The organism is Paenibacillus sp. IHB B 3084 (assembly GCF_001447315.1).
GTDB lineage: Bacteria > Bacillota > Bacilli > Paenibacillales > Paenibacillaceae > Paenibacillus.
Map to the genome: position 1 here is coordinate 173,014 of NZ_CP013203.1, position 461,373 is coordinate 634,386.

At 46.8% G+C, this 461,373-nt stretch carries 399 protein-coding genes, 2 tRNA genes, 1 other RNA gene, 34 pseudogenes, 2 CRISPR repeat arrays, 1 riboswitch and 2 other annotated features (2 of these 441 cut by a window edge); of the genes and pseudogenes, 89 read left to right on the plus strand and 347 right to left on the minus strand.

The features are described 5' to 3' along the window. From hrpB to ASL14_RS00885, 22 genes and pseudogenes are all read right to left on the minus strand, one after another. On the minus strand, positions 1 to 83 hold the 5' end (the start) of the coding sequence (gene hrpB / locus ASL14_RS00780; RefSeq protein WP_134909977.1) for an ATP-dependent helicase HrpB. 2,452 nt of this gene lie to the left of the window's left edge; only the first 83 of its 2,535 coding nucleotides appear in the window; the start codon lies at positions 81 to 83; its stop codon lies beyond the left edge, outside the window. Between the two features lie 131 nt (positions 84 to 214). Further along, positions 215 to 589 (minus strand): DnaJ family domain-containing protein, encoded by a 375-nt coding sequence (locus ASL14_RS00785; RefSeq protein ID WP_134909979.1) that lies wholly within the window; start codon positions 587 to 589, stop codon positions 215 to 217. Between the two features lie 125 nt (positions 590 to 714). Next, complete coding sequence (locus tag ASL14_RS27620; protein WP_044649082.1) at positions 715 to 909, minus strand: hypothetical protein; 195 nt, start codon at positions 907 to 909, stop codon at positions 715 to 717. Between the two features lie 43 nt (positions 910 to 952). Then, positions 953 to 1,114 (minus strand): aspartyl-phosphate phosphatase Spo0E family protein, encoded by a 162-nt coding sequence (locus ASL14_RS00795; protein WP_189338259.1) that lies wholly within the window; start codon positions 1,112 to 1,114, stop codon positions 953 to 955. A gap of 304 nt (positions 1,115 to 1,418) precedes the next feature. Further along, the gene (locus ASL14_RS00800) at positions 1,419 to 2,840 is read right to left on the minus strand and encodes a helix-turn-helix domain-containing protein (protein ID WP_134909981.1); all 1,422 of its coding nucleotides are present in this window, start codon (positions 2,838 to 2,840) and stop codon (positions 1,419 to 1,421) included. A gap of 756 nt (positions 2,841 to 3,596) precedes the next feature. Continuing rightward, a complete protein-coding gene (locus tag ASL14_RS00805) occupies positions 3,597 to 6,146 on the minus strand; it encodes a LamG-like jellyroll fold domain-containing protein (protein ID WP_134909982.1) in 2,550 nt (849 codons plus the stop codon). A 235-nt stretch (positions 6,147 to 6,381) separates the two neighbouring features. Further along, positions 6,382 to 6,897: direct repeats of the CRISPR family, unit length 33 nt; unit sequence ATTTCAATCCACGCACTCCATACAGAGTGCGAC. Between the two features lie 181 nt (positions 6,898 to 7,078). Then, positions 7,079 to 7,370, minus strand: a pseudogene (cas2, locus tag ASL14_RS00810) (CRISPR-associated endonuclease Cas2). A gap of 8 nt (positions 7,371 to 7,378) precedes the next feature. Then, a complete protein-coding gene (gene cas1c, locus ASL14_RS00815) occupies positions 7,379 to 8,410 on the minus strand; it encodes a type I-C CRISPR-associated endonuclease Cas1c (RefSeq protein ID WP_134909984.1) in 1,032 nt (343 codons plus the stop codon). Next, positions 8,407 to 9,066 (minus strand): CRISPR-associated protein Cas4, encoded by a 660-nt coding sequence (gene cas4, locus ASL14_RS00820; protein ID WP_134914326.1) that lies wholly within the window; start codon positions 9,064 to 9,066, stop codon positions 8,407 to 8,409. Before cas4 ends, cas1c begins: the two co-directional genes overlap by 4 nt. After that, positions 9,053 to 9,928 (minus strand): type I-C CRISPR-associated protein Cas7/Csd2, encoded by an 876-nt coding sequence (gene cas7c, locus ASL14_RS00825; protein WP_134909986.1) that lies wholly within the window; start codon positions 9,926 to 9,928, stop codon positions 9,053 to 9,055. The genes cas4 and cas7c overlap by 14 nt, the downstream gene beginning before the upstream one ends. Positions 9,929 to 9,985: 57 nt before the next feature. Further along, entirely contained in the window at positions 9,986 to 11,941 is a 1,956-nt protein-coding gene (gene cas8c / locus ASL14_RS00830; protein ID WP_134909988.1) for a type I-C CRISPR-associated protein Cas8c/Csd1, read from the minus strand. Further along, complete coding sequence (gene cas5c / locus ASL14_RS00835; protein ID WP_134909990.1) at positions 11,938 to 12,657, minus strand: type I-C CRISPR-associated protein Cas5c; 720 nt, start codon at positions 12,655 to 12,657, stop codon at positions 11,938 to 11,940. Before cas5c ends, cas8c begins: the two co-directional genes overlap by 4 nt. 113 nt (positions 12,658 to 12,770) lie before the next feature. Then, positions 12,771 to 15,260: a CRISPR-associated helicase Cas3' gene (cas3, locus tag ASL14_RS00840; RefSeq protein WP_134909992.1), complete on the minus strand. Its 2,490-nt coding sequence runs from the start codon at positions 15,258 to 15,260 to the stop codon at positions 12,771 to 12,773. Between the two features lie 320 nt (positions 15,261 to 15,580). Next, a CRISPR array of direct repeats spans positions 15,581 to 16,499; the repeat unit is 32 nt; unit sequence ATTTCAATCCACGCACTCATATAGAGTGCGAC. Between the two features lie 245 nt (positions 16,500 to 16,744). After that, entirely contained in the window at positions 16,745 to 17,554 is an 810-nt protein-coding gene (locus ASL14_RS00845) for an SDR family oxidoreductase (RefSeq protein WP_134909994.1), read from the minus strand. A gap of 247 nt (positions 17,555 to 17,801) precedes the next feature. Beyond that, complete coding sequence (locus ASL14_RS00850; protein WP_134909995.1) at positions 17,802 to 18,638, minus strand: hypothetical protein; 837 nt, start codon at positions 18,636 to 18,638, stop codon at positions 17,802 to 17,804. A 12-nt stretch (positions 18,639 to 18,650) separates the two neighbouring features. Then, complete coding sequence (locus ASL14_RS00855) at positions 18,651 to 19,403, minus strand: vWA domain-containing protein (protein ID WP_025685035.1); 753 nt, start codon at positions 19,401 to 19,403, stop codon at positions 18,651 to 18,653. Between the two features lie 83 nt (positions 19,404 to 19,486). Next, positions 19,487 to 21,511 (minus strand): serine/threonine-protein kinase, encoded by a 2,025-nt coding sequence (locus tag ASL14_RS00860; protein ID WP_134909997.1) that lies wholly within the window; start codon positions 21,509 to 21,511, stop codon positions 19,487 to 19,489. Positions 21,512 to 21,716: 205 nt separating this feature from the next. Further along, positions 21,717 to 21,992, minus strand: a complete 276-nt coding sequence (locus ASL14_RS00865; RefSeq protein WP_013309990.1) for a WXG100 family type VII secretion target — start codon at positions 21,990 to 21,992, stop codon at positions 21,717 to 21,719. A gap of 244 nt (positions 21,993 to 22,236) precedes the next feature. Continuing rightward, positions 22,237 to 22,773 carry a WXG100 family type VII secretion target gene (locus tag ASL14_RS00870; RefSeq protein WP_134909999.1) on the minus strand — a complete coding sequence of 179 codons (537 nt, stop codon included), beginning with the start codon at positions 22,771 to 22,773 and terminating at the stop codon, positions 22,237 to 22,239. A gap of 5 nt (positions 22,774 to 22,778) precedes the next feature. Continuing rightward, complete coding sequence (locus ASL14_RS00875; protein WP_134910001.1) at positions 22,779 to 23,621, minus strand: hypothetical protein; 843 nt, start codon at positions 23,619 to 23,621, stop codon at positions 22,779 to 22,781. Positions 23,622 to 23,637: 16 nt separating this feature from the next. Continuing rightward, positions 23,638 to 27,633, minus strand: a complete 3,996-nt coding sequence (gene essC / locus ASL14_RS00880) for a type VII secretion protein EssC (RefSeq protein WP_134910003.1) — start codon at positions 27,631 to 27,633, stop codon at positions 23,638 to 23,640. A gap of 67 nt (positions 27,634 to 27,700) precedes the next feature. Next, positions 27,701 to 28,021, minus strand: coding sequence for a hypothetical protein (locus tag ASL14_RS00885; protein ID WP_134910005.1), 321 nt, complete (start codon positions 28,019 to 28,021; stop codon positions 27,701 to 27,703). Between the two features lie 392 nt (positions 28,022 to 28,413). Here ASL14_RS00885 and ASL14_RS27625 point away from each other — a divergent pair, with 392 nt between their 5' ends. Next, positions 28,414 to 28,653 (plus strand): hypothetical protein, encoded by a 240-nt coding sequence (locus ASL14_RS27625; protein ID WP_081473730.1) that lies wholly within the window; start codon positions 28,414 to 28,416, stop codon positions 28,651 to 28,653. Positions 28,654 to 28,764: 111 nt separating this feature from the next. On the opposite strand, the gene ASL14_RS27195 is transcribed toward ASL14_RS27625, so the two are convergent. Further along, positions 28,765 to 28,929 carry a hypothetical protein gene (locus ASL14_RS27195; RefSeq protein WP_187644933.1) on the minus strand — a complete coding sequence of 55 codons (165 nt, stop codon included), beginning with the start codon at positions 28,927 to 28,929 and terminating at the stop codon, positions 28,765 to 28,767. A gap of 216 nt (positions 28,930 to 29,145) precedes the next feature. Between ASL14_RS27195 and ASL14_RS00895 the strand changes: the two genes are divergently transcribed. Next, positions 29,146 to 30,165, plus strand: a complete 1,020-nt coding sequence (locus tag ASL14_RS00895) for a flagellar motor protein MotB (protein WP_223264158.1) — start codon at positions 29,146 to 29,148, stop codon at positions 30,163 to 30,165. A 43-nt stretch (positions 30,166 to 30,208) separates the two neighbouring features. Here the strand turns inward: ASL14_RS00895 and ASL14_RS00900 are convergent, their stop codons facing one another. The 3 genes from ASL14_RS00900 to ASL14_RS00910 all read right to left on the minus strand — a co-directional run bounded on the left by ASL14_RS00900 (position 30,209) and on the right by ASL14_RS00910 (position 32,762). Further along, positions 30,209 to 30,547 (minus strand): L,D-transpeptidase, encoded by a 339-nt coding sequence (locus ASL14_RS00900; RefSeq protein ID WP_134910006.1) that lies wholly within the window; start codon positions 30,545 to 30,547, stop codon positions 30,209 to 30,211. A 76-nt stretch (positions 30,548 to 30,623) separates the two neighbouring features. Beyond that, positions 30,624 to 31,721 (minus strand): ribosome small subunit-dependent GTPase A, encoded by a 1,098-nt coding sequence (gene rsgA, locus ASL14_RS00905; protein WP_134910008.1) that lies wholly within the window; start codon positions 31,719 to 31,721, stop codon positions 30,624 to 30,626. 444 nt (positions 31,722 to 32,165) lie between these two features. Further along, positions 32,166 to 32,762, minus strand: coding sequence for a DUF2087 domain-containing protein (locus ASL14_RS00910; protein WP_044644797.1), 597 nt, complete (start codon positions 32,760 to 32,762; stop codon positions 32,166 to 32,168). A gap of 321 nt (positions 32,763 to 33,083) precedes the next feature. Here ASL14_RS00910 and ASL14_RS00915 point away from each other — a divergent pair, with 321 nt between their 5' ends. The 3 genes from ASL14_RS00915 (at position 33,084) to ASL14_RS00925 (ending at position 35,236) form a co-directional block, all read left to right on the plus strand. Further along, positions 33,084 to 34,055, plus strand: coding sequence for a YpdA family putative bacillithiol disulfide reductase (locus ASL14_RS00915; protein WP_134910011.1), 972 nt, complete (start codon positions 33,084 to 33,086; stop codon positions 34,053 to 34,055). Between the two features lie 22 nt (positions 34,056 to 34,077). Next, the gene (locus tag ASL14_RS00920; protein WP_134910013.1) at positions 34,078 to 34,521 is read left to right on the plus strand and encodes a DUF441 domain-containing protein; all 444 of its coding nucleotides are present in this window, start codon (positions 34,078 to 34,080) and stop codon (positions 34,519 to 34,521) included. A gap of 202 nt (positions 34,522 to 34,723) precedes the next feature. After that, a complete protein-coding gene (locus ASL14_RS00925) occupies positions 34,724 to 35,236 on the plus strand; it encodes a hypothetical protein (protein ID WP_044644800.1) in 513 nt (170 codons plus the stop codon). 136 nt (positions 35,237 to 35,372) lie between these two features. Here ASL14_RS00925 and ASL14_RS00930 read toward each other — a convergent pair whose 3' ends face one another. Next, positions 35,373 to 35,675: a HesB/YadR/YfhF family protein gene (locus ASL14_RS00930; protein WP_014281172.1), complete on the minus strand. Its 303-nt coding sequence runs from the start codon at positions 35,673 to 35,675 to the stop codon at positions 35,373 to 35,375. A 590-nt stretch (positions 35,676 to 36,265) separates the two neighbouring features. On the opposite strand from ASL14_RS00930, the gene ASL14_RS00940 reads away from it, so the two are divergent. Both ASL14_RS00940 and ASL14_RS00945 read left to right on the plus strand, forming a co-directional pair. Next, positions 36,266 to 38,023 carry an ABC transporter ATP-binding protein gene (locus tag ASL14_RS00940; protein WP_134910015.1) on the plus strand — a complete coding sequence of 586 codons (1,758 nt, stop codon included), beginning with the start codon at positions 36,266 to 36,268 and terminating at the stop codon, positions 38,021 to 38,023. Next, on the plus strand, positions 38,023 to 40,215 hold the full coding sequence (locus tag ASL14_RS00945) for an ABC transporter ATP-binding protein (RefSeq protein ID WP_134910017.1): 2,193 nt from the start codon (positions 38,023 to 38,025) through the stop codon (positions 40,213 to 40,215). Before ASL14_RS00940 ends, ASL14_RS00945 begins: the two co-directional genes overlap by 1 nt. A gap of 111 nt (positions 40,216 to 40,326) precedes the next feature. Here ASL14_RS00945 and ASL14_RS00950 read toward each other — a convergent pair whose 3' ends face one another. From ASL14_RS00950 to ASL14_RS00965, 3 genes and pseudogenes are all read right to left on the minus strand, one after another. Then, a complete protein-coding gene (locus ASL14_RS00950) occupies positions 40,327 to 41,295 on the minus strand; it encodes an S-layer homology domain-containing protein (protein WP_134910020.1) in 969 nt (322 codons plus the stop codon). Positions 41,296 to 41,500: 205 nt separating this feature from the next. After that, positions 41,501 to 43,224: pseudogene (gene argS, locus ASL14_RS00955) on the minus strand (arginine--tRNA ligase). A gap of 60 nt (positions 43,225 to 43,284) precedes the next feature. Next, positions 43,285 to 43,539, minus strand: a binding site (T-box leader). A gap of 78 nt (positions 43,540 to 43,617) precedes the next feature. Continuing rightward, entirely contained in the window at positions 43,618 to 43,947 is a 330-nt protein-coding gene (locus ASL14_RS00965) for a four-helix bundle copper-binding protein (RefSeq protein WP_134910024.1), read from the minus strand. Positions 43,948 to 44,210: 263 nt separating this feature from the next. Between ASL14_RS00965 and ASL14_RS00970 the strand changes: the two genes are divergently transcribed. Then, positions 44,211 to 44,726, plus strand: a complete 516-nt coding sequence (locus tag ASL14_RS00970; protein WP_134910027.1) for a MogA/MoaB family molybdenum cofactor biosynthesis protein — start codon at positions 44,211 to 44,213, stop codon at positions 44,724 to 44,726. Between the two features lie 70 nt (positions 44,727 to 44,796). Here ASL14_RS00970 and ASL14_RS00975 read toward each other — a convergent pair whose 3' ends face one another. The 104 genes and pseudogenes from ASL14_RS00975 to ASL14_RS01480 all read right to left on the minus strand — a co-directional run bounded on the left by ASL14_RS00975 (position 44,797) and on the right by ASL14_RS01480 (position 150,795). After that, positions 44,797 to 46,260: a nicotinate phosphoribosyltransferase gene (locus ASL14_RS00975; protein WP_134914330.1), complete on the minus strand. Its 1,464-nt coding sequence runs from the start codon at positions 46,258 to 46,260 to the stop codon at positions 44,797 to 44,799. Between the two features lie 116 nt (positions 46,261 to 46,376). Further along, entirely contained in the window at positions 46,377 to 46,943 is a 567-nt protein-coding gene (locus ASL14_RS00980; RefSeq protein WP_134910028.1) for a cysteine hydrolase family protein, read from the minus strand. Between the two features lie 67 nt (positions 46,944 to 47,010). After that, entirely contained in the window at positions 47,011 to 47,799 is a 789-nt protein-coding gene (locus ASL14_RS00985) for an NUDIX domain-containing protein (protein ID WP_134910030.1), read from the minus strand. Positions 47,800 to 47,864: 65 nt separating this feature from the next. Further along, a complete protein-coding gene (locus ASL14_RS00990) occupies positions 47,865 to 48,287 on the minus strand; it encodes a PaaI family thioesterase (protein WP_134910032.1) in 423 nt (140 codons plus the stop codon). Between the two features lie 122 nt (positions 48,288 to 48,409). Then, positions 48,410 to 48,862: a YlbF/YmcA family competence regulator gene (locus ASL14_RS00995; protein WP_134910034.1), complete on the minus strand. Its 453-nt coding sequence runs from the start codon at positions 48,860 to 48,862 to the stop codon at positions 48,410 to 48,412. Between the two features lie 83 nt (positions 48,863 to 48,945). Next, positions 48,946 to 50,499, minus strand: a complete 1,554-nt coding sequence (miaB, locus tag ASL14_RS01000) for a tRNA (N6-isopentenyl adenosine(37)-C2)-methylthiotransferase MiaB (RefSeq protein WP_134910036.1) — start codon at positions 50,497 to 50,499, stop codon at positions 48,946 to 48,948. A 294-nt stretch (positions 50,500 to 50,793) separates the two neighbouring features. Then, on the minus strand, positions 50,794 to 51,366 hold the full coding sequence (gene pduL, locus ASL14_RS01005) for a phosphate propanoyltransferase (protein WP_134910038.1): 573 nt from the start codon (positions 51,364 to 51,366) through the stop codon (positions 50,794 to 50,796). 164 nt (positions 51,367 to 51,530) lie between these two features. Beyond that, positions 51,531 to 52,619: a low temperature requirement protein A gene (locus ASL14_RS01010; protein WP_134910040.1), complete on the minus strand. Its 1,089-nt coding sequence runs from the start codon at positions 52,617 to 52,619 to the stop codon at positions 51,531 to 51,533. A gap of 189 nt (positions 52,620 to 52,808) precedes the next feature. Next, entirely contained in the window at positions 52,809 to 53,822 is a 1,014-nt protein-coding gene (locus ASL14_RS01015) for a dipeptidase (protein WP_134910042.1), read from the minus strand. 126 nt (positions 53,823 to 53,948) lie between these two features. Beyond that, complete coding sequence (locus tag ASL14_RS01020) at positions 53,949 to 54,209, minus strand: stage V sporulation protein S (protein WP_127191716.1); 261 nt, start codon at positions 54,207 to 54,209, stop codon at positions 53,949 to 53,951. A gap of 130 nt (positions 54,210 to 54,339) precedes the next feature. Beyond that, positions 54,340 to 55,134 (minus strand): TIGR00282 family metallophosphoesterase, encoded by a 795-nt coding sequence (locus ASL14_RS01025; protein ID WP_044644815.1) that lies wholly within the window; start codon positions 55,132 to 55,134, stop codon positions 54,340 to 54,342. Positions 55,135 to 55,210: 76 nt separating this feature from the next. Continuing rightward, entirely contained in the window at positions 55,211 to 56,755 is a 1,545-nt protein-coding gene (rny, locus tag ASL14_RS01030; RefSeq protein WP_014281153.1) for a ribonuclease Y, read from the minus strand. 377 nt (positions 56,756 to 57,132) lie between these two features. Beyond that, on the minus strand, positions 57,133 to 57,882 hold the full coding sequence (locus ASL14_RS01035; protein ID WP_134910044.1) for a regulatory protein RecX: 750 nt from the start codon (positions 57,880 to 57,882) through the stop codon (positions 57,133 to 57,135). Positions 57,883 to 58,077: 195 nt separating this feature from the next. Beyond that, entirely contained in the window at positions 58,078 to 59,139 is a 1,062-nt protein-coding gene (gene recA, locus ASL14_RS01040; RefSeq protein WP_134910046.1) for a recombinase RecA, read from the minus strand. A 248-nt stretch (positions 59,140 to 59,387) separates the two neighbouring features. Then, positions 59,388 to 60,656 (minus strand): competence/damage-inducible protein A, encoded by a 1,269-nt coding sequence (locus ASL14_RS01045; RefSeq protein ID WP_134910048.1) that lies wholly within the window; start codon positions 60,654 to 60,656, stop codon positions 59,388 to 59,390. 95 nt (positions 60,657 to 60,751) lie between these two features. Continuing rightward, complete coding sequence (pgsA, locus tag ASL14_RS01050) at positions 60,752 to 61,339, minus strand: CDP-diacylglycerol--glycerol-3-phosphate 3-phosphatidyltransferase (protein ID WP_025685004.1); 588 nt, start codon at positions 61,337 to 61,339, stop codon at positions 60,752 to 60,754. 209 nt (positions 61,340 to 61,548) lie between these two features. Beyond that, complete coding sequence (locus ASL14_RS01055) at positions 61,549 to 62,040, minus strand: YajQ family cyclic di-GMP-binding protein (RefSeq protein WP_014281148.1); 492 nt, start codon at positions 62,038 to 62,040, stop codon at positions 61,549 to 61,551. Between the two features lie 142 nt (positions 62,041 to 62,182). After that, complete coding sequence (locus ASL14_RS27200; RefSeq protein ID WP_162833917.1) at positions 62,183 to 62,347, minus strand: hypothetical protein; 165 nt, start codon at positions 62,345 to 62,347, stop codon at positions 62,183 to 62,185. 84 nt (positions 62,348 to 62,431) lie between these two features. Continuing rightward, positions 62,432 to 63,550 (minus strand): helix-turn-helix domain-containing protein, encoded by a 1,119-nt coding sequence (locus ASL14_RS01060; protein ID WP_134910051.1) that lies wholly within the window; start codon positions 63,548 to 63,550, stop codon positions 62,432 to 62,434. 30 nt (positions 63,551 to 63,580) lie between these two features. Further along, entirely contained in the window at positions 63,581 to 64,354 is a 774-nt protein-coding gene (locus ASL14_RS01065) for a DUF3388 domain-containing protein (RefSeq protein WP_431089361.1), read from the minus strand. Between the two features lie 238 nt (positions 64,355 to 64,592). Beyond that, positions 64,593 to 64,847: a DUF3243 domain-containing protein gene (locus ASL14_RS01070; protein WP_014281144.1), complete on the minus strand. Its 255-nt coding sequence runs from the start codon at positions 64,845 to 64,847 to the stop codon at positions 64,593 to 64,595. 106 nt (positions 64,848 to 64,953) lie between these two features. Then, positions 64,954 to 65,741 (minus strand): annotated as a pseudogene (ymfI, locus tag ASL14_RS01075) (elongation factor P 5-aminopentanone reductase). Continuing rightward, a complete protein-coding gene (gene yfmH, locus ASL14_RS01080) occupies positions 65,741 to 67,021 on the minus strand; it encodes an EF-P 5-aminopentanol modification-associated protein YfmH (protein WP_134910053.1) in 1,281 nt (426 codons plus the stop codon). Before yfmH ends, ymfI begins: the two are co-directional and overlap by 1 nt. A 3-nt stretch (positions 67,022 to 67,024) precedes the next feature. Further along, positions 67,025 to 68,305 carry an EF-P 5-aminopentanol modification-associated protein YfmF gene (gene yfmF / locus ASL14_RS01085; protein WP_134910055.1) on the minus strand — a complete coding sequence of 427 codons (1,281 nt, stop codon included), beginning with the start codon at positions 68,303 to 68,305 and terminating at the stop codon, positions 67,025 to 67,027. Between the two features lie 157 nt (positions 68,306 to 68,462). Then, positions 68,463 to 69,314: a spore cortex-lytic enzyme gene (gene sleB / locus ASL14_RS01090; protein ID WP_134910057.1), complete on the minus strand. Its 852-nt coding sequence runs from the start codon at positions 69,312 to 69,314 to the stop codon at positions 68,463 to 68,465. A 223-nt stretch (positions 69,315 to 69,537) separates the two neighbouring features. Beyond that, positions 69,538 to 72,207 carry an FtsK/SpoIIIE family DNA translocase gene (locus tag ASL14_RS01095; RefSeq protein WP_134910060.1) on the minus strand — a complete coding sequence of 890 codons (2,670 nt, stop codon included), beginning with the start codon at positions 72,205 to 72,207 and terminating at the stop codon, positions 69,538 to 69,540. 103 nt (positions 72,208 to 72,310) lie between these two features. After that, entirely contained in the window at positions 72,311 to 72,523 is a 213-nt protein-coding gene (locus ASL14_RS01100) for a YlzJ-like family protein (RefSeq protein ID WP_134910062.1), read from the minus strand. Continuing rightward, on the minus strand, positions 72,520 to 73,374 hold the full coding sequence (locus tag ASL14_RS01105) for a ClpP family protease (protein WP_134910064.1): 855 nt from the start codon (positions 73,372 to 73,374) through the stop codon (positions 72,520 to 72,522). The genes ASL14_RS01100 and ASL14_RS01105 overlap by 4 nt, the downstream gene beginning before the upstream one ends. A gap of 237 nt (positions 73,375 to 73,611) precedes the next feature. Next, a complete protein-coding gene (locus tag ASL14_RS01110) occupies positions 73,612 to 75,291 on the minus strand; it encodes a ribonuclease J (protein ID WP_134910066.1) in 1,680 nt (559 codons plus the stop codon). Positions 75,292 to 75,644: 353 nt separating this feature from the next. Next, positions 75,645 to 76,526: a 4-hydroxy-tetrahydrodipicolinate synthase gene (dapA, locus tag ASL14_RS01115; protein WP_134910068.1), complete on the minus strand. Its 882-nt coding sequence runs from the start codon at positions 76,524 to 76,526 to the stop codon at positions 75,645 to 75,647. 40 nt (positions 76,527 to 76,566) lie between these two features. After that, positions 76,567 to 77,784, minus strand: coding sequence for an aspartate kinase (gene dapG / locus ASL14_RS01120; protein ID WP_134910070.1), 1,218 nt, complete (start codon positions 77,782 to 77,784; stop codon positions 76,567 to 76,569). A gap of 36 nt (positions 77,785 to 77,820) precedes the next feature. Beyond that, entirely contained in the window at positions 77,821 to 78,858 is a 1,038-nt protein-coding gene (locus ASL14_RS01125; protein WP_134910072.1) for an aspartate-semialdehyde dehydrogenase, read from the minus strand. Between the two features lie 134 nt (positions 78,859 to 78,992). Next, positions 78,993 to 79,586 (minus strand): dipicolinate synthase subunit B, encoded by a 594-nt coding sequence (locus ASL14_RS01130; RefSeq protein ID WP_044644831.1) that lies wholly within the window; start codon positions 79,584 to 79,586, stop codon positions 78,993 to 78,995. Next, positions 79,528 to 80,481: a dipicolinate synthase subunit DpsA gene (gene dpsA, locus ASL14_RS01135; protein ID WP_134910074.1), complete on the minus strand. Its 954-nt coding sequence runs from the start codon at positions 80,479 to 80,481 to the stop codon at positions 79,528 to 79,530. Before dpsA ends, ASL14_RS01130 begins: the two co-directional genes overlap by 59 nt. Positions 80,482 to 80,701: 220 nt before the next feature. Continuing rightward, the gene (gene dut / locus ASL14_RS01140) at positions 80,702 to 81,148 is read right to left on the minus strand and encodes a dUTP diphosphatase (protein ID WP_134910076.1); all 447 of its coding nucleotides are present in this window, start codon (positions 81,146 to 81,148) and stop codon (positions 80,702 to 80,704) included. Beyond that, the gene (locus ASL14_RS01145) at positions 81,126 to 82,391 is read right to left on the minus strand and encodes a M16 family metallopeptidase (protein ID WP_134910078.1); all 1,266 of its coding nucleotides are present in this window, start codon (positions 82,389 to 82,391) and stop codon (positions 81,126 to 81,128) included. The genes dut and ASL14_RS01145 overlap by 23 nt, the downstream gene beginning before the upstream one ends. A 66-nt stretch (positions 82,392 to 82,457) precedes the next feature. Further along, positions 82,458 to 83,494 (minus strand): annotated as a pseudogene (locus ASL14_RS01150) (polysaccharide deacetylase family protein). A 199-nt stretch (positions 83,495 to 83,693) separates the two neighbouring features. Then, a complete protein-coding gene (gene pnp, locus ASL14_RS01155) occupies positions 83,694 to 85,796 on the minus strand; it encodes a polyribonucleotide nucleotidyltransferase (RefSeq protein ID WP_134910080.1) in 2,103 nt (700 codons plus the stop codon). A 247-nt stretch (positions 85,797 to 86,043) separates the two neighbouring features. Continuing rightward, entirely contained in the window at positions 86,044 to 86,313 is a 270-nt protein-coding gene (gene rpsO / locus ASL14_RS01160; RefSeq protein ID WP_025684966.1) for a 30S ribosomal protein S15, read from the minus strand. Positions 86,314 to 86,445: 132 nt separating this feature from the next. After that, the gene (locus ASL14_RS01165; protein WP_134910082.1) at positions 86,446 to 87,384 is read right to left on the minus strand and encodes a bifunctional riboflavin kinase/FAD synthetase; all 939 of its coding nucleotides are present in this window, start codon (positions 87,382 to 87,384) and stop codon (positions 86,446 to 86,448) included. A gap of 57 nt (positions 87,385 to 87,441) precedes the next feature. Next, complete coding sequence (gene truB / locus ASL14_RS01170; protein WP_134910084.1) at positions 87,442 to 88,377, minus strand: tRNA pseudouridine(55) synthase TruB; 936 nt, start codon at positions 88,375 to 88,377, stop codon at positions 87,442 to 87,444. Further along, on the minus strand, positions 88,374 to 89,351 hold the full coding sequence (locus ASL14_RS01175; protein WP_134910086.1) for a DHH family phosphoesterase: 978 nt from the start codon (positions 89,349 to 89,351) through the stop codon (positions 88,374 to 88,376). Before ASL14_RS01175 ends, truB begins: the two co-directional genes overlap by 4 nt. Positions 89,352 to 89,403: 52 nt before the next feature. Beyond that, entirely contained in the window at positions 89,404 to 89,754 is a 351-nt protein-coding gene (gene rbfA / locus ASL14_RS01180) for a 30S ribosome-binding factor RbfA (RefSeq protein WP_014281122.1), read from the minus strand. A 20-nt stretch (positions 89,755 to 89,774) separates the two neighbouring features. Beyond that, positions 89,775 to 92,333, minus strand: coding sequence for a translation initiation factor IF-2 (gene infB / locus ASL14_RS01185; RefSeq protein ID WP_134910088.1), 2,559 nt, complete (start codon positions 92,331 to 92,333; stop codon positions 89,775 to 89,777). Beyond that, on the minus strand, positions 92,326 to 92,649 hold the full coding sequence (locus ASL14_RS01190) for a L7Ae/L30e/S12e/Gadd45 family ribosomal protein (RefSeq protein ID WP_013309928.1): 324 nt from the start codon (positions 92,647 to 92,649) through the stop codon (positions 92,326 to 92,328). The genes infB and ASL14_RS01190 overlap by 8 nt, the downstream gene beginning before the upstream one ends. Then, a pseudogene (gene rnpM / locus ASL14_RS01195) lies at positions 92,642 to 92,949 on the minus strand (RNase P modulator RnpM). Before rnpM ends, ASL14_RS01190 begins: the two are co-directional and overlap by 8 nt. Before the next feature lie 23 nt (positions 92,950 to 92,972). Continuing rightward, positions 92,973 to 94,045: pseudogene (gene nusA, locus ASL14_RS01200) on the minus strand (transcription termination factor NusA). 122 nt (positions 94,046 to 94,167) lie between these two features. Continuing rightward, positions 94,168 to 94,627: pseudogene (gene rimP, locus ASL14_RS01205) on the minus strand (ribosome maturation factor RimP). Positions 94,628 to 94,938: 311 nt separating this feature from the next. After that, a pseudogene (locus ASL14_RS01210) lies at positions 94,939 to 99,253 on the minus strand (PolC-type DNA polymerase III). Positions 99,254 to 99,468: 215 nt separating this feature from the next. Continuing rightward, positions 99,469 to 100,917, minus strand: coding sequence for a proline--tRNA ligase (gene proS, locus ASL14_RS01215; protein ID WP_134910090.1), 1,449 nt, complete (start codon positions 100,915 to 100,917; stop codon positions 99,469 to 99,471). A 50-nt stretch (positions 100,918 to 100,967) separates the two neighbouring features. Next, entirely contained in the window at positions 100,968 to 102,239 is a 1,272-nt protein-coding gene (gene rseP / locus ASL14_RS01220; protein ID WP_134910092.1) for an RIP metalloprotease RseP, read from the minus strand. A gap of 107 nt (positions 102,240 to 102,346) precedes the next feature. Further along, positions 102,347 to 103,486: a 1-deoxy-D-xylulose-5-phosphate reductoisomerase gene (locus ASL14_RS01225; protein ID WP_134910094.1), complete on the minus strand. Its 1,140-nt coding sequence runs from the start codon at positions 103,484 to 103,486 to the stop codon at positions 102,347 to 102,349. A gap of 82 nt (positions 103,487 to 103,568) precedes the next feature. After that, positions 103,569 to 104,360, minus strand: coding sequence for a phosphatidate cytidylyltransferase (locus ASL14_RS01230; RefSeq protein ID WP_134910096.1), 792 nt, complete (start codon positions 104,358 to 104,360; stop codon positions 103,569 to 103,571). A gap of 17 nt (positions 104,361 to 104,377) precedes the next feature. After that, positions 104,378 to 105,145 (minus strand): undecaprenyl pyrophosphate synthase, encoded by a 768-nt coding sequence (locus ASL14_RS01235; RefSeq protein ID WP_134910098.1) that lies wholly within the window; start codon positions 105,143 to 105,145, stop codon positions 104,378 to 104,380. 84 nt (positions 105,146 to 105,229) lie between these two features. Next, on the minus strand, positions 105,230 to 105,784 hold the full coding sequence (gene frr, locus ASL14_RS01240) for a ribosome recycling factor (RefSeq protein ID WP_025684954.1): 555 nt from the start codon (positions 105,782 to 105,784) through the stop codon (positions 105,230 to 105,232). After that, complete coding sequence (pyrH, locus tag ASL14_RS01245; protein ID WP_013309918.1) at positions 105,784 to 106,512, minus strand: UMP kinase; 729 nt, start codon at positions 106,510 to 106,512, stop codon at positions 105,784 to 105,786. The genes frr and pyrH overlap by 1 nt, the downstream gene beginning before the upstream one ends. Before the next feature lie 125 nt (positions 106,513 to 106,637). Next, entirely contained in the window at positions 106,638 to 107,285 is a 648-nt protein-coding gene (gene tsf / locus ASL14_RS01250) for a translation elongation factor Ts (RefSeq protein ID WP_134910100.1), read from the minus strand. Between the two features lie 132 nt (positions 107,286 to 107,417). Further along, positions 107,418 to 108,116 (minus strand): 30S ribosomal protein S2, encoded by a 699-nt coding sequence (gene rpsB, locus ASL14_RS01255; protein ID WP_013309916.1) that lies wholly within the window; start codon positions 108,114 to 108,116, stop codon positions 107,418 to 107,420. A 259-nt stretch (positions 108,117 to 108,375) separates the two neighbouring features. Then, a complete protein-coding gene (locus ASL14_RS01260) occupies positions 108,376 to 109,023 on the minus strand; it encodes an endolytic transglycosylase MltG (protein WP_134910102.1) in 648 nt (215 codons plus the stop codon). Continuing rightward, positions 109,020 to 109,643, minus strand: a complete 624-nt coding sequence (locus ASL14_RS01265) for a hypothetical protein (RefSeq protein ID WP_134910104.1) — start codon at positions 109,641 to 109,643, stop codon at positions 109,020 to 109,022. The genes ASL14_RS01260 and ASL14_RS01265 overlap by 4 nt, the downstream gene beginning before the upstream one ends. Before the next feature lie 40 nt (positions 109,644 to 109,683). Continuing rightward, complete coding sequence (locus ASL14_RS01270; protein ID WP_134910106.1) at positions 109,684 to 110,004, minus strand: hypothetical protein; 321 nt, start codon at positions 110,002 to 110,004, stop codon at positions 109,684 to 109,686. 76 nt (positions 110,005 to 110,080) lie between these two features. Beyond that, positions 110,081 to 111,483 (minus strand): annotated as a pseudogene (locus ASL14_RS01275) (DUF342 domain-containing protein). 45 nt (positions 111,484 to 111,528) lie between these two features. Next, complete coding sequence (locus tag ASL14_RS01280; protein ID WP_134910108.1) at positions 111,529 to 112,317, minus strand: FliA/WhiG family RNA polymerase sigma factor; 789 nt, start codon at positions 112,315 to 112,317, stop codon at positions 111,529 to 111,531. A 5-nt stretch (positions 112,318 to 112,322) separates the two neighbouring features. Beyond that, positions 112,323 to 112,744 (minus strand): annotated as a pseudogene (locus ASL14_RS01285) (hypothetical protein). A 2-nt stretch (positions 112,745 to 112,746) separates the two neighbouring features. Further along, positions 112,747 to 113,244, minus strand: a complete 498-nt coding sequence (locus ASL14_RS01290) for a chemotaxis protein CheD (RefSeq protein ID WP_025684946.1) — start codon at positions 113,242 to 113,244, stop codon at positions 112,747 to 112,749. Next, entirely contained in the window at positions 113,237 to 113,863 is a 627-nt protein-coding gene (locus ASL14_RS01295; protein ID WP_134910110.1) for a chemotaxis protein CheC, read from the minus strand. Before ASL14_RS01295 ends, ASL14_RS01290 begins: the two co-directional genes overlap by 8 nt. A 3-nt stretch (positions 113,864 to 113,866) precedes the next feature. Continuing rightward, positions 113,867 to 114,328 (minus strand): chemotaxis protein CheW, encoded by a 462-nt coding sequence (locus ASL14_RS01300; RefSeq protein WP_014281101.1) that lies wholly within the window; start codon positions 114,326 to 114,328, stop codon positions 113,867 to 113,869. Positions 114,329 to 114,388: 60 nt separating this feature from the next. Beyond that, positions 114,389 to 116,488, minus strand: coding sequence for a chemotaxis protein CheA (locus tag ASL14_RS01305; RefSeq protein WP_134910112.1), 2,100 nt, complete (start codon positions 116,486 to 116,488; stop codon positions 114,389 to 114,391). 33 nt (positions 116,489 to 116,521) lie between these two features. Then, the gene (locus ASL14_RS01310; protein ID WP_134910114.1) at positions 116,522 to 118,036 is read right to left on the minus strand and encodes a chemotaxis protein CheB; all 1,515 of its coding nucleotides are present in this window, start codon (positions 118,034 to 118,036) and stop codon (positions 116,522 to 116,524) included. A gap of 31 nt (positions 118,037 to 118,067) precedes the next feature. Next, a complete protein-coding gene (locus tag ASL14_RS01315; protein WP_134910116.1) occupies positions 118,068 to 118,955 on the minus strand; it encodes a MinD/ParA family protein in 888 nt (295 codons plus the stop codon). Then, positions 118,952 to 120,391 (minus strand): flagellar biosynthesis GTPase FlhF, encoded by a 1,440-nt coding sequence (flhF, locus tag ASL14_RS01320; protein ID WP_134910118.1) that lies wholly within the window; start codon positions 120,389 to 120,391, stop codon positions 118,952 to 118,954. Before flhF ends, ASL14_RS01315 begins: the two co-directional genes overlap by 4 nt. Next, a pseudogene (locus tag ASL14_RS29430) lies at positions 120,388 to 121,294 on the minus strand (FHIPEP family type III secretion protein). The gene flhF and the pseudogene ASL14_RS29430 overlap by 4 nt, the downstream one beginning before the upstream one ends. After that, positions 121,218 to 122,417: an FHIPEP family type III secretion protein gene (locus ASL14_RS29435; protein WP_442953208.1), complete on the minus strand. Its 1,200-nt coding sequence runs from the start codon at positions 122,415 to 122,417 to the stop codon at positions 121,218 to 121,220. Before ASL14_RS29435 ends, ASL14_RS29430 begins: the two are co-directional and overlap by 77 nt. 23 nt (positions 122,418 to 122,440) lie before the next feature. Beyond that, positions 122,441 to 123,553 carry a flagellar biosynthesis protein FlhB gene (gene flhB / locus ASL14_RS01330; protein ID WP_134910120.1) on the minus strand — a complete coding sequence of 371 codons (1,113 nt, stop codon included), beginning with the start codon at positions 123,551 to 123,553 and terminating at the stop codon, positions 122,441 to 122,443. Then, positions 123,553 to 124,338, minus strand: coding sequence for a flagellar biosynthetic protein FliR (fliR, locus tag ASL14_RS01335; RefSeq protein ID WP_044644860.1), 786 nt, complete (start codon positions 124,336 to 124,338; stop codon positions 123,553 to 123,555). Before fliR ends, flhB begins: the two co-directional genes overlap by 1 nt. Positions 124,339 to 124,347: 9 nt before the next feature. Next, the gene (gene fliQ, locus ASL14_RS01340) at positions 124,348 to 124,617 is read right to left on the minus strand and encodes a flagellar biosynthesis protein FliQ (protein ID WP_014281093.1); all 270 of its coding nucleotides are present in this window, start codon (positions 124,615 to 124,617) and stop codon (positions 124,348 to 124,350) included. A gap of 37 nt (positions 124,618 to 124,654) precedes the next feature. Continuing rightward, complete coding sequence (fliP, locus tag ASL14_RS01345; RefSeq protein WP_134910122.1) at positions 124,655 to 125,410, minus strand: flagellar type III secretion system pore protein FliP; 756 nt, start codon at positions 125,408 to 125,410, stop codon at positions 124,655 to 124,657. Beyond that, entirely contained in the window at positions 125,407 to 125,940 is a 534-nt protein-coding gene (locus ASL14_RS01350) for a flagellar biosynthetic protein FliO (RefSeq protein WP_134910123.1), read from the minus strand. Before ASL14_RS01350 ends, fliP begins: the two co-directional genes overlap by 4 nt. Positions 125,941 to 125,952: 12 nt before the next feature. Beyond that, positions 125,953 to 126,318 carry a response regulator gene (locus ASL14_RS01355; protein WP_014281090.1) on the minus strand — a complete coding sequence of 122 codons (366 nt, stop codon included), beginning with the start codon at positions 126,316 to 126,318 and terminating at the stop codon, positions 125,953 to 125,955. Positions 126,319 to 126,347: 29 nt separating this feature from the next. Further along, entirely contained in the window at positions 126,348 to 127,655 is a 1,308-nt protein-coding gene (gene fliY, locus ASL14_RS01360) for a flagellar motor switch phosphatase FliY (RefSeq protein ID WP_134910125.1), read from the minus strand. Continuing rightward, positions 127,645 to 128,643 carry a flagellar motor switch protein FliM gene (fliM, locus tag ASL14_RS01365; protein ID WP_134910127.1) on the minus strand — a complete coding sequence of 333 codons (999 nt, stop codon included), beginning with the start codon at positions 128,641 to 128,643 and terminating at the stop codon, positions 127,645 to 127,647. The genes fliY and fliM overlap by 11 nt, the downstream gene beginning before the upstream one ends. 42 nt (positions 128,644 to 128,685) lie before the next feature. Beyond that, positions 128,686 to 129,159 carry a flagellar basal body-associated FliL family protein gene (locus ASL14_RS01370; protein ID WP_134910129.1) on the minus strand — a complete coding sequence of 158 codons (474 nt, stop codon included), beginning with the start codon at positions 129,157 to 129,159 and terminating at the stop codon, positions 128,686 to 128,688. After that, positions 129,156 to 129,380: a flagellar FlbD family protein gene (locus ASL14_RS01375; RefSeq protein ID WP_014281086.1), complete on the minus strand. Its 225-nt coding sequence runs from the start codon at positions 129,378 to 129,380 to the stop codon at positions 129,156 to 129,158. The genes ASL14_RS01370 and ASL14_RS01375 overlap by 4 nt, the downstream gene beginning before the upstream one ends. A 60-nt stretch (positions 129,381 to 129,440) precedes the next feature. Beyond that, positions 129,441 to 130,250, minus strand: a complete 810-nt coding sequence (flgG, locus tag ASL14_RS01380; RefSeq protein ID WP_134910131.1) for a flagellar basal body rod protein FlgG — start codon at positions 130,248 to 130,250, stop codon at positions 129,441 to 129,443. Positions 130,251 to 130,355: 105 nt separating this feature from the next. Further along, on the minus strand, positions 130,356 to 130,736 hold the full coding sequence (locus tag ASL14_RS01385; RefSeq protein WP_134910133.1) for a TIGR02530 family flagellar biosynthesis protein: 381 nt from the start codon (positions 130,734 to 130,736) through the stop codon (positions 130,356 to 130,358). Then, positions 130,729 to 131,265, minus strand: a complete 537-nt coding sequence (locus ASL14_RS01390) for a flagellar hook capping FlgD N-terminal domain-containing protein (RefSeq protein WP_134910135.1) — start codon at positions 131,263 to 131,265, stop codon at positions 130,729 to 130,731. Before ASL14_RS01390 ends, ASL14_RS01385 begins: the two co-directional genes overlap by 8 nt. Before the next feature lie 18 nt (positions 131,266 to 131,283). Then, positions 131,284 to 132,756 (minus strand): flagellar hook-length control protein FliK, encoded by a 1,473-nt coding sequence (locus tag ASL14_RS01395; protein WP_134910137.1) that lies wholly within the window; start codon positions 132,754 to 132,756, stop codon positions 131,284 to 131,286. A gap of 27 nt (positions 132,757 to 132,783) precedes the next feature. Then, positions 132,784 to 133,767: a MotE family protein gene (locus tag ASL14_RS01400; RefSeq protein WP_134910139.1), complete on the minus strand. Its 984-nt coding sequence runs from the start codon at positions 133,765 to 133,767 to the stop codon at positions 132,784 to 132,786. A gap of 47 nt (positions 133,768 to 133,814) precedes the next feature. Then, on the minus strand, positions 133,815 to 134,258 hold the full coding sequence (fliJ, locus tag ASL14_RS01405) for a flagellar export protein FliJ (RefSeq protein ID WP_134910141.1): 444 nt from the start codon (positions 134,256 to 134,258) through the stop codon (positions 133,815 to 133,817). A 10-nt stretch (positions 134,259 to 134,268) separates the two neighbouring features. Further along, the gene (fliI, locus tag ASL14_RS01410; RefSeq protein ID WP_134910143.1) at positions 134,269 to 135,588 is read right to left on the minus strand and encodes a flagellar protein export ATPase FliI; all 1,320 of its coding nucleotides are present in this window, start codon (positions 135,586 to 135,588) and stop codon (positions 134,269 to 134,271) included. Continuing rightward, positions 135,575 to 136,411 (minus strand): FliH/SctL family protein, encoded by an 837-nt coding sequence (locus ASL14_RS01415; RefSeq protein WP_134910145.1) that lies wholly within the window; start codon positions 136,409 to 136,411, stop codon positions 135,575 to 135,577. The genes fliI and ASL14_RS01415 overlap by 14 nt, the downstream gene beginning before the upstream one ends. Continuing rightward, positions 136,404 to 137,420, minus strand: a complete 1,017-nt coding sequence (gene fliG, locus ASL14_RS01420; RefSeq protein WP_025684924.1) for a flagellar motor switch protein FliG — start codon at positions 137,418 to 137,420, stop codon at positions 136,404 to 136,406. The genes ASL14_RS01415 and fliG overlap by 8 nt, the downstream gene beginning before the upstream one ends. Before the next feature lie 11 nt (positions 137,421 to 137,431). After that, positions 137,432 to 139,018 carry a flagellar basal-body MS-ring/collar protein FliF gene (gene fliF, locus ASL14_RS01425; RefSeq protein ID WP_134910147.1) on the minus strand — a complete coding sequence of 529 codons (1,587 nt, stop codon included), beginning with the start codon at positions 139,016 to 139,018 and terminating at the stop codon, positions 137,432 to 137,434. 35 nt (positions 139,019 to 139,053) lie between these two features. After that, positions 139,054 to 139,368, minus strand: coding sequence for a flagellar hook-basal body complex protein FliE (gene fliE, locus ASL14_RS01430; RefSeq protein WP_134910149.1), 315 nt, complete (start codon positions 139,366 to 139,368; stop codon positions 139,054 to 139,056). 39 nt (positions 139,369 to 139,407) lie between these two features. Next, positions 139,408 to 139,860, minus strand: coding sequence for a flagellar basal body rod protein FlgC (gene flgC, locus ASL14_RS01435; protein ID WP_134910151.1), 453 nt, complete (start codon positions 139,858 to 139,860; stop codon positions 139,408 to 139,410). A gap of 6 nt (positions 139,861 to 139,866) precedes the next feature. After that, positions 139,867 to 140,274 carry a flagellar basal body rod protein FlgB gene (gene flgB / locus ASL14_RS01440; protein WP_134910154.1) on the minus strand — a complete coding sequence of 136 codons (408 nt, stop codon included), beginning with the start codon at positions 140,272 to 140,274 and terminating at the stop codon, positions 139,867 to 139,869. 407 nt (positions 140,275 to 140,681) lie between these two features. After that, positions 140,682 to 142,082: an ATP-dependent protease ATPase subunit HslU gene (gene hslU, locus ASL14_RS01445; protein ID WP_134910156.1), complete on the minus strand. Its 1,401-nt coding sequence runs from the start codon at positions 142,080 to 142,082 to the stop codon at positions 140,682 to 140,684. A 36-nt stretch (positions 142,083 to 142,118) separates the two neighbouring features. Further along, on the minus strand, positions 142,119 to 142,661 hold the full coding sequence (gene hslV, locus ASL14_RS01450) for an ATP-dependent protease subunit HslV (protein WP_014281071.1): 543 nt from the start codon (positions 142,659 to 142,661) through the stop codon (positions 142,119 to 142,121). 26 nt (positions 142,662 to 142,687) lie between these two features. After that, positions 142,688 to 144,028 carry an FADH(2)-oxidizing methylenetetrahydrofolate--tRNA-(uracil(54)-C(5))-methyltransferase TrmFO gene (gene trmFO / locus ASL14_RS01455; protein WP_134910158.1) on the minus strand — a complete coding sequence of 447 codons (1,341 nt, stop codon included), beginning with the start codon at positions 144,026 to 144,028 and terminating at the stop codon, positions 142,688 to 142,690. Between the two features lie 27 nt (positions 144,029 to 144,055). After that, the gene (gene topA, locus ASL14_RS01460; RefSeq protein WP_134910160.1) at positions 144,056 to 146,158 is read right to left on the minus strand and encodes a type I DNA topoisomerase; all 2,103 of its coding nucleotides are present in this window, start codon (positions 146,156 to 146,158) and stop codon (positions 144,056 to 144,058) included. Positions 146,159 to 146,505: 347 nt separating this feature from the next. Then, positions 146,506 to 147,624, minus strand: coding sequence for a DNA-processing protein DprA (gene dprA, locus ASL14_RS01465; RefSeq protein ID WP_134910162.1), 1,119 nt, complete (start codon positions 147,622 to 147,624; stop codon positions 146,506 to 146,508). A gap of 228 nt (positions 147,625 to 147,852) precedes the next feature. Beyond that, complete coding sequence (gene sucD, locus ASL14_RS01470) at positions 147,853 to 148,782, minus strand: succinate--CoA ligase subunit alpha (RefSeq protein WP_134910164.1); 930 nt, start codon at positions 148,780 to 148,782, stop codon at positions 147,853 to 147,855. 49 nt (positions 148,783 to 148,831) lie between these two features. Beyond that, complete coding sequence (sucC, locus tag ASL14_RS01475; protein WP_134910166.1) at positions 148,832 to 149,992, minus strand: ADP-forming succinate--CoA ligase subunit beta; 1,161 nt, start codon at positions 149,990 to 149,992, stop codon at positions 148,832 to 148,834. 332 nt (positions 149,993 to 150,324) lie between these two features. Then, the gene (locus ASL14_RS01480) at positions 150,325 to 150,795 is read right to left on the minus strand and encodes a MarR family winged helix-turn-helix transcriptional regulator (RefSeq protein WP_134910168.1); all 471 of its coding nucleotides are present in this window, start codon (positions 150,793 to 150,795) and stop codon (positions 150,325 to 150,327) included. A 147-nt stretch (positions 150,796 to 150,942) separates the two neighbouring features. Between ASL14_RS01480 and ASL14_RS01485 the strand changes: the two genes are divergently transcribed. Next, positions 150,943 to 151,368 carry an organic hydroperoxide resistance protein gene (locus tag ASL14_RS01485; RefSeq protein ID WP_134910170.1) on the plus strand — a complete coding sequence of 142 codons (426 nt, stop codon included), beginning with the start codon at positions 150,943 to 150,945 and terminating at the stop codon, positions 151,366 to 151,368. Between the two features lie 266 nt (positions 151,369 to 151,634). Here the strand turns inward: ASL14_RS01485 and ASL14_RS01490 are convergent, their stop codons facing one another. The 28 genes and pseudogenes from ASL14_RS01490 to ASL14_RS01625 all read right to left on the minus strand — a co-directional run bounded on the left by ASL14_RS01490 (position 151,635) and on the right by ASL14_RS01625 (position 177,989). Further along, on the minus strand, positions 151,635 to 153,386 hold the full coding sequence (locus ASL14_RS01490; protein ID WP_134910172.1) for a YifB family Mg chelatase-like AAA ATPase: 1,752 nt from the start codon (positions 153,384 to 153,386) through the stop codon (positions 151,635 to 151,637). Positions 153,387 to 153,536: 150 nt separating this feature from the next. Beyond that, on the minus strand, positions 153,537 to 154,088 hold the full coding sequence (locus ASL14_RS01495) for a nitroreductase family protein (protein ID WP_014281061.1): 552 nt from the start codon (positions 154,086 to 154,088) through the stop codon (positions 153,537 to 153,539). Between the two features lie 154 nt (positions 154,089 to 154,242). Then, the gene (locus ASL14_RS01500) at positions 154,243 to 154,626 is read right to left on the minus strand and encodes a YraN family protein (RefSeq protein WP_134910174.1); all 384 of its coding nucleotides are present in this window, start codon (positions 154,624 to 154,626) and stop codon (positions 154,243 to 154,245) included. Then, positions 154,626 to 154,925, minus strand: coding sequence for an EscU/YscU/HrcU family type III secretion system export apparatus switch protein (locus tag ASL14_RS01505; RefSeq protein ID WP_134910176.1), 300 nt, complete (start codon positions 154,923 to 154,925; stop codon positions 154,626 to 154,628). Before ASL14_RS01505 ends, ASL14_RS01500 begins: the two co-directional genes overlap by 1 nt. After that, the gene (locus ASL14_RS01510; RefSeq protein WP_134910178.1) at positions 154,922 to 157,060 is read right to left on the minus strand and encodes a DNA ligase; all 2,139 of its coding nucleotides are present in this window, start codon (positions 157,058 to 157,060) and stop codon (positions 154,922 to 154,924) included. The genes ASL14_RS01505 and ASL14_RS01510 overlap by 4 nt, the downstream gene beginning before the upstream one ends. Before the next feature lie 91 nt (positions 157,061 to 157,151). Next, a complete protein-coding gene (locus ASL14_RS01515) occupies positions 157,152 to 157,820 on the minus strand; it encodes a ribonuclease HII (protein WP_223264305.1) in 669 nt (222 codons plus the stop codon). 192 nt (positions 157,821 to 158,012) lie between these two features. Continuing rightward, positions 158,013 to 158,873 carry a ribosome biogenesis GTPase YlqF gene (gene ylqF, locus ASL14_RS01520; protein WP_134910182.1) on the minus strand — a complete coding sequence of 287 codons (861 nt, stop codon included), beginning with the start codon at positions 158,871 to 158,873 and terminating at the stop codon, positions 158,013 to 158,015. An 87-nt stretch (positions 158,874 to 158,960) separates the two neighbouring features. Further along, positions 158,961 to 159,587, minus strand: coding sequence for a signal peptidase I (gene lepB / locus ASL14_RS01525; protein WP_134910184.1), 627 nt, complete (start codon positions 159,585 to 159,587; stop codon positions 158,961 to 158,963). A 101-nt stretch (positions 159,588 to 159,688) separates the two neighbouring features. Further along, entirely contained in the window at positions 159,689 to 160,033 is a 345-nt protein-coding gene (gene rplS / locus ASL14_RS01530; RefSeq protein WP_010346403.1) for a 50S ribosomal protein L19, read from the minus strand. Between the two features lie 246 nt (positions 160,034 to 160,279). Continuing rightward, positions 160,280 to 161,083, minus strand: coding sequence for a tRNA (guanosine(37)-N1)-methyltransferase TrmD (trmD, locus tag ASL14_RS01535; protein WP_134910186.1), 804 nt, complete (start codon positions 161,081 to 161,083; stop codon positions 160,280 to 160,282). Beyond that, complete coding sequence (rimM, locus tag ASL14_RS01540) at positions 161,083 to 161,598, minus strand: ribosome maturation factor RimM (RefSeq protein ID WP_134910188.1); 516 nt, start codon at positions 161,596 to 161,598, stop codon at positions 161,083 to 161,085. The genes trmD and rimM overlap by 1 nt, the downstream gene beginning before the upstream one ends. 97 nt (positions 161,599 to 161,695) lie before the next feature. Continuing rightward, a complete protein-coding gene (locus ASL14_RS01545) occupies positions 161,696 to 161,926 on the minus strand; it encodes a KH domain-containing protein (RefSeq protein WP_013309863.1) in 231 nt (76 codons plus the stop codon). Positions 161,927 to 161,949: 23 nt separating this feature from the next. Further along, positions 161,950 to 162,222: a 30S ribosomal protein S16 gene (gene rpsP, locus ASL14_RS01550; RefSeq protein WP_014281051.1), complete on the minus strand. Its 273-nt coding sequence runs from the start codon at positions 162,220 to 162,222 to the stop codon at positions 161,950 to 161,952. Positions 162,223 to 162,289: 67 nt separating this feature from the next. Next, complete coding sequence (ffh, locus tag ASL14_RS01555) at positions 162,290 to 163,666, minus strand: signal recognition particle protein (RefSeq protein ID WP_014281050.1); 1,377 nt, start codon at positions 163,664 to 163,666, stop codon at positions 162,290 to 162,292. 52 nt (positions 163,667 to 163,718) lie between these two features. Further along, positions 163,719 to 164,087 carry a putative DNA-binding protein gene (locus ASL14_RS01560; protein WP_134910189.1) on the minus strand — a complete coding sequence of 123 codons (369 nt, stop codon included), beginning with the start codon at positions 164,085 to 164,087 and terminating at the stop codon, positions 163,719 to 163,721. A 165-nt stretch (positions 164,088 to 164,252) separates the two neighbouring features. Then, entirely contained in the window at positions 164,253 to 164,903 is a 651-nt protein-coding gene (gene trhA / locus ASL14_RS01565) for a PAQR family membrane homeostasis protein TrhA (RefSeq protein ID WP_134910191.1), read from the minus strand. Positions 164,904 to 165,040: 137 nt separating this feature from the next. Beyond that, positions 165,041 to 166,056: pseudogene (ftsY, locus tag ASL14_RS01570) on the minus strand (signal recognition particle-docking protein FtsY). Between the two features lie 38 nt (positions 166,057 to 166,094). Then, positions 166,095 to 169,664 carry a chromosome segregation protein SMC gene (gene smc / locus ASL14_RS01575; protein WP_134910198.1) on the minus strand — a complete coding sequence of 1,190 codons (3,570 nt, stop codon included), beginning with the start codon at positions 169,662 to 169,664 and terminating at the stop codon, positions 166,095 to 166,097. A 258-nt stretch (positions 169,665 to 169,922) separates the two neighbouring features. Then, complete coding sequence (gene rnc / locus ASL14_RS01580) at positions 169,923 to 170,621, minus strand: ribonuclease III (protein WP_014281046.1); 699 nt, start codon at positions 170,619 to 170,621, stop codon at positions 169,923 to 169,925. Further along, a complete protein-coding gene (fabF, locus tag ASL14_RS01585) occupies positions 170,618 to 171,871 on the minus strand; it encodes a beta-ketoacyl-ACP synthase II (protein ID WP_134910199.1) in 1,254 nt (417 codons plus the stop codon). Before fabF (ASL14_RS01585) ends, rnc begins: the two co-directional genes overlap by 4 nt. 225 nt (positions 171,872 to 172,096) lie before the next feature. Then, a complete protein-coding gene (locus ASL14_RS01590) occupies positions 172,097 to 172,330 on the minus strand; it encodes an acyl carrier protein (protein ID WP_007429985.1) in 234 nt (77 codons plus the stop codon). 109 nt (positions 172,331 to 172,439) lie between these two features. Then, on the minus strand, positions 172,440 to 173,189 hold the full coding sequence (gene fabG / locus ASL14_RS01595; RefSeq protein WP_044644900.1) for a 3-oxoacyl-[acyl-carrier-protein] reductase: 750 nt from the start codon (positions 173,187 to 173,189) through the stop codon (positions 172,440 to 172,442). Between the two features lie 52 nt (positions 173,190 to 173,241). After that, the gene (fabD, locus tag ASL14_RS01600) at positions 173,242 to 174,183 is read right to left on the minus strand and encodes an ACP S-malonyltransferase (RefSeq protein ID WP_134910200.1); all 942 of its coding nucleotides are present in this window, start codon (positions 174,181 to 174,183) and stop codon (positions 173,242 to 173,244) included. Between the two features lie 81 nt (positions 174,184 to 174,264). Further along, positions 174,265 to 175,254 (minus strand): beta-ketoacyl-ACP synthase III, encoded by a 990-nt coding sequence (locus ASL14_RS01605; protein WP_044644902.1) that lies wholly within the window; start codon positions 175,252 to 175,254, stop codon positions 174,265 to 174,267. A gap of 8 nt (positions 175,255 to 175,262) precedes the next feature. Next, positions 175,263 to 176,254: pseudogene (gene plsX, locus ASL14_RS01610) on the minus strand (phosphate acyltransferase PlsX). Further along, complete coding sequence (gene fapR, locus ASL14_RS01615) at positions 176,238 to 176,834, minus strand: transcription factor FapR (protein ID WP_134910201.1); 597 nt, start codon at positions 176,832 to 176,834, stop codon at positions 176,238 to 176,240. The pseudogene plsX and the gene fapR overlap by 17 nt, the downstream one beginning before the upstream one ends. 276 nt (positions 176,835 to 177,110) lie before the next feature. Then, complete coding sequence (gene rpmF / locus ASL14_RS01620) at positions 177,111 to 177,284, minus strand: 50S ribosomal protein L32 (protein ID WP_007429979.1); 174 nt, start codon at positions 177,282 to 177,284, stop codon at positions 177,111 to 177,113. Between the two features lie 186 nt (positions 177,285 to 177,470). Then, on the minus strand, positions 177,471 to 177,989 hold the full coding sequence (locus ASL14_RS01625) for a YceD family protein (protein WP_134910202.1): 519 nt from the start codon (positions 177,987 to 177,989) through the stop codon (positions 177,471 to 177,473). Between the two features lie 356 nt (positions 177,990 to 178,345). On the opposite strand from ASL14_RS01625, the gene ASL14_RS01630 reads away from it, so the two are divergent. After that, a complete protein-coding gene (locus tag ASL14_RS01630; protein WP_134910203.1) occupies positions 178,346 to 179,581 on the plus strand; it encodes a nucleotidyltransferase in 1,236 nt (411 codons plus the stop codon). Here the strand turns inward: ASL14_RS01630 and ASL14_RS01635 are convergent. Beyond that, positions 179,571 to 180,602, minus strand: a complete 1,032-nt coding sequence (locus ASL14_RS01635; RefSeq protein WP_134910204.1) for a SepM family pheromone-processing serine protease — start codon at positions 180,600 to 180,602, stop codon at positions 179,571 to 179,573. The genes ASL14_RS01630 and ASL14_RS01635 overlap by 11 nt on opposite strands. A 237-nt stretch (positions 180,603 to 180,839) precedes the next feature. Between ASL14_RS01635 and ASL14_RS01640 the strand changes: the two genes are divergently transcribed. Beyond that, on the plus strand, positions 180,840 to 182,135 hold the full coding sequence (locus tag ASL14_RS01640; protein ID WP_223264306.1) for a nucleoside recognition domain-containing protein: 1,296 nt from the start codon (positions 180,840 to 180,842) through the stop codon (positions 182,133 to 182,135). Here ASL14_RS01640 and coaD read toward each other — a convergent pair. From coaD to ASL14_RS01685, 8 genes and pseudogenes are all read right to left on the minus strand, one after another. Further along, complete coding sequence (gene coaD, locus ASL14_RS01645; protein ID WP_025686336.1) at positions 182,098 to 182,619, minus strand: pantetheine-phosphate adenylyltransferase; 522 nt, start codon at positions 182,617 to 182,619, stop codon at positions 182,098 to 182,100. The genes ASL14_RS01640 and coaD overlap by 38 nt on opposite strands. After that, positions 182,612 to 183,250 (minus strand): 16S rRNA (guanine(966)-N(2))-methyltransferase RsmD, encoded by a 639-nt coding sequence (rsmD, locus tag ASL14_RS01650; RefSeq protein ID WP_134910206.1) that lies wholly within the window; start codon positions 183,248 to 183,250, stop codon positions 182,612 to 182,614. The genes coaD and rsmD overlap by 8 nt, the downstream gene beginning before the upstream one ends. Positions 183,251 to 183,561: 311 nt before the next feature. Further along, on the minus strand, positions 183,562 to 183,684 hold the full coding sequence (locus tag ASL14_RS01660) for a cyclic lactone autoinducer peptide (RefSeq protein WP_014281032.1): 123 nt from the start codon (positions 183,682 to 183,684) through the stop codon (positions 183,562 to 183,564). 5 nt (positions 183,685 to 183,689) lie between these two features. Continuing rightward, the gene (locus ASL14_RS01665) at positions 183,690 to 184,205 is read right to left on the minus strand and encodes an accessory gene regulator ArgB-like protein (protein ID WP_134914333.1); all 516 of its coding nucleotides are present in this window, start codon (positions 184,203 to 184,205) and stop codon (positions 183,690 to 183,692) included. Beyond that, entirely contained in the window at positions 184,198 to 184,830 is a 633-nt protein-coding gene (locus ASL14_RS01670; protein ID WP_134910208.1) for a hypothetical protein, read from the minus strand. Before ASL14_RS01670 ends, ASL14_RS01665 begins: the two co-directional genes overlap by 8 nt. Positions 184,831 to 185,002: 172 nt before the next feature. Then, positions 185,003 to 186,121: an acyltransferase family protein gene (locus ASL14_RS01675; RefSeq protein ID WP_134910209.1), complete on the minus strand. Its 1,119-nt coding sequence runs from the start codon at positions 186,119 to 186,121 to the stop codon at positions 185,003 to 185,005. 182 nt (positions 186,122 to 186,303) lie between these two features. Beyond that, on the minus strand, positions 186,304 to 188,121 hold the full coding sequence (locus tag ASL14_RS01680) for an APC family permease (RefSeq protein WP_134910210.1): 1,818 nt from the start codon (positions 188,119 to 188,121) through the stop codon (positions 186,304 to 186,306). Between the two features lie 192 nt (positions 188,122 to 188,313). Beyond that, a pseudogene (locus ASL14_RS01685) lies at positions 188,314 to 189,149 on the minus strand (helix-turn-helix domain-containing protein). A gap of 139 nt (positions 189,150 to 189,288) precedes the next feature. Between ASL14_RS01685 and ASL14_RS01690 the strand changes: the two are divergent. From ASL14_RS01690 to ASL14_RS01700, 3 genes are all read left to right on the plus strand, one after another. Further along, positions 189,289 to 191,316: a beta-galactosidase gene (locus ASL14_RS01690; protein WP_134910211.1), complete on the plus strand. Its 2,028-nt coding sequence runs from the start codon at positions 189,289 to 189,291 to the stop codon at positions 191,314 to 191,316. Positions 191,317 to 191,386: 70 nt separating this feature from the next. Then, complete coding sequence (locus tag ASL14_RS01695) at positions 191,387 to 192,610, plus strand: MFS transporter (RefSeq protein ID WP_134910212.1); 1,224 nt, start codon at positions 191,387 to 191,389, stop codon at positions 192,608 to 192,610. Positions 192,611 to 193,114: 504 nt separating this feature from the next. After that, positions 193,115 to 193,891 carry a BclA C-terminal domain-containing protein gene (locus tag ASL14_RS01700; RefSeq protein WP_442953257.1) on the plus strand — a complete coding sequence of 259 codons (777 nt, stop codon included), beginning with the start codon at positions 193,115 to 193,117 and terminating at the stop codon, positions 193,889 to 193,891. A gap of 129 nt (positions 193,892 to 194,020) precedes the next feature. On the opposite strand, the gene ASL14_RS01705 is transcribed toward ASL14_RS01700, so the two are convergent. The 3 genes from ASL14_RS01705 to ASL14_RS01715 all read right to left on the minus strand — a co-directional run bounded on the left by ASL14_RS01705 (position 194,021) and on the right by ASL14_RS01715 (position 195,724). Beyond that, positions 194,021 to 194,236, minus strand: a complete 216-nt coding sequence (locus ASL14_RS01705; RefSeq protein ID WP_134910213.1) for a VOC family protein — start codon at positions 194,234 to 194,236, stop codon at positions 194,021 to 194,023. A gap of 198 nt (positions 194,237 to 194,434) precedes the next feature. Further along, positions 194,435 to 195,265 (minus strand): DegV family protein, encoded by an 831-nt coding sequence (locus ASL14_RS01710; protein ID WP_134910214.1) that lies wholly within the window; start codon positions 195,263 to 195,265, stop codon positions 194,435 to 194,437. Between the two features lie 21 nt (positions 195,266 to 195,286). After that, the gene (locus tag ASL14_RS01715; RefSeq protein WP_134910215.1) at positions 195,287 to 195,724 is read right to left on the minus strand and encodes a MarR family winged helix-turn-helix transcriptional regulator; all 438 of its coding nucleotides are present in this window, start codon (positions 195,722 to 195,724) and stop codon (positions 195,287 to 195,289) included. A 192-nt stretch (positions 195,725 to 195,916) separates the two neighbouring features. Between ASL14_RS01715 and ASL14_RS01720 the strand changes: the two genes are divergently transcribed. Then, a complete protein-coding gene (locus ASL14_RS01720) occupies positions 195,917 to 196,384 on the plus strand; it encodes a GNAT family N-acetyltransferase (protein WP_134910216.1) in 468 nt (155 codons plus the stop codon). Between the two features lie 170 nt (positions 196,385 to 196,554). Here ASL14_RS01720 and ASL14_RS01725 read toward each other — a convergent pair whose 3' ends face one another. From ASL14_RS01725 to ASL14_RS01735, 3 genes are all read right to left on the minus strand, one after another. After that, the gene (locus ASL14_RS01725) at positions 196,555 to 197,136 is read right to left on the minus strand and encodes an NAD(P)H-dependent oxidoreductase (protein ID WP_134910217.1); all 582 of its coding nucleotides are present in this window, start codon (positions 197,134 to 197,136) and stop codon (positions 196,555 to 196,557) included. Between the two features lie 72 nt (positions 197,137 to 197,208). After that, entirely contained in the window at positions 197,209 to 197,631 is a 423-nt protein-coding gene (locus ASL14_RS01730; protein WP_134910218.1) for a MarR family winged helix-turn-helix transcriptional regulator, read from the minus strand. Positions 197,632 to 197,952: 321 nt separating this feature from the next. Continuing rightward, the gene (locus ASL14_RS01735; protein WP_134910219.1) at positions 197,953 to 199,074 is read right to left on the minus strand and encodes an NADH:flavin oxidoreductase; all 1,122 of its coding nucleotides are present in this window, start codon (positions 199,072 to 199,074) and stop codon (positions 197,953 to 197,955) included. Between the two features lie 246 nt (positions 199,075 to 199,320). Here ASL14_RS01735 and ASL14_RS01740 point away from each other — a divergent pair, with 246 nt between their 5' ends. Then, positions 199,321 to 199,917: a TetR/AcrR family transcriptional regulator C-terminal domain-containing protein gene (locus ASL14_RS01740; RefSeq protein WP_189338211.1), complete on the plus strand. Its 597-nt coding sequence runs from the start codon at positions 199,321 to 199,323 to the stop codon at positions 199,915 to 199,917. A 90-nt stretch (positions 199,918 to 200,007) separates the two neighbouring features. On the opposite strand, the pseudogene ASL14_RS01745 reads toward ASL14_RS01740, so the two are convergent. Further along, a pseudogene (locus tag ASL14_RS01745) lies at positions 200,008 to 201,158 on the minus strand (iron-containing alcohol dehydrogenase). Between the two features lie 250 nt (positions 201,159 to 201,408). On the opposite strand from ASL14_RS01745, the gene ASL14_RS01750 reads away from it, so the two are divergent. Both ASL14_RS01750 and ASL14_RS27630 read left to right on the plus strand, forming a co-directional pair. Then, complete coding sequence (locus ASL14_RS01750; protein WP_134910221.1) at positions 201,409 to 202,443, plus strand: C40 family peptidase; 1,035 nt, start codon at positions 201,409 to 201,411, stop codon at positions 202,441 to 202,443. Between the two features lie 313 nt (positions 202,444 to 202,756). Next, entirely contained in the window at positions 202,757 to 203,128 is a 372-nt protein-coding gene (locus tag ASL14_RS27630) for a GNAT family N-acetyltransferase (protein WP_237171606.1), read from the plus strand. 53 nt (positions 203,129 to 203,181) lie between these two features. On the opposite strand, the gene ASL14_RS27635 is transcribed toward ASL14_RS27630, so the two are convergent. From ASL14_RS27635 to ASL14_RS01775, 4 genes are all read right to left on the minus strand, one after another. Next, positions 203,182 to 203,304 (minus strand): sporulation protein YjcZ, encoded by a 123-nt coding sequence (locus ASL14_RS27635; protein ID WP_134910222.1) that lies wholly within the window; start codon positions 203,302 to 203,304, stop codon positions 203,182 to 203,184. 649 nt (positions 203,305 to 203,953) lie between these two features. Further along, positions 203,954 to 204,634: an SDR family NAD(P)-dependent oxidoreductase gene (locus ASL14_RS01765; RefSeq protein ID WP_134910223.1), complete on the minus strand. Its 681-nt coding sequence runs from the start codon at positions 204,632 to 204,634 to the stop codon at positions 203,954 to 203,956. A 17-nt stretch (positions 204,635 to 204,651) separates the two neighbouring features. Continuing rightward, entirely contained in the window at positions 204,652 to 205,227 is a 576-nt protein-coding gene (locus tag ASL14_RS01770) for a VOC family protein (protein ID WP_134910224.1), read from the minus strand. 96 nt (positions 205,228 to 205,323) lie between these two features. Next, positions 205,324 to 205,680 (minus strand): NAD(P)H-binding protein, encoded by a 357-nt coding sequence (locus ASL14_RS01775; protein ID WP_134910225.1) that lies wholly within the window; start codon positions 205,678 to 205,680, stop codon positions 205,324 to 205,326. A 219-nt stretch (positions 205,681 to 205,899) separates the two neighbouring features. Here ASL14_RS01775 and ASL14_RS01780 point away from each other — a divergent pair, with 219 nt between their 5' ends. Together ASL14_RS01780 and ASL14_RS01800 are read left to right on the plus strand one after the other, a co-directional pair. Then, entirely contained in the window at positions 205,900 to 206,469 is a 570-nt protein-coding gene (locus tag ASL14_RS01780) for a TetR/AcrR family transcriptional regulator (protein ID WP_189338212.1), read from the plus strand. A 1,425-nt stretch (positions 206,470 to 207,894) separates the two neighbouring features. Next, positions 207,895 to 208,170, plus strand: a pseudogene (locus tag ASL14_RS01800) (transposase); the annotation flags it as partial. A gap of 65 nt (positions 208,171 to 208,235) precedes the next feature. Here ASL14_RS01800 and ASL14_RS01805 read toward each other — a convergent pair. Beyond that, positions 208,236 to 208,781, minus strand: coding sequence for a DUF1003 domain-containing protein (locus tag ASL14_RS01805; protein WP_134910227.1), 546 nt, complete (start codon positions 208,779 to 208,781; stop codon positions 208,236 to 208,238). Positions 208,782 to 209,095: 314 nt separating this feature from the next. Next, a riboswitch (M-box (ykoK) riboswitch) is annotated at positions 209,096 to 209,268 on the minus strand. Between the two features lie 395 nt (positions 209,269 to 209,663). Further along, entirely contained in the window at positions 209,664 to 209,906 is a 243-nt protein-coding gene (locus ASL14_RS29185) for a WGxxGxxG family protein (protein ID WP_134910228.1), read from the minus strand. A 185-nt stretch (positions 209,907 to 210,091) separates the two neighbouring features. On the opposite strand from ASL14_RS29185, the gene ASL14_RS01815 reads away from it, so the two are divergent. After that, positions 210,092 to 210,610: a DUF3231 family protein gene (locus ASL14_RS01815; protein WP_134910229.1), complete on the plus strand. Its 519-nt coding sequence runs from the start codon at positions 210,092 to 210,094 to the stop codon at positions 210,608 to 210,610. 87 nt (positions 210,611 to 210,697) lie between these two features. Here the strand turns inward: ASL14_RS01815 and ASL14_RS27205 are convergent, their stop codons facing one another. Together ASL14_RS27205 and ASL14_RS01825 are read right to left on the minus strand one after the other, a co-directional pair. Next, positions 210,698 to 211,705, minus strand: coding sequence for a fibronectin type III domain-containing protein (locus ASL14_RS27205; RefSeq protein ID WP_189338213.1), 1,008 nt, complete (start codon positions 211,703 to 211,705; stop codon positions 210,698 to 210,700). Positions 211,706 to 211,902: 197 nt separating this feature from the next. Beyond that, positions 211,903 to 212,297: pseudogene (locus ASL14_RS01825) on the minus strand (NucA/NucB deoxyribonuclease domain-containing protein). A 390-nt stretch (positions 212,298 to 212,687) separates the two neighbouring features. On the opposite strand from ASL14_RS01825, the pseudogene ASL14_RS01830 reads away from it, so the two are divergent. Beyond that, a pseudogene (locus tag ASL14_RS01830) lies at positions 212,688 to 213,805 on the plus strand (IS3 family transposase); the annotation flags it as partial. Positions 213,806 to 214,387: 582 nt separating this feature from the next. Here ASL14_RS01830 and ASL14_RS01835 read toward each other — a convergent pair. Further along, positions 214,388 to 215,785 carry a DNA-binding protein gene (locus ASL14_RS01835; RefSeq protein WP_134910230.1) on the minus strand — a complete coding sequence of 466 codons (1,398 nt, stop codon included), beginning with the start codon at positions 215,783 to 215,785 and terminating at the stop codon, positions 214,388 to 214,390. Between the two features lie 285 nt (positions 215,786 to 216,070). Here ASL14_RS01835 and ASL14_RS27645 point away from each other — a divergent pair. From ASL14_RS27645 to ASL14_RS01860, 5 genes and pseudogenes are all read left to right on the plus strand, one after another. Further along, positions 216,071 to 216,231: pseudogene (locus ASL14_RS27645) on the plus strand (XRE family transcriptional regulator). Between the two features lie 354 nt (positions 216,232 to 216,585). Next, positions 216,586 to 217,263, plus strand: coding sequence for a tetratricopeptide repeat protein (locus tag ASL14_RS01845; protein ID WP_134910231.1), 678 nt, complete (start codon positions 216,586 to 216,588; stop codon positions 217,261 to 217,263). Positions 217,264 to 217,486: 223 nt separating this feature from the next. After that, positions 217,487 to 218,899, plus strand: coding sequence for an efflux RND transporter periplasmic adaptor subunit (locus tag ASL14_RS01850; protein ID WP_442953211.1), 1,413 nt, complete (start codon positions 217,487 to 217,489; stop codon positions 218,897 to 218,899). After that, positions 218,896 to 221,976: an efflux RND transporter permease subunit gene (locus ASL14_RS01855; RefSeq protein ID WP_134910232.1), complete on the plus strand. Its 3,081-nt coding sequence runs from the start codon at positions 218,896 to 218,898 to the stop codon at positions 221,974 to 221,976. Before ASL14_RS01850 ends, ASL14_RS01855 begins: the two co-directional genes overlap by 4 nt. Then, positions 221,973 to 222,854, plus strand: a complete 882-nt coding sequence (locus ASL14_RS01860) for a TetR/AcrR family transcriptional regulator (protein WP_134910233.1) — start codon at positions 221,973 to 221,975, stop codon at positions 222,852 to 222,854. The genes ASL14_RS01855 and ASL14_RS01860 overlap by 4 nt, the downstream gene beginning before the upstream one ends. A gap of 93 nt (positions 222,855 to 222,947) precedes the next feature. On the opposite strand, the gene ASL14_RS01865 is transcribed toward ASL14_RS01860, so the two are convergent. The 11 genes from ASL14_RS01865 to ASL14_RS01910 form a co-directional block, all read right to left on the minus strand. Next, positions 222,948 to 223,586, minus strand: coding sequence for a GDSL-type esterase/lipase family protein (locus ASL14_RS01865; protein ID WP_134910234.1), 639 nt, complete (start codon positions 223,584 to 223,586; stop codon positions 222,948 to 222,950). Positions 223,587 to 223,712: 126 nt separating this feature from the next. Next, the gene (locus tag ASL14_RS01870) at positions 223,713 to 224,135 is read right to left on the minus strand and encodes a GNAT family N-acetyltransferase (RefSeq protein WP_134910235.1); all 423 of its coding nucleotides are present in this window, start codon (positions 224,133 to 224,135) and stop codon (positions 223,713 to 223,715) included. A gap of 42 nt (positions 224,136 to 224,177) precedes the next feature. Continuing rightward, positions 224,178 to 224,732, minus strand: a complete 555-nt coding sequence (locus tag ASL14_RS01875; protein WP_134910236.1) for a nucleotidyltransferase family protein — start codon at positions 224,730 to 224,732, stop codon at positions 224,178 to 224,180. A gap of 20 nt (positions 224,733 to 224,752) precedes the next feature. Then, positions 224,753 to 226,006: an MDR family MFS transporter gene (locus tag ASL14_RS01880; protein ID WP_134910237.1), complete on the minus strand. Its 1,254-nt coding sequence runs from the start codon at positions 226,004 to 226,006 to the stop codon at positions 224,753 to 224,755. A 98-nt stretch (positions 226,007 to 226,104) separates the two neighbouring features. Next, a complete protein-coding gene (locus tag ASL14_RS01885; protein WP_134910238.1) occupies positions 226,105 to 227,817 on the minus strand; it encodes an ATP-binding protein in 1,713 nt (570 codons plus the stop codon). Positions 227,818 to 227,871: 54 nt separating this feature from the next. Further along, positions 227,872 to 228,366 carry a cobalamin B12-binding domain-containing protein gene (locus ASL14_RS01890; protein ID WP_223264162.1) on the minus strand — a complete coding sequence of 165 codons (495 nt, stop codon included), beginning with the start codon at positions 228,364 to 228,366 and terminating at the stop codon, positions 227,872 to 227,874. A gap of 30 nt (positions 228,367 to 228,396) precedes the next feature. Continuing rightward, positions 228,397 to 228,525, minus strand: coding sequence for a hypothetical protein (locus tag ASL14_RS29040; protein ID WP_257721138.1), 129 nt, complete (start codon positions 228,523 to 228,525; stop codon positions 228,397 to 228,399). Positions 228,526 to 228,726: 201 nt separating this feature from the next. Continuing rightward, complete coding sequence (locus ASL14_RS01895) at positions 228,727 to 229,185, minus strand: MarR family winged helix-turn-helix transcriptional regulator (protein ID WP_044648507.1); 459 nt, start codon at positions 229,183 to 229,185, stop codon at positions 228,727 to 228,729. 180 nt (positions 229,186 to 229,365) lie between these two features. After that, positions 229,366 to 229,812 carry a VanZ family protein gene (locus ASL14_RS01900; RefSeq protein WP_134914341.1) on the minus strand — a complete coding sequence of 149 codons (447 nt, stop codon included), beginning with the start codon at positions 229,810 to 229,812 and terminating at the stop codon, positions 229,366 to 229,368. After that, entirely contained in the window at positions 229,812 to 230,480 is a 669-nt protein-coding gene (gene rpiA, locus ASL14_RS01905; protein WP_134910239.1) for a ribose-5-phosphate isomerase RpiA, read from the minus strand. Before rpiA ends, ASL14_RS01900 begins: the two co-directional genes overlap by 1 nt. 60 nt (positions 230,481 to 230,540) lie before the next feature. Next, on the minus strand, positions 230,541 to 231,011 hold the full coding sequence (locus ASL14_RS01910) for a GNAT family N-acetyltransferase (protein WP_134910240.1): 471 nt from the start codon (positions 231,009 to 231,011) through the stop codon (positions 230,541 to 230,543). Between the two features lie 468 nt (positions 231,012 to 231,479). Between ASL14_RS01910 and ASL14_RS01915 the strand changes: the two genes are divergently transcribed. The 3 genes and pseudogenes from ASL14_RS01915 to ASL14_RS01925 all read left to right on the plus strand — a co-directional run bounded on the left by ASL14_RS01915 (position 231,480) and on the right by ASL14_RS01925 (position 238,197). Continuing rightward, a complete protein-coding gene (locus ASL14_RS01915; protein WP_134910241.1) occupies positions 231,480 to 233,249 on the plus strand; it encodes a methyl-accepting chemotaxis protein in 1,770 nt (589 codons plus the stop codon). 138 nt (positions 233,250 to 233,387) lie between these two features. Then, a pseudogene (locus ASL14_RS01920) lies at positions 233,388 to 237,082 on the plus strand (non-ribosomal peptide synthetase family protein). Between the two features lie 116 nt (positions 237,083 to 237,198). Beyond that, positions 237,199 to 238,197: a polysaccharide deacetylase family protein gene (locus ASL14_RS01925; protein ID WP_134910242.1), complete on the plus strand. Its 999-nt coding sequence runs from the start codon at positions 237,199 to 237,201 to the stop codon at positions 238,195 to 238,197. Between the two features lie 89 nt (positions 238,198 to 238,286). Here ASL14_RS01925 and ASL14_RS01930 read toward each other — a convergent pair whose 3' ends face one another. Then, positions 238,287 to 238,907, minus strand: a complete 621-nt coding sequence (locus tag ASL14_RS01930; RefSeq protein ID WP_134910243.1) for a TraX family protein — start codon at positions 238,905 to 238,907, stop codon at positions 238,287 to 238,289. Positions 238,908 to 238,942: 35 nt separating this feature from the next. Continuing rightward, positions 238,943 to 239,659 (minus strand): CBS domain-containing protein, encoded by a 717-nt coding sequence (locus tag ASL14_RS01935; RefSeq protein WP_134910244.1) that lies wholly within the window; start codon positions 239,657 to 239,659, stop codon positions 238,943 to 238,945. Between the two features lie 184 nt (positions 239,660 to 239,843). Between ASL14_RS01935 and fsa the strand changes: the two genes are divergently transcribed. The 3 genes from fsa (at position 239,844) to ASL14_RS01950 (ending at position 242,547) form a co-directional block, all read left to right on the plus strand. Beyond that, a complete protein-coding gene (fsa, locus tag ASL14_RS01940; RefSeq protein ID WP_134910245.1) occupies positions 239,844 to 240,491 on the plus strand; it encodes a fructose-6-phosphate aldolase in 648 nt (215 codons plus the stop codon). 399 nt (positions 240,492 to 240,890) lie between these two features. Next, complete coding sequence (locus ASL14_RS01945) at positions 240,891 to 241,346, plus strand: MarR family winged helix-turn-helix transcriptional regulator (protein ID WP_134910246.1); 456 nt, start codon at positions 240,891 to 240,893, stop codon at positions 241,344 to 241,346. 1 nt (position 241,347) lies between these two features. Next, entirely contained in the window at positions 241,348 to 242,547 is a 1,200-nt protein-coding gene (locus ASL14_RS01950; RefSeq protein ID WP_134910247.1) for an MFS transporter, read from the plus strand. A 71-nt stretch (positions 242,548 to 242,618) separates the two neighbouring features. Here the strand turns inward: ASL14_RS01950 and ASL14_RS01955 are convergent, their stop codons facing one another. Together ASL14_RS01955 and ASL14_RS01960 are read right to left on the minus strand one after the other, a co-directional pair. Next, positions 242,619 to 243,929, minus strand: a complete 1,311-nt coding sequence (locus ASL14_RS01955; protein ID WP_134910248.1) for an MFS transporter — start codon at positions 243,927 to 243,929, stop codon at positions 242,619 to 242,621. A gap of 90 nt (positions 243,930 to 244,019) precedes the next feature. After that, positions 244,020 to 245,735 carry a methyl-accepting chemotaxis protein gene (locus tag ASL14_RS01960; protein WP_134910249.1) on the minus strand — a complete coding sequence of 572 codons (1,716 nt, stop codon included), beginning with the start codon at positions 245,733 to 245,735 and terminating at the stop codon, positions 244,020 to 244,022. A 218-nt stretch (positions 245,736 to 245,953) separates the two neighbouring features. Between ASL14_RS01960 and ASL14_RS01965 the strand changes: the two genes are divergently transcribed. Then, positions 245,954 to 246,904, plus strand: coding sequence for a serine hydrolase domain-containing protein (locus ASL14_RS01965; RefSeq protein WP_134910250.1), 951 nt, complete (start codon positions 245,954 to 245,956; stop codon positions 246,902 to 246,904). Positions 246,905 to 247,023: 119 nt separating this feature from the next. On the opposite strand, the gene yicI is transcribed toward ASL14_RS01965, so the two are convergent. Further along, complete coding sequence (gene yicI / locus ASL14_RS01970) at positions 247,024 to 249,345, minus strand: alpha-xylosidase (protein ID WP_134910251.1); 2,322 nt, start codon at positions 249,343 to 249,345, stop codon at positions 247,024 to 247,026. A 182-nt stretch (positions 249,346 to 249,527) separates the two neighbouring features. On the opposite strand from yicI, the gene ASL14_RS01975 reads away from it, so the two are divergent. Beyond that, positions 249,528 to 250,457 (plus strand): AraC family transcriptional regulator, encoded by a 930-nt coding sequence (locus ASL14_RS01975; protein ID WP_134910252.1) that lies wholly within the window; start codon positions 249,528 to 249,530, stop codon positions 250,455 to 250,457. Between the two features lie 192 nt (positions 250,458 to 250,649). On the opposite strand, the gene ASL14_RS01980 is transcribed toward ASL14_RS01975, so the two are convergent. The 5 genes from ASL14_RS01980 to ASL14_RS02000 all read right to left on the minus strand — a co-directional run bounded on the left by ASL14_RS01980 (position 250,650) and on the right by ASL14_RS02000 (position 257,455). Further along, complete coding sequence (locus tag ASL14_RS01980; RefSeq protein WP_044646952.1) at positions 250,650 to 250,991, minus strand: darcynin family protein; 342 nt, start codon at positions 250,989 to 250,991, stop codon at positions 250,650 to 250,652. Positions 250,992 to 251,072: 81 nt separating this feature from the next. After that, positions 251,073 to 251,654, minus strand: coding sequence for a Crp/Fnr family transcriptional regulator (locus ASL14_RS01985; protein WP_134910253.1), 582 nt, complete (start codon positions 251,652 to 251,654; stop codon positions 251,073 to 251,075). A gap of 154 nt (positions 251,655 to 251,808) precedes the next feature. Continuing rightward, complete coding sequence (locus ASL14_RS01990; RefSeq protein ID WP_134910254.1) at positions 251,809 to 253,650, minus strand: adenine deaminase; 1,842 nt, start codon at positions 253,648 to 253,650, stop codon at positions 251,809 to 251,811. Positions 253,651 to 253,733: 83 nt separating this feature from the next. Continuing rightward, on the minus strand, positions 253,734 to 256,112 hold the full coding sequence (helD, locus tag ASL14_RS01995; RefSeq protein ID WP_223264308.1) for an RNA polymerase recycling motor HelD: 2,379 nt from the start codon (positions 256,110 to 256,112) through the stop codon (positions 253,734 to 253,736). Between the two features lie 311 nt (positions 256,113 to 256,423). After that, positions 256,424 to 257,455, minus strand: a complete 1,032-nt coding sequence (locus ASL14_RS02000) for an FUSC family protein (RefSeq protein WP_187644880.1) — start codon at positions 257,453 to 257,455, stop codon at positions 256,424 to 256,426. A 187-nt stretch (positions 257,456 to 257,642) separates the two neighbouring features. On the opposite strand from ASL14_RS02000, the gene ASL14_RS02005 reads away from it, so the two are divergent. Both ASL14_RS02005 and ASL14_RS02010 read left to right on the plus strand, forming a co-directional pair. Further along, entirely contained in the window at positions 257,643 to 258,962 is a 1,320-nt protein-coding gene (locus tag ASL14_RS02005) for an MFS transporter (RefSeq protein ID WP_442953212.1), read from the plus strand. 93 nt (positions 258,963 to 259,055) lie between these two features. Continuing rightward, a complete protein-coding gene (locus ASL14_RS02010) occupies positions 259,056 to 260,225 on the plus strand; it encodes a glycosyltransferase family 4 protein (protein WP_134910257.1) in 1,170 nt (389 codons plus the stop codon). A gap of 133 nt (positions 260,226 to 260,358) precedes the next feature. On the opposite strand, the gene ASL14_RS02015 is transcribed toward ASL14_RS02010, so the two are convergent. The 13 genes and pseudogenes from ASL14_RS02015 to ASL14_RS02075 all read right to left on the minus strand — a co-directional run bounded on the left by ASL14_RS02015 (position 260,359) and on the right by ASL14_RS02075 (position 277,703). Then, positions 260,359 to 260,991 (minus strand): DUF2238 domain-containing protein, encoded by a 633-nt coding sequence (locus tag ASL14_RS02015; RefSeq protein ID WP_134910258.1) that lies wholly within the window; start codon positions 260,989 to 260,991, stop codon positions 260,359 to 260,361. 27 nt (positions 260,992 to 261,018) lie between these two features. Further along, positions 261,019 to 261,222: a YwbE family protein gene (locus tag ASL14_RS02020; protein WP_013309792.1), complete on the minus strand. Its 204-nt coding sequence runs from the start codon at positions 261,220 to 261,222 to the stop codon at positions 261,019 to 261,021. A 63-nt stretch (positions 261,223 to 261,285) separates the two neighbouring features. Further along, on the minus strand, positions 261,286 to 261,879 hold the full coding sequence (locus ASL14_RS02025; protein ID WP_223264163.1) for a DUF1361 domain-containing protein: 594 nt from the start codon (positions 261,877 to 261,879) through the stop codon (positions 261,286 to 261,288). A gap of 331 nt (positions 261,880 to 262,210) precedes the next feature. Continuing rightward, on the minus strand, positions 262,211 to 263,986 hold the full coding sequence (locus ASL14_RS02030) for a hypothetical protein (RefSeq protein ID WP_134910259.1): 1,776 nt from the start codon (positions 263,984 to 263,986) through the stop codon (positions 262,211 to 262,213). 9 nt (positions 263,987 to 263,995) lie between these two features. Continuing rightward, on the minus strand, positions 263,996 to 264,958 hold the full coding sequence (locus tag ASL14_RS02035) for a sugar phosphate isomerase/epimerase family protein (protein ID WP_134910260.1): 963 nt from the start codon (positions 264,956 to 264,958) through the stop codon (positions 263,996 to 263,998). Further along, entirely contained in the window at positions 264,955 to 265,827 is an 873-nt protein-coding gene (locus tag ASL14_RS02040) for a carbohydrate ABC transporter permease (RefSeq protein WP_134910261.1), read from the minus strand. The genes ASL14_RS02035 and ASL14_RS02040 overlap by 4 nt, the downstream gene beginning before the upstream one ends. A gap of 22 nt (positions 265,828 to 265,849) precedes the next feature. After that, complete coding sequence (locus tag ASL14_RS02045) at positions 265,850 to 266,752, minus strand: ABC transporter permease (RefSeq protein ID WP_134910262.1); 903 nt, start codon at positions 266,750 to 266,752, stop codon at positions 265,850 to 265,852. Between the two features lie 30 nt (positions 266,753 to 266,782). Beyond that, positions 266,783 to 268,388: pseudogene (locus ASL14_RS02050) on the minus strand (extracellular solute-binding protein). Positions 268,389 to 268,780: 392 nt separating this feature from the next. Continuing rightward, positions 268,781 to 270,066 (minus strand): annotated as a pseudogene (locus tag ASL14_RS29440) (MFS transporter). Further along, positions 270,011 to 271,057 carry an ROK family protein gene (locus ASL14_RS02060; protein WP_134910263.1) on the minus strand — a complete coding sequence of 349 codons (1,047 nt, stop codon included), beginning with the start codon at positions 271,055 to 271,057 and terminating at the stop codon, positions 270,011 to 270,013. Before ASL14_RS02060 ends, ASL14_RS29440 begins: the two are co-directional and overlap by 56 nt. Before the next feature lie 188 nt (positions 271,058 to 271,245). Continuing rightward, positions 271,246 to 273,573, minus strand: a complete 2,328-nt coding sequence (locus tag ASL14_RS02065; protein ID WP_134910264.1) for a helix-turn-helix domain-containing protein — start codon at positions 273,571 to 273,573, stop codon at positions 271,246 to 271,248. Between the two features lie 299 nt (positions 273,574 to 273,872). Continuing rightward, entirely contained in the window at positions 273,873 to 276,425 is a 2,553-nt protein-coding gene (locus ASL14_RS02070; RefSeq protein WP_134910265.1) for a beta-mannosidase, read from the minus strand. Positions 276,426 to 276,635: 210 nt separating this feature from the next. Then, positions 276,636 to 277,703: a LacI family DNA-binding transcriptional regulator gene (locus tag ASL14_RS02075; RefSeq protein ID WP_134910266.1), complete on the minus strand. Its 1,068-nt coding sequence runs from the start codon at positions 277,701 to 277,703 to the stop codon at positions 276,636 to 276,638. A gap of 281 nt (positions 277,704 to 277,984) precedes the next feature. Between ASL14_RS02075 and ASL14_RS02080 the strand changes: the two are divergent. Further along, positions 277,985 to 279,675, plus strand: a pseudogene (locus ASL14_RS02080) (ABC transporter substrate-binding protein). Between the two features lie 325 nt (positions 279,676 to 280,000). On the opposite strand, the gene ASL14_RS02085 reads toward ASL14_RS02080, so the two are convergent. Continuing rightward, positions 280,001 to 280,573, minus strand: coding sequence for a GNAT family N-acetyltransferase (locus tag ASL14_RS02085; RefSeq protein WP_134910267.1), 573 nt, complete (start codon positions 280,571 to 280,573; stop codon positions 280,001 to 280,003). Positions 280,574 to 281,060: 487 nt separating this feature from the next. Here ASL14_RS02085 and nrdI point away from each other — a divergent pair, with 487 nt between their 5' ends. From nrdI to nrdF, 3 genes are all read left to right on the plus strand, one after another. Next, positions 281,061 to 281,420 (plus strand): class Ib ribonucleoside-diphosphate reductase assembly flavoprotein NrdI, encoded by a 360-nt coding sequence (nrdI, locus tag ASL14_RS02090; RefSeq protein WP_134910268.1) that lies wholly within the window; start codon positions 281,061 to 281,063, stop codon positions 281,418 to 281,420. Next, the gene (nrdE, locus tag ASL14_RS02095; RefSeq protein ID WP_134910269.1) at positions 281,407 to 283,491 is read left to right on the plus strand and encodes a class 1b ribonucleoside-diphosphate reductase subunit alpha; all 2,085 of its coding nucleotides are present in this window, start codon (positions 281,407 to 281,409) and stop codon (positions 283,489 to 283,491) included. Before nrdI ends, nrdE begins: the two co-directional genes overlap by 14 nt. Before the next feature lie 207 nt (positions 283,492 to 283,698). Then, positions 283,699 to 284,664 carry a class 1b ribonucleoside-diphosphate reductase subunit beta gene (nrdF, locus tag ASL14_RS02100; protein ID WP_134910270.1) on the plus strand — a complete coding sequence of 322 codons (966 nt, stop codon included), beginning with the start codon at positions 283,699 to 283,701 and terminating at the stop codon, positions 284,662 to 284,664. 141 nt (positions 284,665 to 284,805) lie between these two features. Here nrdF and ASL14_RS02105 read toward each other — a convergent pair whose 3' ends face one another. The 12 genes from ASL14_RS02105 to ASL14_RS02160 form a co-directional block, all read right to left on the minus strand. Further along, positions 284,806 to 286,041 carry an MFS transporter gene (locus ASL14_RS02105; protein WP_134910271.1) on the minus strand — a complete coding sequence of 412 codons (1,236 nt, stop codon included), beginning with the start codon at positions 286,039 to 286,041 and terminating at the stop codon, positions 284,806 to 284,808. A gap of 155 nt (positions 286,042 to 286,196) precedes the next feature. Continuing rightward, positions 286,197 to 286,670 carry a MarR family transcriptional regulator gene (locus tag ASL14_RS02110; RefSeq protein WP_134910272.1) on the minus strand — a complete coding sequence of 158 codons (474 nt, stop codon included), beginning with the start codon at positions 286,668 to 286,670 and terminating at the stop codon, positions 286,197 to 286,199. A gap of 322 nt (positions 286,671 to 286,992) precedes the next feature. Beyond that, positions 286,993 to 287,418, minus strand: coding sequence for a VOC family protein (locus ASL14_RS02115; protein WP_134910273.1), 426 nt, complete (start codon positions 287,416 to 287,418; stop codon positions 286,993 to 286,995). A 92-nt stretch (positions 287,419 to 287,510) separates the two neighbouring features. Continuing rightward, the gene (locus tag ASL14_RS02120; RefSeq protein WP_223264164.1) at positions 287,511 to 288,164 is read right to left on the minus strand and encodes a hypothetical protein; all 654 of its coding nucleotides are present in this window, start codon (positions 288,162 to 288,164) and stop codon (positions 287,511 to 287,513) included. Positions 288,165 to 288,186: 22 nt separating this feature from the next. Further along, complete coding sequence (locus ASL14_RS02125; RefSeq protein ID WP_134914346.1) at positions 288,187 to 288,726, minus strand: GrpB family protein; 540 nt, start codon at positions 288,724 to 288,726, stop codon at positions 288,187 to 288,189. 110 nt (positions 288,727 to 288,836) lie between these two features. Next, the gene (locus ASL14_RS02130; RefSeq protein WP_134910274.1) at positions 288,837 to 290,921 is read right to left on the minus strand and encodes a class I SAM-dependent methyltransferase; all 2,085 of its coding nucleotides are present in this window, start codon (positions 290,919 to 290,921) and stop codon (positions 288,837 to 288,839) included. Between the two features lie 108 nt (positions 290,922 to 291,029). Continuing rightward, a complete protein-coding gene (locus tag ASL14_RS02135; RefSeq protein WP_189338214.1) occupies positions 291,030 to 291,221 on the minus strand; it encodes a hypothetical protein in 192 nt (63 codons plus the stop codon). Positions 291,222 to 291,384: 163 nt separating this feature from the next. Beyond that, on the minus strand, positions 291,385 to 292,356 hold the full coding sequence (locus ASL14_RS02140) for a glycoside hydrolase family 43 protein (protein WP_134910275.1): 972 nt from the start codon (positions 292,354 to 292,356) through the stop codon (positions 291,385 to 291,387). Positions 292,357 to 292,395: 39 nt separating this feature from the next. Continuing rightward, complete coding sequence (locus ASL14_RS02145; RefSeq protein ID WP_134910276.1) at positions 292,396 to 293,781, minus strand: arabinan endo-1,5-alpha-L-arabinosidase; 1,386 nt, start codon at positions 293,779 to 293,781, stop codon at positions 292,396 to 292,398. An 82-nt stretch (positions 293,782 to 293,863) separates the two neighbouring features. Then, positions 293,864 to 294,706: a carbohydrate ABC transporter permease gene (locus ASL14_RS02150; RefSeq protein WP_134910277.1), complete on the minus strand. Its 843-nt coding sequence runs from the start codon at positions 294,704 to 294,706 to the stop codon at positions 293,864 to 293,866. Between the two features lie 27 nt (positions 294,707 to 294,733). Further along, positions 294,734 to 295,624 (minus strand): carbohydrate ABC transporter permease, encoded by an 891-nt coding sequence (locus ASL14_RS02155; protein WP_134910278.1) that lies wholly within the window; start codon positions 295,622 to 295,624, stop codon positions 294,734 to 294,736. Between the two features lie 91 nt (positions 295,625 to 295,715). Further along, a complete protein-coding gene (locus ASL14_RS02160; protein ID WP_134910279.1) occupies positions 295,716 to 297,059 on the minus strand; it encodes an ABC transporter substrate-binding protein in 1,344 nt (447 codons plus the stop codon). Positions 297,060 to 297,567: 508 nt separating this feature from the next. Between ASL14_RS02160 and ASL14_RS02165 the strand changes: the two genes are divergently transcribed. Continuing rightward, positions 297,568 to 298,497, plus strand: coding sequence for an ArsR/SmtB family transcription factor (locus ASL14_RS02165; protein WP_134910280.1), 930 nt, complete (start codon positions 297,568 to 297,570; stop codon positions 298,495 to 298,497). A gap of 58 nt (positions 298,498 to 298,555) precedes the next feature. Here ASL14_RS02165 and ASL14_RS02170 read toward each other — a convergent pair whose 3' ends face one another. Both ASL14_RS02170 and ASL14_RS02175 read right to left on the minus strand, forming a co-directional pair. After that, positions 298,556 to 299,266, minus strand: a complete 711-nt coding sequence (locus tag ASL14_RS02170) for a DUF1361 domain-containing protein (protein WP_134910281.1) — start codon at positions 299,264 to 299,266, stop codon at positions 298,556 to 298,558. 81 nt (positions 299,267 to 299,347) lie between these two features. After that, a complete protein-coding gene (locus ASL14_RS02175) occupies positions 299,348 to 299,953 on the minus strand; it encodes a DUF1349 domain-containing protein (protein WP_134910282.1) in 606 nt (201 codons plus the stop codon). Between the two features lie 189 nt (positions 299,954 to 300,142). Beyond that, positions 300,143 to 300,382 (plus strand) — a binding site (T-box leader). 101 nt (positions 300,383 to 300,483) lie between these two features. Here ASL14_RS02175 and ASL14_RS02180 point away from each other — a divergent pair. From ASL14_RS02180 to ASL14_RS27655, 3 genes are all read left to right on the plus strand, one after another. After that, entirely contained in the window at positions 300,484 to 301,608 is a 1,125-nt protein-coding gene (locus ASL14_RS02180) for an aminotransferase class I/II-fold pyridoxal phosphate-dependent enzyme (RefSeq protein ID WP_134910283.1), read from the plus strand. 220 nt (positions 301,609 to 301,828) lie between these two features. Next, positions 301,829 to 301,984 (plus strand): iron-sulfur cluster biosynthesis family protein, encoded by a 156-nt coding sequence (locus ASL14_RS27650; RefSeq protein ID WP_223264165.1) that lies wholly within the window; start codon positions 301,829 to 301,831, stop codon positions 301,982 to 301,984. 17 nt (positions 301,985 to 302,001) lie between these two features. Continuing rightward, positions 302,002 to 302,151, plus strand: coding sequence for an iron-sulfur cluster assembly accessory protein (locus tag ASL14_RS27655; RefSeq protein ID WP_237171607.1), 150 nt, complete (start codon positions 302,002 to 302,004; stop codon positions 302,149 to 302,151). Between the two features lie 3 nt (positions 302,152 to 302,154). Here the strand turns inward: ASL14_RS27655 and ASL14_RS02195 are convergent, their stop codons facing one another. The 3 genes and pseudogenes from ASL14_RS02195 to ASL14_RS02205 form a co-directional block, all read right to left on the minus strand. After that, positions 302,155 to 302,709, minus strand: a complete 555-nt coding sequence (locus ASL14_RS02195; protein ID WP_134910284.1) for a GrpB family protein — start codon at positions 302,707 to 302,709, stop codon at positions 302,155 to 302,157. Positions 302,710 to 302,942: 233 nt separating this feature from the next. Further along, a pseudogene (locus ASL14_RS02200) lies at positions 302,943 to 303,344 on the minus strand (SDR family NAD(P)-dependent oxidoreductase); the annotation flags it as partial. 18 nt (positions 303,345 to 303,362) lie between these two features. Beyond that, positions 303,363 to 303,943, minus strand: a pseudogene (locus ASL14_RS02205) (TetR/AcrR family transcriptional regulator). 195 nt (positions 303,944 to 304,138) lie between these two features. Here ASL14_RS02205 and ASL14_RS02210 point away from each other — a divergent pair. After that, complete coding sequence (locus ASL14_RS02210) at positions 304,139 to 305,374, plus strand: MFS transporter (RefSeq protein WP_134910285.1); 1,236 nt, start codon at positions 304,139 to 304,141, stop codon at positions 305,372 to 305,374. Between the two features lie 93 nt (positions 305,375 to 305,467). On the opposite strand, the gene ASL14_RS02215 is transcribed toward ASL14_RS02210, so the two are convergent. The 3 genes from ASL14_RS02215 to fabF (ASL14_RS02230) form a co-directional block, all read right to left on the minus strand. Then, positions 305,468 to 306,211, minus strand: a complete 744-nt coding sequence (locus ASL14_RS02215) for a zinc ribbon domain-containing protein (RefSeq protein ID WP_134910286.1) — start codon at positions 306,209 to 306,211, stop codon at positions 305,468 to 305,470. A 77-nt stretch (positions 306,212 to 306,288) separates the two neighbouring features. Further along, a complete protein-coding gene (locus ASL14_RS02220) occupies positions 306,289 to 307,263 on the minus strand; it encodes a helix-turn-helix transcriptional regulator (RefSeq protein WP_134910287.1) in 975 nt (324 codons plus the stop codon). Positions 307,264 to 307,497: 234 nt separating this feature from the next. Next, entirely contained in the window at positions 307,498 to 308,736 is a 1,239-nt protein-coding gene (gene fabF, locus ASL14_RS02230) for a beta-ketoacyl-ACP synthase II (protein WP_134910288.1), read from the minus strand. 161 nt (positions 308,737 to 308,897) lie between these two features. On the opposite strand from fabF (ASL14_RS02230), the gene ASL14_RS02235 reads away from it, so the two are divergent. From ASL14_RS02235 to ASL14_RS02250, 5 genes and pseudogenes are all read left to right on the plus strand, one after another. Further along, positions 308,898 to 309,737 (plus strand): helix-turn-helix transcriptional regulator, encoded by an 840-nt coding sequence (locus ASL14_RS02235; protein WP_134910289.1) that lies wholly within the window; start codon positions 308,898 to 308,900, stop codon positions 309,735 to 309,737. Between the two features lie 136 nt (positions 309,738 to 309,873). After that, positions 309,874 to 311,763 carry a DEAD/DEAH box helicase gene (locus tag ASL14_RS02240; protein ID WP_134910290.1) on the plus strand — a complete coding sequence of 630 codons (1,890 nt, stop codon included), beginning with the start codon at positions 309,874 to 309,876 and terminating at the stop codon, positions 311,761 to 311,763. Position 311,764: 1 nt separating this feature from the next. Beyond that, positions 311,765 to 312,753 (plus strand): annotated as a pseudogene (locus ASL14_RS02245) (YqhG family protein). A 253-nt stretch (positions 312,754 to 313,006) separates the two neighbouring features. Next, a complete protein-coding gene (locus ASL14_RS27660) occupies positions 313,007 to 313,231 on the plus strand; it encodes a hypothetical protein (protein WP_223264166.1) in 225 nt (74 codons plus the stop codon). Between the two features lie 92 nt (positions 313,232 to 313,323). Next, positions 313,324 to 314,103: a hypothetical protein gene (locus tag ASL14_RS02250; protein WP_223264167.1), complete on the plus strand. Its 780-nt coding sequence runs from the start codon at positions 313,324 to 313,326 to the stop codon at positions 314,101 to 314,103. A 94-nt stretch (positions 314,104 to 314,197) separates the two neighbouring features. On the opposite strand, the gene ASL14_RS02255 is transcribed toward ASL14_RS02250, so the two are convergent. Beyond that, complete coding sequence (locus tag ASL14_RS02255; RefSeq protein ID WP_025685457.1) at positions 314,198 to 314,389, minus strand: YqzE family protein; 192 nt, start codon at positions 314,387 to 314,389, stop codon at positions 314,198 to 314,200. Positions 314,390 to 314,703: 314 nt separating this feature from the next. Between ASL14_RS02255 and ASL14_RS02260 the strand changes: the two genes are divergently transcribed. Beyond that, positions 314,704 to 315,465 (plus strand): N-acetylmuramoyl-L-alanine amidase, encoded by a 762-nt coding sequence (locus tag ASL14_RS02260; RefSeq protein WP_134910291.1) that lies wholly within the window; start codon positions 314,704 to 314,706, stop codon positions 315,463 to 315,465. On the opposite strand, the gene ASL14_RS02265 is transcribed toward ASL14_RS02260, so the two are convergent. From ASL14_RS02265 to ASL14_RS02275, 3 genes are all read right to left on the minus strand, one after another. Next, positions 315,440 to 316,387, minus strand: a complete 948-nt coding sequence (locus tag ASL14_RS02265; RefSeq protein ID WP_134910292.1) for a divergent polysaccharide deacetylase family protein — start codon at positions 316,385 to 316,387, stop codon at positions 315,440 to 315,442. The two genes, ASL14_RS02260 and ASL14_RS02265, sit on opposite strands and share 26 nt — an antisense overlap. 122 nt (positions 316,388 to 316,509) lie before the next feature. Continuing rightward, complete coding sequence (msrA, locus tag ASL14_RS02270; protein ID WP_134910293.1) at positions 316,510 to 317,022, minus strand: peptide-methionine (S)-S-oxide reductase MsrA; 513 nt, start codon at positions 317,020 to 317,022, stop codon at positions 316,510 to 316,512. A gap of 90 nt (positions 317,023 to 317,112) precedes the next feature. Beyond that, complete coding sequence (locus ASL14_RS02275; RefSeq protein WP_134910294.1) at positions 317,113 to 317,931, minus strand: MerR family transcriptional regulator; 819 nt, start codon at positions 317,929 to 317,931, stop codon at positions 317,113 to 317,115. A 132-nt stretch (positions 317,932 to 318,063) separates the two neighbouring features. Between ASL14_RS02275 and ASL14_RS02280 the strand changes: the two genes are divergently transcribed. Both ASL14_RS02280 and ASL14_RS27665 read left to right on the plus strand, forming a co-directional pair. Continuing rightward, positions 318,064 to 319,323, plus strand: coding sequence for an MFS transporter (locus ASL14_RS02280; protein ID WP_223264168.1), 1,260 nt, complete (start codon positions 318,064 to 318,066; stop codon positions 319,321 to 319,323). Further along, complete coding sequence (locus tag ASL14_RS27665; protein WP_223264169.1) at positions 319,305 to 319,562, plus strand: hypothetical protein; 258 nt, start codon at positions 319,305 to 319,307, stop codon at positions 319,560 to 319,562. The genes ASL14_RS02280 and ASL14_RS27665 overlap by 19 nt, the downstream gene beginning before the upstream one ends. A gap of 668 nt (positions 319,563 to 320,230) precedes the next feature. On the opposite strand, the gene shc is transcribed toward ASL14_RS27665, so the two are convergent. Continuing rightward, positions 320,231 to 322,120, minus strand: a complete 1,890-nt coding sequence (gene shc, locus ASL14_RS02285) for a squalene--hopene cyclase (RefSeq protein ID WP_134910295.1) — start codon at positions 322,118 to 322,120, stop codon at positions 320,231 to 320,233. Positions 322,121 to 322,547: 427 nt separating this feature from the next. Then, a tRNA-Leu gene (locus ASL14_RS02290) sits at positions 322,548 to 322,631 on the minus strand. A 220-nt stretch (positions 322,632 to 322,851) separates the two neighbouring features. Between ASL14_RS02290 and ASL14_RS02295 the strand changes: the two genes are divergently transcribed. After that, positions 322,852 to 323,391: a YhjD family protein gene (locus ASL14_RS02295; RefSeq protein WP_134910296.1), complete on the plus strand. Its 540-nt coding sequence runs from the start codon at positions 322,852 to 322,854 to the stop codon at positions 323,389 to 323,391. Positions 323,392 to 323,530: 139 nt separating this feature from the next. Here ASL14_RS02295 and ASL14_RS02300 read toward each other — a convergent pair whose 3' ends face one another. From ASL14_RS02300 to ASL14_RS02320, 5 genes are all read right to left on the minus strand, one after another. After that, the gene (locus ASL14_RS02300) at positions 323,531 to 323,860 is read right to left on the minus strand and encodes a carboxymuconolactone decarboxylase family protein (protein WP_044646366.1); all 330 of its coding nucleotides are present in this window, start codon (positions 323,858 to 323,860) and stop codon (positions 323,531 to 323,533) included. A 139-nt stretch (positions 323,861 to 323,999) separates the two neighbouring features. Continuing rightward, the gene (locus tag ASL14_RS02305; protein ID WP_134910297.1) at positions 324,000 to 324,221 is read right to left on the minus strand and encodes a hypothetical protein; all 222 of its coding nucleotides are present in this window, start codon (positions 324,219 to 324,221) and stop codon (positions 324,000 to 324,002) included. 144 nt (positions 324,222 to 324,365) lie between these two features. Continuing rightward, complete coding sequence (locus ASL14_RS02310; RefSeq protein ID WP_007429850.1) at positions 324,366 to 324,710, minus strand: hypothetical protein; 345 nt, start codon at positions 324,708 to 324,710, stop codon at positions 324,366 to 324,368. A 103-nt stretch (positions 324,711 to 324,813) separates the two neighbouring features. Next, on the minus strand, positions 324,814 to 325,386 hold the full coding sequence (locus tag ASL14_RS02315; protein ID WP_134910298.1) for a xanthine phosphoribosyltransferase: 573 nt from the start codon (positions 325,384 to 325,386) through the stop codon (positions 324,814 to 324,816). Between the two features lie 86 nt (positions 325,387 to 325,472). Further along, positions 325,473 to 326,078, minus strand: coding sequence for a DedA family protein (locus ASL14_RS02320; RefSeq protein ID WP_044646364.1), 606 nt, complete (start codon positions 326,076 to 326,078; stop codon positions 325,473 to 325,475). A 141-nt stretch (positions 326,079 to 326,219) separates the two neighbouring features. Here ASL14_RS02320 and ASL14_RS02325 point away from each other — a divergent pair, with 141 nt between their 5' ends. Continuing rightward, positions 326,220 to 327,326: a YkvI family membrane protein gene (locus ASL14_RS02325; RefSeq protein WP_134910299.1), complete on the plus strand. Its 1,107-nt coding sequence runs from the start codon at positions 326,220 to 326,222 to the stop codon at positions 327,324 to 327,326. Here ASL14_RS02325 and ASL14_RS02330 read toward each other — a convergent pair. Beyond that, positions 327,323 to 328,447, minus strand: coding sequence for a glycosyltransferase family 4 protein (locus tag ASL14_RS02330; RefSeq protein WP_134910300.1), 1,125 nt, complete (start codon positions 328,445 to 328,447; stop codon positions 327,323 to 327,325). The genes ASL14_RS02325 and ASL14_RS02330 overlap by 4 nt on opposite strands. A gap of 194 nt (positions 328,448 to 328,641) precedes the next feature. Here ASL14_RS02330 and ASL14_RS02335 point away from each other — a divergent pair, with 194 nt between their 5' ends. Beyond that, positions 328,642 to 329,835: a GGDEF domain-containing protein gene (locus ASL14_RS02335; RefSeq protein ID WP_134914348.1), complete on the plus strand. Its 1,194-nt coding sequence runs from the start codon at positions 328,642 to 328,644 to the stop codon at positions 329,833 to 329,835. Positions 329,836 to 329,942: 107 nt separating this feature from the next. Here ASL14_RS02335 and ASL14_RS02340 read toward each other — a convergent pair whose 3' ends face one another. After that, a complete protein-coding gene (locus tag ASL14_RS02340) occupies positions 329,943 to 330,722 on the minus strand; it encodes a pseudouridine synthase (RefSeq protein WP_134910301.1) in 780 nt (259 codons plus the stop codon). Further along, positions 330,719 to 332,382, minus strand: a pseudogene (locus ASL14_RS02345) (RsmB/NOP family class I SAM-dependent RNA methyltransferase). Before ASL14_RS02345 ends, ASL14_RS02340 begins: the two are co-directional and overlap by 4 nt. 163 nt (positions 332,383 to 332,545) lie before the next feature. Here ASL14_RS02345 and ASL14_RS02350 point away from each other — a divergent pair. Further along, positions 332,546 to 333,073, plus strand: a complete 528-nt coding sequence (locus ASL14_RS02350; RefSeq protein WP_134910302.1) for a thioredoxin family protein — start codon at positions 332,546 to 332,548, stop codon at positions 333,071 to 333,073. A gap of 108 nt (positions 333,074 to 333,181) precedes the next feature. Here ASL14_RS02350 and ASL14_RS02355 read toward each other — a convergent pair whose 3' ends face one another. From ASL14_RS02355 to ASL14_RS02365, 3 genes are read right to left on the minus strand one after another with little or no spacing between them, the layout of a single operon-like run. After that, positions 333,182 to 333,751, minus strand: coding sequence for a DUF309 domain-containing protein (locus ASL14_RS02355; RefSeq protein ID WP_134910303.1), 570 nt, complete (start codon positions 333,749 to 333,751; stop codon positions 333,182 to 333,184). After that, positions 333,752 to 334,564 carry a GTP diphosphokinase gene (locus ASL14_RS02360; RefSeq protein WP_134910304.1) on the minus strand — a complete coding sequence of 271 codons (813 nt, stop codon included), beginning with the start codon at positions 334,562 to 334,564 and terminating at the stop codon, positions 333,752 to 333,754. A 33-nt stretch (positions 334,565 to 334,597) separates the two neighbouring features. After that, positions 334,598 to 335,692 (minus strand): quinone-dependent dihydroorotate dehydrogenase, encoded by a 1,095-nt coding sequence (locus ASL14_RS02365; RefSeq protein WP_134910305.1) that lies wholly within the window; start codon positions 335,690 to 335,692, stop codon positions 334,598 to 334,600. Between the two features lie 218 nt (positions 335,693 to 335,910). On the opposite strand from ASL14_RS02365, the gene ASL14_RS27210 reads away from it, so the two are divergent. Continuing rightward, positions 335,911 to 336,057 (plus strand): hypothetical protein, encoded by a 147-nt coding sequence (locus ASL14_RS27210; RefSeq protein WP_014280871.1) that lies wholly within the window; start codon positions 335,911 to 335,913, stop codon positions 336,055 to 336,057. A gap of 26 nt (positions 336,058 to 336,083) precedes the next feature. Here the strand turns inward: ASL14_RS27210 and ASL14_RS02370 are convergent, their stop codons facing one another. From ASL14_RS02370 to ASL14_RS02380, 3 genes are all read right to left on the minus strand, one after another. Then, a complete protein-coding gene (locus tag ASL14_RS02370) occupies positions 336,084 to 337,514 on the minus strand; it encodes a L,D-transpeptidase (protein ID WP_134910306.1) in 1,431 nt (476 codons plus the stop codon). 162 nt (positions 337,515 to 337,676) lie between these two features. Beyond that, positions 337,677 to 337,919: a ferredoxin gene (locus ASL14_RS02375; RefSeq protein WP_014280869.1), complete on the minus strand. Its 243-nt coding sequence runs from the start codon at positions 337,917 to 337,919 to the stop codon at positions 337,677 to 337,679. 162 nt (positions 337,920 to 338,081) lie between these two features. Further along, the gene (locus ASL14_RS02380) at positions 338,082 to 339,362 is read right to left on the minus strand and encodes a DNA polymerase IV (RefSeq protein WP_134910307.1); all 1,281 of its coding nucleotides are present in this window, start codon (positions 339,360 to 339,362) and stop codon (positions 338,082 to 338,084) included. A 245-nt stretch (positions 339,363 to 339,607) separates the two neighbouring features. Here ASL14_RS02380 and cimA point away from each other — a divergent pair, with 245 nt between their 5' ends. Further along, positions 339,608 to 341,224, plus strand: a complete 1,617-nt coding sequence (cimA, locus tag ASL14_RS02385) for a citramalate synthase (protein WP_134910308.1) — start codon at positions 339,608 to 339,610, stop codon at positions 341,222 to 341,224. Between the two features lie 68 nt (positions 341,225 to 341,292). Here cimA and ASL14_RS02390 read toward each other — a convergent pair whose 3' ends face one another. From ASL14_RS02390 to ASL14_RS02405, 4 genes are all read right to left on the minus strand, one after another. Further along, entirely contained in the window at positions 341,293 to 341,982 is a 690-nt protein-coding gene (locus tag ASL14_RS02390) for a TlpA family protein disulfide reductase (RefSeq protein ID WP_223264170.1), read from the minus strand. Positions 341,983 to 342,101: 119 nt separating this feature from the next. After that, positions 342,102 to 342,839, minus strand: coding sequence for an exonuclease domain-containing protein (locus ASL14_RS02395; protein WP_025686468.1), 738 nt, complete (start codon positions 342,837 to 342,839; stop codon positions 342,102 to 342,104). Then, positions 342,836 to 343,918, minus strand: coding sequence for a DUF294 nucleotidyltransferase-like domain-containing protein (locus ASL14_RS02400; protein ID WP_134910309.1), 1,083 nt, complete (start codon positions 343,916 to 343,918; stop codon positions 342,836 to 342,838). Before ASL14_RS02400 ends, ASL14_RS02395 begins: the two co-directional genes overlap by 4 nt. A gap of 48 nt (positions 343,919 to 343,966) precedes the next feature. Beyond that, positions 343,967 to 345,370 (minus strand): ammonium transporter, encoded by a 1,404-nt coding sequence (locus ASL14_RS02405; protein WP_134910310.1) that lies wholly within the window; start codon positions 345,368 to 345,370, stop codon positions 343,967 to 343,969. Between the two features lie 294 nt (positions 345,371 to 345,664). On the opposite strand from ASL14_RS02405, the gene ASL14_RS02415 reads away from it, so the two are divergent. Continuing rightward, on the plus strand, positions 345,665 to 346,096 hold the full coding sequence (locus ASL14_RS02415) for a MerR family transcriptional regulator (protein ID WP_187644882.1): 432 nt from the start codon (positions 345,665 to 345,667) through the stop codon (positions 346,094 to 346,096). A 43-nt stretch (positions 346,097 to 346,139) separates the two neighbouring features. Beyond that, on the plus strand, positions 346,140 to 346,811 hold the full coding sequence (locus ASL14_RS02420; RefSeq protein ID WP_134910312.1) for a zinc metallopeptidase: 672 nt from the start codon (positions 346,140 to 346,142) through the stop codon (positions 346,809 to 346,811). A gap of 95 nt (positions 346,812 to 346,906) precedes the next feature. On the opposite strand, the gene ASL14_RS02425 is transcribed toward ASL14_RS02420, so the two are convergent. Further along, complete coding sequence (locus ASL14_RS02425) at positions 346,907 to 347,836, minus strand: glutamate biosynthesis transcriptional regulator GltC (protein WP_014280860.1); 930 nt, start codon at positions 347,834 to 347,836, stop codon at positions 346,907 to 346,909. 98 nt (positions 347,837 to 347,934) lie between these two features. Next, a complete protein-coding gene (locus ASL14_RS02430; RefSeq protein WP_134910313.1) occupies positions 347,935 to 348,558 on the minus strand; it encodes a rhomboid family intramembrane serine protease in 624 nt (207 codons plus the stop codon). A 120-nt stretch (positions 348,559 to 348,678) separates the two neighbouring features. Between ASL14_RS02430 and tpx the strand changes: the two genes are divergently transcribed. Beyond that, the gene (gene tpx / locus ASL14_RS02435) at positions 348,679 to 349,197 is read left to right on the plus strand and encodes a thiol peroxidase (RefSeq protein WP_134910314.1); all 519 of its coding nucleotides are present in this window, start codon (positions 348,679 to 348,681) and stop codon (positions 349,195 to 349,197) included. Between the two features lie 111 nt (positions 349,198 to 349,308). Here the strand turns inward: tpx and ASL14_RS02440 are convergent, their stop codons facing one another. From ASL14_RS02440 to ASL14_RS02455, 4 genes are all read right to left on the minus strand, one after another. Further along, positions 349,309 to 349,701, minus strand: a complete 393-nt coding sequence (locus ASL14_RS02440) for a DUF1499 domain-containing protein (protein WP_134910315.1) — start codon at positions 349,699 to 349,701, stop codon at positions 349,309 to 349,311. 212 nt (positions 349,702 to 349,913) lie between these two features. Then, positions 349,914 to 350,107: non-coding RNA, 6S RNA (gene ssrS / locus ASL14_RS02445), on the minus strand. Between the two features lie 52 nt (positions 350,108 to 350,159). Next, positions 350,160 to 350,927: a YesL family protein gene (locus ASL14_RS02450; RefSeq protein WP_134910316.1), complete on the minus strand. Its 768-nt coding sequence runs from the start codon at positions 350,925 to 350,927 to the stop codon at positions 350,160 to 350,162. A 222-nt stretch (positions 350,928 to 351,149) separates the two neighbouring features. After that, on the minus strand, positions 351,150 to 352,739 hold the full coding sequence (locus ASL14_RS02455; protein WP_134910317.1) for a degradosome RNA helicase CshA: 1,590 nt from the start codon (positions 352,737 to 352,739) through the stop codon (positions 351,150 to 351,152). A gap of 314 nt (positions 352,740 to 353,053) precedes the next feature. Here ASL14_RS02455 and ASL14_RS02460 point away from each other — a divergent pair, with 314 nt between their 5' ends. The 4 genes and pseudogenes from ASL14_RS02460 to ASL14_RS02475 all read left to right on the plus strand — a co-directional run bounded on the left by ASL14_RS02460 (position 353,054) and on the right by ASL14_RS02475 (position 357,218). Further along, complete coding sequence (locus ASL14_RS02460; protein WP_134910318.1) at positions 353,054 to 353,884, plus strand: YitT family protein; 831 nt, start codon at positions 353,054 to 353,056, stop codon at positions 353,882 to 353,884. 172 nt (positions 353,885 to 354,056) lie between these two features. Next, positions 354,057 to 354,245, plus strand: coding sequence for a hypothetical protein (locus ASL14_RS02465; RefSeq protein ID WP_134910319.1), 189 nt, complete (start codon positions 354,057 to 354,059; stop codon positions 354,243 to 354,245). A 230-nt stretch (positions 354,246 to 354,475) separates the two neighbouring features. Further along, the gene (locus tag ASL14_RS02470; protein ID WP_134910320.1) at positions 354,476 to 355,654 is read left to right on the plus strand and encodes a putative glycoside hydrolase; all 1,179 of its coding nucleotides are present in this window, start codon (positions 354,476 to 354,478) and stop codon (positions 355,652 to 355,654) included. Between the two features lie 195 nt (positions 355,655 to 355,849). Further along, a pseudogene (locus tag ASL14_RS02475) lies at positions 355,850 to 357,218 on the plus strand (MATE family efflux transporter). Positions 357,219 to 357,230: 12 nt separating this feature from the next. Here ASL14_RS02475 and ASL14_RS02480 read toward each other — a convergent pair. From ASL14_RS02480 to ASL14_RS02495, 4 genes are all read right to left on the minus strand, one after another. Further along, on the minus strand, positions 357,231 to 357,434 hold the full coding sequence (locus ASL14_RS02480) for a DUF3906 family protein (RefSeq protein WP_014280850.1): 204 nt from the start codon (positions 357,432 to 357,434) through the stop codon (positions 357,231 to 357,233). A 116-nt stretch (positions 357,435 to 357,550) separates the two neighbouring features. Next, positions 357,551 to 358,522 (minus strand): 6-phosphofructokinase, encoded by a 972-nt coding sequence (pfkA, locus tag ASL14_RS02485; RefSeq protein ID WP_134910321.1) that lies wholly within the window; start codon positions 358,520 to 358,522, stop codon positions 357,551 to 357,553. A 23-nt stretch (positions 358,523 to 358,545) separates the two neighbouring features. After that, a complete protein-coding gene (locus ASL14_RS02490) occupies positions 358,546 to 359,625 on the minus strand; it encodes a tetraprenyl-beta-curcumene synthase family protein (protein ID WP_134910322.1) in 1,080 nt (359 codons plus the stop codon). A gap of 612 nt (positions 359,626 to 360,237) precedes the next feature. Next, positions 360,238 to 360,435 (minus strand): cold shock domain-containing protein, encoded by a 198-nt coding sequence (locus ASL14_RS02495; protein ID WP_044646337.1) that lies wholly within the window; start codon positions 360,433 to 360,435, stop codon positions 360,238 to 360,240. A gap of 173 nt (positions 360,436 to 360,608) precedes the next feature. On the opposite strand from ASL14_RS02495, the gene ASL14_RS02500 reads away from it, so the two are divergent. The 6 genes from ASL14_RS02500 (at position 360,609) to ASL14_RS02525 (ending at position 365,528) form a co-directional block, all read left to right on the plus strand. After that, a complete protein-coding gene (locus ASL14_RS02500) occupies positions 360,609 to 360,842 on the plus strand; it encodes a hypothetical protein (protein WP_044646374.1) in 234 nt (77 codons plus the stop codon). A gap of 7 nt (positions 360,843 to 360,849) precedes the next feature. Next, the gene (locus tag ASL14_RS27670) at positions 360,850 to 361,038 is read left to right on the plus strand and encodes a hypothetical protein (RefSeq protein ID WP_025686450.1); all 189 of its coding nucleotides are present in this window, start codon (positions 360,850 to 360,852) and stop codon (positions 361,036 to 361,038) included. 199 nt (positions 361,039 to 361,237) lie between these two features. Further along, positions 361,238 to 363,034 (plus strand): oligoendopeptidase F, encoded by a 1,797-nt coding sequence (pepF, locus tag ASL14_RS02510; RefSeq protein ID WP_134914352.1) that lies wholly within the window; start codon positions 361,238 to 361,240, stop codon positions 363,032 to 363,034. A gap of 56 nt (positions 363,035 to 363,090) precedes the next feature. Further along, entirely contained in the window at positions 363,091 to 363,513 is a 423-nt protein-coding gene (locus ASL14_RS02515; protein WP_134910323.1) for a LapA family protein, read from the plus strand. Between the two features lie 14 nt (positions 363,514 to 363,527). Beyond that, positions 363,528 to 364,565: a M42 family metallopeptidase gene (locus tag ASL14_RS02520; protein ID WP_134910324.1), complete on the plus strand. Its 1,038-nt coding sequence runs from the start codon at positions 363,528 to 363,530 to the stop codon at positions 364,563 to 364,565. A 72-nt stretch (positions 364,566 to 364,637) separates the two neighbouring features. Then, positions 364,638 to 365,528, plus strand: a complete 891-nt coding sequence (locus ASL14_RS02525) for a LysR substrate-binding domain-containing protein (protein WP_134910325.1) — start codon at positions 364,638 to 364,640, stop codon at positions 365,526 to 365,528. A gap of 28 nt (positions 365,529 to 365,556) precedes the next feature. On the opposite strand, the gene ASL14_RS02530 is transcribed toward ASL14_RS02525, so the two are convergent. The 10 genes and pseudogenes from ASL14_RS02530 to hemE form a co-directional block, all read right to left on the minus strand. Then, entirely contained in the window at positions 365,557 to 366,546 is a 990-nt protein-coding gene (locus ASL14_RS02530; protein ID WP_134910326.1) for an aldo/keto reductase family protein, read from the minus strand. Positions 366,547 to 366,822: 276 nt separating this feature from the next. Then, complete coding sequence (locus ASL14_RS02535; RefSeq protein ID WP_134910327.1) at positions 366,823 to 368,769, minus strand: ABC-F family ATP-binding cassette domain-containing protein; 1,947 nt, start codon at positions 368,767 to 368,769, stop codon at positions 366,823 to 366,825. Positions 368,770 to 368,889: 120 nt separating this feature from the next. Continuing rightward, entirely contained in the window at positions 368,890 to 369,474 is a 585-nt protein-coding gene (locus ASL14_RS02540) for a TetR/AcrR family transcriptional regulator (protein ID WP_134910328.1), read from the minus strand. A gap of 17 nt (positions 369,475 to 369,491) precedes the next feature. Next, positions 369,492 to 370,297, minus strand: a pseudogene (locus tag ASL14_RS02545) (DUF92 domain-containing protein). A 213-nt stretch (positions 370,298 to 370,510) separates the two neighbouring features. Next, positions 370,511 to 371,134: a fumarylacetoacetate hydrolase family protein gene (locus ASL14_RS02550; protein WP_134910330.1), complete on the minus strand. Its 624-nt coding sequence runs from the start codon at positions 371,132 to 371,134 to the stop codon at positions 370,511 to 370,513. Between the two features lie 35 nt (positions 371,135 to 371,169). After that, entirely contained in the window at positions 371,170 to 371,943 is a 774-nt protein-coding gene (locus tag ASL14_RS02555; protein ID WP_134910331.1) for a glycerophosphodiester phosphodiesterase, read from the minus strand. 74 nt (positions 371,944 to 372,017) lie between these two features. Beyond that, positions 372,018 to 373,510 (minus strand): annotated as a pseudogene (locus ASL14_RS02560) (CapA family protein). A 156-nt stretch (positions 373,511 to 373,666) separates the two neighbouring features. Then, on the minus strand, positions 373,667 to 375,112 hold the full coding sequence (gene hemG, locus ASL14_RS02565) for a protoporphyrinogen oxidase (RefSeq protein ID WP_134910332.1): 1,446 nt from the start codon (positions 375,110 to 375,112) through the stop codon (positions 373,667 to 373,669). A 7-nt stretch (positions 375,113 to 375,119) separates the two neighbouring features. Next, a complete protein-coding gene (hemH, locus tag ASL14_RS02570; RefSeq protein ID WP_134910333.1) occupies positions 375,120 to 376,061 on the minus strand; it encodes a ferrochelatase in 942 nt (313 codons plus the stop codon). Positions 376,062 to 376,092: 31 nt separating this feature from the next. After that, complete coding sequence (hemE, locus tag ASL14_RS02575) at positions 376,093 to 377,139, minus strand: uroporphyrinogen decarboxylase (protein ID WP_134910334.1); 1,047 nt, start codon at positions 377,137 to 377,139, stop codon at positions 376,093 to 376,095. A 240-nt stretch (positions 377,140 to 377,379) separates the two neighbouring features. Here hemE and ASL14_RS02580 point away from each other — a divergent pair, with 240 nt between their 5' ends. Next, positions 377,380 to 378,600 carry an MFS transporter gene (locus tag ASL14_RS02580; RefSeq protein WP_134914354.1) on the plus strand — a complete coding sequence of 407 codons (1,221 nt, stop codon included), beginning with the start codon at positions 377,380 to 377,382 and terminating at the stop codon, positions 378,598 to 378,600. A gap of 123 nt (positions 378,601 to 378,723) precedes the next feature. Here the strand turns inward: ASL14_RS02580 and ASL14_RS02585 are convergent, their stop codons facing one another. Then, on the minus strand, positions 378,724 to 379,368 hold the full coding sequence (locus tag ASL14_RS02585) for an O-methyltransferase (protein ID WP_134910335.1): 645 nt from the start codon (positions 379,366 to 379,368) through the stop codon (positions 378,724 to 378,726). 157 nt (positions 379,369 to 379,525) lie between these two features. On the opposite strand from ASL14_RS02585, the gene ASL14_RS02590 reads away from it, so the two are divergent. Together ASL14_RS02590 and ASL14_RS02595 are read left to right on the plus strand one after the other, a co-directional pair. Further along, positions 379,526 to 380,677: a THUMP domain-containing class I SAM-dependent RNA methyltransferase gene (locus ASL14_RS02590; RefSeq protein WP_134910336.1), complete on the plus strand. Its 1,152-nt coding sequence runs from the start codon at positions 379,526 to 379,528 to the stop codon at positions 380,675 to 380,677. A 239-nt stretch (positions 380,678 to 380,916) separates the two neighbouring features. Then, entirely contained in the window at positions 380,917 to 382,926 is a 2,010-nt protein-coding gene (locus ASL14_RS02595) for an LTA synthase family protein (protein ID WP_134910337.1), read from the plus strand. Between the two features lie 154 nt (positions 382,927 to 383,080). On the opposite strand, the gene ASL14_RS02600 is transcribed toward ASL14_RS02595, so the two are convergent. From ASL14_RS02600 to ASL14_RS02710, 22 genes are all read right to left on the minus strand, one after another. After that, on the minus strand, positions 383,081 to 383,350 hold the full coding sequence (locus tag ASL14_RS02600; protein ID WP_134910338.1) for a hypothetical protein: 270 nt from the start codon (positions 383,348 to 383,350) through the stop codon (positions 383,081 to 383,083). A gap of 93 nt (positions 383,351 to 383,443) precedes the next feature. After that, positions 383,444 to 383,665 (minus strand): YuzB family protein, encoded by a 222-nt coding sequence (locus ASL14_RS02605; protein WP_014280826.1) that lies wholly within the window; start codon positions 383,663 to 383,665, stop codon positions 383,444 to 383,446. Between the two features lie 23 nt (positions 383,666 to 383,688). After that, complete coding sequence (locus tag ASL14_RS02610) at positions 383,689 to 383,991, minus strand: heme biosynthesis protein HemY (protein WP_014280825.1); 303 nt, start codon at positions 383,989 to 383,991, stop codon at positions 383,689 to 383,691. A 189-nt stretch (positions 383,992 to 384,180) separates the two neighbouring features. Further along, the gene (locus ASL14_RS02615) at positions 384,181 to 384,447 is read right to left on the minus strand and encodes a hypothetical protein (RefSeq protein ID WP_134910339.1); all 267 of its coding nucleotides are present in this window, start codon (positions 384,445 to 384,447) and stop codon (positions 384,181 to 384,183) included. Positions 384,448 to 384,580: 133 nt separating this feature from the next. Then, positions 384,581 to 385,837: a M14 family metallopeptidase gene (locus ASL14_RS02620; RefSeq protein WP_134910340.1), complete on the minus strand. Its 1,257-nt coding sequence runs from the start codon at positions 385,835 to 385,837 to the stop codon at positions 384,581 to 384,583. Positions 385,838 to 385,954: 117 nt separating this feature from the next. Beyond that, positions 385,955 to 386,764 carry a glutamate racemase gene (gene racE, locus ASL14_RS02625; protein ID WP_134910341.1) on the minus strand — a complete coding sequence of 270 codons (810 nt, stop codon included), beginning with the start codon at positions 386,762 to 386,764 and terminating at the stop codon, positions 385,955 to 385,957. 207 nt (positions 386,765 to 386,971) lie between these two features. Further along, positions 386,972 to 387,295 carry a YtxH domain-containing protein gene (locus ASL14_RS02630; protein ID WP_134914356.1) on the minus strand — a complete coding sequence of 108 codons (324 nt, stop codon included), beginning with the start codon at positions 387,293 to 387,295 and terminating at the stop codon, positions 386,972 to 386,974. Between the two features lie 96 nt (positions 387,296 to 387,391). Further along, the gene (locus ASL14_RS02635) at positions 387,392 to 388,039 is read right to left on the minus strand and encodes a helix-turn-helix transcriptional regulator (protein ID WP_134910342.1); all 648 of its coding nucleotides are present in this window, start codon (positions 388,037 to 388,039) and stop codon (positions 387,392 to 387,394) included. A gap of 8 nt (positions 388,040 to 388,047) precedes the next feature. Continuing rightward, complete coding sequence (locus ASL14_RS02640; RefSeq protein WP_134910343.1) at positions 388,048 to 388,488, minus strand: DUF86 domain-containing protein; 441 nt, start codon at positions 388,486 to 388,488, stop codon at positions 388,048 to 388,050. A gap of 23 nt (positions 388,489 to 388,511) precedes the next feature. Beyond that, positions 388,512 to 388,799: a Dabb family protein gene (locus ASL14_RS02645; protein WP_134910344.1), complete on the minus strand. Its 288-nt coding sequence runs from the start codon at positions 388,797 to 388,799 to the stop codon at positions 388,512 to 388,514. 80 nt (positions 388,800 to 388,879) lie between these two features. Continuing rightward, positions 388,880 to 389,305: a phage holin family protein gene (locus ASL14_RS02650; RefSeq protein WP_134910345.1), complete on the minus strand. Its 426-nt coding sequence runs from the start codon at positions 389,303 to 389,305 to the stop codon at positions 388,880 to 388,882. 321 nt (positions 389,306 to 389,626) lie between these two features. After that, the gene (locus ASL14_RS02655; RefSeq protein ID WP_134910346.1) at positions 389,627 to 390,763 is read right to left on the minus strand and encodes a polysaccharide deacetylase family protein; all 1,137 of its coding nucleotides are present in this window, start codon (positions 390,761 to 390,763) and stop codon (positions 389,627 to 389,629) included. An 810-nt stretch (positions 390,764 to 391,573) separates the two neighbouring features. After that, positions 391,574 to 392,056 (minus strand): hypothetical protein, encoded by a 483-nt coding sequence (locus tag ASL14_RS02660; RefSeq protein WP_189338284.1) that lies wholly within the window; start codon positions 392,054 to 392,056, stop codon positions 391,574 to 391,576. A 439-nt stretch (positions 392,057 to 392,495) separates the two neighbouring features. Beyond that, positions 392,496 to 393,020, minus strand: coding sequence for a hypothetical protein (locus ASL14_RS02670; protein WP_134910349.1), 525 nt, complete (start codon positions 393,018 to 393,020; stop codon positions 392,496 to 392,498). A gap of 62 nt (positions 393,021 to 393,082) precedes the next feature. Further along, entirely contained in the window at positions 393,083 to 394,900 is a 1,818-nt protein-coding gene (locus tag ASL14_RS02675) for an RHS repeat-associated core domain-containing protein (RefSeq protein ID WP_134910350.1), read from the minus strand. A gap of 265 nt (positions 394,901 to 395,165) precedes the next feature. Then, on the minus strand, positions 395,166 to 395,822 hold the full coding sequence (locus ASL14_RS02680; protein ID WP_134910351.1) for a tetratricopeptide repeat protein: 657 nt from the start codon (positions 395,820 to 395,822) through the stop codon (positions 395,166 to 395,168). A gap of 14 nt (positions 395,823 to 395,836) precedes the next feature. After that, entirely contained in the window at positions 395,837 to 397,672 is a 1,836-nt protein-coding gene (locus ASL14_RS02685) for an RHS repeat-associated core domain-containing protein (protein WP_223264172.1), read from the minus strand. Positions 397,673 to 397,943: 271 nt separating this feature from the next. Beyond that, positions 397,944 to 398,264 (minus strand): hypothetical protein, encoded by a 321-nt coding sequence (locus ASL14_RS02690; RefSeq protein ID WP_134910352.1) that lies wholly within the window; start codon positions 398,262 to 398,264, stop codon positions 397,944 to 397,946. 1,087 nt (positions 398,265 to 399,351) lie between these two features. After that, positions 399,352 to 399,906, minus strand: a complete 555-nt coding sequence (locus ASL14_RS02695; protein ID WP_134910353.1) for a hypothetical protein — start codon at positions 399,904 to 399,906, stop codon at positions 399,352 to 399,354. 1 nt (position 399,907) lies between these two features. Next, positions 399,908 to 403,372 (minus strand): polymorphic toxin-type HINT domain-containing protein, encoded by a 3,465-nt coding sequence (locus tag ASL14_RS02700; RefSeq protein ID WP_134910354.1) that lies wholly within the window; start codon positions 403,370 to 403,372, stop codon positions 399,908 to 399,910. 68 nt (positions 403,373 to 403,440) lie between these two features. Further along, the gene (locus ASL14_RS02705; protein WP_134910355.1) at positions 403,441 to 405,288 is read right to left on the minus strand and encodes a DUF6531 domain-containing protein; all 1,848 of its coding nucleotides are present in this window, start codon (positions 405,286 to 405,288) and stop codon (positions 403,441 to 403,443) included. 14 nt (positions 405,289 to 405,302) lie between these two features. After that, the gene (locus tag ASL14_RS02710) at positions 405,303 to 408,539 is read right to left on the minus strand and encodes a hypothetical protein (protein WP_134910356.1); all 3,237 of its coding nucleotides are present in this window, start codon (positions 408,537 to 408,539) and stop codon (positions 405,303 to 405,305) included. Between the two features lie 300 nt (positions 408,540 to 408,839). On the opposite strand from ASL14_RS02710, the gene ASL14_RS02715 reads away from it, so the two are divergent. After that, positions 408,840 to 409,424, plus strand: a complete 585-nt coding sequence (locus tag ASL14_RS02715) for a helix-turn-helix domain-containing protein (protein ID WP_013370447.1) — start codon at positions 408,840 to 408,842, stop codon at positions 409,422 to 409,424. 173 nt (positions 409,425 to 409,597) lie between these two features. Here ASL14_RS02715 and ASL14_RS02720 read toward each other — a convergent pair whose 3' ends face one another. The 4 genes from ASL14_RS02720 to ASL14_RS02735 form a co-directional block, all read right to left on the minus strand. Further along, on the minus strand, positions 409,598 to 411,295 hold the full coding sequence (locus tag ASL14_RS02720; RefSeq protein ID WP_134910357.1) for a ribulokinase: 1,698 nt from the start codon (positions 411,293 to 411,295) through the stop codon (positions 409,598 to 409,600). Then, positions 411,292 to 412,002, minus strand: coding sequence for an L-ribulose-5-phosphate 4-epimerase (gene araD, locus ASL14_RS02725; RefSeq protein WP_134910358.1), 711 nt, complete (start codon positions 412,000 to 412,002; stop codon positions 411,292 to 411,294). Before araD ends, ASL14_RS02720 begins: the two co-directional genes overlap by 4 nt. Positions 412,003 to 412,323: 321 nt before the next feature. Next, complete coding sequence (locus ASL14_RS02730; RefSeq protein ID WP_134910359.1) at positions 412,324 to 413,421, minus strand: GntR family transcriptional regulator; 1,098 nt, start codon at positions 413,419 to 413,421, stop codon at positions 412,324 to 412,326. A gap of 199 nt (positions 413,422 to 413,620) precedes the next feature. Then, a complete protein-coding gene (locus tag ASL14_RS02735) occupies positions 413,621 to 414,772 on the minus strand; it encodes a sn-glycerol-1-phosphate dehydrogenase (protein ID WP_134910360.1) in 1,152 nt (383 codons plus the stop codon). Between the two features lie 168 nt (positions 414,773 to 414,940). On the opposite strand from ASL14_RS02735, the gene ASL14_RS02740 reads away from it, so the two are divergent. Further along, positions 414,941 to 415,144 carry a hypothetical protein gene (locus ASL14_RS02740; protein WP_025685103.1) on the plus strand — a complete coding sequence of 68 codons (204 nt, stop codon included), beginning with the start codon at positions 414,941 to 414,943 and terminating at the stop codon, positions 415,142 to 415,144. 249 nt (positions 415,145 to 415,393) lie between these two features. Here ASL14_RS02740 and fabV read toward each other — a convergent pair whose 3' ends face one another. Both fabV and ASL14_RS02750 read right to left on the minus strand, forming a co-directional pair. Continuing rightward, positions 415,394 to 416,566 carry an enoyl-ACP reductase FabV gene (gene fabV / locus ASL14_RS02745; RefSeq protein ID WP_134910361.1) on the minus strand — a complete coding sequence of 391 codons (1,173 nt, stop codon included), beginning with the start codon at positions 416,564 to 416,566 and terminating at the stop codon, positions 415,394 to 415,396. A 216-nt stretch (positions 416,567 to 416,782) separates the two neighbouring features. Next, a complete protein-coding gene (locus ASL14_RS02750) occupies positions 416,783 to 417,139 on the minus strand; it encodes a winged helix-turn-helix transcriptional regulator (protein WP_103048052.1) in 357 nt (118 codons plus the stop codon). 200 nt (positions 417,140 to 417,339) lie between these two features. Between ASL14_RS02750 and ASL14_RS02755 the strand changes: the two genes are divergently transcribed. Beyond that, positions 417,340 to 417,864: an NAD(P)H-dependent oxidoreductase gene (locus tag ASL14_RS02755; protein WP_134910362.1), complete on the plus strand. Its 525-nt coding sequence runs from the start codon at positions 417,340 to 417,342 to the stop codon at positions 417,862 to 417,864. A gap of 144 nt (positions 417,865 to 418,008) precedes the next feature. Here ASL14_RS02755 and ASL14_RS02760 read toward each other — a convergent pair. Next, positions 418,009 to 418,093: transfer RNA gene (locus ASL14_RS02760), tRNA-Leu, on the minus strand. Positions 418,094 to 418,473: 380 nt separating this feature from the next. Between ASL14_RS02760 and ASL14_RS02765 the strand changes: the two genes are divergently transcribed. Then, a complete protein-coding gene (locus ASL14_RS02765; protein ID WP_134910363.1) occupies positions 418,474 to 418,917 on the plus strand; it encodes a GNAT family N-acetyltransferase in 444 nt (147 codons plus the stop codon). A 97-nt stretch (positions 418,918 to 419,014) separates the two neighbouring features. Here ASL14_RS02765 and ASL14_RS02770 read toward each other — a convergent pair whose 3' ends face one another. After that, a complete protein-coding gene (locus ASL14_RS02770) occupies positions 419,015 to 419,521 on the minus strand; it encodes a GNAT family N-acetyltransferase (protein ID WP_134910364.1) in 507 nt (168 codons plus the stop codon). A gap of 77 nt (positions 419,522 to 419,598) precedes the next feature. Continuing rightward, entirely contained in the window at positions 419,599 to 420,114 is a 516-nt protein-coding gene (locus ASL14_RS02775) for a hypothetical protein (protein WP_134914358.1), read from the minus strand. A 424-nt stretch (positions 420,115 to 420,538) separates the two neighbouring features. On the opposite strand from ASL14_RS02775, the gene ASL14_RS02780 reads away from it, so the two are divergent. Beyond that, a complete protein-coding gene (locus tag ASL14_RS02780; protein WP_134910365.1) occupies positions 420,539 to 421,033 on the plus strand; it encodes a hypothetical protein in 495 nt (164 codons plus the stop codon). A gap of 188 nt (positions 421,034 to 421,221) precedes the next feature. Here ASL14_RS02780 and nspC read toward each other — a convergent pair whose 3' ends face one another. From nspC to ASL14_RS02805, 5 genes and pseudogenes are all read right to left on the minus strand, one after another. Beyond that, positions 421,222 to 422,361, minus strand: coding sequence for a carboxynorspermidine decarboxylase (nspC, locus tag ASL14_RS02785; RefSeq protein ID WP_134910366.1), 1,140 nt, complete (start codon positions 422,359 to 422,361; stop codon positions 421,222 to 421,224). Positions 422,362 to 422,369: 8 nt separating this feature from the next. Next, complete coding sequence (locus tag ASL14_RS02790; protein ID WP_014280785.1) at positions 422,370 to 423,569, minus strand: saccharopine dehydrogenase family protein; 1,200 nt, start codon at positions 423,567 to 423,569, stop codon at positions 422,370 to 422,372. A gap of 424 nt (positions 423,570 to 423,993) precedes the next feature. Continuing rightward, entirely contained in the window at positions 423,994 to 425,874 is a 1,881-nt protein-coding gene (gene htpG / locus ASL14_RS02795; protein WP_134910367.1) for a molecular chaperone HtpG, read from the minus strand. A gap of 181 nt (positions 425,875 to 426,055) precedes the next feature. Next, on the minus strand, positions 426,056 to 426,679 hold the full coding sequence (locus ASL14_RS02800) for an SMI1/KNR4 family protein (protein ID WP_134910368.1): 624 nt from the start codon (positions 426,677 to 426,679) through the stop codon (positions 426,056 to 426,058). Positions 426,680 to 426,790: 111 nt separating this feature from the next. Further along, positions 426,791 to 427,005: pseudogene (locus ASL14_RS02805) on the minus strand (hypothetical protein); the annotation flags it as partial. A gap of 88 nt (positions 427,006 to 427,093) precedes the next feature. On the opposite strand from ASL14_RS02805, the gene ASL14_RS02810 reads away from it, so the two are divergent. Beyond that, on the plus strand, positions 427,094 to 428,224 hold the full coding sequence (locus tag ASL14_RS02810) for a phosphodiester glycosidase family protein (RefSeq protein ID WP_134910369.1): 1,131 nt from the start codon (positions 427,094 to 427,096) through the stop codon (positions 428,222 to 428,224). 141 nt (positions 428,225 to 428,365) lie between these two features. Here the strand turns inward: ASL14_RS02810 and ASL14_RS02815 are convergent, their stop codons facing one another. The 3 genes from ASL14_RS02815 to ASL14_RS02820 form a co-directional block, all read right to left on the minus strand. Further along, a complete protein-coding gene (locus ASL14_RS02815; protein WP_134910370.1) occupies positions 428,366 to 428,815 on the minus strand; it encodes a DUF6386 family protein in 450 nt (149 codons plus the stop codon). Between the two features lie 221 nt (positions 428,816 to 429,036). Then, positions 429,037 to 429,135: a hypothetical protein gene (locus tag ASL14_RS27675; RefSeq protein WP_014599622.1), complete on the minus strand. Its 99-nt coding sequence runs from the start codon at positions 429,133 to 429,135 to the stop codon at positions 429,037 to 429,039. 100 nt (positions 429,136 to 429,235) lie between these two features. Beyond that, the gene (locus ASL14_RS02820; protein ID WP_134910371.1) at positions 429,236 to 429,709 is read right to left on the minus strand and encodes a hypothetical protein; all 474 of its coding nucleotides are present in this window, start codon (positions 429,707 to 429,709) and stop codon (positions 429,236 to 429,238) included. A gap of 162 nt (positions 429,710 to 429,871) precedes the next feature. On the opposite strand from ASL14_RS02820, the gene ASL14_RS02825 reads away from it, so the two are divergent. The 3 genes from ASL14_RS02825 to pdxR all read left to right on the plus strand — a co-directional run bounded on the left by ASL14_RS02825 (position 429,872) and on the right by pdxR (position 433,213). Then, positions 429,872 to 431,089, plus strand: coding sequence for an ISL3 family transposase (locus ASL14_RS02825; protein ID WP_134910372.1), 1,218 nt, complete (start codon positions 429,872 to 429,874; stop codon positions 431,087 to 431,089). A gap of 230 nt (positions 431,090 to 431,319) precedes the next feature. Further along, positions 431,320 to 431,658: a helix-turn-helix domain-containing protein gene (locus ASL14_RS02830; protein ID WP_103048065.1), complete on the plus strand. Its 339-nt coding sequence runs from the start codon at positions 431,320 to 431,322 to the stop codon at positions 431,656 to 431,658. A gap of 163 nt (positions 431,659 to 431,821) precedes the next feature. After that, the gene (gene pdxR, locus ASL14_RS02835; protein ID WP_134910373.1) at positions 431,822 to 433,213 is read left to right on the plus strand and encodes a MocR-like pyridoxine biosynthesis transcription factor PdxR; all 1,392 of its coding nucleotides are present in this window, start codon (positions 431,822 to 431,824) and stop codon (positions 433,211 to 433,213) included. On the opposite strand, the gene ASL14_RS02840 is transcribed toward pdxR, so the two are convergent. Next, a complete protein-coding gene (locus ASL14_RS02840) occupies positions 433,208 to 434,059 on the minus strand; it encodes a DJ-1/PfpI family protein (protein WP_189338217.1) in 852 nt (283 codons plus the stop codon). The genes pdxR and ASL14_RS02840 overlap by 6 nt on opposite strands. Before the next feature lie 349 nt (positions 434,060 to 434,408). Then, positions 434,409 to 434,663, minus strand: a complete 255-nt coding sequence (locus ASL14_RS02845; protein WP_134910375.1) for a YciI family protein — start codon at positions 434,661 to 434,663, stop codon at positions 434,409 to 434,411. 165 nt (positions 434,664 to 434,828) lie between these two features. Between ASL14_RS02845 and ASL14_RS02850 the strand changes: the two genes are divergently transcribed. After that, a complete protein-coding gene (locus ASL14_RS02850; RefSeq protein WP_134910376.1) occupies positions 434,829 to 435,869 on the plus strand; it encodes an IS630 family transposase in 1,041 nt (346 codons plus the stop codon). 200 nt (positions 435,870 to 436,069) lie between these two features. On the opposite strand, the gene tkt is transcribed toward ASL14_RS02850, so the two are convergent. From tkt to ASL14_RS02905, 11 genes and pseudogenes are all read right to left on the minus strand, one after another. Continuing rightward, on the minus strand, positions 436,070 to 438,082 hold the full coding sequence (gene tkt, locus ASL14_RS02855; RefSeq protein ID WP_134910377.1) for a transketolase: 2,013 nt from the start codon (positions 438,080 to 438,082) through the stop codon (positions 436,070 to 436,072). 54 nt (positions 438,083 to 438,136) lie between these two features. Continuing rightward, positions 438,137 to 439,494, minus strand: a pseudogene (locus ASL14_RS02860) (PTS ascorbate transporter subunit IIC). A 15-nt stretch (positions 439,495 to 439,509) separates the two neighbouring features. Further along, the gene (locus tag ASL14_RS02865; RefSeq protein ID WP_044647107.1) at positions 439,510 to 439,791 is read right to left on the minus strand and encodes a PTS sugar transporter subunit IIB; all 282 of its coding nucleotides are present in this window, start codon (positions 439,789 to 439,791) and stop codon (positions 439,510 to 439,512) included. After that, complete coding sequence (locus tag ASL14_RS02870) at positions 439,788 to 441,833, minus strand: BglG family transcription antiterminator (protein WP_134910378.1); 2,046 nt, start codon at positions 441,831 to 441,833, stop codon at positions 439,788 to 439,790. Before ASL14_RS02870 ends, ASL14_RS02865 begins: the two co-directional genes overlap by 4 nt. Before the next feature lie 416 nt (positions 441,834 to 442,249). Further along, positions 442,250 to 443,389 carry a 5-methyltetrahydropteroyltriglutamate--homocysteine S-methyltransferase gene (locus ASL14_RS02875; protein WP_134910379.1) on the minus strand — a complete coding sequence of 380 codons (1,140 nt, stop codon included), beginning with the start codon at positions 443,387 to 443,389 and terminating at the stop codon, positions 442,250 to 442,252. A 123-nt stretch (positions 443,390 to 443,512) separates the two neighbouring features. Then, positions 443,513 to 444,415 carry a LysR family transcriptional regulator gene (locus ASL14_RS02880; protein ID WP_134910380.1) on the minus strand — a complete coding sequence of 301 codons (903 nt, stop codon included), beginning with the start codon at positions 444,413 to 444,415 and terminating at the stop codon, positions 443,513 to 443,515. 178 nt (positions 444,416 to 444,593) lie between these two features. Further along, the gene (locus ASL14_RS02885) at positions 444,594 to 446,003 is read right to left on the minus strand and encodes a glycoside hydrolase family 1 protein (protein ID WP_134910381.1); all 1,410 of its coding nucleotides are present in this window, start codon (positions 446,001 to 446,003) and stop codon (positions 444,594 to 444,596) included. A gap of 76 nt (positions 446,004 to 446,079) precedes the next feature. Then, positions 446,080 to 447,939 carry a beta-glucoside-specific PTS transporter subunit IIABC gene (locus tag ASL14_RS02890; protein ID WP_134910382.1) on the minus strand — a complete coding sequence of 620 codons (1,860 nt, stop codon included), beginning with the start codon at positions 447,937 to 447,939 and terminating at the stop codon, positions 446,080 to 446,082. A gap of 184 nt (positions 447,940 to 448,123) precedes the next feature. Beyond that, entirely contained in the window at positions 448,124 to 448,981 is an 858-nt protein-coding gene (gene licT, locus ASL14_RS02895; protein WP_134910383.1) for a BglG family transcription antiterminator LicT, read from the minus strand. A gap of 213 nt (positions 448,982 to 449,194) precedes the next feature. Further along, complete coding sequence (locus ASL14_RS02900) at positions 449,195 to 449,530, minus strand: carboxymuconolactone decarboxylase family protein (protein WP_134910384.1); 336 nt, start codon at positions 449,528 to 449,530, stop codon at positions 449,195 to 449,197. A 68-nt stretch (positions 449,531 to 449,598) separates the two neighbouring features. Next, entirely contained in the window at positions 449,599 to 449,985 is a 387-nt protein-coding gene (locus tag ASL14_RS02905; protein ID WP_134910385.1) for a tautomerase family protein, read from the minus strand. A 111-nt stretch (positions 449,986 to 450,096) separates the two neighbouring features. Between ASL14_RS02905 and ASL14_RS02910 the strand changes: the two genes are divergently transcribed. After that, positions 450,097 to 450,972, plus strand: coding sequence for a LysR family transcriptional regulator (locus ASL14_RS02910; protein WP_134910386.1), 876 nt, complete (start codon positions 450,097 to 450,099; stop codon positions 450,970 to 450,972). Between the two features lie 159 nt (positions 450,973 to 451,131). On the opposite strand, the gene ASL14_RS02915 is transcribed toward ASL14_RS02910, so the two are convergent. The 4 genes and pseudogenes from ASL14_RS02915 to ASL14_RS02930 form a co-directional block, all read right to left on the minus strand. Beyond that, the gene (locus tag ASL14_RS02915) at positions 451,132 to 453,048 is read right to left on the minus strand and encodes a PTS fructose transporter subunit IIABC (protein ID WP_134910387.1); all 1,917 of its coding nucleotides are present in this window, start codon (positions 453,046 to 453,048) and stop codon (positions 451,132 to 451,134) included. Between the two features lie 68 nt (positions 453,049 to 453,116). Beyond that, the gene (gene pfkB / locus ASL14_RS02920; RefSeq protein ID WP_134910388.1) at positions 453,117 to 454,028 is read right to left on the minus strand and encodes a 1-phosphofructokinase; all 912 of its coding nucleotides are present in this window, start codon (positions 454,026 to 454,028) and stop codon (positions 453,117 to 453,119) included. 2 nt (positions 454,029 to 454,030) lie between these two features. Beyond that, positions 454,031 to 454,777, minus strand: a complete 747-nt coding sequence (locus ASL14_RS02925; protein WP_134910389.1) for a DeoR/GlpR family DNA-binding transcription regulator — start codon at positions 454,775 to 454,777, stop codon at positions 454,031 to 454,033. A 311-nt stretch (positions 454,778 to 455,088) separates the two neighbouring features. Further along, positions 455,089 to 455,366 (minus strand): annotated as a pseudogene (locus tag ASL14_RS02930) (O-methyltransferase); the annotation flags it as partial. On the opposite strand from ASL14_RS02930, the pseudogene ASL14_RS02935 reads away from it, so the two are divergent. Then, a pseudogene (locus tag ASL14_RS02935) lies at positions 455,367 to 455,807 on the plus strand (DNA alkylation repair protein); the annotation flags it as partial. It abuts the pseudogene before it with no gap. A gap of 132 nt (positions 455,808 to 455,939) precedes the next feature. Continuing rightward, positions 455,940 to 456,311 carry a DUF4183 domain-containing protein gene (locus ASL14_RS02940; RefSeq protein ID WP_223264173.1) on the plus strand — a complete coding sequence of 124 codons (372 nt, stop codon included), beginning with the start codon at positions 455,940 to 455,942 and terminating at the stop codon, positions 456,309 to 456,311. A gap of 124 nt (positions 456,312 to 456,435) precedes the next feature. Here the strand turns inward: ASL14_RS02940 and ASL14_RS02945 are convergent, their stop codons facing one another. The 4 genes from ASL14_RS02945 to ASL14_RS02960 all read right to left on the minus strand — a co-directional run. Then, positions 456,436 to 458,130, minus strand: coding sequence for a methyl-accepting chemotaxis protein (locus ASL14_RS02945; protein WP_134910390.1), 1,695 nt, complete (start codon positions 458,128 to 458,130; stop codon positions 456,436 to 456,438). 329 nt (positions 458,131 to 458,459) lie between these two features. Further along, positions 458,460 to 459,194: an ABC transporter substrate-binding protein gene (locus tag ASL14_RS02950; RefSeq protein ID WP_223264174.1), complete on the minus strand. Its 735-nt coding sequence runs from the start codon at positions 459,192 to 459,194 to the stop codon at positions 458,460 to 458,462. A 47-nt stretch (positions 459,195 to 459,241) separates the two neighbouring features. Next, positions 459,242 to 460,398 (minus strand): IS3 family transposase gene (locus tag ASL14_RS02955; RefSeq protein WP_248844508.1). Its coding sequence is split into 2 segments (ribosomal slippage): positions 459,242 to 460,143 and positions 460,143 to 460,398, totalling 1,158 coding nucleotides; the frame shifts between segments, so codons are not numbered across the junction. 73 nt (positions 460,399 to 460,471) lie between these two features. After that, on the minus strand, positions 460,472 to 461,373 hold the 3' portion of the coding sequence (locus tag ASL14_RS02960) for a helix-turn-helix domain-containing protein (RefSeq protein WP_223264175.1). Its footprint extends 298 nt past the window's final position; the window shows 902 of its 1,200 coding nt (coding positions 299–1,200); its start codon lies off the right edge, out of view — the gene reads right to left on this strand; it ends in the stop codon at positions 460,472 to 460,474.

Sequence of the window (461,373 nt, forward strand, 5' to 3'; positions counted from 1 at the left end):
ACGGCAGCCGGATGGGATTGCAGCGCATTTTTAAGCTCGGGAATAATTTGAATGATGGGCAGTTGTTTATCTGTATCTGTCAATGAAATCTCTCCAATGATACGCGGATGCGTAGAATCTAAGTGTTGTTTCTATATGAACAACGAATTTGCTTCATTATTGTGAATTTTTCACTACCTGTAATTATCATGGTTTGAATGACGAAGCTCCGCTTCTATCCCTCCAATCGCTTACGCACAGCCGGCTCATATTCATAAAATACAGACGAAGTATTCAGCCCTCTTTCCTCCAGCAGCATACGAAGACGAAGCGATTTTTCAGTCAGCTTGCGACTAATGCGCTGTTGCTCTCCCGCCTCACGGCAAGCATAGAGCAAATCGCGTAGCAGGACGCACTCCTTTTGCAATTGAAGCTCCTCTGGTAAAATGCCCGCATTTTTCAGTAGCTTGTACGACATACGCAGCTCCTCTGGCACATGTGATAAATCTTCAATAACCAGCGGCTTGCCTGCTCCTGCCAGATTATCAAACTCACCTTTTGCCATCGCTTCGGTAATTTTTTGCTCGGCCATTCTGGAGAACATTCCCATAGATCAACTCAACTCCTGTATAAACATATGTACAACCATATTGGATCATAAAAATGGGGTCTTTCGTCACTGTAGCATAAATCTCCAGAAGATGTCCTGTATTCATGGGGAAAAGAGGGGAGGGATTACTCTTCTATTCCAAGCAATTGGGATACTTGTGTTCTATGTTTCTTGGCCCTACGTGTTCCGTGAATGAGATTGGACAATCGGCTAGGTGGTATATGATATGTCTCACAAAATGTTTTCTGGTCAATTTGTTTTTCAACCAGCTTTTGTTTGATTTTCCACCCAAAAGGGGTTACAGCATTGCGTTTATTCAACTTTATTACCTCCAGGTTAAATTTTGCTCTAATTATCAGTTCGTTAAGATTTTGATTTGCACGTTTGGTATTGATTCAAAAGATCATCCAGTTTCTTGGATTGTTCAATCACTTTGGGATGTGTTAAAAATCCGTATTTTTTCTGGACTTGGTACAGTCTTTTTCTGGCTCTCTCGACACGAAGTAAAGTCACACCTTGATTCATCATCAGCATGATTCCCCCTTCTGTGTCATATCCTAATGCAAAACGTAAACTTTTGGATTATTTAATCATACGCTCAACAAAAAAAGTGCTTCCGGAACAATCCAGAGGCACTTTATATCGATCTATGTTCATTTTCAGTTGTGTCCAAGTTGCTCAGAGATAAACTTGCAATCAACAATACCCTCGAACCGTAAGGTTAGCAAGTGTTATTTCTTACTCTCCCTGTTAAGCACCTCCAATGGTTTCCTGAAGCTGGATTCTCTGGTTATCCAAATGAACAGGTACAGTCAAGATAAACAAGAAGCTAGTTGCGACGATCAATAGACCCATTTTTTTCAACATTGTTTAACCACACCTTTTCAAAAAAATTGTAAAATTCCACTTGGGTTTCAGGGATAGCGTAAGCTCGGAAATGTGCGAACAGCCCCAAACAGTTTTTAAAGCAGGTCACATTATTTAGTGTATTCGAGCTTTCAATTGCATAGATCAAATATTTAAAGCCATCACTATGCATCCCTCGATACAAATAATAATAAGCTAACTCATAACCAAAACGTGCATATTGGTCTGGAACGACTTGTTGGGTGTACATATCCATAGATGGTTGCTGTTGAGAAAAGCATTTAATTTTTTCCCTTTCAAAGCGCAAGAGTATATCATTCACATCTAGCTGGTATTGATTAGCCGCAATCAAAACGTTCATCAATTTAGCTACCATTTCCTTTTCCGACATATCAGGTGAAGTACCAATATAATCCACATAATCACGAAGCACACTTATATCTCCAGATAAAAGTTTGTATGTGTAAATATTACCTTCTGACCAATCTTTGAACAAGTTAACCCAATGTTGGGTATCCTCGTCCGTCTCTATGACCCAATCCAAATTAGTGTAGGCGTATGTATATTGTAGAGCTTGCTCATAATCGCCTTGGGCTTCACATACACTGGCACACAGTAAATCAGAATAGGTGATGTACACAAACATGGGTCGACTCAGCTTCTTATCAGGTTTCTCATGCTTTCGCTTCTTCTGCTGATGCTTCATCGTATATTGAATTTCCGCTTTATCTCTCATTTTTCGAGCTATTGCATCCAGCCTGTCCCACTGACGCAAAGAACGATACACATTCGCCAAATCCTTCAATGCATCAAGCTGAACTATTTCATCCAACCGTTCAATAAAGGGTTCAAATAGCGTAGCTGCCTTGAGATTTCGGTTCTGATCGTCTCCAACCTGAATCGTAAACAAACGATATTGACAGATTGCCAAGCGTTCAGAATGTTGATATTTTTCCACTTCTGCTACATTCTCATAGAGCAGCAACGCAGCAGCATGTCGTCCCTGTGCAAATAGCGCTTCCGCAATGTCAAATAGTCTGAGCGAATACAACGGATTGTCCATAATATGTCTAACCATTCGACGGATCGCATCCAGCTTGTCCAGCTCTCCACAACGATATAATAGTGGCTCAATTCGCCGCCAATTCGGGGGAAGGTCGATGATGTAATTTTCTATGTATAGTTCGTAAAAATAGCCCTCCGGTAATCCCATGGCCAACGTGATTCGGTCAAGCTGTTGTACAGAAACAGGACGATGTTGAGTAATCCAATTACTAAGTGTTCTTTGATAAACACCCGAATATTCCGCAAATTGAGCCAAAGTCAAGTCGTTTTGTTTTAGATACTCTTCAAACTCCGCTAAAATCGTAGGTGTATGCTTCAAGTCATAACCACCCTTCACATAAAAATTCCATAATTTTAAAGATCAATTACTATTTTTGTCCAAAAATTAACAACTGTCAACATTTTTATTGCAACTCATGCGGAAAAACTACGTTTGGCATAATTTGTCCAAAAAGGACATGGTGACACGAACGAGATGAGTGGAATTTAATAGACCAAGGAAAAATTTCACACGGGTTTGAATGCTTTTGAAAGCACGTGGGTAAGTGGAGAGCAATGAATTGCCGATTAAAAATTTCAATCCACGCACTCATATAGAGTGCGACATAGTACAAATAAGCAACCCATTCTGCGTATAACAATTTCAATCCACGCACTCATATGGAGTGCGACTATATGTGTGGGTTCGTGGATGGCACTTTGAAGAATATTTCAATCCACGCACTCATATGGAGTGCGACTAAACCGCCTGGAAGAGCATCCGCTGAACCAGCCGATTTCAATCCACGCACTCATATGGAGTGCGACAGCGAAAAAGGGTCAAAACAAACCCGTTTCAATTCATTTTAGCGAAATTTGACCATAAGGCATCATAAAAAGCATGTTCCCTTTATGATGCATTCACAAATCATTCACATTCGACAGAATTTCGACAAAATCTGAGGTGCGAAGGACCCGGGGAATTCATGTGAGCTTCACATTCGCACTGAGTATGCTACACAAAAAGAAGAAGCATACACAGTAATCTCTCACTGGAGATGCTTCTTCTCAACCTCTCATATCTATCAGCCTAGGTTCATTTCACCTTGGCCAGTCCTGCCACCTGAGATGGAGGAAGCGCCCCTGCGAATATACTTAACCCATCAATAGCGCCTTTAAAGGCAGGGTCCCACCAGTTAACACCCAAGCTGAACGTTCCTGCTTTGGATGTAAATACTTCTGGAAATCCTGTTCCTGCAAACTGGGGTTTGCCGTTCACGTACACGGATAATACTCCATTGTCTACAGTGAAGGCGAGATGTGTCCACTCATTGGTTTTGATTTTCATACCGGTGCTGCCGGTATACCAAGGCGAGCTACCGGACCAAAGCATCGTGTTGTCTCCCTCGGGACCTTTGGGCAGCAAGCTAATCCAGTGATTACTATCCATAGCTCCGAAAAAAGTCGGGGTATACAGCGTCAGCTCACTCGGATGAACCCACAGGGACACGGAATATGCAGAACTGGATATAATCCCTTGGGGCAGCTTAATTCCAGATTTTCCATCCAATAAGACTGCTTGACCACTTGTACCCTCCGTGTAGGTGACAGTTCCTCCTTCACGATCAATCCGGTCACCGATGACCTCACCATTCGCAAAAGCAGCTTTACTATCCTCAAGATTATTTTCAAATTTATATTGTGCGGTCAGCGTTGCCATCTCATAAGGAGATACTGTGATGTTAAAGGTTTTGTTCTTACTGCTCTCCCCATTGGAAATCGTAGCGGTCAGAGTGGCTGATACAGCCTTTTCTCCGATTTCAGGACGTTTAACCTCGCCTGTATCAGAAATGACGCTCGGGTCTGAACTTTTCCAAGTAATCGAGGTTTGCCGACTTCCTTGCTTTGGAAGGGATACATTGGCCACTACCCGACTTGTATCACCAAGGTCCAACTCACCATATACACTTTCAACCACTGTTGCATCCGTCGAAGGAGCGAACTGACTCCCCCAGGCCATTTCCCCTGTTTTGGAAACAACCGTAAATGTCATAACATATTGCTTGGTATAGTCATCCCATTGTCTAATGAAAACTCCGTCATATACAGCGCCTTCCAGCGTCAGCCGGACATTCGCGTCTCCATCCTTACGCCACGTCCCTTGTAGATCACCTGTAACGGTATGATCTGCTTTTAGCTGAATAAACTGCGCTGGCTTGATCGCCGCCGACGTATCACTGCCATGATTGATATACTGATAATCTCCAACGAATTGATCCTCATCCAGTTCTGTAAGAGTCTCACCACCATAACGGTAAGGAGCTACTACAGGCCAGCCTTCCTGGTTCATGAACATCTGGTGTATGCGCAATTCATGCTTCTCTCCCTGCTGAGGAAAGCGGGTATGAAAGACAACAAACATTTGCCCGTTAACAGGATCGGTATAAGCAGAGTTGTGGCCAGAGGATACGTAACCATAGCCAATTCCTTCGCCTGGATCACCAATTTTACTGTTGAACAAAAAGTTACCTATTAGCTTGTTGCCAAAAGCGGCATTCTTGGTGTTGGCAGGTAAAACGGCGTTCTGTCCCTTGGCATCCTTATAAGGTCCTGACGGATTTTTGGAACGGAATAACCTCATGTTATAGCCACCATCCGAGGCAAGTCCGCCATAGGTTACAAATAAATAGTAGTAGCCCGTCTCTTTATTGTATTCAATGTAAGGGCCCTCTCCTGATTCCCCATATCCGCCCGCAATTTTGGTGCCAAAATAACGATCAATCAGCCGACCATCTTTCGTCGTTCCGTCTCGACCTGGATAGATAGGCTTTCCTGTTGCTTTATCCAGCTCAAGTAAAAAAATCCCCCCAGACCATGATCCATATGTCATCCATAAACGCCCTTCTGTATCATAAAAGATAGCTGGATCAATCGCATTCGGAAACATTTTATTTGCGTAAGAACCATCTGCGTTGAACCATCCCGCTCTTGGACCTTGCAGTTTGCCTTGATCAACCAACTGTTGGATCGGCGTGTTAGTCCATTTTTTATCCACTTTGCTGTCCTTGTCGTAGGCGCTCTCCTTCGTGAAACCAGTATATACAATTGTATCCACATATTGATAAGGACCTTCGATTTGGGGTGCAACAGCAACACCGATCGCGGAACGAATGTAGGTAGAAGACGCACTATAATAAATCATATAGGCCCCTTTTGTCCCATCGTCATTGACATAATGCTCATTCCAAAATACATCCGGCGCCCAGACCGAGAATCCTCCCTTGCTGTCCGAATCATTTTCCCCTGCCCAAGCAAAGGAACCTGCGAGATTCTTCGATAAATCCCCAAAAAGCGTGTTTCCCGGAGTTGTGTAACCGTTTGCAAAAGAAGTCCAGTTTTTAAGATCCTTGCTCTTCGCCGCCGAAATATGTGAACCAAACACATAATAAGTATCGCCGTCTTTGACGATGGAGGGATCATGAACGGATACCTCGGAAAAAGCGGGCGCATCCTGCTTATCCTTCTGCTCAGATAGTGCAGCGGAAGCATCACTCATTCCCAATGAAGACCCTGCAATCATTAGTAATAATGCTAACGTTATTAAAAAACCTCTCTTGATTCTATTTGCTGCAACCCGCCTTTTCATCCTCATCTGCCCCTCTCTGGAATTGGAGTACAGCGATATATATTCTACATTGATCAGTAGATACCTTTATGTTTTCGATAATCATAAATGTATTTGTAAAATATATTTTGAGTAGACAAGAGGATTTGCGTTGTTTTCTAGTTTGTTTAAAATGGACGCAGTGTGTGATAGAAAGGTCGCACTCCATACAGAGTGCGACACTAAATTCTTAAAGCAATGATATAACCACATTTTGATTTCAATCCACGCACTCCATACAGAGTGCGACTACGTCACGGCCGTCAGCGGCTTCGCCTCGGTATGATTTCAATCCACGCACTCCATACAGAGTGCGACGATGTTTCACATTCAGTAAGCGGCCGGTACTATCATTTCAATCCACGCACTCCATACAGAGTGCGACGTAGTCGTTCCGTACCGCTTATACGATCCTTAATCGATTTCAATCCACGCACTCCATACAGAGTGCGACCTTACAACAGGCGCAGGCGAATATTAAGACTGGAACATTTCAATCCACGCACTCCATACAGAGTGCGACCAAACCTCCCAAATAACAAAGAGTCCCGAAAACAAGGGATTTCAATCCACGCACTCCATACAGAGTGCGACAAATCATCCTTTTCCGGCGTATGTCCTTCAATTTCTTTATTTCAATCCACGCACTCCATACAGAGTGCGACCTGTATGAGGGTTTCCATAATGGCATTAAATGTTGATTTCAATCCACGCACTCCATACAGAGTGCGACAGCGAAAATTCAGAAATTGATACGCTAATGGTATCAATTCCATACATTCTCGCAGAAAACGATGCTAAAAAAGTTTGAATCTACCCTTGACTTCTATTATAGAAAGTGGATTCTAATCCTTTTCGACAAATTTCGAGGTGCGAAGGATCCGAGGTTTTTATGTGAGCTTCACATTCGCACCTTACAGAATCAGCGGGCTTTCCATATCGTAAGATTCTTTTGCCCCCATATGCTCTACTTTCTTTTTATAGTTATCTCCTAAATTGTAGAAACGCAGGCTGTCTTCTTTTTTATCGATCAATTCTTCTAATTCATACTTCAAACGGCGAAACTGGGTCGAATCCAAAATGCACTCAAACACGGAATTTTGCACCCTTTGTCCGTGATCTACACACCTTTTTTGCAACCTTGGCCAATCTTTTTCTGCCTTCCCTGTCTACTGTACTTACATCATAAGTAATTAGGATTAACAAGATCACACCTACTTCCACAAAAATGGAGGGTACTCGTCCAAATCTCCTCGAATATATCTAGCCAAGAGCAAAGCCTGTGAATGGGGCACAAGCCCCCAAGACATTTTCTCATTCAAATAAGGATGAATAATCTTTTCCTGTTTGCGTTCCTGCCATGCCTTCAATACTATTTTTCTCGTGTCATCGTCCATAATCACAGCGCCATTTTCTTTCCTGTAAAATCCTTTGCCATGAATCAACTTTTTGTTAATCAATGTAAGGACAAAACGGTCTGCATATACTCCACGAAGTTCTTCCATAACATCCAGTGCCAATGAAGCTCGCCCCGGACGATCTCTATGCAGAAAACCTACATAAGCATCCAAGCCGACAGCTTCCAGTGCAGATTTCATATCGTTGGACAGAAGTGTGTAGGCAAAAGATAATAAAGCATTGACATTATCCAACGGCGGGCGTTTATTGCGTCCATGGAAGTAAAAATCCTTCTTTTGCTGCAAAATCAGTTCATCAAAAACCGAATTGTACTGTACAGCCGCCGCACCCTCCAAACCACGCAAAATGTCCAAGTCCTCCACTTCACGGACTTGCTGCATGGCCCCTGCTAAAGAAGCAGTCACCTTTTTCATTCGATCAGCGTCAATACGTAGGGGATAGTCCCTTGTCGCTCGCTCCAAAATCCATTTATTATTATATATCTTGCCTATAATCATATTTCTGGCTACAAGAGCACTTCTTTGGTCATCATCGGAAATCCGATACTGTTCTTTTCGGAGTACCACATTTCCACGACTTTCTCCGATCACACGTGCCAAGAAACGTCCAGTTCGCGTCATAAAGGTTAAATCTATATTGCGTGCTGCACAAGCACCCATCAGACCCGGACTTACCCCTGCATAGCCAAAAGTACATACAGCTTCCAGGTTATGCAAAGGGTAGCGTGCAAGAATGGCCTCTTCTTGTTTAATCACAATATTTTCCCCATCTAGTGACAAGTACGTATCCGGCAAGGTGACAAACAACGTATTCAGTAATTTTTTCATTCAGCTATCCTGCTTTCAATGAAACTGGAAACAGATCTTTTATTTAAAATTTCCGGCACACAGATATGTTGAAGCGAGCAGCTTTGGCAATGTGGCCCCGCTTTGGCTTTTGGGGTGTGATTGCGCTCAAAATAATGCCGCATTTCCTGAATACTTGCTCGCACCCGTTCACGGTCAGCAGTAGTGATGATGACCTCTACCCGATGTTTGATCTCATCGTAATAAAAGTATCCTTTTGCAATATCACACACAAGCATTTCTTCAAGACACATCACTTGTGCGACTAACTGGGAATGATCTGAATCATTTCGTTTGGGCTTGCCACGCTTGTATTCAACAGGAAAAGGAAGGTACATACCTTCCTCCCCTGCCAGCGGAACCCCATGAGCATCCCGTACAAACTCTACGACGTCACAGATTCCGGTAATCCCAAGTTCTCTGGAATGTATAGGCAACGCGCGTACGATGAGTTTATCGCCTCTTTTCTCACGAATCATCGGCTGATCCGCTTTTCGGTGTAAATGATCCCCCTCGATCGTCCGCACGTTTTCTTCCCATTGCTGCTCGATATGAATAAGCGCCCATTGTCTTCTACAGAAATTAAAATGCTGAATACCGGATAGCAGCAAATAATCCTCTTCGTTATAGTTCTGGATATTCACGGGGCACTAAGCCTTCAAGTGGTGTGAGTATGCATTCATAATGATCATCAAAAGATCTGTTGAGTTCGTCTGTATTTTCTTTCAATTTCACCTTTAAAGAACGGTGCACTTTAGCGGATGAGTATTGTCCAAGTTTGGAATGATGCTCCCACCAATATACTTTATGGACTTCCATACTACCGTCAGGACGAGCGGATGATACGTCATTTTCGAACAGTGTTTTTAAGGCTTCCCGAATTTTCTCTGCATCCTCATAGGTAAACCCTGTTTTTTCAGCTAGTTGCGTATTGATACTTCCCTTAAATACGTACACACCAAAATCCACCCGATGCTTCATCCCCATCGTATCGGAACCTCTTTCTTTCCCCGGTTCGGAGTTTACACTTTTAGTGATTTGCATACTTGTAATATCAATGGGATCAACACTGGTAGCCGTATGTATAGATACAGGACCTCTTACCCCGACGGATACTCCTGCGCCTTTACTAGCCGCTTTGAATGCAAAAACTTGACCGAAGCTACGAACATCCATCCATTCCCGGCAGGCGATTCTGGCAAATTCATCGCTGGAACCTTCCTTGCCCTTAAAGAATTTTTCCAACTCAGGATTTGCATCTGCACGTTCTCTTAAACTACTAAAAGAATCCAATTTCCGATCATTAGATTGAACAAAAATAGACTCTCCCATATCTTGCAGACGATTTCTTATTTTCCGTTTCAGCGCCACATCAGAAATCTCGCCATAGCCATCGTAATTTTGCCGGGGACGATTACCATTCAGAGGATCACCATTGGGATTTGCTTTCGTGACAGACAATACAACTGCAAAATCAATTTTATGATCTAAAATAGTCATGTTATTATTCTCCTTTGAATGTAAACTCTATATTTTTAACATTTCTTATGATCAGTATTAATTTTTCACATTTGCGATGTCGCTGTCTTGGTCGTCGTCATTCCCTGTGTTATTGCCCTCATGATTCTTTTTATCCGTGTTATGATAGATTTCATAGCGTTGACTATACAAGCCGAGCAAATACTTGCCGGTTAGCGGTTTGTTATTAAATTCATCCATGGGTATTTTTGAGGCTACTTCATCAATCATATTGGAATAATAGTTTAAGCGTTTGCCAAGTCTGGCCTGATGTGGCTGCAAGGCATTCTGTATGGTCCTCCAGGTTCTTTCTGGATGTTGTGAGAAAGCACTCATATATCGAATTGCATTAGTGGATCGCTTCTCATCCTTGTCTAATGCGCTTCGTTCCATCACATCAGCTATCGCCAACAGTCTGCCAAATAAATAACTGCGATCCATATTTTCTTTATCTAATGCCACATTGTATCCCTCCCGTTGGTTAATCAATGCACATGCTATACTCAGTGTCTTCTCCCATTCCCATTTATCCATAGCTACCGGATTAGAGGCACGGTGAGTAGCACTCCTTACAATATCCTGCGGAATTTTTCGACCATCTACGATACATGGAAGCATTCGTTCCATAAGACCTTTAACGAGCTTGTCATTCGCCTTCGGACCGTAGGCCGCAAAAGCAATGTCCTTCGTCGCCGGCGCTCCCCAAAATTGTAGCAACTCACCTTGCTCGTCCTTCTGATAACGGTGCAGCCAGGCGCATGTAGAATGCCAGTCTATCAGCTTGTCAAAATACAATTTTTTATCCAAATTCCGATAATATAGAACAGCCATGCGTCCCGTTGTCGCTGAGTCAAGCACAAGAATATTGACGTTTGCTTTGGACGCCGATTTGATAGCCAGTTTATTACGATAACCCGATAGTGCTTTGGCCAGATCAAAAGCAAACTCCTCGTTAGTATGACCTTTGATGGCTATCGGCTGCGATGATTCAGAACCAAAATCCATTGCAAAGATGTTGTCATTGTCCGTAAGGCTCGGCACATCCGGGGCATCATTCCCCCAGACGAGAAAGACACGATTCTCCATGATTTTCCCTTGACGATGAATCAGCCACTTTAAAGCATTATGAGCTTTTTGCGATACCTCGTAGCTGATGCTTGCTGCTTCATGACTGTGAGCAAAACGTCCTCTGAACGTGAAACCGCTCGTGTCATTTGCCGAAATCAGCTTTGCTTTATCTCCAGAATTTCTAATTTTATTCGCATGTTTATCCGTGCTCGGGAGTTTCTCCCCGGTTACATAACAAATGTCTTCTTCGCCCAGCAATTTACTGTAATAATCAACAAATGAATCAAATAGCTCTTTATCCTGCCAAACTTTAGTTAACGCTTGATTTGGTGAATACACATTAAAACGGATAAATACGCTCTCCAGTTCACCGGGAACTGCCGTAAATATACGTGGTTTTTCCGCAGCTAAATGCTCATACTTCTTGTCCCATTTGCTTATCAGTTTTTGATTCTCATCAAGGTATAAAACAGACTGGTCTGACAAGTCTTTAATCAGTCGACGCTTGCTCAAGTAACGATAGATGCTTTTCAGCTTAGGAGTCGCATATTCTGAATTAGCCCACCCTTCTAACTGCTGAATATAAGCAGCAAAAGGCTCTTCTTTTTTGATCTTTCCACCATAGGTGACAAAATCTCCAGCAACATAACTTAATTTATCATGCAGTGGATAAGGTGCTACCACAGAACCAGCCCGACTGGCTGACTTCTCCGTGCAAGGAATTAATGTACTAAATTCGTCTTTGTCCAGCACTCGGGCTGAATGAAAATCGCCTTGCTCTGTAATCTCCACTTCAATTTGTGCATTTTGAGTTGTATGAGAGATGGGCAGCAGCGTGTATTCGCGATCATTGTATTTATTCTCCGTCACACCGACACATTTAATGTTGGATTCATACGTTTCATATAGATTTAGCAGCCAGCTCATTTCATGCCCCACCCCTCCCACTCTGCAAGCAGCTCATCTGCGGATTGAACGTTATTTTCACCAAATTGTTTGGAATGCATTTCGCCTATGATACGAACTTGTGGGCATTTCTCCGGTGAAATAAATTCAATGACCCCGTTCTTCATCACGGGCTTCCACAAGCGCACCTCCAACTGATTCCTGCCTGTCTCATCGGGATAGTTAATCCCATGCACCATGTTTCCCAAATGAATGTCTCCATAATTATCATAGAAACCGGGGGATTCACCAAAAACACATGGCTCTACATAAGCTTGGCATTCCCGTGTGCCCAGGAAAATATCTCTGCGTCCACCCGCCAGCAATGAGCGTTTGAGTATATTGTGATGCTTATTCTCATTACGATCATATTCCATCTCGGGACGATGCGGATTAAAAATAAAATGAGCCTGAACCTCATAGCAAGGGTCTTTGAGATAGGTATAATTAGCAAGCGTATTACCGCCGCTATATTCCATGGGCCGAATCCCCTTCGATTCCATTCGAATAGGCTTTAGTACACGAACCTTGTCAACAACCATCGTAATGGTAGGCTTCCAATAAATACTTTCTACGACCCCTTTTAATGCCTGATAGGTAGGGACACTGTAGGTTAGTTTCTCACCACCCAGCTTGGTTAGCGGGTCAGTGAACAGGGCATAATCTCCATAAACTCTAAATTCGATTGCGTTTCTCAACTGGCAGCTTCCTCCTTTCTAGGTCTTTTTATCTAAACATAGTACCAGAATATTACTTTTGGCATGGTCAGTCAATGCAACATATAGGCTCTTTATCTCCCATAAAGGCATTCTTAGAGAATAAAGCCATCATGCAAACTATCATTGTGAGGATTCAGCCCAAATAAATCATCATAGGCCCCCTCAGTCAAAGCCCATATCTTTCCATCCAAATAAGGAATCAGCGCCTTATTGTGATCCAGTTCTTCTTTCTCATGGTGCAATATATTAATGGTGAATTGCTGTGCTTTGCGCAGCAGACTACTGAGATCCTCTATGCTTTGCTGTCCGTTGAGATCAGCGATAATCTTTTTTCCTTCCTTCTCTCCATCTCCATATGGAACGATAACTGCTGTTGTATGATCTTTAATGACCTGAAAGTATTCTGCTGCGGTCTTATAGCTATTCGCTAAAAATAAAGGAAGAATCGTGCCCTTTTCATCGTAATAAGAGCGATAGTACGTATTTTCACTGCGACTAACAGTTAATAGCTCAGTCATGTTTTTTCTTAGCTTAGGTATAAAATAGTTCAAGTCGGTTGCCAGCTCGGTATAATATTTTTGGAAATATATTTCCATAGCCTGTGCGGATAATACGTTACCACCGTAGCAGGTTTTGTCACGTTTTAAGTCAATGAGCATTTTTCTGGTAATTTCTTTGCCGATTTTAATTTCTTTGAGCCGCTTGAGATTCTCTTCTTCATGATCAATGACATACACCTGCTTTGTTTCATCTCTTCCGTGGCGATTACATCGGCCTGCCGCTTGTGCAATCGAATCCAGACCAGCCAAGGATCGAATGACACAGGTAAAGCTAATATCCACTCCTGCCTCGATGAGCTGTGTGCTGATACAAACGACAGGTTCCTTATCATTTAAATGTTGTTTTACTTTCTCCAATATGCGATTGCGATGAGCCGGACACATGGAAGTACTTAGGTGGTAAACCGGGATTGCACTGTTTCCTTCTGTTAGTCGAAGATATAAATTTTTGACCACCGCTTTTGTATTGAGAATAACGAGTACGCTTGGCTCATCAGCGAGCTTTTGCTCAACAAAATCGGCAAGCTTTTCCGTATTTACAGTGCCGTTCGTCGCCTTGTCAACAATTTCAACCCGCTTAAACTTCTCTATGACATGATCGAGATCATGCACTATTTCTGCATCCGGCTCGATGTCCAGCTTGTTATGTACAAAATCCAATTCCGGTTGGGTAGCAGTGCAAAGAACAATACTTGAACTGGCATACGTTTTCAAAAAATTCAGCGCTTGATTAAACAATGAAATGCAGTGAGTGGGGACTTTTTGGACCTCATCAAAAATGATGACAGACTCACTCAAATTGTGAAGTCTGCGGACATTTCTGCTGCCATCTGCGTAAAGTACATTTAAAAATTGCACCATGGTCGTGAAAATGATGGGCGAATCCCAATTATCCTTAGCCAGCTTTAATTTTTGATGTGTATTCACAACAACATCTTCAAGCTCATGCTCCTGCCGATCTATATCTTCTACCTCGTTCATGACCACATTCGAGTGATGCTCCAGAATGTTAGCGTCATCCCGTATAATTTTGCGAACCTCCTGAGCGTTTTGTTCAATAATCGTCGTGAATGGAACGACGTAGATGATATGCTTTTTTTCAAATGTAACTGCATGTTTCAGGGCATAACGCAAACTTGCCAGCGTTTTTCCACCCCCAGTGGGTATGGAGAGTGTATGTATCCCGGAAGGCTTGTCTGCAAATTGCTCACATTGCTCGGACATTTGTTTTCTAAGCAAATTAATGGTTGTGTCGGCAGCCTCTCCTGATTGCAGAGCGTTAATACGCTCCATTAATCTTTCGTAATACGTTTGAAATAGCTGTTGACGATTCATCGGTTCATTGTCATTCTTTTCGCCTTTAATATTAATTTCTTCAAAACAACGGGTATTCGTGCGATCCGCATCAATCAAAGCGCTAAAAACAAACTTGGATAAGAACATCATTTTGAGTTCAACGTCTGGATTATGATCCCGTTTCATATAATGAGCCAACTCGGCCCCTGCTTGATTCACATAATGGTAAAATGTGGATTTTCCCATCACCTGCTCATAAAAAAGGCCGACTGCATGATCAAATCCTTCCAGCTCTCGATCACGCACCCGATCCAGAAATTTTGATTCCAGGTCGGGGTCTAAAAAATCCTGCAGATATGCATGGTGTGAAATAATCGCATTCCCTACAACTTCGGATAATAAAGCTTTGTTCATGAAATCCTGCTTATCAAATGTCCCTTGAGGTTGAATGTGAAAAAGATTGTATAATAACTTTCCCCCAGCGGTAGAATGATCTACGCTTCCTCGTTTCGGTGGATTGTCAGGATTTTGCACCGCCAAACGTATGTAATCTTGAAACTTTTCTGTGTATTTGCCCAAATCATGCAGCATACCAGCGAGTCCGGTAATATGTCGGATACCTATTTTGTCTCCATAAGATTCTGCTAGCTGTTGAGTTTCCAACAGGTGATCTGCTACCGTCTGAATCTCTTGGTCACTTTCCCGTATGTGGGCAATATATTGCATGTTTTAATCTCCTTATTCAATGGTTGGGGTGTTCGTCTGAATATGCCCATACTTTTGTTCAATGTCGGCTATACACTCTACTTAACGGTTCTTCTGAACCAGTACCTATTTACCAATATATTGATAAAAAAGGAACAAAGATATATTTACTTTTACTTTTTCGACATTTATTTTCCTTTCCCTCCAAAAAAATAAATTAAAAGAAAAATTCAATAGTTAAGCTGAATCAAGCATTTAAAAATCCCCAGAGGCTTCCCTCTGAGGATTCTTGGCGTATACCCAAATTAAATGCAACTGCCTAATCGCTTACACCCTCCACGATTTCAATCCACACACTCATATAGAGTGCGACTGAGCTGCTCTATGGTCGACATGATATTCGTCATATTTCAATCAACGCACTCATATAGAGTGCGACTGTCAACCCCAGTGGAACCACCATCGCCTTGAGATTTCAATCCACGCACTCATATAGAGTGCGACGTTCCTCGGTAGCTTCCCATTTCTTTCGACCGATAGAATTTCAATCCACGCACTCATATAGAGTGCGACATCGGTCAAGACGTTCCGATGGAGCTGCTTGAAACGATTTCAATCCACGCACTCATATAGAGTGCGACCCATACACGGTACGTGGAGTCCTTAGATGACGAATACATTTCAATCCACGCACTCATATAGAGTGCGACTTTAAGCTCGTCCACCATTTTAGGGATATCCTTATACCGATTTCAATCCACGCACTCATATAGAGTGCGACCTACGCAAAAGACCTTGGATGCCCCAGCCGGGACGATATTTCAATCCACGCACTCATATAGAGTGCGACATGCGAAAACTAAAATTACCGAATATAACGTTTTACCGATTTCAATCCACGCACTCATATAGAGTGCGACGCATACATCATCGCTCGTATCTCTCTCAACCTGTACAATTTCAATCCACGCACTCATATAGAGTGCGACCTAACCGGGGGATATTCGGTATGGCTGCCGTTATTATTTCAATCCACGCACTCATATAGAGTGCGACTTTGATTCTGGCTTAACATGGAAGGCTTATCGTAATGATTTCAATCCACGCACTCATATAGAGTGCGACTTGTTCACGCTGTGGAATAATTGGACCTTCTCTAAAATTTCAATCCACGCACTCATATAGAGTGCGACGCCTCTCTTAAACGCTTTTTAGTCCATGACTTAGGATTTCAATCCACGCACTCATATAGAGTGCGACAGCGAAAATGCAGTAATTCATACCTTATTGATATCAATTCCATACATTTTCGCAAAAAACGATGCTAAAAAAGCTTGAATACACCCTTGACTTCTATTATAGAAAGTGGATTCTAATCCTTTTCGACAAATTTCGAGGTGCGAAGGACCCGGGGTTTTTATGTGAGCTTCACATTCGCACCTTAACCAGGACGTTACACTCAGGATACCACAAAACATTTTTCCCTCACAGAGAATTCTTTAGTGCTAAAACAATAAGGATTCCGCCCCATCAATCACAATTTGTGCACCGGTAATGTGGCGCGAATGATCGGAAGCCAAGAATGTCACCAAATCAGCTACCTGCTCGGGTTGACCGGGCCCATTAGCCAACGGCTGCCCTCCTTCGGGAAACTGGACAGGGATAGTAATCTGCTTTAACCTTTCCGATTTCTCCGTAGTTTCGTCAATATTCGTCGAAATCGCTCCAGGATAGATGACATTGACACGAATACGGAAATTGGCCAGCTCCAACGCAGCCATTTTAGCAAAACCGGTTTGACCTGCCTTGGACGTACTGTAGGCTGACATTCCAAAGCTGGTAAAGCGCTGATTTCCATTAATGGAGCTAGTAATGATAATGCTGCCGCCACCGTTTTTTTTCAAATGCGGTACGGTATACTTCACCGTCAGGAAAGTACCATCCAGATTCGTAGACAGCGTCTGCCGCCAATCCTCAATGCTCAAATCCTCAATCGGTCCGACCACCCCGTTAATCCCCGCATTGGCAAAAATGATATGCAGCCCGCCAAACAGTTCAACCGCTTCCAAAACGGCTTTTTCCACACGCACCGGATCGGCAATATCCACGTCAAAAGCCCGAGCGGCACCTTCACGTATAGCATTAATCTCTCTCTCCGTCTCTACAATCCGTTCATTACTGACATCAAAAAGTGCAACATTCGCTCCCTCTCTGGCCATTTGAATAGCCGTTGCCTTGCCAATACCAGAACCAGCCCCCGTGATCAGAGCCGTTTTGCCTTCAAAGCGTGCGCCTCCTGCTAATGTATAGTTCATATGTATCGCTCCTTTTCAGTATCCTGTATAATCACAAGATTACCCAAAAAGGTATACTTTATAATCACCATTTTTGCGCATTTTTTGCTATTCCGTTGCGATAATCGAGAAAAGGACCAATTATACACCCATTATCGCATCTTTTCTTCTGCTTTCTTGTTGACCGTTAGCTTCTTTCTATGTATTCATTAAAAAAGGACGTTATGCAGCCATCAGTATGGATGCATACGTCCTTTCCTTATTCCGTTTACCACTGCAATTCTATAAATGCAGCATCATCATCAAGCCCTCCGGTATGGGAGGCGTCCAGCAAAACCTGTATCTGCTCATCAGGGACAGGCTCACGAATAGGGTCCAAATCGGATAACCCGTCACTGTATACCTGTAATCTCATCGACATATCTGCGGGTATGCTTCTTTCGTACCAATGAGGCTTACCTCCAATCGGCCCACGGCTTGTGGACCAACGTTCCGATGTAGAGAAGGTATGATCAAATAATTGGCTGATCTCCTCCGAACCGTTCCATAGCCGCAATCGTGAATCTCCTTGCCAGGCAAGTCTGAGACGCCCGCGGGTGCCGCGCTTCGGTAGCTCGATTTTACCGCAAATATACATCGACTGGCTTCCCTGACGACGTTTATCCTCCAGCACCGAACGCATCAAGCCCGATTCATGGTGTAAAGGCTGCCGATCCAGTTCCTCCACAGCTGTACCCGCCAAGCGTTCGAGGTACAGCCCCAGTTTATCGGCAGACAGATCCTGCCCCTGTTCCATCCAATCCAGCAAAGAGGAACCCAAATAGCGGGCTGCAAAATCTCCCTGGTAACTAAGCCCGACACCATCACACAGAACAAAACAACAGACGGATTTATGAATACGCACTGCGGCGAAATCCTGTCCGCTTTCACCCATACTGGCAGATTCAGCAGATCTTCCGTAACCATAACGGCACATAAAGCGGCTATGATGCGTCGATAGTGGCTGATCGCCCGTCTGAGAGCTTATGTAGGAAAAATGCTGCGCCAGCCGTGCATTCATTCCCTTCCTTTTGCTCGTGGGGAGCAGAGACAGCAGTGGATTCATGCGTTTACCTCCTTACCGTACAGGCGTTGCGGCCGACATTTGAAAACCGATGGACACCAGTTCCGGACAGGTTCCGGGCAGCATCATAACTGCTCCCTCACCTAGCTGATAATCTGCCTCAAACAGCATTTCCCGATAGCTTTCAGGAAGTACAGAAGACATATTACGCAATTTCACAGCATGTTCATCCTGTAACGGCGTATTATGCGTAAGACCTTTCCAGCGGCGGGGGTCCTGAATAGGCGTTTCCAAAAGTCTGTCCGATAAAAATATATTTTCCACCAGTACATTGCCGTCCGGTACACTCATGCTCATAATACGCTTCGCAATCGGTTCCGGATCATCACCTGTGGAAACACCATCTGTCATATGACAAACCAAAGGAGCAGGACAATCCTGCATCCCCGGCAGCTCCGCCTGTAAAATACGTTCGGCTTGCAAGAAAGCTTTTGCCGAATCTGAAAACCGTTTGGGTGTCAAATCGGGCAACGAGCCAATCGCCGCAATTTCATCAATCCCCTTCACACCGTTGAGCAGATCATATACGTCGTCACTATAGGCCAAAATCGCAATCCGGTAGCGTGCAGTCAGCCGATTCCCTTTAGTCGAACGGAAAACCATCTGCCGGATCGCCAGTGATATGGCTTCATAGACCACATCAATTCGCCGCCGCCCCTCCATGAGCATGTTCATTGACGCGCTAATGTCAATCAGGTAAATGATCAGGGCGGGGGTACGCTGAGAAGCCTGTATGGTATAATTCATCGTTTGCACACGCTCCCCTCAGTTACCTTTTATCATCTTGTGCCACTTCATTCAAGATATGAAAATATGAAAATATAAAAAAATTAAATTTTAGGCAGTCTAAAATTCGTATCGCTTAAAAAGTTATAGATAGAGGAAGCCCGATACCCGACTTCGCCTACCGAACGATAATAGGAAGAATTACTTTCGTACAATGCTCTAAAACGATTGGCAAAACCCTTCGCCTTCGCCGTGCTTCCGCCCTCCTGAGAGGCATAAGCCTTGTTATACAGGGAAATAAGCTGGAGAACATTCTGTTTGTTACTTGCATGAATTGATGCTTTTTGCTTTTGCTCCGTCTCTGCCGCCGCCTTACGTGCTGCCTCTTCCTGCGCTGCGCGGGCAGCCTGGTTCTTCTTCCAAGCCAAATATGTTTCGTACTTCGCCTGCTGATCATACGCTTTCTGCTTTGCCAGCTTGGCGGCCGCCTGCTTGTTTTGTTCCTTTTGAGCAAGGTAGGCTTCATATTTGACCTGCTGAGCTACAAGGGTCTGTTGTTTTTTCTGCTCTTCCTGCTGCTTTTGGGCAGCAAGAGCCTGTTGTTTGGCCTGCTGCCCAGCTTCCTGCCGTTGCTTCTCCGTCAGTGCCTTTTGAGAAGCCTCCTGCTCGGCAGCCAGCTTCGCTTCCGCCGCCTTTGCGGCTTCTTCCTGCTTGGCTGCCTCGATTTGCCGCTGATTGGACTGATCCGCCAGAATATTCACGGCTGGGATGCCAACAGCCAGCAGAACGACAGCCGCCGCCGTTGTCACAATGAACTTTTTGGAGCGGTACCAGGCTGCTGATTTTTCCGGCTGCTCAGGCGGCTTGGGATTCAACTGCTCCTCTAGCCCCATAATGGCAGCCGATACCTCCACATGCAGAGGGCTGCCGTCTTCTACAAAATGATACAACGACCGATATACCTCCAGGGCCGCGGCAGGCTTGTTTTGCTTCTCCAGTTCACGCGCCTGCCGGAACAGCTTGTCCGTCACCCCACGCTCTCCTTGCTCCTTGACCGCCTGGCTCAGTATCGCAGCTTGTTCCGCTTGGAGCGGTGCAACCAAGGAGGGTACAGCTTCCCCGGACTCGCCAGTAGCTAATGCTGCTGCCTCTGTCGCCTCGGGTTCCACCGTCTTTACTTCAACAGGAATCTCTTGCTCGGTAAGTGCATTGAGTACAACCAGCCATTCACCAAAGGTAGGGCAACTGCTCAGATCCTGACTATCCCAGGCACGGCTAAACAGCTCCACCACTTTGCTTCCCCAACGGGCTTCCAGCGACTTGCGTAAAATATAATAACGTTCGCAAGGCGTCTGCATTTCATGCTGGTCAAAATAACTTTCGCCCCACGCTTTATCGACCACCACACGGTCTGACCATCCCAGCATTTCGCCGATAATAATGGCCCCTGCAAAACGATCCGCATACGCGCTCCATAATCCGCTGTGAACGGTACGGTGCGCAGCATACCCCGGCGAACCCGCCAGTAGAGCATCCGGACGATCCATTTTGGTACTGTACATTTGTTCCACATCGACCAATTCTACAGCTGATGTGCCTTCAGGCAGTTCCACTTCAGAAAAAAACGGAAGCATGACATTCGGCGCAGATAAATCACAGTGCGCTAGTCCTTTTTGCTCCATAGCTGAACCGATCCCTGCCAGCGCCCGGGCCAAAGCCAGACAATCGGAAGCCTCAAGCTGCTGCTGAGCTGTGAGACAATCGAACCATGTCGTCCCATGAATCCATGGCATCAGCACTGCATACAACAAATCAGGCTGCTCGGCGATCAGACTTCCGTTTCTTTCTGGAGTGAGCACATCACGCTTGCATACCTGCAAACCGGGAATATCCCCGTACGCTTCCATATGCTCAGATTGATAAACCATAGCCGGGATACGGAACTTTGGAAAAAACACTTTAAGGGCTTTAGCCTCATGCGGCGCTCCGCTTTTGGCATTCAGCTGGTATACGATCCCCTGCCGCCCTGCTTGAGCATAAGCCAAACCGGGTGCAACAGGATGTCGCCCAATCACATAGGCTGTGCCGTTTATGATCAATTCGTCTCCCGGATTCGGTTGAAAAGACATGGAACATCCCTCTCCTTACATCGTTCAGTATGCTAGTTTCCTCACCCTATTATATCAATCTATGGATGGCAAGAAAACCGGGTGTCCGAAGATCGCCCGGTTTTTCCTGATAACCACTATACCAATGTACAGACCATAAGAAATGGTTCAACCATATTGCTTCTTCATAGAGTGGTATATTATAAGGTGATGCTTATCACGCATCTTACTTCGTTTGGTCAACAGTACGGAATTTGTTAGCGATAGCCGTCAGTTCCTGGCTGATGCTGTTCAAAGTCGTTACGAAAGCTTGCATTTGTTTGCTGGCTTCCTGAAACTCTTGAAAGAAGCGTTGTTTGGTCATACCTTCCCATTGACCTTCCATACCTGAGATGGATTGTGTCAAGCTGGAAACGATCTGCTGGCTTTGTTCACCGCTTTGTTTAAATTGGTTAGCTACCTGATCGACCTGTTCCGGGGTAATTAAAATACGTCCTGCCATATTATGAATCCTCCTTGATGATAACTAAATGTTTTGTTTAACTGGTTCAAATTGTACTATGTTTATTTAATTTCCTACAAAAGGCGAAGGTCCTAATTGTATTAACCCCACTTTTTGACTATAAAACAGCACCTAACAGCATAATACCAATAGAATAAGCACCCAATAAGTCCCAAGGAATCAGGATTCTATGAACTGAATGTATAGGAACCTCACATCTAAACATGAGAGTCCCGGGAATCTACTAAGCGACAGGCTGATCCCTAACTATAGCCGGGTCAGCAAAGTACCATTCCTGAGGGTTGCTGGAAGTTGCCTGCTTCAAAATATCCTGATTCAGTGTACCTGCATCCGACGACTGTACACCAGCAATGGCATGCACGACAGACAGCGGGTCCGAAATCGGACCGCTTCCTTCCGAAGGTTGCCCGGGCAAAATAGACGGTGACTGCTGATTCGACCAATCCAGCATCGTGACTGGCCGTCCTAATGGTTGGCTGGCAAATGACAGAATCGTATGATAGTTGTGGTCAACAGACTGAAACTGTTCTGCCTTTCGATTCAGTTGTGTACCTGATGTATGGAGATAAGCATGAATCTGCTCCGACATCCGTTTGGCCTGCATCCAATGATTCAAGACCGACTCACGCGCAGATACATCCCAATCAAGCGATTGTAACGCCTGCTCCAACCCTACTGTTAACTGTTGAATTTGCTCCGCCGCATGCTGTAGCTGCCCGCTAAGCCCCCGAAGCACATCCGGTTCAACTCGAATGCGCATATCCATCACCCTTCTTCTGTCACTTCTTCTGTCACTGCCGACTGTCTCAACCAATTCAATAATAAATCCACAAACTGATCTCTTGATGCCATGGCTGCAATAAGCCAATCTCCGTTGCCATTAGAGCTCATACGAAATATCCAGTTCATCGTTGGACACAGGACAAAGGCAACCCGCTGTGATTCCCACTCCCTGCCGTTCCAGACCAGTAATTGCAGTTCTCCTTCGGCTATACGGGAACTCAATGACTGGGCAAGTCTCGCAGAACCTTCTGCATCTCCGCTCGCCTCGGTCAGTTTGCTGTTAAGCTGAGAAACACTGTCTCCTGCAGATTGCTTGTAAATTTCATTAAATGCCTGCTTGGAGAACATAAGTGCGGGAGATTCAGGCACGAGCCGATCTACCCAGCCCATTTTATCAATCAATGTCTCGCAAGCCTTCTCCACATTACCCAGATCATACAGGCGGTACTCATCGGGTTCATCAACGGATTTTACTAGCTCCACGACACGCTCGTTCGTGCAATGGAGGTAACCTTCGAACTGCTTGCCGCCCCGCGCATAGCGTATGCGGCAAGCCCGGTTAGATAATCCCGCGATAGCAACCCTCGAAAAAACGGTAGGGGGCATTGCCAACTCAGTACCCTCATCTACTCGCTTTAGATAACCCTTTTCCAGAAGAGAGGCTTTTACCTGCTCCCACTCTTCCGCCAACTCTTCTGCCAGATAGCCCTTAAACGGATCTTCCACTCCAAGCAGCCTGTCAGAACCCAACACGCCTGCCAGGAAAAACAGTTCCTTCGACTTGAGGGTTATTAACTTCTGCTTGGAAGCTTGAAACGTTAACATTATGAGCCACCTCCCTTCAAACTACAACATGCCATCGGTCACGAATTTTCGTTATCCAATCCTCACAGCTCACTTGCTCTGAGAAGGGAATTGCCGCTTTTACCCTGGTAAATTTGCGTCGTACGTAGTATCCCTGCCCAGGGGGCAGGACTTTTAGGCCACCAGCGGCGGCATTCGCTTCTGAATAGGGGATACGAAAGAACGATAAATCATTCGAATCCAGTGTTCCGAAAAGCATGCCGCTTTGACTTGCCTTAACATCATTAAACCAGTCCACGCCAAAGGTTGGGAAATCAGATGGCACGCCCGACAGCACGACATGCACATTGCGATCACGTCCCAACCGCACAATGGCAGAAAGCTGATCCTTTATCGTAAAATCGTTCAATTGCTTGCTTAGCATATCCGCATCATCAATGACCAGCAGCAATTCGGGATCATTTCCGTCCTTGTTCCTCTGTTGAACGATATCATACATTTGCTGTACCAAAGGTCCAAGCTCTTCCTCGCTTTCAGCAGCAGCCTTGACATGAGGAAGATGTCGCAATCGGGATAATCCCCCGCCTCCATAGCGGGTATCAACCGTATAGACTTCCAATTGACTCGGCGATGTGTAATAAGCCAGCGAAATGATCCAGCTCATGAGGAAAGAGGTTTTCCCTCCCTCCATAGGACTGCCCACGATAAAATTAGGACCTTCCTTGAGATTCAGTAAGAAAGGCTCCAGATCGTCGCTCTGTAGCCCTACAGGCACCTCATAAGGAAGCGCGCCCGAAGGCCCACTCGTCCCGTCCCACTGCTGAAGCAGTTCCGTCAACGGGATTCGCTCGGGCAACGGAAGAATGGCTGGGGCGTTTTTGCCCTTCCATTCCTGTACGATGCCCGCGATATTGCGGCGCAACCGTGCTGAACGTTCCGTTTCATCTTCTCCGGGTGAAGGCAACGCCGCCTGGAACTCCAGCGGCGGGATATGCCCTTTAACCAAAGCCCGGCCCGGGATTAGAGGCCCTGGTGTTTTGGCTGGTCGTCCTACCGCATAATAATAATCACTCGGGTCAGACATTTCAAAAGAAACGGCGTTCGGAATATTACTGCGGAACTTCTCAAACACATCAGTAATCCGATTCGCTGTAATGATAAATGTAATGCCGAGACTGCCACCTTCACGCAAAAGAGATTCCAGCAGCTCATTTTCATCTGGATAAGCATTACGGAAATTAAGGTAGCCGTCAATGACTACGATAATTTGCGGCACATCCTCAACAGCAGAATGTCGATAAGAGCTTATCGTTTTGACACCAGCTTCGGAGATCATGTCCTTGCGTACAGCCACCAGCTTGAACAGATAACGGAACAACCGCTTGATCCGGTCGTCCTCCTCTGCCATCATAACAGCACCGATCTGGGGGAGTTCCCCAAAGTCACGCATCGTTCGACCCATATCAATGATATAACCGTTCCAACGGTTGGCATGAAAGCGTTGAGCCATCGACATCAGCATTGTCTGCAAAAAGGTCGTTTTACCCATGCCCGGCATACCGTACACTGCCCAATGACCATGATCCAGTGATGCATAAATCGGCTCCTGTCGCTGGTTCGGCAAATCATCAACCAAGCCCATGACCGCCTTCAGCTCTTGAGGCGATGTTGGACTGCCCGTTTCGGCGCATGGAGACAAATTAGTCAAATCCAGCAATTCAGGCAGCGGTGGAAGCCACGGCCCCTGAAGCCGTTCGATCCCTGCCTTGGCAGCTTCTTCTGCAATATAATCAATGATTATCTGGAGCTGTTTGGGAGCTTCTTCTCCTTTTAAGCCTGAGCTTGCCCGTTCGCCGCCAGTCAGCAGCGCTTCACGCTTGCCGTTCAGTCTAACCTCGTGCACAGGAAGTGCGGAAGAAATATCGCTGTTGCCTACATACGGCGCACCGCTCCAGGCAAACTGCATCTCTTCAAAAACCTCATCACTACCGACCTGAAAATACCCTCGTCCCGGCTTCGTGATCCACGCGGCATTCGGTATTTTCAACATATCACGGCTGTCGCCTTCGCTCTGCACCCGTAAGCAGATACGGAATCTGGAGTTACTCCAGATTTTATCGTCCACCACGCCAGCAGGCTTTTGAGTCGCCAAAATCAGATGGACACCCAATGTCCGCCCAATGGCGGCAATACTGATCAGCTCATCCATGAACTCAGGCTGATCCCGTTTTAATTGTGCAAATTCATCAATAATAATAACCAGATGAGGCAGCGGTTGTGCGTGCCGCTGCCGAAGCAATCTGTAATATTCATCAATATGCTGCAAATTGCCTGCATCGTTTAATATTTTTTGTCGGCGAACCAGTTCTGCTTTTAATGAAATTTTGGCGCGTTCGATCAGGTTATTATCCAAATTCGTAATCGTGCCTACTACATGAGGCAAATTAACGAACGTATTGGACATGCCGCCGCCCTTGTAGTCAATCAGCATAAATGCAAGATCATGCGGGTGAAACTCAGCAGCAAGGGAGGCTACGATAGACTGAATAACCTCACTTTTCCCCGAACCTGTCGTACCTGCGATCAAGCCGTGGGGACCGTGTCCCTGGCGCTCGATTTTATCATGCAGATTAATCATGATCTTCTTGCCGCCTGCCCGCACTCCCATAGGCACAGGCAAGGTATCAGGATGACGATTACGACGCCAACGCTCTGTCACGTCCAGTTCTTCCACACCCGCTACGCTCATCATATCGAACAGAGGCAGCATAGAGGGAATATCCGAAGCCGAGGAACGCTTCAAGCGAATAGGAGCCATATATCGTGCCAATGCATCTGCTTCCTCTCTCGACAGACGATCCGGTTTAAAGCTTTGCTGTTCAACCTCCGGTGACTCGGATTTGCGAGCATATACGCCTTGGTCCCTGGAAGCCTCCACGATTAGCTGACACTGCATCGGCAAAGCTTCCTTACGGGAAGCCAGCACGATGGTACACGCATCAATTGCCCGTCCGTCCTCCAACAGCAACGGAAGCAGCGGTTCTTCCTCAATTAGCTGGCTATCTGATAAAACAACCACATAACACGGGATTTCCATCCCTTTTCCATTACGTTCGTTGCGGTTGTTTTTACGGCGGTTCAATCTGGCAAACAGAAAGTCGGCCAATTGATGGGCACTGCTGCTGCGGTCTGACATCATCCGTCCGGTTCTGTCATCGTCCCACACATGCGGAAGCCAACGCATCCAATTCCATTCATTTTCTTCCCGCTCATCATAAAAGGAAGCTATTTTCACTTCATCCGGCGAGTGACGAACAGCCACCTGTGCCAGAATCACTCTTAATGCTGCCAGAGTGTGCTCTCGCTCTCCAACCAGCCCAACCACCTTGGATTGGAACAGCGGTAATGCAATGGACGCAGCGTCCACCAGACGAAACTCTTCCCCAAGTTCATCTGCAGCCCCTAACAATGGGTCTCGGTCATAGCCGTCCGGACGCGGGATTTGCAGCTTGATATGAAACGGAACTTGTCCGGTTCCAATACGCACTTGCAAAAAATCCTCGTCCTCCGGCGAACGCTCCCAGAGAGAGCTGTTACGGTTTTTGACGATTTGAGCACAAATTTGCGGGTCACCGTGAATTTCATACAGCGTGCGAATTTGCTCTTCGCGTTTCAATTCAAGCTCTTCCCGATGCTTCTGAAGCTGTTCCCGGTACATCCGGTCACGTTCTTCCAGCTTGCGCTTGTATTCCTTCTTATTGTTCAAATATACGAAAAAAGGAATGGTATAGGATGTAAGCATCATGACCACAGTAACCATCTGAAACATCAGATAGTTACTGTTGCCCATCTTGCCTGTTTTGCTCATATATACGTAAAAACCAATCGTTACCAACGTCATCATTAACGGAATAAGTATAGATATAATGGAAAAAGACGGCTTGCTCGGCTCAGCCGGAGGCCGTAAAATCTCCAGCTTCTCCTCTCGGAGCGCCGGTCTTAATCTCGGGGAGCGCTGGTATAATACATTCAAGACAAAAGTCCCCCTTTTCGCTTACTATTTCATTTTACCAAGGTTTCATATAATTTCATGTGTGTATTTACCCATTTTTTTCACTTTGAAACAGCGAACGACGTCCATATACAGGAGCTTCGTCCCGGGTTGTCGAAAAAGCGCGCTGAATACGCACCGTACAGCCTTCCCGCAGACCCGCTCCTATCAGCAGTTGGTCGTCATCCACTCTGAACCAAAGACCCTCCGGGAATTTTGCTTCCATAATATATTGCATTCCTTCCGCAGGAGGCTCACCAAAAATACGCACACCCAGCATCAGCTTCAAATGATCCACCAAGTATTCATCAGCCACCTCGATGTCAAACCACTCTGTTTCCTGTCGTCCCGAAAGCACGGTCAGGATCATCTGTCATCCCTCCCGATCCTTAATATATACAGTAAAGCTCACACAAACAGCCTATTTTCTATAGAAATATGGCTATCGTAACTGTAGCATCCGCCTATTAGACTGTCAATTTGTTACAAACTACCCACTCGAGCTATCAAATCACGACTTTAGTTGTATTTTTATATCTTAAAAGAGTCATATGAATCAATATGTTATACTTTCACAGTTTTGCAGTATTCGCATATACGCCATTTTGTCGATGGATTAGAAGCAAATTTGATTGTTTGTAGAGTATTGTGAACACTTTGTAAATTTTTCAGACCTTTATGTTTTTATAAGGTGTTTTTAAGGTAATTTTAAGAAACGGGCACTACAATAAAGCCATGAAATAACTCAAGCGAGGTGATTTTGTGAGAACATTAATTACATTTCAAAACAAACGTATTCCCGTATACTTCAACCAAGAAAACAAACAACCTGTACAAAAAACATTAAAACTTCTAAGCAACACTTTGGAGAACAAAATCTCCAGAGGCAAGCGTGCCCTTCAAAAATGTCTTAACTCTTTGATCAGTATAGAAATTGTCGGTTGTGAAGCCATCCTGCATAGCGTTAGTGAAAATGATTCATTGGCACTGTCCCTCTACTAAGAGGGACTTTTTTTGTTCCGAAATCATAGCAAAAAAGAGAGAGTGACTAAGCACTCTCTCCGTATTAGCAGCTTTGAAACATGATACATGTAACTAGCCGAGCCTATCATTTTATAACAATCTGCTTATATTTCTTTTGCGATAACCTTTTTTGCCGCCTCGTTCCAACTTCTGCGCCTTCTCAATTCGTATTCTAAACAGTTCCAGTAAATTAGCGCGTGTATGCTCTTCCCGGCAGTTGTCCAGCTTTTTCAGGATAAAACGGTCAATGGACATATGACTCAGGCTCCTTTACAACATGCTGCCCCTGCTTTCCAAGGGGATGATCAGGCTATCCATTTTTAACCATTCTGCTTGTAGTTTAAACAAATAGGCACCCTGTTGGATAAAACAGGCTGGATTACATAACCTTTAAAAAGGGTAAATACATAAAGTTTCAAAGGATTGACCGCTTTAAATCTGGAAGCTATGAACAAGGAGCGAGCAGAAACTATGGAAAAGCACAGATTGGCTAAAATAGGCTGGATATTTTTATACACTTTGTTGTTGCTGACAATTCTGTCTGCATGTAGCAGGGAAAAAGCCTCTACCCGCAGTATGGCCCAACATGAGGCTGAGGCCCGCGCCTACACTGTTACCGGCAACCCAAACCAGAATACGTCCTCCCTGGATGAACGAGCTGCCAATCGCACCCCTGTACACCAACAAGGCAGCAGTTATGTCGAAATATCAGGCAACGTAAATATAGACAGAAAAACCGTAAAGGTCACAGGGCGCTCTAACCTCCCCGCCGGAGCGCGGATTAAGGGTAATCTCGCGGTCAAAAACTCCCTGCTCACCGGGTACACGGACGAAGCAACTGTTCAAAAGGACGGAAGCTTTGTACTTCGTGTGCAACGGCCAGGCATACAGGGCAGCATGGATCTGACGGTTTTGTTCCGTCCGGCTGACCAAGACGACCCGATACGCAATCTTTACGGCAGCGGTGGTGAGAAATTGGAAGGCCCCTATGTATATCAATACGAAGAAAAGGAACAGCTTCGGCAAGAAGTCCGAATTGGCGCGGAGTTTGATCCTGAGCAGGAACAAAGCACCCCGCTGGTTAAGCCTGTCTGGAACAAACCAAAGGATTACGGTAGCCCCAAAGTGTGGATCAAGCCGGATGTGAAGCAGGAAGGCAACTATTATCATGTATATGCGCGCAGTAATTTGCTGGAAGGATCAGATGTCAAGCTCACTATTGATTTCCCGGGACGCTGGCAGTTCGGCTATGATGATCAAACCAGAGTCATGCCTGACGGCTCTTTCAGCATGAGGGTCAAAAAACCGAGCCTGGCTAATCGTTACACCATGGTTATCATTTTCGAGCCTAATGAAGACATGTGGGCGAATGCGAAACGAGTGTATGGAGCAAGCGGAGAGCATCTTTCCGGCACGCTAGTTAAATCCGCAGACGACAAAGAGGGCTCCAAACGGATTGAAGCCCGTATCCCTATTCAACCCAAATCATAATTGGACAGCACATGGCTTGCAGGGTAGTGTAACTTGTCGGTCACTAAGGCAGTATGGTGACCGGCGTGCCGATGCTCACCTTTTCCTGAAGCTCCAGCACATCCTTGTTCTGCATACGTATGCAACCATGCGACACCAGCTTGCCAATGGACCAAGGCGCATTGGTGCCGTGGATGCCATAATGCGGCTTGGACAGCCCCATCCAGAACGCTCCAAAGGGGCCGCCGGGATTGGGCTGTTTATTGATGATGGTAAATTGTCCGTGCGGTGTCTGTGTAGCGATTTTACCGATACCGACCGGATAACTAAGTACAGTCTGATCGCCATCTTTTAAATACAGACGACGATCCGACAAACTCACCACGATACTATAATTCGGCATATACTCACCCCTCTACAGGATATGCCGACCACACCGCAGATTCTCCTGTGACTTTTACAAATAACCTTTCTTCATCTCACCACTCCACATCACGTCTCCAGCCACTTCGATTACCGACTCGGCCCTGATTTGTGCTTGAACGTTGATCCTTTTTCCGCCGATCTGCTTCTTTACGTGCCTGATACTCCAGCTCCCGCTGCATTTTGCGATAGTTGTTCACTCTGGATTCAGATAGCTCACCACGCTGCACAGCTTCCTCTACCGCACATCCCGCTTCTCCCTGATGCTTGCAATCTGCAAAACGGCAATTTTGTGCCATTTCAGTAATATCCGCGAAGGTATTGGCGACTCCGGTGGAATCATCCCACAGATTCAATTCACGCATTCCCGGCGTATCCAGCAGAACGGCTTGCTTCAATATGGGGAACAACTGTCGGTGGGTGGTCGTATGACGCCCTCGACTGTCCTCTTCCCTCACATCCTGTGTAAGCTGAATTTCGGCCCCGGACAGCCAGTTCACAATCGTTGATTTGCCGCTGCCGGATGAGCCTGTTAAGGCAACTGTACGCCCGGGTTGAAGAAACGCCTCCAGTTGCTCTCTCCCTTCGTTCTGCAAGGCAGAAATAACGATGACTGGCACACCGGGGGCCACCCCCTCCGCTTCGGCCACCCGCTCTTCCACATCGGGACAAAGATCGCTTTTGCTCAACACAACGACCGGATCGACCCCACTGTTCCACGCCATAATTAGATACCGTTCCAGCCTGCGCACATTAAAATCGTGATTCAGCGCATTGACGAGAAAGAGCGTATCTACATTTGTCGCAATCAATTGCTCCTTCGTCTCAAAGCCCGCAGCCTGCCGGGATATCCGACTTTTACGTGGCAGCACGGCATGAATGACTGTATCAGAGACTCCATCTGGCACGGTGACAGCCACCCAATCCCCCACAGCCGGCATTTCTGCCGGATCGACGATAGCATGTCTCAGCTTGCCGGAAGCAGCTCCCCAGCGTTCTCCATCCATAGTCATAAGCTTTACTTTTTGACCATAATCGGCAATCAGACGGGCAGGGCGTACCTGTGTATTTTCTGCTCGTTCTTCAAAGCTTTGTTTCCATTGATCCCAAAAGCCGTTCCAGTAATCAGACCAGCCGTATTCATGTATACTCATTGTTTTCCTCCTGTGAATCATCGTTTATTGCTGATGTTTAAAGTTGATGTTTTTTTATTTTCGTGCTATTCGGTTTATAAATGTTCTCTCCCGCGAGCAAACAACGCAAAAAATCCGCAGGGAAACCCCTGCGGAGGGTGTATGATTCAGGCCGAGGCTATCCCAAGACCCTAATCATAAAAAAATCCGCAGGGAATCACTCCCTGCGGATTTCATCGGTTCTACTGCTCAACCGAATGCCATGTAAAAACTATACTTATTTCATATAGTCTTCAACTATGCATCATCCGTGCGGGAGACAACGTCATACTGCTGCTGAACCAATCCATTCATGTTCGTACGCATATAACATCGCCTCCTCCTAAAATTTCCTTAATCATACAAGTCCACAATTCGTCTGTCAAGTTTGCCGCAAACCTTTTTTTAAATCTTTTCAAGTTTCTTTTAGCGCACTTGATCCCAGCGCGTCCACATCTCACGTGGATTCAATTCATACATTTCACGTTCCCTGTACATAAATTGATGCATAATCAGCTCACGCCGAATTGTCGCAAAATCCTCATGATACTGCTTAATCCACTCGTTTAGCTCACGTTCAGGATACACGCGGCCCGGCTCCAGCTTTTCTGCCAGCATTTGAAGCACGATCAGCTTTTTCTTGTATTGCGAGGGAATTTGACGTAGCTTGCCGTCCTTGGAAAAAAAATTACGCAAGACTGTCGCTTCCAGCGTTTCATTAACCTCTGACATTTCTTCCTCCCCCTCTCCTTTTTCAAAAATAAACCGCACTGTCGCCTCGGCATGCTGCCTGATCAGTTCAGGATTTAGTGTGAAATATACCGTATTCTTATCACGCCGCTCCTTGATTAACCCGGCCTCACGAAGCTTGGAAGCATGATGCGTGACAGTCGGTTGGGATAAATTCAGTTTTTCCGCCAACGCCTGACCATGCATCTCTCCACGTGACAAGAGCAGTAATATACGCATACGCGTAGGATCAGCAAGCGCTTTATGATAGTTGACCATTTTATCCAGTTGCAACGTTAACGCCTCTTTTCATCACTAACTACTCTCCATATACTTTGCGTGAAAAATTAAATTCTACACATAACAATAGATATATATCTAATTATATGATTGTTAAAAATAGCTGTCAATCGTATCATTCTTTTACTTCTTTCTGAAAACGGCTGGATATTGTGTACGCATTGCGGTAGGATGATATTACTTGACTTTTGTGCAGAGATTGCATATATTCAATTGTTTCGCCTTTTCAAATTTTTATGAATTAGCGCTTTGAAACGTCTACCATACTACTGCAAAACAGGCGCAACAGACCAATATAACGGGAGGTTCATCGAGATGCACGACGTAGTCATTATCGGAGGCGGGCCTTGCGGGCTGTCCGCTGCAATCGAATGCAGCCGCAGAGGCTTGCAAACTGTCATTATCGAAAAAAGTAACATTGTTCACTCCATTTTTCTGTACCCGACGAACATGCAGTTTTTCAGCACGGCTGAACTGCTGGAAATTGGCGATGTTCCGTTCAGTACGCCTAATGACAAGCCTTACCGTCATGAAGCACTGGCGTATTACCGCAAGGTAGCTGCACATTATAACCTGAACATCCGTCATTATGAGGAAGCAAAAACGATCACACGACAGGATGATACTACATTTACTGTACATACGGTGAGCAAGCAGGGAATAGCCAAAACGTATTCGTCACGCTATGTCGTCGTGGCTACAGGATATTTTGATCATCCGAACTATTTGGGCATTCCCGGGGAACAATTAGATAAAGTTACTCATTATTTCAGTGAAGCCCATCCCTATACCGGCACGCGGGTCGCAATCATCGGCGGCAGCAATTCTGCGGTGGATGCAGCGATGGAACTCGTACGTGTCGGGGCTACCATTGACATGGTGTATCGCCGAACCGAACTGTCTGAATACATTAAGCCGTGGGTTCGCCCACTGTTCGACAGCATGGTACAAAAAGGAAAAATTACGCTCCATCTGGGCGCGCGCATCACTGAAGTTCATCCGGATTATGTAGTGGTCACCCCGTTGGAGGCAGAAGCTTTCCGGCTCGAAAATGATTTTGTACTGGCGCTGACCGGGTTTCACCCGGAACGGAAGCTACTGGAGTCTGTAGGGGTCCACATGGCTGAGGGTCTGGACAAACCGGAATATGACCCTTCCACGATGGAGACCAATATACCGGGTATATATGTGGCGGGTGTCATCGCTTCTGGCAGCAATGCCAATGAGGTGTTCATTGAAACAGGCCGCTGGCACGGTCGCCAAATCGCTGAACATATTCAAAGCTAAATGAACTAAGGAGAACACATATATGGATTACAGTTCACTCATCCTGCTGGTACTGGCTGGTCTTGGAATTGTCAGCGGCAACTCCACCGTCACCATTGCCATGGTCGTACTACTGCTACTTCGGGTAACCCATTTTCATACTGCTTTCCCCTGGCTTGAAAAGTATGGATTGACGATCGGGATCATCATTCTAACCATTGGTGTGATGACCCCACTGGCCAGCGGTAAAATCAGCATTAGCCAGGTGATGGAGTCCTTCCTTCACTGGAAGTCGCTGCTCGCTATTGCTATTGGCATCCTGGTAGCCTACCTTGGCGGCCGCGGAGTAACCCTGATGTCCGGACAGCCCATCATTGTGACGGGTTTGCTTATTGGAACCGTGATTGGTGTGGCCTTCTTCAAAGGCGTTCCTGTAGGACCGCTCATCGCCGCCGGGCTGCTATCGCTGTTAATCGGACGCACCTAGACTTCCTCGCTTATCCTTCGTCTGGCGCTGGCAGATGCTGTCTATAAAAAAACGTATTTGACCAGCAGCAGACATAAGATTGAAAAAGGCAGTCAACGCAAAAGACGAATGAACCTGAGCAATCTGCATGACGGACTGAATTCAGTCCCGCTTTGTGTTATACTCTTATCGCATAATTTGGTAAATGCAGGAGGCTTGACCGATGTCCCGACAATTTGTAACGGAAGCTGTAATGGTTGCCATATATGGCCAACTGCTTACAACTCCCGCCCCTGTGGAATATATAGTGCCTTACACGTCGCTGCTGGAGCTATACGAATTTCAGGATAGCACGGAACCGCTCATGGATAATCCTGCGGACGATCAGCATGTGAAGCGAAAGGTAAGCGAACTGATCAGCTATTTTGAGGAACCTTTGAATCAGAAAAAAATCCGGCGCGCGCTTCAGATGCCCTGGGCCAAAAGCTTGCCTATCCTGTTCGACGCTAACACCACACTGATCGTCATTAATGCCGTCGATACTGCGCATTACGGAGAATATTTTGATCCAATCGAGACCGAACTGGTGCTAACAGCCCAGCGTGAAGAATTACCCATTTTGACAGATCAACTGGACTGGATTCATCGCATTATTGAAGCTTCCGTACCTGTACATGTGTACGACATTGACGATTTTGATTTTGCGGTGGATGGTCCGATGCTTAACAACCCTTAACATACAGCACACGCGCCCCAAGGACAACAAAACGGCGGAGTATCACACACAGGTTTAATCCCCTGTCATGCGATATTCCGCCGTTTTTTCATGACCCTAAACGGTTCACCTGCTCGCTATTTCTAACGTTAGAGCATTAAGACTGCTCTTCCTCGGCATACGTGTAAATAATGTCGTCATGTTCCTCCAGATACTTTACTTCCAGATGATGACCCTTCAAATACCAATAATCCTGGTCCTCCATATAAAACGTGATGCCAGCCGCTTCATGTTGTAGTACAGGGTGCTGCGGAGGCTCTACGGCAATTCCCAGAGAGAAGCCTGGATGTAACCCACCGCCAGAACTATAGCGGGCAAAAAAACGGATGGTATCTCCACGGTTCAGACCAAGCTCCTTGATGTACCACTGTGCCGCTGGTTCAGTTACCTGTATGCTCATTCGTTATGCTCATCTCCTTGTACAATTACGTCCTGTTAACTATATCATAGTATTCTTTAGAATGACCACCAACCGCCCCTTGCTCAAATGAAAATCTCCAGCGAGCGATATACATTTTTTTGAAAAAGGTTTGACAATTCGCAAAAGACGGTGTTAAGATTCAACCATACGAGATCCATTTTGAAATTAATTACCAATTTGAACGATTACTCATGTTCAGAATGAATCCAATTCGAAGAAGAAAGGAGTGTTACCGGTGCTAAACATTCATCTCGCCTTTTACCCAACTCTACAAACACAACAACTTCATACCGGAGCATCTCCCTTGACGCATCCTTCGGAATTGGGCCATTCACGTTGTATGGTTTAATACGAGTGGCTGCCTGCGTTTGAGCAGTTTTTCAGTGGTGAGTGTGCTGAAAATACCTGCGCGCCATATGATATTGAGATTTAAGGCATATCGTCTGCGGACGGTATGCCTTTTTTGCGCCTGTTACCGGATTGAAGCTAGTGGTAGCAAGCCGTTATTGTTTATTCAAAATGGTACGACAACTCTCGCATGAGCTTTTCATGAAAGGATGGGATTCCTCTTGTTTTCGGTACTCAAAAATTTAAGCTGGTTTTTTAAAAGAGAACGAAGCCGGTACTCGATTGGGCTGTTTTTGCTGATAGCCGTTGGCGTGCTGGAGCTTGCTCCGCCTCGGCTGCTAGGTAGCGCTATTGATGAGATCGTACGCGGTTCAATTTCATGGTCCTCGCTCTGGCATTATATTTTTTATATTTTAGGCATTCTTGCCGTCATCTACTACATTACGTACATATGGATGCACAAGCTGTTTGGTGGTGCCAATCTGGTGGAGCGCCTGTTGCGCACACGCTTTATGAACCATCTGCTGCGGATGACACCTCCATTTTTTGAACGCAATCGTACTGGTGACCTGATGGCTCGTGCTACGAACGACCTTCGCTCCGTCGCTAGTACTGCGGGCTTTGGCATGCTGACGCTAACTGACTCTACAGTTTACCTGAGCGTCGTGCTGGTCGCCATGGGCACCCTGATTAGCTGGAAGCTGACGCTGGCGGCGGTTCTGCCCCTTCCTTTTATCGCGCTGGCAATGAGCATTTACGGTAAAGCCGTTCACGAGCGTTACACGCTGGCACAGGATGCATTTGGCGATATGAACGACCAAGTGCTGGAATCCGTGGCAGGTATCCGGGTCATTCGCGCCTATGTACAGGAACGAATGGATGAAAAACGGTTCGCCGATATTACCGATGACGTATTTCGCAAAAATCTGGCGGTCGCCCGAATGGATGCTCTCTTCGAACCGACGATCCGCTTATGCGTAGGACTTAGCTATGTGATCGGACTTGGCTATGGTATTTATCTGGTATTTCATAACGATATCACGCTGGGTGAACTGGTATCCTTTAACATGTATCTGGGGATGATGATTTGGCCGATGTTTGCCATTGGCGAGCTGATCAACATTATGCAGCGCGGTAGCGCTTCCCTCGATCGGGTGAACGAAACTCTCCATGTGGAGCCGGACGTACAAGATGCAGCTCAGCCTGTAACGGTTAACCACCCCGAGTCCATTACGATGAAAGATGTTACCTTCCGCTACCCAACCTCATCTGTTGACAATCTGTTACATGTGAATTTGGAGCTGAAACGTGGAGAAACGCTAGGTGTCGTCGGCCGAACAGGCAGCGGGAAATCCACCCTGCTCAAACAGCTACTGCATGAATACCCGACGGGTAGCGGTGACATTTTAATCTCTGGCACTCGGCTGGAGGACATCGCTGTTGAACAACTGCACAGCTGGATCGGCTACGTGCCACAGGAGCAAATTCTGTTCTCCAAATCAGTGCGTGAGAACATTCAGTTCGGTAAACCGCGTGCAGGTGATGACGACATCATGGAAGCAATCCGTACCGCAGCCTTCGATCAGGATTTAGGCACCTTGTCTGATGGACTGGATACACTCGTCGGAGAAAAAGGCATTGCCCTGTCCGGCGGCCAGAAGCAACGTGTTTCGCTGGCACGCGCCTTTATCGGCGATCCTGATATTCTGGTGCTAGACGATGCACTGTCCGCGGTTGATGCTCGAACAGAAGCACGTATTATTGATAATATCCGGCGTAAACGCTCGGGTAAAACAACTCTGATCTCCACTCACCGTCTCTCGGCTGTAGAACATGCAGACCGGATCGTCGTGCTGGAGCAAGGACGCATTATTGAGGAAGGAACCCACAACGAGCTGCTTCAGACGGACGGATGGTACCGTCAACAGTATGAACGACAGCAAGTGGAATCTGTTCTGACCTCAGGGGAGGTATCCTAATGAAACCCAATATCGGCAAAAGGCTATTCCAGTATGCCCTGACGAGCAAAGCGGGCTTTATCGCCGCACTCATCGCGTTGGCTATCGGGGTAGCCGCTGAGCTGGCCGGACCCTTCATCGCCAAAACGATGATCGACGACCATATGCTCGCTATTGAAAAACCATTTTACGAGACAACTAGTGTGGACGGTACCGTAAGTTATGCCGGAACCCATTTTAAGCGTGAAGACCGCTTTGAGGCCGGGGAGCCCAAAGGGCGCGAAGCAAGGATTTTACAAGTTGGGAAATCCTTCGTATTTATTGATGGCTCGGTGCAGGTGGCTGACGGTAACCGCTCCTTTGCGAACGGCACGCTGACGGTGACACGCGGCTCCGACACCTTTCGCTATGATGCCAAGGCTTTGACAGCCGATGAGCTATATAGCTTTTACAAGCCGGAAATGCCCGGTATCTTTCAACTGATTGGCTGGTATTGCTTTTTTCTGGTCATTTCGATCTTTGCTGAATTTGGCAAAACCTACTGGCTGCAATCCTCGGCCAACAAGGTTATTCAAAAGCTTCGGCTTGACCTCTATGCACACATTCAACGGTTGCCAGTTTACTTTTTTGACAATCTGCCCGCAGGTAAGGTCGTATCCCGTGTTACAAATGACACAGAAGCGGTAAAAGATTTATTCGTGGCCGTACTGTCGAACTTCACTTCAGGTATTGTGACGATGGCCGGGGTATATGTCGCACTCTTTTTGCTGGACTTCAGACTGGGTCTGATCTCTCTGTTCATTGTACCGCTACTGATCTTGTGGATTGTACTGTACCGCAAAGTCGCCACCCGCTTTAATACGATCATTCGGTCCCGGCTCAGTGAGATTAATGCAATTATCAACGAATCTATTCAAGGGATGTCCATTATTCGCGTGTTCCGGCACCAGAAACAAACGCAACATGAGTTTGAAGAACTGAACGATGATTATATGAAGCATCAGAATAAAATGCTGAATTTGAACGCCTTCACTTCACACAATCTGGTTAATGTGCTGAGAAATCTTGCCTTTGCCGTCGTGTTGTGGTATTTCGGAGCCGAGGCGCTTGGCACGACTGGCAGTGCTGTATCACTAGGCGTACTATACGCCTTCGTCGATGTACTGGGACGACTGTTCCAACCGATGACTGGTATGGTCAACCAGCTTGCGGTGCTGGATGCTTCAATCGTATCCTCGGGGCGGGTATTTGAACTGATGGATGAAACCGGAGAACAGGTAACAGACGGCACGATGCCGCGTTACAAAGGTCTGGTGGAGTTCGACGACGTAACCTTTGCCTACAAAAAGGATGCTGTCCTTAAACATATTTCCTTTACTGCACATCCCGGCCAAACGGTTGCTCTCGTCGGACATACCGGATCAGGCAAAAGCTCGATTATTAACCTGCTGTTCCGGTTTTATGATCCGCAAAAAGGAACGATCACCATTGACGGAACCTCTGTCAAGGACATTCCGAAGCAGTGGCTACGCCATCATATGGGAATCGTTCTTCAAGATCCATATTTGTTTACAGGTACAGTAGCCTCCAATGTCAGTCTGGGAGATAGCCGGATTACCAGAGAACAGGTGAACAAAGCACTGTGTGATGTTGGGGCTGACAAACTGCTGGCCCACTTGCCACAAGGCTTTGACGAGCCAGTGATCGAAAAAGGAAGTACTTTATCAGCCGGGCAGCGTCAGCTCATTTCCTTCGCCCGCGCGTTGGCCTTTGATCCGGCGATTCTGATTCTCGATGAAGCTACTGCCAATATTGACACTGAAACCGAGGCGCTTATCCAATCTGCGCTGGAGGTGCTCAAGAAAGGGCGTACTACCTTCATCATTGCTCACCGTCTGTCAACCATCCGCAGTGCGGACCAAATTCTGGTGCTGCATCGGGGTGAGATTGTCGAACGCGGTAACCATGACGAACTCATGGCTCAGGGCGGTCGTTACTTCCAGATGTATCAGCTCCAGTCAGGAACAGCGGGAACAGATACAAATGCATCCTCTACTGCATCGTCGGAACAGAAAGCTTTGCTTGCAGAGCAAACTGTTGTTGCAGCAGGAGCTGCGACTTCTGGAAAAGCCGATACCCGAGCAAGTACCAGCTCCTTGCAAAAACCGGGCACAGGTCAAAACGGACCTGGCTTGGCTGGAGGAAGCGCATAAAGCAAGCCCACAAAGCATGCATAAAAAAACAGCAAGTCTCCGGATAAATACAATGGAGGCTTGCTGTTTTACTTTTTTCTAAACACATGCTTCGTGTGTAGGCTACAACTATTATTGGGCTACCGAGGTGCCTGGTCCTGTAGGAGGAAAAACGGTTCCCTCTACTGCCTTTATCGTAACTTTGTACTTGCTGTCCACCAGGGTACTGGTGTGGGTATCCGTAATGACCTGGATATTCATTTCCCCCGGCTTTGGACTTGTCAACTTGTAGTAAATCACTGCATTGGCGTCATCTACATAGTCGATATGATCCACTTCAATACCGTAACCGGGATTGGGTGCCTGGAACCGGGTTAATGTTACCTTATTCTGTTGGTCATTCACCTTCTCTACACTCATACTAATACCATTTTGCTGGCCCGGATCTGAAGGCTCAGCCGGATTTTCTGGAGTAGATTCTATCGGTTTATGATTTTGCACAAATTCGGATGCATTATAGACCATCTCTGCTGCCTCCATTCGGGTTACCTTACGGTCCGGACTAAAGTTGCTCTTTTTATCTAATTTTGCAATTTTGGTCAACAGCAGGAACTGAACCCCTTCGCTTGAATCTTGGTCCAGCTTCTTACCATCCGCCACATTAATGTACATGCGGACTGTTGGATATTCTCCGGTTGCACTAACCGCTTTGTACAGTATATTCGCGAATTGTTCTCTTGTCATCTGAGTGCTTGGATCAATATCCGGTGACAAAGGAATTTGGTGTTGAGCCGCAATCCGGTAAGACTTGGCGTACCATGCCGAAGACGGAATATTTGCGAAGGAACCCGTCGTGAAATCCGGCATAACCTGAAGATCCATCGCATTAACGACCAAATGCACCCCTTGTGCATACGTAAGTGATTGATCAGGCGCAAACTTATCCTTGGTAATGCCCTGAATAATCCCTCTGTTCTGAAGCGAACTTACAATCTTCTCCTGCTCGGTTCCTTTTATATCACGAAAAGCAGAAGCTGACGTAGCCACTGCCAACGAACAGATCACGAGCAAAGCTGCTGTCACGCTTTTGTTTTTTTTCATGAGATGCACCTCCATATTTACTATATTTCTTCTATACTTATCGACGCAATACTATCAACAAATGTTTCAGATACTCAAAAATTGATTGTAAAAAAAGCTTACGATACTTACAGTTAGTGTAACCCGTTTAACTCTTTTCTGCTCACGTCCTAGGCTACATTCTAAGGATACTCACTTTGCGGGCATTTTTCCTCAGGCCATTTGGCTACATCCGATAGGGTGCTTTCAGACCAAGAATTTGCAGCGTATGTGCCAAAATATCAGCAGTTTGTTCAGCCAACTGAATGCGCCACGGCCCACCATCGACAATCCGTTCCTTGGCGTAAAAGCGGTTGAACGCCTGCGCCGTATCCAGCGCAAACCTCGCGATAACCGAAGGTTCCAGTTGCCGAGCCGCACGCACCAGTTGACCCTGATAACGAACCAGTTGCTTAAGCAGCGCCCAGCCTGCATCCCCCAGCATTTCATCTGATGTATACGTTGAATCAGGTGCATGACGTTCCCCGCGGGAACATCTATACTAGAACCAGCCAACGTACCAGTGCCAGCATGAGCTTTTTCCAAAAGACTGCGTATACGTGCATGTGTGTATTGTACATAAGGACCTGTCTCACCTTCAAAGGTTAACGCGTCTTCCAGTGAGAAATCTACTTCGTTCAGGCGGTTATTTTTTAAGTCGCCAAAAATGATCGCCCCGATGCCGACATCCTCGGCTATTTCCTGTTGATCCTGTAAATCGGGATTCTTCTGAGTGATGATAGATAGAGCGCGGGCTACCGCTTCATCCAGTACCTCTTCCAGCTTCACGACTTTGCCGCGTCTTGTGGACATTTTTTTACCTGCAAAACGCATCAGACCAAACGGCACGTGCTCACACTGCTCCGCCCACATCTCCCCTGCACGCTTTAGCACCTCAAACACTTGCCGGAAATGCAACTGCTGCTCTCCACCTACCACGTACAGCAACCGATCAGCTTTCATCACCTCATGACGATAGATCGCCGTAGCCAAATCCCGTGTCGGGTAGATGGTAGTCCCATCCTTTTTCAAGATCAGACAAGGCGGCAGTCCTTTATCCTCCAAACGCACCACAAGCGCACCTTCACTTTCTTCCAGCAAACCTTTCGTCCTTAATTGGGCAACAACTGCCTTCATTTTATCATTGTAAAAGCTCTCTCCCAGCACATGGTCGAATGTAATGTTCAGACGCTGATACATGCGATCAAATTCACGCAGGCTGACTTCAACAAAAAACTCCCATAGCCGCTGAGCCTCGGTATCTCCATGCTCCAGACGGCGGAACCATTCTCGACCTTCGTCCTCCAAAGACGGGTCATGCTCGACTTCCTCATGAAAACGCACGTACAGCTTCAGCGATTCCCCAATCGGATCCTGCTGTAGCTGCTCCTCATTTCCCCATCTTTTATAAGCCGCAATTTGCTTACCAAACTGTGTTCCCCAATCCCCCAGATGATTCACACTAACCGGAACAAACCCCGTTTCCCCGAGAATGCGGTACAGTGCAGCGCCGATGACAGTAGAGCGAAGATGACCGATACCAAACGGTTTGGCAATATTGGGTGAAGACATATCAATCACTACCCGCTGTCCGTGTCCGAGAACTGGCTTGAAAAATTCTGGTTTGTTTAATTCAGCCAGCATCAGTGGAATATGAACGGAACGCCCCAGTGTTATATTGACAAAGGCTCCTGATGCCGAAGCAGTCAGTCCTTCCTTACGGGTTATGGCCTCCGCCAGTTCCAACGCAATTTGCTGCGGAGCCTTCCTAAACTTTTTAGCCAGCAAAAAACAGGGAAACGCTACATCCCCCCATTCCGGTTGTGGCGGTACCTCCAATAAAGAGGAAATCTCCTTTTCCTCCAAGCCCGTATGGGCAGAAATAGCCTGAGTAGCGGTCGATAACAGCATGGTTTTCTCTCCTTTTTTTCATTAGAATCTAACAAAAAAAGCTCCCGCCTCTTGAATTATTCAAGAGACGAGAACTTTAATATCCCCGCGGTACCACTCTTCGTAAATCGGATTGTGCAATGAACTATGCATAATCGCCGATTTCACTCCAATGACAAATAACGGTGTCTGCCGGGCTGAACTACTAACGGAACTCCGTGTTGGAACAACCGTCTCCCGGGTGCGCTTCACGTTGGGCCTCATACCGGCTTCCACCTTTTCCGGCTCGCTGTAATGATATGGCTCCCCTGCTACTCTCCCGTTCCAAGACGTTAATTCCCATCATTATACAAACCTATCCTGTAGAAAGCAATGTTTTATTTTCTGTTCAGGCGCTGACTCGATTATATGTAATTACACAGCCACCATTTGGCGGCATGCCTGAACACAACGGCGGCAGGCTTCTGCACATTGCTTGCAATGCTCATGGGCGTGCTTACCGCATTCAGCAGCACATACTTCACAGGCTCTGGCACACAGCTCACAAATTTGCTCGGCAAATTCCGTTCCGCGTTCCAGCATTTGAGCGGCAAACCCGCATATTTCTGCACATTCCCGGCTCACTCGAATACACTCGCGCAGCATAGCCAAATCATATTCCTTCAAGCTCGCCACATAACTGACGTTGCAAGCGTTCATACATTCCAGGCAAGCATCCACGCATTGTTGGTATGAATGTTTCATAATACATTACCTCCCTGTTGTTGACCCTGCTGTATTATTACCCGCCGACAATTGAGATTAATCAACCGTTGTTCACGCTTTCATCAATGACCAAACAAAAAATCCTGACTTATGTAAGGAAGTGTACTATATTCCAACCCATCCGTGCAAGGGAATAAATCACACCGCTTCCTCGTGTCCACTATTGACTTGCATACCCGCGATCGTTCCTCTATTGTAAAAAAAGAGTATGTCTAACCATAGATTGAGGAGTGAGCATTGCAATGAATATATCTTCTGTAGAGGAGCATCGACTGGAGGCCCCGCAGCAGGTTAGCTGCATGGTTGTAACCGTCTCCGACACCCGTACCGTAGAGACAGATACCGGAGGACGCCTACTGATGGATTTGCTGGAAACGAACGGCTATCAGGTAGTCCGATATGTTATCGTCAAAGACGACTATGACGGCATCCGGCAGCTCGTATCCGAAGCCGCTGAACGCGATGACATTGAGGCCGTACTTTTGACAGGCGGCACCGGTATTTCCCCGCGTGATACCACATTTGAAGCCGTATCCTCTCTGCTGGATAAGGAACTGCCCGGATTCGGGGAAATCTTCCGTTATTTAAGCTTTGCTGAGGATATAGGTTCAGCAGCGATATTGAGTCGTGCTGTGGCTGGCACCGTGGGCCGGACAGCCGTATTTTCTATGCCAGGCTCGCGTGGAGCCGTCCGTTTGGCGATGGAGCGCATTATTATACCTGAGCTGCGGCATGTCATGAGGGAGATTTACAAATAACACACAGATTTCCCTCTCACGCTCTGAAACACAAAGAGGCACCCCATCATTTGCAGGGTGCCTCTTAAAACTATTCCTTTTCTTCCACTTCTGGCTGCATATAGCTGTCGATCAGCTTTTGTTTCAGCCCCCATACCTTTTCACTGAGATTTACACGGTAAATTTCCGGGTTCAGCTTCCGCAAATATTCCGGCCAGAACAGTTGCAGCTGGGAAGTATGGTATGCGCGAATTTCGTCCAGTCCGGGAAGCTCATACACTTTCTGCCCATTTACGAAAATAGGCTCCAGCATCGGAACTGCCTCGTAATTTTCCACAAACTTCTTCATATACGGATGCAGCGGGTTAAAGAGTTTCAGCCGCTTTCCATTGCGCGGACGATCTTCGTCCGGAAAAGAAATATAATCGGCGACAGCTCTCCCTTTCTTCTTATCTATAATACGATATACATCCTTCTTGCCCGGTGTGGAAACCTTTTCCGGGTTACCCGAAATTTTAATCGTCGGCAGCATTTCGCCTTCTACTTCCCGTTCGACCAGCTTGTACACCCCGCCCAATGAAGGTTGATCCGAAGCTGTAATGAGCTGTGTCCCCACACCCCATACATCGATACGCGCACCTTGGGCCTTTAAGTTGAAAATCGTATTTTCATCCAAATCATTGGAGGCTACAATTTGTACGTAATCCAAGCCTTCAGCATCCAGCATTTCCCGCGCCTGAATGGACAAATAGGCTAAGTCACCACTATCCAGGCGGATTGAATTCATACGTTTGCCCTGGCTCTCCAGCATCTTCGCTGTCCGAATCGCATGGGGAACGCCGCTCTCCAGCGTATCAAAGGTGTCCACCAACAGTGTGACCTGATCCGGTAAAACCTTCGCATACACGTCAAAAGCCTCCTGCTCACTCATAAAGGTCTGCACCCAGGAATGAGCATGTGTTCCCTTCGTCGGAATACCAAAGTGCTCACCTGCCAGCATATTAGATGTTGCGTCAAAACCCGCTACATAAGCTGCCCGTGCTCCCCAAATCGCCGCATCTGCTTCCTGCGCCCGCCGTGTACCAAATTCCAGCAGCGTATCGCCGCTTGCCACCTGCTTGATGCGCGACGCCTTCGTCGCAATCAGCGTCTGATAGTTCATAAAATTCAACAACGCTGTCTCGACCAATTGTGTTTCCATAATCGTTCCTTCGACGCGTACCAGAGGCTCATTCGGAAAAACAAGCGCTCCTTCTTTCATCGAATGAACGGTTCCGCCAAACCTAAACTGGCGCAATGCCTCCAGAAACATGGGATCATACTTCTCCTCTTGCTCTGAGAGGTAACGGATATCCTCTTCTGTAAAGCGCAGATTTGCAATATAATTCACAATGCGTTCCAGACCTGCGAACACCGCATATCCGTTGCCAAAAGGCAGCTTGCGAAAATATGCCTCAAACACAGCTTTGCGCTGGTGACTTCCGTTCACCCAGTGGGCGTACATCATATTAATTTGATATTTATCTGTATGTAATGCGAGGCTCGTTGACTGCATCGTAATCATCCTCTCTGACTGTCCCCGGTTTTGCAGCGGCGTACCGCCTTGTCCATCCGTCAGCAATATCCGACTCCATTCTGTTATCGGATAATGGTGCACAATCGTTAAGTTATTTACTTCTTCTGGCGTAAAATCGTATCCTCAGCCGACCATACGTCGGCTCCGAGACTGCCCTGAAAATGACCCAAAGCCCAATCATGTCCGGCCTGATTAAAGCTCGCCACAGCGTCCTTGTATACCGTAATCGCAAAACCTTTGTTATAAGCGTCTACAGCCGTATGCAGTACACATATATCCGTACACACACCGATCAAATGAACTTCCGTAATACCTCGTTCACGCAACCTGAGTTCCAGATCCGTGCCAGCGAAGGCGCTGTATCGTGTTTTATCCATCCAATAGATGGAATCACTCTGTGTAGCATAGAGGTTATGGAGCTTGCCATACAAATCTCGTCCCCCGGTTCCACGAATATTATGTGGAGGAAACAGCTTGCTTTCCGGGTGATAAACATCATTTTCCTCATGCAGGTCCACTGCCATTACGACAAAGTCCCCTTGATCCACATAGGCCTGCGTAATGGCTTCCATCCGTTCATCCAGCTCTATTGCCGGTTGTCCAACAGGCAGACTGCCGTCCACAAAATCATTCGTGTAATCAATAACAATCAATGCCTTCATCGTTCAGTCAGCTCCTTCATCCTCAAGTTGGGGAGTGTGCGTTCTTTACGTGACCTACTACAATACATTAGGTGTAGATAGACAACCGCGGCACCCTGTCACTAAAACGATAAAGCTGTGCAGGTCTCTGTGAATACTGATTGGAGCTGAGCGGTTTGCCGTTCTCGTCCCGTACCTCTTCCAATATTCCCTGTCTGCTGCGAGTCGACGTTATTTTGCGAATAAAGTTCGGCTCTTCGAAATCCGGTACGACACTTTGAATGACCTGATACAGCTCGCCCAATGTAAAATGCAGAGGCAAAAACTGCTTGGCTATCGTCGTCTGGAGCATTTGCAACTGAATCTTCCGGTAGGCATCCACAATAATGTCCCGGTGGTCAAACGCCAGCTCTAATTCCTCCAGCGCTTCACGGATCGTGAACAGCCCAACCTCGGAAGCATCATCCGCCGCTTGCCGCTGCTCCAGCATCCATTCCTCTACCAGTGCAAAAAACGCATGCGATATAATCCACCCCCGCGGATCACGCCCAGGTCCACTATACACACCTAGGTACTCCAGATGACCGCCGTCCACGCCGGTTTCCTCTAACAGCTCGCGCTTGGCAGCACCGTAAATGGATTCATCTTCCTGACAAAAGCCCCCAGGCAACGCCCAACGTCCGGCAAACGGCCAACTACGACGCTTGATAAGCATTACCTTCAGCTCACGGATCGGCAACGTCTTTGTCACCGTCTTGCGCTCCCGCTTGGTTAAGGTGAACATGACGATATCTGCCGGAGCACCATCCGGGGTGCGATATTTCTTAATGTTATACGACGCCTTCTGCGTCTCTTCGTTTATACGTTCGTTATCCATTGGCATCACCACATTATATCGTTTTGATAAATTCATTATGACATAATAAAAAGTTTTGTCAAGCGTCAGGCCTTATCCAAATGATCTGTTTGTTTACGCAATACCCGGAATGTCGCCGTAGCCATGCAGCCGAGCGTTCCTTCACTATTCTTCACTTCCGCCTCAGTCGTTATAGTACGCCCCCCTTGATGGAGAATTCGTGCCTTAACCTCCAATCGCCCTTGTTTCATCGCTGACAAAAAATGGACGTTCAGATTTGTCGTCACACATAATTCCATATTGCGTGAAACCATGCTCACCATCCCCATCGCCTGATCCATCAATGTTGTGAGTACGCCACCATGAACAATACCCACCACGTTGGTATGTTGTGGTCCAGCCTGTAAAGCGATATGTACCTCTTTTGCATCAGCTTCGATCAATTCACAGCCCAAATACTCCCAAAATGTATTTACTTCACCCTCTACCAAACTACGCAAAATATCCATTTCCTTGCCTTCATCCTTTCTATGATGTCCTATTTACTCTTGAAATCTGGCACAATACGTATCATTACAAGTTACTCCTGAAAAAAAGGCGTGGAGGCTGAGCCTCCACACCATACATCATTCTAGTCACTGCAATTGGAGGAAGAAGTACTTTTTCCCTCTTCTACATTCACCTTTTCGGCAACTGTATCACGAATTGCCATGATAACCATTTGCAGCAGCTCATTAATTTCTACCTGGCTTTGTTGAAACTCCGTTACAATCGGAATACCGTCAAGCTCTTCTTGAAGCTCCTGAAGCTCGGCCTCTATTTTGGCAATCATCGTCTGATTCTTCAAGGATTCGAAGGCCACAATTTCCTTTTGCTTTTTCTTCATCGCTGCAATCAGATGCTGGATGCGCTCATGATCGCGGATTTTGTCTTCTGCTTTCCGAAATACCTGCACTTCCTCACTGTTGCCCAAAATACCCGCCAACTCTTGGGCTTTCGCCAATATCATATCGCGATTGACCAAATGATCATGCTGGCGCGCCGCCGGTTGATGCTCTGACTGTTGCAACCGCTCCTCTGTCACTGTCCATCGCTCCTTCTCTCACTTATACGGTCGTACATACAACTCATATTTGATCCACATGCAAACCTTGCTGCGCTATTTTGTTAACCGTTGACCGCCACGGCAGTTTGAACCAAATCACCCTGGATGTAAAAGGTCATAGGCTCCGTAATTTTCACCTGCACAAAGGTACCGATCAGATCCTTGGAGCCTTCAAAATGCACCAGCTTATTGGAACGGGTCCGGCCGGCAAGCACCTCGCTGTTATTTTTGCTCTCGCCTTCCACCAGCACCTCAACCACCTCGCCACGCAGTCTACCGTTAAAGCGGAGGCTGTTTTCGTTCACCACATTGTTTAAACGCTGGAGACGCTCCTTTTTGACCGACATAGGCACATTGTCTTCCATGGACGCCGCCGGTGTACCTTCACGTGGCGAATAAATAAAGGTGTAGGCAAAGTCGTAACCGACCTCACGTACGAGAGAAATGGTATCTTCAAACTGTTCGTCCGTTTCGCCTGGAAAACCTACGATAATATCCGTTGTCAGCGAAGCATGCGGAACAGCCGCTTTGATCTTCGCCGCCAGCTCCAGAACGCGCTCACGTGTATATTTTCGGTTCATTTTCTTCAATATATCCGTATTGCCGGATTGAACAGGCAGATGGATATGCTCCACCAAATTGCCGCCCTTACCGAGCACTTCAACCAAGTGGTCATCAAAATCACGCGGATGTGATGTTGTAAAACGTACACGCGGAATATCAATCTTACGCATATCGTCCATCAGATCCCCGAATCTGTAATTCATATCCTTCAAATCCTTACCATAGGCATTGACGTTCTGACCCAGCAAGGTAATTTCCTTAAATCCCTGGCGTGCCAAATCCCGTACCTCAGCAATGACATCCTCGGGCCGACGGCTTCTTTCCTTACCGCGTGTGAAGGGAACAATGCAATAGGTGCAAAATTTATCACAGCCGTACATAATATTTACCCAAGCCCGCATACCCTCGCGCTTCTTCGGCAGGTTTTCGATAATGTCGCCTTCCTTGGACCACACTTCGACCACCATTTCTTTGCTGAAGAGTGCTTCCTTGACGAGCTGCGGCAAGCGGTGAATATTATGGGTACCAAAAATCATGTCGACAAAACCGTGCTTTTGCAAAATCCGGTTGACGACACTTTCTTCCTGCGACATGCATCCACACACGCCAAGCAGCATACCTGGCTTCTCCGTTTTGAGATGCTTGAGGTGACCCAGCTCACCAAATACTTTGTCCTCCGCATTTTCGCGGATCGCACATGTATTCAGCAAGATGATGTCCGCTTCCTTACGATCCTCTGTCGCCTGATAACCCATTTGCTCCAGCAATCCTTTAATCGTTTCTGAATCATGCTCGTTCATCTGGCAACCGAATGTGTACACGATGTAATGCTTTCCCTCGCCGATATGCTTCAGCTCATCCGGAACTGCATTATCGTACAGTACCTGTACATCCTCTTTACCGCGTTGCTTTTCTTTTCTATGATTCGGCTCCGCCATAATATTGATCTCACGTCCGCGAATGCGGATCTTCTTGCTGTGCTCATCCTGAGAAATGATCTTTGCATCCGAGAAATCAAAATATTTGGAGTAATCTTTCGTTTCCTTGGCCATTCCTTTGGTCACTCCTTACACCATCTATTTCACACCAATTACGCTTTTACCGTATCTTAGCATATGGATTAATCTCTTTTAAGCCCGTAAAAACTCCTTTGAAAAAGGCATTACACTAAATTATAGCATGATTTATAAGCCATCGCCATATCTCCCCGTAAACGCCAATTGGTTACGCAGTGAATCTAATGTCCATAATTTTATAGGTAACCATTTTTAGAATCCTTAGTATGTAAAAAGCCCGACTCTTTAGCAAGAATCGGACCCTTAGCCTTTCGGCATTATATACGTATATTAGTCTACGATTTCAGCGTTGTCACCGTTTTTCACACCGGCTCCGTTCGCTTCATCTGTATCAATGTGCATATCCAAAGCAAAAGAATCGGACACACGTGCAAGAACATTTTCAAATACAAGACCACGTTCGCCGCCGACACGTACTTTCAGCAACTGCTTGTCCTTAATGTCCCATTTCGCTGCATCAGATGTATGGAAATGAATATGACGGGCAGCTACGATTACACCCTCTTGCAGTTCCACTTCTCCGGCTGGTCCTTTTACTGTGATTCCTGGTGTACCGTCAATGCTGCCAGATTCGCGTACAGGCGCTTTTACCCCAATAGCAAAGGAATCTGTGCGAGAGATTTCAAGCTGGGAAGCCGGACGAGCGGGTCCCAAAATACGAACCTTATCAAATTGGCCCTTAGAACCAATTACAGCTACCGTTTCATTTGCGGCAAATTGTCCTGATTGGGACAATGGTTTAAATTCAGTCAGTTGATAGCCTGCTCCAAACAAAATTTCAATATGCTCTTGAGTCAGGTGAATATGGCGTGCGGAAACGCCGACAGGTACGATTTTACTCATCGTATGGTCACTCCTTTTTCTCTATACAATACTTTACACATCTATGCTATTATACTCCTACTTTGCCAAGAAAGAAAAGGAGAGCGGGACAAAGTTCAGTTTTTCGCCCTAATCAGCCTTTAATATCGTCCCACTCGCCAGATTAACACTACATCCTTGACAGTTCAAACCGTCGTTTTAGCAAACAGGAGAAAGAACAGCATGATTTCAGCTACGATGAGATGAGAGGGAACAACAATAAATACATTAAGGACAAACAAGACACAGAGTATTCCTGTTAAGAAAAGAATGACTCTAGGACTTGGTTTAAGATGACTTAACCTGTACCGATGGAATACCAGCAGAACTGACAGAAAGTAAATAAATACAGAAGCAAAGGTAAAGCAAAGTGCAAAGATATAGGCTACCTGTCCCAAAAACAAGAGCTGTATCGAAGCTGCCAGCATGCTAAGTGAACAATAAATAAACAAATGACCATAAATAATAGTCTGTCCTGCTGATTGTTTTGATTTATCTACCCGCTTCTCCATATTCTCAAAATATTGCCACCAGATTGCAATGACTAATACAAAAGCCAAGGCAGCAAATACAACGGAAGAGAGCGTAAAATGATCGGATTGTAAAACAGAAAGCATACTGATCACCGATTCGCCAAGCAGAATTAAAGTGAACTGTGCAAAGCGCTCTAATAGATGCTCGGTATGGATAGGTGTGATCACCAATTTTTTACGACCAATCAAAGGCACGAGGATATCAACAGCAATGCCGGCATATAAAATCAAATATCGAACCCAAGAGTCAAAGAAGAGGGAGCAACTGGAAATGACTATTCCGATCCAAAAATAGGTACCGAAAAAACGAGCTGTTTCCTGTTTATGAGCCGTTTCTTTGGGTGCCGAAAGTAAATATTGAACGGCAGTCAAGCCTCTTAAACCAATATAGCCAACAAAAAAAGAGACATAATACGCGTCAAAATCTATATTAAGGCTAGCAGTCATGATTAACACGAAAAACAATTGAAGGATCATAAAGATTCGATGCGTTATACTGTCTTGACCAAAACGGTTGTTGTAGACAGTTTGTCCCACCCAAGCCCACCATATCGGAATAAAAATCAAAATAAACTTTTCCAGATGCTCCCAAGAAATACTACCATGCTCAACATGTAGTAAAACATGAGTGGCCTTGGAGACAGCGGCTACGAACAATAAGTCATAAAAGAGTTCAAGCCAGGTAACCTTTTTTATCAACATTATGTAATGGAGCTCCCTTCTGATATGGCAGTATAGCATGGTGACCCGTCAGGCTCGCTCCAACGTATGTCATATTTCGGCAAGCGTTATTTTAGCACCATGCCATTCTAGGATGCTCCAATTATTTCGTAATATATCTCGCTTTGTCAAGGGTGTGCGTAGCCAAAAATAACGGGTATAAATAGCTATTTAAGAAGACATTTTGGAAGGCAGATTCGTTTGCAAATATTCCAGCGCATGTCCTCCCAGCCACCCCTTGACCAGTTCCCCAGGATAATGCTTCAGCAGCAGTTCTGCAAAACCCGGATATTTCCCCGGATGCTCCAGCCCTTGCACATGATGCTCGATACCGTCAAAATCAGATCCGAACATCAAATGACGTTCGCCGCCTAGTGAACAAAGATGTTCAATGTGTGGCAACAAATCCTCAGCGGTCACCGTACCCTGCTCTTTGAGAAACATCGTGACGAAAGTCAAGCCGATCCGTCCGTTACGCGCGATCAGCGCACGAATCTGTTCATCCCGAAGATTACGTGGGTGAGGACATATCGCGAAGGAGTTAGAGTGCGAAGCAATCGGCGGTTGAACTGCCTCCTCCAGCACCTCCCAGAAGCCTTGTACAGACAAATGCGATACATCTAGTAGCAAACCTAATTCATTACAGCGCTTGACCAACTCATGCCCCTTGCGCGTCAGGCCGCCACCCCTCTGCTCCATAATGCCGTCAGCCGCCCAATTTGCATAATTCCACGTCAGCCCGATCAAACGGATTCCCAAGGCATAGCACAGTTCAGCATAAAACGGATTCCCTTCCAGCGCGTCCACTCCCTCCAGCGATAGCAGTGCCCAGAGTGATCCTTGAAGTTGTTGCATTCCATTGCCTTCCCGATGTCCCACTGATGTATCCTTACATTTTTCCAAGTCTTCCTTCCACAATAGCGGCTTCAACCCGCCAGATGGGGATATCATATGCTGTCTGAACAGTTCAACCTGACGAATTACATGCTCAAATCTTGGCGTACCCAACACCTGGGAAATATATATAGCGAATGTCTGCAAGTTCACATGGCCTTCTAACAAACGCTCTCTTGTAACATCAAGCGACGGATGACTGAAATCCACCTGCGGGTTAAGCTGCATCTTACACAACACATCACAATGCAAATCGGCAACCGACCATTTCATGTGTGGTTTACTGTTCATACATCTTACCTCCATTCATAGATTACAGCGTGATGAAGTTGTCTTACAATCTATGTAATACAGGCGACTTCCATGCAAAAAAGCCCGTTTACACCATCGTAAACAGGCTCAGGCAACTAGCATTTATTATCTTGGCTCTACAATCAGCTTCATTGCAGTCCGGTCTTCTCCGTCAATAACAATATCCGTAAAAGCAGGAATACAAATCAAATCCACTCCGCTTGGTGCGACAAATCCCCGGGCAATGGCTACAGCTTTAATGGCTTGGTTCAGTGCACCTGCTCCAATCGCCTGCAATTCGGCATTTCCGCGTTCACGCAGTACTCCTGCGAGTGCGCCTGCAACTGAATTAGGATTGGATTTTGCTGATACTTTTAATACATCCATAGTAAGTACCTCCCCTGGGAATGATGATGGTTTGATTCCACTATTAGATGTTATTCGAGGGTCAGCAAAAAATTCCTGCTTTTTGGTGACAGTTTTCCTTATTCTTTCCTTAAGCAGTTTCCAAAAAAGGTTAATCCATCCGCCATTCATCTTCTTTGAGTCTAATTTTCTGAATTTTACGCGCCATACCGTCGGTGTCATTCAACTCTACGCTAACTGCGTGAAAATGCCATTTTCCGTTGTCCGGTTGAAAACGTACCGGAAGCTGAGTCTGAAATTTCTGCAGCACGGCGTCTCTCTGCATGCCAAGTACTCCTTCATAGGGACCTACCATGCCCACATCTGTCTGATACGCAGTTCCTTGCGGTAAAATCGTATCATCGTTGCTCTGCACATGGGTGTGTGTACCAACAACAATTGAAGCACGGCCATCTAGATGCCAACCCATAGCGATTTTTTCCGATGTCGCTTCGGCATGAAAATCAACCAGAATGTGCTTATGCTTCTTGCGCAATTCATCTACGATCTCATCTGCTGCACGGAACGGGCAATCGATGGGTGGCAAAAAGGTTCTGCCCTGCAAGTTAACGATCGCCAGCTCCTTGCCTCCACCTTTCACCACGGTATAGCCTCGCCCCGGCGTTCCTGGCGGGAAGTTTGCCGGACGTATGATACGCGGCTCATCATCTATAAAATCAAATATATCCTTATTGTCCCAAGTATGATTACCCATTGTAATACCATGTACGCCCCAATCAAAAAATTCTCTGGCGATGGCTGGAGTAATACCTCTTCCTGAAGCTGAATTTTCCCCGTTCACGATAATAATATGCGGGTTGTATTTTGATTTTAGCGAAGGGAGATTTTCCCTTAATGCCTTTCTGCCTACACTACCGAAAATATCTCCAATAAATAGTACGTTGATAGAAAACCCTCCCTGGTATGCCTTACATAATGAAAAGTGGCCCTACAAACAGCGGCCACTTTTCGTTAAATTGCTTTTATTTTGCGTATTCTACCGCGCGGGTCTCGCGAATGACGGTAACCTTGATATGCCCTGGATAATCCAGTTCATTTTCAATCGTTTTCGTTATATCACGAGCCAATCGGAATGCTTCCGCATCATCAATTTTCTCTGGCTGCACCATGACGCGGACTTCGCGTCCAGCTTGAATGGCGTACGATTTTTCCACGCCTTCAAAAGATTCGGAAATGCGTTCCAGCTTCTCAAGACGACGGATGTACGTCTCCAGTGTTTCACGCCGCGCTCCCGGTCTTGCTGCCGAAAGGGCATCTGCCGCCCCAACCAGCATGGCAATCACCGAAGTCGCTTCGCAGTCGCCGTGATGTGAAGCAATACTGTTGATGACGACCGGGTGTTCCTTGTACTTCTTCGCCAGTTCCACGCCAATTTCAACGTGTGATCCTTCCACTTCGTGATCCAGCGCCTTCCCGATGTCATGCAGCAACCCTGCCCGTCTTGCCAGTGTAACGTCCTCGCCCAGTTCTCCGGCCATCAGACCTGTCAAGTATGCAACTTCCATCGAGTGCTTCAATACGTTCTGTCCGTAGCTTGTACGGAACTTGAGACGTCCCAGGATCTTGATTAAATCCGGATGCAGGCTATGCACACCCACCTCGAAGGTGGCTTGTTCGCCATATTCGCGGATTCGTTCATCCACTTCTTTACGGGATTTTTCCACCATTTCTTCAATACGAGCCGGATGTATCCGTCCGTCCGCTACGAGCTTCTCAAGCGCAGTACGCGCAATCTCTCTGCGAATCGGATCAAATCCGGACAAAATAACAGCTTCCGGCGTATCATCAATAATGAGGTCAATTCCCGTAAGGGTTTCAAGCGCACGGATATTACGGCCTTCACGTCCGATAATCCGGCCCTTCATTTCTTCGTTCGGCAATGTGACCACGGAAACCGTCGTTTCCGCCACATGGTCCGCTGCACAGCGTTGGATGGCCAGTGTGATGATTTCACGAGACTTTTTGTCCGCTTCCTCTTTGGCCTGTTGCTCAATTTCCTTAATCATCTGAGCGGTTTCATGACGAACTTCCTGTTCTACGTTGGACAGAATAATACTTCTCGCATCTTCCGTCGTCAGATTGGAAATACGCTCCAGCTCAGTTACCTGACTCTTGTAAATCAAATCAATCTGCTGCTGGGTTTCATCGATTCGTTTCTCTTTGTTGGCCACTTGTTCTTCTTTACGTTCCAGCGATTCCAATTTTTTATCCAGCGACTCTTCTTTTTGCAGCAGTCTTCGTTCCTGCCGTTGAATTTCATTACGACGCTCACGAGTTTCCTTTTCAGCTTCGGCACGGATGCGGTGAATTTCATCTTTCGCTTCCAATACCGTTTCCTTCTTCAGCGCTTCTGCCTCTTTTTTCGCGTTCTCCACGATTTGCGCGGCAGCTTCTTCCGCACTGGAGATTTTAGCTTCTGCAATAGATTTGCGAATAAAATAACCAATCCCGAACCCAAAGAATAACGCGGCTACAGCAACGAGAACGAACCAGATCGCAGTCATCATCATACTGTTCACCTCCTCGTTGGTTCCTCCAAGGCATTCCTTGGGACTTTTTGCAATTGTCACATTAGCTTTGATCGTCAAACTAAGATAACGGCACGCAGCCGTTTCATTTCATATGCACATGCTTTCACATGTACAATTCCGCCTGGCATAGCGGCATCACTTGTTATTTGGCGATGAGAACGTACCCATGGACTCCGCTTTTTTGGAAGGAAAAAGGGTGTTCCACAAGCATCGTTTCATATATATTTTATTATTTGACAAATGGCATTGTCAAGGGAATGCAAACTTTAGTAGATTACCATGTGGCTTTCCATACGATAGCCAGCTCATTCTGTTCACTTGTGCCAGCTAATGGATACCCGGCTGTTTAACAACTATTCATCCCACTGCGATAATTCCTCGTCATCGGAAGTCCCATCTTGCTCGGCCATCGTGAGATGATTAACTACGCGGCGTGTCATATCTCCCGAATATCCGCGCCTCATGAGAAAGGGATACGTTTTGCGTTTTTTCTCCATTATATCTCCACGCACCTGATTCCATTTCTTGCGTCCGACAACCAAAGCGCTCTCCCATTCCTCCTGATCGCTGATCTCACCTAAAGCTTCCCCGATAGAGGCTTTAGAGATGCCCTTTTGACGCAGTTCCTGCCTTACCCACATCTTCCCCTTCCGCTGGCTCGTTATGCGCTGTCTTGCCCACTGACGGGCGTATAGATCGTCATCCACAAGTCGCTCCCGCTCCAGACGGTTCAACACTTCATCAATAACAGCTTGACCCATTTCCTTTTGCGTCAAACGCTGCTCAATCTCCTGACGTGTACGCGGCTTTCGTCCCAAATAACGAAGCGCGTGCACGTATGCCTGTTGCTTTTCGTCCGCCAGAACGATTTCTTCCAGTTCCTTTTTGACGAAAGTCGTTCCTTTGAACATATTGTACTTGATCATTACATCTTCCAATATGGACAATGAATACGGGCCAAAATGAATCGTGTATCTTCCGCGTTTCCTACCCTGCCCCCGTTCCACCCTCGTAATCATCAATTCCTCATGATCAGGAAAAAGGGAAATGCCTTGCTGCTCATTTTCCTTCGAAGTGTGTTCACCTTCATCTTCCAATTGCAATGTGCTTCCCTCACTTTGATATTCACGAAAGCAAGCTGAGAACGCCCGCCACGCAAAAGTAAAATGTAGCTGACACGCAGGCCACATTCGATGCAAAAATACCCTGCACAACTGTGCAGGGCATCAGAATCATGCTATTCAAACGGCTGTGCCATAACCCCTGGCTCCAGTTCACAAACCAAGATTCACCAAGCTTTATTCAAGCTCCAGCAATTCCTGTTCTTCCTTGGCTTGCTGTGCCAACTCTTCTTCTGTCGGCGGAGCTACCGTCGTAATCAAATTGCTGGCCACCCGAATTTTTTGTTCGATCGTGCTAGCAATGTTCGGATTTTCCTTCAAAAATTGCTTCGCATTTTCACGTCCCTGACCTAGTCGTTCACCTTCATAGGAATACCAAGCTCCGCTCTTATCGACAATGTCATACTCCGTACCAATGTCGATCAAACTGCCTGTCTTGGAGATGCCTTCGCCGTACATAATGTCCACTTCCGCCTGACGGAAAGGAGGTGCGACTTTGTTCTTCACCACTTTAATACGTGTGCGGTTACCAACAACATCATTACCGTTTTTCAAGCTTTCAATGCGGCGGACATCCAAACGAACTGTAGAATAAAATTTCAGAGCACGTCCACCTGGTGTAGTTTCAGGGTTACCGAACATAACACCTATTTTTTCACGTAATTGGTTAATAAAGATAGCAATGGTGTTCGACTTGTTAATAGCACCGGACAGCTTACGCAATGCCTGTGACATTAAACGGGCTTGAAGACCAACATGGGAATCTCCCATTTCACCTTCAATCTCCGCTTTTGGCACAAGTGCCGCTACAGAGTCAACAACAACAATGTCTACCGCTCCACTACGTACAAGCGCTTCGGCAATCTCAAGTGCTTGCTCTCCTGTATCTGGCTGCGATAGCAACAACTCATCAATATTGACACCCAGCTTGCTGGCATACGACGGATCAAGAGCATGCTCGGCGTCGATAAAAGCGGCTTGTCCGCCTGTTTTTTGTACCTCTGCTATAGCGTGAAGAGCTACCGTTGTTTTACCGGATGATTCTGGTCCATATACCTCAATAATTCGGCCTCTCGGGAAGCCGCCCGTTCCTAACGCAATATCCAAAGCAATCGAACCACTGGTAATAGTTTCCACTTGCATATGGGTGGACTCACCCAACTTCATAATGGAACCTTTACCGAATTGCTTTTCTATTTGACGGAGCGCCATATCCAGCGCAGCACGACGATCTGACAATAAACTCACATCCTTCATTGTTTGTAGTTTAATAATACCTTGTTTTGACACGCTTGCCAAGCATTTTTTCGAACATACATTCGTTTTTTTTGTTTGGTCGGTTCTCATCTATACTTCCATCTGTCTCTTAAATCAAAAAAAGAACCGCAGGCAAAAAAGCTTTTGCAACGGTTCTTCCGATAATATGATTATACCATTAATCGTCTATCTAAAACAACTCTATGAAAACTCGCGTCGTATACAGCTCCTTAAGAGAGCTTTTCATTTTCCACCAGTCTGCGCCATAATCTGTACAGGATTGCCTTAACAGACCGCAACCGGATCGTTTCACGATTCCCGCCCAGCTTCAGCTCGTATACCTCAGTCTCCTTATCACGCTCGGCAATGCCGATATAAACCAGACCGACTGGCTTCCGCTCAGAATATCCGGGTCCAGCTACACCTGTAACTGAGAGTCCGAAATCAGTGTCCATGACCATTCTTGCCTGCTCCGCAAGTACAAGGGCTACTTCTTCGCTTACTGCGCCGGGCGCATTGTCCCCCTCCAAATAATCATGTGGCACGTTGAGCAGCTTCTTCTTCATTTCATTGGAATAACACACGATACCGCCCTGAAACATAACTGAGCTGCCTGGAACGGAAGTGATGTGCTCCATCAGCATTCCACCTGTGCAGCTTTCTGCCGCGCTAACAGTCAGTCCGCGATTGGACATCAAATCCACAATAACCTTCTCCAGCGTGACGTCCTCGCTCGCATACATGTATTCCGAAAGACGCTGCTGAATTTCTGCTTCCGTAGCCCCCAGCTTGACCAGCGCCTCGCTCTCGCTGGCCGCCTTGGTGGATATACGGATCGTGACCTCTCCCTCCTTGGCATAAGGAGCAATGGTCGGGTCTGTCTGTGATTTGATCAGATCCAGCAACCGGGTTTCGAGAGCAGACTCACCGATTCCTGCAAACTTTAGCATTTTCGAATAAATCGGCATTTCCTTACCGCTCAGTGCTTGCTGGAGCAACCAAGGTTTTGCCTGATTCTCGAACATCGGCTTAAGTTCCTTCGGCGGACCAGGCAAAATCACATAATATTTACCTTCCTGTGCAATCGCATCGCCCACAGCCAGCCCTGTCTCATTTTCAAGAGGGCTAGCTCCTTCAATAGAAAGCGCCTGACGGCGGTTATTCTCGGTCATCTCCACCCCGCGATTACGGAAAAACTGTTCCAGCTTATCCATAGCGAGACGGTCTATATGCAATTTACGTCCCAGCACAGCGGCAATTGCATCTTTTGTCAAATCATCCTGAGTCGGTCCCAAACCGCCCGAGAACAAAATAATATCCGCACGCTTCTGAGCCAGACGAACCGCTTCCTGAAGTCGATCCATGTTATCGCCGACAACCGTCTGAAAATATACATCAATCCCAATCGTAGCCAACTCTTGTGACAAATATTGGGCATTTGTATTCACAATTTGTCCAAGCAATAATTCAGTTCCTACTGCGATGATTTCAGCTTTCATCGTTTCTGCCTCCTGTAGAGCGAATGTTGTGGGAATTATACAAAGAAACAGCAATAAGCAAACTCCCTATCGCTGTTCCCATGAAACGTATCCTGTTAAACCTTGGAGGAGCGGAGTAAATGACTGTTCTTTACAAAATAGTCAATGCCCGAGTAAATAGTAATTAACGCAGCCGCCCATATCGCTATCAAATCAAACGGAATACCCAGAAAAACAAACGGGAAGTTATTAATGAGTAACGCTACAATGGCAACGATCTGGATGACAGTCTTTATTTTGCCCCAGTTGCTTGCAGCGACCACAGAGCCATCCAGTAAAGCAATTTGACGCAGACCGGTAACCGCAAACTCACGGCTAACAATGACAACAACAATCCACGAATCAATCTTGCCCAATTCCACCAAAGAAACCAAAATAGCAGTTACCAAAAGCTTATCCGCAAGAGGGTCCAGCAATTTTCCCAAGTTGGTGACCATGTTATTTTTACGGGCCAAATATCCGTCAAGACCATCCGTGCTGGCGGCTATGAGGAAAATAATAGCCGCAATCAACTGATTATACGGCAGCTTGAAAGCTCCGATCTCAATCGGCGGCGGATAGAAATCAAAATCCACCAGCAAGGCCAGCATCATCACCGGGATGAGGCAAATCCGCGTTATTGTAATTCTGTTGGGTAAATTCACAACACACTCTCCCCTGATTATCGTACTTGATTGAAAATGGCAGTTTTCGGATTGAATTCAATCCTATGTAAATCGCTTTTGACTATCGCTATACACCTGATCGTCTGCATTTTCGTTACAAGTATAATATGGTGTAAAACGCATGTCAAAATAACCTGCCGCGCATCAAGTGTCATTTTTTCTTACAATCTGCATGAGGGAAAACGGCTTTATTTCATATTCGTAAATTGAAGCTCCAATGGCAGATCAGCTTTGCGCAACAACTGAATGACCGCTTGCAAATCATCCTTGTTTTTTCCAGTCACGCGGATCTGATCACCTTGAATCTGACTTTTCACTTTCAGCTTGGAGTCCCGGATAAGAATGTTAATTTTTTTGGCATTATCCTGATCAATCCCCTGCTTGAGTGCAAGACGCTGGCGTACTGAACCCAAAGAGGCTGGTTCCAACTTACCGTACTCCACGTTTTTAAGAGATAAACCGCGCTTGGCCATTTTGGATTGCAAAATATCAATTACCGCATTGAGCTTGTATTCGTCTTCCGATGCAATCGTAAGAGCTTCCTTTTCAAGCTTAAGGCTACTTTTGCTCCCCTTAAAATCAAATCTTGTTTCAATTTCACGCTCCGTCTGATGAACCGCATTGGTCAATTCCTGCATATCCATTTTGGAGACGATATCAAATGAATTTTCTGAAGCCATCGTTTCACTTTCCTTTCCACAACAAAGTTCAATAACTAATTATAGGCTAGTCATTTACAAAATCCAATAATCCGCTCACTAAAAAGGCGCTCTTGCCAGTCAAGCTGACAAAAACGCCTTTATTTCATTCCACGGTCAACATCTAACTGTGGCTGCGGGTCGGATTCCGGAACATATCCAGAAGTCCGAGCACAATGTGAGCAAGACCAAAGCCTAGTATGCCATAGCCCCATGCACTTGGGGTTAGATAATAGCCAAGTAGACTGACAATTATACCAAGCCCTGTCACAATCCAGCTGACGGTCATAATGTATACACCTCACTTTGCGGAAAATGAAATGACTGGCTTCCCATGAATTACAGTCATTAGTATTTCCGCGCAATAGAAGGTTTATTCACCGCCAGTAGTCGAAGAAGTTGTACCGCTCTGTGTTGAACTCGTACTGCCTGTAGTCGAATCCATAGTAGTACCACTCACCCCGGCACTCGTTCCGGTCGAAGAAGCCTCTCCTGGCTGTATCAAAACACGAGTCGTCGATTTATTATCAGTTATCGGTTGACCTGCTACGGAAATATCCGTGGCAGAAGAACGTCCTGATTTGATATACAAACCTTCCGGACCGATGTCAAAGGACATAGCATCTCCGCTTTTGGTCATGCCGTAGCTCAGCTTTTCGCCACGTGAGTTTTGTCCCTTGTACACTTCAAGCCAGCTTTCTCCCGTTGCCTTAATATCGACCTTGACTGTAGCTCCCGTTGCACTGGAAACTTTGAAAATCGTCGTTTTACCTTGCTTGCCATCCTGAGCCACGGTTACACCTTGTTGCGGAGTAGTGGTGTTCGGCTGCTGGCTGCTGTCAGGAGTGGTCGTATCCGTTCCTGTACCTGTCCCTCCCGGTTGGGTTTGCCCCGTTTGTCCCGTATCAGGAGTGGTTTGTCCGCCGCCACCATTGGGAGCTGCCGTTTGACCGTTATTCGGCGTTGTCGTCTGACCGCTTCCCTGAGGAGGAGTTGTTGTCGTATTTTGTGGCGGTGTCGTAGTCCCCTTATTAGTGCTGTCAGGAGCGGGCGTAATCGGTGTCGTAATCGGTGTTGTATTCTCGGCTGTTTTTGGAGCCGTATGGTTGTTACTCACCCAATAAGCATAAATAACCCCAACAATAAGAACCAGAAAAAGCCACATTAAAGCTGTCGGCAACCATTTGAGATTTCCAATCGAAGCCGGACGGCTGGAGCGTTTCTGTGTCACAGGCTCCATGACAGCTTCCGGCTCCGGTTCAGGCACATTGCTTTTATGTCCTTCCAGAATCTCGTCGGGGTTTAAACCGACCGTTTCAGCGTACGTTTTAATAAAAGCTCTGACATAAAAGCTTCCCGGCAGCACTTTGTAATCGCCCGTCTCAATGGCTTCCAGATAACGTTTGCGTATCTTCGTCATTTCCTGAACATCGTCAAGGCTCAATCCTTTTTGCAGCCGGGCCTCCTTTAATTGCTGACCCAGTTCTGACATGTCATCATCTCCTTGTATAATTACGCTTATTTAAAGATCTTCAGTATAACTGGCTGTAAAGGTATCATAAGTAATTTCCTCAGCCGGATTATTGCGAAGTTCAATAATGATATTAAAATCGTCGAAGCTGTATCCCGATTCACGTACAAAAACGTCAGGATGCTCAATAACCTTTGTACTCGGCATGCTCATAATTTCCTGAAGCAGGTGATAATGTCTTTCATTTGACCGAATCGTACTCACAATGCCGTCAATAATAAAAACATTGTTAGGGTTCATTTCCTCTTCGGAGAGCTGGCTGCGCACCGTCTGCCGTAGCAGCGTTGAAGACACAAAAGTCCAGCGCTTCATGGCGCATACGCTACTGGCTATAATGGATTCGGTTTTTCCCACACGGGGCATTCCTCGAAGTCCAATGACCTGATTGCCATCCCTCTTTAATACTTCACCCAAAAAATCGACCAGTAACCCAAGCTCCTCCCGTGTAAAGCGGAATGTTTTGCGGTCATCCGAATCCCGGTCAATGTAACGTCCGTGTCTTACTGCCAATATATCGACCAGCTTCGGGGTACGTAAGGCCGTAACTGTAATATTGCTGGCCTTCTTTAAGGTATCACCGAGAATGCGTATCTTCTCGTCATCGTCCGTTTCCAGCAGCATCCCCCGTCTTTCACCTTCAACACCATTGATCGTTAGTATATTAACCCCCAGAATACCAAGCATGGAAGCAATGTCTCCCAGCAATCCGGGACGATTTTTATGTATCTTGTACTCCATGTACCACTGTTTCATTTCTTCCGTCACATTAGCACCTCATTCACATTCAAAACCGTCAACATTTCCAATCAAAGCCTTATTGTATCATAAAATAACACCATTCGACAAAACCAATTATTGAGACCACAAAGGCTTCCTGTATTCAACACAATCGCATAAGCCTCGATCACGTTTATGATATATAAATTACAACGGAATTACAAGAACAGCTCTGTAACCATTACAGAAAAGCCCCCAAAAGGGAGCTTTTCATGTTGGTTCCTGCTTATGCGTTGCTTTTGGCTAATTTGACCATCAGCCGGGCGATAGTGTGACGCTCGTCCTCATCGGCAACTCCCCACAGTTCTTTCAGTGCGCGGTTGGAGTGGTTAGCCGGATCGACCTTCTCATCCAGAAAATCACCGATTTCATAAGCAAGCTCTGAAATGGTATCCTGGCTGATTCCTAGCTTCTCCGCCTGTTCCACACGCTGACCAAGGAACTTCTTCCAGGTATCGAAATTCTGAACAACTGTTGACATACTTAAATCCTCCTTAGATGATTCAGATTTAAAATCAACAGTTATAATATGCTCTTCTCAGGTGCTCACTATACTGGAAGGTTTCCTCCAAAATCTGTACTTCCCATCAAGTTACCCATCCTCCGTTAGGACTTATGACCTGCCCGTTAATATAACCCGATTCAGAAAGCGCCAGAAAATAAACCAGTGACGAAATTTCATCAGGCCGAGCCAATCGACCGGCAGGAATTTCTTCTTCGAGACTGGAGATTTCCCCTTCGTCCAGATGATCCAGCATCGACGTATCCACCGCTCCCGGAGCTACAGCATTAACCGTTACTCCTGAAGGCGCAACTTCTTGAGCCAGCGCTTTAGTGAATGCGTTAATCCCCCTTTGGTTGTGGAATACAGCACCTCGCACGAAGCGCCGCATATTCCCCATACAGATGACACATTCACGATACGGCCATAGCGTTGGGAAATCATATGTGGCATAAATACCTGCGTACACAGAAAGGTTCCCTTCACATTGACGGCCATCACTTCATCCCATTCCTCTTCCGACACATCCGTCAGCAATCCATAATGAGATAATCCGGCGTTATTCACAAGAATATCTGGCTTCATCCCGTGATTCTCCAGCTTCTCGCGCATGCGTTCAATCTGTTCCTTGCTCCGCAGGTCCGCTGACACAGTCATCACCTTGCCTGAATAAGCCATACAGCGACGGGCAACTTCATTCGCTTTTTCATGGGATTTCATGTAGTGAATGACCACGTTCATCCCAACAGCCGCAAAACGCTCAGCAATAGCCGCTCCAATCCCGCCGCTTGCTCCTGTGATCAGCACAGTCGTATCACCAATAGCTTTTAATTCCCCGTCCTTGGTGGTTATCGGTTCCCTCTCCCTGGACATTACGGACTCACCACCAGCGATATAGCCATCTGATCCCACTGGATATGATCTTTCAGACGGCGGTTAATATCCTCAAGCGTAATGCTTTCATAGACCGGGAGCAGTTGGAAAAAATCACTATCCCGAAAGCGATGTCTCGTAAACTCATGCGCAATATTTTCAGGCGAATTGAGCATGCGCAGGTAACCGCCGATTTTCTTTTTACGTGCCCGTTCAAAATGTTCTGCCGTGAAGCCCTGTTTTTGGATGGACTCCACCTCTTCACGTATCCGCGCCAACAGCCGATCCGGGTCCTTTGTATCTCCGCCGATAGCAGAAAACGCATACTGTGGCGTGCTGTTGTACTCATGGCCGAAACTGTCTGAAATGAGGTCCTCATCGTAGAGCTTTTGGTACAGTTGCGTACTGGAGCCGAACAAGAGATCGAGCATCAGCTTGGTCTCCAGATCATGACGGAGCAGTTCTTTTCCCGTTAGGCCTACCTTGGCTTCCTTGAATCCGAACAACAGCTTAGGCAGAGAAACCGCCAGCTTTACCTCACGACGCTTCTCTGCCACAGTAGCAGGTTCTTCATCAAAAATCCGCTCAATCTCTCCTTGCGGCTTGTAATCCTTTTTCGCCTGATTGTTACGCACCAGTTCTATTACTTCTGCCGGGTCCACTCCGCCTACCACAAAAAGGATCATATTGCTCGGGTGGTAAAAAGCCTCATAGCAGCTATACAGCGTTTCCTTCGTAATCGTGCTGATGGATTGAACGGTACCTGCAATATCAATATGCACCGGATGGACCTTGTATAGCGCTTCGATCAGACCAAAGTAGCTCCGCCAGTCCGGGTTATCCTCATACATATTGATTTCCTGGCCGATAATGCCTTTTTCCTTCTCCACATTCTCATCTGTAAAGTAAGGATGCTGTACAAAATTGATCAGTGTGGTCAAATTCTCCTGAATGTGCTCGGTTGCGGAAAATAGATATACCGTTTGATCAAAGCTCGTAAACGCATTGGCCGATGCTCCATTGGAGGAAAAAGTAGCGAAAATATCGCCTTGAGGCTCTTCAAACATTTTATGCTCCAAAAAATGGGCGATGCCATCCGGCACCTTAACCGGCTGCTGACCTTCAACGCGAAAATGATTATCGACCGAACCGTATTTGGTTGCAAATGTAGCGTATGTCTTTTGAAAGCCCGGTTTGGGCAAAACATAGACGTGTAATCCGTTATCCATCACTTCATAGTACAGCGTTTCCTGCAAATGCTCATAAGGTATGTGCTCCACCCGCTATTCCCCCTTCTGGTCTCTCAAGAAATAAATGGTGTCCAGTCGGAACGTCCGGGCGGCATCCTGAACATCCTGCACCTTGACGGCCTCCACCTGGCTCAGCAGCTCATCTACCGTCCGCTCTTTGCCGGAAAGCTGTCTGTTAAAATCGTAAGCAATCATTTCAAAAGCGGAATCCTGCATTTCCTTCAATAAATTGCGGATCATCGCCTGTGTTTGAGTCATCTCCAGTTCGGTAATCGCCCCATTTTGCGTATCTTCCAATTGCTTGCGGATAATGGTAACCGCTTTTTCATAATTGGGAATTTCGATACCGGATTGAATCGTGCCTATGCCCTTGTGCCCGTCATACCGTGATGAGGCGTAGTACGCCAAGCTTTCCTTCTCACGCACGTTGACGAACAACTTGGAGTGAGGATAACCGCCTAAAATCCCGTTGTACATCAATGCAGAGGCATATCGATCATCACCATACGTAATCGGGGTGCGTAATCCCATGTTCAGCTTGCCCTGATTTACATCAAGACGCTCTACCACCGTTTGTACATCACGCTCCACGGCTTTGGGTTGTTCAGGGGCATAGCCCTTTACTTCCGAACGGTTCAGTTGGAAATAGCGGTCTACGAACTTCTCCACTTCCTCCAACGTCGTATCTCCAACCACATACAAATCCATGCTGGCGTTGTTCAGCCATTCTCCATAAGCCTGATACAAGCCCTTCGCATCTATACTGTCCAGATCAGACCGCTGACCGAGGGGATGCAAACGATAAGGCTCATTTTTGCACATTTCCTCCATGCAGCGCTCTCCCGCATAACGGATTTTATCATTGACTATAGATTCCAGCTTCTTCCGTACATTTTCCCGTTCCTGTTGGACATATCCGGTTTGAAACGCGCCATTCTCCAAGGCAGGCTTCGTCAGCACTTCTCCAAGAAAGGCAAACGAACGATCGAGCAAGCTGTCCGGGCTGTTTACGAAGCTGTCATTAATGGTATCCATGCGAAATTGCACGATCTGATAATCTCCGCGTTTATATACATCGAATCCAAAGCCGGCACCGTACAATTGCTCCAATTGCTCTCTAAATTGCGTGGTTTGAGGATATGATTCCGTACCACGACGCAGCACAAAAGGCGCAAGACCTACTCGGGTTACGGTTTCCTCCCGTAGCGGAGTTCCTACATACAATGATATGGCAAACGTCTTGAAGCGCTTGGTCGGCAATACATGAATCCTTAATTGTCTGCTCGTACCACGCTCGAAACCTGTTTTGTTCAAGTCCAAAACTCCTTTGTGACGTCAATTTCGTCTATCCTTTGGTGGGCAACTGCTACCGTCATGCTTCCTTATAAAGAGGTAAAGTGTGCCAATCTTTATTCTAACGATGCAAAAGCCAAGAAGCAACCGGAGACAAGCTCCCGGCTGCTTCGGCGTTTTACATACAGAAAATGTGCTGTCCGATGGTCTTCACCTGCGGACGGCTCCAAATCCATTTGGAGGTGGCTGTTTTTGGATTAAAATAATACAGGCAGCCTCCGCTCGGGTCCCAGCCATTTAATGCCTGACGTACCGCCTTCTGTGCGGTTTCATTTGGCGTTAGCCATATCTGACCGTCTGCCACGGCTGTAAAAGCCCCGGGCTGAAAAATGACTCCCGACGGAGTGTTCGGAAAGCTGGGTGATTTTACACGGTTCAAAATGACCGCCGCTACGGCAACCTGTCCTTCAAACGGCTCGCCACGGGATTCACCGTAGACTGCATTAGCCATAATTTTGAGATCGTTGTCAGACAGCCCCATCGTGTTAGCCGATCCCATCGTTTCATCTTTTTGATCCGGTTTATTATTGTCCGCTGTCTGTCCCTGAGCGGAACCCTGATTTTTACGATGTAAAGGAGTTTCCGTCGGTTTCCAATTAGGAGTTGCATTCACCAGCTTTAGCTTTGTTTTTGCTCCGACCGCTCCGTCAGGGGTGATGCCAAACTCTTTTTGAAAGCCCTTAACCGCCTTCAATGTACTGCTGCCAAAATGACTGTCCACTTCCGCCCCGAAAAAGCCCAGCAGCTTCAAACGGGATTGCAGTTCATATACATCCTGGCCATAGGAACCGTAATTAACCGCCTCCGTGCTAAATGTCGCTTGAGAAGGCTCTGTTTCTGTTACTTGTACTTCCTGCTGTGTGCTCAGCGGCTCTGCATGCTGCGCAGAGACGTTCGCAATAAGTCCTGTGTACGTGATAGCCGAGGCTGCGAGAATACCCGTGCAAATCCAGACCATTGTCTTTTTCATATGCTGCGCTCTACCTTTCTTTTGTGGGATTAACAGGATAGCTACGTTTATTATGACAAGCTCTGCTTAAAGCTATTCACCCTTTTAATCTTCTTTCATTCGACTGCTCCTATTCCTAAAAAAAGCAAAAAAACGCTGTCTGTACGCATAGTGTTGTCGAATTTAAACCAACACCATACTTACAAACAACGATTTTGGATGCGATTTCCGGTAAAGCCTATGGTCAGGAACTGACTTTGTTTTGCTGATATTGCTCCATTGAAATAAGCACCTCACGGGGCTTGCTCCCCTCGTAAGGACCGATAACTCCACGAGCCTCCATAGAGTCAATCAGTCGGGCCGCACGCGTATAGCCGATCCTCATGCGGCGCTGAAGGAGAGATACAGATGCCTGCTTGGCCTCCAAAATGATGTTGACGGCCTGATCGTACAGCTCATCCAGCATTTCATCGGCATCAGCCGATACTTCCTCTACCTCCGGTACAAGCGTTTCATCATATTGCGCTTCACCCTGCTCACGCACATAGTTAACGATGTTCTCCACTTCCTGATCGCTCATAAACGCTCCCTGAACGCGAACCGGCTTGGAAGCGCCCATCGGCATGAACAGCATATCCCCACGTCCAAGCAGTTTCTCGGCTCCTCCCATGTCCAGTATTGTACGGGAATCCACCTGCGAGGACACACCAAAGGCAATACGCGAAGGAATATTGGCTTTGATAACCCCGGTAATTACATCAACAGACGGTCTCTGCGTTGCAATGATAAGATGAATGCCTGCGGCACGCGCCATTTGGGCTAGTCGTGCAATCGCATCCTCCACATCCCCCGCAGCTACCATCATCAGATCCGCCAACTCGTCCACAATGACGACGATGTAAGGCAGAAACGCAGCAGGATTGTCTTTCATCAAATTATTATACCCTTCAATGTTACGGGTTCCTGATTTGGAAAATAACTCGTAACGTTTTTCCATTTCTACTACAATTTTTTTCAAAGCGAGTGAAGCGCGCTTCGGATCGGTAACGACAGGCGCCAACAAATGCGGAATCCCGTTGTACACGTTTAACTCCACCATTTTAGGATCGACCATGAGGAATTTAACCTCATCCGGCTTCGCCTTGTACAAGATACTCGTGATGATACCGTTGATACACACCGATTTACCCGAACCGGTAGCTCCTGCTACAAGCAAATGGGGCATCTTGGCCAAATTACCAACAATCGTCTGTCCTGCAATATCACGTCCAAAGGCAATGGACAAATTGGATACAGACTCCTGGAAAATGGTCGTCTCCATAACCTCACGCATCGTTACAATAGAAACCTCATTATTCGGAACCTCAATGCCGATAGCCGATTTACCCGGAATTGGAGCCTCCATACGAATATCCTTCGCAGCGAGCGCAAGCGCAATGTCATCCGTCAGACTCACAATGCGGCTAACCTTCACACCAATGTCCGGCTGAATTTCATAGCGCGTCACCGCAGGTCCACGGACCACCTCCAGTACCTTCGCCCGTACGCCAAAGCTCTCCAACGTGGCCTCCAGCTTGCGTGCCGTTTGCATGTAATCCTTTTGCCCAAGGCCTTTGCCCACGTTTTGTGGTTTGGAAAGCAAACGGAACGACGGGAGCTTGTAGGGCTTGGGCGGCGGTGGAGCAGGAATGGCAGCAACTGTGGCTTCAACCTCTTCGCCTGATGTCCCCGTTGGGTTCATTTTAGCCTGTCCAGTTGTACTGTCCAGTGTATTATGACCTGTTGCTCCCGCACTGTCCGCATCTATATTTACAGCGGCATCCATAAAGTTGTCATCCAGCGGCTCATCATAAGTTGAATCCGTCTGCTCTGACCCAGCCAGGGATGCCTCAGATTCATCCTCAGGTCTTCTTTCCTCTTGCTTCACCTGCTCGAAGAAATCCCGAATAATCGGTGACCTTTTTATCGGAACAGAAGCTTCCTCATCCAAGTTTTCAGCAGTATCGGACAATTCATCTGCTTGCTTGGCATTTCTCCACAAGGGCTGTGCTTCCTCAGCTTCATGATCATCCTCGTCAGCATGAACGGAACGATCATTCTCGTCCTCTCCAGCTGATTTTTTCAGGCCAAACAGCTGAAAGAAAATCGGCTGCTTACGCGCCGGAGGCTGCATTTCATCAAAATCATCATCCATATCTTCCTCATAAGCAGGAATCGACTCGGACTTGATTTTTTTATTCCCGGTACCTCTGCCGGATGCCGAAAGTGGAGTGGCTTTACCAATCCATTTTTTCCGAACGCTTCCCCCTGCCGCCAGCAGCTTCGTCCGAACAATGCGCACCAGATCCACATAAGATAGCTGGGTCAGCAACATAAAGCAAATCACAAACATTACAATCATAATCAGCTTGGCACCCGTAAGACCAAACAGCCACAACAGCACAGTAAGCTGCAATGCCCCGATGTACCCCCCGCTAATATCCTTGTTCAGCATTGAGGTATGGCCTTCCTTGTCAGGTGACAGCAACTGCTCACGCATATCTATATGTATCTGGCTCATCACTCCGCCCGGTTGAAGTGCATTGATCGGCCCCAAACGCTGCTCCATAGATGAAATAGAGCTCATGAGCGTAAAGGCAAATACCAGCAGTAGCAATCCCGTTTTACGCGAGTTCCACTGGTTCGGCCATTTGCGATGAATCATCACCATCAGACCGTAATAAATGCCGATCAGGGGTAAGACAAAATAAAATTTCCCCAGTACAAGCCCGAACATCTTGGATAGCGAGCGACCGACCGCCGCTTCACCCGACAGCGCAATGACCGCCAATGTAATCAGCACAATGCCGTAAATTTCGAATTTTAGAACTCCGCCAAACGCGGCTTTCTTTTTCCTTTTCCTTCTTCTGGACATTCAAGGTCACCCCCCAGAAGAATATTATACCACGTCACTGGGTATCCGCACATATGTTCTTTTTCGACATTAAACGACCTATTTTCGTCCTACTCGACACCTTCTACGACCATTCGATGACTTGTCCAGGCTCATAACGCGGATTAAGGTAAGTTTCCAGTGGACAGTCCAGCAATCGGACGATAATCCCCCTGCGACTTTCGAGCGGCTGTACCTGCATGAGTAAACCGTCAACCCGAACCTCCGCGAACGTCTCCGTCTCCTTCCACATGCCCTCCCACACCATTTCCATTGGCATTACCGTATATAATGTCATTGGGGCAACTCCCCATTATGCTCATTTGGGAGCGTTCCAGTCGGATTCCCTGTAGCATTGGGGGGAAAAGGTACGAACGGAGCCTGCTGCTGAGTCCCTGTAATTCCGTTTTGCTGACGACGCGATTCAATAATGGTGTTCAGTTGTTTCAACGCTTCTCCGATGCCACCAACGGCGTCCATTAAGCCATACTTCACTGCATCGGCTCCTCCAACCGCGGTACCAATATCCCGATTCAGTTCACCGGTTTTAAACATAAGCTCCTTAAACCGCTCCTCGGTAATACGCGAGTGGGAAACCACAAAACGCACAACACGCTCCTGCATTTTTTCCATATATTCAAACGTTTGTGGCACCCCAATGACCAAACCGTTCATACGAATCGGGTGAATGGTCATTGTCGCGCTCTCGGCAATATAAGAATAGGTGGAAGAGACAGCGATAGGTACACCGATGCTATGCCCTCCTCCAATGACAATCGTTACCGTCGGTTTACTCATTGAAGCGATCATTTCAGCAATAGCCAGTCCGGCCTCTACATCCCCGCCTACTGTATTCAGCAGTATCATTAAGCCTTCAATACGGGGGTTTTGTTCTGCTGCCACCAGTTGGGGAATAATGTGCTCGTATTTGGTCGTTTTGTTTTGGGGTGGCAAAATCAAATGTCCTTCAATCTGACCGATAATTGTCATGCAAAAAATATTCGATTCGCTTCCGGGCATGGAGGTTTGTCCCAGTTGCTGCAAGGCCTCCATTGCGGGGGAAATGGGTCTTTGCCCGACTTCAGGCATAGGTTGATCCGGTGCTTCCGTTTCCTGTCTGCCGGATGATAGGTTGCTGTATTGTTCCATGTGGGTAATCTTCCTTTCGCTTTACGCGTCTTTGTGACCCGTATTCACCCTATAGTATGGGATGGAAATGGAATATTTTATACCCGCCCCCATGGCTTCCCCTATTTCCTCACCCGGAAAAGCCAAAAAAGCCTCCCCTCCCGCGGAAACCGTCCAATATTTCCTGCGGGAAGAGAGGCGACTGTGTGCCTGTGACTTAAGTTTTTAATTCAGGTTTTCGAGCAAATTTCAATTGACTCACACTTCCATAATGATTGGCAAAATCATCGGTCTGCGACGAGTTTGCTCATACAAGAAGCGACCCAGCGCATCCTTGACGTTTGTTTTAAGGGAAGCCCATTCATTTACATTCTCGCTCATGAGCTTATGCAGTGTGCTTGAGACAATGCGATTCGCTTCATCCAGCAATCCTTCCGATTCGCGGACATATACGAAACCGCGGGAAATAATATCCGGCCCGGACTTGATGGTGCCGTCCTGCTTGCTCAGGGTGACAACAACAACCAAAATACCGTCCTGTGACAGCAATTTACGGTCGCGTAATACGATATTCCCTACATCTCCTACACCCAGTCCGTCGATTAACACGTTGCCCGCTGTAACCTTACCAGCTCTGCGTGCTCCACCGTTCTGAATTTCAATAACTTCACCGATATCCGTGATGAAAATGTTGTCTGGCTCTACACCTACCGATTCGGCAAGGAGGGCATGACGACGTTGCATTCTGAACTCACCATGAATTGGCAAGAAGAATTTGGGTTTCATCAGATTCAGCATCAGTTTGAGTTCTTCCTGGCTTCCGTGTCCGGAAACGTGAATTCCCGGATTAGCTGCGCTGTAATAAACATTGGCACCTAAACGGAACAATTCATCAATCGTGCGACCGACATATTTTTCATTACCCGGTACAGGTGTAGCAGCAATGATGACCGAATCTCCAGGAAGAATATCCACCTTACGATGTGTGGAACGTGCCATTCTTGTCAAAGCGGACATCGGTTCGCCTTGGCTACCTGTGCAGAGAATAACTACGCGATCCGCTGACATTTTGCCAACTTCCTCAGGCTCAATCAGCATTCCATCCGGAATTTCCAAATAGCCTAAATCGGAAGCAATCCCTACGACATTAACCATACTGCGACCGATAACCGTCACTTTGCGTCCTGTCGATTCCGCAGCATTAATGACCTGCTGAATACGGTGTACGTTGGAAGCAAAAGTAGCTACAACTACACGCTGTTTCGACTTACGGAAAATGTCTTCCAGCACGATGCCGACGCTCTTTTCCGATGGAGTAAAGCCAGGTTTTTCCGCATTGGTGCTGTCTGACAAAAGAGCCAGTACGCCACGTGTGCCGATTTCAGCCATACGCTGCAAATCTGCATATTGTCCGTTAACCGGAGTATGATCAAACTTGAAGTCACCTGTATGAACAACAGCGCCCTCAGGAGTATCAATACATACACCCACCGAATCCGGAATACTGTGGTTAGTTCTGAAGAATGTTGCTTTCAGCGTGGAACCCAGTTTGATTTCGGAATCAGCATTGATCAAAATACGTTTGGTTTCGCCAAGCAGATTCGCTTCCTTCAGCTTGTTTTCCACCAGTCCCAGCGTCAATTTGGTACCGTATACCGGTACGTTCAAATGTTTCAGCACGTAAGGCAAACCGCCGATATGGTCCTCATGACCATGAGTCAGCACTATGCCTCTTACTTTGTCGCGGTTCTCCGTAAGGTAGGAAATATCAGGAATAACGATATCAATACCAAGCATGTCCTCTTCCGGGAATTTCAGACCCGAATCCACCACGACAATGTCATTGCCGTATTGAATGACATACATATTTTTCCCGATTTCACCGACGCCGCCCAAAGCGAAAATCATCAATTTATCGTTGTTTGTTTTTTTAGACAAATGAATCTAAACCTCCTATGGTAGTTGGACGTCGTACCTTGATTTATTTATTTAATTTTCAAAAGAATACCGCACCCAGTCACTTGACCCCATTATACATGATTAAAATAAGAAAAAACAAGTCATCCTGTTCGTTACGCATAGGTTTCCCGCTCCCGTCTAAAACCATTACTCCCTGTTCAATTATCTTTATGCATGGTTAAAAGGTACGACAAAAAGGGCGCCCTATAAGAACGCCCTCATGCCGAAGTACCTTGTCAGACTATACAAATCCTCCGGTTTTTTACTCCCGGCTACCTTTAACAAGGATGATTTCCCATATTCATTTAATATTTCAAAGTCATTTTTGCCGATTAGCGGGCAAATAACTTTTTAATAAATTCCGCTTCCTCTTCGGTCGGAGGAATAAGCGGCAACCGGACAGAACCGACCGAAACATTCCGTAACTCCAACGCATATTTTACAGCCACCGGATTAGGTAGCGGATGAGGACAGCCGAACAAACCCTTGAAAACCGGAAACAACTGCTGATGCAATTTTGCTGCCTGCTGTGCGTTTCCCCCTACAAGTGCATCAATCATCTGCTTCATTTCTGCGCCTACTACATGACTCGCCACGCTGATAATACCATAAGCCCCTACAGCCATAGCAGGCAACCCGGAAGCGTCATCCCCCGAATAAATGAAGAATCCCTCCGGAGCTGCGGCTGCAATCTGTGTGACCTGCGCCAGCGACGCGCATTCTTTGGTTCCTACAATGTTAGGGATTTGCGCAAGACGCAGCGTCGTTTCTACGGTCAGGCTGGCTGCGGTACGGCTTGGTACATTATACAGTATGACTGGAAGGGATGTGGAATTTGCAATACTTTCAAAATGCTGATACATCCCTTCCTGATTCGGTTTATTGTAATAAGGCACTACCAGCAAAATACCGTCTACCCCCGCCTGCTCCGCAGCACGGGTCAGATGAATGGAGTGACGTGTATTGTTGCTACCGGTACCGGCAATGATTTTACATCGTCCGGCTGCTTTTTCTACAGTAAATGCAAACAACTTGATTTTTTCATCATCGCTCAGGGTTGGAGACTCGCCCGTCGTTCCTGATACGACAAGAGACTCCGAATGTTGTTCTTCTATTAAATAATCAACCAACGAGGACAATGCAGTCCAGTCAATCTCTCCTTGCTGATCAAAAGGTGTCACCATTGCGGTAATCAGTCTGCCGAAGTTCACCATGCTGCCTCCTTTTTTGCAAGTCCGAGCACGGACATTGCGCCTATTGATGGAGTTCAAATTTATTATGCAATGCGCGTACAGCCTGCACCATATCTTCTTTTTTTACGAGTACCCAAATTGTTGTGTTGGAATCTGCCGATTGAAGAATCTGTACGTCTGATTCTGCCAATGCCTCTACAATCGTCGCCATAATGCCCGGTACCCCATTGATACCGCCGCCTATGACGGATACTTTAGCGCATCCTGCCAAAATTTTAGGCTCCAGGCCCAGTCCGTTCAATACTTCAACCGCTTTGCTTCCATCATTATCGAACACGGTATAAACTGCCCCGGATGGAGTTACATTAATAAAATCGACGCTGATTCCATGCTCAGCCATGGATTTGAATACTTGTAATTGCAAATGCTCCGAGCCATGCTTTAATTCTACGGTAATTTGTGTGACGTTGCCGACATACGCAATACCGGTCACGAAACGGTCAACGATGTCTGCCTGTACGTCCTTAAAGCCCTCCGGATGGGTGACCAGCGTTCCTTCCCCTTCGGAAAAGGTAGAACGAACCCGAACCGGAATATTCGCCTGCATGGCGATTTCAACGGCACGGGGGTGGATAACCTTAGCCCCCTGATGAGCCATATTACAAATCTCCGTATAGCTGACATGGGCAAGCGGCTTTGCATTTTCTACAATGCGCGGATCGGCGGTCAAGATGCCGTTCACATCTGTATATATATCTACCATATCCGCATGTAGAGCAGCACCCAGAGCGGTAGCGGAAGTATCGCTGCCTCCACGACCCAAGGTGGTCATATCACCGTTTGCAGTCTGTCCCTGGAAGCCTGTCACAATGACAACTCGACCCTGGTTCAGCTCTTCCACGATACGGTCTGGCTTTATATCCAAAATACGAGCATTGCCGTATTGATTATCCGTAATAAAGCCCGCTTGTGCCCCGGTCAGCACCGTAGCAGGAATACCTTCATTTTCCATCAGGCTGCATAATGTAGCGGCAGAAATGATTTCACCACAGCACAGCAGTAAATCCCGTTCGCGCCTAGGAAGACTGTCGCCGTTAGACGCAGCCCAATCAAGCAGCGTGTCGGTGGCATAAGGCTCTCCTTTCCGCCCCATGGCCGACACAACGACAACCAGTTGAACATTTTGTTCCAGCTCCCGCTTGACATGTCCCAACACCAGTTGACGCGCTTCGGGTGTGGACAGCGAGGTGCCCCCAAATTTCTGAACTAAAATACTCATTGTTTTTCCCCCATCTTACTCCCTGCTTCAGGAACTTTACTCCGCATTTGCAGCAATAATCTCGGCGATTTGCACCGCGTTCCATGCCGCTCCCTTGAGCAGGTTGTCGGATACAACCCACAGATTCAATCCACGGCTGTTGCCCAAATCACGGCGTACACGTCCTACGAATACATCAGGTTTCCCTGCGGCTTCGGATGCCAGCGGATAGAGTTGCGCAGCAGGATCGTCTACCAGTGTTACACCCGGTGCCGAAGCAAGCAGATTGCGGATTTCTTCCAAATCATAATCTTTTTTAAGCTCTACATAGACGGATTCGGAGTGTCCGTATACGACAGGAATACGGACACACGTTGCTGTTACGTCCACGGATTCATCATCTAATATTTTTTTCGTTTCACGAACCATTTTCATTTCTTCCAGTGTATAGCCATTGTCCTGGAATTTGTCGATTTGCGGGATAGCATTGAAAGCGATCTGATGCTTCACCGGCAATGAGCCGACTGGCAGCAGATCAGGCTGTACTTCTTCACCGTTAAGGATCGCTGCACTTTGACGATTCAGTTCATCAATGGCACGACTTCCAGCCCCGGACACCGCTTGATATGTGGATACGATGATACGGGAAATGCCATACTGATCATATAATGGTTTCAAAGCAGCTACCATCTGGATGGTGGAGCAGTTCGGGTTGGCAATAATCCCCTGATGCTCGGCAATTTTGTCGCTGTTCACCTCAGGAACGACAAGAGGAGCTGTAGGGTCCATGCGGAAGGCGTTTGTGTTGTCAATGCAAACCGCACCATGACGAACAGCATGTGGTGCCAGTTCCTTACTTACGTCTCCGCCTGCGCTGAACAAGGCAATGTCGATTCCTTCAAAGCTGTCGGGGGTTGCAATTTCTACTGGAATTTGCTGACCTTTAAAGCTAATTAAAGTGCCGGCAGAACGAGGCGAAGAAAGAAATTTAATTTTATCCACAGGAAAATCCCGTTTTTCCAGCAGACTTACGATTTGTTCTCCTACAGCGCCTGTCGCTCCAACGACAGCTACATTAAACTTTCTATTGCTCATCTGGTGTATCTCCCCTTCTCGACTAAAAAACCATTTTTTATTCTGAAAGCATCCACTGCCAACAAGAAATCAGACCCGATGCATCATCGAATCATCTTCTAGGCGAGGGATGCTCAGCAGTTAACTATAGTACATCATGGGGTCTTGCGTTCCACAATCATCGGTTGAAGCTGTTTGCCCTGCATAGCAGCGTAAGCGGCTTCCGGAATCAGCTCCATGTCAGCCACAAGTGAATTGGGCTTTTTAACTGGATTGTCCTGTCCGAACGGCACAAAAAATATATTTTTGGCTACCAGTAACTTGGCGATATTCGCAGCATTCAAGCCAAGCCCATCATTGGTTGATATGGCCAAAAGAAGCGGACGACCGTTGCGCAATTGCGCCTTGGCGGCCATCAGAACCGGACTGTCTGTCATGGCGTTCGCCAGCTTACTCATCGAATTCCCCGTCAAGGGCGCAATCACCAGTACATCGAGTATTTGGGAGGGACCCAGTGGCTCAGCCTCCACAATTGTAGAAATGATATCATTCCCTGTTATATCTTTCAACTGTTTTTGCCAACTTTGCGAAGTACCGAAGCGGGTATCCGTTGTTAATACCGTATTGGATATAATGGGAACGACCTTCGCACCCTCGTCAACAAAACGCTGTATCACAGGCATAACCTCTTCAAATGTGCAGTGTGAGCCTGTAATTGCATAACCTACCGTTTTCCCTTGCCAACTCATTACGCATCCCCCGATCAGGATTATCTTCCATTAACAACTGCACCAGCGTATTCGCTATAATGGCACCAGCAGTTTTGGGAGCGACAATACCGGGAAGGCCGGGGGCTAGCATTGCCGTGATTCCACGCTTTTCCGCAAAACGGAAATCACATCCGCCCGGGGCGGAAGCAAGGTCAATAATCACGGTGCTCTGTGGCAATTTAGACAGGATTTGCGCTGTGATAATCATAGAGGGTATCGTATTAAAAATCAAGTCAACTCCCTGAGTCTCATCCGCCAAATCCCTTGTCATAAAAGGCTTCCAGCCCATTTCCACCGCTCTTGCCGCATCCTCCGCCCGACGCACCCCGACCTTCACTCTGGCTCCCAATCCTTGTAGCGCCCTTGCCATGGTAAATCCAGTCCGTCCCATGCCCAGAACCACACAATTTGCACCATGAATCGTAAAATCCGTATGCTGAATCGCCATCATCAGTGCGCCTTCCGCCGTAGGTATTGAGTTATATATGGCCACATCGTCTCTTTCCAACAGCTCCACCAGTTTTAAATCATGTCTGGCACAAATTTCTTTTAAGTACGTCCGCGCCATCCCCGTATATACGACGCAGTGTGGCGGAAGAGCAGCGGCGTGCTCATTCAGAAACTGCAGCTTTTGCGCTCCGAAAAGTGCATTCACATTGCCTTCCTCATCGCATCCCACCACTGGCAACACTAGCGCATCTGCCGATTCCAGCAGCTTGACAGACAACGACTCCCGTGATGCTCCTCTGAGCGGCTCTTCAAGCTGGTCAAAGCCGACCACGCTGACGGTAGCATCCATGTCTACACATTTGCGGATTACCTCAAGCTGCCTCGCATCGCCACCCAAGACAACGATGCGTATTCCTGTTAGCATCCGGATCACTCCTTTCCGAGACACGATATGCTTTTAGTCTATGCAGACACCCATAGATAGGTGAAGAAACACAAAAAAACCGCCCTATTCGGGACGGCTTTCATGTGTATCCATTTTCATATGTTATTTATGCTCCAGCTTTAAAATCGACAATTCCGTTACATTCACAAAATGCTGATTAATACCGTGACATTCTACCGTTTAAAAAGAAACTGTGAACTTAGCGACCGGTATGACCAAAGCCTCCAGCACCACGCACCGTTTCAGACAAATGTTCTACCTGCTTCAGCTCTACCTCAGGTACAGCCTGAAATACCATTTGTGCAATTCGCTCATTACGCGTAATCGTGAATGGTTCCTCGCCCAAATTGATAAGCAGTACCTTAATCTCCCCACGATAATCCGCATCAATGGTTCCCGGTGTGTTGAGACAGGTAATACCATGCTTGAGAGCCAGTCCGCTGCGCGGACGGATTTGTGCCTCCAGTCCTGCCGGCATTGCTATAGCGAATCCGGTTGGAACAAGACAACGCTTGCCTGGTTCCAGAACTAAGTCCTCTTGCACCGCAGCATACAGGTCAAACCCGGATGCAAGCTCTGACATTTTACGGGGCAGCTCAATATCCTCATTGCCCCCAAGTCTGTTAATTTCCACGTAAGTTAACAAAATAGTCCCTCCTCATATCCTTAACCGCTGAATCACTCGCTCCAACCATCGACAGGGCAAACGGCTCCGAGAACATCCGGTCCAGTACCTTGTTCACATCATCGGCTGTCACTTGCTCAATGTGTTCGATCATTTGATCCAGCGTGTAATGCTGCCCTAGCATCAACTCATTTTTCCCAAGACGATTCATCCGGCTTCCTGTGCCCTCAAGGCTTAAAATCAGGCTTCCTTTTAACTGCTCCTTGCCCTTACGAAGCTCGTTATCGTCCAGTCCCTTGACAGCCACATCACGTAGCAGTTCAAGCGTCAGATCCAGCACATCCTTCGTCTGCTTGGGAGCTGTACCGGCATAAAGGGTAAACATACCACTGTCCGCGTGGGAGCTATGGTAGGAATAGACCGAATAAGCCAGCCCGCGCTTTTCCCGAATTTCCTGGAACAGACGTGAGCTCATACCGCCGCCGATCGCGTTGTTCAGCAATACCATAGCATACTGTAGATCGTCACCTGTTGCAAATCCGGGCAGGGACAAGCAAATATGATTCTGCTCCGTTGCCTTTTCATGATACAACAGTTCACCGTTAAACGCAGGCACCGTCAGGGGCGAAGCTGTTCCATGGTTATCAAAGTGCCCAAAGTGACGCTCCAGTAGCTCTACCAGACTATCATCAATATTACCAGCCACACTGATGACCGTATTGTCGATTGTATAGTGTTCTTTCATATAGTTGCTGAGATGGGAGCTGTCCATAGCTAATAAATGCTTTTCGGTACCGAGAATGGGGTAAGCCAGCGGATGGTCGCCATAGGCTGCGCGTGACAAGAGATCATGCACCATATCGTCCGGTGTGTCCTCGTACATAGAGATTTCCTCCAGGATCACGTTCTTCTCTTTTGCCAGCTCTTCATGATCTAATTTAGAATTAAAAAACATATCGGACAGTACATCAACCGCAATCGGCAGATGCTCATCCAGCACTTTTGCATAATAGCACGTATATTCTTTCGAAGTGAATGCATTAACATTTCCTCCGATGGCGTCAAATTGCTCGGCAATTTCCTTCGCGTCAAAACGCTCTGTTCCTTTGAAAAGCATGTGTTCAATAAAATGAGAAATACCGTTATTGTCCGGGGTTTCATTTCGGGAGCCGGTTTTAACCCATATGCCGAAAGAAACGGAACGCACGGTTGGAATTTTTTCAATGACCACTCTTAGGCCGTTTTTGAGTTGAATTCTTTCCATGATTGGCCCTCCTAAACTGAATTGCAAACTTTGCCATAATGTTCAATCCTAACAGAAAAAAGACGTTCACTCAACCGGAGCAGGTAGCTGCCGATCAGGGGAAAGCGTCTGACTGACGGTTCCAGGTACCAGTCCCTTGCTGCGAATGGCACGAATCATACCTTTGAGAGCTGCCGATGAAGAATCTGTCGGATGCATCAAAATCAGTGATCCCGATTCGACCTTGCTACTGATTTTAGCAATTACCGATTCCGGTGAAGGATGCCTCCAGTCCACTGTATCCAGTGTCCACAGAACTGTTTTAAGCCCCATACCTGCTGCTAAATCGACAGTTTCCTGATTAAAATCGCCAGACGGCGGTGCAAACCAGCTATTTTTCACACCTAAAATTTCCTGAAGAAGCACTTGTGTCTTCTCTATTTCCTGTGTAGCCCTTTCCCTGCTCAGACGGCTCATATTCGGATGGGAGTATGCATGGTTCGAAAGCTCATGTCCTCTTTTTTGAATTTCTTTAGCGAGTTCAGGATTTTTTTCAGCCAGCTACCATCGAAAAAAAACGTAGCCTTGACCTTTTCCTGATCCAGCGTATCCAGTATAGGCATGATATACTCGTTTCCCCAAGCCACATTGATCATGAAAGAAACCATCGGCTTCTCGGGATTTCCCCGGTAAATCGGGACATTACCAAGCTGATTCAAATGTACTTTGGGCGCAAGCTGCCGATATACGTACTGTATGGGTCGATCTGGAGCCGCAATTGCTTTACGATAAGTCGCATCCAGGTCAACCTCCAAGCCGTTATAGCCAGGAATAGCCTTCCATACCCGATCGACTTTGGCATCAACCGGCTCCCGTCTTTGCCGGGCAGCCTCTGATCGCAGTCGCTGCATGAGTGCATTATCAGGTAAAGCCGCGACCGCCATCGTTGTTGTAGCCTCGGGCTCACTCGTTTCCGTGCTGTATCCGGCGCGTAGTTGGCTTACATACTCACGTACCCCGCTAAACTGTCCAATCACCAGCGTAATGGCCAGACTGGCTACAACCCACGCTGCTCTCTCTGCCTTTCTCATGATCCCTTCATCCTCCCGCCCGTTTGTCCACATTGTATGCGGGGAGGACAAGAACTATGACGCAGCAAGCGCCTGAAAGCCCACTTCGACACAGCTTGTGATTATGTATGAAAAAAGAGCCAGAAACGTAGCTCTGCCTCTTTCCAAAAGCTTAAACAATGCTATTTCTAATCCCGAGTGTTCTGTAAAAACGAACAGCACTCCTGTTATAGCGATCCGCTGTACGCAGGTACTAGGACTTTGCAGGAGCCTCAGCCGTCAGAACCGCTTTGCGGGACAAATTGACACGGCCTTGTTGATCAATTTCGGTTACTTTCACCGTAATCGTATCTCCAATAGCAACTACATCCTCAACTTTGGCTACACGTTCAGTAGACAGTTGGGAAATATGAACCAGACCGTCCTTGCCCGGTAAAATTTCGACGAACGCACCGAATTTTTCAATCCGTTTCACTGTGCCGATGTAAATCTCTCCGATCACGACTTCTTTCACGATACCTTCAATAATGGAACGCGCCTTTTCATTCATCTCTTGGTTTGTGGAAGCGATGAATACACGACCATCTTGTTCGATATCAATTTTTACGCCGGTTTCTTCGATGATTTTGTTAATGATTTTACCACCCGCACCAATAACATCACGGATTTTATCCGGGTTAATGTGCATCGTCATAATTTTCGGCGCATACGGAGACAATTGCTCACGCGGCGTCTGGATGGCTTCCATCATTTTGCTAAGAATGAACAGACGTCCTTCTCTGGCTTGATTGAGCGCATCCTGCAAAATGTTACGGTCGATACCGTTAATCTTGATATCCATTTGAATAGCAGTTACGCCTTTTGCTGTACCAGCCACTTTAAAGTCCATATCACCCAGGTGATCTTCCATGCCCTGGATATCGGTCAACACAGAAACATGATCCCCGTCCTTGATCAATCCCATCGCTACACCTGCAACCGGAGCCTTGATCGGTACACCCGCATCCATCATAGCCAGTGTGCTCGCGCAAATACTAGCCTGGGAAGTCGAGCCATTCGATTCCAGCACTTCGGAAACGAGACGAATCGTATATGGAAATTCAGTTTCAGAAGGAATGACTTTGGAAAGCGCACGCTCACCAAGAGCACCATGTCCAATTTCACGACGACCCGGCGCACGCAAAGGACGAGCCTCGCCTACACTGAATGGAGGGAAATTGTAATGATGCATGAAACGCTTCGTTTCTTCCAAATCAATGCCGTCCAAAATTTGTACATCACCCAATGCGCCAAGTGTACAAACGCTAAGCGCTTGCGTTTGACCGCGTGTGAACAAGCCCGAGCCATGCGTACGCGGCAGAATGCTCGTGTCGCTTTCGATCGGACGAATCTCGTCAAGCTTACGACCGTCAGGACGCACTTTATCATGCGTAATCAGACGACGGACTTCTTCTTTAACGATATCATAGAGAACTTCGCTCACGTCTTTCAAAAGCTCAGGCGTCTCTATGTATTGTGCTTCAAAGTGTGCAACCGTCTCTTCGTTGACTGCATCAATCGCCTCTTGACGGGCATGTTTTTCTACAATTTTGACGGCTTCCACCAAACGTTCGGCTGCATAAGCACGAACTTCGCTGTTCACTTTTTCATCGACAGCATGCAGTTTAACCTGCATTTTTTCTTTACCTGCCACTTGAACCAGTTGCTCAATGACTGCCACAATGTTCTTGATCTCGTCATGTCCAAACATGATTGCTTCCAGCATGGCTTCTTCCGGAATTTCGTTACCTTCCGCTTCTACCATCATGATAGCATCTTTTGTTCCGGCTACAACCAGGTACAGATCGCTTGCATCCTGCTGCGCAATGTCCGGGTTAATCACGAATTGTCCGTCCACACGTCCTACAGCGACTCCGCCAATCGGTCCATTAAAAGGTACATCCGAAATGCTAAGCGCTGCCGAGGTTCCGATCATCGCTGCAATTTCCGGCTCACAATCCTGATCGACACTCATCACCAGGTTTAGTACCTGTACATCATTCCGGAAGCCTTCCGGGAACAATGGGCGAATCGGACGGTCTGTCAGACGGCTGGACAAAATCGCTTTTTGACTCGGGCGTCCTTCCCGTTTAATAAATCCGCCTGGAATTTTTCCCACAGCATACAATCTTTCTTCATAGTTCACCGTCAGCGGGAAAAAGTCCAAATCTTTCGGCGCATTGGAAGCGGTCACGGTACAGAGAACAACCGTTTCGCCATAGCTTACTTTAACTGCCGCATTGGCCTGTTTCGCAAGACGTCCTGTTTCCAGCACCAGCTTTCTTCCGCCGAGCTGCATTTCCACACGTTGCTCCATGGTATCCCTCCATTTCATTCCATTGTAAAAGTTCTATACATATCCAGTATTTCCTGCGCGGGCCTAATTCATAAGAAGCCCTATGCATTATAAGCACCAGGAACCTTACTAGACTCGCACTTCTAAAGGATCTGTACGTCAAAAATAATTCCTTACTTCAAAAAAGAACCCGGCTGCTGTCCGCCGTCGCCTTAGCAGGGACAAGCGGTGAACAACCAGGCTTCTTTTCTCATTACATGTCTGAAAATTAACGACGCAGTCCGAGACGCTCGATCAACGCACTGTAACGTTTAACATCAGTCTTCTTCAGGTAAGCCAAAAGTTTACGACGCTGACCGACCATTTTCAACAACCCGCGGCGGGAGTGATGGTCTTTCTTATGCGAACGAAAGTGGCTTTGCAAGTTAACGATGTTTTCAGTAAGGATAGCGATTTGTACCTCAGCAGATCCTGTATCGGATTCATGAGTTTTGTACTCCTCGATCAATTGCTGTTTACGCTCTTGAGTCAATGCCATCCTGTTCACCTCCTTCATTATAATCGCCATTAGCCTCGTAGCCGCCGGTGAAAGCAGACAACCAAGCCAAGGTTCATCGTTGTTTACACAACATAAGTCAGTATAACACAGCGCCTGTCTTATGTAAATAAATTAGCCTAACAGCTTTTTAGCCGTTTGTACGTCATTGCCAATCTGGGTAATCAACTCGTCCACTGAAGAGAATTTGCGCTCAGGACGAATGTAATGATGAAGCTCAACAAGCACAGGCTCACCATAAATCTGCTGATCAAAATCAAACAGATGAACCTCAAACGACGGATTCAGCACACCTTCATGAAAAGTAGGCTTAACTCCTACATTCATTACCCCGCATACCCAACGATCACCTACCAGTGCCCTCACAGCGTATACGCCTTTGACTGGAATCACGTAAGTATCATCCAGCTTGAGATTGGCTGTCGGGAAGCCGATGGTACGTCCTCGCTTCTCTCCATCCATTACGGTGCCCCGAATGCGATATGGGCGTCCCAGCCAGCGAGAGGCATGCGTTAAATCTCCTGTATGCAAGGCACGGCGGATGCCGGAGCTACTCACTTTTTCCCCAGCCAGCTCGAATGGCGGTACGGTGTGGACGGACATTCGTTCTCCTCCCAGCTCCCGAAGTGTATGCTCATGTCCGGCTCCCCGGTAGCCAAACCGGAAATCAAAGCCCACTACTGCTGTTTGAATCTGCAGTGGAAGCAGGATGTCCGTGATAAACGCCTCAGGGCTAACTTTGGAAAAGTCCTCGTCAAAACTCAAAATATAAAGCACGTCCACACCCATATCGGCCAAAATATCCTGCTTGTCCACAAGCGGGGTCAAATAGCCTTCATAGTCGCCTTTTTTCATGACTTCCTTCGGGTGAGGATGAAATGTCATAACAGATACCGGCACTTTCTGTTCCCGAGCCAGCTCGACAGCCTTTCGTATGACACTTGCGTGTCCAAGATGAAGACCGTCAAACTGACCGATCGCCGTGACCTGTGAACGTCCCCATTGGTGCAAAAGCTCATCGCTCAATGGATAAGATAACGATACGGTAATCATATTATTTCACCTGCATTTCACATCATTTGACTAACTTCGTCAAAATTATAGCACAATTCAAGGTAAAAAAACTTTAATTGGCGCGATAGCCCCTGATTCATCCTGTCCATATATGCCCAAAAACGTTCGATCCTCTTTATACAAACGGAAGGGCTGGCTGTCCGTCACAGGCGGTGAAATCATGCTTAGTGACAAACGCTGACCTTGAAGAGCAGCAGCAGCCTTCACTTCGGCTACCGTATGATCAGGCATATAGTTAATGGCCTCATCAGTGGCAATAAGCCGCTCACCCAGGCTACCATCCGCTACGTAGCGTTCAATTTCTTCAAATGTTAAACAACGATCTGCAGGAATCCCCGCAGACATGGTACGTTCCAGCTTGACCATCGTCGAAGGATATCCCAAGGCGCGGCCGATATCGACGCATAGCGTGCGAATATAAGTTCCTTTGGAGCATAATGCACGAAAAGAAATATCCACATGGGATCCCGTATCCGCGAATCCCGTCATTTCCAGCTCGTAAATGGTCACTTCACGGCTTTTACGCTCCACGGTTTTGCCTTCTCGGGCCAGCTCGTATAGACGTTTGCCATCCACTTTGAGCGCAGAGTACATTGGCGGCACTTGGGAAATCGTACCGACAAAACGCTCCAGAACCGCTTTCGCTTCCTCTTCTGTAACCTCTACCGGACGGTCACACTCTTCAGTAATCGTACCCGTAAGGTCCTCCGTATCCGTGGCAATCCCCAAGCGTAACGTTGCATGGTATTCCTTAGGTAGCTCCTGCATGTATTCAACTACACGGGTAGCACGTCCCAGACACAACGGCAGCACGCCCGTCACCTGAGGATCAAGTGTTCCTGTATGTCCGATTCGCTTCATTCCCAGCAAACGGCGAGCCTTGGCCACCACATCGTGGGAGGTGAATCCAGCGGGTTTGTAAACGGGTAGTACTCCTTCCCAATTTGCCTGTTCCTGCTTCATCGGCTTCATAGCTCGGCCTTCACCCGCCCTACAACGATCTCAATAATATCCTCCAACTTACCCTCCAGACGGCAACCGGCAGCACGTACATGCCCCCCGCCCCCAAATGACTGGGCAAGCGCAGATACGTTAACATTACCTGCCGATCTCATGCTGGCTTTGACCGCTTGATCACTAATCACTTTAAAGAAAATGCCTACTTCAACGCCGCGAATATTTCTCGGATAATTGACGATACCTTCCAAATCCTCATTAACAGCTCCGCAATCCTTCATATCATCAGGGGTTACAACCACCCAGGCGATTTTACCATCCTTCGAAATTTCAAGCGTTTGCAATGCTTTGGTCAGCACCTTCATTTGCGGGAAGGTCATTTCTTCCAGCAGACTCTCGGAGAGATAAGGACCGTCTACACCATAAGCGAGCAATCGTGACACCGTAGACATAACCTTGGGTGAAGTGTTCGAATACCTGAAGCCTCCTGTGTCCGTCAGCAGCCCGGTATATACAGCCGTCGCCACTTCAACGTCCCAGTTGATCGCAAACTTTTCCAGTAAATCAAAAAGAATTTCTGCCGTTGCCGCAGCATCCGACTTAATCACATTAACTGTGCCATACGCATCATTCGTTGGATGATGATCAATATTCAAAATGATAGCATCTTCCGCAAAAAACTGCTCTGTCAGACCAACACGACGGAAATCTGCACAATCGACGCAAATAATCCGGTTGTATTTCCGTTCCGGCGGTTGCTGGCTCATATCCATAATCTCATCGGCATGCCATAAAAAATCCATGCGCTTCGGGATAGGCCCCTCATTCAGCATGGTAAATTTCTTCCCCAGACATGAGAGAAGCCAGCCCACCGTTACGGTGGAGCTGACTGCGTCTCCGTCCGGCTGTACATGCGATACGATCAGGTAATCATCATGCTCCAGAATAAATTCCTTCGCTTGTTGAAGCGCCTGTTCATAGGTATGCATTGCCGTCTCCTTTACATTCAGTTCATAGTTCCTTCGGATAAACTGGCTCTTGCTATTTTTCATCCTTGTCGATATCACTTAACAGCTTTTCAATCCGGCTGCCATAAGCGATAGATTCGTCAATTTTGAAGATCAGCTCGGGAATATGGCGGAGCCGTATTCGTTTGCCAAGTTCAGAACGAAGATAACCGTTCGCTTTGTCCAATGCTTTCAGGGAAGAAGTTTTTTGCTCCTCATCCCCAAGCACGCTCAAGTAGATTTTCGCTTGGGACAAATCGTTTGTCAGATCGACACCCGTTACCGTAATAAAACCGATACGGGGATCTTTTAATTCGGTCTGTATGAGTTGGCTCAGCTCTTTCTTAATCTGCTCGCCAACCCGACCTGTACGTATTTTAGCCATGGATGCTCACCTCTCTGCCGTTAGCGCTCCACTGTTTCCATGACGAACGCTTCAATAATGTCGAGTTCCTTAACATCATTATAGCCATCAAGGGTAATACCGCATTCGTAACCTTGGGCAACTTCTTTTGCGTCGTCCTTAAAGCGTTTCAGTGAGTCGATTTTACCTTCAAAAATAACAATGCCATCACGTATCAGGCGTGCTTCTGCTGAACGGGCAATTTTACCGGACGTCACCATACAACCGGCAATCGTACCAACCTTAGTTACTTTAAACACGTTACGAACTTCAGCATGCCCAATTACATTTTCTTTATATTCAGGATCCAACATGCCTTTCATGGCTTGCTCGATTTCTTCAATGACATTGTAAATGACGCGGTGCAGACGAATGTCCACTTTTTCTGCTTCAGCTGTAGATTTTGCCTGATTATCCGGACGAACGTTAAAACCAATCACAATGGCATTGGAAGCCGCAGCCAAAATAATATCGGATTCGGTAATTGCACCTGCACCGCTGTGAAGAATTTTAACACGTACACCTTCAACTTCAATCTTGTTCAAGGAGCCTTTCAGCGCTTCGACGGAACCTTGCACATCACCTTTGATAATGACGTTCAGATCTTTCATCTCGCCATCCTTGATGTGCTGGAACAGGTCATCCAGCGTTACGCGGGTGTTGCTGCCCAGATCGGACTGACGTTGCGTAATCGCACGTCTATCAGCGATAGCACGAGCTTTGCGCTCATCCTCGAACACAATGAACGGATCGCCAGCAAGTGGCACTTCTGTCAAACCAGTGATTTCAACCGGTGTGGAAGGGCCCGCTTCCTTAAGACGGCGGCCTTTGTCGTTAACCATGGCACGTACACGTCCGAAACAGTTACCTGCTACGAAAGCATCGCCGACTTTCAGGGTACCGTTCTGAACAAGGATACGAGCTACGGAACCGCGGCCTTTATCCAGCTCAGCCTCGATTATCGTACCACGTGCCCGTTTGTCCGGGTTCGCTTTGTACTCATTCACTTCAGCTACGAGCAGGATCATTTCGAGCAGATCTTCAAGTCCCATTCTCTGTTTCGCGGAAACGTTAACGAAAATCGTATCGCCGCCCCACTCTTCAGGAACCAATTCATACTCGGTCAGTTCTTGCTTCACTTTATCCGGATTTGCATCCGGTTTGTCGATCTTGTTCACAGCCACGATAATCGGCAGGCCTGCTGCCTTCGCGTGGTTAATAGCTTCAACTGTCTGTGGCATAACGCCGTCGTCAGCCGCAACAACAATGATCGTCATATCCGTAACTTGAGCACCACGAGCACGCATAGCCGTAAATGCTTCGTGACCCGGTGTATCCAGGAAAGTGATTTTTTTGCTGTTGATTTCAACTTGGTATGCACCGATATGCTGTGTAATACCACCAGCTTCGCCGCCCGTTACATTAGTGGAGCGAATAGCATCCAACAAAGTTGTTTTACCATGATCGACGTGACCCATAATGGTAACAACAGGTGGACGTGCTTTCAGAAGCTCTGGATCATCGTTTTCTTCCACTGTTTCAAAGCGATCCTCTTCGACCGGAATTTTCACTTCTACTTCTACACCGAAATCTCCGGCAAGCAGAAGGATAGTATCCATATCCAGTTCCTGGTTAATGGTCGCCATCGTTCCGAGTGTGATCAGCTTTTTGATAACTTCCGATGCATCCTTGTGGAGAAGCTTCGCTGTTTCGCCTACTGTCATCTCACCGCGCACAATGATCTTCTTAGGCGTATTGTCGATCTTCTCGCGGCGCTCCTGTTGCTGACCTCTGCCACGATTGTTGAATTTCCCACCACGATTGCTACCACCGCGGTTATTGCCACCACGACCACCGTTACCTCCGCGTCCTCCGCCTTGACGGTTATCGTCAAAACGACCTTGACCGGAACGGTTAGTGCCATTATTGGAATTGCTGCCTGTACGGTTGCCACCACCGCTACGGTTTGCATTACTGCCTCCCGTGGATGATGCCGTTCTTACTGCCGTACCACCTTGACTGCTCCCTTGTGGACGTGAGTTGGTGCTTTGGCTGCCTTGAGGACGTGAACCCGTGTTAGTGCTTGGGCGCTGTTGTCCTCCCTGTTGCTGGCCGCCACTGCGGTTCTGGCTGCCTTGTTGTCCACTTGGTCTGCTTGTACTCTGTTGACTGCGGTTTTGACCGCCCTGCTGACTGCCTTGCGCTTTTGGAGCGCTGCTTCGGTTACTGTTTTGGTTGTTGTTTGTCCTATTCATACTTACCTGCTTTTCCTGTTGATTTTTGGTTTGCTCAGTTGAATGATTAATATTCTGGCTTGAACCGGCCTGGTTCGAGCTTACTTGCGCCGTGCCTGCTCCGCCTTGCTTGGCCGCAGCATTGGATTTAATATCCTTAAAAAATTTTTCCACTTTACCCACGGCATCGTGTTCCATGACGCTCATATGGTTGTTCACGGGAATATCCAGCCGTTTAAGAATGGTGATAATTTCTTTGCTGCTCATGTTCAACGATTTGGCGTATTCGTATACCCGCACTTTGTCTTTGCTTTCTTGTTTACTCAATATACTCCACCTCCGACATTATCCCCGCATGTTTCTTGATCAATTTCGCGAATCCTTGATCCGTCACAGCCAGCACAACCCGTTCAGGCTTGCCGATGCTGCTTCCCAAGCTTTCCCGGTCAAATCCTATCAATAAGGGGATTTTGTACGTCCCGCATTTGTCGCGGAATTTCTTTTGAGTATTCATTGAAGCATCTTTCGCAAGAATGACTAGCTTGGCTTCTGAAGACCTGATCGCTTTATAAACGATCTCATCACCTGTTAGCAGCTTGCCAGCTCTCATAGCAAGGCCCAATCCAGACAGCGCCTTATTCATCCTGCACGCTGCCTTGTGCCGCCAGGAATTCTTCCTCGACGGCAGCAAAATCACGACTTAGCTGCTCATAAATATCAGCATGAACCGAGTGCTTCAATGCCCGATCCAGTGCCTTGCTTTTTTGAGCAAGCTTGAAGCAGGCGGCTTTGCCGCACAAGTAAGCGCCGCGTCCCGACTTTTTGCCAGTCAAGTCAATCAGCACTTCGTCTTCAGGGTTTTGACGACACGGATCAACTGCTTCTTAGGCATCATTTCATGACAGGCCACACACTTGCGCAAAGGTATCTTTCTCTGTTTCATGCATTAACCCCCCTACACTCCGTTTAATCTACAGAAACGGAATCCTGATGCATTTCATCGGTGGATGTTCTCGGTCTGCCGAGTTCTTCCTCCGCCTGCGTTTCGCTCTTGATATCAATTTTCCAGCCAGTAAGCTTGGCAGCAAGGCGGGCATTTTGCCCTTTGATACCAATGGCCAGAGAAAGCTGATAATCCGGCACGATGACACGCGCCATTTTTTCTTCTTCAAACACCTGCACCTCAAGCACCTTAGACGGGCTCAGCGCATTAGCCACATACTCGTCAACATTATCGGAATAACGCACAATGTCGATTTTTCACCACGCAACTCATTCACAATCGTCTGCACCCGCGTTCCTCTCGGTCCTACACAAGAACCGACCGGATCTACCTCGGCATTGCGAGAATGAACTGCGATTTTAGAACGGAAGCCTGCTTCACGCGCTACAGAACGAATCTCAACGACACCGTCAAAAATTTCCGGCACCTCGAGTTCGAACAAACGCTTAAGCAGACCTGGATGTGAGCGGGACAACATGATTTGCGGCCCTTTGGTCGTATTCTCTACCTTGGTAATATAAGCCTTAATCCGGTCCAGATGACTGAATTTCTCATTAGGCATCAACTCGCCCAACGGGAGAACCGCCTCCACCTTACCCAGGTCAATATAAATATTACGCGGGTCCTGACGTTGTACGGTCCCTGTTACAATATCCTCTTCCTTGTCCACAAACTTGTTGTAGATCAATCCCCGCTCCGCTTCACGGATACGCTGGGTTACGACCTGCTTCGCTGTCTGTGCGGCAATCCGTCCAAAGTCACGAGGAGTAACTTCAATTTCAGCAATATCCTCCAGCTGAAAATGCGGGTTAATCTCACGGGCCGCTGGCAACGAAATCTCGGTGCGAGGATCCAATACCTCCTCAACGATCAGCTTGCGGGCATATACCTTAATGACACCCGAGTTGCGGTTCATATCGACACGCACGTTTTGTGCGGTGTTGAAATTCCGTTTGTAGCTGGAAATCAAGGCTGCTTCAATGGCCTCAAACAGCACATCCTTGCTGATCCCCTTTTCCCGTTCCAACTCGTTCATTGCTTCAATAAATCCATACTCATGGATTACTGCTCCCCTTTCAAATGATGCACCTGCGTCCTGGTCGGCACACGAGGCAAAAAACATGAAGCACATGTCAAACAGCAACGGTCAAATCCGAACTAAAATATGATCGCGAGCCTGGCTCCAGCAACCTTGTCATAAGGTATGGCGTGCTTCTTTTGTCCGCTCTGAACGGTAAGTTCCCCATCTTCAAAAGAAAGCAAACGACCTTCAAATTCCTTCAGACCGTTGATCGGCTCGTATGTAGTAACGAATACATTTTTGCCTACCGCTTTGGTTACGTCTTCCGCTTTTTCAGCGGTCTTTCAGCGCCTGGTGAAGACACTTCCAGAAAATATGCTGTAGAAACAGGGTCATTTTCGTCCAGCTTTTGACCCAGGTATTCACTGATCATACTACAGTCGTCCAGATCAATTCCCCCGTCTTTGTCTACAAAAACGCGAAGAACCAATTGCTGCCCTCTTTGACATACTCGACATCGACCAGTTCAAAACCATGCTCATCGAGGTAAGGTTGGGCCATTTCTTCTACTACTGACTTGATCTTTGGTGTGCTCAAAGATTATAACCTCCAAAAGTAAACTTTCCTGTGGTGAAAAAGAGACGCCCCATTGCCATGGACAATGCTTCTCCATCACCGGCATTTTCCATTTTCATTTGATGTAATGTTCATTTTGGGCTCACTGCAAATAAACCGGCGTACCGGTTCCTGCCCAAAAATCGTCTTTTCACGTTGTAACTGTATATCAAACAGTAAAGAGTGGGTTTCCCCACTCTTTAAGCAACGGTTTTATCTCCATGATTACCAAAAAATTATAACATAACCGTAGTTATGTGACAAGTGCCAGAGCTTGACTACTAGGATTCCGTTTAAAACAGAGACAACTGATTGCTCTCTGGCAGTCCGCGGAAACAGCCCATCTGGGATAGCATTTCGACAATCGTTTTACTGGCCTTCGATTTTTGCTGAAATCCTCGACAGACAAAAATTCACCCTGCTCACGAGAGGCTGCGATGTTACGCGCCGCGTTGTCACCAATCCCCTGAAGCGCCCCGAACGGAGGAATGAGCGAATCTCCGTCTACCTTGAAACGCGTAGCTTCAGAACGATACAAATCAATCGTCTTGAAACTGAAACCGCGTGCTGTCATTTCCAACGCCATTTCCAGGATCGGAAGCATCCCTTTTTCCTTAGGCGGAGCCTGAAAACCGAGCTGCTCGATTTCGACAATTTTCCGCGCGATGGCATCATATCCCTGACAACACAGCTCAATATCAAAATCGGCTGCGCGTACCGAGAAATAGGTCGCATAATATTCAATCGGATAATACAGCTTGAAATAGGCGGTCCGCACTGCTGAAATAACATAGGCTGCGGCATGCGCCTTTGGAAACATATACTGGATCTTGAGACAGGAATCAATGTACCATTGCGGCACCTTGCATTTTTCATTTCCTCGATCCATTCCGCACTGAGCCCCTTACCTTTACGCACGCTCTCCGTAATTTTAAAGGCCAGACTTGCATCCATCCCCGCCTTGTAGATCAGGAATAGCATGATATCATCCCGGCAACCGATTACGGTCTTGATGTTGCAGGTATTGTTCTTGATCAAATCCTGCGCGTTACCCAGCCATACGCCCGTACCGTGGGACAAACCGGAAATTTGCAGCAAATCGGCAAAGGAAGTCGGCTGTGATTCCACTAGCATTTGGCGTACAAACTTGGTTCCCATCTCGGGTACCCCATAGGTTGCGACAGGAGTACGGATTTGCTGCGGCGTTACACCAAGCGCCTCCGTGGAATTAAACATGCTCATGACCTTCGGATCATTCATCGGAATCGTTGTTGGGTCGACACCGGTCAAATCCTGAAGCATTCTCATCATGGTCGGATCATCATGGCCCAGAATATCGAGCTTGAGCAAGTTCGCGTCAAAAGCATGATAATCAAAATGCGTCGTTTTCCATTCCGAGCTTGTATCATCAGCCGGGAATTGTACCGGCGTAATGTCCTCAACCTCAATATAATCGGGAACGACGACGATCCCGCCCGGATGCTGTCCGGTGCTGCGTTTGACGCCCGTACAGCCGGAAGCCAGCCTGTTCAGTTCGGCCCCGCGCCATTTTTTATGATGCGCCTCTTCAAATTTCTTCGCAAAGCCAAAGGCCGTTTTCTCGGCAACCGTACCGATGGTTCCAGCACGGAATACGCTTTTCTCTCCAAACAGTACTTTCGTATAATTATGTGCGACTGGCTGATATTCCCCGGAGAAGTTCAAGTCAATATCGGGAACTTTATCTCCCTTAAACCCAAGGAACGTTTCAAACGGAATATCCTGTCCTTCACCCTTCAGCTTGCCACCGCATTGCGGGCAGTTTTTGTCAGGTAAGTCAAATCCGCTTGGCACACTACCATCCAAAATCCATTCGCTATGTCTGCATTCAGGATTACCGCAAATATAATGGGCAGGCAGTGGATTAACCTCGGAAATACCGAGGAAGGTAGCGACCACAGAAGATCCAACAGAACCCCGTGAACCTACCAGGTATCCATCCTGATTGGACTTTTTAACCAGACGCTCGGAAATGAGATAGTTGGCAGAGAAACCGTATTTAATAATCGGCTCCAGTTCTTTCTCCAGACGGGCTACGACCACCTCGGGCAATTCCTCACCATAAATGGATTTAGCCGTCTCGTAGCAAGTATTGCGGATTTCCTCGTCTGCCCCATCCAGCAACGGTGTAAACAGCTTGTCAGGGAACAGCTCCAATTCCTCAAACCGATCCGCCAGCTCGCTGGTATTCTTCACAACGACTTCATAGGCTTTCTCCTCGCCCAGAAACTCGAATTCTGCCAGCATTTCGTCTGTCGTGCGCAAATGCGCATCCGGTTTCCGGATATCTTTTAACGGGCTAAAGCCAGTAATTCCATGTATCGTGATATCTCGGTACAGCTTATCACGCGTTTCCAAATAGTGAACATTGCCTGTAGCAATAACGGGCTTATCAAGTCGCCGCCCAATTTCGCATACTTTACGAACTGCCGTTTTCAGAGCATCAGGGCCACTTACCAGTTGTTTTTCCACCAGATGCATGTACATAGTTAAAGGCTGGATCTCCAGCACATCATAAAACTGGGCGATTTCCTCGGCTTCCTCCTCCGACTTGTTCAGCACAGCCTCGAAAAACTCTCCCTTTTCGCAACCTGAAATAATAAGCAGCCCGTCTCTCATCTCTGACAATTTCGATTTAGGAATACAAGGGACACGCTTAAAATATTCGGTATGTGACATTGAAACCAGCTTGTACAGATTTTTTTTGCCAATCGGATTAAGCGCATAAATGCAGCAGTGGAAAGGACGAACGGTCGATAAATCCTTACCCACATAGTCGTTCAAGCGGTCGAGCATTTTTAAGCCTTTAATTTGTTCTGCATCATTCAAAAGTCCATTCAGCACTTCCGTTAGCGCAACTGTATCATCAATGGCCCGGTGATGACTTTCGAGCGCAACCTTATATTTGGTGGTCAGTGTGTTCAGACGATGATTCTTCATTGTCGGGAACAACAAGCGAGCCAATTCCAGTGTATCGAGTACTGGGTTCGTCATCTCAGGCAATCCCATGTTCCTAAGCGTTGCCTGGATAAAGCCGACATCAAATCGCGCATTATGAGCAACTAATACAGCATCGCCTGCAAAAGCCACGAATTCCTTCATAACGGGCTCCACATCAGGTGCATCCTTGACCATTTCATCGTTAATGTTGGTCAATTGCTGGATATTGTAAGGAATACGCTCATGTGGATTTACAAAGGTAGCATAACGGTCAACCTCTTTGCCTTCATGCATTTTAACAGCGGCAATCTCAATAATTCTATTTTGTGTAACTGATAGCCCGGTGGTTTCAATATCAAAAACGACATAAGTCGCTGTTTTCAAATTAAGCGGCTGTGACTGCATTACAACCTCAACCGCATCGTTGACCACATTGGCCTCGATACCGTAGATCATTTTAATTCCGTTTTTCTTGGCGGTCTTAGCGGCATCGGGATAACATTGCACTCCACCATGATCGGTGACCGCAATCGCCTTGTGCCCCCACTTGGCGGCTGTTTTAACATACTGGTCAATGGAGCTTACAGCATCCATCGCGCTCATCTTCGTATGAAGATGAAACTCAACCCGTTTTTCCTCTGCATTATCTTTACGGGAAGGAGGAGCCTGCACCTCTACCAGATCAGAAGGAATCATAACCAGCTCAGGAATTTGCATAAAACGATCATATTCGACGCGACCACGGACTTTAACCCATTTACCGTTAGCCAGCAAGCTGAGAATTTTTAGATCTTCTTTTGTTTTGGCAAACATTTTCATTTGCAGCGAATCACTAAAGTCAGTCAAATAATACGTAAACAACGTACTTCCGTTACGTAGTTCTTTGCTATCCAGACCGAAGATCGTCCCTTGTAATGTGACTTTCTTCTCTTCATCCTGAATGTCCTGCATCGGAACAGGCGGTTCCTTGATGTCATAGCCAAATTGAAGCCTTACATCTCCCTCTTCTTCATCCACTGGCGGCATTTCCGATTCCATGCTTTCCATCATCTGCTGAATAACTTCACGTTCTTCCTGCATCTTTTTCTCTTGAAACTGCTGCAAAGCCTCCTGATTACTTTCACCCACCTGGATTTTAATACGCATCGAGAGACCAAAATATTTATCGTAGAATTTGATGATTGCTTGGTCAATCTGCTTTTTACGTGCCAGCTCCAGTGACATGCTATCGCTCATCGTCAACAATAACAGGCCGTCCTCCCATTCATGTACAGCCCGGGTCATCCAGCCGTTCACGGATGGGATTTCACGGTGCACCCATTCCAGAAAAAGTTTCCAGTATTCACTGATGATATCCGCAGACTGAACTTGCTCACTATACCGAAACCGAAAGGTGATTTTAGCGATGTGGTTCATTTTCTCCTGCACTTGAATACAGAAGGCCCGATATACCTGAGCGGGAACCAGTGTTTCCTTGGCGATGATAATATTCCAATCCTTGTTGGTACGGCTTATTTCCACCTGCTCAATCCAACCGTCTAGGAAATAAGGCTCCACCACTCCCTCCGGCATCACCACCTGCTTCATCAGCAGTTCCAGCCGTTTTCTCTTTTCTTCAGCTCCGCCCATGGCTCTCCCCCCGTTTTCCATTGACTTAACAACTTTAATCGTACCTCGGTTCCAAATCTGCAATTCTGAAAACATGAAAAGCTTCTGCGTCTAAAACATCTCCGACCGCAAAAGCTTTTCGTAACCCCTCAATCCTACACCATAGCAACCCCTTTCGGTTATGCTCGTTGGCGGAGAGAATGAAGTGAGTATAGTGGTATAGCTTTACTTCTTTATTAGTACGCCCGTGCGAACACTACAGTATGCTTGGCTGGTTTGCCGCAGCACAGACATGTGGTCTTTTGCTCAGTAGTTTTAAAAGGTATATTGCGGCTTGTAGCGCCTGTCACTTCTTTGACCTTGTCTTCACATTCTTCAGATCCGCACCAGCCTGCCAAAGTAAAGCCGCGTTTCTCTTCCATGAGCGCCTTCATTTCATCCAGCGTATCTACGGAATAGAAGTTTTCATCCATAAAGCTCTTGGCACGATCAAACATTTCCTGCTGTACCTGTGCCAGCATCGCATGGACTTCCTCAACAAGGTTATCCTGCTGTACAATCTTTTTCTCGCCACTGATACGGGATACGAGCACGCAAACACCATTTTCCATATCACGAGGTCCGATTTCCAGACGCACCGGTACACCGCGCATTTCATATTCGTTAAACTTCCAACCAGGACTCACATCACTGCGATCGTCCATTTTCACACGTACGCCCACCTGTTTCAGTTCAGCGAACAGTTCATCTGCACGGGCAATAACTGCTTCACGCTTCTTAGGTGGCCCGATAGGCACCATAATGACCTGTGTAGGCGCAACCTTAGGAGGCAAAACCAAACCACGGTCATCCCCATGAACCATAATCAGCGCACCAATCAGACGCGTGCTTGTTCCCCATGAAGTGGTATGAGCGTATTCCAGGTTATTGTCCCGGCTCAAGTATTTAATATCAAAAGCAACGGCAAAATTGGTTCCCATGTAGTGGGAAGTTCCCGCCTGCACCGCACGCCCATCCTTCATCATCGCTTCCAGTGAGAAAGTATCCTTCGCACCTGCAAATTTTTCAGAAGGCGTTTTTTGCCCGGTAATAACCGGGATAGCCAGCACTTCCTCGATAACCTCGCGGTATACTTCCAGCATTTTCATCGTTTCTTCGCGTGCTTCTTCTTCATTTTCATGAGCAGTGTGACCTTCCTGCCACAAAAACTCACTCGTACGCAAGAAAGGAAGCGTGCGTTTTTCCCAACGAACCACGTTAGCCCATTGGTTGATAAGCACTGGCAGATCACGATAGGATTGAATCCATTTGGAGTACATATGACCGATCATTGTCTCTGAAGTCGGACGGATCGCAAGGCGCTCCTCCAGCTTTTCCCCGCCAGCCTCGGTTACCCAAGGAAGCTCCGGGTTAAACCCTTCGACATGCTCTTTTTCCTTCTGGAAAAAACTCTCAGGAATGAACATCGGAAAATAGGCATTGCGATGACCTGTTTCTTTGAAACGTACATCCATGGCTTCCTTGATATGTTCCCAAATTTCAAAACCGTCGGGACGGAACACAATACATCCGCGAACCGGGGAGTAATCCATCAGTTCAGCTTTTTTAATAACATCAATATACCATCGGGAAAAATCTTCGCTCTGTGGCGTAATTTCCTCGACAAACTGTTTATCGTTCGACATAGAAACGCATGTCCTCCCATACAGACCCTTTTATATAAGTCCGTCTCTAATTAACCGTTAATTAATCGTAAAATATCATTGTACGTGACCGCAATCATGAGCAGGAATAACATGGCAAAACCAACAAAATGGACCATACCTTCCCTACTCGGATCAACCGGACGTCCTCTTACCGCCTCTACACCGAGGAAAACAAGTCTGCTTCCATCCAGCGCCGGAATTGGCAATAGATTAAATATCCCCAAATAAAGACTCATTATAGCAGTCCAATACGTAAGCTGCTCAATGCCCTGCTTGGCAATTTGTCCTGTCACTTCAAAAGTACGTACCGGACCTCCCAGATCATTAATGGAGAAACGTTGGATAAGCTGACTAAATCCCTGGAAAATAATGTCCGTCGTTCGTACCATGGATTGTCCGGCAAATTTAAACGTTTCCCCGACTCCGGCTTGCCGTGTCGGAAGTTCAGGCACGATGCCCACTTTACCGCCCTTTTGTCCTTCCATTGCACGAGGTGTAATCGTCAGATCAAAAGTTTTGTTATCCCGGCGAACAACCCACTTCATCGGCTTGTCTTGGGAATCGGCAATCAGTTTGATCATATTTTCAACATTCGCACCAATTGCAACCCCGTTGACTGATTCAATGATATCTCCCTTATGCAAATCAGCTTCAGCAGCAGGCATCCCCGCTGTAATGTCACTAATCTGAACATAAGTCGGGTTGTCCACTTGTACGCCGACCATCTGGATATGCAGACCAAACAGCACAAAGGCAAGAATAAAATTCATCAGGGGTCCGGCAAAGATAGCCAGAGCACGCTGTCCTACTGTTTTGCTGCCATACTGTCGATCCTTAGGCGCAATCTGGATGGATTGTCCTTTGGTTACCATCATCGCTTGTGGGTGCACCGTATATTGCTGATCTTCGCCATCCACATCCAATTTTACAGTCAGTGCCTGCTCTAGATCAATGTGCTGGACTTCACCGCGCACCACATTTTTGCGGTTATCCAACTGGTCCAAATAAATGGTTTTGACGACACCGTCCGTTACGCGTACAGCAATTGTTTGTCCGGTTTCAATTTCATTGATTTCCGGATCTTCTCCCGCCATGCGAGCGAAACCACCAAACGGCAGCAAACGTAGTGTAAATCGCGTCTCGTTTCTTTTATAAGAAAACAGTTTCGGACCGAAACCGATCGCAAACTCCCGGACCAGAATCCCGGCGCGTTTGGCAAAATAATAATGCCCCCATTCATGCACCGTCACTATGACGAAAAACATGAGCACCGTCATCAAAACTATTCGAATCGTTTCCAATCGTTTCCGTTCCCCTTTCAATGAGATCGAGTTTGTCTTCCTAGATTATCATTATTCTCCGATCCCACACAAGAGAATCACAATTCACTTCCGAACCCAAAGTCAGCCTATATCCCGGCAGCTATGCTGCGAACCTCACGATCACAGGCTTCAATCGCAGCCAAATCGGGGTTAGTAACATTGACATGCCGTTCCAATACACGCTCAATAACGGCTTCGATATGCAGAAAAGGAATTTCTCCACGCAGAAAACGGTCAACAGCAATCTCATTAGCCGCATTAAATGCAGTTGGTGCTGTACCACCCATTTTACCACATTCAAAGGCAAGCCTTAAACAAGGAAAACGATTAAAATCCATTTCCTTAAAATGGAGCCTTCCCACCTCAGCCAATGACAGCGGCTTGGCGGGAGACTTCATCCGTTCAGGATATGTTAAGGCGTATTGAATAGGAACTCTCATATCAGGGTTACCTAGTTGAGCGACAATACTGGTATCCACAAATTCTACATAGGAATGAATGATACTTTCAGGATGCAATAGCACGTGAATCCGCTCATAATCAAGTCCGAACAACCAGTGCGCCTCAATGACCTCTAACCCTTTGTTTACCATCGTTGCCGAATCAATCGTAATTTTGGCACCCATCGACCAATTGGGATGCTTGAGCGCATCTTCCACCGTAACCTCACGAAGCTGTTCCCTTGTCAAATCACGAAAAGAACCGCCCGATGCCGTGAGAGTAATATGTGCCACATCTTTCATACGCTCACCATTCAAGCATTGAAAAATAGCTGAATGCTCACTGTCAATCGGCAGCAACGGCACTCCTTTCGCCCGGGCCCGTTCTGTGACCAGATGACCGGCGGTAACCAGTGTTTCCTTATTGGCCAAACCGATCTGTTTTCCAGCCTCAATCGCGGCCAGCGTGGAGTGCAATCCGACACTGCCCATTACAGCTGTCACAACCATATCTGCATCCGTATTCGCAGCTAGTTCGACGAGTCCTTCATTCCCCCAATGCAGTTCCATTCCGGAAGGCAACAAAGGACGGATTTCCTCCGCCAATTGCTTGGTGCCAACGGACACCTTCTTGGGTTGGTATAGATTCGCCTGCTCGACAAGCAACTTTATATTTGAGCCACCTGCTAAAGCCTCTACGGCAAACTGATCCGGGTGCATAGATACGACATCCAGTGTCTGTGTTCCAATAGACCCGGTTGAACCGAGTACCGTAATTCTTTTCATGAAGCACCTTCCTATCTTGAAAATAACCGTTACTCTGCAGCTAATTTTAACCTGAGCATAATCTGTAACCACCAAGTAAGGGTCATGGAAGCAGCATCAGCATATGTACAAATGGAAAAACGACAATCCAACTGTCGCAGCGGTCTAGTATACCACCGTGCCCTGGCAGCAGATTACCGGAATCTTTAATGTCGTACACCCGCTTGTACGCAGATTGCACTAAATCGCCCAGTTGACCCACAACTGCACAAGATAAACCGATAGCGAAAGCTTTGTCCCATGGCAGCAGCCCTTCTGACAATCCGGCAAATATCAGTGCTGTAGCCAACGCTAAAACAATCCCGCCTATAGACCCTTCGACTGTTTTATTTGGACTGATCGCAGGCCATAGCTTTGTCTTCCCCGCCATTTTACCTACAAAATAAGCCCCTGCATCACTTGCCCAAATGCAAGCCAGCAACAAAAAGGTCCATAAAAGCCCATGTTCCATATGGCGTGATTCCGCAATATACGAAAATCCAAAGCCTATATAAACAGTACCGAGAAATAGTATGGACACCGTTTGAATTGTGATTTTATTTTTCGTTCCCACCGTAATGATCATAAAAATAATCATCAGCAGCCAAAGCAGACTTATAGACGGTAATGGTGAGTGCAGACCCAAGGGCTGATAAGGAAATACAAAAGTTAATATTCCTGCATAGCCAACTAACGCCGTACTGCTGAAAGGAGATACATTGGTCATCCGCGCGAATTCATAGAATCCGATTAGGGCCATGGCCAAAATGAGCAAATGGTAGGCCAATCCGCCCCACAGGACCATCGCCAAAAAAAATGCGCCTGCCACAATACCGGTAATCAATCTCTGTCTCAACGGCTTTCATCCTCCATTTACTTCAGCCCGCCATACCGCCGTGATCTCCGCTGATATTCGACCACTGCTTCGTATAAATGCTCTTTCTTAAACTCAGGCCAATAAATATCAGTAAACCATAGCTCACTGTAAGCAAGTTGCCAGAGCATAAAATTGCTGAGTCTCAGCTCGCCACTTGTCCGAATCAGAAGATCAGGATCCGGCATACCGCTGGAGAGCAAAGAGTTCTCAATGAGTTCGGGCGTAATATCTCCGGGTTTAAGCTTCCCATCCTCAATTTCACGACCCAACGCTTGCATACATTCAGTGATTTCTAGCCGACTTCCATAATTCAATGCAAAATTAAGAACAAGTCCGGTATTATTTTCAGTTCGCCGAGTCGCTTCAGTCAGCGCATCAACGGTATGAGAAGGCAAATGCTCCTTATTTCCCATCATACGTACTTGTACATTTTTTTCAATCAGCTCGTCAAGCTCAATAGCCAAAAATTCTTGCGGCAGCCGCATCAAAAAATCGACTTCATCCTTGGGACGCGACCAATTTTCAGTTGAAAAGGCAAATAAGGTCAAATATTTAATGCCCAGTTCATCCGCAGCAATTGCTGTGCGCTTCACTGCCTTCATTCCATTTTGATGCCCTACAATCCGCGGCATTCCAATCCGTTTGGCCCATCTGCCGTTCCCATCCATGATGACAGCAACATGCTGCGGAATATTGTCTTTTGAAATGGCCGGTGTTTGCTGTTTTTGTTCCCCGTTCCACCAAGACCGAACCCGTTTGATCATTCCAGTTCCTCCAGCATTCTCTGAAAATGTGCCTCAGGCTTGAAAAGAGACAAACCCCACCGTAAGGGAGGGGCTACCAGTCTCTTATACTTCCATAATTTCTTTTTCTTTTGCAGCCAAAACTTTATCCACTTCGGCGATAAATTTATCTGTCGTTTTCTGGATTTCTTCCTGATATTTACGGGATTCATCCTCGGATATATCAGTTTTCTCCATTTTTTTAATATCATCATTCGCATCGCGACGAATGTTACGAATGGCGACCTTCGCTTCTTCGCCGTTCTTTTTCGTCAGCTTCACCAGATCGGTTCTGCGTTCTTCTGTCAAAGCAGGAATACTCAGGCGAATGGTATTCCCGTCATTGGAAGGAGTCAACCCCAGATCGGATTTTTGGATAGCACGCTCAATGTCGGCCAAGGAGGATTTATCCCAAGGCTGAATCATCAAAGTCCTGCTGTCCGGTGTATTTACATTAGCTAACTGATTGACTGGAGTCATTGCACCGTAGTACTCAACCTGAACGCGATCCAGTAGAGCTGGCGTCGCCCGACCAGCGCGCAAAGATGCAAGGTCACGTTGCAACGACTGAATTGCTTTATGCATGCGCTCTTCAGCGCTCTTTTTCACAGATTGTGGCATTAATTTACACTCCCTTTGACGATCGTGCCAATTTTCTCACCCAACACGACACGTTTAATGTTACCTTGCTCTGTAATAGCAAAGACAATCAACGGAATATTGTTATCCATGCACAGCGAGGAAGCCGTGGAGTCCATGACACCGAGATTTTTGTTGAGCACATCCAAATACGTAAGTTGCTCATACTTCTCGGCTGTGCTGTCTTTAAACGGATCAGCTGAATACACGCCGTCCACTTTATTTTTAGCCATCAGAATCACTTCAGCCTCAATTTCGGCAGCACGCAAAGCAGCTGTAGTATCGGTTGAGAAGAACGGATTCCCTGTACCTGCCGCAAAAATAACAACACGGCCTTTTTCCAGATGGCGGATAGCTCTACGACGAATGTAAGGCTCAGCAATTTGCTGCATTGCGATAGATGTCTGTACACGCGTAGGAACTTCAATTTGTTCCAAAGCATCCTGTAGTGCCAGTGAGTTCATCACCGTTGCCAGCATCCCCATGTAATCCGCTGTTGCCCGGTCAATTCCGTTGGCGCTTCCGGCAATACCCCGCCAAATGTTGCCGCCTCCGCACACGATAGCAACTTCTACTCCCAGTTCGACAACGTCCTTGACCTGCTCGGCGATCGACGCAATTGTATCCGCATCAATACCGTAACCGTTCGGGCCGGACAGCGACTCTCCGCTGACTTTCAGAACAACACGCTTAAAAACAGGTTTTTCCAAATGATCACCCTCCAATATCGACTATATATTATGTACAGGATAGATGTCCTGTTGCAAGAAAAGGAACACTGATGTGTTCCAATTCTTTGCTCTTTCCGTATGCAATTACCGTTCGTTGGTAATTATTATTTCACTTGAGACATAACTTCTTCGTAGAAGTTGTCTTCTTTTTTCTCCAAACCTTCGCCCAGTTCAAAACGAACAAAACGACGCAGGGAAATATTTTCGCCAATGGTGCTGATTTTTTCGTTGATGAGTGTGGAGATTGTTTTGTCCGGATCTTTAATGAAAGATTGCTCCAACAGACAGAACTCTTCATAGAATTTACCGATGCGGCCTTCAACCATTTTCTCAACGATTTTTTCTGGTTTGCCTTCGTTCAAAGCTTGTGCTTTCAGGATTTCTTTTTCTTTTTCGATCTCTTCCTGTGGCACTTCTTCGCGACGAACATAACGAGGGTTCGATGCAGCGATATGCATAGCGATGTCACGTACAAAATCTCTGAACTGGTCTGTTTTAGCGACGAAGTCTGTTTCGCAGTTTACTTCTACCAGTACGCCGATACGGCCGCCAGCATGGATGTAGGATTCAACAACGCCTTCAGTAGCGATACGGCCTGCTTTGTTCGCTGCAGCCGCAAGTCCTTTTTCACGCAGAACTTCAACTGCTTTTGTCAAATCACCGTTTGCTTCTTCAAGCGCTTTTTTACAATCCAGCATTCCTGCGCCTGTTTTTTCACGTAGCTCTTTTACTGCGCTAGCATTAACTGCCATATTATTTCCCTCCAAATTTAATTTTCAGTGGTGTACACAAGCTTTATCCCTTAAAAAAAGGGTAGTGAGAGGTTATACACCTGCCAACCACCCTTTTCATTTAATTCATATAAGTATTTCCGCAAGGAAATATTATGCTGTAGTTTCTTCGCCTTGATTAGCTTCCATAACTGCATCAGCCATTTTACCTGTCAGCAATTTAACAGCGCGAATCGCGTCGTCATTACCTGGGATAACATAGTCAATTTCGTCTGGATCGCAGTTTGTATCAACGATACCCACGATTGGGATACCCAATTTGCGAGCTTCAGCAACCGCGATACGTTCTTTGCGTGGATCAATGATGAACAGAGCGCTTGGAAGGCCCTTCATGTTTTTGATACCGCCCAAGAATTTTTCAAGACGATCTTTCTCTTTACGGAGAATGATAACTTCTTTTTTAGGAAGAACTGCGAAAGTACCGTCTTCTTCCCAAGCTTCCAGTTGTTTCAAACGATCAATACGTTTTTGAATGGTTTGGAAGTTAGTGAGCGTACCGCCCAACCAACGTTGGTTGATGTAGAATTGACCAGCGCGTGCTGCCTCTTCTTTAACGGAATCTTGCGCTTGTTTCTTCGTGCCTACGAACAGGATTGTACCATTCTCAGCTGCAATGCTTTTTACGAAGTTGTAAGCTTCCTCAACCTTTTTCACTGTCTTTTGCAAGTCAATGATGTAAATACCGTTTCTTTCAGTGAAGATATAACGATCCATTTTCGGGTTCCAGCGACGTGTTTGGTGACCAAAGTGAACCCCAGCTTCCAGAAGCTGTTTCATGGAGATTACTGCCATCTTCACGCACCTCCTAAGTTTGGTTTTTTGTGTGTCCTCCGCCGACATCATTTCTCGCAAAGACTTTCCATTGGGAAAGCACCCTTTACAAAATTAATCGACGTGCGTTTTTAACACCGTCAATTAATATACCATAACACCCGCAGCGTTGCAACCAACTTTTCGACAATAGCAGGATTAGCGCGAAATGTGACTGATTATTCCCGCCCGTAGAGCTTTCTAGCGAAAAATAAAAACCGCCCACTTCCCGATATCACGGTCAGTTGGACGGCTTCTTTGTAATTTTAGTAATGATAGAACCGAAATCCTCACCCTTGGCAAACTCATAGGTACCGGTACGGATTTTGGTATTGATTTTTTGAGCCTTAGCCTCTGCCTCAAACGCGCTGGCATCCGATACGACGCCCGCCTTCTGCAAACCAGATGCCACACTCCTCAGATTGCTTCCCGATGCAATGCTATATTGCACTTGCGGAGTGGCTGGCTGTTTAGGCATATCTGGAGTAGTCGTAGCACTCGAACCTTTAGTTTGCGGCTTATCCGGACTTTGGAGTGCAGTCGTGCTTGCTGAAGGCTTAGAAGCAGCCGAAGGTGTACTGCTTGCAGGTTTCTTTGGTGTCGATGGAATTTGCGCCGCTTCTGCCTTTTTGGGAGCAACCGGTGTTTTATTGCCTTCCTTGATCACCTTGTTACGCCATTCCTCTTCTGTCATCTTCGGATCAGAACTATCACTGATTTGAAGATTCAGTCCGGCTGCCGCCTCCTCCAATTGCTCACGAGTCATATTTTTCGGGTCTACTGAAGACGGCTGCGATTGACCCTGACCGATCATCGCCAGTTGCAGCAACAGTGCGCCTGTAATAAGTCCGGTGCCCATACCCAGCATGAATGAACGATTTTTGATCACGTCAGATCCTCCCGTTCCGCCAGTTGTAATATGAGCTGTACCTCGCCCCGTTGGATGCCTGATTGCTTAGCAATGTAATCCACCGATTTGCCCTGCTCATACAGCGAGAACAGTTCCTGATAACGCTCACGGATAGATTCCTGCTGAGCTTCCGGCTCAGCTTCTTGCAACGGCGCCTGCTCTTCCACAGCTACAATAGAGGCGTCAGACTGCTCTGCCTGCATGGGAATAGCAGACTGCGTATTGCGGAACTGACCATAAGCCGCCACCACCTGATGCGGGGTACCTGTATGTAGTACCTCAGATCCAGACACTGACTGTGTAGAAACTGAAGCAAGCGCAGCCTGGCGTTCAAGCTCCACAATCCGGTTCCGAAGCTCAGCCACTTGCTCCTGCAATGAGGCCTGTTTAACCGCATGTTCCTGCTTTATCCTGGATACGAGCTCAATCAGCTCATCATTGTCGTTTTCAATATCGGCCATATATTGCTCCAAGGTGGCCTCGACCTTTTGGACGACGACCTCTTCTGTTCCCCGGCCTGCCTGCCGCTTGGGCAGCAGCCAGGCGTAGACAACAGCTGCGGCACCCAGCAGAACAATATATATCCATGGTTGATCCACTGCCCATCGTCTCCTTTTATAACGCTTTCCACCTGTCTGATCAGAGCGAAAAATCTATATGATGTCCCTTGTATGGATGCTCTGCAGGATGCTCCTTTGGCAGTTCATTTTCACTGGACCGAGATCGACTCTGTCCAGAAGAATGACTGCCCTGCCCTCCAGTTTCCCTCTCACCGACGAATGTTTCCGTAGATTCATCCACCGCACTGCTTCGCTGACGAATCTTTTCTGTCTCCTGCTCGGTCTTTTGCCCTAACAACGCTTGCTCATTCATCGGACGTTGCTGGTATTCGCTTTGGTACTTACCCGCTTCACTGGTACGAGGTACGGCGATTTGTAATTCAACAGCTTTCAGGCTCATTGGACCACACCCTTTCCGATTGGGCATCCGTATCTGTTTTCCGAGGAATAAGAAAACTTGTTATTCCTGTGCCAGATTACACGGAGGAGGACATGCTGATGTCACCCTCATGATAATAAAACGCCATTCTTTCCACCGAATCTTTAATAAATTTGTATATCTGCCGATAACTATTTTAGAGCCGCCGTAAATAACGTTTTGACTTCTACCCGTGCGCGGCTTGTATCTTCTAAGGTTCGTTCAATCTCCAACATTCTTGATTTGGTTTCCAGAAGCTCGTTGTCATTTGATTTTTGGTAGATGTCAACTTGATTCGCATCGCCATTCTATCAGGGGCAAGCTGTCCGGCAGCAGCAAGCTGGTCCAATATGGTGAGGCCTTATTGGTCTTATCCTGGCTGTCTGTCTGTTGCTTCAAACGTGCCCGGAGTTCAGTCAGCTCATCGCGCAACTCTGGCAGTACACCTACTTCGATTATAGTGGCCGTGGACATCGTATTACCGATGGTGCGCGCCACTACCTTTTCGCCAGCTTGTACACTACCACCTACGATCAGTCCTTTAGCCCCTCCGCAAAGTACATTCTTACTGGCTTTGATCTGGGAGTGCATGATGCTTTGGGATACAAGTATTTCGCCACCTGCAATCACGTTACCATCCTGGATAAAGGAACATTTCACATTTTGTGCAGCTTTCACATACCCCTTGTGGTAACCGATAATACCGCCACTGATGTCGACTGAGCCTTCCGCATCCAATTCAGCACCTTCCACGCCGCCGATGACACGAATGTCGCCAGCCGCCCGAATACGAAAACCTGTCAGGACATTACCCCGAATGACGACGGTTCCAACAAAGTCAATGTTGCCGACGCTATAATCCACATCACCGTTCACTTCATATACGGGAAACACATTGAGCTTACCCTTTTCAGTCGTAGTCACCAGTCCGTCGATAGCTGCGTACATTGCAACGCCCTCTGGATGAACAACTACGTTTTTCCCGATTTTAAACCGTGCCTCTTTGCCTGAAAGGTAAGGAATTCCTCTCCCGTTACAGCAATACCAGGTACACCCGGCAATGGATCAACCCGCTCGGCAATCAGTTGTCCACGCTTTACATTCTTTAAACGGGTTAATTCTTTATAGTCCACTCGTCCATCCATGGTTTCGAGCGGCTTATGTGCATCTTCACCAGTCACAACTTCAGCAAGATTAATTTTCCGTCCGTGCCATGAATCGGCGGTGTTCCCTCAGCAATCAGTAATTTGGTGAAGAAATAATCTTCCGATCTTGCCACAAACGTATGAATCGCATCAGTAATCAAACCATGACTTATTTTTGGTTATTCAGGAAACGCTCCAATTCTTCCACAGAACAGGAAAAGCCTTCTTCACGTTTGGCAAACTCCAAATAAGCGCTAAGTTTATCGGGTGAGACGACCACTTTTAAATACTGGTCCAAAGCATATTGCTTCTCCACAGGGGTGCTCCTTCCGTCTAACTGTTACTGTAACCTCCCGTACGTTTAATCTTTACGCATTAGCAGATCCCGCTGTTTGTCCAGTGTCGCTCTCAGCCGCAATATGGCTTTGGAATGTAGTTGTGAAATTCGCGAGGGTGAAAGCGACATGACCTCAGCGATTTCACTGAGTGACAAATCCTCGTAATACAATAAAGAAACAACGATACGTTCTTTTTCAGTCAATTTATCAATGCCTTGTGCAAGCGCATCACGAAGTGTAAATTCATTGACCTTGTGATCCGGATTTTTCGCTTTTTCATCGACTAAAAGGGAAAGTCGTGTCTCCGACTCTTCTTCGCGGATCGGGTCCTCCAGTGAAACGATCGACATAACGGCGACCTCCTGGATCATGGTTTGAAACTCTTTTTCAGAGACGTCCAAATAATGGCTCATCTCTTCGTCACTTACCGTGCGTAAGTATCTCTGCTCCAGATGCTGATAGGCATCCTCAATTTTTTTCGCTTTTTCCCTGACCGAACGTGGAACCCAGTCTCCTTGGCGAAGACCATCCAAAATCGCTCCTCGAACGCGCCAGGAAGCATAAGTCTCAAACTGCAAACCACGTTCATAGTCAAACTTTTCAAGAGCATCAATCAAGCCCATGACCCCGTTACTGGCTAGATCATCTTTGGATACATTTTTAGGTAAACCTACTGCAAGGCGTCCCGACACATACTCCACAATATGAAGGTACTTTTCAATTAACTGCTTTTTTGCTTCCTTGTCACCGTGTTCTTTCCATTGCTCCCACAGTTCGGAATGGTTTAAATGAGCGGCTTTTCGCTCGTTCATCGGCTTCACCCTCCTTGTTTGTCTGTCAGGTGACGAACGGCCTTGGCCAATTCTTCAGGGTCCTTGTTTGAAACCAGCTTAGGCGGGTTTAAAGGCGCAAAACCGGTGTTTTTCCCGTCCGTCTGCTCTGGTTTCGGCTTCAACAATTCATTTAGGTTTTCATCTTCGTCTGGTGTCGTCAGGTCCAGATTCCCCCTACGCCATCCACCTGAGAGCTTGCCCGGCTTTGGGCATTACCCAGATCTGGCCGCGCTACGACACCCAGTGCCCAGCGCAGCACAAATGCAAGCAGGAACCAAAAAACGAAGGCGATCAAGCCACGAATTAAGCTCGTGGTCAGCAGATTGCTGCCAGTGGACAACACAAAAGTCAGGATAAATCCGACTACTCCAGACCAAAGATTAATGCGTAAGCTGCCAAATAACATAATTATAATTCCTTTACACCTTTTTGTACGCTTCGAATATTCAAAACGCCAGTTTCACAGTCCAGTTCAATCGTTCGGCCATAACTACCGCCTGTATCCTCCGCAAGCAGTGGAATACCGAGATCTACGAGCATTTCCTTGCATGATTCCACATTGCGCGGACCAATTCGCATGGTGTCCCCGCTGCCGGCAAAGGCGAACATTTGCGCTCCCCCTGCCATTTTGGCGACCAGTCTGCGGCGTTCGGCTCCCAATTTCAGCATCCGCTCAAATAGCTCTGGCAACGCGGTATCGGCGTATTTAGCAATGTTAAGTTGCCCTTCACGTGCAATGTCCGATGACGGTAGCATTACATGTGCCATACCAGCCAGTTTTAAATGAGGATCGTAGAGGGTCAACCCGACGCAGGAACCAAGTCCTGTCGTGCGAATGGAGTTTGGATTGCTGGTTACGTTCAAGTCTGCCATGCCCACTTTGATGATGCTTTTATCCTCAATCATCGTTCATCGGGACTCCTAACGACCTGAATATTTTACCAAACGATTCCGGATCCGGAATCAGGAAAAATTGACCCTCAATCTGATTCTGCCCCTCCAGAAACGATGTGTCAATCAACAGGGCTGCATCCCCCATCTGACCAAATTGTAACAATCCGTAGCTGAGAATGGCACCGGCCATATCCAAAGCTAGTGCAGGAACAGTCGGATACATGGACAACCGGGTGAAATCGGCCAATGAGGACAAGTATGAACCCGCTAAAATATTTCCGATTTCGGACAGAGCGGAATGCTCCATTTCGTTAAAGCTGTCCTCATCATCCGAGGGAATATTCGCCAGCCGGGAAAGCAGACTTTTTGCCGCATGAGGTTGCAATATGAAAAAGAGATTGCCTGGAGCTTCGCCCTCGACTCTGAAAAATATCGCAACGACAAGTTGCTCATTCCCGCCAACCTTTTCGGCAATCTCCTCAAAAGGCAGCATCTGTACTTTAGGTACACCCATATCAACGGGTTTATTCAGAAGTCGGGAGAGCGCTGTAGCAGCGTTCCCCGAACCAATGTTACCGACTTCCTTCAAAACATCCAACTTGAAATCTCCAAGATTCTCAAGATTCTCCATAAACTAATCCTCTAAGCCTTCCAGTTGGTTCATTTCACTCCGATTCAGCACCTCAGACAAATTCAGCATGATGAGCAAGCGCTCTTCACCGATTTTAGCGACTCCACGCAAATATTTAGCCTTGACTCCGCCAACGACTTCCGGTGGTGTCTCAATGTTGTCGGTATTCAGGTCAATTACGTCGTTCGCCGAATCAACGATAAAGCCGACTTGCATCTCACCCACTGCAACGATGATAATCCGGGTTTGATCGGTGTATTCCGCCTCAGACAATCCAAAGCGACCCCGCAGATCAATAACGGGAATGACCACGCCTCTCATATTGAATACGCCTTTGACAAAATCGTATGTTCTTGGAACACGTGTAATCGGCACCATGCGCTCAATGGATTGGACTTTTTCTACTTCGACACCGTATTCTTCTTCACCAAGTTTAAATACGATAACTTTAATTTCTTCTCCCATGTCTAAAAACCCTCCTTATGGATGTCAGCAATTTCACATTTCTTTCATTTAATGAAGACATTATTTAATGAAAACATTAGGGTCGATAATCAAAGCAACCTGACCGTCACCCAAAATCGTGGCGCCTGAAATTCCCTGGATGTTCGGAAGGTATTTGCCCAGGTTTTTAAGAACAATTTCACTTTGTCCCAAAAAGTCCTGAACAGAAAGGGCTGCCAAACGGTCACCCTTGCGAATAACAACAACCTCTGTCTCTTCTTCTTCATCCTCATTGAAGTCTGGCACTTCAAACAACTGACTCAAGGAGATAAGCGGAATATGGGATTCGCGGAAAGCGATCATTTTATTGCCATGAACAGAACGGATTTGTGTCCGTTTGACGATCGCGGTCTCCACAATAGAAGACAACGGAATCGCATATTTTTCGGAACCGATCTGTATCATCATGGCCGCAATAATGGATAGTGTCAGTGGCAATTGTACAGAAAAATTGGTTCCTTTGCCCAGAACAGAATGAATCGTAACGTTACCGCCAAGGGAAGTGATTTTAGATTTAACTACATCGAGTCCAACGCCGCGTCCTGAAACGTCCGAAATGACCTCGGCTGTGCTGAATCCCGGAGCGAATAGCACCTGATGGGCCTCTTCATCGGTCATTGCAGCTGCTTGTTCCTCCGTCATAATCCCTTTGGAAATGGCACTTTTCAGTACCTTCTCGCGATTAATGCCGCTACCATCATCTTCAATCTCAATGAACACGTTATTGCCGCTGTGGAAAGCACGTAAATGAACTGTTCCTGTCTCCGGTTTGCCTGCCGCAATACGGGTCGCTACTGGCTCGATGCCGTGATCCACAGAGTTACGCAGTAAATGCACTAACGGATCACCGATCTCGTCGATAACGGTACGGTCCATTTCGGTGTCCGCGCCAGTAATAACCAAATCCAGCTTTTTATCCAGCGATTTGGCCAGGTCGCGCACCATACGCGGGAAACGATTGAAAACTGTGTCCACGGGTACCATCCGCAATTTAAGCACGACATTTTGCAGATCACTGCTTACACGGCTCATATGCTCTACCGTTTCCGTCAATGCCGGATTGGAAGCCTCACTCGCCAGTTGCTCCAACCGTACACGGTCAATGAGCAATTCACTGAACAAATTCATCAATACGTCCAGACGTTCAATGTCGACACGAATCGTACGGTTGTGCGTAGGCGCTGCTGGCTTGGCTACTGGAGCTTTACCCTCGGCTGGCTTAGCGCCGGAGGCCGCAGTTGGAGACTGCGGCTGGGATGCAGCGGACTGTTGTTGTACAGCTACCGGGGCTTCCTGCGCCGCAGCAGTTTCTGCCAGTCCGGCATTGACTTCGCTCATTTGCTTAAGCGATTCCTGATCCAGCTGTACAACGGAGACGGACTCGATTTCGGAAATACTGGCGATTTCCTTTTCCAGCTCTCCTACCTCTTTCTGCGTTATGTAATATAACGAGAAATTTTGTTCGAATTTCTCCTGCTCAATATCCTGCACAGACGGATAAGCTTTTACGATTTCACCAGTGTTCTCCAGCGTATTAAATACCATAAAGGCACGCGCAGCCTTCAACTGGCTTTCTGAGCTAATCGTTACCTGTATATAGTGAACCCGATGACCTTCGGAAATAGATTGCTCCAGTACAGAATACTGGAATTGATCCAGCACAAGACCCGCGCTTTCGCTATCAGCCGCTTTTTTCGGCGTAACCGCCTCAGTAACAGTATCTGTGCCGGATTTTTGGAAATCGCCACGCACGATGGATTGCAGTGAAGCTACAATAGAGGATACATCCGCTTTTCCATCGCCACCCTCTGTAATGTTCTGTACCATGGACTCCAACGCATCCAACCCTTTGAAAAAGGTATCGAATATAAATTCCTGCATCGCAAGCTTGTTGTTACGTACCAGATCAAGAACGTTCTCCATTTGGTGAGTGAGCGATGCCAGGTCTTCAAAACCCATTGTAGCAGCCATTCCTTTGAGGGTATGGGCAGACCGGAAAATCACCTGAACGATGCCCAGATCGGTAGGATTACTTTCCAGTTGAAGCATTTTTTCGTTAAGAGATTGCAGATGATCATTCGACTCATCAATAAACATGTTTAAATATTGGTTCATGTCCATTGTGAGACACCTCCTCCATGAGTTACACTCCGATTATTTCACAACTTGTACAAGCTTGGGGGCGATCTCCTGCATCGGCAGAAGGTGGCGCACACATTTTAACTCTACGGCCGAGCGGGGCATTCCGTACACTACGCAAGTTTCCTCATTTTCAGCAAATGTGGATTGTACCCCTGCATCAAAAAGCTTTTTCATCATTTTAGCCCCGTCGCTACCCATGCCAGTCAGCAACACCAGATGCCGTTCCAGAGAGGTTAACGGGAGTAACGATTCGAACATCGTGTCAACAGAAGGACGGTGACCGTTACGAGCTTCTTCCGTCTTCAGTGACACTGTGTATTTACCACTGGCTCCCGGCACAATTCTCAATTGATATCCTCCCGGAGCGATATAAGCTGTTCCAGTCTCCAGCGTCATCCCCTGCTCGGCTTCAACCACCCGGAGCGGACTCAACGTATTCAGACGCTGTGCCAGCGAACGGGTAAAGTTGGGCGGCATATGCTGCACAATGACAATCGGGGCGGGAAAATCCCCGGGAATGCGTTCCAACAACGTCTTGAGCGCACGCGGACCACCGGTAGAGCATCCGACTGCGACCAGCTTGCGGAAGTTGGGCGAATATACTCCTTTTTTTAGGGAGAACCCCTTGGGCGCTGACTGAACAATGGGTGCCCTCACTGGGGGCGTAACAGCCGAAGAAGCAACTGGAGTCGAAGGCATCGGTGTAGACACCGATTTCCGGGGCTCAGGTTTGATAAGCCCTGCCTTATCCGTGCTGTGCTGCGATTTAGCTGCGGACGTACCCGAAGTATTCAGTTGCCTTGTCGCACGTTCAACTCCCTTGGGCGGCTCTTCCTTCTTCTGCGTAGCAGGTGCTTGGGCGGTCTTCCGCGGCTGGGCGACTGGCTTATTTAAATGGCTGTCAGGTACAGAACTTCCTGTCTGCGGCCGTTTCGCGGCCGACTTGGCTGCCGGAACGGACTTGCCAGCATCCCGCTTCGGCGGAACCGGTGCAGCAGTTGCAATAGGAGCCTTGTCTGTAGCTTCTTTACCTTCCGTTCCCATGTCAGCTAAAGCTTGTCCTTCTGTAGTCTGCTCCAGCGCTGCTTTTCGTTCGTTAGCTTCCTTGCGCTCCAATCGGCTGCGGACTGCTAGCATAGCGGTGTGCATCTGCTCCAGTAGCGCCTTGCCCACCTGCTTGATATCCTGCGCGTGAGAGATGGAGGGCTTCCGTATAAAATCGAAAGCTCCTGCTTCCAGAGCCATAATGGTCTCCTTCATACCCTGTTCATTAATACCAGAGAGCATAATGACCGGAAGCGGATGGGCCGCCATAATAAGAGGAAGCGCTTCAAGGCCATTCATTTCAGGCATCTCGACATCCATTGTGACTAGGTCAGGCTGTAACTCCTTCACTTTCTCTACAGCCTCTTTGCCGTTGGCGGCTGTACCTGCGATGTCGAACGACTCATCTTTTACAATTAAATCTGAAATAATTTTGCGCATAAAGGCCGAATCATCCACAACCAGCACCCGGTAAGCACACATGTTAAACACCTCTGTTTCCTTTCAGTCAAAATCAATGTGCCGAACGCCGCAACCATTTTTGCATAAACCCTTTGATTCCGCTCAAAGTACCTGATTGCGGAGTCTGTGGCATCGCTGCAAAACGGTGCGCCAGATTCAACACATCTCTGGATGCCGTACATCCCGGATAAGCAATTGAAAAAGGCACCTGCCTTTTGACTGCCTGCATGACATGCGTATCATCACTGATATGTCCCAGCAACGGAATGTCGATCTCCAAAAAGCGTCGCGCAACCAGAGCTATCTTATCGGCAACTTGACGGGCCTCATTATCGTTATCGGCACGATTGACTATAATTTTGAATACTGTATCCTTTTGCAATCCACTGACGACTTTGATCAGCGCATAAGCATCCGTCAAAGACGTCGGCTCTGGCGTAGTTACGACCATACACTCGTCAGCGGATGTTATGAATTTCAGGTTTTCTTTAGATAACCCCGCGCCAGTGTCAAACAAAACATAATCCATATCTGCCGCAATTTTCTCCACCTCATCGGCAAAGTAATTCAGATCGTCATCGGATAACGAGAACAGCTCGCTCAGGCCAGATCCTCCAGCAATATAAGGCAAGCCTCCCAAGCCCGTTTGAACAATTTCGGCCATTGATTTTTCACGTTTTAACAGATGAAGAAGATTGTATCTTGAGTTGGCACCCATCAACACATCAATATTGGCCATACCGATATCAGCATCAAATACGAGTACCTTTCGCCCAAGCGATTGCAAGGCCAAAGCAAAATTAAGGGTGAAATTGGACTTGCCCACACCGCCCTTACCACTGGTGACTGTCACTATTTTCGCATGGCGATTACGTGCAGGTAGTCGATACTTATCCAGGGCAGAAGCCATTTGTCTAAGAGATTGGGCTTGGTCACTCATACAGAATCCCCGGTATCTCCTGACGATTCTGTGGCTCCGAACAGCAGGCTTGTCACCATTTCTGTATCTGGATGCAGCAGATCATCAGGCACATTTTGACCGTTCGTAATATAGGCCAACTGCATTGGAAACTGGTGCAACAGATTAAACAAACCGCCGCAACTACCTGTCTCATCCATTTTGGTAAATACAACCTTACCAAGGCCAAACTTATTGAAATGTCCAGTTATGTTGAGCATATCTTTGCTTTTGGATGTTAGGCTAAGCACCAGATACGTCTCACTTTCCTTAATAGGTGAAAGCAGACTTTGCAATTCGGAAACGAGTAGCTCATTACGATAATTTCGTCCTGCGGTATCCATCAGGATCAAGTCACAATGCTCCAGACGTTGAATGGCTCTGTGAACATCTCCGGGAGATTGCACAACTTCAAGCGGCACATTCAAAATCGTAGCATATGTACGCAACTGCTCGACGGCCGAGATACGGTACGTGTCCGAGGTAATAAATCCGACTTTGCGGTGATGCTTAAACAACTGTTCCGCTGCCAACTTCGCAATGGTCGTCGTTTTTCCTACTCCGGTTGGACCTGCCACATAGACAATTTTGGTATCTTTCGAGATGCCCTTGTCCAGCCTTTCCCGAATGAATCCGGTCACTTCTGCACGAAGGGCCTGCTCCCAATCAAAAGATTCAGGATCAGATGGATGCTCACTTCGGCGCTCATATACCCGTTCCAGCCAATGCTCCAGCAAATCGCGTTCCACTTCTTGCTCCAGCATACGCTCACAAATCTCTTGTAACGGTTCCGGCCAAGTGTTTTCCATCGTAGAATTACGGGAAATTCGAGTCATCATGGCTTTCATTTCCCGTAATTCATAAAGCAGGGATTGATTTTCCTCTGCCCCCATCTTGTCTGGAATGCTTGCCTCCGACGCTTGCTTAAACAACTCGTTGGATGTTACCTTTTTCGGAACTGCTGCTTTGTTGTTAAAAGCTTCATTTTCAGCTTCCACACTATAACCTGCTCCGTATGAAGAACGTTCTGTGCCTGGGGCAACTTGTTCGGCCGCAGCCATCAAATCAGCCAATCCCTCTTTGGAACCGTTCGTCATCTGCGTTACCCGTCGATAGGCTTCTGGAGCGGCTTGTCTGGGGACCACTGGTGACGACGGTGCTTCCTGCTGCTCAGGAGCATTCATGGGTGGAAAAGCCTCAACATAAGGTTCCTGTGACGGTTGAGTCCGTCGTGGTTTTTGAAGCTGCTGCTCCTCTACCGCAGCGACGACTTCGATTTTCTTTTTACCGAACATACCCATAAATCCGCCGATCTTCATTTCCTTGGTGCTCAAAATGACGGCATCCGTTCCAAAGTCACCTCTGATTTGCATCATGGCTTCCGGCATTGTATCCACTACATATCGTTTCACTCTCATAAGTTCACCACCCCGACACTTTGAATTTCAACGTTCGGCTCTAGCTCACTGTACGACAGTACCGGGACATCCTGCATCGTCCGTTCCATCACTTGCCGCAAATACATACGAATCGTCGGTGACGTTAGTACGATAGGCTGCTGCCCGGATTGAATGAGACGGTTGATTTGCTCCATCATCCTTTGATACACCGTCTGCGTTGATACCGGATCAAGAGCCAGATAGCTGCCCTGCTCCGACTGTTGCACGCTTTCGGCAATTTTCTTCTCCAGCCCTGGTCCCACGGTAATGACACGTAGTGTCTCTCCCTGCTGGGCGAACTGCTGCGTAATCTGGCGGACAACGCCTGACGGACATATTCAGTCAGCACGTCCGGATCTTTTGTATAAGTGCCGTAATCAGCCAGTGTTTCAAAAATGGTCACCATATCGCGGATGGATATTTTTCTTTTAACAGCTTGGCCAGCACTTTTTGTACATCTCCAATCGCCAATACGGAAGGAATAAGATCGTCCACAAGCACTGGATAATTTTCCTTGAGATTGTCGACCAGCGACCGCGTTTCTTGTCTGCCAAGCAACTCGTGGGCGTGTTTCTTGATCGTCTCTGTCAAATGAGTAGCTACGACCGAAGGAGGGTCCACAACCGTATAACCGGAAAGCTCCGCAACATCCTTGGTATTCTCATCAATCCAGAGCGCAGGCAATCCGAAGGCTGGTTCTGTCGTTTCAATACCCGTAATGGAATCGTCGTCGTATCCTGGGCTCATCGCCAGATAATGGTTCAACAGCAATTCCCCGCCGCCTACCGTATTGCCTTTAATTTGATTACATACTCGTTTGGCTTGAGCTGGATATTGTCCGTATGCGAATGACCGGCACAACCAATCCCAGCTCCAGCGCACATTGACGACGGATCATAATAATCCGATCCAGCAAATCCCCGCCCTGCTGTGTATCAGCCAGTGGAATCAGCCCGTATCCAAACTCGAATTCGATTGGGTCCACCTGAAGCAAATTAATAACACTTTCCGGACTGCGAACCTCTTCGATCTGTTGCTCTTCTTCCATCTGCTCATCAGCAATCTGCTTACGTTCCATATTGCCCTGCATTCTTCGGGCCGCAAAAAACAGCAGAACAGCCAGTGGAAGGGTCGTAATGATATGAATAGGAGTAAACAAGCCCAACAAAGCAATCGTGGCAGCCACAATGTAAATTAGCTTTGGATATGAAAAGAGCTGATCCGTCAAATCATCCGCCAAGTTTCCATCAGACGTAGCTCGTGTAACGATCAAGCCTGACGCCGTGGATATGAGCAATGCGGGGATCTGGCTGACCAGTCCATCACCAATGGTCAGAACGGAGTAAGTCGACAGCGCCTCCTGAAACCCTTTACCCTGAACAGCCATACCAATAATGAAACCGCCGACCAGGTTGATAATCAAAATGATAATACTCGCAATGGCGTCACCTTTAACAAATTTACTAGCACCGTCCATTGCTCCGTAAAAATCCGCTTCCCGTTCGATTTTACTACGCCGTTCACGGGCTTGCTGTTCGTTGATCAGACCTGCATTCAGGTCGGCATCAATACTCATTTGTTTACCCGGCATCGCGTCCAGCGTAAACCTTGCGCCTACCTCAGCAACCCGCTCGGAGCCCTTGGTGATCACGATAAACTGCACAACCACGAGAATCAGGAAGACAACAAAACCGACTGCAATTTGTCCGCCTGCAATCCAACTACCAAACGTAGCCACGACTTCTCCGGCATGTCCCTCACCTAAAATGAGCTTGGTCGTAGAAATGTTAAGCGCCAGACGAAACAACGTTGTGATAAGCAGCAATGAAGGAAAAATAGAAAACTGTAAAGCTTCCTTCGTGTTCATAGAAACGAGTAGAATCATCAAAGCAATCGATATGTTAATCACGAGCAAAATGTCGAGCAACCATGAAGGGATCGGTAGAATCATCATAAGAACGATGCCGATGACGCCTGCAAGGACGGTTATTTCTTTTATTTTCACGGGTCTCTTGGCCTCCGATCCCTTTATTTCACTTTACCTTTTAATTTATATACATACGCCAGCACTTCGGCAACAGCCTGGAACAGATCGGCTGGAATCGCATCCCCGATTTCGGCTCTTTGAAACAGCGCCCGTGCCAGCGGCTTGTTTTCCATCGTTATAACGCCGTTTTGCTTGGCAATTTCCTTAATTCGGAGCGCTACGTAATCTTGCCCTTTCGCAATAATCTGCGGCGCCTCCATCTCCGAACCGTCATATTTCAAAGCCACAGCAAAGTGCGTAGGGTTGGTAATGATGACATCTGCATTGGGAACTTCCTGCATCATGCGCTGCATAGCCATTCGGCGCTGCCGTTCGCGAATTTTCCCTTTGATCAGCGGGTCACCCTCCATTTTCTTGTATTCATCCTTGATGTCCTGTTTGGACATTTTCAGATTTTTCTCATGCTCATAGCGTTGATACATATAATCCAATACTGCTAAAACGAACAGAACCACACCAATTTTGAGTCCCAGCTCCATTGTTAATGAAGCCGTAAAGCTCAACATTTGGTCACCGGACATTTCGGCCAGCTTGGGTAAGTCTGCTTTTGTTTTCCACAGCACGCTGTACACCAGATAACCGATCACGGTCATTTTTAAAACAGATTTCAGGAATTCAACCAGTGACCGCATGGAAAAAATATTTTTAAATCCTTTAATCGGGTCAATCTTGCTAAACTTGGGCGTAATCCCCTCTCCAGTTAACAAGAAACCGATCTGCATGTAATTCGCAGCTACCCCGATGACAATGGCCCCAATAAAAATAGGCGCCAGCATAATCATGATTTGCACGCCATACTCACCCATCATCAGCATTGTCGTGTTCGGCGTTACCTCCATCGATAACCGGTTTACAAAAATATCCCGAAACAAGCGAACTGCATGATCCTTGAAATACCCGCCGAAAATCATAAGACAGAAAAACGTGACCAGCAGGACACCCGCTGCGGGCAACTCCATACTTTTTGCAACCTGCCCTTTTTGCCTGGCATCCTGTTTCTTTTTGGGTGTGGCTTTTTCCGTTTTTTCCCCTGAGAACAACTGCAGGTTCATAGCATATTTAAATGACAAACTACGTTCCCCCAAACCAGACATTAAGGACGGTTACCCATAATATCCAACAAGTTGCGCATGGATTCGAACATCACAGTAAACAATTTTTCAAAGATAAAAGCAAAACTCGGCATAAGAAGCAATAACATGAACAGTCCCACAATAATTTTAAGCGGCACACCAATGACAAAAATGTTAAACTGCGGAGCCGTTTTAGCCAAAAATCCGAGTCCCACATCCGTTAAAAAAGTAGCTACTACTATAGGAGCAGCAATTTGAAAAGCCAGCATAAAAGATTCAGCAAAGGAACGGATCAGAAATTCCGTCACACTGCCTCCATACAGCTTTACAAAAAAATCATTCGTCAGCGGCACCCAATCATAGCTGTATAAAATAGCGTTTATCAGGTGATGATGCCCGTTTAAGCTTAAAAAGAGCAACACGGCTATCGCAAACTTGAAATTTCCCGTTAAAGGCGACGAAGCTCCTGTCATCGGGTCAAACACACTGGCCATCCCGAAACCTACCTGAAGGTCAATAAAGGAACCTGCGGTTTGGATCGCTGTCATGAATAAATAAGCGGTAAAACCCAGCAACAACCCAATCAACACCTCGCGACCCACCAACAGCACATACGCTGCATCCGTCGGTACTTGCTGATGCGTACCATAAGTGAGATACACGATCAATGCGAGAAATCCCGATATACCAACCTTAAAGATATTAGGTACTCCTCGGGTTGAAAAAATAGGCGCTACTACAAAAAACGAGGTAATCCGACAAAAAATCAGCAAAAAAACAGGAAAACTCTGTAACAACATGTCCATAACTTCAGCCTAACCTATATATTTGTACAAATTGTCCAGAATGTTAAACGTAAAATCCACTAATGTCGTCAATATCCATGGTCCGAACAAGAGCAATGCCAGTAATACGGCGACAATCTTCGGAACAAATGCCAAAGTCTGCTCCTGAATTTGGGTTGTCGCCTGAAAAATACTGATAATCAAACCGACGACCAATCCCAAAATCAGCATCGGAGCGCTAACTTTAAGCACTGTGTACACCGCTTGTCCGGCAAGGGAAATAATAAACTCCGAAGTCATTGCCGTCCTCCTTGATTGCTGTCCCTGTGGGAAATATTCATGTGTTAAAGCTTAGAAGCAATGATTTGACGACCAGATACCAACCGTCTACGAGCACAAACAGCAGTATTTTAAAAGGAAGCGAAATCATCACCGGCGGCAGCATCATCATCCCCATAGCCATGAGCGTACTCGCCACCACAATGTCAATGACCAAAAACGGTATAAATATCATGAAGCCCATCTGAAATGCTGTCTTTAACTCACTGATAGCGTAAGCCGGAACCATCACCGTTAATGGGATATCCTGATAGTTTTTCGGTTTTTCCATCTTGGTGTATTTCATAAAGAGCAGTAGATCCTTCTCCCGTGTATGAGAGAACATAAAGGTCTTGATGGGTACCGCAGCCTTGTCCAGCGCCTGAGATTGCGTTAAATCCCCCTTGAGATACGGCTGGAGCGCAGTCTCGTTCATAGCGGAGAACGTCGGGGCCATTATAAATAAGGTAAGAAACAAGGCCAGTCCGACAAGCACCTGGTTAGGCGGCATCTGCTGGGTCCCCAGCGAGGTGCGAACAAAGCCCAGCACGATCACAATTCGCGTAAAGCTCGTCATAAGCACAAGCAAAGCGGGCGCTACACTGATGACAGTAATAAGTAAAATAATAGACAGCGAGGTGGCACCGGGCTGTCCTTTGTCCGAGTTGCCGACTTGTATATCAATGTTCGGGATCGGTTCCGCAGAGGCCGCCGTCACCGAAATGAAGCTGAACAAGACGAGCAGCAAACATGCAAGTATAATCTTTTTTCTCATGAATCTCCCGACCGATCTGTAGTATTCTCCTCATTGCGCAGCTTTTCGAGTTTATCCTTGCGATTCGGCATTTGCCGAAGCTTGGATTCGAACATCTCGTGAAAAGACGTTTCCTCTTCAGGCTGCTGCTGTGCCGCGGTGTTCCGGCGAAGCTTACCCGCAATTTTAGCGAATAGCGGGGCAATCGGGCCGCGCTGCAGAGAAGCTTCCTGCTCCAGTGCGGCCAAAATTTGCTCCACTTCTTCAGGATCGGATACTTTGTCAACAAGCCGGATATCTTCTCCCACACCAATGAGATACACACTGCTACCAACTTCAACAAGCTGAAGGGATTTGTTAGGGCCCAGCCCCACGCCTCCCAGTATGCGAACGGAGCGGTTGCTGAACCAGCTCTGATTTCTTTTACTCAAAAACCGTATCAAGTACACGATAAGTACGATGATAAAGATCAGCACGAAAAGGACCCAGGCAATGTTGCCTATATTGCTGGATGTACTCAATGCGTCAGAGGCACCCTGTTTTGTATCCATAGCGGATGCGCCTTACACACCCAATGTTTTGTTGATGGCTTCGATAACCCGATCCGATTGGAAAGGCTTAACGATAAAATCTTTTGCGCCTGCTTGGATGGCATCAATAACCATTGCTTGCTGACCCATCGCGGAGCACATGATGACCTTTGCGTTCGCGTCAATTTTTTTGATTTCCTTCAGAGCGGCAATGCCGTCCATTTCGGGCATCGTAATATCCATCGTAATCAGGTCCGGACGAAGCTCCTTGAATTTTTCAATAGCCTGTGATCCATCCTGGGCCTCTCCTACTACTTCATATCCATTTTTGGACAGGATGTCCCGAATCATCATTCTCATAAATGCAGCATCGTCCACGATCAAAATACGGTTTGCCATCTGAAATAAATCCTCCCTAAATTATGCTATTATTGTAATTTCTGAATACGGTCCCATTGGCTTACAATATCCGTCACACGCACGCCGAAGTTCTCGTCGATTACGACAACCTCGCCTTTGGCAATCAGTTTGTTGTTAACCAGAATGTCCACCGGCTCCCCGGCAAGCTTGTCCAGTTCAATAATTGAACCTTGTGAGAGCTCTAGAATATCTTTAATTTGCTTTTGGGTCCTTCCTAATTCTACGGTGACTCTAAGGGGAATGTCCATCAATAAATTTAAATTGTTTTCATCCACTTGCGCAAATGCACCGGATTGCAAGTTTGAAAATTGTACAGGCTGCACATTTACATTTCGTCCCGGTATCGAACCATAATGATGAGGCGCTCCATAAGGGGCCTGCGGTGGTGCACCTCCAGGCATCCCATAACCTGGTACTCCCTGCTGACCGTATCCAGGGTCTTGAGGGTACATAGGCGGTTGCTGTCCATAACCTGCATCCTGCGGCGTCTGTGCAGGCACCTGTGCGGCTACAGGCGGCTGTTGATACGTTGGTGCGGGTTGCTGTTGCGGAATCTCAGTTTGTTGCGGTACTTCTGGAGCGGCCGTTGCAGCTACTTGCTGTGCGGAGGCTTGCGGTTGCTCATCTTCCTCTCCGCCATTCATCAGAATGCTCACCATCTTTTTAGCAAAATGCACAGGCAACAGTTGCATCAATGTAGAGTCAATCAGGTCACCGATCAACAAACGGAAGGATACTGTAATCAGCGTCTGTTCATCTGGCAGGCTGGATACTCCATCACCATGCATTGGATCCAAAATATCAATTCCAGGCGGAGAAATATTAACAAAACGGTTAAACATGGTAGACATTGAGGTTGCCGACGAGCCCATCATCTGGTTCATCGCTTCCTGCACAGCGCTGATATGAATTTCATTCAATTCTTCATCTACCGGATTTCCTTCACCGCCAAGCATCAAATCCGCTATGACCTGCGCATCACGCTTTTTGATCACGAGCGAGTTAATACCCTCAAATCCATCTACATAATTCACATGTACCGCTACGTGCGGCTTAGGAAAAGTTGTTTCGAATTGAGAACGGGTAATAATTGAAACTTTAGGGGTTGTAATATCAACCTTTTGACCGAGCAGTGTGGAAAGAGCTGTCGCTGCGCTGCCGAACGTAATATTACCGATCTCTCCGAGAGCATCCTGCTCCAGAGGAGTCAGAAAATCGTCAACGGTCTTTTTGGCGGGAGTAGAATCTGTGCCCGCTTCCGACTGTTTCAGCAGGGCATCAATTTCCTCCTGGGACAAATAGTCTTTACTCGTCAATTTCTTCAACTCCTTCGCTGACAATTTCATCAATCTGTACGGCAACACGATCTTTTACCATGCCGGGACTTCCCAAGAATTTCAGTTTTTCGCCCACCCGGATGGAGAGCCCTTCCTTGACGGGTTTGTTCAATGAAATGACATCCCCCACCGAAAGGCCCAAAAACTCGGCCACATTTATTCGGGATTCACCTAGCTCAGCAATAATGGGAAGTTGCGCTTTCGTGACCCGTAACCTCAAGGCGTCAATCTCTTCAGGCGCCCTTGATTTCTTTTCGGATGTAAACCACTGGTGCGTGGACAGTCTAGCCATAATCGGCTCCAATACCACGTGCGGGATACAAAGGTTAATCATCCCTGTGGTATCACCAATTTTGGTACTAAGTGAGATTAGGGCAATCGTTTCATTTGGTGAAACAATCTGCATAAACTGCGGATTGGTTTCCATTGCCTCCAAACGCGGTTCAATATCCAATACCGTTTTCCAAGCCTCTTGCAGGCTGTCAAAGGTACGACTAAAAATCCGCTCCATAATTGTCGTCTCAATTTCTGTCAACGCGTTAACCTTGGACGGCGCTGTTCCGGTTCCTCCGAGAAGCCTGTCCAGCATTGCAAAAGCTACGTTCGGGTGAACCTCAAGCACCATGCGTCCTTCCAGCGGCTCAGCTTCAAAAATGTTCAAAATGGTCATTTTTGGAATGGAGCGAATGAATTCATCATAAGGAAGCTGCTCCACCTGAACGACATTAATTTGGACAAACGTCCGGAGTTGTGCTGAAAAATAAGTGGTCAGATACCGCGCAAAATTTTCGTGTATCCGCGTCAAACTCCGAATATGATCCTTGGAAAACCGAAGCGCTCTTTTGAAGTCATAAGCGCGAACTTTCTTTTGGGTATCTTCCTTTTTAAGTTCTTCCGCATCCATTTCACCGGACGATAGAGCTGCTAAAAGGGCATCAATTTCCCCTTGCGACATTATATCCACCAATGTTATTCACCCCCTTACATGTTCTGACAAGTTCACCTGGAATCAAATGGCTGCCAGCAAAAAGTCTGTAATTTTGGCGTTCCCCAGGTGACCTTCAGGGAGCGACTTGTTGATAAGATCCGTCAGCTTGTCACTGAACTGGTCCCGGCCTTTAGCTGTTCTGAGCTCATCAGGCTTGGTGTCTGCAAGTAATTGAATAACGATTGGCTTGATACTGATGTCCTTGATTTTTTCAAAAGATTCCTTTGCTTTGGCATCGTTTAATTGAAAAGCAAGATTCATCTGCACAATATAATCGGCGTCTGCCAGATTGGTTTTGATACCAGTAATTTCAGAACTTACTTCCACCAATTCATCTGCTGTCAGTCGGGGAAGCTGTTCTGCTTGAGCAGCTTGCGCATTTGGAGTGACTTCCGACTTTTTCCCGCTAAGCGCTGGTATAAGTACAAAGGCCGCACCTGCAATCAAAGTAATCGCGAGTAAAATTGTAATGAGCCATGGCAGCATCTTTTTCATTCGTCTTCCTCCATTTGTTGCACTTTTATCGTGGCGGCATGTATGCCGATTTCACGGCTGTAACCCTTGATCAAGGAGACGACATCTGCCGCTTTTTCCAATACAATCAACCGTTTCCCCGTCACTAAAGTGACGTATGTATCCGGCGTTTCCTCCACAGTCTCAATGAGCAGAGCATTAAGCCACATAGGCGAGCCGTTTAGCCGCGTTAACGGGATCATCGTAACACCATCCTCCTGATAGGTACGGGGGAGCCTTTACTCCCCCGCGTTTAGATGCGATTAACGTTTCAAGTTTACAACTTCCTGTAGCACTTCATCCGAGGTCGTAATGATACGCGAGTTCGCCTGGAAACCGCGCTGTGCTACGATCATTTCGGTAAATTCACCTGTCAAATCGACGTTGGACATTTCCAGTTGACCCGCGATGATAGCGCCCCGGCCCTCCGAATTAGCTACTCCAGGCTCAAGTGCATCAATGTTGGAGTTAACCGTGGTACGGTACAAGCTACCTCCGATTTTCTCCAAGCCTTCGGGGTTTGTCACTCTGGCTATACCAATTTGCGTGCCATTGTCTACGGTGCCATCATCCAATTGCTGTACAATCGTACCGTCCTGCGAGATAGAGAACGATGTCACATTGTCAGCCAGTGTGATTGGATCTCCACCCGCATCTCCTACGAAAAAGCCATCTGAGGTAACCAAATTCCGGTTTGCGTCCACGTGAAAATCACCCGCGCGAGTCAGATAAGGAACTTCCTGTGCATCATTCATTTTGACCAGGAAAAATCCGTCACCGTTAATCCGCAAATCTGTCGGATTGTTCGTAGTCATGGCACTACCTGGAAGATGAAGTGTATCAATCGAACTGACCGATACCCCTAAACCGACCTGCTTGGCATTTTGTCCCGCAGTAGTCGTTCCGTCCGGCGCACTTGCGCCCGAACTCGTTTGGCTCAAAATATCCTTGAACATGACACGGCTGGACTTGAAGCCTGTTGTATTTACGTTTGCAATGTTGTTACCGATAACGTCCAGCTTTGTTTGAAAGCCCTTCATACCCGATACACCCGAATACATTGATCTCAACATTGAGTATAAATCCTCCTCTGAATGCTTGCTCGATTAACCGCATCAGTCGATCCGCGGCTTCTTCATGGCTTTCCTGCTCGGGCCAGCCACTTCTTGCTAAATTTTCTATGAAATAATAACGGCACTATCAATTTGCGTAAATACGTTATCCTGCATGGATTGCTTATCCATCGCGGTAACTACTGTCCGGTTGGGCACACTTACGATCAACGCCATATCCTGCATTAAAATCAATGATTCTTTGGCGCCTTTGGCAGCTGCTTTATCCACAGCGGAGTTAATCTTCGCCATCTGGTCACTTCTCAGTTCTATCCCCCGCTGCTCCAAACGCTTTGCTGCATGATTGCTCAGCTTGAGTACTTGATCCTGCAACACCTGTCCGAATGGCCTACCATCCTTCGGTACCGGATTTACCCGGTTCTGCGAGATTGCTGCCGGAGGAACATTGGCGGGAAAAAGACGTCCGACCGTTATCCGGTCATTCATGTGTCTCACCACTTCCAGTAGAGGAAGAAGTTGTAGTATCCGATGTCCCTGCCGAGGAAGCCGCTGTTTGAGCCTTGCTTACCGATGTCACATCTTTCAGGGCTACCTCTGACTTTCCGATTTTGGCATACTGTACACCGTCACGAATAACGATGGAATCCACGATTCCACTTTTCACCGCACCTGCGCCCGTTTCACCCGTAATTGAATCCTTCTTACCTGCCTCGATCCAGCTGACTTCTTTTCCAATCAAACCGGAGGATATTCCTAAAGACTGTCCCAACGTATTCAACTGGGTAGAAATGTTCATCAACTGCTCCACGGAAGAAAATTGCGCCATTTGCGCAATAAATTCCTTATCTTCCAGAGGCTGCATTGGGTCCTGGTTTTGGAGCTGGGTAATCAAAATTTTCAAAAATTGATCCTTACCCATCGTTTTGGTATCCTTGGCACTTGCCGTTTTGACGTTATTCACGTTGTAATTCGGCCAGACGTTACTGGTGGATACATTATTGTCCGCAGTCGTCATTGTGTTCTCACCTCCATGCTACGCTTGTGCTGTAAAGGAGCCTGTCCGATTTACATCATCTGTGCGTTGTTCTGCTGTCCAATTGCGGAGTTCTTCCGCCATTTCAGCTACCTTTAGAGCATCATCGGCTTCTTCTCTGCTCCGCGTCTTGGAACGTTGCTCGGATTGTTGCTGCTGATTTGCACCTGATCCACGGCCATCCTGATACATATGGGAGGAAAGTGATTCATTTTGCGTTACTTCCACCTTATCTACCTGAATTCCCTGACTTTGAAGACTTGCACGCAACTGTGACATTTGCTGTTCGAGCAAATCTTTAGCTCCGCTGTGCTCAGTCATGAACTGGGCAACCAAGTGCCCATTCTGCATCGTCAGTTTGACTTCAAGCTGTCCCAAATGATCTGGACGAAGCATAATAGTCGCTTCTGTTAATCCAGAATGCTTCACGATATCCAGCTTTTGCACTACAAAGTCCGTCATTTCCTTAGCAAATTGTCGCACATGTACGACAGGCTGCGCCGGAGCCGAAGGAGTTGTGCCTTGGGTCTGCACCGAAAGCTGGCCTGCGGTCGTAATCACAGGAGTTTGACTGTCGGTCGCTGCTGGATCAGCCTGCTCGGTTACGTCCACTACTGCACCAGTTTCATCCGTTGGAGTTGCTTTAACTGCGGCTTGAACATGAACATTAGCTGATGAACGTTGTCCTTCTGCACCTTGCTGGTTTGTCCCGCCTTGACTCGTCTGCTGCTCAGTAGCAACAACCTGTTTATCTGTAGAAACAGCCGTTAATGTCTGAGTGCCATTCGCCCGATTCGTGGAAGGCTGAACTGCTTGTGAATCTGCGCCATCAGCAAGCTCCACAGCTTTCAGTACGCCGGTCCACTGCTCATCGGAAATAGCTCCCGTACCAGCTGTCGTATTTTGAAGCGATTGTAGCAACTGTGTAATCTGGGCCTTTTGGTCTCCCGTAGCCTGATTCACTACATTTGCAAGCTGTGACAAAGCATCCTGTAATGCAAACCGAATGGTAGCCGGATGTGCTGCCAAAGCCGTTAAGCCTGTCGCCGCATTCGTTTCCCCACCGTCTGTTTGCTCCTGTGCACCACCGTCACCTTGTAATAACTGCTGTACTTGCTGGACCCACGATTGCAGAGCTGCGAACAAGGCTGGGTCAGACGCTACCTGATCATCCAACTTTTCAAGGTTTTGCAGTAATGGAGCCAACGTCTCAACAAGCGGCTCTGTTGAAGCTTCTGTCGATTCTCCGGCAGTAATCAGCGGCATCACCATAACTAATGGAGATTTCCCAGCATCTGTGCTTGTAGAGCCCGTTTGCCCGCCAGTCATCATTTGCGTAAGCGTCTGATTAAAAGCACCGCCTGTGGCTCCTGCTGCTGCCGTCCCTGCTGTTGAGGTTGTCGCTGTACTAGCTGTGCTACCAGCCGTCTGACTGGAACTGCTGAGAGATACACTTTGAGAAATAAGTGTCATTTATTTTTTCACCTCCCTTCATTCAAATCACTTGCTGCCCATCAGCTTGTTTAAAATTTTCGCCGTTTGTGCAGCGTCCTTCGCAGACATATTTTGCAGTAAAGAAGCACGTGTCGAATCATCTACTGTATTTAATATGTTTAATGCCTTGTCCGGACTGATTTTGTAAGTTTGTAAAATCAGTTCGGCACCGCTTTTCTTGTCCATGGAAGCAAATGTGCTGCTAATCTGAGTGTTTTGCAGACTTTTGCTCGTTGTCCCCGCTGCAGTGCTTTGATCCTTTTTCAGACGGGACTGCAACGCAGCCACTGACAAATCAGTAGATGGTGTCACGTTTTTCAAAGCCATAGTGATATCGGCTGCTTTTTTAGCATCCATCTTTTGTAAAATTTTCGCGCTGTTTGCAGGGTCCATATAGCTTAGCAGTTGCACCGTTTCTTCGGTTGTCAAGTTTGCCATAATCGGTGCTGCCTTACTTGCAGTCATTCCTTCATACATGGAAGCAAGGTCTTTAGCCTGTTTTACATATGGGTCTTCATTCGCTGTTCCGCTTGCCGCTTGTGTACCCGGCTGTCCCTGCTGACTGTCCTGCGACTGTTGTTGCGTTTGCGTTTGTAGCGTATTGACCTGATTTTGCAGTTCTGTAACCTTTTTATCCTGAGTTGTTCTGGCAGCGGTAGCCTTTTTGAGTTCCTCCGACTGCTTGGCCAAATCTGTCTTAAGCTGCTGGATGGTTGCTTCAGAGCTTACGGACTGGGCTTTCTGATCTGCCTCTTTGCTCTTGGCAACCTTGTCTTTCGGTTCGGGAATCCAATTCTTCACAATTGGAATCTTGTTTCCCAATGAAATCATTTCACTTCTGAAATCCACGTTGAACAGCGTAAGCAGGACCCCCACCAGAACGATTGTAAAAACAATCGGAATCAGGAAAAACATAAACCGTTCAAATCCCCCACCTGACTCTTTTTCCAAATCCATATCCAGTTCATTTTCTGCTAAATTCCGTGCCATCGTCTTCCTCCTCAGGCAGCTGATATGCGTATCCTGTGACTTTCCGCTTACCGGGCTCTCATGGCAAATCTCACGGAAGCCATTTCATCCAGCTCGTTCTGCTCGCGCAGGAGCATTTCCTGTTGGAATTTCACGTTGGCCTTCTCTCTCGCTTTCAGCCAAACTTGTTCATCCAGCATTTTATCGGTCAAAACGGTTTGTTTGCTTTGCACATTTTGCTGCGCATATTGAACATCTCTATGCTTGCGTGTAATACATTGATCCAGATGGTTGACGTAAGCCTGTAATTCCTGAATGGTAGAGAGCGGCGCGCAATCCTCGGCAGCCTTTTGAATGGCTGATATGACCCGATTCCTTTCGCCTACAAGCTGTGTCAATGTTTGCTCCTCAACCTGCAATTGTCCAACAGCACTGGAAAGCAACCATTCGGCCTGTGACTTTTCGTTGGTTTTCAAGTCTACAATTTTCTGAAAGGAATACTGAAATCTCATCGTTCAACCTTCATCTCCTCGTAAATTCAGAAATCAAACGCTCACGTACCTCGTCCAGCTCAGCCTTTTCATCTGTTCTTTGCCTTGTAAAATCCCATATATCCCGTATACGCTCCATGGATTCGTCAATTTCTGCATTCGAACCCTGCTGATAAGCCCCGATGTTAATCAGGTCCTCTGAATCTTTATAAACCGCCATCAGGCGCTTAATATTTTCGGCAGCGTCAATCTGATCACGTGGTGCAATGTCCTTCATGACCCGGCTAATGCTGGCTAACACATCAATCGCAGGAAAATGTCCCTTATTCGCAATTCCCCGGTTGAGCACAATGTGTCCATCCAAGATCCCGCGCACCGCATCCGCGATGGGTTCATTCATGTCATCACCATCAACCAGTACCGTATAAAAGGCGGTTATAGAGCCGGTTGGCCCGGTTCCCGCACGTTCCAGCAACTTGGGCAAACTGGCGAATACGGAAGGGGTATAACCCCTCATCGCTGGTGGCTCCCCGACAGCCAGTCCTACTTCACGCTGCGCCATTGCATACCGGGTAACCGAGTCCATCATCAGCATGACGTTCAAGCCGCGGTCCCGAAAGTATTCAGCGATTGTCGTTGCAATGAGCGCACCTTTAATGCGGATCAATGCAGGTTGGTCGGAAGTGGCTACGATGACTACTGAACGTTCAAGCCCTTCCGGACCCAAATCCCGTTCAATAAAGTCCAGCACCTCGCGTCCACGTTCCCCGATCAGAGCGATTACGTTCACATCTGCTTCCGTATTACGAGCAATCATTCCCATCAGGGTACTCTTACCTACACCAGAGCCGGCGAAAATACCGACCCGCTGTCCTTTACCGATAGTAAGCAATCCATCGATGGCCCGTACACCGATACTGATCGGCTCCTGTACACGTGGGCGACTCAGTGGATTGGATGGAATGTTGAAGGTCGAGTATCTCGCCATCCGTGAGGGAATCAACGAGCCGTCCAGAGGTTGGCCCAAACCGTCCAGCACTTTGCCCAACAGCTCCGATCCCACCTGTACGTTCAATGGCTTCCCTGTTCCTACGACATCACAACCGGGTCCAATGGATTGCAGTTCTCCAAGCGGCATCAAAAGTACCTTGTTATCTCTAAAGCCTACGACCTCCGCTTGCAGTGGCTTAGTCGTTTTACCCGGATAAATGTAACAGACATCCCCTATACTGGCGTCTGGACCTTCCGATTCCACCATCAAACCGATAACCTGTGTCACCTTGCCGTTTACCCGAACCGGGTCCAGTTGTCGCAAATGATCCATGTAGCGCTGCGCATTAAGCCCCTTCATGTCTTCGCTCCTCGTTCTCGTGTGCCAGACGCAGCAGTTCCTTTTTGATCTCAGCCAGCTGTGTATCTATCCGCGCATCCACACTTCCAAAGGAAGAACGAATGACACAGCCGCGATCCTTCACAGTACCATCAGGAATAATTTGCAGCTCTGCCTGCGAATCGACAGTTAATGACAATTCTTCGCGCGCTCCTTGCACAAATGCGAAATGCTGAGGCGACACACACAACGTAATTGTTCCTTTTTCCCGCTTACGAGCCAGATTATTACGAATGAGCTCAATTGTATATTCCGGCTCTATGCTAAGCTGTTTTTCAATGACTTTCTCAGCAATAGCACTACTCAGCTCGACCAGAAAAGGCTCAGCCTCCTGAATCAGTTGTTCCTTGGTCTCATAAGCCTGACGCAAAATATCCTGCGCCTCTACCATCATCTGTTCCGATTTCGCCTGAAGCTCAGCCTCAGCCAATTTCTGACCTTCTTCATAGCCTTGCTGAAATCCGTCAGCCTTTAAGGCCTCTGTTAACTGCTCGTCCTGCTCACGGCGTTCCTGCCACCAGGCTTCTATCTGCTGCTGCGCCTCCTGAAGCATCCGTTCCGCTTCTTCAGCCGCCTCACGAACCTGCCGTTCAGCAAAATCCTTGGCATCATTCAGCATTTCATCCCGAAGCCGTTCAGTCTCGTAATCTCTCTGTGGTTCCGGCTCCATATGTTCAGTTGTGACTTCCTCTTCCGACGTTTCAGGCGCATACGAATGTGCCACATCAATGGTTTTCAAAGCTTCAACAGGCACATATTGGAAAGATTTGATCAAGTTAGACAATGATGTCATCTCCTCCGCCGCGTGCGATTATAATCTCACCGGCCTCTTCCAATCTGCGGATCGTCGATACGATGCGAGTCTGCGCTTCTTCCACATCACGCAGCCGTACCGGTCCCATATACTCCATTTCCTCTTTGAAGGTTTCTGCCATCCGTTTCGACATATTTCGGAAGATCACATCGCGTACCTCTTCGCTGGACACTTTAAGCGCCAACTGCAAATCGGCATTGTCGATATCGCGGATAATACGTTGAATGGAACGGTTGTCCACATTGACGATATCCTCGAATACGAACATTCTTTTCTTGATTTCTTCGGCCAGTTCAGGGTCCTGAATTTCAAGCGAGTCCAGAATCGTACGCTCGGTTCCACGGTCTACGCCATTCAAAATCTGAACAATGGACTCGATACCGCCCGCATTCGTGTAATCCTGTGTCGCGGTTGCCGACAGCTTTTGCTCCAGCACACGTTCCACTTGTGAAATGACTTCCGGCGAAGTGCTGTCCATTACAGCGACACGTCTGGCCACATCAGCCTGCTTTTCCTGTGGCAGGGACGACAGAATCGCTGCCGCCTGCTCAAATTGCAAGTACGAGAGCACGAGAGCAATCGTCTGTGGATTTTCATTCTGTATAAAGTTTAAAATCTGGTTTGGATCAGCCTTGCGGGCAAAATCGAACGGTCTCACCTGCAACGTCGCCGTCAGACGGTTAATGACCTCAACTGCTTTTTGTGACCCGAGTGCCTTTTCCAATATCTCTTTGGCATAATTGATGCCGCCTTGGGAAATGTACTCCTGAGCCAAACAAATTTGATGAAACTCAGCCATAATCGAATCTTTTTCCGTTGCATCAACCTTCCTCACATTGGCGATTTCCAATGTAAGTTGCTCAATCTCTTCATCACGCAAATGCTTGAATATTTGAGCAGATACTTCCGGCCCCATCGTGATTAGCAGAATTGCCGCTTTTTGTCTTCCCGTTAAACCTTGACTGCTTGCCTTTGCCAATGAACTCACCTCTATTCGTCAGCCAGCCATGTACGAAGCAGATTGACGAATTCGTCGGGTTTCTTTTTCGCCAGACTCTCAAGCTGTTTACGCACTTGACTTTCATTTGTCACACTTTCCATGGTAATGGACGGGAACTCCGTCGGGGTTGGCATAAGTTGCAGATCTTCTTCCAGTTCTTCTTCCTGCTGCTTACGACGACCGCGTACAATCAAGAAGATTACACCTGCCAACAGTGCCAGTACAGCAGCCCCGATGCCCCATACCCAAGGGTTGGAAGCCGAGAAAAACGTGTTGGTGTTCGCTGGCGCCGGTACGGTTTGAGAGAACACTGAAACTTTTTTGGCTAAATCAGCGTCTGTAATAGTAACGCCGGAATTCGCTAATGAAGCTCTTACGATATTAACCAAGATGTTTTGGATTGCGGCCTGAGTTGCAGCATCCAAAGTTTGCTGCCCCGTTGGTGGTTCAACTGCTACATTAATGGTTAAATCTTTTACAGTGTACGGACTTTGGATAATATCCTTCGCAATTCGGTTAACTTCGTAGTTAATTGTGCTTGAGCTCTTGTCTGAGCTTGTGTTGCCCGAATTGCTTCCTCCAGGGTAACCAGGTACATCCTGCGTTCCTGTGCCTGCGACTCCTCCGGTTTGTCCACTACTGCCAGTGTAGCTTTCCTGAATTTGCTGGGCGCTGATTTCAATGCCCTTCATTTTCGTTTGATCAACCGGTGTGACCAGTTGTTCTTTCGAGGTTACTTTGTCGAAATTTAACTGTGACATAACCAGCACATTCACTTTGTCTTCGCCAACAATTTTCGACAAAAATTGTTGGACATTATTCCTTACATCGCTCTCAAACTTCTTCTGCAGAGCCATGTTTTCCTCAACACCACTGGAGAGACCTCCTTGACCGCCCTTGGCCGTTGGAATCAGTTCATACTCCTTATTGGTGATCGTAATGTTTTCTACAGGCAAATTCGGCACAGCCGTTTTTACCAGATTAAAGTATCCGTCGATGGCTTGCTGATTTGGCGTAAAACCAGGTTCGAATTCCATTTGAACCGAAGCAGAAGCTTTGTCCTTTTCTTCAAGTCCGGCAAAAATGTTTTCCTTCGGCATATTAATGACAGCTTTGGAGCTTTGGACACCATCCATCCGTTCCAACAGTTGCTGTACTTCGCCATTCAATGCGTTATTGTACTTCACATTGAACTCGTTCTCCGTCATGCCAATTGCCGAGGAGGACTGATCAAAGGTACTCATGCCGATTGAACCCTTCTGAATTAGGCCCTGAGACCCAACATCTACCTTTGCCTTATCCGCGTTTGCGGTTGGGACTGCGATTTGCGTCCCGCCATCATTGAGCTGATACGGTATACCCGCAGAATCGAGATATTTAATGACCCCGGCAGCATCGTTTGCGTTTAAATCCCGGAAAGCCACTTCATACTCGGTTTTGGTAAACTGCATCGTTAGCACTACAATGGCAATGATGATGAATGCCAAGGTCGAAACAAGTAATATCTTCTGTTTTTTGCTAAAATTATTCCAATACCCGGAAATCTTATCCCGATATTGGGCGATTCTCTCGTTCACTCCGTCACCCCATCCGAAACTTTGCTAGACCCTCTTTACATCTGTGTACGCATGATCTCCTGATAGGCTTCAATCGCTTTGTTTCGGACCTGAGTAGTAAGCTGCAGGGAAAGCAGCGCTTGTTGGGATGTGATCATGACCTGATCAACATCAACTTTTCCTGCCATGAACTGGTCGGACATCGTGTGTGTAGCGGCTTCCTGCTGCCCCACTTCATTGAGCGCATCCTTTAGGAACGAACCAAAATCCTTCAAGGATTCGGAAGGCGTTGATTTCGTCAACACATTGTTAGGTGATTGAATTTGCTGTATTACCGGTGTCTGTACATTAAACATGGCGTTCTGGATCATGTTTTACTCTCCCTATTCTGTAGTTAGTAGTCCTGGAACTTAGCGACCGATTTCAAGTGCCTTGGAAACCATTGCCTTGGATGCATTCAGAGCTGTTACATTGGCTTCGTAAGAGCGTGTTGCGGAAATCATGTCTACCATTTCTTTCATAATGTCTACATTAGGCATATATACATAGCCATCTTTATCAGCATCCGGGTGACCCGGATTGTACACAGGCTTCAAAGGTGACTGATCTTCCTGTATTTGCGAAACCTTGACGCCAGCGGCGCCCGTGCTATTTCCTTCCATTTGAGCCTGCAAAACATCGGCAAACCGAGATTGGTTAGGCTCCAAAACAACCGTTTTTCTCCGATATGGAACCGCTTGTCCATTCTCCACTTTTGCCCGTGTTGTCTCTGCGTTGGCAATGTTGCTTGATATGACATCCATCCGCAACCTTTGGGCCGTAAGAGCAGATGCGCTGATATCAAAGCCGTTGTTAATCTTCACCTGGTCCTATCTCCCTTCTACCGCTGTTCTCATCATTTTGATGCGTTCAATAATTTCTTGGATGTAGGTATTATATCTCAGTTGATTCTCGGCCATAAGGCTCATTTCTCTGTCGATATCCACGTTATTCATATTGTTGTTCATGACAGAATACCCATCTTTGGTAACCACAGCATCTGGAATGGAGTTCGCAGGTCCTATTTGAAAATGTTTCGCATTGGTTACTTTTCCACGTAATGGTGTCACGTCGCCACCCATTTGCTGCTGAAGCAATTCTTCAAATGAGACCTCTGAACGCTTAAAATACGGGGTATCCTCATTGGAAATGTTGTTGGCCATCACACGTTGTCTCGTATTTGCCGCCTGAACACCTGCCTGAAGTTTTTGAAAGCTCATATCACCCAGCAGATTCATTTAGCTCCTCCTTCCAGCGTCTACTCCAAAGTAAGATTCAATAAAACAAGATTTTTCACTTTTTTTCGACAATTAAATTTCATAATTATACATTTCTCTTAGGTCTTAAGTAGAAAATAATTGCTTTGTGTCATATATTCTAAGTTTCGTAGAGTTGAGACCTAATTACAATAAGAAAAAAGCCCTATCTTTTTTAAAAAAGAGGGCTTTCGATGCATAAATTGTTAAATTTTTCAGGTTTTTTTCAATAAAATGAATGTTTTCTTAGCACTTTGCACCTGTAAAAGATTATACGTCCTACTTTTGGAATAGACAGGAAAATCATCAAAGGGAGGTTCATCTAGGTCTATATGACGGTGCAAGATAGTGTTATTCTAGACAACGCATCCTATTTTAAAAGCTTCCACTCATAAAATATACTGACTAAGGTCCCTGTTTTGGGCAATATCACCCAGCTTCTCCCGAACATATTCCGGGGTAATGATCATACGGTCCAAAGTAAGCTCCGGAGCCTCGAAGGACAAATCCTCCAGCAACTTCTCCAAAATGGTATGCAAGCGGCGTGCACCGATGTTTTCCGTGTTCCGGTTTACAGACTCGGCAATGCTGGCAATTTCACGGATGGCTTCTGCCGAAAATTCTACTTCAATCTCTTCGGTACGAAGCAAATCCGTGTATTGCTTGGTCAGCGCATTTTTAGGCTCTGTCAAAATGGATACAAATTCATCCAATGTGAGACTGCTCAGTTCAACACGGATTGGAAAACGTCCCTGCAACTCAGGGATCAGATCAGAAGGCTTAGCAACATGAAAAGCTCCAGCGGCGATAAACAGAATATAATCTGTCCTTACCGGGCCGTATTTAGTCATAATGGTAGAACCCTCGACAATAGGCAAAATATCGCGCTGGACACCTTCTCTAGACACATCAGGACCACTGCCCTTGCCCTGGCTGGCAATCTTGTCGATTTCATCTATAAAAATGATACCGGATTGTTCAGCACGCTTCACGGACTCCTGAATGACATCATCCATGTCGATCAGCTTGGCAGCCTCATCCTGAATTAGCACCTTGCGGGCTTCCTTCACCGGCAACTTGCGCTTTTTGGTTCGCTTTGGCAGAAAGCTTCCGAACATTTCCTGCATGTTCATGCCCATTTGCTCATTTCCCTGCCCAGCAAACATATCCAGCATATTGGGTGCGGTATCCTCCACATCAATCTCAATCACTTCATCCTCAAGCTTGCCGGACAACAGGTCGAATTTAGCCTTACGCCGTTTCTCTGCCAAGGATGCGTCCTGTTGCGGGGGCTCTTCCTCTGGCGAATTCCCGGTGTTATTGCCAAACAGCATTTCAAAGGGATTACGTTGGGATTTATTTGATTTCTCCGCAGGTACAAGAATGCTGACAATCCGTTCATTCGCCATGTCCTCGGCTTTGTCCTTCACATTCTCCGTCCGCTCTGCTTTAACGATGCGAATCGAGGTTTCCATCAAGTCACGCACCATGGATTCCACATCCCGGCCGACATAACCCACTTCTGTAAATTTAGTCGCCTCTACCTTAATAAAAGGAGCTCCCACGAGCCGGGCCAGTCTGCGTGCAATTTCGGTTTTACCCACGCCCGTCGGACCGATCATCAAAATATTTTTGGGCACAATTTCATCCCGGATTTCGTCCGGCAGCTTGCTGCGCCGATAACGGTTGCGCAAGGCAACGGCAACGGATTTTTTAGCCTGCTTCTGTCCGACAATATATTTATCCAGCTCGGATACAACTTGTCTGGGCGTCAACGATTGATTATTCATTTTGCACTCCTCCACCCTTGAATACTCAGAGCCGATTTACAGTTCTTCCACGATAATCTGATTGTTCGTATACACGCATATCTCCGACGCAACCTCCAGCGCTTCCCGGGCCATATCCTTTGCCTCCATGCCGGAGCCATGACGCTTGAATGCACGCGCCGCCGCCAATGCAAAATTGCCGCCTGAGCCGATCGCAAGCACATCATCGTCCGGCTCGATAATTTCACCACCCCCGGAAATGAGTAGCATTCCGGATTGATCCATAACAATCATCAAAGCCTCCAGCTTACGCAGGATACGGTCCTGCCGCCAGTCCTTAGCCAGTTCCACCGCGGCCCGCTGAAGATTGCCGTGATGTTCCTCCAGCTTGTTTTCAAACTTTTCAAACAATGTGATGGCATCCGCCACTGAACCGGCAAAACCTGCGACCACCTGACCACGGTATAATCTGCGTACTTTTTTCGCCGTCTGCTTCATGACGACACTGTTACCGAACGTTACCTGACCATCACCGGCAATAGCTCCCTTGCCATTGTGGCGTACAGCACAGATGGTGGTAGCATGAAAGGACATATCCATAACGCGCTCCTCCTTTTCCTTCATCCTTATGACTGTACTTCGGCTGACATAACTTCCGCTTCGTTAATATAACCACGCAAGCTTTCCAACGCACGGTTAGCAAGCGCTTCGTTCTTTTCCTTCTTGTTGCGGATACGCGTCTCCAGCTTTGGCAGCAGACCAAAGTTCGCATTCATCGGCTGAAAATGCTTGAAATCAGCGGTTGTGATGTAACGAGCCATGCTGCCCAGTGTCGTTTCCGCAGGGAATACAAACATTTCTTGTCCACGCGCCGCACGCGCTGCATTCATCCCAGCCAGCAAACCCGAGGCCGCAGATTCTACGTACCCCTCCACTCCAGTCATTTGTCCGGCAAAGAACAAATTACTTCTGCCTTTGAACTGATAGGTCGGATGAAGCTGCTGTGGAGAATTAATAAAGGTGTTGCGATGCATCACACCATAACGTACAAACTCTGCATTCTCCAGGCCTGGTATCATGGAAAATACGCGCTTTTGCTCTCCCCACTTCAGATGAGTCTGGAAGCCAACCAGATTGTACAGTGTACCCGCCGCATTATCCTGTCGAAGCTGCACAACGGCATATGGCAACTCTCCTGTATGTGGATTCACGAGACCGACTGGTTTCATCGGCCCGAACAATGCCGTCTGCTTACCGCGCTGCATCATCACTTCAATGGGCATACAGCCTTCGAAATATATTTCTTTTTCGAATTCCTTAACTTGTGCCACTTCAGCCGTAATCAGCGCCTCATAAAAAGCATCAAATTCCGCTTCATTCATCGGACAGTTCAAGTAGGCTGCTTCTCCCTTATCGTAGCGGGAAGCAAGATAAACCTTACTCATGTCGATAGAGTCCTTTTCCACAATCGGGGCCGCTGCATCGTAAAAGTAAAAATACTCTTCTCCCATCAGCGATTTAATCTGCTCCGACAAAGCCGGAGAAGTTAAAGGCCCGGTAGCAATGACCACAATCCCATCTTGGGGAATTTCCTGAAGCTCCTCATTGACCACCTCAATAAGCGGATGTTGATGAAGAGTATCTGTAATATGTCCGGAAAATCCATCACGATCCACCGCCAGCGCACCACCTGCCGGAACAGCATGACGGTCAGCGGCATTCAAAATCAAGGAGTTTAATATCCTCATTTCTTCTTTAAGCACACCTACCGCGTTGGTCAAACCATTTGCCCGTAAAGAATTGCTGCACACCAGCTCGGCAAATTTATCTGTATGATGCGCCGGTGTCTTAACAACCGGTCTCATTTCATATAGCTGGACAGGCACGCCACGGCTTGCGATCTGCCAGGCAGCTTCACTGCCCGCCAAACCTGCTCCGATGACTGTTACCTTTTGTAGTTCACTCACGTTTAAATCCCCCTGCTATTGTTGTTCTTATGAAGTCTCTACACCCTCGTCGCTATCTTCCAACATTTCACTGTGATCGCAGACGGTACAGTTGAGCTTCGTTCCTTGTTTGGTACGTTTTTCGACCATTAGGCCACCACAACTTGGACAAGGCTTAATGGACGGTTTATCCCAGGATACAAAATCGCATTCCGGATAACGGTCACATCCATAAAAGATGCGTCCTTTTTTACTCCGCCGTTCCACAACATGGCCCTCACCACATGTAGGACAATTTATTCCGATATCCTTGACAATCGGCTTCGTATTACGGCAATCCGGGAATGCCGAGCAGGCCAGAAATTTACCAAAGCGGCCAAGCTTATACACCATCGTGCTGCCACATTTGTCACAAATGACATCGGATTCTTCATCCTTGATCTCAATTTCCTTCATTTCTTCCTCTGCAACTTCCAGACGCTTCTCAAACGACTCGTAAAAGTCACTCAAGACCTTGACCCAGTCTCCTACGCCTTCTTCTACGTGGTCAAGATCACCTTCCATATTAGCCGTGAATTCCACGTTCAGAATTTCAGGAAAGAATTCCTCCATCTGCTCGATGACCAGTTCTCCCAGCTCTGTAGGGAAGAACTTCTTCTCTTCAATGGCGACATAGCCACGCTTCTGAATAGTTTCCAGTGTCGGTGCATACGTACTCGGACGTCCGATACCCAGTTCTTCCAGCGTTTTCACCAGTCGTGCCTCTGTATAACGGGGAGGCGGTTGCGTGAAATGCTGCTTCGGCTCAACCGATTCCTTTTTCAGCTTGTCGCCAGGTTTAAGCGGCGGCAGCAGCCTATCTTCTTCGGTTTTTCCATCGTCATTCCCCTCCACATACACTTTCATGAAGCCTGGAAAACGAACCTTCGAGCCAGCTGCCCGGAATATAGTCTCACCCGCTTCAATATCAACGGACAAGGTATCCATAATAGCGGAAGCCATCTGGCTGGCCATAAAACGCTCCCATACCAGTTTGTACAAACGGAACTGATCCCGGCTCATAAACGGCTTAACCGTTTCCGGGTCACGCAACGCGGAGGTTGGACGAATCGCTTCATGCGCATCCTGGGCATTGGCCGCTTTTTTGGAATATTGACGAGGACTTTCAGGTACAAAAGCTTCGCCATATTTCTGAATAATGAATTCCTTCGCTTCCTCTTGGGCCGAAACAGCTATTCGTGTGGAATCCGTACGCATATACGTAATCAGACCCACGGTTCCTTCTTTGCCCAAGTCCACACCCTCATACAACTGCTGGGCCACGGACATCGTTTTGGATGCACGGAAGTTGAGTTTCCGAGCCGCCTCTTGCTGCAAGGAGCTAGTCGTGAATGGTGGAGAAGGATTGCGCAAACGCTCTTTCTCTTTCACATCACGAACCTTGTAAGACGACTTGCCAATAGCCTCCAGCACTTCTTGTACATCCGCTTCGCTGGAGAGCTCTTTCTTTTTGCCACGAAGCTGATGGAATTTCGCCTCAAAGGTACTGTCCTTAATCGCCAGTTTAGCTGTGATCGTCCAATACTCTTCCGGTACAAACTCATTAATCTCGTTTTCCCGGTCCAGGATAATTTTCACGGCAACCGACTGCACGCGCCCTGCGGACAAGCCCTTCTTTACCTTCTTCCAAAGCAATGGACTGATTTTGTAGCCGACAAGCCGATCAAGGATCCGCCGTGCCTGTTGGGCATTGACCAAATCCATATTGATTTTGCGTGGTGTTTTAAATGCATCCTTAACCGCCTGCTTTGTGATTTCATTAAATACAACGCGGCAGTCTGCTGTATCGTCCAGATCCAGCGCATGCGCCAAATGCCAAGCGATAGCTTCGCCTTCGCGATCCGGGTCAGCCGCTAGATATACTTTTTTTACTTTTTTTCTGGCATCCTTTAATTCTTTCAAAATCGAGCCTTTACCTCGAATGGTAATGTATTTGGGATTAAAATCATTTTCGACCTCTACGCCGATCTGACTCTTTGGCAAATCCCTGATATGACCCATGGAAGCCTTGACGATATATTTACTGCCCAAGTATTTGCCGATCGTCTTCGCCTTGGAAGGCGATTCCACGATGACGAGTGAATCCGCCATAGGCTCTTCCTCCTCTCAATTACGTACAATAGGATAGACTTCCTGAAATGTGGTGAGTTATAGCGCGGAGACGCTCCGCAATGGATTTGATCCTACAATCGCTGTTGCAACGGAATTCCTTATAAGTAAAGTGTGACAAGGTTGGAATTCCGTTGCAAAGGCGAGCGCTATCGCTTCTCCGGATTCAAATCCCTTGCTCCGCTACTGCGAGCTATAAAGCCAACACATTTCAGGAAGTAGGGAGGGAGCAGGAATCCGCTGTGCGGATAAATATCTAAACTCCCATCCCCGGATGTTTAATATTGAATTTGTACAATTACTACATTAAGGATTTGCAAAATTAACTATTAAATAAGTTTGTATTTTGTACCCGTAAGCTGGGCGATCCTTTTTTTTATGATTAACGATAACAGAACTGAGTGTAAAAGTCCAAAATCCCATGCAGTTACTTCAAGCAGTTCATCCAGTGTCATGGTTCCTTGCTCCAGTAAAAGCACAACACGCTTTTCCTCGGGTGTTTCACTCGCTGGTGCTTTGGAGACCCCATTCACATCCAGACCCTGCTCTCTATTGTATGAAGAAACATCCCTTATACGCAAATCGGCTACGTACTCCTCTACAATATCTGAAGCTTCGGTGACCGTTTTAGCGCCTTGCTTAATCAGGCTTAACGTACCTCTACTCTTCGGTGATGTAATCGGCCCCGGAACGGCGAACACATCTCGATCCGCCTCCAACGCAGCATCGGCTGTAATTAGGGAACCGCTTCTTACATCTGCTTCCACGACAACGGTTCCCTGTGTCAGACCGGCAATGATCCGGTTACGCTGTGGAAACATTCCCGGATGCGATCTGGTTCCTGGTGGATATTCAGATACAATCAGGCCTTTGCTCGCCATCTCTGCAAATAAAGATGCATTTTGGGACGGGTAAATTTGATCAATCGCCGTTCCAAGCACCCCAATCGTATTGCCTCCCCGGCGCAGAGCAGCTTCATGGCAAATACTATCGATCCCTCTCGCCAATCCACTGACTACAGTAATACCCGCATCACACAATCCCTCTGTCAGCATTTCGGCCACTCTGCGTCCATAAGCCGTAGGAATGCGGGTCCCCACCATAGCTACAGAGCATGTATGCAGAAGTGAAATGTCCCCTTTCGTATACAATACCCAAGGCGCGTCTACCGTTTCCTTCATTAATAGGGGATAATCTTCATCCACATAAGTTATCACTCCGATATCGCCGGATTGAACCCGCCGATATCTTTCATGTACCCAATCTTCGTCGTAACGTTGCATCGCTACACGGGCCTGAGCAGGACTTAATCCTACCTCAATCCATTTCTGCTCGCTAAAATGCAGCAGTTCATGCAATTGGTAGTCACTCGACCAAATACGCTGAATTGTTTTTCTACCGATACCCTCTAATTCATGCAAACCCAGCAAAAGCCATCTTTCTTCCAAACTGCGATTCCCCCATTCACGGGAAGAGTGAACCCTCCCTTATTTTGTGGTACAACGTATCATTTTGCAAGCGTTTCCCTGAAAAGCTTGTCCCAACGCAAAAAAAGCAACCTTTTCATCCCCTGTTTCAGAAGACAAAAAGGTTGCTTACCTTTCTTTCATTATACACTAGCAGGCGGCAAATTTCGATGCCATTTTACAGCTTGTATATTAATGAAGAAACACGATTTAATGTGTCGTACATAAATTCAAAATACCACGTGCTTCCAGCACACTGACCAGCGTCGAGCCCATCTCCGAAGGAGTCGGTGCCACCTTGATACCACAGGCTTCAAGCGTAGCGATTTTTTCCTTGGCTGTTCCTTTTCCGCCGGAAATGATGGCGCCTGCATGCCCCATCCGTTTGCCTGGAGGCGCAGTCACACCGCCGATAAAACCGACTACCGGTTTCGTCATATTGTCTCGAATCCACTCGGCAGCTTCCTCCTCGGCCGTACCGCCGATTTCTCCGATCAGAATGACAGCATGCGTGTTAGGATCTTCATTGAAGCGCTGCAAAATATCAATAAATTCCGAGCCCTTAACCGGATCACCGCCAATACCAACCGCAGAGGATTGTCCGATGCCCCGGGTAGTCAGCTGATGCACCGCTTCATAGGTCAGCGTTCCGCTACGTGACACAACACCTACATGACCCGGTAGATGAATGTAACCCGGCATGATACCAATTTTGCACTCTCCCGGTGTAATTACGCCTGGACAGTTAGGACCGATCAGAACGGTCTTTTTACCTTCCATAAAGCGTTTGACCTTAATCATATCAAGCACCGGAATACCCTCGGTTATACAAATGACGAGGTCTAACTCTGCATCTACAGCCTCCAAAATGGAATCCGCAGCAAAAGCAGGCGGCACATAAATAACACTCGCTGTCGCACCTGTAGCAGCCTTCGCTTCGCTCACTGTATTAAACACGGGCAACTTGACCTTTTGTCCGTTCTCCAGCGTAATTTCCACCTCGGTGCCGCCCTTGCCTGGAGAGGTGCCTCCTACCATCTGTGTGCCATAATCAAGCGCACCCTTGGCGTGGAATAACGCCGTTTTTCCCGTAATCCCCTGTGTAATCACCTTTGTATGCTTATCGACCAAAATACTCACGATCTTCACATCCCCTATCGTTTATTCGGCATATCGGAATGCAAACAGGCTATTGAACAAGTTCGACGATTTTCTGGGCACCGTCCGCCATGGAATCAGCCGCCACGATATTCAAACCGGACTCCGCCAAAATCTGTTTACCCAACTCGACATTCGTACCTTCGAGACGGACAACAAGCGGACGGGTCAACCCCAATTGCTTGGCAGCCTCCACCACACCGTTTGCAATGATGTCGCACTGCATAATTCCGCCGAAAATGTTCACAAAAATGCCTTCTACCTTCGGATCGGACAAAATGATTTTGAACGCTTCGGTTACCTTTTCCGTCGTCGCACCGCCCCCTACGTCCAGGAAATTGGCCGGATCGCCGCCGTAATATTTGATAATGTCCATCGTCGCCATGGCAAGACCTGCGCCGTTGACCATACACCCAATATTTCCGTCCAATGCGATGTAGCTCAGATCGTATTTGGAAGCTTCTATTTCTTTCTCGTCTTCTTCGTCCAAATCACGCAGCTCCAAAATATCCTTGTGACGGTATAACGCATTCGAGTCGAAATTCAGTTTGGCGTCCAACGCCAGCACATTCCCGTCACCTGTAACGACCAGCGGATTGATCTCTGCAATCGAACAATCCTTGTCCACAAAAGCTTCATAGAGCGCCTGCATGAACTTAACCGCCTTGTTCACCAGCTCATTGGGGATGTTAATGTCATAAGCCAGCTTACGAGCCTGATAAACCTGAAGCCCAATCCCTGGATCAACAACCGCTTTAAAAATTTTCTCCGGAGTAGCCGCAGCTACCTCTTCGATTTCCGTACCGCCTTCTTCCGAGGCCATGATCACGACACGTCCGGTCGCACGATCCACGACAACACCGACATAATACTCTTTACGAATATCGCAGCCTTCCTCTACCAAAAGGCGTTTAACCTCTTTACCTTCAGGCCCGGTCTGATGTGTCACCAGCACCTTACCCAAAATTTCAGAAGCATAGGTGCGCACTTCATCCAAGCTTTTGGCAACCTTCACACCGCCCGCTTTACCACGTCCACCGGCATGAATTTGCGCCTTTACCACCGTAACAGCGCTTCCAAGCGATTCTGCCGCAGCAACGGCTTCCTCCACCGTATAGGCAACCTTACCATTCGGTACAGCCACTCCGTACTGCTTCAATACTTCTTTACCCTGATATTCATGGATATTCATTCTGGAATCCTCCTATCAACATGACTGAAACAAGGGCGGTTCACAAGGAAATCTATACTAAACCTACATCATTGTAACATGTTTTTAAAACGCTTTCCTTATAATTTAACGTTATGAATTACAGTATTTTGATATCAATATCATTCCCAAAATCGAATGCTTGGATATTAATGGATATTCATTTTAATAGAATACAAACAAAAAAGTACCTCTTCAAGTTCGGGATTTATTAAATCCGTATGAGAGGTACTTCAGTTCATTGGAGCATTCCTTCATCCAGCTACGGGCGGCTACATAACAATAAGATTCTTAAAAGTAACCTGAAATGCCTATTATGATTTTTCAACCTGCACATTCGCTTCATGAACTCGGTCCAGCAGATCATTGAACTGAAGCAGGAGCGAGCCGAATTGACCGTGGGTCATGCTTGTTTTTTCCTGAATACATCCCGGTACAGATAGCGCTTTTTCCCGCAATGCATTTCCTTCTGGAGTCAAAGAAATCAGCACCTTGCGTTCATCCTGAGTCGAACGCTTCCGGTCAATGAGTCCGGCATTCTGCAATCTTTTCAATAACGGGGTTAGTGTCCCTGAGTCCAGATACAACGCCTCGCCTAATTCCTTCACTGTACATTCCTCGCGCTCCCACAACACAATGAGCACCAAATACTGTGAGTATGTCACACCAAGCTTTTCCAGATAAGGCTGGTATAGCTTCGTAATCTCTCTGGAGCACGCATATATGGCAAAGCATAATTGATTATCAAGTTTTAATGTTGCGCCTTCACTATGATTGTTGTCCATGCTGTCAGATCACCTGCTTTCGTCATTATTTTAGCACATTATATAACAAAAAACATGCTAATTGCACAAAATACTTTACAAATAATAATTATTTTGATAAATTAAATTGTGTAAAATACAAATTGAACGAGAGGCAGTGATTGAATTATGATGACCATTCAACAAAAAATGTATGAAACAACAGTGAAAGCAGTTGGAGGACGTGATGGTTATGTCGAGTCTTCTTCCCCTGAACTTCGTTTAAATATTGATACACCCAAAGAAATGGGCGGTGCAGGTGGCGCGGGTACGAACCCGGAGCAATTGTTCGCAGGCTATTCAGCGTGTTTTGACAGTGCTTTGAATATGGTTGCCCGCATGCAGCGTATTAAACATGAAGGTACCGAAGTAACAGCAACGGTCAATTTCGGTAAAGTTGAAGACGGCGGCTTCGGAATCGGAGTGAACCTTGATGTTCTGGTGAAAGGTGTTGACCATGAAACTGCGGTAAAACTGGTAGAAGGCGCACACGAACAGTGTCCTTACTCCCGCGCTACCCGCGGTAATATCGAAGTGAAGCTGAACGTGCTCTAATCCGAATTATATAAAAAAAGCCTCCGAGCAGTTTCTGGTTCGGAGGCTTTGTATACTTTCAGCTACACCTTCACAACAAAGGATTGACAGCTGGTTTTTCTTCCATCAAGTAACATGGCAGATGATGCATAATCGTATATACGAAACTGATATACTTATTGTATAATCACATTGTCATAATCTTTTTTTCTTCTCCAGAACTTTGCGTCTGGAGCTTTTTTTGTCTTACATAAAAAATATGGACATATCGTTATTCCTATGCTGTTTTATTCTTCTGAAAAACTGGCATGTGCTCTGTCCATATTCCGATATTGAATGGCTTCAGCTACATGTGACATTGTGATCTTCTCTGATTGATTCAAGTCTGCAATGGTGCGTGACAGTTTGAGAATTCGATCATACGCACGCATGCTTAAACCGAGTGCATCCATCGTCTGATCAAGCAGTTCTGCCGCGTTATGTTCTAACACCGCATATTTACGGAGCATTTGACCGGATAGTTCGCTATTCCATGAAAAAGGAAGCTTGCTATATCTATGGATTTGTATCGCTTGAGCAGCTAGTACCTGTCTTCGCATTTCAGCGGACGACAGTGACTCCTTTTCCTCCCGCCAATCCTTCGGTTGTGATACCTCAAGCTGAAGATCGATCCGGTCCAGCAACGGACCAGAAATACGTGAACGATAGCGGGCTACCGCAGCAGGTGAGCAGGTACAACGCTGATGTTGCGTATCACTTCCGAAAAAACCGCAGTGACACGGGTTCATAGAAGCTGCAAGTAAAAAATGCGCAGGATACTTAAAAACTGCACGTGAACGGCTGATTGTCACATTGCGGTCTTCCAATGGCTGGCGCAGCACCTCTAGCACATGACGACTAAATTCAGGCAACTCATCCAAAAATAAAATACCCCGATGCGCAAGGCTAATTTCTCCTGGCTTGGGTATTCCTCCTCCTCCCACAAGCCCAGCGGCGGAAATCGTATGATGAGGTGAACGGAAGGGGCGAATGTTCATCAAATGAGGCGACGACTCCTTCCATTTTCCAGCAGCACTGTATATTTTGGTAACCTCCAGTGCCTCTTTTTCGGTCAAGGGCGGCAGAATGGATGGCAGCCTGCGGATTAGCATCGTTTTTCCGGCACCAGGCGGCCCAATAAGGATGATATTGTGCATTCCGGCAGCAGCGATAACCAACGCTCGTTTAGCGTGTAGCTGACCTAATACATCGCTGTAATCCTCCATAGCGTCAATTATCTCTTTGACCTCCCCCATAGGTATTTGATCTGCCTGAGGCAAATGGTCATAAGCATGGATAATGATCTGCTGTCTAGCAGTAATACGTTTGCCTTGATCATGATTTTCAGCTTGATTCGAGACTGGAATAGGAGCTGGATCATTAGATTTCTTAATGACTTGATTAGTGACTTGGTTAGTGAGCTCGTCATTAATTAGATCAGATAGGTAATTAGAATTCGGATCTTTTGATTGGCCTTCAATAGCGTATTGTCCGTGATTTTTTGCTGGAATGAGATCCATCAGATGACGAACAGCGTAAATACGTATACCCGTGATCAGGCGTGCTTCCCCTGCATTTTCCTCAGGAAGCAGCACCGAATGAAATCCTTCTCGCTTGGCCAAATCAACCATAGACAATACCCCGTTCACGGGGCGAATACTGCCGTCCAACGCTAGTTCACCGATAAATAGCGTCCGTTCCCCCGTAGGTAAAACGACTTGTCCGCTGGTTGTCAGCAGTCCCAAAGCGATAGCAAAGTCAAAGGATGAGCCTTCCTTACGTAAATCAGCAGGAGCCAAATTTATGGTTACACGCTGGGACGGATATTTGAAACCGCAGTTTTTGATCGCTGCTCTTACGCGCTCCACAGCCTCTCGAATGGCCGAATCCGGCAATCCGATGATTGCAGTTTGAGGCAACCCATTAGACAAATCAGTCTCCACCTCAATCAGAACACCGTCTATTCCATTAAGACAAGCTCCATGTAATTTTCCATACATAACAAAAAACACCTCTCCTCATACTGAAATGTCTCCCACGGGGAGCATTGCATATATGAAAAAAGGTGCTTCCAAATTTTCATCTGCTGCAAATATCATGTTACATTTTTAATTCATATAGCTGTCTAATCAAGGTTATTCGACAAAAGATTATTTGTCAAACAGGGTTAGCTTATCCGCTGCTGGAATACGTGGTCTTGGTTCTGGAATGACTTCAGGATAACCTGCATACACCATGCCGATGATCTTCTCACCAGGCTGAATTCCCAAATGCTTGCGGAATTTCGGTGAATAAAGAAAAGGCTTTGTGACCCAAAACGTTCCGATTCCTTTACTCCATGCGGCAAGCATAAAGTTTTGTACAAGGGCACTAACCGCTGCAAAGTCCTCATCCCAAACTGCCTGACGCGGATCTTCCTCCAACACAACTAAAAGCTGAATCGGATTGTGCAAAATGCCACTTTCGAACTTGTTATCCTTGCCAATATCGGCTTCAATAGCTTCAGCAAGTTTTTTCCGGCCGTCACCGGCAAACAAGAGAAAACGCCATGGCTCGCGCATTTTATGATTGGGGGCCCATACAGCAACATCCAGCAGTTCTTTAATGGTATCTACTGGAATGGGGTCGGATTTGAACCGTTTAATGGTCCGTCGTTCCTGAATTACATCTATGACATGTTCACTAAAGGTATGCTCTGTCACGTATATCCTCCTTTGTAGGAATAGCTCGTGAATGTTCACTATAACTATAAATCAAAATGATAACCATTCTCAATAAAATATACCTTTAGCATTCCTTCCTGTCAACCTGTGCATATAAAATTCGAAATGAACCTTCAAAAAATTTATCGCTCTTTTAGAATGCCTCGATTATATGGTCCGTGACGACCGCGGTTTCGTCAATCAATCGTACAGAGATCATATCAAAACGGATTGGAACATCCTCAATTCCGTTCATATGCAAATAAACAGCGGCTGTCTGGCGAACTTGGGTTATTTTACGTGCAGTGATTGATTCTGCGGGCGTTCCATAATTGGAGCTACTTCGGCTGCGTACTTCAATAAACACGAGAATATCATGCTGCGCGGCAATCAGATCCATTTCTCCGCTACGACATCGCCAGTTACGCTCTATGATACGATAACCCAGATTTTCCAAAAACGAAGCCGCTGCCTGTTCACCCAAAGCTCCTTTGGTTTTTCGTTGATCCTTGCCTCTGGTCCTCATGTCGTTCCTCATCAGGTGTCATCCCTTGGAGCAAGCTTATCCATTTGATATATATAGGTGAGCACCTCTGCCACCAATTGATATAGCTCAGCAGGAATTTGTTCATCCAAGTCAAGCTTGGACAATACCTCAACCAGTGCGGCATCCTCTTGAACGGGAACGCCGTGCTCTTTGGCTTTTTCTAAAATGCTATCCGCAATACGACCACTGCCTTTGGCAACGACGATAGGGGCTTCGCTCTCACCGGGCGTATATTTAAGGGCGACAGCCTTCTTCCTAGAAGGAGAAGGAGCCTCTAACGGCTCTTTCATATTTTAAGATCGACTCCTTTATACGGCTGAGGCACATAGCTTTGTACCTCCGAAGAGACCAGACCTTTGCTCTCCTGTCCAGTCCTTACCGGCATCGGTTCGGTGCGCAGGGATAAAAGCTGATAGCCTAGCGATTCCAGCGCCGTATGAATGGATTCACGCCCGCTGGTCAACAGCGAAGCAGCCCAATCCTGATCGTTATGGAGCTTGAGGCTCACTATCCGGTCCACGACTTGCACATCCACCAATGTTGGCCCGAGCGCCTTCATGTCCAAATCAAACCAAAGTCGGCAATTGGATGCATCCAGCTCCCCGCGTTTACCGCGTCGAGACTGAATCTGGATCGTAGCTGTTTCACGACCATCCGGTCCGACAAACGGAATAAACATGTGTACCTGTGCAAAAGGGGCCGTACGGTCCGTGTTCAGCAGCAACTGCTGACCCGTCAGGTGCTGCACGACCTGCTGCGCCGCCTCTTTCAGGGCAGGCGGCAGGTCATCGCTGCCCATCAACTGGAGCAGCGCCCCCTTTACGGTGTCGGCGTCCGCTGACACCGTACCGCCCGCCGCAACCGCTAATCCCGGCAGCGGCGGCGTCCCTTCCGGCGGCTCCATACGGGCCGCCGCCGTTCCCTGCGCGGTCTGTGCAGCCGCGCGGTGTACCTGCTGTTCGTGCTCTGCACCGAGCAGCTTGAGCACGCGGCCCACCCACGGGTCCTCCGTGGGGGTGAGCTGCGTGCTGGACGCCACGGACGCCGCTGGCTGCGTAGCAGCGGTGTCCGTAGCCCGCAGAGCGCCAGCCGTAGGCTGCGGCGCTTCTACTGCGGGCTGTTCCGGCGCAGCCGTGCCCAGCGCGGGCGGCACCGCCGCGCGCAGCTCTTGCAGCAGCGTGCGCAGCCGCTGGAGAGGCGCCTCCGGCGTGGCCGCGTTGCCCGCAGCGGCCTGCGGCGCAGAGCCGCCAGCTAGCTGCGCGGCGGCACGGTCGGCCGTAGCGGAGCTTGCAGCGGGCTTCGCCCCGGCAAGCTCCGCCGTTGCCGCAGTCGGAGTGCCTTCGGCGCCCTTGGGCTGTTGTGTACCCGCCGTGGCAGCTTGAGGCTGCTCCGTTCCGGCTCGTGAAGCCCTTAGTGCATCAGCGCCCGATTCAGGCACATTTGCACCAGAATCCACCACCTCCGTGGCTATGGCTCCACGCCCATTAGCTACCGTTGCTTCCCCAGAGACCGTACCTTTAGCTACAGGTGCAGCAGTTCCAGTCGGAGCATCCCAGTCAGTCGCCGAAGCGCCCGCTTCACCCACCATAGCAGCAAGATTTGCCGCCTGAGTCCCTTTCAGTGTCTCCTTGCCTCCTGCTGCCTGTGCCGCTTCTGCCTGCTTTGTAGCAACAGCAGCGGCATCCTTGGACAATACAGGAACTTGGCCTTCTGGTGCATCTGCAACAACAGATGAAGAAGCACCTGATGGAGCAGGAGACACTCGATCACCCGCCTTTAAGGCTGTAGCTTCTCCCAACGTACGGTCAGCAGAAGTTCCTTGTCCTTGCTGCTTGAATACCGCTTCAAGCTCCTGCTCCAGCGAAGACAAAAGATCATTTAAAGGAGGGCCAAACATCGCCTGTCGCAAACCGTTTATACTTTCCGCCGTCAATGGCAATCCACGTTGAAAGGCAACCGCTGCTGCCTGTACAAACGTCTCCATTTGTACTTTTCCCGGTTGTTTCGCCAAAGCGTCCCGTAAAGAAGCCGCATTTTCCGATGTCAACGGTACACCATTCTTTTGCATCGCCTGTATCAGTTCTCTGTTCTGCGCTGTATCCGGTAGCCCCACCGAATCCAGTACATCTGCCAACGCTACAGTCTGCTGTCCTGTGTTGGCAGCATCGTTCAAAGGCTTAAGCACAGTCATTCCGCTGGGCGAAGCTGGCTGAACCTGAAGTAATGTAGACTGTCCAGGTTGAAGAGGAGTTTCCAGTTTGGCCCTGACCTGGGAACCTTGAATTTGCAGTACAGCTTCACCGCCGTCCTCAGACACCTTTAATACGACGCCCCGAACGACCTGACCTGGCTGCATATCGAGCTTTTTAGTCTCTCCCGCCTTCGCATCACCAAGTAATCCTCGAAATACAGAACCGATATTCATAGGGTCCCTCCTCTCTTTATGCCCCATATTCAAGGGCTCTATTTTATTGGGTATACATTATATCGGCACAGTCCCGACTCATAATAAGTATTTACAGGTCAAACAACGTCGGTTGCTCGATCAACAAATTCCCAAGAAAGCTGCGTCTATGCATCGCTGTAGGTCCCAGCGCCAAAATTTGTTCCCTGTGTAGCTTGGTAGCGTAACCTTTATGTATGCCAATCCCATATTCCGGGTACTTTGCATCCCATTCACCTTTGCACAGTCGATCACGGGTTACCTTGGCTATGATAGAAGCCGCAGCAATAGACTGGCTGTTCGCATCTCCTTTAATAATAGAGAGCTGGGGAATAGGCAAATCCACCTTTTCTGCATCTACAAGCAAATAATCAGGAGATACCTGTAATGCCTCAACTGCCTGCTTCATCGCCAAACGAGCAGCCTGCTTAATATTGATGGCATCAATCGTTCGTGCGTCCACATACCCGACTCCTACGGCAATGGCCTTCTCCATAATCAGCTCATAGTAGGTTTCCCTCTTCTTGTCCGTCAGCTTTTTGGAATCATCCACGCCCTCCAGCAGCTCACCATTCGGCAAAATGACCGCCGCTGCCACAACATCCCCGAACAAACACCCTCGGCCTACCTCATCAATACCAGCGATGCGCTCATAGGATTGCTCCCAGCACTCTTTTTCATAGCGCAGCATGTCCGTTACCGCTACCACTTTTTCTTCCATACTCCATACCCGCCTATCTATATGTAGTTTGGCGCTTAATTCACGCCATAGTTCTGCACAATTTTATTCAGCTTAACACAGACCTGTCCATCCCAAAACCCTTTTCGTTAACCTGCCTTCACATACCAAAAAACCTTCCTCTCTCCGGAGAGATGGGGAAGGTTCTTCCTTGCCACACTATGCTATGTTGTGTATCCGGTACATCTGGCAGAATCAGTAAGGAGCTTCCAAACTGAAACGTCCCAGCTTACCTGCACGCAGCTCTCGTAAAATGATTTTTGACGACTTTTCGAGATCTACACGTCCACCGCTGACAATACAGCCGCGTTTACGTCCAATCGCTTCCATGACACTGACAATTTCATCAGCATTTTCCGTATCCTCGGGACGTTCAGTCAGCTCAAAGCGCGCTGCCAGCTCATCCCAGTAATATTGAACCAAATATTTTGTCGCGAAAAAAGCGATGTCCTCAACATTCAAAATCTCTTCCTTGATCGCGCCTGTAACCGCCAGACGATAACCAACATTCTGATCCTCAAATTTGGGCCACAAAATACCCGGTGTATCCAGCAACTCAATTTCACCAATCTTGATCCATTGCTGTGCCTTCGTCACCCCAGGACGATCGCCCGTAGCTGCAATGCTACGTCCTGCCATACGGTTGATCAGGGTTGATTTACCGACATTCGGTATACCAACAATCAAAGCACGCATAGGACGAGGATTCATACCTTTAGAAATCTGCCGATCTATCTTTTCCTTAAGCAGCAACTTGGCCTGAACCGGAATTTCTTTCATCCCTGTGCCTGTTGTAGCATCCACCTGAAAAGCGATATGCCCTTGCTCCTTAAAGTAGGCAATCCACTGCTGTGATACTACCGGATCCGCCAAATCTGCCTTATTTAAAATAATCATTCGCGGCTTGCCCTGCAAAATATCATCAATCATTGGATTTCGGCTGGAAAGCGGCAATCGAGCATCAATCAACTCAATTACCAAATCAATCAGCTTTAATTTTGCTTCAATTTGGCGGCGCGCTTTGGTCATATGACCAGGAAACCATTGTATCGTCACCGTCATCACCTCATTGATCGTAACTCCTAACGTTTCCCACAGGGTTATGCGTCAGGATTACGGCAGCTATGCTGCATATTAGTTGTTCTAGTGGTTAATCCACTTCATATCCTTCACCGGCCAGAAAATAACATCAGCACGGCCGACAATTTCTTTCAAATCAATATATCCAATCATCCGACTGTCTGTACTGTTGGAACGGTTATCCCCCATAACAAAAATATGTCCTGCTGGAACTTTACCATCCTTAAAATTTTCATTCGGGAAATTTGTAAACTTGTTGTAAAGCTCACCATTCTGATGCGCTTCCTCCAACGGAGTTTTCAAGTAAGGCTCCTGAATAGGTTTACCATTCACCGTAATCGTGTCACCTTCTACCTTAACCGTATCGCCCTCAACGGCAATGACGCGCTTAATAAAGTCTCTTCCTTCATCCGGTACATGAAACACGATTACCTCTCCCGGTTTTGGGGAACGGAAATCATACAAAATTTCATTTACAATGACACGTTCACCGGTATGAAAGTTAGGCTGCATCGACGGGCCATCCACAATAAACGGCTTAAAAAGAAACCAACGGATTAAAAAGACCAACACTAATGCAATAACGATGGCCTTAATCCACTCAAAAATCTCATTTTTCGGTTTACGCTTGGGCGTACCATCCTGATCGGTCGGCTGCTGTATAGCTCCTTGTCCTACTTCTTGCTCCATAGCTCACTGTCCTCTCTTTACGGTCAATAATCCACAGTTCCCTATGTACGTAGAAAAAACGAAAGGAGCTTGTAATCAAGCCCCTTTCGTTATTCGTTGTATTAACGACGAATTTCTTTAATTCTCGCTGCTTTACCGCGCAGTTCACGAAGATAATAAAGCTTCGCACGACGCACTTTACCACGGCGAGCCACGTCGATTTTATCGATTTTCGGGGAATGAAGCGGGAAAGTTCTTTCCACACCTACACCGTAAGAAATTTTACGAACTGTAAAAGTCTCACTGATTCCACCACCACGGCGTTTAATTACAACACCTTCAAACAACTGGATACGCTCACGAGTTCCCTCAATAACTTTCACGTGCACTTTCAAAGTGTCACCGGGACGAAAGTTAGGCAAATCTTTACGCAGTTGTTCTTCAGTGATCGCTTGGACGATATTCATCTATGACTCCCTCCTTCCGTACAGGTGTTCATGCATCTTCTGGAAACACATCCGTTTCCTTCATCATCCACAGAGGACCACCGTATTACACACAACAGATGTATTGTATCATGGAGGATACCGCATTGCAACAAGAAAAAGGGATTTGACCAAACATTATATTTAATTAATTACATTATAAAACAGGTTAGCACCTGCTTTCAAATCCCCTCATTGCTACAGCGCTTTAATACACTCTTCCCATGATCAATCCATCTTGCGCTGTTCCTCTATCCATAGCCGTTCCTTGCTTGTCATTTCAGCCTGCTCCAGCAGATCCGGTCGACGTTCCATCGTACGACGCAGTGCCTCCTGCCGTCTCCATGCATCAATATTAACGTGATGCCCTGACAACAGCACCTCAGGCACCTTCCAGCCCCGAAACTCAGCAGGTCTGGTATAATGCGGGTACTCCAGCAGACCTGTACTAAAAGAGTCCGTTACCGCACTCGTTTCATTGCCCAGCACTCCAGGCAGCAACCGTGCCACACTATCTATAGCGACCATGGCGGGCAGTTCCCCACCAGTCAACACATAATCTCCAATTGAAAGCTCATCCGTTACCAAATGCTCGCGAATACGCTCATCATAGCCCTCATAATGCCCGCATATAAAAATAAGATGGTCCTCTTTAGCAAGCTCCTCCGATTTCTTTTGCGTAAAAGTCTCACCTTGGGGACACATCAAAATAATACGTGGTGCTTTCAAACCTGCACTCGACCCGGCCTCTTCACCTTGAACAACTTCGTCTGTGTTCCCTAATAGGGTTGGACTCTCTGACTCATCCAATAACGCCTCCACCGCAGCGAAAATCGGGTCAGGCTTCAATACCATCCCGCCCCCGCCGCCATAGGGTGTATCATCCACTTGACCATGCTTGTTCCCAGCATATTCGCGAAAATTAACCGCTTGCAGTGATATGATTCCCTTCTCCCTTGCTTTTCCCAGAATGCTTGCATTAAATACACCGTCAAACATTTCGGGAAACAGGGTCAGCACATCCACCCGCATTACAGTAGTCCTTCCATCAACCGTACCGTAACCCGTTTTTCAGGCACGTTTACATCCAAAATGACACCTTCTATATACGGCAACAGCAGTTCCTTGCCATCCGGCATTGTGACTACCCATACATCGTTAGCTCCTGGTGTCAAAATCTCCTTCACCACGCCAAGCTTTTCTCCATCTTCTGTCACTACATCCAAGCCAACAACTTCATGAAAATAAAACTCATTTTCCTCTAGTTCGCCTAGCCGTTCAGCGGACACCTTCAATAAGCTGCCTTTATACTTTTCAACATCATTGATGTTATGATATTCCTTGAATTTGGCTACAACCATATTTTTTTGAAAACGTGCTGTTTCAATAGTTACAGGGATCGGCGCTTTACCATCCGCAGGAATGATCAACAACTCACTGCCTTTGGCAAAACGATCCTCCAGGAAATCAGTCGTCGTTAATATTTTAAGCTCGCCGCGGATTCCATGTGTATTCACAATTTTCCCGACATTAAACAATTGCTGCATCGTGTTCCTCCTGCATGTAATCGGTCCCGCTCCATATCATCTTCATCATGTACGAAAAAGGGTTAGGACATACATCCTAACCCACTTTCGTATATCTTTAAGATATGATGTCTACGGTAACCCGTTTATCCATCTTAACGGCTGCTGATGCAACCACAGTGCGAAGCGCCTTGGCGATACGACCCTGCTTGCCAATGATTTTACCTACATCCTCAGGATGCACGCTAAGCTCATATACGACAAGCCGATCCTTCTCCAAGGTCTTCACGGTTACATCTTCCGGATGATCGACTAAAGCCTTAGCAATGATTATCACTAATTCTTCCATGGTTGACCCTCCGTATCAGCACCTTATTTCTGTTGTTTAAGCTCATGAAACTTTTTCATTACGCCCGCTTTGCTAAGCAAGTTGCGGACTGTATCGGATGCTTGTGCACCATCTTGCAACCATTTCAACGCTTTATCTTCATCAATTTTTACAACTGCTGGTACTGTAATAGGGTTGTAATAACCGATTTCTTCGATAAAACGACCGTCACGCGGGGAACGGGAATCCGATACCACGACGCGATAGAAAGGAGCTTTATGTGCACCCATACGTTTCAGACGAATACGAACTGCCACGAAAATTCACCTCCTTCAAAAAGTAGACTGTATATTGTTATCCTATAATTCCAACGGCCTAATGGCCTTAACGGAAAGGAAACTTCATACCTTTACCCATACCCTTCAACTGCTTCAGGGCTTTGTTTTTGCCACCCTTAGGTCCCATCATGTCTGAGAACTGCTTCATCATGCGCCGCATTTCGTCAAATTGCTTGATCAGGCGGTTTACCTCAGCCAGTGATGTTCCACTGCCTACAGCAATCCGTTTACGGCGGCTATGATTAATCATGTCCGGGTTTTGCTTTTCTTGTGTGGTCATGGAATGAACGATAGCCTCAATCCGGCCCATCTGCTTGTCATCCACTTTAACATCTTTCATTTGCTTCATATTGCCCATGCCGGGAATCATATCGAGAATCTGGTCGATCGGGCCAAGCTTTTTAACTTGATCCATCTGCTCCAGAAAATCTTCGAAGGTAAATTCAGCATTGCGCATTTTCCGTTCCATTTCCTTCGCCTTATCCGCGTCGATATTGGATTGCGCTTTTTCAATCAGGGACAACATGTCACCCATACCCAAAATCCGTGAAGCCATCCGTTCCGGATGGAACGGCTCCATTGCATCCAGCTTTTCACCCAATGTAGCAAACTTGATCGGGCATCCAGTCACAGCCTTAACCGACAAGGCCGCACCACCGCGGGTATCGCCGTCCAGCTTCGTCAGTACAACCCCTGTTAACTCCAAGCTCGTGTTAAAGTGCTCCGCAACGTTTACCGCATCCTGACCTGTCATGCTGTCAACAACCAGCAGAACTTCGTCAGGATTCACATTCGCATGAATCTGGCGCAACTCTTCCATAAGCTCTTCATCCACGTGAAGACGACCGGCAGTATCTATAATAACGTAGTCATTACCGTTATCCTTGGCATGCTGTAAGCCCTGTTTTGCAATTTCCACCGGGCTTGTCTGATCACCGAGCGTAAATACAGGAGCGTTGATCTGCTCGCCAAGTACCTGTAACTGCTTGATCGCAGCCGGTCTATATATATCACCAGCTACGAGCAAGGGGCGATGATTTTGCTTTTGCAGCAACTTCGCCAGCTTACCGGACGTCGTCGTCTTACCTGCGCCCTGGAGACCCACCATCATAATGACCGTAGGCGGTTTGTTTGCTTTGGCAAGCTTGGCCTGACTGCCGCCCATCAACTCGGTCAGTTCCTTGTTCACGATGTCGATGATTACCATACCTGGCGTGAAGCTGTCCATCACTTCCTTGCCGACGGATTTCTCCTTCACCTTGGCAATAAAGTCCTTTACAACCTTGAAGTTAACGTCCGCCTCCAGCAAAGCTAATCGTACTTCGCGCATCGCCTGAGCTACATCATCCTCAGACACTTTTCCTTTGCCGCGCAGTTTACTAAATACATTTTGCAAGCGGGTCGATAATCCTTCAAATGCCATATTTTCGCACCTCCTTGTCTACCAGGGTTGTTTGTTTACTAATCTATATGACCTACAATTCCTGCAGGCGATTTACAATTTGATGAACATGTTGCAGAGTGCCTTCATCGGGTTTACCGATTTTATCGAACGCCTCATACAACGCTGTATTCAATTCTTCCAGATCTCGGCTTCTGCGCTCATGTTTACTGAGCAACCCGAGCTTTTCCTCATACATTTCCAGTACCTGCTCGGCACGTTTGATATGCTCATACACAGCCTGACGGCTAATTTGAAATTCCGAAGCAATCTCTCCCAGAGAAAAATCATCATGGAAGTAATATTTCAAAAACATCTGTTGCTTCTCCGTAAGCAGAGGTTCATAGAAGTCAAACAGTCGGTTAATCCGGTTTGTCTTTTCCAGCCGATTCTCCTGACTCATCGCGTATACCTCCATCGTCAAGGAAAAACACTTTACAGTTCTTTTCAACGATCCTTATCATACATAAAAGAAAAGAAGATGTCAAGCGTTATCCCTTGTCAACCAAAAAAAGCCGATTCACTGCCCTTAAACGGAAGTACGAATCGGCTTTTTGCCTACTAGGGTTTAAACTCTTACCGGGGTAAGATACAGCAGAACAGCCAGAAAATGAAGTACGCTGCCTGCCAGAACAAACAGATGCCAGATCGCGTGATGATACGGAAACGCCCGCCACACATAGAAGATTGTGCCTAACGTATACATTAGACCGCCCAGGAACAATAGCGTCATGCCCCCGGCGGGAACAGCCGCCACCAGCGGGTTCCAGGCAATCGTGATGAGCCAGCCCATCCCGATGTAGAACACGGTAGACATGAACAGGAAGCGCTTGGTGAAGAATGCCTTGAATAGCACACCAAACAGGGCGATTCCCCAAATAACGCCAAACAGCGTCCAACCTAATGTCCCGCGCAGTGCAACGAGCATAAACGGGGTGTAGCTGCCTGCAATGAACAGGTAAATGCAAGAATGATCGAATATTTCGAACAAATCCTTCAATTTTCCTTCGCGCAGACTATGAAGCAACGTGGAATTGGTGTATAACAGCAGCATCGTAATTCCGTAAATCGTGAAACTGACGACATGCCAAGTAGTCCCTTTCAAGCTTGCAAAAACAATGAGCAGCACAAGTGCCGCCACACTTAAAACGGCTCCAATTCCATGTGTGATCGCATTGGCTATTTCTTCCCTGCGGGAATAAGTATAGGTATTCGCCATTGGTTCTTCACCCGGCTTCCTGTGAAATATTTTTACATCCAAAAAAATTCATATCCGGCGCCGACAGACCCTCTTCTTTCATTATACATCCCTGTGATCTCACGCAGCAACCAGACCATACTTTGCCCCAAGCCTGATTAGGCCTGTTCTTCTTCATCCGGAGCGGTTTCATCTACGCCTTCTTCCTGAATCAACCCAGCGAACAACGCATGAACGAATTGCTCGGAATCAAATGGCTGGAGATCATTCACTTTTTCACCCAAGCCTACCAGCTTCACTGGCAAATTCAGCTCTTGGCGGATCGCCACGACAATACCACCCTTCGCTGTACCATCCAGCTTCGTCAGCACCAGCCCGGTTACGCCACTTTTCTCGCCAAACATTTTGGCTTGATTGAGCGCGTTTTGTCCGGTCGTCGCATCGAGTACCAGCAGTACTTCATGGGGAGCATCGGGAATTTCACGCTGGATCACGCGGAAAATTTTGTTCAGCTCCTCCATCAGATTGCTTTTATTCTGGAGACGTCCTGCGGTATCACACAGTAACACATCCACCTGACGCTGCTTGGCAGCCTGTACCGCATCAAACATAACCGCCGCTGGATCAGAACCGGATTGCTGCTTAATGACCTCTACACCAGCCCGTTCACCCCATACCTCAAGCTGTTCAATCGCACCAGCACGGAACGTATCCCCGGCGGCCAACAACACTTTTTACCTTCCTGTTTAAAACGATGCGCCAGTTTACCGATGGTTGTTGTTTTGCCGACACCATTGACACCGACGAATAGAATGACTGTAATCCCGTCAGGGCTCATTTGAAGCTGACTGTTGTCATTGCCCCGCAGCAGCTCAGACAGCTTTTCCGATAATACAGGCTGTAGCTCGGATGCGTCCTCGATTTTGCGTTTTTTCACTTCTACCCGCAGGTCTTCAATGAGGTTCATAACTGTGTTGACGCCAACATCGGCACCAATCAAAATTTCTTCCAGCTCCTCATAAAACTCCTCATCAATCTTCTTGCGGCGAATCATCAGATCCGATACTTTTTCAACAAAACCTTTGCGTGTTTTTTCCAGACCGTCCTTGAACTGTTTGGTAACAGATTCGGTTTTGCTTGCAATGCTTTCCTTCAATTTCCTAAAGAAACTCATAGGTTCCCTCCGTTGATCTGAAAGTATGTTATTTGATGTCAGGCAATCTCGGCTTCCTCATTATCCAGCTTGACGGATACGAGCTTGGAAACCCCGCCTTCTTCCATCGTAACTCCATATAGCACATCGGCTTCTTCCATCGTGCCCTTGCGATGTGTAACTACAATGAATTGTGTCTGTTCGGAGAACTCCCGTAAATATTGGGCAAAACGCACCACATTGGATTCGTCCAGTGCGGCCTCCACTTCATCCAGCACACAGAATGGGACAGGCTTGACATGTAAAATGGCAAACAATAGCGCCATCGCCGTTAACGCCCGCTCTCCTCCTGACAGCAGTTGCAAGTTTTGCAGCTTTTTGCCCGGCGGCTGGGCCACAATATCAATTCCCGTCTCCAGCATACGTTCCGGGTCAAGCAGTACCAGATCGGCACGCCCGCCCCCGAACAGCTTGGAGAACACCGTACCAAATTCGCGTCGGATGGCATCGAAAGTGGCTTTGAAGCGTTTGGACATTTCATCATCCATTTCACGAATGACCTGATAGAGCGTTGTCTTGGCCTCGACCAGATCAGACTTCTGCTCATCGAGAAACGTGTAACGCTCATGCACCCGCTGGTATTCCTCAATGGCACCCAGGTTTACCTCGCCCAATGCTGAAATACCGCGTTTGAGCCTGTGCACTTCGGCCTGCGTACCTTCTATATCTTCCGGTATCGGATAACGCTGCTTGGCCAGTTCATAGCTGAGTTCATAGTCATCACTTAATTTTTTCAGGACGTTCTCCAGCTCTACATCAAGCCGGTTCACTCCGATTTCTGTCTGGCGTAGCTGCTCCTCGACCGACTTGAGCTGAATGCGTTGCTCTTTCGTCTCATTTTCGGCCACTTCCAGCTTTTTGGACAAGCTACTGCGTGCAGCACGCTTGAATTCCAATTGCTGCGAAGCCTCTTCCTTTTTAAGCCGATACTGATTGAGGTTTTCAATCTGCTTCACGCTTTCCTGTTCATTGGTCAGCAGATCAGCTTCGATGGAAGCAAGTAAGGTCTTGTTCTGTCTGGAATCCTTGCCAAGGGTATCATAATCGCCCCGTAGTCTACGCAACTGCTCTTCCAGTGAAAAACGCTCCTGATCCAGCTTTCCTTCTCTTACCTTGAGATTCGTAAGTTCTCCCTGTAGCTGTTCTTTGGCAGATTCGTTGGCCTTACGGGCAAATTCAGCGGCATGGATAGCCTGGTGGGTTTTCTTCTCTTCTTCCTCCAGCGCAGCTAATTTCAGCAACGCCTCTTCACGGGAAGCTTCCAGTTCCTTGATCTCCTGATCAAAACCCTTCTTCTCCTGACCAGATGCAGCCACCTGCTCCAGAACATGGCGAAGCTCATGCTCCAGTTGCTTGAGCTCCATTGCTGTCTGCTGTTCTTCGCCGCGCTTCACATCGCCGCCCTGACGCAGCTCGTCCAAGCGAATCTGTGTCTCTTCCAGTTGGCGTTTTGTATCTACCACGCTCTGACGCAGCCTCGCAATTTGTTGCTCCGTATCGATAATATCCTGATCCAACTGATCCAACTGACGTTTACGTCCAAGCAGATTGGCATTTTTCTTGAATTGGCTACCACCTGTCATGGAACCACCTGCATTGACAACATCGCCTTCCAGCGTTACGACACGATATCTATATTGGCAGCGTGCCGCAATACGGTTTGCATCTTCCAGGGTACGGGCAATAACCACATTTCCCAGAAGACTGCCTACAATGCCAGCATACCGTTGATCAAACTGAACAAGATCCGCACCGATTCCAACAAAGCCCTCGGCACCTTCCGCGATCTGGCGTTCACCCGCCCCAATTTGACGCGGACGGATAACATCCATAGGCAAAAATGTCGCTCTGCCCAGCTGACGCTGCTTCAAAAAGCTAATCGCCTGTCTGGACACCGATTCGTTTTCCATCACGATATGCTGCATCGAAGCGCCCAAAGCGGTTTCCATCGCCTGCTCCAAATGCTCAGGTACCCGGATCAGCTCTGCTACCGCCCCATGCACACCATGCAGGGTTTCTTTGCGTGCCGCCTTCAATACTTCTTTAACACCCAGCATAAAGCCATCGAAGTCATCCTGCATTTCCTTCATCGTATCTCGGCGTGAAATTTGGGCCTCACGTTTTTGTTCCCATTTGCGGATAGTGCCCTGACTTTCTTCCAGCAGCTTTTGCAGCGCCTGGTATTTTTCGCTTCCCTGAATATATCCGCTGCGCAGACTGCTGATTTCCTGACCCAGCTTCTGCACAGCCGCTTCCAAACCCTTTTTACGCTGTTCCAGTTCGGCTTTCTGGGCTTCCCATTTGCCAGATTCGTCACTTACGCGAGTCACCCGCCGTTCCAGCGCTTCCTTCTGCTGGTCGGTATAACGGATTTCGTTACGCGCCTGTGCCATCTGATTCATCAGCTCCAGCAGTCCGCCCTTCAGACTTTCCTCCTGCTCCTGGCTGATTCCGCCTGTGACACCAATCAGCTTCGCCTCTTCGTCGGATAGCCGTTCACGTAGCTCGTCAAGTTCGACAGTCAATGCAGACAGTTTTTCGTTCAGTAGATCCAGCTCACTTTTGCGCTCGGAATGACGTGATTCGCTCGTGCTGAGCGATAAAATGAGCTGCTCCCTGTTTGCCTCCAGATTGCGTGTACGCTCTTTCAGCAGTTCACCGTAGCCTTCACTCTTTTCCGTAGCTTCACTGTATTGCAACAGATCACTTTGCAGCCGCTCCACTTGCTCCTCCAGCTGACGCAGCTCATTGCGGTCGCTCTCCAGCATCGCATCATGACGGGACACTACCGTAGACAGCTGTAGCTGCTCCTGCTGCAACAAAGCCAGCTTGGACGTCGCATCGCTCCACGAGGTATGAATCTGTTCAATCTGATGGACATACATCGAAATTTCCTTCGATTTCAGTTTACCCCGCAGCTCCTTATAGTGGATCGCCTTTTCCGACTGCTCCTTGAGCGGCCCGATCTGATCCTCCAGCTCACTGACCAAATCATGAATACGCAGTAAATTTTGCTCCGTGTCATCCAGCTTGCGAACTGCGTCTTTTTTACGTGATTTGTATTTAACAATACCGGACGCTTCCTCGAAAATCCCCCGGCGGTCCTCGGAACGGGTACTCAAAATCTCTTCAATACGCCCCTGTCCGATAATGGAATATGCTTCTTTACCAATACCTGTATCCATAAACAGCTCGGTAATATCCCGGAGTCTGCATGACTGTCGGTTAATAAAATATTCACTATCTCCACTACGATGCACACGCCGCGTGACCGTGACCTCGCCAAAATCAAGCGGCAATGCCTGATCCTCATTATCCAGCGTAAGCGACACTTCGCCGTAATTAACGGCCTTACGAGCATCACTACCCGCAAAAATAATGTCCTCCATTTTACCGCCGCGCAGTGATTTGGCGCTCTGTTCACCCAGTACCCAGCGAATACCGTCGGATATATTACTCTTTCCGCTTCCGTTGGGTCCGACGACCGCTGTTATGCCTCGGACGAATTCCATCTCCGTTTTATCTGCAAACGATTTGAAGCCCGCCAGCTCAATGCGCTTTAAAAACATACTCAATCTCACCTCTAACATTTAAATATGCTTGTACACCACCGTTTACCTGACTCACAAGAATTATTCCTATTGTAGCACAAGACTACTTCGGATAAAGCAAGGCAACGACATACAGAGCTACAGCAGCAAAGCCACGAAAAAAGAGCAAAACGCAGTCCATTCGCCATTGCGGGCCGGGACTCCCCGCGGACTGCCCTTTGCTCTTACTTTGTGTCCCCTTGCTCGTGTAACCCGTCCGGGCCGCTCAGGTACCGATTACGATTCCGCCAGCTTCAAACGGTTTAAGGCTACTGCCGCCGCCTGCTGCTCAGCTTCTTTTTTGGAGCGTCCTGTACCTGTACCCAGCCGTTCGCTGTCCATATATACCTCAGCTACAAACTCGCGCTCGTGGGCAGGTCCGCGCTCCTCCACAATCTTGTATTCAAGCATCCCCATGTTATGATGCTGCGTCAGTTCCTGAAGCTCTGTTTTGAAATCACTCATCTGTAGCTTACCGTTTAATACAATTTGAGGAAAAATATAACGTTCCAGAAACGACCGGACGGCATCCAGACCTTGATCCAAATATAGCGCGCCTACGAACGCTTCGAATACATCGGCCAACAGAGCCGGACGAGTACGTCCGCCTGTCAGCTCTTCACCTTTGCCAAGCAGTACATATTGCCCGAACTCAAGTCCGACAGCAAATTTTACCAAAGAAGGCTCACAGACAATGGCTGCACGCAGCTTGGTCAGTTCGCCTTCCGGCCGATTAGGGTACTGATTGTACAATTGCTCGGATACAGTCAACTCCAGAACAGCGTCACCTAAAAATTCAAGCCGCTCATTGTCTGCATGCTGACTGAACCGATGTTCGTTTACGTAGGAAGCGTGCGTAAAGGCCTGCTTCAGAAGCTGCCGGTTGTTGAATTGAATATGAAGTTTCTGCTGTAATTGCTTCAAGTCTCCACTCAACGAACTGACCCCTTACGCTTCATATTTTTTAGAATAACGGTAGCATTGTGACCGCCAAAACCAAAGGAATTGGACATCACGACATTTAGTTTCGCTTTTCTCGGCTCGTTAGGTACATAATCCAGATCACAAGCCGGGTCCTGATTATCCAGATTAATCGTCGGCGGAATAGTCTGGTGCTGGAGAGCCAGTCCGCAGATCACGGCCTCAACGCCACCGGCTGCACCCAACAAGTGCCCCGTCATTGACTTGGTTGAGCTAATCGCCACTTTATAGGCGTGGTCTCCAAGCGTTTTCTTAACTGCTTCTGTTTCCGATTTGTCACCGACTGGTGTAGATGTACCATGCGCATTGATATAATCAATGTCCTCAGGATTCAACCCTGCGTCGCGGATCGCCATTTTAATACAGCGCGCCGCGCCATCCGGATCTGGCTCTGTCATGTGATGTGCATCGCCCGACAGACCATAGCCGATCATTTCGCCGTAAATACGTGCGCCACGCTTCAATGCGTGCTCCAACGATTCCAGAATCAGAACACCGGAGCCTTCGCCCATAACAAATCCGTCTCTGTCAGTATCAAAGGGACGGCTTGCCTTCTCAGGCTCATCGTTACGAGTGGACATCGCCCGCATCGAACAAAAGCCAGCCATGCCGATCGGACGAATAGTTGCCTCAGCCCCGCCGCAAATCATGGCGTCAGCATCACCACGCTGAATCATGCGGAACGAATCGCCGATAGCATGACTACCCGTTGCACAAGCCGTAACCGGTGATGTATTCGGTCCTTTAGCGCCGAGTGAAATCGACACTTGGCCGGAACCCATATTAGCAATCATCATCGGGATAAAGAAAGGGCTTACGCGTTTAGGTCCTTTTTCAATCAGCGCATTGTGCTGATCCTCCCAGGTACCCAATCCGCCAATACCGGAACCAACGGATACACCCACACGCTCGGCATCGGCATTCTCTCCGATTACGAGTCCGCTGTCCTTAAGTGCCAATTTACTGGCGGCAACGGCGAATTGGACAAAACGGTCCATTTTACGGGCATCCTTGCGCTCTATATAATCCTCAGGATTAAAATCCTTAATAGAAGCCGCAATTTTCGTTGTATATTCACTGGTATCGAAAGCTTCGATTTCACTGACGCCGGATTTTCCAGCCATCAGATTATCCCATAGTGTGTTCAAATCCTGTCCCAGCGAAGTGATTACACCCATTCCTGTTATGACAACACGTTGTTTCAAAGATAATCACCTCTATGTCTACTGCATATTGTATTTCAAGCCGTACGCTCTTGTGTGCAAAAATAATATAGAATCAACTAAAGTTAGTAATGCAACATACTCCCACCCTTGACTAAGTCATGCCGAGCCAAGCTCAAGAACACGCGACAATTCCGTCTTTAGTTCAATCTGTATGATTAGGAGAAAGTCCCGCCTGTAACAGAACGGGACTTTTGTTGACTTGAATTAGGTATGAGATTGTATGTACTTTACAACTTCACCTACGGTTGTAATTTTCTCTGCATCTTCATCAGAGATTTCCATATCAAACTCATCTTCCAATTCCATAACCAATTCAACTACATCGAGAGAATCAGCGCCTAAATCATCTTTGAAAGATGCTTCAAGTGTAACTTCGGCTTCGTCGGCTCCCAAACGGTCAACGACAATGCGCTTTACGCGCTCCAATACGTCGGACATCCGGCTCACCTCCTCCTTAGGTATTATACGAAAATTACATTTAAAATGCCATAGAAGAGAGTTTTCAATCACTACTCTTCTTCGGGGCATGCGGATTAGCTACATGTAGCTACATGTACATGCCGCCATCCACATGCAAAGTCTGGCCCGTCATGTATGAGGAAGCATCAGAGGCCAAAAATAGCACCACATCCGCAATTTCCTCAGGCCGTCCGAGACGGGCCAGCGGAATACCGCTGAGCATATTGTCACGCAAATCATCAGCAAGCACCTGTGTCATTTCAGTATCAATGAATCCCGGGGCTACGCAGTTGACAGTAATACCTCTCGAAGCAAGCTCCCTCGCGGACGATTTGGTAAGACCGATCACTCCTGCTTTGGCAGCCACATAGTTGGCTTGTCCTGCATTGCCGAGTACGCCGACAACGGAAGAAATATTGATGATCCGACCGGAACGCTGCTTCATCATCGGACGAGTCGCTGCCTTGAGGCAATTAAACACACCTTTCAGATTCGTTTCGATCACCTGATCGAACTCCTCTTCCTTCATACGCATGATTAAATTATCTCTTGTTATTCCGGCATTATTCACCAGAATATCGATCTTGCCCCAAGCGCCGATCACATCCTTGATTAACCGATCTGCCTCGTCGGCGCGACCGACATTAGCCTGAACCGTAATAGCTTCCACGCCTTTGGCACGAATTTGCTCCGCAACCTCTGCCGCAGCCGCTTCACTACCAGCGTAGTTTACCGCTACATTAGCGCCTGCTTCAGCCAACGCCAATGCGATACTGCGGCCGATCCCCCGTGACGCCCCTGTAACGAGCGCCGTTTTTCCACTTAATGGCTTAGACATCATCCAGCCTCCCCTTGCAAGTATATAACCGTTAAGGCGATAATTGCTACTTTTAACGGGCCTCCAAGGCTTCCGTTACCGAAACAAGCGATTCTAGGCTGCTTATATTATACAGCTTAACCGTTTTGTCGATCTTTTTAACCAGTCCAGTCAAAACACTGCCCGGTCCGAACTCAACAAAAGTGTCAACTCCCTGCTCCAGCAGCCATGCTACACTGTCTTCCCACAATACCGGGGAATAGACCTGCTCGACCAGTAGCTGGCGAATTTCGCCACCCTCACGCACAGGTTTCGCTGTGACATTGGCTACAACCGGAACCTGAGCTTTGGAAAAAGCTACGTCTTCCAGCTTGCCGGACAACTTAATCGCTGCTTCCTTCATCAGCGAAGAATGAAAAGGACCACTGACCTCCAAAGTAATAACACGCTTGCCACCCGCTTCCTTCACGCGTTCAGCGACAGCGGCTACGCCCTCCTTCGCACCGGATACGACAATCTGCCCCGGGCAATTGATGTTCGCCAATTCGACCAATTGACCGGATTCCGTAATATCACGACATAGTGTCGCCAATGCTTCACGGTCGGCTCCCAATACAGCAGCCATCCCTCCTTGTCCGTCAGGAATAGCTTGTTCCATGAACTCGCCACGAGTACGAACGATCTCAACTGCATCTTCAAAGGCAAGTACGCCGGAAGCAACGAGCGCACTGTATTCTCCAAGACTGTGCCCAGCCACGTAATCAGGGCAAATGCCCTTTTCCTTGAACGCTTCATACAACGCAATGCTCGCCGTCAACAGCGCAGGCTGCGTATTGGATGTCTGCTTCAAGGCTGTATCTGGACCTTCAAAAATCAGTGAGCTTAGCGCAAAACCTAACCGTTCGTCCGCTTGGCGGAACACTTCTCTTGCCGCAGGAACTGCTTCATAAGCATCTTTAGCCATACCTACAGCTTGTGAACCCTGACCGGGAAATATAAATGCCGTTTTGCCCATCGTGTATGCACCTCTCTGTATCCAATGCTTGTCTTGTAAAGTACCAGACAAATTCAATATTGTATCAAACCCGCCGCTTTCTTACCAGACAAGAACCGACGCGCCCCAAGTCAAACCGCCGCCAAAGCCCACCATTAATACCCGGTCGCCTTCCTTCATGCGGCCTTCCTCGGCTGCTTCCACAAGCGCAAGAGGAATCGATGCCGCGGACGTATTCGCATATTTATGAACATTAATGATAACCTTTTCTTCCGGTAGATCCAAACGTTGCATCGCCGATTGAATAATGCGAATATTGGCTTGATGCGGAACGAACAAATCAATATCATCTTTGGAAAGCCCCGCTTTTTCAAGCACATCGACAGTTGCCGTTCCCATAACACGTACCGCGAACTTGAACACTTCGCGTCCGTTCATATAAATATAGTGTTGCTTGTTTTCTACGGTATCCGCACTTGCAGGCAAACGTGAACCGCCAGCTTCCAGCTTAAGCAATCCGCCTCCTGCTCCTTCGGCACCAAGATCAAAGGATTGGAATCCTCTACCCTCAGGTACTTCACCAATTACTACCGCCCCTGCACCGTCTCCAAAAAGAACACAAGTATTGCGGTCTGTATAATCCGTGATCCGGGAAAGACAGTCTGCCCCAATGATTAACGCATTATTATAAATGCCCGTCTTAATAAAGCTCGTCGCAGTTGCCAGCCCATATACAAACCCTGAGCATGCCGCAGACAAATCAAAAGCTGCTGCGCCTTTGGCTCCGAGCTTGTCCTGAAGAATGCAGGCAGTCGAAGGAAATGCCATGTCCGGCGTAACCGTAGCAACTATGATCAGATCCAAATCCTGTGCCGTCATACCTGCGGATGCCAATGCCTTAATCGCTGCTTCATAAGCCAAATCGGACGTAGCCTGCTCTGGAGCCGCAATGTGGCGCTCCTGAATTCCTGTACGGCTGACAATCCATTCGTCACTTGTTTCTACGATTGCTTCCAAATCTTTGTTCGTCAATATTTTCTCAGGCACGTATTTCCCTGTTCCGATAACACCAACTGACCGCAAATTATTCATATCGTCACTCACTTCCTGCTGATTTCCTTGGATATACTTTCCACCAACTGGTTTTGCAAGGCCGTACGGGCCTGTCTTACTGCATTTTTGACGGCAATGCCGTCAGATGAACCGTGACTTTTCAATACGAGTCCGCTCAGTCCCAGTAAGGGAGCGCCGCCGTGCTCTTTGTAGTCCAGTTTATTTTTCAAACTGCGAAGCTCAGACATAATCAGAGCCGCTGCCAGTTTGGTTTTTAAGGATTTACTAAACTGCTCCTTTAAGAGAGAGAATATCGCACCCGCCGTACCTTCCAGCGATTTTAGCATGATGTTTCCGGCGAATCCGTCACACACCAGCACATCGCAATTCCCGGTCAGCACATCTCTAGACTCCACATTACCTACAAAGTTAACAGACAACTGCTCAATCAGAGGATAAGCCAGTTTCGTCAGTTCATTGCCCTTCCCGGCTTCCGTCCCAACATTCAGCAAACCCACTCTGGGGGAAGCCACACCATGAACCTTTTGGCGGTACAAGCTACCCATCAGCGCATATTGGGCAAGATGTTCAGGCTTGGCGTCCATATTAGCTCCCAAGTCCAGCGCCAGCACACCCTGATCGTCAATCGTTGGAATCATCGGTGCAAGAGCAGGACGCTCAATACCTGCCATTCTCCCAACCACCAACAAACCTGTTGTCATCAGCGCACCCGTATTACCTGCCGATATCATGGCATCTGCTTCGCCTTCTTTGACCATTCGGCCAGCTACGACCATGGAGGCATCCTTTTTACGTCGTACTGCCTTCACAGGCTCATCCTGCGCATCTATCGTTTCGGATGCATGGCGAATGATGAGATTCGCAGGCAATGCTCTGCCGTTCAGCACCGATTCAATTCGTTCCCGGTCACCAACCAGCGTAATGTCTGTATCCTTCCATTCCGCCGCCGCAGATAACGCGCCCTCTACTGTCGCCTCGGGAGCATTGTCCCCCCCATGGCATCAATGGCGATCCGCATGCTGACTTCCTCCTTCGCTATACTCTTCCTCTGTGGAGCGGTAAATGACAAAGTTACCCTGGAACACCATTTCTTCTCCCACGTAAGCAAACACTTCTACTTTGGCTTTCCCTTTTTGTTCGGGATTTGATCGCACATATGCTTTGGCAATGCACTTTTCTCCCAAATGAACAGGGCGGACAAAGCGGATGTCCGCCGAAGCGGTCAACGCTATCTCATCATTAATCACGGCAATAGCCAAAGAATTGGCCTGGGCAAACACATAATGCCCCCGCGCGATGCCAGTGCGTGAAAAGATATGCTCTTCTTTAATTTCAAAAATGGAAATACCGCTTCTGTCCAACTGGAGATCCACGATATCCCCGATCACTTCATGTAAAGGCAGGGAGCGAACCTGATCGTAGGAACGCTCAGCCATCAGCTTCAGTCGCTCCCGCAGCTCTGGGATACCCAATTCCATCCGATCCAGCCGAATCGTCTGAATGCTCACCTTAAGCTGTCTCGTCAGCTCCTGATCCGTTACGAACGGATTCTCATCAATTAATTGAGTCAGCCGTTGCTGTCTCTGTCTCTTTGGCAAACGTTCGATATCAGTGACGCCTCCTTTCCCTGCAATAAATTACCGTTCAGCCGGCGGTTCGGGTTACTTCACGTGCTAGCGGCGAATGCTTCATGCCGATTTGTCATCTTGTATGTATAAAGAACCCCTTCGGCCCTTCTTCCTTAGAACCTGGTACTAAAACAGTATATAGCATGCCGCCGTAAAAAGAAAGTACGAAGACAAAAAAAGTAGCGCCTCACTAGAGTGAAGCGCTACTTTTCCTGCGAAGATTCCAAAGAATCCGCTTATCGGACATTATTGAGAGATAATCTCTCTAGCTTTGTACGTTCCGCAAACTTTGCACACATGGTGAGCAAGTTTCAATTCGCCGCATTCGGAGCATTTCACCATACCTGGTACTGCCAGTTTAAAGTGAGTACGACGTTTGTCGCGACGAGTTTTGGATGTTCTCCGTTGAGGTACTGCCATTATTCCCACCTCCTTAACCAGATCAACCCGTATAACGGGCGTGACTTCTTATCTCATTCAAGACTGAAGGAAACTGCCGGAAGCAGCTACCTCACAGCCGGTGAATCAAGCCTGCAACATCCATGTGTCGGTTCTGTAACTCCCCTGCACAAGTGGATGATGATTTGTCAGAATTGAACTCAATTCTCATTTAAAAAAATCCTTAAGCCCTGCCAGACGCGGATCAATCTTTTTCGTATCGCCATCGTCACTGTCATCGGAGCCAACGCTCCAGTTTTGTCCGGTCGCAGGAGCGATCCCCTGACAATCCTCACTGCACACAGGTGCAAACGGCACGTGCAGTACAAACAGCTCTTCACAATACGGTGCAATGTCGAAGGAATCCCCCGTCACTGCGATAAATTCGCCATCTTCATCCTTCTCTTCGCCAACCGAAGAGATTTGCTTAAACCGTTCACGGAATTCAATCTTCAAATCCTCGTGCATCGGACTTAAACAGCGTGAGCACAGCATGTCCAGACCTGCGGTCAACGTGCCTTCCACGCTCATTAAGCCTTGACCCAGACTAACGGCGACCAAATCGGTCTCCAGCGGGGAAACGGCCGTAACATCAGGACGATCATCCACCAATTCACTCACATTGAGAGCTTCACGGATCGGAAAAGGACCATCACTTGTTGCTACTTTGCGAAAAAATAGTTGCATCGCTATCACTCCAAACAAACAAAAATTATTATACCGACTGATCGAGTCGTTTGTCAACACCTTTCACTTTACACCTCTCACAAATCCATCGGTTTTCCAATGGTTCCGCAAGTTTTATGCGAAAGCGAAAATACGTTGCATGGATCATGTACCTGTGAGTATTCGTACCCCCGCCACTCTTCGTGTACAATAATGCGAGTATAAAGCTTTTTTCTTCAGGTCTCAATGGTCTTGTTCATTTCGGATCACAAAAAAGCATCATCGCTACCCCTAGAGCAATCATTAACTGGTGGAGAACCATCCTTTTCAGGATAGTCACCAGATTGGCGACATCAGAAAGGAGCCGAAGTATAGCCTTGAAAACCCTCGGTATTATTGTAGAATACAACCCGCTACATAACGGTCACACGCATCACTGGAAGGAGTCTTTTCGCATCACTGGCGCGCAGCGCACGGTGGCTGTGATGAGCGGTCCCTTCCTCCAGCGGGGGGAACCCGCAATTGTGGACAAATGGTCCCGCACCGAAATGGCACTTGCCATGGGTGTGGACCTGGTTTTGGAGCTGCCTGTGGCCTATGCCGTCCAGCCCGCAGAATGGTTTGCCCACGGGGCGGTCGCCCTGCTCCGCGCCACGGGCGTCGTCGACGCGCTCTGCTTCGGCAGCGAGAGCGGCGACATCGCCCCACTGCGCGCGCTGGCCCGCGTGCTGGCGGCGGAGCCTGCCGAGCTCAAGGCCGGCATCGCGCAGCGCCTGAGCAGCGGCGCAAGCTACCCCGCCGCCTACGCGGGGGCCGCAGCCGCGCTCGCGGCCGAAGGGGCGGACGGCGCTGCGCTCGCCGCCCTCATGCAGCAGCCCAACAATACGTTGGGGCTGCATTACTTGATTGCGCTGGAACGGCTGGACAGCGCAATCCAGCCCTTCACCGTAGCCCGCACGGGATCGGGCTACCACGAAGCCGTTGCGCCCGCGGACGGGGTCATCGCCAGCGCAACGGCCATCCGCCGTCTCCTCCTCGACGGCGGGCCGGAGGCCGCGTCGCCGTACGTGCCTGCGGCGACGCTGGAGATTTTGCGGCGCGAATGGCAAGCCCGACGCGCGCCGCTGCATTGGGAAGCGTTCAGCCAGCCGTTGCTGAACGCCCTCATCACGCGCAGCCCGCAGCAGCTGGCGGAGCTGCACGAGGTGACCGAAGGGCTGGAGCATCGCCTGCGGCAATCGCTGTACACGCTGCCCCAGCCCTCCGTAGAGGCATTACTCGCCGCTGTCAAGACGAAGCGGTACACTCGTACGAAGCTTCAGCGTATGTTCACCCATATTTTGCTGAATCATGCCAAAGCAGGTATGGCCCCCTCCGAGCTGGCGAAAGGCCCCGGCTATATCCGCGTACTCGGCTTTAATACTGCCGGACGCGAGCTGCTGGCCCGCATGAAGCAGACAGCGACCCTTCCGGTATGGGTTAAGCCGTCAGCCGGATCGCATCCTCATCTGGACTGGGACACCGCAGCAGCCGCCATACACGCAGCCGGAATGCCCCGTCCCGCCATTCGTGACATGTATGCCGATTACTTGCGGCCGCCCGTCATGATTTGATCGGGAGCTTTTCCATATAAGTTAACGCATCGTCAAGCTTGCGAACCGGAACGAGCTTCATTCGGGTTCCGATTTGCTCAGCTTTGGCCTGGGCTTCCTTATAATTGTCCGTCGGGACGAAAAACAATTCAGCACCCTGACGGTCAGCGGCGACAATTTTATACTTTGCACCGCCGATCGCTCCCACCTTACCGTTCTTATCAATCGTACCCGTACCGGCAACACGATATCCCTTGCTCAGATCGCCCGGTGTCAGCTGATTATAAATTTCCATCGTAAACATCAAACCAGCCGAAGGCCCGCCCACATCCGTTGACGTAAAATGAATCGTTTTACGTTCATCCTTCGGCTCTACTTTCTGAACGGTAGCGATGCTGACTCCAAAGCCGGGACGCTGTTTGCCTGTTTCGCTGTCCGTGATGGTCATTAATGGAGCTTGCACAGTCAGCAGCTTGCCATCACGTTTTAGCTTCACTTTGGCCATCGTTCCCGCCTTTTCATCCTCTAGGGCATTTCGAATGGAACGATTATCCGTCACCCTTCCCCCGTTCAGTTCCAGAATTTCATCTCCGGGATGAAATACACTGTTCGAACTGGGCACCTTAAAAACGTACACATAATCCGGCACAATGCGATAAGAAATATCGGCCCGCGTATAAGCAGCCTCCATCGCAGAAGACTGGGAATCTCCCATATACCACACCTGCTCTGCTGCATATTCGTCTTCGCTCCTGCCGTGCAGTCGATCCTCCTTACGCTGAATCTCCGAATTGGCATCCAGCTTCGATATACCCAGCATAATGACATTGGCATAACGCGCCGATACCGTCGTCATCATAAAAGTTCCCCGTTCGCTACGGTCGCCTTCCTGGACGGTAACCATCGGCTTGATTTCATTCGCCCCGCCGGGTCCATAGATCAGATACGGGGTTGGCATATATACCAGCACATAGACCATAGCGGCCAGGAACAGAACATATCCGGTTGTAAAAAAAGCTCTGTTCCGGTTAATTCGTTTCATCGCTTCTCCCCCTCACAGCCTTAACTTCTTCCTATCTCACCCAAATCCACTCTGTGCCCTGCCTGTTCTCAATTCTTACAAAAAAGCATACATTAATTACCGACAGCGCGTACGAGCACCTCGGCCGATTACAAACAAACGCGAACAGGCGCTAGAAACAACATACGGTGAACTCTACTATATTTATGCACGATGAGATTCGTTTTTTAAATGTTAAATCATATCACTTCCAGGGAGGTGAACCCTTTGCTACAAAAGGAAGCCCATTCTGCTTCTTATTGGACAACCCTGTTCCTAGGACTTGGTGCCATTCTGCTCGTGCTGGCTGTTGTCTCCTCACCGGAAGAGGTATTTCAAGCCTCCGCCCAGGGGCTTAAGCTATGGTGGAGCATTATTTTCCCGGCCATGCTCCCTTTCTTAATGCTGTCCGAAATGCTTTTCGCCTTCGGTTTGGTGCATGGGCTTGGCGTCCTCCTGGAACCGTTCATGCGCTCCTGGTTCCGTCTTCCGGGTCGAAGCGGCTGGGTACTGGCCCTTGGTCTGACTGCCGGATTTCCGGCTGCTGCGGAAGCAGTGCGCCAATGGACACAGCAGGAGGATATGACCGAGCGCCAGCTTAGACGATTGACCGCTATCACTCATTTCTGCAATCCGATTACCATCCTGCTCGTGATCGGGACAGGATTGCTGCACAATGCTGCTGTAGGCGCCATGTTGCTTGCCATTCACTGGATCTCCGGCCTGCTGGCGGGATGGATTACAGTCAGACTAACTGCATCGTCAAAAGAATCGCAAAAACGGGAAACGCCAGTTGCCCTCCGGCGAACCTCTGTTTCCCGTACTTCTACCACCCTCATCCGGTCCGCATGGGACGCCACACGCTCTGCCAGAGAACGAGACGGGCGCAGCTTCGGAAAGCTGCTGGGCGAAACCGTATCCCATGCCGTACAGACACTTATGATGACAGGTGGATTCATTATTTTCTTTTCCGTACTGATTCGGCTGCTATCCATGTACTCAGGTCAAGGAGCATTTTCTTTCATCTGGCCCGCCTGGATAGAGATCCATCTCGGTTCCTATGAAATCAGCCGACTGCCCTACGACCTTCGTACACAAGCGGCTCTGATCAGCGCCGTACTAGGCTGGGGGGGGCTATGCGGCTGGCTCCAAATCACAGCCGTCACCAGACCCTCGGACAAAGGCATCACGTTCACCATATCCAGGGTGCTTCATGGCATCATCGCCTTTATGCTCACACTCGTTGCATGGACGTCTCTTAGCCTTATGACAAGCAATGCACTTCCCGCTTATGTTAGCCGCAGCTCCGTTTCTTCCTTCGCGGAAGGCGGTTATGATCCAGCCGCGCATTCCGTTATGGCAGAGAGCAGCAACCTATGGACACAGTTGGAAAGTCCGTCACTGTATCCATGGCAACTGACCGCCTTGTCTATTGCGCTGCTGGGCGCGATTATACTTACACTGCTCGTCATTTCCTTTATGACTTCATGGTGGAGCCGCCACGATTGGCGTTAACCTTGGCACGAAGCGCATCCTCGACTTCAGGGGCCACCAGATCTACGACCTTGCCATCAAAATGGGCGATTTCCTTCACCATACTGGAACTCAGATATGAATAAGTCGGGTTCGTCATCATAAAGATCGTTTCGGCATCCGGGTTCAGCTTATGGTTTGTGGAAGCCAATTGCAGCTCGTATTCAAAATCTGTCACCGACCGGATTCCTCTGACGATAACCTGAGCCCCTTTTTCACGTACATAATTGGCTGTCAGGTCACGGAAGCTGTCCACCTCAATGTTCGGAATATCGCGGGTTACCGTCCGCAGTAGCTCCATTCGCTCCTCCAGAGAAAACAGTGGATTTTTACTAATATTGTTAAGTACCGCGACAATCAGCAGATCAAACTGCCTCGCCGCTCTTTGAATAATATCCTGATGCCCCATCGTCACGGGATCAAAGGTTCCCGGATATACGGCAATACGTGGTTTGTGCTCAGTCATGATGGTCCTCCCCGCCTGATTCGGCTATACCGGATGTTTCCGTTCCGGCCTCCGTATGTTCTGCATCGTCCGGTTGCTCTGCTGCAAAGCGGTAGATAGATAACGTCGTTTCGCCATAGACCGCTTTTCTGACCTGTTCGAACGGCCCAAAGCTTTCCGGGTACTTATGTCCCGACTCATACTCCAGCACAATGACTGCCTCGGAACGAAGCAAGTCAAGTTCAGCCATACGGCTCATCAATTCATCACCATGCTTGAGACGATAGGGCGGATCCAGAAAAACAGCATCAAAAAAAGCTCCACGTTTAGCCAGCACCTTGAGCGCTCGTCCGGCATCATTGCGGAACACTTCAGCCTGTTCTTCCAATCCGGTTTTTCGCAAATTTTCTTTAATGACATCAATACTTTTTGATTCCATATCAATAAAGACTGCCTTGTCCATTCCCCGGCTGAGCGCCTCTATACCCAGGCCGCCACTGCCTGCAAACAGATCAAGCGCGACTCCCCCATCAAAATAAGGACCTATCATGCTAAATAACGCTTCCTTGACCTTATCCGTGGTTGGTCGCGTCCCTGTGCCGGGAACTGCCTTTAACGGCCTTCCTTTGGCACTACCCGATACCACTCTCACGCTGAAACTCACCTATTTTCTATATGTGTTGATAACCATATAAAGATTATGACGTTATCGTACCACATGCATAGCCGTTTGAAAAATGTAGGGTTTGAGGAGGTATAAAAAACCATATCGTGGGCATCCTTAAGATATCGGCATTCAACCAATGTCGTAGACAACCGCGGAGAAGACTTACGTTTCCCCATAAGCTCTTCGTCCGGTTTCTCCTCTCCCATTCGGGCGCTCTTAATGGAGCGCCTGATTTTTTTTTGCAAAAAAAGAAGCTGCTCGCTGGCAGCCTATGTATATAAGGAAATGAAGTTATACTATTTAAGCAGCTCCTCGGGCGTATCTCCCTGATAGACATACACATAACTCGCTACCGACACAGCAAATGCAGCAAACATAGACAACGATGTTGCCAGACCATATACGATTTTTTTCACCATTTTCCTCACCTCCTTTTCCGAATCAACGTCAGGCTCTGGACTAGAAAAGCAACAGCCACTACAGAGGAACCGATTACAAAATTAGTACATACAAGCAGAGATGCTAAAAGTCGCAGGAGGGGATAAAACCGGGATGGAATGCGCGACTGCTTTTCAATTCTGGACGGGGCAAAGCATAAGACAAGAAGCAGGGATAATCCGGTGAACAGGTTTGTCCACCAACTATGTAAAGAGATAAAGGATATGGCTGTAAAAGCTACAGAGGTCGCCACAATACATGCCATCCCTGTTTTTAGATGAATCCCTCCTGACATTTGGCGCAACAAGGCAAAAGCCACTAGAATCGTCACAGCCTCTGCCGTCCGCCCGGTGAAGAATGAGGCGAGTAGCGTCAGCATAATAATCATGGAGGCATTTATAATAAGAGCCAGTGCATATTTAAGTACCGGGATAGAAGCCGGATGATCCGGCACAGTCCGTTTGATCTGGTTAGCAAGCTTGAAAGCCATCGTTTCAATCATCCCGATATTCCTTTCCAACCGCATAATAGATGAAGAATCCCGATACCAGTGCAAAAAACATCATATTTAACCATACCTCGTTGTAGTACAGCACGATAGAGGTGGATATGAAGGATAAAATAATGAGTGTAATCACAATGCCGTATTCAGCTCTAAATTTAAGCTTTTTGAAATTAACGGCAAACCCGATGCCTTTTCGATACAAAATAAATGAAATGAGCAGTCCTGCCACCGCACTTACCATTTGCAGCAGATAGCCCTTCAGGGAACCGTCCTGTAGCTCAGAGACTGGCAGGCTCCCGAACATCGCTTTTAAAAGCACCGACTGAACGACCGCATAAGCAAAATAACCGGTAACCGTCATAATACCTGACCATACAATCGGAATTTTCACCACCGTAGCGAGCAAAAAGATAAAAAGCAGCATGTTAATGACAGGCACCAGATAAGCGAGGGAAAATTCCTCTCTCAGCAAATAACTTTGCAAGTTCATAATCAGGTTCACAAAAATTGCTTGCCGTACATAAGGAGTCATTTTAACTTTAAAAATACTAAGAATGAGCGCAAAAACTGCCACTCCTTCAAACGTGGAAAATACTAAAAAGCCGAAAGGCTTCACAAGCATACGTGCATCTCCTTTTCAATTCCAACAAATCTCATCGGTGTTTTCAAAAAACTTGGATGTACATCGAATATAAAGGGCTGCGGCCTACTTTTCAAGAGGTCTTTTCAATGATTTGATAGATTTCTTTAAGCACTTCAATGAAATGTTATCGGATGGAGAAGAAAGCTACAGCTCAGGCAACACTTTCCTTGACCGAATCTTTCTGTGAGCGCACAGACTTCATACGTGATATGATCTTTTTTCCCCAACGAATGCCCGGTTGCTCGATCCAAGAATAGGTGATCCAAGACAGACCTGTAGTCAACAGTAGTGTCATGATAAACATCAGAGTCATATTAACAACAGGGGAAAAGGGTAGCTCAATCTGATTGACCATCTCCAGAACAAGCAGATGCGTCAAATACATACTGTAGCTAAGGCAGCCGATCCATGACCATCCCCGGTTTAGCAGCCACACAGGCTGCCAGTGATACAAAGCATAGGCTGCCAGCAGCAACAGGACACCGATGAGATAATCCGTCATCCCCGTACAAAGAGCAAACAGTACGGAGCCAAGCAGCAATCCCCCGCTGAATCGATCCATACTTTTCCAATGCCGCTCGTCTTTCCATATGAAGAACAGCAATACCCCCAGTCCGAAAACAGGCAGTTGGTTGGGAAACCATAAATACAGATAATGTCCCCATAACGAGTGATCACTGATCCATGGAGCATACGCAAACACCGTATTCAGTCCGAAGCTCAGTACAAGCGCGCCGGTCACAAACCAGGCAGCATGCCGAATCGATTGAATGAGCTTAAATAATAGCGGCACGCACAGATAAAAAATACATTCCACCGCAATGGACCACTCCACACCGATAATGCTGTTGATCCAGTACGGGTTCAGGCCATTCAGAAACAAAATATGGGCTGCGATATTGGCAACGGTAACCCCTTCCTGATCCCCAAGCCAGAAACGGGGCCCTGTCCCGTTCACAACCAAATAGATGATTAGCATAACGTAATACAACGGGGCAATACGAAAAAAACGACGCACCAGATACGCCGAGACCCCCTCTTTCCTGTCGCCCATACGTCTGCTCAAAGACAGAAAGAGCGTAAAAGAACTAGCCAGATAAAATAAAGCGACCCCTTTCGCTCCCAAACTTAAACCCTTTTGCAACCATCCGTTTAGTCCCTCTACGTGCTGGCTGACATGGACAAGCAACACGCCCATAATCGCCAATGCTCTCAGCGTATCTACAAATTGCAGCTTGTTATGTTCCGTTTCACCCTTGGCTACGGGCATCGTATCCCTCCATATCGGTTCTTTAATGATACATTTTGTATCTATAATACACAAAACGTATCGTTAAAGTAAATATGGCGGTATGGAAAAAAACACCCTCCAGCCGCAACGACATGCGGCCAAAAGATGTTCATTTTTTCATGCTATAAACGCCTGTCCCCTTGCAAGGACTGTTATACGATTTATTTGTTTAAATGAAAAGGAACAGTCGTTACAATAACGTCTTTGTAATTGATCAAATAAGCTCTCATCAGCAGGCTGGTCTGGTTGTGCAAAATATTTTCCCACCAGTGCTTCGTGATGAATTGCGGAATAAGGACGGTAATATGATCTTCGTCCGCTTTTTTCCACTCCACCGTATCAATGAACTTGCGAAGCGGATTGATAATGCTCCGATAACGGGATTTCAGCACCACCAATCGGATCCCTACATCCCACTCTTCCCATTTTTGCTCCATCTTGCGGATCGCTTCATCATCAACACCTACATATACAGCAACCACATTATCCGACAAGGTCTTGGCATAGCTGATGGTATTCATCACGACCCGTGTAATACCAGCTACCGGAATAATGATTGTATTGCCTTTGACCATAGGTTTATCCTTCGTAATATCTATCCGCAGCTGCTCAGCCGTATTTTTGTAATGTCTATCGATCTTCATAAAGAAATACAGAACCAGAGGCAGGAAGATAAAAACCATCCACACCTGACTAAACTTGGTAAAAATAAAGATAAGCGTAATGGACAGCGTGGTCAGCATTCCAATGGTATTAATAGCAAGCTTGACGACCCAGCCTGATGGCTTGAGACGAATCCAGCGAATCATCATTCCCAGTTGGGAAAGCGTAAACGGAATAAATACCCCTACAGCATAAAGCGGAATCAGATTTCCCGTATTGCCGCCAAATACGATGACCAGCAATGCCGAGAAAATACTCAGAAACAGAATACCGTTCGAGTAACCAAGCCGATCTCCGCGAACCATGAACATATGCGGCATGTATTTATCTTTGGCCAGCATAAATGCGAGCAACGGAAAGGCCGAATAAGCTGTATTCGCCGCCAAAAACAAGATCATCGCCGTCACACCTTGAATGATGTAATACATCACACCGCGCCCGAAAGTGGCGTTCGCAATTTGCGAAATGACCGTTTCATGCGGATTAGGACGAATACCGTACCAATAAGCCAGCAGGCTGATTCCGATAAACATACACCCGAGAATCAAGCCCATCATCATCAGCGTAGTTGCCGCATTTTTGGCAGCAGGCTTGCGGAAGTTCGGAATGGCATTCGAGACAGCCTCTACCCCGGTTAGCGCCGAGCAACCTGAGCTGAACGCCTTCAGCAGCAGAAACAGACTAACATTGGATACCGTAGCTCCAAATTGCGGTGCCGCAGCATGGGCTCCTCCTGCCAAGTAATGGATGATACCGCTAATAATCAGAACAAAGATCGAAACCACGAACAAATAAATCGGTACAGCTAGCACCGAGGCAGATTCCGTTACCCCGCGCAAGTTCATAATGGTCAAAAAGATGATCATGATCAGTGCAATCGCGATCCGATGATCATGCAATGATGGAAACGCCGATGTAATAGCATCTGTACCCGCCGACGAGCTGACTGCTACTGTCAGAATATAATCGACCAGCAAAGATCCGCCTGCAATCAGACTCGGTGCCCTGCCCAAATTGTCCTGTGCGACGATATAGGCGCCACCGCCACCGGGATAGGAAAAAATAGTCTGTCTGTAGGACAGAATCAAAATAATCAGCAATCCCAATACCGCGATGGATATAGGAATGGAGTACCACAGGGCAGCGAAGCCCGCTGTAATCAAAACAAGCAGAATTTGCTCTGTTCCGTAAGCTACAGAGGACAACGCATCCGAGGACAGGATGGCCAGAGCCTTAAGCTTGTTTAGTTTCTCATCTTCAAGAGCCGTCGATTTTCGTGGACGACCGATTAGTAATCTTTTGACTTTACTCAGCATTTCGTTAACTCCTTCTTTGGATGAGGGTTTTGCAGAAGAACTTTGGATCATATGTTATTATGTCACCTGAACATCAGATTGATGAAACAAATGAACTATTATTTTATACTCCCTCATCCTGAAAAAAACAATAAGGAATGCTTCCTATAATGAGCATTCCCGAGTAAGAAAGAGTATTTCGATAAAATACCCTTATAAATACAATAATTTGAACCTTTCAGGGGTAATTCCTTCGGCCTTGCGGAAAGTCGCCACAAAATGACTGACATCACGGAACCCTACCCGCTCGGCGATCTCTTTTACCGTTAAGTGCGGGAAATCAGTCATCATTTCCTTAGCCTTGCGCAGACGTATGACGATCAGATAAGCGTAAGAGGTCACACCGAATGCCTGCTTGAATAATGTATTCAAATGACGGGCGCTGACATTCATCATCACCGCCATATCGGACAGGCCGATATCCGGGCTGGCATAATTTTCTTCCATAAAAGCCAGCACAGGCCCCAAACGTTCTACATTATGAGACAAGGAAGGCATAGAGCTGTATTGACCATGTTTGCGCAGCAAAGTTAGAAAGCGGTACATATTGGCCGAAGCGTCCAGCCCTGATAAATCCCGTTCACTCGCCATAGAATGAAGCATACTTTCTCCGAAGCTGTGCAGTTCACTATGAGCGTCCCAATGATACCCGCGCGTGTGCTTCAATCCGAGTTCGGTCAGCACAGCAGCGGCTATCGGTCCATCAAACGTAATGTACAGCGTTCGCCATACTTTCGTCGCCCGGCTGTAAGCATGGGACTCTCCCGGCAGCAGCAGAACTCCGGCATGTTCTCCCAAACGGAAAGAGCCCCCTTGAACGTGAATACCCCTTCCCCGGACACCGTCTGAATCCAGTGAAAGCAGGGATATCCCTCCGGCCGGGATACATCCTCCTGCCTGCTGTTAAATCCGATACTTTCGATAAAAAGCGGCAAAGAATGCTCACGCGTAGTCAGAAAAAATCGCAAATGATGGGGAGTTAAAATCATAAAAAGCACCTCCGGCGCACGCGGTTATGTATTCCTTAATGTTGATCCATATTGTTATATCCATGTTCATTTTATTATATTTAAAAGCGTTTACTTGTATTATAAGATAGAATTATTCTTATATATAGAGGTGATTGGCATGATAAGCGGTAAACTGCCTAAAGTATTTTACGGCGGAGATTACAACCCTGAGCAATGGGATGACACCACACATAAGGAGGACTTACGGATGTTCCGGCTGGCAGGAATTGATATCGCCACAGTCAACGTATTTTCCTGGGCCAAAATTCAATCCGATGAAATCACATATCATTTTGAATGGTTGGATCAATTCATCGACAGTTTATATGAAAGCGGTGTCTTTGTGTGTCTTGCCACCAGCACTGCGGCTCACCCTGCCTGGATGGCGACTCGATATCCGGATATTCTCCGGGTTGATGTCGACGGGCGCAAACGAAAATTCGGCGGACGCCACAATTCCTGTCCGAACAGTCCCACCTACCGCAAATATGCGGAGAGCATGGCTGACCGATTGGCAGAACGCTACAAAAACCATCCCGCGATCCTCGTGTGGCACGTGTCCAATGAGTACGGCGGGGATTGCTATTGTGATAACTGTGCTGCTGCATTCCGAGTGTGGCTCAAACAAAAATATGGAACACTGGAAGAAGTGAACCGGGTATGGAATACTTCGTTCTGGGGACACACCTTCTATGATTGGGATGAAATTGTACCCCCCAATAATCTGAGCGAGCATTGGGGCGAAAACCACTCCACCTTTCAGGGCATTTCCCTTGATTACGCACGCTTTAATTCAGACAGTATGCTGGAATGCTATTTGCTGGAGTATAACGCGATCAAAAAGCATATCCCCAGAGCTGTCATAACGACCAATCTGATGGGCTTTTTCAAGCAACTGGACTATTTCAAATGGGCAAAGCACATGGATATTGTGTCTTGGGACAGCTATCCGCGGGCTAATACCCCACCGAGCTATACCGCGATGGCCCACGATCTGATGCGCGGTCTTAAGGATGGGCAGCCTTTTATGCTGATGGAGCAAACACCGAGCCAGCAAAACTGGCAAGCGTACAATTCGCTCAAGCGGCCTGGTGTCATGCGGTTATGGAGTTACCAGGCGGTAGCGCATGGCGCGGACACGGTCATGTTCTTCCAGCTTCGCCGTTCCATCGGAGCCTGTGAGAAATTCCACGGGGCTGTGATTGAGCATGCCGGTCATGAGAATACACGTGTATTACGGGAGGTGGCACAGCTCGGTAGCGAGCTTGGCACATTAGGTAATACGCTGCTGGATGCCACCGTGAACGCAAAAGTAGCCATTTTGTTCGATTGGGATAATTGGTGGGCACTGGAAAAATCAAGCGGTCCTTCTGTAGCACTGAATTACGTCGATCAGGTGCATAAATACTATGCCGCCCTCTTCCGCCGTAACGTCCAGGTAGACTTGATTTCCGTGGAATCAGATTTCCAGAAATATGATCTCATTATCGCGCCTGTACTCTACATGGTCAAGCCGGGTACAGCGGAAAAACTGGAACAATTTACTGAACATGGCGGCACCTTTGTCACCACCTTTTTCAGCGGAATTGTGAATGAAAACGATCTGGTCACAACCGGAGGATATCCGGGTAAGCTACGTAAGCTTCTCGGAGTTTGGGTAGAAGAAATTGACGCACTTCTGCCGGAGTCACGCAATCGGATCGTATTGAAGGAACAGGTGGGAGCATTACAAGGGGAATATGAATGCGGCTTACTCTGCGACCTGCTGCATAGCGAAGGTGCCGAGGTGCTGGCAGAGTACGGCGATGATTTTTATCAGGGAATGCCTGTGCTGACACGCAATCGTTTTGGTCAAGGTGAAGCATGGTATGTGGCTTCGGACCCTGAAGAAGCTTTCCTGGACGGTCTGCTGGTCTATATTTGTGAGGAAAAAGAGATTCCGTTCTTGCTGCGTGATCCTGCGGGTGTGGAGGCCAGCGTTCGCTCCAAGGATGGAAAATCGTATTTGTTCATCTTGAACCATAACGCCGAGAAACAGAATTATCATCTGGATGAACAAAAAGGACATGAGCTGCTCAGCGGCGAATTCCTGGAAGGAGATGTTACCATCGAAGGCTATGGCTTTCACGTGCTGGAATTATCATAAATATTTAATATCTTACATTGTCGTTCACTTTACGGTATAAGTGCAATTTCAGGTATCAAAGGAGTTCATCATGAAACGACTGCTATGGATTGGCAGCTTGTCTTATTTTCTAATTGGCCTGGCGCACGTGGTTGTAGGATCTCTGCTGCCCGTGCTGTTGGAGCACTATGGCCGGAATTATACGGAGGGCGGAAGTCTAATCTTCGCCCAATTTTCCGGTTTTCTGGCTGGCGTCCTGCTGTCGCCATGGCTTGCAAGGCAGTTTGGCAAACGCCGGACGCTGGTATTCGCCTTGCTGCTGCTGTGTGCGGCGGAAGTGCTCTACTCACTGCTGCCCCCATGGGGTTGGCTATATGCCGTCGGAGCGGTAGCTGGCTTTGGCTTCGGCATGGTGGAAGCGGTCATCGGAACCATCGTGATTAGCGGTATTACCGAAGGAACGGGTGCGGCGATGAGCCGTCTGGAGGTCTTTTTCGGGATCGGCGCGTTAGCTATGCCTGCGGTTGCCAGCCAGTTGATCGCCCTTGGCTGGTGGCGGTTGGCCTTCCCTGTCATCTCCGTCTGTGCGGCGGTGGCAGTCGTAGCCTGGCTACAGGGGTCCTTCGGCAAGCTGGATGCCGTATTGGACGAATATGGGCGTCCCAGGGAAAGGCATACGCATTCCGGCTCGGCCCTACATTCTTCATCCAAGGGAGCTTCTAAAGTGAACGCTGCGGGAAATTGGCGGCTGCTGGCACTGTTTATCATCTTTTTCTTTATCTATGTAGGGACAGAAATGAGCCTTGCCAATTTCCTGCCTTCTATGTTCATTGAACGGCTGGGCCTTTCCCAAGCCGAGGCGGCACTCAGTGTTACCTGCTTCTGGCTGGCAATGGCTGCCGGGCGACTGTTCGCAGGAAACATTGCCGACCGATACGGCTATGGTGTCTTTGTTGCCCTTAGCTCGCTTGCTGCGACTATGCTACTCTGCGTGTTCCCGCTGGTCAAGGGAACTGCTGGTGCCTTTGTGCTTATCGCGTTGCTAGGGCTGGGCATGTCCGGTATCTTTTCGATCGCACTCGTCTTTGCCAGCAAGATGATGCCCGGCACAGAAGAATCCACAACCAGCCTGCTTATTGGCGCAGGTGGAGTCGGGGGCGCTCTGCTGCCATTATGGCTCGGACACAGCATGGATCGCGGCGGGGCTGTCGATTCAGCCTGGTTGCTGGCAGGCTTCGCTTGTACTTTGTGCCTGCTAGGCGGCATTTTGTACGCTATATACATGCGCAAAAAGCGGCTTCAAACCGCTTCATAATTACGGCGCGCTTCTTCTGGCGCCCCCGGCTGTTCCTTGGTGTGAACCAAGGTAACAGCCGGGGGCGCTATTTTTATATAACTAGATGAATGTACCTGTACAAAGACCCATTTTTATCCAAAAATAGATCATTGCCTATCAACGACAGGACAGATGTCCATGCCTGCCATGGATGAATGGAGTAGTATACAACAAATCGATATGGAGGTGTTTGTATTGGGTCGTCCCGAATTGAAACGAAAGAAAGGCCGTAAAAAAGACGTTTTTATCCGCTCTTGGTTTAGTAAAAAACGTCCGAAGAGAAAATGCCATTCGAAACGAAAGTGCTTTTGCAAGGAAATCGTCGTCAGAAAGCAAATCGTCCGTGTAAATATACCTCAAAATGTTTTAGGTATAACAGGCGCAGCTGGAGCTATAGGTGCAGCAGGTAACGTAGGTGCAGCGGGCGCTGTGGGTACTGCTGGAGCCGTCGGAACTGCGGGAAATGTGGGCGCTGCAGGCGCTGTGGGTACTGCGGGCACCGTTGGGACTGCCGGAAATGTAGGCGCAGCGGGGGCTGTGGGCACTGCGGGCACCGTTGGGGCTGCCGGAAATGTAGGCGCAGCGGGGGCTGTGGGCACTGCGGGCGCAGTTGGAGCTGCGGGTGCGGTAGGACCAGCAGGTCCCGTAGGTCCTGCGGGCATTCCAGGGGCAGTCGGTCCAGCAGGTCCTGCGGGCATTGCAGGGGCAGTTGGTCCAGCAGGTCCTGCTGGCGTTGCAGGGGCTGTCGGTCCAGCAGGTCCTGCGGGTGCGGTAGGTGCCACTGGGTCTACGGGTACCGCAGGAGCGACGGGGGCCACCGGGGCTACGGGAGCTACAGGAACCGCAGGTGGAATAGCTCAGTTTGGTTATATCTACAACTTAGGAGCTCAAGTCGTTCCGATAGAAGCGGATGTCATTTTCGATACGAACGGTATACTTACACCTGGAATTACCCATGCTCCCGGTACTACGCAGATTGCAGTTACCGATGCGGGGAACTATGAAGTTAACTTTTCAGTATCGGGTGTAGAGCCAAGCCAATTTGCCATATTTATTAATGGCACTCTGGCAGCAGGAACCATATACGGCTCAGGAGCTGGTACGCAGCAAAACACAGGGCAGGCCATCCTCGCTCTAGCATCCGGTGATGTCCTTACCCTGCGAAATCATAGCTCTGCCGCTGCGGTTACCCTGCAAACCTTGGCTGGAGGTACCCAAGCCAACGTAAACGCTTCTGTGGTTATCAAAAAATTAAGTTAGACATGGATACATCCGGTTTAACATATGGCTGACCTGCTCATCTGCTAATATCAAACACCAGCTTGTTTCCCGCTTGGGTCATGGCAGAAAATCCATTCACTTCTCCATGGGTTGCATGGCCATCAAGCTCTATGTGTTTTTTAGCTTCCACAAAGATCCATCGTCAGGAAGCAGCAGTATAATTTCCTTAACCCCTGTCGCATGAGCGGGAGGATGGGGGTTACCTTCTCCATTCCATACATTGCCGCCAATATGGTGATAATACCCGCCTGCGGGCACAAATAACGCGGTATCAAACTTTTCAGTTCCTGAGGGCAGCTTTCCATCTGTTACAATGTCATCCAACCGACCCGTGCTTCCGGGTGAATCTGAAATTCCTGCGTATGACTTCGTTTGTACTCGTACGAGTCATATTTTTCCCTGCTCCATATTATTCATAGTATTTCAATGTGTTTATCAGCATGTCAAAAAGGCTTACACCAACTCAGGCTCGAATTGGCATAAACCTTGATTTAATAAGAGAGTACCATTCACTCCAATAGCTTAAAACGCCATAATAATTCCTTTGTCATTGGCATACATCGAACTGATTCCTCTGGTGGGCACAATCAGAATATCCTTAAATTGATATCGGTTCTTCAACGCATTCACCAGTTTCTCCGCAAGCCCGGGATTATTACAGTGGGTAATCACAATGCTTTCCCCCTCCGTAGCCCGACCACTTTTTTCGATCGTATCTGCCAGCTTTTCAATGATTTGATTTTGACCACGCGCTTGGGTAAACAATGCGATATTTCCGTCACTGTCTGAACCCAAAATGGGTCTGATATGCAGGAATGAAAGTATCTTTCCTGTAATTTTATTCATTCGTCCGTTCTTCACCAAATTGTCCAGATTCTCTAGGACAAAATAGGTTTTCATCTTCGTGATAAAGCTTTCCAGTGAAGAAATAATCTCTCCTTTATGATACCCCTCGTCGATCAGCTTGCGTAATTTTAGAGCTAACAATATTTGTCCAGCCGACGCGCTTTTCGAATCGAATACATGAACATCAGCCCCTTCTTCCTCCGCCATATCCTTACCAACTAATGCACTTGAATACGAACTGGACAGATTGCTGGATAATGTAATGGCAAAAGAAGTATGCTCACCTTGAAAGGCTTCCTTATACAGCATAGGTGACGGTGAAGCCGATCCGATCTTGGTTGTACAGGCTTTCATTTCTTCCATAAACTGAGGTAAATCTAGCGTTTCATCATCTACAAAGCATTTATCTCCCAGCGTCATATTTAACGGAATCGTAGTAACTTGCATCTCTTCTCTAAGCTCTCTCGTTAAATCACAGCAGCTATCTGCTATTATTTTATACTTCATCCTGTACACCCTCACATTATGTTATTTTTCAGTAGATTCCGCATTCATAATACGAATGGAAAGCTCGATCAATCGTATAAATTCCCTGACATTGTCCTCACCCAGATCCCCTACCAGCGCTTCAAAATAGCCTTCAATTCTCTCTTGTTTCTGTTTAATCAGGGATGCACCTTCTGGTGTAAGCCTTACACACATTCGTCGTCTGTCATGCTCAGACATTTCCATGGTCACATAGCCTTTTTTCCTTAATCCCGTAAGCGCTGCCGTAATTCTCGATCTGGATACATGCAGGTGGTCACTGAGTAAGGATGGATTAATTTCATCATCTCGATGCTGAACTAAATATTGAAGCACATGGTTTTCCCCCTGAACAAGCTCCGTCAGGCTACCGAATAATTCCATGTCATAAATCCGGTTAACGGATTCTCTCAATTCGTCCCTTAGTTCATAATCTTTCATAGTGAACCTCCGCAAAACACATAATACATACAGTTAACTATTAATACTATGTACTATAATGAATTGCTGACGATAATAACAATGAATTATTTGTGAATTTTAATACAAGGGTTATGAGAACTCAGCGTCGAATAAGAAAAAAATATGCTGGTCACCTCTTGCCTGTTTACGATAAAGGAGTTGTTACATGAGATGAAACCTTTTACTCTTCGCCAATCCCAAAATTCCGATGTTGAAACCATTGCTCATTTACGAGCCATTGTACTGCGTAACGATTTAAGCAGGTTAGGAAGATTTGATGAAGAAAAAGTTCGGCAACGCTTCCGTGATGCATTCGACTCTGTACATACCTGGATCATCGAAGTAGATTCTTCTTTTGTTGGTTGCATAGCTTTTAAACCGACGTTAGACGGTTATTTATTGGAGCATTTTTATATTCATCCCAATTACCAAGGCAAAGGGGTCGGCAGTCAAGTATTAAGAAATCTACTTGAACAAAATGGTGTAAAAGGAAACCGTGTAACCTTAAATGTCCTGCAAGGAAGCTCTGCCAGACGTCTTTATGAACGGTTTGGTTTTAAAGTTGAAAGTGAGGATCCTATTGACGTTTACATGTCCTTAATCGTAGAGGGAAATTCCAAAACCGTCGAAGGATATTAGCATCTATATAAACTGAACTTAAAGGTTTCATGTATTGCCACTGCGCATTCGGAGTCAGCTTATATAGAAGAAAAGGCCAACCAGTAAATGCTGGTTGACCTCATCATTTGAAGACTGCCGTACATTTCTTAACGGTAAGAACAGCCTTTCAATGTGATAATATAGTTTCGTTATAACACCGATTTGACGGTGTCTTGGACCTGCTTCAATAGTCCTTTATAGCCATCTTCATCAAGGTAACCGATACTTCCAAGCAGCAAATGACCGACGGATTCAATCCCAACGAAATCAAAAATCCCCGTATCCGAAGTGATCTTCAATCCTGCGGTCATACCGATTTCATCGTAAATCGCGTTGGGAGTACCGTGTGTATTCACAATAAAACCTTTTTTACCTGTAAGAAGCTTATTAATCCCTTCCGGACCAGACGTATATGCAAAGCCGTAGGCAAATACACGATCAACGTAACCTTTCAGGATAGCAGGAAGACCTGTCCACCAAATAGGAGAAATAAATGTAATCGTATCCGATTGTGAGATGTATTCCTGCTCTACTTTGATATCGGCTGGAGTTTGCCCTGCTCTCATAGCGGAAGTATCCTCAGGTTTTAATACAGGTTGAAAATCAAGGGCATATAGATCGCGTACAACGACTTCATCGCCTTTTTCTTTCAAGGTATTTACAACAGTTTCCAGTATCGCATGATTCAAACTTTCAGCGTTAGAGTGAGCATAAATGATAAGATGTTTCATTTCAATAACCTCCAGATGTTTTATTGTTATTTTGGCATTTATATAGATATCTATACATTTACTCAAAAAAATTTATAATCTGTTTTTTACATGTTCCAGCAGATATTCCAGTTGTTCTTTTTCTTCGTCTTTGAGACCACCATAAATGGTTTCTTTTAATCTATTGGAGATCGCCTCAAATACAGGCTCCAGCTCTTTCCCCTTATCGGTCAGATATATCAGGGTAACTCTGCTATCCTCCCTTTCCTTTTTTCTTTCGACATACCCCAACTTCACTAGCTTGTCGATCAAAACAGTAACTGTTGGCTGCTGACGAGAAATTTTTTGCGTCAATTCCTTAATGGAAAGCCCGTCCTTTTGATAAAGGAACATTAGGATTCCACCATGGGTAGGTACAATCCCTTCAATTCCATTCGATTCGAGCTCAGACACAATCAATTTATTGATCGAGTCTCTAATGGTTCCTATCAGTGCAGCTGCATTATTTTTTAACATACAAGCATTATTACATAGACATCTATATATATCAAGTATTTTTTGTCAGCCTGATCTGGTTCTAAGTTTAACGTATGAATGCTTCAAGTTGCCCTTTCTTTATTGTATAAGCTAAGCAACAATAAAGAGGAGCTTCAAAAGTTCTTGAGTAAAAAAGTGAGCAAGTGGGAATCTGTGATGACTTAATTCAAAATGGTTGATGGTGGACTGCTGTTGCAGACACATTAAAAAGCCAAAATACCCGAAGTTCCTATGACTTTGAGTATTTTGGCTTACATTGTTTATTTATGAAATGAAGAGATATTCGAAGCATGGGATATTTTAGTTGAGCGTTTTAAGTACCTCAGGTGTGAAAGTTTGAAGATCATGAATTCGACCTTCACGTATTTTCGTAGCCCATGCAGGATCGCCCAGAAGCGCACGCCCAACAGCTACCAAATCAAATTCATTGTTGCCCAGCCGTTCCAGAAGTTCATTAATATCTTGGTGTCCTGCCCCTTTCCCTTCCGTATAACTTACAAAATCCTCATCCAGACCTACAGAGCCAACCGTAATCGTGGTTTTTCCAGTCAGCTTCTTCACCCATCCGGCAAAGCTCAAATCGGAGCCTTCAAATTCAGGTACCCAAAAGCGACGTGTCGAGCAATGGAAGATGTCCACGCCCGCTTGTACTAACACATTCAGGAGCTGCCTCAGTTTATCCGGTGTATCGAACGGCTTTGCGTTGTAATCATTCATTTTCCATTGGGATAGGCGCATGGCAATAGGGTAGTCAGGGCCAACCTCAGCACGAATAGCTTCCACAAGCTCAATGGCGAATTGAGCACGTTTTATGATATCGCCACCATAGCGATCCGTACGTTGGTTCGTTTTCTCCCAAAAGAATTGATCAACCAGATAGCCGTGTGCTCCGTGAATTTCAACGCCATCAAAGCCTAGTCGTTTTGCATTCGCAGCTGCATCGACATAGGCCCCAATGACCTTGACGATTTCTTCTTCTGTCATCGGCTCGGTTACTTTTTTTCCTTCCAGGTCCAGCCCTGATGGACCAATCGACAGCGCTTCCGGGTTCGGCTGAGATCCCAAAGGACGAGCCATCCCCATATGCCAAAGCTGTGGAAAAATTTTGCTTCCGGCTTCATGCACCTCTCTGACCACTTCAGCCCAACCGTTTAAAGCCGCTTCCCCATAAAAATTAGGTATCCTCGGCTCACTTGTTCCAGCCGGATGGTCAATCACTGCACCTTCAGTAATAATAAGACCTACATCATTCTCTGCGCGACGGCGATAATAAGCGGCTACATCCGGTCCTGGCACACCATTTGGTGAAAAAGCGCGGCCCATTGCCGGCATTACAATACGAGTCTGTAGGGTCAGATTATGAATGGTATAAGGTTGAAATAAAGCTTCTGTTGAATGGACATTTTGCGGTTGATTACTCAAGGATTGTACCTCCTCATTTTCTTTTATCGTTTTAAAGGATTATATATAAGGCTCATGCAACATCAAACGGGGTGCAAGTGAAATGTTAGCAATGTTTAATTTATCATTCAACCGACAAAATGTTCATTCTGTTGCTTAACCAAAAGGGTTATGAAATTGTTGTATATCTAAATTCACTTGTTGACAAAACAACACATGTTTATAATGGGGGAATCATTTGATTTACCTGAAAGGAGTGTCTTGAGGATGCCTGGTGTAACTTCACCCAACCCAAACGATCCGCGCGTCATTCGAACACGTAGATTAATTCTCGACGCATTCGTTGACCAATTAAATAAGAAGGACTTCTACACGATTACGATCAATGACATTACCCAAAAAGCCACCATTAACCGTGCCACGTTCTATGCACATTTTCAAGATAAATATGCACTGCTTGAAACCCTTTTGTCAGACGCATTTTTGGAGTATGTTATCAAGAGGATTGATGCTGAGGCACGTTTGTCGGAGGAGACCATTCATAAACTTATTCTTTCGTTATGTGACTATCACGACTCAAGTAACCAATGCGTTCATAAATATAATTCAGTGGCACCGATCCTGGAAGAACATATTAAGAATCAATTAGAGCAATTCATACTTCAACTCATAACAAGAGAAGCCAATAATACAGACCAAAGAACGTTAGAACTTGCCGCGAACATATTAAGCTGGTCCATTTATGGTGTAACCTTTCATTGGAACGTGGAAGGAAAAAAAGAGTCTCCTACAGCTTTAGCCGAGAGAGCTGTGCCATTAATATTCAATGGGGTTGTCTTATCTCTAGTTTCACAAATCTCTTAGCAGAAAATGCGAAAGGGCCGTTCCCAGTGTTCATCGATGATTTTCTGGGACAGCCCTTATAATATTTAACACAATAATAGCAGCTTTTATTTAAAGAATTTTCTTAAACATCTTGATGACTTGTTCTTTGCTAGGTATGAACGGATTGCCCGGAGCGCAAGCATCCTTCATTGAGTTCTCGGCAAGCAGATCCAAATCCACTTCATTTACACCCAGTTCAGAAAGTTTGGAAGGAATCCCAACTTCCTTCGACAGGTCTTTGATTCTTTGGATTACATAGTCTGCGCATTCCTTATCCGTTTTCCCCTTATCTTCAAAACCGATGACCTTAGCGATGGCACGAAATTTCTCCGGTACATGCTTGGCGTTCTCCTCCTCCACAATCGGCAGCAGCATGGCATTGCAAACACCATGAGGCAAATCGTATACACCGCCAAGCTGATGCGCCATAGCATGAACGTAACCCAATCCGGCATTATTAAATGCAAGTCCTCCCAAGAAAATAGCGTATACCATTTGCTCACGTGCTTCTATATCATGACCGTTGCTCACTGTACGAGCCAAATGATTAAAAATAATTTCTACTGCTGCCAACGCAGTCGCATCCGTTACAGGATAAGCACCTGGCGTAACCAAAGCTTCAATAGCATGGGTCAAAGCATCTAGCCCTGTAGCTGCCGTTAACGCGGCGGGTTTGTCTACCATCAGTTCAGGGTCGTTGACCGAAATCGTAGCTACACTATTCTTATCGACCATAACCATCTTGACCTTGCGCTCTTCGTCCGTAATGACATAATTGGCGTGATTTCAGCGGATGTTCCTGCTGTGGTATTAATAGCGACAATAGGTAGCGATTTATGCTTGGATTTATGAACGCCCTCATAATCGGTTATATGTCCCCCATTGGTAGCAATAATGCCGATTCCCTTAGCCGTATCCTGTGGTGATCCTCCGCCAATGGAAATTAAAAAGTCACATCCGTTTTCTTCCAGAAATTGAACGCCATCATGTACATTTTTACAGGTCGGATTTGGTTTGACCTCATCGTATACCGCATAGTCCAAGCCAATATCATCCAGCAAGGATGTGATCTTGCCTGCAATACCGCTCTTCATCAAAAACTTATCCGTCACGACTAGTGCTTTGTTTAAATTCAGCTCTTTTATATAGGGTCCAACTTCATGCAAACAGCCTTTTCCCATTAGATTGATAGACGGTACAAAAAATACATGTGCGCTCATAAAAATCGGCCTCCTAAAGGATTCACTTCTTGATGCCTCGCTAAATACGGAACTATTCTATAAAGTGAAATATTTCACATATGTAATTTTATCTTTATTTTATTTTGTTGTCAATGATAAAACACAGATATTATTTTGTTTTGTTTTTGTTTGTTTTGTTTTTCGAATGAATACAATATTTGGTACACAACTAATCGGATGCAGTCTCGTACAACTTAGATGAACACATTCACAATGAGGTGATAACAGCATGACAATCAACAAGAAAGCATTGCTAGCTCTGCTAGCGGTATCACTGCTCCAAGCAAACCCGTCGTATGCAAAGTCGGTACGGACGACTCCGGTGACAACCGTTTATGTAGATGACCGCCCGCTTCAGCTTGCCGCCCAGCCGCTGCTGCTAGACGGGACAACGCTCATCCCCATGCGCCAGTTGTTTGAGGCGCAAGGAGCCAGGCTTTCCTGGGATGGATCCAGCAAAACCGTAACGGCAACCAAAAACGACACGGTGCTGACCTACCGCATCGGGGAACTCGCTGCCACCTTAAATGGCAATACGCTATCCCTGAATGTTCCCGGACAGATGGTTAAGGGCAACACGATGATTCCACTACGTTTTGTAAGCGAAGCACTTGGGAGCACAGTAAAGTGGGATGCCTTGACCCGGACGATCCGAATTGCCTCCAGGGACGATTTTTTCACAACGGTTCTTTCCGGGGTCAACCTGCGCAGCAAACCGGATTCATCGGTAGCTTCCCCTTCCCTGCGGCTTATTCCAGCCGACGAAAAGGTTCATGTCATCCGCGAGGTCAATGCTCTCTGGCTGGAAGTGCGCACTAAAGACAACCTGACCGGATACATATCGGCAAAACCAAAATACAGCAACTATTCCAGCCCATCCCTGGCGGAACGGCAGGGAGATGAACTGATCGCCTACGGTGAGAAATTTCTCAGTACCCCTTATGAATTCGGCGCAGCAACCGGACAGACATCGACCTTTGATTGTTCTTCTTTTGTGGGGGAAGTGTTCCGGCATACGCTCTCTATCGACCTCCCCCGTGTCTCTTACGATCAGGCTAAAGAAGGGCGGGAGGTCGGGCTGAACGAGCTGCGCAAAGGCGACCTGCTGTTCTTCAGCGCACGCGGCCTGGAGATCGGCCATGTGGCGATCTATGCAGGGAACAACACATTGCTGCATACGTTCTCCAAAGAACGCGGCGTTCATTTTGACACGCTTGACGACAAATGGCAGAAACGGTTCGTAACGGCCCGCAGGCTTTTTTAGGACGAACCAGATAGCCAATAACAGGAGGATTCCAGTACCACATTCATTATCTTCTAATTGCCTTTTGCCAGACGCACCCTTGCGGTTTGCGTTCAGGCGGCAAAAGGTCTGGGTTCATTGTAAAATGGAGGTCATAACGTTTAAAGGCTACGAACGCATAAATGAATTGGATTAAGGTGTTAAGCCTTTTAAAATACTAGGCAGAGTCTTTTGAATATAGACAGGAGGAATAGTTATACAAATTGAGACAAATCGGCTCATCATTCGTGATATTTGCAGATCCGATTGGGAAAGTATACATACGTACACTTCATTGCCTGAAGTCACCAGGCATACAGCATGGGGACCGAATACAGAAGAAGATACAAAGGCGTATATAGAACAAGTTCTAGCTTCACAGCAGGAACAGCCAAGACAAGATTACGAACTAGCCATTTGTCTGAAAAACGATGGAATCCTGATCGGCGGCATTGGTATTCATGTCAAAGATACTAATGCAGAATTGGGTTACGTTTTGAATCCAGATTATCAAGGAAATGTCCACCATAACCTGCTCCACCTTCATATCCACCCATGGCTTGAACCTCCTTTATTTGTAGTACAGCATAAATATATGCACAAATACGTCAGAGTACAGGGCATACAGGTAATAATTACAAAGGCTCTATCGATCACATACCGATAGAGCCTTTTATACCGAAACAAGGATTGGGCGTTACCGCCACGATGCTTTAAAAATTAAACCCAACAGGCTTTAGTGATGATAACCAACAGAATAAAGAGTACTAAAATTGCTGCTGGCGATGTGAAAGCACCAAAACAGTTTTCCCTACGCTCAGCTCCTCCAACACATTCACTCACATGAATTCCTCCTTTTATTTAGATACCGTACACCGTATGTGCCATTCAATAAATTTGGCAAGGCTAAGCGGAAATTACTTCGACGAAAAAATTCCCCGCCGACCAGTTAAGGTTAGCGGGGATTGTTTGTTCCTATTCCGTTCAGAATCCATAACTAACCAAGTAGCTTTTCTTTCAGCTCAATACTCCTATTACTCTCAGCCAGCTTTTCAAGCTTCTCTAGCGTCCCATTCATTCATTGATTGGTTGTTTGTCTTGTTGATATTTTTCAATATGTTTTCAACTTCAGGGTCTTCCTGACTAAGTTTATTCCAGCGCACCATTTATCAAAGGGGGACAGTTCACCTTCTGCAAGACATAATAACACTGATTTCCACTCCAGAAGAATTTCTATCCGTTTTTTAAGGTATTGCTCATCTAAGTTGGCTTCCACACCGCTGCATCGGTTGGCACGCGCGTTTGACTGTATCAGGCTATCCAACCACAATCTTGTACCAGTTACCTCAAATACTTATTAGGAGTCCTTAATATAAGGCTACACATTAGACTCAGGGATTGACTGGTACAAATATATAATAGAACGTTTCTCTTAAGAATTTACAGTGGAATTGAACTATCGTTATTCGTTAAAAAATAGACTGAGTTCAAATCACCATACTATTGTTTCTGGGGTTACACCGACCGGAAAAGTTTCTTCGGCCTTGTCTCGTCTAGTGTACATGTCAAACCACGCCTCAGCAATGTAGTCAGGATCTGTTTGCGTTCCCTGCTTAATGAATACCCCCAAAGAGAGATGTCCGACATAAATACCTTTAGGCGCAAGATCAGCATGAAGATTGATCAAATAGTTTCGTAAACCAGCCATAGCAATACCGATGTTCCCCATTATTTGCATCGGATAAATTGCAGATAGGCCCGTCGTAAACAAGAGTGCGCCTTCGCCCTCCTTAATCATATCAGGTAAGACAGATTGGACGGTTCGAATTGCACCAATCATAAAGCCGTTAAAGATGTCTAAGGCATTCTCGTCTGTTACCTGCCAAGCTGGAGTAGGTGGATAGTTGCCAACCGTTGGACTAAACTCCACGACATCAATTGAACCAAACTTCTCTTTGATTGCTGCAAAAGCACCCTCCAGCTGTTCTTTACTATACAAATCAGTTGCAAAGCCAGCTGCCGCGATGTTCTGTTCTTCTAACTCCAAAACTAGATCAACCAGTTTACTCTGGTTTCGAGATATCAAGGCAATCTGAAATCCATTTTTGCCGAATTTACGTGCTAACGATTGACCTAGTCCTGGACCTGCTCCGACAATTACGAGTGTTTTCATTTTGTATATCCTCCTAGTTAAAATTCAGCTGCTGCTTTTACAGTTTCTTGTAGTCGCCTACGGGGCCCTCTGGCCTTGAGCATTTTTTCAACATCCACATATTTCCCCATAGGCATTTCCGCAAATGCAGGTGATGTCTTCATAAAGGAAGTGGATTTGTCCCAATCTCCGAGCATAACCATGGTAAGCTCAACTGTATTACCATCGGGATCTTTATAGTAGAAGGCAATATTGATACCTTGATCTGCAGTTACGATAGGCTTAATACCGATATCTCTTAACCGGATATACGTATCCAGAAGATCATCAAGAGAATCGTATTCGAATGCTAAGTGACTAATGCTTGAGCGAGGCCTACCCGTTTCAGCGACAGGTAATCCGGGAATTTCAATAAGCGCTATTCGGTGGTTTGCTTTATCGTTCGTCACCCATGCTGCTTTAACGCCCGGAAGGTTACCTGCTGGATTAACTTTCTCGAAATTGATTTTCATTCCGATCGCCTTACTGTACCACAACAACATTTCGTCGATTTTACCTGTTGTAATACCGACATGATGTAGAGCGGAATGCTTTACTTCACTTCTTTCTGCCATTTGAACACCTCCTCAGTTTTAGACCTCAATTAATCAGCTACTTTTTACCCTAACGGAGGCTTTCTTAATTGTTGTATACAATCGGCATCTGATGAATTAAGGATTGGTTTGAAGCTGCATGGTGCATAAATTCCGATCCTTATCAGATTTCAAGGTTGGAGTAGCAAGTGTAACAATAACCTCATGACCATCCGCAACAGGGGTACCTTTTAATTTTCTGGACGTATCGAGCGCGGGTCCCAATGTGCTAATGACGATATCAGCATTCGATATTGCTTTTTCCACCAAGTCTTGATTAGATAATTGACCCTCGACAACATTTAGCTGCTCATGTTTCTGTCCAATTTTCCCCGCATTTCTAACATAAAGGGTAACGTTATCCCCGTTTTGAATTGTTACCTCAGTCAAAATTTTCCCGATCGCACCACTACCACCAAAAAGCGTTATGTTCATTAGTCGATCACCTCGATGCTTTATTATTAAATTGCTCTTTTAACCCAATAAACATCAAGGTTACAGCAAAACTTAATCGAACTTTTGTTGAATATATAACGTTCGTTGGTTATTATTATATGGAATATGATGATTGCTTCAATCGCTAATAAAGTGATTTTTGTTTAATATTCAACGGAATCAAATGATTTGTTAAATATCTTCTGGGGGCTATACATTATGGGAGTTAAAATCGATCGAAGAATCCTAAAAACGAAGGAAGCCATATTTAATGCATTTATCGGTTTGATCTCGGAGAAGGATTTTGAAGAAATAACTATTAATGAGATTGCGGATCGGGCGAATGTTAATAGGGGAACCATTTATTTTCACTACAACGATAAATACGATCTTCTTAACAAATGCATCGATGAGCATTTGAGCAAAATGATTTCTATTTGCATCTCGACCGATCCAAACCAAGAGAAAGTTAATTTTATCCATTCATTGTTACCTGTTTTTCAATACTTTGAGCAGAACCATACGTTTTACGCTTCCATGCTTTCGAATAAAGGAATCCCTGCTTTTCGGGAGCATATGTTGGAGATCGTGGCAGGGAACATAAAAGATCAGGTCAATATGGAGGACCTTAATAAGGGGTATGACAAGCAATTGATTACGCAATTTATGGCCTTTGCGTTCACCGGGGTAATTGAATGGTGGATTTTAAATAACATGCCTCATCCACCTAAATACATGGCAGAGCAGGTATGGGGATTGTTTGAAAGGAATCAGATTTACCGTTCTTAAGCGAGTTATCCCGTTCTTTAACTTATCAATTAGCGAAAAAGGTATTATTTCGTATGTTGCAGTATCATTCTTATCTGAATAAATGAATAGCAGTTCGGAACAAGGCTCCCGTAATGATACCGCCCTCGATCTCATTACCGATTAACTTGCTACCTCGTATTGTACTTGCTTTAACTGTACTGGCCTTTATATCTGAAGCATTCATTTCTGAGCTGTCGATCTGGCCTGTAAGCTTGATTGATCTAGCAACTATATTACCCTTCATATCCGCTCATGGCTTGAACCTCCTTTATAGTACAACATAAATATAAGCTCAAATATGTCAGAGGACAGGGCATACAGGTAAACATTACAAAGGCTCTACCGGTTACATACCAGTAGAGCCTATTATACCGAAACAAGGATTGGACGTTACCGCCACGATGCTTTAAAAATTAAATCCAACAGGCTTTAGTGATGATAACCAACAGGATAAAAAGTACCAAAATTGCAGCTGGCGATGTGAAAGCACCAAAATGTTTTACCTTATGCTCATGTCCACATTCACTCACATGAACTCCTCCTTTTTATAAGATACGGTATACAGTATGTATAAATAAAGAAATTGACTAGACTAAACAGTGAGCCAGTTTATCGCGATGGTTGGCTCAAACTGAACACTAGTACTTGGCGAGATTTGTACGTTTGCCATGGTGACCTCCTCTTTTATATTAAAGAAACTGCGGCTACTTCAACTTATGGGTTAAGTTGGGCAATTTGAGTGAGTTCTTCTTGCAGCACTTTTTGATGTGGAATCACGTTTCCAGATGAATCCATTCCGAATACCGTGATAACTGTATCTGTTGGAACCATGCCTGTAACAAGAAATTGAACTTCGTAAGAAGTATTACCTACGATGTTGAAACTAAGAATTTGACTAGTATTCGCATTAATCGTCAGTGAATTGGAATAAACCAGTGACTTACTCGCTAAGCTATTCCATACGTAGATGTGATAAACAACGTTAGATGAAAAACTAAGATTATCATTATTAGTGTCGCAGGCCTTCCTCTAATTGGAGACTACATTGGAAATGCCATTGTTCCTCAAACAGGCCGCCTTGTAACCGTTTGGACGGACACTCGGACAGGAACTGAAAACATTTGGTTTGGCGATAACCAATAAACTTCTAAAGTCCACTACATGGTTTCATGAGATCCAGGAACTCGAATCAGCGAGACAGCTTTCGTTACGCACAATAAATTTGTATCTATAAACAAAAAATACCCTGCCAGCTTACTGCCAGTAGGGTATTTACTTTATTCTTTTATTCAGTAGTTGCAGGTGTTGAACACTTTTTAATCTCGATATATATTCCCAGTTCTGATAGACTATATTCAAAAATGAATTGGGTTATGTAAATTGAAACGCCTTATTACATGTCTGTTCAAGAATAAGCTCATCGACGATGCGCTGAAGGCTTTTCAGATTGAGCGTTCTTTGAGCATGAAAGGCTGTCCCTATGACAATGCCGTTGCGGAAGCTACTTTTAAAATTTTCAAAACGGAGTTTGTGAAGAAACGTCATTTTGAAAGTCTTGCTGAGCTAACCACAGAATTACATGACTATGTACACTGGTTTAACCATATTCGGATTCACGGTTCTCTGGATTACTTGAGTCCGGCTGAGTTCAAGCAGAGGCACCACAAAAAAATTGTCTAGTTTAGTGTTGACAATCCAACTTTTCTACGAGGCCTCCGTATAATCCAAAGGGTCATTTATGTTCTTCATTCATTCGGTTGTTTTAGAACAAGTAAGAGTTTTTTAATCTCAATCAGTTCGCCTTCGATCCGATGAAGGTGGCTCTGCATATCGTCAATCTCTTGTTCGGCTTTGTAGTTGATCGCGAAGTCAATGATCGATTCATGCTTATCCCTTGCAGTTTGGCGGTTCTGACTCATCATAATGACCGGAGCCTGGAATGCTGCGATAAAGGACAAACACAAGTTCAACAAGATAAATGGAGGTTCATCGAAATGAAAGCGAGTAAACGGCAAGCTGTTCAAGAGTATCCAGATGGTCAGAAAGATAGCGAAATAAGTAATAAATCTCCAGCTACCGCCGAATGATGCAATCCGATCCGCAAGACGATCTGACCAGCTTGTCGTTCTTTGGTACGCTTCATCTAAATGAGAAAGAATGCTATTTTCGTAACTATCGACTAGCCGATCAATACGACGAGTATTTTCCTGATTCAATTCAATATCAAAGCCTTGAATATGAGCAGCACTTTTATTTTGCTGCTTTTTTTGAAAAAAATTCATTTTTGACATGTCGACTGCCTCCTTGTTTTAAGGCAGTCAGGCCCAATACTACCCCGTAGGAGAGGAGTTGCAACCATACTCAATTACGGTATCTAGTTTTAACCCGACTGCCAATAGACTCACTGGTTCTGGATCCGGTTCAGACGAACTTCGACTACTCATAAGAATGGTTCACCCCCTCTCCCATATCGCATTGTTGGCTCCATATTTTACTTGTCTCACAGGAACCATGTCACTGCCAATACCTAACACATTGAAATAAAAACGCCCCTCAGCTCAACTGAAGGGGCGTCGTTCTGCATGCAAGATAAGGCATGCAAATATCCGATTCCCCCAAGTCGAGCTTTAGCACTATACGACGTAAAAGAACCAAAGTTCTTTAGCCACATTAAGAAGAGCCTTAATCCGGCAATTCCTGTTATACCCATTGGCATCTTTCGATGTTTCCGGGCAGTGGCTTATGTTCGTATAGGAGCCTCACCTAACGAGGACATCAATATTTCCCTTGCAAGCATACTGCTGTCCAAATGTGCTGTCAACCCAAATATATTCACTATATTTTACATATGTTTGCACCTGGTGACAACGACGCTGGCACTCCCCCTTATAATGTAAAATAAAAAGTCGCTGTGCCGCAGGTGCGGCAAACAGCTAGTCTACAACCTCCACCATATCTTCACTCAACGGCTTTACTACATATACTCTTACCTGGCTTACTGCAGCTGCAAACAGTTCGATATCCGACTTTAACACTTTATATGTATGGTTCATGCTGATCACCTCGATAATCATTCGGTGAACGATGTGGTAATTCCTTCAACAAAACAATCCCCGCCGACCAGTTAAGGACAGCAGGGATTTTTAAGGTGTTTTTTGAGTTGTTACTTACGATTATCTTTTTTTGTGGTTTTCATGGTCGCGACGTCTTAAACCTGCCAATCCAATTAATCCTAACAGACCAAGCCATCCCCAATTATCATTATCGTCATCGTTATTATTAGTAGTCAGCATTTGTGTTCTACCATTGTCCTTTGTGCCCATATTGGTTTCACTGTTTTCAGCAAATGCTACTACCGCTCCAAAACTTGAAATCATTAATGCAACAACCACCATTATCTTCATTTTTTTCAACATGCCTAAACCACTCCTTTAAATTTGTGTTTCCAATCAATTCTTTAATGTATTTAGCATGCCCAGTAGAACTTATTTCGTATACATTATTTGTAATGACAGTATTGCTTTTACCTTCACATTAAATCTTCACTACTGGGAATCATAAATTTGTACATCATTAAAGTAAACAAGGAGTGGTTTTTATAATGGGAATCCTAAGCGGGAATCCAAAAGACGAGCCCATGCATTACGGAGAAATTTATAGTGTGTGGCAGTTTTCGGCGTTAGCAAAGGGCAGCGTTTCATTTTACCAAGCATTTTTAAACCACGCAGGAGACAAAGAACTCAAAAAAGTACTGGATGATCTTATTGATCAAGCTAAACTGGAAATCCAAGAATGCGACGCAATGCTTACTGATAATGGTATTGCCCCAGCCCCTATTATGCCTGAAAGACCCCCTGTGAAACTTGAGGATATCCCGGCTGGTGCAAGGTTTACTGATCCCGAAATTGCAGCTAAAATCGCATTAGATACCTCTGTGGGATTGACATCTTGCAGCCAAGCTATGGGTCAATCCATTAGAGAAGACATCGGGGCTTTATTTGCGAAATATCATCTAACTAAGACTGCTTTGGGAGTTCGTATTCTAAAAATGAACAAAGAAAAGGGTTGGCTAATACCTCCCCCTCTTCAATTAAAACGACCTGAACCAGTTAAAGCCTAAATTTCCTGTACGATCTTCAACACACTGTTCCTTAGATTCTTCAACAAAAATCCCCGCCGACCAGTTAAGGTTAGCGGGGATTTAATCTTATTTAGAGTATTCACTTACTTCAAACGTTAGGATACGATCATACAGCATGTAATCCTTTCGGCTACTGAATGGTCCTTTATTGTTGTCATGCTTGTTAATAGCGTACGAAGCCGGACCAGATCCAGCCTGCTTGCTCTCATACCAGACAATAAAGTCATTGACCTCTTTCATGCTCAGATCAAATTCTTTTTCTAATCCTGTTGTCATGGTTACTACCACTATGGCACGATCACCTGGTAAATTTTCATCAGGTTCTGAGGGCTTTGGTTCAGTAGTTGGATTAGGATCAGGAATAAGTACTGCCTTTGGAGTGGCTGAAGCTTCATTTGAAAATGTACTTTCTCCCCCATCATTAACGGCTGTTACAACGTAATAATAAGTTGTACCGTTCTTAACATTGCTATCTATGAAAGAGGTATCTTTAATCATGTCTGCAATGTTCTCATAAGGACCACCAGATTTTACAGACCTTTTTACCGTATAACTTGTAGCATTGGCAACCGAATCAAAACTTAATGTGACTTTTGACTCTCCGCCAACAGCATTTAACTTTTGAGCGGCAGCAGGAACATCACTCCCGGTGAATACATCAAGCTCATTAATTGTTCCAGTTCCACTTAAGACTAAATATCTCGAATTGGGAGAAAAGCCTTGAAAAACAGAACCATTCATTGGATAAGAACTAGTGCCGAATCCTGCGATGTAACCTTTAGCGCTATTATACATATCCCATCTTATTGAACCTGTTGCATCAAAACGATAGGACCTTACCGTGTAACTAGATCCTAAATCGATAATTAAATACTGTGATTTTAGGGATATCCCTGTTTTATTATTATTATCAGTAGCTAGTAGACTTGACTCCCCTTCTCCCCATAATGTGCTACTTAGGATGGCTTGCTTTCCATTGGCCAATCCACCTGAATAAGCACTGACTGAAGAGAATGGAATGAGTAGTACAAACAATAAAGTAATAGATAAAATTAAACCGAAAATCTTTTTCATTAAAAATTGCTCCTTTGATTAATATGTTCAAAGAATAACAAAATTCAGAAAGGGGTGTCTAAACATAAACTTGCTAATCTATAAATATAATCTATATATTTGAATATTTATTTTTTATTGGGTATAAAAAAGGACTCATACCAGCTTCTACACTGATTGAGTCCATGTCTTTATTTAACGATAAATTGCACTTTTGTTCAATCTTCATATTCATCCAGTTTGTGACCGACCCAGCCTCCATCTCCACGATTATCCTTCGGTCTTATGTACTTTATGTCTGCACCCTCTCCACCTTCTGCACACATTGCCATGGGTCACTCGTCACGGTCATATCCTTTTTTCATCGGAACTCCCTTTAATAACTCCTTACGGTTTTCCTCGGCTCCGTCCCGATCAATCGTACATACAGCAGAGTGTCGGCTGCTATTGCATCTCTAATGTGTGCTCCAGTTTCAGGGTAGCGTGAGCTTGGAAACTCTAATGTATACCCAGCTTGTTGGTTGATTGCTGTCTGTTCAGCATAAACGCCTTGTACGGAAAAAATAGTAGCTAGTAAAAATACGATTAATCCTCTTGCGATTCCTTTTATCATATGACACCTCCATAATAATTAAATCTTCTCAATACTATATTATGAGGTGTGTCGAAGTGTCAGGAAGCTTGTCGTAAAGTAAAAAAAAGGCTATACCGCTTATGCGCTATAGCCTTTTAAGAGCTATTAATATGTGGAATAATTATAAGTTTGAATTTTGTAACGGGTGCATCCTGCTAATAATTCGCATGTGGAGTCGGTATAACTAATAGAGATTGAATCGAGCCTATACCCATTTAGGAAGTTCAAGTCCTTATAACCTACTTCGGAAGCTGCATAGTCTTCCCAATCATTTGCCCAAGTTTTATGGATCGGCTACACTCTTCTAGACAGAAAAATTGTGGTCTAATATAGTAGACTACAGACCAACCTAGGAGGAGCAAACGGATCATGACAAAAAAAGAAAGACGTACCTTTAGCGCTGAATTTAAAGCGCAGATGGTTCAGCTCTATCAAAGTGGTAAACCGCGAAAGGATATCATTCAAGAATATGATTTGAATCCTTCATCGCTGGATAAATGGGTGAAACAGAGTTCCACATCTGGATCCTTCAAAGAGAAAGACAACCGGACTCCAGAGGAATTAGAACTGATCGAACTTCGAAAACAGAACAAGCAACTGCTCATGGAGAATGACATTTTAAAGCAAGCCGCGCTGATCATGGGACGAAAGTAAATGTCATTCGCCAGAATAAACATAAATACTCGGTATCAGCCATGTGCGACGTCCTAAAACTTCCGAGAAGCACCTATTATTATGAAGAAAACAAAGTAGAAGTGACATCGGAGGATGAGCTTTCCTCCCTGATTATGGACATTTTTCAAAGCAGCCGTCAAAACTACGGTACGCGTAAGATCAAAAAAGCGTTGCACCAGCAAGGCTTTACGGTATCCAGGCGGAGAATTGGACGAATCATGAAGGAATACGGGTTGATTTCCTCGTATACGGTCGCTCAGTACAAGCCTCATCCCACGAGATGCAATGAAGCCAAGCAAGCGAATGTACTGGACCGGAAATTTGAACAAGAGCAGGCGTTATCTGTCGTCGTAAGCGATCTGACGTACGTCCGAGTGGGTTCATATTGGAACTACGTATGCTTCTTTGTAGATCTGTTTAACCGCGAGATTATCGGCTACAGTGCAGGCCCCCACAAGATGCCAAGTTGGTTTACCGTGCTTTGGCTTCAATTTAAGGGCAACCTGAATGACATTCAGCTCTTCCATACCGACCGAGGCAATAAATTCAAGAATAAGCTCATCGACGATGCGCTGAAGGCTTTTCAGATTGAGCGTTCTTTGAGCATGAAAGGCTGTCCCTATGACAATGCCGTTGCGGAAGCTGCTTTTAAAATTTTCAAAACGGAGTTTGTGAAGAAACGTCATTTCGAAAGTCCTGCTGAGCTAACCACAGAATTACATGACTATGTACACTGGTTTAACCATATTCGGATTCACGGTTCTCTGGATTACTTGAGTCCGGCTGAGTTCAAGCAAAGGCACCACAAAAAATTGTCTAGTTTAGTGTTGACAATCCAGTATGTGTCATTCAATAAATTTGACAAGGCTAAACGGAATTTACTTCAACGAGAAAAAGCTCTGTTAACCTTAGGTACCTCTAGCAGCTTGTCAGTGGAACTAATATTCGCTCTATAAGTTCACGCTTACTATAAAGTAGGATGTAAACGATGTTATCAGAAGGGTAAAATGACGTATATCCGTATTTCATCCTGATATCTCTTTTACATCGCTCAATGTGATTGCTTGAATAAACCTTTTTCGCCATGTTGTAAGCACCTTTTCGTATCTTCTAGAAAAAAATCACTCCTCGAGAAACATATTGCTGTGATTAAATGATAGAAAAAAAGCAGAAAACCCTTGCCGCAAGTGGCAAGGGTCAAATGTAATTATGTAGTGTATGTGGGTCTATTACCTTTTTTTATTGAAACCTTAATCATATAAATATATAAAGAAATTACGATATGAAAATTTCTTGTATGACAGTCTTGAAATTAGGAACCTATACCGTGATCCATTGGCTTTATAATAGCATCAGGAAAAGTCGTTGAAATTTGTCCACTCCAGAAAGTAAAACTAAAGAAACTTATTACTAAGATGGCAGAGATTAAGCCTCTCATGTACTCTAACCTCCTCCAAAATTTTTTTGTAACAGTTTAGTTGGCCTTCTGTAGCTTGTTCTCTGCATAATTCAAACAAGGCAACTCCCTGAGCAAACATACTACTGTTGTTAATAGTAACTGATAAATTGAGACTCTGTAAAGTATTTTGAATACACTGATCTGACAAGCCTTTATCTAAATAATACAGGGATAAATGATAATGAAAATGTAATCTTCTTCCTAATGCAATAATATCATCATATTCGTTGAATTTTGATATTTCTTCAGATAATTCCTCTAGGGTTTTATCTATAGAAAAACCGTATTTATTTGCTGTCCCTACGATAATCGCCAATCCAAATAGAACTTCACGAGGATGTGAGGCTAAATAATGTGTATATTCCGTTAATTTGTGATTATGACCCATGAGCATATCCAACATATACGAATTAGCTACTGCAAACATTTTAAACTTATTCATTTCCTCTATTCCAATAATATCCAGACCTTTAAACCAAGACAAATCAGAATATCCATCAATATATTTTCTAGAGTCTTCATAGAAACCCTGCTTCTCATATTCAGTTGCTTTTAAAAGGAACCCCTGACCATAATACACTACCAAGTGTCGCTCTGTATTCAAAGAAGTCTTTTCTCGCTTACTCGTTTTTCTTTGATTCTGCTCCTGATAAACGACCTTTGCTAATACGATTAACTCGTCAGCGCACTCCCCCATTCGTTTCCAGTCACTCAATGTATAATATGTGTTTGCCAATTGTAATAGTCCATCTAACTGGAAATGTACAGGCAAACGATTTCGAAACTGTAAAAACCGTGTGGCTGCATCTCTATTTTTCTGCAAGTCTTGACCCAAGGCGGCACGAAACAGCCGATACTGGCTAATCGCCAAGGTTTCGGAATGCTGGTGTTTCTCATGTTCAGCCACACACTCATAGAACAGCACCGCCCCCTGCTGATTTCCCGCTGCGTGTACCTTCTCTGCAATTTCGAACACTAGAGAAAGTTGATTTAGATTCTCCATTAAACGAGATAATACTCGTTCTATACATTCAGTTTTCCCAAGCTCTGCACAACGCAGCAAAAAAGGTTCCACCCGACGACGATCCGTCTTTCCTGTAATAAAGCATTCATCCACGTAACACTCATACAGCCATCCCTCTGGTTTACCTAAAGCCTGGATCATACTATCAAAATGTCGCATCGGTAGAGGATATTTATGGGAATCGTGATTGAGCAATAAACTAAGGTAGCTACCCCTTATTTCTGTTGCTTTCGAGAAACCGCCTAGCGTAAAGCCTTCTTCTTGCATACACTTTCGTATTTCTGAACGAATCACAATGGCTTGTTCCAATGAATATGTCGCCTCCAGTAATGATTTTAAAATTTCATTTAGAGAACCTACTTTTTTACGTAATATTCCGATTATAGAATTTACCTAGAAATAATGTCAATTATACCCACGATGAAGTTGCAATTTTCAATGAAAATCTATTTTCGATAATTATTTTATCTCATGGTACGCTTTGAATAACCAATTAGCAACCAATCAAGACTAATTTTTCAACCTATATACATAAAGAAGGTGAATCATGTTGGACAACAATAAAAACACCCTGTAACGCCCTTCGGATGGACGATCAAGCAGAAGCTTGTGGAAAGGCAACTGGATCAGAAAACGTTTGTGAGACGTACCAAATTCCGCCTTCTCGTCTGTCGAATCTCATTCACGGTACAAGAAAAGCCAAACGACACAGGAAAATAGTATCCCAATTACTTGGCATTCAGGACGAGTCATAGAAACCTATCGTACATAGAGGGGAGACTTTGAACATGCGATATTTTCACAAGCATCAGCCTGAACAGTGTGTGCTCTGCCATTCGACCGATTCGATCATTATTTCCAAGGGTGCGTTCATTTGTGCCCACTGTTACCTCAAAAGCATTTACAAATATCATAATAAACTACGGGGTTACCCTCGCTCCAAGGTGATTTTTCTGGTAAAACAGTACATCAATCAGGATGAATAAACGTGCTGCTTCACAGATGGGTATACTCCTTGCAAGCCTCACCATGCTAATGACCCTTGTGATGACCCTATGCTATAATGTGGAAAGTATGGATAGTTACATGTACAGGAGGATGGGAGCAGGATGATCGGGAAATTTTTGATTTTCTCTCTATTATGGAGTTTGCTCGGCAACCCGTTTCTGGCGTTGCTCGTACTGCTGATTGTGATTTACATATTGGATCGCAGCTTTATCGGTGTATTACCCAGCATCAGCAAACCATGGAAAAGAAGGCGCAATGCTGCGCGGCTGCGTCAGCAGATCGCCTTAAATGCCAACGATGTGGCTGCCAAGTTCGATTTGGCTCGCATTTGGATCGAAAGTAAGAAATATCATCAGGCTTTGGAGCTGCTGCTGGACATCGAGTCCCGTTATGAGGGTTCCGCAGATTATTGGAATGCACGGGGAACGGCTGAGGTTCATACGGGGCACATCGAGGATGGAGAACCGCATTTACTGAAAGCACTGGACATTAACCCACGGGTTCAATACGGTGAGCCTTATTTGCATTTGGCCGCAGCTTTCAAGGAACGTGACGTAAACAAGGCGCTGCATTATCTACACCAGTTTCAGGAGATTCAGTCTTCTTCCAGCGAGGGCTATTATCTGACAGGCTTGATGTATCGTTTGCTGGGACGCAAAGACGAGGCCACGGCAGCTTTTAACCAGTCTATCGCTGTCTACCGCTCCCTGCCCAAATACCGCAAACGAAGTGAACGCAAGTGGGCTGTACGCAGCTTATTCCGTAAATTAATCGGCTAGAAAGGGCTGGATTTTATATGGACGACCTTTCTCCTCTCATGAGAAAGGTCGGTTTTACGTTTCATCCACATAACACCTCCATCGATCTGGATCGGTATTTTGATCCTTAGGATGAGAGGTGTTTTTTTATAAACAGTTGTTGACATGCCAAAGATTGGGTCCTATAATCCGTTTATAAACTCTTAAGTTTATATATAAACTCTTAAGTACAAAATTAGGAAGGATGATCATCTTGTTGAAACACGGTCTCTACATATCTGCTATATTCATTCTTCTGTTCACCTCAGCCTGCTCATCTACAGGATCGAGTGATCATGAAGCAGCAGAACAACAAAACCAAAAGGTTGAAGCAATGATCGTTAAAAAAGAGCCACTGTCTGCGTCTTTTGACCTTTCAGGCACACTACAGCCCTATGAAGATACCATTGTATCTTTTGAGTTATCTGGACTGGTACGCGATACCCTTGTAAATGTGGGAGATCCCGTATCCCAGGGGCAGATCATGACCAGGCTGGATTCATCCAGCTATCAGCTCCAACTGGAGCAAGCCAATACAGCCATTCTTGAAGCACAAGCGGGTATCAAAAATGCTACAGCCGCCATTTCAAGCGCAGATGCCTCCATCCAATCCGCCGATGCGCAAAAGGCAGCAGCTCAGGCCGGAGTTAACAAAGTGAATAAAGGAGCCAGAGAGCAGGAAAAGGCACAGGTGCGCACCAAAGTGCAAAGAGCACAATCCGCTTTGACTAAAGTACAGGCTACTGCTGAACGCACCAAGCTTTTATATGATCAGGGAGCTGCAACCAAAAACGATAATGAAAATGCGCAGCTCGCTTTGACCAATGCCACCAAGGACCTTGAGGATGCACAAGAAGCCCTCTCCTTAATCCAGGAGGGAGCAACATTAGAAGATCGGCAATCGGCAGCATCCAGTTTACAGCAAGCCCAAGCCGGGAAAGAATCTGCCATCGCCGCGAAGGAACAGGCTGTAGCCTCCAAGGATAACTCTGCTGCGGCATACCAGCAAGCGGTCATTGCCAAAAAGCAGGCCGAACTTTCCCTCTCCAAGACAGCTTTAAAAGCACCGATTTCCGGCGTTATTCTGGAAAAAAAGGCAACGGTCGGACAATTGGCAAGCGCAGGACAGCCCGTATACCGTATCGGACAAATCGACAAGCTCAAGGTGCTGCTCCCTGTTCCCGACCATGAAATCACGAACTGGAAGCAAGGTCAGACCGTCCAGCTTCAACTATACGATGAGAACAGAGAAGGAACGGTCAGCAAAATTTATCCAGCCACCAACACCAATACGGGCAGTATCAACGTGGAAGTGATTGTTCCTAACACCCAGCATGATTGGGCCCCGGGACAAGTCGTAAAGGCAGGCCGCCAACTGACCCAGAGTGAGCAAATTTTGCTCCCGGCCAAAGCTGTCATTAATAACGGTACAGATACTTTTGTCTATAAAGTGGTGAACAACAAGGCGCTAAAAACCATCGTGAATGTCGGTCAGATGTCGAACAATAAGCTCGAAATTACCAAGGGGCTGAATGTCGGGGATCGTATCGTTACCACCGGAGTAAACCTGATCTACGATGGGCTGCCCATTCAGGTCACGGGGGGAACGAGCAAATGATTGCATATTTTATCCGAAAGAAAAAACTGACCCTCTTTATTTTTATCATGGCGATTGTTGCCGGGCTGTATAGTGTCTCTCAGCTTCCACGGCAGGAAATGCCGGATATTATTAAGAAAACAGCTATGGTCACGACGCTTTATCCGGGGGCTACACCCCAAAAAGTAGAACAAACGGTTACAAAGCCTTTGGAACAAAAAATGAAAGAAATCAACCATATTAAAAAGATTTCTTCCACATCCGAAAATGGGCTGTCGACGATTATTATTGAAACTGAAGGCAACGCCAATGCCAAGGAAGCTTGGGATGAATTACGTAAAAAAATGAACGATGTCCAATCGTCTCTCCCTACAGATGCTCAAAAGCCTGTGGTTTACGATGATTTGAACAAGGTATTTATTCATTCCTACGCCATCACGGGGAACTCTGCGGAGCAATTATATCCATTAAATGATCTCGTGAAGTCTTGGAAAGATCAATTAAGAACCGTCCCCGGTGTATCAGAAGTGACGATTAAAGGATTACCCGATCAAGAGATTCAAATTCAGATTGATGCACAGAAGCTCCAGCAGTACCATATTAGCTGGGAACAACTTATGAGTGCAGTGCAAAAGGAAAATGAGCAATATCCGATAGGCAATCTGGATTACGATGAACGCACGTACCGAATGAATGTGACGCAGTCCAAGAATGCTCAGGATTTGAGTAAAGTCATTATTTCTAAAACAGAAAGTGGTACTCCTGTATATCTCAGTGATGTCGGCAGCGTTTTGCTTACGCATAATACCAGCAGCTACATGGCTTATTTTAATGGTAAACCAGCCATTACACTAACGATTAACGGTAACACCGGTTCTGACGTAGAAACGATTTATAGTAAAGTAAACGAAGAAATGCAGTTGTTAAAACCAGATCTGCCTAATACCTTTCAGTTGAACACGTTATTTTCACAAACTGAGTGGATTGGTCATATTTTTCATGGTTTGACTCGTGAATTGCTGTTTGCTATTGCGGCGGTTGTGATCGTATGTACATTGGGCTTGAATCTGATTACATCGTCTTTTGTGGCACTGGCTATTCCTATTTCAATCGCCATAGGTCTCATTATTCTCCCTATGCTCGGAATAACATTGAATCAGGTTACGGTCATTGGCTTAATTATTGTAATGGGGATTCTAGTCGATGATGCTGTGGTGGTTAATGATAATATTGAGCGCAGGATGCTAACGATGGGGGAAAGTCCCAAGATAGCCGCACTAAAAGGAACGAAGGAAGTTTCCATTTCCATTCTGACTGCAACCTTGGCGACAGTGGCCTCCTTCGCCCCGCTGTTCTTTATGTCAGGCGATGCAGGCTCCTTTATCAAACCGTTACCGTTTGCTGTTATTTTCACATTATTGGCTTCCATGCTCATGTCCTTTACCGTCATTCCAATTTTTAGAGAATGGTACGGTCAACGAAGTCAAAAGTCAGACAACTCCACCATGAAGCCGCCCGGACTTCTGGGCAAACAAATTGATGATCTTCGTAACGTATATGCCGATAAGCTTATTCCTAAAGTGATTAAGCGACCTGGATTATATGCTGCATTAGGATTATTGATCAGCACCTCACTGTACGGCGTACTTGCTTTTATTCCGATTGATCTGTTCCCCAGAACCAACGATCCGCAATTAAGCATTAATGTACGGATGCCGACAGGTACTTCTATAGAAGAAACCAAGCGGGTCACCGAGGATATTGCCAAATGGGTGAAGCAACAGCCTCATGTGCGTACGATCAGCTATGCGGCTGGCGGCGATGCTCCTCCGTTGTTTCAAGATATGACCGCTGAGGCCAAAACAGGCACAACCTTGGGGCAGATTGCTATTGTTGGGGAAGAAGGCGAGTTCGATCCGGATGAAATGGCAGAGAAATGGTCCACCGTCTTAAAAGATCGTTATCCGGGTCAATCCATCTCCCTGAAAATAGCCAAGGTGGGACTGCCTCTCGGCAAGCCGATTTCCATTCGGATTTTAGGCAATAATGTGGATCAGCTACGATCCTTATCTCAACAGTTAAAAGAAGACATGATGTCTATAGAAGGAACGCAGGACGTTCAGGATGATATGGAAAACGAAGGCTATACGCTGGATTTTCAAATCAAAAAACAAGCGATGGATCAATATCAGGTCAGCAATAATGATCTGACACGCACACTTTTATTAATGGGTAATGGCGTGAGCTTTAGCCGATTTGATACGGGGAAAGATTTGATCAATATTAAGCTGAAACTGAGTCAAGCAGACCCAAATCCTGAGATTTTGTTTCAGCAATTGAATGTAACTAATGCCAATGGTGTTCAAATACCTTTGTCCCAACTGGCTGAATTAAAGCCATCCTTTGCAACGCAAAAAATTAACCATTATAATTTAAAGCGTTCGATTACTGTAAATGCTGATGTTCGTGGGCGTACAGCTTCAGAAGTCATGAATGATGTGAAACTTAAATTGGAAGACATTAAATTCCCTCCAGGGTACTCTTGGGAAATCGGCGGAGAAATTTCAGGTCAGGATGACATTTTATCAGAAATAGGATTGTTATATGTTGTCGTCATTCTGTTAATCTTCATGCTTATATTCTTGCAATTCTATTCCTTCTCGATCCCATTCATCATTCTGACTACTGTGTATATGGCAGCCGTGGGCGGATTTCTGGGCCTGTTCCTCCTGAATACACCGATCACTTTTATGGGCGTATTGGGATTAATGACCTTGGCAGGTATTGTCGTACGTAACGGCATTGTGCTGATTGAGTTTATCGAGGATGCAAGACGTGAAGGAGTAGAACTGAAAGAAGCGGTAATTGCAGCGACCAAGGCACGTTTTCGTCCGATCCTGCTTACTTCGGTGACAGCCATTGTCGGTCTGCTTCCAATTGCACTGATTGGGGAACATATGTTTAGACCTCTGTCGTACACCATTATGTTTGGATTGATGTACTCGACCATTCTTACGATGTTTGTGGTTCCGTCCCTGTATATGGTTATTGCCCGCTGGAAATTAAAAAGACAGAGTGAAAAATTGGGGGTACAATGAAAAAAATAACGAGTGATGATATTATATTTGCCGCCCTTTCCCTGTTTTCTGAAAAAGGGTACGATGCCACCTCGGTGGATGAAATTGCCCGCGAAAGCGGGATGGTGAAGGCTTCTTTTTATAAATACTTTCAAAGCAAGGAAGAACTGCTGCTAGGGACGATTGCCCTGATTGAAAAACTTCTCAATAAAGATGCTAAGGAACTAAATCTCAAGCATCAGCTCCCTGCCCGGGAAAAATTGAGACAGCTTTACTTGATTGCGCTGGGCCGGATCTACAAGAATAGAATTCATTTGCTGGTATACTCCGTCCCTTTAATCGGTTCCAAGGAAGAAAAAATTGCGCATGCTATTGATCGTCTTGAGCATAATTTATCCAGCCTGATGGTCGATTTCTTAATAGATGCTTATGGAGAGTCCATACATGACTATGCGTACGATATTGTTTTTGTCGTCAAAAGCATGATTATCAATTCCTTCCGAATGAGCGATTCAGAGCTGTCCTCGACGGAGCATCAAACACTGGCTGAATTTATCGTCAGCATTACGGATATGCTGGCACAAGGAATGCTGAGCCCTGATGTTCAACATCAAATTATGTGGGGCCTCGATTCCGGATTATATGAAGACTCTGATCATATCTGGACCAAAGGAAGACAAATCGCCTATGTGCTTCAACATATGGACGCAGTCTTGAAACAAATCGAATTAGATGAAGCCATCCAGAATGAACATATGCAAATATTAAGCAGGCTACAGGGCGAACTGTCCGAACAAAACGTGGAGACAGCCCACGTTAAAGCCCTTCTCCTTTTTTTGGAACAGCTGCCTGCGTTACAGGAAGACTGTAAAAAGCTGAAAGCTATTTTAGAAATTTAAAGGGTTCCGTTCAGCTAAAGATAAAGGTCCACGATGGTCAGATACTACTGCCATGATGGACCTCTTTTTTCTTTTGCACATACCCTTCTACGCTCACCGCAATGGCGCATAGCCGAGCCGATCCAGCTCCTCCGCAATGACGCGATAGCCGCGACTGTTTGGATGCACCCGATCCAGCGAGAGCAGTTCCCTTTCGTTGCCCTCAAATGCAGGGTAAATGTTCGCCACCCGGTAATTCGGACCGCCCAGCGTAGCGAGAAATGAGTTATATTGGCGCACATATATCCCCGCCTCCCTCACGCCCGGAAAAGGATTATACAGCCCTACCATTCGAATGATAAATGGCTCACGCTGGCCGTATTTTATCTGATACAGGACATGTACGATTTGGCGTACATGTTCTTTCGTGCGGTTCAGTGCTTGCGGAATGGACGACGCAGACGAACCGGAGCCTCCAGCAATAGCGCTGGCGTATGGGCGCAGATCATTCCCGCCAATCGTCACCGTTATGAGTTCAGCTCGGCTCAACGCCGACCGAAAGAGTGGATTGTTGCGGACCATCGCCAGCAGCTCCTGCGATGTCAGCCCGTTGATCCCCAAATTCTCGTAACTGACTGGAGTACGAAGACGTTTTTCCGCCATCCGTCGATAGGTAGGCACAAATCCGCCAGTCAGCAGCGTCCCAGCACCTGTCGTTAATGAATCTCCTATAGCCGTGTAGTGGTAACCCATTGGAACCCACCTCCCCCGCTAATGCCTTTGCAACCAAAGGCACATCAACTTTTACATGAGAATGATGTCAATTCCTGACACAACATATCTTATGTAAAAAAAGAGACGCGGGACCCGGAGATTCGCTTATTCTTCGTCCATTTCATACACACAATGAAATTGCCCGCCTTTGGATAAGTCCTCCGATCCGTATACGGCAAAGCCCACGTTACGGAAGAAATCTGCTCCCTCTGCATCCGTGTCCACGGTGAGCCGTTTCGGATTACGTTCCTGAATGAGGGTAAGCAGCATACCTCTGGCATATCCTCTATGACGATTTTCGGGCAACACGGCCAGATGCCGGATTACGGTTGTTCCATCCTCCTGCTCCTCAAATCCGACAATACCTACAATTAGTCCTTCATCTTCCACACCGAATAGCTTCCAGTCATCCGAAGCTTGGTAAGTACGTAAAGCTGCCTCTCCGCGTTCAGGATGATCCAGCGCGGCGTAGGTTAGCAGCTCCAGAACCTCCTCACGATCCGAATCTGCTTTTATATTTTTAAACATGGTTCATCGTCTCTCCTTATAACCTGAAATGGGGATTACACTCTAGTTCTCCAAAATAAGCAACGGCCAGTTATCCAGCCACTGCTTCTCAAATACACGCTGACGAAAAGCCGTCGTATGGCGGAACAATGGACTTTGGCGTACCCGCATATCCAGCAGATCCTTTAATCCATGCGGACAAACGACCTCCATTTGATCCTCGTCATTCAATCTAACCGCTACCGCTGTAGCCGTCTCCGGCCAGCGGCTCATCGCATCCTCTACCGAAGCATAAGGAGCTGCCCCGTTGCGAAAATGCATCCGCGCCTGATTTTTGACAGACCAGTTGCGTCCCGCCTGCTTGCGGTTCAAGGACAGTTCAAGGTGCTCGTCCCGTTCCTCCAGCGTATTTTTCGGGTCAAAATAAATAACATCTATATCATTCAAAGGCGTAGGAGTTGTATAACCATGCAGCTTGTCCCACACCCGATTACGTACATAACCTGCGGCAATACAGCCCTGCGGCAGCCTCAGCTCTCGCACATAGCGCAAGTCTTCAAGCACCTGTGGATCATTCATATATTGTATGATTCGTAGCACATCTTCTTCCGACTTCATCCAGCACTCAGCTCCCTTTTTTATGATGACAGTTGCTCTACGGACTCTCCTCCTTGAGCTGCGATCCGGGCTGTACGCTGCGCCAGACGGCGGCGTGCGACCAGCAGGAATGGAATGCCAATCACGACCGACAGTGCAACCGGAACAAAAACGACAAGCGGCGCTGTTTGACCATAGATGTCCAATAGCCAGCCGCCAAACAAAGGAGCAAACACGCTACCCAGATTATTAAAGCCAATCGTACCGAAATAGGTCCCTTTATATTGAGCATCTGCAATTTGATCAATTAATACATCCAGCATCGTGAACAGCAGTACTTCACCCACTGTAAACAGCACCATATCCAGTATGAACATCCAGCCCGAATTTAGCATACCGCACAGTAACAGGCTGACTGCAATACATATATTTCCTGCAATCAAGGAATTTACCGGGGAAAAACGGCTTGCCAGCCGTACCAGCGGATATTGAAAAGCCAATACGCACACCGCGTTGACTGTAAGCATGTATGTAAACCACCGGGTCCCTTCCTCGAAGGATAAGGACAAGAATTGGGGCATCGTGGAATTGGAATGAGCATAACCCATGACGCAAAATATCGTCCCCAGCAAAATCGGCATAAACACCGGATCACGGCTGGCTGTGCGGAACGCCTCGCCCATCCGCAGTGGAGCCTCTCCCACCGTTGTCCCTGAATGCAGATCTGATGCATACCGAGTAAATTGGATCAACAGCAACACCCCGTACAACGCGTACACACCAGCCGCTACCATAAACGGTGTACCCGAGGATGCCGATCCTAACATCAAACCAAGCAACGGCCCTGCCACCACACCTACATTAATCGCCGCATATCTCATATTGTAGATGAGCAGTCTTTTCTCCTTGGGAGTTACATCTGATAACAGCGCCCGCGAGGTTGGCTCGAACAAGGATCTGCACAGTCCATTCAGAGCATTGATGACGAAAAAGGCCCAGGCCGCTTCAGCCAACGCAAAAGCCACGAATACAAGTGCCCAACTGGCGATGGACACCAGCATCACTTTACGTCGTCCGATCCGGTCGGAAATATATCCACCGTAAAAGCTGGCAAAAATGCCAACTAATGAACTGACCGATACGATCACCCCTGTATGAAAAGGGGATACCCCCAAGCGGGTAGTCAAATAAATGGACAAAAACGGGATACTCATGGATGTTGCCATCCTGCCAAATATAGTACCCGCAATAATCGTCCAGGCCAGTGGGTGAATCGAACGAAGTTGTTCTTTCATATCTGTTATCTATGTCTCCTTCTCCGCCCTGTCTCCAGAAAAAAACTTGCACACAACTTTTCCATCTGTGTGCAAGCTTAACAGGAAAATTCCAACGATTACTGACGAATATATCGTTCCAGTTCCCTACACGTTGCCTGATAAGCAGACTGAAGGGCAGCCAGCTTCTCTTGTGCAGCTTCAAGTCGCTTCTCCCGTGCGAGCTGCTCAATATCGGAAAATAACGTGGACAAACGCTCAATTCCCAGACTCACGCTACCTGATTTCAGCTCGTGAGCAACCTCCACTACTTTTGCTGATTCGTCCGCAGTAGCCAGTTCAATTAATGTGCTTATTTTAGCAGGTGTATCACTGGTGTACATCTCTACGAGTGAGGCCAGCAATCCCATACTGCCATTCTCGTCCAGCAGCATAATTTCATGAATAACTTCTTCATTAAGGATAGGCTCGGCAGCAGCCATGGGAAGCCATTGGATGAGCTTCTCAGACAGTCGTTCAATCATTACCGGCTTCGACAGATAGTCGTTCACCCCAACTTCCCGGCCCCTCGCTCTATCCTCCTCTGACACGTTCCCTGTCAAAGAAATGATTGGCACCGGAGGTAGCTTGCCCACCGCTTCACGCTGGCGAATGGCCCTTGCCGCATCAATACCATTCATGATGGGCATATGATGATCCATCAAAATACAAGCATAAGTCCGTTGAGAGGCCGCTTTTACGGCAGCCTCTCCATCCTCCGCGAAATCAATATGCTGGAATCCCAAGTGACGAAGCTGTAACTCGACCACCTGACGATTAACCCGATTATCCTCGGCTACCAGAATAGCGAGGGAATGACTATGCTCACGCAGCCACTCACCAAGCCCTGTCAGCTCGGCGGTTTCATGCTCCTTCACTTCGTCTGCCTGCCCTGTTCCCCTGACAAGAGGAATCTCAAACCAGAACGTAGAGCCTTGACCTTCCTCACTGATGACTCCAATCTGTCCCTTCATCAGTTCAACGAATGAACTGCATATCCATAGTCCCAGTCCGGTCCCTCCATATTGTGAAGAGCTGCCTTCCCCTGCCTGCACATAGGGCTGAAATAACTTGACCTGATCCTCCGGTGAAATTCCGATGCCCGAATCCTGCACCTCAAACCGAATACGCTGGGAACCCTCTGTTTCTTCTACCAGCTTCGTCCGAACAACTAGCAATCCATCGCTCGTAAATTTATTGGCATTGTTCAGCAGATTGAGCAAAATCTGCATGATCCGTGCCGAATCTCCCTCCAAATGGTCTGCTACACGGGAATCGGCCTCTATGCTTAGACGGTTTCCCTTCTGATAGATTTGCGGCTCCAACAACTGGGCAACGTGGTTCATAATCGCCTGGACCCTGACGCTCCCGATCTCCATCTCCATTTGTCCCGCTTCCACCTTGGATATATCAAGGAGGTTATTAATCATATTTAGCAGCACAGATGCCGATTCGCGTATGACACTGATCGCCTGCCGTTGATCCGGGGAAAGCCTGGATGAACCCAGCATTTCGATCATCCCGAGTATCCCGTTCATCGGAGTCCTGAATTCATGACTGACCATTGCAAGAAAGGTGCTTTTCAAGTCATTCGCCCGTACCGCTTCTTCCTTTGTCCGCTTTAAATCTGCATTGCTTTTGGCAAGCTGACGCTGCAAATTGACAAGCTCATTATTCATCGCTGAAAATTCATTCAGCATCTTTTCTTCTTCAGCCTTGCTTTTCACAATCTCATCTGTTAATTGCTCGATCGTTTTCCGCAGGACAGCCATTTCTGCTGCCGGTTCCTTCATATAAAAGGCCCCCCTTTACCCAATGACTCCTGGTTACAAATATTTCAAACTGCCTCACACCCTGGACGACAGCAGGTGTTCTGCTACCTCCAGCGCTTCCTCTGCATCAGGTGCACAGCCGTCCGCCCCTATTTCCTGCCACAAGCGCGGATCAAGATTAAAGGGCAAACCGCCGACCAAAATTCTCACATGACATGTAGCAGCATTTTGCCGAATGAAAGCAATCAGTTCCTTCACCAAATGGACATGGTAAGTCATGGTAGCTGAAATAGCCACCACATCAGCTGCTAACGGATTATCATTCGTAATAAAAGAGGCGTATTCCTCTTTCTTTCCAGTTTCCTGTATCCCCAAATCCAGATGCTGCAGCACCATCGTTTTATCCGGATGACGGAAATGTTCTACTAACGTCTCCTGAATCAATCTGAAATTGATCGTCAAATCTTCCTGTGTTATATCGAAGCCTTCCAACAGCTTTCTTAACCAGGAAACATACTGAGTAAATAGAATCGGACTGTTTACAATCACACTTTCTGCCAAATAATTCAAACTATATATTGAATCCTGCTTTGTTTTTACTTAACCGTTATCCCCAAAACGCTGCAAAAGATCCGGCTGTAATTCGTATTGCTTATTTGTGACTAGTTCCGCCAAATTTTCTGCTTGCAGCAGTAACGATTCACCTGCGGTATATTGCTGTATACTCATGTACAGCTCCTTCCCCGACAAGGCCGTATTTATATCCATAGACTGTAACTGGGGGAACATCCGAGCGTGACTATTTGTCAATTATACCTGATTTCCGCCTTTACATTAACCCCGCTGCCTAAAAATGCGTGTAAAAAAATAAAATACCGGAAAACCGGTATTTTATTTATAAGCCTATTTAACTCGGGTATTTGCAGCTTATTAGTCGTTACTTTTCTGTCCCTCAGCCGTTAGCCCCAACTTTTTTAACAGATGAATGACTTGTTCTTTCTCTTCCACAGATAATCCGTCCACTGTCTCCATAATAACACGATGATGCTGCGGGAATATTTGCTCAAAGAAATGACGTCCCTCGTCAGTCAGTTCTGCATAAATCACACGCCGATCATCTTGTGATGCACGCCGGGTGAGCAGCTTTTTTTTCTGAAGTTTATCTACGACGTACGTAATATTTCCACTGGAGATCAGCACCTTTTCACCAATTTTCTGCAAGGGCTGCGGTCCACGATAATATAACAGATCAAGTACACCAAATTCTGTTGTGTTCAATCCATGACTATGAATATCCCGATTTGTGCGGGATGTGACCGAATTATAGGCGCGAGCCAGCACAACAAACAAGTTAAGCGCCAAGTCCTGATCATCTGGTTTTACTGACATATTAACAGCCTCCGTTACTCATATCTTTATTCAAAGATATCTTAATTGCAAACTTTTGTCAAGTTCAACCCTTTTATCCCCCTGGTATGAAGTTGTATTATGCGAAAACTACAGTCTATTATGTAAAAAAGCCCGTCCCCAATCGGCACAAGAAACGCCTTCGGGAGAGCAGGGCTTTCATTATTCAATCCCTAGCCTCTTTCGTAGTAGCTTGTAAACAACCCTGCCAAAAAGCACACCCAGTACATTCAGGATCACATCATCCACGTCCATCGTGCCTGCGCCGAGCAGCATTTGGGACACTTCAAGAATTACAAGCGCGACCGCCACGGTCAGCAACAAGCTGCCTAATCTGCGTAAGGCCACCCAAATGATAGGCAGAAGGATGCCAAACGGGACGAAGACTCCGATGTTACCGAGCAAATTGACACCCCACACCCGAAAAGGAAGCGACTGTGCCGCCCTCACATATCGCCCGATCGTATCCAGCGGAACGATATTATATGAATATGGAGTACCCGGTCGTAATGTACGCCCAAAACCAAGAAACATCCAATATAATAACAGCCCCGTATATAAAATGAATACCACAAAGGCTACATTGCGAAGCAGACGTGCGTTAGGCATCACTTATTTCGAACGTCAATCTGTCCATTGGCCCGTGCGATAATAACCTGGTCTGCCATATTAATGAACAATCCGTTATCGACCACCCCCGGAATTTGGTTCAATCGGATTTCCAGCTCTTGCGGGTTTTCAATGGTTCCGTAACGACAGTCGGCAATATAATTGCCGTTATCCGTCTGGAAACGCTCCCCGTCCTTCATTCGCCACTCAGCCCGGCAGCCTGTCTGCTGTAATGCCTCCAACGTCCATTCACTGGCAAAGGGTACGACTTCGACTGGTAATGGAAATGCACCCAGCACCTTCACATCTTTGGACTCGTCCACAATAATGATTAGCCGGTTGCTGTTACTTTCCACGATTTTCTCTCTCAGTAAAGCTCCACCTCCACCCTTCACCAGAACAAGCTGCTCATTCACCTCGTCCGCTCCGTCAATCGTTACGTCGAGTCGTCCAATCTGATCAAATGGAACGATGGGAATTCCCAGTTCTCTGGCCTGATCCTCCGAAGCTTGGGAAGTAGCTACAGCCTGTATATGTAAGCCTTGCGCCACACGCTCACCTATTTTTTGAATGGCCCAATAAGCTGTGGAGCCTGTGCCCAGTCCTACTTTCATGCCGTCCTGAATGGCTTCTACTGCTTTTTCAGCTGCTTTTTGCTTCAAATTCATTATCATCTCTCCCGCTATATAGGCTAGTATGGTTCATCATTCATTTTATATGAAAACGTTTTATAAAGACACTGTCAGCTTCTTACCGTAACAAAGACTATTTTCATCCTCTTTATATTCTCCAAATCGTTCAATAGGCTCATATCCCTGCTTCGTATAGAGAGCAATGGCTTCAGGTTGAGCAGCCCCTGTCTCCAGCTTGATTCTTATAGTGCCTCGTTTACGGGCCTCTTCTTCCAGAAAAGCTAACAGACTGACGGCAATGCCTTGCCTACGATAAGAAGAATCGACATAAAATCGCTTAAGCTCCATCTCTTCCGCATCTATAGGCCTAAGTCCGCCGCAAGCAACCGGTTTTGCATCCGAATACACAACAGCGAAAATCATTTCTTTAACTTTCGGATTGGAAAAATCAACCAAGTAAATTTCATCAGCAGGATACCTTTTCAGCAAATCCTCATCCAGTCTTTGAATCAAATCATGCAGATCTGCATGATCACTTTCAACCTTTACAATCGTAAGCTTGGACATTCTCTTCATCCCTCTTCCTATGTCGTGGCTATATTGACTCATTTTGCAAGGAACCCGCAAAAACCGCGGCATATCAAGCATCTGTAATGCGAAATATGAAAAATGTCCCAAATTGACAAGTGCATTTGACTCTATTATAAAGTATGATGGTTTCTATTGGATACCTACTTGAAGCCTGAATTGAATTTGAATTTCAAGTTGAAGTATAAAATGGAATATACTGAAACACACACAGGAATTACCCGGTAAAAATTAAATTTTTATTGGGCAAGGTATTCATTTCAAGAGCTTATCGTACGACATATATATAGGGATACATACTTATCTAAAAAGGACCAAAGACCTATTAACAAAATTTCAAGAGGTCTATTACCTTAATTAATATTGTTTGTAAGGGGGACTAAATTATCTCATTCGATAAGCGGTTCAACACCATATACAAAAATTACAACCAGGGAGTGGAGCATTTTGAAAAAGTGGAGTAGCTTATCTTTCTTCACCAAGAACTTATTATTATCCTTCTTCAACATCGTATTGATCGGGCTAGTCCTCATTGTGTCCAGCTATTTGATCCAGCGTACGATTTTGATAGACCAGTTACATGGGCAAGTGGAAAAAATCACATTAAAATGGGCTGAGGGAATTAATGTGAATGAAGTATCCCAGGCCGTTCAAGAAAAAAACTATGACGGGCCTGTTCAGGCCAAACTTCGCGCTTATCTGGATAACATTACAGCGACGAACCCGAATATCTCTCAAGCTTATATCTTCGGAACAGAGCTGGAAGACGGTGACAAGACATCTATTGTAGCGATGCCTACCGCTTTGAGAGAAGCATTCGAAAAAGATAAACTGGGTGTCGGCGGTATGTATAAACAACCTTCTGTAGTTGTGGAAGGCGTAAGCCACATGCTGGATACCGGAAAACCGACGTTTACCAGCTTCTATGATGACAGCTTTGGTACGTGGACAACCTTGACGTACCCGCTTAAAGATTCAAGTGGCAAAATCTTTGCATATTTTGCTGTTGATGCGGATGCAGGCGCTGTACCTGCCGGGTTGACCAAGCTGCTGATCAGCGGCACTACAATTCTGGCTGCTTTCCTGCTCATCTGCTTGGCGATCCAATATTGGGTCGTGAAGCGTACACTGTCTCCTATTAAACAACTAATGTACGGTATCAGTGAAGTAAGCCGAGGAAATCTGGATGTTCAGATTCAAGCAGGGCAAGACGATCTGGGCGTGGTGAACAGCAACTTCAACGATATGGTAAGCCATATTAACAGCATTATGACCAAAGTGAAGCTGACAACTGATGAAGTGAATGAATCGGCGAAAGAATTGCTCGCGATCTGCGAACAAAACGGAATCAATTCCAATATCATCAATCAGAACATCAATGAAATTACGAAAAACATCCGTTCACAGGAAAAAGCAACGGGCGATAGCGCGCGTGCCATGGCTGAAATGGCCTCGGTTATTCAAAATATTGCTGCTAGCTCTTCCACTGTTGCAGAGGAAGCCGATTCGGTAGAGAAGCGTTCTAATGAAGGCAACGAAATTGTGGGTAAAGTTTCTTCACAAATGCATTTAATTACCGATACAGTTACGAACACATCCCGTATTATCAAGTTACTGGATAACCGTTCACAAGAAATTGGTAATATCATCGGTACGATCTCAGGTATTTCCAGCCAGACGAACCTGCTCGCCCTGAATGCTTCCATTGAAGCAGCGCGTGTCGGTGAAGAAGGCAAAGGCTTTGCGGTGGTCGCCAGCGAAGTACGCAAGCTGGCAGAACAAACAGCGGAGGCAACAAAACAAATCACACCGCTGATTGAAGAGATCCAAAGCGAAATCGGACAGGCTGTGAAGTCGATGGAGCAAGGCAACGTTGAGGCACAAAACGGAATTATTGTAGCCGGACAAGCTGGTGAGCTGTTCAATAGCATTCTTCAAGCAACCAAGACAGTGGCATGGCAAATTCAAGAGGTATCCAGCGCTACAGAGGAAATATCCGCCGGTACACAGGAAATGACGGCATCAGCGGAAGATCTTTCTTCCACTGTAAGCAAAACAGCCAGCAACAGTATCCACATTGTGCAGACGGTCGAGGAACAAAAAGCTTCGCTGGATTCCATCATTGAATCGTCCCATAAGCTGTCGTCCATGTCTGAGGAGCTTCAGGAAATTACTTCTTATTTCAAAATTTCGGACCCTAACCGCACCAAATCATAATTATCAATTATCTACTTTGAAACTTATTCAATAAGTAAGTCGTTCGGTAGTGCCTCCCTCCTATTCATGCATTTGACGGGATCGGAGGCATTTACTGACTTTAGCATCACGACATCATACGTTCAGGAGGTAAGCGTAATGGTTTTATTACTACAAAACAGTACACAAACAGCGCCATCCCCATTCCTGGTTCCTTTGGATTTTGCACGTCTGCAACGCAAACATACATACTCTACTTATCAGGTAGAGTTAGAACCAAGCATCTCGAAGCTGTTGCATCAGCAAACGTCAGCGGAAGAACAACATGCCATGCTTCTGTCAGTGTATGCAGCATGGCTGTATCGTCTGTCCGCAGAAGAAGGTATCTCCTTCTCTACTTTCGTGCCTCAATCCGGTATACTCACAGCTTCGCTAACGATGGAAAATAATACTAATTTTCACGAGCTGGCAGGCTTGTTTCAGGAAATGCTCCATAAGCCCCAGGCTTATCTGGCAGACCCGCAAGCGGATACCTCGTTCTCGGTAAATCTGCTGGTCAATGAAGATACAGAGCCTCGTATCATGGACTGGGTAATCCGTGAGAACAACGGCACTTACCAAATACAGATTCGGTATGATGAATCACTTCTTCTGGAAACAACGGTTGTTCGGTATACAGAATATTTTGAATTTCTTCTGCGTGGCGCACTCACCAACAGTCATGCCCTTATCAATTCGGTTGACATCTTATCCGAAGCAGATCGGGCAGCTCACGAGGACTTAAATAATACAGTTGTGAAGTATCCTGAGCATCAGACCATTCATGGAATGTTCGAGGAGGCCGCTTCGCAGTATCCGGATCGTCCGGCCATCGCTTCCCACGCCGGAGAATATACGTACCGTGAGCTTAATGAACGCGCCAATCAAGTTGCACGCGTGCTATTGTCTAAAGGTCTGGCAAAAGGCGAATTCGTGACCATTTTCATGGAGCGAAGCCTGGAAACCGTCATTTCCCTGCTTGGTATTCTGAAAGCCGGGGTGTATATGTGCCTGTCGATCCAGCTCATCCAGCCGACCGGAGCAGCTACATTGTAGAGGACACGCGTTCTCCCTTCGTCCTTACGACTTCTGCACTCGCCGGACAAGCGGCTGAACTATGCGGCTCCATTGAGACGGTCAAAGAAATTCTGGCCATTAACGGGCCTCTGGCAGGCTATGCCGCAAGCAATCCGAACGTTAACGTAGGTCCGGATGATCTCGCTTATGTCATCTATACGTCCGGCTCGACAGGCAAGCCGAAGGGTGCCCTGATTGCTCACCGGGGCGTCGTGAACCTGGGGGCTGTCGTACAGCGCGATTGCGATATTACACCTCAGGATGTATTGACTCAATTCGCCACCTATAGCTTTGATGCATCCGTTTGGGATACGATTGGAGCCTTGTTCTACGGAGCCAAGCTGTACCTGTTGTCCTCTGAAGAACGCGTGTCTGTTGAAGAATTCGCAGAAGCCATCGCACGCACAGGCACGACGATCATTACCATTTTGCCAACCGTGTTCTTTAATCAGCTATCTACGTATCTGTCAGACGAAGGCTACCGCAAATTAGCTAAGGTACGAATTGTCACCGTGGCAGGCGAAGCCCTGTACGGCTCACAAGTTCGAGCCTTCCAGAGCAAATTCGGTACAGATACAGACATCGTGAACGTGTATGGACCGACTGAATGCACCGTAGCAACGACGACCCACCGGGTGCGTGGTGCTGTGCCTGAGCACGTCGTGAACATCCCGATCGGCAAGCCGATTTATAACTACAAAGTCTATATCGTCAACGATGATAACAAGCTATGCCCGATTAACATTCCCGGTGAAGTATGCATTGCTACGCCGGCACTGGCTCATGGCTATCTCCATCAGCCGGAACGGACGGCACAATCGTTCGTGGACAACCCTTTTGTTCCGGGTGAAAAAATGTACCGCTCAGGCGATATCGCCAAGCTGCTGCCAGACGGTACGATTGAATACGTAAGCCGGAAGGATTCACAACTCAAAATCCGGGGCAACCGGATTGAAATTGGGGAGATTGAAGATCATTTTTCCAAGCATCCGGGCGTTCAGGACGTATCTGTCGTAGCTGTCAAGGATCACACGGATCAAAATATGCTGGTTGGCTATTACACAACTACGGACGGACAGTCCATTCCGCAAGACGTAATACAGTCTTATATTGCGGGCAAGCTGCCTTCCTATTTTGTACCGAGCCATGTCGTTCATCTGGAAGCTATGCCGATTTCACCGACGGGCAAGATTGACCGCAAAAAGCTGGCCCTGCTGCCGCTTCCCGAGGCGTCCGACAGCTCCTACGGCGGGGAACCTCTCCGTGAAGGAACTGAAACGCTTATTGCCGAAGCCTGGACACAGGTACTTGGCAAAACAAACATCGGCGCAACAGATGACTTCTTCCTGATCGGCGGCGACTCCCTTCGTGTCATTCATGTGCTGGCTATTTTAAAGCCGAGTTATGGTGCGTTACGTATTGGAGACTTTTTCCGCTACAAAACCGTTCGTGAGCTTGCCGAATACGTGGAACAACTGGGTACGGAACAAACACCGCAACGCAAAACGATAGCAGTTACACAAGAAAAAACAGACCTGAATGAGCATCCTATCGAGCTGTCAGGCACTGCGGATGTAGCTGAATTGCGCGACATGAATGTTGTGTTATTGACCGGGGCTACAGGTTATCTCGGTTCGCATATTCTCTATGACCTGCTTCAACGGACGGAAGCCAAAGTGTATGCCATGGTACGCCCTTCTCAGGACGGTCCATCCGGCATCGAACGCATTCAGTCCGTATTGACAGGATATTTTGGACCAGACGTTTCCAGCCTGATCGAAGGACGGGTCAAAGCGGTGTACGGTGATCTGGAGCAGACGGACCTTGGCCTCTCTGACGTTGACCGCCATATGCTGGAGCATCAAATTGACGGTATTATTCACAGCGCCGCTGACGTTCGCCATTTTGGTGATTCGGCTGCCTTTGACCGTACGAATGTAACCGGAACGCTGGAGCTGCTGAAAATTGCTCAGGCCAAACCGGGAGTATCTTTTCATCATGTCTCAACCATGGGCATACCGGAGGATCTGGCGAATGAAGGGCAATGGGAATCCGTATTGGAGCTGTCCTCCTTCCCTGACGAGCTACAGGTGGACAACCTGTACACGAACAGTAAGCTCGCAGCGGAAAAGCTGATGTTCCAGGCGGCCCAGTCGGGTACACCTATCTCTATCTATCGTGCAGGCAATCTGACGGCCCATTCGGCTAACGGACGCTTCCAGCGCAATATTGATAGTAACGCCTACTACCGGATGATAAAGGCGATGCTGCTGCTGGGCAAAGCGCCACAGGCTGATTGGCATACGGACTTCACACCAATTGACTATGCGAGCCGCGCTATTGTAGAGCTATCCGTGCATCAAAAAAGCGCGAACCGCATTTTCCATATTTGCAATCCGAACCCGCTGCCGTATGATGAGCTGATTGCTATGGTCAACCAGCTTGGATACGCAGTAGACACGATGCCTTTTGACGATTACAGCGCTTGGCTGCTGAACCCGTCTTCCGGCATTCAGGAGGATGCGTTGCACCTCGCTATGGGCCAACTGGAGGGAGACGGGGCCAAGGATTCGGCTTACCGATACGGCTGCCCTGTGACTGCCGCTCTACTGGATCAGGCTGGTGTGCAATGCCCGACAACCGATCTGGAGTTTATTCAAAATATGATCCAGCATGCGGTTGAGATCGGTTATTTCCCTGCCGCATCGTCGGTATCGACAAAAGCAACACAGAGGTAACAAAGTTGTGATATTTCCTCCGTGTGTATTAGGTATGATAGACTAGATTTTGCTAGTAGATATCTGGTTTACATATCTGCACTTTTAGAATTTTTGCATGCGGGGGATGTCATCACATGAAACACGTCATATTCAAAAGAACGATGCTGATTATGAGCATGGTAGCTATTTTAGGGATTTTGGTGTACGAAGCACGCGCCATCTACCATCCACCCGTTGTTAAAGGGACTCACCGTACACGTACGGCTAATGCAGATCGGCTGGTACGACATTTATTCTCTCTGACGCCAACGCCTGATAAAGTATATTACCAAAACAAAGTCATTGTTCTGATGTACCATGAGGTAACCAAAACGCCACCCGATCCCGGCGCTCTCAAGCTCAGCAATTTGACAAAGCAACTGGATGAAATGAAAGCTAATGGCTTCCACTGGATCACGATGAAAGAGTATACGGACTTTATTCTGCATAAAGCCAAGGTGCCCGATAATGCTGTACTCATGACCTTCGACGACGGCTATGAATCTTTTTATACAGACACCTTTCCCGTGTTGAAAAAGTACCGTGTACCGGCAACCAATTTTCTCATCACATCCACGATCAGTAATCCCAAACACATCGGTATTCCGAAGCTGACCTGGGAACAAATCCAGCATATGCATTCTGAAGGTGTTGATTTTTACAATCATACCAATGACCAGCATGCGTATGGATACACAAATGTAGCACGCACCAAGGAAAAACCGCTTCTCATGGGTCCGGTATATTCGAAAAAGCTGGGGCGTATGGAAACCGAGGACGAATTTAAACAGCGGGTTTACAACGATTTGGACACTGCCGACAAGAAGCTGTTCAAGCATCTTCATAATGATCGCAACGTCCTTGCCTTTCCGTATGGAGGATATACCAAGGAAACGCTGGAAATTTGCCGCGCCTTGGGTATTGACGTTACCTTCACGGTGAAGCGTGGCATTAACTCACCTGGACAAACGAATGGCTATCGTGTTAATGCAGGCGGAATACACAATATTCCGGAAGTATTGGTGCAGTACATGAAGGAAGGCGCTCCAGAGCGGCCATTGCCTTTTGCCCAAGGTCCTAACAAAGCGTCCTGAACTTTGGTATAACAAAGAACCTTTGAAACCATGTATTTCGTGGTTTCAAAGGTTCTTTTGCTAATTTTGAGAATGATTATGGGCTTATTTCAGGGCCAGAGGCGAACGACTGCAATAACAGCCAGATGCACCGGATAAAAGCTGCGCCACAACCAGCGCGGCACCCGTTTATAAAAGCCGCTCTCCCCGGATGCAAAGCATGCGATAAGAATGGTAGATAGCAGACTAAAATGCTGGAGATTCGCGTGATGCACCATGTCATATACGACGTTCAGCGCAAAATGCGCCGCAACCATCATATACGAACGGGTGTAGCGATAAATGAGGATAAGCAGCAACCCGTAGGCTCCGTAATCCATCAGGGTAAGCTCCATGACCAGTGCTGTCAGCACATACCAGCCTGCCACAGCCGCTCCATTTTTCAGACGGGACGCGGCGGTCAGTGCCAGCAGCGAGGTCAACAGTGTCCAGACCACGTTCGGCCTGTACACATCGAACGCCAGCATATAGGGCACCTGAGAAATCAGGGCGATACCGAGCAAGCGGAGCATATAGCTTCGCATATTCCGGGTGCGGGCATACCCCATATACAGCGCATACGCATAGATTGGAAAAGCAAGCCTGCCGGCAATTCTCCAGGCCGGATCAGTCGGGAAAAATACGAGTCCGATATGATCAATCAGCATGGTCAGCATGGCCAACCAGTACATATAAAGCCCCCTTTTTTCTTGTTCTACATCTTCTTTTACGTCTTCTCTTCCGTCAAGCTCAAAATAGCGTTCATAATGTCCGTTTTGGTAACCCGCCCCACCAATCCAATGGCTTGAATGGAGGAGGTCTCCATACACTGCTCGTCCATGACCGGAAGGCAATTGACCTGATGACGAACGAGCCTGGATATCGCCTCCAGCAGAGAATCACCCGGAGTAAGTGTCGTCATTTGTGCCCGTCGCGTCATCGCCATCGTTACCGGAACGGCGTGAAGATCGGTATGTCCCAGCGTCACCTTCAGCAGATCCTTGCGGGTAACAATTCCGATCAGCTCCTGATCCTCTCCCATGACCATCAACGTACCCGTATTTTGCTGAAACAACATTAGTACCGCATCGTAAGCCGTAGCGTCACCGGAAATCAAAATCGGATCACTGAGCACATCAGCCACGGTCAGCTTTTTAAGCATGGTGCCGATATGACTTTCATATTTAGGATAACGCCCTGGCAAATATCCCACCTTGGGCTTGGCGTCTACCAGACCGAGCATGACGAGCAAAGCAAGATCGGAACGGAGGGTCGGTCTCGTCAGCCCCAACTCCTCAGCGATTTTATCCCCTGTAACAGGCGCCTGGCGCTGGACAATATCAACAATTTCCCGCTGTCTTTCAGACAGTTGAATAATGATTACCTCCTTATAGAATGGGGTAGTATACATTATAGATGAGCCTAGATCGGTAAATTTCCGCATTTTCCGACAATTCATCAAATTTTAATCAAAGACCGCTTGTTTTCAATTTTAAAATGTGTCACAATTAAGTATGTAATACATACTAATTATAAGTTTAACGTGTGCAATATGCTACCTTTTATTAGCTGATGTGCATGGTGTGTGATATGTATTATGAATTATAAAACCCTGAGGAGGAAATCAAATGAAATTTTTCTTGGATACTGGTAACATTGAAGAAATCAAACGTATTGAACGTTTGGGTCTGGTTGATGGTGTAACAACGAACCCTTCGCTGATCGCTAAGGAAGGTCGGGTGTTCAAGGAAGTCATTCAGGAGATTTGCGGTATCGTTGAGGGCCCCGTAAGTGCTGAGGTCATTGGCTTGAAAGCCGAGGATATGCTCAAGGAAGCTTATGAGATTGCCAAATGGGCTCCAAACGTTGTTATTAAGCTGCCTATGACTGAAGACGGTTTGTATGCTTGTAACGAGCTGACCAAGAACGGGATTAAAACGAACGTAACGCTGATTTTCTCCGCGGCTCAAGGTTTGATGGCTGCCAAAGCTGGCGCTACTTTTATCAGCCCGTTCGTAGGACGTCTGGATGATATCGCCGTTGATGGCATGAAGCTGATTCGTGACCTGAGACAGATTTTGGACATTTATGATCTGAAAGCCGAAATCATTGCAGCCTCCATCCGTAACATCAAGCATGTGGAAGATGCTGCTCTGTCTGGTGCGCATATTGCCACCATTCCTGGCTCCCTGCTCCCTTCCCTGTGGAAACACCCGTTGACTGACAGCGGTATTGAACGCTTCCTGAAGGACTGGGAAACTGTACCTAAAGCCTAATTCGCCCGAAATGGCAAAACTATATTGCTTTAAACCCGAACAGCCCGTATATTGCGGGCTGTTTTTTGCCTCCGCATCATTTTCTCTCCATATCTCGAAAGTCTGCCAAAGGGCGCGTCAAGTTTCTCCAGTGTTCAGGCAAATCCTCACCATGATCCACGTAAACCGATTTCAGATAGCTAGACATATGGTTAACCCGATCCTCTACCAGTACCTCTCGTATGTCGGATGGCTTGACAGCGCCTCCCTAAATTGCTCCTGCGTAATTGCGGCTGCTATCTTGGTTCAGGAATCGGCAGATGAGCATTTATAGACAACTTTTTTTGACAAAACAACTTGTTTTACATATAATTGTTTTAACAATTAATTTATGTACGGAAAACAGAAAGGAAGCTACTCATGAATAACTTGCCCCCGGATTGTTCCATCGGCATGCTGCTCGGCATTACCCACCGTAAGATGAGTCAGCAGCTTATGCAGCGCCTTAAACCTTTTGATATTTCCCCTGAGCAATGGTCGGTGCTGTATCAAATTTATCAGGCCGAGGGCCTAAATCAGAAAGAAATTGCGGCCAAGGCCGTCAAGGACCAGCCGACTACGACCCGAATTATTGATTTGTTGGACAAGAAGGGTTGGGTTCGCCGTGTGAATAGTCCACAGGATCGTCGGGCTTATTTGCTTCATTTGACCGAAGCAGGCCGACAACTCGTAGAGAAAACTCTTCCTATCGAACGTGACGCCAACCATGATTTTGTAAAAGGAATTACCTTTGCTGATATAGAGCAATTCCGCCAGACGCTTTTACACATTCACGCTAACATGACCGAATCAGAGAAACAAGGAGAGACCGACTAACATGCAACAAGGCAAGCAACCTCTTTGGACCAAGGAATTTATCGTTTTAACGGTATCCAATCTATTTTTATTTCTCGAATTACAGATGATCCTGTCTTCCATTCCTTCGTATGTGAAGAATACATTCCACGCCAGCTCCGTCCAGATCAGCCTCGTTACGACGCTGTTCGCATTAAGCGCGATTGCGGCCCGGCTTTTTTCAGCCCGTATGCTGGAAAAAGGACATCGCAGCACCCTGATTTTCATCGGTCTGCTGTTCGCGTTGGCGGGCACGCTTGGATATAGCGTTTCACCGACAATTACGGTACTGCTTCTCATGCGCATGCTGTTCGGGATTGGCTTCGGTATGAGCAGTACCGCATTTCCGACAATGGCCTCAGATGTCATTCCCGCCAAGCGCCTCGGTGAAGGAATGGGGTATTTCAGCCTGTCCACCAGCCTGGCGATGTCTATTGGCCCAACTATCGGTATTTCAATGCTGCAATACGGCAGCTTTAATCTGCTGGTATATACGACATCAGTTGTCATTGTCGTTATTTTCCCGCTGGCCTACTGGCTGATTCGTACACTGCCGAAAGGACATGTTGAGCCGCCGATGGTTCCTTTGGAAGAAGGACGAAAACCGGCATTTAACCGCAAGCTCTGGATTCCAGCCTTGCTGAACATGCTTATGTCCATTACGTACGGCGGATTGCTCGGCTTTATGGCGCTTTACGGGGATGAAGCGAATCTGTCGCACCCGGCTTATTTTTTCCTGTTTAATGCGCTGTCCGTCCTGATCGTACGTCCCTTCTCGGGTCGTATCTATGACAAAAAAGGAGCAAAAGCGTTGCTCATCCCCGGTGCCCTGTTCCTGATTGGCGGTCTTATCCTGCTTTCCTACGCACATAGTGACGCCTTCATGTATCTGTCCGCTCTTTGCTATGGTATCGGTTTTGGTGTCATGCAGCCGACCTTGCAAACGTGGATGATTCAGGTTGTGTCGCCCAAGCAGCGGGGCATGGCAAACGGTATGTTTCTGAATTCCCTCGATTTCGGGGTAGCTGCCGGTGCCCTTATTCTTGGTATTATCGCCAAAGCCAGCGATTATGCGTGGATGTATCGCCTTTCCTCGCTGTTTATTGTATTGTTCCTGCTCATCTATATTATTCAGATCGCTGTAGGTCGCAAGCCCAAGACACGTGTCCCTGTCGAGGGGTAAGCATATTTCAAAAAAGAGCACCCAACACCATGGCTTCATGGAATCGGGTGCTCTTTGGTTTTAGATCGCTCTTACTTTGCCGGGGTTTTGCGTCTCAATTTGGAAGAAAGCGGCTTTTTTCGTGATATATCTGACTGCCCCCCGGACACATTCATGCGTTCACCGGATTTTTCGTCTGAGGGTTCATCTTGCTTCGGTTTAACCGCAAACAGCATGAGCAGAGCCGCAATTCCGCCCACTCCGGCCATCACGCCAAAGAGCAGACCATGCCCACTGCTTCCGATCAGCAAGGATACAACCGGAGGACCTAGCGATACCCCGACAAAGCGCATACTGCTGTACAGGCTGGTAATCGTTCCGCGCTCCTCTTTTTCAATCCCTTTCGTAATCAGGGCATCCAAACAAGGCAGTGCCAGTCCAATTCCGGCTCCCCCCAATGTAAACAGTCCGATCACCGCATAAATATGTTGAAAAAATCCGAGAATGCCCAAGCTGATCGTCAACACGGCCAACCCGCCAAAACCGATCCATTTCATCCGTTTTTTGTGCTTACCGATGATCTTTCCTCCAATATAAGAGCACAGACAGAGAGAAACCAGCGGAATCGCCAGCACGAAACCCTTCCAGACTCCACGAAGGTTGTAACGACTTTCCAGTATGTCAGATAAGTAGAACAGGACGCCAAAAATGACAAACATACAAATGCCACCCACGGCGAAAATAGCATATAGCCAGCGTCCTTTTTCGGCAAGCACCTGCTTCACATTTCCCACAAACTCCCGAAACGTAACCGGTTGGTTCTTACGTTTGGGCGCATGAATCAGCCAAAGCACCAAAATGAGTGAAATCAGACAGAGGCCCGGAATCACCGCCAATGGCAAAAACCAAAGGACTGCTCCCAATGCCGCACCAAGGATCGGACTTAGCACTTTGCCGAAGGTATTGTACGTCTCAACTACACCCAGATTTTTGCTGGCTTCTTCCTCGTTCTCATACAAATCCCCCACGAGCGGAATGACAATGGGAAAAGCACCCGCTGCTCCGACCCCCTGTAGCAACCGTCCCCCAATAATGGTCCAGTACGCTGCCTGATCATGAAGCAGCCATGCCCCCACCGCAGAAATTCCCCCGCCAATCACCGTGAGGATCAAGCAGGGCACAATCACGGCCTTGCGACCAAATCGGTCGGAGAGATATCCCGCTATTGGAATCAGCAAAATGGCAACAACTGCATATACCGTAATCAACATGCTAACGCGAAAGGAACTGACATGTAGCTTGCGTCCGATTTCCGGCAAAACAGGAATCAGCATGGAATTGCCTAGCGTCATCATCAGCGGGATGGAACCTAATGCAAGCAGATTCCCTTTATTTTGTTGCATCCCGTTACCACCTTTGCAAAAGTAATAACACAACTGTCCAAAATGATTCAACAGGTGTTATTGTGTTTACATTGGTGCGGATTTATACAGCTATACCTTAAATCCTCCAACCCTTGCATTCAGCAATTTCGACATTTCTGCCAGCGTATGAATGGATGACGCGATATCCTCCATGGAAGCCAACTGCTCCTCAGCGGCTGCACTGACGCTCTGGGTTCCGCCTGCCGACTGTTCGGCTACTTCACGGATACGCTCTACGGCCTCCACCATCTGTCCCGATCCGGTAGACATCTGTCCCACAGAGCGATGTACACTGTGTATCTGTTCGCTAACCTGCTGAATGGAGCCGCCAATCTGACGAAATGCCGTTTCAGCCGATTCCATAATCTTCACGCCTGATTGAACTTCAACCGTTCCGGCTTGCATCGTTGATGCTACATGACCAACATGGTCCTGAATATGCTGCACAAATTGTGTAATTTCCGCTGCTGAAACGGATACCTGATCAGACAGCCTTCTTACCTCAGATGCTACGACAGCAAATCCCCTGCCCTGTTCTCCTGCTCTGGCGGCTTCAATCGAAGCATTAAGCGCCAGCATTCCTGTTTGCTTGGCAATACCGGTAATGACGGAACCGATCATTCCAATCTGTTCAGCCTGTTCACTGAGCAGACGTACAGCACGAGCAGAGCTATCTACACTTTCGCTGACCTTTTCCATCTGCCGCATCGCTTGACCGATGGATTGCTCCCCTGCTTGCGCATCTCTGGCAGCCGTATCAGACAGCTCATATACCTGCTGGCTCGTCACCGCAATATGGTTGAGTCCGTCAGCAAGCTCCTTCACTGTATCGGTGGTGCTTGTAATATCATCGACCTGGTGCTCCATACCAGTAGCAAGCTCTTCCATCACACCGGAAGTATGACGATTGGCCTGATTCATTTCTTCAGTGCTCAGGCTTACCCGCTCGGCGGTCACAGATAACGTACGGGCTGTATCCTGAGCATCCACAATAATATTGCGAAAGCCCGCGATCAGCTTGTTGTACGAGCTGGCAATCATGCCAATTTCGTCTTTGGATGTAATATCGAGGCGGCTACGCAAATCTCCCCCGCCCTCCGACATCTCCAGCAATTGTTCATTCATGTGATGCAGCGGCCGGATCGAACGAATCAAAATAACCGATTGTGCAATACTGTAAATGATGATCAGACAGCCCACAATACTCGTTATCCAGGTTGTGTTCGTCATGGTTTGGTGCGCGTGCTGTATTTTCGCCTTTACCATGTCCTCCTGAGCCTTGACGAACGCCATCATCTTCACATCAAGCTGCTTTCGTTGAACTCGTTCATTTTCAAACACATCGAGTAAATCCGAAAATGGCGGAAACATGTCCTTAGTACTCCGGTAACCCGCTGTATTCAATAAGCCATGGACATGGTTAAAATAGGCATTGATTCCCGTCTTCAGGTCATCCATCTTTTTGTTCATATCCCCATTACTCGTATCGACCAAAGCTTCGGTTTCCCGTAGCAGCTTTTCGATTTCGCTCTGCTTATTTTCGATCTCTTTACCATACTGTTCGTCCCGGGTTAGCAAATATCCACGCTCGTCATTAGATATTCCGTTCAATAAAAATTGAAGAGATTTTGAATTATATACAATGGTCTCCTCACGATTCACAATATCCCTATACTCGTTCTCATTGTGCACACTCAGAATGTAGTTTGTCAGCAGCATGGCTGCAATGACACCCGGAATAAGCAGTGCACTAAGAATCATTTTGGCCTTGATTGTTAAATTCATGAATCGATCCCCCAGTTATGTCTGAATAAAATGTCCAACTTACTATATATCGTTTAATTTAGAGAAGTTTTTGAACGAAACGAGAATAGTGTATAGATTTCTCAATGTATTTGTGACAATATTGTGAACCAAAAAAACCACCTTCATTGTCTTAAGAAGCGGTTTGAAAATGATATACTTATTTTTTTATGTAGTATAAATGTCAAGGAGGGACTTACTTGAGTAGTTTGGAACTTACACCGCTTGTCCGTGGGCTGAAGGAGCTGGAAATTCGTAGCTGCCTGATCGTTCAGCAAGGGAACATAATGCTGGAATACTACCGTGAACCTCAATTCACGAATGAACTCTATAAAATAAACTCCTGCACCAAAAGCGTGATTGCCGCACTAGTCAGCATCGCAATGGATCAGCAAATCGTACCACAGCCGGACACGCCTATCCTTAATTTTTTTCCCCAGATTGCCGAGGACAGCGATACGCGAAAGCGTGATATTACGATTAAACATCTGTTAACGATGTCCGCTGGCTTTAACTGGACTGAATTTGGCGGGCAAAATTCATTTCCGACGATGAGCCGAACATCAGACTGGGTACAATTTGTGCTGTCACAGCCGCTGGCTGATATACCAGGTACACGAATGGAGTACAACTCCGGCTGCTCCCAGCTTTTGGCTACCATTTTGCGTTATGCTTCTGGACAAGCGGTAGCTGAATTTGCCGAGCAACAGTTATTCCAACCGCTGGGTATCGAAAACTACCATTGGGAAACCGATCCGCAAGGCACTCATACAGGAGGCTTTGGACTGCGTCTCAAACCCATGGATATGCTTCAATTTGGACTGCTCTACCTGAACGAAGGAAGCTGTGAAGGCCATCAGCTCATAAAAGCTGAGACCGTCCGGCACTCCACCCGTGCGCTCCTTCCCGCGGCCAAGCCACAAAAAGCCTTTTACGGCTGGCACTGGTGGGCTTCTTCCTTTTCAGACGCAACGGAGAAAAGCATTGAAACGGACTATTATTACGCGCTCGGCTTTGGCGGTCAATATATTGTTGTCGTCCCGTCTTATGACATGGTGGTGGTCGTTACTGCTGACAAGTTCAAAAAGAAACGGACTCCTGTGGATATATTCAGGCAGTACGTTGTTCCGATGCTTCTCCAGCAAGGATAACCAGCAATTCCAAAGCAAAAAAAAAGGGCCTGCCCGTTGAATCAGGCAAGCCTCTTTTTGCAATACAATCGTTATACAACAAAATAGCGAATTTTATTTGTGAGCGAGAGTGACATAACCTATCCCAAATGAATGGTAAGCTCCTGTTGTCCGCTTGAGGCTGGTGTAATGGTCACACCCTGCTCTCCCGCTTGACTACTGCCATCCTCGACTTTAGCCTCGTGAATCCCTCGCAGTACCAGTGACCATGGTTTAACCGCACCCTCAGCCTTCACTGTAATCACAGAATCCTTGCGACTGGCTGTAAAGGTCAGCTCTTTTTCACCTGATGTGTTCACAATAACCGTCCGAGCCTGTTGGCCTTCGCCCAGCTCAAACAGGTGGAAAGCCACTTGATCTGCATAATCGTAATCCGGACGGCTGTCCTCATGACCAATCGCCAGCAGCGTGTTCGGCTTCACCAGCACGGGCAAGGTTGTAAAATCGTGATGCTCGTTAACCCAGCGCCCCCCTGTTACCGTGTCATTCGTCAACAAATTCGTCCATTGGCCCTCCGGTACATAATACTGCACATTGCCTTCTTTATTCAAGATCGGGGCTACCAAAATAGAATCGCCCAGCATGTATTGCAGATCCAGCGTTGCACAAGTCGGGTCCTGCGGGAATTCCAATACCATAGCCCGCATCATTGGCAGACCCTTTACCGAGGACTCCACAGCGGACGGGTACAGATACGGCATCAGCGAGCATTTGAGCTTTGTAAAGCTGCGTACCACATCCACCGACTCTTCATCGAACAGCCAAGGTACGCGGTACGATTCATTTCCGTGCAGACGGCTGTGGGAGGACAGAAGTCCAAATTGTACCCACCGTTTGTACACGTCCGGCGCTGCTGTTAATTCGAAGCCGCTAATGTCATGACTCCAGAAGCCAAAGCCGCTCAAACCGAGCGATAAGCCGCCCCGCAGCGATTCCGCCATCGACTCATATGTCGACGAGCAGTCGCCGCCCCAGTGAACCGGGAACTGCTGTCCCCCGGCTGTGGCAGAACGTGCGAACAAGGCCGCTTCATTTTTACCCAGCTTTTCCTCCAGCACGTCAAATACAGCTTTGTTGTACAGATGCGTGTAATAATTGTGCATTTTCACCGGGTCAGAGCCGTCATAATACACCACATTCGTAGGAATCCGCTCGCCGAAATCCGTTTTAAAGCAATCCACGCCCTGATCCACCAGTACCTTCAACTTTTCCTGATACCAGGTCACCGCAGCCGGATTCGTAAAATCAACCAGCCCCATACCTGCCTGCCACATGTCCCATTGCCACACGCCGCCATCTACGGTTTTGACCAGATATCCGTTCTCCATGCCTTCATCGAACAAGATGGATTTTTCCGCAATATACGGGTTAATCCATGCACAAATTTTGAGTCCCTTCGCTTTCAAACGCTGTAGCATGCCTTCCGGGTCCGGGAACATATCTTGATCCCATTGGAAATCGCACCATTGGTATTCCTTCATCCAGAAGCAGTCAAAATGGAATACCGAGAGCGGCAAATCACGCTCTGCCATCCCATCTACAAAATGATTCACCGTCGCTTCATCATAATCGGTCGTAAACGAGGTGGTCAGCCACAAACCAAAGGTCCAGGCTGGTGGCAACGACGGCTTGCCCGTCAGCTTGGTGTAATTGTCCAGCACCTCTTTAGGATTGGCTCCGCCAATAATAAAATACTCTAACGATTCGCCGGAGACGCTAAACTGCACCTTCGAGACATTTTCCGATGCAATTTCATACGATACCTTTTCCGGATGATTGACGAACACACCATAGCCTTTATTAGACAGGTAAAAGGGAATGTTTTTGTACGCCTGCTCACTGCTGGTGCCGCCGTCCTCATTCCAGATATCGACCACCTGCCCATTTTTCACAAACGGAGTGAAGCGTTCCCCGAGGCCGTATATGTACTCCCCGATTCCCAGCTCCAGTTGCTCCCGGAAAAAAGGCTGATCCTGCGGGTCTGTAATGTATCCAGGCCCACGATGCCCGCTACCCGTGATTTTACGATCCTCCACATAAAAGCCTACGTCCCAGCTCTTTCCACGGCCGACCCGCACACTCAGATCGCCGCTTTGGAGCACCGCTGCGTCCTCACCTACCGTAATGTTCACCTCGGTCGGCAAGGTATGAATTTCAAAATCCGGTCCATGATGTACCCGTCCCTTGTGGTGATTGAAGCGTACCCGAATGACATTCGGCATCGGCGAGCTATAGGTCGCTTTCAGTAACGCCCCGTTCAGGGTGTCTCCTTTATGCTCGATCCGGTGAGTTGCTGCATATACCGTCATGGAAGCATCGTCCGTCACAATATCACGGATTTCCGCAGGGTTTTGTATTTCATAGCCCTTGCGGACCATCCAATAGCCATCTGTAAATTTCATCTGTTTATTTCCTCCGTTTCGATCTATATATTGGTGAACCCAAATTGCTTGTTGGATTTTTTCGAAATCCTTACTATAATAATATTGATTTATGTAAGGGTTTACTTCTTTTATTTTGACGTATTGTATCAATATTTTGATATTTTCTATACTAAACAGGCATCTGGAAGGGAGTGCAGGAAATGAATCGGGAAATGCTGCGGGAAAACCGTATTCATGGCAATCCCATGTATCCGGTCAGCGTGTATCCGGGCGTGGAACAGTTGAATGGAAATTGTGTACTGGAGTGTCATTGGCATGAGGAAATGGAGTTTATTGTTGTGGAGCGGGGCAGCGCGGTATTTCAGACGGATATGGCCTACACTGAGGTCAGCGAAGGTGAAGCCCTTTTTGTAAATAGCGGGGAACTTCACGCCGGGTATTTGAAACGAGACCCTGACTGCGTATTCTCTGCCGTGGTGTTTCATCCAGATCTGCTGCTCAGCCGGACACAGGATGCGGTGCAGGAGCAGTTCATCGACCCTTTTTTCAGCAAAAAGCTGGTCGCTCCCCCTCACATTCGCGGAGTCCTGCCCTGGGAACAGGAGGTGCTGACCGCGCTGCGCCGCATCATCACCAGCCATGAACAGAATGCACCTGCCCGTGAACTGGCGACCAAGGCACAGCTCTATAGCATCATCGCCAGCATGTATCCACATATGACCCCGGCTAATGGAGAGAACGTGATTATGGCAGGTCAACGCAGCAAGGTTGAACGGATCAAACAAGCGTTGGCGTACATCAACAATCATGCTCATGAGCCTATTCGTTTGCGGGATATCGCCGATGAGATCCGTATGAGCGAGGGCCATTTTTGCCGTTTCTTCAAGCAGATGGTACAAAAAAGCCCGGTCGAATACATCAATTACCACCGGGTTCAGAAGGCTTGCCGACTGCTGGAGCAAAGTGACCGCAAGGTGGTCGATATTGCGCTGGAGGTTGGCTTTGATAATCTGAGCTATTTTATCGCAACCTTTAAAAAATGGAACGGCATGACCCCTTCGCAATTCCGTAAACAGCACGAAGCCGAACAGATGCTTGCAGCAGCCCCTTTTGTCACAGATTTGAGCTGAATGATGGCAAAAAGTAAAAGGCGAATCCTATATGCAACAGCCCAGGAATTCGCCTTTAATTAATCGTATATATGCTGAACCAAAAATTACATGTTGCGCCACTGCACAGACGGATGGTGCTTCCCACCGCTTGTACAGCATCATTCCATCTACTCCGTTTTCCGAGTTAATTTATCGGGTTCAGCTTATATTTCACTTTTTCATCTGTAGTATTTCTGACTCGTATGACTGAAAGGCATTTTCCATCCCCATGACCACATTTTTAATCTTCATATATCCCTTGGTGTACGGCTCCGAGTCGCGAATTTCTTCCCACATATAGTGATACTGTTTCATATCCTCCGTTTCGCATACGACGAAATCGGTGTAATCCTTGCCGGGAAGCGCCTCTGCATCAAAAAAACGAACTTGAACATGCTCGCTATATTTTTGAATGCTCTCCTGCAAGGATGCCGCATATTTTCGACGCTCTTCCCGAGGCAAAGCCAGCCAGGAAGGATAAAATTCCAACAAAACAATCATCATATATCGCATATGCCTATCTCCTTTTTTATGAAGCTCGAATGGACTAACATGATTGTACTCTGCTTGTCCCCCAAGCTGCATTAACCTATGTTAATGCGGATCGCTGCGGAGCAATCGGCTAAGCGAAACGGGGGATACACCGATGTACGAAGCGATATGATATTGGGCAATTCGTTTGTCCAATCCGGGGTATTTGAGAAGAAAGGCTTGGTAACGTTCCTTGGCGGAAAGATACAAGAGTTCGCGTTCCCGTTCCTCTTTTCGAATATATAGTCTCTCTACACTCTTGCGCACGAATCTTTCCCACATATGGCTTGTATCCATAAGCTCCTTCAGTACGTCATAGGGGATTTCAACGACTACCGAATCCTCCATAGCCTCAATGGTAAAGGTCGACGGTTGCCCTTGGACCATAGCCCCGTAAGAGGTTACATAATCATCTTCTGGCGAAAAGCCAACATTATACTCCCTGCCATCTGCCAAAGTGTAAAATAAACGGAATAATCCCTCTGAGCAAAAATAGGCATGATTTACGGGTACACCCGTTTCAATTAGATACGTTCCCTGCTGCACATGCTTCACACGAGTTCGTTCTACAAATCTCTTCCAATCCTGCTCTACAATCGAAGCTTGATAAGCTATCTTCTTTAATGAACGATAATACTGATGCATATGCTCATTGCTCCCCGAATCCTGTATAGAAGGAAACCTTTTTGATATTTAATGCAGAAAACAGGGGCTATCCCTCCAGTCTTTACAGACCTTATGGGACACCCCCTTTCAAAAACACATATCGTAGCTACGCCCATATGGGCTAAGGATTCTATCAGGCTTCTGATGTATCCTCTTCTACGAACAGCGATACCTTGCGGATACCGTCCGCTCCGATCACGACAAGTCCCTGATCCGACAGGCGGATTTCGGGGATGACCACCAACGCCAGTAGCGACAGTGTCATCAGTGCGTTGTTCAGCACACAGCCGGATTGCTGAAGTGCCCGGCTGATGCTCTCGGACTGCGCAGCCACCTCTGCAAACGGCGCAGGAGACATCAGCCCGGCGATAGGCAGCGGGAAGCGTGTTTCGCCCGAGGCGGACACGACCACCACGCCGCCGCGCATAGCCACGGCCTGCTTCGCCGCCTGGATCATTAACTCGTCATCGTTGCCAATGACGAGCAGATTATGGCTGTCATGCGCCACAGTCATGGCAATGGCGGCAGGCTCAGTGAAACCGACGCCCGTCACGAGTGCCACGGCATGGCTGCCACTGCCATGATGCCGCTCGAAGACGGCTATTTTGCAAAGATCCTGCGCGGGATCTGCCGTGACCTCACCATTGCGGATCTGAACATTCATCCGCACTTCCTTCGTGTCCACGTGATTTTCCGTGACACGAATTACCCGTACAGGTACGTTCCCCTCTTGTACTGGAGCCGCAATGCGGAAATCAGCAGCACTCAGGTCACGTCCCAGACGAACCGTGTCCATCACTTCCGCAGGATAAACAAAGCCATCCCAATCGGCGACCATTTGGCCGTGCTCGGCCACCAACTGCCCCGCTGCAATCGTAGCGGTCACGTTCACTTCGGCCAGTCGGCCATCGAGCAAAATAATATCGGCAATCGCTCCCGGAATAATCGAGCCGATATCCCGCGCTACGCCGAAGCGCTCTGCCGTATTCAGCGTAGCCATCTGAAATGCGGTCACGGGCTTGACGCCCTGCGCAATGGCATGACGCACGACGAAGTCCATCTGTCCCTCATGGAGCAAGGATTCCGCGCTACGGTCATCCGTCACCAGCATCATGCGCCGGGTATCGAGACCCATTTCCGTGCTGGCGCGGATGGTCTCCGCCACATCATGCCATGCGGAGCCTTGCCGCATTTTGGCATACATGCCGAGCCGGATACGCTCGGCTACATCCTCGGGCGTGACACATTCGTGGTCGCCCGTAATCCCTGCGGCTGCATATACCGGCAGCCGCCAGTCGTCGGAGGCCCATGTAAAATGGCCATCCGCCACCTTGCCCGCGCGCAGCGTGGCCTGAATTTCCCCGATCATTACATCGTCTCCATAGACGACGCCCGGGAAATTCATGACTTCGCCCAGCCCGATCATGTCCGGGCCCCAGCGTAAGGCTTCCGCGACTTCCGCCGGGCCGAAGGAAGCCCCTGTCGTTTCCAGTTCCGGTCCTGTGGACGGAACACAAGAAGCCACCTGCATGTAGGCAGCCAGCGGTGTCGTGCGTGCTTCATCGAGCATCAGGCGAAGCCCTTTCAGACCAAGCACATTTGAAATCTCATGCGGGTCAAAAAATCCGCCCGTCACGCCTAGCGGCAGCACAGCTTTTGCAAATTCCGTTACGGTAAGCTGCGTGCTTTCGATGTGACAATGTCCGTCCAGTAATCCCGGTGCCATATAGCGGCCTTCCGCTTCAATGATCACGGTGTCTTCTCCGATAGTATGGCTAACGTCCCGACCGACGTATGCGATACGGGAGCCCTGCACAGCAATAGACATTCCCGGTAATAATTCGCCCGATACCACATTGACCAGCGTTCCTCCGCGGATAACCAGCGATGCCTTGCGCTCCCCTCTGGCTGTAGCTACCAGCTCGGGTACACAGTCCGCCAGCGGCGGGCGTTGAAATACACTCTTCATGTCCATTGCGTTTTGTTACCTCCGTTTATGCTTCTTACCTGTTTTTCTTATTTGCTTATGTTACTGGAATACGCACAATTATGCCAGTCTTACAGAACAGGATCACTTTCTTCCACTTTACGGGTATACGAATCCGATTCCTGCGAACTCACGAATGGTGTAATTTCGCCTATCGTATAAATGTGCAGCAAATGCATAGCCCGTGTACAGGCAGTGTAGAACAACTTGCGCTCACTTTCACGCTGATATTGCTCCGCTGATCCGTCATAGATCAGGACCGCATCGAATTCTACGCCTTTCGCCAGATAAGCCGGAATGATATGAATTCCCTTTTCAAAAGCCGGAGTTGTCTTCTTGATCAGCCTTGGCTTCACGGGCAACTGCCCTTCGAGCGCTTCGTAAGCTGCTGCACTTTCTCCGGCATTTTTGCAGATTACTGCCACGGATTCATAGCCTTCTGCCAGCAATTCTGTGATGTTTCCGACGATCAGACGATGCAGCATTTCACGCGAATGTACCTCCGTAACACGTGGCTTCTCACCCTTCCGGTTAAACGGTACAATATGCTCGCCTTCGGCTACCATTCCCCGGGTAAACTCCACAATTTCCTGAGTCGAGCGGTAGCTGCGTGTCAGAGAGATCATCTCAGTCTGTTCCGCTCCATACAGCTCATAGAGAGGTTCCGCATCCTGAAGCACCGAAGCATGCGCATAAATCGCCTGATTAAAATCGCCCAGCGCCGTCATTTTAGCCTGCGGAAACAAGCGCTTGAAAAAAGCCAGTTGAAACGGTGAATAGTCCTGCGCTTCATCAATAAACACATGACGGATATTACTATTGGAACGGAAACCCAACATCAGCTCACGCAGATACAAAAAGGGGGTTACGTCCTCATACGCCAGTTCCCCGGCCTGCATCCGTTCCAGCGTTTGACGGCTGATTTCACTCCAGCTATCGGGCAGCTCGGCGTGATCGGCCAGTTGGCTCAGCAGCGTCTCATTCAGGAACAACTCCCCGTATAAGCGGGTCGTGTCCACAAAGCGAAGCGCCTTGATCCACTTACGCAAGGGCTTCAAGCGGTCACTGACCACCATACGCGCCAGTATTTCCCGTTCACGTGTAAAATCGTCGAAGGTATGGCCCTTGTTCTTGGATTTACGCCGCATGCGATTATAAGCACGCTGGTAATCCTCAGGCTCCATCAGATCCATCTGCTGATCCACCCATGGAGCAGAGCATTCCTCCTTACCGAAACGGGCCAGCTCCTTGAGCATCCAATCCCTTAGCAGCTCCAGCCGATTCGCCAGCCGTACCGAAGAGTCGAATCCATAAAACTTGCGCACCATTTCCTCCAATGGAACCACCTCGCGCCCTTGAAACCGGATCGGTTTAAAACGCATACCTTCCTGCTCCAAATATGCCTTGTATCCGGTAATGGCTTGTAAAAACGTCTTGGAAGACTTAAAGCGGATACCTTCCATTCTGGCCTCATACCCCGGCTGTGACGATGCCGAAAGTACATATTCCAGTTGCTCAAAGGGATCTTCCAGTTGAAACTCCCGGCCCAACCGACGCTCTAAATACTCCTGAAGCGTGGCCTGGAGCATGTTTTCCTCACCCAATTCGGGCAGTACCGTCGAAACGTAGCTGTTAAACATCGGATTGGGCGAAAATAGCACCACCTGATCCGCGCGCAAGCGATCACGGTACTTATACAGCAAATAGGCTACTCTCTGGAGCGCAGCAGATGTTTTGCCGCTTCCCGCCGCCCCCTGTACGATGAGCATACGGCTTCGATCATCACGAATAATGCGATTCTGCTCCCTTTGGATTGTTGCCACAATACTTTTCATCTGAGCATCCGAGCTGCGGCTCAGCACCGCCTGTAGCAGCTCGTCTCCAATCGTTACCCCTGTATCGAACATAAAACGAATCTGTCCACCGCGGATCGAGAATTGGCGCTTGAGCGTCAGTTCTCCTTTCATTTCCCCTGTCGGAGTCTTATAGGAAGCGGGACCCGGCATATTATCGTAATAGAGATTGGAAATCGGCGCACGCCAGTCATAGACCAGAAATTCCTCGTCCTGATTATCCAGCAGGGAGGCGATCCCCAGATAAACACGCTCTGCGGGCTGTCCTTCCTCAGCAAAATCAATACGTGCAAAATACGGTGATTCCAGCAGCTTTTTCAAACGACCCAGCGCCTCTGTAGAATGCTTGTGCCTGCGCTCCCGTTCCGACAAAATTTCAGATTGCTGACGCAAGCTGGTGGAGGTCTCGCCCACATCATCCGCCTCACTAAAATTGATCGTTACCTCATCCCAAAAGTCTTTACGCATATCTACGACATCTCCGCGTACAGAGCCAACCTCCGTCTCCAGCTTCCGAATGCGCCCGCTAATGACAGCAGTCACGTCCTCTACTCTCCGTTGTTCCTCATTCCATTGCTGCTCAGTAGTCACTGGCATCACTCCTGTTCCGTTTCCTCCCGCTCCACCGCAGGGCTAAACTATGTTCTATTATGGACCTGGGTATACCCTTGGCATCCCTCTGATCCGGGAAAATTGACTTACACTTTGAAACATGCTATAATGCGATAAGAAGTGTAATTAACGAATTTAAATTCATGGTTTTACCATAAACATAGCATCCTCTATTGTAGCAACTTCACCCCCTGTTCGCAACCAGCGGGCTTTTTTTATGCCTTTTTATATACGCAAAAAGCGGTCGTCCATCTGTATAGATGAATACGACCGCTTTTTGCTTTTTCATACATTCGCTACTTGCTCTCTTCCACAGGATGAATATGATCCGCCAATCTGCTCAACCGCTCCAGTTGATGACCATAGTCATACATCGCGGCAGCCACAATCGACAGTCTCAGCATTCCCTCCTGACAGTGGTCAAAACGGGTAATTGCATGCTTCATAAATTCGCCGTTCGCCTGCTGGAACATTTCGCTTTCTTCCTCGTTCGGTTTCAGCTTATCCTCGAATTTAAGCAGCGCATGTTCATGGAACCGGATCAGCAGCTCCAGATGACTATCAAAAAATGCATCCGTTCCCTTCGGTCGTAAGGACTGGAAGTAGTGCCTTTCCACCGCGTCCAGTACCTCATATCCTTTGTGCAAACTTCCGAGCATTTGCTTGTATACCACCATCTGCCTCGTCTGACTGAACCGGGAGCGCTTGAGCTTCTTCTGCTCTTCCTCGAACAAATGATATTTATCCGATAGCGATTTTATAGCTCCCTCCAGATTGCCTTTTTCCTCTTTAAAGACAGACTCCTTAATCTCATCGGAAATGGCGGTGCGCAGCAGCAAGGACATACTGTTAAATACACTTTGAATCTGATTGATAAACTGCCTTTTCGGTTTCGGGGGAAAAACAGTAACATTAATGACAAAAGCAGAAACAATCCCGATTAAGGTGAGCACAAAACGGGTCACCGCAAATTTCCAGTCACCGGAAGCTTCCATTACAGAAACAACGGTAACGAGTGTCAAACCTACCGTATCAGCCATATTTATTTTCAGACATATCATTAGTACCAGTACACATACCAATCCGACCGCAATCGGTTCATTTGAAAATACCATTCCGCCCAGCAACGCCATGATTGCACCCAGTGTGCTTGTTTGGAGTTGATCCAGAAAATAACGCCACGACCTGTATATCGACGGTTGCATGGCAAAAATAGCGGCTATCGCTGCCCCCACAGGCGAATGGGTATTCAAGAGCGTGCTCAAAAAAAGGGCGAGCGTCACTGCGATTCCCGTTTTTAACACCCGTGCTCCAAAAGCCAAAGCCATCCCTCCTGCTTACCCTTCAAATTTATTCATACCGAATTACTATAATGAAATTTCAAGACAAAGTCTATGCTTTATTATTACCCAAAAAAATCGGAGACAAGGAATATTTATGAAATGCACAGATCCTGCTAGAATACATATCAACAGCATCAACTTATCTGCATCAACGTCACAGGAGGATCGCATCGTGTCATGGATTAGCAAAATGTTAGACGAGCCTCGAAAGTGGCCACGTAATATCCGATTGTTTTTTATCGCCAATCTGCTGTACCAGATGGGTACGGGGATGTTTTCCGTACTGTATAACCTGCATATCCAGGGGCTTGGCTTCGGGGATGACATGAATGGCCGAGTGGTGAGCATGCAGGCGCTGGCTACAGCTTTGCTGTTTATTCCGGTCGGTTTTTTAGGGGATCGGACGAGCCGCAAACACATGCTGGTCATCGGAGCGCTATTCAGCGGTGTTGCCTTTCTCATCCGTACCTTTACGGATACCAGTGGCAGTATGCTGGTTTTCGCCGTCGTTTCGGGAGTATTTGCCGCCTTTATTCAGGTGCTGGCTGTACCCTTTTTGGCGGAAAGCATAAGCAAAGCCCAGCGCTTGAAGATATTCAGCTATTACTCGGCTCTTGTACTCGCGGCACAGGTCATAGGGAGCTTTGGCGGTGGTGTGCTTGCGGATGGACTGCAAACGTGGGGGATCACACAGCTTTCCAGTCTGCGGGTCGCCCTGTTTCTCGGAGGAACGGCAACACTGACCGCTTTTATTCCTCTATTGTTCATGACAAAAGCCTCTCACGTCGAAGAAAATGTGCACCTTGCCAAATCGACACCTGAACCGGTAACAGCGGATACGGCGGAATCCACGCCCGCATTACCAGTAGCACTTGCTCCTGCTGCTTCCGATACCCGGGTTATCGGACAATTTGTTCTTGCCCAGTTTTTTCTCGGGTTGGGCTCAGGTCTGGTCATCCCGTATCTCAATTTATATTTTACGAACCGCTTTTCCGTATCGCTCAGCGCGATGAGTTTGCTGATTGCTCTCGGTCAGCTCATGACCATCCTCTCCATGCTGATCGGGCCTACGCTTGGCAGCCGGATCGGACTGGTCAAGGCTGTCGTGGGCTTTCAACTGCTCTCGCTCCCGTTTCTTCTGATTACCGGCTTCACCAATGTCCTCTGGATTGCTTCCATCAGCTTTCTGTTCAGGCAAGCGTTGATGAATGCGGCCAATCCGCTGCAAACTGCCATTCTGGTGGAACGTGTATCGGATAAGAACCGGGGCATTGCCAACTCGATTCTCCAAACGACCTGGATGCTCGGAACCGCAGGCATGGGACCTGTACAAGCCTATCTGATTACGACCTACGGCAATTACTGGGGCTATGCCATCACGTTCAGCATGACAGGTGTGTTCTATATTTTGTCCTCCCTCGTCTACTATTGGATGTTCCGAGAAAACCGCCCGTCCGCGGGTCAGCTTTTACAAAACCCGGCAAGCCCGTAAACAAAATCATGGCACAATAAAAGCCGGAGCCTCCAAGCGGACTCCCATGGAACGTCATAGGATAAATGAGAATGGCGGAGGAGGAATGAAGGCATGCTTCGAGTCGCATTATTTACGGACACGTATGCTCCTGACGTAAATGGCGCTGCCCTGACACTGGAACGATGGATTGGCTATCTGGAGAAACATGGGGTATCTACGCTCGTCTTCGCACCGGAGGCAGACCATCATCTGCCCTCCGGGCCGGGTGTAGAACGGTTTCGGAGCATCCCTTTTTTGTTGTACCGTGAATGCAGACTGGCGATCCCCAACGCCAAGCAGATTAACGACCGTCTGACCGCCTTTTCCCCGCACCTGATTCATGTCGCTACCCCGTTTAACCTTGGCCTGTACGGAACAAGCTACGCAGCCAAACACCATGTTCCGCTCGTCGCCTCATATCATACCCACTTTGATAAATACCTCGAATATTACAAGCTTCGCTGGCTTGAACCTGCCTTATGGAAATACATGCTCTGGTTTCACAGACATTGTGAACGAGTGTACGTGCCCTCTCGGTCAACTATGGAGTTATTGCGCAATAGAGGAATGAGTCAACTCGAAATCTGGGGCCGAGGCATTGATACCCAACGCTTCCAACCGAAAGTGGATCGTCACGAAGTATGGAGAAAATGGGGCGTTCGCGCAGACGCTTTCGTTATTTTATATGTCGGCAGACTTGCACCGGAAAAGGGAATAGACACCCTACTGGACGCCTATCTCCAGTTGCCTGACGATGTCCGGGCAGAATCTGTGCTGGTCATTGCGGGAGACGGACCACTGTACAAGGTCAAAACAGCAGCGGACATGGGGGTGCCAGAGCATGCAGTCCATTGGCTTGGCTTTGTGAAAGGGCAGGAATTAGCGGAGCTATACGCCGCAGCGGATGTATTCCTGTTTCCCTCCACTACGGAAACATTCGGCAACGTCGTGCTGGAGGCCATGGCGAGCGGAACGCCCGTGGTCGGTGCCGATGAAGGCGGGGTAAAGGATAATCTCATCCATGGGAAGACGGGCTTACTGTGTCCGGCTGGAGATGCCCCTGCCTTTGCCCAAGCTGTACACCTGTTGTACAAAGACGGCCCGCTTCGCGATTCTATGTCCGTGGCGGGCAGAGCGTACAGTCTGGAGCAGACGTGGGACCGCATTTTCGAACGGCTGCTGGACAGCTACATCGATGCAGCAACCTTACATCTCGGCAGCCGCCCTATGACGCATATATAGCCCCAGAAACTGCGGATCTCAGGATACATCAAAGGGTGGTTAGAAAATGCTTTAGCACGCATTCTGTAACCACCCTCCACTATCATTACAACTTTATATCGTCCAGCTATAATCTCCAATAGAAAGGAACCCGCTAATGTCTGAGCTGTTTCAGCAGCTTGTTATGTACTCCGCTTAACAGAATCACGGCTGTCATGGCACCAAGCAAAGCAAGAAGCATATCCCATTGAGTATCCCATATATCCCCTTGGGTTCCCAAAAAGGCTTCTGCGGCCGTTCCAGTCGCCTTGGCTACGGCAAACTCAATCAGCTCATACGCAGCACTAATCGCAAGGCATACACTAACCGTGAGAAAGGTCAGCCAACCTCCGCTTCCCAAGGTCGTTTTACGCAGCAGTACTTCTCTGACAATAAGCGCAGGCACAAAGCCTTGCACAAAATGCCCAAGTCGGTCGTAATAGTTACGCTCCAGCCCGAAGGTATCCCGAATCCAGTTGAACAGGGGCATTTCCGCATAGGTATAATGCCCGCCGACAATCAGAATGAGCGCATGCAGCCACATCAGGGTATACACCAGATTCGTAAACCGGAATTGGCGGTAAACCGCCACCAGCAGACCCGCTCCCAAAATCGCCGGGAGAACTTCCAGTACCCAGGTAAAATGATCCGCCGGATGGATAAAGGACCAGATGAGAACAAGCACCAGTAATACAAGCAAAACAAACGGATAGCGATCATGTTGCGACCTTGCCGTTGCCTGATTCATACGTCATTCCCCCTCAACCCGCGGTCTCTATCCTTCATTGGTTACGATATGTTTGACACGCCCAACCTGTCCGTCTGCCAAACGCACTTTAATTCCATGCGGATGACGCGGAGAATTGGTCAAAATATCCTTCACCGTTCCTCGCGTCAGCTTTCCGGTAGGCTGATCTTTTTTAAGCACAATATCCACCTGAAGCCCTGCGCGAATATCTGATCGGTTCTGTCCGTTCATTGTCTCTACTCCTCCTTTCTATTCAAGCTTATGAAGCTACTCAGCCACATGGTCGTATTGACATCACCAGTTACGCCATTCATCCCGACGGCTGTTGCCGATCCAAACCACGCACATCGTGGATACATAGCTAATGAACAAAATAGCGAATACCATCCCACTAAACTCCACAAAATGAGCACGCTGCAGGGTATCTGCCCATATGGAGGATACCTGCGCATATAACTGGGAAGGCGCAGATATAATATCCCATGTGTTCCCCCGAAAGAAACGACCGATATAAATCCCCAAGCTACTTAGCAGCAGTACAGCCAGCACAAACAGCCAGCTTACAAACCCGCCGCGTGCACGCTGTACCAGCTGTCGTACAGATTCGAGCGATACAAATCCCATCGTCAGCCCAAGGACAGCGACCGACAGCATCCCCAGTACATGATTCCAGAAATACGGCTCTCCCCAAAAGCGTTGCTCCCCGAGAAAAGGATATCTCGCGAACACATGCAGCAAATCTGTGATTAAATACGGTGTGTTGGGATAAAAAAAGAACCATACCGCTCCCGTTATCCAGAGCAAAAATGTTCTCGTTCCCCGCCGCCAGGAACTATAAATCACATCAAGCAGCAGCGTTAAAAGCATCGGAATCCAGGCCAGCATCATATTCCACCAAATAAAAGATAAGGGCGGCCTCCCGAGGGCAGCCGCACGTTAATGATCCACAAGGTGCTTATCACTGAGCATACGGCCAATACAATAAAACATACCCTTTTACAGGATAATTCAACGATCTTAAACGGGCATACATAAGTGTCTTTCCCTCCTTTGCAACCGTCCATCCTTCCTGACGTTCCAATTTACACCTGTTCTGGACAGTGTACACCACAATCGCTTCAAGCTCAATGGAAGCGCTCCATTCAGCAGGGCTCAAGACACCAAAAAGCACCTGTTTCCGAGACTAACCTCATCCCCGGAAACAGGTGCTCATCGTACCTCAAACTTCACTCACTGGCAAAGGAGACATACGGATCGTGATCGTCTGATCGAACGGAGCCATCCAATTGACTAGCAATGTGTGACAATCCACAGGGTGAGCAGCCCCCCGAACCGAAGTAGCCGAATGCTCCATCGCTGTTCCTGTCAGCTCTAACCATGCATTTCCCGATTCATAGCGCGCCATACCCCCAGTCCAGCATTGCACCGCTTCATTAACCAGCCTGTATTCCCCGCAAGTGAATTTTCCTTCACGTCCAAAAACAAATAAAATCTGTGTCATGCAATCCACCGGACCTTCTGAACGAAAACGAAGCGTCCACATATCCTCCTGACGATCCACATCGACCCGGATTTCATGCTTCTGTTCATGGGTTAGTGGTCGTTTGTGGTGCGGGAGCAAATACCACGGACTGATTTCCTCCTGCGAGGTAGGCGGCAGATCAGCGGCAGCAACAGGCCCGTAATAGCCCTTGGCCTGCTGACCCGATAGCGTCCATCCGGTTTCATGCGCAGTCAGCTCCTGCATAGGCACGAAGCCTGGCGAGAAATACGAAGCTGCCTGAACCGCCAGTAGACGTGCATCTCCATGCCGCAACGATAGGAACGATGAAGCCTCGGTCATGAGTGTCGCGCTGGTATCCTTCTGCCGATATCGAGCAACCGGAGCGCCAAAGTCCGTATGCAGCCTGCTGTGATAAATGTGCTGATGATGCCCTGCCTCATCCATCCGGCTCAGATAGTCAGCCCTCGGAAAACCTCCGTTCAGCAGCTTGTTATAGGTGACAGGTAATGCAGCTGGTGGTAGTTTGCGGGTTTGCAAACGTGGCTCCAGCAAAAAGCGCACAGCCGCATTAATCGGAGCACCGCCCGGATGATCCGTTACTTGAACCGCGGCGACAGCCATCGCTTCGAATATAGTATCCTCATCCTCGGTAGCCAGCATGGCATACGGGAGAAGATAGGAGGATAAATTCATCATCACGCCGAAGTCCTGTCTTCCCGAATACTCTGTGACCACTTCCCCATCCGGATGGACAAGATACACCATCATGTGCAAATTGCGCCGCACCGGCTCCAGCAGCTCCGGCAGCTTCAATAAACGGGCGGCATGAATCAGCATAATATCGCTGACGGCATTATAAATTCCGTTGCTGCGCTCCGTCCATTCGCCATCCGGCGTTTCGTCCAGCCCTTCTGCCAGCCACATACCGGCCCGGGCGAGCGCCTCGGGTAGATCAAACAGCTCATGCAGGAAGCCCAGAGCAGCGCACAGCACCCAGCGGTGATTCGGCGTATGGCAACCTCCGGTCAGCATGACTGGAATCGTCCGCTCCAGAAACAGGCGGATCGCGCCAGTCACCCGGCACAGCTCCAGCCAGTCGTCACCGATCAGCAACTGGTAGACCTGAGCATAGCCTACCACCACGAACGCCGTATCCGGCGGCGAATGAAAATTGGTCCAGCCCGGCGAAATAGAGCCGTCCTCATGCTGTACACGCAGCATGTACTGCGCCGCCAGCTCCAGCCGGATCAGCACATCCTCATTCCGGTAATAGGCGGAATCCGGATTGACGAGCGCGGCCGCCCAGATTGCCATTGCCGCAGGAGTGCCAACCGAATGATTAGGCCAGGCAATCCCGTTCTCATCATCGGTCACCCCGCCGTAATAACGGCTGTCGACATCCAGCACCTGATGATCCATGCCCGGTTTCACCCAGGCATCGTTGACCGCTACGATTTTACTGTACATTCCCTCAACCCCTGTGATATGCATAATCGTTGATCATCCTTGCGTCTGAAGTTTCGCTATCTTACTTGTCAGCAACTCATGGCTGCGTTCAATGTCCTCTGGCTGGCAAGCCGCTTTCAGTTCATACACCTTGATCGGCGCCTGCAGGATGATCTGAATGAAACGATCAAAGAACTCCAGATCACCACTATGAATATAAGGGCACCAGTGATCGGATAACCCTATCGTTTCATGGATGTGGACACCGAGAATATAGTCGATCATTTCATTGGCTTCCTTGGCATTATCGTACAATCCCATCCGGTCCATGATCATGCCGTGTCCAATGTCATACCACAGATATACGGGTGCGCCCTTCAAATCGTCTATGATCGTCTTGGCCTCCTGTAAGGTAGGCATCTGATAGCAGCGTGAACGCGTTTCGATACCAATCGCTACATCATAGCCCTTGGAGGCGATACGGTCACACACCTCTTCCAGACTGTCGCGGATACGTTGTACATAATGCCCGCTCAGCGTATTCCGCCGCTCCAGCATTTGTGCCCACAACGCTTGATAAGCTACCGAATCCCTGCCCTGCTCACGGTAAATCACTTCCAGCTCACCGCTGATATCGTAAGGAAACGGAACCTCTCCAGGATGCACAACCACTGCCTTTGCACCATAACGATGCGCATATTCCGCAGATTGTACCTGCAGCTCTATCGCGCGTTTTCGCTTCGTCTCATCATCAAATCCGAGCAGAACGGAATCCGTACCGTAATCCGGGTCGGGCGTATATGGAAACGTATTATGCACACTCGATATGCCGATTTCTCCCCGCTCAATCATAGGCTCAATCGTCGTCAGCATTTCCCGGGTAATGTTATAATTCAGCTCCACCCGGCCAAAGCCCAGCTCACGGATTTCCTCCACAAGCTCTCGGCCGACTGTATGCCTTTTTATATTCCAACAGGTGGAAAAGGAGTATTCCCCCTTCGCCTTCATCGTCATCATCCTTTCACCGCTCCAAGCATCACGCCGCTGACAAAATATCTTTGCAGCCATGGATAAACAAGCATGATCGGAACCGTTGCGAAAATGACACTCGCCGCCTTCAGCCCTTCAGGTGTAATTCTTGCGCCGCTTGCTCCTTCCAGCCTCGACAGCTCGGACACCATGTTATTTTGAATCATTTGATACAGCTTAAGCTGCAACGGGAACAAATCCGGGTTTTGGATATACATCAGCGTATCCTGAAACCCATTCCAGCGCCCCACACCGTAAAACAGACTTAATGTCGCCAGAACAGGCAGGGATAGCGGAAGCACAATCCGAATCAAAGTACCGAATTGGCTGCTGCCATCAATCTCTGCTGCTTCTCCCAAGCTCTCTGGAATCCCGTTAAAGAAGGAAATCAGAATAATCAGATAAAACGGACTGATCAGACCGGGTAAAATAAGGGACCACATATTATTCAGCAAATGCAGATCGCGCACCAGAATGTATTCTGGAATGATGCCGCCACTGAAAAACATCGTCACCACAATCATAAACATAATCGTTTTGCGGCCCTTTAAATTTTTCTTCGTTAACGGATATGCAGCTATCACCGTCATCAGCATACTCAGCACCGTCGTGATCACAGTCAGCATGACCGTAAACCCGAGCGAACGAATCATGCTCAAATCGGAGAAAACCTTCCCGTACGCCTTCAGATTGAACTCAACCGGGAACAAGGTAACTTCTCCGGACGTAATAGCCCGGTTTGAGCTGAAGGAAATAGACAAAATATGAATAAACGGGGCCAAACACAGCAGTACAGCCACAGCCACCAATAGGGTGGTTACGATATCAAAGGTGCGGTTCGCAGTACGTTCACTCATCAGGTGTCAGCTCCTTTACCACTTACAAAATACTTTCATCCGTCAGCTTCTTGGAAGCATAGTTCGCGCCCAGTACGAAGATCAGACCGACCACCGCCTGAAACAGCCCCACCACCGTTGCCAGCGTATATTGCCCGGATTCCATTCCGATACGATATACAAACGTACTTAACACATCGGAATAATCCCGAACCGCCACGTTGCCAATAACATAAGGACGATCAAAGCCAATGGTGATCATATTGCCCAGATTAATGATGAGCAGCGTAGCAATCGTCGTTTTCATACCTGGGATCGTAATGTGCCAAATTCGTTTCATACGCCCTGCGCCATCTACCTCAGCGGCCTCAAACAACTCCCGGTTAATTCCAGTCAAGGCAGCCAGGTACAAAATCGTTCCCCAGCCTGCACTTTGCCACACACCCGTAAGCAGATAGGTGATCACCCAATCATTTTTATCCGTCAAAAAAGGAATTGCCTGAAATCCGAACGAGGTCAGCACATTGTTGATCATGCCGGACTGCGTACCAAATACCTGGTACACAATCCCGCCAATAATTACCCACGAGATAAAATGGGGAATGTACAAAATCGTCTGCGACAGCTTCTTGAACCAGACCACTTTCATTTCATAGAGCAAAATCGCCAGGACCAAGGGTGCCGGAAAAGATACCAGCAGATCAAGCAGATTCAGCACGATGGTATTGCGCAGTGTTCTATAGAAATCGTCCATGCGGAACACTTCCCGAAACGCGTCGAATCCGATCCATTCACTTCCGGTAATTCCCTGGAAAAAGTTGAAATCCTTAAATGCAATCTGCACGCCCCACATCGGGCCATATTTGAATACAATAAAGTAGACCAAGGGCAGCACAAGCAACGCGTATAATTGCCAATATCTGCGGAAGTAAACGTTCCCTTTCATGCGCTGTCTCCTCCTTTACATTCCGCCTTCTTACTTGTCTGTCATGGCCTTGTAAGCCTCGGTGCGCTCATCCAGTATCGCTTGACCGCCGCTTGCCATATAATCCTTCAATGCCGCTTCATAGGTTGCATCAAATTGTGCAGGTGGTGCCATTACCGATTTCACAACCATTTCATCAAACTTGTCCAGCAGCGAGTTGCTGTATTTGGACTCGGATTTGATTGGATGGTCAAATTTCAGCGGAGGTACGGTGTCTGTGTTGGAAATATCCATCGCTTTGCGGACATCCCCTGGAACTGGGACGGCATGCCCAAAATAAAGGCTTCCTTGTTCTTCTCATCATCGCCTGCAATCTTGCCGTTCGCTACGATAACTACATCGCCCTGATTATAGATACGGTCCTGTGCTTCTTGTGTCGGATTTTCCTTGGCAACCGGGATTCCATCTTTCAAGGTATAATTTTCACCCTCTACACCGTTTTGCATATCGAGCAGTACCTTCTCGGAAGACATCCAATCGAGGTACTTAATCGCCTCAATCGCATGCTCACTGGATTTAGGTACCATAATGTACAGGCCATTGGATGCAAATTCCGGCTTGGCATGCTTGCCCTCACTGTTCGTGTACGGATCCATTGGCGTCAGCTTGGCTTTCGGCTGGTTGGCCAACAGATTTGCATAAGCGGAGTCGTTGTAAAAATGTTGTCGTAATCTTCACTGAAAAAGCCGGTATTGCCGCTTTGAATATCCTGAGTCAGTTGTTTTTTATCCTTATCCAAACCAAAATCCTTGCTGATCAGATCTTCATTGTAAAGCTTGTTCATAAACTGAACTCCATCCTTGAATCCAGGCAGCAGGATCGGATAGTCACGGGAACCCAGCTTTTGAGTCAGCGTATATTTCTGCTCATCCGTCACCGGCTTGATAAAAGACCACAGCAGCGAATCATATTGTCCCGGCTCCATCGTCATCCCCAGCGGAACCACCTTACCGCCGGTCTTGCCTGGGTCTTTTTCCTTGAATGCTTTGAGCGTGTTATATAGTTCGTCTGTCGTTTTAGGGACAGGCATTTTCAGTGTATCGAGCCAATCCTGGCGTATGAAGGAAGAATATTTCCCTAAAATAGTACGCTTACCCGGAATGGCAAACTGCTTGCCTTCCACCTGACCGTAGCTCAGCGTATCTTCACCAAGGAATTTTTTGAGATTCGGGCCATACTCATTCAGTAGCGGAGTCAAATCTGTCAGCCCACCTTGCTCTGCGTACCGCTCAAAAGTGCCGGAATCGTAAGTGAATACGATATCAGGTACATCGCCGCCACTCGCCATCAGGACATTCAGCTTGGTGACCTCTTCCGAGCGCTGAACAGGCACATATGATAGATCAATATTGTTGGGTTTGCCAAAGTTCTCTTTTGCATAACGGGTTAAATAGCTGTCGGTAATGGTGTAGCCTTGAGGTGTGTTGCCTCTGTCAAAAATTTCAACCTTCAATGAACCACCCTTGTCTCCGGTAGCCGTCGAACTTTTGTCCGCCTCACCCGACGAGCATCCGCTCAATACAACCGACAGTGCAACTGTAGCTGCAAGCAGCAGACGCAGCTTCTTCAATGTTCCTCCAGCCTTATTTCCTCTCATTCCTGAACACCCCTTTGTCTGCTTTTTCCCGTTCGCCCCTCTTCTTATCAGAAGGTTATGGCATATCATGCATTGGCATGTATCTGTCCGTGTAGGTCCGGGATGTGCCTTAGTATGACATGAGCGTAGGAAAACTGACAATAAACTAGTTTCCCGATCATAAACAGTTTAGATGAAAGCGATTACCAAACACGATAAAACGCTTACTTTTATAAAAGATCACTATTTTCCTGCGAATAAACTATTTTCTTCGTTCGAATCGCGTTAGGTATGTTGCCATGCCAAGTGACTTAAAAGTTGCTTTTACGCAAAAAAAAGCATCCTCCCTCTCATCAGGGTTGGGATGCTCTCTGTGTTTTGTTAAGTTTTAACGATGTAGTAGCTTCATTATACTACTCCTGCGGCGAAGTTTCTGATGGAAGACTCATGGATAGCTTGCGCACCTTCTCTGTCTTTCCATCTTTACGGCTGCGTGATACATAAACCATCATTAACGCACCTAAGGTCGCGCTGATCAGACAAGCCAGGTTCATAAGCTGCGGTCCCCCGGCATGAAGGAGGTATCCATTCAACAGATTACCTACAATGCCCGCCAGTCCGGCGAATACCATATTGAACACGCTTTGTCCGGTGGCCTGCATATCCTTTTCTGTCACATGCGATACATATTCAACGGCCGCAATGTAGAAAAATCCAAACGACAACCCGTGCAACACCTGCACAGCAATCATAACCGCAGGATCAGGAAATGCCAGTTGAACTCCCCAACGCAGCATATAGGCTACAGCCCCTAGCAAAAGGGTTCTCTCCAGCCCAATCCTGCGAATCACCCGGGAAGCCAGCAGCATGGAGGGCACATTCGTAATGGAAGCAACCAGCAGAGCAACCCCGACCAACCCCGTAGGTCCTCCTGACATTTTAAAAGCCAGTACAAAATAGGTGTTAAATGCGGTCAACGTCTGATTCACCAAAAAGCTGCCACCCAAAATATTAAAAACGTCTTGTTACGGATTAATTGACCGATACCGTCAGAAAACGATTTGCGCAACGCCAGATCTTCCTCCGTGTTTTTCGGAAGCGCCAGTGCCGTCAGGGCCGCAAGACCGTTCAGTACCAAAAAAGGCACCCAAATCATGGACACCGATAGAAGCGACACAAACAGCCCTCCAGCATAACCGCCCACCGCATTACCTATACTCGCCATAAATCGTATGCTGCCGTAAGTCGCTCCTGCCTTTTTCGCTGTCACGATCGCATAGGAATCAGCGATCGGCGCCTGTGTTGCCGTGAATATAGCCATAATCGAATATACAAGCGCCATCAGCACAAAATGCTCTGACTGATAACATACCGCCATCACACCCGGGACAGCCACACTCAAAATAAGCACCAGCCGCATTTGACGGTATTGATCCACAATAATTCCCCAGATCGGCTGAACCAGAATGGATACCAGCGTACCGATCGCCATCAGCGCACCAACACTGGTGCTCGTCAACCCGTTCTGAACCAGCAGTAACGTCAAATACGGGTTAAACATCCCCCCGGCCAAACCAATAAACAAATAAAAGCCTCGCAACTTCAGCATTTGTGAGCCAACCATCTGGAATCCTCCCTGTTGTTTAGCGTACCGTGCTGCCCAGAATCGTCGCCAGCGCTCCGATGGCCCCGGCTTCATTACCCAGCCCAGCAGGTACAATGGTACAAGGAATGTCCGTCCATAAGGCTACTCTTTGCCGAATTTCATCCAAATAATACGCGCTCCCTTCAGCCACACCTCCGCCTACAACGATCATTTCCGGGTTCAGCAAGCTGATCACATTCGTCAAAGCCATCGCCATATGAGCCAGTGCAGGCTCCAGAATCGTCTGTGCTTCCACATCTCCTTCGGCTGCTGCTTGCAGAACATGTCGCGCCCCAACATGGTCCCGTTGGCCATCCGCCAGCCGTACCATGTGCGTACCTGGTATGCCGGATGCGAGGGCCGATTTTACACTGTGCGTTATTGCCGTACCCGACGTTAAAGATTCGAACACACCGAACTCGTCCGTCCCTCTTCGTTCTGCCGCTTGCCGCGCCTGTTCTTCACCTGCAATCCAGTAGGCCATTTCCCCAGCTCCGCCTGCGGCTCCCTTGTATAGCTCCCCGTTCAAAATAAGACCACTTCCAATGCCTGTGCCTACCGTTACCATCAGCACATGACGTAATCCCCTCGCTGCGCCCAGCCATTGCTCTCCCAACGCAGCCATATTCACATCATTATCCAGCACCAAGCGTCCGCTATAGCGCTGTCCAATGACAGATCGTATACCGCCATGCATACCACTGTCATGTGTACTGTCGTGCATGCTCCATTGGAGCGCCGGGGCGTGAGTGATTCTGCCGCTATCGTTATCTACCACACCGGGAAAGCCGATCCCGATTCCTTTTAATTGCTCTAGCGTCAAGCCTTCCTGCTCCAGACAGCTTTCCAGCTCCCCGAACAGACTTTCAAAGAAAAAGGCGGCATCCTTCGTATGAACCGTCGGAATTTTATGCCTCACCACCACTTGCCGTTCCGCTGTACCGATACAGATCAGCGTCTTCGTCCCGCCGACATCAATGCCTGCCGCCCAGCCGGAAGCCTTCGGCTCATCCCCATATTGCTTTTGTACATCTATGTCCGCCATAGCCCATCCTCCGTCATTCCGGTTCGTCCTCATGCCTTCCAATACATCGGCCGTTGACGCCCTGTAGGTTCAAGATATGGACATAAGTATCGCATTTGTCCCTTGGGCCGCAATAAACTAAATTCCGCTCCATAAACCAACACCGTCTGCCCGCCTTTTAACGAATAAAATGCTAAAAAGGCGAGCGCCTAAAGCGCTCCCCCTGTTAATGATGAATCTTCCGGCTTCAATCTCAGCTTGCGATAATCTCCCGGCGTTACGCCAACCACACGCTTAAACACCCGTCCAAAGGTAATCGAATTGGCATAACCGACCTGGGTTGCAATGTGCTGAACCGTCTCTGTAGTGTTACACAGCATTTGCTGGGCATGGTTCATACGCAACCGGGTCAAAAAATCCACGAATTTCATATCAAACTCGGTTTTAAACAAATGACTGGCGTATTTAGGCGACACATCAAAACGTTCGCTCAAATGATTCAAAGATAAATCCGGATTCGTATAATGCTCTTCAATATATTGTTTCATCTCACTGACCATAGCCCGATAGCTCTTGGTTTCACTGGCTGCAACATAAGTCCGGTACACGGTGGTCATGTGCTCCAGCATCAGAGTGTGCATCAGAGCCAGCGAAGGGGCTGATTCGACCTCACCTCTCCACTTTAGCGCCTCCGGCCCGTTAAAATAACGATCCAGCGCACCCGACACGTCCTTCATCTCGCGCATTTCCCGTTCCAGCAACTCCTGTAGCCACTGAATCACAGTTAAAATATCCCCATCCTTCAACTTGTCCGTTTCCATCTTTGCGAATAGACCTTCCAACTGTCCACGCCAATCATGGCTGGCCAACCGAAAAGAACGGATGGTCTCCGAAATCAGCGGCAGATACGTATATAACGGAATTTCATTGTCCTGCGGAACCTGGTCACTGGTCACAATATCGCGTACCCCGAGCGTTAACCGATACCGAAGAGCAGAAACAGCCGCCAGATAGGAATCCTTAATATACTCCAACTCGTGAGTCTGGCCGCCAATTCCGATGGTGAGCTGTACACCCAGATGACCCTGTAGCCACTCGCAGCCCGTTTGCGCCATCTCTTGCAGCTTCACAGCCAGCAACCCTTCCCCGTCATCATCCTCTTTTCTTAGCAAAATGGCAATTCTTTCGCGGCTCATCCATTCTGCCCAGCCCTGCCAACCATAAGTGGCTGCAAGCTCCTGCATCACACCCAGCAACGACAGGCTTAGGCGTTGATCTTCACCCCCATGCTCATTCGAACTTCTATTGCCTGCTTGTATCCCTTCTGCTGTGTGCGGCTGCTCCAGTTCCAGATCATGCAGCTCTACCACCATGACGGCGTAGACACGGATAGCATCTCTCTGGGTACCGTCCACAAAAGGAGACAGATTATCCAAACGCACTGTGGCCGTTTCCATGGTTGTACCTTCCATCAGGTCAAGGAACAATTGCCGTCGCCGAATAAGTACATTCGCATGCTCTTGCTGTTCATAATCGACCGTTTGCCGAATCAGATTTTGCAGTGCGTGATCAATCATCCACAGCTCATCCTTGTTGGTTCCCCCATCAGGACTGCCCGGCAACTGTTGAATACGCTGCATCATCAGTTGAATCGGTCGGTAATTTCTGCGTGTTACATAGATAATGTAAACTACTGCCAAGACGACAACAGCCAGCCCGAGCACAATCCAAACGTAAGAAATGACAGACACCCACTCGAACAGTTGCCCGGCACGAATGCCGCTTTCGAAGCTCCAGCCTAGTCTAGCCGACGGCAGATGAGTCAATTGTTGTCCGTCTTTCTCCTTTACAGCCCCCCCTGTGTCAGATGCAGACGGGTAGATCGTATGTCCACTGCCATCCTTAATCACCAGATAGGAAACCGCCGGATTCGTCATTTGACCGATCATTTGTTCCAATGGATACACACCGATATTGATTACCAGCAGCCCTTGTCCCCCGAACGGCAACGGAAGCCGCTTATGCATCGAAATCACACGATCTGACGTATGTTTGCCCGGCTCCTTCCATTCCCGCACAGGTGACCACTGCCGATCCTCAGATCGCAGTGCCTGCTCGATATACGGATAATCGCCAAATGTCTTGGCATCCTGAAGACCGCTCCTGGTTAGTACCTTTTGATCCTTCATCCTGTAAATATAAATGGAATGTACCAATTCATGATTATCCTTGAGCGCACGCAAGCTTCCTGCCAGTCCATACAACATCGTGCTGCCGCTCTGCGCCTGTCCATTCAAAAAGTAGCTGTAACTCTTATTGGTTTCCGCCTCGCTTAATACGTCCATTTCTACCTTCGTCAGCGACTTTTCCACACTGTCCATCACAAATCCGGTCGTAATCCGATTCGCCTTCCCGGTTTCATTACGCGATATCTCATTCACGATCAGGAAGGATAAAAAAATGAGAATGGACACAGTCAACATAAAAATCGGGAAATAGGAAAAAAGCAATCTCCTGTACCAGCTCTTTCGCATCATATACCCCCCTGCTGCCTCATGCTTCCATGACCCTCTTTATAGAGCTTCGTTCAACAATAAGCATACTCGTGATGTCAGCTTTAATGCGCTCTTGATTATACTTTGAACCTATTCTACCAAAATTAGAGGCTGAATAGATAGATTTCTCACAAATATCCGTTGATATTCAATTCAAAAACTCATTTATGTTAAATATATTAACATAATGAAAAACGCTATACATATCATCACAAAATCATTTATACAGCAAAAAAAGGCTTATCCGCCTAAATGAAGTACGGATAAACCTGAACTGTTCTCTAACCTTGTATCCAATCTACCAATGAACGTACCGTCAGCTTGCCCGGAGAAGCTACCTCAAAAGCCGAGCCCCCCCTGCCAAGAGCCAAAAATTCCACCGTTTTCGGAATACCAGGTGCCAGATCCAGATGATTATCGCTGAAAATGCCTTCCTGCTCCGCTGACAGCCATACATGCCTCGCCAGTACATCCGAGCGAAGGTTAAAGCGGCTTCCTCCGCTTCCCTGTACTTCTATCACTTCAATATTCGGCTGTGGCAAATCCATCTCTTTTGTATCAGCAAAATAAACTTCACAGGAAGCCACCTGTTCACCGTGCTCTATCAGACGTGCGACCAGCATATGCTCGGCAGGGTTCTGTCCATTCAGCCATTTGTCGGCAGGCAGTATATGTACCAGCCCCGCTGCGTTAGCTCGCTGCTCTACCTGAATATCCTCTTCATGGATGGTCTTGCTGTCCCGAATCTGCAAAAGCGTCAGCCGCAGCGTGCCTTGAACAGGTTTTAGCTTATCGTTGACAATATGCAGCTCTTTATTGCCCTGATCCGTATCCGCCACGCTCAGCAGCACATCGGCAAAGCTGCGCTTAGCCGTATATTGCAGCGCCTTCCAGCGACCAAAATAGTCCATACTCGACCAGGAGGCAACGGGCCAGCAATCATTCATTTGCCAATACAATGTGCCCATACAGTAAGGCTTGCGACGCCGATGGGCCTCGATGGCCATTTTCATCGCTTCCGCCTGTAAAATCTGACTCATGGGAAGAAAAGCTTTAAAATCCTTCGGCTCCCGCATGTACCGTTCCATATATTCTTTAATCAGGCGATTGCCTGCCTCGTTCTTCTGATGCGCCAGCATTACTGTTGATTCCAGCTCCAACTCATTCTCTTCTGCATAGAAGCGCACGGACTTGTATTCGGGAAAGGACTGAAAGCCATATTCACTCATAAAACGCCCCACATGCACATGGTAATTTTCAAACGGCTCAGATGCATGCCATACGCCCCAGTAATGAACATCCCCCGCCGTCGAAGACGGATGAGCATGCTGATTTCGGTCACCAGACAGGCCGATCAGTGGAGACGAGGGCCAATATGCCGTCTGCGGGGACCAAATGTGTACCACTTCCGGTAAAATCCGGTGGAAAAGTGTCTCATAATCAGACCACAAGCGCTCTCGCTGCGCTGGCGTATAATCCTTTTTCCAGCCCCAGCCCCCGTTCTCCTCATAATGCGCCCAAGCCGAATCAATCTCATTATTGCCGCACCATAAAGCGATACATGGATGATTGCGCAGACGCTTGATGTTGTCCTCCGCTTCCTTTGCCACATTGTCCAAAAAAGCCTGATCTCCCGGGTACATACTGCACGCAAACATAAAATCCTGCCATATCAATAAACCGTATTCATCACAAAGTTCGTAAAATACGTCTTCCTCATAAATACCGCCGCCCCAGACCCGCAACATGTTCATATGAGAGGCGGCAGCGCTGGCAATCTCATGCCGATATCTCTCCCGTGTCACTTCCGTCGGAAAGCTGTCATTCGGAATATGGTTGGCTCCCTTCGCAAACACCGGAACCTCGTTCAGCTCAAAATAAAAGCCCTCTCCCGCCGCATCCCGTTCACGCACAAGACGAATGGAACGCAAGCCCGTCTTCACCGTTTTTTCCGCGATGACCGTTCCTTCATCCCGGTGCACAAGCTCGGCTGCAAACGTATATAGATGCGGCTCTCCAAGTCCCCGGCACCACCACAGCCTGGGTTGCTCTATATACAATTCCAGATCCACCGTTTGCCTTCCCTTCAGCAAACGAACAGGCTTCGACCACTCCCTCCCGTCAGCGGATATACGCAGATCGGCTTCTCTGATCTCACCCGCATTCTCAATCTCTGCCACAGCCGTGAGTCTGGCTCCGTCTGCACTGATTTCATCCTGCCGGATAAACAAGTCTCTAACGATAAGACCAGACCATGCCTCCACCCGCACCTCTCTCCAAATGCCGCTTGTCACCAGCCTCGGTCCCCAATCCCAGCCGTAGTGGTAAGGAGCCTTACGTGCGAAAACGCTTACCTTTTTGTCTGTCAGCCCCCCTGCTTCGGACTGATCATTTGGCGCGGGAAGAGCGTAACCCAGTTGCTCCAGCTTGGGCAGATCCTCAGCTACCGGAGAACGGAATGCAATTTCCAGCCGATTCTCCCCCTGCTGAATCCATGCCTTCACATCCCGTCTCCACATCCGAAACATATTGTTGGCCGACAAAACGGGGTGTCCATTCACCTTTACCTCCGCATACGTGTCCAAGCCCTCCAGCACCAGTTCTACACACGGGCACTGAAGCTGTTCCACACTCATTTCAAAATGGGCTTCGTATACCCAGTCCTGTTTGTCAATCCATTGTACCTCCGCCTCGTTCGTTCCGATAAAAGGATCAGGAATTTTGCCATGTCGTAAAAGATCCGTATGCACACATCCCGGTACTTTCGCGCTAAGCCACTCATCACCTGATGCGTTCCTAAACCTCCAGTTATACAACCCTGTCACATTGAACATCGTCGCAAGCCTCCCTGTAAAGATGATTGGGAACATCTGGACTCCTATATAAACATAACAAAAATAACATTAAGCTAACAAAATAGTCAAATCGTTTTTATGACAAAACAAATCGAAAAACAACAAAGAAAAGTCGCCTCGCCCCAAAAGGCTAAAAAGCGACTTTTCATCTTCCCCCGTGTACGGAGCTCGATCATCTATATCTGGACGTCAACTATATTTGATTGTGCTGATTGGGTGTTCATGTTCATCGTTACCCTGACTGAGCCGCGGCGCATACCCCTCCCGTACGACCAGATCTGCATGTAACAGCTTTTTCTCAACAGGCGAATCCGGGTTGGTTATGCGCCATAGCAATTGATCCACCGCACGCATGCCCAGCAGTTCCTTATCCACTCTCACCGTCGCATAAATCGGCATCTGCTCGCTCGTATCGTCAAAACCAGTCACTCCACAGCGCCTTGGGACGTCAATTCCCTTTTGTTTGAGCGCATCCACCACTTGCCCGGCAGTCACATCATTCACACATACAAACATCTCCGGCAATTCATCCTCGGTCAGCTTGTCCAATTCCTCGGCAAGCTTCTGCGCTCCCATGTGGAGCAAAGCTCCGTTTTGTTTTAAGTCTATTCCTCCAAGCTCCAGTGTGGAGCGAAAAGCTTCCCAACGTTCATAGAAACTGTGAGCATCGTCGATATTTCCGACAAATTGAAAACGGGTATAGCCCCTGCACAGCACATTTCTCATGAGTTCAGACATACATGTGCGGTTATCTGTAAACACCGTATCGCTTAAAAACGCAGCATCCCAATGATCCACCATGACGACCGGAATGCTCATCCGATAAATATTCAGCAATATAGAAGTAGAAATCGACCCCACCGTGATAATGCCCCTGATCGCCTCCGGATTCAGCAAAGAAAACATATCCTCTGTCGAAGGCTCCGTTAACGTGAGCATGTTCATCCCCTTTCGGTTCAGACGCTCGGAAATACCTTCAAACACAGGACCCCAATACCTGGATTCTCTGTTCTGGTGCCGTATATTCGGAAATAACACCAGCACAGTGCCCGACCATTCCCCGGCATCCGTGTCCCGAGGTTCCACCCCCGTTGTCTTTGGATGATTGCGAAAATAGCCCATCTGGGCAGCCAGCTTGACCAACACTGCCCTCGTCTCCTCACTTACTCCGGGCTTGCCGGACAATGCACGCGAAACAGCGAACTTTGAAACGCCCGCCGCATCCGCAATTTCCTGCAACGTTACTTTTCCACGCATCTTCTCACCCAACCCTATTCGGAATCTTTTTTCTGCCTCTGCCTTTCCAATACATGGGCGTACTAATAAACTGGTATCATCGTAGCACACTTTGTTTTAGATCATCAAACGATAGATTTGCACAAATCCACACCATCCACCAAAATATGTTTGCATAATAAAAAAACAAACACATAACAAATCAACAGAAATGACTTGACGGAAGGCTCGCTATTTCCTACAATTTACTATTGAAAGCACTTACATTATGTAAATCATACTTATAAAGGGGGATCTTGCAGATGTTCAAAAACAGGTCGGTACGACAAGGCTCCATCCTGCTCCTGGCTTTGCTGCTGCTCGTGACAACGGGCTGCGCGAACGGAACAGGCGGTACGGCAGAAAAGGAAAATCCCGATGACACCAGCCCTGTTACACTTACTTTTTTGGTGGTGACGCCAGCTCCAACTGGAATAATATGAAGGATGCAGTCGGGCAGGAAATCATCAAAAAAACGGGCGTCACACTGAACGGGGAGCATGCCGTCAATGGCCGGAGTGAGGAAAAGTTTGCTCTGATGGCTGCCAGCGGAGAGTATCCTGACCTGGTCTATCCCAAAAGTGATGTCGGCAAGCTGGTCGATGCCGGGGCACTCATTGACTTAACCGACCTGATTGACAAATACGGCCCCAATATCAAGAAAGTGTATGGAGACTATTTTAACCGTATTAAATATAGCCACGACGACCCTGCAATCTATACCATTCCGACAAATTTGGGCGTAGATCACATCGCATTTGACGCACAAGCCGGGTTCGAAATCCAGCATCAGGCACTTGAGAAGCTTGGCTATCCGAAAATCCGCACTGTGCAGGATTTTGAAAAAGCGCTCAAGGACTATGTCGCCAAATACCCCACCACTAACGGTCAGCCTACCATCCCCCTCTCCCTTGATGCCGAAGATTGGAAAATTCAAATTACCGTAACCAATCCGGCAGTTACCGCTACAGGCGGACCGGATGATGGAGAGTATTATATCGACCCCAAGACGTATAAAGCCATTCTCCACTACAAACGCCCGGAGGAACGGGAATATTTTCGCTGGCTGAATCACATGTACAACGAAGGACTGCTGGATAAGGACACTTTTGTGCAAAAAAGCGATCAATACAAGTCCAAAATCGCCGCAGGTCGTGTGATTGGACTCATCGATCAGGAATGGAACTATCAGGATGCCGAAAACGCACTCAAAGCGTCGGGCAAGGATGAATTTACCTACGCGCATTTCCCGGTTACGTTAAGCGAGAAATACGAGGATCATTCCCTCCAGCCGCTCGGGTTTGATGCTGCATACGGGATCGGAATTACAACCTCGTGCAAAAATCCCGTGCGTGCCATCAAGTTTCTGGATTTTCTGGCCTCCGACGAAGGACAAATTTTGCGCAACTGGGGAATCGAAGGCCAGCATTACAATGTAGAGAACGGCAAACGAGTTATTCCGGACGATGTGCAGCAACGTAAAAACACCGATAATTCCGCTTTTATGAGAGAGTCGGGCATCGGTTTGTACTGGATATGGGGGCCGCATTACGGTGACGGCATCAAGGACCCTTCCGGCAACTACTATACGACGAACTATCCGGAGATGATTACCGAAAATTACAGCCCGGCCGAAAAAAAATCCCTGCAAGCCTACAATGCTCGAACGTGGAAGGACCTGTTCCCGAACGAGAAGGATTTTCCGGTAAAAGAATGGGGCGCCGCCTACAACATGCCCGTCCCGACCAATACAAACTACAATGTCATTTATCAGAAGTCGCAAGACATTGTGCGCAAACGGATTCCCGAAGCTGTACTCGCCAAGCCGGATCAATTTGATGCTGTCTATGACCGCATGCTCCAAGAGTTGGATCAGGCGGGTGTGCCGAAGGCTGAAGAAATCTACACCGGACTGATCCAAAATAGGCTCAAGCTGTGGAACGGGGAAAAATAACGATCAAATAAGCTGAACTTAAAAGTTACCTATCGTGCCACTACGCAGTCGGATGGTGCTTGCCATCGCCACCGCCCCCGGGTTTCTTGAATAATCATATAACTAGGATAGAAATCCGGGGACAAAAGCGACCGCTTCGCTTGTACAGCACCATTCCGCCTACTCCGTTTTGATGCTTATTTTTTTAAAGTCAGCTTATAGTTCGAGTTTGGCTTATATGAATGAAAGATTACAGGGCTGACAGCCTAATGCTGTTCAGCCCTTTTACATTGAACGTTCTGTTTCGTTCCATATATACATGACACGATGATGACTGTCTGTTTCCCTACACGTTCTGCGAAGATTCCGTCGTTTGCTCCGCAGCCTCATACTCACTTCGCAAAATCCCCATCTGGATGATGTCATAGTATTGGCCTTCCCTGAACAGCTTTTGCCGCAGCCGACCTTCCTCCTTGAAGCCGCAGGCCAGATAGCAGCGATATGCACGCTCGTTGTATGCATAGACCTCCAGCTCCAGCCGATTCAGGTTCAGTGTATGAAATACAAATTTCTGTAATAGCCGGATCGCTTCACGTCCGTAGCCTTTGCCCAGATTATCGTCGCGTCCAATCACAACGCCGAGCGTGGCATGCCGATTCATCCAGTTGATTTTAAATAAATCCAGTTGTCCGATATAATCCAGCGTGTCTTTATGCGCAATAACAAAGCCCTTCATCTCGGAGTTACCGTCGATCATCATCTGTACGTAGGCTTCGCTATTCGTCTGAGAATGAGGATAAGTAAAAACATCGCTCAAACCGCGTGTAATATCCGGGTCATTGACCCATTTTCGTATTTCCGGTATATCCTCCTGACGATACTCTCTCAGCACGATGCGTTCCCCAATAATATGCGGCATAGTACATCTTCCCTTCGGTTATGTAATGGTATCTTAATATAGCGTCAAACGACCCTGAATCCATAAATCCATTTCCCATCATACGTATTCCCCCTACAGTAAAAGGTAGATTTAGCACAGTATCTCCTATTGACAAATCGTACATCTTCATCCTTCAAAACTCCAGTACATTTGTAAAATTCGCATGAAAAAAAAAGTTATTCTGCTTATCCCGCACCCCGCTTGGACTTGCCCCCAATCCTTGTGCCCAACCTTTTAAAAGTGATTGACCTCACCTATATATAGATATAAAATAGAAATCGTACTCTAAATATAGTGTATAACGCGTATTTTACACATATATCTTGAAAATACAGATATGGAAGTACCGATATAAATAGACGTTAAAATTTTGGCGAAGCACAGCCAGCAAGGGTTTGCGAATCTTTACAGGATTTCGAGCCTTGGGCAGATGCCGTTTTGCCAAATGTCAAGGAGGATGAATACAATGCTGATTGCTTATGATTCCAAGACCGGCAATGTAAAAAGATTTATCGGGAAGCTCAAGCTTCCGGCGGTCCAAATCCAGGAGCAAATGACTATAGAGGAACCATACGTACTCATTACATATACAACGGGATTTGGACAGATACCTGAGAAGGTATCTTCCTTTTTGCAAAAAAATGCTCAAAACCTCGTGGGTGTGGCTGCCAGCGGCAACCGTAACTGGGGCGAGAGCTTTGCCAAAAGCGCGGATTTGATCTCCGACCATTATAACGTGCCTGTCATCAGTAAATTTGAATTATCTGGAACGTTCGGCGATGTAGAGCGTTTCAAACAGGAGGTGAGCCGAGTTGCGGCATATTGAACTGAACAACATGTTGATGAAACGCGATACAGATGGCTTTTTCCAATTGGAAAAGGACCAAGAGGCTGTAGACGAGTTTATGAAGGAAGTCGAAGAACGGAGCTTGAAGTTTGCGGATACAGCGGCTCAAGTGCTCTACATGATTGAGAATGATTATTACGAAAATTTCTATAGTAGCTATACAGCTGACGAAATTAAGGATATTTTCCATATCACTCATAGTTATAATTTTAAATTTCCTTCCTATATGGCAGCATCCAAGTTTTATACGGATTATGCAGTGAAGAGTAATGACCGTAAGGTTTATCTGGAGCACTACCCTGACCGGGTGGCGGTCGTCGCCCTGCATTTGGGACGCGGTAACGCCGATACTGCGCGCCTGTTGTCCCGCTCGATGATGGAGCAGCGTCTCCAGCCGGCTACGCCAACCTTCCTGAATGCAGGCAAAAGCCGTCGTGGAGAACTGGTATCCTGCTTCCTGCTCGAAATGGACGACTCCCTCAACTCGATCAACTACGTGCTGAACACTTGCATGCAGTTGTCCAAAATCGGCGGCGGTGTCGCGGTCAACTTGTCGAAACTGCGGTCACGCGGCGAGGCGATCAAAGGTGTAGAAGGCGCGGCTAAAGGAATTATGCCTGTACTGAAGCTGATGGAGGACGGCTTCTCTTACGCGGATCAGATGGGTCAACGTAAAGGTTCCGGCGCAGCATACTACAACATTTTCGGATGGGATGTACTGGAGTTCCTGGATAGTAAAAAAATCAATGCCGACGAAAGAGTACGCCTCAAGACACTCTCCATCGGACTGATTGTGCCGAACCGCTTTTATAAGCTGGCTCAGGATAATGAGCCGCTGCATGTATTCGCTCCTTACAGTGTGTACAAGGCCTACGGTACGCATCTGGACGATATGGATCTGGATAAAATGTACGATACGCTGCTTGCTGACGACCGGGTGAAGAAAAAGGTAGCAATGAGCGCGCGTGACATGTTGACCAAAATTGCCATGATCCAGTTGGAATCCGGCTATCCATACATGATGAACAAAAGTAACGCGAATCAGGCACATGCTCTTAAAAACGTGGGCCAGGTTAAAATGTCAAACCTGTGCACAGAAATTTTCCAATTACAGGAGACCTCTGAAATTACAGATTACGGCCAACAGGATACAATCCGTCGGGATATTAGCTGTAATCTGGCTTCTCTCAACATTGTAAATGTGATGGAGCATGGGAAAATCCGCGAATCCGTTCACGAGGGGATGATTGCCCTGACCTCGGTCAGCGATATGACCCAAGTCGCGAACGCGCCGGGTGTTGCCAAGGCAAACCGTGAGATGCATTCTGTCGGTCTAGGTGTCATGAACCTGCACGGCTACCTTGCCAAGAACAAAATTGCTTATGAAAGCAACGAAGCGAAGGATTTTGTCCGTACCTTCTTCATGACGATGAACTATCACTCGCTGGAGAAAAGCATGGAGATCGCGCAAGCGGCCGGACAAAGCTTTTATGGCTTTGAGGAATCGGATTACGCGACTGGTGTGTATTTTGACCGTTATCTGAATACCGATTACCGTCCGACAACGGCACGCGTACAAGAGCTGTTCAACGACATCTATATTCCTTCTCCGGAGGATTGGGGCAAGCTGAAAGCAGACGTGCAGAAGAACGGCCTGTATCACGCTTACCGTATGGCGATTGCGCCGACGGCCAGCATTTCATATATTCAAAATGCGACGTCCAGCGTGATGCCAATCGTGGAACAAATTGAAACACGTACCTATGCGAATTCGACGACCTATTATCCAATGCCTTACTTGCAAAGAGATAATGTGTTCTTTTATAAATCCGCTTATCAAATGGATCAGTTCAAAGTGCTGGACCTGATTGCAGAAATTCAGCCTCACGTGGATCAAGGGATTTCGACCGTGCTTCATGTGAACAGTGACGTGACTACACGCCAATTGGCACGTTGCTATCTGTATGCTGCTCACAAAGGACTCAAATCGTTGTACTACACACGTACCAAAAAGCTGTCTGTAGAAGAGTGCCTCACCTGTTCGATCTAAGACCGTACTCATAAATTAACATTAGAAGACCTCATATATATGGATGCTTTTCATTAGAAGCTGTATCCAGCGCGATGTTCCGCCCTTTATGGGTTGGGACACGGCCTCGCGGATGCAGCTTCCGTATGTCAAGCATACGATGATTCGCCTACATCACCTTATTGTGACTCTAGGAAATCTCGGAAGCTGAAGGGAGAATGCTAAACAATGACAGGCATACAAGCTGTAAACTGGAACCGCTCGGACGATGATTTCACATTGATGTTCTGGAATCAGAACATTATGCAATTTTGGACGGATGATGAAATTCCGCTGTCCGACGATAAAATGAGCTGGGTCACCCTCAGTGATATTGAAAAAGATGCCTACATGAAGGTGCTCGGCGGCTTAACGCTGCTGGATACGATTCAAGGCGGCGTAGGTATGCCGCAAATTATGGAGCATGTGGACGGGCTGCAACGCAAAGCTGTACTGAGCTTTATGGCGATGATGGAGCAAATTCATGCGAAGTCGTACAGCAGTATTTTTACAACCCTGGCTTCTACGGAAGAGATTGACGGTGTATTCCGTTGGGTAGAGGAAAATCCGCATCTCCAGACCAAGGCGGAAACCATTCGTCAGTATTATATGAATATCCACACACCCAAAGACCTGTATCTCGCGATGGCAGCGTCCGTGCTGTTGGAAAGCTATTTATTTTATAGCGGCTTCTTCTACCCTCTCTATCTGGCGGGTCAGGGCAAGATGACATGCAGCGGAGAAATTATCGACCTGATTTTACGGGACGAAAGTATTCACGGTGTTTATGTGGGTGTGCTGGCACAGGAGATTTATGCAGAGCTGGACGAGGAAGAGCAACGGGATCTGTACCAGACGCTGGTAGGGTTGCTGCGCTACTTGCACAATAACGAGGAACAATACACCGAGCAAATTTACGCCCCTATTGGACTCATAGACGATGTCAAAGTCTTCTTGCGCTACAACGCCAATAAGGCCATGATGAACCTGGGCTTTGATCCGTTGTTTGAAGAAGAAGAAGTCAATCCAATTGTATTCAACGGCATCAGCACCCACACCAAGCAGCATGATTTCTTTTCTAAAAAAGGAAACGGCTACGTGCGTGCAATGAATGTGGAGCCGCTGACAGATGATGATTTTAATTTTGGCGTATAAATACAAAATACGTGAAATTAATTTAGCAAGGTGATACTATGAAGAGCCATCCGCATGCGGATGGCTCAGACTGTAAACAAATAGGGTTTCAGAACTTGTCCCTAAGTTCTGAAACCCTATTGCCTAAAGAAAGTAGGTAGTTTACATATTTATATTCGTTCTCTTATATAAAACTGGTATTGCCGCTGCTATAAGGATCATACCCATAAAAGCGGGTGCGGCATGACCAAGTGATACATAGATTTGACCTCCAATGATAGGCCCAATCATTCTTGCTAAAGCCTGAATAGATTGACTACCTCCTTGAATCCTTCCTTGTTCACTAGAATCGACAGACTTGGAGAGCATCCCATTGAATGAAGGCCCGAAGATCGAATCACCAAAACCAAATATAAACATGCCAGCGATAAAAAGAGGATAGAATGAGAACAAAGTAGATAGCGCAATAAGACTGTAGCCTATAATCTCCGAAACCATTCCAAGAATTGCTATCTGTTTATCATTAAGTTTTATCAAAAGCTTTGGCATTATGAAACCTTGTGAAATGATGTCTTGGAAACCCATAATTGAGAACATAAGTCCGATTAGTGCAGGCTTCCAACTGAAAGTATCCATTGTAAATTGTGAAAAAACGGCCTGTAAAGATCCGTTGGGTATCCAAAGTAAGAACGCTGAGATAAGTAGCCTGTTTAAGTTTTTCATGGAAAGCAGGTTTGCAAGCTGTATGAATGGATTAAGTCTTACAAAAGTAATTTCTTTCAGTCTATGTTTCTTGTCAAGGCTCTCAGGCATAAAAAAGAATCCATATATAACATTTACTAAAGTTATGATTGCTCCAAAATACATGGGTGCAGAATAATCAAACTTGGCGAGTAATCCGCCTACAGTTGGGCCAATGACGGTGCCTACACCTACAACCGCACTCACCCATCCAAAGTATTTGGTTCTCTGTTCTGGAGGAATGATGTCTGCAAAATATGCGAAGATCGTGCTTATGCTCCCACCTGTTATACCCTCTATTATGCGCCCCGCAAATAGTACCCATAGAGCTCCTCCTATGCCAAAAACCAAGTACCCGATTGCGGAACCCAAAAGGCATACTAAGAGCAATGGACGACGGCCATATTTGTCGCTCAGAGCTCCAAGTACGGGGGCCGCAAAAAACACGCAGAAGGCATAAACAGAGGTCAGCAGCGTGACAACGATAGCTTGTTCTCCCGGATTGCTTATATAAGGCTGTACTATGAATGGGACGACAGGTGCTATGATACTGAAGCCTATTCCGCAAAGAAACACAGAGATAAGACCGAATATTAAAGCGTGTTTATCTACGGTTTGTTCTGTGTTCTGTTCATTGTGTGATCTAAATTTGAACATTAAATTCTCCCCTCAAAAGCTGTGGTTTTATTTCCTTGGAAACATTATTATCGTATCCCTACTTTGTTTCCTTGTCAACAAAATGATAACGATAAAAAGGCAGCCTGTTCTCAATAGAGCCCGGCTGCCTGTGGTTTCATTTTCATTATTCAAATTTACTCCGACTTAATATCTACACCCAGTTTCTTTATTTCTGCATCCAAATGCCTATTATACTTTTCCACGAAGTTAAGCATACTGTCAAATTGTTCCTCGGTTACCTGCTCAAATACGACTTTATCTCGCTCTTGAAACTCTTTGTGCAGGTCCTCATGGATTTTATAAATTACTTTCCCTTGCTCCGTAAGCCTAAAATAGATTTCTTTCTTGTTATCCGACTTCTGGTAGCTTTCGATAAGGCCTTTTTTTATGAGCTTCTTCGTTATTTTACTTATGGCACCGCGAGTCACATAAAAGGACTCCGCAAGTTTTGTCACATTGGAATCTACATTTTTTTCAATGTATTCGATGCAATGTACTTCAGAAGGCTTATAACCCTTAAGACTGTCTTCCATCTTATCCTTATTAAGCCAAACTGTCTTGTTATATAAGTCCCTGAAACCCATTAAGACCTGTTCTTCTTTGTTCATGGCCTATCCTCCCACCCGTTGGTGCATTACAATATTATATTAAATTTTTGTTTCCAGTTCAAAAATATTAAAATATTTTATTTTAGGAATTGAGCTATACGTGAAAAAAGAGAACCGAAAGCGTCTAAGCATTCAGTAAATAAACGCTAGTTATCATTTGATAATAATTGATTAAATAAACCAATCCACTAAACAGCAAGCAGGGTAAAAAAAGATATCACTCCCATGCTTTATGTATGTATATTTATTTTTCAGACGAGGACATGCACGCAAAAAAACGGCCAGATCGCTAAAGTAGCGAAATCGAGCCGTTTTCCATTTCTTAAGACCGAGCCTCTGTGAACATTTGAAAGGTGACACCAAACTTGTCTGTTACATTCCCATAAGCTGGACTAAAATGGGTTTCCTGCAAAGGCATTCCCACCTGTCCTCCTTGCTGTAGAGCATCAAACATTTTTTGAGCTTGCTCCACACTATCGGTTGTAATACAGATGCTCACCTGATTCCCGCTGTTAAACGGTGATCCGGGAAAGGTATCAGAAAACATAAGCTCTGTCTCACCCACTTTAAGGGTAGCATGTCCAACACGTTCCTTGACCTCTGCGGGAATGGGAAAATCGGGGTTTTCCGGCATTTCCCCAAAGGTTTGAATAAAAAGCAGTTGAGCATCCAATGCCTCTTCATAAAATTCGATTGCTTCTTTTGCATTTCCATCCATCGTGATGTAAGGAATCAAACGTTTGGACATCTTCAACACAGCTCCTTTAATTCGAGGTGATTAACTCAGCCATTTCTCCTGTATTATATACAAAACTTGTCAAGAAAAACAAATCTGAATTCTTAGCTTTCATGCACCTGAACGCCAAGCTGCTTTAGCTCCTTTATCGCTTCCGTAACGTCACGCTGTGGATGAAGTGCAGAGATCATCTGTGTAGTGATCGGAACACCGTTGAAAATCTGGCTTACCACCTCTAGAGAAATCACCAACTCATAGTAACTTTCAGCCCATTCCTGATATTCCTCCGGTGTAACTATAAGTTTCCCCAGTAAAAAGGAAGCACCATCATCATACGCCTCGGGGATGTTCACGTTGCCCATACGCCATGCCGTATCTCCCGCTTCCCTCCACATACAAAAGGTAACGTCCTCCTTCTCCAGCGCTTCGTCTTCCAAAAGCTCCATCATATCATCAGGCACACCGTCATACATGCCCGGCCAGACCTCATATTCGTCTCTCGCATGAGGACTTACAGGGGATTCGTGGTCAAAACCCTTCAACAGCACACCTCCACGCATCCACAACATATGAATCGTATCTCCAGCGCCGTTGTTCACCTCACCCAGGCACACATCACCAGACCATTCAGACTGCATACGATACGTGCGTAACCAATCTTCTGGAGACAATATAATGTCCAGCGCTGACAGCAGCATCATTCTGTCTTTTAAACCATTCGGCGTTACCTGTGCATCAAGCATCATATTCTTCATCATTCCTCCACCTTGTCCATGCGTACTAAGAATTCATCTGTCCCTGCCTATTTCTTTCAAGCTTCGCCTGCTCAACCATCTGCCGAATAAACGGTCCTTTGGCTTCGGTATAAGCTGCACGGTCATATTTGAATTGGTACGCCAAATCTTTTTTTAAAGTATCATACGCTCGCAGGCCCTCAGGATGCGCTTTTAAGTAATCTCTGAACAATAGATGGTTTTCCCAATGCTCACCTTTATACTTGTAAATATGCAAATGATGGGTCCCAGCTCCCCTTTCTCCACGGCGAAAGAAAGCTCTCTCTGGAAAATCAGGCTTATGTACATATTCATATTGAATACCTAGTAAGCGCTCCCGATGTTCGGATTGAATACTTGCCAAATCTTCCACTCCAACCATAATATCAATAATAGCCTTAGCTCCCAGATTAAGAACGGACGTACTACCGATATGCTCTATGCCGACACATACACCTCTGAGAGTCTCTACAATTTTCGCTCGCTCTCGCGTATACTCTTCCGCCCACTGCGAATCATACCCGGATATCTCCACCTGCGAGGATATACATGAACACACCTCCACTAGTTTCTAAAAATGCCTTCTAATCGTGCTTGGCACAAATCAGAAGGCATTCTCTTGTTCAAATTAAAAATCATTCAGCAACTCCAGCCCTATTACGGCTTCTCAATCACGATCAGACAGGTACTGTCTGGCAAAGGAACCGGCTCTCCCTGCTCATCGGTAAATTCAATACGCCCGGCCAGCGCCTCCGCATAGCCCCCCTGCAAATAGTGACGGCTTTCACGAATTATTGCCTGCGATCCAAGCGTGCGACGAATACACTCTTCATACTGTGAAGGAGTTAAATACCCAAACTGCTCCTGCACTTCATGCACATAAGCTTCTGTTCCCCACGTGTAGGTGTATAGAAATTCCATCGCATCGTTCACAGGCAAAATAGCCACATGCTCACTCACACGCTCCACTTCAATGTCGCGACCTGTAAAATCTTTGGCATATCGCAACAGCCATTCCATTCCGTCCGGCTCCAGGAACCGGATTCGTCTGCGCTGTTCTACCGGTTCAGTCATAATGCCGTCACGGATAATGATCCGTCCGCCCGGTGCCAGCACACGATAGGCGCTTTGCAAAGCAGCCTCTACCGTATGCAGATTGAATCGGGTTCCATCCCGTTCGATGTAAGAATACAGCTCATGGAGAATGGAAGAGAAAATGACCGTATCCATGCTCCCCGGCTCTATAAATTCCTCCAGTTGGAGAGCATCTCCTTTAATAACATCCCAGCGGTGGCCCTCCAATTGCTTTTTACGTTTGAGCGCCTCAATAACGTTCACAGAAATATCAAGTCCCAGCGGCTTCGCGTCTGGTATCTCCTGTTCAATCAGGTCCAGCAGCACACCCCCACCCGGTCCGATATCCAGTACACGAGTTCCCGTCACGTAATCCAGAATGACCTTTTTGTAATCTACAGTTAGGTTCATGTCCGTAAGGTACGTCTCCTCATTGTGAAAACGATCATAAGCATCACGGCGCAAGCCGAACAGGTCAAACAGTAGTAATATAGCTTTGTCATACAAAGGCGTTTTTTCCGCCTCGATGCAAAAGTCGATCAGCTTCTCAGCCGCAGATGAAAAATGAAAATTGAAAAAAACGGTACTCGGCAGTTCCTCTTTATGCTCCACGATCACATTCAAATGAGGATTATGCTTCCGTTTTCCTTTCAAGATATCCTGCCAGGATAACGCGTGTAAATATTTTTCAATCATCCGTTTTTTATAAACGTTAATTTTCTTGATGCCGCGATAGTCATAATGCATGGTGTTCATGAGCGATTCAAAGCTGATATGACGCACCGTTGCAGGCAATTCCTGTCCCGTACCATCCCGTAACGTGAGCAAAAATACCTTCACCAGCTCCTGAAGCGAAAAATCCTGTAAAGCCGACTCCACATACCAAAGCGTTCGATTTTCCAACGGAGTCAGCGCCTTATCTACATTCAACTCGCGCTCCAGCTCGGCATAAGCCTGCTCAAATGGCTCCCCTTCATGAATAGAAACCGATCGTAATCTCTCCAGTCGTTCCTTTACACTCCAGGCCACAGGCGCGTTATCCCATGCGATCCAGCCAATCAGTTGCTCCACTTCACTCCGTACCTGCTCCCATAATTCAGGGTCTACCCCAGCGATAATGCACTCGTTCAGCGCCCGTAAGGCAAGCTCCAGTTCCTCGTGGCTTAACCAGCCCTTACGGGTAATTTCCAGCAGCGCCCGATTTTCCACAAAAGGAATTTCGCCCCGTATATATTGTCCGATTAATCCATGGGTCTCAATCAGAATCCGAGTCATAGTATTGCGGGGAAACACCGGTTTCTCCGCTTGAGCCTGTCTGACGTACAGCTGGGCGGAACCGATATTATGCACAAATAAATTGATGCCCTCCTGCTGCCAGCGCAGCCGTTCGCGAACTGTGCCTCCTTTGGCCGTCTCAGACCATACCAGCACGTCTTCCAGCAGCTCCTTAATCCAGAAAGACAGCGGAAGCCCGTCCAAAATAAGCAACGTACGCTCCACATAATCCAGTACGGGATTAGCATCCTTTAACTCCCCTATAGAGTGGATGCGTTCCAGATTCACAATACGCTCCTCAGCCGAAACGAGCAGTTTCAGCCAAGTCGGCGTATCCCAGGCCAGATCGTTTTCTTTCCGATAGTTAGCAATGGCTTTTAACGATTGCAGCATTTTTCCTCACCTCGATTGATTCGGATTCGGTATAAACGTGTGATAGGTAAGAGCCTTGTATAAACTACACTTTACCATACATTTGCAGCTTCCACCCCGTGGAAAATATTAAACATTTTTATCAATCCTGCGTTTGACATGCTTGCCAAACGCACACATGACCCCCAGATGCACTTTGGCCTGAGTGTATTTATAAATAAACCAGGGCAGGGACGGCACATAATCATGAATCGCTACGACACAAGTATCCGTACCGGGGATTTGCAGAAATTCGAGCCTGCCCCGATGATCCTCTTTCACCGTGGCAAAGGTACTGCGAAAACAAAAAGATATCTCCCAGCCTTACGGCTTAGAAAATATCTTATCACCCTTGTTATATGCAGTTAATTTATTATTCTCTGCCTCGTTCAGAAAGTTGCGGGGCTTCTATGCAACACGTCAACTCCTGTACCATTCGTATCGCTTATTTACCGGCAGGAACTCCATCCGGTACAGGAATGCCAAAATCAGGCGTTCCGTCCTCATTCCAGTTCAACGGCTGGACACGTGTATGGCGATTCGGGTCATACAGCGGGTCACCCGTAATTTCCTTGTAGTTCCGTGCATGATACACGATGACATCATTACCGTCAGCCCCAACCGTAAAGCTGTTATGACCCGGTCCAAACTGGCCCGTTTCCTCATTCGTGCAAAATACAGGCTGAGGTGATTTCGTCCACGATTTCGGGTCGAGCAGGTTTGCATTTTCGTCCGCTGTCAGCAGTCCCATGCAATAATTGTAATCGGTGGCGCTGGCTGAATAACTGATAAAGATTCGTCCGTTCCGTTTCAGAACTGCCGCTCCTTCATTCACCTTAAAACCAATGACTTCCCAATCATATTCAGGGGTGGAGATCATCACCTGCTCACCGCGCAGCGTCCACGGATTGCTCATTTCAGAAATGTACAGATTGGAATTACCGACAATGTCCGGGTCCTTCTGTGCCCATACATAATACAGAACTCCATGATGCTGGAAGGTTGTGGCATCAAGCGCGAACGTTTCCCAACGGGTTTTGATCTGCCCCTTTTCCACCCATTCTCCTTCCAGCGGGTTGGCCGAAGCATTTTCCAGCACGAACATCCGGTGGTCGAACAGGCCTTCCTTCGTTTCTGTAGTGCGGGCCGCTGCAAAATAAATGTACCATTTGCCATCAATAAAATGAATTTCCGGTGCCCAAATGTTGGCGCTTAACGGGCCTGTTTCATATTTGTGCCACACGGCGATAGGCTCTGCTGTATTTAATCCCTGAATGGTAAGTGCCCGTCGAACCTCAATGCGATCATACTCGGGTACGGACCCGGTAAAGTAATAATATCCGTCACTATGCTTGTAAATCCAGGGATCTGCACGTTGCTCAATAACCGGATTAATAAAAGGTACAGGTTGATTCATGGTTCTTCTCTCCTCTATATAAGTATGTAGTTCATACAATTAATCGCCGATACGCTTACCCCAGATGGAAATTCCCTTGTCGTCCATCCCTGTAAAAATTAAAGTTTGGCGACCCAGCTCCCAATCCCATGAAGGAAGTAAAAGCAGTTGTTCCTTGGTTCCTTCGGATGTATCGCTCCAATCCATTGTTAAAGTACGCTTGCCGTCAAAGCTCCAGTGGCCTTCAAGCGTTCCGCTGGTTGCCCGATCTCCATCTTCCAGACGAAGCGGTTCAGCTTCCACTTGACCGTCCACTTCCTGCTTCATCACGATGCGTTCCCAACTGCCGGATAATAATCTTTGAGGTATGTCCTGTTCCTTCTCGCCCGCATACCGTTCCGGTGATACGACAGGCCAGCCCTCAGCGGTCCATAATATTTTGCGTACATGCAGATACGGCCATCGCTTATCCGTCTCTCCCCGTGCATGATGCACGATATAATAATCCTCTCCGTCCTTCAGGACGGAATTGTGACCCGGCGCAATCCAGCCTTCTCCTTCGCTGAACCGATAACCGCCCAGTACCTTGTTCCCAATCTCGTATTGGGGCAAATAGCTGGTATCTGCCATATCATGTCCATTGATATCCACATACGGCCCTGTGATCGAATCCGAGCGGGCAACGCGTACATTATAATCCTCGAACAAAGAATCATATGAGACAAACAAGTAATATTTGCGGAATGCGGGATTATACACAATGTACGGCCCTTCCACAGCACCGTCCTCTGTTGCCCGATCTCTGGCGGCAATATTTTTGCCATAGCCGGATTCTTTGAGCTTTCCAGTCTGGGAATCAAGCGGTGTAATATAGATGCCTCCAAAAAACGAGCCGTACACCATCCACGAATTCCCCTCCGCATCCAGCACCGGATTGGCATCAATCGCATTCAGCTTGTCATGCTCCTTCGTTTTAATGACCAGCCCTTCATCCTTCCACGGGCCTTCCGGCGAGCTGGATGTCTGCAATCCGATGGCTGATCGTGTGCTTCCAAAGGTAGAGGCTGAATAATACATCCGATAGGTATCGCCCATTTTAATAACGTCCGGTGCCCACAGATTGGTTGCTGACGACCATGCCTCCGCTTCCTTGGGAATGCCGGGCAGTGCATACTGTACCCAGTTCCAGTGAATCAGATCGGTCGATTTGCGCACCATAACCCCCGGTCTCAGCTCTCCGCCTGCCTTTACATCCGTGGAGTAGACATAATAGCCGTGATCTGTTTTGATAATCGCCGGATCATGCGCATTGTTAATCGCCCATTGCTGCTCATCGTTTATCGTACTTTGATCATACAAGTGATCGGGAGGCGGAGCCTGCGGGTACACAGGGTCCGGGGTATTATCCCCACAGCCGGATAGGCCCAGCATAAGCAACATCACCATAACTGTTATTCTCCTCCTTTCTTTTCCCATTACATATTCTGAATGCCTTGCATCATTCATCCGTGCCCTCCAGTGGCTACACTTAACCTTTGACACCAGAAATAGCAACCGACTCAATAATCTGTTTCTGGAAGATCAGGAATATAATCAGCACAGGTAACAAAGCGATTATGGAAGCTGCCATAATGAGCGGATAATCCGTCTGAATGGCATAGGTCGCATTAAAGTTCGCTATGACCAGCTGCAACGTCTGCGTTTCCGGTGAATTCAAATAAATAATAGGGGCCAGATAATCATTCCAAATCCCCATGAACCATAAAATAAGCTGCGCAGCGATAGCTGGCTTTATGAGCGGGAACGTAATCGACGAGTAGAGTCGGAAATAAGAGCTTCCGTCAATTTTAGCAGCTTCGATAATGGCATCCGGTATGCTAAGTAAATATTGCCGCAGGAAAAAGATCATGACCACATTCCCAAACAGACCCGGAACGATCAGTGGCAGAAGCGTGTCTACCCAACCGAGCTTGGAAAACATCATAAACTGTGGAATCATAACCGTCGGATACGGGATCATCATCGATGCGATCAGGGCCAGAAACAGTTTGTTTTTATGAGGAAATCTCAGCTTTGCGAATGCAAAAGCGGCCACACTGGATGTAAAAGTACCAATAATGGTAACACTTACTGCTACAATTACACTGTTTTTAATCCCGCTGAGCAAAGGCCCTGCTTCCCAAATCTCCTTGTACTTGCTGAACTGGAACACTTCTGGTATCCATACTGGCGGAAGAGCAAAAACATCCTGCTTTTCCTTAACCGAGGTGGACAGCATCCAGAGCAACGGTGCGATCATCACAATAGCTCCAATGGCCAGGGCAATAAAGATAATCGTATTGGTAACTTTTGTTCTTTGACTATGGGACATAATCAGACTCACTCCTTTCCGCGAAAATCAATCCCCATCAAAGGATGACTTTTCATTCATTTTGAATTGGATCAACGTTACGATAAAAATGAAGATGCCGAGAATCATAGCCATCGCGGAGGCATAGCCCATTTGCAGGTTTTTGAATGCCTTATCCCAAATATAGAAGACGATTGAGGCGGAGGAGTATTCTGGACCACCCGTTGGTGTCATAATGTTCATTTCGGTAAAAATTTGCGAACCGCCAATGATATTGGTTACGACCAGGAAAAAGGTTACCGGCTTCACCATTGGCCATGTAATGTTGCGGAACATTTGGAATCCGCTGGCTCCATCCAGCTCTGCTGCTTCATAATAAGAGCGAGATACACTTTGCAACGCCGCCAGGTACAGCAACATGGTATAGCCGAGACCTTTCCAAACCGTCATGAGAATCAAGGCTGGCTTGACTGTATCCTTATCCATCAGCCAGTTAGGACCTTTGATGCCGAACAGCTCAAGAAATTGGTTCACCAGACCATAGTCTCCGTTGTATGCCCAGTTCCACATAATAGAAACAGCAGCCAAAGAGGAAATAACCGGAATATAGTAGATCACACGAAATGTCGTCGTGCCTGGAATCTTGCGATTCAACCCCAGTGCTAGCAGTAAGGCTAATACTAGACCGATTGGAATACCCAGCATTAAGAAAAGAGTATTGTACATCGATTTGTAAAAGAGCTCATCGCTAAATAAATCCCTAAAATTGTCGAGACCAATAAAGTTCATTTGTCCCAATCCGTCCCAATCTGTAAAAGAGCCGTATAACGAATAGACAAACGGGAACAACGTAAAGATTAGCAGACCGAGAATAGGAGGAAGAATAAATAAGTATCCATATATCTTCTCTTTGCGGTAGAGATTAGATTTGGTTATCACAGGGCTCACCTCTGTTTCTAATTTGGAATGAAGATGATGCCAGCAGCATGATATCAGCCACTAACATCATCCCTTATCCGCTATTTATGCATTATTTCTGTGATTTTTTCTCTTGCTCCACCGCTTTATCCAGCAGTTTCTGCATCTTTGGTTGCTCCTGCTTTACATAGTCCGCTGCTGTAATCTTACCGTCCAGCACAGGTTGAATATCGGTGAAGAAAATATCGTACCATTCGGCGTTATACGTATAGTTGCCTGGCAACGAGCGACCATAGTCATTCACAATATCAATAAATTCTTGTTTGTTAGCAGGCTTGGTTTTCGCATCTTTGGCCCACTCATCCGCCATATCCAGCAGATTCGGAATTTGTACCTTTGCGTCTACGAGCTGCTTCATTCCTTCTTTGGAAGTCGTCAGATAGTTGACCAGAGCTACAGCTTCATCCGGGTACTTTGTTTTAGAGGAAACACCGATACCCAGAGAACCAATCCATGTTGCCGATTTGCCAGTCGATCCTGCCGGGAAAGGCAACAGATCATATTCAAATGGCAGTTTTTCAAATGTACTCATATCCCAAGGACCTACCGGGAAGAATGCCATTTCACCCTTCATCCAGCGTTGATAGGTGTCCAGTGTTTGTGATTGTTCAATACCAGGTGTAATTTTATATTTGTTTTGCATATCAGCAAAGTACTGAAGCGCTTCCGCAAATTTCGGATCATCAATCGTTACTTTGGTTTTGCTCTCATCCAGCCAATCTGCCCCATTGCTCCATACAAAGGCTTGTAATGCCCACTGAACGTTAAAGCCTGTACCGTATTGATCTGGCTTGCCGTCGCCATTTGTATCTTTGGTCAACTCTTGGCTGACCTTGATGAATTCATCCCATGTATACGGTTTGTCTTTATCAGGCAAGGGAATGCCCGCTTTTTCGAACATCGTTTTGTTGTAGCCGAGTGCGAATGGACCCAAGTCCTTCGGCATACCGTAAATATCTCCTTGACCGGCCATTTTACCGTCATAGCGATACAAATCCACACCGTATTTCCAAATGTTATCCAGATTTATATCCTTGTTCTTCTCAATGTAAGGGGTGAGGTCCTTCAGTACCCCACTATTTACATAAGCCTTCACATCTCCAGGGTTAAAATAAAAGACATCTGGAAGATTATTCCCTGTAATCGCAGCTCTAAGCTTTGTCGCATATTGATCCGCTGCTGTCACGACCATTTTAACCTTCACGCCAGGATGTTCTTCTTCAAATTTCTTAATGACTTCCTTATATGCCTTCTGCTCATCTGTTCCGCCACGGAACATGAACGTAAGCTCCTTGCTTCCATCACTACTGGAGCTTCCTCCACTACAGCCAGCCAGTGCAGCAACCATCAACAACAGCACAACCATTGTCATTGCAAAACCTTTTTTCTTTATCAACGCGACCCCTCCTAAAATTGAAATGAAACCGCATACATATAGTGTTAAAATAAACTCATACCACTTGGGCTGTATTCACCTGTGCGGTACATCATCTGTTGTACACTCAGCCTGTGATCATCATCCCTCTCATGCGTCATATAATTAACATTTTACTTTATCAATAATGTATTCGTTTACAAACAAAATATAGCATGCCGTTCAACGGTTCGTCAATGTATTTTTAAATCTTTTTAAACAAATATAAAGTATAGAATTGAATAGCATGAAAAGTTAAATTAAAACGTATTTAAGTTCTTTTTAACTGTATAATTCAATTAAATAACTTTAATACGTTTTATTTTGATGAAAAATCGATTCTGAGGTTCGTTTCACTCTCCTTTTTATTTTTATAAAAATAATTTACAGCAAAGCAGTTTACTTCTTTCTGATTTTATTTTAACATAAGTCAAAACAAATATATAAGCGCTTACAATACATTTTTTAGAGATAAGGAAGGTCTATAGCTATGATTTATATTAAGGACTTAATGTCAGGGCTAGACATTTTCAAAGCGCTCGGTTCGGAAATCCGCATTCAAATTCTGGAATTACTCGCCGCCCATCAAGGACAAAGTATGAATGACATCGCTAACAGACTTGATCTGAGCAACGGCACGATTACGATGCATATTCGTAAGCTGGAGGAATGCGGCCTTGTCGAGATCAATACCGTGAGTGGCAAGCACGGAACCCGAAAAATGTGCTATCTGAACAAGGAAAAGCTGATGGTGGACTTGCGTAGCAGAGAGCAGAAGAATGTGTATGAGGTTGAAATTCGCATCGGTCATTATAGTAACTATCAGGCAGTACCTACCTGTGGCTTGGTGACCAGAGACAGCATTATTGGCGATTTTGATGATCCCCGCTATTTTGCAGATCCCGGGCGGCTGGATTCTGAAATGATCTGGATGGCAGACGGCTTTCTGGAATATCGGATTCCTAACTATCTGAAAGAGAATCAATCCTTTACCGAAATTCAATTTTCCGCAGAGCTGGGCTCAGAAGCACCGGGTTATTGTGAGGAATACCCGTCCGATATTTATTTTCATGTGAATGATATTCCCATCGGTCACTGGACCAGCGCCGGAGACTTTGGAGAAGTGCCCGGGGTCCTCAATCCCGATTGGTGGCCGCCGCACTTGAACCAATATGGCATGCTCAAATTAATCCGCATCAATCAACATGGAAGCTTCATCGACGGATGCCGTATATCCGAAGTCACACTGGAGGATATCGGCCTGAACTATAAAAGTGATATTACATTACGTTTATCCGTATCCGATCAGCCGCAGAACAAAGGGGGTCTCACCATTTTCGGCAAAAGATTCGGCAATTTCAGTCAGGATCTTCTGGTGCGTGTGCTTTATGAAGAACACGGGGAGGACAACGTTAGCTGATGGGCTTCCCATATGTAAAAAGGCCGAAGCCCGTATTCGTGGAATACGTATCCTCGGCCTAAACATGCTTCTCCTCACTTAAAGAGATATAGATCAACAGATAAAAAATGACCGCGATTCCAAACACCAGCCAGCTAAATGACAACAAATGAAGCCTTGCTCCGGCATGTACCACCCATTTCCAAACATCCATCACGATCACTATGGGTTGCAACGCCATATCCCAGCTATTCCAGCGAGCAAATCTGCCGATATATACACCCACACTGGACAGCCACAGGAACATCAAAACGATAACCCACGCAAGCCAGCCGGAACAAACCTTTTGCAGCATATGGTGGATCATAAATATACAAATGGAAGTAAGAAAAAGACCAATCCCTGCCGCCGAAAAAGACGTAAATAAGATCAACCAAAATTGAGTATTCAGCCAAAAACGCGAGTCAGGATTCACATCATAAAAACGGAATGCATGCAGTAATTCAGTCAGCAAATACAGCGCATTCGGCAGAAAAAACAACCATACGACTCCGGCAATTAATAAAAGAAGCCTTCTCACTTTTATGTTTCCTAGCCTGGATAAGGCGATCATTCCCAGAGAAATCAAGACTGGAACCCATGCCAGAAATATATCCCAGTACAAAAATTGATACATTTTCGTCCCACTTGTGGACTGCACATACATAATAAGCCCATAACATCCCAACGTAGCTACAAGCAGTACACCCAATAAGCCGGGTAGCTTATATCTCTTTCCTTTAAACAACAAACTCTTGTCCAGCCCCCTGCCTGAATATACGTATATACGTCATGCTGCCATACTTGTTTATAGAAATGCTCACTCCGTTTATTACACAGTTCGTATGTCCCCGGATACGTGATTCTCCACAGTCAAGGCATCAAAAGAAACATCACAACCTTCTCCGACCGGAGATTGTGCAACGACCCCAACCTTTAGCTCGTTTGGAACATCCATGCCAAAATATCTCGCCAACTTCCATTGCTGCCCGTCTGATGAATAATGAAAAGCAAAGCAATTGCCGGCTCTTGCCACTCGCAAATACGGATTGGAAACGTCCATCGTCCCAGATATACAATCATCGGACGTATCCCGTGTGACCACACTAAGAATAGAGGGAGTGCTTTCAAAATATTCAAAGCATAGCTTGGCCCAATGGGTATCATCCGCCATAATCATCAAGCATCCTGAATCATAAGGCTGCTTCATATCGACACGAACCCTCGTCCATATTGTAAAATCACCTTGAAGCGTTGTATGCAAAAAGGGTGCAGACGATTTTATCGCTGCGCCGGATGGATCTCTAAAGAAATCCGCCTGTGAAGGTGCAGATACCTGTAAATTCTTGGATTCATCGAATCTCCATACAGTCGGTTCGTTGATCCAGCCCCATCCCGTAGGCAAAACCTTGCCGTTAAAGCGTTCAAATACGTTCATATGGACACCATCCCTCTCTAGCCAATATTGTCAAATATCATGGTGAAATCGGGGGCCCAATCCCCCTTGATACCACTATATACGTTATTTTCCAATCGTCAATGATGATGCTCCTGTCTTTAAATTCATAAAAAAGACTTGCCATCCTGAAATGTTGTGCTTATAATTACACCTAACTTGATACGGTAACAAATTTCAATGACGAGAACGAGTAAGCTATACAGCGGATTTTTCAGAGAGTTGGGGCAGGTGAAAGCCAACATTCCGAGGGTAGCCGAACGCCATCTCCGAGAAGCGGGCTGAACTTGAAGTAAGCTCTGCCGCCTTTCCAGCGTTAACCGGAACACGTATTGATGGATACGTGAACAGAGTGTCATTTCTTATGGAATGAAACTAGGGTGGTAACACGGGTATAAACTCGTCCCTTTACAGGGGCGGGTTTTTTTGTTTTTCAAAAAGGAGGAAATCAACATGACGAACGTATCGACCACAGTATCTATAAGCGATTTTTAACTCCAGCTGTACGGGAAATGCCGCCTTCTGGCATCCGTAAGTTTTTTGAATATAGCGCAGGCAGAAAAGATATTGTTTCGCTTGGTGTCGGTGAACCAGACTTTGTGACCCCTCAACATGTCAGAATGGCTTGTATCACAGCACTGGAAAATGGCAAGACCTCGTACACACCGAATGCTGGTCTTCCCGAGCTGCGTGAGGAGATTGCCGGGTATCTGGAGAGCAACTTTAACACGTCCTACAATCCGGCAAATGAAATCATGGTAACGATCGGTAGCAGTGAAGCGCTGGATTTGGCGCTCCGCGCCCTGATTACGGAACACGATGAAATTCTCATTCCGGCTCCCTGCTATATTTCGTATTCACCGATCACGTTCCTGAATGGAGGGCATACGGTAACGGTTGAAACCTCTGCTGATCAGCAGTTCAAGCTGACGGCCGAAGCGCTCAAAGCCAAGCTGACTCCACGATCCAAAGTGCTTATTCTCTGTTATCCGAACAATCCGACAGGTGGAGTAATGACTTATGAGGACTGGCTACCGATTGCCCGCTTGGTGGAGGAGTATAATCTAGTCGTGATCTCCGATGAAATTTATGGTGAACTGACCTATGGACAGAAGCATGTAAGCTTCGCCGCTTTGCCGGGCATGAAAGAACGAACCCTGCTCATCAGCGGCTTTTCCAAGGCCTTTGCGATGACGGGTTGGAGAGTCGGCTATGTATGCGGCCCGCAGGAGCTGATTTCAGCCATGCTGAAAATCCATCAATATACCGTTATGTGCGCTCCTATTATCGGGCAAATTGCCGCTATTGAGTCCCTACGCCACGGGCTGGAGGAAAAAGACCGCATGATGGAATCGTACAATCTGCGCAGAAAATGGTTTGTTGAAAGCTTGCGTCAGACAGGACTGCCGTGCCATGAACCGAACGGTGCCTTCTACGCTTTTCCATCCATTGCACACACAGGCTTAAGCTCAGAGCAGTTTGCCAAGCGGTTACTGGAAGAAGAGGGTGTCATTACCGTACCCGGCTCCGCATTCGGACCGGGCGGCGAGGGCTTTATCCGCTGCTCGTACGCATCGTCACAGGAACAACTGGGAATCGCCTTGGAGCGCATCAGCGTATTCTTGAAACGTCTGTAATCAGCCGGCCATTCCCCTACACGACAATAACAAATGTCAGAGATTTCGGAGCTTGGTTGGAAAGTACCGGGAATCCCCCACGGCTGCTTCCGGTATACGTGCTTTAATAGTAGCACTTCCCCGGCATCATTCGTAAAAATGCCCAACACAGCAACCAGAAATTTGTGTCAAAAATATAACATGTAATGACCTATTCGACATAAAGGAGCGAAATGACATCATGAACATTCAAATCAGTCCACTGGCTGAACAGCGGCTTACACAAATTCTCGGTGATCAACCGGGCTATATCAAGCTTTTTTACGACACAGAGGGCTGCGGCTGTGATGGTATTACGGTACTAAAGATCGTCAGCACGCCGGCAACGGCGATATAGAAGTACAGGCGGGCAGCTTGCCTTTTCTCGTTAGCGGTCAACAGGCGATTTATTTTGAGGAATCCATGCGCCTTGATGCAGACGAGAAGTTCCCTTCCTATAAACTATCCAGCGCTTCTACCTTCTATAGTAACAATGTGAAAACCCGGGATGTCCGGCCGTCCTAATCTTTAGGATGGTCCGGCATCCAGAACGTTTTGCACAAAATCGGTTTTAGCGTCCGTGTACGCTTCACGATCATGCTGATTTTCCATTGCCAGCTTCCTTTTTAATGCATCATATTGCTGAACCAGCTCAGGCCGTTCACGAAGACGGTTCCGAAACAACAGTTGTTGATCCCAATGCTCCTCATGTTCCAGCATCAGATGCAGATGTCCCTTTCTTTGATCCTGTTCCACTTTAACCAAAAATCTTCTCCATTCCCGACCGTCCAGCACAGGCGGAACATAGCTCCAGCCTGCTGGTTGCAAGGCAGATACAATCTGTTCCAGCCTATCCCAGGATTCCAATTTTGCCATAATGTCTATGATGGGCTTGGCGGAAAGATTGGGAATTGCCGTGCTTCCTATGTGCTCCATTTCCGTCACCTTAAACGGCAGTAGCAGCTCCCGCAACTCGTGAATAACCTGCAAGCCCTGCTCTGACCAGTCAGGATCAGGATTCACTATTTTCACAGGCTCCGTAGCCCACACTGGCCAATGTTCCTGATTTTGCTCCTCATGCATTCACTTATCCCCCTTATACCCACTTGTACGTGCATTCTCTCATTCAACCGTATCTTTTTTAATATCCTTTACTTCATCTTGAAGCTTGCGGCTGTATAACTGAGCATTATCCGCAGCAAAACAAACAAAAATAATTTCATCCAAAGCAGTATGCTTCTGTACAAAACGTCATAATATCGGCCTTACAACGGGTGTATAGTCTACACAAGCGATTTCCAGTATATCGTCTAAAATTATCTTAAATAACACCCATTATTAATATCAAAGGTCGCTCCCGTATAATGCCTGGATCTTTCCGATAGCAGAAAAAGGACAGTATAAGCAACATCTTCTGCATTTAAAGGCTCTGGAATTAGCTGATGACTTGTATATTCTTCCTTTCTCCATTCAGGAATATGATCCATCATTGAGGTACTTACCATCGTTGGTGCCACAGCATTGACCCTTACATAAGGTGAAAAATTCATGGCACAGCTTTTAGTAAAGCCCAAGATTGCAGCTTTTGATAATCCATAGATCGCATCCGAGCTTCCTTCCATTCCAGAAACAGAAGACATATTTACGATAATCCCCTGATGCTTCTTCTCAATCATGAACTTTCCAAAAAATTGCGAGAAATACACACATCCCTTAATATATTCAAAATGAAATAGTCACTTCAATAACATAAGTGTAGTCGCAACCGCATGATCCACAAAAGAACGCTCCGGACGTGACTTCATCATTACGGTAATCCCGATTAACAACGAGATCATTGTATGAGCCAAAGCTCGCGCGTCCGTAGTAGCCTCAAGCTCCCCTGACCGTATACCACGCTCGATGGTTTCTTGAAATACAGTAGAAAGATACATCTGATGCTCCCTCGTCAAAATTTCAAACTTCTCATCATGTGGGGCCAATTCTACCATTGTATTGATGCAAAAGCACCCCCGGTTAGGGCCTTCATCATATTCTTCTGCCACTACCCCTTCAAAAAAATTGCAAATCGCTTCTTTGACAGAAGCACTGCTTAGCAGTCTGGACCGTACATTAGCAGCGTGGGATTGTGTATATTTGCGCAGTGCGGCTTCGAATAATTGCTTTTTATCCCCAAAGGCAGCATAAATACTGGGACGCTGAATTCCCATTTTGGAGGTTAAATCGCTTAAAGACGTAGCCTCGAACCCTTTTTCCCAAAAAGTTGCATCGCTGCATCCAATGCCTTTTCCTCATCAAATTCCCGTGGTCGAACCATAAATAACCCCTTCTTTTCGTATCGTTCAGTATATTAAGATTGTATGATCATCAGAAGCGACTGTCAAATATGTACATGATAAATTCTTGACATCTCGTATGGACGCAAGTTATATTAATCTAAAATCATTACGTACCAATCGGTATATTATACTTGTCGGTATGTAACTCACAGAAAGTGATGTGGTATGTGAAAATGAAAACGTCAGAAGAAAAAGCGGTACTCCTGCCCCATCAAACTGTAGCCAACGCTGCCGAAACAGCCCCCGTTCATTCCATGTCCCGATCTGTGGCACTCCTATTTGCCATCGCCTGTGGGCTGGCTGTCGCCAACATTTATTACGCGCAACCATTACTGGACGCGCTGGCACACGAGTTTGGCATCACACATTCATCGGTTGGCATCGTCATTACAGTCACGCAGATTTGTTATGCATTGGGACTGTTTCTGCTCGTCCCGCTTGGCGATCTTTTGAATCGGCGGCGGCTGATTACCGGACAAATGCTCCTATCCGTGCTGGCGTTAGTCGCAGTTAGCCTGGCTCCCACGCGTACAATCCTGCTCATGGGCATGGCAGCAGTTGGGCTGCTGGCTGTCGTCACACAGACACTTGTTGCGTTCGCCTCGACCTTGGCCGCCCCGGCTGAACGCGGACGCATCGTAGGTCTGGTGACCAGCGGTGTCGTTATCGGTATTCTGCTGGCACGAACCGTGGCTGGTGTATTGACCGATCTCGCGGGTTGGCGTTCGGTGTACCTTGTTTCTGCCGCATTGACGCTATTCATGGCTGTAGCACTGTTTCGGGTGCTGCCACAGAATGAACCCAAAGGAACAACGCTATCCTATCCGCAGCTACTTCGCTCGGTTCTCACCCTGTTCGTGCAAGAACGGATTCTGCGTGTCCGAGCCGTGCTGGCTTTGCTCATTTTTACTGCGTTCAGCATATTGTGGACTTCGCTGGTACTGCCTCTCAGTGCCCCGCCGCTATCTCTTTCACACACTGCCATCGGGGCCTTTGGTCTGGCCGGAGTCGCCGGAGCATTAGCGGCTGCTCGGGCAGGGCGTCTCGCCGATCAAGGCTCAGGACAGCGGACGACGGGTATCGCGCTGGCTCTGCTACTGCTATCCTGGTTGCCTATCGGCTATACCGAGCACTCGCTGTTCGCTTTGGTCCTTGGCGTTATCCTTCTGGATCTGGCGGTACAGGCTGTGCATGTGACGAATCAGAGCATGATTTTCACTGTACGTCCTGAGGCACGCAGCCGACTGACCGCAGGCTACATGATATTTTATTCCATCGGCAGCGCCACCGGGGCCATCGCTTCGACTCATATGTACACATATGCAGGCTGGAACGGGGTATGTCTATTGGGTGCTGGCGTCAGTGCTCTGGCTCTCGTCTTTTGGGCAGTAACCTTCCGTTCAACTTGAATGAAGGGTGACTACTATGATTTAAACAGCAAAAAAAACCGTCCGCACCACAGCAATGGTCGGACGGCTCTCTCTGTTTTTACTACCTAATCATCACTTGATCGCAATGTAAATTAGTACGGGCTCATCAGGATTGCCATACACTTCAAAATCACCTGTGTACGTCCGCTCTGCTTGTCCCGAGGCGGCCCAGCTCCAAATCGCTTGCCATACCCGGAAGACCGAGGAAGGTTCGGGTGTAGCTTGAAAGACAGCGTAACGCGCAGCCGGAATAACGAGTTGTTCAAGACCGTCAGGAGATTCACCATCCGCAGCCGCTTCTTTTCCGATAAAAAAGGTATAGTCGCCAAAAACCCCATTTTCATAATTGGTATAGCAACCATAGACAGAACGGTGTTCTTCATGCCCGCTTATCCGTCCAGGCACATCTTCACTCCAGAAGCGTTCCCACATACCTGGAATGATTGCCTGGGATGTTTGCTCATTCCGGTTGCTTGTACGTGCTGCCAGTCCGATCAGGCGAATCTCCCCCCGACTTTCCTCCCGGATCGGTTTAAAATCTTCTTCACGTTCCGTACTCTCCTGTGAACGCCAGCGTTTTAAATTTGGCAGATAACTACGCATCATTGCAACAGCCTCTTCCTTCTGCATCCCTTGCTCTGCGAGAATAGGTGCGCACTGCTGAATCATCTCCTCCATCGTCAAATCAGACTGAACAAACGCACCTTCCTTATAACAATACTTACAATATTCATCTGTTTTGACCTGTTGTGCGTCCGTTCCGTATTGTTCCTCATGCTCCAGCGGCATCCCGCAACTTTGACAAGCTTTATCCATTTTGTAAATCCCCTTTCGTGATTGATATGACATCAGTATAACGAAACAAACCTGACAACTATCCGTCAGGTTTGTTTTTATATTCTATGTTTTTCGGGATTCTCTATCAGGGGCTCTCCATAATTGGATGCAATACGTAACGCCATATCCCGAATCTTTTCCCGTAAATGAGCAGGTTCCTTGACGACCACATCCGGCCCGAGACTTAAAATAAATCCATACATCCACGCATCCTCGGGAAAAGGAACCGAAACCGTATACATCCCTTCTCCCTGCTCGGTCAATGCTTCCACGCCAAACCAGTCTTCCGCCAGATGCCGGGATTTGTGGTTAAATTGCAACGTAAAAGGCTGTACCGTCTTAACCGCCGTCAGCCGTTCCTCATTCCATGGTAGCACTTCATAGGAAAGGTCCCGGCGAGTGAAAGCCGTCTCCATCACGACAGGATCACTCATGCGGGATAGTTTGAACAAACGAAATTGCTCCCTGTCGAGACAGTAGGCGTATACAAACCATTGCTGTCCTTTCAGAACGAGCGTGTGCGGCTCGACATTCCGTGCAGTCACGGCTCCCTGCGCATTCCGATAAGTAAAAGCAATCGTACTCGCTTGACTCAGCGCCTCCTTCACCTTTACCAGCTTAGCCTCCTGTGCAGACTGATTTCCCCAACCCGAATGATCGACGATGAACTGTGTGGTATTAACACTGAATTGTGCTTTTCCCGAATCTGGTATAATGCTTTCAAATTTATCGAGCAGCCGGGTCACATTCGGTCCACCAAACGATGAGGACAAGCTCTGCAAGCCCATCACAATGTCCTTCACATCGCCATCCGTCAGCACACTTCGATCCAGACGGTAGCCATCCATCAGGCCGATTCCTCCATTTACCCCCTGATAGGTTACCACCGGAATACCAGCCAGGCTAATCGCCTCGATATCTCTGTAGATCGTCCGTATCGAAACCTCATACAAATCTGCCAGTTCCTTCGCCTGAATTCTATTTTTTTTCAACAGCAAAATGACGATAGAAAGCAACCGTTCAATTTTCATCTCTCCAAAACCTTTCACCATTAATCGCACTAGCTTCCAGCCTAAAATTCCAATACGCTTCAGCATCTGCTGGTTCTATGTTCCTGATTAAAATCATTACTTCCAATGCGCCTCCAAATGTTTTCCTCCATCTTACTCTATCTCTTATCTAAAATGAACCCGTTGCCAATAGCAAAAACCTCAGGCATTCCATCCCGTTGGATAGAACTCCTGAGGTTAAATCATTTATTTCACTTATGGCTCATAACGCTTAATAACGATGACCGCATTGTGACCGCCAAATCCGAAGGAATTGGATAGCCCGATATTTAATGAGGCCTTGCGTGCTTCGTGAGGCACATAGTCCAGATCACAAGCCGGGTCCGGGTTGTCCAGATGAACCGTTGGCGGAATGATGCCTTCCCTTAGACTCTGTACAAGTGCAATGGCTTCGACACCGCCTGCGGCTCCCAGCATATGACCGAGCATGGATTTATTCGCGGTAACCGGAATTTGGTAGGCATGGTCACCGAACAGTTTGTGTATTGCGAGGGTCTCGGCCAGATCGCCAACGGGCGTACTCGTTGCATGCGCACTGATCACATCCACCTCTTCAGGCGTGATATGGGCGGATTGAAGGGCTGCTTTCATCGCCAGATAAGCTCCAGTTCCTTCCGGGTGCGGTGCAACCATATGGTAGGCATCCGAGCTTGCGCCATAGCCAATGACCTCCCCAACTATTTCTGCGCCACGCTGAACAGCATGCTCCAGCGACTCCAGTACCAGAATGCCCGCCCCTTCGCTCATAACAAAGCCGTCGCGGTCCTTATCAAACGGTCGGCTCGCAATCGAAGGCTCCTCGTTACGAGTCGACAAGGCCGTTGCATTGGAGAAGCTCGCAAGCGCCAGTCTGGTAACCGCTGCCTCCGCTCCACCTGCAAAAATCACATCCGCATCTCCTGTGCGAATCGTACGAAACGCTTCTCCAATCGCCGTATTTCCAATGGAACAGGCCGTAACCGGCGAAAGCGTGGGACCCATTGCTCCGAACGCAATACTGATTTGCGCCGCAGCCATATTTGAAATCATCATAGGTACCAGAGTCGGACTGACCCTGCCTGGCCCACGATTCTGTAATACATTCACATTGTCCACCAACGTATCCAGACCGCCGACTCCTGATCCTACATAGACACCGACACGCTCCAGATTCGTGTTATCCAGTTCCAGACCGGAGTCCTTCAGCGCTTGCTCTGCCGCAAACAACGCAAACTGAGTGAAGCGATCCATTCGTCTGGCGTCTTTACGTCCCCATTGCTTTTCTGCATCAAAATCCTGTACCAGTCCGGCGATCTGTGCTTTCAAATCGGACACATCGAACGTGTCTATTTTTCGTATACCTGAACGACCCTCCAGCAGATTCTTCCACAGCGTGTCCACGTCATTGCCCAGTGGCGAAACCACACCCATACCTGTAATTACAACTCTTTGCATACGCTCTTCATTCCTCCTGCTCGATTGCTTACTTATAATCCTCATTTTACCCTTATCTTATCCTATTACAAGTGTTTGTTTATCCTGGTATAATGAACACTACTATAGTTAGAGCCTTAACTGCTCATTACTTATCCACCATCGAATGGAGAGAACTCGCTATGAAACCGGAAGCACGTCTGGAAGCACTATCTGTTTTTCTTAAAACCAAAAGAGCCCGTTTACACCCGCATAAGGTCGGTCTGCCGAACGGATCACGCCGCAGAACACCCGGCTTGCGCAGAGAAGAAGTGGCTCAATTAGCAGGTGTCAGCACCACATGGTACACCTGGCTGGAGCAGGGACGCGATATCAAGGTGTCCGCCTCTGTACTGGATGCCATTGCCGCCGCCTTGCAGCTAAACGCGGACGAACGAAAGTATTTGTATGATTTGGCGCTTGAAACCGGATTTCAAACACCTCCTGCTCTTGCAGAGCAGACGGTTATTTCCCCTTCCCTGCAAAAAATAGTACAGGAGCTACGCTACTGCCCTGCTATTATTTCAGATCGGCGTTGCCATATTGTCGGCTGGAATGCGGCGGCGGCTCATGTGTTTATGGATTTTGCAGAGCTGCCCCATGAACAGCGCAACATGATTGAGCTGCTGTTTACCAAAAAAGAGTTTAAAAGTCTGGCTGTAAACTGGGAGCATTTTGTAAAAGGATTCCTTGCTATTTTCCGCGCTTATTACGGACAATATGTGACAGACCCTTGGTATGCACAGTTCATACAGAACATGAGCCGGGCTTATCCGGAGTTTAATGAACTTTGGAATCAGAGTGAGGTCAGCTCTGCGCCGGAGGTGCTGATTGAATTTCGTCATGCCAAGGCAGGCAAAATGTTGTTCGACCTGACCTCCCTTCAGGTACAAGGCAGCGTCGATCTGCGTTGCAGCATCTACACCCCGAACGCACAAACCTCTACAGAAAGCAAACTCCAAAAGCTAATGGAAGGCAGCTAAAGGATTTCACCCCTCCTGTTATGAAGATATCTTTTTCCGTCCATACTACATCTACGATCTGTGCAACATAGATGCCAACGATGTGACAGAACCAAGAGCTTCATCTGCGCCATTACTAGGAGGGAGGGAATTCATCATGAAAGCCAAATCGACAAGTTCCCCACAATCACAAAATCAGACACCATTGCCTGTTCCGGTGCAATTTGACCGTAGCTGGCAGGATGAGCTGGACCAACGCCTCTGCAAAGGAGGACCTTGGGGAGATTGGGGTCTATATCAGTTGGCGATTGAGGCGGAAAAGGCCAAGCTGGTCCCCAGCTTTGATGAGCTTCAATGTCTGAAGCATTTGCAAGACCTCACTCCGCTGCCCCATCAGCTGGATACGGCCCGAAAGGTATTGTTTGAAATGTCCGGTCGCGCCATCCTCGCTGATGAAGTCGGCTTGGGTAAGACGATCGAAGCTGGAATGATTCTAAAAGAATATCTGGTTCGCGGGCTTGCCGCCAAAGTACTTATTCTTGTCCCCGCTTCCCTGGTGCTTCAATGGGTTCGTGAGCTGAACAGCAAATTTGGCATTCCGGCTGTCGCTCAGAAAAAAGCATATTCCTGGTCGTCCGAGGTCGTCGTGGCCTCTATGGATACAGCCAAGCGGGAGCCACACAGCAACATCCTGCTGGACACTGATTATGATCTGCTCATTATCGACGAAGCCCACAAGCTGAAAAATAAAAAAACATCCAACTACCAGTTTATTATGAAGCTGCGAAAAAAATATTGTTTGCTCCTGACCGCTACCCCTGTCCAAAATGATCTGTCCGAACTGTTCAATCTCATTACATTGCTTAAGCCCGGTCAGTTAGGACGACACGGGGATTTTTCAGCTAACTTCGTTGTGGATAAACGTCTACCTAAAAATGAGGATCAGCTCAAGGATGAGCTGTCCAAAGTCATGATCCGCAACCGTCGCGGCGAAGGGCCGGTCCAATTCACCAAACGAAATGTTTCCAACATTCACTTGGAGCTTTCGCCGGAAGAACAAGCGCTATACGATGGAGTCACTTCCTTTGTCAAGGATCAATATCAGGCGAATGGCGGAAATTTGAGCAGTATGCTGTCCCTCGTTACCCTTCAGCGGGAAGTGTGCAGTAGCCGGGATGCGGTATTCGTAACGCTTGTCAATTTGTCTAAAAAGATGGCGCCCGACTCTCCCTTGCGTGATCGCGTCTGGGAATTGGTCGCGCACATCAAAGCGATTAAAGCCAATTCCAAGGCGGAAAAAGCGCTTGAACTCATTCGTCAAATGAACGAAAAAGTAATTATTTTTACCGAATACCGGGCTACACAGGAATATTTGCTGAACTATTTTCGCGACCGGGGGCTATCCGCTGTTCCTTACCGAGGCGGCATGAACCGGGGACGCAAGGACTGGATGATGGATCTGTTCCGCGGACGCATTCAGGTGATGATTGCCACGGAGGCGGGCGGCGAGGGCATTAACCTGCAATTTTGCCACCATATGATTAACTTTGACCTGCCGTGGAACCCCATGCGTGTGGAACAACGGATTGGACGTGTGCATCGACTGGGACAGACGCATGATGTGAATATTTTCAACCTGTCCACCACCGGAACGATTGAAGAGCATATCCTCCACCTGCTGCATGAAAAAATCAATATGTTCGAAATGGTTATAGGCGGGCTGGACGTCATTCTGGAACGGTTTGAAAAGAAGGAATCCATTGAAAAGAGCCTGTATAGAATCATGCTTGAATCCAGCAGTGATGATGAAATACGCCGAAAAATGCAAAAGCTCGGTCATTCGCTGGATTCGATCAAACAGGAAATGAAACAGATTCGCACAGAAAGTCCATCTACTTCGGATACGCCAACCGATATGTCCTCCGAAGCCAATCAGATCAACGGGCGTTTGACGGGGACAAGCCAAACCACCGCTGCTTTGCTAGGCTTTTCAGGCAGCGCTGTCCCTCCAGCCAAAGCCCGACGCAGCGCGAAAGGAGGCAACTGATATGACCATGAATTCACAGCAGGTACAGCGCTTTGTCCTCACGTATCTGGAAGCGACCGGATGCAACGTGATCGAGAGGTCGCCCAACCATGTGACCGTCAAGCTTTCTCCCGAAGCGGATAAAGCTCTAACGAACCGCCCCTACTATTGGGGCTATGTGGAGCGTACGGGTGTTCCGGCGCAAACGATGTCGTTCACCTTTATTTTCGATGGGGAAGCCTACCGGACGGCACAGGAAAGTTCGATGGAAAATACGTCCCTCCCCCCGTCACAAGCACAACCGGGGCAAGGTCCACAACCAGCCCCAGCGTCCGGCAGCCCGGCGCAGGATCAGGTCATGGGCCGTTACTTCGGTCATGTTCCGGCGTTACCGCAGCTAGGGCCCGGACGTATTTTGCAGGAAGAGCTGCGTTATGGGAGTCGTCGGCTGCATCAAATTTTTGAAGCTGCACGGGATGGAGGGAAATATGTCAATTTGTTCGAGCAGCCCAATGCTCGTCAATTATCCGCGCGTTCTCCCGCAGTGTATGAAGCCTGGCTGGGCGTCTGCTACAAGATCGAATTTGCCTGTGATTTGAAGCGGGAAGAGCTGCATTGGCTCGGGATTTCGCTCAAAGCGGCACGATTGTACCCGACTTTGGCGGCATGCTCGAATCCCGGCAGCTCAGCCCCCTGCTGGCAGGCAATATGCATGTGCAGCCTGCAAAGTTATCTGTTCCGGAGGCCTCCACCTCGCTGGAAAACTATCTCAATGTTCAGCTAAGCCAACAGGATTACAAGTGGGCTGAGCAGGCCAGAGAACGGCTGCGCGAGGAATTGGAGGTTATTGATCACTATTACGATGATTTGGTCAAGGAGCAAAAAGAAGAAGAGGAACAAAAAGAAGCCGTACAAGAGCAGCATCAGGCCCGCCGCAAAGAAATGGTATGGCAATATGAACCGAAGGTGCTTGTATCCGCCATTAACTGCGGGATATTTCATCTGCGGTAACCGATATCTCACGCTCCTTCGCAGGCTGGTTGCAGAGGTATCGTCAGCTTTTAACATCGTGCTTCAGACTATATCGGGTTTATTGCTGTACCGACAAGCTTTGCCAAGCCTGTTGCTACTTATCGACAGCAAAAAACGAACCCGGTCAGGACAGATGTGCCGACAAGGTGTAGCAGTCTTTTTATCGGACAAGCTATATGCTGGATAAAAAAGCTTCCATCGGTGCATTATGCCGTCAGAAAGGTGGATTTCATTGAAAAAAAATTCCGGACACTATAGCGTTGGTATGATTGCGGCTGTTCTGATCGGTCTGTCCGCAGTCTGTCCGTTTGCTTCCATTCAAGCGGCCCCCTTAGCAACCCAAGATCACATCGCAAACCCGTCACCCCCTTACGAAGCAAGTTCATTGGTTTCCCCAGCGGAACCCACGAACCAAACCAAGCTGAGAAGCAGGAGCAAACCGAGGCGGCTCCTGTAAGCCCCTACCTTTCTCCGGATAACTCTTCCGCAAGTCCTCCTGCTCAGGAGCAAGGGGTACCAACGGACGTAAAGCGGGTATCCTCCGATACGGTGCAGTCGCTATCAGCACAGTCTCCATTTGCCCAGTGGAAAGATGCCGAGCTTAGCTACCATCCCCTCGGACCCGGAACCCATAGCTGGCTCGTGCAAGTGAATCGTGGAGATGAATACATTGGCTACCTGATTATCGGGGCAGATCATAACGGCGCTTATCAGCTTAATGAATACGGAAACGGGCCGGGCGGGCCGTACAGTATGAATTTACTCCGCCAATCCCTTAAATCCCTCACAGAAACCGACCTTTCATCCATCGACAAGCTGCAAATTACTCCCATGTATGAGGAACCGCTATTAGCCTACTGGCGAGTGCGTTCCTCCACGGGCAGCGAAGCATGCATCGACGCTTTTACGGGTGATCCATTGCCTGCGGAGGTAGCCAATGGAAGCTGGAAAAACAAGCTACACAGCAGCACAAATTCTTCTTCTGCTCTCTCTCTGAAAGCAGGGGCACAGGCGATTACCCTTTCGGCTGAGCCTTTTGACCCCTATGACGATCTTAGCTGGCTTCTGCCCCAACAAAAGCTTTCCATCCATAACGTAAATCAGTTTACCAACACACTGAATGAATCATCACGTATCGTATTTTCTGCGACCAGCATAAATTTTGCCTTTGGCGGCCCTTTGGCTATTAACGGATATCAATCCTGGAACCCTTCGCCTGATCTGTCTCATCCTATTATGTATGCGGCAACTTGCCGCACCGGACTTTCCCGCTTTGTGCCGCTGGACCGGCTGTTATCTGGTGGTGAATTTTATCGTATCCATCCTTAGTCATAAATTACGAAATCATTCTTGAACATTTCTATAACACAAAAAGAGACCTCAAACGGCATTCCATATGCCTCTTGTGGTCTCTTTGGCGAGTTTAATGCCGCTCCTTTCGCCCTTTGCGTGCGGATTTAATCCACATATTCAGAGCGAGCGGCAGCATTCCGAACCATTTGTATACCCATGGCTCTCTGGATTGTTTGCGGCTACGGCGCACATCGCGCGGCGTTTCCATATACCGAACAATTCGCTGCGTAATGTACGTCACCAGTTCGTCACTCTTGGCCATCCTCCGCGACCTCCTTTAAACTGCATCCCTGACATTTTGTTCGCATTGCAGGAAAACATCAAATTCACACGTTGGATGCAGATAAGCATAGCTTGCTCATTTTCCAAAAAGGCTAACCCTGCGGGAATAACTATGCATGACTTCCCTTAAATGGAACATACTATCTTAAACAAAACAGTTACCCGAAGGCTAATGATTTTGTTTAAGGCAGCTATGCTGCTTGGTTATAGTTGTTTATTTCTTGGTTATGCTTGTTTATTTCTTGCAGTAACTGAATAACAAAATAATCAATCCGTCTACTGGAGGAATGGGACGTGCGAAAAGAAAAGCTAAACATCAAATGGTTAACTGGACTGGGATTAATTTTAAGTGTCCTTTGCAGTGCTGTATTTATACCCTTTGCCTATGCAAGCGCCCAGCCCGGCGAAAAAAGCATCTATCCGAACAAGGACTCAGAAAGCCAATTCAACGTACATTCGTCGTATCACGCTTTTGCCAAACCCGTTGTGCTTATAGACGTCGGTCATGGAGGCGTGGACGGTGGAACGAGCCATAAAGGGCTTCTTGAAAAAGACGTCAATCTCGCAATAGGTCAAAAACTGTACCTGATTTTACGCTCACAGGGCTATCCCGCGATCTTAAACAGGGACAAGGACTATGCTCTAAGCGACGATAATCGTTGGCTTCAATCCAAATCCCGGCATCTGAAAGACCTGGCCCAGCGTAAAAGCCTGGCAGAACAACTACCTACTGCTTTGGTCGTCAGTCTGCATGTGAATTGGACCAAACGTGCCGAAAAACGGGGACCGATTGTTTTGTACCAGGATGAAGGCAGCAGCTATCTGTTGGCAGAGCGGATTCAACATTCATTAAACCGCTTATTCTGCATGAACAGAGAAACGGTTTACGGAAAACCCTTCTATCTTTTAAATAAAATCCAGCCTCCCGCTGTAATCGTAGAAACCGGATTTATCAGCAATGAACAGGACAGGGCTATTCTTTCCGGGGATCGCGGTCAAAAAAACGTTGCAGAAGCGATAGCCGAAGGCATTATTGCTCATTTGACGGTATGGTAGTGTGGGTGGCAGGAGCTCCCTTCCATCCCCATACGGAACGCACCAAATCACTAATGCCCACAAACTTGGCGTGATCTTTTAGCGCAGGAACCGATGAATGAAGTGCCGAGAACGTGTGCATGCCAGCTACACCAACGTGACCAATGGTTACACAGGTATCGTGCTCGTCCACCCATTCAGCCACCTTGGTTAATTGCCGATTCACATGGGCGAGTGTATGGGCATCATCCAGAAAAATGTCATTGCGCACCGGTGGCATTCCCTTTTCAACAGCAAGTTCAGGCACTACAGACCAATAGTTCGTACGGCTGTCGACAAAAAATAGCCCACGCTCCTTGCAAACGTCGAGAACGATGGACATAATGCGTTTGTCTGAGGTGACCTTGGAGCCCATGTGATTGTTCATACCTATCGCAAAAGGGACTTCCTTAATAGCTGCTGTCACCTTGGCGCGTACTTCTTCATCCGACATATTTGCCTTAATCGCTCCAGGTCCAAGCCATTCTGGTCTTCCCTGCTTTGGCTCCATTGGAAGATGTACAATGACGTCATGACCGCGCTTATGAGCTTCTATGGCATCCTGCTTGGTGGAGGGCAGAAACGGCATTACCGCAACCGTGATTTTAACCGGCAAATTTAAAATTTGCTTAGTCCCTTTCATGTTGTTGCCCATGTCGTCGATAATGACGGCCACCATCTTTTGGTGCTGATCCTGCTTACCCGTAGCGCTTGCTACATCCATGCTCCAGACATTCCCGCATACCGTAAAAACAAGACCTACCACAATACACACAGCTAAGTTTTTTTTCATTCTCGGATTTTGGAAAACCACATGTGCACAGGTCGGCTCTTTACGGCTGCGAGTAGCCTGTATAGCCTTCTTTATGATGTTTCTCAGGTGAAGTTTCGTTCGTTTACTCATTACAGGTCAGCCTCCTTCTCTGTCCCTTCATTGTGTGAGTAACGAGTCCTAAATATGTATGGGCAGACCCAAAGGGTTATCCCTGATCTGCCTTACGTACGCAAAATGTATGCTAAACTTGCTTACCAGTTCTGATTTATAAACTCATCACGACCCGTTTGGGCGCGGTCTTCCTTGTAATGCTTCACATTCTTTTTGTGATAATCCTGATGGTAATCCTCTGCCGGATAAAATATGGAGGCCGGAAGAATTTCCGTCACGATGGGCTTGTCAAAACGTCCGCTTTTTGCCAACTGCTCCTTGGACTGCTCTGCAAGATCCCGTTGCTGGTCCGTATGGTAAAAAATAGCGGGCTTGTACTGTGTACCCCGATCCTGAAATTGACCTTCCCCGTCAGTAGGGTCTGTTTGCGGCCAATACAATTCGAGCAGCTTTTCATAAGGAAACAGCTCAGGCTCAAAAGTAATCTGCACCACCTCGTAGTGACCTGTAGTTCCTGTTTTAACCTGTTCGTAGGTCGGATCGGGAATCGTCCCTCCAGTATAGCCTGAGACAATGCCATGAATGCCCGGCTGCTCCTCGAACGGAGTCACCATACACCAGAAGCATCCACCTGCAAAAGTTGCTTTCTCCATCTCTCATCCAACCTTTCAATAGCTTCATCATAAAATGCGTTATTTTCTATCATATCTTAAAGGGTAACCTTATAAAAGAAATTTTCTCCCTTAACAAACCTCAACCGATATCCGTATTACATAGTCGTCCGGATTTTTTTCTGCAAAATAGCTGAGCAATTCCACCGCGTAGGCATTTCCGCATATAGCCTTCCCATTACTCTCTATATATTTTCTTATAATGGAATACGTTTCTGACATTGTTTCATATGATCCTCTGTGATTCATGACTGCATAGAGTCCTTGGGGTTTGGTGATCATTCTCTCCTCCAAAATCGGAGCCTTGAGTTTATTGGCAATATAGTCCGTATAATAATCGCCTGACTCAAAACGATCCTTGCATAAAATCGTCCAGATCGGAAACTCGTAATCAACAAAGTGATTTTCGCAATAATCTCGATGTTCGCTTAATTTGTGAGCAAACTCCTTATCACCATCTCCCTGTTCCAATGGTGTGGCGATGAAATATTCCTCTTCACATTCCTCAATCGATGGCCCATCGCGTAATTCTCCGTTAGCTTGCTCCGTCATTTCAATGGCGCCTTTCAAAAGGCCTTGCAACCGTTTTATTCTAATCCGTTCTACTTCCAGGTCATGCAGTTTCTGTTTGAGCAGTTCTATGAGTAGAGGCGTGTTCTGATTCTGAATAAATCCCTTGATTTCCTGTAGTGAACTCCCCGCCTTCTTCAGCACATTAATAATATCAAGCGTGTAACATTGCTGAATGGAGTAATAACGATAGCCTTTTGAGTTTGTGAATTCTGGTTTTAAGAGTCCAATCTCATCATAATGGAACAGGGTATGTTTGGTAACTCCGCAAGTTTTAGCGAGCTCACTGGTAGTAAAGTATTGGCTGTGACTTTTTGACATAACTCTTCCTCCGTTATGATTTTAGAAACCTAATAATTTAGTATACCCATGAATTTTTACTTGAGTATAGTGTAACCCTATAGTTTAAAGTTTTAATTGCAATACCTTAAATTTGTATTAACGGAGGAAAACATGTCTAAATTCAAACGTTGGATGATTCTGGCTATCGTATCAAGCGCACTTTTACTTATTGTAATGGATATGACCATCCTTTACACGGCATTGCCAAGCCTAACCCATGACCTCGGTGCATCCGCATCAGAAAAATTATGGATTCTGAATGGGTACTCGCTCGTTATGGCGGGTCTGCTGCCAGCAATGGGAACGCTTGGGGACCGATTGGGTTATAAAAAAATCTTTACCCTCGGTTTGCTTGTATTTGCTGCTGCTTCGCTTACTGCCGCCTTTTCTCCCGTGCCCTTTGTATTAGTGGCGTCTCGGGTTCTTCTTGCAGTCGGAGCGTCTATGATGATGCCTGCTACCTTGTCAATCATTAGGATTACATTTACCGATGAACGCGAGCGTGGATTAGCGATCGGAATTTGGGGCTCCGTTTCCGCAGGAGGTGCAGGACTAGGTCCTATCGTCGGCGGGCTTCTTTTAGAGCATTTTTGGTGGGGTTCTGTATTTTTGATTAACTTGCCGATTGCGATCATTGCTTTTGCATTAACTCTGATTTATGTTCCAAAACATACGGGCAATAAAGAGAAAAAATGGGATCTTACCGGTTCCATCCAAATCATGATCGCCATGGTGGGACTCATCTATTCAATCAAAGAGTTTGCCCGTCGTGACGGGTCTCCAATATTGGCCGTAATAGGTGCGGTTATCGGCGTCTTGGCACTTATCATCTTTATCCGTCGTCAAAATAAAAGCGCCAGCCCTCTTATTGATCTTACTTTATTCAAAATTACAAGGTTCAGCACCGGATTTATAACTGCCTTGGTGGGTGCATTTGCACAGATGGGGATTCAATATATTGTAACCCAGCGTCTTCAACTGGTGGAAGGTCTGTCGCCTCTCCAAGCAGGACTGTACACGATAAGCATACCGATTGCATCTCTCATTGCCGGCCCGTTAACCGGGTCCATATTGCATCGCTATGACGTTATCCGTATTAAGAGCATCTCTCTTCTGATTGCCGGTCTGGGTATGGGCATCTATCTTATGCAATTTAATTCAGGCATTGCCGGGCAGATCCTTGGATTGGCCCTGCTTGGTGCAGGCTTGGGAGCAGGTATGACAGCGGCATCTCATTCCATTATGAACTATGCCCCCCTCAGAAAGCAGGTATGGCTGCATCCATTGAGGAAGTTGCCTATGAAATGGGGGGAGCATCGGGGATTGCTATCATCGGAAGCATGTCAACCCTTGTGTATACTCTGGCTATGAAAGTCCCTTCGGGACTCCATGTTCCTGCGAATGTGAAAGACAGCCTGGATGAAGCACTCCTGGTTGCAGAGGGTTTGCCTGCACAGGCTGCAGAGGCATTGAAAGCTGCAGGCCGTTCTGCTTTTGATCAATCCTTTTTTGTTATCATTGTAGGTGTAACTGCATTTTTGGTGGTAGCTTCGCTAGTAGTCCATTTGGCAGGGGCGCGCTCAAAGAAAAGAGGAGAAGCTGAGTCCTGATACAGTTAATTTCATGCAGTTAATACTAAACAACTGCCGCTATATCTTACGAGCGGCAGTTGTTTTATTCGTTATTGTTTAGACAGCAGCATTTGCTGATCAAGGTGAGTGATTTGATTCATTATTCATTCAAGTTTATTCTAATTTCTTTGACACAAGTCTTGAGCAACAGCTTAAATCTCATAAGCATATAAAAAGGTCCGTAAGCTGCTACAAAAGCAATTCACGAACCTGTATATTATAAGATGATGCGGTCGAGAGGACTCGAACTCCACGGGGGTTAGCCCACACGGACCTGAACCGCGTATGCGATTGGGATCCTAGCGGAATATAAGTCAATGGAACGGAATTAAAAAACCGTCAAAACCCTTGTAAAATCAAGGTTTCTGACGGTCTTTTCGTCTAATTCAAGCGCCCGGCAAGTCGGCAAAATGTGGTCGATTTTGGACGTTTGAGAGAACTCGGAGAGAACGACAACCGAACCAGCACACTCTCTACCATTGACAAATTAACGAAGCGACAGCTTCGGGGAGGCCTCTCCCCTCCCCTGACCAATACCTTCATTCTATGGGGAATATTGACCTCATTCCGAGCAATAAAGTCATCCTGTACGAGCTAAGCCCTCACACCATATAACCATTCCTGCCACATAGATGCCGTATGGCTCCTTATTCCCCGTATTTCTTCTTATAATGGCTTAGGGTCAGAAGCGGCCAGATGTAACGATAGCTATGATAATGAGAATAGAAGTTACCCGGGAGCCCGGCACCCGTGGGATATGCGGTCGGCCAATCGTCGTTTTGCAGCAATTCCATCAACTTGTATATTCCTCTATTTACGGCAGCAGACGGCTGCGGCTGAACCGCGATGAGTGCATCGAGTGCCCACGCAGTTTGGGATGGCGTGCTTTCCCCTAAGGGCATGTATTTCATCACCCGGTCGCTGATGCAGGATTCACCCCAGCCCCCATCCGAATTTTGAATCTGCAAGAGCCATTCCGCTCCTTTTTGAATCGAAGTATGGTCCGCCGGAAGCCCGGCAGCCTCTAAACCAGTCAGTGCCGCCCAAGTGCCGTAAATGTAACAAATCCCCCATCTTCCATACCATGATCCGTCTTTCTCCTGATGGGAGATCAGCCAGTTGACCCCCCGTTTGATGAAATCGTGCCTCGTGTCGAATCCGCAACAATTTCCGAGGTATTCCAATGTGCGTCCAGTAAGGTCGGCTCCCGAAGGGTCGATAGCGGCGGACTTGGCACCATCTATGGCCAGCCATGTGAGCATTTTCTTATTGGTGTTTTTTTCGAACGCAGGCCAACCGCCGTCTTTATTTTGCATAGACATAACCCAGTTTAGTCCCCGGGTGGATGAGTCACGATATTTAGGATCCGTACGGGACAGGCAGTGAATCGCTCTTAAAGCGGCTGTTGTGTCGTCTACATCGGGATTTAAGGTATTGGTCTCGGAGAATCCCCAGCCGCCAGGAACCGTATCCGGATTATGAACACTCCAATCCGCCGCTTTGTCCTGTTGTCTGGATAAGAGATAGGCTGCCGACCGCTGCACGGCCTCATGATCCTCGGCGACGCCGGACTCCTGCAGCGCATAGGAGATCAAGGCCGTATCCCAGATCGTTGAGGGCGAATTCTGAATGGTAGCTTTACCGTCAAAGCGGTACTGCATCTCTGTCAACCCTTGAACGGCCTTTAAAATAAGCGGATGCCGTTTATCATAGCCCAGTGCAAGCAGGGCAAAAACCATGAGAATGGTGCTGCTCGCATAACTGTATAGGGTGCCATCCGATTCGATTCGATTCAGCATGAACTGCTCCGCCTTGTTTAGAGCTGCTTCATGGATATAACGGGGAGTTCCGAGAAGTCTGCTGAGACCGATACGTATGCTTTCCGCGATCTCCCGGTGCTCCTGGGGTTGCGGCTCATCGTCATCATAGCGTGAATCGAACAGATCGGATACAATGGGAGCCTTATTCGTTGATATAGAGAAATTCCGGTCCGCCATGATCAGCATAGGGATCAGATGGATGCGGGAATAACCTGAGAATTCATACAGATTAATTGGCATATAGGCAGGAAAAAGGATGATCTCCAGCGGTATGAACGAGATCGATGTTGGCCATTTGCGCTGCCCCGTTGCAGCGAGAATCGCCTTTGTCAGAATGCTGGTCGATTTCCCCGGCCCACCTTGCGATTGGATGTAACGCCTGGCCCGCTCCATCGACTCGTCCGTCGGTTCACTGTACCCGAAATAGAGCAGGGCATAATAGGCATCAATGGAAACGGATAAATTACCTTCTTGCTCGTCCCGGTACCAACGCCAACAGCCTTCCGGCTGCTGCTCCGCAAGGATGCGATCATGCAGACGCCGGATCAGCTCTTCATTCTGTATATCCAATATCCGAAAGAGGATCATGACATAAGCATCCATCGTCACCCCGTTCTCAAAGCAAAAATGCCATGATCCGTCTTGATGCTGCTGGCGCATAAAAAAGTTCCTCAGCTTCCTTGTCCCCTCATCGACCGCGCTCCGTGCATCGTCCATTCTCTTGTACCTCCATATACCGTCATGATGTACATTATATGAACGCCGGTACGAGGAAATGATGTGCCGCTTGCTGTCGTCTGACGGTTAAGCATTAAACACCAAAAAGGACCCCATACCATTTCAGGACTACAGACTCTTTTGTTGGTGCGATATAAAGTTGGCTTTTTCAGAAGCAGCCATGTTACTCCTTGCTATTATAGAATGTCCAGCCAGATTTTGAAGGCCGTCGCCAGAAACAAATCAAAATCAAGACCGCATCTACAGTCATTCTTGTACTTGGCGATTTAGACGCTTACACCAATGCAGCAAACATTCATGAGGGGTTACATATGGGTGTCATGAGTACCACTTTACATGTCCCGAATATGCAAAAAGCTCCTGAATCTCCACAGGGGAAATTCAAGAGCGTTCATTTTTAAGATGATGCGGTCGAGAGGACTCGAACCTCCACGGGGGTTAGCCCACACGGACCTGAACCGTGCGCGTCTGCCAATTCCGCCACGACCGCATATATGTTGTCATTCGTCCTCGAAAGATCAATCTTTCTTAGCGACAAGATAGATCATACCATGCTCATAAGAAGAAGTCAAACACTATATATTTTTATTCCCTCTTGATAAATTAGGAATAATACACTAAAATAAGAACATAAGTTCCTGAGAACGCTAGTTCTTTTCGTTCAGTCAGATATGGATTATCATCACATTTTCCTAAGGCGGTGAATGGTTATGATCTCTTCAGTTACTACTCAGAATGAATTGTCTCTTGTGAAAAATTATCTGCTCCTTACCTTTATTCAAAAGGTATTTGAGCGGGACAGTCTTATTCTTGAAGAAAGCGGTATGCTGAAAACGCCTGATCTTTATGTCGAAATGGTTAACGCAGGAGTAGATCGTACCGGAATCTTACTATCTGAAATAAAACATGAATTTAATAAATGTCATATTCGTGTTTTGGACATACAACAAAACCACTCAGGCGTTCACGCCACCTATATAAGTAAAGGAAATAAAGAGCAGTTCAGTATGGCTATGCCTGTATTCCGCAAAGAAATGTATGAACGAATGCGCGCTTATCTGGGGCTCTCAACCTCTATGCCTCATACAGCTGCCTCCCCTTTACCCGAAAAACATCGCTCCGAGTTTCCAGACAGCCGCTCAGCTTCCAAGCCCCTACGGTTTGTTGAACGAAGTCTGGTTACATCCTCCTCGGCCTATAAGCGTAAATCGCTTCGCCCTGCTGCTTCTGCCGCAAGCGGAAGTGCATAATCCCCGCACAGCCCGCAAACGAAAGAAGCTTCCGCAGGCACAAGCGTGCTCGGAAGCTTCTTTACATAAACATCAGCTATCGTTATCCATTCCTACCCGCTATGAACGGTGTATAAAGAATTCCCACTAATAATTCGCTTTATTGCAGCGCCTTCTGTACACGTGTAACCCCTTGGCTAAGAGCATGTCCTCCGCCTACCGCTGCGGCTACAGCAATGGTCTCCATAATCTCCTGATCACTGGCTCCTTTGGACCGAGCCTCGTCCACGTGATAAAACGTGCATACCTCATTATTGGCAAACAAACCAATACCTAGCGCGATCAGTTGCTTGGTCTTTTCATCCAGACTCCCGGCTTGAAAACACTCCCCGGTGAAACGATGATAGGCATGAACTACCTCCGGCAGCTTATCTTCTAAATGACTGATTTGATCCTTATACGCATGTATTTTCTCATTCATAACCGTCAAGACACAGCACACCCTCTCATATGGAGTATATTCTTATGTACTGTGTCCGGTTTACAGGCTGCATATGCCATCAACACGTACACCTATTTTATCCAGTCACTTCAAACCCTTTTATCCAGCCAGCTCGAGACCCATTCGTCTAATACAGTTCAATCGGATTGTGACGCGGCTCGCTGAACGACTGATATGTATAGCTACGATCCAGCTTGACCACACGCCGATTCTGGCGGCGGATAAGCACCTGCTCCTCGTCCCACGCCAGCACTATGCCTACCACATCGTTGGACTCCAGCCCATCCCGCACGACGCGCACCTTCTCACCGGAGAGCCGATAGGCGTCTAATTCTTCATCCTTAATCATCCCTGTCCCCCCTTATACAATCGTTTCTAACACGGCAGCTATCATTTATTTATGCACATTAAAAAGTTTAAAAAGAGACCTAAACGAAATCATTTAGGTCTCTTCCCTCTTACTACTTATATGGATTGCCAACAGAGCGACAAATTATCCCGACTGATTTACACTGTGATCATGTTCTTTTGTATCGTTCTTCTCATACCAGAAGTCCAGCACTTGTGCAGACAACACTCGCTGATCTACGTATTCCACTTGGTGGGCAGTAAATTCTTCTTTCCAAGAGAAGGACAATTCTTCGCATAAGTTAACCAACGTCAACAACTCAGACCAGGCCACATAGCGTTTGTACCAAAAAAACTGAGGATGTTCAATCATATAGGGATACAAATCGTCAAATTCCGTATGCTTACAATCCAAGGCACGTTCAAAATGTACTTTAGCCGCTGCCAGTTTTTCCAGAAAAAACTGTTCGGTCAATTGCTCTTTCCCCATGTTGCTGCCTCCTCTCCCAAAACCTTATCTACATTATAAGCGAAATTGAAGCTCATGCAAAGGTTATTATTAGAAATAAGGATCAGCAGTTTCTAAATTGTTACTATTCGGCAAACTCGATCTTGCCGTCAGTTAACGATGAAATTCTGACAAGTGACTCTACCCGTATACCCTGCTCACGGATCGTTCTCGCCCCGGCCTGGAAGCATTTTTCCACGGCCACGCCGAATCCGACCAGCTCCGCACCGGAGCGTTGAATGATTTTGACCATACCTCTTGCGGCATCACCATTGGCGATAATATCATCAATGAACAGAACACGGTCATGCTCATGAATAAATTGACGGGACAGCATAATGTCCGTGACAATGCCTTTCGTAAATGAAGGCACACGTTCGCATAATGCGTCCGGGTCGGCCAATAAAGTCTTTTTGCGGCGGGCAAACACCAGCGGTACACCCAGCTCCAATGCTGTTGCGAAACCTATGGCAATACCTGAGGATTCCACGGTTACCACTCTCGTAATATTCTCTTCCCGGAAACGAGCTGCGAACTCTCGTCCCATTTCCATCGTCAGCTTCGGATCCACCTGGTGATTAAGTAATCCATCCAGCTTCAACACCTGATCCGACGCAACGACGCCTTCTTTTATAATCCGTTCCTTTAATACTTCCATTCCATGACCTCCCACGGCATTCCTATGCGGTAAAAGTACCATACATCACCTGACGCTTTCAAGCCATAGCTTGCTTTCCCATACGTTCATGTGACATTTTTTTTACGCTTATTCCAAAACCACGCGACTATTCCTCCCAAAATAATCAGAAGAATGACCGCCAGCCCTATCCGATGTGTCACCTTTTCCATCAGCTTCGCCACCTGTTCCCAGTGCATGCCCACCGCATGTCCAATTCCCAGAAACGTGCCGCACCACAGCAATGCGCCCGCCGATGCATACATCATATAGCGAAAGACACTCAAACGGGTCGTACCTGCCAGATATGAGGACACATGTCTCAAGCCAGGAACAAAGTAACCGAACAGAATGCCCCAAGTGCCGTAGCGTCCGAACCAGTTCTCGGAAGAAGCAATTCTCGATGGCGTAAGCCTCACCCATTTACCGTATCGATGCAGCAGCGGCTTGCCTAGCAAACGACCGAGCGTATAACTAAGCATCATGCCAGTCATACTTCCGGAAAATGTGACTGCAAGCGCGGCAATAAAGTTGTAGTGTCCTTGAGACACGAGCCCGCCAAAGGCGATCATCAGCACTTCGTCAGGTATCGGCATACCGGCTACTCCAAGGGCAAGCAAGCCGAACATTGCCAAATATCCGTATTCCAGTATCCATGCAAGGATTTGACCCATAAATTACGCTCCCGTCAAGCTATTCGTTAAATTCACTATAATTATTTTCAGTCTCATCCAGTCATGTCCCAATTCAGTTGAACATAGTTTGTATTATATGCTCGCTACAGCGTTATTCAAGCAGGCAAGGAGGGACTGAGGATGAAACGTAATATTCATGTTTTGCAGATTGCTTTTACATACATCGGAACAATCGTCGGTGCCGGATTTGCTACCGGACAAGAAATATTGCAGTTTTTTACACAGTACGGACGTTGGGCTACACTCACCATCATGCTGTCCACACTCATATTTGTATGGCTGGGTACGAAAATGATGCTGATCGCTCACGATATTTCAGCTCGGTCCTACGAGGATCTGAACAAGCACCTTTTTGGAGCCAGAGCCGGTAAATGGATTAGCTGGTTCACGCTCATCGTACTGATTGGTGTCAACAGTGTGATGCTGGCAGGAGCGGGTTCTGTTTTCGTTGAACACCTTCACCTGCATTACCAGACCGGACTGCTCATTACACTGATCGGAACATATCTACTGCTGAGCAAAGGAATCAAGGCTATCCTGCATATGAACACCATTGTTGTCCCTATGATGATGATTATGTCTTTCCTGCTCATTAACAACACACTCTCCATGCCAAACCCGCAGAGCTTTATTACAAATACGTCCGATTATAGTATACTGCGAGCCTGGATTTCTCCGCTGCTGTATACTTCCTTCAATCTGGCAATGGCCCAAGCTGTGCTTGTACCACTCGGCAGTCAAACCTTTTCCCGCAAAACGATTCGCTGGGGCGGGGTTTTGGGCGGGATTGGCGTCGGGTTTATGCTCATGTCTGCTCACTTTGCCATGTCGGCACATATGCCGGGAATTCGGCAATTTGAGATCCCGATGGGAAGCATTGCTTACCGTCTGGGGGCCCTGGTCGAAATCATTTATATTTTACTCATTTTCATGGAAATCTTCAGTACCTTCGTGGCCGACATTTACGGTGTCAGTCTGCAAATCCGCCAGCATATCCAAATTTCACCTAAGCTCATCACACTATTCATTATGCTCACATGTTTTCTAATCAGTCAGTTTGGTTTCAGCTCACTGCTGTCCGTTCTATATCCCATTTTCGGGATGCTTAGTCTGATGTGGGTGAGCAAGTTGATCATGGCAGGACGTGGGGGACCCTTCCGTTCCTCACGTCCTCGCTCCAGCTTTCGGCATTCTGATTCAAAATCAGGTGGTACACGCCATGGTTAGGGCTGGAATTTCAAATACATTTTCTTTAGCTCATTAACAGCCCTGCTCAGGGAATAGCTCGATTTAGCCTTGTCGCAGGCAGATCGCGCCAGCTCATAACGATAGGCAGGGTCTGCGATAACCTTTTCCAATGCGTCTGCCAGTGCCCCCGGACTGTCGGGTGGCACAAGCAGACCATTTACCCCATCCTCAATTTGCTCCGGTATTCCCCCCACCTCTGTACCCACCAAAGCCAAACAGCTCAAAGCCGCCTCCGCAAACACGGAACCAAAGGCCTCCGCTCGTGAAGGCAAAACAAACACATCAAAGAAAGGCATAAACTCTTCTGGATGAAGCGTGTATCCATAAAAGATCGTTTCATGGTAAATATCCAACCGCCGCGCCAGCTCTTCCAGCTCGGGTCGAATGGGACCATCTCCGATAATATGCAGCACATAATTCTGATTTCTCTTTTTCAGCTCGGCACAGGCCTGTAACAAAGTATCCAGCCCTTTGGCAGGGACAAGGCGACAGACAGTTATAAGCTGTGTCACTTCATTTTCATGTGGTATGGGCTTGAAGCGCTTCTCATCATATCCATTCGGAATGACCACAATATCTTGCGGATTTTGTACATATGGCATCAAGTAATGCTGGAAAGAGCGGGATACTGCAATCAGGCGATCGGCCTTATGCTCCAACTCCCGATACAAGGACACCAGAAATTGATGCTCAGGCCCGTTCTCCTCTATTTTACCGTTTAGAATTAACTCCTTCTCATAAGAAGAGTGAATCGTCTGAACGAGCGGGATGTCGGGAAAAACAGTTTTCATAGCAATCCCGGCAATCGGATGATGAGCATGAATGAGATCAAAGGGCTTCTGAATGCGAAGCCGGGTCCACCACAAATAGTCACGGTACGTCTGAATATATTTTTGGACAATCGGATATTGTTCATATTGCGTCCAGTCAAAGGTATCAAATATGACTTCATCCCTGCCCTTATTACGAATCCGTTTAGGGATTGAAAATAGCTCCATTTCCCAACGCGGGGACATAAATCGCTCTTGCAGATATGGAATCATAGATGAAACGCCGCCCGGTTGCTCGGGTGGGAAAAAGAGAGCCTGTAGCAATTTCATGACGTGCTTCCCCTTTCAAGCGTTGTATTGCCCGGATCACAGGTTGTATGTATAGGTTTCCGGATTTTCTGAAAAATGATATATTGAGAATAATTGCTAAGTACAAAAGAAAATTATAACATTTTAAATGGAATAAATCCTGTCTATTGTATCGGAACCATATTCCCCGTTCAATAGACTCACTATCTATACAGATGGAGTCGGTGACGTTGACGTTGTTGTCCTTATCGGGAACCTTCGGTTTCCCATCTCTGGCCGGGGCTGTAAGTGCCGCCTGCGGTTTGTATATTATACTCATGATGGCGCTGATGTGCGTGATCATATATAGCAGACAGCGAAAAAAAGCCTATATCCTTTTTTCGGTTGCCGCTATTTTTATTATGACATATGAAGCCATGAATCTCTATTCGGCAGGTGGCGGCAAAATGCCGCTACAAGGAATCGTGTGGCAAAATACGCTGGAGGCTGCTGCCTTTGTGCTTACCAATGCCGCCGTATTTCAGCTCTACCGGAAGCTAAAACGTGCGGGAGCATGGTCTTTGCTGTTGCTGGGAGCGCTACTGATATTGCCAGTTAGCGTATGGGCTGCCGGATTGCTGCCCAGTTGGATCAGCGCAGCAAATCTCGTCGGGTTCACCCTGCTTTATCGACTCATTGTGCTTACTTTGAGCCTTGTATTCATCATCCCACGAATCGGTCAGCCCAAAAAGTTTGCACTGGGCTTACTGTTCTATTTGCTTTGGCTTGGCTGTCTGTGGTTGCGAGCCGACATTCCGGCTGAAAAAGGTGCAACAAGCACAGTCCTATGGATGTCATTTTTGCCATTGCTGTATTACACTACGTTGTTTCTAATCCTGTTCGAACGGATTGTGGAGCTGCTTCAACGGATTTACCGTTCCTCCATTACTGATGGTTTGACTGGCCTGTATAACCGTAAATACTTTTCGGGGCGATTGCGGCGATATATGGAGCAGGGAATCCGCGTATCGGTCATTTTTTGCGACATTGATAATTTCAAAAAGCTGAATGATACGCAGGGCCATGCCCGCGCGGATGATGTACTTAAACAGGTTGCACAGATTATGGAAGAAGAACTGGATGAAATCGGACTAACCGGAAGATACGGCGGCGAGGAGTTGGTCGCGATGGTGGTTGATCGGCGGGCCAATGTCGAACAGGTCGCGGAACGAATCCGTGAGCGGGTCGCCGATGAAAGCATCGTGACCATCAGCGTCGGGCACAGCACGTTAAAGAAGGAAATGAACCCGGATGAACTGGTCAAACAGGCCGATCAGGCTATGTATATATCCAAAACAACGGGCAAAAACAAGGTCACAGCTTATAAGGCAGCAGAAGTGAAAAAAAGTCGGGCGGCACGCGCACAATAAACATGCAGTCTGCCATCTGTTAGCTGTAAATTATAGTCTGTATAGCAAAATGACGCACAGGGAACTCCCATAAGAGCCTGTGCGTCATTGCTGCTTCACTATATCTATTAAGCCTCTGACGTTGCAGATGCCAAATCCCGGCCGATCCATGCCAGCTCCTCGTTCGTCAGCTCACGATAGCTGCCCAGAGGAAGCTGATCATCCAGCGTTAACGGCCCCATCGCCGTTCTTTTCAAATACGTAACCTTTTTGCCGACCGCCTCAAACATGCGCTTCACCTGATGAAACTTCCCTTCATGGATCACAAGAGAAATGTATGAAATGACTTCTTCATCTTCTTGCGCTTTTTCATAACGAAGAATGGTCAATTGGGCCGGAAGAGTGACATAGCCGTCATCCAACTCCACCCCTGCTGCAAATTGATGAACATCCTCTTCCGTCACATGACCCGACACCGTAGCCTCATACGTTTTGGGAACATGTCGCCGTGGAGATAAGAGTTCATGCGCCAGCTTGCCATCGTTCGTTAACAATAGCAGCCCTTCCGTATCCTTATCCAGCCGTCCTACAGGAAAAGGCTCAAAATTCCGTTCCTCTGCACTCAGCAAATCCAGCACCGTTCGCTCTCTTGTATCCTCGGTTGCGGATATAACGCCCGGTGGCTTATGCAACATGATATAAACGTACTCCCGAAAAACAACCCGTTCCCCGTTCACTTCAATCTGATCGTTGTACGGATGAACCTGCAAGCCGCTATCCTTGGTAGTCCGACCGTTCACAGTAATCATCCCTTGCTTTACCTGTCTCTTGATATCACTGCGCGAACCGTATCCCATATGGGTTAGAACCTTGTCCAAACGCTGCGTCTGTCTTCCTTTCCCACTCATACCGATGTCCACCTCCAGCCTGTAGGGTATTCATTTTTGAGCATACCGTCCTGCCATTTGCCCATCCGGCAGAATATCCGTCAATGCATACGAGAGCGTAGCCTTTGGGCTGTGCTTCGTTCCGCAGCGTCATTCGCTGGGCCGGGATGGATAACGTTTCACCTTTCAAATAACGGATGGCCTCTGTGTCTGAACTGGAGAGGTTTATGCTCCTGACCGCCTCAGAAGGGCACAAAGCCACTGCCAGCGGGTGCGAAGGTACAAACCGACCATTCTTGTCTGTTCCCATAAACCAGCCCGGACGGACCACCTTAAGCCCGTCCAGACGATGAGATTCCAGCGGCGACTGATAAATCCGATCTCCGTAAACTACTATATGGCCTGCAAATAACGCCTCAAGCTGCTCCTGTACAAAATAGAGATAGGACTCCAGTACATCATGTTGTCCCCGCCCAGCGTATTTTGCCGCATCTTTACCAGAACGAGACTTGTTGCTCTCGAAACCGCGTACATTCGCTCCTTTACCCGATTTCCCGTCCATCCCTTTTCGATTCCGTTTGTGCTCTCTAACTGCAAACCTGCCCTGTCCACCTGGCGTCGGCGCTTCCTTGACAGACAGCCGCTGCTTCTTACGGGCACGATCCGAACCTATGTTTAAAGCCTTTTCGTCCCTGTCAACGGATTTAAAGGAATCGACCATTCCCCGCTGATTATCCGCTGTAGCTGTACGACTGCCTTGATGCTGCAACACAGCGATAAAATAACCCTCACCCTCTATAAGATGAGGCCAAAGGCGTGCTGTTCCACGCAGTTCCGGATGGCCTACCGCAACCGCTTCACTCACCCATTCTGGATGACCTGAAGCAAAACCCGTTCCTGAAGGAACAGGAACAACATCAAAATCAGGATGTGCCTCCAGAAACTCTGCGATCATCCCTTCATTTTCTTCTGGAGCAAAGGTACAGGTCGAATAAACAATTCTTCCCCCGTCACTTAACATAGATACTGCCACTCGCAAAATATCCCGCTGCATAACTACACATTTGTCCACCGAATGGTTTTCCCATTGCTTCGCCATATCCTCATCCTTGCGAAACATCCCTTCTACCGAGCAAGGAGCGTCAATTAATATTTTATCAAAAAAATGAGGGAAGTCATCTGCGATTCGATCCGGGCTTTCATTCAGCACTACGGCATTTCGCACACCATATAATTCCACATTTTTGGCCAATGCCTTGGTTCGATCTGCGCTAATATCATTCGTTACGAGCAGACCGCTTCCTTGCAGCTTGGCCGCAATTTGGGTCGATTTCCCGCCCGGTGCAGCTCACAAGTCCATTACAGCCTCACCCTGAGCAACATTTAGCAATTCTACCGGAGACATTGCACTTGGTTCCTGCACATAATACAGTCCCGCATGATAATAAGGATGTAACCCCGGCTTTGTGCCGTACGGAACATAAAAACCTGTATCACACCACGGAATTGGCCGCAGTTCAAACGGCGAAATCGCCTTAAACGCCTCCACCGAAATTTTTAACGTATTGACGCGTATCCCGGCATGAGGCGTATGGTCATAAGCAGCCATAAAAGCCTCAAACTCGTCGCCGAGCAATTGCTCCATGCGCTTCACAAATGCTGTAGGGAGCTGTACACCCATAATTGCAATCATCCTGTCCTGTTAAAATAAAATTTATTGTACCATAATCAACCTGTTAAGCTGCAATATCCGTGTGATTTACAAACTTTCACTACAAGCTGTAATGTTGTATAATAATGAGACTCATAGCTACATATTTTGAATTTTGATAGGAGAGATTGCATTGAACGCACAAAAATCCAACAAAAAAAAGCTTATACCTGTCATCGGCTTTTTTGTTGTGCTGGTCATTTTGCTTGGAGTGCTGCTCGCTTTAAATTCAGGCACTAAAAACAAGCTGTATGGCGTTTCCACAGCCTCGTTAAAACCTGCCACCCAAGAGCTGCTGAATGATCTAAACTATCAGCAGATTATTAAACCGGAGGATCTGCAAAGCAAAATTGACAAAAAGGAAAACTTTTTCGTCTATCATTTTGCATCTGACTGTGTTCATTGTCGCGCCACCACTCCCAAGTTAATGCCTCTGAGCAAGCAGGAAAACATCACCATGCACGAATTTAACCTGCGCGAGTATGAGGACGGCTGGGACAAGTACAAAATTGAGTACACCCCTACGCTCATCTATTATGAAAAAGGTGTGGAAAAAGAGCGCATGGTAGGTGGTTTGAAGGAAAATCCTTCCGACAACGGCTACACACTCGATGATTTCAAAGCCTTTTTTGAAAAATATAAAAAGAATGTAACTTCCTAAACAACCTCCTTAACGACGTCCACACGGCTTAGGCTACTGAACGATAAAGCAGCCCGATCCCCTTGAAACGGATCGGGCTGCTTGCTTTAATAATGGGCACGCTTCAAACTACATCGTGCCCTTCGTACCGGGCGAGGCAGAGCAGGAGCCGTCAGCCGCCTGTCTGCGCCTCATAGAAGCCTCAAGCGCCTGCTGACGCTGCTCATGCTTTTCCCCACGCCGCGGGCCTCTCTGCTGCGGGATGTTGGCTGTTATGGACGGCGATGCCTCCTCCACAGCCTGGCGTAGCACGGGATCGACGATTTCAATCGTCAAATCCCGAAAACCCGGCGGCTGGTGCTGGAGATCCTTCGAGCCAGCTACAACGGCTTCGGCAAGCTGGCGGGCGCAAGCACGGGCCTCGTTCACCAGCTTCTCCATGTTAATGCCCAGCGCCTGCGGAGACGCATGCTCCAGCTTGTGTACCGCGCTGTCCAGCAACATATGTCCACCGCGAAAATTTCCGTTACGGAAGTGATACAGCCCTACAGCAATTTGCAGCAAACCTTTATATACAGGGTCACGGTCCAGCTTTAGCCACAGCTCTTCCAGTACCTCGTGACATTCAAAATAATCCCGATCCCGATTGAAGTATACCAAATAAGTCACGTACAGCGGTTCGTAGGAAAGGTTTGTCATTTAATACTCATCCCTGTCTTCTTCCTTGGTAGAGGCTTCTAGCATCTCTTTGACCTCATCGTGAAGCAGCTTGATTCCTTCCATGTCGTGCCGCTCCCACAGCTCATTGAACCTGCGCTGCGCATCAATCGTTTCACTGATCTTATGGTAGAAATACAGTCGGTGCATACCTGTCAGCACTTTGGATACAATATTCGCTTCATCCTCGAACTTCTTCTGCGCTTCCAATATTTCAAGACGCATCGAAGACATCTCGTTGTCCAGTACGAAGGCCGCCTCGGCTGCCTTTTTTAACCGTGTACGCATATTATCTGGCAAGCTCTCACGATACTTATAGCTGAGGGAATGCTCAATGGTCGCCCAAAAATTCATCGCCAAGGTACGAATCTGAATTTCTGCCAGCACAATTTTTAATCCAAGCGCTGTTTGCACCGGATATTCCACAATCATATGAAAGCTGCGGTATCCGCTATCTTTATAATTGGTTATATAGTCCTTTTCATACAGTACGGTCAAATCCTTGCGTCTTCGAATGTACTCGGCTACCCGCCGGATATCCTCAACAAATTGGCACATAATGCGGATTCCTGCAATATCCTCGATTCCCGTCTCCAGCTGATCAGAAGGAACCTGTAATCTCTTCGCTTTATCGAGGATGCTTGATATTTTTTTCACCCGTCCGGTTACGAATTCGATAGGAGCGTATTCCTCGCGCTTTTTCAGCTCCGCACGCATTGTTTTGAACTTGACCTTAAGCTCCTCCACCGCCTGATCATATGGCAGCAAAAATGTTCCCCAGTCTCTTCCGTCCATCCCCGTACCTCCTGTCTCTTCCGACAACACTTTTTATCTGTGATCTGCACCAACAGCCTCGCTAATGTGTCTAAAGCCGTCCTTTCGCAGCAGCTCACGCAGACCGGCATGTAATGTCCGGTTCACTTCCGGCCCCTCATAGATCAATGATGTATAAATTTCAATCAGGCTTGCGCCTGCTTTAATTTTGTCGTAAGCATCACGACTGCTGAAAATGCCGCCCGATCCGATAATCGGCAGCTTGCCATCGGTTTGGCGATACACTCGTCCGATGACCTCTGTAGAACGGTCACGTAGCGGCTTACCACTAAGCCCGCCCGTCTCACCCGCATTCCGGTGCGTCAGGCCAGCCCTCGAAATTGTCGTATTCGTCGCGATGATGCCGTCCACTCCACTGGCCGCAATCGCGTCTGTCATATATTCCAGTTCCTCATCCGATACGTCCGGCGCAATTTTGACCAGCACTGACTTGGCTCCGCCATGCTTCGTTGCCTGTACTCCCATTTCTGCACGCACTGCTTCCAGCAGCGATTTTAGCTCACTACCATGCTGAAGCTTTCGTAGATCCGGCGTATTCGGTGAACTAATATTTACTACAAAAAAGTCCGCATACGGATACAGCGCGGAAATGCACTTCTCATAATCCTTATGGGCATCCTCATTAGGCGTGTTTTTATTTTTACCAATATTCACAGCAACCGGAACAGGCCGATGTTTCAGCGCAGCCAGACGTTTAGCCATGCTTTCCGCACCCAGATTGTTAAAGCCCATCCGATTCACTAACGCCTCATCAGGAGGCAACCGGAACAAACGAGGACGGTCATTGCCCGGCTGTCCCACAGGTGTCACCGTGCCTACTTCCATAAAACCAAAACCAATGGAAGAAAAACCGACAACCGCTTCCGCATTTTTATCCAGTCCCGCAGCCAGTCCAATCGGATTGGGAAAATGGATACCGAACAGATCGACGGCCAAATCCGGCGTCTCCTTGACCCCGTACATTCCCCGCAGCGCTGTCGCTCCGCCAGGAAATGAGCCCGCATGCTTTAACCCGTCAATGACTACATGGTGAGCCGTCTCTGGACTCATTTTGAAAAAAACAGGTTTCACAATCCTTCGATACAACACGATTCATCCACTCCGTTCTATGCCCTTGCGCAATCCTAAAAAAACATCTCTACAAAATAGTTTAGCTTTTTCCATACCAAAAAGAAAGTAATTTGCGAGTGCAGCATCAGGAACAATTCAGTTGTCATGGAGATGTCATTGTAAATGTATAATCAAACCATTTACAATGGACATAGTAAGACAGGGCTATAGCCCGTCAGAAAAGAGGGATTGCTGATATGAAGACCAAGCGCAAGCCGCCAAGTCTGCAAAAGAAAAAGGACGAGGTGAACAAGAAAGCGATTGTATGGACCGCCGTCAGTTTTGTTCTCCTCATCATTGTGATTGTTCTGGTCGTTGTTTTAGCACAAGCGGGAAATCGTTAAACTACACGTAGCAATAGCGTTAAAGATTAATTTAGCCAGTGATAGGTTTTGCGGGGATTGGTCTGGTCCTGCTGCGGCTCAGTCGTAAATCGGGAGCCAGGCACAAGCACTCGATCAGGCAGTCCCCCGGTACCAATGACCACCTCCGTACCTGAAGGTACGAGAGCAAATAACTCCTCCACATCCTGTTTGCCCATGCGAACGCAGCCCAATGACTCATTTTTGCCAATGCTGTCTGGCTCGTTCGTGCCGTGGATGGCATAATTCGTTCCAGACAGCTGCATACCGCGGCTGCCAAACTCACCGTTGGACTTGCCGTTCGGATTTACGACTTTATCCGTAATAACAAACTTCCCTTCCGGAGTCCGCTCTCCGCCCAAACCGATAGGATAATTGCGGATCAGCACATTGCCACTCACCAATCCGAGCCTGTGCTTCGACTTGTCTACCACAATCCGCAGCGGCTGCCCCAGAAAAGGCCGTCCATACAGCGACGACGCCAGCAAAGGACTGCTTTCAGCCGACGAGCCAGCTTGTTGACTTGCTGCTCCTTCAGCCCTCTGTCCCTGTGAAGCAAGTAAACTACGCATAGGTGTAAAAGCCTTCTTCATTCCGTCTGTCGTACCGTACATCATATTATCCGGAAAGCTTCCGGTCAGCTCATCGAGACTTTGAGGAAGACGTTGATGCTGCGTACGAAAAGCACGCATGGAGCTATTCAGCACAGCCAGTTCTTCCTGTCCCGCAGCCCATTGTAGACCTGCTTTTCGAAGCTTTTCACTGTCAGACGGCTTACAAGCACACGCTGCTGCGTCGTAAGACTGGACGGCTAAGCCTCCATTTCCTTTGTTTTGCAAGCTAAGCAGCGGCTGCATACGATCTCTCCAGAGCAGCCAAGAACCACTTTGCTCCATACCCAGCACTGTAGTCTCGGCCGGAAGACGACCAGCCTTTGCCAACATATCTGCAAGTGCTGTTCCTGCTGAACTGCCTGTGCGTGCTTGGGCCGTAAACATACCACCAGCACCAAGCCCACCGATCTGAGCCACTTTATTCGGGTCAGAAGTCTGCTCTCCTGCCACTTTGACATTGTCGGCTGCCACACGCTCTGTTCCAGGCGGAACGGATGCACTTTCCCTCGAATGACCCGGCGAATTGGCTGAAGGTACCCATATTAGAAGAAGTACCATCAACGTAGTTAGCAAATAACGCGTTCGAGCCGTTCTCCGCGCCTTCTCCTTGGACATCTGCACCACTTTATCCTGATACTCCATCCATACGTCTGCCGGAATCTGTTTATGCTCGAAGGCTTCGAACACTTCACCCGCGCGATTGAAACAATAATTTGCTTTACCCTCCTGACCACTGCTCTCATACTCTTTGCCGAGCAAATACCAGGCCATTTTATTATCAGGGTGCATTTTTACATACGATTTAAGATGAGGCGAATGATTCATCGGATCCTCCTGATCGTGTAGTCTTACCCTATTCTTTACTATGTATATCGGTCAAAACAGGCCATATGAACAGCACATAAAAAAACAGCACCGACAGCACCTTTTCACCGTTGTACGGCAAAGAGTGCTGTCAGTGCTGTGCCTATCCAAGATAGCGTAGACTTAACCTTCTTTATTGAAAGGCTCGTCTGCAACTTTAATAGAATCTGTAGGGCAACCATCGCAAGCATCCTGCATATCATCAAACAGGTCGTCTGAAATTGCCTTAATGCCTTGGTTTCCATCTCCATCAAAGATCACTTCAGCCAAGCCCTCATCGTCATAATCATAAATGTCCGGTGCTGTAGCACCACAGGCTCCGCACGCAATGCATGTATCTTTTTCTACCCAAGTGTATTTAGCCATAACTCTCCTCTGCCTCCTATACAATCAAACAAACCAGCTTTTGCATTCTATTCACATATTAATACAAACAATAAATTATTACAAATTATTTTCATTGATCCTTTATGCAAAAAATACTTATAACGTATGCCTACGTTGCTTTACACAAATCCACCAAAAAGTTTACTCAGGCGTCTGGAGATTGTCTTTTTGCAGCGAAGTTCCGCGCAGCTTGGAGTTCCGAAGAAGTACCGAAGGGTCATCTCCCAGCATCCCGGCGGTCAGAACTGCATTTTCGCCAAACTTGTCTCGCAATGCATCCATTGTCTTCAGCAAGCTTTCCTTTTTGGGCTGGTCCTTGTATTCAAATAGATCCAATTGAACAGCAGCTTCTTCCTTTGGGATTAGCTGCTGAAGCGTAATTCCAAGCAAACGAACAGGCTTGCCCTCTCCCCAATGTCGCCTATACAGCGCACAAGCTTCCTTATATATGTCCTCTGCGCTTTCCGTAGGAATACTCCTTACCTGAGAACGCGTAAAGGTCTTCATCTCCGGCGTCCGAATGGTCAGTTGAATACCTCCTGCCAGCATGCCATGCCGTCGAAGCCGGCGGGCTACCTGATCGCTAATATTGAGAAGCACCCGTTGGGCTTCCTCCAGCTCCACCACATCCATGGGCAAGGTAGTAGTGTGTCCGATCGACTTGTTCGGCTCCCGCTCGGTATTGACCGGAGAATGATTAATCCCGTTAGCAGCCAGCTTTAACCACGAGCCAGTCACGCCAAATACGCCAATCAGCACATGCTCGTCCGCCTTGGCCAATTGGCCAATGGTGCGAATGTTCATTTGCCGAAGCTTGTCGGCCGTTTTCCGTCCCACACCAAACAATTGACCACAGGGGAGATTCCACAAAACCTTTGGCACATCACGCAAGCGCAAAACAGAAATTCCGCGCGGTTTTTTCAGGTCAGAGGCCATTTTGGCAAGCAGCTTGTTGGGCGCCACTCCGATGGAGCAAGGCAGTCCCAGTTCGTCCGCTACTCTGCGCTGGATTTCCTCCGCAATCTCCATTGGCGTTCCAAACTGCTTGGAACCTGTAATATCCAGATAACATTCATCAATTGAAGTTGCCTCCAACATAGGTGTATACGAATAAGCAATGCTCATAAAAGCCTTGGAATAACGACGGTACAAGTGAAAATCAGGCTGAATCACGATGAGCTGCGGACAAATCCGCCGGGCCTGCTGGACGACCATCCCTGTTGAGATGCCCAATCGCCGGGCTTCATAGGAGCAGGTTACGATTACACCTCTGCGCAGCTCACTGCTGCCCGCGACTGCGGTAGGCAACCCCTTGTATTTCTCCGGTTCCTCCGCTGCATGAACAGAACAATAAAATGCGTTCATATCGACATGCAGAATAACCCGTCCACCAACCGGATAATAAGCACTGACATCTCTCATGCTCAACCCTTCTTTTAACTATAAATTATAAAATAACGCTATGCCCTATTTTACATGAAAATAAGGTTTTGCGGTCAAAAATGATATTTATATATTACATTTGAAGTCATAAGTTGATATAATCAAAAATCATACGAATCAAGGCAGGTTGACACTTTTCTATTTTCACGCGTTAAATCATTAAATAAGCTGCTTAAAAAAGCAAAGCACTACCAATCTGTGCAATCCGCGAAGGAGGAGTCCTCATGTCCACCGCTATCTCTATCTTCGATACAACACTGCGCGACGGAACTCAAGGAGAAGGAATTAGCTTGTCTGCTGACGACAAATTGAAAATCGCCAAAAAACTCGATGATCTCGGTGTTCATTATATTGAAGGCGGGATTCCCGGGAGCAACAGCAAGGATATCGAATTTTTCAAACGGGTGCAAGAACTGGGACTAAAGGCCAAGATTGTTGCCTTTGGCAGCACACGCCGTAAAGATAGCATAGCGGCACAGGATGCCAATCTGCAACGGATTCTGGAATCCGGCGCCCAAGCGGCTACTCTCGTCGGCAAATCATGGGATTTTCATGTACACACTGCCTTACAGACGACACTCGAAGAAAATCTGTCCATGATTTACGACTCCATCGCCTTTTTAAAGCAAGGGGGCATGGAGGTTATTTTTGATGCCGAGCATTTTTTTGACGGATATAAAAATAATCCCGAATATGCACTCGCCGTCATGAAAAAAGCGGAAGAAGCAGGCGCAGACTGGCTCGTCATGTGCGATACCAATGGCGGCACCATGCCGCATGAGATACAGGAAATTGTCACCACACTGCATAGCCAGCTCACAAGGTCAAAGCTGGGCATTCACACACACAATGACTGTGAATTGGCTGTAGCCAATACGCTGAGTGCAGTGCAAGCAGGCGCGAGACAAATCCAAGGTACGATTAACGGATACGGCGAACGTTGTGGTAATGCTAATTTATGCTCCGTCATTCCAAATTTGCAGCTCAAGCTCGGCTACGAGTGTTTGGACTCCGACAAGCTAAAGCAGCTTCACAACACGGCCCGCTTTGTCAGCGAAGTTGCCAACGTGAATTTGCCAGTGAACCAGCCTTATGTCGGCAATGCTGCCTTTGCCCACAAAGGCGGTATCCACGTGTCAGCTATTCTACGCGACTCGCGAACCTATGAGCACATCGCTCCCGAACTGGTAGGCAACAAGCAACGGGTGCTGGTCTCTGAACTTGCCGGGCAAAGCAATGTTGTGTCTAAGGCGCAGGAGCTGGGCATAACCCTTGATCCGTCCAGCAATGAGGCACGTGGGGTCATTAGCCGCATCAAGGAGCTGGAGCATCAAGGCTACCAGTTTGAAGGAGCCGATGCTTCGCTGGAGCTGCTCATTCGTGAAGCAGGCGGTGAAGTGAAGGAAATGTTCACATTTGAGTCCTTCAAGGTGCTGGTGGAGAAAACAGCGGGTCGCCCGGTTGTATCCGAAGCGTTCTTGAAGCTGAATGTTGCAGGCACAAGCGTTTATACTGCCGCTGAAGGCAACGGTCCGGTCAACGCGCTCGATAACGCACTGCGTAAAGCTCTTTCTCAATATTTCCCAGCACTGCGCGATATGCATCTGGCAGACTATAAAGTACGTGTGCTCGATGAAAAGGATGCCACCGCTGCCAAGGTACGCGTGCTCATTGAGTCCAAAAATTACGAGGACGTATGGAGTAACGTGGGCGTATCCGAAAATGTAATTGAAGCCAGTTGGGAAGCACTGGTGGACAGCTTCCGTTATGCATTGCTGGAAGCTCCGTCTCCGAAAAATCAGCAGAACGAACTATCGCCCCAAGGACTGGTAAATCACTGATTGGATGGTTGCTCTTTGATGTATGCTTTTTATTTAATAAGCGGTGTCTTTTGCGGTCTATTCGGCCCCTAAAGACACCGTCTTTTTTGCAGTAATTCTATTTTTCGTTCCAGCTCACGTTCGCTGAGCATGCCGATTATGATTTCACGTACCTGTCCATGACGGTCAACCATGACATTCGTCGGAAATGCAGCACCCCCAAACCTTTCAAACAGCGCTCCTTGCTCATCCAGCAAAACCGGAAATTGAAGGTTTAGCGAGCGGGAAAACTTTTGCACATCCTCCAACCGATCATAGCGTGTTACATTAATCCCATACACGTCCACATCATGCTTGTACTTGCTATATAGCCCATTCAGTACAGGTGCCTCCAAACGGCACGGATCGCACCACGAGGCCCAGAAGCTGATCACCAGCGCTTTATGATGCTTGGCTCCTATATTGTAGGATTTGCCGTCCAAACCTTTTAAAATTATGGAAGGAAGCGGTTGACCAGGCTGTATCTTTTGCATCACTTCTATAGCATCTAACCCTGTTTCTATCCCCTTGCCAGTTTCAAGTCTTCCCTCACCTTCATATTCCTCCTGAATTTGCACATTTTTAGCCGGTGCGCTTGCCGCATAAATCATGTTTGTTGCTCCTCCCGATGAAGCTACTCCTACAACCAGCATAACCATCAGGAATTTAATAAAAACAACTTTTTTCACAGCCCAATCACCCGGCCTTTCATCTGGATTACTCTCACATATGGTGCCCATCCTGCTCCCACCTCTAACCCTTCCAATCTGTACAGGTGCACAAAAAAACAGCAAACCCACGAATGATCGCAGACTTGCTGTAATGTTGTCTTATATTGAAGCTTGTGCCTTGTACTGAATCAGGCATGGCTTAAATGAGCATACACATCTGCCAAATTGGTCACATTACGCTTCAGCATTTCCTGAACGTACGCCACCCACAGCTTTGCCGTCATTTTCGCATCCTCTAACGCATGATGCCGCCCCTGAATGGGTATGCCCTGATAGGTCAGCAGCTCATCCAAACTGTACGTTTGGTGCTGCTGCGGTTCCAGCCATTTAGCAAGCATCATCGTATCCAAAACACGGTGGGTCAGTTGCACTTTAGAGGTTTTCCACAACGCTGCATTCAAAAATGCCTTGTCATGAGCACTGGCATGCGCTACAAGCACCCGTCCCCCTACAAAGGACATAAAGTCATGCAGCCCATCCATAAGAGGCAAAGCCTCATCCGTCATTTCCCGGGTAATCCCGGTAAGCTCCGTAATGTGCTCAGGAATGGCCGTACGTGGATTGACAAGCGTGTAAAATTGCTCTTTTTCCATTATCGTATCCCCAACAACCCGAATCGCACCGAACGATAAAATCTCATCTCCATGCTGCGCTGAAAATCCCGTAGTTTCCAAGTCAAAAACAACCGTTTCCAAACGCTCCAGCGGGGTTCGCAATACCTCTGAGCGCCGTTGCTCCCGAGTTAAGGAACGGATAAAGGCCATCTGCTGAGCCGTAGGAGCTCCCATCACAGAAGCGATGGCCGACGGTACCCCTCCTCTGCGAAGAGCGCTCCAAAAGCCGCCTCCCTGCGCTGGTTCCTTCATGACCTTCTCCCTTCCGTAAACCGCAGCTGTCTTTGCAGCGCACGATGTAGCCGCCGCACCGTCGAAAGCGCCTCGCGCAGTTCATGCCAGCCCTTACCTTGCTTCAATGGTTTGACAGCAAGGTAACCCTTGCTAACCAAGAGTCCGTTCTTTTCCTGCACCGGAGTAGCCATCCGAAGCTGTAGCGCGATCCGAAAGGCCCGCTCACAAGCATCCAGCAAAGGTGACGGTGCTGCTTCCAGCAGCGCGAGCCGCCTGAGCCTTTTCAACGTAGAGGTCTCCTCCACCCCGTGCTGCAAAGCCCAAAACCGTACTGCATTTACCAACGGGATGTATAAACCGTATTTCACATCAAAATCGCCCGCGTGCTCCCCGAAGCGCTCGGTAACGATCTGACCCAAAATATTAAGTGTCGCTTTATGCCTTACCGTGTTCCTAAGTACCGCGGACGGCAAATCCGGATGCTTACGCAGCAACGCATAAAAGCTCCGCTTCCATTCTGCTGACAATTGCTCGTCTCCAGCGATGTGCCTCATATCAGAAGAGATAATCAGATAACGAATCGGCTCCCATGCAAAATCATCGGACCATTTTGCCAGCTGCTCCTGCCACTCAGACAACGTTTGGCGCCATAGCGGCTCTGAACACATCACTTTCCCTTCACATTTCGGATATCCCAAATATTCCAGCATTGCAGATATCCTCTGGCCGAACTCCATAAAATATGATTCTTTCCCGACAGATGCAGTGTCACTAATAATCATACCGTTATCTTGGTCACTCCATAGCGTCGACTCCGAGCGTCCCATGCTGCCGAAGGCTATAAATGCGTAAGGGACGGGAGGAAGGCCGAAGCCATCCTCAACCATCCCTTTTTCGCACATTTGCACAGCTCTGGCTGCAATGCGGTCATGCATATCATTCGCCGTTTGTAACCAGTCTGATAACGGAGCGGAGGCTTGGGAAGCCAGCAGCCATTTTTGAGAATCGACCCTAGCCTGCCTTAGCGATTCAGGCGTATCTGCATGATCAATCGCTTCGGCTGAACTCACCCAAGGTGCCGTATTTTGCAGTTCCATACTTCCATCTCCTCCGCTCATTCATACTGGCTCTTTATATTTTACATATTAGCTTACAGTCCCAGAACGCTTCTCAGCCTCGGCAACCAACTTCATTTGCTCAGGATAGCCGTACGTACCATGCTCACTGATATCCAGTCCCATCGTTTCTTCCTCTTCCGTAACACGAATACCCATAATAGCTTTCATCGAACCCAGAATAATGAAGGAAATGACGAACACGAAAGCCAAAGTCCCTATCAGTCCCAGAAGCTGCACTCCCAATTGCGTAAATCCGCCACCATAGAAGAGCCCCGCTTGACCAACACCTGTTATTTTCACCAGTTCAGGAGTAGCAAACAATCCTGTGGATATCGCACCCCACATCCCTGCAATACCATGGACGGAAAATGCATATACCGGATCATCTACTCTTGCACGCTCAAACCATTGTGCTGTGAAGAAGGTAATAATCCCTGCTACCGCACCGATGACCAGAGCCGCCCAAGGAGCTACAAATGCGCACGCCCCTGTTATTGCTACCAAAGCCGCCAGTACACCGTTCAGCATGGACGGAATATCCGCTTTTCCATAGACCATCCAAGATACCAGCAGGGCAAATACTCCACCTGCCGCCGCCGCAAGATTCGTGGTTACCGCCACATACCCGAAAAATCCGTCATTCATAGCCGATACAGCACTACCCGGGTTAAATCCAAACCAGCCGAACCAGAGAATAATAACCCCCAGAATGGAGTATACCTGATTATGTCCAGGGATAATATTCGGTTTGCCGTCCTTGTTGAACTTGCCCAGTCTCGGTTTCAGCAGCAATGTAGCGACGAGTGCCGCTGTAGCTCCTGTCAGATGGACTACCGTCGAGCCGGCATAATCCTGCATGCCCAGCTTGCCGAGCCAGCCGCCGCCCCATACCCAGTGAGCTACAACCGGATAGATTACGATGGAGAACAAAATACCGAAAATGATGTATACACTTAATTTTGCACGCTCTGCCATTCCCCCGCATGCGATAGAAAGAGATACCGCAGCAAAAGCAAAGTGGAACAAAAACATGATTGTAATCGGAACATCCAGACTTGAAAGGGAGTCAAACGATACAGCAGCATCCGTGCCGCTCATGAAGAAACCCGTCAGCCCCATAAATCCGTTACCGCCATCGTTACCGAAGCCTAGCCCGAACCCAAGAGCCCAGAAGGATAATGCTGCAACGCCCGTGGTGAGAATCGTTTTACCAGCGACATGCCCCGCATTCTTCATTCGTGTGGAGCCAGCCTCCAGCAATGCAAATCCCGCCTGCATGAAAAACACAAGAATAAATGCCAAGAAGGTAAACGCCGTGTTTAATCCCGCTTGAAGCTGAATATTTGTCGGACCGTCAGCAGCGAACGCACCTACCGGAAAAGCCAGTACCGTCAGCATGGACAGTAATGCAACAAACCACTTTTTTCTCATGAAGCCCACTCCCTCAAATGTTAAGTTTCTTTACATTTCGTGAAATTCTTATTGTCATTATAATCAGAATACATGAAACTTGACAAGATTTTTTTATTATTCGAAAAAAAAGTGATCTTGAACTTTCCATGTCACGTTTACTAACTATAAAAGTAGCTTGTTTCATGGGCTAGAAAAGCATGACGTTTGACTGTACGGTTGGGAATCATGTAAAATATTTTTATAAGCACTCTGTTTGCAGATGCGTAATATTGAAGGCTGAATGAAGAGCGCGAGGTGAGGACAGATGGGGATATGAAGCTATATCGAATTGGCGAGCTAGCCAAGACGGCTGGTGTCAGCGAACGGACCATTGATTATTATACGAAGCTCGGTTTGATCGCACCTGAAGAACGGTCTTTGAAAAATTATCGGTTATATAATGATGAAACTTTAAAAAGGCTTGAACGTATTAACCAAATGAAACAAGAGAAGTATAGCCTCGAGGAAATTAAACAGACATTAATGAAGTGGAATTCGGTTCCGGGCGAAGAGCACGTCACCGATAAGCTGACAAGTCTAGAGATGCACATGCAGCGCCTGGAGCGCGAAGTCAATGAGCTACAGCCTCTTCTGGGGCAGCTCAAGCCCGTTCAAGCACGTAAGCTGCTTACTGGTCTACTACCGCAAAGCGCCGCTTGTATCGAAGCTCTGAAGTATTTGCTGGAGCACAGTTCTATGATGTAGATCCCCGGGCTGTTTTGATGAAATAATAATGGAGGGTTGCTTTATGATGGGGATGTATATATTGATTATTCTTGCGTTCGGTTTATCCTTATGGGCGCAATTTCGTGTGAAAGGTACTTTTAACAAATGGTCTGATGTTCCCAACGAAAACGGGTTGACAGGCTACGATGCCGCCCGGCATATGCTGGATCGCAACGGTTTGCACGATGTGCCCATTGAACCTGTACCTGGCGCGTTATCTGACCACTATGATCCGATGCAACGCGTAGTACGCTTGTCCGAGCCAGTATATTATGAAAAATCTATTTCCGCAGTTGCTGTGGCTTGTCACGAGGTCGGTCATGCGATTCAGCATAAAGAGCATTATCCTATGTTAGCGCTGCGTCACCGGATTTTCCCGATTGTCAACTTCGCATCCGGCATTGCACCGTTTCTGTTGATTGCCGGGTTACTGTTCAGCTACACAAACCTGATTGGCTTGGGCATTATCTTTTTCTCAGCTACTGTTGCTTTTCAATTAATTACATTGCCGGTCGAATTTAATGCTTCCAACCGTGCCCGTGAAATTATGGTGTCCGAAGGATTTATCCGCAGTGATGAAGAACGAGGTGTGGCTAAAGTATTGAATGCCGCTGCATTAACATATGTGGCTGCCGCTCTCGTTTCCTTACTGGAGCTGATTCGCCTGATCGGCATCTTCAACAGCCGTGACTAATCGCTTTTGTAGCAAAAAAAGGTTGTTCCTCCCCATGATGATGGTAGAGGAACAACCTTTTTATATTTTATCCAATTCCCTATACTCGCCTGTTGTTAGTCCGCTTTAGCACTTCCATCCGTCACAGTACCGCTACCTTGAAGACCAAAATATTGCAACAAAAAAGTGCGGAACGATTTGGCAACCAACGGAAGCTTGTCATCTCTACGGTGAATTAAGCCAATGGTTCGCGTCACCTCGGGATCAACAATGGACACCCTCGCGGGCTGGAGCGGATTGGTCTGGAACAACGCCATCTCCGGCAAAAGACTGACCCCCATACCTGCGGCAACTAATCCGCGGATCGTATCCGTCTCCTCGCCTTCAAAAGCGATGTCAGGCGTAAATCCGGCCTCCAGACAAGCTTGCCAGACAATCGGACGCAGGGAGTAACCGTCTCTGAACAAGATGAACTTTTCTCCTTTAAGCTGATCCAGCGTGATGTGCCCGGCTGAAGCCAAAGGATGATTAGGGGGAAGAACCGCAAACAGCTCCTCGGTCAGCACCACATCTCCCTCGACATGATCATGACGATCCGGAAAAGGGGATACAAAAGCCAAATCCACCTCACCCGCCAACACATCACGGATCAAACTTGGGTACATCCCCTGTTTAAATCTGAATTTAACATTCGGATACCGTTTACGAAATTCAGCCACAACCGTAGGAATAAGATGAATGCCCAAACTGTGCGGGAAGCCGATACGAATTTCTCCACCCTCGGGGTCTAAAAACTCATGGACCTCCAGAACAGCCCGCTCCAAATCCTTTATAATCGTTTCAACCCGTTTGCAAAATAACTGCCCCACCGGTGTAAGCTGCAAGTTGCGGCCCTTTTGCATAAAAAGGTTAACCCCCAGCTCCTCTTCAAGCTGATGAATTTGCCGACTGACCGCAGATTGCGCCACATGCAGCTCCTCGGCTGCCTGAGTGACATGTTCCTTTTGCGCTACCTTCATGAAGTATTGCAACTGTCGTAATTCCACTCCGTTATTCGCTCCAATCTATTTTTCAACATCGGGAAGAAGAGGTTAGACGAACCCCTTCCTCTTTCTTGCCCTGCCGACTTACGGTAAAGCTGTCTTTAGTGACGTTTACGTTGGCCAGTCAATCTGATCATTAATCCATACAAGAAAAACCCGCTGAGCAGTCCTCCAAAATGGGCGGTCCAGTTAATATTCGCCACAGCGAACGAAAACAGGATACCAAAGCCGAGCAGCGTGTACAGTGTTTTGCGTGAAGCTTCATCCATCAGCGTCCGCTGAAACAGAGCAACGTACAGAAATGCGCCGTAGATACCATATATCGCTCCTGACGCCCCTACAGAGACCGTGGTTTCCGCTACCATGTTGTAATGCGCAATGGACAGCACGTTTCCTACAATGCCTGTAGCGAGGTACAGCAGCACGTAGCGAAAGGACCCCAGCAGACGTTCCAGCGGTGGAGCAAATACAAGAATCGCAAAGGAATTAAAGAAAAGATGATCAAAACCCGCGTGTAAAAACATAGCTGACACATACCGCCATAACTGGTCGGTAAACGGCTCCTCATTGATCAAGGCCCCATACCGGATTAGTGTCAAACTATTTTCCGATCCACCATGTACGGTCAGCACAATAAACATCACGATATTGATAAGCAGAATCAAACAGGTAACCGGGTAAAAACGCAAATAACTTTTCCAGTTCTCATACCGTAAAAAAATCAAGGCAATCCTTCCTTCATGGGGTGTCTCCACCTTATTCAAATTGGACAATGTCTTTTATAAAAGATTATAATAGATTTCAGCAACGATAACCAATGCTAAAAACCAAGGAGGCTATTACATATGGCACAAGAACGTAAAGAAGCTGCTACTTTTAAAGGCAATCCTTTGACTCTCGTGGGTCCTGAACTGAAAGTTGGAGATCAGGCCCCTGATTTTAAATTGCAAAAAAATCTGCTGGAAGCTGCTACGCTTCAAGATTTTGCAGGTAAAGTCAAGCTAATCAGCGTTGTTCCTTCTCTTGATACAGGCGTGTGTGACGCACAGACTCGTCGTTTTAATCAAGAAGCGGATTCTCTCGGAGATCAAGTCGTAATACTGACTGTCAGCGTGGATCTGCCGTTTGCCCAAGCTCGTTGGTGCGGTGCTGCGGGTATTGACCGTGTATTGACACTGTCCGATTACAAGGACCATTCCTTCGGCGAAGCCTACGGCGTGTTTATTAAGGAATTCCATCTGGATCATCGCGCTATTTTCGTGATTGATCAAAACGATAAAATCGCTTATGTAGAATATCTGAGCGAAATGTCCGAGCATCCTGACTATGATCAAGCGATTGCAGCGGTGAAGAAGCTGGTCTAATTCATTCTGCTTACGTTAAGGCTGATTCGAATATTAAAAAAGCGAGTGAAGGGTTGCCTTCCTCGCTTTTTTTGACGTTGGTCTGCCACGTTGCTGCTCACACGTCCGCAATCACTGTACGACCTTATGAGCGGACAGTTTCTTGTCAATCACGGCAAACAACTGCAAAATAATGCGATAATTTGCACCCATGTCCCCCAGCGATCCGCGCGAAGCGGAATAAATATCCACAGCACTCCGAACGGGCGAGACGGACAATATAGAAACGGTAATGTCGACAGTTCTGCCGAATGCCGTTCGCTTCTCAAGCGTAATCTCACCTACGGATGGCACCTCATGTAGCACCTTGTATCCAGGAATCTTTTTTAAAACGGACGATACCTCTTCCCAGGCCTTGTCTCTCGATAAGTTATAATAGCGTGTCTTCATTTGGGGGTCTTTGACCCGGTCGCTTGTACCTTCTTGGCTGCGCACAATCCCCACCAGAGTCCTCTTTAACGACAAGACATTTCCTCCTTCATGATAATCGTTGCTGAATACAGCACATCGATTTCCCTTTGCTGCAAGCGCTTTATAAAAACGTTAAAGCAACAAAGTGAACCCGATCATACCTGTGGTATGCGATTGAGTACCTTATTTCTTATTTTAGCATTATTACATACAAAAAACACCCTGTTTCTGCACGGAGCAGTATCAGGGTGTATTGATTACGTTATAGAGTACCCGCCGATGCCGTCCGACCATAGCGTCTTCTGAACCTGCTTTAGCAGGTGGGTGATCGCAGGACAAACTTTTGAAGTCCCCTTGTCAGAATTGACAGGGCTTTTCAGCTGTCCACCCGTATTGGTCTCCCTAGACATTGTCATTGGTTCAAAACAACAAATGACCGTAACGTGCATCGCAGGATGTGACCTTATTATAGCGCTTCTCACTCGGAAAGTAAATGCTAGGAGAAATCTGTTTTATTTTTGGAGGTTATCACTTTTCTTGTCTTCCGTGATACCTGCCTCTTCGTCTTTTTGCTTCATCTTTTCCATCTGATCCTGCATTTTGAGGAACGTTCCATAAAAATTAAAGAAAGCGAACCAGGCCACCACACTACCAATGAAGAACAAGAAAAGCACAGGGTATTTGACTCCAATAAAGATAACAATCGCGCTACCGAGCATGGTAGAAAATACACGGAACGGTCGAATGAGCGTCAGCAAGACCGCATTTTTGATCAGTTGTCCGCTGGACATATGATAATGAGCAACCATCGAGAAAAAGTTAAACATGGATACGAGCAAAATAATGATGAGAATAAGCATGATAATGCCTACAATTTGCAAATTGCTGAGCTGCGTCATATACACGGTATAATCCACATACATAATGACAAACAGTAGCGTGTAAAAGATGCCTCCGATCAGGCTCTGCTTATAGTTTTCCTTGTATCCTTTAAAGAAGGTACGAAACACACCTGCATCCGTATCGCCCATTACCCATTTGCGGACGACGGTAAACATGGCCGATGTAGCCGGAAATAAAGTAAGCGGTGCCAAAACAGCCATCGCCCAGTTCATTTGTAAAGATTCATTAGCCAAGTTCTGATTCATCACAAGTAGTTTGAGTATGAGACAGAACATAAAAGGCGACGAGCATAACACCCATAACAAATTGGTAGCCGCCAGTCTGGTAATCCATTCAGTCAGGCGATAAATACCACCCATAGCTCCTTTAAACTCCAACGTTAGTCTCTCCCTCCGCAAGCCCTGGCAGGTTCCATGGCTCATGTTGCTGTGCCTGTAAATTCCGGCTGTTGACTATATCATACCGTATTTCATCCCCAATGCGCCAGTGAAATCAATACTTCAACCGTCGAAGCAGGTTGCTAAGAAATTTGCACTTTTTGATCTCATAGCAAAAAGCCGAAGCGAGCATTCACTTCGGCTTTCCTGTTATTTCAATTCTTATTCAGAAGAGGAATCTTCGCGTCTTGCAGGACGACGAGTTTCTCCGCTACTGCTTGGACGTGGTCTGCGATCTCCACTATTGCGGCTCGCGGAATCACGGTTGTAGCTACCGCCTTCTTTGCTGCCACGATTGTAGCCACCATATCCGCCTTTGCTGCCACTACCACTGCCACCAGTACGGTTGGAGTTATAACCACCGTTGCTGCGTCCGCTGTAGTTAGACGGCTTGCGTCCGCCGGAACGAACATCCGGTTTACGACGTTTTGCACGAATTGGATCTTCCGGAGTCAGCTCAATAGACCCTTCTCTCTTCTCGCCAGTCATCAGCTTCAGAGCTGCGGAGAGAAGTTGTACGGAGTCATACTGCTCCAGCATTTGAATAGCCAAGCCTTTGTATTCGTTCAGCTCACCGCTTTCTACAGCCTCGAGGAGACGTTCTGCGATGATGCGTTGTTTGCCTTCCAAAGCTTCAGCCAAAGTTGGAAGCGGCTTACGCGCAATACGGTGACGAGTTACACGCTCAATGAAATGCAGATGATCAATTTCACGAGGCGTTACGAAAGACCATGCTTCTCCTTCTTTACCTGCACGTCCGGTACGTCCAATACGGTGAACATAGCTTTCCGGATCTTGCGGAAGGTCAAAGTTCACAACGTGGGTTACACCGGAAACGTCCAAACCACGGGCAGCTACATCAGTTGCTACGAGCACGTCAATGCTTCCGTCGCGGAATTTGCGCATTACGGCATCACGTTGGTTCTGAGACAAGTCACCATGCAGACCGTCTGCGGAATATCCACGTTTTTGCAGCGCTTCAGCCAGCTCGTCTACCCGGCGCTTGGTACGACCGAATACGATAGCGAGTTCTGGGGATTCCATGTCGATCAAACGGCTCAAAGCTTCGAATTTTTGACGTTCAGGAACTTCAATGTAGGCCTGATCAATCAGTGGAGCACTAACTTGTTTAGGGATAACTGAAACATGCTCAGGGTTTTTAAGGAACTGTTCAGCCAATTTTTTGATATTAGGAGGCATCGTAGCCGAGAAAAGCATCGTTTGACGCTCGTCCGGAACCTGCTTCAGAATGGATTGGATATCTTCCATAAAGCCCATATCCAGCATTTCATCTGCTTCATCCAAAACAACGGTGTTTACGTCTTCCAGCTTGATGGTTTTGCGGTTGATATGGTCGAGCAAGCGACCTGGTGTACCAATGATAATTTGAGGTTTCTTTTTCAAAGCGCGAATCTGGCGCACGATATCTTGACCGCCATAGATTGGCAGAGTGCGAAGACCTTTGAAGCGGGAAAGTTTTTCGATTTCTTCAGCTACCTGAATGGCAAGCTCACGTGTTGGAGCCATAATCAGGGCTCTGATTTTGTCGTCGTTTTTAGAGATTTTGCTGATCAACGGAATACCAAAAGCTGCGGTTTTACCCGTACCTGTTTGGGCTTGGCCAATCATGTCTCTTCCTTGCAGCGCAAGAGGGATGGATTGGGATTGAATCGGCGTCGCTTCTTCAAAACCAAGCTCTGTAATCGCCTCAAGTACTTTCGGTTCAAGATTAAATTCTGCAAATGTCGTCAAATTTATTCAAACTCCTTCATAATGGTGGATGTGGTGGACAATCCACAATGTTGTCTGTATTCTTAAGTAGCGATATTGTTGTATAGGTTTACCCAATACAGTGACAGTTTATTAAGGCCTATAACTGCATCTTTCTGTATAAACTCGGTTAACCTTATCCGATACATCTTAAACGAATTTATCCTTTTTAAAACAGTTTAAATTTTAAGTGTTTCTCTGGACAGAAGGTCCCTACTCAAGAATATCCACATCGCATTATAACACAAAACAATTCATGAATACCAGCAAGTTACTGTCCGTATATTTTAAATGAGGTGAAAAACGTTGTTAAAATAGTTTTAAACTGTTTTGTTGTCATTTTGGGAGCCGCTGCTATAGCAAGCGGTTTTAATCTGTTTCTCGTGCCGCACCACCTGCTGAGCGGCGGAGTAGCAGGGCTTTCCATGTTAATTGGCTACTTTACAAAATTCGATATCAGCGTGATGTATTTTGTCCTAAACATTCCGATGCTCATTGCAGGCTGGTTTATTTTAGGGAAACGATTTATTAGTATGAGTATTTTGTCTGTTGTCGCCACGACATGGATTTTGGCCTGGATTCCTGTGCATGCCCTTGTTAACGATACGCTGCTGGCCTCCGTTTTTGGTGGAGTGCTGATTGGCGTTGGAGCTGGTATTTCCTTTCGGGTGGGGGGATCTACTGGCGGTTTTGACATTATCGGCTCCATCGTCACCCGTTACCGCGATTTTCCTGTAGGGACTGTGCTCGTCGGTTTGAATGGGCTGGTTATTCTGGCAGCAGGATATCTGAACCAGGACTGGAATGTTGCCCTTGCATCCATGTTATCCATTTTCGCGACCGGCAAGGTGTTGGATCAGATTTATGTGAGTCACACTAAAATAACCGTTTACATCATTACTGAGCATACAGAGAAGCTGCTCAGCCGAATGCTGACAACGCCGCGTGGAGTCAGTAAAATTAAAATTGAAGGTGCATTTTCTCATACCGAAAAGGATATGCTGATGACAGTTACAACACGCTACGAGCTGGCAGAACTGAAACGCATTATTAAGAAAGTAGACCCTTCTGCTTTTGTTAATATCGTAGAAACGGTAGGGGTTATGGGCTCATTCCGCCGAAGATAAGCACGAGCCCAAGTGTCAAAATGCAGTTTCTGTGGTACACTATACGTGCGCTGTTCCCATATTATATAAAGACCAGCTTTACCTGCTATTTCACAGGCACTTTGCTTTTCCGATTCGTACCGAATGATTCTTATGGAATGATTCCGAGCAGGAAAGGGTGATTTTTGTGGAAATGGAAACGGTAAAACTGTCCGACATTGTCTTGAGATGGTATCCAGAAATGCTCCCGTTTCTCAAAAAGAATGAGCTGAACTCGATGATTGTACTTCGGGACGGGATGGCCATTCTCAAGCCCATGGATGCGCTCGAAATTATTCAGTACAGTATTTGTGAGCATCAGGACAATACGTATCTTCAGTAAACATCTTCATTAAATCTCTCCACCAAGTGCCGCTTCTTCCGGTTGCAGTCCGCAGCCACGAAGAAAGCGGCATTATTTATGCCATTTTACGGATTCAATGAACAAGGCTTGGGTTAATCATGTAAGACTGTGCCTGATGATTCCAGTATTGGTTACAACCGTGTTGTTTCTCGATACATAACTTTACGTATAATCAGGTAAGCGACTTACATAAGGGAGAGAGTTAGGAAATGAATATGATTTGGGCAATTATGCTATTGGCAATGGGAATAGGCGGAAACGGGGATCATTCAGCCAACGCCCCAAATGTAAAAGATACGGTGGCAACGACAATTAGCAGCGCGATGATTCAGGCTCAGCACAGTAATATGAAGATGGATGCCTCCAATCCTCCGGTTAAAATTGACCCACAGCCGACGACTCCTGCTATCAAGGGCATCTATGTTACGGCTTATAGTGCAGGCGGTTCGCGTATGACCCAGCTGCTTGAACTGCTCGACAAAACAGAGCTCAATTCCATGGTTATTGATATTAAGGATGATGCAGGTTACATCACTTATCCAACGACCAATCCCGAGCTGATGAAATTGGGCAAGCCGCAAAAATTCATTCGGGATATTTCCGGTTTGATGGACCGGTTGAAAAAGCACAACGTGTACCCGATTGCCCGTATTGTAGTATTTAAAGATACGGTATTAGCCAACAAAAATCCCGAAATGTCCTTCCGCAATCCTGACGGCTCTGTCTGGAAAAACGGCAAGGGCGATGGGTTCGTCAATCCCTATAATAAAGAGGTTTGGGATTATAATATTGCTATCGCCAAGGAGGCAGCAAAGCTGGGCTTCAAGGAAATTCAGTTTGACTATGTACGTTTCCCTGAAGGCTTTGAGAAAAGAGCCGACAAGCTGAAATATACCAAATCCAATCAATCACGTGTAGATGCGGTCGCTGAGTTCGTGCAATATGCCCGTAAAGAGCTTGCTCCACTGGGTGTGCGGGTATCAGTAGATATTTTCGGGTATGCCGCATCCGTTCCCGCTGCGGAAGGAATCGGACAGGATTTCGCCAAAATTTCAGAAAATGTGGATGTCATTTCTCCTATGGTTTATCCAAGTCACTATACAACAGGCTGGTTCGGTGTAAAAGACCCTGACAAAAATCCGTACCAGACCATTAAAGGCTCGATGGCAGATACGCACAAAAAGCTTGACCCGACAGGCAAGCTGAAACCCATCATTCGTCCATGGATTCAGGATTTTACCGCAAGCTGGCTGGGAAGCGGTCATTATGCCAAATATGGTAAAACCCAGGTCGAGGATCAAATTCGAGCGCTCAAGGATATGAAGGTTGACGAATATTTACTCTGGAATGCTACAAACCGCTATACTAGCGGAGTAATGTACAAATAATCCATGTATCCCGGTCTTATCATTATTTCTGCACAATACACCAAATCATTTAAAGGTTTCCAAGGCTGCCCCATTCGTTTGATCATGGGTGCAGTCTTTTGTTGCTGTTCAAATGCTGCTACATCCCTTACAATAAATACTTGACACGTTATGATATATACGATTGATAACTTCCAAGTAAGTGAGGACATAAACATGCATTTGACGCTAACTAACAGCCAAAAATGGAAGCAGCTTTTTAACATTTTGCTCCCTATTCTGGTAACACAACTTGCACTATCCGCGATGACTTTTTTTGATACTAATATGTCGGGACACTTTTCTTCTGCCGATTTGGCTGGTGTAGCCATCGGAGTGAGTCTGTGGGTCCCTGTACAAACAGGCCTCAACGGAATACTTATGGCCATCACCCCTATTGTATCCCAATTGGTTGGAGCACAGCGCAAGGACAAGGTTTCTTACTATGTCATTCAGGCCCTATGGCTCTCGCTCACTCTATCGATGATTGTTCTGATTGCAGGTATTTTTCTCGTTAAGCCCATTCTGCACGGGATGAATCTGGAGTTGAGGGTTCATAATGTGGCCTTGTACTACCTTTGTGGGATGGCCTTCGGCATTGCCCCGCTCTTTGCTTATACGGTCCTACGGAGCTTTATGGATGCACTGGGACAAACCCGGTTTACGATGACCATCACACTGATGTCGTTGCCCATCAATGTCTTGTTGAACTACTTACTCATTTATGGAAACTGGGGTTTTCCTCGTCTGGGGGTGTGGGCTCCGGAGTGGCAACTGCCGCCACGTACTGGATTGTTATGCTTGTTGCTGGCATCACCGCACATCGGGGAAAGATATTTGCCGAATACGGGATTTTCAACAAGATATACGGCATTGCTATTAGTGCCTGGAAAGAGCTTATCAAAATCGGGGTACCCATCGGCTTTGCGATCTTTTTCGAAACGGCTGTCTTCGCAGCTGTTACTCTCTTCATGAGCAGTTATAATACGGCAACAATTGCGGCTCATCAGGCCGCTATGAACTTTGCGACAACACTATATATGATTCCGCTCAGTATTTGTATGGCGCTCACGATTCTGGTCGGGTATGAGGTGGGGCAGGACGGCCGCGGGATGCAAAAATATACAGCGTGATGGGAATCAGCAGTGCGGTTGGTCTGTCATTGATCACGGCTGTTGTGCTTGTGATCTGGGGCGAACAGGTCGCCATGCTGTACTCCACCGATCCACAGGTTATTCAGTTAGCGCAACATTTCCTGCTCTATGCGATTTTCTTTCAAATATCCGACGCTATCGCTACACCTACTCAAGGAGCACTGCGTGGATATAAGGATGTCAATTCGGCCTTTCTGATTACGTTTCTGGCCTATTGGGTTATTGGACTTCCTGTAGGATATATTATCTCACGTTGGACATCATTTGGTCCCTACGGCTACTGGATCGGCTTGATTACAGGTTTGGCCGCGGGAGCAGTGTCCCTTCTCTTCCGCCTGCTGGTTGTACAACGACGTTTTGCCGAAAAAAAACAACACGTAGAGGCTGTTTAGCCTTTGCGTGTATCAGCGTGTTTCCATGACATATGCAGTACCCGAAGTTATTCTTTTTTTCTCCACAATAGCTACTTCGTTCAGCTTTGGAGGATACAGAAAATGTCTCTCCACATGCTGGTCCACCGCCTGAAATGCCTGCTCCTCATTTTCCGCAACGAGAATAACGGTTAAGGCTCCTTCCGAGCTGTCCACTTCGATTTTGAACAAATACATTTATTCCCCTCCAAACCTGCTTTAAATGTTAAAAAATAAGCGGATGACTCGGGTCATCCGCATGAGTTTAAGAATTCCCAGATGTGAATCAATCTGGTACATAAAACAGCTAATTATTATTGGGACAAGCGCAAGGCCAGCTCGTAAAGCTCCATATTGAAATCTTTTTTCGTATTAACGACCTTGTCAATATCAGTGGCTACCAGCTTGCCATCAATCGTTCCGCAAGCCTTGTCCGATATACCCTCAATCAATTGACGAACAGCAAAGTCACCCAAACGGCTTGCCAGATTACGGTCAAATGCGGTTGGTGTGCCTCCACGTTGAATGTGTCCAAGCACCGTTACACGCGGCTCATAATCCGGACAGTTTTCCTGGATTACTTGTGCTACGGTTTCACCTTTGCCTGCGCCTTCAGCAACGATAATGATACTGTGGCGTTTGCCGTGCTTAAAGTTTTGCTTCATCCGATCAGATACTTCATTCAGGTCAAACTCTACTTCGGGCACCAAAATCGTTTCTGCGCCGGAAGCCAGACCTGCATGCAAAGCAATATCGCCGCAATGACGTCCCATGACTTCTACGATAGAAGAACGTTCATGGGATGACATCGTATCACGCAGTTTGTTGATGGCGTCCACTACGATACTAACCGCCGTATCAAAACCAATCGTGTAGTCGGTGAAGGAAATGTCATTGTCAATCGTACCTGGAAGGCACATTGTTTTAATTCCTTGTTTGGTCAGTTTGTTAGCTCCTTGATAGGAACCATCGCCTCCGATCACGACTAAGCCATCAATTCCACGGTTACGCAAAATTTCAGCGCCTCGCTTCTGTCCTTCCTCGGTCGTAAATTCTAGACACCGGGCAGATTGAAGTACAGTACCCCCACGTTGGATAATATCTCCGACACTTCTCAGATCCATCGGGAAAATATCATCATTCAGCAGGCCCTGATATCCGCGCTGAACCCCGAATACTTCAAGTCCAAAATACAAGCCGCTGCGCACAACGGCGCGAACTGCGGCGTTCATCCCCTGTGAATCTCCACCACTCGTTAATACTGCGATTTTCTTAACTGCTGTCATGATTTATGACCTCCTCAAAATGTTCATAAAAGCCTTCTTATCCATCGACTGTTTAAAAAGAAAAACAAACGCATGAGCGGACTGTTTTTCATTAAACGTTTCGAAACCGCGCGCACTTCTTGCTGCTCGCTAACTTTGGGGTCGGATAAATATAACGCCAGCAATCCCTCGATAATCATCCGGTGAAAGGAGCTGGCAGGGACATCTGCAATATCAACCCGCGCCCGATTCACAACATAGGCGATCCGGTCCAGCATCATGTCGGTATCTTCATAATAATTGCAGAAGTTAAGATCTCCGCCCTTCCGGTCTTCGTCTTGATCGATTAGATAATCCAGCAAAATATGAAGACTGCACACATGTGGAAAATACGATACATGTATTGAGGCAGCCCCCGCATCCGTGAGATGCTGGTCGCTAGCAGCAAGAAACAGCATAAATACCCCCAGGGTTGAACCGGTAGCCGCAGCAAATTCGTTCCAGCGCAACTCCGGTGTACGGTCCTTATGAACCGACCACCAATCCAATAGCGCTTGTTCGCGCAATTCGGGTTTAATATGCTTGTAAACTTGCAAATCCGTGTATAATCCCGCCAGATCCTGAACGTAAGGCATTGCCGCCTCATAGCCAGGAAGCCTGCTTACACAAGACTGACAGGTTGTCACCAGCCCGGTCAAATAACCGCCATCCTCCTGCTCACGACGCAAAGCGTAATAATTCACTGGCTTAGCTGCGGGGTTGACCGCATCCAGCATAGACTGATGCAACAGCCTGAAATCATCCGGGTCCATGGACGTGCTGCGATCACACAGGTTGTCCAGATAATCGCTAATCGTCTGGTACGCCACAATAAGCGGAATTAACGTCTGCCGGGCAGACATATTCCCTGCGGCATAAACCGCCCCGCCTACACAGTGAAACGTCTTTTCTGCTATGCTTGCAAGTGCCTGACTTCTCAGCTCGGGATCCGGAATCTGTTTAGCCTTGTGTTTCCAATTTCCCAATTCCTGCTTCGTTTCAGGGAGAATGTGCTTGTACATTCGGCTCATTAGACCTATGGGGCCTCTCGGAACTTGATAACGTCCTTGCTCAACATAACTCAAATGACGGTGCCTCCACATTGTTGTCTACGTAATTATACCTATCCAAACCATACTCATTATAATATGATCGTCCTTTTAGCACAAATGAACAACCTCACTTTTTCTTTAATATTTAAGAAAAACGATCCATTTTCACAAAAAATCTTTATACCTGTCATGATTAAATACACAAAAATTGAAATTAAACAAAATTCACCCTGATAATCTTATTAATTTCAGAATAGGTTAAAAGCCCTGCCTATCCCTTATCCTCTACCGGTTTCACGCTTTGAAAGCCATCGCAATGCTGGCCTGCTTCCATTTTCCAAAAGCATAATAGAAAATGACCGCCACTGCTGAGATAACAGTGTTTTGGTAATTGGACCCTTGGTCAAGGAAGGTTTACGACTCGCCTCTGCTGCGCTCATCTTCTCAACTCCTACAGTAATGACAATGTTTCGTTTCCATAACGGTATAATACCCTTTTCCTGCTCAGCCTTCTCATATCATAAACTTTTTTACGCAAAAAAGCGCAGTTCCTTAAATTATAAGGAACTGCGCTCTCAATTCATCGTTTAACCGTAATATATAAGACATCCGTATGACGGAACAATTCTTACAATTCAGTTACACTTACAGTTTATTTACGTTAGCTGCTTGGGGTCCACGGTTACCTTCAGTGATTTCGAATTCAACCGCTTGACCTTCTTCCAAAGTCTTAAAGCCGTCGCCTTGGATTGCGGAGAAATGTACGAATACGTCCTCGCCACCATCCATTTGGATGAAGCCATAACCTTTTTCTGCGTTAAACCATTTTACTGTACCTTTCAAGTGAACAACCTCCTAAAAATACCGCCATCTATGGCGAATATCCATATTATACTTCATGCTTTTTCACAATGCAATTGATGTTTTGAGGGCTTTTACAGGCTGGAATGATTTGCTTTTGCGGCGGAAACTGCGGTATCATGAACCAAAACATCTTTAAAATCGGAGACATGCAAATGATGAAAAAACACGAAATATACAAAAAAGACAATTGGAACATGATGACTGTCGAGGTGCAGGGCCGTTACATCGTTCTACGGGAAATATCCGATGACTGGGGCGAAGAAGCTCACACGTTTTTGAGCCGTCCAGCGCTGATGCATTGGGCTCAAAATCGGTTTCCCAAGCAGTCCTTTCAAGATAACGAGGAAGAGTGGCAGCAGATCATGAACGCTTTCAAACAGGTATAGCGCATTCATGGTATCCAATAGCTTTCTCATCTTCATTATTCTGGCTTTTACGCTGGGCGGAGTGCTGATCATGAAACGTGATACGTTACCGGCTCCTCTCAAAAAGTGGATGGCCCTCACTGCCGTTATCATGGTTTGCTTTGCCTTTTATCTTATTGTATACAGCTTATTAAATATAGGTTCCGACCCAAGGTAAAGAAAATTATACTTTTGGGCGCAGGAGGTCATACTATGGCATAACAAGCCATGGTATAAGGAGGATATGCCGTTACATGCATGCCACAAAACCTCTTGCTCTGCTGCTCACGGTCAGCGTGGCGGTTTCTTCGTTTTGGCAGCCGCCCCGTACCGCAGCAGCCCCACCCCACATTTCGTTCGATCAGAGGAGGCTCTCCATGAGTGAAATCGTAAAACGCGCAGACGCATCTGTGGAAAATACCTGGAAGCTTGAAGACCTGTTTCCAGACCGCAAAGCATGGGATCAAGAGTACGAAGAAGTCAAACAACTAGCCAAAAAAGCTACACAATTCCAAGGCAAGCTGAATTCAGCGGAAGCAATTGTCAACTGCTTTAAGCTGGAAGATGAACTATCGCTTAAAACCGAGCGCGTATATGTGTACGCCCATCTGCATCATGACGAGGATACGGCTGAACCTACATATCAGGGCCTTTCGCAAAAAGCCAAAAAATTAGGCGTTGAGGTCAGTGAATCCCTGTCTTTCGTGACACCTGAAATTTTGGCGCTGCCCGACAATCAGCTCGATGCATTGATTAAAGATCCGAAGCTGGCAGATTATCGCTTTACACTTCAGGAAATGAAACGGGAGAAAGCGCATATTCTGGGTAAATCGGAAGAAGCCCTGCTGGCTCAGGTGGGTAACCTGGCTCAAGCGCCGCAAACTATTTTCGGTATGCTGAACAATGCGGATCTGAAATTTCCAAAGATAAAGGACGAGAACGGCAAAGAGGTTGAACTGACGCATGGCAGCTATATTCAATTCCTAGAAAGTCCGCACCGGGAAGTACGTGAGCGTGCTTTTAAAGCGGTGTACGACACTTATGCCAAGAATAAAAACACGATTGCTTCCACATTAAGTGCCAATGTGAACAAAAATGTTTTTTATTCCCGTGTTCGCAAATACCCTTCCGTATTAGAAATGTCGTTATACGGTGACAATATTCCGAAGGAAGTGTACTCCAATCTGATTGATACCATTCACGAGAGCTTACCTTTGCTGCACCGTTATATCAAGTTGCGCAAAAAGCTGCTGGGCGTGGATGAGCTTCATATGTATGACCTGTTCGCTCCGCTTGTGGACGAATACAAGCTTGACATTTCGTATGAAGATGCTAAAAAGCAAACGAAGGAAGGTCTAAAGCCGCTGGGCAAGGACTATCTGGCTTCGTTGCAAAAAGGCTACGATGATCGCTGGATTGATGTGTACGAAAATGAAAATAAACGTACAGGCGCATATAGCTGGGGTGCTTACGGTACTCATCCTTATGTGCTGCTGAACCATAAAGATAACCTGAACAGCATGTTTACGCTCGCTCATGAGATGGGACACGCGCTGCATTCGTATTACTCGGATAATGCGTTGAAATATCGGGATGCCCAGTACACTATTTTCCTGGCTGAAGTAGCATCTACAACCAATGAAGCGTTGCTGATGGACTACTTGCTGAAAAAGTCCACCGATCCAAAAGAGAAAATGTACCTTCTCACCTACTATGCGGACCAATTCCGTACGACGGTATTCCGTCAAACGATGTTTGCGGAGTTTGAGAAAATCGTACATGAGCGCGCAGAACAGGGAGAATCCCTTACACCGCAGCTTCTATCAGAGATTTATTATGATCTGAATGTGAAATATCACGGCCCTGGCATGAAAGTAGACAAAGACATTGAAATGGAATGGGCCCGTATCCCCCATTTTTATAACAGCTTTTATGTCTACAAATATGCTACCGGCTTCTCTGCGGCAACCAGCTTCTCGAAACAGATTCTGGAAGAAGGCCAACCAGCCGTTGACCGTTATTTAGGATTCCTGAAGAGCGGCGGTAGCGATTATTCGATTAATATTTTGAAGAAGGCTGGCGTGGATATGTCCTCTCCGCAACCGATCCGCGAAGCGATGAGCGTATTCGAGGAAGTTATTACGGAAATGGAAAAGCTGACCGCCGGAAAGTAAAACCATACACGATTAGAATCCAGCATTAAAACAATGCAAGGATAAATCCCTTGTCCATGACGGGCAAGGGATTTTATAATGTAGCGGAAGGAGGTGGCATTTTGAAAACACAATGGTCTTTGATTGCAGCTCTTGTTATCGCTTTGTTAACGGCTGTATTCGCTGTCATTAACGTGAAATCGGTCCAAGTAAATCTTCTATTTCGTACGGTCAATGTCCCTTTGATTTTGCTTATTCTCGGCTGCACTCTTCTTGGAGGGCTTATCGTCGGTTCCTTCGGTATTTTCCGTCAATATAAGCTTCAGAGAGAGATCAAACGTCTGACCACCCAGCTTCATACACTGCAAGAAGAGCACACACCCGCTGTGGAAGCATATGCGGATACCGTCTATAACACGTCTGGTTCGTCCAGTGCGGTGTCTACATCTGACAAGGATACAGAGCAAATATCCTCTGACCTTGACCGGTTGTCCAAATGAGGAGGAGCAACAACATGACGATTCATCTGAACGAAAATTATATCATGACCTTTCTGAATCAACTATTGAACACCCCCAGTCCCAGCGGCTACACACATCATGTGATGGAACTGATCCGTAAGGAAGCCGCAAGCCTTGGGGTGCCCTTAGAATGGAACGCCAAGGGCGGTGCCATCTTGACCCTGGAGGGCCAGCAAACAGACCGTACAGTTGCGCTGAGCGCGCATGTGGATACATTGGGTGCGATGATACGCTCAATAACCAGTCACGGTACCTTGCGGCTGACATCTGTCGGTGGTTTTATGATGAACAGCATCGAGAACGAATACTGCCTGATTCATACCAGAAGCGGACAAACATATACAGGCACGATTCTGTCGAGCCATCCGTCTGTGCATGTCTATGATGATGCACGTAGCTTTGAACGCAAGGAAAGTCATATGGAGGTGCGGATCGACGAGCTTGTCGAATCTAAAGAAGACGTGCTCCAGCTCGGCATTGCGGTAGGGGATTTTATTTCGTTCGACGCCCGTCCGGTCGTGACACCCAGCGGCTTTATCAAGTCACGTCATCTGGATGATAAAGCCAGCGTGGCTGCACTGTTTGGTTTACTGGAATCCGCTGTACGCGAAGACTGGAAGCCCCGTCATACCGTTAAGCTGATCATTTCCAACTATGAGGAAGTCGGTCACGGGGCTGCTTACATCCCCGAGGGTGTCAGCGAGATGATTGCCGTCGATATGGGCTGCATAGGCGAGGATCTGAGTTGCAAGGAGACGGATGTATCCATTTGTGCCAAGGATTCTTCCGGGCCTTATGATTATGACATGACGACTCGCCTGATTGAGCTGGTCAAGGAGCTGAATATCCCGTATGTGGTTGATATTTATCCGCACTATGGTTCGGACGCTTCGGCCGCGCTGAAAGCAGGCAACAATATCCGCGCTGCGCTGATCGGCCCTGGCGTACACGCCTCCCATGCGATGGAGCGTACGCACAAGCAGGCTGTAGTGAACACTGCCCGTCTGCTTGCCGCTTATGTGACGGTTTAATCCGAATGATGACGACCGGCCTGTTCCACTGGAGAATAGGTCGGTGTGGCTTAGCGAAAGGAAATCACAGCTATGGATCTGAAAAAACTACGTTACTTTATCGCAGTGGCGGAAGAACTACATTTTAATCGTGCTGCAAAAAAACTGAATATCACCCAGCCTCCCTTGAGCCAACAAATCCAAAGCCTTGAGGAAGAGCTTGGCGTGAAACTTTTGGAACGAACCAAAAGGCAAGTTCGACTTACGTCAGCAGGAGCGATCTTTTTAGAAGAATCCAGAAACATGGTTTCTCAATTGGAAAAATCCATTAAGATGACACAGCTTGCAAGTCAGGGGAAATTCGGACATTTATCCATCGCTTTTGTAGATTCGGCATCTGGCAGTCTGATGGTTAACGCCTTAAAGAAATTTCGGGAGCATTTTCCAGACGTGAAGCTTACGTTGTTTGAAATGACATCTGCCCAACAACTGAAAGCCATACACGATGGCAAAGTTCATGTGGGCTTCATGCGCTGGGCAGATCCATCTATACATATCACCTCTCGGCTCTACACCAACGAATCACTCATCGCCGTACTTCCCGCAACACATCCGCTAGCCCACCATCCAACCTTGTCTCTACGTTCTTTAGCGGAAGAATCTTTTATCCTGTCTCCGCCTCATATGGGATCGTCTTTTCATGATCTCATATTAGACTTTTGCAGACAACACGGCTTCCAGCCCCAAATCGTACAGGAAGCCGTTCAAATGTATACAATCGTTAATTTGGTAGCTGCTGGTATAGGCATCTCCATTGTTCCCTCTTCCGTTTCTGTTTTCCAACGTAGTGATGTCGTATTTCGTTCTTTTCACGAAGATTCTCCGTCCATCCCGCTTTACGCTGCATGGAAAACAGATGCGAATGACGCTGTTCTGACTCATTTTCTGGAGGTGGTTGAAGAAACAGCGTGTAATAGTAATTAGACATGTAAACTACCGTCAGCGCGTAGTCTTAACCTGTTTTACTCGGATCACGTTCAACAACACCGTTTAAAATACTATCCATTTGTCTCATAACCTCTCCATCCAGACGAACACCCGCAGCTTTTACGTTCTCCTTAACCTGATCTGGCTTGGAAGCACCGATAATAGCTGAGGACACTTGCGGGTTTTGTAAAACCCATGCTACTGCAAGCTGTGGTAGCGTTAAACCATATTCCTGTGCAATCGGCCGAATCTGCTCCACTGCCTGAAGGACCTCTTTACGTAACCATTGTCCGGCCAAGCGTTCGAAAAATGGTGAACCTGCTGCCGTAGAAGCACGTGAACCCTCAGGAAGCGGCTTGTCTATTGCATATTTGCCTGAAAGAATACCCTGTGCCAGAGGTGACCAAACGACCTGTCCAATTCCTTCCTGCTCACAAGCGGGAATCACTTCAGCTTCAATGACACGCCATAGCATGGAATATTGGGGTTGACTTGCCACGAAGGGGACCTTTAGCTCTCTCGCTAAATCCGCTCCTTGCTTTATCTGATCTGCTGTCCACTCGCTCACCCCTACATACAAAACCTTCCCCTGACGAACCAAATCGGATAATGCCAAAAATGTCTCTTCAAGTGATACGGTTGGATCAAAACGATGTGCATAATAAACATCAATATAATCCGTCTGCAAGCGTCGAAGGGAAGCATGGCAGGCCTCCATAATATGCTTGCGGGATAGCCCTTTATCATTCTGTCCGGTACCTGTTGGATGAAAAACCTTTGTGCATAGTTCAATACTTTCACGTCGTATTCCCTTTAAAGAATGACCTAAAACCGTTTCCGCCATCGTTTCTGAATAAACATCAGCAGTATCAAACGTAGTGATTCCTGAATCTAATGCAGCATGGACACATGCTTTCGCTGTGGTGTCATCCACTTGTGCACCATGGGTTATCCAGTTTCCCAATGCTATCTCGCTTACCCCCAAACCGCTTTTTCCAAGTTTACGATATTCCATTTTGAATTCCTCCTTTCTATATAAATTTGATTATAGCAAGCAAGTTTTAATATTAGAAATATATAATAAACTTCTTAATAATATGAAAAACATATTAATAAATTCATACATTTGCATAATGTTAGGTAGCTTCGAGTTTCCAAGTCAGGACATGAGTTATTTCCACGACCGATGTACTGGAATAAACACAAAAAAGCAAGTCTCCAGTGCTTACAGAGACTTGCTTTTTTAAGTAACGACGGAAAAACGATTCACGCAATATACTTGTTTCGTATTTTAAGATTTGCTTTGTTCAATTTGCTCGGCCAGCTCGTTCAGATAGGTCCAGCGCTCCATTTGATGCTCCAAATGCTGTTCGGCCTTCGTTTGCTCAGCCATAAGCTCCTGTAGTCGTACGGAATCATTGAAAGACTCTTCCATCTGTCGCTGGATGCTAGCCAACTTCTCCTCAGCCTGTTCGATCAATTCGTCAATTTGCTCATATTCCCGCTGTTCCTTAAAGGTGAATTTAAGCTTGGTTTTGGTGGTCTCCTTGACTGAATCCGAAGCATCCGCAGACTTAGACGTGGAAGACTGAGCAGAAGAAGTACCCGCCGAGACAGACGAATTCGCAGCGGATGGAGCATTTTTACTGATCCATTCTGCATACTCGCTATAATCGCCCACATGCACACGTACCTGTCCTTCTCCTTCGAATGCCAGTACCTTATCTATCGTGCGGTCCAGGAAATACCGGTCATGGGAAACGATAAAAACAACACCCGGAAATTCATCCAGATAGTCCTCCAGCACGGAAAGAGTCTGAATATCCAGATCATTCGTCGGTTCATCCAGTAACAATACATTTGGTGCGGACATCAGCACACGCAGCAGGTACAAGCGCCGTTTCTCGCCCCCTGACAACCGGGAAATGACCGTCCATTGCGCGCTTGGCGCAAACAGAAAACGCTCCAGCATTTGCGCGGCTGTAATAGCCGAACCATCTGCTGTCCGGATCACTTCGGCTTCTTCCTTAATGTATTCGATGACACGCAGCGATTCGTTCATTTCCTGATGTTCCTGGGTAAAATAACCGAGCTTCACGGTCGGTCCCACGATCACACTGCCTGAATCCGGTTCTACGCGCTGTGCAATCATTTGGAGCAGAGTCGATTTTCCGCTACCATTGGGACCCACAATCCCAACCCGGTCACCGGGCACAGCGATATAGCTCAAATCCTGAATCAGCTTACGGGAACCTACCGATTTGGACAGGTGATCCAGCTCCAGTATTTTCTTACCGAGACGCGTGGAGGCAACCGACATGTCTACAGACCCGGAACGAGCTTCCGGCTGCTGATCCTTAAGCTGTTCAAATCGTTCAATACGCGCTTTTTGCTTGGTCGAACGGGCCTTTGCCCCCCGGCGAATCCATGCTAGTTCATTGCGCAACAGGTTTTGCCGCTTTTGCTCCGAAGATGATTCCCGTTCCTCGCGTTCTGCCTTTAGCTCCAGAAAACGGGTATAGTTGGCCTCATAGCGGAAAAGTCGACCATGATCCAGCTCTAGCATGACAGTTGCCACTCTATCCAGAAAATAGCGATCATGCGTAATCATCAGCAACGCGCCGCGTCTTTTCTGCAAATACTGCTCCAGCCATTCAACCGACTCATTATCAATATGGTTGGTAGGCTCATCCAGAATGAGTAGCTCACAGGGCTGGATCAAAGCTGCTGCCAAAGCAACACGTTTACGCTGTCCACCAGAGAGCACTCCCATACGTGCCTCAAACTGCGTGATACCCAGCCGGGTCAGTATGTTTTTGGCCTCACTCTCCAACTGCCATGCCTGGAGCGTATCCATTTGCTGGCTTGCCCGCAACAGGCGGTTTTGAAGCTCCTCACTGCCCGGATTCAGCTCCAGCATCTCCATCGTTTCCGTATATTCGCGCACCGCCTTCATTTCCGGCTGGTTGCCGTAGAAAATATGTTGGAGTACCTTCACCTCGGGGTCAAACTCCGGATTTTGCGCCAAATATTGAATGCGTACACCGTTGTTGACCGCAATATTGCCATCATCCGGTGGCTCTAAGCCGGAAATCACGCGTAAAAACGTTGATTTACCAGTGCCATTCACACCAACGACCCCTATTTTTTCACGTTCATCCATGCCAAAGGAAGCATCCTCAAACAACATTTTTTCGCCATAGCTTTTCGTTATATGTTCAATGGTCATAATATTCATACGGATTCCCTACTCTTCCCCTATTTTGTGATGCATCTTGTTTATTTTAACACAGTCACACCAAATGATTAAAAAAACCGTGATCTGAACGAGGTCAGTACGGTTTCTAGCTTTACAATATCACAGTCTGCGTATCCCGCTCCCGGCTTCACAGCCGTACATAAACAAGTTAGTCGCAAATTCAGCCGTCTGATCCACATCGCATTCACGGAAATCTTTTTCCAGTAAAATGTCTATTTTGAGGCGCTCCATCATGCCAATGAAAGCCTTCGCATGAAGCTCAGGCTGCTGCACACCCTCCAAAGCCAGTTTGTTTTTGACCATATCGGTATAATCCTGAATAAATCCGCGCATAAACTCCATTAAATCAGGGTCATTGTTCGGGGTCATAAAAAACAACTTGGTATGCTGCTTGCGCTTGTAGTAGTAATGTAAGTGCAGTTTTGCCATTCGCAACAGTCCCTCTCCCAAAGCGCGGTTAGCCAGTACGCCCTGCATTTCGGCCAGGTATTGCTCGCAATCTCTGCGCGTAACCGCTGTAAAAAGCTGTTCTTTGCTTTTGAAGTACAAATATACCGTGCCTTTGGCAACACCCGCCTGTTCTGCAATCTCGGAAATCTTGCTTTCATAAAAGCCTTTGGTGCCGAAGATTGTATAAGCGGCGTCCAAAATAGCTTCATATTTATCTCCATGTATACCGCCCATCTTCGCACCTCCCTGTATTAAAGGATAAACAGAATTCCTGCCAGAGCGACCAGCCCCCGAAAATGGAGCTAATGCTGTTCACTCGATCATTGCTCATCCAGCGCCATCCCCGCACATCAACCGTCGGTTGTCCACAATGCGAGTCCACCTCTACTTCCCGATCACAAACCGTGCAGAACCGCATCATTTGCACCGTAGCACCCAGATAGGAATCGGCAAAAGCCCCCGCGCTGCCAGATATTCCTCCGATCAGTGCCCACAGCCATAGTGGCAGGCCCGGCATTCCTGCGGCGTATCCAAAGACCCATGCCCCTGTTCCAATCAGCACGCCCCCAGCCAAAGCCGCAGCCGTCCCCAGAGAAGATACACCTCCCGAGGTTCCGGGTGCCAGCACCTTGCCATTCAGTATCGAGCGAGGCGGCTTGCGGCTCAGGCTGCCAAATTCCGTTGCCCACGTATCCGACGTGACCGTAGCCATGACGCCAACAAAAGTCAACTGCCAGGCAACATGAGGCCAGATCGCATATCCCAGGCACAGCAGCATACCTAATCCCCCGTTGGCCCATACCTGTCCTGCATCCCGGTTTCCGGTTTTGGCATACGATTTTTCAAGTTCTGCCTTGCGCTCCTTTTTGAACCTCGACAGCAAGGTTGATGTGATGAAGAACAGGAGCAAGGTCCCAAACCAAAACAGGTTACCTGCACCATAATACACGGTTCCCATCAGCACAGCTGCCGCAAAGCCCGATAAGGTTAAGGATTTTTTATAAAAAGCAGCCCCCGCCACTATAGCAGCGCCAAGCAATCCGATGATCCAATCCATGATATACCCCCACTTTGAAATGAATCTCTCGTTTTTCATTTTTCAGTTCGTATATTATTGTACAACGCTCTACACTTATATAAAAGCCGCGTCCCATGCTATGGCACAGGACACGGCCCTTACATTCTTGCGTACGAGAATCACTCCATACTGCCCAACTACCAAAAGAACTCCCTTTTTAATCATCTTCATTCATACTATCCACGCATCAGCTTAACCGATTGTGCAGCTTCCTTGACGGTCAGTTCCCCAAAATAGCTCGAAACGATCTCCACTCGTGGTTGGCCCTACACCTGCCGGAGTGCCTGTGAAAATAATATCGCCCTCATCCAGTCCATAATGACTCCCTATGTAATCAATGATATGCTGGATGGAAAAAATCATATCCTTGATATGGCCGCGCTGTACTTCCTGTCCATTTTTGAGCAATGAAAAATCCTGCTGCTCCAGCGTGTCCAGTTTCTCTAAAGGCAAGAACGGTGTAACGGGAGCAGAAAATTTGAACCCTTTAGCCGCCGTCCATGGATGACCCTTTTTCTTAAGAACGCTTTGTACATCACGCAGGGTAAAATCAATTCCGAAGGCAAAAGCATTCAGAATCGCTTCCGCAGACATACCCGGTTCGTAATTACGACCCACAGCCACAACCAGCTCAGTCTCGTAATGAATGTCTCCTTGATCTTTAGGAAGCTCCAGTGTTGCTCCATCCAGCGGTACTACCGCATGAGAAGGCTTTAAAAAAATCATCGGCTCTGTGGGAACCTCATTTCCCAGTTCCTCGGCGTGCAGCTTATAATTGCGCCCGACACAGTAAACATTACGAATTTCCACGTTCATTACGACCAGTCACCCTTCCCGCGTATGTAGTCCCATTATTTAATAAATAGATTACGTATATAGTGCCACATCCGGTGCTTGGAATGCAAAAAAACCTGCTCCCAGCGATCCGGCCAATTGGTACAAATCATCAATTCAGGATGTAACGAGGCCAATCTCCGCATCATGCTACGGTCATCCACCGTCCATGCCATGACAGTGATACCGTGTCCGGTCAAGTCTTTCATCAGCTTTCGATCCAAACGCGGGTAGCCCATGGATAGAAAAGAGCATTGCAGCCCTTCCAACTGCTTTGCCAGATCGTCCGGACGAGCATCGATAATTAGCCCGGTACGGATACCTGGCGCCAGTTCTTTGGCCCGACGTAAAGCCGAACGCTCAAAAGAGGTCAATACCACCTCATTCTCCATATCTCGCGCCACAATTTCACGGAGTACGGCCTTCTCCAGCCCTGGATACATATCTCCTGCGGTTTTTAGCTCAATATTGAGCGATACGCGGCCACGACACAGATCCAGCACTTGTGCGAGAGCAGGAATGCTTTCACCTTGATATTCCGTGCTTTTCCAGCCACCTGCATCCAGACGTTTCAGCTCTTTCCAGTCTGTATCCTTCACCCGACCTGTGCCGTTAGTCGTGCGCTCCAGCGTGAAATCATGAATGACCACCGGAACGCCATCCTTCGACAGTTGTACATCCAGCTCAATCCAGCGCACAAACGGCTGATCTATTGCAAGCTTAAAAGCCGCCAACGTGTTCTCGGGAGCAATTCCTGAAAAACCGCGGTGAGCCACGCACAAATTGTCCATTCCGGTTAAGACCTCCATCCACAAGTGGTAGCCTCAATACAGACCAGCCTCGTGTAAAAGATTTCCTTCGACAACTATCGGGCGGTTACTGTACCGTCTGCGCCTACAGAAACATTAGCCGGTGACATCGCCACTACTCCTTGCAAAATTTTGCTGGCCTCCGCATCCTTCATTGGAACTGGTTGACCCAGCTCCGCCCGAAAAGGGGTCAGCTTCATGCTGCAAGCCCCAGCCCGGGTACAAGTTGCCTGAAATATCGCTGTATCCCAGGTGGCTGGTACTGTAGATTTAGAAAAAATAAAATTCCCTGTGCTGTATGCAATCCATTTGCCTTTATACTGCTCCATGCCCTGTAGTACGTGCGGGTGACCTCCGATTACGAGATCTGCCCCTGCATCAATAAAAGCGTGCGATAGCTCGGTTTGATGAGGCTCCAGTGCAGTAGCGCGCTCCTTGCCCCAATGCGCAATGACAATGACCAAATCAGCCTGCTTGCGCGCTTCGCGAATCGACTTCACAATCGCGGTCGAATCGTAGGCTTCTGCAACACCGGGCTGTTTGGCGCCTGCATTCCAGTTGGCCTCGGGCATAACCCGTGTAGCGCCCAGCAATGCAATTTTAATACCTTTACGCTCAAAATAGTGCGGAGCATACGCTTCTTTTGCATTACGCCCGGCTCCGGTATACGCTATATCGTTTTCCTTCAAATATTTCAGCGTATCCAGTAAACCGTCTGTGCCCTGATCCAAAATATGATTGTTGGCCAAATTTACAGCATCTATCCCTGCCGCAGCCAACGCAGTCAACGCCTTGGGAGAAGACTTATACACATACGTTTTATTCAGCGCACCCACGCCCGCGGTTGTAACCGGCGTTTCCAGATTGGCTATCGTCAGATCGTCCTTGCGAAACAGATTTCCGAGATATTGATATGGAAAATCAAATCCGTTCTTTTCCAACCGCTGCTCAACCTTACCAGAAAACTGCACATCCCCTACAAAATGAAGCGTGACTGTCGGTGAAGCTGTTCCATCCGATGCGGCTTTCCTCACCTGCTCCGATTCGTTGGGGTCAGTAGATTTCCCACTGTCCGATGCATCCTTATTTGAAGAGCTGTCCGGTGATTGCCCGTCTTTCTCCGAAGATGATCCTGATTCTGACGATTTGCCTTCAGCAGCATTTGTGTCAGATGAGGTCGCGGGGCGGCTGTCTGTAACTGTAGCAGTATCAGTATCAGAAGGTTGCTCTGTCTTATCGTCAGCAGCGTGCTCATCTCCATTGGAGCTGTCGTCCGGTTGTTCATTTGAAACGGCTGTAACGTTCTCTCTTACCGGGCTAGAAGACTGTCCTCCACCCGCTGAATCCGTTTTGCTCTTGTTCTCCTGTTGTAATAGTCCGGCGTTTTCCGCAAGAGAGCGACTCTTCCCATGTTCAAATATGTAATAATATCCGAAAAGACCTACGATCATAAGCAGCAGGACCAGATTCGTGATGATCCAAGCCTTGCCTATTTTCGCTTCCTTGCTTTCTTTCGACCTTCATTTTTCTGTGATCTGGGAGGGTACATTCTTCACTCCTTCTATGCTGTTGCATATGCATTACATTCTTGAATGATCCGGCGATTTTAACACCTTCTCCATTATATATCAAATTTCGGTATAAATAGAACCCCTCGCTTGGGATAGCGAAGGGTTCGTTATTCAAGTGCTCCAACCATTTATAATTATGCCTGTACCTTGACCGCTTCCCGTTCCGCAGCTTGGACGGCGACAGAGGCCCATTCCTTGGCTTGGCGGATACAATCCGGCAACCCGATGGCATCATAGCCAGCACCCAAAACATACACTCCCGGCATCGTTGTACGCAGTTCTTCTCGCAGATCGGCGATAGCCTGAGGGTGTCCTACCGGATATTGCGGCATAGAGTGGCGAAGACGGGTAATTTCCGTAAATAGCGGAGTCGCCGTAACCCCCATCATGTCCTGCAAATCCTTACGTACCAGCGCAGTCAGTTCATCATCGGGTAGCTCTACCGTTTCTTCGGCTCCAGCACGCCCCACGTAGCAGCGCAACAGTACTTTATCGTCCGGACTGGTATGCAACCACTTGGCGGACGTCCACGTACATGCCGTCACACTGCGTCCCTCTTTACGGGGTACCAGAAAACCGGAACCATCAAAGACATTCTCGATGTCTTTTTTATTAAAGGCCATGACCACATTCGCCACGGACACATAATTAACGGCTTCCAGTGCCGCCACATTCACATGTCCTCGCAACAGCGGCGCTGCAGCAAAATTCGGAGTCGTGATAAATAGATCGTCCGCATCCAACGTCTCCCCATTATCCAATACAACATGGTAGACACTGCCTTCACCGCCTGCTGTCTTTGTGAATTCTGTAACAGCAACGCCTGTACGCAAATCACAGTCATGCAAGTCATTTAGTAACGCATGTACCAAACTTTGCAGTCCTTGACGGAAGGTCAGGAAAGCACTTTTTTTCGTGCCTGTATGCGTCTCGGCTGGCTTTCTTCCGGTCATCATCCCGTGAATGAGGCTTCCATATTGCTGCTCTACTTCAGCAAATTGCGGGAAGGTCGCCTGCAAGCTCAGCGTCTTCATATTGGCAGCATATATGCCAGCCAGCAGCGGCTCGGTTACATTTTCCAGCACTTCTTTGCCCAGTCGGCGTTCGATAAAATCACCCAAGGCTTCATCACCGGGTATGCGACGAGGCGGAATAACAAAATCCATCATGGCCCGCAGCTTGCCGCCCAACGAGATGAGCCCGCTTCGCAGAAAAGGTTTCAGCTCCGTCGGAATCCCCAGTACCAGACCGGGGGGCATCGGATGGAGCTGACCTTCATGCAAAATGTATGTTTTTTTCGCCTCAGGATTCGTGCTTACCAGCTCATGATCCAGATCCAGCTCTTGTGCCAGCTCGATCATAGCCGTTTTACGGGCTAGAAAGGAATCCGGCCCTTTTTCAATTACAAATCCGTCTTTATGCAACGTTTCGATTTTCCCGCCCAACACTGGGGCCTTTTCCACCAGCGTTATTCGTGGTGTGTAGCCTGCTTCTTTGTACATTTTACGTGTATAAAAAGCTGCGCTCAGTCCGGTCAATCCTCCGCCTACAATCACAATGTTGCGTAGTTTTTGCTCCATTATGTCCTCATCCCTTTTTCCATTGGTCTATGATGACATCGCTAAGCGTCTCCATGTACAATGGATCACTGTTAAGCGAATCAATCCGCTGGAAACGCATATCCAATTCCTTCGCCAAAGCCTGTGCCTCAATATCCAGATCGTACAGTACCTCCAGATGATCTGAAACGAAGCCGACTGGCGCAGCCAGCACATATTCAACCTGCTCTTCCTTGAGACTGTGCATGGTATCCAGGATGTCAGGACCGAGCCAAGGCTCTGCTGTGCGGCCTGCGCTTTGCCACGTAAACTGCCAGTTGGTGATTCCTGCCTTGTCCGCAACAGCTTGCGAAGTAGCCATCAATTGCTCTACATAAGGATCACCCATCGCCAGAATCCGCTCAGGCAAGCTGTGCGCACTGAACAATACACGTACCTCGTCCCGATTCGCCCCTGCTTCTTCGAAAAGCGCCAGCTTTGCATTTACACGCTCGGTCAACGTCTTGATCAGCTTTGGATGAAGATGATAGCTTTCCACAAACGATATAGCCAGATCCAGTTCCTGTGCCTTGGCCTGTGCGCGCTTAATATAAGTGCCTACACTCATCACGGAATAATGCGGAGCCAGCACGACACCTACCGCTTTACGGATACCGTCTTGCACCATAGCCTCCACGCCATCCTCGATGAACGGCTTGGCATGTTTGAGTCCCTGATAGCAGACAAATTCAATATCCGGATTACGATTTTCCCGATTTAATGTTTCTTGCAGATTTTGAACCTGACGATCCGTATTTTGACGTAGCGGAAATACACCGCCCACAATGGCTTCATAACGATCCTTTAATTCTTTCAATTGCTCCGGGGAAGGAGCGTTGCCACGACGAATATGTGTGTAATAGGCTTCCACTTGGTCCAAACTTTCCGGTGTCCCGTAGGACATAACCAGTACACCCACTTTGGTTTTCATCAGCACATCACCTCTTCAAATTTCTGATTGATTACTTCTTTATCAAAACGGAACGGGAATACTCATGCACATACTCCGTAAGCTCTCTCAATTTATCTAACGAAGCTTCTGGAAATAAACCGTGACCCAGATTAAAAATATATCCCGGCTCCAAAATTCCTTCATCCACAATCGTTTTCGCATACTGTTTGATTACATCCATCGGCGCTGTGAGCACGTAAGGGTCCAGATTTCCCTGCACACCAAAACCATTACCCAAACGACGGCGTCCTTCTGGTATACTTACCCGCCAGTCCAGTCCGATCACATCGGCCTTTACCCCGCCCAGCAGCGGTAGCAACTCGCCAGAGCTTACACCTGGAAAATAGATTTTTGGTACGTCCAGATCAGACAGTTCATGGAAAATACGTGTAATCTTCGGCAGCACAAACATTTGAAAATCATGAGGCGAAAGCGCCCCTACCCAGCTATCAAACAGTTGAAATGCCTTGCCGCCATTAGCAATATGGGCACGCACGTATGTAATAACCATGTCTCCAAGCTTGTCCATCAGCCGATGCCATAATTCAGGCTCTCCGTACATCATGGCTTTGGTGCGGATATATCCTTTGGACGGTCTTCCTTCTATTAAATAACTCGCAATTGTAAAAGGAGCTCCAGCGAACGTAATCAGCGGTACCTCCAGCTCACGGTCCAAAATACGGATCGTTTCCAAAATGTGACTCAAATCTCGTTCTACATCAATCGGGCGCAGCTTGTCCACGTCCGCCGCTGTCCGGATCGGATTATCAATAACCGGACCGATATTTTTGACAATATCAAAATCAATCCCCAGCGAGGCTACCGGATTCATAATATCAGAATATAAAATAGCAGCGTCTACCCCGAGCTTGCGCACGGGCATTAAGGTCACTTCTGCAGCCAGCTCGGGCTGACGACAAATTTCAAGCAACGTGTATTTTTCTTTAATTTTGCGATATTCAGGATCATATCTTCCGGCCTGCCGCATGTACCATACGGGAATATGATCCACAGCCTGCTTGCGGCATGCGCGGATAAAGGTATCGTTGTAGGTCATGACTTCAGCCTCCAGTTCGAATCGTAACTACTGTATTTTATTATGCCCTTTTTCAAGAGTCGTAACAACCGCCGCTGGCGGACAATCCATGACAAACCCATGACATTTGGATAAAGTTTCAATGAAGTGTGCTATACTAGAGGAATGGCTTTTTTAAAGCTCCGGGAAGTTCTACATGGATTCTACATGGATAAGTAGTTTTGCATCAGCATGAAATGGCAGAAAGGAAGTGAAAGCACATTGAAAACGTGGGAGACGTGGAAAGTCAATCTCATTGTGCTTTGGTTCGGTCAGTTTCTAGTCAATGCGGGTATTACGATGATTACTCCGTTCCTCGCTCTTTATCTGGCCCAAGACCTTCATGTCAAGGGAGAGCATGATATCGGTCTGTGGGCCGGAGTTATTTTTGCCGCAAACTTTTTGACTTCATTTATGTTCCAGCCTCTATGGGGCAAACTGGCTGACCGATATGGGCGCAAAGTAATGCTGCTCCGCTCGGGCTTCGGTATGGCTCTGGTGATTGGCTGCATGGGTTTGGTCACCCATCCGTGGCAACTGTTGGCGCTTCGTCTGCTGAACGGTACGATTTCGGGCTTCAATCCGGCTTCGATTTCTCTGGTGTCGGGTACCACACCCAAAGAACGGACCGGTTTCGCTATGGGGATTATGCAATCCGGTCAGATGGCGGGTACGATTCTCGGCCCTCTGATGGGCGGTTTTTTGGCTGACTGGGTTGGATTCAGACCGATCTTTTACATTACAGGCGCTCTTATTCTTGTAGCCTCTCTCATCGCAATGTTTCTGGTTAAGGAAGATTTCAGCAAAGCCGAAGCTGCACGAATACCGCAAATTTCGGTTCTTGCCGGATTAAAGGAGCTAAGCCATACGCCCCAGCTTCCGGCTTTGTTCACCGTAACGTTCCTGCTCCAGTTTGCCATGATCAGTACGGTATCTTTGTTGCCGTTATATGTGCAAAAGCTGTATGGGTCGGCAGAAGGAATTGCGCTCATTGCCGGGTTTGTTACAGCCATTACCGGCGTATCCAATATGGTCGCTGCGCCGCTGCTTGGAAGATTGAGTGACAAGATCGGGGCACACCGCATTTTGACCCTCGCTCTGCTCGGAACCGCGCTCATGCTCATTCCGCAGGCTTTTGTCAATCAGGTATGGCAGCTCGTCACGATCCGTTTTTTCATGGGTATATTTATGGGCGGACTGCTGCCAAGCGTAAACGCGCTGATTCGCACGTATACACCGGAAGGCATGGAAAGCCGTTCGTTCGGCTTCAATACCAGCTCGCTGGCGCTTGGTAATATGCTGGGCGCTGTTATTGGCGGGGTACTGTCCGGTTTTATCGGCATCGAAGGATTGTTCATCATGTCAGGTGTCCTGCTGATCGTCAATATATTCTGGGTACGTATGAAGCTCTATGATCGTAAGCCTGCACCTGATTTCAGGTAAGATAGCCTTCTGGTAAGGTCAGCCTTCCAGAACAGACAAGAACCTCCGCTCCACAATTTTGTGGACAAGGAGGTTCTTTTTGTATAGCTACTTTTTGTATAGCTGTATAAGTAACACTACAGCCTATTTTACACGGGCCAATGCCAATCCGTCATAGGCTGGCAAAAGCGTACTGACTAGCCGCGGGTCCGTAGCTATCGTTTCGTTAAAGCGTCTCACGGCCTGTACGGCAGGACCGTTCTTGTCGGTATTGAGCGTCCGTCCGCGAAGGAAACAGTTATCTCCCGCAATAATGGCACCTGGATTCGCCAGAGCAATCGCATATTCCAGATACACCGGGTAATTTTCCTTATCGGCATCGATGAAGAAAAAATCGAAGGTCCTCCCCTCTTCCTGAAGTTCCTTCAGGCTGTCCGCTGCAGGTCCGAGACGATATTCGACACGGTCACCGTAGCCGTTTGCCTCCATATGTCTATGTGCCAGTGCCGCATACGCTTCTTTCAGCTCTAATGACACAATGCGTCCCTTCTCTCCCAATCCACGGGCCAGACATAATCCACTGTATCCGCCTAATGCGCCAATCTCCAGTACCTGCTGCGCGCCGGATACCTCAATTAGAAAGGTCAGCAGCTTTCCGTAAGGATGAGCCACCGATACCTCAGGCATCCCCTCTGCAACAATGGCCTCCCTGATGCCGCGTAGCGTTTTATCTTCCTGTACCAGTTGGTCTACATATTGTTCAGGCGTCATATTGGGTGTAATTTCCACGTTTCATCTCTCCTTCTCGCTTTATCATAACGTAGGTTGGACGCGATGTCCTTCGTAAATTATTTGCCTTAATTATTTGTCTCTTCGTGTACAATGACCTATACTATAGGGATTGAACCAAGCTTATATGATTATGGGGACGGAGTGAATACGTTTAATGACTCAACTGCAACTAATTGCAACTGCGCCGATGGGACTTGAAGCCGTCGTGGCTCGGGAGCTCAGAGAACTCGGATATGAGGACCTGACCGTCGAGAATGGCCGCGTCGTTTTTTCCGGTGATTATATTGATATATGCCGGTGTAACCTGTGGTTGCGCACATCAGACCGCGTTCTTATTAAAATGGGCGAATTTGCCGCAACCACCTTCGACGAGCTGTTCGAGTGCACCAAAGCTTTGCCATGGGAGGATTGGATTCCTATGGATGGTGAATTTCCGGTAGAGGGACGCTCGCACAAATCACAGCTTAGTAGCGTACCAGCCAGTCAGGGAATCGTCAAGAAGGCGATTGTAGAAAAGCTCAAGGAAACCTACCACACGGATTGGTTTGAAGAGGACGGCCCTCGTTACGTTATAGAGGTCATTCTCTTAAATGACCGTGCATTGCTAACGCTTGATACGACAGGTCCGGGACTGCACAAGCGCGGTTATCGCAAGCTCGTGACGGAGGCTCCGCTCAAAGAGACGATGGCTTCCGCTCTGATTCAGCTTAGCCGCTGGACCCCGGATCGACCGTTCTATGACCCGTGCTGCGGTTCCGGTACTCTGCTGGTAGAAGCAGCAATGCAGGCATGGAATATTGCTCCGGGACTGAGACGTACCTTTAACTCGGAAGACTGGCCTGTCATTGGTCGCGAGCTATGGGATCAGGCTCGCGACGAAGCGATGGATTTGACCCGCGATGACATTCCTTTCGAGATTGCAGGCAGCGATATTGATCCAGGTGCCATCGAAGTCGCTGAGGCTGCTGTAAAGGCGGCAGGCTTCGCTAAAGATATCTCATTAAAGGTGATGCCTGTAACGAAAGTCAGACTTGAAGGCCAATATGGTGTGATGATTACCAATCCACCTTATGGTGAGAGACTGAGTGAGGAAACCGAGGTAGAGAAGCTGATCCGGTCAATCGCACGCACGGCAGCGGAAATGAAGACATGGTCCTTCTTTGCCATCAGCTCCACCAAGCAATTCGAGCACTATTGGGGCCGTAAAGCCGATAAGCGCCGCAAGCTGTTTAATGGCCGGATCGAATGCCAATACTATCAGTATCTGGGCCCTCTACCACCGCGCCACAAAGATACTCAGCCTTAAGTAGATGATGCTCAGGCCAGGAAGCGAACCATCCGTTCGCCTTCTGGCCTGATTTGTGTTGTTCATAGGATAAAAATGTAGCTTTCCCCTGCTGTACTGGAAGGAAAATGCTGTATTTTCTTTACTTAATCATTGAAATGCGCGGGATGAGCGCTATAATAATTAAAGGCGATTTCGGTTTTAACATTACGTTAATATTTAGTTTATACTAGCCGAACATTTCTGCCGAAGGGGGTAAAGTGTTGGTTATTCGCACGGCCAGTGCAAATCGCACTGGAAACATGTTCAGCAGAATGCTGTTGTCCCGATATTTCGGGTTTGGTCTGTTTTTTGTACTTATGATTGGCAAGCTCGTTCTGATCCACCATAACCTGCATGCCCAAAATGTTGACATGAATCCGCTGGATTATGTCATCGCGATCGGTTCGCTCTTGCTTGTGAGTTTTTGGACCTTATGGCTGTTACGGCGCGGACGTTTAATCGCTCTTGTGGTGCTTGATATTTTGCTTACCGCGCTCATTTACTCTGACATGGTTTATTATCGGTATTTTCAGGATTTCATTACGATTCCCGTCTTGCTTCAAGCCGGACAAGTTGATTCCCTGGGTGGAAGTATCATATCTCTGATGTACTGGTGGGATCTTTTCTTTTTTGCAGACTGGATCCTGTTCATTCCGTATGTGATGTTCGTGGCTTCCCTGCGGCGTCGGTATACAACGAGTGATTCTTACATCCAAACGTCACGCGGTTCATTCAGCAAAAGGTTTCTGCTTCGCTTCTCCAAAGGCGCGTTGGCCTTCCTGATCGGCTACATTTTTACCTTTGGACCGATTAAATACTATACGTCCACGTGGGCAACCGGCATATTCGTCGGTAACTGGTGGTCGATGGCCCTGTACAATGTAACCGGGCTGATCGGATTTCACGGGTACGACATTTACCGCTATGGACAGGACCATCTGGGATCTCAGCCTACGCTGGCTCAGGCTGAGTCCGATAAGGATAAGGAATGGTTTAATCAGCATCAAAAGCTGCTTCAGGTGAAAAATGACCTTTCCGGCAAGTATAAAGGCAAAAATGTGATGGTCATTCAAGCCGAAGCGTATATGAACTTTTTCATCGGCAAGGAGATCAACGGTCAGGCCATAACGCCTAACTTTGACAAGCTGACGAAGGAAAGCATGTATTTTAACAATTATTATCACCAGACTGCGCAGGGCCGTACTTCAGACGCGGATTTCACTACACATGCTTCACTGCATCCACTCCCTACAGGCTCGGTATTCATCCGTTATGCGGACCATAAATTCGATACGTTGCCTTCTATTCTAAAAGATACTGGCTACAGCCCTAATGCATTTCACGTTTACGACAGCAGCTTCTGGAATCGCTACACGATGTATAAGGCGATGAACTATGACAAGTTCTACAGTAAAAAAGATTTTAAAATAGACGAGCCGCTTGGATGGTCGCTGGGAGACAAATCCTTTTTCCGGCAAACGCTCAATGATCTCACCACTGAGGTCAAACAGCCGTTCTACGCTTATATGGTCGGAATTTCGAGCCACCACCCTTACAATCTGTCACCTGACGCTGTGGATTTGGATGTTGGCGAGTTTGAAGGGACCATGTTCGGAGACTATTTGAAATCCGTGCATTATGTGGATGAAGCACTAGGTGAACTGGTGGATCAAATGAAGAAAGACGGATTGTGGGATAATACGATCCTGATGTTCTACGGGGATCACGACAATTCCATTAAAGATAAGACCCTGTATGAGAAATTTCTGGGTAAACCACTCACAGATCTTGATATGCAAAAAATCATGAACCAGGTGCCGCTGCTTGTGCATCTTCCCGATGGAAGCCATGCGGGAACTTACACTGAACCGGCAGGACAGCTTGATCTGACACCGTCGGTGATGCATCTGCTCGGCATTTCAACGAAACCGTATCACTTTATGGGAAATGATCTGTTCAGCGGGAAGCCTCGCATGGTCGTGCTGCGCAGTGGTGCCTTCACTGATGGTCGTGTGTACTACATTCCATCCGAGGACGGCACATTCTCCAAAGGAACCTGTTACAACCTTACCACAGGCCAGCCTACGGATGTGAACGCCTGCGGACCGGGGTATACTGAAGCTCTCAATCGGTTGAACATTTCCGATCAGGTGATCACGTATGATCTCATTCGCCAATGGGAACCGCAAATCAAAGAAGTAACTACAACTCCTTCGACATCCAAATAGACTTTCTGAGGAAGGTTGCTTGCACAGCACCCTTCCCGGATTCCCAGAAGGATGAGTACCTACAAGAAAAGCCCGATCAAGCAGCAACATGCTGATGATCGGGCTTTTGGTATTCTTGTGCTAGTAAACCGCGCTCATTTACATTTACGAATGCTTATGGGCGCAATGCTTTTTTGGCCTGCTCCAGCCGTTGTGTCTCTTCACCAAGCATTTCCTCGGCAACCTCTACCGCATCGTCGCCAAGGCTGTCCTTCGCCTGCTCTATGGCATGCTCCGCATGAGTACGGGACTGCTCCGCCTGCTCGATCAGTTGCTCAGCCGGATGTGACAATGCCTGAGAAACGGCATGGTGAAGCTTGTCCACCGAGTTTTGCGTTTGGGCCTCGACACTGTGATTGTCCAGATTAGAATCATATTGGGCCATGAGTCACTCCTCCTTCTGGGCAGTGGTCTGCATCCATTAGCATGGATCAGAAGAAGGGGAACTATACAAAGCCGCGAATGCTGCGTACTGGAATTATTTTATAAAACGCGCAGCCTTCTCCAATACTTCATCTTCTGTAGCTGCACTTATATAGCGTCCGTTCACATATACGAACGCGCGCTTCCCACAAGGTCCGCAATACGACTTGCAACCGATTTTGATCTCCGCATCCGGTGCCATCTTTTGCAGCTTGGGCAAGATTGTTTTCAAGCGAATATGATTGCATTCATCACATACGCGAATATCATTGGCCATCTGTCGTCCCTCCGTGCTCTGGCTTAGTGGTCGCCGTGATTACCTTGGGAAGGGTTAGTAATGACAAATCCTTCTTCGGGGAAATACAAGTAATCAATTTTCACGCCATCCAGCAGCGGCTGGCCGTTTTCCAAAATAACATCAATGCCTTTATCTGTAGATACGACGGTATCTGTTTCTTTAGGCGTGTCCAAATCCAGCCCGTAATGAGCATGATCTCCATGGGAATGAGTAATGACAACCCGCAGGCTCTTCCCTTGGTTTTCTTCTTTATCCAATTCAAGCTTCAATACTTTAGCAGCGTTGCGAGTAATTTTGCAATTCATCAACTTCATCTCCTTCATATTAATCAAATGAAGTGTGGTCCATCGGAGTATGAATATCCGTGCCACACAATTTAACAGGTAAGTTCAACAACTATAAACTGCAAATAGCCTCTACACTAGAAAGGCAATATTCCTATTGTAAAGAAAACTGCGAAAAATCGCAATCACGAAATTCACAAGCTTATATTCCTACCGGACACGTACACGCTGCTTCTCAAGCACATCGGGATATTTTCGTTCAGCGCGGGTCACAAACCAGTTCATCAGCAGCAGCGTCACCCCAATGTCGTCAATGGGCATAAAGGGCATGACATCCGGCAGTACCCAATAGAGCAGTACAGGAACGACAAACAGCAATTTTTCACCCAATGGAATTTTCGACGACGTAATAAACCGGGGCATGCGACGAAACACATGTGACCATTGACGGAGAGACAGTAATCTTTTCCACTTCATAGGTTGCTCACTCCATTTCCAATGCTCCTAAGTATATATACCCCATTGAAGGGACATGTAAGAGGAACACTTGTAAAAACACGTGCTCCTCCTAATACGTACTGATAAACTATGGCGTTTCAGGTCGACCCTTTTACCATGACAGCACCGTTGCCATTAACATGCCCACCTCTGCCGCAATATCGTCATAATCACGCATAGGCAGCGGATTTACGCCCAGCCCGACTTCAACGGTAAAACCAGGTTTGCCAAAGCGCTGTATAAACCAGTCCTTATACCCTGCATCACTGCCCCCCAGCTTTACCGCCCGGTATCCTGTCGCAGCCGCCAGCCGTGATGCCCAATCCCGACTCTCCTTTGGCTCCAAATCCCGGTAATTCCAATAGATTTCCTGTCCCTGACTGTGTATGGACAACACCATATCAAACTGTTCCCGCTCCGTCAGATCGACAAGCGCTTTAGCCTCTGGCTCAGACAAAGGTGCAGGACCCGCATAATCCCTTCTGGACGGACCTGTTTTGCCGCGTCTTCGCACCTCTTCCTCCCAATGCGCCGGAAACTGATCGTTGAGATCTACACCGCGAATGTTCGCCTTCCACCCACGATAATCAGCGCGGCCATCATTCCATTTTCTTAAGTCAGGATACAGGGGATGAGACGGAAGGACACCTTGTTGAACCAGTTCCACCCCGTCCGGATTGACCATGGGCACTACCCATAAGGAAGTACGGTTTAGCCAAGTCTGTGGAGAAACGCCATATATCCATGGAGGAGCATTACCTTGATCCTCTCGCTCATCGTGATGCTCCCCCTCTTCATTTCCATTCTTCCTGTCGACTCCTTGCGCATATCGCTCTACAAAACGCAGCAAACACGGTGTCGTCAGCCATTCATTGGCATGTACGGAGGCATTGGCGTGAATTTTCAGTGGTCCCCGTCCAATACGTACATAGGGAATATCCTTTCCCATGACACTGGTGCCGATGCTGCCAACTTCAATAAACGGATACCTTTGAGCCAGTGCCGCAAGATCTTCTCTCAAGTCCTCGTACCCATACTCCCCGCGCAAATGTATAATCTGATCCTGATGGTGTTCAGGGATAATGATTGTTTTTCCTTCCACAAAATCATGCTCCGCAAGTTCGGGATTAGCCTGCCGCAGTTCATCAAGCTCCACACCAAACTGCTTGGCAATGTGTCTGGCATGCTCACCGGGCTGAATAACGTATTTACGATCCATTGACGGACGAATGTACAGCACTTGACCACAAACCAGATAGGGTTGCGCGGCAGTCCATGGATTGTCTGCCATCAATGTATCTGCCGATAATTTAAAAGCCGAGGCGACCCGGTGCAAAGTATCTCCTTTTTGTACGATATATTCCCTCATCTTCTACGCCCCTTCCATCTGTCTTACTGCATGTTATGCAGACGCGGCGTGTCTTGATGAAGCGAATACCAAAACAGCCGATTCTTTTGTCTAATGACAAAAAAATCGGCCGTCTCGTCAATCGAGATTGGTGACCTGCCAAACAACAGGCGTTTGACGAATTTGCTCCCCAAGCCACTGTGCTGCGATACTCTGGAACAATTCCGGATCACCAGAACAAAAAAGCTGATGCACCGGTGTCTCATCCCCGGCTTCCAACTTGCCCTTGTTATACAAAATCGTACTCGTCTCACGAGCCGTTTCGTCTGCGGAGCTAATCAGCTTCACGTTGGGGCCCATCACTTCCTGAATCGTTTCCTTCAAAAAAGGATAATGCGTACAACCAAGAATCAGACAATCAATCGGGTACGCTTGAATCCGTCTCAATGTCTCCTCTACGACCTCTGATGTTGTCTCTGAACGGAACAATCCCTGTTCCACCAAAGGAACAAGCGAAGGGCAAGCATGGCTCACCACGTCTACATAGGGGGATAGTTGCTTCAGCGCAGCCGTATAGGCTCCGCTTCGGATTGTACCTACAGTCCCAATCACCCCGACATGCCCGGTGGCTGTTGCGCTAATTGCAGCACGTGCCCCGGGGTGGATGACTCCAATCACCGGAATGGATACCTTTTGGCTAATATAGTCCAATGCCGCGGCTGTTGCCGTGTTGCAGGCAATAATAATGACTTTCGGATCAAATTGAATCAGAAAATCAACCATTTGCTCTGTAAATTTCTTAACCTCTTCCGATGGCCGGGGTCCATACGGGGTGCGCGCAGTGTCTCCAAAATAAATGATTTTTTCCCTTGGAAGTTGACGCATGACTTCTTTAACAACCGTCAGACCTCCTACACCGGAATCCAATATTGCAATCGCTTGCTGCACGTACACACCGCTTCCTTTTTGTTCAAGTATGAGTCGTTCCCTCTTGGGAAGCTATCCGTTGCTACATACCTTATGTTGTATTCGAGTAAAGGGTACCCCAAAATATTACCCGAAAAAGGGAAAGCGATCAACAAAGAGGCTTCATCCCAACAGGAGAAGCCTCGAAGCGAATCCATATTCAGCTAAATTATATTGGTTTAGAGTTGCTTACAGGGAATCCTTTTTGATATCTTCTTGAACAGGATCGGATGAAATGCTGACTTCAGGAAGAACTCCGCCTTTTTTGCGAAATTGCCCGATTTCATGAATAACCGCTGAGGCCGTATCCTTAATTTTATCGGTATACTCAATAGAGGTATCTGTAATTTTCCCGGCCAGTTCCTGCCCCTTATCACTGACTAGACGTGCCTGATCCGTAATGTCCTGACGCAGATCACGACCTGACTTGGGGGCAAACAACAGCGCAGCGAGCGAACCGGCAATGCTACCTGCCACCGCACCACGGATAAAGCTTTTGTGGTTTTCTTTCATCATCATCTCTCCCTTATGCCCGGGCGAATGCCCATCTGTTAATGCATTATAAGCAGGGAGAGCTTGTCATGACACAGCGAACGACCATAAAAGCTCCTACTTTTTTCGGGACCGGATACGATACAGGCAGCAACGTCCTCCATCCGCCAAGCAATCCTCACGAACAACCTCGGCATCAAGCAGCTCCTCGAACATTTGCTGCTCACATTCACAAGCCTTGCGGTAACGGCCTGCGATTTGAGAAATCGGACAATTGTATTCCACAATAGAGTAGCTCCCGTCCTCTTCTTCCCGCCACTCCGCCATATAACCGGAGGCGTTCTGAATGCCGGAAAGCTTTTCCACACGTGAAGCCAGCGTGGTCTCGCTCTCTATCTGAGGGGCGTAACGCTTCATCATTTTGCGTTTTCTGCCGTCAAACAGAGAGTAAACAGCTTCCATTCCCTGCTCTTCATCCAGTTCCCCCAGTAGTTCCAGCAACAAATGATCATAATTGCGGGGAAACTGCTCACTTCCCTGCTCGCTCAGACTGTACAAAAACGTCGGACGTCCCATCGCCTGCCGCACTACGGTAGCGACGATGAGACCATCCTGCTCCATCAATTTGAGATGCCTGCGCACCCCCATTTCGGTAATGCCCAATTGAGCTGCCAAGCTTCCGACGCCCACAGGTCCCTTGGTTTTCAACAATGTCATAATCATGCGCCTGGTGGGCATTTCGGGAACGATATACTTATCCGTCACTTTAGCCTTTACACTCCCTCGGGCTGCGGACCCAATTCCTTATTTAAATAGTCATGCACACTGGATGCAAAACGCTCCAATAGCTCGGGCAGCTCAGGTGTGAGCGGATGAAGGCTCGTCCGGTCCCAATGGAAATATTCCTGCACCAAGGGTTTCCGCAAGGCGACCAGCTCCATGATCGGATTAAACACGGTATCATCCAGTACGCCCTCTTCATGAATGATACCGATAATATCCTCGTAGCTGCTGGCATCGCGCATAATAAATCCATCAATGATATAGCTTCCTACGTCCGTTACCGTTTCAATCGCCAGATGTAGGCAGCGCTCCTGCACCAGTCCCTGCAACAAATCTCCGTTCCAAGCGGCCGTTATGCGGCGGAGTCCTGCAGCAATGTCGGGAACGGCACCTAGTCGAAGCTCAATTTGCTCCCGGTTGACATAATACAAGGTCCTTCACCTCCCGAACCGCTTCAAATTTCATAATCAACTGCGATCGATACATCTTTCACTTCATTCATGTGTACAATGATCTCCTGATGCACAGGGTGTATCTGATACGTCTGCAGATCCTCCAGTGTTTCGACAACAGCCGTAAGGGAAATATCATAAGATCGTTCCGAACGAATCACATCCGTACCTACTTCGAGTGATAGAAGTTCTTTGATTTTACCATTCATGCTGCGCAAGACGGACGCCGTATGCTCAATGCTTTCAGGGGAGCGTTCTTTCAATTTGAACAAAACAATATGTTTAATCATGCGTATAGGCTCCTTATCTTAAAATGTTCTCTTGAAAATTTTATCATAACGTCCCGCATACGGAAAGAAACTTCGTAATTCTAGCGATCTTTTCCACCATCTTTCCCGGCAGACTCCTTGTCCTTCAGCAGAGCAAAAAAATTCTTGAGCTTCGGTGGGAGCGGCAAGCCCATGCGTGAGCAGTTTTCCGTAATCGAGATTAATTCATTGGATAAATAAAAATACGTCGCCGCCCCTTTCATCATTTCAGTGCCCATCAGGAGGTCTACATGATGTGCCAAAGAAATCACCATCAGCATCAAAGCCTTCCTCGTCAATCCCCAAAACCCTGCTTTGCTGCTCAAGCCTTCCCCAGTCTTAATCGCTGCGGCAACCCCAGTCACATAATCAATAGCCATTGCAACCGTGAACAGCACCATAAGCTGATTCCAGCCGCCAAATGCAAAGGTAATAATGGCACCTGTGGTAGCGCAAAACATACTAAACATAGCGGGGTTAATATTCATACCTGTTCCTCCTCTCGGGGCGGTTACTGCAATATATGCAGCGACGTGGCAACCCGTAAAGTCATATGACCTGAAGAGGGAACTGAAATCATAGATTCATATAAAACAAGCTGCAAACCTCATGATTTTCTGTGCACACACGACAAAAAACACCCTAAAAAACCTAATAAATAGTTTTAAAGGTGTCTTTACTTCCTTATTGGGCAATGTAACGCTTGTTTATCCAAGACCTGATTTCTGCTTACCGCTTATATAAAAAAACAGACCCCCCCTCTTCAAAAAATAAAGTAGGGTAGCCTGTTTTTCTGACAAGCTATTCAATTAACGATGATCATTCCAAAAATTAAGTGGAGTCAGATTGCCATTCAACGGCTCAAAAGAATAGCCTTCCTTCTGCAAAGCCGCCATAATCTGTGGAAGTACCTTGATCGTAGATGGCTTATCATGCATAAGAACGACAGGTGTTCTGCCTTGTTTTTTCAATCTTCTAATATCACTCAGAACAGTTTGTTCAAAATGCTCTGGATTTTTGGTATAACGCCAATCGTTGGAATCTACATTCCAATCCCAAATATGATAGCCCGCACCCGTCAGCTGATCACGGAATGCTTTCTTCAAATACGGTTTGCTGCCATAAGGAGTACGAATCAAAGAAGTGCGTTGCCCAGTTGCCTGGAATAAAATCTCATTATCCTGATTCATTTCTGCAAGCGCCGCTGCCGGAGAAGCATAGATTTTCTTCACCTGGTGCGACATCCCGTGCAAGCCCAAGCCATGACCCGCCTCTACCATTCTCTTCATAACTGCACTATGTTCACGAATTTCCGGTCCCAGCATAAAGAAAGTAGCCTTGGCATTATATTTATCCAAAATATCCAACAGTTGTGAAGTATGCGCCGTAGGACCATCATCAAAGCTCAAATAAATCGTTCGGCTCGATGAGGAAGCGTTCCCCTTGGTTCCTGCATTGCTAGTTTTGCCGGGCTTCACGGCTGCATACTGTTTAATTTCTGCGGCAAATTTATTCAAAAATTGTGTATCAGACAAGCTCGCATTCGCGTTCTGAATCCGATATAGATTGCTTGAAGGTATCGTGATGGTAAAACCGAAGGCATCCGCCAATGTGCGAATTGGCACCATCGTACGTCCTCCGCGCTCAAAAACATCACCCTTGGTCAGATCCAGCGTAAAGCTGCGATTATGTCCGGTCAACACCAATGTACGTCCGCTAGCCGAAGTGGAGATCCCCATCTTTTGACCTAATGTAACGATAGGTACATACAACTTGTCATTTTCCATCACTGGCCGAATCGTATTAGAGTCCAGTAATACATCATTGACCCCCAGCAAAGGAGCCTTCGCTTGAGCACTTGCCGTATTCGTATGTATGCCCAACAGACCCAAACAACAGATTGCCATCAAACATACAGCCATCCATTTTACTTTCAAAAACTTCATTACTTACACCATCCTGTGCTGTATTTTATATTGTGCGGGAGCTATCTCTAGCTTGTCTATGAAGTTATACAGACATGACGATATAGACATGGCAATATAGACATTCACTAAACATATAGAACATAAACGCATCTCAACCGATTGAATCGGAACGCCTTTCCTTTCCCCCTATATATATTAATAGATTACCAGAGTATAGTATGTAAATATAGTGAAACAATTCGACAACAATCTCGCAATACCCCCGCCCACCGAGGTTACAAAGTTGTGAATAAATTGGCTGAGTTAAAATGCAAGCTATTAATAAATTCTTTTAGTTGAACTAGAGCTTATGAAACAAGCCTTTCATGAATTTCGTACACAGTATTAATGGCTAGAACAGACCACTTGCCCTTTACAGTCATACAATAATTATTGAAACGGCATTAAGACATTCTTCTGAAAATAAGATAACTTCTTTTTTCCGAACCTGCTCTTATCTTCATAAAAGAAAGAGATTCCCTAGTCTTAATTCTCCTTATTGCTTCCAAGTTGTAGAGAACTCCTTCACCATCAATTGCATTATACTCTGTAATTAAACGTGACTCTACGGCAATAGTTTTAAATATATTTAATTCAGCTTTATGGCTGTACCCATTGTACTCTTATACTTCCCTATCATGAAATTCCCATATTCAATTCATCTGCATAAAATACCCCAATGAGTCCAATGCAAATGAAAAACCTTGAAGGAATTTATCCCTCAAGGCGAATTTAGCTTTACTCTGAACCAAAATCTCTACTCTTTCACAATGTATAATGTTCTTCTGGTTAGTATAAATATTCCGTCTTTAGTCGCAGGCATAAATTCTTGCCCGCTCGGGTCAACATACCCATCGGATTATTCGCAACACATGCATACCAGTTCAAGCTTTGCGGATCGCTTATCTCACCTTGATACGTATCCTCGCCATTTTGCGTACGTCCGATGATGTTTTTATTCCCATCCCGCTCATACCCAAATTGGTGCAGCGCTGTACCGCCTTGCTCTACTGTAACTCCAGACAAATCCAGTCCGTTATAGCTGAATCGCGTACTCAGCCCTCGGCTTGAAGACTGACCTTTCAGCAACCCATTCGGTGCATACTCAAATGTCATGCGGTCCAGTGATCCACCCACAGCAGCACTCGCTCCTGCCACACTCTGTACGTTGGCTGTCCCTGCTCCACTGCTAACGTCCATTTGAGTCACTTGGCCCAAACTATCCAGCCTGGACTGGACATGCATAGACGTTCCAGAAGCATCGGTCAGCACATAACCTGTGCGAGACTGCTTGTTGTACTCGTAGGTTATTTGCGTGCCGTCCGGGTACTTTAAGTCCGGTCAACGACCCATTTGCTGGATCATAGGCATACGAGGTCGTTCCCTGCCCATCTGTCATGCTGGTTCGGCGTCCCGCAAGGTCATAGGTATAATTGGTTTTAAAATCCGGTCCCGCCGCTTCGGTAACCAGCCCACCATAGTATTTATTACAATAGCATGAAGTAAGCGCAATTAAGGACTGATAATTAAAAAAAAACCACAACACGAAACTATATCGCATTGTGGTAAAATATTCAAAAATCCTATTTCAATATTTGCGCAGTCCCCGCCTCTACATCAATTAGAAAAACTCTGGGATCCATACCATACCTCCCATTTTTATGTTCGTCCAGTGTAGACAACTCGTATTGATTCGGTACATTTGTCGGTTTTAAAATCCCCCAAGCCCAGTCCTCGCTACCTCCACCTGAATAGCCCTCATTTTCCTTTCTAATTGAAATAGCGATATTTTTTCTTCTCCTGTTGAAATATTTTTCAAGTGCAATTGTTCCCTACTATTCCTCTGGAAAGGATTAATTAAATCAATGCGATATTCATATTTTTGATCTGAAGTTAAGCGTATTGGATCACTATCAACATTATCATATAGCCATCCTCGAGTGGGAGTTCCATCTACTAAATAATAAGAAAAAAATAGTAAAGATAACATCAATATTGCTGACACCAAATATTTTATCCCACTAAATGGTGCCCATCCCTGCCAAATATACGTTAACGATATTAATACAATTATAATTGACGGAACTCCAAATAAAACCAATGTAGCGGTTCCCAAGATATCATGTCCATGTTGAAAGCCCCCCGTTGAGCCTAAAATAAACCATATGAAAGCCGCTATATTTATAAGAATAGGTATCATCCATATTATTTTGAACCAGATAGGCATTTTACTCATTTACTCCCTCCTGTCTATGTTTGATTTTTTACTTTTCAATTTATATCATATCTAAATAGCGCTTATCCTTTTAAAGTGTTGCTCAGTTTTTTCATTGAATTTTTATACCTTGCTTCAGAAAAATTATGTTGTAACAAAAGTGGCTTTACGTATTTATCCAATGTATTAGGATTATTATGCATTACAGAATGGGCTTCAATTCGATGTGTAGAAAAATATGAAGATAATTTAACTTTAACATTTTCAGCGCCACTGAATGTACGCATCGCTTGCCCCAAAGTCCAAATACTCCCTCCAAGTTCTTTTTGTACTAAATCATAATCGTTATATACATTGATATGTTGTCCTACATCCGTTTTCAGCTTATACCCTCGTACTGGTGTCGCAATGGTGATAAGAGTATCAACGTGCACCCCACGTTTAGCCAAGATGTTAGTTGCCATGATGGAAACATTACCTCCGTGACTATGCCCCATGATTCGTATCGGTTCTTTTGGATGGGTCTGATGATAATTATAAATTTCATTTGCTACAATTTCTGCACCCTTAACGCGGGCTCCATTCTTATTCTTACCGCTCCATCGCGGAGTATCAATCGGTTCATGAAAAAGTTCCTTTTCGATGTAATTTTTACTATTATTCCATGTATTTAGATAAGCAAAAGTACCGTGAACTAGCCAAACTTTATGCCCACTTGGATCAGTGTACTTCAACGGATTATTGGCTACATACGCATACCAATTCAAGCTCTGCGGATCACTCATCTCTCCCTGATACGTATCCTCGCCCATAAAACGCGCTGTGCCCGGATCATACCAGCGGGCTCGCAAATACTGGAGTCCGGTCGTGTCATCCCAATACTCACCAGCATAACGTAGCACGTTCGGTACGGTCTCTTTCACCGTCTCCGGGCCGCCCCAAATGTCGTAGCTGTAGCTGTTCAGTTCCTTGCCCATACTATCACCCAAGCCCACCACATCACCGTGACCATTCAACTGATAATATTGCAACTGTTCGCTTGCTTTATCTTGTCTAGCCCACAGTTGACCGGACAAGTCATACACATAGACATACGTGATCTTCGCTGCTCCACCTTCGACCTCGGCCTCCGCCATCAGCTTCGCTTCTTCGTCATAGTAATACCGGGTCGTTTTACCGCCCTCTGTACGCTCGTACAGAAGCCCGTCTCCGTTATAGCTGTACCCGACCTCTTTGCCCTCACCGCTCACATTTGTCAGACGACTGACGGAATCATAGCCATAACTGGCGTTTTCCATACCGAACACTTTGCCGCTGCCTTCCGCGCTTCGGTTTCCATTCGGATCGTAGCCGTAGGTCTTGTTCTTCTCACCTGCGGCTTCGCTGGCTATTCGGTTTGACGGGTCGTATCCAAATTGATCCGTGGTTCCGTTTTGTGTACGTCCGATGATGTTTTTATTCCCATCCCGTTCATAACCAAATTGGTGTAGCGCCGTACCGCCTTGCTCCACCGTTACCCCGGACAAGTCCAGTCCGTTATAGCTGAATCGCGTACTCAGCCCTCTACTCGAAGACTGACCCTTCAGCAAACCATTAGGAGCATAATCAAACGTCATGCGATCCAGTGATCCACCCGCTGCAGCCGTCGTCGCCCCTGAAAGACTCTGCACATTTGCTGTATCGGCTCCACTGCTAACGTCCATTTGAGTAACCCGGCCCAAGCTATCCAGCTTGGACTGGACATGCATAGACGTTCCAGAAGCATCGGTCAGCACATAACCTGTGCGAGACTGCTTGTTGTACTCGTAGGTTATTTGCGTGCCGTCCGGGTACTTTAGTCCGGTCAACGACCCATTTGCTGGATCATAGGCATAGGAGGTTGTTCCCTGCCCATCTGTCATGCTGGTTCGGCGTCCCACAAGGTCATAGGTATAATTTGTTTTAAAATCCGGTCCCGCCGCTTCGGTAACCAGCCTGTCCGCGTTATATTGAAAGGTGACTGCTCCGATTTATTTGTAAATATATATAATAAATTATAATAAAAAACCACAACACGAAACTATATCGCATTGTGGCTAAATGTTTAAAATCTTGTATAGAGAAGAAAGAGCTTGTAGGCGAGGCTCTTGGAAATTTCGTAATTCCCCTTTTTAAGGCCTTTCACATTTAGTTTTGTATCAATTTATTAAGAGAGTGATACGTATCTTCAGTCATAAATACTCCAGTTATCCTCTCATTTACAAAGCGAACTATATCGAGTGGATCATAATCAATATTGGAATCTATATAAATTAATTTAACGTTTGATATCCCCTTCCGAATCAATTTTTTTCCTAATTCTTTATCGCCCTTACCTAGATAGTGCATCCCCAAATCAGTGAAATTAGTAACATGTTTTGGACACTCTTGTATCGACTCATTTAATAATGAATCAAATTTACAAATGTCCATACTCTTGTAATGCCAAGCAAGAATGTAAGACAATATGGAGGAAACTTCACAATTTACTGTACTTTTTAGTTCGAGCGCTTTCCTTACCAGCTTTTCATCTAAGCCACCTAAATACCAATCGGAGAAGAACAACATTAAGACAAAAAACAACAAATTGTCCTTGTGAAAGGCTAGAGCATTGTTGAGATACTTAGTAGCTCGTTCATAATCTTCAATCGGAGAAAGTGTCTCCAAAATGACCAATCTAGCCCAACCATCAACATCATTTGGATTTACTTTCACATAGTCTAGCATTAGTCTTTCTGCTTCCTCAAGAGAATCCCTACTAGCAACTAATTTTGATACAGTCTCTTGCAATTTTATATCTTCCATTTTACCACTCCAATTTATTTAATGAGGTTTCCAATTACCCTGTCAGCAGTTCCCATAAAGGTATTCACATTAATAACTGCACCATTTTCAACGTAAAATCTTATTGTTACATCATATCCGTTAATTTTGGTATGCATTTGGTTTGAACCTTGTTTTAACTTAGAGGGATCTACAGAGCCAATTTTTCCAGTTATGCTACTGAATATTGATTGTTTATCTTTTCCTAATTTCATTATCCCGTCTTTAATATGGTCGGTTGAGAATACATGTTTCTGATATCGATTAAACAAGTCTGTCTTGAAGCTGATTTTTGTAAAACCTGTTGTTCTTCCCTTAACAGACTTTCCACCAGTATTACCAATCATCCCCATCGCAGCTATGCCAAGGACTTCGGCATCGGTCCACTTTTGGTATGCACTTAACAACTGTCCTCTAGCCCAATCTGACTTGCCTGCACTATTCTTATAGCCACTCGTTCCCGTTAACAGGTCGTATAAGTAATTATACTGGTTTGCTCCTCCAAAAACCGACGAAAAATCGTATCGTTTCCGTATGAAGTCCTTGTATAACTGATAATCCTGATTCTTGCTGGAACTCGATTTAACCCTCGCTTCATTTAGTAATATTCTAAGTTCCTGATAATCAAGGGTTTCGAAATAATGTCCACTTGGATCAATATAAATTAACGGATTATTCGCTACATACGCATACCCATTCAAGCTTCGCGGATCACTCATTTCTCCCTGATACGTATCCTCGCCCATAAAACGGGCTGTGCCTGGATCATACCAGCGGGCTCGCAAATACTGGAGTCCGGTCGTGTCATCCCAATACTCGCCAGCATAACGCAGCACGTTCGGAACAGTCTCTTTCACCGTCTCCGGGCCGCCCCAAATGTCGTAGCTGTAACTATTTAGCTCCTTGCCTGTGCTGTCACTCAGGCCCACCACATCCCCGTGACCGTTGAGCTGATAATATTGCAGCTGTCCACTGGCCTTGTCTTGTCTGGCCCACAGTTGACCGGACAAGTCATACACATAGACATACGTGATCTTCGGCGTTTCACCTTCGACCTCAGCTTCTGCCATCAGCTTCGCTTCTTCGTTGTAGTAATACCGGGTCGTTTTGCCACCCTCCGTACGCTCGTACAGCAGTCCGTCTCCATTGTAGCTGTATCCGACCTCTTTGCCCTCACCGCTCACCTTCGTCAGACGGCTGACGGAATCATACGTATATTCAGCGTTTTTCATGCCGAACACTTTGCCGCTGCCTTCGGCGCTTCGGTTTCCATTCGGATCGTAGCCATAGGTCTTGTTCTTCTCACCTGCGGCTTCGCTGGCAATTCGGTTTAACGGGTCATATCCAAACTGGTCTGTCGTTCCGTTTTGCGTACGTCCGATGATGTTTTTATTGGCATCCCGCTCATAACCAAATTGGTGTAGCGCTGTACCGCCTTGCTCTACCGTAACCCCGGACAAATCCAGTCCGTTATAGCTGAATCGCGTACTCAGCCCTCGGCTTGAAGACTGACCTTTCAGCAACCCATTCGGTGCATAATCAAACGTCATGCGATCCAGTGATCCGCCCGAAGCAGCACTGGCTCCTGTCAGACTCTGTATGTTGGCTGTACCTGCTCCACTGCTAATGTCCATTTGAGTCACTCGGCCCAAGCTGTCCAGCTTGGACTGGACGTGCATAGACGCTCCAGAAGCATCGGTCAGTACATAGCCTGTGCGAGACTGCTTATTGTACTCATAGCTGATTTGCGTACCATCCGGGTACTTCAGCCCGGTCAACGACCCATCTGCTGGATCATAGGCATACGAGGTTGTTCCCTGCCCATCTGTCATGCTGGTTCGGCGTCCCACAAGGTCATAGGTATAATTGGTTTTAAAATCTGGTCCCGCCGCTTCCGTAACCAGCCTGGCCACGTTATATTGAAAGGTGATTGCTCCGATTTATTTGTAAATATATAGATAAATTATAATAAAAAAATAAAAAACCACAACACGAAACTATATTGCATTGTGGCTAAATGTTTAAAATCTTGTATAGAGAAGAAAGAGCTTGTAGGCGAGACTCTTGGAAATTTTGTCATTTCCCTTTTAAGGCCTTTCACATTTAAGTTTGTATCAATTTATTAAGAGAGTGATACATATTTTCAGTCATAAATACTCCAGTTATCCTCTCATTTACAAAGCGAACTATATCGAGTGGATCATAATCAATATTGGAATCTTTATAAATTAATTTAACGTTTGATACTCCCTTCCAAATCAATGTTTTTCCTAATTCTTTATCCCCCTTATCTAGATAGTGCTTTCCCAAATCAGTGAAGTTAGTAATATGTTTTGGACACTCTTGTATCGACTCATTTAATAATGAATCAAATTTACAAATGTCCGTACCCTTGTAATGCCAAGCAAGAATGTAAGACAACATGGAGGAAACTTCATAATTTACTGTACTTTTTAGTTCGAGTACTTTCCTTATCAGCTTTTCATCTAAACCGACTAAATACCAATCGGAGAAGAACAACATTAAAACAAAAAAACAACAAATTATCCTTGTGAAAGGCTAGAGCATTGTTGAGATACTTCGTAGTTCGTTCATAATCTTCAATCTGTCTTGAAGCTGATTTTTGTAGAGCCTGAATGCTTCTCCGTTTTTGTTCGATAGTTTGATTAAAACACAAATGATCCGAAAAAGATCAATTCCCTCAAATTTCCCATCTTACGGGTCACAGTTCATTTTGCTGTGTAGGTGTTTTTTTCATTGTCCACTGAATGGGGCCTTGACCAGGGTTGATGAGGGTTAAGTGCGTTTGAACCTAGGTGCCCGAATCATTCGGCACTGGTTGGGGATAAAAGAAAGACCTTGAGGACTGTTGCCCCCAAGATCAAACTTCTCTTAGTTTACTGATTTGCTTTGTCAAGCAATGACTCTAGTTGAACTATTCGTTGGCTCATTCGTATGGAAGGGTTAATTTGAACTAGTTCTGCAATAAAATCTGTCGTTTTATTAATTGGTGGCTAGCCTTACCACATGACCTACTCTTTATGTAAACTGGTCGTCACCAGATTGCTTGCTTTCTTCGTCGTAACTATCGCTATAATGTTCAGTTCTGTTGCGGACAAAATCAAATTATTCGATTTAACCGCCCCTACTCTTAATAGTGGTGGTTACTATCCTAAAAGTTGTGATTCAATTGCCTTTCAGCCTCTCTATCGGGGCGACGTATTCTACAGTTGCGATGAATATTGAAAAAAACGAAAGAAAGAGAAGATAACAAAATACAGGTAAATCATGGTGGTATCTGACCATAATCGACCTGAATAATGTAACGGTATAGCGCTATATAGGTTATACTCTTAAAGCATTTACGTGCGTACAGGGGGCATTGAAAAATTTCTTGTACTGGTATTACATGGGTGATGCTTAATTAGATTCAGACGCCCAATTCATTCGGCACTGGGTGGGGGTAAAAGAAAAGACCTTGGAGCGTATCGCCCTCAAGGTCTGAAGCAAACTATGAAAACTGTTTTAGAAAATCATGTACCCAATCAATATTAGAATTGTACTCTCTTTGGTTATGCTCCCAATACTCGATAAATCTTTGCTTGCAGGTCTCATAATGGGGGTATATCGTCTGAATCTTTTTTATCAACTCTTTGCTACCGCCCAAAACAGCATGACCTTCATGCGAAATAATCACTCCCCAATTGCCGCTAGTCGAATAAATTGCGTTTTCTAATACAATTGGAATATTTGTATAATCCTCATAAGTAGATGAAATCTCTCCTATCCAGTGACCATACTCGTATGAATCGCTTGATAGCGATGTGGAGAAGCAATCACCTTCAATTTCGGATGTGAAAAATTTATCTTCCCCAATACGACTGATTGCTTGACAGAGAACATTAAACTGCTCTTCTTGAAGGTAATACCCGTCTGTAGGAAATAAGAGCAGTTTAGCTTGGATAGAGTCTGTGTATGCATTATCGAAAGGGTCTTTATTCTTAAACACCTTTAAAAAATTGCTCTCAAGGACTTTAAGGGTTTCACTATCACTGATTTTTTTCATATCAATCCTCCAAGAACTTGATTTTCCTTATTCCACTAATTCCATTCACATCAATTGTTGGAGGGCCTGATTTAGAAGCCGCCCGATAAGTAAATGTAACACTATTTGCATCTTTACCGACAAACACTCCTGATGAAACTTCTTTAAAGTCGCTTACTTGTTCTTTAAAGAAATTAAAAGCATCATCTGCATTTCCTGTTATTTTCCTTATATCCTTCTGGTCAGCCTGCGCTAATTTCTTCAAGTCATCGGCACTAAACTTCCCCCAACAATTAGTATTGTGAACCCAAATACCAAGGTCACTCACGAAATAAGTATGGAACTCATCAACTGTCATGTTATAAACCGTAACCTGCTTGTGCTCCAGTTCAATACTGTCTATCTTGAGTGTATTGCCATCGCTCTGAACAAGCAAATCTCCAACTTTCAAGTCCTTGACAAAAGTCCATCCTTTGCCCTCCACCCAGAATGGATGGTTAAACGTAGACTCAATCGTCTGGTCGCCCACATGAATCTTGTAAATCTCATCCGTCTCATGATTGAACGTAGCCGTAACCTCTTTATACGCTACTTCACCAGTCTCTTCATCCTTGGAAAGAACCTTATCTCCGACTTCGATGTCTTCGATATTCTTCTCCCTTTCGTCTGTTTGAACCTTCGTACCCGCTGTAAAGCAGTTACAAGGGAGCGCTTTGGCTGCTTTTAGATTTTTTTCTGACAATTCGACAGATCGTTCAATATATCTTCCTTCTTTACTCGTCAGCTTTATAATCAATTTTCCGCCTTTAACAAACTTACCCACGGGAATAAATCCTACGGCCGCAAGTGTTTTGTCAAAGGTAGATGCTTTGGGATCAAGCAGCGTGTTAATATCATCCACAATCATGAAGTTGGCTACTGCCGTGGATGCCTGTATGGTTCCTGCTTTAAACTCATTCCAGCAAGTCCCCATCCCTACTCTTTCACAATGAATAATAGTTTTCTGGTTGGTATAAAATATCCCGCCTTTAGTCGTAGGCATAAATTCATGCCCACTAGGGTCTACATATCCAAGCGGATTATTCGCCACATACGCATACCAGTTCAAGCTTTGCGGATTGCTGATCTCGCCCTGATACGTATCCTCGCCCATAAAACGGGCTGTGCCCGGATCATACCAGCGAGCCCGTAGGTACTGGAGCCCAGTCGTATCATCCCAATACTCGCCAGCATAGCGCAGCACATTCGGTACGGTCTCTTTCACCGTCTCCGGGCCGCCCCAAATGTCGTAGGTGTAACTATTTAGCTCCTTGCCTGTGCTGTCACTCAGGCCCACCACATCACCGTGGCCATTCAGCTGATAATATTGCAGCTGTCCGCTTGCCTTGTCTTGTCTGGCCCACAGTTGACCGGACAAGTCATACACATAGGCATACGTGATCTTCGCCGCTCCACCTTCGACCTCAGCTTCCGCCATCAGCTTCGCTTCTTCATCGTAGTAATACCGGGTCGTTTTGCCACCCTCCGTACGCTCGTACAGCAGCCCGTCTCCGTTATAGCTGTATCCGACCTCTTTCCCTTCACCGCTCACATGGGTCAGACGACTGACGGAATCATAGCCATAACTGGCGTTTTCCATACCGAACACTTTACCGCTGCCTTCGGCGCTTCGGTTTCCATTCGGATCGTAGCCGTAGGTCTTGTTCTTCTCACCTGCGGCTTCGCTGGCCACTCGGTTTGACGGGTCATATCCAAACTGGTCTGTTGTTCCGTTTTGTGTACGTCCGATGATGTTTTTATTCCCATCCCGCTCATAACCAAATTGGTGCAGCGCCGTACCGCCTTGCTCTACCGTTACCCCGGACAAATCCAGTCCGTTATAGCTGAATCGCGTACTCAGCCCTCGGCTTGAAGACTGACCTTTCAGCAACCCATTCGGTGCATACTCAAACGTCATGCGGTCCAGTGATCCACCCACAGCAGCACTCGCTCCTGCCACACTCTGTACGCCCGCTGTCCCTGCTCCACTGCTAACGTCCATTTGAGTCACTTGGCCCAAACTATCCAGCTTGGACTGGACATGCATAGACGTTCCAGAAGCATCGGTCAGCACATAACCTGTACGAGACTGCTTATTGTACTCGTAGGTTATTTGCGTGCCGTCCGGGTACTTCAGTCCAGTCAACGACCCATTTGCTGGATCATAGGCATAGGAAGTCGTACCCTGCCCATCTGTCATGCTGGTTCGGCGTCCTGCATTGTCGTAGGTGTAATTGGTTTTAAAATCGGGGCCTGCCGCTTCGGTAACCAGCCCGTCCGCATTATATTGAAAAGTGATCGCTTCCGATTTCCCTGTCAGCATACGGGTGATATTTCCATCCGTATCATAAATATTTAATGTTGTTCCTCCACTTGATTTCTCAAGCAGCGTCCGTCTGCCCAGTTCGTCATAGGAGTACACATTCTTTTGCCCATCAGGATATTGAACGGTCTTCACATTTCCGGCCAGATCATACGTATAGCTAACCTGCTGTCCGGATGGATCGGTGACCGAAGTCATTTGTCCCAGAGCATCGTAATCATAGGTCATACGTTGGCCGTTACCGTCCGTCCGGCTAGTGACCATACCCGCATGATTATAAGCTAACGACTCCAGCGGCTGAAAGGATCCATTTTTAGCTTCTTGGGTGGAGGTCACACGCCCCAAAGCATCCGATACCTCACGCACGCGATAGCCGGACGCATCCGTCTGAGTAACGGTACGATCCACCGCATTATACGCCACAGTATCCGTTGTTCCATCCGCATAGGTCGACTTCACAAGTCGTCCAAACGCATCGTAAGCATAGCGAGTGGTCGCCTGCTCTGCATCCGTGCTTTCTACCCTATCTCCATGATCATCATAACCATATCCGTAGATCGCGTCATCCACCTGCTGCTGGAGCATCTGTCCGAATGGATTATACAGTCTTTCAGCGCTCACGCCATCCGGTCCGGTGACGGTGACATCGTTCGTATCATCCTTATATACCACAACCGTTTGAGTTCCATCCGGATAAGTAACCTTCGTTACACGCCCCAACGCGTCATACACATAGGACTCCGTTTTGCGCTTGGCATCGGTTTGGGACTTGATTTCTCCGGTCGGATAGTAATCATACGTATACTCAACACCTTTAGGCAAAAGCTGCCTTGTCGGGAGCTGAGAACCATAGGGAGAATCATAATCAATAGAAACATCCGTATAATTTCTATCATCAATGAGAACTTTCTGACCGCTTACATTCCCTTTTGCATTGTAAAAAGTATACCTGTGTGATAAAAGCTTCCCCTGCGCTGTGCCTTCATAACTTTTCTGCTCGTACAATTGGCCCTCTGCTTTATAGGTTCGAACTGTCGTTCCGGTTTTTCCTTCACTGATTTTGCTAACCGTCTGAACAGGTTGTACCCAGAAAAAAGGCTCATTAGAGGCTTTATACGTATGCACCGTCTCCGATCCCGTACTTTGGGATATTTTCAAAGGGAGACCATATTCATTATAGTCATAGGAGGTCGTTACAGGCTCGGATGAAGAACCCCCTCCGTATAGGACTCCCGCATTTGCGCAGGTAAATTCCAGTCCATGGCATCCTTATACGTGTAGTCTACATGATACCCGGTGGAATCTCCCTCTTGATCATAGCGGCTTAGAACAAGTTTGTCCGGTGCATGGTCTCCTCTAAAGGTTTTGCCAAAACGGAAGGTTTCCGCTGTACGTGTTCCTGTAGCCGTCACCGTCCATTCAGCGTTGTTGCCATAGCTGGCCAGATCTTCTCCCAAATAGGTGAAATCTATTTTATTCAAAAAACGATTGCCTGCCGTCGTACTGTACACATCTGCGCGTGAAACCACCTTGAACACGCCTTGTGTACCGTATACGCCTATTTGCTTGTTATAGGCTTCATAACGAATGTCTGTCATGGACGAAGTCGGTCGTACAATTCGTGTGAGCAGCGCGGTTGCATTTGGCTGTAAGGCTCCCGTTTTCCCTTCACCATCTGCTACCAGATTAAACGGAGCATCCATGAAGGTATACGTATAGCTTGCGCTTCGAGAAAGAGAATCCAGCACTTCCGTTAGCACCTTGCTGCTTCCCTCGTCACTTTGACGATAGGTGTACTGATGGTCTGCGCCCTGCTCTTTGACGACAAGCTGTCCGGCATTGTAAGTGAAGTCAAGCTCTCTGCCATCATTATTTCGAATCGAACGAATGAGCTTAGCTCCACCAGAACTTGTATAGTCAAACTCCACCCGATTTTTATACGCATCCTGGATTAAAATCAAATAACCATCTTGATCCAGATAATAGTCATTTCCATTCAGCTCTGCTATTTTGTATGCACTGCTTACTCCCTGCACGCTTGCGCTTTGATCTGTACTGATCTTGAGATCTTTGTATGCATATCCTTCAAGCTGCAAATCATCTCTCAGTTCATAGGAGCCCGTTCCCGGCATGTACAGATACTGTTTACCATCCTGTTTTTGTATGTGGGGAAGATCCCATTTCCAGCCTCTACCCAGACCAGAAGCTGCTTCCTCCTCGCGGATGGCACTTGTGTTTGTGTACACCCCTTCATTTTGCTGCACACCAATCTGGTTATTCGCCAATGAACTGTTATACACACGAGTCAGTGCAAAGGGCAACGATCCTGGCAGCACCAAGTCCGTATTTTGCACGACAAGCTGTCCTGAAGCGGTGGACACACTGTTGTCACCGTAATCCAGCCCATAACGCGAAGTATCATCACTTAGCCTGCTTTGTGCAAGCGCCGCCTGATCAAAAGGAGCATACACATCTGTTGTAGCAGATACCTGTAACAAACTTTGTTTAAGTAAATCCTGCCCGATCAGACCGTTTTCTCCTAGAATCGGCGCATATACGGAATCATTTACACGGGGTATGGATGGTATACCTACCTCAGTCGTCTCAGGGACCAGCGATGGTTCCTCACCCTTATCCAGCGGTTTGGGATTCACCACTTCATCCTGAACGGGCTTTTCACCTGCCTTTACAGCCGACTCCTTGGACGGTTCCATCTTCGCTTTTGTGCTCAATTCAAGCCCATTTTGCTGTACCCACAAGGCAGGACTTTGTTCAGGTAATGAGTTTTCCCCACCATCTTTTTGCCAAGCTTTATAAATATCATATAAAGTATAGCCTTTGGATAACTGTGCATTGACCCAAGCCTGATCCTTACCTGTTTGCTGTGCAAGCCATGCTCTGGTAATAATCTGTGGAGTGGAAGACGAAGAAGATTGAGAAGCCGCTGCCTCTCCTTTCCCTTCCTCTCCATATGCCCATGTACTCCATGGACCAAGCAACATTGCCACACATAATAGACTACAAATATAACGTTTAAACACATGCTCACCCCTATTTAATTTGTAAAAGGAAATACCTTTTTCAGCCGCATACTGACGTTTCCGTTTAAATCATAATGCAGTTCGATTTGATCTCCGGTGGAAAAAATAACTTTATTCAGTCGGTTCCCTTTGCCGTATTCATATGAAGTATCCTTGCCAAGCGCCATATGTGCTGCTTTAATTACGGTTTGTAATGCGCCACTATTAGTTTCTGTCAGCTTCACATAAACGGTTTGTCCTGCCTTCATCTCATACTCTAAAACAGTGAAATTCCAACCATATATTTGCGCTTGCTCTGTTGAGGAGACAAGCTGATTCGAAAAATCAGGGTCGGTAAACAAGGTTACAATAGGCTGCTGCGCAGCTTCGTTGGATTTTTCCTTCACCGCAAAACGGTACATTCCGTCTTCTTTGGGCGTAAATCGATATTTCCCTTGCTGACCTGCCGTAAAGTCAGCTTCCTTTTCTATGAGTTCAATTAGCTCGTCCAGCTTGCTGTCATCGTTATTTTTCATAGCAAACAAACGATAAGGCGCTCCAAAGTTAACAGCAGGAGTAGCTGCTGCTACGGCAAGATGAATGTTTGCTTTACCTGGCACTTGCTGTAGATTATCTGTCGCCTCTTTATGTTCACGAATCACTTTTCCAGCCTGATCCGTAACGGTATACTGATACGTTCCACCAGCCGTCTTTGCATTCGTCAAGACAGGGGCTGCCTCGCTTCCGCGATTGATCCATACTTCCTGCTTTCCGCCGGACAAAGACGTTTTTAATAACGCCGGTTCTGTACCCGCTTCAGCCTTGATCTCATTTCCATAATTAAAAGTTACAGCCTGTGGTGAAGTCACAGTCACGACTAGCGTTTTTCCAGCCCCAAGTAAGATCATAGGCAACGAAACACTCATGCCTGCGTCATCCACCTTGGAATGAACACCGGTACCTTCTCCATATATGGCATAGTCATAGAGACGATTTTCACTTGCAGCATTGGAGGTCAGCGTAGAAGTCTCTGTACCTGTATTCACGAATACGTAGCTCTCTCCTTGATTAACGGTTACCTGACCTGCCGGAGCTTGGGCATCATCCACGTCGAATATTCCTAATGGACCGCCAAACGTAACCGGTATATCCGATACAGAAGTAATCACCACGTAGCCACCAGCCTGTACTAGAGGCAATTGCGTTGTATCATTCACTTGAGTGAAAGTTCCGTCTGCACGGTAATTGGTATAGCTCCACTTCATACCGTTGGCAGAAATGACATCCAGGGCTTTGTCTATAGAACTTACATTAATAAATCTCCGACTTTCTCCACGTTTTAGCGTAATTCGATGGAATGCCGCCTGCCCGCTGAGCAAAGCCTCTACTTTACTGCTATAACTAAAGGTGATTGGCCGATCTGATACATTGGTGACAATTGCTTCACCGCCCGCGACAATCTCCGGGTCTACTATATTGTTGAAATGATCTGATGTAAGTAAACGAAGTCCTCGGTAGCTTGCAGAATCAAAGCGTGCATTCCCGCTACTTTTGTCACGCCGCAATGAGTTCGATTGGCTATCATGATTCCGGAAAACATACGAATCCCCCGGTTCCAACGTCGTTTGGCCGATACCATTGTCATCTTCGCTGGCCTTAAAGCTCCGATAGATACCACCAAAGGTGACCGGCGTGTCACTGGTTACCGTCACGCTGGCCTTTTTACCTGCACCAACCAGAAAGGTTGAGTTTCCAGTACTGCGTCTGGATTCCTCCATGCCGTTCGCTTTATACAGGACCACATCAAATTTGCCCTTAACGGTTGGAGCGGTGCTGTGCAGATTCCTTAAATGATCACTGATATTCGTATAAGCATAACTTTCACCCTTCGATAAGGTTACGCGTAAAAAGGCAGGATCTTTGCTCGTTTCCCAGGAAAAATCGTCCGTATAATCAAATGTAATCGGTCCTGGGCCCATCACAGTCACAATGGCATAGCCTGAAGCTGGAATCATAGGACCAGCCTGGCTGTTAAAACCGTAGGAGTTTACCGTTCCATCTGGCTTGTAAATAGCATAATCGAACAAATTTCCTGCCTTTCTTGAGTTGTTGTAGATCGGGTTCATCAGCGTGCCGTTATTATGGAAAATGTAGCTCTTGCCTGCCTCAAACTCGACACGGCTGATCGCATCCCCGCCCACAGGACGGGCGATAAAGTTACGGTAAGGTGCGCCGTATGTAACCGGGTTGGCCGTAACCTGGGTAATAACCGCGTATTTGTCTACACCGACCTGCGGCTTGGCTGAAGTGCCAGTGCCACGCGAGGATTCCGTTCCATTGGACAGATACACAACATAGTCCAATTTATCCTTGGGTGTACCATCACTTTCAATTGAGTCTAATCTGGTTCCAACATTAATAAACTGGTAGCTTTCTCCTTGGTTCAAGGAAACCCGTGCGTAAGCAGGTTCTCCGGTACTTTCTGTACTGTATTTTCCGTATGGTAAACCAAAGGTCACTGCATTTGAAGTGCCGCCTGTAACGATCAGTTCCTCTCCTTCAGCCAAAGAGGGATGAGCAATGCTGTTAAGACCAGATGCGGCTAAAGTTCCATCTGCCTTGTATTTGGCAAAATCAAAACGGCGATTGTCCTTACTTGAACCATCATGCTGAATCGAACGGGCAGTCCATCCGTCATTTACGATCCGGTAGCTCTCATTCTTAGAGACCGTAACACGCTCCAATGCCGGGCTCTCCGATGTGCTGTAGGTGAAGACATCCGTTATCTTTACGGTTAATGTTGTTGTCCCTGCATTCGTAATAAATGCTGTACCTCCCCCGGGAACACCAATGGGGCTTATGCCGTAATCCATATGGACAGTGCTGATATCTCCGTCCTCTTTGTAACTCACACTATCATACAGAATGCCTTTGGATTCGGACGCGTTACTGTATATGGATTTACTAATCGTATCTGTATTCTCAAATTCATACGTTTCCCCGGGATTAATAGGGATCGACGTATATTCCACTGTTGCAGCCAAGCTCATCATTAATGCGTTATAGACGCTGTTTGTCACAGAAGCAGACGGGGTGAAAGAAACGTTTCCATCAGAAAGCTCAAGTTCCTCCTGTGCCGTATCCGCTTGATTTTGTTCTACTCCGTCCTTCGTGTCTTGTTCCTCCGCTCCTGCCACACTAGGCAAGCACAGCAAAGTGTTTGCTGCCAAAAGTGCCGTCAGAAACCATACCATTATCTTTTTACAAAACATCTGACTGGATAACCTCCTCTTGTCATTCAGGAAATAGTTGGGTACACTTGGAGTCCCCTATCCATTTCTCTCTCTTATAAACCTTACAATCATAAAAAAAGAACATCTTTCCTCCATTCCCATAATAAATACAACAATTTAATATATCGGCCCCTTAAGCAGCCCTTTTCATAGGTCAAATGGACCTTATTTTCCATAAACCGGTTAAGCCCATGGGATTAAAAGAAAATCAGGAGGGGAGTCACTTGCAAAGCCCCCTTCGGGTATAGTAGTATGTGGTTAAAAAAAATCGGAGGATATATGCCTAAACAACAAGATAAACATTCCATTCAGGCGTGGTCTCTGATCAATCGCAAATATTTGGGAAAAGGTGTGCGCGTCAAACGTTTTCGCAAGCCGACACGCTGTCAAGTACGCAATCGTGTTCTGCTAGCCGTTTTGATGGCTAATGACATTAAACTGTCTCAGCTTGCCGAGGAGCTTTCCATTTCCTCCCGTAGCGTCAGTGCGTGGGTATATGAAGGCCGTATTCCCGGCAACACTAATCTGGAAAAAACGTGTAACACACTTGGTTATCCGCACCATATTCTATTTAACGAAGAGGTTGTCCGGCGTTCACCGCTCATCTGTCAGCCATCACCGTCCCGTTTTATGAAACGGACTGTGACTCGTTCTCCGGTCAAAAACCGGATTTTGGCGGGTCTATGTATGGTCCATGATATTTCGGTGACCGATGTCAGTCATTGGATTGGCGTTCATCCCGGCACATTCCGAAAATGGTTGCATCAGGGTACCGTTCCTTCTCAAACTTTCCAGGATCAGGCGGAACAGTTTTTCCGCATTCCAAAATCCATTTTGTTTGCTGATGCCATGCTGAAAAAGTGAGAATGCCCGTTAAAACTAAACGATTGTACTTTACCTGAAAGTCTATGAAAGGAACGCATTACCATCTTTCATTTCACAAGACTTTCGCTTGTTGCAAATCACGGAATATAAGAACAAAAGAAAGCACAGTCTGCCGTTTTCCGGCGTACTGTGCTTTTTTAGATACTTACCTTTTAAGAATGAGTGCTTGCCGCTTCTGTAGAACGTCCGGCTTCTTCCTTAATCGCCTTCAGCTTCTTCATCACCGGATTGCCTCCACGTCCAAAGTAGTCGTGAAGACGGCTGTATTCCTCGTACAGCTTATCATAGACGGCCGCGTTCTCCGGGATCGGTTTGAAGCTCTCGTCCCGTACACGAGCCATATGGCGCGCTGCTTCGACGATATCGTCATACCCTCCGGCCTCTGCTCCCGCAGCCACTGCCGCGAACATCGCTGCGCCCAGGGCAGGGGTTTGAGTAGAAGCCGCCACTTTGATCTCCCGTCCGGTTACATCGGCATAAATTTGCATCAAGAGACGGTTTTTCTGCGGCAATCCACCGCATGCGTACAATACATCTACCGGCACGCCGTTGTGATGGAACGCATCGACGATTTTACGTGTACCGAACGCTGTGGCTTCCAGCAATGTACGATACACTTCCTCCGGCTTCGTCAGCAGCGTATAGCCGACAATAAGACCCGTCAGGTTCGTATCCACCAGCACAGAACGATTACCGTTCCACCAATCCAGCGCAAGCAATCCGGTTTCGCCCGGTTTGTACGCTGCCGCATTGCGCTCCAGCCACACATGGACGTTCACGCCTTCTGCCGCAGCCTGCTCCTTCACCTCACCGGGAACAGCATGCTCAACGAACCATGCGAAAATATCTCCTACCGCCGACTGACCAGCCTCATAGCCGTAATAGCCCGGGATAATTCCGTTTTCTACAACACCGCACATGCCTTCGACTTCTTTTTCTTCCTCACCGAGCAGCATATGACAAATAGAAGTTCCCATCGCCATGACCAGCTTGCCTGGTGTGACGACACCTACCGCCGGAACAGCCGCATGTGCATCCACGTTACCTACTGCTACCGCAGTTCCCGGATTCAACCCGAGCTTTGCAGCCATGTCCTCTGTTAATCCACCTGCACGGCTACCCAAGTCATAAACTTCACCACGCAGCTTCGTATCTGTCAGATTTTCCAGACGAGGATCGAGCGCTTTGAAAAACTCACGGTCCGGATAACCGTCACGATGATGGTAAATGGACTTGTAACCCGCTGTACATTGATTACGTTTCAGTTCTCCACTAAGCTGGGAAATGACCCAGTCGGTCGCTTCTACAAAGCGATCTGTCTGATCATAAATATCCGGCGCCTCGTTCAGAATTTGCCAAATTTTTGCGATCATCCATTCGGATGAAATTTTACCACCATAACGGGGCTGAAATGCCTCTCCGCGCTGTGATGCAATTTCGTTCAGACGATCCGCTTCATCCTGCGCTGCATGGTGCTTCCACAGTTTTACCCAGCTATGCGGGTTATCCTTCAGGTTCTCGTCAAAGCACAATGGTTGTCCTTGCGCGTCGATCGGCAGCATCGTACATGCCGTAAAATCAATTCCGATCCCGATGATGTCGTCTGGAGAAATTCCCGTCTCCTTCATGACAGCAGGTACAGAAGTCGTCAGTACTTCAATATAGTCAGCCGGATGCTCCAGCGCCCAGTCCATTTCCAGCTTGCGCCCGCTGCCAGGCAGCACTTCATCAATAACCCCATGGCGATAAGGTGTTACGTGTGTAGCAATTTCAGCTCCGTTAGAGAGGTCAACAATGACCGCGCGCCCGGACTCTGTTCCATAATCGACACCAATGGTATACTTGCTCATTTGTGTGTCTCCTCCTTTTTCGTTTGACCGTAGTAAGCGTTCGCTCCATGCTTGCGCAGAAAATGCTTATCCAAAAGCGCCTGATCCATAGAGGTTAATTCCGGGTTCAACGCGAAGGAACGGTACGCCATCTTGGCTACTTCCTCCAGCACCACCGCATTATGAACAGCATCATCAGCATTTTTTCCCCAAGCGAACGGTGCATGCTGATTAACGAGTACACCTGGAATGTCCGCCGGACTAATATCCTGAAACGTCTCAATGATCACATGTCCCGTCTCCAGCTCATACTCTCCGGCAATTTCCTCTGAAGTCATCGCGCGAGTACATGGAATCGTTCCATAAAAATAATCACCCTGTGTTGTCCCTAATGCCGGAATCGCGCGTCCTGCCTGCGCCCAGCTTGTGGCCCAAGAGGAATGCGTGTGTACAATACCGCCGATTTGTGGAAAAGCACGGTACAGCGCCAGATGTGTAGGTGTATCCGATGAAGGACGAAGCTCCCCCTCAACAATATCGCCTTGCAAATTGAGTACGACCAATTGCTCTGCTTTCAGCTCCTCGTAGGCCACACCACTTGGCTTAATTACAACCAGCCCCTGCTCACGGTCGATACCGCTTACATTTCCCCATGTAAAAGTAACCAGACCATGCTTGGGAAGAGCCAAATTAGCCTCCCATACTTCCTGTTTCAATTGTTCTAACATGTATAAAACACTCCTTTTACTATCATTTCTGAAATCTGCAATGGAAGTGCTAATGACCTCATATCCTTGGTTCCGCTTTCATTATACACTTGTACGTACAACTTATCCAGTGTTTTTTTATACGTTTTTTCACTGTGTAACTGTTTATATTTTCAAAAAAAACATAGCAAAAACAGCCTGTTTTCTGCAATCCAGAAAACAGGCTGTCTTGTACGGCGAGTGAGCACGCCAATATGCTATTAGGTGTTAGAACTACATTTTTTCCAACTTGTCCTTACATGTGTCCAGATAAAAACTCGCCCATACTTATACTTAAGGCTCCTATATATCACTGGCAACAGGCCCCGTAGATTCACGGATAATCAGCTCAGGCGGAATAATCCACTGACGATCCTCTTCGCGAAAGCCCTTTTCTTCGATCATCGACAGTATCGTATCAGCAGCACGAAGTCCCAGCTCCTCCTTCGGATGCCGGATTGTAGTTAGCTTGATTTCCGTTGCCGTTGCCAAAAAAGAGTCATCAAACCCGACCAGCGACAAATCATCCGGAATGCTCAGACCCGCCGAACGCACAATATCCAACAAACGCACTGCCAGCTCATCATTATATGTTACCCATCCGGTAGGACGCTCTCCCGGCTCCATACTCAGCAGCACAGACGCACGCTGTAACGGAACCTCATTTTTTTCTTCCGTCCGGTAGGTGGTCACTGCATTCGGATGCAGCGTAACCCCATATTTGCGGTGGGCGGCTACAAATCCCTTCATACGTAGAATTCCCTGCATATCATCTGTTTTGAAAAACCCGGCTAACCGCCGATGTCCCAACTTAATCAGATGCTCAGCCGCTAAAAATCCACCCTTCTCATCATCTACACGCAGACATGGCGCATCCATTTCCTCATACCGCGCATTGATCATTAAATAAGGAATTTGGCGATTTTCCAAGGTCAGGTAATAATTCAGATTGGGATTGCGTTCCCCACTTTTCGTCGGCTCAATAATAATCCCGCTCAAGGGCTGACTTAACAGCATTTCCAAACACTGCCGTTCCTGCTCGGGGTCATTGCCTGTACTTGAGAGCAGCAGCTTATAGCCCTGACGACTTAATTTGGTTTCAATTCCCTGCACAATCGAGGGGAAAATATAATCGGATATATAGGTCGTAACGACCCCGATGGTCCGTGGGTCCTCGGGCTGCTTGCTGTCCCGTGTGGCAACAAAGGTTCCCTTGCCCTGCATGCGAAAAAGCCAACCTTCCTGTACCAGCTCGCCTAACGCCTGACGCACGGTTTGCCGACTAACCGCAAATTGCTCAGACATTTCATGTTCAGATGGAAGCTGGCTTTGAGGTTCCAGCCTGGATGAATGAATCCATGATAAAATTTCCTGTTTAACTTGTATATATTTGGGCGCCATAATTTCCTCCGTCACTTGCAATATCGTGTACCCTTTTGTATTTCACGATTATAGCATATCGTTCATTTGTACATACAAATGTCACAGGAGCAGGATATCGTTGTATAGCTACCGGAGGCGTAAACCCATTCGCTAATCCCTTCCATGTTACAAGTGCTTGGCTAATCCCGTCTAAATACCGCTTGTGCAGATGTACATATTATGAACGAAGCAATTGATGATCGTTCATATACTTGAGCCCTGTATAGCGATTACGCAGGGTATGAGCTGTGCGGAGTGCGCGTGCAAGCTGTTCCTCGGTTACGCCCAGCTCGGCAATCGTGGACGGGCCTCCTACCTGAGCCAGCCATGCACGCATCTGCTCCGACGTTGGCAAGGTTCGGTATACCTTAAAAGCATCCACATCTTGGCTAGCAGCCAGATCCCTGTACAAGTCCGCCAGTAAAGCAGAAGCTACGCCCACTTTGGCACCGTGCAAAATTTGCTTGCGTCCCTCTGCAATAAAATCCATTTCAATTCGGTGGGAAATGTGGTGCTCTCCACCCGATGCCGGACGGGAATGATCAATCATCAGCATGGAAATTCCGGATGCGATCAGCGCGTTCATCAGCACTTCGACACCTGCCTGACAACCCGCTGCAATCTCATCAATATGCTCTACACAGGCTTGCAGCGCTTCCTCCGTGATTCGATTAGCCAGGGGCGAATAGGGTTCGTCTCCCAAATCCCTGGACACATGCCAATCGGCTAATGAGGTGAATTTGCCGAGCATATCGCCAAAGCCTGCCGCTGTCATCGCTTGTGGCGCACTCGCCAGTACGGACAGATCAGCAAAGATCGCTTCCGGCGGAACAGCCTGAAATGTCTGCTTACTGCCGCCCACAATCAACGGCGCGCCTGCCGATGTAAATCCATCCACAGAAGCGGCCGTCGGCACCGACAGGAACGGGCGATTCATTTTATAGCATGCGAAGCGAACCAGATCATGAATAGTGCCAGAGCCTACGGCCAGTACAGCCTGACTCTCATCTGTCACGCCCAACAACACTTTCACGATATAACTCTCATCTGCAATCACATCCCCCACAGCATTGGGAGGCAACCGAACCACATCGACCACCAAACCCGCGTCACGTATGAGTTGTGCCACCTTTTCCCCTGCCGCCGCAGAAGTATGTTCATCCTCTACCAGCGTCACATGACGGTAATTCCGTTGCTTCAGATAGGGGACGACAGCTTTAAGCGCCCCATCGCGCACCTCAATAAACAATTCGACCTTTCGGTAAGGATGATCGGCGTTGTTTGCCTGTGCCTCTTCGTTCCACTGCTTGATCTGCTCATTCATATTCATTTCATCTACCTCCTGAAAAGGAATAATTTGCACAAAAATGATCCATAATGATAACAAGATTGCCTTTGAAAACGATTTCTATTTAATTGTACGCACAAGTTCCTGTCCAAGTCCAGATAAAAAGTACAAGTTGCTTTTCAAATCCTGATTCCGAAAGGAAAAATACTTATGAAATTCAGAACAGACATCGCTTGCGCACTCGGTTTACTGGCAGGCACAACCTTTGGCAGTGGTATTGCTTTTTTATTCGGCTGGCAAGCCTATCAGGCTTTGACCTCCGTATCTGTCTTCGGCGTTGCCGGGATCATGATTACCATCGCTGTTTTTCGTCTGCTTCATTACAAATCGGTATCTACGTCAGATCCCCAATAGTTTCAACTGCTGAAACAAGAACACTATATAAGCGGAACTTAAAAGTTACCTTAGTGTCACTTCGCAGACGGATGGTGCTTCGCTTATACAGCACCATTCCGCCTACTTCGTTTTCCATGTACCTTTTTTTAGTTCAGCTTATATACATTTGCCAAACATATAAAAAAACGGGCACCACAAGCCATTTATTTCGCTTGTAAGTGCCCGTTTTTATTATGTTTGCTGTACAATTCGCGATTAGCCACGATGCTACTGAATATCTGGATTTACGTCCAAATCATAATCAATTTCATCAAACCCGAATCCAAATAATTGAAGGAAGTCCAGACGATATTGTTCGAGGTCGCCCCGTTCAGACACGTTTTCTGTAGTAATCCCGGACCAAGCCTCTTGGACAGCCTGCTGGACATCCGCCCTCATTTCCCAATTGTCCAGACGAATGCGTCCTTCCTCATCGGTTTCCACTGTGGCTTCACTATATAACTTCCCGAACAGACGCTGCGCTTGCTCGATACAGCCCTCATGCAAACCCTTTTCTTTCATAACCTTAAACAGCAAAGAAATATACAGAGGTACAACTGGAATAGCCGAGCTGGACTGTGTAACCAAAGCTTTATTTACAGAAACGTAAGCTTTACCATGATAACGCTCCAGTTGCTTCGTTAAGGTATGGGCTGTGGCTTCCAAATCATTTTTGGCTTGGCCAATGGTTCCTTTACGGTAAATAGCCTCCGTGATCTCTGGGCCAATATATGAGTAAGCCAGTGTGGTTACCCCTTCAGCCAGCAGATCCGCTTCTTCCAGCGCTTTTAGCCACAAGGACCAATCTTCGCCCCCCATTACCGTTACCGTATTTTCGATTTCCTCCTCCGTTGCCGGTTCCAGCGTAATCTCTGATACGACACCTGTATTGGTATTCACCGTTTTATTAGAAAAAGGCTGCCCGATGGGCTTGAGAACGGAGTTGAAGGTTTCACCCGTATCGGGATGCGTCCGTCGTGGTGAGGCGACACTATACACAATCAGATCTACCTTGCCCAGCTTTTCCTTAACCAGTTTCAACGTCTCCTGCTTGATTTCATGGGAAAAAGCGTCTCCATTAATGCTTTCTGCTATGTAGCCAGCCGCTCTGGCCGCTCTTTCAAAGGCTACAGTGTTATACCAGCCTGCTGAAGCCGTGCGCCCCTCTGAAGCGGGACGTTCATAGGATACACCTATGGTATCCGCCCCCATACCGAAGCTCGCAGCAATACGGGAAGCAAGCCCATATCCAGTAGATGCTCCGATTACAAGTACCTTTTTAGCTCCTTGTATTGACGTGCTGTCTTTAATGTAGTCGATCTGACGATTCACATGAGCCGCACATCCTCCCGGGTGTGCAGTAGTACAGATAAAGCCACGGATTTTCGGTTTAATAATCATTGCAAGGGTCCCCCTACTTAGACATTGATTTAATATAGATGGAATGGTCCAGTCATAACTATATAGTAAACTAGCTTGCGGCTCAACACAAAGCATAGTACTTGAAGGTAACTGAGGAATATGCTGCTACAACAGATATCCCGAAACTGCCAACTCTACGAAAAAAAGAAAACCGCCGTAAACATCACAGTCTACAACGCTCTTTTAATCAACTATTCATTTTGAATCATTTTCTAACAGCATCACATCTTCTCCTTGCTGTTGTCTTATTTTGATATTAGCTCTACCCCAAGAACACATTAAGTCAATAATTTCATTTGCTGTAATTCCATATTCCGTTATATAATACTCCACTTTTGGAGGCATTTGATTATACACATGCCTGCCTATGATACCATCCTTTTCAAGTTCACGAAGTTGCTGTATAAGAACCTTTTGAGAAATGCCTGGAATACTACGCTGTAATTCACTTGTCCTTTTTCTACCAGACATTAATAAACATATGATTAATGATTTCCATTTACCTCCGATGATCTCAAGTGTTGCTTCTATGCCTAAATTATATTGTTTCATAGTACCACCTCTTCAACGCTAAAAATAACAAAGTTTATCTAATTATTTTTATAATCGCATATCTTCACTCTAAGTCCAATGCACACTTTCAAGTAACTATATTACTTTATTGTGTGTATTTACTTTTTTTGAAGCGTACAGAATAATAATATAAGTATCTACAAAAAGCAAAATATGTTACGCAAGAAAGGTGATTTATTATGAAAACTCTTGTTATTTTAGCTCATCCGAATATTGAAGATTCTAGAGTAAATAAAAGATGGAAACAAGAATTACTTCAATATACCCATGAAATTACAATTCACGAGATTTATAAAGAGTATCCAAACTGGAGCATTGATGTCTTGAAAGAGCAAAAGTTACTTGAAGCATACAACAATGTAATATTTCAATTCCCTTTATATTGGTATAGTTACCCGCCTTTATTAAAAAAATGGATGGATGATGTCTTTACTCATGGATGGGCTTATGGTTCAAAAGGTAATAAGCTAAAAGGAAAGAAGCTAGGGATAGCAGTGTCCATTGGCGATAAAAAAGAAAATTATTTACCTACTGGTTCCGTTACGTTTACTGTAGATGAAGTTATAACACCTTTTAAAGCCAGCGCAGTACATGTTGGTGCAATATCATTACCCTATTTTGCTGTCTTTGGAGCCTCATTTCAAGCGAGCGATGAAGAAATTGATCAGAGTGCAAAAGACTATATTAAATATATATTCCAGTAAATAGAATGATTATTTATTTCTGATAACATGGCCATAAATGCCGTTCACCAGGAGATGAGCAACACACGGAGCTTCTTGACCATATGAAAACAGGCTCTTGGTGGCATCCAGCCAATCCAAGAACCTGTAATTGTTAGGGTAAGATGCGGTCGAGAGGACTCGAACCTCCACGGGGGGTTAGCCCACACGGACCTGAACCGTGCGCGTCTGCCAATTCCGCCACGACCGCATATTATGTATTCATACAATGTTTTTCAATCATCGTAATTAAGATTATATCTCCCATGAACCATAAAATCAAGTTATTTTTATATAATATTCTCTATAAATTTTTCCTGAAAACATACGAAAATAACTGGATGTCAAACACCATATATGGTAAGATGAACGCATCAGGAAAGGAGGTGCGTCAACATTAGTAATCAGATGTTGAACGTATCCCTTACCCGGTCCGCCATTCTCTAATTCTCAGAGATGACGGAGGCGCGGGATACGGATCAAAGCTTTAAATAAGCGCCACGGGTAAAAAGGCCGTCTACGGACGGTCTTTTTTATGTTAAACATCATACTATCGTAACCCAATTACATACTGGGAAAAGAGGTCACTCTATGTCTATTCGACCAGGGAAAGTGAAAGAGTTTAAAGAATTAACCTCTATATGGCTGGAAGCTTCCGTTGAGGCCCATCATTTTATTGATCCACAATATTGGACATCACAGGTTGGACAAATGGAGGACAAATACCTTCCTCTAGCTCAAAACTACGTTATTATACAGGACGATCACACTATTGGTGGCTTCGTTTCCATGATAGATGGATATTTGACGGCCTTATTTATACGAGTAGGTTCCCAACGAAAAGGCTATGGCAAGTTACTACTAGAATGGGTTAAGAAGCAACATGATCAGATCCGATTGAAAGTGTACCAGTCCAACACGAAGGCATTTAACTTTTATACCAAAAATAGCTTTATCATTCAAGAGGAATCCGTTGATCCAGAAACGCGTGAAAAGGAATTTGTAATGGTTTGGACAAGACACAGCCATCATTAAGTTACGCTGTCTCAATGAAACAAGGCTCTGCTCCCGTATGAATACGGCAAAAACAGAGCCTTTTACATTTTTATATACACTAATTAAATATGTTCTCTCATTTCAGCCCGTAAACCTCGGTATATAAAATTTGTCTAAATGGAGCAAAATCCTGCTCTGTCAGCGCACACGGATAACTCATAATTTGAAGCCTCAGATCGGACTGCCCTTCCCTCAAAGGAGGCTGTACATACTCAAAATCGTTGAGATGGAATCCCAAGCGTTCGTAAAAACCAATTCTTCTCTGAGTCCATTCATCCTCAGGTGGCTCAACCTCCAGCACTACCGGTTTATCGGACTGTGTAATAAATCTGCTCATGAGCTTTTTACCTAACCCGCCACCACGTATAGCCTGATCTACCGCAATATGCTCTACAAACCGAAAATGTGTAAATTCCCAGCCCGCCAGAAAAGCGATCGTATGCCCTTGCTCATTCTTTTCAGTGATTAAGTGATAGCTAGGATGAGTAAGCAGTGCCTTTTGCGACGCAAAGATTCTACATTCCGTTTCAGGAAAAGAGGCTTCCATAATCGCATACACTTGTGAAAATTCAAGTTCATTCATTTTATATTCCCTGCTCCTTTAATTCTAACTTCCCTTTCCAGTTCAATTCAATCTGACCAAATCGTTGAAATCAATTTTCATACCTTGTGTAATTCCGTAAGCGTCAGCAAAATATGCTCCAATAGCTCCGGGATATCCTCCATCTGATCTTCATTAATTTGTCTGGAAAATTGAAGTTCAATCTTATTTTGGTATGTAGCTGCCTTCTCCCCGTGAACAAAGCTGAGCGTTTGGACCGGCCTAAGATCCGGCTTCCAAATCTGCATCAATATATCTTCAATCTGGCTGCATTGTGTTTCAACCTTACTAACCTCCATATAGAATCTGAGCAGCAGCACACATCCGGGGGTATGATCCTCAATCTCCAAAATTTCCGCAGCCAAGTTGTTTAAATCTGCCTTTAAGCGAATTTCTGCTGTCACACCGGGTCGTTTCGTCAGCCTGAACTGTATAGCGAATTCACGCGACATCACGGACATTTCCAATCGGTCGATCCGTTGCGTGATTTCAATACGTGAATCCAGATTATCCAGATCATATACTGCATTTTCCATAGCTACTTTTAAATTATCAAAAACCGTCGGGTCGAACATATTCATTTCACCTCTGCCTGTCATTCCATATGATTCATCCATTTAACATTTCAATAGGTTTCCAATCCAATGAGTATATCATAAATGTTGGCAGCCAAGAAACTTACCTGTTTTCCAGAAAAAAAGCTACTTCAACAATAAGCTCTCTACCCATACTTAAAATTATTTATTCCGATTATGTATTCTGTTTTGAGCTGTTAGTACATACTTCATGTCCTTTTCTACAGAACTTCCTTAGATTCTACTCCTGAGAGATGAAAGAAATACACCTTTGTAACAAAATATTCTATTTTATTCATTTTATTGATATATATTCCTTTTTATTGTTCCAATTTACTGGTAAATAGTATACAATAAAATCGACTTAATTACTAATATATTCATATAAATGAATATAAGTCCCAAAAAGAGAGGAAGTCTATTCATGAGAAAAACGTTGTTAGCTTCATTAGGTCTTACACTAATGCTGAGTACTACTGCCAGTGTCGCTTTAGCCGAAGAAGCAAATCCTGTACCAAACAAGCAACTAAATACTGCCTCTACCCTTACTGGAAATGAACAGGAACCAAATGACAGTTTTGAAGAAGCTAACTACCAGCTAATAGGAGATTCTGTTATTGGAACCTTAGGAGAAAGCATAAACGGAACCTGGGAAGGCTACGATGTTTTTAAATTCAAGTCTTTTGAAGCAGGTACAGTTGAATTTGTAATTGAGGGTGATAAGTATTCCGATGGGTGGTTGGAACTAACTCTTTACGATAGCACTGGAAAAAGAATTAAACGTTCAAGAGACGGTCAATACTTTTTAACAAAAGCGCTTGATGGCGATCAGGAATACTACCTAGCTGTTGATTCACCGGGCCTTCAACTAGGAGGACATGTATTCTGGTATAAACTTTCTTCTAGAATTGTAGATTAAATAAAAACCGACTGATCAACCTTACTTCATGCCTACTGTCGTACTAGTATAAACATACAAAAGGCAAGTATAAAAATCAAAAAAATCTCTAACTACGCCAAAAAGCCTCGCCCCCATCTCAAGGGGCGAGGCTTTTGTAGTTCAGTCATTCCAATCGATACACTCAGTTATTTCACACTATCCATATCTTACGACAAACGCGAGCTAAAGTCCTCGTAGGAGAACTGGCGGATCACCTTAATGCCTTCTTCGTCATTGTAGCTGGCGATGGCTGGCAGGTTGACTCCGTTGAACATGTGGTTTTTGACCATCGTGTAATGGGCCATGTCGCAGAATACAAGCTTGTCTCCCGGCTTCAATGGCTCTTTAAAGGAGTAGTCTCCAATTACATCTCCGGCCAGGCAGGTAAGGCCACCGAGTCTGTAGGTGTGCGCATACTCACCAGGCTTACCTGCATCAATGATATTCGGGCGATATGGCATAGCCAGCACATCGGGCATATGACACTCAGCCGAAGTATCCAGAATCGCAATATCCATTCCGTTTTTCATCGTATCCAGGACTGTAGCAACCAGATAACCGGTATTCAAAGCGATAGCTTCGCCCGGCTCCAGGTAAACCTGTACACCATATTTATCCTGAAAATATTGGATGCAGCGTACCAGCGTGTCCAGATCATAGTCTTCTCTGGTAATATGGTGACCGCCGCCAAAATTAAGCCATTTCATGTTCTTAATGTATGGCCCGAATTTCTCATCCACGACTTTAATGGTGCGCTCCAGCGTGTCGGAATTCTGTTCACACATCGTATGAAAATGAATACCGTCCACGCCATCCAGATCCTCAGGTCTAAAGTTAGCCAAGGTCACACCCATTCTGGAGTTGTTGTAGCAAGGATCATACAGCGGAGTTTCGATTTCCGAATATTCCGGATTGACCCGAATTCCAATTTCTATCTTTTTGGAAGTCACGCCTTGCACCTTACTTTTGAACCGTTTCAATTGATCGAAGGAGTTGAAAACGACGTGGTCAACATACTCCAGTAGCTCGTCAAATTCACTGTCAACATAAGCTGGTGCGTATACGTGGACCTCCTTGTCCATTTTTTCGCGACCCAGTCTCGCCTCGAACAACGAACTGGAGGTTACGCCTTTTAAATATTTGCCAACCAGAGGAAAGGTCGAAAACATCGAAAATCCCTTAAGAGCAAGCAAAATGTTGCAGCCTGTTCGCTCTTGAACAGAATTTAAAACCTCAAGGTTTTTCACAAGAAGTCTTTCGTCAACAAGGTAACAAGGTGATGGAAGTCCGCTAATATCAATATTCATCACAGGCCTCAATCAAGCAACGTTGGCGTAAAGCTCTCTTGCCATGGCAATCCGTGTTTATTCAGTGCTTCCATGAATGGATCTGGATCAAATTCCTCAACGTTGTATACGCCTGGTTTTTTCCAGATGCCTTTAATGATAAGCATTGCGCCGATCATGGCAGGAACACCTGTCGTGTAGGAAATGGCTTGGGAGCCAACCTCTGCATAGCATTCCTCATGATCACACACATTGTATACATAATACGTTTTTGGTTTTCCGTCTTTAATACCCTGAATGATACATCCAATGTTCGTTTTACCCTTGGTTCTAGGTCCGAGGGAAGCCGGGTCTGGCAAAATGGCTTTCAGGAACTGCAATGGAATGATTTGTTGTCCTTCGTAATCAATAGGCTCGATAGAAGTCATACCTACGTTTTGAAGCACGTTCAAATGATTCAGGTAGTTGTCCGAGAAAGTCATCCAGAAACGGATTTTTTTCACACCTTTAATGTTTACTGCAAGAGATTCCAGTTCTTCATGGTACAAAAGATATATGTTTTTCGGTCCGATTTCAGGAAGGTCGTATACCTTTTTCTCGGAAAGCGGCTCAGTTTCAATCCACTCTCCATTTTCAAAGTAACGGCCCTTCGCCGTAATTTCCCGAATATTAATTTCCGGATTAAAGTTAGTTGCAAAAGGATATCCGTGGTCCCCTGCATTCGCATCTACAATATCAATCGTATGAATTTCATCAAAATAATGCTTTTGAGCATAAGCCGTAAATACTCCAGTCACGCCTGGATCAAAACCGCTGCCCAGCAGAGCTGTAATGCCCGCTTTTTCGAATCTTTCTTTGTAGGCCCATTGCCAGCTGTATTCAAACTTCGGCGTATCCGGCGGTTCATAATTCGCCGTATCAACGTAATGAACGCCTGTCTCAAGGCAAGCATCCATAATCGTCAAATCCTGATAAGGGAGAGCCACATTGATAACTACATCCGGTTGAAAGCTTCGAATCAGGTCAATGACCATGTCGGTGTTGTCAGCATCCAGCTGAGCCGTTTGTATCTTCGTACGGCCTCCACCCAGCTTTTCTTTAAGCGCATCGCATTTCTCAACAGTTCTGCTTGCGATACAAATTTCTTCAAATACATCTGGGTTTTGGCAACATTTATGCACCACAACGCTGGCCACGCCACCGGCGCCAATAATCAATGCTTTTCCCAAAATAAATAACCTCCTTATTCCATACGCTAATCGCTAATCATTCTTGCAAACAAAATGATTATAAAGACATCCCACCAAATAATCAAGAAAAACGATAATTTGCAGTGTAAAAATTCACACGGCTATGTCACAAAAATTTTACAAATCCCAAATTCAGGCATGAAAACGCCATAAAAGCCCCTCCCAAGGCGTTCCAAGGAAGTCAGTACACGTTTACCGGAAGTTTTTTTGCATTCCAGGTAAACAGCCTTAAAGAGTTAATATTATCTTATTTCTATTAAAAAGGCCACCCCGCCAATTCCTATGAAGAAGATTCAGAGGGTGGTAAAATGATTGGCTGGTACTGTAGGATTGTTTATCATGAATAAAGCCGCCCCCGATGCGGGAACGGCTCTCTATAAAACTAAAACAAAACTAAACCTTATTAAACCATGATTTTGCAAATATCGTTGGTGAATTCAACCGGGTCTTGCAGTGGCAAGCCTTCGATCAACAGTGCCTGATTATACAGCAATGCCGTATAGAGATTGACCTTCTCCTTGTCCTCGGCAAAAGCCTCTTTCAGAGAGTTGAACACCGCATGGTTGATGTTGATTTCCAGCACTTTATTCGCTTTGACATCGGCGTTGTTCGGCATAGCATTTAAGATTTTCTCCATTTCAATCGTCACTTCGCCGTCTGCGGACAGACACACCGGATGTGTCTTCAAGCGCTTGGAGGCTTTAACACTGGATACCTTGCCTTCCAGCAAGCCCTTCATGTACTCGAACAGCTCTTTGTTGTCGTTTTGTTCCGCTTCTGTTTCCTTCTCGTTCTCGTCAGCCTCAATGCCCAGATCGCCACTGGATACGGATTTGAATTCTTTCTCCTTGTAGCTTATGAGCATTTTAATAGCGAACTCATCAATATCATCGGTGAAGTACAGAATTTCGTAGCCCTTGTCGGCCACCATTTCGGTCTGCGGCAGCTTCTCGATACGCTCATTGGACTCCCCGGAAGCATAATAAATATACTTCTGATCCTCAGGCATACGCGATACATACTCGTCCAGTGTAACCTGCTTTTTCTCCGTAGAAGAGTAGAACATGAGCAGATCCTGAAGCGTCTCCTTATGAGTGCCATAATCGTTGTAGACGCCAAATTTCAATTGTCTGCCAAATGATTTGTAGAATTGATCATACTTTTCCCGGTCATTTTTGAGCAGAGTCAGTAGTTGGCCTTTGATTTTGCTTTCGATATTTTTAGCAATCAGCTTCAGTTGGCGGTCATGCTGCAACATTTCTCTGGAAATGTTCAACGACAAGCTTTCGGAGTCCACCATACCTTTGACAAAGCTGAAATAATCCGGCAGCAGGTCAGGCGATTTTTCCATAATCAGCACGCCGTTGGCGTACAGTTCCAGCCCTTTTTCATACTCCTTGGAATAGAAATCAAACGGGATATTTTCTGGAATGAACAAAATAGCCTGGTACACCACCGCGCCGTCCGCGCTGACGTGGATATGCTGGAGTGGCTTGTCGTAGCCATAGCGTTTTTCCGCATAAAAATTTTGATAATCCTCGTCGGTCAGCTCGCTTTTGTTCTTTCTCCAGATTGGAACCATGCTGTTAATACGCTGTTCTTCCTCGTAATCCTCGAACTCGTTGTCACTGCCCTCTTTCAGACGTTTGCCCGTAACATCCATCTTGATTGGATAACGGATAAAGTCGGAGTATTTCTTGATCAGTGCTTTTAAACGATACTCGTCCAAATATTCGTCGTAGGACTCATCCTCGGTGTTTTCTTTGATTTTCAAAACAATCACAGAGCCGACCTCGTCTTTTTCAGCCGGTTCAACGATATATCCATCTGCACCTGTGGATTCCCACTTATAAGCGGTATCGCTGCCCAGTGCCTTTGTAGTCACTGTAACAACATCCGCCACCATAAATGCCGAATAGAAGCCGACCCCGAACTGCCCAATGATGTCATGTCCATCCTTGGATTCATTTTCATTTTTGAACGCCAGCGAGCCGCTTTTAGCAATGACACCCAGATTGTTTTCCAGTTCTTCCTTGGTCATACCAATCCCGGTATCGCGAAGAGTGAGCGTTCTGTTCTCCTTGTCGGCTGTTACTTTGATATAGTAATTTTCTTTGTCAAAGACCAGTTGATCATCCGTCAGCGCTTTGTAATAAATTTTATCAATTGCATCACTTGCGTTGGAGATCAGCTCTCTTAGAAAAATTTCCTTTTGCGTGTAAATCGAGTTAATCATCATTTCGAGCAGACGCTTGGACTCAGCCTGAAACTGTTTTTTCTCCATTCTGATATCTCCTTTCGAATATGAACCTTATGTAAGGTAAGGCTGCACATGGGGAACCGTCCAAACTCGAAAGTCTGTTAGCACTCCCCTCATTCGAGTGCCAGCCTACCTTTTTTTATAACATTCCTCATTTTTTATGTCAATACAATAGATGCATGATATAGTCCCAATTCCGAAATTGTTAGTGCCTAATCTCCTTGAACATGACGTTAAACATCTCGACGGAAGATGGGAACAGCCCTTGTACATGGGGAATCAGGTTATCCCTGATGCGTAACTCGTCCTCGTCCAGATGCTGCAAATCCTGATGATAGAACCATACAACGGGATAGTCACCATCCTTCTGTCTGCTCCCTGCATTCAAACAGACAGGACCCTCGTTCTCCTCTGCCACTGCGAAGGGAATATACCCCGCCGACAGCAATGGCGACCACTGGTCGATCAGCTCATAAAATCCCTTTAGCCCTTGGCCCACAGGCATTCGTGGAAACTCAACGAAGGTACAATCGCTCCAGTACACCCCCGGAATGCATTCGTTATCGAATTGTAAAGACACATAATGATAGGACATGATGAAACTTCTCAGCAAGGGAGGAAGCTCGAAATGGTAGGTTTCCTCAAGATCCCGAACTTCCTGCTCTGTGATCTGCGAAGGAAGAGGCTTCCACTTGATCCAGCCTTCCTCATCGGCATTGCCGTCACGCATCTCAAAGGGTACATTTTCTACCAAATCCATAAAAAAAGCCTCATCCATATGTGCAAATAACTCCTTCATGGATGTGCGAATATCCGCCTTCTTGTCCATGTCTCCGCACCTCTTTCCTTTCTATATCAGAACTGCATCATGTGCCATTACACATTCTTCCAAGTTAGCTTAACAGATTTTGCTTTTATCCTCATTTGCAAAATATTCGTATTACCAGCGCAGTGGCTCATGGTTACGCCAGATGATCCAACGCCCTGTCTCGCGGATTGGAGCGGTGCCGATGCTGTATTCATCCTCTTGGTGCCGCTTTGCAAATCAATTACATGAAGCATACCGTCACAGGTTCCAACCGCTAACATGCCTTCATTTGACGTAACCGCCAATCCGGATATCGTACTGCCGACAAAATAGCGCCAAAGCTCGCGGCATACATACATTTACAACTTATAAAACCCGATATAAGTACAAGCACCTCGTAAAGTGTCAAGACTACATAAGGAGATTGATCTATTCATGAAAAGAATCACCGCACTTGTTATCCTGTCCTTGCTATTACTTGTATCCCCGATCTACGCTGCTGCCCCAGCGCCTATGCTGGTCTATGTGGACCAGAGTATCCACTCCTTCATCCCGCTTCTTCTCCTGAACAGCTATGAAGGAATCACATTCAACAAAACGGCAGCAGACAAAAAAATAGAAATTGCGCAAGGCAATACCCGGCTCACATTATTTACAGGGCAATCTACTGCCAAAGTGAATGACCAGACAATCCGTTTGCAAAATGCTCCTTTTACCGATAACGGTTCGACCTATGTCCCCTTGCAGTTCATCAGTCAATATCTAGACCTGCAAGTCTCATGGCAAAAGGAAACCTCAGCTGTACGCATTAAGCAAGGTGCAACGTCCGTCACGCTTCCGGTACATACTGGCAAGTTACCCGGAAACACTACACCCATTACGACAGCTCATAAAAACTTCAAGGTCGGGTCTCGTTCCTTTTCCGCTAAGGTGGTAACCATCTCTATGCTCCATCCTAAGGTAAGCTTGGACGTGGCTCTGGCAGGCGATACCATTGGTAAAGTGGAAGACTTAGGCAGTATAGCCAAACGTAACCAAGCGGTTGTAGCCATAAATGGCACATACTTTGATGCCTATACCAAAAGCTCTTACAAAACGCCTTACGGCTACCTGGTCAGTCACGGAAAGATGTTGAAAAAAAGCTCTGGCGACCAACGGACGGTCTTCACCTACGATGCTAATCATTTATCCGAGCTAATGTCGGGTTCTGCCTTCGAACAACGGTTAAGCCAAGGCAGTGTCGAAGGTGCCCTTCAAGCCGGGCCTCGTCTGGTCACGAACGGTCAGGTTTCCCTAAATGTCAAAGCCGAAGGCTTCAAGGACCCTAAAATATTAACAGGTGGTGGCGCCCGCAGCGCAATCGGAATGAGTCGGGATCATAAGCTGATCCTCCTGACCACGAGTGGAGCGACTATACCGCAGCTCGCCCAAATGATGAAGCAGGCCGGCGCTTATCAGGCCATGAATCTGGACGGCGGTGCTTCCAGCGGGCTGTATTACAACGGCTCCTACCTCACCACACCCGGCCGCCAAATCAGCAATGCCATTATTGTAAAGTATCAATAGCCAATAGAATGATAAAGGGCTGTCTTCACGGATGTGTAAGCCGTGGGGATAGCCTTTTTTCCATTCCCCCCCGGTTTCGGTTGTTCCTGCTCTCACCTGTTCAGGCGGCTTGTATGAGCCGTTACGGGTTGATCCTGCAACCTACAATCGAATCAGACTAGTAAAGCTATTGCTGCCTTCGCTTCCTTTTTTTAAAGAAAGATAAATACGGTTGTTTTCTCTACTCGCCGAGCATTCATAAAGTCCGGGTTGCACAGACAGGAACGATCCTCCCCATACACATTCAGGCTCCAGTCCGCCACTTGTGGCTTCCTCCCCTGCTCCAACAAATAGGTTGCCTGAGGGAACCTTCAAAAACAGCCGCACAGCAGGCTTGTCAATATGATCTGTCATCAAAACCTCATAGGTCCCGTCGGCTCCCAGATTCAAAAAAGCTACATTTCCTTTGTTCAACTCGCCCAGCTCGTCCTCTTCGATAGACCACCAATCCGGATCATCGTCCAAACGATGCTTAAGTGCTTGCGTATCAAATAGGCAAAGAGTCGCCGTGTCTGTCGTAAATTGAAATGGACTGCTCGCCATATTCATCATGCGATCCTCCTGATTTTGGTCAGCGAATTTCCGTTTTCCCACGTCTTCCGCTATCCGTATTGCTATATACTTGAGGGAAAATCTCCCTGTATGTAAAGTATAACAATGCTTGCAGGGCCAGACAACATGCTGGGCCAACACCCATTCTGCATAAAAAAGCCCTCTCTCACGATGTCGTGAAAGAAGGCCGATTTGTGGATTTAAGCGATGCTAACCTACTGTTAGATCAGAAAAGACTTAGTAATAATTACCAACAAGATGAACAATACCAAAATCGCTCCTGTGGATGTCCATGCTCCACCGTAACCTACTTCACCCATGTCTGAATCCCTCCTTGCGTTAAAGCTTACTCTTATCGTATGAAGAAAAGCGGATAACGACAGGGCGAATCGGCAAGTTTATTTGCCATGGAAGGGCTACTCAGAAAATGGACTGATACGTTTGAGATAGATCGCTAATGACTCTGGATGACAACTGGCAGAGAATGTCGTCCGTTCTTCGCAGTAACCTGCTCACATCCTTGTATTTCATCTTTTGAAGAAGTGAAGTTTCTAACTGGGATGAAAGAAATTGAGTGGTGCCTATAAATACGACAAGATCCAATCCGGGGTTGGTTTCGGTATGTAATAAGTGCAGCAGGTCAGTCATAGACAGGAATCCCGGAGGGAAAAAGCTGTTGTTCTCTTTCATATATAGAGCTTTCAGCATGGAGGTTAATGCCCAGTCACACAGGATAATGCAGCATTGGAGCTGGTTGTGCTTTTGCAGGATCTGAGCTAGTTTCATGTGGTATTGGGCTAAGGTGTGGAAATCGGTTATTGATTTATGTAGGTGTTGTGCGGGTCTGGATGGTTGGGTAGGACTTGGAATATAGGTAGAAGGAGCTTCTTTCATATCTATTCCTCCAGAGAATTTCAATATTAGTCTTATTATGCTTCTTCGCTAAAGTAAATGTTAGATGTCTGTTTAATAGAGAAAGTGTCCATACTGTCTAGTAATAATAGGAAGAGGACGGGATGGAACATGTGGACCCCATTAAGCAAAAAGGATAATCTAATGAATGATGTGTTCAAGTTCATGTTAGACCTTGAAGAACCCTGGAAATTAGCTGATATTGAGTATGACCCGCAAGAAGAAGCATGGCACTTATTTATTGATTTTGAACGAGGAGCCCTGTTTGCCTGTCCGCATTGTGGAGCACCTTGCAAGGCCTACGATGCAGAGAAAAAACAGTGGCGCCATCTCGATATTTGGAAATGGAAAACCTATTTACATGCCCGGGTTCCCCGAACAGACTGCAAACAATGTAATAAAATCACGTTGATTCCCGTGAAGTGGTCCCGGCCGTTGTCGCATTTCACCTTGGATTTTGAGGCCTGGGCCATGCGTTTAATGGCTGAAATGCCCGTCAACGCAGCAGCGCGTGAATTACGAGAACATGACACACGCATGTGGCGGATTTTTCATCACTACGTCAATCAAGCCATGACCGAACTGGACGTCAGCTTAGTTCGGCGGATCGCCATCGACGAAACGTCCTCGCGTCGGGGTCACCGCTACATTACCTTGTTTGTGGATGTGGACACCAAAACGGTACTTTTTGCAACCGAAGGAAAAGGCAAAGATACCTTAGCGCGTTTCAACCAGTATTTACTACAAAAAGGCGTAGAATCGGCACAAATACAGGAAATCTGCTGCGATATGTCTCCCGCCTTTATTCGAGGTATTGAAGAGCAGTTCCCCACAGCCGAAATTACCTTTGATAAGTTCCACGTCATGAAGATGGTGAATGAAGCCGTGGATGAGGTGCGTAAAGCCGAGCAGAAAGAAGAACCTGGGCTCAAGCGAACCAAATATCTATGGTTAAAGAACAAAACGAACTTGAAGGCAGAGCAGCGAGATACCTTGGAAAGCCTGAAGGACAAAAACCTAAAAACAGGCAGAGCCTACCGCTTAAAATTAGCCATGCAGGAACTATGGACGACCCCGCACGTCTTTGCTGACGTCTATTTACGGGAGTGGTTAGGCTGGGCTAGGCGCTCACAGTTGGGAGCGATGATGGATCTGGCAAAGACCGTGAAACAACATGAAGAAGGCATTCTGCGTTGGTTTCACAGCCGGATGACCAATGGTCTGCTTGAAGGCATAAATGGATTAGTGCAAGCAGCCAAACGAAAAGCACGTGGGTACAGAAACGTCCATAATCTAATAGCTATGGTCTACATGACCGCGAATAAACATCGGCTTCCAGCACTTGCAGCACACAGGCCCTAAACCCATTTTTACCCCGTTCCCTTTATACCATTTCTTTAAGAATCTACTGAAACAAGCTTGACTATGAACCTATTTCTATACGGCGTTACCCATCCAATAGAGCGAAGAGCCCTTATTATACTCTAAAATAATACTTATAGGTATACTTAATGCTAAATATACGATTCTTAATCTCATGTTTACCCAAGAAAATCTTGTCTACACTTTTTAGTATGAAGGGGTGTAGATAAATGCAGGACAAAGAAGTGTTAAAGCTAATTGGGGCTAGAATAAGGGTGTTGCGCAAAGAAAAGGGCCTCTCACAAGAAGCTCTTGGGGAAAAAGGTGGATTTCATTTTACATACATTGGACAGATCGAACGAGGAGAAAAGAATGTTTCTTTGATAAATGTAGCTAAGATCGCAAAAGCCCTAGACGTCAACTTAGTTCAGTTGTTTTCATATGTAAGCGAAGACCCCAAAATTGTAGAGTTTGATGAAGATATTATTGAGATTATTACAATGCTCCAAAAATCGAGTCCAGAGAAAGTGCGCTTGGCGAGGAATGTGATAAGGGAAATTATCAACTAAGAAGATTTCCCAAAAAATTATGGGAGTAAAATAAACCCAATGTAAAATTGGGCAACCCCATGTATTTTTCTTATAAGAAAGGATGTGTTTCTCAACGCCTTTGTGTCTACACACAGGCTTTTACCCTTGCCGTCACGCGGCATTTTCTATAAGGAGGCCCATAATGTACTTACTGGATGCAAAAAGTAAAAAACCGCTCTACCAACAACTCTACCAACAAATGCGCACCAAAATTCTAAGCGGTGAACTCAGCGCGCAGGCCAAACTGCCTTCCAGCCGCCGCCTCGCGACCGAGCTTCATATCAGTAGAAATACGGTGGACACCACCTATCAGCAACTCTTATCCGAAGGCTATATTGTTGGCAAAAGCCGTAGCGGCTATTACGTAGAAACACTCCCTAACACTAAATTCTCCGCGTATGCAGATAATGTTCCGGACACGCCTCCCAGTCAATCGCAGCCGGACGGAATTTTATACGATTTCCGGTACGGCAATTTGAGCCCGCAGACCTTTCCGTTTCCGCAATGGCAGCGGTTAACTAACCTCTGTCTGCGACAGGACAAAGAACAATTCTTGAACTACAGTAACTTCATGGGTGAACCCGGACTACGCAATGAACTGGTGAAGTATTTGCATGAATACCGGGATGTCCGGTGTACAGCCGACCAAATATTGATTACTTCTGGAACTATCCATTGTCTTATGATTATCTGTCAGCTCCTCCGAACTGTGGCTAACACCATTGCCATGGAAGATCCGGGTTTCACCGCCGCCCACTCGACTTTTACCAATTACGGCTTTCAGGTACCACTCATTCCGGTTAACAGCCACGGTCTCAATGTCAAAGCATTACGGACCACTACCGCCGAGGCTGTCTATGTGACACCCTCGCATCAATTCCCTACAGGCCGCATTATGTCCATAACTAGGCGTCTACAGCTTATTGACTGGGCCTATGAACAGGAGGCTCTGATTATTGAAGATGACTATGACTGCCACCTGCTCTATGACGTAAAACCAGCACCGGCTCTGCAGGGATTGGCGCCAGATAAAGTAATCTACATCGGCAGTTTTTCTAAAATCCTTTCGCCTTCCCTTAGGGTTGCGTATGCGGTATTGCCGAAAAACTTGGTGCGGCACCTGCAGCAGACAACCAAAAACTATGCCTGCTCAGTGCCCCTGCTCATCCAAAAACCTCTGGAACGGTTCTTACAGGAAAATCTTTTTGAAAGTCACTTGCGGAAAATGCTCCGTCAGTTTAAGAAAAAGCGAGAGATATTGCTACGTGCGCTACAGGAGCACTTCGGCGACACCGTTACAATATCCGGAGTAAATGCCGGTCTTCATATCCTGTTACATCTAAATCAGCCGGTGTCCTCACGGAACCTAGTAGCCAAGGCGGCCCAGGCCGGTGTATATATCCACGGTGACAATCTCTGGGTGGAATCCTCACCCGGGACAACGGCCCGTGTTCTTTTGGGCTTCGGTGCCATTGCAAACGAGGATATCGACCCGGCTGTCCGCCTGTTGCGCCAGGCCTGGCTTGAATTATAGTTGAAATGATGACTCAATAGCCCCTACCGGACACAACCCGGCACACGGTCCTATGCCGACACACCGTTCCACTTGAATATGAAACTGTGTTTCGCCTTCCACAACCGCACTGAATGGACAATTTTTCGCGCACTTGCCGCATTTGATGCATCTACTGGTAATTGTACGATGTACAGGCAGACCGGCCAGTTTTCTTTGTATACTTTTCCAAGCGTTCCCATATTCCAGTGCCTCGCCTGCTTTTAAAAGGGCATTGCCTCCGGCTGTTTTATAGACGATATGCATTGCTGCATCGTATCCGGCTGTAACCCCGGCTGCCGTGATAATATGGCCGTTGTCAACAAACCGCTCATCTTTCTTCAGCATTATTGTAGGTTCAATAGCCAATAACTTATCAAAAGCCAGATGATGTGTTGTCGCCGACAGCCCGCTAAGGAGCCCTGTCTTGGCCAGTAATACAGCCCCAGTACACACGGATAAGGTAATAGCCGCGTTTTTACTCTGATCCTCCAGCCAGCTAATTACATTGACATTGGCTAAAAGTTCCTCTGTTATTGCGCCGCCGGGAATAACTAAAATGTCGATCTCGGGGCAATCATTAAAATCGTATTCTGCCCTAACAACTAATCCCCCAATTAGTCCCCCCGCCATAGCGCGCAGATCTTTTTTAGTTTCACTGACAGTAAACACGTTATACAGGGTACGCGCTGTCTGATACATAGTCGGCTTTTTGGCCGAGACATAATCCACAGCGGAAAATACCTCATAAGGGCCAATATAATCGGTTGTATCAGCACCATCAAACAAAAATATGCCTACTCTCAAGGGTGATTCATTATTACTCATTGCCAGAACCTCCAACATATATTTATCCGTGCACGTGATACTTATATCAAATCATGTAAACTGTCTTTTACAAAAGAGCCAGATTTCAAGAAATGAAAGAGGCCAGTATTCAAATTCGAACCAAAGACCAAGGAGAGGCAGCCATCATTATTTCTCCTGCCGCTATTCCTTGTCAGCAGATCTGTGGGCAATCTCTTGGGAAATAAAAAAAGGGCCATGCTTTTCATTTTCAGAAAATCATAGTCCTCATTTTTTATTCAATACCAGAAAGACACTCCGGCGTGCCTTCTTTTCAGCCCGCATCCCTTTTCATATTCGATCACTTATGATCACTCTTCGCAGATGAAATTTAACGCAACAGCCATTCCTTTATTGTCAATGTGGAAGAGCCGTTTTGAATGAGCGGATCTAAATTCCCAATCTTTGTCGCCTCATCAAGTGACGCTGCTTTTATTAAATAGGCTCCTCCCGTTGCATCGCTAAATGGACCATACATTTCAAGAAGCTCCTCTTTTTTCAACTTTTCCAGATGGTCATAGTGTCCTTTGATATCATTAGCATCGAACTTGTTTGTTCGTGTAGTAATTAATAAAAAGTAGCTCACTGATTTCCCCTCCATATTTCCCTTGTAATAAAAATCCAGCATCATTGATCAACAAAATGAATATCAATTCATTTATCAAACCTATATAGAACGCAATTAATAAGCTACCAAATTCACTTCAACCGCCAAATCGGGTAATAAAGGGTAACTCACCACAAGGCGGCGATGAAGATGAACAATGAAGAAATCGAGTATTTGAATACAGCGATGAAAGAGGTATCAGACAAACGACTCTACGAAAGGTATCTGGCGGTCCGACTTCGTCTGGAAGGCCATACACTGAAAGAGTTCGGTGATATACTCGGACGTGCACGTCAAACCATCAGCCTCTATTGGCACACCTACCAGAAACAGGGCCTGTCCGGTCTTAAAATGGATCACTCTCCTGGACAACCGACAAAACTCACGGAGGAGCAGCGTCGTCAGTTAGCCGCGATGCTGGAGCAGCATCAACCAGCCGATGTAGGTTTTGAAGCTCGGTATACCTGGACACTTCCGCTAGTGGCGGAGTGGATCAAGCAGGAGTTCGGTGTCACCATGAGCGTGCGTGGGATTAGTGCGATGCTGAAGCGGATGAACTTCAGTTTTACCAAAGCCACCTATACGCTAGCTAAAGCCGATGAAGACGCCCAAGCCTTTTTTAAAAAGCACACTTTTGCTGAGCTCAAGAGGCAAGTGGAAGCCGAAAAGATCAATCACTTGCTCTTTGAAGACGAGTCGATGATTCGCTCTTATCAAGCGTTGCAGTACAATTGGTTCCCGCGCGGCCGACAACGCAAAGTGCCTACGTACGGTAAACACGAAGGAGCCAAATTGTTTGGAGCCATTAACTATGAAACCGGTCAGGTGCATCACCGGGAAGAAGAAAAGGCCGACACAGAAGCCTTTATTCGATTTCTCCAGGATCTTCTCACTGCATATCCGAATGGAAAAATCGCTTTAATTCTGGATAACAGCCGGATTCATCATGCCATAGAGTTACAGCCTTTTTTGGAGGAACACTCGCGTCTGCAATTGGTTTTTCTGCCGCCTTACAGTCCAAACCTCAATCCAGTTGAAGGGCTGTGGTTGTGGCTCAAAGCCGATGTAGTGAACAACGTCTTTTTTGAAAAATTCTATAAGATTAAACTTCATGTCAGTCAATTTATGAAGCGAATCAATCAGCAACCGTTGGAAACGATTGATCGCCTGCTTGTCAGGTTATGATCTTAATTGCGGTCTATATAGCGAGAAATATTGTTAAAGAGATTTTAAACATGAATAATGACACGCACGCATATGTGGTTCAGTTACATCGTGTAGAAACATATCAAAAAAGCCGCTCATCAGATTGATCTAATGAACGACTTTTTTTGCGTAACTGCTTAGTAGCGTGTTTGCACCTTTTCAGTGTTTCTAATTTCTTATCATTTCCTTAATTCAGCAAGTACCTCTTTCGCTAAAGCAACGATATTGGCTGCGTTAAAGCCAAAGGCTTCTACAACTTCAGTTCCTTTACCGGATGCGCCAAAACGATCAATGGCTAACATCTTTCCGTCCAGTCCGATATAGCGTTCCCAGCCAAAGCTTGCCCCCATTTCAATGCCGACGCGGGCACGTATTGCTTTGGGCAAGACTTTTTCTTTGTAAGCTTCGTCCTGCTGATCAAAAGCAGATGTGTTCGGCAAGCTTACGACAGATGCTGAAATGCCTTCGTTTTCCAAGATACTCTGTGCTTCGACAGCCAGCTTCACCTCTGAACCACTTGCGATTAACAGCAAATCTGGTACTTCTTTGGATGCAGGTGCTAAAACATATCCGCCTTTTTCCACACCTTCCAACGCCTTTTCAGAGCTGCCTGCAAGGATCGGCAGAGCCTGACGTGTAAGGACAAGTGCTGTCGGTGTTGAAACTGATGAGATCGCCATATGCCAGGCAGCGATTACTTCATTGCCGTCTGCGGGACGGATTACATTTAAATTCGGCATCGCACGCAATCCTGCCAGTTGCTCGATCGGCTCATGGGTAGGTCCATCTTCTCCTACGATAATGGAGTCATGGGTTAGTACGTAAATCACCGGAAGTTGCTGAATGGCCGCCAAGCGTATAGCTGCTTTTAAATAATCGGAAAATACAAAGAAAGTTCCTCCATAAATCTTTAACCCACCGTGCAGTGCTATGCCATTCATTTCAGCTGCCATCGCAAATTCACGTACACCAAACCAAATGTTACGTGCTGCTGGGGCTGATTTAGAAAAACGTTCATCTCCTGCAATTAATGTCTTATTGGAACTCGCTAAGTCAGCTGAACCTCCAAAGAAATAAGGGACCCGCTGTGCAATCAAGTTCAAGATGTCGCTGCCGGTATCTCGTCCTGCTTTACTTGAGCTTGCTTCGTAATCAGCCAATGGTTTTTCCCAATCAACGGGCAGTGTATTGGTAAAGCTGTCATGAAACTGTTTAGCCAGTTCTGGATAACTTTCCGTATAATTCACCATTAGAGCCTGCCATTCAGCCTCGGCTTTGGCACCACGAGCTGCTACTTTTTCACGAAAAAGGGTATAAACTTCCTCTGATACGGTAAAAGCCGGTAGTTCCCATTGATAGCTCAATTTTGCCGCAGCCGTTCCTGCTTCTCCCAGAGGTGAACCATGAACTTTATGCGTACCGGCATGCGGTGAGCCATACCCGATCACAGTCTTCACTTCAATAATTGTAGGTTGTGTATGATTTTCTCGTGCCAAGTCAATCGCTGCAGTAATCTCGGTAAGATCATTACCCTCTGTAACCAGGATATGTTGCCACCCACTGGACTCAAACCGCTGTTTTATATTTTCTGAGAAAGAATGACTCAGTTCTCCATCCAGCGATATGTCATTGGAATCGTATAGCATGATTAATTTATCCAATTGCTCATGGCCGGCATGAGAGATCGCCTCATTAGCCACGCCCTCCATTAAATCACCATCTCCGCACAAACAATACGTGTAGTGATCCACAATCGGAAAGGACTCCTTATTATATAAACCTGCTAAATGCCGTTCTGCCAATGCCATGCCAACAGCCATCGCCACCCCTTGTCCCAAGGGTCCCGTCGTCGCTTCCACACCGTCGGTGTGTCCGACTTCTGGATGCCCGGGCGTTCGGGAACCTAACTGCCGGAATTTCTTCAAATCGTCAATCGTCACATCAAAACCGGATAAGTGAAGCAGACTGTAAAGGAGCATGGATCCATGGCCAGCAGACAGAACGAACCGATCCCGATTTTCCCATCGCGAATTTTTGGGATTTACAAGTAATGCCTGTGACCAAAGAGCATAAGCCATAGGTGCTGCACCTAAAGGTAATCCGGGATGCCCGGAGTTTGCTTCATCAATCGCGTCTAAAGATAATGCTCGGATGGCCATAACGGCTTGAAGGTCTTGCTGGTCAAATCTCATAAAGTTTGTCCTCTCTTCCTGATCCTCGTTTTTTATAGTGTTCATTTATATTGTTTATTGCGCACTGCTTTTCGACTTTTTCAGGCTTACCAAAATCATAATGAGCAGCACCAAACCGATCCCAATCATCGTTATCGTTTTTCCACCCAACTGGTTTAGCCCGCTCAAGAACAGCCCCACTACACCAAAGTCGGAATCGGAGAAGGTTGCGTTGGCTAACCCGAGATCCCCTAAAACAGGTATTAATAGAATGGGCATAAAACTGATGAGCACTCCGTTCACAAATGCGCCTAAAATGGCGCCACGCACACCGCCCATGGTATTTCCAAACACTCCTGCTGCTGCTCCTGTGAAGAAGTGCGGGACAACCCCAGGTAAAATAACAATCCCGCCGGATAAAACCAGAATGAGCATGCTGACAATCCCCCCACAAAACTGGAGAAGAAGCCTATCAGTACCGCGTTCGGAGCATAGGTATAAACAATGGGGACATCCAGCGCCGGTTTGGAATCCGGTACAATTTTCGAGGAAATCCCTTTAAATGCCGGTACAATTTCAGCCAAGACCAGACGTACACCCGACAAGATGATAAATACGCCTGCAGAAAACAACCCTGCCTGAAGTAGCGCAAATAAAATATAGTTTTTCCCGTTACTCAAGTGACTTTCGACATAAGCCGGACCTGCAAAAAGGGCTACAATGATGTAGAAGACCGCCATCGTTAACGCAATACTGACCGTACTGTCCCGCAGAAAGCCGAGTCCTTTAGGGAAATTGATTTGTTCAGTGGATACAATGTCTTTCTTGCCTTTCACTGCCATACCTACCAGCCCGCCAATAGCAAAGCCGACCGCGCCAGAATGCCCCAAAGCCACATTGTCATTGCCCGTTAATTTACGGACAAATGGCTGCACAACGGCTGGAGAAAGCGACATGAAAATACCTACAGTCAGCGCTCCAAAAAGGATAAGGGAGACGGATGTGAAACCACTCACTGATAAAATGATAGCAATCATACATGACATATATAGCGTAATATGACCTGTTAAAAAAATGTACTTAAATCGTGTAAAACGAGCAATCAGCAGGTTCACAATCATACCGAAAAACATAATCAGTGCAGTGGAGGAACCATACTTACTCACGGCAAGAGCCACAATAGCTTCATTATTTGGAACGATACCGCTTACATGAAACGCTGCTTTAAACATATCGCCAAAAGGTGCAAGAGCTTGCTGCAAAACACCTGCGCCTGCGCTGATGACAAGAAATCCTACAAACGTTTTGGTCGTTCCCTTCAGGATATCCGAGAGATTTTTCCGCTGAGCCAGCAACCCTACCAAGGCAATCAACGCAACTAGCACAGACGGCTCACTCAAAACGTTAATGAGTATATTCAAAGCTTTATTCATATGGGCCAATTCTCCTTACAATAGATTTTTATCTTGTAAGACTGCTGTTAGTTTTGTGCGTAATTCCTCGAGATCGATAATGTTTTCCAGAACGACCACATCACCCAGGCTCGCTCCGCCTTCAGCAATGTCTCTGGCAAGAAAAAACACATCTGCGCTCCCAGGCGTAGCGGAGCCCAGATCGGAATGATCTACTTCCACACCCTCTACACCCATCTCATTCAATAGCTGCTTAATATTCATTTCCACCATAAAGCTTGTTCCCAGACCAGAACCACAAACTGTTAAAATTTTCATTTTTTATCGTCTCCTTTTTTTTGCATCATGGCTATAATTTCGTCCGCTGTTGTAGCTTCTTTCAAACGGTTTAACGAATCGTCGTTGACCAGAAACGAAGTCAATTCCGTCAGCGCCTTTAAGTGCAACTTATTGTCAATCGCCGCTAGGCAAATAAACATATCAATCGCATGCTCCGGCTGATCAAGCAGCAACACCGGTTTTTTCACTCGCAACAGCGACATCCCCAATTTCTGCACACCTTGTTCCGGCCTTGCATGTGGGATAGCAATTCCTTTGCCGACATGAATAAAAGCACCGATTCCCAAAACTCTGTTAATCATTGCCTGTGTGTAGTCAGGTGTAATATAGTTCTGTTCCTCTAATGGTTTGGCTGCTAGTTGAATCGCTTCCTTCCAATCCAGGGGAGCATCCGTGAATCGAATTTTATCTACAGTTAAAAGCTCGGACAACATAGGGGAATGACTCCTTTCAATTGAACGCATCTGTCGTAAATGATTTGTTAAATCTGTATAAAGTGCTTTTTCGCTTTTAATCGTGGCATGTTTCCGTATGGTAGCCATTAATTCATCTATGGGCACCGCAGAAGGTACGGGCAGATCAAAATCAGCAGCAACAGCTTGTTGCAAATAATCTTCTTCTAATGCGGTTAATAATGGGCGAGTCAAGTAAACAGGTTTGGATGATTCCAAATAAATAGTAGAAAAAATCATGTCATAGCTATCCGGAGATATCTGTTTTAATTCCGCAACCGAATGTGATTCCGTAAAATGCACGCCCGGAAATAGCTGACACAATTGCGTCCGTAACATCATGGAGGAACTGATCCCGTTTGGACATACAATTGTAGCCCGGTATACTTTAGGTTCAGGTTCTAATCTGCGGACATGCCCTCCGAACAAAATGGTAAAGTATCCAACCTCTTCATCCGAGATCCACTCCCCTGTAAAATCAGACAATGACTTCAACGCTTGCTTGACCAGTTTGAACAGGGCGTCATGTTCTGCTTTGATAGTGTCAATTAAAGGATTAGATAAAGGCACTTCACACATAATCCTAAAGTAAGCCGGTACCAAATGCTTGTACAAGATCGATTGCAAAATAGGTTTTTCTTTAAAGGGTACTAGGGTCAGGCGTTCTACTTCTCTGATAATTTCGTCAGATACATAACTCAGCTCTTCACTGGGATAAATATGGGGCACGCCCTGCGTAGCTGACAATAATTGAATCGTTAGATATACGATCTCCATCTCATGCACTTCATTAAACAAATAAGCGGATAATTTCTTGCCCATCAGAAAGAGTGGTTGTTGTCGTATTAACTCTGTTTGCTTAACGGGCAAAAACAGTGCATTACGCCCATAGCGGAATTGCAGAAACAACAGCTCATAAATAAGTTGATCCAGCCTGTTGCCCACAAAGACGACCTGATACTCATGAGCCATATCGGTTAATTGCTGCTTGATCGTTGTACTCGTATCTTCATATTTCCAACTATCCATCACCTGCTTGATACCCGGGCGTCCCATCGGCAGCTGTAATAGTGTCCCAATACATACCGATGCAAATCGCCGCTTGTGACGCTCTTCTCCCTCCAATTTAAAACCGTCCGTTCGGTTATAATCTAATTTGACACCTTCTCCCTGACAAAGCGCACGTAGCTTTTTGACATCTGCCAAGGCCGTATTCCTGCTTACCTGGAGCAAAGACTGATAATGAACGATCGAAATCGGCTCCCGCCGGATATACGTGTATAAATAAATCAAATACAGTCGTTCATTCTCTTGAAAAACCAGTTGCTTGCGACCAAGTGACAATTCCTCATTTTTCCAGTATTTCTTAACTCTTTCGTCAATCTTAAACCCCATTTCAATTACTTCAATCTTCGGTAAATCCAACTCAATTAGTCCGTCATTTAATTTATTCAGCGTATATTCAAACTGTCGAGGCGATAAATTCAATTGAAGTCTCAACTCCGGAATTGACAACTTCGGATAGTTAACCATCTGAGTTAGCAATTGCAATGACTTGTGGTCAAACATCTTATGAGCCTCCTTGTGCTTATTATAAATGAAAATTATGAGCCATATCATAGCTGTTGAATCCAATCTTTGTTGTGATGTTGGCAGGTGTATTGGACTGAAATGTCATCCTTTACTTACATGCGAAAGGCAAGAGGCTCCTGTAAAATCAATAGTGTGACTTGTAGAGGGGAAGGCAATAATTCTACAAAACAGGTATGCCCTCTACAGGGTGCGCTCAAACGCAAGAAATAAATGGGGATATGGATTATACACCAAGTCATGTGCTATCTGAGCGGAATAAAACTATGGGAATATTAATTAAGAAATGAAGCTAAGTCACACGCCAAAATAAAAAACACGCCCCATGTGGCGTGTTTTTTATGATAAAGGGATCTTTAGTTTAAAGAACCTACCCAATCAATTCCCCTAAACCCTTACTTCCAAATCTCGTCCGCAATCTCTTTAATGAAGGCAAGCTTCTTCCACTGCTGTTCTTCTGTCAGAATATTGCCCTCTTCTGTCGAAGCGAAGCCGCATTGTGGGCTAAGGCAGATGTGGTTAATATCCACAAATTGAGTAGCTTCCTTAATGCGGTTAATGACCGTCTGCTTGTCTTCCAGCTCACCCGTTTTAGAGGAAACGAGGCCCAGGACGATCTGCTGCTGGCCTTTCAGATGCTTCAGCGGTGTGAAATCGCCTGCACGGTCGGTATCGAACTCGAGGTAGTAGCCGTCGATGTTGTCGATGCCGAACAGGGTTTCAGCAACTGGCTCGTAGCCGCCGGAGGATGCCCAGGTGGAATGGTAGTTACCACGGCATACGTGGGTTGTAACGACCAAATCGGCTGGAAGATCATTCACGGTTTCCTGATTCACGCGGGCGAACAGCTTTTTGGTATCTTCCACATTCTCACCCGCATGCTGTCTGGCTTCCCAATAGTTTTTATCGCAGAGCATGCCCCATGTGCAATCATCCAGCTGCAAGCTGCGGCAGCCCTCATTATAGAATACTTGAATCACGGATTTGTAAGCTTTGGCGATATCCGTTACCAGCTCATCCAGATTGCTGTAATAGGTATCGGTTGTTTCTTTATTTTCTCCACGCAACAGCTCGGCCAGGAATTGCGCAGGTGCCGGAATGGTTTGACGTGCAATCGCATCCTCACCGGCTACTTGTTTCAGGAATTTGAAATCTTCAATGAAAGGGTGACGGGAGTGACCGATTTTACCGGACAAGCGTGCGGTTTCCGCTCTTGTTTCCACACCTTGGAATTGATAGCCGTTCGAAAGCTGTACCTTTTCCACACCGTCCAGGCCCCACATAAAATCAAGATGCCACCAAGAGCGTCTGAATTCACCGTCTGTCACGGCTTTAAGTCCTACGGATTTTTGCTTTTCTACCAGCTTGATAATTTCGTTGTCTTCAATCTTTCTCAATTCGTCCGCAGAAATTTCGTTGTTTTGAAATTGAATTCTAGCGTCTTTGATCGCTTGCGGACGCAGAAAGCTGCCGACCATATCATGTCTGAAAGGGGTCACTTTTCGTTGGGATGCATTGTCAAGGATGCTGCTCATTAGGGTTATCTCCTTTTTCGCTTCTGTAGTGAAGTTCTTGTAAGAAAGATAACATACATTTTCAGTTATAATGTAACTCCAATAAACTATAGCTAGTTATAGCCTAAAACTATACCAAACTTTTTACTCGCCTATCGCCTCATGCAGCGCTTCTACATAGACGGAAGCCAGCTTGGAGAGCGCAGCATTTTTATGACAAATCCATCCCACATTAATAGACTCCTCACATTCCAAAGGTACGGAAATAATCTCGTTACCGTTCAGATCCGCCCTGATCACCCCGGTAGAAATGGTATACCCGTTCAGGCCAATCAGCAGATTGAAAAGGGTGGCCCGGTCATGGACACGAATGCTTTTAGGATGCGACAGCGTGCTCAGAATCTCCTCGGAAAAGTGAAAAGAATTGTACTCCCCTTGCTCAAAGGACAGATACGGATAAGGATGAAGCTGGTCAATGGTCACGATGGACTGCCGGGATAGCGGATTTTTGGCACTGATAAAAATATGCGGCTTGGCGATAAACAGGCTGTTAAATTGCAGATTTGCATCTTTTAGCAGCTTATTAATCACCTTAGCGTTAAATTCGTTGAGATACAAAATTCCAATTTCGCTGCGTAAGCTTTTGACATCCTGTATGATTTCATGGGTTTTCGTCTCCCGCAAAGCCAGCTCATACTCATCCTGACCATATTGATTCACTAGATTCACAAATGCATTTACAGCAAAAGCATAATGCTGCGTGGATACGGAAAAATGCTGCGGTGAAGGCTTGGCATCCAGATAGCGACTTTCCAGCAGCTCCGCCTGTTCGACGACCTGACGCGCATAACCGAGAAACTCCACACCCTCCTTGGACAAAGAAATGCCTTTATTGGTGCGGTCAAAAATCGTGATATGAATTTCTTCCTCCAGATCCCGAATCGCGTTCGACAGACTGGGCTGGGAAATAAACAACCGCTTTGCCGCCTCATTCATGGAGCCACGATTGGCAACCTCGATGACATATTTTAATTGTTGTAAGGTCAATGCATGATGTCCTTTCCGTTTGTGTTTCTTCTATTATATAATACATAATCACACTTCTGGAAAAGGGATAATTGTTGCTTAAATGAAATCAGCCTCTCCCCTAAGGTTTAAAAAATATAAGCACCTCCCTAAATGGAAATCTTCCATTTAGGGAGGTGCTCTAGTTACGATACTTTAATTAACGAATTTCGCCATTCGTGGCGATCAGCTTTTGATACCAATAGAAGCTTTGTTTACGAATACGGCGCAAATCTTTGAGATCAAACTCTTCACGATCAACATAGATAAACCCGTAACGCTTGCTGGAGCCCTGATGGGTGCTAACAAGATCAATCGCAGACCACGGACAGAAGCCGAATACTTCTACACCGTCTGTAATAGCCAGTTGAATCTGCTCGATATGTTTGTTGAAAAAGTCAATCCGATAAGGATCATTCACTACATCGCCTTCTTCAAGCTTGTCAAAAGCGCCCAAACCATTCTCCGTCACGATAAGAGGCAAATGGTAGCGAGAATAAATTTGACGCAGCGTGGATCTAAAACCGACCGGATCAATCTCCCATCCAAACTCCGTCGTTTGCAGATTGGGATTCACCGAGCCTCTGTATGCTCCAGGCTCACCCACAATTTCATGCTGATCTCCTGTATGTGAAAAATCATTTCCGTCATCCAAGCTTTCTCCTACGGTTTGAGAGGTGTAATAATTAAAGGCGATAAAGTCCGGATTTCCCTTCGCTAATATGTCCATATCGCCCTCTTCAATGACAGGCTCATATCCTTTTTCGACCAAATAGCTCCAGGCAATGTGATTGTATCGACCAAATACCGCCATATCCAGATAGAGCCAGTTGCGAATGGCTGCATAGTTATCAGCCGCCAGTGTATCTTCTGGCTTGGAACTGGCTGGATAGATAACCCCGATATTCGGCGCTGGTCCAATTTTCGCGTCAGGTAGCATTTCATGGCACAATACCATCGCTTTCGCCTGCGCGACTAACATATGATGATTTTGTTGGTACAGTACCTTTTGCGGATTTTCCAGGCTTGTATCTAAAGTTCCGATGGAGCCGGGATGGAGAATCAGCATATTTTGCTCATTGATGGTTAACCAATATTTCACCCTGTCTCCAAAGTTCTCATTCAATGTTTTGGCATACTGCTCGAAGGCGCCAATCGTCTCCCTCTTCGACCATCCGCCTTGTTTTTCAAGAGCATAAGGCAGATCAAAATGATACATAGTAACAATCGGTTCAATACCATATTTAATCAGTTCGTCAATTAATGAGCTGTAAAACGCGATTCCCTTCTGATTAACTTCACCTGCACCCTGCGGATAAATACGTGTCCAGGCAATAGAGAAACGGTACGCTTTAAAGCTCATTTCAGCCATCAAAGCTACGTCTTCTTTGAACATATGGTAATGATCACTGGTTACCTTAAAATCAGTGACCCCTTCGACGTGATTAGCCATGTCAATGACAGAGGGTCCTTTTCCATCTTCGTCCCATGCACCCTCTACTTGATAAGCGGAAGTTGAACCTCCCCAGAAAAAATCTTCGGGAAATGCCTTCAATTGATCATGTTTCATGATATAGTCCCTCCAGTTATAGTTATATCCTTCTGATGTTCGCAATCCATGTATGTGATGATGACGCTTTCCTGTATCACACAACCAAAGTTAACAATACTTCGTTTTTCTGAACCTGCTCCTGATTTGTCTCGAATACGTCCACTTTATTTTTAGTAAGTGTGACGATGACAGGCGTCACGATTTCGTATCCTGCTTCTATAATCTGTTCCCTGTCAAATTGGATTAACAAATCGCCCTGTTTCACACTGTCCCCCTCTTTAACCACTGGATTAAAATGCTTCCCTTTCAGCGCAACCGTGTTAATTCCGATATGAATCAATATCTCCGTACCCGCATTTGAAGTCAAGCCTATCGCGTGTCCTGTGGGGAACAGCGAGGTTACAACTCCATCTATCGGCGCTACGACCTCACCGACAGACGGTTCAATGGCTAACCCTTTTCCCATGGCCTCTGTAGAAAATGCAGAATCATTCACTTGGCTCAGTGGTATAGTCTTGCCTGTGATCGGGCTGTATATCGTTTCTTTCTTGATGTCGACGGCCACGGGTTCTTCTGTTTTCATGGATTCAACTGTTTCCAGGGCCTCCCCCTTAACCTTGCTTTCATACCCGAAAATAAGGGTTAGTACCGTTGCCGCCGCGAACGAGCATGCAATGGCGATAACATAAATTAAGGTTGGCGTATATACTGGAATAGCAAAAATATTGTGAAAAACATAAGCCGTCATTTTTACCCCAAAATGTCCATTAATAGCTCCACCTAGAGCGCCTGCAATAATGACAATCGGAATGACACGTTTATAACGAAGCACCAGACCATACACAATCGGCTCTGTCACACCAGCCAGTAATCCTGTAATACTCGTGGAACCGGCAAGAGTTCTAAGTGTTTTATCTTTTCTCGCCTTCAGGAAGATACCAAATGCGACACCAATTTGAGCAAATACAGCTGCTGCAGCCATCGCCTCAATCGGATCACCACCAACACCGATATTTTGAATCGTGATGGGTGTAAACCCCCAGTGAAGTCCGAAGACGACCATAAAGGTCATAAAGCCGCCAAGAACAATCCCTGACAAAATGCCACTTACACCGATTAACCATGTCACACCTGAAGAAATCCAATCTCCTACCCCTGTACCGAAAGGTCCGAATGCGATCGCAGATAGCGGAACCATAATCATTAAAGCCAGCATCGGAACTAAAAAAAGCTGTAGATCCTTAAGAATGATCTTCTTCAAAAACTTGTCCACCAACGCATATATGCTGATGGATATGAAAACCGGGAAAACACTGGCCGAGTAGTTCATCATGACCACCGGAATTCCTAAAAACGATACATCAGAGCCTTTGTCCATCAGCCCCGTAAAGTTGGGTTCCATGAGGGCCGCACCGATGACACCGGCTACATAAGGATTCGCCTTCAGCTTTATACCAAGCGTGACCCCAAGCAAAATCGGTAAGAAGTAAAACACAGCATTCCCCGCAGCGGACAGGATCAGATAGGTATCACTTGTCGCAGACATCCACCCCAGCAAGGTCAAAACCGTCAGGAGTGCTTTTATCATCCCCGAGCCCGCCATCGCCGGAATCAGCGGGGAGAAACTGCCGGAAATGACTTCAAAGATTGTAGATATGACCGATGTCTTCTTTCCGCTTGATTCACCAGCCGCAGGAGAGTCCGATCCAAAATTCCTGTTTTTCATGATCTCCGTATATACATAGGCAACGTGGCTCCCGATAACCACTTGAAACTGCCCTCCGCTTTCGACAACAGTAATGATGCCCTCATGCTTCTCTAGCGTTTCTCTTTCGGCTTTTCTTGAATCTTTCAGGTCAAATCTGAGCCGTGTAGCACAATGCACAAGCCCGTTAATATTTTCTTCTCCTCCAACGAGGCGTACGATGTCATCGCCCATTTTCTTATGGTCCATGTTCATTCTCCTTCTGGGCAGATTGTCTGAAAACAAAAAAATACCTAAACGAAAGGCCTGTGTAATCAAAGAAAATGATCACTGCCATTCATTTAGGTATCGCCTGCTTAACCAGTAACAATCCTTATATTTAAGTTGTGAGCCTACTATAAATCACTCAGAAATCGTTTGCAAGCTTTTTTTTCTAGGAACCAGCCATATCGTTTCTGGAAGTCACACGCTGTATATGAATCGTCAAGTACACCTTTTCATCAATCGACATAGCACTTTCATGCTTTAATTCCAAATATTGATTAATCAAATGGGTACATTGAAAAGCCTTCGTGTATTTATCTTTGACCTGCTCATACAAGAAGTTGTCGCCTGAAGCTCGTTGCTCTTGTTCGTTACTCAGCATTCTTTGAGCAAAGTATTGTAAATGGGTAATAAACCGGGAATAGCTGAATGAAGTTTCATCCAATGCCAGCTGATAGTAATCGGTTACAATGTTGAAAATGTCATCAATGACCTCCGTAATCTCAACCGTTTGCTTCATTCCCTGACCGTCTTGCCTTGCATTGACAAAATGCATGGCAATAAAGCTTGCTTCATGCTCGTCCATTTGGATGCCAAATTGAGCATGGATGATGTCCAATGCATTCATTCCGATCATAAATTCTTTTTTATAAAATTTTTTAATTTGCCATAACAGTGAATTTTTAAGTCCCACGGATTTTCTGTACCGAGAGATGGCAAATTGAATATGGTCAATCAGAGAAATATAGATATTGTCACTAAAAATATCTCCCATTTCCTTTTTTGCGCTGCCTACAATTTCATCCGCCACCTTTAAATACTCTACAGATGTTTCCCCAATAAGATCTATTAATTTTTGCGGAATTTTATCGGACTTTAATACAAAGGTTTTTTCTATTTTTTCCTCATCGACCCTCTGACCATTTTTCTTTTTAAAGCCCAAACCATTCCCTATGACAACAAATTCATGACCCACCTGATTTTCGACTCGAATAACATTGTTGTTAAAAATTTGCCGGATGATCATTTATCTGCTCACCTCATTGATGTAATGACAAAGTTTGTAATAACAAAAAAACCAAATAACGACTAAATCAATTAGTCATTATTTGGGTATCGCCTGCTTACCAGTAACAATCCCGAAGGGCACTTCACCCCTCATTCAATTACTCTTACTATACCGCTTTCAAAGCAGAATAACAAATACAATCATGATTAAAAAACCTTTTTAGGTTCATGCTTAACTCTCTTTTTCTTTGCAAAATACGTCTTTGGCAATTTGAATAGCTGAGGCGGCTCGGGGCCATCCTACATAAAAGGCAAGCTGTGTGATTACCTCGACCAGTTCTTCTTCCGATAATCCGTTATCCTTGGCCAAATTCAGATGATAGGGAAGCTGACCCCCATGCTCACCCGCTACCAACGCGGAAATGGTTATGAGACTCCGTTCTCTGAGAGATAGCTCGCTTCTTCTCCATACATCGCCAAAAAGAACGTTCTCCGTATAGTTCACAAAAGCGGGCGCAAAATCCCCAACCTTTTCCCGTACACTCGATGGGATTAATTTATGCTTCATTTTTTCAACACTTCCCTTCGTTCCTGATGTTCAGTTATGCAGATCGTATGCAGATGTGCAGTTTCCAGCTATAAAATCATCTGGGCAAGCCCGTTGCCAAAGGACCAATCCTCTAATTCCGTTTCCACCAGTGTTACAAATACATCCTCCGGCCTGATCTTGCATTCGGTGGATAAGAGTTCGGCTACCCTTTGGTAGAAGCTCTTTTTTTGTTCCGTACTTCTGCCTGATCCGAGCGTAATTTGGATATAGAGCAGCTTGTCTGTTCTCGGTACCTGTAAATAATCCGGACTGTAATAAAACTCGCTCTGCTTATGAGCATGAAAAACCTGAAAATAATCTTTTGCCGGCACCTGAAAATGTTCGATCAAAGCGTCCATGATACAGCGGCTAATCCCAGGTAGCTCCTTCTCTGTGTATTGATCCTCCATGTAACCTACTCGTACAAATGGCATGTTCATCTCTCCTGTCCGTCTGGATAAGATGATTTTACCTCATCCTTTTTCATCTGTATAATTGAAAATAATCATAAATATATTCATTTTTACCGATGGAGATGAGTGTTCATGGATCTGAAAGAGCTAACCACGTTTCGTACCATTATTGAAGAAGGAACCTTCTCAAAGGCTGCCGCCAAATTAAACTACGCACAGTCTACAGTAACCAGCCAAGTTCAGAGACTGGAGAAGGAGCTGGGATTTCAGCTTTTTAAAAGAGGATGGGATGCGGAATTAACCGCTGCGGGTAAATGTTATGCAGAAGAGGTAGATGGACTTATTCAGCATTGGAATTATGTATTGGATCAGGCTAATTCTCTGAAAAAAGAGGAAATCGGCACGCTGCATATCGGGGTAATTGAAACGGTAGCGGCTACCGTGCTGCCCGAGGTCCTGCGTCAGTTTCGGGAGCATAAGCCGAATATGACGTGCCATTTTACAGTAGGAAACACAGATGCACTCTCGAATGCTCTGATGGAGAACACGCTTGATTTTGCAATTTGCGGGGAACCATACTCGATTCCTTCCCTGCACTTTGAACCTGTGTATCACGAACAGATTGCTTTTATCGTATCCCGTGATCATCCCTTTGCGGCCAAAAGCGAGGTTCATCTAGAAGACCTGTACGAATACCCGCTGATCGTTGGAGGGAAGAACTGCCTGTATCATATTCGGCTGGAAAAAGAGCTTTCGCGCTTTCCGTCGATGCCGTTTTTTTATATTGTCAGTCAAATCTCATCCATACCGTCATTTGTAAAAGCAATTCCTTCGGTCGGAGTAATTCTATCGTCGTTACCTGTGTCGGAAGAGTTCATCACGATTCCACTACAGTTAACAGACCCGGCTATTCCCGTTGGACTATTACACAGCAGCCAGCACCAGCAATACATGTCTTCGGCGCGAAAGCTGCTGATGCAACTAGTTAAGGAGCTTTATATGCGATAGCTCCAATGCAAAAACTACTAATAAGCTATATGCGCAAGCCAACTTAGCATAAAGAAAAAGCCGCCAAACACTCAGAAATCTGGTGTTTAGCGGCTTTACTATTATGAAAACCAGAGGGAGTGTGTCCCTCTTCTTATTTCTTTATTTTTGTGATGCCAGTTATTTCGCTTCGAGCGGTTTTTTCCACAGTCCCAGAATGAGCGCGGAAATCACAGAGCCAATCGCCACTGCAAGCAAGAACAGCAAAGCATGATTGGCAAGAGCTGCTACAAAAATGCCGCCATGTGGAGCTGGGAGATTGATTTGCCAAAACTGCGTCAGACCACCAGCAATCGCTGAGCCTACAATACAAGAGGTTAGGACACGCAGAGGGTCAGCAGCTGCGAATGGAATTGCTCCTTCCGTAATGAAGGACAACCCGAGTACATAGTTCGTCAAGCCAGACTTGCGCTCTTGCTCAGTAAATTTATTTTTGAAGAACGTTGAAGCTAATGCGATCGCCAGCGGAGGTACCATACCGCCCGCCATAACAGCAGCCATCATAGCTCCGTTCGTGTTACCGCTGGAAGTAAAGACACCGATCGAAAATGCGTATGCCGCTTTGTTGAAAGGTCCACCCATGTCAATCGACATCATTCCACCCAGGATCAGACCCAGAATAACCGCATTACCTGTTCCTAAATTGTTCAGAACATTGACAAGCCACGTATTAATACCACCGAAAATCGGATCAAACAGGTAGAACATAATCGCGCCTGTAATTAGTAGTCCAAATACTGGGTATAACAAGATTGGCTTTAAGCCATCCAGCGTTTTCGGCAGACCTGCAAAAGCTTTACGCAGGAAGATAACCACATAACCAGCCATGAAACCTGCTGCCAGACCGCCAAGAAAGCCTGCATTAGAGTTTACAGCCATCAGACCACCAACCATACCTGGCATCAATGCCGGACGATCCCCAATACTCATCGCGATAAATCCGGCCAGTATCGGAATCAGGAAGTGGAACGCACCTGTTCCGCCGCCAATCGTTTGCAGCAGCTTAACGATTGGATTCTCTGCGCCCGCCATCTGTTCGAACAGGAAGGAGATGGCCAGCAAAATCCCGCCGCCTACAACGAACGGTAGCATATGAGAGATACCGTTCATTAGATCCTTGTAAATTTTACTGCCGACGCTGGCTTTTTCTGCTTTCGTCTCCTCCGTGTTCCCATTACCTTCACTACGGTAGATTGGAGCATCGCCGTTTAGCGCTTTGCGGATCAGTTCTTCAGATTTACGAATACCGTCACTTACCGGTCTTTGCAATACAGGCTTACCGTCAAATCTGGCCATTTCAACCTTTTTGTCAGCTGCGACGATTACACCTTTGGCACGACGAATTTCATCCGCTGTCAGTACGTTTTGCGCACCTTCCGAGCCATTCGTTTCTACCCGGATATTTACACCCATCTCTTTCGCTTTCTTAATGAGAGCGTCTTCAGCCATATACGTGTGCGCAATGCCTGTAGGGCAAGCGGTCACCGCAACCACAAACTCGTCAGAATCCGGATTACCAGCGATAACGTCCGGCGTTTGCTGTGCTTTGGCAGCCTCTTTTTCTTTCTTGGCTGCTTCTTCTTCCGCCTGCTTGGTATCAAACAGCTCGGATACTTCATCCGGTGTTTGCGCATTCATCAGCTTTTCGATGAAATCGGTATCAATTAACAACCGGGAAAGTGCCGCCAGTGTGCGAAGATGCGTATTCGCTGCTCCCTCTGGGGCTGCAATCATGAAAAATACGTTCGCTGGCTCACCATCCAACGATTCGAAATCTACACCTTTACTGCTTTTTGCAAAAACGACAGTCGCTTCATTCACAGCTTTGGTCTTGGCATGTGGCATCGCAATGCCGCCACCGATTCCTGTGCTGGATTCTGCTTCGCGTTTGTAAATCATTTCTTTGAACAATGCCCGGTCATTAATGCGTCCGCTGGCTTCGAGACTGGCGATGAGTTCCTCAATCGCCCCGTCTTTTGTCGTAGCCTGCAAATCCATGATCATCGTTTCTTTAATCATCAGGTCTGTTATTCTCATTTTTCACACTCTCCTAAGTTCGGTCAGCGTGTGGACACACGCATAATAAGCTCATGCTGTAGCAGGGATTACCATTTTGAAATCGCAACTTGCGGCCGTAATTGTTCAATTTTCTCTCTGGTAGCCAGATCATCGGAGAATGCGGTTGCGCTTCCGGATGCCACTCCTGCACGGAATGCTTCGATCGGATCGCCAAGAAGAGCCAGCGTACCCACGAATCCAGCAATCATCGAATCACCTGCGCCTACAGAATTTTTAACCGTTCCTGCTGGTACATTTGCGTGATACACTTCATCTGCCGTAATGAACAAAGCCCCTTCTCCTGCCATGGAAATCAGTACATTTTTTGCACCTGCTTCCAGCAGCTTACGGCCGTAAGTGACGATCTCCTCCTTTGAATTAATGGTTACGCCAAACAACTCAGCCAGCTCATGGTGATTCGGCTTGACGAGCAGTGGCTTATGAACCAGTGCCTTCATCAGCGCGTCACCTGTGGTGTCGATGACGAATTCAGCCCCAGTCTGCTGGCATACGCTAATCAGCCGATCGTAGAAGTCTCCTCCAAGTGACGGCGGGATACTTCCCGACAAGACGACAATGTCATTTTTCTGGAGACCTGACAACTTCTGCACCAACGCATCCGCCTCATGCTCACGAATCGCAGGTCCCAAACCGTTAATTTCCGTCTCATCGCCATGCTTGAGCTTAATGTTGATCCGAGTGTCATCTTCGATGATTACAAAATCAGTTTTAATGGATTCTTCCCGCAATGTATCGTTGATAAACCTGCCTGTGAATCCACCGAGAAAGCCAATCGCCGTGCTGTCTGCTCCTAATTGGTACAGTATCCGGGATACATTAATCCCCTTGCCACCCGGCAATTTCAAATCTCGTTTCATCCGGTTCAAATCCCCAAGCTTCAAATCGTCAACTTCCACGATGTAATCAATAGAAGGGTTCAGCGTTACTGTATATATCATTGTTATCCCTCGATTATTTTAGTTTTCTGAGCAATGGATCGGCGTGAGCGTTCAGGCACCGATTCGCTAATAAGAATAGCTTCCTTTAGTTCGAACAGTTTGGCGAAGGTAACTTCTCCAATTTTACTGGAATCTGCCAACACATACGTTTTGCCGGACAGCTGGTGGGCCCGCCGCTTAATCAGCGCCTCTTCAGGATCAGGAGTGGTATACCCCATTTCCACGTCTACCCCGTTCGTTCCCAGAAAGCACTTGTCGAATCGAAAATTGTCCAAATTCTGCAGGGCAATACTCCCGATTACGGCTTTGGTATGAATTTTCATCATCCCTCCCAGTAGATAGCTTCTGATTCGCTTGCTTACCAGGGCTTCTACGTGGGATAGGCCATTTGTCACGACCGTCACGTCTTTAGCTTCGATGTAAGGAATCATCGCCATCGTTGTTGTTCCCGCATCCAGATAAATACATTCGCCATCCAAAATTTCTTTGGCGGCTATACGGGCGACTACATTTTTTTGTTGAACGTTTTTGAATGTTTTTTCTTCCATGCCAGGTTCCTGACTTTTCTGATTCAGCAAGGAAGCCCCGCCATGAATCCGCTTTAGCAACTGACGGGCTTCAAGATCGATTAAATCACGCCGAATCGTTGATTCAGAAGCGCCCAACAGATCGACCAATTCCTGTAACTTTACAACACCGCGTTCTTGTAAGCGCTGTATTATTAACTTGTATCTTTCTTCCGTCAGCATCTTCATTCCCCCAACTTGTTCATATCGTACCATAAACCTCACAAAAAACAATCATTTTTCTTCAAAAAGATTCAAAAAACTTCATTCCAACTTCATTTTTTTACAAAATGGTGAATTCCTGCTCCAATCATCATGATTACGTTTACATTTTAAAGAAAATGCATCTACTTTTATGTAAATTCATTCTTCTTACATAGGAATTCAGCAGTAAACGTTCAAAAACGTTCTGATGCTTCCTTCAGCATCATTTTACCACAACAAAAAAGCTAAACACTCAGGTTGTCCCCCTGTGCTTAGCAGATTTTCGCCAATTAACCATTTACGATTCCGATCACGAAACCATCATAGCCTTTGCTCCCTACCGTCTGAATGGCTGTAGCTGTAATCCTCGTTTCTTCAGCCAGCAAGTCGTAGAACTTCCTTACCCCCTGTACACGAGGGTCCGTACTGAAGGCTTGAATGACTTCTCCTTCCCGGATGACGTTATCGCCAATAATCACCGTGCAGGATGCGAAAAACGGAGTGCCCAAGCTAGATACGATGGATTATTCGGTTTATCTGCATCAATAAAGATAAGATCAAAGGGGATGTAGATCAGAAATTGGCGGGTATTCGCCCATTTGCAGCGGATTCGCACTTTGGAGTACGTGAAATTGCCTGGATGGCCGTGAGAGAGCCTATTTCCAAGCAATTGGTTGACGCGCTTGATCTGTTAAACGATTGGGTACGGGATCAGGATGCTAATATACGTCGTTTTGCCATCGATTTGACCCGGCCACAAGGTGTCTGGGTCAAGCACATTCCTAAACTGAAAGAACACCCGGAGCTGGCACTTCCACTTTTGGAAGTAGTCCAATCCGATCCTGCCAAATATGTTCAGGACTCTGTGGGCAATTGGCTGAATGATGCCAGTAAAACCAATCCCGAATGGGTGCTTCAAGTGTGTGCTGCGTGGCTGGAGACTTCGGATACGAAGGAAACCAAACGAATTGTCACCCGGGCCCAAAGAAGCTTGATAAAAAAGCAGTAATTAGAGACTCTTCCCCATCCAATCCATATCCAGATGATAGACATAAACTAAACTATGAGATATATCTGGAATATTAGGAATGGAGGAGTTCCTATGTCTATTATTTGAATACGTCTGGAAGCAGACAGTATAGTGAGCGGAAACATTAATGTCACAACGAATATTAATTTCACTCCTGTTGTTAATCGTTATACAGCTACCGTAGTGCTGGGCAACATCGTGGGAGGAGTAACCACCATTCCGGCACAAAGCTTCACGAATGATAGCGGTGCTTCAGTTGCTGCCAACGGACTTACGGTTCCGACAAGCAGCGGCTACTACAATATATTCGTAGGTGGCACTTTGCAGCGAGGCGGATTAACGACGCTTACCGCTGCTAATTTAATTATAAATACAGGCTTGATTGTTGGTGCAACGGTAGTCCTGGAGGTGATTAATTTCAACACTAGCGCCTCCTCAACCTCTGTCAACAACGTCACAGTGACGACTACCATAAGTGACTGAGCTGACTCATCATAAAATAACCATAAAAAAACCGCCAAACACAGGGTTTCCCCTCGTATTTAGCGGTTTATTTCTCTATGAACCAAATGATTTATCGGAAATGTATACACGTTCTGCACGAAACCTAAATCTTGAAGTTCTCCACCAAAACCTGCAGCTTCTCGGCCAGTGAGGAGAGGAGCGATGCGGAGGATTCCACTTCTTGCATGGCGGCAAGCTGTTGCTCCGAAGAGGTGGACAGGGACTCCGCCCCTTCAGCCGTATGATTAGAGACCGTAACGATATTCTGAATGGCTTCAACGAGCCCTTCGCAGATCAGCGCCAACTCCCGGACTGTGGCTGATATTTGCTCGCTTTGGGCAGACATATCGGATACGGAGACTTCGATCTCAGAGAAGGAGCGTCCGGCCCATATGATCAGCTCCTTGCCCTGCAGCATTTCGTCCGTGGAACGCTTCATAGTTTCTCCCGCCTTGTCGATTTGGGGGATAATCAGACTGACCAGCTCGCTGATTTGTCTGGCGGATATGGCCGAACGTTCGGCCAGCTTGCGGACGGAGCCGGCGACAACGGCAAAACCCCGGCCTTCTTCTCCGGCGCGCGCAGCTTCTATCGCCGCATTCAGCGACAGCAAGTTGGTCTCCTCGGCGATGCTGGCGATGGTGCCGACGATGTTCTCAATCTCCTTGGAATGACTGCTAAGCGTATCAATAATGCTTGAGAGATCACCAATGCTTTCCCTCACAACTCCCATTTGGGAGGTGGTGGAATGCATCGATTCCTGGCCAAGACGCGCTTTCTGAACATTATCGGCGGCCTTATTCATCGCGATGTCCGCATTGCCAGCAATATTGCTGATGAAGCGTGACATATCCTGAACGGCTTTATAGCTTCCTTCCAGGTTCTGCAGTTGGGTATGCGCCCCATCGGCCAGCTCAATCGTAACATTCACACTGTGCTCTCCAGCACGGTTCGTTGCCTGGGCGCTGGCAGACAGCTCCTGAGAGGAAGAAGCGACCAGCATGGAGGTGTGATTGACCTGAGTAATCAGGTTGCGCAGGTTCATTGTCATATCATTGAAGTCGCGGGCCAGATTCCCGATTTCATCCTTGCTTTTGAAGAGAAGTGGTTCATGGGTAAGGTCGCCCTTTGTAATAGTGTTCACAGAGGTTGACAGCTTGGTAAGCGGACTTACCATACGGCGAATCAACAGGTAAGCGACAAGGATAGCCACGATGAAGATGGAGCCGCCAATAATGAAGGGCTGAACAATAATATCCAACGTCCGTTCCTGAATTAACGAGCCGTCAAAATTGATAGCCATCAGTGCAACAATGGGCTTGGTGGGATCATGGTCCTGATAAATGGGGCCATATCCGGTTTTGAGCGAGGTTCCTTCATATGTATAAACCTTGGAGTATGCGGAATGCTTCATAGTAGTTATCATTTCCTTGTCTTCGTCCGTGAAGTAGAAGGAATCGCCAGCTTGATAGCCTCTTTGCTTGAAGTTGGCATCGGCGGCGAGAATTTTTCCATCCAGAGAGAGAATGAAAGCCTCTTTAAAAATAGGCTTATGTGCTACAATCCAGCCGATTCGGTCTTCAATGGCAGCAAGTTTGCTGTTATCTCCACTGACCAGAGCCGATATATCCGCAGGATTTATAAGGCCAGTCGTAATATTGGCGCAACCCACCAGCTCGATCCCAGCAGCTTCATCCACTTGATGGTAAGCGGTACGATATCCGAAGTATCCAATGGAGGAGCCTACGAGAAGCAGTATGATGAGCATCATCCAAGTTAATTTTGTTGCCAGCTTCATTATTTGAACCACCAATCCTGACTCTAATAAATTTTTGTGACAATCAGTTTTTCACTGCTACGATTATAGCCTATCAACACTTACTATAATATGGCATTCCGGTGTCGGAATATGTCGTTTTTTGTGAGAATAGTCACTGTTTTTTGTAAATGGGGACGTTGCAGCGAGCGGCAGTCATTAATGGCGCGGTGACGACAACAATAAGCGAATGAGGCGAGAGCTACGTTGAATAACGATAAAAAAACCGCTAAACACAGAGGTTTACCCTCGTTTTTAGCGGTTTTTTTTCTATGAATCAAATGTTTCATCGGTAACAGCTGTATTCAGCTTTATTTTTTGTGGGCTAATAAGAGATTAACTATGGTATCCAGTTGAAGCTCCAACGAATAAGGATCTTCCATCACAAACTCATCCCCTTTATCGCTGAATGAGCCATACATATAAACCTGTCCTTTTTTTACAGCCGGAAGGCCTTTCCACAGCTCACTATTCAGAACTTGATTGGCCCCTTCATCTTCAGAACCATATACAAAGATATGATCCCCTGTGTACTTAGGCAAAGCCTCAAGCGAAATACTTTCGAATCCTTCTTTCATGTGCAATGCTTTCTTCGTAGGTGGCAGCTTTAACATCTGATAAATGGTTGGACTTCCGTAATTTCCGCCTTCTGCCGCTAAAACATATACTGATTTGTTCGCGACCTGCACGATCGAAACCGTCTCTCCGACCTTAACGATACCGTCAATTTTCTTTCTGGCCTCTGCGACTTTATTCTCATATTCAGTGATCCACTGCTCGGCTTCTTTCTCCTTGCCAAAGATTTCACTGATTCTGCGGAATTTATCCAGCGGCCCCGCTGTAGATTCGCCCTCCCAATATGGCAGGAAAACGGTAGTTCCAACCTTTTGGTAGCTATCGATGTTTTTTTCTATCGAACCTATGATTAAATCCGGTTGCAAAACCGTCAGTTTCTCCAGATTCATAGGAAATTCGCCGAGATCCTTGATTCCGACCAACTTCTCTTTGGGATATCCTGATTTATCAATCCAAGCCTCATTCAGCATAAAGCTTGGACTACTGTCAATAGAATGGACACCCCAAGTCGAGAACTTCAAGCGGGTTTTCGGTACAATCGTTCATACTGATTTGGAGATACATAACCTAGGGAAGAGTGGATTCGTTTCCCATTATAAAAGCATGTAATATATTCGAAAATCTGCTTCTTTGCCTCACGACGGGTTTTGTAGTGGTCTAAGTAAATCAGTTCCTTCTTTAGAACGCTGTGGAAGGATTCGATACAGGCGTTGTCATAACAGTTCCCCTTGCGGCTCATGCTGCCTTTCATATGGTACTTAACCAGCTTAGCTTGATACTCGTGAGATGCGTATTGGCTCCCTCGATCCGAATGATGCAGAACCCCTTTGCCCGGTCGTTGGACACGATATGCTTGGTCAAGGGCCTGAATGACTAACTCTTTAGTCATCCGAGAATCCATGTGGAATCCTACGATTTTGCGGCTGTACAAGTCCATCACGCTCGCCAAATAAAGCCAGCCTTCATCGGTGGGAATATACGTAATATCCGTCATCCACACCTCGTTTGGAGCCTCAGCAACAAACTGTTGGTTTAAAAGGTTCTCATGAACAGGCAGTTGGTGTTTGGAGTTCGTAGTTGCTTTGTATTTTTTCACGGTTCTGGACGTTAAACCAAGCTCCTTCATGATTCGCACTACTGTTTTTTGTGACACGACAACTCCTTGCTGAACCAAAGCTTTATGAATCTTCCGGCTGCCATACAAACGGCGTGAATCCAAGAAGATCCGGCGGATACGTTGTAAAAGCTTTTCCCGTTGTTTTTGTCGTTCTTTATGAATCGTTCGAGTTTGTACCCATCTGTAATAGCCGCTTCGTGAAACACCAAACACCGCACACATCTTTGCAACACGACACTGGAAGCGGTGATCATATATAAAAGAAAAGATCAGCGTCGGTCTTTGGCAAAGTAGTGCATCGCCTTTTTTAGAATATCGTTCTCCTCTTCCAGATCACGAATGCGTTTGTGGAGTTCTCTTGTGGCTTGATCCTCTGGCTTCAGGTTCCCACTGCCAGGGAAAGCCTGTTTCCCATCTTGGTTGTGTTCAGCTACCCAACGATACAGCGTGTTCGCGGAGATGCCCAATTCTCTCGCTACTTGAGAGACAGGTTTACCTTCTTCTTGAATCATTTGAACGGTTTGAACTTTAAAAGCCTTGTCGTAGTTTTTACTCATAGGGAAGCACCTCGAATGTGTTTGATTTTATTCTCGCATTCTCGATTCTCGGTGTCCACTTTTTAGTTTAGCATCAGCTTCTGACTCCTACCGGAATAATTCCCAGTTTCAAAAGATGACCCATATACTGATCAGATGCAACTCGTTTCGGGTTTGCAGGTACTTCTACATCTCCTTTTAGTGTCGATACTGTTCTTGTCTTTGCTTGCACTGTCACTTGTCCATCGCCATTGGATGATGTCGTTGTAGGATTAGCCTCTGTCTGCGAGCTTCCATTTGTATTGGCAGGAGCTGAACAAGCTCCCAGCATCAATGATAAACACAGCATAATCATCATGGCGGTTATTTTGACTCTTCCGTGCATAAATAAATCTCCCTCCGCGTTATACCGATATTGATAATCAATATCAGTATAACGTGTGAAAGGTGTCTGCTGAAGGGCATATGTTAGCAACGTTTGGGGCATATCCTGATCTTGCTTCCTGACATGATGCTGCCGTTCTTTTTTGAATCGTACAGGAGAAAGTCCCTTGTATTTCTTGAAGCTGCGGCTTAATGAATGAGCATCCGGATACCCCACACTCTCCGCAATTTCCTGTAAAGTGGCGTCCGTCTGCATTAAAAGCTGAACTGCTCGATCTATCCGTACCTGACCCAAATAATGAATCGGACTGGTATGCATTTTATTCTTGAACAGCCTTGATAGATGCCCGGTGCTACACTCCAGTTCCTCTGCAATGGACTCAAGTGTCATAGATCGGCTGGAGTACTCACGAATATATGCTACAGCCTGCGATACAAGGTCGGGCTTAAGGGGTTCAATGCCCTGCCGATACAACTGCTGCAACAGCTCATATACTAATTGTTGAAATAAGGCTTTGACATGCAGTTTTCCAAGTCCGGAAGCTTCACGCCATTCTTGCTCCAACAGCTTTACTTTATCATACAGGGGCAGCGGGTAATGAGGTGCGAAAG

Excerpts from the sequence above, each read along its gene's own strand:
- ASL14_RS00785 (WP_134909979.1), bottom strand. The coding sequence starts at position 589 with ATGGGAATGTTCTCCAGAATGGCCGAGCAAAAAATTACCGAAGCGATG.
- ASL14_RS00795 (WP_189338259.1), bottom strand. The coding sequence starts at position 1,114 with ATGAATCAAGGTGTGACTTTACTTCGTGTCGAGAGAGCCAGAAAAAGA.
- ASL14_RS00805 (WP_134909982.1), bottom strand. The coding sequence starts at position 6,146 with ATGAAAAGGCGGGTTGCAGCAAATAGAATCAAGAGAGGTTTTTTAATA.
- cas1c (WP_134909984.1), bottom strand. The coding sequence starts at position 8,410 with ATGAAAAAATTACTGAATACGTTGTTTGTCACCTTGCCGGATACGTAC.
- cas7c (WP_134909986.1), bottom strand. The coding sequence starts at position 9,928 with ATGACTATTTTAGATCATAAAATTGATTTTGCAGTTGTATTGTCTGTC.
- cas8c (WP_134909988.1), bottom strand. The coding sequence starts at position 11,941 with ATGAGCTGGCTGCTAAATCTATATGAAACGTATGAATCCAACATTAAA.
- cas3 (WP_134909992.1), bottom strand. The coding sequence starts at position 15,260 with ATGCAATATATTGCCCACATACGGGAAAGTGACCAAGAGATTCAGACG.
- ASL14_RS00845 (WP_134909994.1), bottom strand. The coding sequence starts at position 17,554 with ATGAACTATACATTAGCAGGAGGCGCACGCTTTGAAGGCAAAACGGCT.
- ASL14_RS00850 (WP_134909995.1), bottom strand. The coding sequence starts at position 18,638 with ATGAATCCACTGCTGTCTCTGCTCCCCACGAGCAAAAGGAAGGGAATG.
- ASL14_RS00855 (WP_025685035.1), bottom strand. The coding sequence starts at position 19,403 with ATGAATTATACCATACAGGCTTCTCAGCGTACCCCCGCCCTGATCATT.
- ASL14_RS00860 (WP_134909997.1), bottom strand. The coding sequence starts at position 21,511 with ATGTCTTTTCAACCGAATCCGGGAGACGAATTGATCATAAACGGCACA.
- ASL14_RS00865 (WP_013309990.1), bottom strand. The coding sequence starts at position 21,992 with ATGGCAGGACGTATTTTAATTACCCCGGAACAGGTCGATCAGGTAGCT.
- ASL14_RS00870 (WP_134909999.1), bottom strand. The coding sequence starts at position 22,773 with ATGCGCATTCGAGTTGAACCGGATGTGCTTCGGGGGCTTAGCGGGCAG.
- ASL14_RS00875 (WP_134910001.1), bottom strand. The coding sequence starts at position 23,621 with ATGTTAACGTTTCAAGCTTCCAAGCAGAAGTTAATAACCCTCAAGTCG.
- ASL14_RS00885 (WP_134910005.1), bottom strand. The coding sequence starts at position 28,021 with ATGATCCTGACCGTGCTTTCGGGACGACAGGAAACAGAGTGGTTTGAC.
- ASL14_RS27195 (WP_187644933.1), bottom strand. The coding sequence starts at position 28,929 with ATGTCCATTGACCGTTTTATCCTGAAAAAGCTGGACAACTGCCGGGAA.
- ASL14_RS00895 (WP_223264158.1), top strand. The coding sequence starts at position 29,146 with ATGGAAAAGCACAGATTGGCTAAAATAGGCTGGATATTTTTATACACT.
- ASL14_RS00900 (WP_134910006.1), bottom strand. The coding sequence starts at position 30,547 with ATGCCGAATTATAGTATCGTGGTGAGTTTGTCGGATCGTCGTCTGTAT.
- rsgA (WP_134910008.1), bottom strand. The coding sequence starts at position 31,721 with ATGAGTATACATGAATACGGCTGGTCTGATTACTGGAACGGCTTTTGG.
- ASL14_RS00915 (WP_134910011.1), top strand. The coding sequence starts at position 33,084 with ATGCACGACGTAGTCATTATCGGAGGCGGGCCTTGCGGGCTGTCCGCT.
- ASL14_RS00920 (WP_134910013.1), top strand. The coding sequence starts at position 34,078 with ATGGATTACAGTTCACTCATCCTGCTGGTACTGGCTGGTCTTGGAATT.
- ASL14_RS00925 (WP_044644800.1), top strand. The coding sequence starts at position 34,724 with ATGTCCCGACAATTTGTAACGGAAGCTGTAATGGTTGCCATATATGGC.
- ASL14_RS00930 (WP_014281172.1), bottom strand. The coding sequence starts at position 35,675 with ATGAGCATACAGGTAACTGAACCAGCGGCACAGTGGTACATCAAGGAG.
- ASL14_RS00945 (WP_134910017.1), top strand. The coding sequence starts at position 38,023 with ATGAAACCCAATATCGGCAAAAGGCTATTCCAGTATGCCCTGACGAGC.
- ASL14_RS00950 (WP_134910020.1), bottom strand. The coding sequence starts at position 41,295 with ATGAAAAAAAACAAAAGCGTGACAGCAGCTTTGCTCGTGATCTGTTCG.
- ASL14_RS00965 (WP_134910024.1), bottom strand. The coding sequence starts at position 43,947 with ATGAAACATTCATACCAACAATGCGTGGATGCTTGCCTGGAATGTATG.
- ASL14_RS00970 (WP_134910027.1), top strand. The coding sequence starts at position 44,211 with ATGAATATATCTTCTGTAGAGGAGCATCGACTGGAGGCCCCGCAGCAG.
- ASL14_RS00975 (WP_134914330.1), bottom strand. The coding sequence starts at position 46,260 with ATGCAGTCAACGAGCCTCGCATTACATACAGATAAATATCAAATTAAT.
- ASL14_RS00980 (WP_134910028.1), bottom strand. The coding sequence starts at position 46,943 with ATGAAGGCATTGATTGTTATTGATTACACGAATGATTTTGTGGACGGC.
- ASL14_RS00985 (WP_134910030.1), bottom strand. The coding sequence starts at position 47,799 with ATGGATAACGAACGTATAAACGAAGAGACGCAGAAGGCGTCGTATAAC.
- ASL14_RS00990 (WP_134910032.1), bottom strand. The coding sequence starts at position 48,287 with ATGGATATTTTGCGTAGTTTGGTAGAGGGTGAAGTAAATACATTTTGG.
- miaB (WP_134910036.1), bottom strand. The coding sequence starts at position 50,499 with ATGGCCAAGGAAACGAAAGATTACTCCAAATATTTTGATTTCTCGGAT.
- pduL (WP_134910038.1), bottom strand. The coding sequence starts at position 51,366 with ATGAGTAAAATCGTACCTGTCGGCGTTTCCGCACGCCATATTCACCTG.
- ASL14_RS01010 (WP_134910040.1), bottom strand. The coding sequence starts at position 52,619 with ATGTTGATAAAAAAGGTTACCTGGCTTGAACTCTTTTATGACTTATTG.
- ASL14_RS01015 (WP_134910042.1), bottom strand. The coding sequence starts at position 53,822 with ATGAACAGTAAACCACACATGAAATGGTCGGTTGCCGATTTGCATTGT.
- ASL14_RS01020 (WP_127191716.1), bottom strand. The coding sequence starts at position 54,209 with ATGGATGTATTAAAAGTATCAGCAAAATCCAATCCTAATTCAGTTGCA.
- rny (WP_014281153.1), bottom strand. The coding sequence starts at position 56,755 with ATGATGACTGCGATCTGGTTCGTTCTCGTTGCTGTAGCCGCGTTATTC.
- ASL14_RS01045 (WP_134910048.1), bottom strand. The coding sequence starts at position 60,656 with ATGAAAGCTGAAATCATCGCAGTAGGAACTGAATTATTGCTTGGACAA.
- ASL14_RS01055 (WP_014281148.1), bottom strand. The coding sequence starts at position 62,040 with ATGGCTTCAGAAAATTCATTTGATATCGTCTCCAAAATGGATATGCAG.
- ASL14_RS27200 (WP_162833917.1), bottom strand. The coding sequence starts at position 62,347 with ATGACCGTCAGCTGGATTGTGACAGGGCTTGGTATAATTGTCAGTCTA.
- ASL14_RS01060 (WP_134910051.1), bottom strand. The coding sequence starts at position 63,550 with ATGTCAGAACTGGGTCAGCAATTAAAGGAGGCCCGGCTGCAAAAAGGA.
- ASL14_RS01070 (WP_014281144.1), bottom strand. The coding sequence starts at position 64,847 with ATGTCAACAGTTGTTCAGAATTTCGATACCTGGAAGAAGTTCCTTGGT.
- sleB (WP_134910057.1), bottom strand. The coding sequence starts at position 69,314 with ATGAAAAAGACAATGGTCTGGATTTGCACGGGTATTCTCGCAGCCTCG.
- ASL14_RS01095 (WP_134910060.1), bottom strand. The coding sequence starts at position 72,207 with ATGTCCAGAAGAAGGAAAAGGAAAAAGAAAGCCGCGTTTGGCGGAGTT.
- ASL14_RS01100 (WP_134910062.1), bottom strand. The coding sequence starts at position 72,523 with ATGACATTATATACGGTAATGCCAATGGAAATGGTGTGGGAGGGCATG.
- ASL14_RS01105 (WP_134910064.1), bottom strand. The coding sequence starts at position 73,374 with ATGGAACAATACAGCAACCTATCATCCGGCAGACAGGAAACGGAAGCA.
- dapA (WP_134910068.1), bottom strand. The coding sequence starts at position 76,526 with ATGGTGAACTTCGGCAGACTGATTACCGCAATGGTGACACCTTTTGAT.
- dapG (WP_134910070.1), bottom strand. The coding sequence starts at position 77,784 with ATGAGTATTTTAGTTCAGAAATTTGGGGGCACCTCGCTGTCCACACCC.
- ASL14_RS01125 (WP_134910072.1), bottom strand. The coding sequence starts at position 78,858 with ATGAGCAATAGAAAGTTTAATGTAGCTGTCGTTGGAGCGACAGGCGCT.
- ASL14_RS01130 (WP_044644831.1), bottom strand. The coding sequence starts at position 79,586 with ATGAGTTGGCAAGGGAAAACGGTAGGTTATGCAATTACAGGCTCACAC.
- dpsA (WP_134910074.1), bottom strand. The coding sequence starts at position 80,481 with ATGCTAACAGGAATACGCATCGTTGTCTTGGGTGGCGATGCGAGGCAG.
- ASL14_RS01145 (WP_134910078.1), bottom strand. The coding sequence starts at position 82,391 with ATGGAAAGAATTCAACTCAAAAACGGCCTAAGAGTGGTCATTGAAAAA.
- pnp (WP_134910080.1), bottom strand. The coding sequence starts at position 85,796 with ATGGAGCAACGTGTGGAAATGCAGCTCGGCGGAAGAAAGCTGGTGCTG.
- rpsO (WP_025684966.1), bottom strand. The coding sequence starts at position 86,313 with ATGGCATTGACTCAAGAGCGTAAACAGCAATTGATCGAGGAGTACAAA.
- ASL14_RS01165 (WP_134910082.1), bottom strand. The coding sequence starts at position 87,384 with ATGATTACCGTATCGTTATCTTATCCATTGAGCGATGAGCTTTTGCAC.
- truB (WP_134910084.1), bottom strand. The coding sequence starts at position 88,377 with ATGAAGCCGATGAAGCAGGAACAGGCAAATTGGGAAGGAGTACTACCC.
- ASL14_RS01175 (WP_134910086.1), bottom strand. The coding sequence starts at position 89,351 with ATGCATACCTATGAACAGGCGCTTCAACAAGCGAAGGAATTTATTCTG.
- rbfA (WP_014281122.1), bottom strand. The coding sequence starts at position 89,754 with ATGGCTAAAATACGTACAGGTCGGGTTGGCGAGCAGATTAAGAAAGAG.
- ASL14_RS01190 (WP_013309928.1), bottom strand. The coding sequence starts at position 92,649 with ATGAATAAGGCGCTGTCTGGATTGGGCCTTGCTATGAGAGCTGGCAAG.
- proS (WP_134910090.1), bottom strand. The coding sequence starts at position 100,917 with ATGTCGAACGATAAACAGTTTGTCGAGGAAATTACGCCACAGAGCGAA.
- ASL14_RS01225 (WP_134910094.1), bottom strand. The coding sequence starts at position 103,486 with ATGAAAAGAATTACGGTACTCGGTTCAACCGGGTCTATTGGAACACAG.
- ASL14_RS01235 (WP_134910098.1), bottom strand. The coding sequence starts at position 105,145 with ATGATCAAACGGGTTCGGTCTTGGTGGAACGGGGAACAAAAACAGCAA.
- frr (WP_025684954.1), bottom strand. The coding sequence starts at position 105,784 with ATGCCACAATCTGTGAAAAAGAGCGCTGAAGAGCGCATGCATAAAGCA.
- tsf (WP_134910100.1), bottom strand. The coding sequence starts at position 107,285 with ATGGCAGTTAATGCTAGCGCAGTAAAAGAGCTACGTGAAAAAACAGGC.
- rpsB (WP_013309916.1), bottom strand. The coding sequence starts at position 108,116 with ATGGCAGTAATCTCCATGAAACAGCTTCTGGAAGCTGGGGTTCACTTT.
- ASL14_RS01270 (WP_134910106.1), bottom strand. The coding sequence starts at position 110,004 with ATGAGCCTGAAAGCTGTTGAATTACAAATCGCCGTACCTCGTACCAGT.
- ASL14_RS01280 (WP_134910108.1), bottom strand. The coding sequence starts at position 112,317 with ATGAACGAGCGAAAAGCCGCTCATTTAAACCATTCCGAACTGTGGGAG.
- ASL14_RS01290 (WP_025684946.1), bottom strand. The coding sequence starts at position 113,244 with ATGATTGAGGATAAAAGCATCATCAAAGTGGGCATGGCAGACTTGAAC.
- ASL14_RS01295 (WP_134910110.1), bottom strand. The coding sequence starts at position 113,863 with ATGGAGAATCTTGAGAATCTTGGAGATTTCAAGTTGGATGTTTTGAAG.
- ASL14_RS01300 (WP_014281101.1), bottom strand. The coding sequence starts at position 114,328 with ATGGGAGAAGAAATTAAAGTTATCGTATTTAAACTTGGTGAAGAAGAA.
- ASL14_RS01305 (WP_134910112.1), bottom strand. The coding sequence starts at position 116,488 with ATGGACATGAACCAATATTTAAACATGTTTATTGATGAGTCGAATGAT.
- ASL14_RS01310 (WP_134910114.1), bottom strand. The coding sequence starts at position 118,036 with ATGTGTGCTTACCGGGTGCTGGTTGTGGATGATTCGGCCTTTATGCGC.
- ASL14_RS01315 (WP_134910116.1), bottom strand. The coding sequence starts at position 118,955 with ATGAGTGACCAAGCCCAATCTCTTAGACAAATGGCTTCTGCCCTGGAT.
- flhF (WP_134910118.1), bottom strand. The coding sequence starts at position 120,391 with ATGAGAGTGAAACGATATGTAGTGGATACAATGCCGGAAGCCATGATG.
- flhB (WP_134910120.1), bottom strand. The coding sequence starts at position 123,553 with ATGTCTGGTTTGGGGGAACGTAGTTTGTCATTTAAATATGCTATGAAC.
- fliR (WP_044644860.1), bottom strand. The coding sequence starts at position 124,338 with ATGGACATGTTGTTACAGAGTTTTCCTGTTTTTTTGCTGATTTTTTGT.
- fliQ (WP_014281093.1), bottom strand. The coding sequence starts at position 124,617 with ATGACTTCGGAGTTTATTATTTCCCTTGCCGGACAAGCGGTGTACACA.
- fliP (WP_134910122.1), bottom strand. The coding sequence starts at position 125,410 with ATGAGAAAAAAGATTATACTTGCATGTTTGCTGCTCGTCTTGTTCAGC.
- ASL14_RS01350 (WP_134910123.1), bottom strand. The coding sequence starts at position 125,940 with ATGGATACAAAACAGGGTGCCTCTGACGCATTGAGTACATCCAGCAAT.
- ASL14_RS01355 (WP_014281090.1), bottom strand. The coding sequence starts at position 126,318 with ATGGCAAACCGTATTTTGATCGTGGACGATGCTGCATTTATGAGAATG.
- ASL14_RS01370 (WP_134910129.1), bottom strand. The coding sequence starts at position 129,159 with ATGAAAAAGATGCTGCCATGGCTCATTACAATTTTACTCGCGATTACT.
- ASL14_RS01375 (WP_014281086.1), bottom strand. The coding sequence starts at position 129,380 with ATGATCCCGTTAACGCGGCTAAACGGCTCGCCTATGTGGCTTAATGCT.
- flgG (WP_134910131.1), bottom strand. The coding sequence starts at position 130,250 with ATGTTGAGATCAATGTATTCGGGTGTATCGGGTATGAAGGGCTTTCAA.
- ASL14_RS01385 (WP_134910133.1), bottom strand. The coding sequence starts at position 130,736 with ATGAATGACCGGATAACGGTCGGACGTCTTTTTCCCGCCAATGTTCCT.
- ASL14_RS01390 (WP_134910135.1), bottom strand. The coding sequence starts at position 131,265 with ATGACGACTGCGGACAATAATGTATCCACCAGTAACGTCTGGCCGAAT.
- ASL14_RS01395 (WP_134910137.1), bottom strand. The coding sequence starts at position 132,756 with ATGACACTTATTTCTCAAAGTGTATCTCTCAGCAGTTCCAGTCAGACG.
- ASL14_RS01400 (WP_134910139.1), bottom strand. The coding sequence starts at position 133,767 with ATGGCACGGAATTTAGCAGAAAATGAACTGGATATGGATTTGGAAAAA.
- fliJ (WP_134910141.1), bottom strand. The coding sequence starts at position 134,258 with ATGAGATTTCAGTATTCCTTTCAGAAAATTGTAGACTTGAAAACCAAC.
- fliI (WP_134910143.1), bottom strand. The coding sequence starts at position 135,588 with ATGAAGGGGCTTAATGCGCAGCGCTACATGGATCATTTGCGACAACTG.
- fliE (WP_134910149.1), bottom strand. The coding sequence starts at position 139,368 with ATGATCCAGAACGCCATGTTTAATGTACAGACACCGGTAATACAGCAA.
- flgB (WP_134910154.1), bottom strand. The coding sequence starts at position 140,274 with ATGAATCTGCTGGGTGATATGAGCTTTCAAAAACTTCAGGCAGGTGTT.
- hslU (WP_134910156.1), bottom strand. The coding sequence starts at position 142,082 with ATGAATAATCAATCGTTGACGCCCAGACAAGTTGTATCCGAGCTGGAT.
- hslV (WP_014281071.1), bottom strand. The coding sequence starts at position 142,661 with ATGGATATGTCCTTTCATGCTACCACCATCTGTGCTGTACGCCACAAT.
- topA (WP_134910160.1), bottom strand. The coding sequence starts at position 146,158 with ATGGCGGATTCACTCGTCATCGTGGAATCGCCTTCCAAGGCGAAGACG.
- sucC (WP_134910166.1), bottom strand. The coding sequence starts at position 149,992 with ATGAATATCCATGAATATCAGGGTAAAGAAGTATTGAAGCAGTACGGA.
- ASL14_RS01480 (WP_134910168.1), bottom strand. The coding sequence starts at position 150,795 with ATGGACAACAATCATAGTGAAGGCGCAACATTAAAACTTGATAATCAA.
- ASL14_RS01485 (WP_134910170.1), top strand. The coding sequence starts at position 150,943 with ATGATGACCATTCAACAAAAAATGTATGAAACAACAGTGAAAGCAGTT.
- ASL14_RS01490 (WP_134910172.1), bottom strand. The coding sequence starts at position 153,386 with ATGTATGGAAAATTACATGGAGCTTGTCTTAATGGAATAGACGGTGTT.
- ASL14_RS01500 (WP_134910174.1), bottom strand. The coding sequence starts at position 154,626 with ATGAGGAACGACATGAGGACCAGAGGCAAGGATCAACGAAAAACCAAA.
- ASL14_RS01505 (WP_134910176.1), bottom strand. The coding sequence starts at position 154,925 with ATGAAAGAGCCGTTAGAGGCTCCTTCTCCTTCTAGGAAGAAGGCTGTC.
- ASL14_RS01510 (WP_134910178.1), bottom strand. The coding sequence starts at position 157,060 with ATGAATATCGGTTCTGTATTTCGAGGATTACTTGGTGATGCGAAGGCG.
- lepB (WP_134910184.1), bottom strand. The coding sequence starts at position 159,587 with ATGGAGCAAGAAGTAGGACAAGGAGCTATACAGCAGCCGACCGATCAG.
- rplS (WP_010346403.1), bottom strand. The coding sequence starts at position 160,033 with ATGAATATCGTCCAAGCGATCACTGAAGAACAACTGCGTAAAGATTTG.
- trmD (WP_134910186.1), bottom strand. The coding sequence starts at position 161,083 with ATGCGGGTGGATGTGCTGACCCTGTTTCCCGAAATGTTTGACGGTGTA.
- rimM (WP_134910188.1), bottom strand. The coding sequence starts at position 161,598 with ATGCAGCAATTGTTTAATGTCGGGAAAATTGTGAATACACATGGAATC.
- ASL14_RS01545 (WP_013309863.1), bottom strand. The coding sequence starts at position 161,926 with ATGGAAGAATTAGTGATAATCATTGCTAAGGCTTTAGTCGATCATCCG.
- ffh (WP_014281050.1), bottom strand. The coding sequence starts at position 163,666 with ATGGCATTTGAAGGATTATCGACCCGCTTGCAAAATGTATTTAGTAAA.
- ASL14_RS01560 (WP_134910189.1), bottom strand. The coding sequence starts at position 164,087 with ATGAGTCAGGAGAATCGGCTGGAAAAGACAAACCGGATTAACCGACTG.
- trhA (WP_134910191.1), bottom strand. The coding sequence starts at position 164,903 with ATGGCGAATACCTATACTTATTCCCGCAGGGAAGAAATAGCCAATGCG.
- smc (WP_134910198.1), bottom strand. The coding sequence starts at position 169,664 with ATGTTTTTAAAGCGCATTGAGCTGGCGGGCTTCAAATCGTTTGCAGAT.
- ASL14_RS01590 (WP_007429985.1), bottom strand. The coding sequence starts at position 172,330 with ATGTCCGACGTATTGGAGCGCGTAAAGCGCATTGTCGTTGACCGTTTG.
- fabG (WP_044644900.1), bottom strand. The coding sequence starts at position 173,189 with ATGTCTAAGCCATTAAGTGGAAAAACGGCGCTCGTTACAGGGGCGTCA.
- fabD (WP_134910200.1), bottom strand. The coding sequence starts at position 174,183 with ATGGGCAAAACGGCATTTATATTTCCCGGTCAGGGTTCACAAGCTGTA.
- ASL14_RS01605 (WP_044644902.1), bottom strand. The coding sequence starts at position 175,254 with ATGAATAATTTGCGGTCAGTTGGTGTTATCGGAACAGGGAAATACGTG.
- rpmF (WP_007429979.1), bottom strand. The coding sequence starts at position 177,284 with ATGGCAGTACCTCAACGGAGAACATCCAAAACTCGTCGCGACAAACGT.
- ASL14_RS01625 (WP_134910202.1), bottom strand. The coding sequence starts at position 177,989 with ATGCAACTATTTTTTCGCAAAGTAGCAACAAGTGATGGTCCTTTTCCG.
- ASL14_RS01635 (WP_134910204.1), bottom strand. The coding sequence starts at position 180,602 with ATGAAACGAATTAACCGGAACAGAGCTTTTTTTACAACCGGATATGTT.
- coaD (WP_025686336.1), bottom strand. The coding sequence starts at position 182,619 with ATGACTGAGCACAAACCACGTATTGCCGTATATCCGGGAACCTTTGAT.
- ASL14_RS01660 (WP_014281032.1), bottom strand. The coding sequence starts at position 183,684 with ATGGTGAAAAAAATCGTATATGGTCTGGCAACATCGTTGTCTATGTTT.
- ASL14_RS01665 (WP_134914333.1), bottom strand. The coding sequence starts at position 184,205 with ATGATTGAAACGATGGCTTTCAAGCTTGCTAACCAGATCAAACGGACT.
- ASL14_RS01670 (WP_134910208.1), bottom strand. The coding sequence starts at position 184,830 with ATGCTTGTGAAGCCTTTCGGCTTTTTAGTATTTTCCACGTTTGAAGGA.
- ASL14_RS01675 (WP_134910209.1), bottom strand. The coding sequence starts at position 186,121 with ATGCCCGTAGCCAAGGGTGAAACGGAACATAACAAGCTGCAATTTGTA.
- ASL14_RS01680 (WP_134910210.1), bottom strand. The coding sequence starts at position 188,121 with ATGCTGAGTAAAGTCAAAAGATTACTAATCGGTCGTCCACGAAAATCG.
- ASL14_RS01690 (WP_134910211.1), top strand. The coding sequence starts at position 189,289 with ATGATAAGCGGTAAACTGCCTAAAGTATTTTACGGCGGAGATTACAAC.
- ASL14_RS01695 (WP_134910212.1), top strand. The coding sequence starts at position 191,387 with ATGAAACGACTGCTATGGATTGGCAGCTTGTCTTATTTTCTAATTGGC.
- ASL14_RS01710 (WP_134910214.1), bottom strand. The coding sequence starts at position 195,265 with ATGAAGTATAAAATAATAGCAGATAGCTGCTGTGATTTAACGAGAGAG.
- ASL14_RS01715 (WP_134910215.1), bottom strand. The coding sequence starts at position 195,724 with ATGAAAGATTATGAACTAAGGGACGAATTGAGAGAATCCGTTAACCGG.
- ASL14_RS01720 (WP_134910216.1), top strand. The coding sequence starts at position 195,917 with ATGAAACCTTTTACTCTTCGCCAATCCCAAAATTCCGATGTTGAAACC.
- ASL14_RS01725 (WP_134910217.1), bottom strand. The coding sequence starts at position 197,136 with ATGAAACATCTTATCATTTATGCTCACTCTAACGCTGAAAGTTTGAAT.
- ASL14_RS01730 (WP_134910218.1), bottom strand. The coding sequence starts at position 197,631 with ATGTTAAAAAATAATGCAGCTGCACTGATAGGAACCATTAGAGACTCG.
- ASL14_RS01740 (WP_189338211.1), top strand. The coding sequence starts at position 199,321 with ATGCCTGGTGTAACTTCACCCAACCCAAACGATCCGCGCGTCATTCGA.
- ASL14_RS01750 (WP_134910221.1), top strand. The coding sequence starts at position 201,409 with ATGACAATCAACAAGAAAGCATTGCTAGCTCTGCTAGCGGTATCACTG.
- ASL14_RS01765 (WP_134910223.1), bottom strand. The coding sequence starts at position 204,634 with ATGAAAACACTCGTAATTGTCGGAGCAGGTCCAGGACTAGGTCAATCG.
- ASL14_RS01770 (WP_134910224.1), bottom strand. The coding sequence starts at position 205,227 with ATGGCAGAAAGAAGTGAAGTAAAGCATTCCGCTCTACATCATGTCGGT.
- ASL14_RS01775 (WP_134910225.1), bottom strand. The coding sequence starts at position 205,680 with ATGAACATAACGCTTTTTGGTGGTAGTGGTGCGATCGGGAAAATTTTG.
- ASL14_RS01780 (WP_189338212.1), top strand. The coding sequence starts at position 205,900 with ATGGGAGTTAAAATCGATCGAAGAATCCTAAAAACGAAGGAAGCCATA.
- ASL14_RS01805 (WP_134910227.1), bottom strand. The coding sequence starts at position 208,781 with ATGTCAAAAATGAATTTTTTTCAAAAAAAGCAGCAAAATAAAAGTGCT.
- ASL14_RS29185 (WP_134910228.1), bottom strand. The coding sequence starts at position 209,906 with ATGTTGAAAAAAATGAAGATAATGGTGGTTGTTGCATTAATGATTTCA.
- ASL14_RS01815 (WP_134910229.1), top strand. The coding sequence starts at position 210,092 with ATGGGAATCCTAAGCGGGAATCCAAAAGACGAGCCCATGCATTACGGA.
- ASL14_RS27205 (WP_189338213.1), bottom strand. The coding sequence starts at position 211,705 with ATGAAAAAGATTTTCGGTTTAATTTTATCTATTACTTTATTGTTTGTA.
- ASL14_RS01845 (WP_134910231.1), top strand. The coding sequence starts at position 216,586 with ATGATCGGGAAATTTTTGATTTTCTCTCTATTATGGAGTTTGCTCGGC.
- ASL14_RS01850 (WP_442953211.1), top strand. The coding sequence starts at position 217,487 with ATGATCATCTTGTTGAAACACGGTCTCTACATATCTGCTATATTCATT.
- ASL14_RS01855 (WP_134910232.1), top strand. The coding sequence starts at position 218,896 with ATGATTGCATATTTTATCCGAAAGAAAAAACTGACCCTCTTTATTTTT.
- ASL14_RS01860 (WP_134910233.1), top strand. The coding sequence starts at position 221,973 with ATGAAAAAAATAACGAGTGATGATATTATATTTGCCGCCCTTTCCCTG.
- ASL14_RS01865 (WP_134910234.1), bottom strand. The coding sequence starts at position 223,586 with ATGGGTTACCACTACACGGCTATAGGAGATTCATTAACGACAGGTGCT.
- ASL14_RS01870 (WP_134910235.1), bottom strand. The coding sequence starts at position 224,135 with ATGTTTAAAAATATAAAAGCAGATTCGGATCGTGAGGAGGTTCTGGAG.
- ASL14_RS01875 (WP_134910236.1), bottom strand. The coding sequence starts at position 224,732 with ATGAAGTCGGAAGAAGATGTGCTACGAATCATACAATATATGAATGAT.
- ASL14_RS01880 (WP_134910237.1), bottom strand. The coding sequence starts at position 226,006 with ATGAAAGAACAACTTCGTTCGATTCACCCACTGGCCTGGACGATTATT.
- ASL14_RS01885 (WP_134910238.1), bottom strand. The coding sequence starts at position 227,817 with ATGAAGGAACCGGCAGCAGAAATGGCTGTCCTGCGGAAAACGATCGAG.
- ASL14_RS29040 (WP_257721138.1), bottom strand. The coding sequence starts at position 228,525 with ATGAGTATACAGCAATATACCGCAGGTGAATCGTTACTGCTGCAAGCA.
- ASL14_RS01895 (WP_044648507.1), bottom strand. The coding sequence starts at position 229,185 with ATGTCAGTAAAACCAGATGATCAGGACTTGGCGCTTAACTTGTTTGTT.
- ASL14_RS01900 (WP_134914341.1), bottom strand. The coding sequence starts at position 229,812 with ATGCCTAACGCACGTCTGCTTCGCAATGTAGCCTTTGTGGTATTCATT.
- rpiA (WP_134910239.1), bottom strand. The coding sequence starts at position 230,480 with ATGAATTTGAAGCAAAAAGCAGCTGAAAAAGCAGTAGAAGCCATTCAG.
- ASL14_RS01910 (WP_134910240.1), bottom strand. The coding sequence starts at position 231,011 with ATGTCCAAGCTTACGATTGTAAAGGTTGAAAGTGATCATGCAGATCTG.
- ASL14_RS01925 (WP_134910242.1), top strand. The coding sequence starts at position 237,199 with ATGAAACACGTCATATTCAAAAGAACGATGCTGATTATGAGCATGGTA.
- ASL14_RS01930 (WP_134910243.1), bottom strand. The coding sequence starts at position 238,907 with ATGTACTGGTTGGCCATGCTGACCATGCTGATTGATCATATCGGACTC.
- ASL14_RS01935 (WP_134910244.1), bottom strand. The coding sequence starts at position 239,659 with ATGCGGAAATTTACCGATCTAGGCTCATCTATAATGTATACTACCCCA.
- fsa (WP_134910245.1), top strand. The coding sequence starts at position 239,844 with ATGAAATTTTTCTTGGATACTGGTAACATTGAAGAAATCAAACGTATT.
- ASL14_RS01945 (WP_134910246.1), top strand. The coding sequence starts at position 240,891 with ATGAATAACTTGCCCCCGGATTGTTCCATCGGCATGCTGCTCGGCATT.
- ASL14_RS01950 (WP_134910247.1), top strand. The coding sequence starts at position 241,348 with ATGCAACAAGGCAAGCAACCTCTTTGGACCAAGGAATTTATCGTTTTA.
- ASL14_RS01955 (WP_134910248.1), bottom strand. The coding sequence starts at position 243,929 with ATGCAACAAAATAAAGGGAATCTGCTTGCATTAGGTTCCATCCCGCTG.
- ASL14_RS01960 (WP_134910249.1), bottom strand. The coding sequence starts at position 245,735 with ATGAATTTAACAATCAAGGCCAAAATGATTCTTAGTGCACTGCTTATT.
- yicI (WP_134910251.1), bottom strand. The coding sequence starts at position 249,345 with ATGAAATTTACAGATGGCTATTGGATGGTCCGCAAGGGCTATGAAATA.
- ASL14_RS01975 (WP_134910252.1), top strand. The coding sequence starts at position 249,528 with ATGAATCGGGAAATGCTGCGGGAAAACCGTATTCATGGCAATCCCATG.
- ASL14_RS01980 (WP_044646952.1), bottom strand. The coding sequence starts at position 250,991 with ATGCGATATATGATGATTGTTTTGTTGGAATTTTATCCTTCCTGGCTG.
- ASL14_RS01985 (WP_134910253.1), bottom strand. The coding sequence starts at position 251,654 with ATGCATCAGTATTATCGTTCATTAAAGAAGATAGCTTATCAAGCTTCG.
- ASL14_RS01990 (WP_134910254.1), bottom strand. The coding sequence starts at position 253,650 with ATGGACATGAAGAGTGTATTTCAACGCCCGCCGCTGGCGGACTGTGTA.
- helD (WP_223264308.1), bottom strand. The coding sequence starts at position 256,112 with ATGCCAGTGACTACTGAGCAGCAATGGAATGAGGAACAACGGAGAGTA.
- ASL14_RS02000 (WP_187644880.1), bottom strand. The coding sequence starts at position 257,455 with ATGGCTTTGGCTTTTGGAGCACGGGTGTTAAAAACGGGAATCGCAGTG.
- ASL14_RS02010 (WP_134910257.1), top strand. The coding sequence starts at position 259,056 with ATGCTTCGAGTCGCATTATTTACGGACACGTATGCTCCTGACGTAAAT.
- ASL14_RS02015 (WP_134910258.1), bottom strand. The coding sequence starts at position 260,991 with ATGAATCAGGCAACGGCAAGGTCGCAACATGATCGCTATCCGTTTGTT.
- ASL14_RS02020 (WP_013309792.1), bottom strand. The coding sequence starts at position 261,222 with ATGAACGGACAGAACCGATCAGATATTCGCGCAGGGCTTCAGGTGGAT.
- ASL14_RS02025 (WP_223264163.1), bottom strand. The coding sequence starts at position 261,879 with ATGATGCTGGCCTGGATTCCGATGCTTTTAACGCTGCTGCTTGATGTG.
- ASL14_RS02030 (WP_134910259.1), bottom strand. The coding sequence starts at position 263,986 with ATGCATATCACAGGGGTTGAGGGAATGTACAGTAAAATCGTAGCGGTC.
- ASL14_RS02035 (WP_134910260.1), bottom strand. The coding sequence starts at position 264,958 with ATGATGACGATGAAGGCGAAGGGGGAATACTCCTTTTCCACCTGTTGG.
- ASL14_RS02040 (WP_134910261.1), bottom strand. The coding sequence starts at position 265,827 with ATGAGTGAACGTACTGCGAACCGCACCTTTGATATCGTAACCACCCTA.
- ASL14_RS02045 (WP_134910262.1), bottom strand. The coding sequence starts at position 266,752 with ATGAAAGGGAACGTTTACTTCCGCAGATATTGGCAATTATACGCGTTG.
- ASL14_RS02060 (WP_134910263.1), bottom strand. The coding sequence starts at position 271,057 with ATGGCGGACATAGATGTACAAAAGCAATATGGGGATGAGCCGAAGGCT.
- ASL14_RS02065 (WP_134910264.1), bottom strand. The coding sequence starts at position 273,573 with ATGATGCGAAAGAGCTGGTACAGGAGATTGCTTTTTTCCTATTTCCCG.
- ASL14_RS02070 (WP_134910265.1), bottom strand. The coding sequence starts at position 276,425 with ATGTTCAATGTGACAGGGTTGTATAACTGGAGGTTTAGGAACGCATCA.
- ASL14_RS02075 (WP_134910266.1), bottom strand. The coding sequence starts at position 277,703 with ATGCGTGGAAAAGTAACGTTGCAGGAAATTGCGGATGCGGCGGGCGTT.
- ASL14_RS02085 (WP_134910267.1), bottom strand. The coding sequence starts at position 280,573 with ATGCCGCATATTATTGGGGAACGCATCGTGCTGAGAGAGTATCGTCAG.
- nrdI (WP_134910268.1), top strand. The coding sequence starts at position 281,061 with ATGCTGATTGCTTATGATTCCAAGACCGGCAATGTAAAAAGATTTATC.
- nrdF (WP_134910270.1), top strand. The coding sequence starts at position 283,699 with ATGACAGGCATACAAGCTGTAAACTGGAACCGCTCGGACGATGATTTC.
- ASL14_RS02105 (WP_134910271.1), bottom strand. The coding sequence starts at position 286,041 with ATGTTCAAATTTAGATCACACAATGAACAGAACACAGAACAAACCGTA.
- ASL14_RS02110 (WP_134910272.1), bottom strand. The coding sequence starts at position 286,670 with ATGAACAAAGAAGAACAGGTCTTAATGGGTTTCAGGGACTTATATAAC.
- ASL14_RS02115 (WP_134910273.1), bottom strand. The coding sequence starts at position 287,418 with ATGTCCAAACGTTTGATTCCTTACATCACGATGGATGGAAATGCAAAA.
- ASL14_RS02120 (WP_223264164.1), bottom strand. The coding sequence starts at position 288,164 with ATGATGAAGAATATGATGCTTGATGCACAGGTAACGCCGAATGGTTTA.
- ASL14_RS02130 (WP_134910274.1), bottom strand. The coding sequence starts at position 290,921 with ATGCTGCAATCGTTAAAAGCCATTGCTAACTATCGGAAAGAAAACGAT.
- ASL14_RS02140 (WP_134910275.1), bottom strand. The coding sequence starts at position 292,356 with ATGAATCAACCTGTACCTTTTATTAATCCGGTTATTGAGCAACGTGCA.
- ASL14_RS02145 (WP_134910276.1), bottom strand. The coding sequence starts at position 293,781 with ATGGTGATGTTGCTTATGCTGGGCCTATCCGGCTGTGGGGATAATACC.
- ASL14_RS02150 (WP_134910277.1), bottom strand. The coding sequence starts at position 294,706 with ATGTCCCATAGTCAAAGAACAAAAGTTACCAATACGATTATCTTTATT.
- ASL14_RS02165 (WP_134910280.1), top strand. The coding sequence starts at position 297,568 with ATGATTTATATTAAGGACTTAATGTCAGGGCTAGACATTTTCAAAGCG.
- ASL14_RS02175 (WP_134910282.1), bottom strand. The coding sequence starts at position 299,953 with ATGAACGTATTTGAACGCTTTAACGGCAAGGTTTTGCCTACGGGATGG.
- ASL14_RS02180 (WP_134910283.1), top strand. The coding sequence starts at position 300,484 with ATGCCGCCTTCTGGCATCCGTAAGTTTTTTGAATATAGCGCAGGCAGA.
- ASL14_RS27650 (WP_223264165.1), top strand. The coding sequence starts at position 301,829 with ATGAACATTCAAATCAGTCCACTGGCTGAACAGCGGCTTACACAAATT.
- ASL14_RS02195 (WP_134910284.1), bottom strand. The coding sequence starts at position 302,709 with ATGCATGAGGAGCAAAATCAGGAACATTGGCCAGTGTGGGCTACGGAG.
- ASL14_RS02210 (WP_134910285.1), top strand. The coding sequence starts at position 304,139 with ATGAAAACGTCAGAAGAAAAAGCGGTACTCCTGCCCCATCAAACTGTA.
- ASL14_RS02215 (WP_134910286.1), bottom strand. The coding sequence starts at position 306,211 with ATGGATAAAGCTTGTCAAAGTTGCGGGATGCCGCTGGAGCATGAGGAA.
- ASL14_RS02220 (WP_134910287.1), bottom strand. The coding sequence starts at position 307,263 with ATGAAAATTGAACGGTTGCTTTCTATCGTCATTTTGCTGTTGAAAAAA.
- fabF (WP_134910288.1), bottom strand. The coding sequence starts at position 308,736 with ATGCAAAGAGTTGTAATTACAGGTATGGGTGTGGTTTCGCCACTGGGC.
- ASL14_RS02235 (WP_134910289.1), top strand. The coding sequence starts at position 308,898 with ATGAAACCGGAAGCACGTCTGGAAGCACTATCTGTTTTTCTTAAAACC.
- ASL14_RS02240 (WP_134910290.1), top strand. The coding sequence starts at position 309,874 with ATGAAAGCCAAATCGACAAGTTCCCCACAATCACAAAATCAGACACCA.
- ASL14_RS02255 (WP_025685457.1), bottom strand. The coding sequence starts at position 314,389 with ATGGCCAAGAGTGACGAACTGGTGACGTACATTACGCAGCGAATTGTT.
- ASL14_RS02265 (WP_134910292.1), bottom strand. The coding sequence starts at position 316,387 with ATGAGTAAACGAACGAAACTTCACCTGAGAAACATCATAAAGAAGGCT.
- msrA (WP_134910293.1), bottom strand. The coding sequence starts at position 317,022 with ATGGAGAAAGCAACTTTTGCAGGTGGATGCTTCTGGTGTATGGTGACT.
- ASL14_RS02275 (WP_134910294.1), bottom strand. The coding sequence starts at position 317,931 with ATGTCAAAAAGTCACAGCCAATACTTTACTACCAGTGAGCTCGCTAAA.
- ASL14_RS02280 (WP_223264168.1), top strand. The coding sequence starts at position 318,064 with ATGTCTAAATTCAAACGTTGGATGATTCTGGCTATCGTATCAAGCGCA.
- shc (WP_134910295.1), bottom strand. The coding sequence starts at position 322,120 with ATGGACGATGCACGGAGCGCGGTCGATGAGGGGACAAGGAAGCTGAGG.
- ASL14_RS02295 (WP_134910296.1), top strand. The coding sequence starts at position 322,852 with ATGATCTCTTCAGTTACTACTCAGAATGAATTGTCTCTTGTGAAAAAT.
- ASL14_RS02305 (WP_134910297.1), bottom strand. The coding sequence starts at position 324,221 with ATGATTAAGGATGAAGAATTAGACGCCTATCGGCTCTCCGGTGAGAAG.
- ASL14_RS02310 (WP_007429850.1), bottom strand. The coding sequence starts at position 324,710 with ATGGGGAAAGAGCAATTGACCGAACAGTTTTTTCTGGAAAAACTGGCA.
- ASL14_RS02315 (WP_134910298.1), bottom strand. The coding sequence starts at position 325,386 with ATGGAAGTATTAAAGGAACGGATTATAAAAGAAGGCGTCGTTGCGTCG.
- ASL14_RS02320 (WP_044646364.1), bottom strand. The coding sequence starts at position 326,078 with ATGGGTCAAATCCTTGCATGGATACTGGAATACGGATATTTGGCAATG.
- ASL14_RS02325 (WP_134910299.1), top strand. The coding sequence starts at position 326,220 with ATGAAACGTAATATTCATGTTTTGCAGATTGCTTTTACATACATCGGA.
- ASL14_RS02330 (WP_134910300.1), bottom strand. The coding sequence starts at position 328,447 with ATGAAATTGCTACAGGCTCTCTTTTTCCCACCCGAGCAACCGGGCGGC.
- ASL14_RS02335 (WP_134914348.1), top strand. The coding sequence starts at position 328,642 with ATGGAGTCGGTGACGTTGACGTTGTTGTCCTTATCGGGAACCTTCGGT.
- ASL14_RS02340 (WP_134910301.1), bottom strand. The coding sequence starts at position 330,722 with ATGAGTGGGAAAGGAAGACAGACGCAGCGTTTGGACAAGGTTCTAACC.
- ASL14_RS02355 (WP_134910303.1), bottom strand. The coding sequence starts at position 333,751 with ATGACAAACCTTTCCTACGAACCGCTGTACGTGACTTATTTGGTATAC.
- ASL14_RS02360 (WP_134910304.1), bottom strand. The coding sequence starts at position 334,564 with ATGGACGGAAGAGACTGGGGAACATTTTTGCTGCCATATGATCAGGCG.
- ASL14_RS27210 (WP_014280871.1), top strand. The coding sequence starts at position 335,911 with ATGAAGACCAAGCGCAAGCCGCCAAGTCTGCAAAAGAAAAAGGACGAG.
- ASL14_RS02370 (WP_134910306.1), bottom strand. The coding sequence starts at position 337,514 with ATGAATCATTCGCCTCATCTTAAATCGTATGTAAAAATGCACCCTGAT.
- ASL14_RS02375 (WP_014280869.1), bottom strand. The coding sequence starts at position 337,919 with ATGGCTAAATACACTTGGGTAGAAAAAGATACATGCATTGCGTGCGGA.
- ASL14_RS02380 (WP_134910307.1), bottom strand. The coding sequence starts at position 339,362 with ATGAGAGATGTCAGTGCTTATTATCCGGTTGGTGGACGGGTTATTCTG.
- cimA (WP_134910308.1), top strand. The coding sequence starts at position 339,608 with ATGTCCACCGCTATCTCTATCTTCGATACAACACTGCGCGACGGAACT.
- ASL14_RS02390 (WP_223264170.1), bottom strand. The coding sequence starts at position 341,982 with ATGGGCACCATATGTGAGAGTAATCCAGATGAAAGGCCGGGTGATTGG.
- ASL14_RS02395 (WP_025686468.1), bottom strand. The coding sequence starts at position 342,839 with ATGAAGGAACCAGCGCAGGGAGGCGGCTTTTGGAGCGCTCTTCGCAGA.
- ASL14_RS02400 (WP_134910309.1), bottom strand. The coding sequence starts at position 343,918 with ATGGAACTGCAAAATACGGCACCTTGGGTGAGTTCAGCCGAAGCGATT.
- ASL14_RS02405 (WP_134910310.1), bottom strand. The coding sequence starts at position 345,370 with ATGAGAAAAAAGTGGTTTGTTGCATTACTGTCCATGCTGACGGTACTG.
- ASL14_RS02415 (WP_187644882.1), top strand. The coding sequence starts at position 345,665 with ATGAAGCTATATCGAATTGGCGAGCTAGCCAAGACGGCTGGTGTCAGC.
- ASL14_RS02420 (WP_134910312.1), top strand. The coding sequence starts at position 346,140 with ATGATGGGGATGTATATATTGATTATTCTTGCGTTCGGTTTATCCTTA.
- tpx (WP_134910314.1), top strand. The coding sequence starts at position 348,679 with ATGGCACAAGAACGTAAAGAAGCTGCTACTTTTAAAGGCAATCCTTTG.
- ASL14_RS02465 (WP_134910319.1), top strand. The coding sequence starts at position 354,057 with ATGGAAACGGTAAAACTGTCCGACATTGTCTTGAGATGGTATCCAGAA.
- ASL14_RS02470 (WP_134910320.1), top strand. The coding sequence starts at position 354,476 with ATGAATATGATTTGGGCAATTATGCTATTGGCAATGGGAATAGGCGGA.
- ASL14_RS02480 (WP_014280850.1), bottom strand. The coding sequence starts at position 357,434 with ATGTATTTGTTCAAAATCGAAGTGGACAGCTCGGAAGGAGCCTTAACC.
- pfkA (WP_134910321.1), bottom strand. The coding sequence starts at position 358,522 with ATGACAGCAGTTAAGAAAATCGCAGTATTAACGAGTGGTGGAGATTCA.
- ASL14_RS02500 (WP_044646374.1), top strand. The coding sequence starts at position 360,609 with ATGATGAAAAAACACGAAATATACAAAAAAGACAATTGGAACATGATG.
- ASL14_RS27670 (WP_025686450.1), top strand. The coding sequence starts at position 360,850 with ATGGTATCCAATAGCTTTCTCATCTTCATTATTCTGGCTTTTACGCTG.
- pepF (WP_134914352.1), top strand. The coding sequence starts at position 361,238 with ATGAGTGAAATCGTAAAACGCGCAGACGCATCTGTGGAAAATACCTGG.
- ASL14_RS02515 (WP_134910323.1), top strand. The coding sequence starts at position 363,091 with ATGACGGGCAAGGGATTTTATAATGTAGCGGAAGGAGGTGGCATTTTG.
- ASL14_RS02520 (WP_134910324.1), top strand. The coding sequence starts at position 363,528 with ATGACGATTCATCTGAACGAAAATTATATCATGACCTTTCTGAATCAA.
- ASL14_RS02525 (WP_134910325.1), top strand. The coding sequence starts at position 364,638 with ATGGATCTGAAAAAACTACGTTACTTTATCGCAGTGGCGGAAGAACTA.
- ASL14_RS02530 (WP_134910326.1), bottom strand. The coding sequence starts at position 366,546 with ATGGAATATCGTAAACTTGGAAAAAGCGGTTTGGGGGTAAGCGAGATA.
- ASL14_RS02535 (WP_134910327.1), bottom strand. The coding sequence starts at position 368,769 with ATGAATATTATGACCATTGAACATATAACGAAAAGCTATGGCGAAAAA.
- ASL14_RS02540 (WP_134910328.1), bottom strand. The coding sequence starts at position 369,474 with ATGGGCGGTATACATGGAGATAAATATGAAGCTATTTTGGACGCCGCT.
- ASL14_RS02550 (WP_134910330.1), bottom strand. The coding sequence starts at position 371,134 with ATGAACGTGGAAATTCGTAATGTTTACTGTGTCGGGCGCAATTATAAG.
- ASL14_RS02555 (WP_134910331.1), bottom strand. The coding sequence starts at position 371,943 with ATGGACAATTTGTGCGTGGCTCACCGCGGTTTTTCAGGAATTGCTCCC.
- hemG (WP_134910332.1), bottom strand. The coding sequence starts at position 375,112 with ATGGAGCAAAAACTACGCAACATTGTGATTGTAGGCGGAGGATTGACC.
- hemH (WP_134910333.1), bottom strand. The coding sequence starts at position 376,061 with ATGAAAACCAAAGTGGGTGTACTGGTTATGTCCTACGGGACACCGGAA.
- hemE (WP_134910334.1), bottom strand. The coding sequence starts at position 377,139 with ATGACCTACAACGATACCTTTATCCGCGCATGCCGCAAGCAGGCTGTG.
- ASL14_RS02590 (WP_134910336.1), top strand. The coding sequence starts at position 379,526 with ATGACTCAACTGCAACTAATTGCAACTGCGCCGATGGGACTTGAAGCC.
- ASL14_RS02600 (WP_134910338.1), bottom strand. The coding sequence starts at position 383,350 with ATGGCCCAATATGATTCTAATCTGGACAATCACAGTGTCGAGGCCCAA.
- ASL14_RS02605 (WP_014280826.1), bottom strand. The coding sequence starts at position 383,665 with ATGGCCAATGATATTCGCGTATGTGATGAATGCAATCATATTCGCTTG.
- ASL14_RS02610 (WP_014280825.1), bottom strand. The coding sequence starts at position 383,991 with ATGAATTGCAAAATTACTCGCAACGCTGCTAAAGTATTGAAGCTTGAA.
- ASL14_RS02615 (WP_134910339.1), bottom strand. The coding sequence starts at position 384,447 with ATGAAGTGGAAAAGATTACTGTCTCTCCGTCAATGGTCACATGTGTTT.
- ASL14_RS02620 (WP_134910340.1), bottom strand. The coding sequence starts at position 385,837 with ATGAGGGAATATATCGTACAAAAAGGAGATACTTTGCACCGGGTCGCC.
- ASL14_RS02630 (WP_134914356.1), bottom strand. The coding sequence starts at position 387,295 with ATGAAAGAAAACCACAAAAGCTTTATCCGTGGTGCGGTGGCAGGTAGC.
- ASL14_RS02645 (WP_134910344.1), bottom strand. The coding sequence starts at position 388,799 with ATGATTAAACATATTGTTTTGTTCAAATTGAAAGAACGCTCCCCTGAA.
- ASL14_RS02650 (WP_134910345.1), bottom strand. The coding sequence starts at position 389,305 with ATGAATATTAACCCCGCTATGTTTAGTATGTTTTGCGCTACCACAGGT.
- ASL14_RS02655 (WP_134910346.1), bottom strand. The coding sequence starts at position 390,763 with ATGAAGTTTTTGAAAGTAAAATGGATGGCTGTATGTTTGATGGCAATC.
- ASL14_RS02670 (WP_134910349.1), bottom strand. The coding sequence starts at position 393,020 with ATGAGTAAAATGCCTATCTGGTTCAAAATAATATGGATGATACCTATT.
- ASL14_RS02675 (WP_134910350.1), bottom strand. The coding sequence starts at position 394,900 with ATGACAGATGGGCAGGGAACAACCTCCTATGCCTATGATCCAGCAAAT.
- ASL14_RS02680 (WP_134910351.1), bottom strand. The coding sequence starts at position 395,822 with ATGGAAGATATAAAATTGCAAGAGACTGTATCAAAATTAGTTGCTAGT.
- ASL14_RS02685 (WP_223264172.1), bottom strand. The coding sequence starts at position 397,672 with ATGACAGATGGGCAGGGAACAACCTCGTATGCCTATGATCCAGCAGAT.
- ASL14_RS02690 (WP_134910352.1), bottom strand. The coding sequence starts at position 398,264 with ATGTTGTCTTACATTCTTGCTTGGCATTACAAGGGTACGGACATTTGT.
- ASL14_RS02695 (WP_134910353.1), bottom strand. The coding sequence starts at position 399,906 with ATGAAAAAAATCAGTGATAGTGAAACCCTTAAAGTCCTTGAGAGCAAT.
- ASL14_RS02710 (WP_134910356.1), bottom strand. The coding sequence starts at position 408,539 with ATGTTTTGTAAAAAGATAATGGTATGGTTTCTGACGGCACTTTTGGCA.
- ASL14_RS02715 (WP_013370447.1), top strand. The coding sequence starts at position 408,840 with ATGCCTAAACAACAAGATAAACATTCCATTCAGGCGTGGTCTCTGATC.
- ASL14_RS02720 (WP_134910357.1), bottom strand. The coding sequence starts at position 411,295 with ATGAGCAAGTATACCATTGGTGTCGATTATGGAACAGAGTCCGGGCGC.
- araD (WP_134910358.1), bottom strand. The coding sequence starts at position 412,002 with ATGTTAGAACAATTGAAACAGGAAGTATGGGAGGCTAATTTGGCTCTT.
- ASL14_RS02730 (WP_134910359.1), bottom strand. The coding sequence starts at position 413,421 with ATGGCGCCCAAATATATACAAGTTAAACAGGAAATTTTATCATGGATT.
- ASL14_RS02735 (WP_134910360.1), bottom strand. The coding sequence starts at position 414,772 with ATGAATATGAATGAGCAGATCAAGCAGTGGAACGAAGAGGCACAGGCA.
- ASL14_RS02740 (WP_025685103.1), top strand. The coding sequence starts at position 414,941 with ATGAAATTCAGAACAGACATCGCTTGCGCACTCGGTTTACTGGCAGGC.
- fabV (WP_134910361.1), bottom strand. The coding sequence starts at position 416,566 with ATGATTATTAAACCGAAAATCCGTGGCTTTATCTGTACTACTGCACAC.
- ASL14_RS02750 (WP_103048052.1), bottom strand. The coding sequence starts at position 417,139 with ATGAAACAATATAATTTAGGCATAGAAGCAACACTTGAGATCATCGGA.
- ASL14_RS02755 (WP_134910362.1), top strand. The coding sequence starts at position 417,340 with ATGAAAACTCTTGTTATTTTAGCTCATCCGAATATTGAAGATTCTAGA.
- ASL14_RS02765 (WP_134910363.1), top strand. The coding sequence starts at position 418,474 with ATGTCTATTCGACCAGGGAAAGTGAAAGAGTTTAAAGAATTAACCTCT.
- ASL14_RS02770 (WP_134910364.1), bottom strand. The coding sequence starts at position 419,521 with ATGAATGAACTTGAATTTTCACAAGTGTATGCGATTATGGAAGCCTCT.
- ASL14_RS02775 (WP_134914358.1), bottom strand. The coding sequence starts at position 420,114 with ATGTTCGACCCGACGGTTTTTGATAATTTAAAAGTAGCTATGGAAAAT.
- ASL14_RS02780 (WP_134910365.1), top strand. The coding sequence starts at position 420,539 with ATGAGAAAAACGTTGTTAGCTTCATTAGGTCTTACACTAATGCTGAGT.
- nspC (WP_134910366.1), bottom strand. The coding sequence starts at position 422,361 with ATGAATATTGATATTAGCGGACTTCCATCACCTTGTTACCTTGTTGAC.
- htpG (WP_134910367.1), bottom strand. The coding sequence starts at position 425,874 with ATGGAGAAAAAACAGTTTCAGGCTGAGTCCAAGCGTCTGCTCGAAATG.
- ASL14_RS02800 (WP_134910368.1), bottom strand. The coding sequence starts at position 426,679 with ATGGACAAGAAGGCGGATATTCGCACATCCATGAAGGAGTTATTTGCA.
- ASL14_RS02810 (WP_134910369.1), top strand. The coding sequence starts at position 427,094 with ATGAAAAGAATCACCGCACTTGTTATCCTGTCCTTGCTATTACTTGTA.
- ASL14_RS02815 (WP_134910370.1), bottom strand. The coding sequence starts at position 428,815 with ATGATGAATATGGCGAGCAGTCCATTTCAATTTACGACAGACACGGCG.
- ASL14_RS27675 (WP_014599622.1), bottom strand. The coding sequence starts at position 429,135 with ATGGGTGAAGTAGGTTACGGTGGAGCATGGACATCCACAGGAGCGATT.
- ASL14_RS02820 (WP_134910371.1), bottom strand. The coding sequence starts at position 429,709 with ATGAAAGAAGCTCCTTCTACCTATATTCCAAGTCCTACCCAACCATCC.
- ASL14_RS02825 (WP_134910372.1), top strand. The coding sequence starts at position 429,872 with ATGAATGATGTGTTCAAGTTCATGTTAGACCTTGAAGAACCCTGGAAA.
- ASL14_RS02830 (WP_103048065.1), top strand. The coding sequence starts at position 431,320 with ATGCAGGACAAAGAAGTGTTAAAGCTAATTGGGGCTAGAATAAGGGTG.
- pdxR (WP_134910373.1), top strand. The coding sequence starts at position 431,822 with ATGTACTTACTGGATGCAAAAAGTAAAAAACCGCTCTACCAACAACTC.
- ASL14_RS02840 (WP_189338217.1), bottom strand. The coding sequence starts at position 434,059 with ATGAGTAATAATGAATCACCCTTGAGAGTAGGCATATTTTTGTTTGAT.
- ASL14_RS02850 (WP_134910376.1), top strand. The coding sequence starts at position 434,829 with ATGAAGATGAACAATGAAGAAATCGAGTATTTGAATACAGCGATGAAA.
- tkt (WP_134910377.1), bottom strand. The coding sequence starts at position 438,082 with ATGAGATTTGACCAGCAAGACCTTCAAGCCGTTATGGCCATCCGAGCA.
- ASL14_RS02865 (WP_044647107.1), bottom strand. The coding sequence starts at position 439,791 with ATGAAAATTTTAACAGTTTGTGGTTCTGGTCTGGGAACAAGCTTTATG.
- ASL14_RS02870 (WP_134910378.1), bottom strand. The coding sequence starts at position 441,833 with ATGTTTGACCACAAGTCATTGCAATTGCTAACTCAGATGGTTAACTAT.
- ASL14_RS02875 (WP_134910379.1), bottom strand. The coding sequence starts at position 443,389 with ATGAGCAGCATCCTTGACAATGCATCCCAACGAAAAGTGACCCCTTTC.
- ASL14_RS02885 (WP_134910381.1), bottom strand. The coding sequence starts at position 446,003 with ATGAAACATGATCAATTGAAGGCATTTCCCGAAGATTTTTTCTGGGGA.
- ASL14_RS02890 (WP_134910382.1), bottom strand. The coding sequence starts at position 447,939 with ATGGACCATAAGAAAATGGGCGATGACATCGTACGCCTCGTTGGAGGA.
- licT (WP_134910383.1), bottom strand. The coding sequence starts at position 448,981 with ATGATCATCCGGCAAATTTTTAACAACAATGTTATTCGAGTCGAAAAT.
- ASL14_RS02900 (WP_134910384.1), bottom strand. The coding sequence starts at position 449,530 with ATGAAGCATAAATTAATCCCATCGAGTGTACGGGAAAAGGTTGGGGAT.
- ASL14_RS02905 (WP_134910385.1), bottom strand. The coding sequence starts at position 449,985 with ATGCCATTTGTACGAGTAGGTTACATGGAGGATCAATACACAGAGAAG.
- ASL14_RS02910 (WP_134910386.1), top strand. The coding sequence starts at position 450,097 with ATGGATCTGAAAGAGCTAACCACGTTTCGTACCATTATTGAAGAAGGA.
- ASL14_RS02915 (WP_134910387.1), bottom strand. The coding sequence starts at position 453,048 with ATGAGAATAACAGACCTGATGATTAAAGAAACGATGATCATGGATTTG.
- pfkB (WP_134910388.1), bottom strand. The coding sequence starts at position 454,028 with ATGATATATACAGTAACGCTGAACCCTTCTATTGATTACATCGTGGAA.
- ASL14_RS02925 (WP_134910389.1), bottom strand. The coding sequence starts at position 454,777 with ATGCTGACGGAAGAAAGATACAAGTTAATAATACAGCGCTTACAAGAA.
- ASL14_RS02945 (WP_134910390.1), bottom strand. The coding sequence starts at position 458,130 with ATGAAGCTGGCAACAAAATTAACTTGGATGATGCTCATCATACTGCTT.
- ASL14_RS02950 (WP_223264174.1), bottom strand. The coding sequence starts at position 459,194 with ATGCTGAATGAGGCTTGGATTGATAAATCAGGATATCCCAAAGAGAAG.